The 457,108-nt window shown below is 65.6% G+C and carries 411 protein-coding genes, 7 tRNA genes and 5 pseudogenes (2 of these 423 cut by a window edge); 226 read left to right on the plus strand and 197 right to left on the minus strand.

The window, feature by feature from the left end:
* Positions 1-56, plus strand: partial view of a pitrilysin family protein gene (locus EDE12_RS01820; protein ID WP_026599873.1) — the final stretch only. The gene continues 1,225 nt to the left of window position 1, outside the view; 56 of the gene's 1,281 nt are visible here — the last part of the coding sequence; its start codon lies beyond the left edge, outside the window; its stop codon occupies positions 54-56.
* Between the two features lie 715 nt (positions 57-771).
* On the opposite strand, the gene EDE12_RS01825 is transcribed toward EDE12_RS01820, so the two are convergent.
* The 10 genes and pseudogenes from EDE12_RS01825 to EDE12_RS01870 form a co-directional block, all read right to left on the minus strand.
* On the minus strand, positions 772-1,956 hold the full coding sequence (locus EDE12_RS01825) for a PAS domain-containing protein (RefSeq protein ID WP_166671817.1): 1,185 nt from the start codon (positions 1,954-1,956) through the stop codon (positions 772-774).
* Positions 1,957-2,355: 399 nt separating this feature from the next.
* The gene (locus tag EDE12_RS01830; RefSeq protein WP_036291303.1) at positions 2,356-5,466 is read right to left on the minus strand and encodes an efflux RND transporter permease subunit; all 3,111 of its coding nucleotides are present in this window, start codon (positions 5,464-5,466) and stop codon (positions 2,356-2,358) included.
* The gene (locus EDE12_RS01835; protein WP_026599871.1) at positions 5,463-8,321 is read right to left on the minus strand and encodes an efflux RND transporter permease subunit; all 2,859 of its coding nucleotides are present in this window, start codon (positions 8,319-8,321) and stop codon (positions 5,463-5,465) included. Before EDE12_RS01835 ends, EDE12_RS01830 begins: the two co-directional genes overlap by 4 nt.
* A 10-nt stretch (positions 8,322-8,331) precedes the next feature.
* Positions 8,332-9,621 carry an efflux RND transporter periplasmic adaptor subunit gene (locus tag EDE12_RS01840; protein WP_084768600.1) on the minus strand — a complete coding sequence of 430 codons (1,290 nt, stop codon included), beginning with the start codon at positions 9,619-9,621 and terminating at the stop codon, positions 8,332-8,334.
* A 10-nt stretch (positions 9,622-9,631) separates the two neighbouring features.
* Entirely contained in the window at positions 9,632-10,708 is a 1,077-nt protein-coding gene (locus tag EDE12_RS01845) for an MbnP family copper-binding protein (RefSeq protein ID WP_036292050.1), read from the minus strand.
* Between the two features lie 32 nt (positions 10,709-10,740).
* The gene (locus EDE12_RS01850) at positions 10,741-12,078 is read right to left on the minus strand and encodes a PepSY-associated TM helix domain-containing protein (protein WP_245275829.1); all 1,338 of its coding nucleotides are present in this window, start codon (positions 12,076-12,078) and stop codon (positions 10,741-10,743) included.
* 42 nt (positions 12,079-12,120) lie between these two features.
* Positions 12,121-13,086 (minus strand): annotated as a pseudogene (locus EDE12_RS01855) (TonB-dependent receptor); the annotation flags it as partial.
* A gap of 139 nt (positions 13,087-13,225) precedes the next feature.
* The gene (locus tag EDE12_RS01860; protein WP_134187965.1) at positions 13,226-13,462 is read right to left on the minus strand and encodes a hypothetical protein; all 237 of its coding nucleotides are present in this window, start codon (positions 13,460-13,462) and stop codon (positions 13,226-13,228) included.
* Positions 13,463-13,882: 420 nt separating this feature from the next.
* Entirely contained in the window at positions 13,883-15,295 is a 1,413-nt protein-coding gene (locus EDE12_RS01865) for a HAMP domain-containing sensor histidine kinase (RefSeq protein WP_051592609.1), read from the minus strand.
* Positions 15,292-15,969, minus strand: coding sequence for a response regulator transcription factor (locus EDE12_RS01870; RefSeq protein WP_026599868.1), 678 nt, complete (start codon positions 15,967-15,969; stop codon positions 15,292-15,294). Before EDE12_RS01870 ends, EDE12_RS01865 begins: the two co-directional genes overlap by 4 nt.
* A 540-nt stretch (positions 15,970-16,509) precedes the next feature.
* Here EDE12_RS01870 and EDE12_RS01875 point away from each other — a divergent pair.
* Together EDE12_RS01875 and EDE12_RS01880 are read left to right on the plus strand one after the other, a co-directional pair.
* Positions 16,510-17,721, plus strand: a complete 1,212-nt coding sequence (locus EDE12_RS01875) for a PepSY-associated TM helix domain-containing protein (protein ID WP_051592608.1) — start codon at positions 16,510-16,512, stop codon at positions 17,719-17,721.
* A gap of 44 nt (positions 17,722-17,765) precedes the next feature.
* On the plus strand, positions 17,766-18,038 hold the full coding sequence (locus tag EDE12_RS01880) for a hypothetical protein (RefSeq protein ID WP_024878269.1): 273 nt from the start codon (positions 17,766-17,768) through the stop codon (positions 18,036-18,038).
* 7 nt (positions 18,039-18,045) lie between these two features.
* Here EDE12_RS01880 and EDE12_RS01885 read toward each other — a convergent pair whose 3' ends face one another.
* On the minus strand, positions 18,046-19,305 hold the full coding sequence (locus EDE12_RS01885; protein ID WP_026599867.1) for a nucleoside transporter C-terminal domain-containing protein: 1,260 nt from the start codon (positions 19,303-19,305) through the stop codon (positions 18,046-18,048).
* Between the two features lie 212 nt (positions 19,306-19,517).
* Here EDE12_RS01885 and EDE12_RS21715 point away from each other — a divergent pair, with 212 nt between their 5' ends.
* Entirely contained in the window at positions 19,518-19,679 is a 162-nt protein-coding gene (locus EDE12_RS21715; RefSeq protein WP_157096277.1) for a hypothetical protein, read from the plus strand.
* A gap of 37 nt (positions 19,680-19,716) precedes the next feature.
* Here EDE12_RS21715 and EDE12_RS01890 read toward each other — a convergent pair whose 3' ends face one another.
* On the minus strand, positions 19,717-21,432 hold the full coding sequence (locus EDE12_RS01890) for an adenylate/guanylate cyclase domain-containing protein (protein WP_051465359.1): 1,716 nt from the start codon (positions 21,430-21,432) through the stop codon (positions 19,717-19,719).
* Positions 21,433-21,481: 49 nt separating this feature from the next.
* Between EDE12_RS01890 and EDE12_RS01895 the strand changes: the two genes are divergently transcribed.
* The 4 genes from EDE12_RS01895 (at position 21,482) to EDE12_RS01910 (ending at position 26,215) form a co-directional block, all read left to right on the plus strand.
* Positions 21,482-22,171 carry a Crp/Fnr family transcriptional regulator gene (locus EDE12_RS01895; RefSeq protein WP_024878266.1) on the plus strand — a complete coding sequence of 230 codons (690 nt, stop codon included), beginning with the start codon at positions 21,482-21,484 and terminating at the stop codon, positions 22,169-22,171.
* Positions 22,172-22,230: 59 nt separating this feature from the next.
* Positions 22,231-23,382, plus strand: coding sequence for an FIST N-terminal domain-containing protein (locus tag EDE12_RS01900; protein ID WP_024878265.1), 1,152 nt, complete (start codon positions 22,231-22,233; stop codon positions 23,380-23,382).
* 18 nt (positions 23,383-23,400) lie between these two features.
* Positions 23,401-24,279: an aldo/keto reductase gene (locus EDE12_RS01905; protein WP_026599866.1), complete on the plus strand. Its 879-nt coding sequence runs from the start codon at positions 23,401-23,403 to the stop codon at positions 24,277-24,279.
* A gap of 112 nt (positions 24,280-24,391) precedes the next feature.
* Positions 24,392-26,215 carry a patatin-like phospholipase family protein gene (locus EDE12_RS01910; protein ID WP_051592607.1) on the plus strand — a complete coding sequence of 608 codons (1,824 nt, stop codon included), beginning with the start codon at positions 24,392-24,394 and terminating at the stop codon, positions 26,213-26,215.
* 328 nt (positions 26,216-26,543) lie between these two features.
* Here EDE12_RS01910 and EDE12_RS01915 read toward each other — a convergent pair whose 3' ends face one another.
* Complete coding sequence (locus EDE12_RS01915) at positions 26,544-27,470, minus strand: alpha/beta hydrolase (protein ID WP_026599865.1); 927 nt, start codon at positions 27,468-27,470, stop codon at positions 26,544-26,546.
* A 401-nt stretch (positions 27,471-27,871) separates the two neighbouring features.
* Here EDE12_RS01915 and EDE12_RS01920 point away from each other — a divergent pair, with 401 nt between their 5' ends.
* Genes EDE12_RS01920 through EDE12_RS01930 form a run of 3 tightly spaced genes read left to right on the plus strand, consistent with a single transcriptional unit; the run spans position 27,872 to position 31,190 of the window.
* Positions 27,872-29,149 carry a class I SAM-dependent methyltransferase gene (locus EDE12_RS01920; protein ID WP_051592606.1) on the plus strand — a complete coding sequence of 426 codons (1,278 nt, stop codon included), beginning with the start codon at positions 27,872-27,874 and terminating at the stop codon, positions 29,147-29,149.
* Between the two features lie 29 nt (positions 29,150-29,178).
* Entirely contained in the window at positions 29,179-30,339 is a 1,161-nt protein-coding gene (locus EDE12_RS01925; protein ID WP_024878260.1) for an acyl-CoA desaturase, read from the plus strand.
* The gene (locus tag EDE12_RS01930) at positions 30,336-31,190 is read left to right on the plus strand and encodes an alpha/beta fold hydrolase (RefSeq protein ID WP_051592605.1); all 855 of its coding nucleotides are present in this window, start codon (positions 30,336-30,338) and stop codon (positions 31,188-31,190) included. Before EDE12_RS01925 ends, EDE12_RS01930 begins: the two co-directional genes overlap by 4 nt.
* Before the next feature lie 16 nt (positions 31,191-31,206).
* On the opposite strand, the gene EDE12_RS01935 is transcribed toward EDE12_RS01930, so the two are convergent.
* Positions 31,207-31,476: a hypothetical protein gene (locus EDE12_RS01935; protein WP_036296052.1), complete on the minus strand. Its 270-nt coding sequence runs from the start codon at positions 31,474-31,476 to the stop codon at positions 31,207-31,209.
* A 93-nt stretch (positions 31,477-31,569) separates the two neighbouring features.
* A tRNA-Asp gene (locus EDE12_RS01940) sits at positions 31,570-31,646 on the minus strand.
* Between the two features lie 291 nt (positions 31,647-31,937).
* Between EDE12_RS01940 and cydP the strand changes: the two genes are divergently transcribed.
* The 11 genes and pseudogenes from cydP (at position 31,938) to EDE12_RS01995 (ending at position 40,511) form a co-directional block, all read left to right on the plus strand.
* Complete coding sequence (gene cydP / locus EDE12_RS01945; RefSeq protein WP_134187967.1) at positions 31,938-32,108, plus strand: cytochrome oxidase putative small subunit CydP; 171 nt, start codon at positions 31,938-31,940, stop codon at positions 32,106-32,108.
* 21 nt (positions 32,109-32,129) lie between these two features.
* Entirely contained in the window at positions 32,130-33,692 is a 1,563-nt protein-coding gene (locus tag EDE12_RS01950) for a cytochrome ubiquinol oxidase subunit I (RefSeq protein ID WP_084768650.1), read from the plus strand.
* Positions 33,693-33,894: 202 nt separating this feature from the next.
* Positions 33,895-35,034 carry a cytochrome d ubiquinol oxidase subunit II gene (gene cydB / locus EDE12_RS01955; protein WP_026599861.1) on the plus strand — a complete coding sequence of 380 codons (1,140 nt, stop codon included), beginning with the start codon at positions 33,895-33,897 and terminating at the stop codon, positions 35,032-35,034.
* 34 nt (positions 35,035-35,068) lie between these two features.
* Entirely contained in the window at positions 35,069-35,170 is a 102-nt protein-coding gene (gene cydX / locus EDE12_RS01960; RefSeq protein ID WP_024878255.1) for a cytochrome bd-I oxidase subunit CydX, read from the plus strand.
* 195 nt (positions 35,171-35,365) lie between these two features.
* Positions 35,366-35,734, plus strand: a complete 369-nt coding sequence (gene rpsM / locus EDE12_RS01965) for a 30S ribosomal protein S13 (protein ID WP_018267193.1) — start codon at positions 35,366-35,368, stop codon at positions 35,732-35,734.
* Positions 35,735-35,859: 125 nt separating this feature from the next.
* The gene (gene rpsK / locus EDE12_RS01970) at positions 35,860-36,249 is read left to right on the plus strand and encodes a 30S ribosomal protein S11 (RefSeq protein WP_018267194.1); all 390 of its coding nucleotides are present in this window, start codon (positions 35,860-35,862) and stop codon (positions 36,247-36,249) included.
* Positions 36,250-36,338: 89 nt separating this feature from the next.
* Positions 36,339-37,358, plus strand: coding sequence for a DNA-directed RNA polymerase subunit alpha (locus tag EDE12_RS01975; RefSeq protein WP_024878254.1), 1,020 nt, complete (start codon positions 36,339-36,341; stop codon positions 37,356-37,358).
* 120 nt (positions 37,359-37,478) lie between these two features.
* Positions 37,479-37,895, plus strand: a complete 417-nt coding sequence (rplQ, locus tag EDE12_RS01980; protein WP_024878253.1) for a 50S ribosomal protein L17 — start codon at positions 37,479-37,481, stop codon at positions 37,893-37,895.
* A 5-nt stretch (positions 37,896-37,900) separates the two neighbouring features.
* Positions 37,901-38,298: pseudogene (locus tag EDE12_RS01985) on the plus strand (DUF4260 domain-containing protein).
* Positions 38,295-38,972: a hypothetical protein gene (locus tag EDE12_RS01990; protein ID WP_026599860.1), complete on the plus strand. Its 678-nt coding sequence runs from the start codon at positions 38,295-38,297 to the stop codon at positions 38,970-38,972. Before EDE12_RS01985 ends, EDE12_RS01990 begins: the two are co-directional and overlap by 4 nt.
* A 105-nt stretch (positions 38,973-39,077) precedes the next feature.
* Positions 39,078-40,511, plus strand: a complete 1,434-nt coding sequence (locus EDE12_RS01995) for a Do family serine endopeptidase (RefSeq protein WP_026599859.1) — start codon at positions 39,078-39,080, stop codon at positions 40,509-40,511.
* Between the two features lie 214 nt (positions 40,512-40,725).
* Here EDE12_RS01995 and EDE12_RS02005 read toward each other — a convergent pair whose 3' ends face one another.
* On the minus strand, positions 40,726-41,172 hold the full coding sequence (locus EDE12_RS02005) for a hypothetical protein (protein WP_026599858.1): 447 nt from the start codon (positions 41,170-41,172) through the stop codon (positions 40,726-40,728).
* 189 nt (positions 41,173-41,361) lie between these two features.
* Here EDE12_RS02005 and EDE12_RS02010 point away from each other — a divergent pair, with 189 nt between their 5' ends.
* Both EDE12_RS02010 and EDE12_RS02015 read left to right on the plus strand, forming a co-directional pair.
* The gene (locus EDE12_RS02010; RefSeq protein WP_026599857.1) at positions 41,362-41,658 is read left to right on the plus strand and encodes a hypothetical protein; all 297 of its coding nucleotides are present in this window, start codon (positions 41,362-41,364) and stop codon (positions 41,656-41,658) included.
* A gap of 97 nt (positions 41,659-41,755) precedes the next feature.
* Positions 41,756-42,019, plus strand: a complete 264-nt coding sequence (locus tag EDE12_RS02015; protein WP_026599856.1) for a hypothetical protein — start codon at positions 41,756-41,758, stop codon at positions 42,017-42,019.
* 4 nt (positions 42,020-42,023) lie between these two features.
* Here EDE12_RS02015 and EDE12_RS02020 read toward each other — a convergent pair whose 3' ends face one another.
* Positions 42,024-42,710 (minus strand): response regulator transcription factor, encoded by a 687-nt coding sequence (locus EDE12_RS02020; protein ID WP_024878246.1) that lies wholly within the window; start codon positions 42,708-42,710, stop codon positions 42,024-42,026.
* A 188-nt stretch (positions 42,711-42,898) separates the two neighbouring features.
* Between EDE12_RS02020 and EDE12_RS02025 the strand changes: the two genes are divergently transcribed.
* Genes EDE12_RS02025 through EDE12_RS02035 form a run of 3 tightly spaced genes read left to right on the plus strand, consistent with a single transcriptional unit; the run spans position 42,899 to position 45,294 of the window.
* Positions 42,899-43,543 (plus strand): thiamine phosphate synthase, encoded by a 645-nt coding sequence (locus EDE12_RS02025; RefSeq protein WP_024878245.1) that lies wholly within the window; start codon positions 42,899-42,901, stop codon positions 43,541-43,543.
* Entirely contained in the window at positions 43,540-44,427 is an 888-nt protein-coding gene (locus EDE12_RS02030; protein WP_026599855.1) for a tetratricopeptide repeat protein, read from the plus strand. The genes EDE12_RS02025 and EDE12_RS02030 overlap by 4 nt, the downstream gene beginning before the upstream one ends.
* A 6-nt stretch (positions 44,428-44,433) precedes the next feature.
* Positions 44,434-45,294 carry an alpha/beta hydrolase gene (locus EDE12_RS02035; RefSeq protein ID WP_026599854.1) on the plus strand — a complete coding sequence of 287 codons (861 nt, stop codon included), beginning with the start codon at positions 44,434-44,436 and terminating at the stop codon, positions 45,292-45,294.
* A gap of 236 nt (positions 45,295-45,530) precedes the next feature.
* Here EDE12_RS02035 and EDE12_RS02040 read toward each other — a convergent pair whose 3' ends face one another.
* Entirely contained in the window at positions 45,531-46,643 is a 1,113-nt protein-coding gene (locus EDE12_RS02040) for a M48 family metallopeptidase (RefSeq protein WP_026599853.1), read from the minus strand.
* Between the two features lie 175 nt (positions 46,644-46,818).
* On the opposite strand from EDE12_RS02040, the gene mutS reads away from it, so the two are divergent.
* Positions 46,819-49,506, plus strand: a complete 2,688-nt coding sequence (gene mutS, locus EDE12_RS02045; RefSeq protein WP_026599852.1) for a DNA mismatch repair protein MutS — start codon at positions 46,819-46,821, stop codon at positions 49,504-49,506.
* A 9-nt stretch (positions 49,507-49,515) separates the two neighbouring features.
* Here mutS and EDE12_RS02050 read toward each other — a convergent pair whose 3' ends face one another.
* Positions 49,516-49,809: a hypothetical protein gene (locus EDE12_RS02050; protein ID WP_026599851.1), complete on the minus strand. Its 294-nt coding sequence runs from the start codon at positions 49,807-49,809 to the stop codon at positions 49,516-49,518.
* 120 nt (positions 49,810-49,929) lie between these two features.
* Complete coding sequence (locus EDE12_RS02055) at positions 49,930-50,190, minus strand: Plug domain-containing protein (RefSeq protein ID WP_026599850.1); 261 nt, start codon at positions 50,188-50,190, stop codon at positions 49,930-49,932.
* Positions 50,191-50,357: 167 nt separating this feature from the next.
* Here EDE12_RS02055 and EDE12_RS02060 point away from each other — a divergent pair, with 167 nt between their 5' ends.
* Both EDE12_RS02060 and EDE12_RS02065 read left to right on the plus strand, forming a co-directional pair.
* Complete coding sequence (locus EDE12_RS02060; protein ID WP_026599848.1) at positions 50,358-52,133, plus strand: acyl-CoA dehydrogenase; 1,776 nt, start codon at positions 50,358-50,360, stop codon at positions 52,131-52,133.
* 37 nt (positions 52,134-52,170) lie between these two features.
* Entirely contained in the window at positions 52,171-52,971 is an 801-nt protein-coding gene (locus EDE12_RS02065; RefSeq protein ID WP_026599847.1) for an enoyl-CoA hydratase-related protein, read from the plus strand.
* Here the strand turns inward: EDE12_RS02065 and EDE12_RS02070 are convergent.
* On the minus strand, positions 52,947-53,441 hold the full coding sequence (locus tag EDE12_RS02070) for a hypothetical protein (protein WP_026599846.1): 495 nt from the start codon (positions 53,439-53,441) through the stop codon (positions 52,947-52,949). The genes EDE12_RS02065 and EDE12_RS02070 overlap by 25 nt on opposite strands.
* 139 nt (positions 53,442-53,580) lie before the next feature.
* On the opposite strand from EDE12_RS02070, the gene EDE12_RS02075 reads away from it, so the two are divergent.
* Positions 53,581-54,288 (plus strand): SOS response-associated peptidase, encoded by a 708-nt coding sequence (locus EDE12_RS02075; RefSeq protein WP_026599845.1) that lies wholly within the window; start codon positions 53,581-53,583, stop codon positions 54,286-54,288.
* A 114-nt stretch (positions 54,289-54,402) separates the two neighbouring features.
* The gene (locus EDE12_RS02080) at positions 54,403-55,347 is read left to right on the plus strand and encodes a peptidoglycan-binding domain-containing protein (RefSeq protein ID WP_036291298.1); all 945 of its coding nucleotides are present in this window, start codon (positions 54,403-54,405) and stop codon (positions 55,345-55,347) included.
* 55 nt (positions 55,348-55,402) lie between these two features.
* On the opposite strand, the gene EDE12_RS02085 is transcribed toward EDE12_RS02080, so the two are convergent.
* Entirely contained in the window at positions 55,403-57,028 is a 1,626-nt protein-coding gene (locus EDE12_RS02085) for an inorganic phosphate transporter (protein ID WP_026599844.1), read from the minus strand.
* A gap of 268 nt (positions 57,029-57,296) precedes the next feature.
* Here EDE12_RS02085 and EDE12_RS02090 point away from each other — a divergent pair, with 268 nt between their 5' ends.
* Complete coding sequence (locus EDE12_RS02090) at positions 57,297-57,530, plus strand: hypothetical protein (RefSeq protein ID WP_024878232.1); 234 nt, start codon at positions 57,297-57,299, stop codon at positions 57,528-57,530.
* A gap of 77 nt (positions 57,531-57,607) precedes the next feature.
* Here EDE12_RS02090 and EDE12_RS02095 read toward each other — a convergent pair whose 3' ends face one another.
* The 3 genes from EDE12_RS02095 to EDE12_RS02105 all read right to left on the minus strand — a co-directional run bounded on the left by EDE12_RS02095 (position 57,608) and on the right by EDE12_RS02105 (position 62,017).
* Positions 57,608-58,912 (minus strand): UDP-glucose/GDP-mannose dehydrogenase family protein, encoded by a 1,305-nt coding sequence (locus EDE12_RS02095; RefSeq protein ID WP_026599843.1) that lies wholly within the window; start codon positions 58,910-58,912, stop codon positions 57,608-57,610.
* A gap of 114 nt (positions 58,913-59,026) precedes the next feature.
* A complete protein-coding gene (locus tag EDE12_RS02100) occupies positions 59,027-61,306 on the minus strand; it encodes an NADP-dependent malic enzyme (RefSeq protein WP_026599842.1) in 2,280 nt (759 codons plus the stop codon).
* A gap of 150 nt (positions 61,307-61,456) precedes the next feature.
* On the minus strand, positions 61,457-62,017 hold the full coding sequence (locus EDE12_RS02105) for a LemA family protein (RefSeq protein ID WP_024878229.1): 561 nt from the start codon (positions 62,015-62,017) through the stop codon (positions 61,457-61,459).
* A gap of 279 nt (positions 62,018-62,296) precedes the next feature.
* Here EDE12_RS02105 and def point away from each other — a divergent pair, with 279 nt between their 5' ends.
* From def to truA, 3 genes are read left to right on the plus strand one after another with little or no spacing between them, the layout of a single operon-like run.
* A complete protein-coding gene (gene def, locus EDE12_RS02110; protein WP_024878226.1) occupies positions 62,297-62,833 on the plus strand; it encodes a peptide deformylase in 537 nt (178 codons plus the stop codon).
* A 7-nt stretch (positions 62,834-62,840) separates the two neighbouring features.
* Positions 62,841-63,770 (plus strand): methionyl-tRNA formyltransferase, encoded by a 930-nt coding sequence (gene fmt, locus EDE12_RS02115; protein ID WP_026599841.1) that lies wholly within the window; start codon positions 62,841-62,843, stop codon positions 63,768-63,770.
* 2 nt (positions 63,771-63,772) lie between these two features.
* Positions 63,773-64,573: a tRNA pseudouridine(38-40) synthase TruA gene (gene truA / locus EDE12_RS02120; RefSeq protein ID WP_245275828.1), complete on the plus strand. Its 801-nt coding sequence runs from the start codon at positions 63,773-63,775 to the stop codon at positions 64,571-64,573.
* A gap of 13 nt (positions 64,574-64,586) precedes the next feature.
* Here truA and EDE12_RS02125 read toward each other — a convergent pair whose 3' ends face one another.
* On the minus strand, positions 64,587-64,901 hold the full coding sequence (locus tag EDE12_RS02125) for a hypothetical protein (protein WP_018267229.1): 315 nt from the start codon (positions 64,899-64,901) through the stop codon (positions 64,587-64,589).
* A 305-nt stretch (positions 64,902-65,206) separates the two neighbouring features.
* Here EDE12_RS02125 and EDE12_RS21720 point away from each other — a divergent pair, with 305 nt between their 5' ends.
* Complete coding sequence (locus EDE12_RS21720) at positions 65,207-65,383, plus strand: hypothetical protein (protein WP_157096369.1); 177 nt, start codon at positions 65,207-65,209, stop codon at positions 65,381-65,383.
* 9 nt (positions 65,384-65,392) lie between these two features.
* On the opposite strand, the gene EDE12_RS02130 is transcribed toward EDE12_RS21720, so the two are convergent.
* A complete protein-coding gene (locus tag EDE12_RS02130) occupies positions 65,393-66,634 on the minus strand; it encodes a GNAT family N-acetyltransferase (RefSeq protein WP_026599839.1) in 1,242 nt (413 codons plus the stop codon).
* 146 nt (positions 66,635-66,780) lie between these two features.
* Between EDE12_RS02130 and EDE12_RS02135 the strand changes: the two genes are divergently transcribed.
* A complete protein-coding gene (locus tag EDE12_RS02135; RefSeq protein WP_024878222.1) occupies positions 66,781-67,020 on the plus strand; it encodes a zinc ribbon domain-containing protein in 240 nt (79 codons plus the stop codon).
* Positions 67,021-67,062: 42 nt separating this feature from the next.
* Here EDE12_RS02135 and EDE12_RS02140 read toward each other — a convergent pair whose 3' ends face one another.
* Both EDE12_RS02140 and EDE12_RS02145 read right to left on the minus strand, forming a co-directional pair.
* Positions 67,063-67,407, minus strand: a complete 345-nt coding sequence (locus tag EDE12_RS02140; protein WP_024878221.1) for a glyoxalase/bleomycin resistance/dioxygenase family protein — start codon at positions 67,405-67,407, stop codon at positions 67,063-67,065.
* Positions 67,388-67,585: a ribbon-helix-helix protein, CopG family gene (locus EDE12_RS02145; protein ID WP_024878220.1), complete on the minus strand. Its 198-nt coding sequence runs from the start codon at positions 67,583-67,585 to the stop codon at positions 67,388-67,390. The genes EDE12_RS02140 and EDE12_RS02145 overlap by 20 nt, the downstream gene beginning before the upstream one ends.
* A 120-nt stretch (positions 67,586-67,705) precedes the next feature.
* On the opposite strand from EDE12_RS02145, the gene EDE12_RS02150 reads away from it, so the two are divergent.
* The 7 genes from EDE12_RS02150 (at position 67,706) to EDE12_RS02180 (ending at position 75,430) form a co-directional block, all read left to right on the plus strand.
* Positions 67,706-68,542 (plus strand): class I SAM-dependent methyltransferase, encoded by an 837-nt coding sequence (locus EDE12_RS02150; protein WP_026599838.1) that lies wholly within the window; start codon positions 67,706-67,708, stop codon positions 68,540-68,542.
* Positions 68,543-68,572: 30 nt separating this feature from the next.
* On the plus strand, positions 68,573-69,523 hold the full coding sequence (locus tag EDE12_RS02155; protein ID WP_026599837.1) for a 50S ribosomal protein L11 methyltransferase: 951 nt from the start codon (positions 68,573-68,575) through the stop codon (positions 69,521-69,523).
* Between the two features lie 448 nt (positions 69,524-69,971).
* On the plus strand, positions 69,972-70,481 hold the full coding sequence (locus EDE12_RS02160; protein WP_024878217.1) for a GNAT family N-acetyltransferase: 510 nt from the start codon (positions 69,972-69,974) through the stop codon (positions 70,479-70,481).
* A gap of 159 nt (positions 70,482-70,640) precedes the next feature.
* Positions 70,641-72,455 (plus strand): aminopeptidase P family protein, encoded by a 1,815-nt coding sequence (locus EDE12_RS02165; protein WP_026599835.1) that lies wholly within the window; start codon positions 70,641-70,643, stop codon positions 72,453-72,455.
* A 331-nt stretch (positions 72,456-72,786) separates the two neighbouring features.
* On the plus strand, positions 72,787-73,578 hold the full coding sequence (locus tag EDE12_RS02170) for an NAD kinase (RefSeq protein WP_024878215.1): 792 nt from the start codon (positions 72,787-72,789) through the stop codon (positions 73,576-73,578).
* Positions 73,579-73,980: 402 nt separating this feature from the next.
* Positions 73,981-74,607, plus strand: a complete 627-nt coding sequence (locus tag EDE12_RS02175; protein ID WP_026599834.1) for a hypothetical protein — start codon at positions 73,981-73,983, stop codon at positions 74,605-74,607.
* A 127-nt stretch (positions 74,608-74,734) separates the two neighbouring features.
* A complete protein-coding gene (locus EDE12_RS02180) occupies positions 74,735-75,430 on the plus strand; it encodes an outer membrane beta-barrel protein (RefSeq protein ID WP_024878212.1) in 696 nt (231 codons plus the stop codon).
* A 121-nt stretch (positions 75,431-75,551) separates the two neighbouring features.
* Here EDE12_RS02180 and EDE12_RS02185 read toward each other — a convergent pair whose 3' ends face one another.
* Positions 75,552-76,745: a DUF2336 domain-containing protein gene (locus tag EDE12_RS02185; protein ID WP_024878211.1), complete on the minus strand. Its 1,194-nt coding sequence runs from the start codon at positions 76,743-76,745 to the stop codon at positions 75,552-75,554.
* Positions 76,746-76,964: 219 nt separating this feature from the next.
* On the opposite strand from EDE12_RS02185, the gene EDE12_RS02190 reads away from it, so the two are divergent.
* The 3 genes from EDE12_RS02190 to EDE12_RS02200 all read left to right on the plus strand — a co-directional run bounded on the left by EDE12_RS02190 (position 76,965) and on the right by EDE12_RS02200 (position 81,417).
* Positions 76,965-77,675 (plus strand): aldolase/citrate lyase family protein, encoded by a 711-nt coding sequence (locus EDE12_RS02190; protein WP_026599832.1) that lies wholly within the window; start codon positions 76,965-76,967, stop codon positions 77,673-77,675.
* A 238-nt stretch (positions 77,676-77,913) separates the two neighbouring features.
* A complete protein-coding gene (locus tag EDE12_RS02195; protein ID WP_026599831.1) occupies positions 77,914-80,379 on the plus strand; it encodes a YfhO family protein in 2,466 nt (821 codons plus the stop codon).
* Positions 80,380-80,448: 69 nt separating this feature from the next.
* Positions 80,449-81,417, plus strand: a complete 969-nt coding sequence (locus EDE12_RS02200; protein WP_024878208.1) for a hypothetical protein — start codon at positions 80,449-80,451, stop codon at positions 81,415-81,417.
* A 72-nt stretch (positions 81,418-81,489) separates the two neighbouring features.
* Here the strand turns inward: EDE12_RS02200 and EDE12_RS02205 are convergent, their stop codons facing one another.
* A complete protein-coding gene (locus EDE12_RS02205) occupies positions 81,490-82,509 on the minus strand; it encodes a TorF family putative porin (RefSeq protein ID WP_026599830.1) in 1,020 nt (339 codons plus the stop codon).
* Positions 82,510-82,837: 328 nt separating this feature from the next.
* The gene (locus EDE12_RS02210; protein WP_134187968.1) at positions 82,838-90,724 is read right to left on the minus strand and encodes an apolipoprotein acyltransferase; all 7,887 of its coding nucleotides are present in this window, start codon (positions 90,722-90,724) and stop codon (positions 82,838-82,840) included.
* Positions 90,725-91,098: 374 nt separating this feature from the next.
* Here EDE12_RS02210 and EDE12_RS02215 point away from each other — a divergent pair, with 374 nt between their 5' ends.
* Complete coding sequence (locus EDE12_RS02215; protein WP_024878205.1) at positions 91,099-91,440, plus strand: Hpt domain-containing protein; 342 nt, start codon at positions 91,099-91,101, stop codon at positions 91,438-91,440.
* A gap of 4 nt (positions 91,441-91,444) precedes the next feature.
* Here the strand turns inward: EDE12_RS02215 and EDE12_RS02220 are convergent, their stop codons facing one another.
* The 5 genes from EDE12_RS02220 to EDE12_RS02240 form a co-directional block, all read right to left on the minus strand.
* Positions 91,445-91,672, minus strand: coding sequence for a hypothetical protein (locus tag EDE12_RS02220; RefSeq protein ID WP_018267247.1), 228 nt, complete (start codon positions 91,670-91,672; stop codon positions 91,445-91,447).
* 95 nt (positions 91,673-91,767) lie between these two features.
* Complete coding sequence (locus tag EDE12_RS02225; protein WP_134187969.1) at positions 91,768-92,847, minus strand: SGNH/GDSL hydrolase family protein; 1,080 nt, start codon at positions 92,845-92,847, stop codon at positions 91,768-91,770.
* Positions 92,848-92,880: 33 nt separating this feature from the next.
* A complete protein-coding gene (locus EDE12_RS02230; protein ID WP_036291297.1) occupies positions 92,881-93,708 on the minus strand; it encodes a class I SAM-dependent methyltransferase in 828 nt (275 codons plus the stop codon).
* A 250-nt stretch (positions 93,709-93,958) separates the two neighbouring features.
* Positions 93,959-94,043 (minus strand) — tRNA-Leu (locus tag EDE12_RS02235).
* Between the two features lie 80 nt (positions 94,044-94,123).
* Positions 94,124-95,218, minus strand: coding sequence for a choloylglycine hydrolase family protein (locus EDE12_RS02240; protein ID WP_026599822.1), 1,095 nt, complete (start codon positions 95,216-95,218; stop codon positions 94,124-94,126).
* 278 nt (positions 95,219-95,496) lie between these two features.
* Here EDE12_RS02240 and EDE12_RS02245 point away from each other — a divergent pair, with 278 nt between their 5' ends.
* The gene (locus tag EDE12_RS02245) at positions 95,497-97,089 is read left to right on the plus strand and encodes a L,D-transpeptidase family protein (RefSeq protein WP_026599821.1); all 1,593 of its coding nucleotides are present in this window, start codon (positions 95,497-95,499) and stop codon (positions 97,087-97,089) included.
* Positions 97,090-97,144: 55 nt separating this feature from the next.
* On the opposite strand, the gene fabI is transcribed toward EDE12_RS02245, so the two are convergent.
* Positions 97,145-98,023 (minus strand): enoyl-ACP reductase FabI, encoded by an 879-nt coding sequence (gene fabI, locus EDE12_RS02250; protein ID WP_024878200.1) that lies wholly within the window; start codon positions 98,021-98,023, stop codon positions 97,145-97,147.
* A gap of 330 nt (positions 98,024-98,353) precedes the next feature.
* On the opposite strand from fabI, the gene EDE12_RS02255 reads away from it, so the two are divergent.
* From EDE12_RS02255 to EDE12_RS02265, 3 genes are all read left to right on the plus strand, one after another.
* Positions 98,354-98,854: a sigma factor-like helix-turn-helix DNA-binding protein gene (locus tag EDE12_RS02255; RefSeq protein WP_024878199.1), complete on the plus strand. Its 501-nt coding sequence runs from the start codon at positions 98,354-98,356 to the stop codon at positions 98,852-98,854.
* Positions 98,855-98,865: 11 nt separating this feature from the next.
* Positions 98,866-99,744, plus strand: coding sequence for a zf-HC2 domain-containing protein (locus EDE12_RS02260; protein WP_026599820.1), 879 nt, complete (start codon positions 98,866-98,868; stop codon positions 99,742-99,744).
* A gap of 146 nt (positions 99,745-99,890) precedes the next feature.
* On the plus strand, positions 99,891-101,810 hold the full coding sequence (locus tag EDE12_RS02265; protein ID WP_026599819.1) for an acyltransferase family protein: 1,920 nt from the start codon (positions 99,891-99,893) through the stop codon (positions 101,808-101,810).
* Positions 101,811-101,830: 20 nt separating this feature from the next.
* On the opposite strand, the gene EDE12_RS02270 is transcribed toward EDE12_RS02265, so the two are convergent.
* The 3 genes from EDE12_RS02270 to EDE12_RS02280 form a co-directional block, all read right to left on the minus strand.
* Entirely contained in the window at positions 101,831-102,277 is a 447-nt protein-coding gene (locus EDE12_RS02270; RefSeq protein ID WP_024878196.1) for a DUF2147 domain-containing protein, read from the minus strand.
* A 67-nt stretch (positions 102,278-102,344) separates the two neighbouring features.
* Positions 102,345-102,773 (minus strand): DUF1772 domain-containing protein, encoded by a 429-nt coding sequence (locus tag EDE12_RS02275; protein WP_018267257.1) that lies wholly within the window; start codon positions 102,771-102,773, stop codon positions 102,345-102,347.
* A gap of 101 nt (positions 102,774-102,874) precedes the next feature.
* Positions 102,875-103,939 (minus strand): GSCFA domain-containing protein, encoded by a 1,065-nt coding sequence (locus tag EDE12_RS02280; RefSeq protein WP_024878194.1) that lies wholly within the window; start codon positions 103,937-103,939, stop codon positions 102,875-102,877.
* A gap of 218 nt (positions 103,940-104,157) precedes the next feature.
* Between EDE12_RS02280 and EDE12_RS02285 the strand changes: the two genes are divergently transcribed.
* The gene (locus EDE12_RS02285) at positions 104,158-105,207 is read left to right on the plus strand and encodes a WcbI family polysaccharide biosynthesis putative acetyltransferase (protein ID WP_024878193.1); all 1,050 of its coding nucleotides are present in this window, start codon (positions 104,158-104,160) and stop codon (positions 105,205-105,207) included.
* A gap of 33 nt (positions 105,208-105,240) precedes the next feature.
* Here the strand turns inward: EDE12_RS02285 and EDE12_RS02290 are convergent, their stop codons facing one another.
* From EDE12_RS02290 to EDE12_RS02300, 3 genes are all read right to left on the minus strand, one after another.
* Positions 105,241-105,930, minus strand: a complete 690-nt coding sequence (locus tag EDE12_RS02290) for an MOSC domain-containing protein (protein WP_026599818.1) — start codon at positions 105,928-105,930, stop codon at positions 105,241-105,243.
* Positions 105,931-106,026: 96 nt separating this feature from the next.
* Positions 106,027-106,263, minus strand: coding sequence for a thioredoxin family protein (locus tag EDE12_RS02295; protein ID WP_026599817.1), 237 nt, complete (start codon positions 106,261-106,263; stop codon positions 106,027-106,029).
* A gap of 127 nt (positions 106,264-106,390) precedes the next feature.
* The gene (locus EDE12_RS02300) at positions 106,391-107,062 is read right to left on the minus strand and encodes a MarR family winged helix-turn-helix transcriptional regulator (protein ID WP_036291295.1); all 672 of its coding nucleotides are present in this window, start codon (positions 107,060-107,062) and stop codon (positions 106,391-106,393) included.
* A 110-nt stretch (positions 107,063-107,172) separates the two neighbouring features.
* On the opposite strand from EDE12_RS02300, the gene EDE12_RS02305 reads away from it, so the two are divergent.
* The gene (locus tag EDE12_RS02305; protein WP_026599816.1) at positions 107,173-107,514 is read left to right on the plus strand and encodes a hypothetical protein; all 342 of its coding nucleotides are present in this window, start codon (positions 107,173-107,175) and stop codon (positions 107,512-107,514) included.
* A gap of 12 nt (positions 107,515-107,526) precedes the next feature.
* Here EDE12_RS02305 and EDE12_RS02310 read toward each other — a convergent pair whose 3' ends face one another.
* Positions 107,527-108,873, minus strand: a complete 1,347-nt coding sequence (locus EDE12_RS02310; protein ID WP_026599815.1) for a glutamate--tRNA ligase — start codon at positions 108,871-108,873, stop codon at positions 107,527-107,529.
* A 206-nt stretch (positions 108,874-109,079) separates the two neighbouring features.
* Between EDE12_RS02310 and EDE12_RS02320 the strand changes: the two genes are divergently transcribed.
* On the plus strand, positions 109,080-110,216 hold the full coding sequence (locus tag EDE12_RS02320) for a ceramide glucosyltransferase (RefSeq protein ID WP_026599813.1): 1,137 nt from the start codon (positions 109,080-109,082) through the stop codon (positions 110,214-110,216).
* A gap of 65 nt (positions 110,217-110,281) precedes the next feature.
* Here EDE12_RS02320 and EDE12_RS02325 read toward each other — a convergent pair whose 3' ends face one another.
* A complete protein-coding gene (locus tag EDE12_RS02325) occupies positions 110,282-110,722 on the minus strand; it encodes an Hsp20 family protein (protein WP_026599812.1) in 441 nt (146 codons plus the stop codon).
* A 305-nt stretch (positions 110,723-111,027) separates the two neighbouring features.
* On the opposite strand from EDE12_RS02325, the gene rpmF reads away from it, so the two are divergent.
* Positions 111,028-111,216, plus strand: a complete 189-nt coding sequence (rpmF, locus tag EDE12_RS02330; RefSeq protein ID WP_024878183.1) for a 50S ribosomal protein L32 — start codon at positions 111,028-111,030, stop codon at positions 111,214-111,216.
* Between the two features lie 79 nt (positions 111,217-111,295).
* On the opposite strand, the gene EDE12_RS02335 is transcribed toward rpmF, so the two are convergent.
* Positions 111,296-112,090 carry an SDR family oxidoreductase gene (locus EDE12_RS02335; RefSeq protein ID WP_026599811.1) on the minus strand — a complete coding sequence of 265 codons (795 nt, stop codon included), beginning with the start codon at positions 112,088-112,090 and terminating at the stop codon, positions 111,296-111,298.
* 4 nt (positions 112,091-112,094) lie between these two features.
* Positions 112,095-112,577 carry a TerB family tellurite resistance protein gene (locus EDE12_RS02340; protein ID WP_024878181.1) on the minus strand — a complete coding sequence of 161 codons (483 nt, stop codon included), beginning with the start codon at positions 112,575-112,577 and terminating at the stop codon, positions 112,095-112,097.
* A gap of 348 nt (positions 112,578-112,925) precedes the next feature.
* On the opposite strand from EDE12_RS02340, the gene EDE12_RS02345 reads away from it, so the two are divergent.
* Positions 112,926-114,260: a DEAD/DEAH box helicase gene (locus EDE12_RS02345; protein WP_051592604.1), complete on the plus strand. Its 1,335-nt coding sequence runs from the start codon at positions 112,926-112,928 to the stop codon at positions 114,258-114,260.
* 139 nt (positions 114,261-114,399) lie between these two features.
* Positions 114,400-115,890, plus strand: a complete 1,491-nt coding sequence (locus EDE12_RS02350) for a glycerol-3-phosphate dehydrogenase (protein WP_026599809.1) — start codon at positions 114,400-114,402, stop codon at positions 115,888-115,890.
* On the opposite strand, the gene EDE12_RS02355 is transcribed toward EDE12_RS02350, so the two are convergent.
* A complete protein-coding gene (locus tag EDE12_RS02355) occupies positions 115,871-116,572 on the minus strand; it encodes a class I SAM-dependent methyltransferase (RefSeq protein ID WP_026599808.1) in 702 nt (233 codons plus the stop codon). The two genes, EDE12_RS02350 and EDE12_RS02355, sit on opposite strands and share 20 nt — an antisense overlap.
* A gap of 88 nt (positions 116,573-116,660) precedes the next feature.
* Between EDE12_RS02355 and glpK the strand changes: the two genes are divergently transcribed.
* Positions 116,661-118,142, plus strand: coding sequence for a glycerol kinase GlpK (glpK, locus tag EDE12_RS02360; RefSeq protein ID WP_026599807.1), 1,482 nt, complete (start codon positions 116,661-116,663; stop codon positions 118,140-118,142).
* A gap of 14 nt (positions 118,143-118,156) precedes the next feature.
* Here glpK and EDE12_RS02365 read toward each other — a convergent pair whose 3' ends face one another.
* The gene (locus tag EDE12_RS02365; protein ID WP_245275827.1) at positions 118,157-119,734 is read right to left on the minus strand and encodes a hypothetical protein; all 1,578 of its coding nucleotides are present in this window, start codon (positions 119,732-119,734) and stop codon (positions 118,157-118,159) included.
* Between the two features lie 922 nt (positions 119,735-120,656).
* Here EDE12_RS02365 and EDE12_RS02370 point away from each other — a divergent pair.
* The 5 genes from EDE12_RS02370 to EDE12_RS02390 all read left to right on the plus strand — a co-directional run bounded on the left by EDE12_RS02370 (position 120,657) and on the right by EDE12_RS02390 (position 124,601).
* Positions 120,657-121,358, plus strand: a complete 702-nt coding sequence (locus tag EDE12_RS02370; RefSeq protein ID WP_018267279.1) for a response regulator transcription factor — start codon at positions 120,657-120,659, stop codon at positions 121,356-121,358.
* A gap of 6 nt (positions 121,359-121,364) precedes the next feature.
* Complete coding sequence (locus tag EDE12_RS02375; RefSeq protein ID WP_026599804.1) at positions 121,365-123,194, plus strand: stimulus-sensing domain-containing protein; 1,830 nt, start codon at positions 121,365-121,367, stop codon at positions 123,192-123,194.
* Positions 123,191-123,709, plus strand: coding sequence for an HPr kinase/phosphatase C-terminal domain-containing protein (locus EDE12_RS02380; protein WP_051592603.1), 519 nt, complete (start codon positions 123,191-123,193; stop codon positions 123,707-123,709). Before EDE12_RS02375 ends, EDE12_RS02380 begins: the two co-directional genes overlap by 4 nt.
* Positions 123,710-123,894: 185 nt before the next feature.
* Positions 123,895-124,296 (plus strand): PTS sugar transporter subunit IIA, encoded by a 402-nt coding sequence (locus EDE12_RS02385; RefSeq protein ID WP_024878173.1) that lies wholly within the window; start codon positions 123,895-123,897, stop codon positions 124,294-124,296.
* Positions 124,293-124,601, plus strand: coding sequence for an HPr family phosphocarrier protein (locus EDE12_RS02390; RefSeq protein ID WP_024878172.1), 309 nt, complete (start codon positions 124,293-124,295; stop codon positions 124,599-124,601). The genes EDE12_RS02385 and EDE12_RS02390 overlap by 4 nt, the downstream gene beginning before the upstream one ends.
* 178 nt (positions 124,602-124,779) lie before the next feature.
* Here the strand turns inward: EDE12_RS02390 and EDE12_RS02400 are convergent, their stop codons facing one another.
* On the minus strand, positions 124,780-127,629 hold the full coding sequence (locus tag EDE12_RS02400; protein WP_026599803.1) for an AMP-binding protein: 2,850 nt from the start codon (positions 127,627-127,629) through the stop codon (positions 124,780-124,782).
* Between the two features lie 183 nt (positions 127,630-127,812).
* Between EDE12_RS02400 and EDE12_RS02405 the strand changes: the two genes are divergently transcribed.
* The 3 genes from EDE12_RS02405 to purQ all read left to right on the plus strand — a co-directional run bounded on the left by EDE12_RS02405 (position 127,813) and on the right by purQ (position 129,736).
* Positions 127,813-128,688, plus strand: coding sequence for a hypothetical protein (locus EDE12_RS02405; protein ID WP_026599802.1), 876 nt, complete (start codon positions 127,813-127,815; stop codon positions 128,686-128,688).
* 120 nt (positions 128,689-128,808) lie between these two features.
* Positions 128,809-129,045, plus strand: coding sequence for a phosphoribosylformylglycinamidine synthase subunit PurS (gene purS / locus EDE12_RS02410; protein ID WP_026599801.1), 237 nt, complete (start codon positions 128,809-128,811; stop codon positions 129,043-129,045).
* A 4-nt stretch (positions 129,046-129,049) separates the two neighbouring features.
* Positions 129,050-129,736, plus strand: a complete 687-nt coding sequence (gene purQ, locus EDE12_RS02415; RefSeq protein WP_026599800.1) for a phosphoribosylformylglycinamidine synthase subunit PurQ — start codon at positions 129,050-129,052, stop codon at positions 129,734-129,736.
* Positions 129,737-129,804: 68 nt separating this feature from the next.
* On the opposite strand, the gene EDE12_RS02420 is transcribed toward purQ, so the two are convergent.
* The 4 genes from EDE12_RS02420 to EDE12_RS02435 form a co-directional block, all read right to left on the minus strand.
* Complete coding sequence (locus EDE12_RS02420) at positions 129,805-130,608, minus strand: DUF3658 domain-containing protein (RefSeq protein WP_166671818.1); 804 nt, start codon at positions 130,606-130,608, stop codon at positions 129,805-129,807.
* An 8-nt stretch (positions 130,609-130,616) separates the two neighbouring features.
* Positions 130,617-131,621, minus strand: a complete 1,005-nt coding sequence (locus EDE12_RS02425; protein ID WP_245275826.1) for a CorA family divalent cation transporter — start codon at positions 131,619-131,621, stop codon at positions 130,617-130,619.
* Positions 131,622-131,732: 111 nt separating this feature from the next.
* Positions 131,733-132,950, minus strand: coding sequence for an acyltransferase (locus EDE12_RS02430; RefSeq protein ID WP_026599797.1), 1,218 nt, complete (start codon positions 132,948-132,950; stop codon positions 131,733-131,735).
* 64 nt (positions 132,951-133,014) lie between these two features.
* Positions 133,015-134,208 (minus strand): acyltransferase family protein, encoded by a 1,194-nt coding sequence (locus EDE12_RS02435; protein ID WP_051592602.1) that lies wholly within the window; start codon positions 134,206-134,208, stop codon positions 133,015-133,017.
* A 192-nt stretch (positions 134,209-134,400) separates the two neighbouring features.
* On the opposite strand from EDE12_RS02435, the gene EDE12_RS02440 reads away from it, so the two are divergent.
* Complete coding sequence (locus tag EDE12_RS02440) at positions 134,401-135,783, plus strand: 3-deoxy-7-phosphoheptulonate synthase class II (protein ID WP_026599796.1); 1,383 nt, start codon at positions 134,401-134,403, stop codon at positions 135,781-135,783.
* Between the two features lie 79 nt (positions 135,784-135,862).
* On the opposite strand, the gene EDE12_RS02445 is transcribed toward EDE12_RS02440, so the two are convergent.
* The 10 genes from EDE12_RS02445 to fabG form a co-directional block, all read right to left on the minus strand.
* Positions 135,863-136,696 carry an FTR1 family protein gene (locus tag EDE12_RS02445; protein WP_024878162.1) on the minus strand — a complete coding sequence of 278 codons (834 nt, stop codon included), beginning with the start codon at positions 136,694-136,696 and terminating at the stop codon, positions 135,863-135,865.
* Between the two features lie 10 nt (positions 136,697-136,706).
* Entirely contained in the window at positions 136,707-137,042 is a 336-nt protein-coding gene (locus EDE12_RS02450; RefSeq protein WP_024878161.1) for a cupredoxin domain-containing protein, read from the minus strand.
* 217 nt (positions 137,043-137,259) lie between these two features.
* Positions 137,260-137,601 (minus strand): hypothetical protein, encoded by a 342-nt coding sequence (locus EDE12_RS02455; RefSeq protein ID WP_026599795.1) that lies wholly within the window; start codon positions 137,599-137,601, stop codon positions 137,260-137,262.
* Positions 137,602-137,798: 197 nt separating this feature from the next.
* Positions 137,799-138,242 carry a hypothetical protein gene (locus EDE12_RS02460; protein ID WP_134187971.1) on the minus strand — a complete coding sequence of 148 codons (444 nt, stop codon included), beginning with the start codon at positions 138,240-138,242 and terminating at the stop codon, positions 137,799-137,801.
* Between the two features lie 6 nt (positions 138,243-138,248).
* A complete protein-coding gene (gmk, locus tag EDE12_RS02465) occupies positions 138,249-138,887 on the minus strand; it encodes a guanylate kinase (protein WP_026599794.1) in 639 nt (212 codons plus the stop codon).
* An 86-nt stretch (positions 138,888-138,973) separates the two neighbouring features.
* Complete coding sequence (locus tag EDE12_RS02470) at positions 138,974-139,861, minus strand: YicC/YloC family endoribonuclease (protein WP_026599793.1); 888 nt, start codon at positions 139,859-139,861, stop codon at positions 138,974-138,976.
* Between the two features lie 60 nt (positions 139,862-139,921).
* Positions 139,922-141,757 (minus strand): endolytic transglycosylase MltG, encoded by a 1,836-nt coding sequence (gene mltG / locus EDE12_RS02475; RefSeq protein ID WP_036291293.1) that lies wholly within the window; start codon positions 141,755-141,757, stop codon positions 139,922-139,924.
* 220 nt (positions 141,758-141,977) lie between these two features.
* The gene (gene fabF, locus EDE12_RS02480) at positions 141,978-143,240 is read right to left on the minus strand and encodes a beta-ketoacyl-ACP synthase II (RefSeq protein WP_024878156.1); all 1,263 of its coding nucleotides are present in this window, start codon (positions 143,238-143,240) and stop codon (positions 141,978-141,980) included.
* A 97-nt stretch (positions 143,241-143,337) separates the two neighbouring features.
* A complete protein-coding gene (locus EDE12_RS02485) occupies positions 143,338-143,577 on the minus strand; it encodes an acyl carrier protein (RefSeq protein WP_024878155.1) in 240 nt (79 codons plus the stop codon).
* Between the two features lie 266 nt (positions 143,578-143,843).
* A complete protein-coding gene (fabG, locus tag EDE12_RS02490; protein WP_018267301.1) occupies positions 143,844-144,581 on the minus strand; it encodes a 3-oxoacyl-[acyl-carrier-protein] reductase in 738 nt (245 codons plus the stop codon).
* 371 nt (positions 144,582-144,952) lie between these two features.
* On the opposite strand from fabG, the gene EDE12_RS02495 reads away from it, so the two are divergent.
* Entirely contained in the window at positions 144,953-145,750 is a 798-nt protein-coding gene (locus EDE12_RS02495; protein WP_026599792.1) for an outer membrane beta-barrel protein, read from the plus strand.
* 61 nt (positions 145,751-145,811) lie between these two features.
* Here EDE12_RS02495 and fabD read toward each other — a convergent pair whose 3' ends face one another.
* The 3 genes from fabD to acs form a co-directional block, all read right to left on the minus strand.
* Positions 145,812-146,759, minus strand: a complete 948-nt coding sequence (gene fabD, locus EDE12_RS02500) for an ACP S-malonyltransferase (RefSeq protein WP_026599791.1) — start codon at positions 146,757-146,759, stop codon at positions 145,812-145,814.
* 90 nt (positions 146,760-146,849) lie between these two features.
* The gene (locus EDE12_RS02505) at positions 146,850-147,053 is read right to left on the minus strand and encodes a hypothetical protein (protein ID WP_026599790.1); all 204 of its coding nucleotides are present in this window, start codon (positions 147,051-147,053) and stop codon (positions 146,850-146,852) included.
* Positions 147,054-147,177: 124 nt separating this feature from the next.
* Complete coding sequence (gene acs, locus EDE12_RS02510; protein ID WP_026599789.1) at positions 147,178-149,112, minus strand: acetate--CoA ligase; 1,935 nt, start codon at positions 149,110-149,112, stop codon at positions 147,178-147,180.
* Between the two features lie 319 nt (positions 149,113-149,431).
* On the opposite strand from acs, the gene EDE12_RS02515 reads away from it, so the two are divergent.
* Entirely contained in the window at positions 149,432-149,929 is a 498-nt protein-coding gene (locus EDE12_RS02515; protein ID WP_245275825.1) for a hypothetical protein, read from the plus strand.
* Between the two features lie 24 nt (positions 149,930-149,953).
* Here the strand turns inward: EDE12_RS02515 and EDE12_RS02520 are convergent, their stop codons facing one another.
* Positions 149,954-151,141 carry an MFS transporter gene (locus EDE12_RS02520; RefSeq protein WP_036291291.1) on the minus strand — a complete coding sequence of 396 codons (1,188 nt, stop codon included), beginning with the start codon at positions 151,139-151,141 and terminating at the stop codon, positions 149,954-149,956.
* Positions 151,142-151,364: 223 nt separating this feature from the next.
* Here EDE12_RS02520 and EDE12_RS02525 point away from each other — a divergent pair, with 223 nt between their 5' ends.
* Positions 151,365-152,501, plus strand: coding sequence for a methyltransferase (locus EDE12_RS02525; protein ID WP_024878148.1), 1,137 nt, complete (start codon positions 151,365-151,367; stop codon positions 152,499-152,501).
* Positions 152,502-152,586: 85 nt separating this feature from the next.
* Positions 152,587-153,315: a serine protease gene (locus EDE12_RS02530; RefSeq protein WP_036292028.1), complete on the plus strand. Its 729-nt coding sequence runs from the start codon at positions 152,587-152,589 to the stop codon at positions 153,313-153,315.
* Here the strand turns inward: EDE12_RS02530 and EDE12_RS02535 are convergent.
* The 4 genes from EDE12_RS02535 to EDE12_RS02550 all read right to left on the minus strand — a co-directional run bounded on the left by EDE12_RS02535 (position 153,305) and on the right by EDE12_RS02550 (position 156,090).
* On the minus strand, positions 153,305-153,742 hold the full coding sequence (locus EDE12_RS02535) for an iron-sulfur cluster assembly scaffold protein (RefSeq protein ID WP_026599786.1): 438 nt from the start codon (positions 153,740-153,742) through the stop codon (positions 153,305-153,307). The genes EDE12_RS02530 and EDE12_RS02535 overlap by 11 nt on opposite strands.
* Positions 153,739-154,143 (minus strand): DUF1641 domain-containing protein, encoded by a 405-nt coding sequence (locus tag EDE12_RS02540; RefSeq protein WP_024878145.1) that lies wholly within the window; start codon positions 154,141-154,143, stop codon positions 153,739-153,741. The genes EDE12_RS02535 and EDE12_RS02540 overlap by 4 nt, the downstream gene beginning before the upstream one ends.
* An 18-nt stretch (positions 154,144-154,161) precedes the next feature.
* Entirely contained in the window at positions 154,162-155,352 is a 1,191-nt protein-coding gene (locus EDE12_RS02545) for an FAD/NAD(P)-binding oxidoreductase (RefSeq protein WP_026599785.1), read from the minus strand.
* Positions 155,353-155,496: 144 nt separating this feature from the next.
* A complete protein-coding gene (locus EDE12_RS02550; RefSeq protein WP_024878143.1) occupies positions 155,497-156,090 on the minus strand; it encodes a TetR/AcrR family transcriptional regulator in 594 nt (197 codons plus the stop codon).
* Positions 156,091-156,243: 153 nt separating this feature from the next.
* Here EDE12_RS02550 and leuD point away from each other — a divergent pair, with 153 nt between their 5' ends.
* The 5 genes from leuD to ptsN all read left to right on the plus strand — a co-directional run bounded on the left by leuD (position 156,244) and on the right by ptsN (position 161,334).
* On the plus strand, positions 156,244-156,849 hold the full coding sequence (leuD, locus tag EDE12_RS02555; RefSeq protein ID WP_024878142.1) for a 3-isopropylmalate dehydratase small subunit: 606 nt from the start codon (positions 156,244-156,246) through the stop codon (positions 156,847-156,849).
* Positions 156,850-157,013: 164 nt separating this feature from the next.
* A complete protein-coding gene (lptB, locus tag EDE12_RS02560) occupies positions 157,014-157,919 on the plus strand; it encodes an LPS export ABC transporter ATP-binding protein (RefSeq protein ID WP_026599784.1) in 906 nt (301 codons plus the stop codon).
* Between the two features lie 203 nt (positions 157,920-158,122).
* Positions 158,123-159,700: an RNA polymerase factor sigma-54 gene (gene rpoN / locus EDE12_RS02565; RefSeq protein WP_024878140.1), complete on the plus strand. Its 1,578-nt coding sequence runs from the start codon at positions 158,123-158,125 to the stop codon at positions 159,698-159,700.
* 382 nt (positions 159,701-160,082) lie between these two features.
* Positions 160,083-160,643: a ribosome-associated translation inhibitor RaiA gene (gene raiA / locus EDE12_RS02570; protein ID WP_024878139.1), complete on the plus strand. Its 561-nt coding sequence runs from the start codon at positions 160,083-160,085 to the stop codon at positions 160,641-160,643.
* Between the two features lie 226 nt (positions 160,644-160,869).
* Positions 160,870-161,334: a PTS IIA-like nitrogen regulatory protein PtsN gene (ptsN, locus tag EDE12_RS02575; RefSeq protein WP_024878138.1), complete on the plus strand. Its 465-nt coding sequence runs from the start codon at positions 160,870-160,872 to the stop codon at positions 161,332-161,334.
* A gap of 58 nt (positions 161,335-161,392) precedes the next feature.
* Here the strand turns inward: ptsN and EDE12_RS02580 are convergent, their stop codons facing one another.
* Positions 161,393-161,671 (minus strand): general stress protein, encoded by a 279-nt coding sequence (locus tag EDE12_RS02580; RefSeq protein WP_024878137.1) that lies wholly within the window; start codon positions 161,669-161,671, stop codon positions 161,393-161,395.
* 153 nt (positions 161,672-161,824) lie between these two features.
* On the minus strand, positions 161,825-162,640 hold the full coding sequence (locus EDE12_RS02585; RefSeq protein WP_024878136.1) for a response regulator: 816 nt from the start codon (positions 162,638-162,640) through the stop codon (positions 161,825-161,827).
* A 244-nt stretch (positions 162,641-162,884) separates the two neighbouring features.
* Here EDE12_RS02585 and EDE12_RS02590 point away from each other — a divergent pair, with 244 nt between their 5' ends.
* From EDE12_RS02590 to EDE12_RS22515, 4 genes are all read left to right on the plus strand, one after another.
* On the plus strand, positions 162,885-163,142 hold the full coding sequence (locus EDE12_RS02590) for a NepR family anti-sigma factor (protein ID WP_024878135.1): 258 nt from the start codon (positions 162,885-162,887) through the stop codon (positions 163,140-163,142).
* The gene (locus EDE12_RS02595; RefSeq protein ID WP_024878134.1) at positions 163,142-163,720 is read left to right on the plus strand and encodes a sigma-70 family RNA polymerase sigma factor; all 579 of its coding nucleotides are present in this window, start codon (positions 163,142-163,144) and stop codon (positions 163,718-163,720) included. The genes EDE12_RS02590 and EDE12_RS02595 overlap by 1 nt, the downstream gene beginning before the upstream one ends.
* A 62-nt stretch (positions 163,721-163,782) precedes the next feature.
* Positions 163,783-165,189, plus strand: coding sequence for a class II fumarate hydratase (gene fumC, locus EDE12_RS02600; RefSeq protein WP_026599783.1), 1,407 nt, complete (start codon positions 163,783-163,785; stop codon positions 165,187-165,189).
* A gap of 52 nt (positions 165,190-165,241) precedes the next feature.
* Positions 165,242-165,781: a putative immunity protein gene (locus tag EDE12_RS22515; RefSeq protein ID WP_036292022.1), complete on the plus strand. Its 540-nt coding sequence runs from the start codon at positions 165,242-165,244 to the stop codon at positions 165,779-165,781.
* A 1-nt stretch (position 165,782) separates the two neighbouring features.
* On the opposite strand, the gene EDE12_RS02610 is transcribed toward EDE12_RS22515, so the two are convergent.
* The 12 genes from EDE12_RS02610 to EDE12_RS02665 form a co-directional block, all read right to left on the minus strand.
* Positions 165,783-166,688, minus strand: coding sequence for a heparan-alpha-glucosaminide N-acetyltransferase (locus EDE12_RS02610; protein ID WP_026599781.1), 906 nt, complete (start codon positions 166,686-166,688; stop codon positions 165,783-165,785).
* Positions 166,685-167,671, minus strand: coding sequence for a hypothetical protein (locus EDE12_RS02615; RefSeq protein WP_026599780.1), 987 nt, complete (start codon positions 167,669-167,671; stop codon positions 166,685-166,687). Before EDE12_RS02615 ends, EDE12_RS02610 begins: the two co-directional genes overlap by 4 nt.
* A 48-nt stretch (positions 167,672-167,719) precedes the next feature.
* On the minus strand, positions 167,720-169,522 hold the full coding sequence (locus EDE12_RS02620; protein ID WP_026599779.1) for a hypothetical protein: 1,803 nt from the start codon (positions 169,520-169,522) through the stop codon (positions 167,720-167,722).
* Entirely contained in the window at positions 169,519-169,950 is a 432-nt protein-coding gene (locus tag EDE12_RS02625; protein WP_026599778.1) for a GtrA family protein, read from the minus strand. The genes EDE12_RS02620 and EDE12_RS02625 overlap by 4 nt, the downstream gene beginning before the upstream one ends.
* Position 169,951: 1 nt before the next feature.
* Positions 169,952-171,442, minus strand: coding sequence for an NAD(P)/FAD-dependent oxidoreductase (locus EDE12_RS02630; protein WP_024878127.1), 1,491 nt, complete (start codon positions 171,440-171,442; stop codon positions 169,952-169,954).
* A gap of 107 nt (positions 171,443-171,549) precedes the next feature.
* Positions 171,550-172,710: a GGDEF domain-containing protein gene (locus EDE12_RS02635; RefSeq protein WP_024878126.1), complete on the minus strand. Its 1,161-nt coding sequence runs from the start codon at positions 172,708-172,710 to the stop codon at positions 171,550-171,552.
* 171 nt (positions 172,711-172,881) lie between these two features.
* Positions 172,882-173,622 (minus strand): nucleotidyltransferase family protein, encoded by a 741-nt coding sequence (locus EDE12_RS02640; protein ID WP_036291284.1) that lies wholly within the window; start codon positions 173,620-173,622, stop codon positions 172,882-172,884.
* Complete coding sequence (gene tsaE, locus EDE12_RS02645) at positions 173,615-175,147, minus strand: tRNA (adenosine(37)-N6)-threonylcarbamoyltransferase complex ATPase subunit type 1 TsaE (protein WP_134187972.1); 1,533 nt, start codon at positions 175,145-175,147, stop codon at positions 173,615-173,617. The genes EDE12_RS02640 and tsaE overlap by 8 nt, the downstream gene beginning before the upstream one ends.
* Entirely contained in the window at positions 175,144-177,678 is a 2,535-nt protein-coding gene (locus EDE12_RS02650; protein ID WP_026599777.1) for a PAS-domain containing protein, read from the minus strand. Before EDE12_RS02650 ends, tsaE begins: the two co-directional genes overlap by 4 nt.
* A gap of 241 nt (positions 177,679-177,919) precedes the next feature.
* Positions 177,920-179,326 (minus strand): adenosylhomocysteinase, encoded by a 1,407-nt coding sequence (gene ahcY, locus EDE12_RS02655; protein ID WP_024878122.1) that lies wholly within the window; start codon positions 179,324-179,326, stop codon positions 177,920-177,922.
* 115 nt (positions 179,327-179,441) lie between these two features.
* Positions 179,442-179,993 carry a hypothetical protein gene (locus EDE12_RS02660; RefSeq protein WP_024878121.1) on the minus strand — a complete coding sequence of 184 codons (552 nt, stop codon included), beginning with the start codon at positions 179,991-179,993 and terminating at the stop codon, positions 179,442-179,444.
* A gap of 183 nt (positions 179,994-180,176) precedes the next feature.
* Complete coding sequence (locus EDE12_RS02665; protein ID WP_026599776.1) at positions 180,177-180,614, minus strand: four-helix bundle copper-binding protein; 438 nt, start codon at positions 180,612-180,614, stop codon at positions 180,177-180,179.
* Between the two features lie 178 nt (positions 180,615-180,792).
* Here EDE12_RS02665 and EDE12_RS02670 point away from each other — a divergent pair, with 178 nt between their 5' ends.
* On the plus strand, positions 180,793-181,509 hold the full coding sequence (locus tag EDE12_RS02670) for an MgtC/SapB family protein (protein WP_026599775.1): 717 nt from the start codon (positions 180,793-180,795) through the stop codon (positions 181,507-181,509).
* 106 nt (positions 181,510-181,615) lie between these two features.
* Here EDE12_RS02670 and EDE12_RS02675 read toward each other — a convergent pair whose 3' ends face one another.
* The 9 genes from EDE12_RS02675 to hemE all read right to left on the minus strand — a co-directional run bounded on the left by EDE12_RS02675 (position 181,616) and on the right by hemE (position 191,336).
* Positions 181,616-182,491: a ParB/RepB/Spo0J family partition protein gene (locus tag EDE12_RS02675; RefSeq protein WP_024878118.1), complete on the minus strand. Its 876-nt coding sequence runs from the start codon at positions 182,489-182,491 to the stop codon at positions 181,616-181,618.
* 57 nt (positions 182,492-182,548) lie between these two features.
* Positions 182,549-183,367 carry a ParA family protein gene (locus EDE12_RS02680; RefSeq protein WP_024878117.1) on the minus strand — a complete coding sequence of 273 codons (819 nt, stop codon included), beginning with the start codon at positions 183,365-183,367 and terminating at the stop codon, positions 182,549-182,551.
* A gap of 1 nt (position 183,368) precedes the next feature.
* On the minus strand, positions 183,369-184,019 hold the full coding sequence (gene rsmG / locus EDE12_RS02685; RefSeq protein WP_026599773.1) for a 16S rRNA (guanine(527)-N(7))-methyltransferase RsmG: 651 nt from the start codon (positions 184,017-184,019) through the stop codon (positions 183,369-183,371).
* 8 nt (positions 184,020-184,027) lie between these two features.
* Positions 184,028-185,875, minus strand: coding sequence for a tRNA uridine-5-carboxymethylaminomethyl(34) synthesis enzyme MnmG (mnmG, locus tag EDE12_RS02690; protein ID WP_026599772.1), 1,848 nt, complete (start codon positions 185,873-185,875; stop codon positions 184,028-184,030).
* 31 nt (positions 185,876-185,906) lie between these two features.
* Positions 185,907-187,211, minus strand: a complete 1,305-nt coding sequence (gene mnmE, locus EDE12_RS02695) for a tRNA uridine-5-carboxymethylaminomethyl(34) synthesis GTPase MnmE (protein WP_024878114.1) — start codon at positions 187,209-187,211, stop codon at positions 185,907-185,909.
* 163 nt (positions 187,212-187,374) lie between these two features.
* Positions 187,375-188,325, minus strand: coding sequence for an aromatic ring-hydroxylating dioxygenase subunit alpha (locus EDE12_RS02700; protein ID WP_026599771.1), 951 nt, complete (start codon positions 188,323-188,325; stop codon positions 187,375-187,377).
* Between the two features lie 46 nt (positions 188,326-188,371).
* The gene (gene rho / locus EDE12_RS02705; protein WP_024878112.1) at positions 188,372-189,640 is read right to left on the minus strand and encodes a transcription termination factor Rho; all 1,269 of its coding nucleotides are present in this window, start codon (positions 189,638-189,640) and stop codon (positions 188,372-188,374) included.
* Positions 189,641-189,874: 234 nt separating this feature from the next.
* Entirely contained in the window at positions 189,875-190,294 is a 420-nt protein-coding gene (hemJ, locus tag EDE12_RS02710; protein ID WP_026599770.1) for a protoporphyrinogen oxidase HemJ, read from the minus strand.
* 4 nt (positions 190,295-190,298) lie between these two features.
* Positions 190,299-191,336 carry a uroporphyrinogen decarboxylase gene (gene hemE / locus EDE12_RS02715; RefSeq protein WP_026599769.1) on the minus strand — a complete coding sequence of 346 codons (1,038 nt, stop codon included), beginning with the start codon at positions 191,334-191,336 and terminating at the stop codon, positions 190,299-190,301.
* A gap of 511 nt (positions 191,337-191,847) precedes the next feature.
* On the opposite strand from hemE, the gene EDE12_RS02720 reads away from it, so the two are divergent.
* Genes EDE12_RS02720 through dnaQ form a run of 3 tightly spaced genes read left to right on the plus strand, consistent with a single transcriptional unit; the run spans position 191,848 to position 193,814 of the window.
* Positions 191,848-192,435 carry a Maf family protein gene (locus EDE12_RS02720; RefSeq protein ID WP_026599768.1) on the plus strand — a complete coding sequence of 196 codons (588 nt, stop codon included), beginning with the start codon at positions 191,848-191,850 and terminating at the stop codon, positions 192,433-192,435.
* Positions 192,432-193,052 carry a dephospho-CoA kinase gene (gene coaE / locus EDE12_RS02725; protein ID WP_026599767.1) on the plus strand — a complete coding sequence of 207 codons (621 nt, stop codon included), beginning with the start codon at positions 192,432-192,434 and terminating at the stop codon, positions 193,050-193,052. The genes EDE12_RS02720 and coaE overlap by 4 nt, the downstream gene beginning before the upstream one ends.
* A 21-nt stretch (positions 193,053-193,073) precedes the next feature.
* On the plus strand, positions 193,074-193,814 hold the full coding sequence (gene dnaQ / locus EDE12_RS02730) for a DNA polymerase III subunit epsilon (RefSeq protein ID WP_026599766.1): 741 nt from the start codon (positions 193,074-193,076) through the stop codon (positions 193,812-193,814).
* A 130-nt stretch (positions 193,815-193,944) separates the two neighbouring features.
* Here dnaQ and secB read toward each other — a convergent pair whose 3' ends face one another.
* Positions 193,945-194,424: a protein-export chaperone SecB gene (secB, locus tag EDE12_RS02735; protein ID WP_024878106.1), complete on the minus strand. Its 480-nt coding sequence runs from the start codon at positions 194,422-194,424 to the stop codon at positions 193,945-193,947.
* A gap of 111 nt (positions 194,425-194,535) precedes the next feature.
* Positions 194,536-195,003, minus strand: coding sequence for an FxsA family protein (locus EDE12_RS02740; RefSeq protein ID WP_026599765.1), 468 nt, complete (start codon positions 195,001-195,003; stop codon positions 194,536-194,538).
* Positions 195,004-195,111: 108 nt separating this feature from the next.
* Between EDE12_RS02740 and EDE12_RS02745 the strand changes: the two genes are divergently transcribed.
* The 3 genes from EDE12_RS02745 to EDE12_RS02755 are packed head-to-tail and all read left to right on the plus strand — an operon-like array spanning position 195,112 to position 197,487.
* Positions 195,112-195,807 carry a Tim44/TimA family putative adaptor protein gene (locus EDE12_RS02745; protein WP_026599764.1) on the plus strand — a complete coding sequence of 232 codons (696 nt, stop codon included), beginning with the start codon at positions 195,112-195,114 and terminating at the stop codon, positions 195,805-195,807.
* 11 nt (positions 195,808-195,818) lie between these two features.
* Positions 195,819-196,928 carry an MltA domain-containing protein gene (locus EDE12_RS02750; protein ID WP_026599763.1) on the plus strand — a complete coding sequence of 370 codons (1,110 nt, stop codon included), beginning with the start codon at positions 195,819-195,821 and terminating at the stop codon, positions 196,926-196,928.
* Positions 196,921-197,487, plus strand: a complete 567-nt coding sequence (locus EDE12_RS02755) for a Smr/MutS family protein (RefSeq protein WP_026599762.1) — start codon at positions 196,921-196,923, stop codon at positions 197,485-197,487. Before EDE12_RS02750 ends, EDE12_RS02755 begins: the two co-directional genes overlap by 8 nt.
* A 4-nt stretch (positions 197,488-197,491) precedes the next feature.
* Here EDE12_RS02755 and EDE12_RS02760 read toward each other — a convergent pair whose 3' ends face one another.
* On the minus strand, positions 197,492-198,145 hold the full coding sequence (locus EDE12_RS02760) for a DUF4384 domain-containing protein (protein WP_051592600.1): 654 nt from the start codon (positions 198,143-198,145) through the stop codon (positions 197,492-197,494).
* 13 nt (positions 198,146-198,158) lie between these two features.
* Entirely contained in the window at positions 198,159-199,751 is a 1,593-nt protein-coding gene (locus EDE12_RS02765) for a caspase family protein (RefSeq protein ID WP_036291277.1), read from the minus strand.
* Between the two features lie 454 nt (positions 199,752-200,205).
* Here EDE12_RS02765 and EDE12_RS02770 point away from each other — a divergent pair, with 454 nt between their 5' ends.
* Complete coding sequence (locus tag EDE12_RS02770) at positions 200,206-201,837, plus strand: FMN-binding glutamate synthase family protein (RefSeq protein WP_026599761.1); 1,632 nt, start codon at positions 200,206-200,208, stop codon at positions 201,835-201,837.
* Between the two features lie 75 nt (positions 201,838-201,912).
* Positions 201,913-203,376: a class I SAM-dependent methyltransferase gene (locus EDE12_RS02775; protein WP_026599760.1), complete on the plus strand. Its 1,464-nt coding sequence runs from the start codon at positions 201,913-201,915 to the stop codon at positions 203,374-203,376.
* Positions 203,377-203,392: 16 nt separating this feature from the next.
* Here EDE12_RS02775 and EDE12_RS02780 read toward each other — a convergent pair whose 3' ends face one another.
* From EDE12_RS02780 to tssI, 13 genes are all read right to left on the minus strand, one after another.
* Entirely contained in the window at positions 203,393-206,212 is a 2,820-nt protein-coding gene (locus EDE12_RS02780; protein ID WP_166671819.1) for a caspase family protein, read from the minus strand.
* Between the two features lie 138 nt (positions 206,213-206,350).
* Positions 206,351-206,572 (minus strand): hypothetical protein, encoded by a 222-nt coding sequence (locus EDE12_RS02785; RefSeq protein WP_026599759.1) that lies wholly within the window; start codon positions 206,570-206,572, stop codon positions 206,351-206,353.
* The gene (locus EDE12_RS02790) at positions 206,572-208,038 is read right to left on the minus strand and encodes a hypothetical protein (RefSeq protein ID WP_051592598.1); all 1,467 of its coding nucleotides are present in this window, start codon (positions 208,036-208,038) and stop codon (positions 206,572-206,574) included. The genes EDE12_RS02785 and EDE12_RS02790 overlap by 1 nt, the downstream gene beginning before the upstream one ends.
* 7 nt (positions 208,039-208,045) lie before the next feature.
* Positions 208,046-209,779 carry a hypothetical protein gene (locus EDE12_RS02795; RefSeq protein WP_245275824.1) on the minus strand — a complete coding sequence of 578 codons (1,734 nt, stop codon included), beginning with the start codon at positions 209,777-209,779 and terminating at the stop codon, positions 208,046-208,048.
* A gap of 668 nt (positions 209,780-210,447) precedes the next feature.
* The gene (locus EDE12_RS02800) at positions 210,448-212,259 is read right to left on the minus strand and encodes a serine/threonine-protein kinase (protein ID WP_084768649.1); all 1,812 of its coding nucleotides are present in this window, start codon (positions 212,257-212,259) and stop codon (positions 210,448-210,450) included.
* Positions 212,260-212,323: 64 nt separating this feature from the next.
* Complete coding sequence (locus EDE12_RS02805; protein ID WP_024878092.1) at positions 212,324-213,124, minus strand: protein phosphatase 2C domain-containing protein; 801 nt, start codon at positions 213,122-213,124, stop codon at positions 212,324-212,326.
* Positions 213,121-213,807 (minus strand): type VI secretion system-associated protein TagF, encoded by a 687-nt coding sequence (gene tagF, locus EDE12_RS02810; RefSeq protein ID WP_024878091.1) that lies wholly within the window; start codon positions 213,805-213,807, stop codon positions 213,121-213,123. Before tagF ends, EDE12_RS02805 begins: the two co-directional genes overlap by 4 nt.
* 10 nt (positions 213,808-213,817) lie before the next feature.
* Positions 213,818-217,369 carry a type VI secretion system membrane subunit TssM gene (tssM, locus tag EDE12_RS02815; protein ID WP_036291273.1) on the minus strand — a complete coding sequence of 1,184 codons (3,552 nt, stop codon included), beginning with the start codon at positions 217,367-217,369 and terminating at the stop codon, positions 213,818-213,820.
* A 12-nt stretch (positions 217,370-217,381) separates the two neighbouring features.
* Complete coding sequence (gene icmH, locus EDE12_RS02820; protein WP_026599757.1) at positions 217,382-218,899, minus strand: type IVB secretion system protein IcmH/DotU; 1,518 nt, start codon at positions 218,897-218,899, stop codon at positions 217,382-217,384.
* On the minus strand, positions 218,896-220,236 hold the full coding sequence (tssK, locus tag EDE12_RS02825; RefSeq protein ID WP_026599756.1) for a type VI secretion system baseplate subunit TssK: 1,341 nt from the start codon (positions 220,234-220,236) through the stop codon (positions 218,896-218,898). Before tssK ends, icmH begins: the two co-directional genes overlap by 4 nt.
* 19 nt (positions 220,237-220,255) lie before the next feature.
* On the minus strand, positions 220,256-221,635 hold the full coding sequence (gene tagH / locus EDE12_RS02830; protein WP_026599755.1) for a type VI secretion system-associated FHA domain protein TagH: 1,380 nt from the start codon (positions 221,633-221,635) through the stop codon (positions 220,256-220,258).
* A gap of 46 nt (positions 221,636-221,681) precedes the next feature.
* Positions 221,682-222,248, minus strand: coding sequence for a hypothetical protein (locus tag EDE12_RS02835; RefSeq protein WP_051592596.1), 567 nt, complete (start codon positions 222,246-222,248; stop codon positions 221,682-221,684).
* Between the two features lie 10 nt (positions 222,249-222,258).
* Positions 222,259-224,094, minus strand: coding sequence for a type VI secretion system tip protein TssI/VgrG (gene tssI, locus EDE12_RS02840; protein ID WP_026599754.1), 1,836 nt, complete (start codon positions 224,092-224,094; stop codon positions 222,259-222,261).
* A 49-nt stretch (positions 224,095-224,143) separates the two neighbouring features.
* Here tssI and EDE12_RS02845 point away from each other — a divergent pair, with 49 nt between their 5' ends.
* From EDE12_RS02845 to EDE12_RS02895, 11 genes are all read left to right on the plus strand, one after another.
* Positions 224,144-224,746: an OmpA family protein gene (locus EDE12_RS02845; RefSeq protein ID WP_166671820.1), complete on the plus strand. Its 603-nt coding sequence runs from the start codon at positions 224,144-224,146 to the stop codon at positions 224,744-224,746.
* Between the two features lie 6 nt (positions 224,747-224,752).
* Positions 224,753-226,333 carry a type VI secretion system ImpA family N-terminal domain-containing protein gene (locus EDE12_RS02850; RefSeq protein ID WP_026599753.1) on the plus strand — a complete coding sequence of 527 codons (1,581 nt, stop codon included), beginning with the start codon at positions 224,753-224,755 and terminating at the stop codon, positions 226,331-226,333.
* 167 nt (positions 226,334-226,500) lie between these two features.
* Entirely contained in the window at positions 226,501-227,040 is a 540-nt protein-coding gene (gene tssB, locus EDE12_RS02855) for a type VI secretion system contractile sheath small subunit (protein WP_024878082.1), read from the plus strand.
* A complete protein-coding gene (tssC, locus tag EDE12_RS02860) occupies positions 227,037-228,560 on the plus strand; it encodes a type VI secretion system contractile sheath large subunit (RefSeq protein ID WP_026599752.1) in 1,524 nt (507 codons plus the stop codon). The genes tssB and tssC overlap by 4 nt, the downstream gene beginning before the upstream one ends.
* Positions 228,561-228,630: 70 nt before the next feature.
* The gene (locus tag EDE12_RS02865; RefSeq protein WP_018267378.1) at positions 228,631-229,113 is read left to right on the plus strand and encodes a type VI secretion system tube protein Hcp; all 483 of its coding nucleotides are present in this window, start codon (positions 228,631-228,633) and stop codon (positions 229,111-229,113) included.
* Positions 229,114-229,207: 94 nt separating this feature from the next.
* Complete coding sequence (locus EDE12_RS02870; protein WP_084768595.1) at positions 229,208-229,783, plus strand: GPW/gp25 family protein; 576 nt, start codon at positions 229,208-229,210, stop codon at positions 229,781-229,783.
* Between the two features lie 3 nt (positions 229,784-229,786).
* A complete protein-coding gene (tssF, locus tag EDE12_RS02875; protein WP_026599750.1) occupies positions 229,787-231,751 on the plus strand; it encodes a type VI secretion system baseplate subunit TssF in 1,965 nt (654 codons plus the stop codon).
* Positions 231,748-232,959 carry a type VI secretion system baseplate subunit TssG gene (tssG, locus tag EDE12_RS02880; RefSeq protein WP_051465355.1) on the plus strand — a complete coding sequence of 404 codons (1,212 nt, stop codon included), beginning with the start codon at positions 231,748-231,750 and terminating at the stop codon, positions 232,957-232,959. The genes tssF and tssG overlap by 4 nt, the downstream gene beginning before the upstream one ends.
* A complete protein-coding gene (gene tssH, locus EDE12_RS02885; RefSeq protein WP_024878077.1) occupies positions 232,956-235,598 on the plus strand; it encodes a type VI secretion system ATPase TssH in 2,643 nt (880 codons plus the stop codon). Before tssG ends, tssH begins: the two co-directional genes overlap by 4 nt.
* 357 nt (positions 235,599-235,955) lie before the next feature.
* Positions 235,956-237,293 carry a tetratricopeptide repeat protein gene (locus EDE12_RS02890; RefSeq protein WP_026599749.1) on the plus strand — a complete coding sequence of 446 codons (1,338 nt, stop codon included), beginning with the start codon at positions 235,956-235,958 and terminating at the stop codon, positions 237,291-237,293.
* Between the two features lie 13 nt (positions 237,294-237,306).
* A complete protein-coding gene (locus EDE12_RS02895) occupies positions 237,307-238,728 on the plus strand; it encodes a FecR domain-containing protein (RefSeq protein WP_051592594.1) in 1,422 nt (473 codons plus the stop codon).
* A 261-nt stretch (positions 238,729-238,989) separates the two neighbouring features.
* Here the strand turns inward: EDE12_RS02895 and EDE12_RS02900 are convergent.
* Positions 238,990-239,066: transfer RNA gene (locus EDE12_RS02900), tRNA-Arg, on the minus strand.
* A 185-nt stretch (positions 239,067-239,251) separates the two neighbouring features.
* On the opposite strand from EDE12_RS02900, the gene EDE12_RS02905 reads away from it, so the two are divergent.
* Together EDE12_RS02905 and cysE are read left to right on the plus strand one after the other, a co-directional pair.
* Positions 239,252-240,016, plus strand: a complete 765-nt coding sequence (locus EDE12_RS02905) for an alpha/beta fold hydrolase (protein ID WP_024878074.1) — start codon at positions 239,252-239,254, stop codon at positions 240,014-240,016.
* 16 nt (positions 240,017-240,032) lie between these two features.
* Positions 240,033-240,866, plus strand: a complete 834-nt coding sequence (cysE, locus tag EDE12_RS02910) for a serine O-acetyltransferase (protein WP_026599748.1) — start codon at positions 240,033-240,035, stop codon at positions 240,864-240,866.
* Between the two features lie 120 nt (positions 240,867-240,986).
* Here the strand turns inward: cysE and parC are convergent, their stop codons facing one another.
* Positions 240,987-243,242 (minus strand): DNA topoisomerase IV subunit A, encoded by a 2,256-nt coding sequence (parC, locus tag EDE12_RS02915; RefSeq protein WP_026599747.1) that lies wholly within the window; start codon positions 243,240-243,242, stop codon positions 240,987-240,989.
* Between the two features lie 150 nt (positions 243,243-243,392).
* On the opposite strand from parC, the gene EDE12_RS02920 reads away from it, so the two are divergent.
* Positions 243,393-243,635: a hypothetical protein gene (locus EDE12_RS02920; protein WP_036291271.1), complete on the plus strand. Its 243-nt coding sequence runs from the start codon at positions 243,393-243,395 to the stop codon at positions 243,633-243,635.
* A gap of 29 nt (positions 243,636-243,664) precedes the next feature.
* Here EDE12_RS02920 and recO read toward each other — a convergent pair whose 3' ends face one another.
* The 5 genes from recO to EDE12_RS02945 form a co-directional block, all read right to left on the minus strand.
* On the minus strand, positions 243,665-244,387 hold the full coding sequence (gene recO / locus EDE12_RS02925; RefSeq protein ID WP_026599746.1) for a DNA repair protein RecO: 723 nt from the start codon (positions 244,385-244,387) through the stop codon (positions 243,665-243,667).
* Positions 244,388-244,395: 8 nt separating this feature from the next.
* Positions 244,396-244,626, minus strand: coding sequence for a DUF1737 domain-containing protein (locus tag EDE12_RS02930; protein WP_024878069.1), 231 nt, complete (start codon positions 244,624-244,626; stop codon positions 244,396-244,398).
* An 86-nt stretch (positions 244,627-244,712) separates the two neighbouring features.
* The gene (locus EDE12_RS02935) at positions 244,713-244,988 is read right to left on the minus strand and encodes a DUF6460 domain-containing protein (protein ID WP_018267394.1); all 276 of its coding nucleotides are present in this window, start codon (positions 244,986-244,988) and stop codon (positions 244,713-244,715) included.
* Between the two features lie 113 nt (positions 244,989-245,101).
* Positions 245,102-245,527: a hypothetical protein gene (locus EDE12_RS02940; RefSeq protein ID WP_026599745.1), complete on the minus strand. Its 426-nt coding sequence runs from the start codon at positions 245,525-245,527 to the stop codon at positions 245,102-245,104.
* Between the two features lie 251 nt (positions 245,528-245,778).
* Positions 245,779-246,903: a DUF4424 family protein gene (locus EDE12_RS02945; protein ID WP_024878066.1), complete on the minus strand. Its 1,125-nt coding sequence runs from the start codon at positions 246,901-246,903 to the stop codon at positions 245,779-245,781.
* 144 nt (positions 246,904-247,047) lie between these two features.
* Here EDE12_RS02945 and EDE12_RS02950 point away from each other — a divergent pair, with 144 nt between their 5' ends.
* Positions 247,048-247,545, plus strand: coding sequence for a PAAR domain-containing protein (locus EDE12_RS02950; RefSeq protein ID WP_026599744.1), 498 nt, complete (start codon positions 247,048-247,050; stop codon positions 247,543-247,545).
* Between the two features lie 13 nt (positions 247,546-247,558).
* Here EDE12_RS02950 and EDE12_RS02955 read toward each other — a convergent pair whose 3' ends face one another.
* The 5 genes from EDE12_RS02955 to EDE12_RS02975 all read right to left on the minus strand — a co-directional run bounded on the left by EDE12_RS02955 (position 247,559) and on the right by EDE12_RS02975 (position 253,131).
* The gene (locus EDE12_RS02955) at positions 247,559-248,950 is read right to left on the minus strand and encodes a heme biosynthesis HemY N-terminal domain-containing protein (RefSeq protein ID WP_134187974.1); all 1,392 of its coding nucleotides are present in this window, start codon (positions 248,948-248,950) and stop codon (positions 247,559-247,561) included.
* 78 nt (positions 248,951-249,028) lie between these two features.
* Complete coding sequence (locus EDE12_RS02960; protein ID WP_026599743.1) at positions 249,029-250,507, minus strand: hypothetical protein; 1,479 nt, start codon at positions 250,505-250,507, stop codon at positions 249,029-249,031.
* Between the two features lie 117 nt (positions 250,508-250,624).
* Entirely contained in the window at positions 250,625-252,115 is a 1,491-nt protein-coding gene (gene hisS, locus EDE12_RS02965; protein ID WP_026599742.1) for a histidine--tRNA ligase, read from the minus strand.
* Positions 252,116-252,140: 25 nt separating this feature from the next.
* The gene (locus EDE12_RS02970) at positions 252,141-252,632 is read right to left on the minus strand and encodes a GIY-YIG nuclease family protein (RefSeq protein ID WP_245275822.1); all 492 of its coding nucleotides are present in this window, start codon (positions 252,630-252,632) and stop codon (positions 252,141-252,143) included.
* On the minus strand, positions 252,583-253,131 hold the full coding sequence (locus EDE12_RS02975) for a DUF4274 domain-containing protein (protein ID WP_026599740.1): 549 nt from the start codon (positions 253,129-253,131) through the stop codon (positions 252,583-252,585). The genes EDE12_RS02970 and EDE12_RS02975 overlap by 50 nt, the downstream gene beginning before the upstream one ends.
* Before the next feature lie 480 nt (positions 253,132-253,611).
* On the opposite strand from EDE12_RS02975, the gene EDE12_RS02980 reads away from it, so the two are divergent.
* Positions 253,612-254,922, plus strand: a complete 1,311-nt coding sequence (locus tag EDE12_RS02980; protein WP_245275821.1) for a TIGR03808 family TAT-translocated repetitive protein — start codon at positions 253,612-253,614, stop codon at positions 254,920-254,922.
* Between the two features lie 63 nt (positions 254,923-254,985).
* On the plus strand, positions 254,986-255,783 hold the full coding sequence (locus tag EDE12_RS02985; RefSeq protein WP_026599738.1) for a DUF1217 domain-containing protein: 798 nt from the start codon (positions 254,986-254,988) through the stop codon (positions 255,781-255,783).
* A gap of 54 nt (positions 255,784-255,837) precedes the next feature.
* Here the strand turns inward: EDE12_RS02985 and EDE12_RS02990 are convergent, their stop codons facing one another.
* A complete protein-coding gene (locus EDE12_RS02990; protein ID WP_134187976.1) occupies positions 255,838-256,272 on the minus strand; it encodes a hypothetical protein in 435 nt (144 codons plus the stop codon).
* A gap of 215 nt (positions 256,273-256,487) precedes the next feature.
* Here EDE12_RS02990 and EDE12_RS02995 point away from each other — a divergent pair, with 215 nt between their 5' ends.
* Positions 256,488-257,123: an outer membrane protein gene (locus tag EDE12_RS02995; RefSeq protein WP_026599737.1), complete on the plus strand. Its 636-nt coding sequence runs from the start codon at positions 256,488-256,490 to the stop codon at positions 257,121-257,123.
* Positions 257,124-257,389: 266 nt separating this feature from the next.
* On the plus strand, positions 257,390-259,117 hold the full coding sequence (gene rpsA / locus EDE12_RS03000) for a 30S ribosomal protein S1 (RefSeq protein ID WP_024878055.1): 1,728 nt from the start codon (positions 257,390-257,392) through the stop codon (positions 259,115-259,117).
* A 276-nt stretch (positions 259,118-259,393) separates the two neighbouring features.
* Here the strand turns inward: rpsA and EDE12_RS03005 are convergent, their stop codons facing one another.
* Both EDE12_RS03005 and EDE12_RS03010 read right to left on the minus strand, forming a co-directional pair.
* Positions 259,394-261,112: an ATP-binding protein gene (locus EDE12_RS03005; RefSeq protein WP_024878054.1), complete on the minus strand. Its 1,719-nt coding sequence runs from the start codon at positions 261,110-261,112 to the stop codon at positions 259,394-259,396.
* A complete protein-coding gene (locus tag EDE12_RS03010) occupies positions 261,109-262,695 on the minus strand; it encodes a SagB/ThcOx family dehydrogenase (RefSeq protein WP_036291998.1) in 1,587 nt (528 codons plus the stop codon). The genes EDE12_RS03005 and EDE12_RS03010 overlap by 4 nt, the downstream gene beginning before the upstream one ends.
* A 235-nt stretch (positions 262,696-262,930) precedes the next feature.
* Between EDE12_RS03010 and EDE12_RS03015 the strand changes: the two genes are divergently transcribed.
* From EDE12_RS03015 to EDE12_RS03030, 4 genes are all read left to right on the plus strand, one after another.
* The gene (locus EDE12_RS03015) at positions 262,931-263,248 is read left to right on the plus strand and encodes a hypothetical protein (protein ID WP_026599735.1); all 318 of its coding nucleotides are present in this window, start codon (positions 262,931-262,933) and stop codon (positions 263,246-263,248) included.
* 303 nt (positions 263,249-263,551) lie between these two features.
* On the plus strand, positions 263,552-265,123 hold the full coding sequence (locus EDE12_RS03020) for a 2-isopropylmalate synthase (RefSeq protein WP_024878051.1): 1,572 nt from the start codon (positions 263,552-263,554) through the stop codon (positions 265,121-265,123).
* Positions 265,124-265,356: 233 nt separating this feature from the next.
* The gene (acnA, locus tag EDE12_RS03025; RefSeq protein ID WP_026599734.1) at positions 265,357-268,086 is read left to right on the plus strand and encodes an aconitate hydratase AcnA; all 2,730 of its coding nucleotides are present in this window, start codon (positions 265,357-265,359) and stop codon (positions 268,084-268,086) included.
* A 287-nt stretch (positions 268,087-268,373) separates the two neighbouring features.
* On the plus strand, positions 268,374-269,288 hold the full coding sequence (locus EDE12_RS03030) for a LysR substrate-binding domain-containing protein (protein WP_026599733.1): 915 nt from the start codon (positions 268,374-268,376) through the stop codon (positions 269,286-269,288).
* A 19-nt stretch (positions 269,289-269,307) separates the two neighbouring features.
* Here EDE12_RS03030 and EDE12_RS03035 read toward each other — a convergent pair whose 3' ends face one another.
* Positions 269,308-269,895, minus strand: a complete 588-nt coding sequence (locus EDE12_RS03035; protein ID WP_024878048.1) for a L,D-transpeptidase — start codon at positions 269,893-269,895, stop codon at positions 269,308-269,310.
* Between the two features lie 240 nt (positions 269,896-270,135).
* On the opposite strand from EDE12_RS03035, the gene mepA reads away from it, so the two are divergent.
* Positions 270,136-271,050, plus strand: a complete 915-nt coding sequence (gene mepA, locus EDE12_RS03040; RefSeq protein WP_026599732.1) for a penicillin-insensitive murein endopeptidase — start codon at positions 270,136-270,138, stop codon at positions 271,048-271,050.
* A gap of 11 nt (positions 271,051-271,061) precedes the next feature.
* Here mepA and msrA read toward each other — a convergent pair whose 3' ends face one another.
* On the minus strand, positions 271,062-271,655 hold the full coding sequence (msrA, locus tag EDE12_RS03045) for a peptide-methionine (S)-S-oxide reductase MsrA (RefSeq protein ID WP_134187977.1): 594 nt from the start codon (positions 271,653-271,655) through the stop codon (positions 271,062-271,064).
* A gap of 87 nt (positions 271,656-271,742) precedes the next feature.
* On the minus strand, positions 271,743-272,060 hold the full coding sequence (locus EDE12_RS03050) for a hypothetical protein (protein WP_024878045.1): 318 nt from the start codon (positions 272,058-272,060) through the stop codon (positions 271,743-271,745).
* A gap of 188 nt (positions 272,061-272,248) precedes the next feature.
* On the opposite strand from EDE12_RS03050, the gene EDE12_RS03055 reads away from it, so the two are divergent.
* A tRNA-Ser gene (locus tag EDE12_RS03055) sits at positions 272,249-272,338 on the plus strand.
* Here EDE12_RS03055 and EDE12_RS03060 read toward each other — a convergent pair.
* From EDE12_RS03060 to EDE12_RS03075, 4 genes and pseudogenes are all read right to left on the minus strand, one after another.
* A pseudogene (locus EDE12_RS03060) lies at positions 272,309-273,927 on the minus strand (recombinase family protein); the annotation flags it as partial. The gene EDE12_RS03055 and the pseudogene EDE12_RS03060 overlap by 30 nt on opposite strands.
* A gap of 21 nt (positions 273,928-273,948) precedes the next feature.
* On the minus strand, positions 273,949-274,173 hold the full coding sequence (locus EDE12_RS03065; protein WP_026599730.1) for a hypothetical protein: 225 nt from the start codon (positions 274,171-274,173) through the stop codon (positions 273,949-273,951).
* A gap of 91 nt (positions 274,174-274,264) precedes the next feature.
* Positions 274,265-274,621 carry a type II toxin-antitoxin system PemK/MazF family toxin gene (locus tag EDE12_RS03070; RefSeq protein WP_026599729.1) on the minus strand — a complete coding sequence of 119 codons (357 nt, stop codon included), beginning with the start codon at positions 274,619-274,621 and terminating at the stop codon, positions 274,265-274,267.
* Entirely contained in the window at positions 274,618-274,842 is a 225-nt protein-coding gene (locus EDE12_RS03075; RefSeq protein WP_026599728.1) for an antitoxin MazE family protein, read from the minus strand. The genes EDE12_RS03070 and EDE12_RS03075 overlap by 4 nt, the downstream gene beginning before the upstream one ends.
* Positions 274,843-275,326: 484 nt before the next feature.
* Here EDE12_RS03075 and EDE12_RS03080 point away from each other — a divergent pair, with 484 nt between their 5' ends.
* Both EDE12_RS03080 and EDE12_RS03085 read left to right on the plus strand, forming a co-directional pair.
* Positions 275,327-276,373, plus strand: coding sequence for a ParA family protein (locus EDE12_RS03080; protein ID WP_198029891.1), 1,047 nt, complete (start codon positions 275,327-275,329; stop codon positions 276,371-276,373).
* Positions 276,374-276,375: 2 nt separating this feature from the next.
* Positions 276,376-276,774, plus strand: a complete 399-nt coding sequence (locus EDE12_RS03085) for a hypothetical protein (protein ID WP_036291265.1) — start codon at positions 276,376-276,378, stop codon at positions 276,772-276,774.
* A 196-nt stretch (positions 276,775-276,970) separates the two neighbouring features.
* Here EDE12_RS03085 and bla read toward each other — a convergent pair whose 3' ends face one another.
* The gene (gene bla, locus EDE12_RS03090) at positions 276,971-277,861 is read right to left on the minus strand and encodes a class A beta-lactamase (RefSeq protein WP_026599725.1); all 891 of its coding nucleotides are present in this window, start codon (positions 277,859-277,861) and stop codon (positions 276,971-276,973) included.
* Positions 277,862-277,925: 64 nt separating this feature from the next.
* On the opposite strand from bla, the gene EDE12_RS03095 reads away from it, so the two are divergent.
* Entirely contained in the window at positions 277,926-278,441 is a 516-nt protein-coding gene (locus EDE12_RS03095; RefSeq protein ID WP_026599724.1) for an AAA family ATPase, read from the plus strand.
* 248 nt (positions 278,442-278,689) lie between these two features.
* The gene (locus tag EDE12_RS03100; RefSeq protein ID WP_026599723.1) at positions 278,690-279,742 is read left to right on the plus strand and encodes an acyltransferase family protein; all 1,053 of its coding nucleotides are present in this window, start codon (positions 278,690-278,692) and stop codon (positions 279,740-279,742) included.
* 107 nt (positions 279,743-279,849) lie between these two features.
* On the opposite strand, the gene EDE12_RS03105 is transcribed toward EDE12_RS03100, so the two are convergent.
* Positions 279,850-279,924 (minus strand) — tRNA-Gly (locus EDE12_RS03105).
* A 220-nt stretch (positions 279,925-280,144) separates the two neighbouring features.
* Between EDE12_RS03105 and EDE12_RS03110 the strand changes: the two genes are divergently transcribed.
* Positions 280,145-280,435, plus strand: a complete 291-nt coding sequence (locus tag EDE12_RS03110) for a succinate dehydrogenase assembly factor 2 (RefSeq protein ID WP_024878041.1) — start codon at positions 280,145-280,147, stop codon at positions 280,433-280,435.
* 81 nt (positions 280,436-280,516) lie between these two features.
* Positions 280,517-284,038: a transcription-repair coupling factor gene (mfd, locus tag EDE12_RS03115; RefSeq protein WP_026599722.1), complete on the plus strand. Its 3,522-nt coding sequence runs from the start codon at positions 280,517-280,519 to the stop codon at positions 284,036-284,038.
* A 39-nt stretch (positions 284,039-284,077) separates the two neighbouring features.
* Here the strand turns inward: mfd and EDE12_RS03120 are convergent, their stop codons facing one another.
* A complete protein-coding gene (locus EDE12_RS03120) occupies positions 284,078-284,803 on the minus strand; it encodes a hypothetical protein (protein WP_026599721.1) in 726 nt (241 codons plus the stop codon).
* A gap of 78 nt (positions 284,804-284,881) precedes the next feature.
* A complete protein-coding gene (locus tag EDE12_RS03125; protein WP_026599720.1) occupies positions 284,882-286,051 on the minus strand; it encodes a GGDEF domain-containing protein in 1,170 nt (389 codons plus the stop codon).
* Positions 286,052-286,135: 84 nt separating this feature from the next.
* Here EDE12_RS03125 and EDE12_RS03130 point away from each other — a divergent pair, with 84 nt between their 5' ends.
* Positions 286,136-287,419, plus strand: a complete 1,284-nt coding sequence (locus EDE12_RS03130; protein ID WP_051592689.1) for a dicarboxylate/amino acid:cation symporter — start codon at positions 286,136-286,138, stop codon at positions 287,417-287,419.
* An 8-nt stretch (positions 287,420-287,427) separates the two neighbouring features.
* Here the strand turns inward: EDE12_RS03130 and EDE12_RS03135 are convergent, their stop codons facing one another.
* Positions 287,428-288,288 (minus strand): CoA ester lyase, encoded by an 861-nt coding sequence (locus EDE12_RS03135; RefSeq protein ID WP_026599718.1) that lies wholly within the window; start codon positions 288,286-288,288, stop codon positions 287,428-287,430.
* A 93-nt stretch (positions 288,289-288,381) separates the two neighbouring features.
* Between EDE12_RS03135 and EDE12_RS03140 the strand changes: the two genes are divergently transcribed.
* The 3 genes from EDE12_RS03140 to EDE12_RS03150 are packed head-to-tail and all read left to right on the plus strand — an operon-like array spanning position 288,382 to position 290,518.
* On the plus strand, positions 288,382-289,101 hold the full coding sequence (locus EDE12_RS03140; protein WP_026599717.1) for a carbonic anhydrase: 720 nt from the start codon (positions 288,382-288,384) through the stop codon (positions 289,099-289,101).
* A gap of 2 nt (positions 289,102-289,103) precedes the next feature.
* A complete protein-coding gene (locus tag EDE12_RS03145) occupies positions 289,104-289,982 on the plus strand; it encodes a TIGR01459 family HAD-type hydrolase (protein WP_036291257.1) in 879 nt (292 codons plus the stop codon).
* Between the two features lie 59 nt (positions 289,983-290,041).
* The gene (locus EDE12_RS03150) at positions 290,042-290,518 is read left to right on the plus strand and encodes a MaoC family dehydratase (RefSeq protein WP_024878034.1); all 477 of its coding nucleotides are present in this window, start codon (positions 290,042-290,044) and stop codon (positions 290,516-290,518) included.
* A gap of 22 nt (positions 290,519-290,540) precedes the next feature.
* On the opposite strand, the gene tam is transcribed toward EDE12_RS03150, so the two are convergent.
* Positions 290,541-291,314: a trans-aconitate 2-methyltransferase gene (tam, locus tag EDE12_RS03155; protein ID WP_026599715.1), complete on the minus strand. Its 774-nt coding sequence runs from the start codon at positions 291,312-291,314 to the stop codon at positions 290,541-290,543.
* 275 nt (positions 291,315-291,589) lie between these two features.
* On the opposite strand from tam, the gene EDE12_RS03160 reads away from it, so the two are divergent.
* Positions 291,590-292,234 (plus strand): hypothetical protein, encoded by a 645-nt coding sequence (locus EDE12_RS03160; RefSeq protein WP_134187978.1) that lies wholly within the window; start codon positions 291,590-291,592, stop codon positions 292,232-292,234.
* A 2-nt stretch (positions 292,235-292,236) separates the two neighbouring features.
* On the opposite strand, the gene EDE12_RS03165 is transcribed toward EDE12_RS03160, so the two are convergent.
* Positions 292,237-293,136 (minus strand): polysaccharide deacetylase family protein, encoded by a 900-nt coding sequence (locus tag EDE12_RS03165; protein WP_024878030.1) that lies wholly within the window; start codon positions 293,134-293,136, stop codon positions 292,237-292,239.
* A gap of 94 nt (positions 293,137-293,230) precedes the next feature.
* Here EDE12_RS03165 and mgtE point away from each other — a divergent pair, with 94 nt between their 5' ends.
* The 5 genes from mgtE (at position 293,231) to EDE12_RS03190 (ending at position 297,567) form a co-directional block, all read left to right on the plus strand.
* Positions 293,231-294,643, plus strand: a complete 1,413-nt coding sequence (mgtE, locus tag EDE12_RS03170; RefSeq protein ID WP_026599713.1) for a magnesium transporter — start codon at positions 293,231-293,233, stop codon at positions 294,641-294,643.
* 83 nt (positions 294,644-294,726) lie between these two features.
* Complete coding sequence (locus tag EDE12_RS03175; protein WP_024878028.1) at positions 294,727-295,686, plus strand: GH25 family lysozyme; 960 nt, start codon at positions 294,727-294,729, stop codon at positions 295,684-295,686.
* Positions 295,683-296,081, plus strand: a complete 399-nt coding sequence (locus EDE12_RS03180; RefSeq protein WP_051592592.1) for a hypothetical protein — start codon at positions 295,683-295,685, stop codon at positions 296,079-296,081. Before EDE12_RS03175 ends, EDE12_RS03180 begins: the two co-directional genes overlap by 4 nt.
* A 316-nt stretch (positions 296,082-296,397) precedes the next feature.
* Positions 296,398-296,862: a cupin domain-containing protein gene (locus EDE12_RS03185; RefSeq protein WP_084484753.1), complete on the plus strand. Its 465-nt coding sequence runs from the start codon at positions 296,398-296,400 to the stop codon at positions 296,860-296,862.
* A gap of 306 nt (positions 296,863-297,168) precedes the next feature.
* On the plus strand, positions 297,169-297,567 hold the full coding sequence (locus tag EDE12_RS03190; protein ID WP_026599710.1) for a hypothetical protein: 399 nt from the start codon (positions 297,169-297,171) through the stop codon (positions 297,565-297,567).
* Between the two features lie 100 nt (positions 297,568-297,667).
* On the opposite strand, the gene EDE12_RS03195 is transcribed toward EDE12_RS03190, so the two are convergent.
* Positions 297,668-299,539, minus strand: a complete 1,872-nt coding sequence (locus EDE12_RS03195; protein WP_024878024.1) for an alkaline phosphatase family protein — start codon at positions 299,537-299,539, stop codon at positions 297,668-297,670.
* Between the two features lie 389 nt (positions 299,540-299,928).
* Between EDE12_RS03195 and EDE12_RS03200 the strand changes: the two genes are divergently transcribed.
* A complete protein-coding gene (locus EDE12_RS03200; RefSeq protein ID WP_024878023.1) occupies positions 299,929-300,741 on the plus strand; it encodes a uridine kinase in 813 nt (270 codons plus the stop codon).
* Between the two features lie 8 nt (positions 300,742-300,749).
* Complete coding sequence (locus EDE12_RS03205; RefSeq protein ID WP_024878022.1) at positions 300,750-301,583, plus strand: molybdenum storage protein subunit alpha; 834 nt, start codon at positions 300,750-300,752, stop codon at positions 301,581-301,583.
* Between the two features lie 74 nt (positions 301,584-301,657).
* Here the strand turns inward: EDE12_RS03205 and EDE12_RS03210 are convergent, their stop codons facing one another.
* Together EDE12_RS03210 and EDE12_RS03215 are read right to left on the minus strand one after the other, a co-directional pair.
* Positions 301,658-303,103, minus strand: coding sequence for an MDR family MFS transporter (locus EDE12_RS03210; protein ID WP_026599709.1), 1,446 nt, complete (start codon positions 303,101-303,103; stop codon positions 301,658-301,660).
* Complete coding sequence (locus EDE12_RS03215; protein WP_036291989.1) at positions 303,100-304,230, minus strand: cobalt-precorrin-5B (C(1))-methyltransferase; 1,131 nt, start codon at positions 304,228-304,230, stop codon at positions 303,100-303,102. Before EDE12_RS03215 ends, EDE12_RS03210 begins: the two co-directional genes overlap by 4 nt.
* Positions 304,231-304,325: 95 nt before the next feature.
* Here EDE12_RS03215 and EDE12_RS03220 point away from each other — a divergent pair, with 95 nt between their 5' ends.
* The 3 genes from EDE12_RS03220 to phaZ all read left to right on the plus strand — a co-directional run bounded on the left by EDE12_RS03220 (position 304,326) and on the right by phaZ (position 307,288).
* Positions 304,326-304,877, plus strand: a complete 552-nt coding sequence (locus EDE12_RS03220; protein WP_026599707.1) for a YbhB/YbcL family Raf kinase inhibitor-like protein — start codon at positions 304,326-304,328, stop codon at positions 304,875-304,877.
* A 3-nt stretch (positions 304,878-304,880) separates the two neighbouring features.
* Positions 304,881-305,858: an adenosylcobinamide-phosphate synthase CbiB gene (gene cbiB / locus EDE12_RS03225; RefSeq protein ID WP_026599706.1), complete on the plus strand. Its 978-nt coding sequence runs from the start codon at positions 304,881-304,883 to the stop codon at positions 305,856-305,858.
* A gap of 167 nt (positions 305,859-306,025) precedes the next feature.
* Positions 306,026-307,288 carry a polyhydroxyalkanoate depolymerase gene (gene phaZ, locus EDE12_RS03230; protein WP_024878017.1) on the plus strand — a complete coding sequence of 421 codons (1,263 nt, stop codon included), beginning with the start codon at positions 306,026-306,028 and terminating at the stop codon, positions 307,286-307,288.
* A 53-nt stretch (positions 307,289-307,341) separates the two neighbouring features.
* Here the strand turns inward: phaZ and EDE12_RS03235 are convergent, their stop codons facing one another.
* The gene (locus tag EDE12_RS03235) at positions 307,342-308,019 is read right to left on the minus strand and encodes a DUF938 domain-containing protein (protein WP_026599705.1); all 678 of its coding nucleotides are present in this window, start codon (positions 308,017-308,019) and stop codon (positions 307,342-307,344) included.
* Between the two features lie 43 nt (positions 308,020-308,062).
* Positions 308,063-309,106: an alpha/beta fold hydrolase gene (locus EDE12_RS03240; protein ID WP_024878015.1), complete on the minus strand. Its 1,044-nt coding sequence runs from the start codon at positions 309,104-309,106 to the stop codon at positions 308,063-308,065.
* A gap of 213 nt (positions 309,107-309,319) precedes the next feature.
* Between EDE12_RS03240 and EDE12_RS03245 the strand changes: the two genes are divergently transcribed.
* The 19 genes from EDE12_RS03245 to EDE12_RS03330 all read left to right on the plus strand — a co-directional run bounded on the left by EDE12_RS03245 (position 309,320) and on the right by EDE12_RS03330 (position 329,894).
* A complete protein-coding gene (locus EDE12_RS03245) occupies positions 309,320-309,628 on the plus strand; it encodes a YdhR family protein (RefSeq protein ID WP_018267453.1) in 309 nt (102 codons plus the stop codon).
* 234 nt (positions 309,629-309,862) lie between these two features.
* The gene (msrB, locus tag EDE12_RS03250) at positions 309,863-310,267 is read left to right on the plus strand and encodes a peptide-methionine (R)-S-oxide reductase MsrB (RefSeq protein WP_026599704.1); all 405 of its coding nucleotides are present in this window, start codon (positions 309,863-309,865) and stop codon (positions 310,265-310,267) included.
* Between the two features lie 661 nt (positions 310,268-310,928).
* Complete coding sequence (locus tag EDE12_RS03255) at positions 310,929-312,653, plus strand: formate--tetrahydrofolate ligase (RefSeq protein WP_024878013.1); 1,725 nt, start codon at positions 310,929-310,931, stop codon at positions 312,651-312,653.
* 148 nt (positions 312,654-312,801) lie between these two features.
* Complete coding sequence (locus EDE12_RS03260) at positions 312,802-313,995, plus strand: aminotransferase class V-fold PLP-dependent enzyme (protein ID WP_024878012.1); 1,194 nt, start codon at positions 312,802-312,804, stop codon at positions 313,993-313,995.
* Positions 313,996-314,113: 118 nt separating this feature from the next.
* A complete protein-coding gene (locus EDE12_RS03265) occupies positions 314,114-315,055 on the plus strand; it encodes a D-2-hydroxyacid dehydrogenase (protein WP_024878011.1) in 942 nt (313 codons plus the stop codon).
* Positions 315,056-315,238: 183 nt separating this feature from the next.
* A complete protein-coding gene (locus EDE12_RS03270; RefSeq protein ID WP_024878010.1) occupies positions 315,239-316,099 on the plus strand; it encodes an NADP-dependent methylenetetrahydromethanopterin/methylenetetrahydrofolate dehydrogenase in 861 nt (286 codons plus the stop codon).
* Positions 316,100-316,119: 20 nt separating this feature from the next.
* Positions 316,120-316,749, plus strand: coding sequence for a methenyltetrahydrofolate cyclohydrolase (gene fchA / locus EDE12_RS03275; protein WP_026599703.1), 630 nt, complete (start codon positions 316,120-316,122; stop codon positions 316,747-316,749).
* A gap of 44 nt (positions 316,750-316,793) precedes the next feature.
* Positions 316,794-317,963 (plus strand): malate--CoA ligase subunit beta, encoded by a 1,170-nt coding sequence (locus EDE12_RS03280; RefSeq protein ID WP_024878008.1) that lies wholly within the window; start codon positions 316,794-316,796, stop codon positions 317,961-317,963.
* A 22-nt stretch (positions 317,964-317,985) separates the two neighbouring features.
* Complete coding sequence (gene sucD / locus EDE12_RS03285) at positions 317,986-318,873, plus strand: succinate--CoA ligase subunit alpha (protein WP_018267462.1); 888 nt, start codon at positions 317,986-317,988, stop codon at positions 318,871-318,873.
* Positions 318,874-318,943: 70 nt separating this feature from the next.
* Positions 318,944-321,691: a phosphoenolpyruvate carboxylase gene (locus EDE12_RS03290; RefSeq protein WP_024878007.1), complete on the plus strand. Its 2,748-nt coding sequence runs from the start codon at positions 318,944-318,946 to the stop codon at positions 321,689-321,691.
* 27 nt (positions 321,692-321,718) lie between these two features.
* Positions 321,719-322,693, plus strand: coding sequence for a CoA ester lyase (locus tag EDE12_RS03295; protein WP_024878006.1), 975 nt, complete (start codon positions 321,719-321,721; stop codon positions 322,691-322,693).
* A gap of 132 nt (positions 322,694-322,825) precedes the next feature.
* Entirely contained in the window at positions 322,826-324,103 is a 1,278-nt protein-coding gene (locus EDE12_RS03300) for a glycerate kinase (RefSeq protein ID WP_026599702.1), read from the plus strand.
* Positions 324,104-324,152: 49 nt separating this feature from the next.
* Positions 324,153-324,326, plus strand: coding sequence for a hypothetical protein (locus EDE12_RS21725; RefSeq protein ID WP_157096070.1), 174 nt, complete (start codon positions 324,153-324,155; stop codon positions 324,324-324,326).
* Positions 324,327-324,337: 11 nt separating this feature from the next.
* Positions 324,338-325,096, plus strand: coding sequence for an ABC transporter ATP-binding protein (locus EDE12_RS03305; protein ID WP_026599701.1), 759 nt, complete (start codon positions 324,338-324,340; stop codon positions 325,094-325,096).
* Complete coding sequence (locus tag EDE12_RS03310) at positions 325,086-325,955, plus strand: metal ABC transporter permease (RefSeq protein WP_024878003.1); 870 nt, start codon at positions 325,086-325,088, stop codon at positions 325,953-325,955. The genes EDE12_RS03305 and EDE12_RS03310 overlap by 11 nt, the downstream gene beginning before the upstream one ends.
* A gap of 3 nt (positions 325,956-325,958) precedes the next feature.
* Positions 325,959-326,882, plus strand: a complete 924-nt coding sequence (locus EDE12_RS03315) for a metal ABC transporter substrate-binding protein (protein ID WP_134187979.1) — start codon at positions 325,959-325,961, stop codon at positions 326,880-326,882.
* A gap of 89 nt (positions 326,883-326,971) precedes the next feature.
* On the plus strand, positions 326,972-327,520 hold the full coding sequence (locus EDE12_RS03320) for a DUF3617 family protein (RefSeq protein WP_024878001.1): 549 nt from the start codon (positions 326,972-326,974) through the stop codon (positions 327,518-327,520).
* Positions 327,521-327,530: 10 nt separating this feature from the next.
* Positions 327,531-328,646, plus strand: coding sequence for a GTP-binding protein (locus EDE12_RS03325; protein WP_026599699.1), 1,116 nt, complete (start codon positions 327,531-327,533; stop codon positions 328,644-328,646).
* Positions 328,647-328,844: 198 nt separating this feature from the next.
* Entirely contained in the window at positions 328,845-329,894 is a 1,050-nt protein-coding gene (locus tag EDE12_RS03330) for an alpha/beta hydrolase (RefSeq protein ID WP_051592591.1), read from the plus strand.
* A 12-nt stretch (positions 329,895-329,906) separates the two neighbouring features.
* On the opposite strand, the gene EDE12_RS03335 is transcribed toward EDE12_RS03330, so the two are convergent.
* From EDE12_RS03335 to EDE12_RS03345, 3 genes are all read right to left on the minus strand, one after another.
* Positions 329,907-331,529, minus strand: coding sequence for an ABC-F family ATP-binding cassette domain-containing protein (locus tag EDE12_RS03335; RefSeq protein WP_024877998.1), 1,623 nt, complete (start codon positions 331,527-331,529; stop codon positions 329,907-329,909).
* Positions 331,530-331,655: 126 nt separating this feature from the next.
* Entirely contained in the window at positions 331,656-332,063 is a 408-nt protein-coding gene (locus tag EDE12_RS03340; protein WP_024877997.1) for a bacteriohemerythrin, read from the minus strand.
* 190 nt (positions 332,064-332,253) lie between these two features.
* Positions 332,254-333,309, minus strand: coding sequence for a hypothetical protein (locus EDE12_RS03345; RefSeq protein WP_026599698.1), 1,056 nt, complete (start codon positions 333,307-333,309; stop codon positions 332,254-332,256).
* A 147-nt stretch (positions 333,310-333,456) separates the two neighbouring features.
* Here EDE12_RS03345 and EDE12_RS03350 point away from each other — a divergent pair, with 147 nt between their 5' ends.
* Positions 333,457-333,645: a hypothetical protein gene (locus EDE12_RS03350; RefSeq protein ID WP_026599697.1), complete on the plus strand. Its 189-nt coding sequence runs from the start codon at positions 333,457-333,459 to the stop codon at positions 333,643-333,645.
* Positions 333,646-333,752: 107 nt separating this feature from the next.
* On the opposite strand, the gene EDE12_RS03355 is transcribed toward EDE12_RS03350, so the two are convergent.
* The 4 genes from EDE12_RS03355 to EDE12_RS03370 all read right to left on the minus strand — a co-directional run bounded on the left by EDE12_RS03355 (position 333,753) and on the right by EDE12_RS03370 (position 338,480).
* On the minus strand, positions 333,753-334,265 hold the full coding sequence (locus EDE12_RS03355; protein WP_026599696.1) for a CAP domain-containing protein: 513 nt from the start codon (positions 334,263-334,265) through the stop codon (positions 333,753-333,755).
* 50 nt (positions 334,266-334,315) lie between these two features.
* Positions 334,316-336,973 carry a DUF3772 domain-containing protein gene (locus EDE12_RS03360; RefSeq protein ID WP_134187980.1) on the minus strand — a complete coding sequence of 886 codons (2,658 nt, stop codon included), beginning with the start codon at positions 336,971-336,973 and terminating at the stop codon, positions 334,316-334,318.
* A gap of 61 nt (positions 336,974-337,034) precedes the next feature.
* On the minus strand, positions 337,035-338,168 hold the full coding sequence (locus tag EDE12_RS03365; protein WP_026599694.1) for a lysine-2,3-aminomutase-like protein: 1,134 nt from the start codon (positions 338,166-338,168) through the stop codon (positions 337,035-337,037).
* Between the two features lie 60 nt (positions 338,169-338,228).
* Entirely contained in the window at positions 338,229-338,480 is a 252-nt protein-coding gene (locus EDE12_RS03370) for a type II toxin-antitoxin system prevent-host-death family antitoxin (protein ID WP_026599693.1), read from the minus strand.
* Between the two features lie 86 nt (positions 338,481-338,566).
* Here EDE12_RS03370 and EDE12_RS22195 point away from each other — a divergent pair.
* A pseudogene (locus EDE12_RS22195) lies at positions 338,567-339,475 on the plus strand (acyltransferase); the annotation flags it as partial.
* A 56-nt stretch (positions 339,476-339,531) separates the two neighbouring features.
* Here EDE12_RS22195 and epmA read toward each other — a convergent pair.
* On the minus strand, positions 339,532-340,569 hold the full coding sequence (epmA, locus tag EDE12_RS03380) for an EF-P lysine aminoacylase EpmA (protein WP_134187981.1): 1,038 nt from the start codon (positions 340,567-340,569) through the stop codon (positions 339,532-339,534).
* A 185-nt stretch (positions 340,570-340,754) separates the two neighbouring features.
* Here epmA and efp point away from each other — a divergent pair, with 185 nt between their 5' ends.
* A complete protein-coding gene (efp, locus tag EDE12_RS03385) occupies positions 340,755-341,324 on the plus strand; it encodes an elongation factor P (RefSeq protein WP_024877988.1) in 570 nt (189 codons plus the stop codon).
* 50 nt (positions 341,325-341,374) lie between these two features.
* On the opposite strand, the gene EDE12_RS03390 is transcribed toward efp, so the two are convergent.
* The 8 genes from EDE12_RS03390 to EDE12_RS03425 form a co-directional block, all read right to left on the minus strand.
* Positions 341,375-341,785 carry a very short patch repair endonuclease gene (locus EDE12_RS03390; RefSeq protein WP_026599690.1) on the minus strand — a complete coding sequence of 137 codons (411 nt, stop codon included), beginning with the start codon at positions 341,783-341,785 and terminating at the stop codon, positions 341,375-341,377.
* Positions 341,786-341,790: 5 nt separating this feature from the next.
* Positions 341,791-342,942, minus strand: a complete 1,152-nt coding sequence (locus tag EDE12_RS03395; RefSeq protein WP_026599689.1) for a DNA cytosine methyltransferase — start codon at positions 342,940-342,942, stop codon at positions 341,791-341,793.
* An 89-nt stretch (positions 342,943-343,031) separates the two neighbouring features.
* A complete protein-coding gene (locus tag EDE12_RS03400; protein WP_245275820.1) occupies positions 343,032-343,520 on the minus strand; it encodes a cytochrome c-type biogenesis protein in 489 nt (162 codons plus the stop codon).
* A gap of 173 nt (positions 343,521-343,693) precedes the next feature.
* Positions 343,694-345,655 (minus strand): heme lyase CcmF/NrfE family subunit, encoded by a 1,962-nt coding sequence (locus EDE12_RS03405; protein ID WP_026599688.1) that lies wholly within the window; start codon positions 345,653-345,655, stop codon positions 343,694-343,696.
* 148 nt (positions 345,656-345,803) lie between these two features.
* Complete coding sequence (gene ccmE / locus EDE12_RS03410) at positions 345,804-346,244, minus strand: cytochrome c maturation protein CcmE (RefSeq protein WP_026599687.1); 441 nt, start codon at positions 346,242-346,244, stop codon at positions 345,804-345,806.
* 1 nt (position 346,245) lies between these two features.
* A complete protein-coding gene (ccmI, locus tag EDE12_RS03415; RefSeq protein ID WP_026599686.1) occupies positions 346,246-347,352 on the minus strand; it encodes a c-type cytochrome biogenesis protein CcmI in 1,107 nt (368 codons plus the stop codon).
* A gap of 58 nt (positions 347,353-347,410) precedes the next feature.
* The gene (locus EDE12_RS03420) at positions 347,411-348,832 is read right to left on the minus strand and encodes a deoxyribodipyrimidine photo-lyase (protein WP_026599685.1); all 1,422 of its coding nucleotides are present in this window, start codon (positions 348,830-348,832) and stop codon (positions 347,411-347,413) included.
* Positions 348,833-348,836: 4 nt separating this feature from the next.
* The gene (locus EDE12_RS03425) at positions 348,837-350,291 is read right to left on the minus strand and encodes an amino acid permease (protein WP_026599684.1); all 1,455 of its coding nucleotides are present in this window, start codon (positions 350,289-350,291) and stop codon (positions 348,837-348,839) included.
* Positions 350,292-350,601: 310 nt separating this feature from the next.
* On the opposite strand from EDE12_RS03425, the gene EDE12_RS03430 reads away from it, so the two are divergent.
* Entirely contained in the window at positions 350,602-351,573 is a 972-nt protein-coding gene (locus EDE12_RS03430; RefSeq protein WP_024881610.1) for an LLM class flavin-dependent oxidoreductase, read from the plus strand.
* A gap of 79 nt (positions 351,574-351,652) precedes the next feature.
* Here the strand turns inward: EDE12_RS03430 and EDE12_RS03435 are convergent, their stop codons facing one another.
* Entirely contained in the window at positions 351,653-352,147 is a 495-nt protein-coding gene (locus tag EDE12_RS03435; protein WP_026599683.1) for a heme-binding protein, read from the minus strand.
* A gap of 298 nt (positions 352,148-352,445) precedes the next feature.
* On the opposite strand from EDE12_RS03435, the gene EDE12_RS03440 reads away from it, so the two are divergent.
* From EDE12_RS03440 to EDE12_RS03495, 12 genes are all read left to right on the plus strand, one after another.
* Complete coding sequence (locus tag EDE12_RS03440) at positions 352,446-353,075, plus strand: XRE family transcriptional regulator (protein ID WP_026599682.1); 630 nt, start codon at positions 352,446-352,448, stop codon at positions 353,073-353,075.
* 246 nt (positions 353,076-353,321) lie between these two features.
* On the plus strand, positions 353,322-354,269 hold the full coding sequence (locus tag EDE12_RS03445; RefSeq protein WP_024881607.1) for a family 2A encapsulin nanocompartment shell protein: 948 nt from the start codon (positions 353,322-353,324) through the stop codon (positions 354,267-354,269).
* A gap of 185 nt (positions 354,270-354,454) precedes the next feature.
* The gene (locus EDE12_RS03450; protein ID WP_026599681.1) at positions 354,455-356,665 is read left to right on the plus strand and encodes a family 2A encapsulin nanocompartment cargo protein cysteine desulfurase; all 2,211 of its coding nucleotides are present in this window, start codon (positions 354,455-354,457) and stop codon (positions 356,663-356,665) included.
* 266 nt (positions 356,666-356,931) lie between these two features.
* Positions 356,932-357,375 carry an Rrf2 family transcriptional regulator gene (locus EDE12_RS03455; RefSeq protein ID WP_024881605.1) on the plus strand — a complete coding sequence of 148 codons (444 nt, stop codon included), beginning with the start codon at positions 356,932-356,934 and terminating at the stop codon, positions 357,373-357,375.
* A 272-nt stretch (positions 357,376-357,647) separates the two neighbouring features.
* The gene (locus EDE12_RS03460; protein ID WP_026599680.1) at positions 357,648-359,984 is read left to right on the plus strand and encodes a DUF1549 and DUF1553 domain-containing protein; all 2,337 of its coding nucleotides are present in this window, start codon (positions 357,648-357,650) and stop codon (positions 359,982-359,984) included.
* 38 nt (positions 359,985-360,022) lie between these two features.
* On the plus strand, positions 360,023-361,480 hold the full coding sequence (locus tag EDE12_RS03465) for a DUF1501 domain-containing protein (RefSeq protein ID WP_026599679.1): 1,458 nt from the start codon (positions 360,023-360,025) through the stop codon (positions 361,478-361,480).
* Positions 361,481-361,616: 136 nt separating this feature from the next.
* Positions 361,617-362,030, plus strand: coding sequence for a hypothetical protein (locus tag EDE12_RS03470; RefSeq protein ID WP_024881602.1), 414 nt, complete (start codon positions 361,617-361,619; stop codon positions 362,028-362,030).
* A gap of 20 nt (positions 362,031-362,050) precedes the next feature.
* Positions 362,051-362,941: a dienelactone hydrolase family protein gene (locus tag EDE12_RS03475; protein WP_026599678.1), complete on the plus strand. Its 891-nt coding sequence runs from the start codon at positions 362,051-362,053 to the stop codon at positions 362,939-362,941.
* A gap of 20 nt (positions 362,942-362,961) precedes the next feature.
* Positions 362,962-363,504 (plus strand): sulfurtransferase, encoded by a 543-nt coding sequence (locus EDE12_RS03480; RefSeq protein ID WP_024881600.1) that lies wholly within the window; start codon positions 362,962-362,964, stop codon positions 363,502-363,504.
* Between the two features lie 7 nt (positions 363,505-363,511).
* Positions 363,512-364,075, plus strand: a complete 564-nt coding sequence (locus EDE12_RS03485; RefSeq protein WP_026599677.1) for a peroxiredoxin — start codon at positions 363,512-363,514, stop codon at positions 364,073-364,075.
* A gap of 35 nt (positions 364,076-364,110) precedes the next feature.
* Positions 364,111-364,602 carry a cytochrome c gene (locus tag EDE12_RS03490; protein ID WP_026599676.1) on the plus strand — a complete coding sequence of 164 codons (492 nt, stop codon included), beginning with the start codon at positions 364,111-364,113 and terminating at the stop codon, positions 364,600-364,602.
* Positions 364,603-364,632: 30 nt separating this feature from the next.
* Entirely contained in the window at positions 364,633-365,376 is a 744-nt protein-coding gene (locus EDE12_RS03495; RefSeq protein ID WP_018267507.1) for a cytochrome b/b6 domain-containing protein, read from the plus strand.
* Positions 365,377-366,557: 1,181 nt separating this feature from the next.
* Here EDE12_RS03495 and EDE12_RS03500 read toward each other — a convergent pair.
* Together EDE12_RS03500 and EDE12_RS03505 are read right to left on the minus strand one after the other, a co-directional pair.
* Entirely contained in the window at positions 366,558-366,962 is a 405-nt protein-coding gene (locus EDE12_RS03500) for a DUF1398 family protein (RefSeq protein WP_026599675.1), read from the minus strand.
* Positions 366,963-366,995: 33 nt separating this feature from the next.
* Positions 366,996-367,451 (minus strand): MarR family transcriptional regulator, encoded by a 456-nt coding sequence (locus EDE12_RS03505; RefSeq protein ID WP_024881595.1) that lies wholly within the window; start codon positions 367,449-367,451, stop codon positions 366,996-366,998.
* Between the two features lie 181 nt (positions 367,452-367,632).
* Here EDE12_RS03505 and EDE12_RS03510 point away from each other — a divergent pair, with 181 nt between their 5' ends.
* The 17 genes from EDE12_RS03510 to rpoC all read left to right on the plus strand — a co-directional run bounded on the left by EDE12_RS03510 (position 367,633) and on the right by rpoC (position 393,917).
* Positions 367,633-368,199, plus strand: coding sequence for an invasion associated locus B family protein (locus tag EDE12_RS03510; RefSeq protein WP_026599674.1), 567 nt, complete (start codon positions 367,633-367,635; stop codon positions 368,197-368,199).
* Between the two features lie 238 nt (positions 368,200-368,437).
* The gene (locus EDE12_RS03515) at positions 368,438-376,084 is read left to right on the plus strand and encodes a hypothetical protein (protein WP_134187982.1); all 7,647 of its coding nucleotides are present in this window, start codon (positions 368,438-368,440) and stop codon (positions 376,082-376,084) included.
* Between the two features lie 93 nt (positions 376,085-376,177).
* Entirely contained in the window at positions 376,178-377,575 is a 1,398-nt protein-coding gene (locus EDE12_RS03520) for a M48 family metalloprotease (RefSeq protein ID WP_026599672.1), read from the plus strand.
* A 213-nt stretch (positions 377,576-377,788) separates the two neighbouring features.
* Positions 377,789-378,277 (plus strand): hypothetical protein, encoded by a 489-nt coding sequence (locus tag EDE12_RS03525; RefSeq protein WP_134187983.1) that lies wholly within the window; start codon positions 377,789-377,791, stop codon positions 378,275-378,277.
* A 33-nt stretch (positions 378,278-378,310) separates the two neighbouring features.
* Positions 378,311-378,469, plus strand: a complete 159-nt coding sequence (locus EDE12_RS21730; RefSeq protein WP_157198955.1) for a hypothetical protein — start codon at positions 378,311-378,313, stop codon at positions 378,467-378,469.
* A 286-nt stretch (positions 378,470-378,755) separates the two neighbouring features.
* Positions 378,756-379,757: a 4-hydroxythreonine-4-phosphate dehydrogenase PdxA gene (gene pdxA, locus EDE12_RS03530; protein WP_026599670.1), complete on the plus strand. Its 1,002-nt coding sequence runs from the start codon at positions 378,756-378,758 to the stop codon at positions 379,755-379,757.
* Positions 379,754-380,617 (plus strand): 16S rRNA (adenine(1518)-N(6)/adenine(1519)-N(6))-dimethyltransferase RsmA, encoded by an 864-nt coding sequence (gene rsmA, locus EDE12_RS03535; protein ID WP_026599669.1) that lies wholly within the window; start codon positions 379,754-379,756, stop codon positions 380,615-380,617. The genes pdxA and rsmA overlap by 4 nt, the downstream gene beginning before the upstream one ends.
* A 33-nt stretch (positions 380,618-380,650) precedes the next feature.
* Entirely contained in the window at positions 380,651-380,872 is a 222-nt protein-coding gene (locus tag EDE12_RS03540) for a hypothetical protein (protein ID WP_026599668.1), read from the plus strand.
* Between the two features lie 200 nt (positions 380,873-381,072).
* Positions 381,073-381,264, plus strand: a complete 192-nt coding sequence (secE, locus tag EDE12_RS03545; protein ID WP_024881587.1) for a preprotein translocase subunit SecE — start codon at positions 381,073-381,075, stop codon at positions 381,262-381,264.
* A 60-nt stretch (positions 381,265-381,324) separates the two neighbouring features.
* Positions 381,325-381,855, plus strand: a complete 531-nt coding sequence (gene nusG / locus EDE12_RS03550) for a transcription termination/antitermination protein NusG (protein ID WP_024881586.1) — start codon at positions 381,325-381,327, stop codon at positions 381,853-381,855.
* Between the two features lie 247 nt (positions 381,856-382,102).
* Entirely contained in the window at positions 382,103-382,531 is a 429-nt protein-coding gene (rplK, locus tag EDE12_RS03555; RefSeq protein ID WP_026599667.1) for a 50S ribosomal protein L11, read from the plus strand.
* Between the two features lie 4 nt (positions 382,532-382,535).
* A complete protein-coding gene (gene rplA, locus EDE12_RS03560; RefSeq protein WP_024881585.1) occupies positions 382,536-383,240 on the plus strand; it encodes a 50S ribosomal protein L1 in 705 nt (234 codons plus the stop codon).
* Between the two features lie 230 nt (positions 383,241-383,470).
* Complete coding sequence (locus EDE12_RS21735) at positions 383,471-383,677, plus strand: hypothetical protein (RefSeq protein WP_157198954.1); 207 nt, start codon at positions 383,471-383,473, stop codon at positions 383,675-383,677.
* A 558-nt stretch (positions 383,678-384,235) separates the two neighbouring features.
* A complete protein-coding gene (gene rplJ, locus EDE12_RS03570; RefSeq protein ID WP_024881583.1) occupies positions 384,236-384,757 on the plus strand; it encodes a 50S ribosomal protein L10 in 522 nt (173 codons plus the stop codon).
* 52 nt (positions 384,758-384,809) lie between these two features.
* Positions 384,810-385,187 (plus strand): 50S ribosomal protein L7/L12, encoded by a 378-nt coding sequence (gene rplL, locus EDE12_RS03575; protein WP_018267526.1) that lies wholly within the window; start codon positions 384,810-384,812, stop codon positions 385,185-385,187.
* Positions 385,188-385,342: 155 nt separating this feature from the next.
* Positions 385,343-389,491 carry a DNA-directed RNA polymerase subunit beta gene (gene rpoB / locus EDE12_RS03580; protein WP_024881582.1) on the plus strand — a complete coding sequence of 1,383 codons (4,149 nt, stop codon included), beginning with the start codon at positions 385,343-385,345 and terminating at the stop codon, positions 389,489-389,491.
* Positions 389,492-389,726: 235 nt separating this feature from the next.
* Positions 389,727-393,917, plus strand: a complete 4,191-nt coding sequence (gene rpoC, locus EDE12_RS03585) for a DNA-directed RNA polymerase subunit beta' (protein ID WP_026599665.1) — start codon at positions 389,727-389,729, stop codon at positions 393,915-393,917.
* Between the two features lie 245 nt (positions 393,918-394,162).
* Here the strand turns inward: rpoC and EDE12_RS03590 are convergent, their stop codons facing one another.
* From EDE12_RS03590 to EDE12_RS03605, 4 genes are all read right to left on the minus strand, one after another.
* Complete coding sequence (locus tag EDE12_RS03590) at positions 394,163-395,023, minus strand: hypothetical protein (protein WP_245275819.1); 861 nt, start codon at positions 395,021-395,023, stop codon at positions 394,163-394,165.
* 67 nt (positions 395,024-395,090) lie between these two features.
* Positions 395,091-395,618 carry a translation initiation factor IF-3 gene (infC, locus tag EDE12_RS03595; protein ID WP_024881579.1) on the minus strand — a complete coding sequence of 176 codons (528 nt, stop codon included), beginning with the start codon at positions 395,616-395,618 and terminating at the stop codon, positions 395,091-395,093.
* A 200-nt stretch (positions 395,619-395,818) separates the two neighbouring features.
* Positions 395,819-396,046, minus strand: a complete 228-nt coding sequence (locus EDE12_RS03600) for a zinc ribbon domain-containing protein (protein ID WP_024881578.1) — start codon at positions 396,044-396,046, stop codon at positions 395,819-395,821.
* Between the two features lie 93 nt (positions 396,047-396,139).
* The gene (locus EDE12_RS03605; protein ID WP_036291238.1) at positions 396,140-396,757 is read right to left on the minus strand and encodes a DUF2239 family protein; all 618 of its coding nucleotides are present in this window, start codon (positions 396,755-396,757) and stop codon (positions 396,140-396,142) included.
* Between the two features lie 123 nt (positions 396,758-396,880).
* On the opposite strand from EDE12_RS03605, the gene EDE12_RS03610 reads away from it, so the two are divergent.
* Positions 396,881-398,065, plus strand: coding sequence for a PQQ-dependent sugar dehydrogenase (locus EDE12_RS03610; RefSeq protein WP_026599663.1), 1,185 nt, complete (start codon positions 396,881-396,883; stop codon positions 398,063-398,065).
* A 36-nt stretch (positions 398,066-398,101) separates the two neighbouring features.
* Here EDE12_RS03610 and EDE12_RS03615 read toward each other — a convergent pair whose 3' ends face one another.
* From EDE12_RS03615 to dapF, 3 genes are all read right to left on the minus strand, one after another.
* Positions 398,102-399,319, minus strand: coding sequence for an RNA ligase (locus EDE12_RS03615; RefSeq protein ID WP_026599662.1), 1,218 nt, complete (start codon positions 399,317-399,319; stop codon positions 398,102-398,104).
* Positions 399,320-399,545: 226 nt separating this feature from the next.
* Positions 399,546-400,706, minus strand: a complete 1,161-nt coding sequence (locus tag EDE12_RS03620) for a MiaB/RimO family radical SAM methylthiotransferase (RefSeq protein WP_026599661.1) — start codon at positions 400,704-400,706, stop codon at positions 399,546-399,548.
* Entirely contained in the window at positions 400,703-401,569 is an 867-nt protein-coding gene (gene dapF / locus EDE12_RS03625) for a diaminopimelate epimerase (protein WP_026599660.1), read from the minus strand. The genes EDE12_RS03620 and dapF overlap by 4 nt, the downstream gene beginning before the upstream one ends.
* An 89-nt stretch (positions 401,570-401,658) precedes the next feature.
* Here dapF and EDE12_RS03630 point away from each other — a divergent pair, with 89 nt between their 5' ends.
* Positions 401,659-402,399 (plus strand): GyrI-like domain-containing protein, encoded by a 741-nt coding sequence (locus tag EDE12_RS03630; RefSeq protein ID WP_026599659.1) that lies wholly within the window; start codon positions 401,659-401,661, stop codon positions 402,397-402,399.
* A 16-nt stretch (positions 402,400-402,415) separates the two neighbouring features.
* Here EDE12_RS03630 and EDE12_RS03635 read toward each other — a convergent pair whose 3' ends face one another.
* From EDE12_RS03635 to EDE12_RS03650, 4 genes are all read right to left on the minus strand, one after another.
* On the minus strand, positions 402,416-402,703 hold the full coding sequence (locus tag EDE12_RS03635; RefSeq protein ID WP_024881570.1) for a DUF1778 domain-containing protein: 288 nt from the start codon (positions 402,701-402,703) through the stop codon (positions 402,416-402,418).
* Positions 402,704-402,780: 77 nt separating this feature from the next.
* Complete coding sequence (locus tag EDE12_RS03640) at positions 402,781-403,230, minus strand: hypothetical protein (RefSeq protein WP_024881569.1); 450 nt, start codon at positions 403,228-403,230, stop codon at positions 402,781-402,783.
* A 118-nt stretch (positions 403,231-403,348) separates the two neighbouring features.
* Entirely contained in the window at positions 403,349-403,573 is a 225-nt protein-coding gene (locus EDE12_RS03645; protein WP_026599658.1) for a helix-turn-helix transcriptional regulator, read from the minus strand.
* A 5-nt stretch (positions 403,574-403,578) separates the two neighbouring features.
* Positions 403,579-404,142 (minus strand): DUF2975 domain-containing protein, encoded by a 564-nt coding sequence (locus EDE12_RS03650; protein ID WP_026599657.1) that lies wholly within the window; start codon positions 404,140-404,142, stop codon positions 403,579-403,581.
* Positions 404,143-404,270: 128 nt separating this feature from the next.
* Between EDE12_RS03650 and EDE12_RS03655 the strand changes: the two genes are divergently transcribed.
* The 4 genes from EDE12_RS03655 to EDE12_RS03670 all read left to right on the plus strand — a co-directional run bounded on the left by EDE12_RS03655 (position 404,271) and on the right by EDE12_RS03670 (position 407,673).
* Positions 404,271-404,903, plus strand: a complete 633-nt coding sequence (locus EDE12_RS03655; protein ID WP_051592589.1) for a hypothetical protein — start codon at positions 404,271-404,273, stop codon at positions 404,901-404,903.
* A 94-nt stretch (positions 404,904-404,997) separates the two neighbouring features.
* A complete protein-coding gene (locus EDE12_RS03660; RefSeq protein ID WP_026599656.1) occupies positions 404,998-405,699 on the plus strand; it encodes a TerC family protein in 702 nt (233 codons plus the stop codon).
* A gap of 6 nt (positions 405,700-405,705) precedes the next feature.
* Entirely contained in the window at positions 405,706-406,536 is an 831-nt protein-coding gene (locus EDE12_RS03665; RefSeq protein ID WP_026599655.1) for an alpha/beta hydrolase, read from the plus strand.
* A gap of 150 nt (positions 406,537-406,686) precedes the next feature.
* Entirely contained in the window at positions 406,687-407,673 is a 987-nt protein-coding gene (locus EDE12_RS03670) for a phosphoribosylaminoimidazolesuccinocarboxamide synthase (RefSeq protein WP_026599654.1), read from the plus strand.
* 149 nt (positions 407,674-407,822) lie between these two features.
* Here EDE12_RS03670 and EDE12_RS03675 read toward each other — a convergent pair whose 3' ends face one another.
* Positions 407,823-408,698 carry a tetratricopeptide repeat protein gene (locus EDE12_RS03675; RefSeq protein ID WP_026599653.1) on the minus strand — a complete coding sequence of 292 codons (876 nt, stop codon included), beginning with the start codon at positions 408,696-408,698 and terminating at the stop codon, positions 407,823-407,825.
* 124 nt (positions 408,699-408,822) lie between these two features.
* A pseudogene (gene rpsU / locus EDE12_RS03680) lies at positions 408,823-409,044 on the minus strand (30S ribosomal protein S21); the annotation flags it as partial.
* A gap of 312 nt (positions 409,045-409,356) precedes the next feature.
* Between rpsU and EDE12_RS03685 the strand changes: the two are divergent.
* The 3 genes from EDE12_RS03685 to thrS all read left to right on the plus strand — a co-directional run bounded on the left by EDE12_RS03685 (position 409,357) and on the right by thrS (position 414,036).
* Positions 409,357-410,211, plus strand: a complete 855-nt coding sequence (locus EDE12_RS03685) for a nitroreductase family protein (protein WP_026599652.1) — start codon at positions 409,357-409,359, stop codon at positions 410,209-410,211.
* Between the two features lie 602 nt (positions 410,212-410,813).
* Complete coding sequence (locus tag EDE12_RS03690; RefSeq protein WP_134187986.1) at positions 410,814-411,935, plus strand: hypothetical protein; 1,122 nt, start codon at positions 410,814-410,816, stop codon at positions 411,933-411,935.
* Between the two features lie 166 nt (positions 411,936-412,101).
* Positions 412,102-414,036, plus strand: coding sequence for a threonine--tRNA ligase (thrS, locus tag EDE12_RS03695; RefSeq protein ID WP_026599650.1), 1,935 nt, complete (start codon positions 412,102-412,104; stop codon positions 414,034-414,036).
* Between the two features lie 115 nt (positions 414,037-414,151).
* Here thrS and EDE12_RS03700 read toward each other — a convergent pair whose 3' ends face one another.
* The 7 genes from EDE12_RS03700 to EDE12_RS03730 form a co-directional block, all read right to left on the minus strand.
* Positions 414,152-415,561: a HAMP domain-containing sensor histidine kinase gene (locus EDE12_RS03700; RefSeq protein WP_051592588.1), complete on the minus strand. Its 1,410-nt coding sequence runs from the start codon at positions 415,559-415,561 to the stop codon at positions 414,152-414,154.
* Positions 415,558-416,235 carry a response regulator transcription factor gene (locus EDE12_RS03705; protein WP_026599649.1) on the minus strand — a complete coding sequence of 226 codons (678 nt, stop codon included), beginning with the start codon at positions 416,233-416,235 and terminating at the stop codon, positions 415,558-415,560. The genes EDE12_RS03700 and EDE12_RS03705 overlap by 4 nt, the downstream gene beginning before the upstream one ends.
* A gap of 390 nt (positions 416,236-416,625) precedes the next feature.
* Positions 416,626-417,474, minus strand: a complete 849-nt coding sequence (locus EDE12_RS03710; RefSeq protein ID WP_024881556.1) for an energy transducer TonB — start codon at positions 417,472-417,474, stop codon at positions 416,626-416,628.
* Entirely contained in the window at positions 417,471-417,920 is a 450-nt protein-coding gene (locus tag EDE12_RS03715; protein ID WP_024881555.1) for a biopolymer transporter ExbD, read from the minus strand. Before EDE12_RS03715 ends, EDE12_RS03710 begins: the two co-directional genes overlap by 4 nt.
* Positions 417,921-418,568 (minus strand): MotA/TolQ/ExbB proton channel family protein, encoded by a 648-nt coding sequence (locus EDE12_RS03720; RefSeq protein ID WP_024881554.1) that lies wholly within the window; start codon positions 418,566-418,568, stop codon positions 417,921-417,923.
* A gap of 128 nt (positions 418,569-418,696) precedes the next feature.
* Positions 418,697-421,048 carry a TonB-dependent receptor gene (locus EDE12_RS03725; protein ID WP_245275863.1) on the minus strand — a complete coding sequence of 784 codons (2,352 nt, stop codon included), beginning with the start codon at positions 421,046-421,048 and terminating at the stop codon, positions 418,697-418,699.
* Between the two features lie 728 nt (positions 421,049-421,776).
* Positions 421,777-422,487: a L,D-transpeptidase gene (locus EDE12_RS03730; protein ID WP_026599646.1), complete on the minus strand. Its 711-nt coding sequence runs from the start codon at positions 422,485-422,487 to the stop codon at positions 421,777-421,779.
* 362 nt (positions 422,488-422,849) lie between these two features.
* On the opposite strand from EDE12_RS03730, the gene EDE12_RS03735 reads away from it, so the two are divergent.
* The 4 genes from EDE12_RS03735 to EDE12_RS03750 are packed head-to-tail and all read left to right on the plus strand — an operon-like array spanning position 422,850 to position 425,322.
* The gene (locus EDE12_RS03735; protein WP_024881550.1) at positions 422,850-423,134 is read left to right on the plus strand and encodes a DUF2282 domain-containing protein; all 285 of its coding nucleotides are present in this window, start codon (positions 422,850-422,852) and stop codon (positions 423,132-423,134) included.
* A 60-nt stretch (positions 423,135-423,194) separates the two neighbouring features.
* Positions 423,195-424,064: a DUF692 domain-containing protein gene (locus EDE12_RS03740; RefSeq protein ID WP_026599645.1), complete on the plus strand. Its 870-nt coding sequence runs from the start codon at positions 423,195-423,197 to the stop codon at positions 424,062-424,064.
* Positions 424,061-424,840, plus strand: a complete 780-nt coding sequence (locus EDE12_RS03745) for a DNA-binding domain-containing protein (RefSeq protein ID WP_245267424.1) — start codon at positions 424,061-424,063, stop codon at positions 424,838-424,840. Before EDE12_RS03740 ends, EDE12_RS03745 begins: the two co-directional genes overlap by 4 nt.
* Positions 424,837-425,322 (plus strand): DoxX family protein, encoded by a 486-nt coding sequence (locus tag EDE12_RS03750; RefSeq protein WP_024881547.1) that lies wholly within the window; start codon positions 424,837-424,839, stop codon positions 425,320-425,322. The genes EDE12_RS03745 and EDE12_RS03750 overlap by 4 nt, the downstream gene beginning before the upstream one ends.
* A gap of 412 nt (positions 425,323-425,734) precedes the next feature.
* Here the strand turns inward: EDE12_RS03750 and EDE12_RS03755 are convergent, their stop codons facing one another.
* Positions 425,735-426,142: a hypothetical protein gene (locus EDE12_RS03755; RefSeq protein ID WP_026599644.1), complete on the minus strand. Its 408-nt coding sequence runs from the start codon at positions 426,140-426,142 to the stop codon at positions 425,735-425,737.
* 97 nt (positions 426,143-426,239) lie between these two features.
* A tRNA-Met gene (locus EDE12_RS03760) sits at positions 426,240-426,316 on the minus strand.
* Positions 426,317-426,502: 186 nt separating this feature from the next.
* Here EDE12_RS03760 and yidD point away from each other — a divergent pair.
* Positions 426,503-426,868 (plus strand): membrane protein insertion efficiency factor YidD, encoded by a 366-nt coding sequence (yidD, locus tag EDE12_RS03765; RefSeq protein WP_026599643.1) that lies wholly within the window; start codon positions 426,503-426,505, stop codon positions 426,866-426,868.
* Here yidD and EDE12_RS03770 read toward each other — a convergent pair.
* Complete coding sequence (locus EDE12_RS03770; protein ID WP_134187987.1) at positions 426,832-427,725, minus strand: hypothetical protein; 894 nt, start codon at positions 427,723-427,725, stop codon at positions 426,832-426,834. The two genes, yidD and EDE12_RS03770, sit on opposite strands and share 37 nt — an antisense overlap.
* 116 nt (positions 427,726-427,841) lie before the next feature.
* The gene (locus tag EDE12_RS03775) at positions 427,842-428,177 is read right to left on the minus strand and encodes a hypothetical protein (RefSeq protein ID WP_024881474.1); all 336 of its coding nucleotides are present in this window, start codon (positions 428,175-428,177) and stop codon (positions 427,842-427,844) included.
* Between the two features lie 139 nt (positions 428,178-428,316).
* Between EDE12_RS03775 and EDE12_RS03780 the strand changes: the two genes are divergently transcribed.
* The 4 genes from EDE12_RS03780 to EDE12_RS03795 all read left to right on the plus strand — a co-directional run bounded on the left by EDE12_RS03780 (position 428,317) and on the right by EDE12_RS03795 (position 432,157).
* Positions 428,317-428,688: a helix-turn-helix domain-containing protein gene (locus EDE12_RS03780; protein WP_026599642.1), complete on the plus strand. Its 372-nt coding sequence runs from the start codon at positions 428,317-428,319 to the stop codon at positions 428,686-428,688.
* Positions 428,685-429,533 (plus strand): DUF6456 domain-containing protein, encoded by an 849-nt coding sequence (locus tag EDE12_RS03785; protein ID WP_026599641.1) that lies wholly within the window; start codon positions 428,685-428,687, stop codon positions 429,531-429,533. Before EDE12_RS03780 ends, EDE12_RS03785 begins: the two co-directional genes overlap by 4 nt.
* A gap of 359 nt (positions 429,534-429,892) precedes the next feature.
* The gene (locus EDE12_RS03790; RefSeq protein WP_051592586.1) at positions 429,893-431,674 is read left to right on the plus strand and encodes an ABC transporter ATP-binding protein; all 1,782 of its coding nucleotides are present in this window, start codon (positions 429,893-429,895) and stop codon (positions 431,672-431,674) included.
* A gap of 78 nt (positions 431,675-431,752) precedes the next feature.
* Positions 431,753-432,157 carry a rhodanese-like domain-containing protein gene (locus EDE12_RS03795; protein ID WP_026599639.1) on the plus strand — a complete coding sequence of 135 codons (405 nt, stop codon included), beginning with the start codon at positions 431,753-431,755 and terminating at the stop codon, positions 432,155-432,157.
* Here the strand turns inward: EDE12_RS03795 and EDE12_RS03800 are convergent.
* A complete protein-coding gene (locus EDE12_RS03800; protein ID WP_051592585.1) occupies positions 432,138-433,094 on the minus strand; it encodes an S-adenosyl-l-methionine hydroxide adenosyltransferase family protein in 957 nt (318 codons plus the stop codon). The two genes, EDE12_RS03795 and EDE12_RS03800, sit on opposite strands and share 20 nt — an antisense overlap.
* Positions 433,095-433,522: 428 nt before the next feature.
* Here EDE12_RS03800 and EDE12_RS03805 point away from each other — a divergent pair, with 428 nt between their 5' ends.
* Positions 433,523-434,131, plus strand: a complete 609-nt coding sequence (locus tag EDE12_RS03805) for a TetR/AcrR family transcriptional regulator (protein ID WP_245267420.1) — start codon at positions 433,523-433,525, stop codon at positions 434,129-434,131.
* Entirely contained in the window at positions 434,128-434,601 is a 474-nt protein-coding gene (locus EDE12_RS03810; protein ID WP_024881467.1) for a hypothetical protein, read from the plus strand. The genes EDE12_RS03805 and EDE12_RS03810 overlap by 4 nt, the downstream gene beginning before the upstream one ends.
* A 374-nt stretch (positions 434,602-434,975) precedes the next feature.
* On the opposite strand, the gene EDE12_RS03815 is transcribed toward EDE12_RS03810, so the two are convergent.
* Positions 434,976-435,065, minus strand: a tRNA-Ser gene (locus EDE12_RS03815).
* Between the two features lie 240 nt (positions 435,066-435,305).
* Between EDE12_RS03815 and EDE12_RS03820 the strand changes: the two genes are divergently transcribed.
* The 5 genes from EDE12_RS03820 to gor all read left to right on the plus strand — a co-directional run bounded on the left by EDE12_RS03820 (position 435,306) and on the right by gor (position 441,492).
* Positions 435,306-436,709, plus strand: coding sequence for a M23 family metallopeptidase (locus EDE12_RS03820; RefSeq protein ID WP_166671822.1), 1,404 nt, complete (start codon positions 435,306-435,308; stop codon positions 436,707-436,709).
* 80 nt (positions 436,710-436,789) lie between these two features.
* A complete protein-coding gene (locus tag EDE12_RS03825) occupies positions 436,790-438,604 on the plus strand; it encodes an ATP-binding cassette domain-containing protein (protein WP_134187988.1) in 1,815 nt (604 codons plus the stop codon).
* A 111-nt stretch (positions 438,605-438,715) separates the two neighbouring features.
* Positions 438,716-439,432 carry a ribose-5-phosphate isomerase RpiA gene (gene rpiA, locus EDE12_RS03830; protein WP_026599638.1) on the plus strand — a complete coding sequence of 239 codons (717 nt, stop codon included), beginning with the start codon at positions 438,716-438,718 and terminating at the stop codon, positions 439,430-439,432.
* Positions 439,433-439,471: 39 nt separating this feature from the next.
* Positions 439,472-440,032, plus strand: coding sequence for a DUF2059 domain-containing protein (locus EDE12_RS03835; RefSeq protein ID WP_024881462.1), 561 nt, complete (start codon positions 439,472-439,474; stop codon positions 440,030-440,032).
* Between the two features lie 92 nt (positions 440,033-440,124).
* Entirely contained in the window at positions 440,125-441,492 is a 1,368-nt protein-coding gene (gene gor / locus EDE12_RS03840) for a glutathione-disulfide reductase (protein WP_026599637.1), read from the plus strand.
* Positions 441,493-441,559: 67 nt separating this feature from the next.
* Here gor and EDE12_RS03845 read toward each other — a convergent pair whose 3' ends face one another.
* Positions 441,560-444,067: a TonB-dependent receptor gene (locus EDE12_RS03845; RefSeq protein WP_026599636.1), complete on the minus strand. Its 2,508-nt coding sequence runs from the start codon at positions 444,065-444,067 to the stop codon at positions 441,560-441,562.
* Between the two features lie 81 nt (positions 444,068-444,148).
* Positions 444,149-444,514 (minus strand): DUF2946 family protein, encoded by a 366-nt coding sequence (locus EDE12_RS03850; protein WP_026599635.1) that lies wholly within the window; start codon positions 444,512-444,514, stop codon positions 444,149-444,151.
* Between the two features lie 139 nt (positions 444,515-444,653).
* Here EDE12_RS03850 and EDE12_RS03855 point away from each other — a divergent pair, with 139 nt between their 5' ends.
* From EDE12_RS03855 to EDE12_RS03910, 12 genes are all read left to right on the plus strand, one after another.
* The gene (locus tag EDE12_RS03855) at positions 444,654-445,034 is read left to right on the plus strand and encodes a hypothetical protein (protein WP_051592583.1); all 381 of its coding nucleotides are present in this window, start codon (positions 444,654-444,656) and stop codon (positions 445,032-445,034) included.
* Between the two features lie 179 nt (positions 445,035-445,213).
* Complete coding sequence (locus tag EDE12_RS03860; RefSeq protein WP_026599633.1) at positions 445,214-445,855, plus strand: MotA/TolQ/ExbB proton channel family protein; 642 nt, start codon at positions 445,214-445,216, stop codon at positions 445,853-445,855.
* On the plus strand, positions 445,855-446,400 hold the full coding sequence (locus EDE12_RS03865; RefSeq protein WP_026599632.1) for a biopolymer transporter ExbD: 546 nt from the start codon (positions 445,855-445,857) through the stop codon (positions 446,398-446,400). The genes EDE12_RS03860 and EDE12_RS03865 overlap by 1 nt, the downstream gene beginning before the upstream one ends.
* Positions 446,397-447,110, plus strand: coding sequence for a hypothetical protein (locus EDE12_RS03870; protein WP_026599631.1), 714 nt, complete (start codon positions 446,397-446,399; stop codon positions 447,108-447,110). Before EDE12_RS03865 ends, EDE12_RS03870 begins: the two co-directional genes overlap by 4 nt.
* Positions 447,111-447,137: 27 nt before the next feature.
* On the plus strand, positions 447,138-447,506 hold the full coding sequence (locus EDE12_RS03875) for a hypothetical protein (protein WP_026599630.1): 369 nt from the start codon (positions 447,138-447,140) through the stop codon (positions 447,504-447,506).
* 27 nt (positions 447,507-447,533) lie between these two features.
* Entirely contained in the window at positions 447,534-448,049 is a 516-nt protein-coding gene (locus EDE12_RS03880) for a hypothetical protein (RefSeq protein WP_026599629.1), read from the plus strand.
* 54 nt (positions 448,050-448,103) lie between these two features.
* Positions 448,104-448,490, plus strand: coding sequence for an energy transducer TonB (locus EDE12_RS03885; RefSeq protein ID WP_134187989.1), 387 nt, complete (start codon positions 448,104-448,106; stop codon positions 448,488-448,490).
* Between the two features lie 64 nt (positions 448,491-448,554).
* Positions 448,555-449,847, plus strand: coding sequence for a sialidase family protein (locus tag EDE12_RS03890; protein ID WP_026599627.1), 1,293 nt, complete (start codon positions 448,555-448,557; stop codon positions 449,845-449,847).
* A gap of 103 nt (positions 449,848-449,950) precedes the next feature.
* The gene (locus EDE12_RS03895; RefSeq protein WP_026599626.1) at positions 449,951-451,273 is read left to right on the plus strand and encodes a hypothetical protein; all 1,323 of its coding nucleotides are present in this window, start codon (positions 449,951-449,953) and stop codon (positions 451,271-451,273) included.
* A 70-nt stretch (positions 451,274-451,343) separates the two neighbouring features.
* Positions 451,344-451,862: a hypothetical protein gene (locus EDE12_RS03900; RefSeq protein ID WP_026599625.1), complete on the plus strand. Its 519-nt coding sequence runs from the start codon at positions 451,344-451,346 to the stop codon at positions 451,860-451,862.
* An 18-nt stretch (positions 451,863-451,880) separates the two neighbouring features.
* Positions 451,881-453,233: an O-antigen ligase family protein gene (locus EDE12_RS03905; RefSeq protein WP_024881448.1), complete on the plus strand. Its 1,353-nt coding sequence runs from the start codon at positions 451,881-451,883 to the stop codon at positions 453,231-453,233.
* A gap of 17 nt (positions 453,234-453,250) precedes the next feature.
* Positions 453,251-453,667 (plus strand): hypothetical protein, encoded by a 417-nt coding sequence (locus EDE12_RS03910; protein WP_245275818.1) that lies wholly within the window; start codon positions 453,251-453,253, stop codon positions 453,665-453,667.
* On the opposite strand, the gene EDE12_RS03915 is transcribed toward EDE12_RS03910, so the two are convergent.
* The 3 genes from EDE12_RS03915 to EDE12_RS03925 form a co-directional block, all read right to left on the minus strand.
* Positions 453,664-454,209 (minus strand): transcriptional activator RfaH, encoded by a 546-nt coding sequence (locus tag EDE12_RS03915; RefSeq protein ID WP_026599623.1) that lies wholly within the window; start codon positions 454,207-454,209, stop codon positions 453,664-453,666. The genes EDE12_RS03910 and EDE12_RS03915 overlap by 4 nt on opposite strands.
* A gap of 300 nt (positions 454,210-454,509) precedes the next feature.
* A complete protein-coding gene (locus EDE12_RS03920; RefSeq protein WP_026599622.1) occupies positions 454,510-456,837 on the minus strand; it encodes a UvrD-helicase domain-containing protein in 2,328 nt (775 codons plus the stop codon).
* A 224-nt stretch (positions 456,838-457,061) separates the two neighbouring features.
* A protein-coding gene (locus EDE12_RS03925; RefSeq protein WP_026599621.1) for a DNA-binding domain-containing protein crosses the window boundary here: on the minus strand, positions 457,062-457,108 show its end. 745 nt of this gene lie beyond the right edge of the window; only the last 47 of its 792 coding nucleotides appear in the window; the start codon falls outside the window, past its right edge — the gene reads right to left on this strand; its stop codon occupies positions 457,062-457,064.

A 457,108-nucleotide genomic window follows, 5' to 3' on the forward strand; every position in this document is an offset into this window, starting at 1 on the left:
TGCTCGGCGACGGCGAGCTGCTGGTGTCGATCGCCGGACGTCCGCAGGGCCTCTGATCGGGTTGAACCGCAGGGCTCCTCGATCGCTCATACGGTTTCCGGCGGATCGGCTGGCGCGGCCTTCGCCGCCTTCCTTCTCCCCGCTCGCGGGGAGAAGGAAGGCGCGCGCCGAAGCATTCAGCCGGAAACCGCATCAAAACGCGCATGCAAGGCGAGTATCGACAGCGCGATCCGGTCCAATGATCGGATCGCGCTGTCGAAAACATATGAGCGCAGGGCGAGCCTTCGCGGCGCGCCGCGAGCGATTATCTCCAGATTACACGATGATCTTCTGCAAAAGAAAACGGGCGCCGCAACCTGCGGCGCCCGACGGATCGTCATGAAAAAGGGGTTCGGCAGACGCCGAACCCCTGCGCCGTTGCAAATTCCGTCGGGTGAATAATTGATTCACTATTGATCGACTACCCTTCTTCTTTAGCGCGCTCCGATCGTAAAGGAAACAACCTAATATAGATCGCGAGCAGAAAGACGACGCCTGTGTCTCGTAGGTAACACTAGTACTTATACCATAGGATTATTACTTGTGGTGGTATTGCTTGGTACTAATACTAAGCACACGGACGAGAGCTTTTACTTTCAGCGGCTTGCCCTGAGATTAGGATATGCTTCAGCACAGCCGTGAGCGGCCCCTTGTTTCGAAGGGCGAAAGATTATGAGCATTTCCCGATGACAGGCGAGCGGCTACGGCCAGCCGCCCCCATTATCCACAGGCTCAGTCCGCCAAAGGGAGAGAGAGCCGAAAGGCGGAGCTTCCGCCATCCTCTTTCTGCGACGAGAATCGCACGCCGTCGGCCTCGACGAGCGCACGCGATCTCGCCGGCTCTGCGGCAGCGCGCGGATCGCGACACGGCGCGATAGACGCGGCGCCGGCGTCGCTTATCTCGATGGCGATCTCGCCGCCCCGCGTCGATGTGACGACGATCAATTCGCGATGGGACGTGGCGATCGCCGCCTGCGCGGCCGCCCGCAGGAGATCGCTCACCTCCTCCTCGATCTGCGCCCGATCGCCGATCACGAGATCGCGCTCGGCGCACAGACGTAGCTCGGCGGAAACCGTCTCGCCGAGATCGCCGCGCAGCGTCTCCCATGCTTCGCGAATCAGTGGATGCAGCGCGATCTCCGTCGACGCGCATGATTCATGCGTGAAAAGCTCGCGCCAATCGCCGACGAGACGCGCGGCGCGATACAATTGCGCGCCGGCGCGGTCCATGGCGGCGAGCTGCTCCTCCGACTGCGCGCCGCCGCCGAGCGTCGCGCGCCGGCGCGCAACCTGGAGATAGGCGGCCGCGGCGGTGAGCGGCTGATTGATATCATGGGCGAAGCCGACGGCCCGGAGCTCCAGCCCCCTCAGCCGCTCGGCCTGCCGGCGCAGCTCCTGCGCTTCGGCCGCGTCCTGCGCGAAACCCACGCCGCGCCCGCCCCGCTCGTCGAGCGCGACGAAGCGGAGCCGCAGCCGCGCGCGCGCGCCGTCCTTGCGCATGAATTCCGTCTCGACGCTGTTCTCGACCGGAGACCGCAGCCGCGTGGCGGCCCGCCAATCAATGCGGCCGGCGCCGAGATCGTCGCGCTCATAGCCGGTCATGCGGAGAAATTCGTCGTTGGCTTCCGTCACCTGGCCGCCCTCCTCCCAGCAGAAGGCGCCGACCGGCCCATTCTCCCACAGCATGCGCGCGCAAGCGTCGCCCGCGTAGAAATCGGCGTTCCTCTCGGAGCGGAAGCGAAGGCGCCCAAGCAGGGCGAGCGCCGCCAAGGCCGCGGCCACCGCCATCGCGGCGGCGAGGCCGCCGATGAGAGCCGAGAATTGCGCAGCCGTATCAAAGGACGCAGAGCCGACCTGCTCTCCGACCGAGGCCTGCGAGCCGAAACACGTCAGCAAGGCGACGGCCGCGAGCGCCACGCCGAATCCGCCCGGCCGATGCGCGGCGAATTCACGGCGCCGAATGATATGATTCCAGAGGGCGCGAAGCCCGGCCCCGGCAGTTGCGCCCATTCGTCGTGGCGCGCCTGCCGCATCCCGAGAAAACCACATGCTCGGCACAAGCAAATTCCGACAATCACCGAATGCGACGAGCGCAAGACTGGCCCAGAAGATTTATTTTGGCAATCCGTCCGATCGATCGGACGTAGATGAAAATTATCCCATCACGCCATGACATTCTGGCGAAGCAGCGCAAAAAAGCGCGAACGCAGGCCCAAGGAAGGGCGGCGCCCGATCGCGCCGAAGAAGCGATAGAGCCGCGCGTGGCGCGTGGGAGGACGCAGGCCGCGCATGAAGACAGGCGCTGGCGATCTCGGGTCACGAGGAAATCTCCGGCCGCGCTGGCGCGAGCGCGCCGGGCTCCGCGCGGCGGAACGGCAGTCGCGCCTTGCTCATCAGCAGATAGATCACCGGCGTCGTGTAGAGCGTGAGAATCTGGCTCAGCAGTAGGCCGCCGACGATGGTGACGCCGAGTGGCCGTCGCAAATCCGCGCCAATGCCGCCGGCGAACGCCAGAGGCAGCGCGCCGAACATGGCCGCGAGCGTCGTCATCAGAATGGGGCGGAAGCGCTCCTTGGCGGCGAGCAGCGCCGCGTCGCGCGTCGAAAGCCCGTCCTCGCGCTCGGCGATCAGCGCGAAATCGACGAGCATTATGCCGTTCTTCTTCACAATGCCGATCAGCAGCAGAATGCCGATGAAGGCGATCATCGAGAATTCCACCGCGAACATCTGCAGCGACAGCAGCGCGCCGAGCCCCGCCGCCGGCAGAGTGGAGATGATGGTGACGGGATGCACAAGGCTCTCATAGAGCACGCCGAGAATGATATAGACCGCGAGCAGAGCGACGACGATCAATATGGTCATGCTGCGCCCCACTCTGCGTGCGTCGCCCGCCTCGCCGGCGAGCTCGCCGCGCAGCCCGCTCGGCGGATTCATCTCGACGAAGGCGCGCTCCACGGCCTGGCTCGCCGCTTCGAGCGTCTCCTCCGGCGCCAGATTGAAAGTGATGGTGACGGCCGGCATGGCGCCTTGATGATTGACGACCATCGGCATGGTCGAGCGCTCGAAGCGCGCGATGGCGCTCAACGGAACCTGTCCGCCGGAGGCGCTGGACACGTAGATTCCAGCAAGATCGCGCAGATCCCGCTGGCGCGTCGGCGGCGTCTCCAGCACGGCGCGATATTGATTGCGCTCGCCATAGATCACCGAATCCTGGCGCTGGCCGAAGGCGCCGTTGAGCGCGGCGTCCACGGCCGAGATCGGCACGCCCATTCGCGAGGCGGCGTTGCGATCGACGACGACCTTGGCGCCGAGGCCGCCCTGCTGGCGGTCGCTCGTCACATCGACGATCTGCGGAACCTTGCGCATGCGCGCCAACACTTTTGGCGCCCACTCGGTCAATTCGGCGACATCGTCGTCGAGCAGCGTGAACTGATAGGCCGAGGCGCTCCAGCGCGCGTGAAGGAACACATCCTGCGAGGGCGTCAGCATCACTTGCAGCCCCGCGACCTTGGCGAGCTCCTTGCGCAGCCGCGCGATCACCTGCTTGCTGGAGAGGCTGCGCTCCTCGCGCGGCTTGAGCCTTATGTTGAAGCGCGCTTGATTGAGCGCGGCGGTGAGCGCGCCGCCGCCGACCGACGAGCCGACGCCAACGACATCTGGATCGGCGGAGATGATCGCCTCCGCCTGCTTCTGCAGCCGCATGATCTCCGCGAAGGAGACATCCGGCGAGGCTTCACTCGATCCATTGATGAAGCCATTGTCGTCCTGCGGAAGATTGCCCTTCGGAATCGCCTGATAGAGATAGGCTGTCCAGCCGATCGTGCCGATGATGACGATGAGCGTCAGCCGCGGATGATCGATGACGGGGCGCAGGCTGCGGCCATACCAATAGACGATTCTGTCGAGCGCGCCTTCGACGATGCGATCGAAACGCGAGCCTCCGCCTTTCCCGCCCCATGGCGCGAAAGCGCAGACCATGGGCGTCACCGTGAGCGAGACGATCGTGGAAATGAGAATGGCGGAAGCGAGCGTGTAGGAGAACTCGCGCAGAAAGCGCCCCATCAGCCCGTCCATGAACAGCAGCGGGATGAAGACGGCGATGAGCGACATGGAGATGGAGACGACGGTGAAGCCGATCTGCCGCGCGCCGATCAGCGCCGCCTCGAAACGGCTTTTGCCGCGCGCCACCCAGCTCTCGATATTCTCGATCATCACGATCGCATCGTCGACGACGAAGCCGACTGAGACGGTGAGCGCCATCAAAGAGAGATTGTCGATGGAATAGCCCGCGACCCACATGGCCGCGCAAGCGCCGATGAGCGACAGAGGCAGAGTGACGCCTGCCGCGATCATCGGCGTCGCACGTCGCAGGAAGACGAAGACCACGCCCATCACCATCACGACCGAGAGCAGCAGCGTGCGCTGAATCTCGCCGACGCTAGCGCGGATCGTCTGCGTGCGATCAGAGAGAAAGCCGATATCGACGCCGGCGGGAATCCAGCGCTCCATCTCCGGCAGCAACGCCTTGATGCGCTCCACCACCTCATTGACATTGGCGTTGGGCTGGCGCGCGACATTGATGAGCACCGCCGGCCGGCCATTGTACCAGCCGGCGGCGAGGCGGTTGCGCACGCCGCGATCGACATTGGCGACATCGCCGAGCCTGACGATGACGCCCTTCTCCGCCGAGACGACAATGCCGCGAAAATCCTCCGGCGTCGTCAATTGATCATTGGTCTCGATCGTCCAGCTGCGCTCGTCGCCGTCGAGCGAGCCGACCGGCGCGCGCACATTGGCCGTAGCGATCGCCGTTGCCACTTTGTCTATGCCGACGCCCATGGCGGCGAGGCGCGCCGGATCGAGCTGAATGCGGATCGCCGGCTGCTCCGATCCGGCGATGCGCGCCTCCGCGACGCCGGGAACGCGCGCGATGCGCTGCGCGATGATGGAATCGGCCGCATCGAAGATCACGCCGCTCGGCAGCGTCTCGGAGGTGAGCGCCAGAATCATCACCGGCTCCAGCGCATCGGTGGATTTGCGCAAGAAGGGCCGTTGCGGCATGTCCGACGGAAGATCGGTGAGCGCGGCGTTGATCGCCGCCTGCACGTCGCGCGCCGCGGCGTCGAGGCTGCGGCTCATGTCGAATTGCACGATGATGCGGGTGGTTCCCGTCCAGCTCGCCGAGGTCATCTCATTGACGCCCGCTATGGCGCCGAGCTGCCGCTCCAGGGGCGCGGCGACCGAGGCCGCCATCGGCGCCGGATCGGCGCCCGGCCGATTGGCGGAGACGCTGATGGAGGAATATTCGAGCGAGGGAAGCGTCGCGACCGGAAGGAAGAGATAGGCGACGCAGCCGACGACGAAGAGCGCTATGGCCAGCAGCGTCGTGCCGACGGGACGACGAATGAACGGCTCCGAAATATTCATTCCGCGGCCTCCCTGCGCAGCGCGACGACGCGGCCCGAATCCGGCGGAGGCGCGCCACCTCCGAGCCGCGCGCGCAGCCTCTCCACGCCGAGATAGATGACCGGCGTCGTGTAGAGCGTGAGCAGCTGCGAGAGCAGCAGCCCGCCGATGATGGCGACGCCGAGCGGAATACGCAGCTCCGAGCCCGGCCCATGCGAGAGGGCCAGCGGCAGCGCGCCGAGCAGAGCGGCGAGCGTCGTCATCATGATGGGGCGAAAGCGCAGCCGCGCGGCGGTGACAATCGCCTCGCGCGGCGAGAGTCCGTCGCGATCGAGCTCGAGCGCGAAATCGATCATCATGATCGCATTTTTCTTCACAATACCCATCAGCAGCAGCACGCCGATGAGCGCGACGATCGACATGTCGAGCCGAAAGATCATCAGCGCGAGCAGCGCGCCGACGCCGGCCGAAGGCAATGTGGTGAGCACGGTGAAAGGATGCGCGAAGCTCTCATAGAGCACCCCGAGCACCACATAGATGGTGAGCACGGCGGCGAGGATGAGCCAGGGCTCGCTCTCCAGCGATTTTTGGAATTCCGCTGCGTCTGCGGAGAAGACACCGCTAACCGCGCCGGCGAGGCCGATCTCGCGCTCCGCGCGTGAGACGGCGTCCACCGCCGCGCCCAGCGAGACGCCGCTCGCAAGATCGAAGCTGATCGTCGCCGCGGGAAACTGATCGAGATGCGCGACGGAGAGCGGCGCCGTCGTCTCCTCTATCTGCACGAAGCTTCCGAGCGGCGTCTGCGGACCGCCGCCGGGCGCAGAGACATAGAGCTTTTCCAGCGCGCGCGGCCCACGCAAATATTGCGGCGCCGCCTCCAGCACGACACGATATTGATTGGCCTGGCCATAAATGGTGGAGACCTGCCGCTGGCCGAAAGCGTCGTTGAGAATATCGTCGACATTTTGCGCCGAAATGCCGAGGCGGCCCATCTTCTCGCGATCGATGCGCACGAAGGCGCGCAAGCCGCCGTCCTGCGTCTCCGCCGCGACATTGCGCAGCGCCGGCTCGTCGCGCAGCCTGGCGAGAAGCCTGGCCGCATAATCCATCAGCTCGCGGCGATTGGCCGAGGTGAGCGTGTATTGATATTGCGAGCGGCTCGCGCGCGTCGTGATCTGAATGTCCTGCACCGGCTGCGCATAGGCAGTGACGCCGGGGACGCGATCCATCGCCTTCTTGAGCCGATCGGCGATCACATCGGCGGAGGCGGCTATGGTGAGCGCGAGCGTCGCGCCGGTGAGCATCAGAACGAAGCGCTGACGCGACATCGCCCAATCGAGCGTCGTCTCGTATAAGCGATCGAGCCGCGCGGAGAATCCCGCCGCGCGATGGGCCCCGCCGCCGCGCAGCAGTCGCGCGCAGAGCATGGGCGTCAGCGTGAGCGAGATCACCGCCGAGGCGACGACGGCGATGGTGAGCGTCAGCGCGAATTCGCGGAACATGCGACCGACGACGCCGGTCATGAACAGCAGCGGAATGAAGACGGCGATGAGCGAGACGGTGAGCGAGACGACGGTGAAGCCGATCTCGCGCGCGCCGTCGAGCGCGGCGCGCAGCGGCGTCTTGCCGCCCTCCATGCCGCGCACGATGTTCTCGATCATGACGATGGCGTCATCGACGATGAAGCCCGCGCCTATGATGAGCGCCATCAAGGAGAGATTGTCGAGCGAGAAGCCCGCCGCCCACATGACCGCGAAGGTCACGATGATGGAGAGCGGCAGGCTGACGCCGGCGATGACCGTCGCCCGCGCGCTGCGCAAGAAAAGATAGACGACAAGCACGACCAGCGCGGCCGAGAGCGCCAGCGTGAATTCCACGTCGGCGATGGAGGCGCGAATCGTGTCGGTGCGGTCGGAGACGATATCGAGCGTCATGCCGGCCGGCAGAGCGCGGCGCAGAAACGGCAGCTGCCGCTTCACCAGCTCCACAGTGTCGATGATATTGGCGCCGGGCTGACGCACGATATCGAGCACGACAGATTGCTCGCCGTCGAACCAGGCACCGACGCGTGAATCCTCGAGCCCGTCGATGACATCGGCGACGTCGCCCAGCATCAAGGGCGCGCCATTGCGCCAGGCGATCACCAGCGTCTTATATTGCTCGGCGGCGAGAATCTGATCGTTGACGTCGAGCGTATAGGATTGCCGCGCGCCGTCGAGCGCGCCTTTCGCGCCGGAAATATTGGCGGAGGCGACCGCCTGACGCAAATCCTCCATATTGAGATTATTGGCCGCGAGCCGCGCGAGATCGGCTCTTATGCGCACGGCGGGACGCACGCCGCCTTCCACCGACACGCGGCCGACGCCCGCGACTTGCGACAGGCGCGGCGCGATCACCGTGTCGGCGAGATCGGAGAGATCGCGCAAGCTCGCGGTCGGCGAGCGCAGCGCGAGCGCCATGACCGGCGTGTCCGCCGGATTCACCTTGGCGTAGATCGGCGGATAGGGAAGATTGCGCGGCAGCGTCGACGCTGCGGAATTGATCGCCTGCTGCACATCCTGAGCGGCGGCGTCTATGTCGCGATCCAGCGCGAATTGCAGCGTGATCTGCGAGAGGCCGAAGGAGCTCTGCGACGACATCGAGGAGAGCGACGGTATTTGTCCGAACTGCCGCTCGAGCGAGGCCGTCACCAGAGCGGCGATCGTATCCGGATTGGCGCCGGGCAGACGCGTCGTCACCTGAATGGTGGGGAAGTCCATCTGCGGCAGGGGCGCGATCGAAAGGCGCAGAAAGCCGAGCGCGCCGGCGATCAGCAGAGCGAAGGCGAGCAGCGATGTGGCGACGGGCCGCTCGATGAAAGGCGCCGATATATTCATTGCGCGCGGCTCATTTCTTCTCGCCTTCCGCGCGCTTTCGGCGCTTCTCGCCGCCGTCGCGCGGCGCCTCGCTCTCGGCGACGCGCACCTTGGAGCCGCCGGCGAGACGCGAGAAGCCGGAGACGATGACCTGCTCATTCGCACCGAGCTCGGAGTCCAGCACGGCGATGGCTTCGTCCTGGCGGCGCGTCACGACATTGCGCAGCACCGCCGTTCCATCCGCGCCGAGCAGGTAGATGAAAGCGCCATTGGCGCCGCGCTGCACGGCGGGGCTCGGCACGGTGACGGCGTTGGCGATCATATCGACCGTCACGCGCACATTGACGAACTGCCCCGGCCAGAGAGCGAGATCGGGATTTTGAAACACCGCCTTCACGCGCACCGTCCCGGTCTGCGCATCGATCTGATTGTCGATGACCGCCAATTCTCCGGTCTCGATTACCGTGGAATTATCCGCGGCGAGCGCGGCGACCTTCGCATGGCCCGCCGCCTGCGCCTTTTGCAGCTGCGGCAGCGATTGCTGCGGAACGGTGAACACCACCCATAGCGGCTTCAGCTGCGTGACGACGACGATGCCGGTCTGATCCGATTTGTGCAGAATATTGCCGACATCGACGAGACGAATGCCGGTGCGCCCGTCTATGGGCGAGCGGATCGTCGCATAATCGAGCGTCGTTTCGGCATTGTCGATCGCGGCCTTGTCGGCGCGCAGCTGCGCCTCGAGCTGAGCCACCAGCGCCTGCTGCGTCGCCGCCTGCTGCTGCGAGCCGAAATTGGCGGCCGCCAGCTTGCGATAGCGCTGCGCATCGACGCGCGCATTGGCGAGATTGGCCTCGTCCTGCGCCATTTTGGCGACGGCCTGATCATATTGCGCCTTGTAGATCGACGGATCGATGCGCGCGAGCACGTCGCCGCGTTTCACCTCCTGCCCCTCGGCGAAGGAGAGCTCGATCAGCCGCCCGTCCACCTGCGTGCGCGCGGTGACGGTGTTGAGCGCCTGCACCGTGCCCACGGCGTCGAGCGTCACCGGCACATCGGCGAGACGGACGAGCGCGACCGAGACCGTCACCGCCATTTGATCGCGCCGCTTGTCGCCCGCGGCGCCCTCGCGCGCCGGCGCCTCGGCCGCGCCGAAGATGCGCCAAGCGATCGCTCCGCCGATGACGAATGTCAGCAGCAGAGCGATCGTCGCGCGGCGCCGGCCCGCGAAGATTTTTCCGATGAGAGCCTTTCGACTCTGCGCGGAGAAGGCGTTGTCCACGCCCTGCGCCGCGCGCTCTTTTCTCAGGACCAAACGCATTCTGAACGCCCTATTCGCGTTCGTTGGCCGCCAGAATCTTCGGCCCGACGCGGAAGATGCGCTGCGGGACGCCCGAGGGCTTGCCGATATCATTCATGTCCGGCGCGCTCTCCTTGAAGCGCAGGCCCGCGACCTCATAGAGCAGACCGCATTCCGGATCGGCGAGGCCGCTCATGCAGCCCGTGGCGCCGCCGGCGTCATGCGAAAGATCGACGCCGGCGAGCAGCGCCTCGAGATCGAGAATCACGTGCTGCTTGGCTGGATCGAAAGCATCGAAACGCACGGCGATGCGATTGGGCGCGGCGCAGCTCGCGATCTCGCCGGTGAGCGGATCGCCTTTGCAGCCCGTGGAGCCGAAATGCATCATCCAAGTGGAGGCGGTGATGGTGCCGTCGCCATTGACGCGCGGCTGTTCCTTCTCCTTGGGCGCCTCCAATTTGACGATCGCCTCGAGCCGCGCGGCCGCGGCGGCGCTCGGCGCGGCGGGCGCCTCTCTGGGCAGACGCGCCGGGGGCGCCTTGCGCATGACGCCGCCTTCGGGCTCCAGCTCTATGGCGATGAACTTACGGCCGGCCTGCCAGCCCCAATTCATTCCCTGCACATCCAGCGGCGCCGGAGCGGTGGCGAGATTGGAATGATTGAGCGCGACATCATTCCCCTGCGCGTCCTTCGCCAGGCTCGGCACGCCGACGGTGAAGACGAGTCCCTTGTATTTGCCGGCGGGAACGCCGCCGGTGATGACGTCATTGGCGCCGCGCGTGCCCTTGCAGCGGCCCTTCTGATTCTCGAAATCGATCAGCGCGACATCAGGGTTCTGCCAATCATTGCTGTCGAGCGCGACCGGCGTTTCCTTGCCGTCGGCGTCGATGAGCGCGAGATTGGAGACATAGAAGCGCGCGTCGCGCAATTGCGCGGCGACTTTCGTCGCGCCGAGCGCGGCGATGGGCTTGCCGCATTCGACCGGAGCGCCGCCCGCCTGCAAGGCGAAGTGAATGGCGACCTCCTGCCGCGCGGCGGGCGACGCCGCTTGAGCCGGAATGGCGGCGAGAAGCAGGGGCAATAGGGCCGTCTTGTGATAGGCGCGCATATTTTTCTCCTCGTACTCGATGATGCTGTGGATCAATGTGATTTTTCGACGAAGGCCATTGCGGGAATGGAAACGGCGGCCGGCTTGGCCGGCGCGCGCGCCGCAGAGGCGACGCGGGCGGCGCGCTTCTTCCACCATATGTAGACGCCGGTGACGGAGAGCATGGCGATGCCGACGCCGAGCACGCAGACGAAGATGTGGAACCAGAGGCCGAACAGATTGGCGAGATGCATCTCGACGATCCAGGTGGTGAATGTGTTGCCGGAATGCTGTCCCGTCGGCGCGCGCAGCGAGCGGAACGCGCCGCTCGACGCATCGAAGACGACGCTGGTGCGGCCGAATTTCAGGCCGATGTCGCGGCTGGAGCGCACCGAATAGGTGTAGCTGTTCTGCGCTTCCTGATAGGTGAGGCGAAACGGCCGCTCCACGGTGAAGTCGCCCTCGCGCGCTTGCTCGGCCATGAGGATCTCGCCGAGCGCCTGAGCGCGTTCGAAGCTCATCGGCTCCTTTTCCGCCTTGTGCATTTTCGCGCCCATGGATTTGCCATGCGCCATCGGCGCCGGCGCGTCAAAATCGGAGATGGCGCGCATCACCGGATTATAGACGTCACGCATGTTGAAATAGACGCTCGACCAGCCGAACAGCAGCAGCACGGCGAACATCCATAAGCCGAAGGCGCGGTGCAGATCGAGATTGACGCGATAGAAGGAGCCGCTGAGCTTGACGAGCCATGCGGGCTTCCAGCGCGCGAGCCAACTCTTGCGATTGCCCTTGCCGGTGAAGATCGGCAGAGTGAGATAGAGTCCGTTGAAGCAATCGATCGTCCAGACGACGGCGACGATTCCGAGGATCCAGCCGCCCCATTCGCCCATGGCGAGACGGAAATGCAGCCGATCGACGAAGGGCATGATTCCCGGGCCGCTGGTGATCGGCGGCTCCTTGTCCAGCCTGCCGAGCTCCTCGCCGGTGACGGGATCGAGATAGAGATGATCGAAGCCGAGCGGCGGCCGCTCGGGACGCGTTCCGAGCACATATTCGTCGCCGACGACAGGATCGGCCAAGACCTCGCTATAGTCGGGAACGAGCGGCAATTGACGCGGCGTCATCGAGACGCGCGCGGTCCCCGGCTGCACATAGGAGACTTGCGTCGCGCGGCCCGCGGGAACCAGCGTCTCCGCTCGGCGCGCGAGCGCGCCGAGCGAGAGCGTCTCGCCTTCGCGCGGGCCGGGATAGATCTGCGGAGCGAGCAAATGGTTGAGCTCCGGCAGAAAGGCGAGAAGACTGCCCGTCGCGCCGACGACGATCAGGAATCCGGCCATGAGCAGGCCGGTCCAACGATGAAGAAAAACCCAGAAATTCCTCGTTATCATGATCAGTCTCCCTCGATCGTGGGATCGTTATGATGCGGCTTCTCAGGGTCGGTTCTGCTCCTCGCGTCGAAACAGAGGCTCGGCGCCGAAGTCGTATTTCAGCTCGGCGAAAAAGGTGCGCTGCGGATAGGGCGCGAAGAGATAGTTGCGATAATTATTGATGTTGTTGACGCCGGCGACGGCGGTCCAATTGGGCGCGAATTTCCACGTCCCGCGCAGATCGAGCTGGATATTGCGGCCATAGGCGCCGAAGGTCTCGGTGTTCCAATCATAATTGTCGAGCTGGCCGTGCGAGGCGGATTTGTAGCGAAAGCCTGCGGACAGCGTCAGATCCTTGGTCACATGATAGGTCGCGACCCATTTGACCTTCCAGCGCGGCATTTGCAGAACGTCCTTGCCGACATAGCGCTGGTTCTTCTGATTGGAGAGAATCTCGTCGGTCGTGTAGGTGGCGTTGGCGTCGAGGTCGAAGCCGTCGACGAGAATGTCCTCGAGGCCGATCGCGCCCTCGACGCCATTGTAGCGAACCTTGCCGACGTTGGAGAAATTGGTGACATTGGGAACGACCGTGACGTCCGTTTGCGAGACGATGCCGTTCCAGCGATCCTCATGGAAGAAGGCGAGATGCGCATTATGCGCGCCGAACAGATATTCGGCGGCGAGCTCGTAGGAATCGGCCTGCTCTGCTTTCAGATCGGGGCTGTTGATGACGATGCCGCTCGGCGACACGGTGCGCTGATAGAGTTCTGTGACGCCCGGAAAGCGCGTGACATTGCCATAGGAGCCGCGCAGCAGCAGATCGGGCGTCGCTTGAAAGGCGAGCGAGGCTTTCGGCATGAAGGCCGAGGATGTGCGCTCGGGCTGCCGCGTTCCCGTGCCGAGCGCATTTTCGTTGAAGCCGTCGAAAGCGCGCCACCACTCCTGGCGTCCGCCGAGCGTGAGCGTCCATTGCGGCGCGAGCTTCCACACGTCCTGAACATAGACGGCTCTGTTCTCGGTCTTGCCAGATGGGCGAAAGGACGGCGAGCGTCAACGCGGCGACGGACGCGCCGCTACGGAAAGCGATACGAGACATGAATTCCCCCCTGAGCGGCCGCCAAACGGCCGGCGATTCCAACGGCGTCGGCCGAAAGCGGCCGATGAGGCGTCAGGAAAAACGGGGAGGCGCGTGGGAGGGCGGCTTATGACCGGCCAGGAAGAAAGAGGCGAGCGGATCGGCGCTCGGCGCCGGGATCGCCGCGGGCGGGAAAGGCGCGAGGCGAGTCAGGACGGCCGCGACGACGCCGAGGATCGCCGCGCAACAAATGACGCAATGCTCGCAATGGCTCGCGTGATGAGCGCCGGCCGGCGCATCGGCGCCGCTGGCGAGACAGCCGGCCGACATTTCGACGCCGTCGTCGCCGGCCGCAAAGGCGGCCGACGGCCCTGCGCCTTGCATTAGCAAGGCGCATGAGAGCGCGAAGATAGCCAGAAGCCGCCCCAACATTTTTGGTATTCCGCCGCGAACGCCAAAACATCACCGAAACGTTACCAATCGTCGCGGCTCTTGACAAGAGCGCGTGCCGTCCGTCGCTGGAATTGGTTATTCGTGTTACTAGATTGCAACATTATCGTCAGATCGGCGCATATTGCCGCAATATATGAGATTATCGGATCATGCCGGCGTGACGAGAATCACATTCGAAGATTCGGATAGGTCTGCGCGCAAGATATGCGCCGATCTCAGCGCGAGAAGAGAGCATAGGAGCGCCCCTCTGCCCGATCAGCGCGCGCGCGACGGGGAGCAGAGCGAAGCTCGACGCGGCTAGATCGCCGCCTCGACTTGCGCGCCGCTCGCGAGCCGCGGCCCGAAGGGCCGAAAGCCGACGATGAAAGTCACGCCGCCGCCCGGCGTGTCGGCGACCTCGAGCTCGCCGTCGAGCTCGCGCGCCAGCTCCTTGACGATGGCGAGCCCGAGACCAGTGCCCGGGGTCGTCTCCTCCTTGCGCCAGAAAGGCTCGAAGATCAGGCTGCGATCCTCGGGCGCGACGCCGCCGCCATGATCGACGATGATGACGCGCGCATCCGCGCCGACGCGCATCATCACGGTTCCGCCCTCCGGCTCGGCGCGCAGCGCATTCTCGACGAGATTGCCGAGCACGCTCTCGATCGCCCAGGGGAATCCGCGGATCATCACCGGCTCTTCCGGCGCGTCCAGCTCGATCTCCTTCTTGGCGTCTATGGCGATCGGCATGAAATCGGCAGCTACCTTCAACGCCGTCGCGGCGAGATCGACGCAAAGACGCGTGTCGCGGCGGCGCTCGCGCGCCTGCGCCAGAACCAGCAATTGATCGACGATCGTCTGAATGCGCCGCACGTCGCGCGTGATCTCGCGCTTGAGATCGGAGGCTTCCAGCTTGGCGACGCGCGCGCGCAGCACGGTGATCGGCGTGCGCAGCTCATGGGCGGCGTTGGCGGTGAAGCGTCGCTGCGCCGCGACGCCCTCCTCGACGCGGGCGATCGCGCCATTCACCGCCTCGACGAAAGGCGTGATCTCGATCGGCAGACCCGTGGCGGCGATCGGCTTGCGCAGCGAGTCGACGGTGATGGCCGAGGCCGCGACCGTGGCGGCGCGCAGCGGCGCGAGCGAGCGGCGCACGACGAGCGTCGCGACCAGCGCCGCCGCCGAGCCGAGCGGCAGAAAGGCGATGAGATTGTTCAGCGAGACGAAATTCACCAGCTGCCAGATCGTATCGTCCCAATGGAACTGCGCGCCATAGGTGGCGATCGTCAGCTTGCCGAAAGCGCTGTCGATGGAGCGCACATAGCCGCGCGCATTGGGATCGGAATCGTCGGAGACATGGAAGAGCCCGCTATAGCTGTCGACGCCGGCGCGTCCCAGCGCGTCGAACAGCTTCTCGTCCGAGCCCGCGACGAGACGGCCGGCGGCGCGATCGAGTATGGCGAAGCGAAATCGCGGATTGCGCTCTTGCTGGCGCTGCAGCTCCGGCGTTCGCTCTGCCGTCAATGCGCCATCCGGCCCTCGGCGCAGCGCGCCCAATAGAATTTCCTTGGAGCGCTTGGTGGTCCAGCTGTCGAGGCTGGAATTGGAGCTATCGCCGATATGCAGCGCCGAGAGCGGCAGAAACACCGTCACCGGCAGAGTGAGATAGGCGACGAGCGAGCACAGTATCCAGTAGAAGACGAGCCGCGCCGAAAGCGATTGCGTGAGCTTCATTCCTCAGCGCTCCGAATAAGATAGCCTATGCCGCGCGCGGCGTGGATATCGGCGCGCGCGCCTTGGTTCTTCAGGCGCTGGCGCAGGCGGTGGATCAGCATCTTCAGCGCGTCGACCTGATCGGCGTCCTGCGCGCCATAGATCTCCTCGAGCAGATCGGCGCGCGTCACCGCGAGACCGGCGCGGCGCATCAGCGCGCCGAGCAGGATGAGCTCCAGCTTGGGCGCCAGAAATTGCCGGCCATTGATAAATCCCCTCTGCTCGTCGAGCTCGAAGCTGAGCGCGCCGACCTGCACCAAGGGCGCCACTTGCGGTCCGGGACGACGCAGAACGGCGCGAATGCGCGCCATCAGCTCGTCGGGATCGAAAGGCTTGGTCAGATAATCATCAGCGCCCGCGTCGAGTCCGTCGACCATCTCGTCTATGCCGCGCATGGCGGTGAGCATCAGCACGCGCATGTTGGGCCGATCCTCGCGCACCGAGCGGATGATGGCGACGCCGTCGCCGTCCGGCAGCCGCCGATCCAGCAGCATGACGCCGTAATCGACAGCCTCGATCGCCGCGCGCGCCTCGGCGACGGCGCCGACGATATCCGCGGCAAAGCCGGCATGGACGAGCTTTTCTTCCAGCAGAGCGGCGATCTCCGCCTGATCTTCGACGATCAACACACGCATCGGCTGTCCTGTCGCCCTCATGAGCATTGTCGCGGTCTCCCCGGCGGAGCCGCTTCGCCTCTATGCGCCCTGGGTCGCCGCAGGCCCTGGGCGTCTTCTAAGCCGACGCATCGTATAGCGCGTTACCAATATGTAAATATCATATTCGCCGCAGGCCGCGAGAACGTCAAATGTCGCCATTGGCCGCCACAGAATCGCCGAAAGCTTGCCGGTCTGGAGATCGTGACGCCTATGAGCGGTCCAGCGTCGCAATTTGTCGAATATTCGGCCCGCAGGAGCATGCTTCTATATATCGAGGCGATCTCGCCGCCGTCTAGAGAGCGCTCATTGGCCCCGGTCTATTTCTGCTCTGTTTCTTGTAGCCTTTCCAAATCACAGCGGGGTGAGAGGCTGCGCGTCGAGCGCGCGCGGGCGCGGAAAAGGAGAATTTTTCTCGACAGGCGCGATTTGCAAGGTAACGTTTCTCAGACTTCGGCGAGCGGCTGAAGCTATATTCTTCGACCCCGCGGCGGGGGAGGAGATTTTCGAGGAGGCCATTCCATGACCAATGACACGATCGCGGCGCCGCGCGCCGCCGACGAGCGCGCGCCCGCGGAAATGTCGCTGCGCCTGCGTGCGCGGCGGCTGTTTCTCGCCTTTCATCGCTGGACCGGGCTGATTCTCGGCGCGATCTTCGTCGTCGTGGGGCTCACCGGCGCGCTTCTGTCCTTCGCGCCGCAGATCGACGCGGCGCTGCATCCCGAGCTGTTGCGCTCGGCGCCGCCTTCCGCCGAGGCCCGCTTCGCCCCACTCGACGAGATTTATGCGGCGGCCATCGCCGATCTGCCGCGCGGCGCGACGCCGAGCTTCCTCGCCATGCCGCGTAGCCGCGAGGGCGTCGTCTCGCTCTCGTACCGGCTGCGGGATGCGGATGACGTCACCGAGACGCATCGCCTCTTCATCGACCCCTATACGATCAAGGTGACGGGCGACCGGGCGATCAAGAAAGGCGATGACGAAATCCGGCAATTCTTCTTCAATTCGGTGCGCAGCCTGCATTACACCCTATGGCAAGGCTCGGATCGCTCCTGGCTGGTCGGCGGGCCGGCGCTTCTGCTGCTGCCCTCCATGCTGCTCGGAATCGTTCTGTGGTGGCCGCGGCCGGGCCAATGGCGGCTCGCTTTCGCCATAAAGCGCAAGGCGAGCGCCGATCGGCGGATTTTCGACCTCCATCGCGTGGTCGGCGCGCTCATCGCCGTCGTCCTGTGCTGCTCGCTGACCACCGGCTGCTTCTTCGTGTTCCGCCAGCAGGGCCGCGACCTCGTGCGCCTGGTCTCGACCCTGCGCGAGGCGCCGCGCGGCTTGGCGTCGCGGCCGATCGCGGATCGCGATCCGATCGGGCTGGACGCCGCCCTCGGCGTCGCCGAGCGCCGATTTCCCGGCGCCGCGCCGACGGGCTTCAGCCTGCCCGCCAATGAGAAGGGCGTCTATGTCGTCTCCATGCGCGCGCAAGACGAGCCCAATCACGCCAATGGCCGCAATCGGGTGACGATCGACCAGTTCAGCGGCCAGATTCTGTTCACCGAGGATCGCGCCAATTTCAGCGCCGGCGAGCGCTTCCTGGAATGGCTGCTGCCGCTCCATTCGGGCGAAGCCTTCGGCCTCGCCGGTCAGGCCGTCATCCTGCTCGCCGGCCTCGCGCCCGCCTTTCTCTATGTCACCGGCTTCCTGCGCTGGCGCCGGCAGCGTGGCCGTCGCGCTGTTTCAGCGTGAGCGAATCTGCTAGAGCTGCCATCGACAGAAAGGCTTCTTCGAAAATGGCGCGCATCTTTCTCCTCTCCCTGATCCTGGCCGGGATCGTCTCGCTGACCGACGGCTTCGCCCCCAGAGCGGCGCTGGCCGGGCCGAATGTGCCGTTGTGTCTCGCGATGCAGAATAATTACAATGAATGCGTGCGCCACGAGCGCGCGCGGGAGCGTCATCGCCACTACGAATATGAGGACGAGTGGGGCCGTGGCCCGCGCGAGCGGCGACGCCACTCGGATTGCGGCGCCTGGCTCGTGCAGCTGAAGGCGCAGGGCTGCTTCTGAGCGACCGTCAGCCGCCGATCAGCAATCCGGCGGCCGTGGCGCTCATGCAGGTGGCGAGCGTGCCGGAGAGAATGGAGCGCAGGCCGAGACGCGTGATCTCCGCGCGCCGGCCGGGCAGCATCACATTCAGCCCGCCGACGAGAATGCCCATGCTGCCGAAATTGGCGAAGCCGCAGAGCGCATAGGTGAGGATCAGCCGGCTGCGCGGCGACAGCGCCTCCGCGCCGAGCGCGCTCATGTCGCGATAGGCGACGAACTCGTTGACCACAGTCTTCGTCGCCATCAGCGCAGCGGCCGCCGGCGCCTCGCTCCAGGGCACGCCGATCAGCCAGACGATGGGGCGGAAGGCATAGGCGAAAGCGAGCTGCAGGCTCGGCGTCTCGCCGCCAAATTGCGGCAGATGCGCGAGCGCCATATTGACCAGCGTCACCAGCGCGATCGTCGTCAGCAGCATGCTGATGATACCGACGAGCGGGCCGACGCCGTCGGAAACGCCTTTGACGATGGCGTCGAACGCCCCTGCCGGCGGATTCTCCACGGCGAGCCGCGCTTCGGCATTGTCCTTATAGATATCCCAGGGCGACATGACCGCGGCGACCGCTATGCCGGCCGGCGTCGCGATCACCGAGGCGATGAGAATATGGCCGAGCGCATCCGGCAGGAAAGGCGCGACGAAGCCGGCGTAGATCACCATGACCGTGCCGGCGACGCCGGCCATTCCGCAGCTCATCAGCGCGAACAGCTCGCCGCGCTGCATGCGCGCGAGATAGGGGCGGATCAGCAGCGGCGCCTCGATCATGCCGACGAAGATGTGAACGGAAGCGCCCAGCGCCAGCGCGCCGGAAAGCCCCATGGAGCGTCGCAGCAGAAAGGCGAAGCCGCCCGCGATGCGCTGCATCACGCCCCAATAAAAGAACAGTGAGGCCAGCGCCGAGATGGTCAGCACCATGGGCAGCGCCTTGAACGCGAGAATGAAGCCGGCGCCCGGCGTCTTCTCCTCGAAAGGCGCGGGGCCGCCGCCGAGATAGCCGAAGACGAAGCCAGAGCCCGCCTCCGTCGCCTTTTGCAGGGCCTCCGCCCCGTCATTGGCGAGCAGCACGGCCTGCTTCGCCGGCGGAAAATGCGTGAGGACCAGCGCCGCCACGAATTGCAGCGCCAGCCCGCCGAGCACGACGCGCCAGGGAATGCGGCGCCGATCCTCGCTGACGGCGCAGGCGATGAGCAGGAAGCAGAGAAAGGCGAGACAGGAACGAGCGATATCCGCCATGGGCTGCGTTTCTCCGATCGGCGCGGGAGGGCCGCCGCGGCGATGCAATTTTCAGGTCCAGACGCGGTCGGGCGCGACAGGCTTCGTCCACTCGGAGCATTTTCCGCGCGACCCGTGGCGTTCGCCACATCCCTCAGGAGCGAACCGAGCGACATTTCGCGAGCGGACGATGTTTTGCGACCGCGTTCCAACATCCATCCAGGGAGGATGACATGAATCTCGATCTCTCCAATTTTCATTTCCCGGCCGGCGTTCGCGCGAAAGCTCTGACGCTGGTCATCGGCTTCGCGATCGGCGCGATGGCTCTGTCGCTCGGCGGCTGCACTTGCGCCGACGCATATGGAAACGAGGTGGCCTGCCCCGACATCTACTGAACGAAAGACGTCTCCCTACGGGGGCGGACGCTGCGGCTCAGAGGGCCGCCGGCTCGCCGCTGGCGACCCAGCGCTCGAAATCCCCGAGCTTCTTGAACGGAAAGGCGGGGAGCGCGGCTTCGCGGCCGCGGATCGGCGCCTCGACGACGGCGTGCGGCGGCCGCAGCCCCGCGGCGTCGCAGGTCTGCGAGGAGACGAGCGCCACGCAGTCCATCTCCTTCGTCAGCGATTCGAGCCGCGCGGCGATATTGCCGGTGTCGCCGAGAAACTGCAGCGACTGCCGATCCGTCGGGCCGACGGCGCCGACGATGGCGAGTCCGCTGTGCAGCCCGACGCCGAAGGCGAGCGGCGCTTCGAGATCATGCGCGAAATCGCGGCTGACGCGGCGGATCGCGCGCCAGACGCCGCTGGCCGCGCGCAGCGCCGCGCGGGCGCCCTCGTCGGCGTCGCCGTCCAGCCGAAACAGGCTCATGACGCCGTCGCCGGCGACGCTGGTCACATGGCCGCCCTCCGCCAAGATCGCATTGGTCGTCGCGCGAATGTAGGAGTCGACGATATAGATCGCGTCATAGGGCAGGCGGTTGGCGGCGAGCTTCGTCGAATCACGGAGATCGACGAACATGGCCGTCACGAAAAGCTCGCGGCCCTGGTCGAGAAGAACGCAGAGGCCGTCGAGCGGGCTGTCCGCCGGCAGCATGGGATAGACGCCGATATCGCAGCGCGGCCGCGTCTGGCAGGCGAGGCGCACGCCCTCCGGCGCGCCGATCTGCGCCAATGTCGCGAGCTCCGCCGGGCCGGGCGGCGGCAGCTCCGACGCGCCATAGAGCACGCGTATGCGGCAGGTGGAGCAGCGCGCGCGCCCGCCGCAGACGGAGGCGTGCGGAATGCCTTTGAAACGGCTGGCCTCGAGCACGGAGAAGCCGAAAGGCGCGCGAACGCTGCGGCCGTCGCGATAGTCGATGCGCACCGTGTCGAACATGCGCTCGCGCATGTTGCGCAAGGCGCGCAGCAGCAGCACGACTGCGAGCAGCGCGAGATAGGAAATCTGCAGATAGAGGATGATCGAAGCGAGCATCGCCGGCACATGCGCATGCGGCGATCCTTTCGCCGGCGGCCCATGCGCCTCTATGACGGCCTCGTCCATATAGGCGCGCAGGATCAGCTCCCAGCCCGAGTTGAGCAGGCCCGCTATGGCGAGCGCGGGCAGAGCGAGCGCGAGAAGAAGAAACAGAATCGTGCGCCGGCGATACCAATCGCGATAGCGCAGCCACATGTGAATGCCGATGCAGCCATGCGACCAGATGAGGACCATGAGCAGAAATTGCCGCGGCAGGCCGAAGGTGGGATCGCTGATCCAGAAATGATAGAGAATGCGAAAATAGGAATCCTCCAAGCCGAAGGCGAGCACGGCGACGCGCGTGTCGGTGACATGCGGCGCGAGCAGCAGCGGTATGGTGAGGCCGAGGCCGAGCTGCCAGGCCTCTATCGCCGGCATGCGCAAATGCCGCCGGCGATAGAGCGCGAAGAGGCCGAGCGACATGTGAACGGTGAAGCAGAACAGCAGAAGAGCGACGCCGAAGCCGGTGCGCCAAGGCGCGAGAATGACGCCATGGCCGATGGCCTGGAGATTGTCGAGAAAGAACAGGCCGGTCGCGTGAGAGATGAAATGACAGGCCGCATAGGTGAAGAGCGTGAGCCCGGTGGCGAGGCGCGTGCGGCGCTCCAAATCGAAGTTGACACTCCAAGCCGACATGACTCATCCTTTGAAACGCTGACAAGACGAATTTTCAGGAACGCGGGACATGATACGAAAAAACCAGACGCTTGCACGCGTTAGTTTGTTCCGCTCGCTTTCCAAGGAGGAGATCGCGCAGCTCGACGCGCGATGCGTGTGGCGCCGCGCCCAGGAAAAGGAATGCATCCTCAATTATAAGGACGACAGCGCGGATATTTATTTCGTCGCCTATGGCGATGTGCGCGTGTCGATCCAGAGCGTCGCCGGCAAGGATCTGATGCTGCGCGTCATCAAGGAGGGCGAGTTTTTCGGCGAGCTCTCGGCGCTCGACGGCAAGCCGCGCTCGGCGGCGATCCATGCGATAACCGACACGGTGATCGCGCGCATGAGCCCCGCGATCTTCCGCGAGGTGATTCATCATTATCCCAATGTCTGCGATCAGGTGCTCGAGACGCTGACCGGCGAGGTGCGCCGCCTCACCACACGGGTGAACGAGTTCACCAATCTCGACGTGCGCGGCCGCATTCACGCGGAATTGCTGCGGCTGGCGCGCAGCGACAGCGGCGGCGAGAATCGCGGCGTGATCTCGCCCGTTCCCACCCATGCGGAGATCGCCGCCCGCGTCAGCACGCATCGCGAGGCGGTCACGCGCGAGCTGAACCGTCTGGAGCGGGCGGGACTGCTCGAGCGCCGCCGCGGCGCCTTCGTGCTGCTCGATCTCGCCGAGCTCTCCGCCTCCGTCGAGGCGGCGCGGTAGCGAATCTCTTCCGCGGCACGGTCGTTGCTACCCGCGCAAGGACGCGGGGAAAAGAGACCATGAGCAAGTTCATTTACGCCCATTCCGGCGACGCCGACTGGAAGAGCGCCTTGGCCTCCTGCCTGGAGCAGATCGAGCGACAACGGGCCGACGCGCCTGCGCCAAATCTCGGCTGGTGCTATCTCACCGACTATTTCACCCAGGCGGCGAGCGACATTTTGTCGGCGCTGCGCGCGCGCCTGCCCGGCGTCCATTTCGTCGGAACGGTGGGGGTCGGCGTCGGCGCCGAGGCGGTCGAATATTTCGACGCGCCGGGCCTCGCGATCATGCTGGCCGATCTTCCCGCCGACGCTTTTACGCTGTTTTCCTCTCTCGAGGCCCTGGACGGGACGCCCAAGGGCTTCGAGCCCTTCACCGCGCTGGTCCACGCCAGCGGCGGCACGCCCGATCTGCAGGCCAAGCTGGAGGCCGCAAGCGCCAAGCTCACCACCGGCTATCAGTTCGGCGGCCTCTCCTCAGCGCGCAACAAGGCGCTGTGCATCGCGGATGAGGTTTTGGCGGGCGGCTTCACCGGCGTCGCCTTCGGGCCGCAGGCGACCGTGTTCTCGCGCGTCACCCAGGGCTGCCAGCCCATAGGGCCGCTGCGCACGGTCACGCGCGCGCAGGGCAATTACCTCGTGACCCTGGACGAGAAGCGCGCCCTCGACTGCGTGCTCGAGGATATGGGGCATACGCTCGACATAGACGACGCCGAACTGCGGCTCGAGCTGGCGCAGACCTTGGCCGGGCTGGTCGCCACTGGCGAAGATGTCTCCGCCAAGCCCGGCCAGTTCGGCACGAACACGGAAGTGCGGCACATTGTCGGCGTCGGCCGCAAGGGCGGGCTGCTGATGATCGCCGAGCAGATAAAGGACGGCATGCGGCTCGCCTTCTGCAAGCGCAACGCCGAGGCGGCCAAGCATGATCTCCTCCGCATCGTGGCGGAGGTGCGCGCCCAGGCAGAGGCCGCCGGCGGCATGAGAGGCGCGCTCTATATCAGCTGCTCGGGGCGCGGCGGCCCGCATTTCGGCGAGCCCAACGCCGAATTCCGCATGGTTCACGAGGCGCTGGGAGGCGAGACGCCCGTGATCGGCTTTTTCGCCGGCGGCGAGATCGCCCGCCATCATCTCTACGGCTATACTGGCGTGCTGACGGTTTTCGCCGGAGCCTGAGAAAGAGGAAGCCCCAAAATGAGCGCCGAGCCGCGCGGCGAGGATCCTGGCCGGATCGTCTCCGCCTCCGGGGTTTTGATGCCCCGCATCATCTATGGCACGGCCTGGAAGAAGGAGCGCACCGCCGCTCTGGTGGAAGAGGCGCTGCGGACCGGCTTTCGCGGGATCGACACCGCCTGCCAGCCCAAGCATTACAACGAGCCGGGCGTCGGCGAAGGTCTGGCGGCGGCGCTCGGCGCCGGGCTCGACCGCGCGGATATTTATCTGCAGACCAAATTCACGCCCTTCGGCGGGCAGGACCCCGAGAACATCCCCTATGACGCCGAGGCGGCCATAGGCGAGCAGGTGCGGCAATCCTTCGAGGTCTCGCTGCGCAATCTGCGCGTGGATCGCCTCGACGGATTGGTGCTGCACTCCCCCTACCCGGAGGACAAGGACACTCTCGAGGCCTGGCGCGCGATGGAGAGCCTGGTGGCGCAGGGCGGCGTGCGCCAATTGGGCGTCAGCAATTGCTACGAGCTGTCACGGCTGAAGATGTTGTGGAAGAAGGCGCGGGTGAAGCCGGCCGTGATCCAGAACCGCTTCTACGCCAAAACCGGCTATGACCGCGAGATTCGCGCTTTCTGCGCAAAGCACAAAATTTTCTACCAGAGCTTTTGGACGCTCACCGCCAATCCCGAAACATTGGCGAAGCCGGAGCTCGTCGCTCTCGCCGAAAAATATGAGCGCGGCCGGGCGCAGATTTTCTTCCGCTTCCTGACGCAGCAAGGCATTCTGTGCCTCACCGGCACGTCCTCGCAAGAGCATATGCGCGATGATCTGGCGATATTCGATTTTTCCCTGACCGCGGAGGAATGCGCGACCCTGGACGCCCTGCTGACCGCCGCGCCGGCCTGACCAGCATCGAAAGCGCGCGGAAAGCGCCCTTGCATTCTCACGCTCGGCCGAAGATCATGCGGCGCGAGCGCGGGGGCGCGCGACGCGAACGCATCGGGGCGGCTGTATTTCCATGTCGAAGACGCTCGTTTCGGAAGATCAGAGTTTCTGGCAAGACCTCGATGACGAGGATCGGGGCAAGATCAAATCCTGCGTGCGGCTGCGCAGGATCGCGCGCGGCGAGGCGCTGATCGAGCTCGGCGCGCCGTCGGAGACTCTCTATATCGTCAATTTCGGCCAGTTCGGCGTGGTCAACGCCGCCAATGGCGAGATCGTCGCCGAGATCGGCAAGGACCAGCTCATCGGCGAGATGGGCTTTTTCACCGGCGAGCCGCGCGGCGCCGGCGTCGTCGCCATGCGCGACTCCGAGGTGCTGGAGATCGACCGCGCGCAATTCGAGGCGCTGGTCGCGCAATTCCCCGACATGCAGCGCGCCGTCACCCGCTCGCTGGCCCGGCGCCTCGCGCGTCTCGGCGAGATCACGCGGCGCAATTTCCGCCAGAGCAGCCGCGTGCGCGTGATCGCGCTGATCGCCGCCGGCGGGGGCGCCATTCCCGAAGGTTTCAGCGCCCGCCTGCTGCAGGCGATCAATGCGCGCGCCCATGGCTGCGCGCGCGCCTCCGCCGACGCCCGCGCGCATTTCCCAGATGGCGCATTCGACCGCTACGCCGTCGCCGATTGGCTCGGCGCGCTCGAGCAGGAGAACGACTTCGTTCTCTGCGTCGCCGATGGCGAATTGAACGAATGGACCCGCGCCGTTCTCAATTCGGCCGATCTGCTGATCATGGCCGTCGCCGACGGGTCCCACGCGCTCAATCCGGTCGAGGAATTCGCCTTCACCCTGTTTCCCGCCAATCGCCGGCGCATCGTCAGGCTCTATCCGCATCGGCCGCAGACGCAAGAGCCCTCCGCGCCCTGGCTGCGTGAGCGCGACGTTTTCATGCTGCATCATGTGGCGATGGATTCGGGCGCGGATTTCGATTGTCTCGCGCGTTTCATCACGGGCCAGGCGATCGGCTTCGTCGCCGGCGCCGGCGGCGCGCTCGGCCTCGCCCATATCGGCATAGTGAAAGCCTTTCAGGAGGCGGGCGTCGTCTTCGATATGTTCGGCGGCAGCAGCATCGGCTCCGGCATGGCGGTGGCCTTCGCGCAATTGAAGAGCCCGGAGGAGGTGGAGGCGGCGATTCACGAGATATTCGTGCAGAACGCCGCGCTGAAGCGCCTCACTTTGCCGAAGTTCGGCCTGCTGGACCATACGATTCTCGAGGCGACGCTGGCGAAGTCCTACGGCTCCATCGCCTTCGAGGATTTGTGGCGGCCGAGCTTCGCCATAGCGACCGACCTCTCCACCTATACGATGCGCGTGATCCGCTCCGGCCCGACATGGCAGGCGGTGCGCGCCTCTTGCGCCATTCCCGGCGTGCTGCCGCCCTTCTTCGACGAGGACGGCCATATGCTGGTCGACGGCGCCGTCTCCGACAATGCGCCGATCGCGCCCATGCATGGGCTCAAGAACGGCCCCAATGTCGTCGTGGACCTGCGCAACTCCGATCCGCGCCTCTATGACTTCGACTATCGCGCGCTGCCGGGCCGCAACGCGCTGCTCGCCTCCATGCTCAATCCGCTGCGCCGCAAGCCATTGCCCGATTGCCCTTCGCTGGCGAGCGTCATTCAGCAAGCGGTGTTCAGCAATATTCGCGAGAAGCCGGCGTTTTCCGGCGGGCTCGATCTCACCGTGCAGCCGCCGGTCTGTCCCGGCGCCAGCTTCATGACCTGGGACAAGCACCGCGAGGTCGCCGAATTCTCCTATAGATGGGGCCTAGAGACGATCGCCCGGCTGGAGGAGGAGGGAAACCCCGCCCTCGCCGAAATGCGCCGTCTGTCGCAGCCGAGCTGAACGCGCGAGCCTCGTTCGGCCGATCGCTTCGCGCCGGCGCTCGCCGCCCGGCTATCGAATCACACATCGCGAGACGCTGCAGCCGTCCTGGCCGGGCTTGTCCCGGCCATCCACGCCAAGCAGCTGAGCAACCAAAGGAAAGCGCCCGCCATCGACGGATTTCATCCCACGTCGGGCGCCGCCGCAGTTTCGGCGTCACGCCAAGCTTCTAAGACGCCTCGACGCGTTGGCGTGGATGGCCGGGACAAGCCCGGCCAGGACGTCGCGAGGGCGAGGAGAATGTGTGCATTCGATAGCCGCTCGTGGGGAGAGGGGCAAAGAAACCGCATCACGCCGCGTCGAGCGCGGCGTGCAGCATGGGCAGATAGCGCTGCGGATTTTCCAGCATGGGAAAATGCCCGCAATTCTCGAAGAGGACGAATTCCGCCTCCGGCAGAAACGCCTTCAACGAATCGCCGATCGTCGCCACGAGATTATGCGTCGGATCGCTGTCGCCCCAGACGATCGTCACCTTGCGCGGGCTGGCGGCGTAGGGCTTCTCCGGCGTCGCCATCAAGGCCTGATAGGCGTTGCAGAGACAAAAGCAGCCGCCGCGATCGAGACCCGCGATCGCCTCTTCCGTGAGCTTCGGCGCGATAGCCGAGGTCGCCGGCGGCATGGCGACCTTGTACCAATGCCGCGCCACCACATGATCGAGCGCGCGCATGAAAATCTGCCCGACATAGGGCCGCCGAATCAAATTCATGCGATCGGTTCCCGCCGCCCATTTCTGCGCCTGCGAGATCGAGACCGTCTGCTGCAGCATGAGATGGCGCACGCGATCGGGCCGCGCCGCCGAGAAGGCGACGCCCGCGAATCCGCCGAGACAGGCCATGTCCAGCACGGCGTCCTTTATCTCCAGCTGCGCGAAGAATTCGTCGAAGACCTCGCAATAGCTCGGGACATCGAAGCGAAATCCCGATTTCACGAAGGATTGGCCGAAGCCGGGCGTCTCCACGCAAATGACGCGCGCATGGTTCGACATTTCGTCGATGATCGGCAGATATTGCTCGATGACATTGGGCGGATCGGGCACGATCACCAAAGTCTTGTCGCCGGCGCCGTTTTTCTGCGGCGTGATCAGCGTCCGCAAGCTCGCGCCGCGCGTCTCGATGAATTGGCCCTTCGCGCCATTCAGCGTCGGCCCCGCCTCGCTGCGAGCGGCGCGCGCGCGCCGATCCGCCCACAACCAGCGCGACATTTCGATTGCGTCCATTTTTCTCGTCTCCGCTGAAATTCATTTGGCGCGGCGCGAACCGCGCTCGCCTATCGATCCTATAGTGCGGACGCGCGCTCGCGCCCTGTGTGGCAGCACACACAAATTCCTCGCCGACCCTTTTAACACCTCGGATCAGGCTCGCGCCGATCGCCGTATCGCAAGACGCGACGAGAGGAGGCGAGCGCAAGCTGAGCTGCTTGTCAACATGCAGAAATAATGTGACAACATTTGACACAATCTTGTCGTGCGACGCCATCGCTCAGCACGGCGGACTGCATGAAGAACAAGAAGCGCGGCGCAAATAGCGCGGGCGTGCGGAAGATTTCGCGCGTCGTTTCCAGCGCGAGAGGCGCGGAAATTCTTTGCCGAAAGCGCGCGATATGCATTGGGAGAGACAAATGACCGATACGAGATATATGCCCGAACATGCCGCGCGCGCTTTCGACGCGAAGACGTCGCGCCGACAGCTTTCGCTCGCGCAGCTATTGGGAGCGCGTCAGCCGAAGGACGCTTTCTTCGAGATGCTGTCGCGCCATCTCCATCAGGGAACGCTGATCGTTCGTCACAATGGCGTCGATCATCACTTCGGCGCCGGCGAGGAAGCGCCGATCGTGCTGCGCGTGCTGCGCGACGAATTCTTCAGCCGCGTGCTCGCCTTCGGCAATCTCGGCATGGGCGAAGCCTTCATGGCGCAGGATTTCGAGGTCGAGGACGGCCGCCTCGTCGATTGCCTCACAATGCTGTGCCGCGCCGGCCTGCATAAGAAGCTGCGCTCCGATTGGAGCTTCCTCTTCCGCTACGCTGGCATGCTGGCGAGCAATCGCCTGCTGAGCCCGGCGACCAATGTGCGCCGTCACTACGACATCGGCGAAGACGTGTTCGACGCCTTTCTGCTCGATCGCTATCAGGTCTATTCCTGCGGCTATGCGCATGCGCAGGACGACGACGCCGATCTGCTGCAGCAGCGCAAGCTCGATCGCATTTGCCAGAAGCTCGAGATCGAGCCCGGCCAGTCGCTGCTCGATATCGGCTGCGGCAAGGGCGGCATGCTGATTCACGCTGCGCTGAATTTCGGCGCGCGCGGCGTCGGCGTCACCAATAGCGTCGCGCATCACGCGCGCGCGCAGGAAAACGCCGCCAAATACGGCGTCTCCGATCGCGTGCGCTTCATCCTCGGCGATTATCGCGAGATCGAGGGCTCTTTCGATCGCATCGTCAGCGTCGGAATGCTGGAGCATGTGCGCGCCAAGGATTATGCGGCCTATTTCGGCGCCATCGAGCGTCTGCTCGCGCCGAAGGGCCGCGGCCTCGTGCATGTCATCGGCTGCAACACGGCGATCAATCGCCATGATCCGTTCATTCAAAAATACGTTTTCCCCGGCTCCGACACGCCGAAGCTCTCCGCGATGACGACAGAGCTCGAGAAGAATAGCCTCGCCATTCTCGACGTCGAGAATATGGCGCGCCATTACGCCGTGACTCTGCGTCGCTGGCTGGAAGCCTTCCGCGCCAATAGCGGAACGCTCGATCCTGTGCGCTACGACACGGTCTTCAAGCGCATGTGGGAATACTACCTCAGCTGCGGAATAGCTTCCGCCATGGCCGGGGACCAGGCGCTCTATCAGCTCCTCTTCACCAAGGATTATCACGCGCCGTACCGGCTGCAGCGCGTCTGACACGCGATTTCGTTTTATCGGGGGTGCATATGTCTAAGGAAGCCAATCAGGATTTCGCGCGCCTGCGGGAGCAGGTCCGCCGCGCAGGATACGCCCGCAAGCTGACCGCTATCGGCATTGCCGAATGGCTGCTGTTCATCGCCTTGACGGCGACGGGCGTCGCGCTCGTCATCGTCTCGGACATGCTCATCGTCAAGGCGATCGGCATGATTCTCGTCGCCTACGGCTGCATGGGCATGTCGACCAATGGCCACACCGCCTCGCATCATGCGATCAGCAACAAGCCGTGGGTCAATGAGTTCATCATGTATTTCGACTTTCCGTTCTTCCTCGGCGTGTCGGGCAATTATTGGCGCCACAAGCATGTCGTCGTGCATCATCCCAATCCGAACGTCATCGGCGTGGACGACGACGCCGATCTGCTGCCGGTGTTCACGCTCAATGATCGCGATCTGAAGAAGGCCAGCGGCCTCGCGCGCTGGTGGTTCGAGCATCAGGGCTATTTCTTTCCCATCGTGCTGCTCGGCAATTCCTTCGGCGTCGCCTTCAAGGGCTGGCGCTTCCTGATCCGCGAGCTGCGCGACGACGAGCGCCGCAACTGGCAGAGCTGGGTCGATCTTTCCTGCATGATCGGTCATTGGATCGTGTGGATGATCATTCCGATCTATTTCTTCGGCTTCGCCAATGTCGCAATGTTCTTCGTCGTGCAGATGTTCATGATGTCCTATGTCATGTTCGCGCTCTTTGCTCCGGCGCATTACCCGGAGGAAGCGATCCAGGTGACGAAGGATGCGACGCGCGACAATTATCTGATGCTGCAGACGGCGACGGCGGTGAATTTCGAGACGGGTCCGATCGGCCGGCTGCTGTGCGGCGGCGTCGATTTCCAGATCGAGCATCACCTCTTCCCCTGGATCAGCCCGCGTCACTATCCGCAGCTCGCGCCCATGCTGCGCCAGTTCTGCGAGGAGCACGGCTATCCCTATCGCTCGCAGGGCTGGGGGATCGCGACCTGGAAATCCGTCGTCACCCTCTTCAAGCCGAAGAAGATCGAGGAGGAGTTCCCCGCGGTTGAAAACCTGCCGCTCGCCGCTCACTATCAGCAGCAGAGCAGAATTCGCCGCGAGGCGGAGGCGCCGCTCGCCAAAGCCGAAGCCGCGAGACTGCCCGAAGAGAGCGTGACCGCATGACCCGAGCCGGCGACGGCGCAGTCGAAGCGATGACCATCGCCGCGAGAGACGGAGCGTCTCTCGCGGCGACGCTATTCTCGCCCCCGAATGGGGAAGGACCCGTCGTCGTCATCGCCGGCGCCATTGCGGTGAAGCAGAAATTCTACGAGCGGCTGGCGCGCTTTCTCGCCGCGCGCGGATGCCGCGTTCTCACCTTCGATTATCGCGGCGTCGGCGCCTCCCGCCACTTCGGCGCGCCCGGCGGGGGGTTGCGCGCCTGGGGCGAGCGGGATCTCGCCGGAATCATCGATCATGCGGCGCAGCTCGCGCCGGCGGAGCCCTTGCGCGTCGTCGCTCATAGCGTCGGCGGGCAGATGGTCGGGCTCGCCGACAATAACGGCTGCATTCGCGCCATGCTGGCGGTCAGCACGCAGATCGGCGATTGGCGGCTGTGGCCGGCCCCGCGCAAATATGCGCTATGGCTGATGTGGCGCGCGCTGCTGCCGATCCCCGCCGCCCTGCTCGGCTATTTTCCGGCGGCGCGGCTCGGCCTCGGCGAGGATCTGCCCAAGGACGCCGCGCTGGAATGGGCGCGCTGGTGCCGCAGCGAGGCCTATTTCGTCGATGCGGCGGGCCGGCCCTTCCCCGGATGCTTCGACCAATTCACGGGAGCGATTCGCGCGCTGACCATCGACGATGATTGGATGGCGCCGAAGCCGGCGGTGGAGGCGCTGCTGAAGCGCTACAGCCGCGCCCACATAGAGCCGCTGGCGATTCGCGCCGAGGGGCGCGGCATGGGCCATTTCGGCTTTTTCCGCGACCCCGGCCGCCCCTATTGGGACGATTGCGCGCGCTGGCTGCTGGAGAGCTGAAGGGAGGGACCGCCGCTCACTTCACGAATTTGACAGCGGCGAGAATGACGCCGCCGAGCGCGATCTGCGTGACGACGAGCCAGCGGAGAATATCGACCTTTAGATTGGCCATTTCCGTGCGCAGCTCGCCGGCCAGCTCTTTGAGGTCGGCCTTGGTGGCGACCGAATCGCGCAGCGCCGCGTCCAGCGCATCGGCCTGAGCGCGCGCCTGCTTATCGTCGAAGCCGGCCTCTTTCAGCCGGTCGATATAGGCGAGACGATCGAAGGTGATCGCGGGTGAGGTCATGCTCATAGAATAGGCGCAGGCACGGCCAGAATCAATCGACGAGCTTCGGTCCATGGCCAGGGCCACGACGCTATGAAGGCGACGGATTCGAAATGGCGAGAGAGACGGGGCTCGAACCCGCGACCTCCGGCGTGACAGGCCGGCGCTCTAACCAACTGAGCTACTCCCCCGCGAGCGCGGCGCAACGCATTGCGCTAGCGAGAGGCGCCGAATAAGGCACGCGCCGGCCAAAGTCAAGAAGTCGACTGCGGGATTTCTCTCGAGGGGCGCCCCTCGCGGGACGGCGACATAATCGCGCAGCGACATTTCGAGCCTTCTTACGGGGGCCGCCATGTGCTTTTTATGGCGAGACCGGAGCCTTCGGCGATCACGTACGGGCTTTAAGGACTTTCGCGGTCATGAAGGCGAGGCCGTTCGGGGATAGTGTCCCCCGGCCCGGCGCTTCGGGCGGGGAGAATCGCATGTCGGCCCATTCGGCGACGCATCGGCTCGGGCGAGAGATCGCCATCGCCCTCGCTCTCAAGACCGCGGCCCTCGCCCTGCTCTATTTCCTCTTCTTTCCCGCCTCGGAGCGGCCGCATGTCTCGCCGGCCGTCATGGCGGAAAAGCTCTTCGCTCGGGACCGCGGCTGACAATCCTTTCAGGAGCGCATGATGTTCGAACTCGACGTGGTGACGCTTTCAAGACTGCAATTCGCTCTGACTGCCCTCTACCACTTCCTCTTCGTGCCGCTGACGCTCGGCCTTTCGATTCTCCTCGCCATAATGGAGAGCGTCTTCGTGATGACCGGCCGCACCATATGGCGCGACGCGGTCAAATTCTGGGGCACGCTGTTCGGAATCAATTTCGCGATGGGCGTCGCCACCGGCATCACCATGGAGTTCCAGTTCGGAACCAATTGGTCCTACTACTCGCATTATGTGGGCGATATTTTCGGGGCGCCGCTGGCGATCGAAGGGCTGATGGCCTTTTTCCTCGAGGCCTCCTTCGTCGGCCTCTTCTTTTTCGGCTGGAACCGGCTGAGCCCGGTGGCGCATCTCACCGTCACCTGGCTGGTCGCCCTCGGCGCCAATTTTTCGGCGCTGTGGATTCTCATCGCCAATAGCTGGATGCTCAATCCGGTGGGGGCGGCGTTCAATCCCCAGACCTTGCGCATGGAGCTCACCTCCTTCTCGGAAGTGTTCTTCAACCCCGTCGCGCAATCGAAATTCGTGCACACCGTCAGCGCCGGCTATGTGACCGGCGCGATGTTCGTGCTCTCCATCTCAGCCTATTATCTGCTCTATGACCGCCAGCATCGCGAGATCGCGCGGCGCTCCGCCAATGTGGCGGCGAGCTTCGGCCTCGCCTCGGCGCTCTCCGTCGTCGTGCTCGGCGACGAGAGCGGCTATACGGCGAGCTTCAACCAGAAAATGAAGATCGCGGCGATCGAGGCCATGTGGGAGACGGAGCCGGCGCCGGCCTCCTTCACCCTCTTCGGCATTCCCGATGTGAAGCAGCAGACGACGCATTTGAAGGTCGAGGTGCCCTATCTCCTCGGCCTCATCGCGACGCGCTCGCTGGACACGCCGGTCGAGGGCATAAAATCGCTGGTCGAGAAATCGGAGACGCGCATTCGCGCCGGAATGCCCGCCTATGAATGGCTCGCCGCGCGTCCCGACGGACCCAACGCCGCCATCCCCGCCGAGCTGCTGCCGGCCTTCGAGGACCTCGGCCATTCGCTGCTCTTGAAGCGGTTCCGGCCCGATATCGAAAACGCCACCAATGAGCAGGTGCATGAGGCGGCGCTCACCACCATCCCCAATGTGCCGGTGCTGTTCTGGGCCTTCCGTATCATGGTGGCGCTGGGCTTTTATTTCATCTTCCTGTTCGCGGCGGCCTTCCTCGTCGCCAGCCGGCGTCGCCTCAGAGACAATCCCTGGCTCTTGAAGCTCGCCTTCTACAGCCTGCCTCTACCCTGGATCGCGGCCGAGCTCGGCTGGATCGTCGCCGAATATGGCCGCCAGCCCTGGATCATCGACAGCGTGCTGCCGACCTTCCTCGGCGCGTCCAATGTGCCGGCCTATAATGTTCTGCTGAGCCTCGGCGGCTTCGTGCTGTTCTACAGCGCGCTGGCCATCGTCGAAGTGTGGCTGATGCTGAAATATATCCGCCTCGGCCCGACCATCGAGCCCTTCCCGCGTGAGGCGCCGGAGCGGCCCTTCCTGGTCGCGTGAGGCGATCAGCCCCCTCCCCAGCCCTCCCCCGCTCCGCGGGAGAGGGAGCAGATCCAGCGCTTCATCGAAGCTTCGCGAAACGTCGCCGCCCCCTCTCCCGCGAAGCGGGGGAGGGTGAGGGAGGGGGCCATCGACGGAGTGAGGGAACGGCGCCGGCTTCCAATCGTCTCGACATGAAATCCTCATCGAGGAGATTCCCGACATGATCGATTACGGAATTCTGCGGCTCGTCTGGTGGGCCTTGCTCGGAACGCTGCTCATCGGATTTGCGATCGCCGACGGCTTCGATCTCGGCGTCGCCGTGCTGCATCCCTTCGTCGCCCGCAGAGACGGCGAGCGCCGGCAGACGCTCAATGTCATCGGCCCGGTGTGGGAAGGCAATCAGGTCTGGCTGATTCTCGGCGGCGGCGCGATCTTCGCCGCCTTTCCGGCGCTCTACGCCGTCTCCTTCTCGGGCTTCTATCTGGCGATGTTCCTCGTCCTGCTCGGCCTCATTCTGCGGCCGGCGGCGATCGTCTATCGCAGCAAGGTGGAGACGCCTGGCTGGCGGCGCGCCTGGGACTGGATTTTCTTCGCCTCCGGCTTTGTGCCGGCGCTTCTCTTCGGCGTCGCCTTCGGCAATGTCCTGCTCGGCGCGCCCTTCCGCTTCGACGATGAGATGAACGTCGTCTACGAGGGCAATCTCTTCGGCCTGCTGACGCCCTTCGCTCTGCTCGCGGGCCTCGTCAGCCTCGCCATGATCACGCTGCAGGGCGCCGCCTGGCTCGCCGCCAAGACGCAAGGCCCGGTCGCCTTTCGCGCCAAGCTGGCCGGCTGGCTGGCGGCGATCGTGCTGCTCGCCGCCTTCACCTACGCCGGCTATTGGGGCGCGCAGAATATCGACGGCTATGTGCTGACGAGCGCCGTCGATCCCTCCGGCCCCTCCAATCCTCTGGCCAAGACCGTCGCACGCGAGGCCGGCGCCTGGCGGGCCGCCTATGAAGCGCGCCCCTGGACGCTGGCCGCGCCCGCCCTGACTTATTTCGGCGTCATCGTCGCCGTGCTGGCGCTCGCCCTCTCGGCGCCGATCGTGGCCTTCATCGGCTCGAGCCTCGCCACCGCGGGCGTCATCGCCACGGCGGGCTTCACCCTCTTTCCCTTTCTGCTGCCCTCCTCGCTCGATCCCAATCACAGCCTCACCCTGTGGGACGCCTCCTCGAGCCGCCACACATTGACGCTGATGCTGGGGGCCGTCGTCGTCTTCCTGCCGATCGTGCTCGCCTACACGGCCTGGATCTATCATGCGCTGCGCGGGCAGGTGACGGAGGCGAGCGTGGGGGACAAGGACAATTATCCCTACTGACCGCAATTTCCCCTATCGCGCGAAGGACACCGCCATGTGGTATTTTTCCTGGATTCTCGGCCTCGGACTCGCCTGCGCATTCGGCGTCATCAACGCCATGTGGCTCGAGCTCGAGGAATATAGTGAGGAAAAGTGACCGACCAGCGGGCCAGGCGCCTTGACGGGTCGACGGCTTTCGCCTAGGAACCCCACCTTCACCACTTCGGCCTCGCGCTCCGTTCCTCAGCGGGAACGGAGCCGTCGTCGTATAAAAAGCCCGCAGGGGCCGGCCTCCACCGGACGCGGGTCTAATCGGCGAACAAAGTTCGCCCTCACATGGAGAGACGAGAAAATGGCCCGTATAGCCGGCGTCAACATTCCGACCAACAAGCGCGTCGTCATCGCTCTGCAGTATATCCATGGAATCGGGCCGAAAAAGGCGCAGGAGATCATCGAGAAGGTGAACATCCCCGCCGAGCGTCGCGTCGCCCAGCTGACCGACGCCGAAGTGCTGCAGATCCGCGAGACGATCGACCGCGACTATCTGGTCGAAGGCGACCTTCGCCGCGAGGTGGCGATCAACATCAAGCGCCTGATGGACCTCGGCTGCTATCGCGGCCTGCGCCATCGTCGCCAGCTGCCGGTGCGCGGCCAGCGCACCCACACCAACGCCCGCACCCGCAAGGGCAAGGCGAAGCCGATCGCCGGCAAGAAGAAGTAATCCGAACGACGTGTCGCGGGCTCGCCCCGCGACGATCACCTGGGCGCGGAGCGACGAGCGCTTCCGCCCGCATCGAGCCCTAGCGCCCGGCATTACGGGCGCGTCCGAAGGACGAGAAAGAGACTATGGCAAAAGAGACCACCCGCGTTCGCCGCAGGGAGCGCAAGAACATCGTTTCCGGCGTCGCGCATGTGAATTCGACGTTCAACAACACGATGATCACCATCACCGACGCGCAGGGCAACACTGTGTCCTGGTCGTCCGCCGGCACGATGGGCTTCAAGGGCTCCCGCAAATCGACGCCCTACGCCGCGCAGATGGCCGCCGAGGACGCGGCCCGCAAGGCTGGCGAGCATGGCGTTCGCACCCTCGAGGTCGAGGTTTCCGGGCCGGGCTCCGGTCGTGAATCGGCGCTGCGCGCGCTGCAGGCCGCGGGCTTCACCGTGACCTCGATCCGCGACGTGACGCCCATTCCGCACAATGGCTGCCGCCCGCGCAAGCGCCGCCGCGTCTGACGAGACCTATTTCATCGAGACGAATTGCGACGGGGTCTCGCGCCGCAGGCGCGCGGGACCCGGCCGAGAGCTGAAGGAAAGGCGCCACAGTGAGCATCCAGAAGAACTGGCAGGAACTCATCAAGCCCAGCAAGCTCGAGGTGACGGCGGGTTACGATCCGCGCCGCATCGCGGTGGCCGTCGCTTCGCCGCTCGAGCGCGGCTTCGGCTTGACGTTGGGCAATGCGCTGCGTCGCATTCTGCTCTCCTCCCTGCAGGGCGCGGCGATCACCTCGATCCACATCGACGGCGTGCTGCACGAATTCTCGTCGATCCCCGGCGTGCGTGAGGACGTCACCGACATCGTCCTCAACATCAAGGACATCGCCATCAAATACAGCGGCGAGGGCGTGAAGCGCCTGACGCTGAAGAAGCAGGGTCCGGGGCCGGTCACCGCCGGCGACATCCAGGCCACCGGCGATCTGCAGATCCTCAATCCCGATCTCGTCATCTGCACGCTGGACGAGGGCGCCGAGTTCCGCGTCGAATTCACCATCGCGACCGGCAAGGGCTATGTCCCGGCCGACCGCAATCGCGCCGAGGACGCGCCGATCGGCCTCATCCCGATCGACAGCCTCTATTCGCCGGTCAAGAAGGTGAGCTATCGCGTCGAGAACACCCGCGAGGGCCAGGAGCTCGACAAGGACAAGCTGACGCTGACGATCGAGACCAATGGCGCGATCTCGCCGGAAGATTCGCTCGCCTATGCGGCGCGCATTCTGCAGGACCAGCTGTCGGTGTTCGTGAACTTCGAGGAGCCGCGCCGCGAGGAGGCCGCCCCGTCCATCCCGCAGCTCGCCTTCAACCCGGCGCTGCTGAAGAAGGTAGACGAGCTAGAGCTCTCGGTACGCTCGGCCAACTGCCTGAAGAACGACAATATCGTCTATATCGGCGACCTCATCCAGAAGTCGGAGGCGGAAATGCTCCGCACCCCGAACTTCGGCCGCAAGTCCTTGAACGAGATCAAGGAAGTGCTGGCGCAAATGGGCCTGCACCTCGGCATGGAAGTGCCCGGCTGGCCGCCGGAGAACATCGACGATCTCGCCAAGAGATTCGAAGAGCATTATTGAGCGAATAGCGAAATAGCGAGTAGCGAATAGAATTTTCTACTCGCTATTCGCTACGCGCTAATCACTCCTTACGACGGCCGTTCCTTGGCACGGCGGCCGCTAAAATAACGGAGACGCCAAATGTATCATCGTAACAAGAAGCGCCGCTTCGGCCGCACCCACGAGCATCGTCAGGCGATGTTCGTCAACATGGCCCAGGCGCTCATCAAGCATGAGCAGATCGTCACGACTCTGCCCAAGGCCAAGGATCTTCGCCCCATCGTCGAGAAGCTGGTGACGCTCGGCAAGCGCGGCGACCTCCACGCCCGCCGTCAGGCCATCTCCCGCCTGCGCGACGTCGATCTGGTCAGAAAGCTCTTCGACGTGCTCGGCCCGCGCTACAAAGAGCGCAATGGCGGCTACACGCGCGTGCTGAAGGCGGGCTTCCGCTATGGCGACAACGCCCCGCTCGCCGTGATCGAGTTCGTCGACCGCGACGTGGACGCCAAGGGCCAGGATTCCGGCCCCGTCCAGACGGCGACGGAAGAAGCGGCGTAACGCCGATGCTCTCCGGCCCCGCGAGCGGAAGCGTTCTCGGCGGACCGAAGCTCCTGTTGAGATTAGAAGGGGCGGCGCTGATGTCGGCCGCCCTTTTCGCTTATTTCGGCCTTGGCGCCTCTTGGCCTGGCTGTTCCTCTTCCCCGATCTGTCGATGGCTTTCTATCTCGCCGGCCCGCGCATCGGCGCCATCGCCTATAATACCGCTCATACGACCATCATCCCCTTCGCCGTGCTCGGCGCCGGCGTTTATCTCGACCAGGGGCTGATGATCTCGATCGCGCTGATTCACATTGCGCATATCGGCTTCGACCGGATGCTCGGCTTCGGCCTCAAATATGGAACAGCCTTCGGCGACACCCATCTCGGCCGCGTGGGACGCCCGCCGGACCCGGAAGCGTGATCCTCGAGCCTTGGGAAGAGCTCTCCCGCGCCCGCACCGGCGCGGGCGATGAGCTGCTGCTGCGCCAGCGCGGCGGCGTCTATGAAATCCGCTGCAACGGCTATGACCTCATGTCCAACCGCGCCCATCGCTCGGAGGAGGCGCTGGCCCGGCTCGCCCTCGCCGAGCCGAGCGCAGGCGCGCCGCGCATTCTGGTCGGCGGCCTCGGCATGGGCTTCACCCTTCGCGCCGCGCTCGACGCCGCGCCGCAAAATGCCCGAATCATCGTCGCCGAGCTGCTCCCCGAGATCATCGCCTGGAACCGCGGCCCCCTCGCGCCGCTGGCCGGCCGACCGCTGGACGACGCCCGCGTCCAATTGCTGGAGGGAGACGTCGCCGCGCTGATGGAGGCGGAAGCGGGCGCCTATGACGCTATCCTCCTCGACATAGACAATGGCCCGGAGGCGGTGCTCTGCGACATTAATTCCGCGCTCTTCTCCGCGCGCGGCCTGCGCAAGATGCGGCGCGCCCTCGCCCCTGCGGGCGTGCTGGCCGTCTGGTCCGCCGATCCGTCGCCGCGCTTCGAAGAACGCCTCGAGGAAACGCGCTTCTCCTTCCGCGCCGAGGAGATCGCCGCCCGCGGCGCCGAGGGCGATCCCCGCCACACCATTTATCTCGCACACGCCCTCGGCTGAGCGCCGCCCCTACGCGCTCATGCGAATTCCACGAGTCTGACGCTTTTCGGGCTAATATGCGCGAACGAATCTCGCCCCACGAATCGCACCCCGAGAGGACGATCGATGATTTTTCTTCGGCGCCAATTCATTGCGGCTCTCGCCATGCTCACGCTCGCCGCTCCGGCGGCGCTGGCGGAGGCCCTGCTCGCGCCTCAGCAGGAGCGCGCCCTGCCGCAGTCGCGCGCCGATGTGATCTTGTCCTTCGCGCCCATCGTGAAAAAGGCGACGCCCGCCGTCGTCAATGTCTTCGCGACGCGCGTCGAGCAGCGGCCGGCCAATCCTTTCTTCGACGATCCGATCTTCCGCCGCTTCTTCGGCGAGGGCGGCGGAGGCGGCGGCCAGCGCGGGCCGACGGCGCAATCGCTCGGCTCCGGCGTCATCGTCGACGCCTCGGGCCTCGTCGTCACCAATAATCACGTCATCGAGGGCATGACCGATGTGAAGGTCTCGCTCTCCGACAAGCGCGAGATACCGGCGAAAATCCTGCTGCGCGATCCGCGCACCGATCTCGCCGTGCTGAAGCTGACCGAGGCCGCGAACTACCCCACCATGGAGCTCGGCGATTCGGACGCGCTCGAGGTGGGCGATCTGGCGCTCGCCATCGGCAATCCTTTCGGCGTCGGGCAGACGGTGACGCAGGGCATCGTCTCGGCGCTGGCGCGCACGCAGGTCGGCATTTCCGACTATGGCTTCTTCATCCAGACCGACGCCTCCATCAATCCCGGCAATTCCGGCGGCCCGCTCGTCGACATGGCCGGACGCGTCGTCGGCATAAATTCGGCGATCTTCTCCAAATCGGGCGGCTCGGTCGGCATCGGCTTCGCGATTCCCGTCAATATGGTCAAGATCGTCGTGGCGGCGGCCAAGGGCGGCGGCAAGCAGGTCAAGCGCCCCTGGCTCGGCGCGACGCTGCAAAATCTCTCCAAGGAGATTTCCGACAGCCTCGGCCTCCAGCGCCCCGCCGGCGCGCTGGTCGCCGATCTCTACCCCAAAGGCCCGGCGCTCGACGCAGGGCTGAAGCGCGGCGACGTCATCGTCACCGTGGACGGCCAATCGGCCGACGATCCAGAGGCGCTCGGCTATCGCCTCGCCACCAAGCCGCTCGGCGGACAAGCGACGCTGGGCGTGCTGCGCGCCGGCAAGACCATCGCCGTGCCTTTGAAGCTCTCCGCCGCTCCCGAAGTTCCGGCGCGCGATGCGGTGAAGCTGAAAGGCCCCTCGCCCTTCGCCGGCGCGACGGTCGTCAACATCTCCCCGGCCGTGCTGGAGGAATTCTCCGTGCAGGGCGCGGTCAATGGCGTCGTCGTCGCGGAGATCGACCCGCAATCGGTCGCCGCGCAGCTCAATCTGCAAAAGGCCGACGTGATTCTCGTCGTCAATGACGAGAAGATCGCCACCACCCGCGACCTCGAGCGGGCGACGATCAACCGCCATTATTATTGGAAGATCACGCTCGCCCGTGAGGGGCAGGTGATCACCACGGTGGTGGGCGGGTGAGCGGCGCCGACCGCGTCGAATATCGTCTCGAGCTCTGCGACACATCGGGCGAGCATCGCCCGATCGCGATTTTCCGCGCGGCGAGCCCCTTTCCGCCCGTCGCGACGGCGTGATCCTCGCCCGCTATTGCCTCAATCTCACGCCCTTCGACGGCGATCGCTCGCCGGTGTGGGGCGTCAGCGATCCGATATGACGAAAGGCGAGCGGATTTCGCTCACAGGCAGGGATTCACCACCGGCTCGCGCGGAACCGCGAGCAGCCGGCTCACCGATTCGCGCAACGCCTGCGGCGTGATGCTGCGGAACGGCTCGAGATCGCGATTCTCGCAGAATTTGCGCGCCGAAGCCGCCTCCGATTGCGCGGCGCGGCGCTTGAACGCCTCGAGCGCCGCGCGCGTCGGATGAAGAGAAGAATTTGCGAGAATGAATTCGTCGATCGCTTTGATCGCTTCGTCGATGGCGTCGTCCGCCGCGTTGCGAGCCACGCCGCACGCATTCGCATAATGCTGCACGGTCAAATAGATCGACCAGGCGCAGAGCACCGCTCCGGCGCCGCTGCGGTCCGCCTCGAATTGCCGCGGGCCGAAGACCATCGCCTCCTCGCCGGCCGCCGCCGTCGCCGATAGGGCGACGCAAATCGCAATGATTTTTGTGTAACGCATTCGGCGCAATCCCTTGTCTCTCGAAAGCCGAGCGAGTTGAGCGAGCGGCGATCGAGAAGTCAATGACGCGGCGCGGCCGTCGAGCGCCTCTCCCCTGTGCGCCTAAGCACAAACACGCGGGCGCCGCTCTCCTACAACAGCATTGTTCGCCGGACATGACGCCGACGACGCGCTGAGGGAGAGAAAACAATGACTTTCGCCGTTACCGAATTCGCTTCGCGCCCTGTCCGCACCGACGCCGCCATGCGCATGGCTTTCGTGATCCTCGGCGCGACCGTCGCGCTCGCCGGCGCCAAGGCCATTCTGGCGCAGAGCGTCGCCGCCCCCGTGCCGCCGACCGCGCCGGTCGCCTCCATCGCCGAGCCGGCGAGCTTCGCCGCCGCCGACGCCACGCAGAGCGTCTGCCGTCCCGTCGTCGTCGAGATCGACGAAGGCTATGGCGTGCGCGGCCAGGTTACGCGCTGGGTCTGCCGCAAGGCCTATTGATCTGTGTCCTCGCGCACAAACGCCGAGGACGCCGCTCCCTTACAACTCGCCTCATACGCAGGGCGCGCCGCCCACGACACGAACCGAGGATGAGACAATGACCTTCGCCGTTTCCGAATTCGCCTCGCGCCCCGTCGAGACCGGCTCCGCGATCAAAATCGCCTTCGTCATTCTGGGCGCGACCGTCGCCCTCGCCGGCGCCAAGGCCTTCCTCTCGCGCAGCGCCGCGCCTGTGGCCGAGCCCGCCGCCTTCGCCGTCGCCGAGCATGCGCAGGACCGCTGCCGCTTCGTTCCAGTCGAGTCCGAAACCGGCCTCGCCAAGGGCCAGGCGCTCCGCATCGTCTGCCGCAAGGCGCGCTGAACGATCAGAGCTTCACGAAACGATAGCCGACCCCCGGCTCCGTCAGAAGGATCGCCGGCGCCGAGGCGTCATCCTCGATCTTGGCGCGCAGCTGGCCGATGAAGACGCGCAAATATTGCGTGTCCTCGCCATGCGCCGGACCCCAAACCGCCGTCAGAATCTGGCGATGAGTCAGCAGCCGGTCCGCGTGACGCGCGAGCGTCGCCAATAGCTCATATTCCTTGGGCGTCAGCTTCACGGCGACGCCGTTCTTCGTCACCCGCCGCCGCGCGAGATCGACGCGCAGCCCGCCGCTCTCTATCTCGGCGGCCTCGGCCACGGTCTTCGCGCCATGCCGCAGCGCCGCGCGCAGCCGCGCCAGCAATTCGCCGATCGAGAAGGGCTTTTCCACATAATCGTCGGCGCCGGCGTCGAGCGCGGCGATCTTCTCCGCCTCGCGCTCGCGCGCCGAGAGAATGAGGATCGGCACTTGCGAAAAGGCGCGCGCCTGCCGCAGCGCCTCCTTGCCGTCCATGTCCGGCAGGCCGAGATCGAGCAGCACGGCGTCCGGCGCAGAGGCGGCGATCGCCTTCAGCGCCTCGCGGCCGGTTGCGGCCTCCAGCGTCTCATAGCCGCTCGCCGCCAGCGCCGGCCGCAGCACGCGCAGCATTTGCGGCTCATCGTCGACGATCAATATGCGCGGGCCGCTCATGCCGTCTCGTCGCTCATGCGTTTCGCCGTTCATGCGATTCTTGCGCCCCAGTCGCATAATCCGCTTCGCGGCGCCATACAACGGCGCCGATTCGCGCCGATTTGAGTCGGCCGCCGCCCGGCTCTAGAGTGTTTTCGAGCGCGGCGGGAACCAGTTCGCGTGAAGAAAACACGACCGAACGAGAAGCGATGCCGCAAGATCAGTCCGAAGATTTCGCCCGCCTCTATCTGGCGACGCCCCGCCTCGCCGAGATCGAGCCCTTTCTGCCGAGCCTTGCCGCCGCGCTGGCGGCCGCCGAGGTCGCGAGCCTGCTGCTGCGCCTCGAGACTATGACCCCTGCGGCGGCCGAACGCGCGATAAGCGCGGTCGCGGCCATAGCGCAGCCGGCAGGCGTCGCGCTCATCATCGAGGGCGAGCCGGAGGCGGTCTCGCGCTGCGGCGCGGATGGGCTGCATCTTCCCTATGACGAGAAGCGCCTCGCCACGGCGATCAAACGGCTTTCGCCCGATTTCATCGTCGGGGTCGGCGTTCTCGCCTCGCGCGACGAGGCCATGCGCGCCGGCGAGGCGGGCGCCGATTATCTCGTCTTCGGCGATATAGGCGAGGACGGCGCGCCGCCCACTCTCCAATGGACCGCCGAGCGCGTCGCCTGGTGGGCGGAGATTTTCAACACGCCCTGCGTGGCGCTGGCGCATAGCCTCGCCGAGGTCGGCCCGCTCTCCGCCGCCGGCGCGGAATTCGTGAGCCTGGACGCCGCAGTGTGGGACGATCCCCGCGGCCCGGCAGAAGCCATGCGCGACGCGGCGCGGCTCGTCCGAGAGGCGGCGAAATGAGCAAACGCCTCGCTTTCGCTCTTCTCCTGCTCGCCTCCCCGGCCCTCGCGGCCGAGCCGGCGCCGCCGGCCGCCGATCTCGCCTTCGGCGCCTATCAGCGCGGGGATTATGTCGCCGCCATGGGCGAAGCGCAAAAGCGCCTCGCCGCAAATCCCAGGGACGCCGCCGCCCTCACGCTGATCGGTCGGCTCTATCTCGACGGGCAGGGCGTCGCGCGCGACCGCGCCAAGGCGATGCAATGGTTCCGCCGCGCCGCCGACTCCGGCGGCAAGGACGCCGCCTATTTCTTCGGCGCGGCGGCGCTCACCGGCCGCGACATCCCCAAGGACCGCGCGCTGGCCCAAACCTATCTCGAGAAGGCGGAGAGACATCCGGCGGCGCTCGAGCTTTTGGGCGAGCTCTGGCTCGAGAATGACGGCAAGGAGCCGGACTTCGCCAAGGCGCAGGCCTATTTCCGCCGCGCCGCCGAGCTGGACAATTCCGACGCCGCTTATGCGCTGGCGCTTCTCTACAAGAGCGGCCGCGGCGTCGCCGCCGATCCGGCCGAGGCCGGCAATTGGCTGCGCAAGGCCTCCGAGGCCGGCCATACCGCGGCCATGGTGGAATTCGCGATCATGGAATTCAACGGCGCCGGCGTCGCGCGCGACCGCGCCCATGCGGTGAAGCTGCTGCGGCAGGCCTCCGCCGCCGGCAATGTGGTGGCGCAAAACCGCCTGGCGCGCTTGCTGGCCGAAGGGCTCGGCGTCGAGAAGAATCATTCCGAGGCCATGCTGTGGAACAGCCGCGCCAAGGCCGCCGGCCTCGTGGACGAAAAGCTCGACGCGCTGCTGGAGACGACCATTCCTCCGGCCGAAAAGCCCGCCGCTCCGCCGGCCGCGAAATAGGCCGTCATGGCGAGCCTTTCGGCGCATCTCGCGCGCGCTTATCTGCGCCGCTTCCTGCGCCCGCGCATCTGCGGCGAGGGAGAACCAGACGCCGCCGTGCGAGCGCTGAATCTGCGCTTTCCCTGGCCGCCCGCCGGCGCCGCCGAAGCCGACCCGGATAGTCCCGGCGAATGGATCAGAGCGCGCGCGCCAAAGGCCACGCTGCTCTATTTGCATGGCGGCGCCTATATGGCCGGCGCGCCGCGCCTCTATCGCTCGACCGCGCGCTTTTTCGCGAAGGCCGGATTTAATGTCTTCACCCCCGCCTATCGGCTGGCGCCCGAGCATCGTTTTCCCGCCGCGCTCGACGATGTGAGCGCCGCCTATGAGCGCCTCGCCGCACGCGGACCTTTGGCGCTCGCCGGAGATTCGGCCGGCGGCGGATTGGCGCTCGCCCTGATGCTGCGGCTGCGCGCGCGCGGCCTGCCGCTCCCCAGCGCGGCGGCGCTGTTCTCGCCCTGGACCGATCTTTCCACGAGCGGCGCCTCGACGCGCGACAATGAGGGCAAGGACCCGATCTTCACGCGGCGCGCCTTGCGGCTCGCCGCGCGGCAATATCTCGGCGAGGCGAGCGCGCGCGACCCGGAGGCGTCGCCGCTCCTCGGCGATCTCTCCGGCCTGCCCCCGCTCCTGCTGCATGTGGGCGAGGATGAGCTGCTGCTCGACGATTCGCGCCGCCTCGCCGAGCGCGCCGCAGCGGCGGGAACATCAGTGGAGCTGAAGATTTTCCCGCTCGTCCCGCATGGCTGGCAATTGGGCGCCGCCTTCATGCCGGAAGCGCGCGCGTCGCTGCGCGAGGCGGCGGCGTTTCTGGCGCGGCGCGTGTAGACCCTCCCCGACCAAGGCAAACGGGCGCGCTCACCCTCCCCTGTAGGGGGAGGGTCGGACCGTGAAGCGGTCCGGGGTGGGGTTAGGCGAAGAAGACTCGGGCGTTCACCCCCTCCCGATCGCCTTCGGCGCTCGACCTCCCCCCTCGAGGGGGAGGTGGAAACGCCTCTCCGATCATCGAGCGCTCTGTCCGTCGGAAGCGGATTTTGCCGAAGCGATAGAGCGGCTCTCGCTACTCACCCCCACGGCCCATGCGATGGCGGATCGAGCGGGCTGCGGCCGTCCTGCGGCAGAAAGCCCGGCGCGCCAGGGACCGGCGCCGGCTGCGCTTCCCAGGGGCCGTGATCCTCGATCGGCGGCGGCGGCTCCAGCTTCGACATGTCGCGGCCGCCGGCGTAGCGCACCAGAGCGGCGACGCGATCATCGACGGAAGGATGCGTCGAGAACAGCGCGCGCGCCTTGCGCGTCGGGCTCTCGATAAAGAACGCGCCCATACGCGAGGGCATATCGGGAATGATCGCGTTCGACTCGATCTTGCGCAGCGCCGAGATCATCGCATCGGGATTTTTGGTGAGCTCCACCGAGCCGGCGTCGGCGAGAAATTCGCGCGAGCGCGAGATGGCGAAGCGGATCAGCACCGACAGCCCCCAGCTCAGCGCGATGATGGCGAGCGCGATGATTATGGCGAGGCCGGCGCCGCTCGCCCCGCCGCGGTCGCGCCCTTCCTCTGCCGTGCGCTTGGGCGACAAGCGAAAGCCCCAATTGCGGAAGAGAAGATCGCCCGCGAAGGCGAATATTCCGGCGAAGATCGCGGCCACCACCATCAGCTGCACGTCGCGATTGCGAATATGCGTCAGCTCATGGCCGATCACCGCCTCGATCTCGACATCGTCCAACGTCTCCAGCAGCCCGCGGGTGACGGTGACGGCGTAATGCCCCTCCCTCACGCCGGAGGCGTAGGCGTTGAGCGCCCCATCCTCGATGATCTTGAGAGCGGGCATGGGAATGCCGCGCGAGATGCAAAGATTCTCCAGGAGATTATAGAGCCGCGGCGCGTCCTCGCGCGAAACGTCGCCGGCGCCGGTGGCGGCGTCGATCAGTCTTTGGTGGAAGAAATAGGCGATGGCGAACCAGAGCCCGGCGGCGACGAAGGCGATGGGCCAGCCATGCTCGAGATCGCGCAGCGCGCGCGCCATGATCTGCGGCAGCGTTCCGTCCTGCGACGCCTCGAACAGCAGCGCCACGGCGAACAGCAGCGCCAGCAGCAGCACGACGAATCCCGCGAGCAGCAGCAGCGAGCGCAGCCGGTTCGCCTGAATATGGGTGTAGAGGCCATAAGCGTGAAACATGCGGCTATTCTCGCTGGCCCGGCGAGCCTAGCCAAGTGACGAATCGCACATTCCGATCTTCGTGAGCGGAAGAGGCCCCGGGAGAGGGTCGGGGACGGGGCGCACGGCTCCCTTTGAACTCGATGCGCTTTGTGTCTTATTGCGCCTCGAACCGAGGAAGAGCACGAAGCGTCTCATGGACGAGAAACCGCGATCCGACGACAAGGCCGCCCGGCCGACGCCGATGATGGCGCAATATATAGAGATCAAATCGGCCAATCCCGATTGCCTGCTCTTCTATCGCATGGGCGATTTCTACGAGCTGTTCTTCGAGGACGCCGAGACCGCCTCGCGCGCGCTCGGCATCATGCTGACGAAGCGCGGCAAGCATCAGGGCGCCGACATCCCCATGTGCGGCGTGCCGGTGGAGCGCGCTGATGATTATCTGCAAAAGCTCATCTCGCTCGGCCATCGCGTCGCCGTCTGCGAGCAGATGGAGGACCCCGCCGAGGCGCGCAAGCGCGGCAATAAATCCGTCGTCAGACGCGACGTCGTGCGGCTCGTCACGCCCGGCACCATCACCGAGGAGCAGCTTCTCGATCCCGCGCGCCCCAACGCCTTCGCGGCGCTTTCGCGGCTGCGCGGGGGCGACGGAAACAGGCTCGATGGAAGCTGGCGCTATGGGCTCGCCTGCGTCGATATTTCCACCGGCGCCTTCGATGTCGCGGAGGTCGGCGAGGCGGAGCTGGCCGGCGAATTGGCGCGGCTGGAGCCGCGCGAGATCGTCGCGGCGGAAGCGATCTGCGCCGACGCGCAGCTCACATCGCAGCTCGCGCATCTCGACGCGCCGCTGACCGCGCTCGGACGCGATGTCGGCGGCGAGAGCGCTGCGCGGCGGCTGCTCGATTTCTTCGGCGTCGCGACGTTAGAGGGCTTCGGCGCGTTGGGCGAGGCGGAGATCGCGGCGGCGGCGGCGGCCATCCTCTATGTCGAGCGCACGCAAAAGGGAAAACGTCCGGCGCTGCGCCGTCCCTCGAGCCTGCGACGCAGCGCCACTTTGGAGATAGACGCGGCGACGCGCGTCAATCTCGAGCTGACGCGCACGCTGAAAGGCGAGCGCGACGGCTCGCTGCTGGCGACGATCGACATGAGCGCGACGCCCGCCGGCGCGCGCCTGCTCGCCGAGCGCATCGCCGCGCCCTCCACCGAGCCGGAATTGATCGCGCAGCGGCTCGACGCGGTGTCCTTCTTCGTCACCGCGCCGGAGCTGCGCGCGCGCTTGCGCGCCACGCTCGCCCGCGCGCCGGATGTGGCGCGGGCGCTCTCGCGTCTGTCATTGCAGCGCGGCGGCCCGCGCGATCTCGGCAATATTCGCGCGGCGCTCGCCGCCGCGCGCGAGATCGTCGCGCTCTTCGCCGCGCAGGAGGCGGCGCCGCTGGTCGCGCAGGAGATCGCCGAGCTCGCTGCTTGCGACGGCGAATTGGAGCGCGCCATTGCGACGCGCCTCGCCGACGATCCGCCGCTCGACAAGCGCGCGGGAAATTTCATCGCGCAAGGCTTCGACGCCGAGCTGGACGAAGCGCGCGCGCTGCGCGACGAGAGCCGCCGCGTCATCGCCTCGCTGCAGCAGCGCTATGTCGAGCTGGCCGAGACCAAGCAGCTCAAGATCAAGCACAACAACTTTCTCGGCTTCTTCATCGAGGTTCCGCAGGCGCAGGGCGAGAGGCTGCTGCGTCCGCCTTTCGATGCTGTGTTCACGCATCGCCAGACGATGCAGGACGCCATGCGCTTCTCGACGCGCGAGCTCGCCGAGCTGGAGGCGAAAATCGCCTCCGCCGCCGATCGCGCGCAGGAGCGCGAGCTGGCGCTGTTCGAGGAATTGGCGGGCGCCGTTCTCGCGCGCGCGCAAGAGCTGCAACGTCTCGCGCAAGGCTTCGCCGCGCTCGACGTTTTCGCGGCGCTCGGCGAGCTGGCGGTCAAGCGCGATTGGACGCGCCCGCATGTCGATTCCTCGCTCGATTTCGAGATTGTCGGCGGGCGTCATCCTGTCGTCGAAGCCTCGCTCGAGGCGCAGGGAAAAATCTTCGCCGCCAATGATTGCGATCTCGGCGACGCGCGCGCCGGCAAGATCGCCGTCGTCACCGGGCCGAACATGGCCGGCAAATCCACCTATCTGCGCCAAAACGCGCTCATCGCCATTCTCGCGCAGGCGGGCTCCTTCGTGCCGGCCAAGAGCGCGCGGTTAGGGGCCGTCGATCGCTTGTTCTCGCGCGTCGGCGCGGCGGATGATCTCGCGCGTGGGCGCTCCACCTTCATGGTGGAGATGGTGGAGACGGCGGCCATATTGAATTGCGCCGGCCCGCGCTCGCTGGTCATTCTCGACGAGATCGGCCGCGGCACGGCGACATTCGACGGCCTCTCCATCGCCTGGGCGACGATCGAGCATCTGCACGAGGTCAATCGCGCGCGCGCGCTGTTCGCGACGCATTTCCACGAGCTGACGCAATTGACGAAGCGCATGGGACGGCTCGTCAATCTCACCATGAAAGTGAAGGATCACGCCGGCGAGGTGGTGTTTCTGCACGAGGTCGCGAAAGGCGCCGCCGATCGCTCTTACGGCGTGCATGTCGCCGAGCTGGCGGGGCTTCCGGCGAGCGTGGTGGCGCGGGCGCATGCGATTCTCGCCGAGCTGGAGGCCGCGGATCGGCGCGCGCCGGTCGAGAAGCTCATCGACGATCTGCCGCTCTTCGCGCATGTGGTGACGAGCGCGCCGGCGAAGGACGAATTGCGCGAGGCTCTGGGGGCGATCGATCCAGATGCGCTGACGCCGCGCGAGGCGCTGGCCGCGCTCTATGAGCTGAAGGCGAAAGCGGGCGGCCGTTGAGCCGCCGCGTCAACCCATCGCATAAGCGGCATAGGCCGCATTGGCCTGCGAGGTCGTCGAAGCGCTGTCGAGCTTGGCGCCGCCGAGCGTGAGATCGCGCAGGCTGGCGAGCAGCGAGTCGATCTGCGCATAGGGATCATGCGCGCCATCGGCGTCGGCGGAATCGCCGCCCGCGGGAGTCGACGCCGATTGCGCGGATTGCGCGCGCTGCGTCTCGCTCGCGGGCGCGGCGGCCGCCGGCTGATATGAGGCCCCATAGGCCGGGCGGCCATAGAGCGACAGATCGGAAAGTGTGAGCGACACAACCAAGCTCCTTTGTTTCTCGCTTCGAGAAACGTCTTACAGGCGGGAGCTTAACGCGGGTCGCGGAAGAACTACCCAATTTTACCTAATTATCGGCGCAAGGGCCGGCGGCCCATCATTTCATCTACCCATGACCTGCACGCCGGGCGCGTAGCGCAACGCGTCTTGAACAGAAGTCGCCTGAATATCGTCCATGAATTTTCGCGATAGGACAGTCACGCTGCCGGGGACATTCATCACATCGCGCTTCTCGCCGCCGGAGCCGACGACATAGGGAATGTGATAACCATCTTCCACGGGCGCCTTCCGCGACGCGTCGGCGCAAGCGCTCGTCGCGATCAGCGCCGATGCGACGCCGGCCAGAATGCGAACATGAGGCATGATGATTTCTCCTCGCGCCGTTCGGCTATGCTCATCTGTCTATCATGAAGGCGGCCTCGGCGCGAGCCGCGCTTCCTCTCGCGGCGGCGCTCATGGTCGCGCGCATTGGTGGAATAGCCCTGCGGCGGCGCTAGAATGAGAAAGCGATTCTCTCCCGGAGCCCGTCCATGTCCTACCGCGCGCATCTCGATGATCTGCTCTTCGCCATGCGGCGGGCGGCGGGCGAGACGGCCTTCGGTCCGGGCGGGCTCTATGCCGAGCTGGACGCGGCCACCGCCGCCGCGACGCTCGAGGAGGCCGCCAAATTCGCCGAGACGGCGCTGCTGCCGCTCGATCGGGTCGGCGACCGCGCGGGGGTGGCGCTCGCGGATGGCGAGGTGGCGACCGCGCCCGGCTGGCGCGAGGCCTATTCGCTCTGGGTGGAGGGCGGCTGGAACGCGCTTTCCGCGCCGTCCGGCCATGGCGGCATGGGCCTGCCGCTGCTGCTCGGCGCCGCCTGCACGGAGATTTGGAACGCCGCCAATATCTCCTTCGCGCTCTGCCCGCTGCTCGGCCAGGGCGCGATAGAGGCGATGGAGATTCACGCGACCGAGGCGCTGAAGGCCGCCTATCTGCCGAAAATGATCTCCGGCAAATGGACGGCGACGATGAATCTCACCGAGCCGCAGGCCGGCTCCGATCTCGCCCATTTGCGCATGCGCGCCGAGCGCGCCGAGGACGGAAGCTATCGTCTGTTCGGGCAGAAGATTTTCATCACTTATGGCGAGCACGACCTCGCCGAGAATATCGTTCATCTCGTGCTGGCGCGCCTGCCCGACGCCCCCGCCGGCACGCGCGGAATTTCCTTGTTTCTGGCGCCGAAATTCCTGCCGGGGCCGGACGGGCGCCCCGGCGCGCGCAATGATCTGCGCTGCGTCGGGATAGAGCGCAAGCTCGGCATCCATGGCTCGCCGACCTGCACAATGTCCTATGGCGACAATGACGGCGCCGTCGCTTTTCTCGTCGGCCGCGAGAATGAGGGCCTCGCCTGCATGTTCACCATGATGAACAATGCGCGGCTGTCGGTGGGGCTGCAGGGCGTCGGCCTCGCCGAGCGGGCGACGCAGACGGCGCTGGCCTATGCGCGCGAGCGCCGCCAGGGCCGCGGCGCTTCATCCGATCCGGCGCCGATCGTCGAGCATCCCGATGTCGTGCGCATGCTGCTGACGATGAAGGCGAAGACCGCCGCGGCGCGGGCGATCTGCTATCTCACCGCCGCCGCGCTGGACCGCGCCCGCCTGCTCGAGGGCGAGGAGTCGCAGGCGGCCCAGGAGCGCGCCGGCCTGCTGACGCCGCTCGCCAAGGCCTATTCCACCGACATAGGCGTCGAGGTCGCCTCGCTCGGCATTCAGGTCCATGGCGGCGTGGGCTTCATAGAGGAGACCGGCGCCGCGCAATTGCTGCGCGACGCGCGCATCACGCCCATCTATGAGGGGACCAACGGCATTCAGGCCATCGATCTCGTCACCCGCAAGCTGCGCCTCTCCAAAGGCGCGGCCGTATGGCGCGAGATCGACGACATGCGCGACGACATAGACGCGCTGACGGCGAGCAATGACGCAATCTTCGTCAATATCGCCCGGCGCGCCGCGGCGGCTGTCGAGGCTTTCGAGCGCGCGACCGATTTTCTGTCCGCGACGTCCGACCCGCGCGGCTTCGAGGCGCTCGCCGGAGCGACGCCCTATCTGCGGCTGTTCGCGCTGGCGCGCGGCGTCACTCTGCTCGGGGCCGGGGCGCTCGCCTCGCATCGCGCCGGCGACGCCGCGACTCAGAACAGAATCGTCACGGCGCGTTTCTTCGCCGATAATCTCGCCGTCGCGGCGGAGGGGCTGGAGCGCGCCACCGTCGAGGGCGGCGACTCCATCATCGCCGGACAGGCGCTGCTATCCGCCGGGCGGGATTGAATCGGGCGGCGGCCCCGTGGAGACGAGAGAGACGCTCATGAAAAATCGCGAGCAGAATCGTGAGATCCTCGTCCGCCGGGACGGCCCGCTGCTGCGGATCGTCATCGACCGGCCGGCCAAGCGCAACGCGATCGACAAGCCCATGTACGAGGCGATGATCTCCGCCTTCGCCAAGGCCGACGCCGACGAGGAGATTCGCGCCATCGTGCTGTCGGGCGCGGGCGGTGATTTCACCGCCGGCAATGATCTCGAGGATTTCCGCCGCCCGCTGGACAATCCGCAGGATTTCCCGGCTCTGCGTTTCGTCCGCGCGCTGGCGACGCTGCAGACGCCTCTCGTCGCCGCCGTGGCGGGCGACGCCATCGGCGTCGGCGTGACCATGCTGTTCCATTGCGATCTGGTCTACGCCTCGCATGGGGCGCGCTTCAAAATGCCTTTCGTCGATCTCGGCGTCATCCCCGAGGCGGCCTCGACGCTGCTGGTTCCGCAACGCATCGGCCTCGTCAAGGCGACGGAGTTCCTGCTGCTCTGCGACAGCTTCGGGGCGAGCGAGGCTCTGCGCCTCGGCATCGTCAATGCGGTCGCCGGCTTCGACGAGGTGGAGGAGATGGCGCTCGACGCCGCGCGCCGGCTGGCGGCCAAGCCACGTGCGGCGCTGGCGGCGACGCGGCGCCTGCTGCGGGGCGATACGGCGGCCGTGGCCGCCCGGATCGAGGAGGAGGCCGCCCTATTCGCGGCGGCGCTGACGATGCGCGAGACGCGCGCGCGGCTCGAGGCGTTTTTCGCCGGCGCCCCGGCCAGCGATCCGCTCGGTCAGTCGTCGGACAATCTGGCGTAGTTCACCAGCCGCGACGCCTTGTAGAGAATGGCGCGCATCTTCTCGCCGGCGCGGGCGCAGGTTCCCGCGAGGCGGTCGATGTTCTGCGGCGCGCCGGTGCGATATTGCAGGCGCACGGCGGCGACGCTGGCGACGGCGATGGTGTCGAGCTCGGCGACATAGGCCTCGAAGCGACGCTTGAAGTCCGGGCTCACCTTCTCATAGGCGGCGAGCGCCGAGTGGCGTCCGGGAAGCTGCGAGCGCTCGAAATACTCTTTGTAGGTCACCGGCCGCCAAACCAGCAGATCGTCGATGAGCTCCGGCATGTGCGGCAGCTGCTCGAGCATCATGACGAGCTCGTTGAACAGGTTGAGATAGTCGTTGGCCAGACCGGACACCGGGCTGATCAGCGGCTTGGTGGATGAAAAAGGATTCGGCGCTCGACTGCCGTCGACTTGATCGAGCGTTGCGAATTGCGCGTCAGCGGTCATAGGAAATCCCGATATGCTGGGGTCCAATATGGGCTCCAATTGATAAGAATCTCTTTCCGCCTTCCCGCTGCGATTCCGGGAAGGCGCGGGATTTCCGGCATTTCGCAGCGCAGCGAGAATGGGAGAATCGAGGGAAGCCATGTGCGGTCGATACGCCATCACTCTGCCGCCGCAGGCGGCGCGCGACTATTTCGGCTATGTCGATCAGCCGAATTTTCCGCCGCGCTACAATATCGCGCCGACGCAGCCCGTCCCCATCGTGCGGCAGGAACGCGATCCGCGCGGCGGCGAGGCGCGGCGCTTTCAGCTGGTCCGCTGGGGCTTTCTGCCGGGCTTCGTGAAAGATCCGGCGAGCTTTCCGCTCATCATCAACGCCCGCGCCGAAAGCGCGCCGGAGAAGCCCAGCTTTCGCGCCGCGATGCGGCGTCGGCGCTGCCTCTTCATCGCCGACGCCTATTATGAATGGCGCCGCGACGGCGCCAAGGGCCGGGCGCGGGCGAGCCGGCCCTATCTCTTCCGCCACGCCGATGGGACGCCGCTGGCGCTCGCCGGCCTCTATGAGACATGGATCGGCAGCGACGGCAGCGAGCTCGACACCGCCTGCATCCTCACCGTCTCCGCCAATGGCGCGACGGTCGCCATTCACGATCGCATGCCGGCGATCCTCGCGCCGAAGGATTTCGATCTCTGGCTCGGCCTCGACGAATTTGCGGCCGAGGCGGCCTGGCGCCTGCTGGCGCCCGCGCCGGACGACGCGCTCGAATTCTTCGAGATCGGCCCGGAGGTCAATAAAGCCTCCAATGATACGCCCTCCGTTCAATATAAGCGCGCCGATCTCCTCGCCTGAGCGGCGCGAGGATGCGGCGAGGGGAAGAAAAACGCCTTGGCGGCTCTGCGGCCGGTGATATGACTCCCGGTCGTCGCCTGTTTCGACATGAGATTTTCTCGAAGGGAGTTTGGTATGCGCATAGGCATGCGCGCCGCATTCGCGGCGCTCGGAATCGTTCTTGCGTCATCTGTCGGCTCTGCGAGCCTCGCTGGCCCCTATAATCCGGTCGCCCAGGCCGCGCAGTCGAAGCTCGCCGCGCAAGGCTTCGATCCAGGCGTGCCGGATGGCGTCGCCGGGACCAAGACGGCCGCCGCAATCTCCGCCTTCCAGCAGAAGTCCGGCCTGCCGCAGAGCGGCGCGCTCGACGCCGCGACGCTCGAAAAGCTCGGGATCGGCGTCTCGACGACCAAGGCGGTCGCCGATTGGATCGCCGTTCCGACGCAGGAGGAGATCGACAAGCTCGTCGCCGGCAAGAATGATCCGGCCCAGGCCTACAGCAATTATCTGCCCAACGCCCCCGCGGCCGGCCTCTCGCTGCCCGGCGCGGCCATTCTCGCGGCGATGAACCAGAGCGCCGATGTCTATGGCAGCCGCCGCGCCGGCGAGCCCAAGCATACGGATCAGGGCTATCAATATACGGCCGACTGCCTGAAAACGAATTACGCGCCGACCAATTGGTCGGACATAACCATCCATTATTATTGCCAAATGTCCAAGCCGCGCGCCTGCTACACTTATGCGCTCTCCGGCAAATCCACGCCCGCGGGGGTCAAATATCAGCGTCCGGCGGCCTATCGCGGCTGCGCGGCGGGCAAATTGAAAGAGGCCGCCGATTTCGTCGCCTTCGTGCCGAAGACGCAGCCTCTGGTCTTCCAATATGTGATGTTCGGCCAGACGCACGCTTTCGATCACGAGCAGGAGCAGGCGATCATCAACGCCTTCTATGGCGTGACGAATCCGGCCGACAAGGCGGAATGCAAGGCCAAGCGCCCGCGCCGCACCGAGGATCCGACCGACGGCTCCCATTGCCTGGTGAGCAAGATCATGTCGCCGCGCCTCGCCGGCAAGGGCGATTGAGCAGGAAGCAGGAATAAGAGAGAGGGGCAGCGAAGGCCCCTCTCTTTTTGGCGCGTCACATCACCTGACGCAGCACGAAGTAGAGCGAAGCCGACAGCAATATGGCGGCGGGGAGCGTGAGCACCCAGGCCATCAGCAGCTTCTGGATCGTCGCCATCTGCACGCCGGCGCCATTGGCGGCCATCGTGCCGGCGACGCCGGAAGACAGCACATGCGTCGTCGAGACCGGCAGGCCATACATGTCGGCGGCGGCGATAGTGCCGGCGGCGACCAGCTCGGCCGAGGCGCCCTGGCCATAGGTCAGATGCTGCTTGCCGATCTTCTCGCCGACGGTGACGACGATGCGCTTCCAGCCGATCATGGTGCCGAGGCCGAGCGCGATGGCGACGGAGATCTTCACCCAGAGCGGGATGAATTTCGTCGCCTGATCGATCTGGTCCTTATACTCCTTCAGCACCTTCTTGTCGGAGTCGGTCAGCTCCGACGCCTTGTCCTTGGCGAGGAAGCGCAGCGCCTCGGAGGCGAGGTAGATGTCGTTGCGCGTGTTGCCGACGGTGGCGAAGGGGATTTTCGCGATTGAGCCATAGCTCTCGATCTGATGCGAGATGTCGCGGATCAGCACGGCGAGCGACGGATAGGTTCCCTCGTTGATCTGATGCTGAGCGACGTAATTCGTCACTGCCGGGCGCGGATCGCCGAGGACGTTATAGCCCGCGGCCTTCGTCTCCACGACCTTGGACGCCGCATGCGAGGCTTGCGAGAAGCTCGCGAGATGGCTCGCCGGAAGCGCGCGATTGAGCGCATAGGAGGTGGGCACCGTGCCGATGAGGATCAGCATGATGAGGCCCATGCCCTTCTGGCCGTCATTGGAGCCATGCGCGAAGGAGACGCCCGTGCAGGTGAGGATCAGCAGGCCGCGAATCCACCACGGCGGCGCCGCCTGGCCCTTGGGCTCGGTGTAGAGCTCCGGCTTGCGGACGAGGAACTTCATCACCAGCAGCAGCAGCGCCGCGGCGCCGAAGCCGAAGAGCGGCGACAGCAGCAGCGAATAGCCGATATCGGTGGCCTTGCCCCAATCGACGCCGGAGGTGCCATCGCGGCCGCGCATGAGAGCGTTGGCGACGCCGACGCCGATGATGGAGCCGATCAGCGTGTGCGAGGAGGAGGCCGGCAGGCCGAGCCACCAGGTGCCGAGGTTCCACACGATCGCGGCGATGAGCAGCGCGAACACCATGGCGAAGCCGGCCTGCGAGCCCACTTGCAGAATGAGCTCCACCGGCAGCAGCGACACGATGCCGAAGGCGACCGCGCCCGTGGAGAACAGCACGCCGAGGAAGTTGAAGAAGCCCGACCACACCACGGCCACCGGCGCCGGCATGGAATGGGTGTAGATGACCGTCGCCACGGCGTTGGCTGTGTCGTGGAAGCCGTTCACGAACTCGAAGCCGAGCGCGATGAGCAGCGCCACGCCGAGCATGATGAAGGGAAGATAATTGGTGACCGGCGCGCCGGACTCCAGAATATCCTTGTAGATGCTCCACGCCGTGAAGGCGAGGCCGAGCGCGATGACCGCGAGGAAGGTGAGAATCGCACGTATGTCGAGCTTGTGATCGAGCTTCGGCTTCGGACTATGAGCGTCGGCGCTTTCACGCAGATCGACGCTCGAGGCAACGGATGTCATAACTTTCTCCTCGCAACGAAAGGCGAGAATATTCAACAATTGCGCACGACAAGCGTGTGACGACGCGGGCTCTACGGGCCGGGAGCAGAAATTCTTCGCCGCGCGGCGATCCGACGATGCGTTCGTTCTCTCGTCGCGGTTCTGTTAAAAGAACATTCTATTTGACATAACGAACAATTCGCTAGAGCCTATAGGCTCGCAAAGCGACGCGCCGCGCGCCCAAAGTGGTCGTGAGGAGCCGTGCGCCGCTGAGAAGGAGGCCGAAAAAATGTCCGACGCCTATATCATCGAGCTCGGCGAGGAAGCCGTCGGCGTGATCGCCCGCGACGCCAAGGGCTATCGCTTCTATGCGGCGAAACAGTCATTCCGCCCATTGGAGGGGCGTCTGTTCCAATCGGCGGAAAATGCGCGCAGCGCGGCGCTGGAGCTGCGGCGCGAGGCGCCGCCGCGTCTCTCCGCGCTCACCTCGCTCGCCCTCGTCGCGGAGCAGGGGCGCGGTTGAGCGATCGTTTTACGCGGCGGCCCCGCATTCCCGGCCGGGCTCAGGCCCGCCGGGAATGACGGCGCTTTTTTTATTCCTTACGCCCGACCGACGCTCAGATAGGTGAAGCCGCGTTTGCGAATGTCGGCGGCGCGATAGATGTTGCGCAGATCGACGATCACCGGCGTCTTCAGCAGCGTCTTGACGCGATCGAGATCGAGCGCGCGGAACGCGTCCCATTCGGTGACGATGACCAGCGCATCGGCGCCTTCCGCCGTCTGATAGGGATCCTCGCAGAAGGTCACTTCCGGCATCAGCGGCTTCGCCTGGCCCATGCTCTCGGGATCATAGGCGTAGACCTTGGCGCCGTCGCCGGCGAGCGAGGCCACTATGGCGAGCGAAGGCGCGTCGCGCATATCGTCGGTGTTGGGCTTGAAGGCGAGGCCGAGCAGGCCGATCTTCTTGCCGCGCACCGAGCCGCCGAGCGCCGAGATCACCTTGCGGGCCATGGCGCGCTTGCGGGAATCGTTCACCGCCACCACCGTCTCGACGATGCGCAGCGGCGCGGCGTAATCCTGCCCCGTCTTCAGCAGGGCGAGCGTGTCCTTGGGGAAGCAGGAGCCGCCATAGCCCGGGCCGGCGTGCAGGAACTTCGAGCCGATGCGATTGTCGAGGCCGATGCCGCGCGCGACCTCCTGCACATCCGCGCCCACGCGCTCGCAGAGATCGGCGATCTCGTTGATGAAGGTGATCTTGGTCGCCAGAAAGGCGTTGGCCGCATATTTGGTGAGCTCGGAGGTGCGGCGGCCGACGAAGACCAGCGGCGGCTGGTTGAGGCTCAGCGGCCGGTAGATTTCCGACATCACCTCCCGGGCGCGATCGTCCTCGACGCCGATGACGACGCGGTCCGGGCGCTTGAAATCCTCGATCGCCGCGCCCTCGCGCAGAAACTCGGGATTGGAGACCACGGCGAAATCGGCCTCGGGATTGACCTCGCGGATGAGGCGCTCGACCTCGTCGCCCGTGCCGACCGGGACGGTCGATTTGTTGACGATGACGGTGAATTTGTCGAGCGCGCGGCCGATGGTCTCGGCGGCGGCGTAGACATAGGAGAGGTCCGCGTGGCCGTCGCCGCGGCGCGACGGCGTGCCGACGGCGATGAAGACGGCGTCCGCGCCGCGCACGGCGGGGGTGAGATCGGTGGTGAAGAACAGGCGGTTCTGCTTCACATTATTGGCGACGAGCTCATCGAGGCCGGGCTCGTAGATCGGAATCTCGCCGCGCAGCAGCCGCTCGATCTTCGAGGCGTCGCTGTCGACGCAGGTCACGACATGGCCGAAATCGGCGAAGCAGGCGCCGGAAACGAGGCCGACATAGCCCGATCCGATCATTGTGATGTTCATCGTCTCTCGTCTTTCGCTCGGTCCAAAGGATTGTCACTGCAACGCAATTATTTCGTCGCCATGACAAAAACGTTTTTTGGCGCGGCCGCCGCGCCCGGTCGGGGAGGCGCCGCCCTAACCCCCGACCCCGAAAGCCGCCAGAGCGGCCATATTGACGATATCGGCGTCGGTTGCGCCCAATTGAACGATTTGGATCGGCTTGTCGAGCCCGACGATCAGCGGACCCAGCACCGTCGCCCCGCCCAGCTCCTGCAGCATTTTGGTGGCGATGGAGGCGGAGTGAAAGGCCGGCATTATCAATACGTTCGCGGTATCACTGAGACGCGAGAACGGGTAGGCCGCCATGGCGTGACGGCTGAGCGCCACATCGGCCGCCATCTCGCCCTCATATTCGAAGTCCACGCGCCGCGAATCGAGCACGCGCACAGACTCGTGCACGCGGGCCGTGCGCTCGCCCGGCGGATAGCCGAAAGTGGAGAAGGCGAGCATGGCGACGCGCGGCTCGAGGCCGATGCGCCGCGCCACCCCGGCCGCCTCTATCGCTATATCGGCGAGATCGGCGGCCTCCGGCATTTCGGTGATCGCCGTGTCGGCGACGACGACGATGCGCCCATGCGCCAGCACCAGCGAGACGCCGATCAGCCTGTGTCCCGGCTTCTGGTCCACGACATGGCGCACATCCTCGAGCGCATTGGAGAAATTGCGGGTGACGCCCGTCACCATGGCGTCGGCGTCGCCCTGCGCCACCATGGCCGCAGCGAAATGATTGCGGTCGGTGTTGATGAGGCGCTGACAGTCGCGGAACAGGAATCCCTTGCGCTGCAGGCGCTCGAACAGAAATTGCGCATAGACGCCATTGCGCGAGGAGAGCTTGGCGTTGTGCACTTCTATGTGATCGCCGAGCTCGAGGCCGGCGTTGCGCGCGGTCTGCGCGACGCGATCCTCGCGGCCGACGAGTATGGCGCGCCCCAATCCCTGCGTGACGAAGGAGAGCGCCGCGCGAATGACCTGCTCCTCCTCGCCCTCGGCGAAGACGACGCGCTTGGGATCGCGCCGCACGCGATCATAGATCGTGTGCATCAGCCCGGCGATCGGATCGCGGCGCGCCGAAAGCTCGGCGCGATAGGCGTTCATATCGACGATCGGATGGCGCGCGACGCCGGAATCCATCGCCGCTTTGGCGACGGCCGGCGACACGATGGAGATGAGGCGCGGATCGAAAGGCGCAGGGATGAGATAGTCGCGGCCGAAGCGCGGCCGCGCGCCCTGATAGGCGTTGGCCACCTCGTCCGGCACATCCTCGCGCGCCAGCTCGGCGAGCGCCTTCGCCGCGGCGATCTTCATCTCCATGTTGATCGTCTTGGCGCGCACGTCCAGCGCGCCGCGGAAAATGTAGGGAAAGCCCAGAACATTGTTGATCTGGTTGGGATAGTCGGAGCGCCCCGTGGCGACGATGGCGTCCGGCCGCGCGGCCAGCGCCTCCTCCGGCGTGATCTCGGGATCGGGATTGGCCATTGCGAAGATGATCGGATCGGGCGCCATCGTTTTCAGCATGTCGGGCGTCAACGCGCCTTTCACCGAGAGACCGAAGAATATGTCGGCGCCGTCCAGCGCCTCGGCGAGCGTGCGCGCGTCGGTGTCCACCGCATGCGCGCTCTTCCATTGATTCATGCCTTCGACGCGGCCGCGATAGACGACGCCCTTGGTGTCGCAGAGCGTGACATTCTGCGGCGCGAATCCCATCGCCTTGGCGAGATCGAGACAGGCGATGCCCGCGGCGCCCGCGCCATTGCAGACGAGGCGCGTGTTCTTGATGTCGCGGCCGGTGAGATGCAGCGCATTCAACAGGCCGGCGCTGGAGATGATCGCGGTGCCGTGCTGATCGTCGTGAAAGACGGGAATGTCCATCAATTCGCGCAGGCGCTCCTCGATGATGAAGCATTCCGGCGCTTTGATATCCTCGAGATTTATGCCGCCGAAGGAGGGACCGAGATAACGCACGGCGGCGATGAAGGCCTCCACCTCCTGCGTGTCGATCTCGAGGTCGATGGAGTCGATATCGGCGAAGCGCTTGAACAGCGTCGCCTTGCCTTCCATCACGGGCTTGGCCGCCAGCGCGCCGAGATTGCCGAGGCCGAGGATGGCCGTGCCATTGGTGATGACGGCGACCAGATTGCCCTTGACGGTATAGTCATAGGCGAGGGACGGGTTTTCCGCGATCGCCAGCACGGGGGCGGCGACGCCGGGCGAATAGGCGAGCGAGAGATCTCGCTGCGTCGCCATGGGTTTCGTGGGCACGACGGCGATTTTGCCGGGGCGCCCGCGTGAGTGGTAGAGCAGAGCCTCCTTGTCGGTGAAGACAGGACGTTCGCGCTTCGGAGGCTTTTCCGCCATTTTTCCCCCTCTCGGTCCGAATCATCGGATTGCCGGGGGCACTTAGCAAGAGGTTTGCGACGACAATATGCCGAAGCTCCGGGCCGCGGCCCGAGCCCCCCGGCGCTGCGCGGGAGCGGCGGGGCGGAACGGCCGTGGGGGAGGCGCGCCTTAGAACTGCACCTTGGGGGTTTCCTGGACGGCCTTGCGCTCGCCCTCCTCGAGATTGAAGAACTCCTGCGGGACAAAGCCGAAGGAGCCGGCAAAGAAAGCGGCTGGAACGCTCTCGCGGGCGGCGTTGTATTCGGCCGAGGCGTTGTTGAAGAAGCGCCGCGACGCCGCGATCTTGTTCTCCACGTCGGACAGCTCGCTCTGCAGCTGCTGGAAATTCTGATTGGCTTTCAAATCGGGATAATTCTCCGCCAAGGCGAACAGCCGGCCGAGCACGCCGTTCAGCGCGCTCTCGGCTGCGGCCTGCGCCTGCGGGCCATTGGCCGCCACCGCCTTATTGCGGGCCGCGACGACCTCCTCGAGCGTGCCGCGCTCATGGGCGGCGTAGCCCTTCACCGTCTCCACCAGATTGGGGATGAGATCGTGACGCTGCTTCAACTGCACGTCTATGTCCGAGAAAGCCTGACGGCAGCGCTGGCGCAGAGTCACCAAGCCGTTATAGGAGCCGATGAGCCAGAGGACGGCGAGAACCAATACGCCGAGAAGGACGAGAGCGGTCATTTGGGGCTCCTTGATCTTCCCGCCGCACGCCAGCGGCGGAATGCGCAAGTCGTATCCGGCTTTCGCGACCCGCGAAAGTGCGCGGGCGCACAGGCCTGCGAGCCTGCGGGATGCGCGAAACCTCGATGATCGTCCCGGGGCTTCCGATATCTTACATTGCGGAGCGAAGCGGAATATAATCTGCGACAAAGCCGCGCCGGCGTCCATTTGACGGAGACGGGGCGCATCCCTATTTCGAGCGAGAAACCCTCGACCGCGAGACCTTCAGGCGCGACAGCAATGGCCATTCGTCCCATCATCACCCTGCCCGATCCGCGGCTGCGGCTCGTCTCCGAGCCCGTCGCGACCTTCGACGGCGAGCTTCAGCTTCTGCTCGACGATATGCTCGAGACCATGTACGAGGCCCCAGGCGTGGGCTTGGCGGCGATTCAGATCGCCGTACCCAAGCGCATCGTGGTCGCCGACGCAACGCGCGGCGACGAGCCGAAGAATCCCATGTTCTTCATCAATCCCGAGATCGTCTGGGTCTCCGAGGAGCTGTTCGTCTATCAGGAGGGCTGCCTCTCGGTCCCCGATTATTTCGAGGATGTGCAGCGCCCGGCGCGCGTGCGCGTGCGCTATCTCGACCGCACCGGCGCGACGCAGGAGATCGAGGCCGATGGGCTGCTCGCCACCGTGCTCCAGCACGAGATCGACCATCTCGAGGGCGGCCTCTTCATCGACCATCTCTCCCGGCTGAAGCGCGAGCGCGTGGTGAAGAAATTCGCCAAGGCCGCGGCGCGCGCCGCCCCCGTCGCCGACAAGGTCGAGGCGTAACGCCCTCATGCGCGTCGTCTTCATGGGCACGCCCGATTTCGCCGCGCCTCTGCTCGAAAAAATCATCGCCGACGGCCATGAGATCGCGGCCGTCTACACGCGCGCGCCGGCGCCGGCCGGCCGCGGCATGGAGCTGAAGCTCTCGCCCGTCCATCGTCTGGCCGAGACGCTCTCCATTCCCGTCTTCACGCCCAAGAGCTTCAAGAACGCCGAGACCATCGGCGCCTTCGCCGATCTCCACGCCGATGTGGCGGTGGTCGCGGCCTATGGGCTCATCCTGCCGCAGGCGGCGCTGGACGCGCCGCGTTTCGGCTGCCTCAATCTGCATGGCTCGCTGCTGCCGCGCTGGCGCGGCGCGGCGCCGATCCAGCGCGCGGTGATGGCCGGCGACGCCGAGACGGGCGTGATGGTGATGAAGATGGAGGCCGGGCTCGACACCGGCCCCGTCGCCGCGACGGCGCGCGTCACAATCGGCGAGGATATGACGACGGGCGAATTGCACGACGCGCTCGCCGCCGCCGGCGCCGAGCTGATGGCCAAATCGCTGCGCGATCTCTCAGTGGGCGCCCTCGCCTTCACGCCGCAGGCGGAAGAAGGCGTGACTTACGCGCAAAAGATCGAGAAGAGCGAGAGCCGCATCGACTGGCGGCGCCCGGCGCGTGAGATTCACAATCTCGTGCGCGGGCTCTCGCCTTTTCCCGGCGCTTTCTTCGAGAGCGATCTCGGCCATGGCGTCGAGCGCGTGAAAGTGCTGCGCACCAAGCTCGTGACAGGCGAAGGCGCGCCCGGCGCAGCCCTCGACGACAAAGGCCTCATCGCCTGCGGCGAAGGCGCGCTCCGGCTCGTCGAGTTACAGCGCGGCGGCAAGGCGCCGATGGCCATTGCCGAATTTCTACGCGGCCGCCCGCTCGCGCCGGGCATGACGCTGGCGACCTGACAATGACGGCCACAATAGAGGCGGGTTCCCCACCTCCCGCGGAAGGAGAGGGTGAACGCGCGACATACCGCTACGCTCTCACCATCGAATATGACGGCTCGCCCTTCGTCGGCTGGCAGCGGCAGGAGAATGGCGTCTCCGTGCAGCAGCGGCTCGAGGAGGCGGTTTCGGCGCTCGAAGCCGGCAAGCGGCGCGTGCTGCATGGCGCGGGGCGCACCGACGCCGGCGTGCATGCGCTGGGGCAGGTCGGCCATGTCGATCTCTCGCGCGAGTGGCGCGAGGATCGGTTGCGGGACGCGCTCAATGCGCATTTGCGGCCGTCGCCGATCGCTGTGCTGGAGACGCGCCGCGTCGCGCCGACATTCGAGGCGCGCTTTTCGGCGATCCGCCGGCATTATCGCTATGTGATCGACAATCGCCGCGCGCCGCTGACGCTGCAGCTCGGCCGCGCCTGGCATGTGAAGCGCCCGCTGGACGCGCAGGCCATGCACGAGGCCGCGCAGGCGCTGGTCGGCCGGCATGATTTCACGACGTTTCGCTCGACCGAATGTCAGGCCAACTCGCCGGTGCGGACGCTGGAGCAGCTCGACGTGCGGCGCATGGACGACGTCATAGAGATCGTCACCTCGGCGAGGTCATTCCTGCACAATCAGGTGCGCTCGCTGGCCGGCTCGCTGGAGCATGTGGGCTCCGGCAGATGGAGCGCAGACGATCTGCGCGCGGCGCTCGAGGCGAAGGACAGAACCCGCTGCGGTCAGGTCGCCCCGCCGCATGGGCTCTATCTCGTCGCTGTCGATTATTGAGCGCCTCTCCGACTTACTCGATACCCGCCTCGCGATTGCGCATGTTGATGGCGTTGCGCAGCTGCTCGTTGATCGCGACCGGATCGGTCGGCGAAGGCTTGGCCTGCAGCAGCGCGCCACGCACCAGGGAGGCCTCCTCGGCCGTCAGAACCACCGGGCCGGCCATGAAGGCTGCGTTGGGCAGCGTGTGCAGAATCCTCAAGCGATTGGGATGGTCCTTGACCTCGACGACGCGATCGGCGACCGGCTTGCCGTCCACACAGACATAAGGACCGATGACTTCGACTTTGTGGCCATCGTCGGTATTTCTGATGAAAGTCGTTTGCATTGTCGTCGCCACTCGTGCTGGGTTGAACTTCGCGCAAAATGGCAGCAAGTTTCGTGCCGGCTAGCGCCGGCGCCGGATCAGCCGCGCCAACGCCACGCTGACCAGCCCGCCGAGACCAAGAGCCGCCGCGAGCTCCGCCAAAAGCATGCTGAATCCAAAGGCGAGCGGCATTTCTTCGCTGTCCGGCGCAGGCGGCGGGGCGTAGAACTAAAGACAGAGCCATTCCCGCCGCGCCCAGCCTGCCACGCCCATGAGCGCGAGGAAGAGGCAGAAACCGACATAGAGCCGCAAGATCGAGCCCCGCTATGACCGAGGAAGGAAAGAAAAACCGCCAGCCGCCACCGCCGCCCAAGAAGAACGCCGCGGCGCTGGCCGCCGCGCTCAGGGCCAATTTGCGCCGACGCAAGGCGGCTGCGCAATCGCCCGGCGAGGGCGAGAACGAACACGCGCCGAAGACGGCGCCTTCGCCAGATTCACGTTAACCCGACGCCTCACGATTCGGCGTCGCCCGCCTCGTCGCGGCGGAAGGGCAGGCTCGCCTCATAATCGGCGATCGACTCGTCGACCGCCACTTTCTCGCGCGACAGAAATTCGACGATCGCGGTCCGCAGCCGCGGATCGGCGAAATCATGCGCCGAATGGGTGGGGACGGGCCGATAGCCGCGCGCCAGCTTGTGCTCGCCCTGCGCGCCGGCCTCCACGCGCTTATAGCCATGGCGAATGGCGTATTCGATCGCCTGATAATAGCAGACCTCGAAATGCAGGAAGGGCCGCTCCTCCAGCGCGCCCCAATTGCGGCCGTAAATCGCGTCGTCGCCGAGAAAATTGATCGCCCCGGCGATGTAATGCCCCTCGCGCCGCGCCATCACCAGGAGGATGCGGTCCGCCATCGTCTCGCCGATGCGATCGAAGAAATCGCGCGTCAGATAGGGCCGTCCCCATTTGCGCGCGCCCGTGTCCATATAGAAGGCGTAGAATTTCTCCCAATGCGCGGGCTGTATGTCCGCCCCGGTCAGAAGATCGATCGAGACGTCGTCGCCCAGCGCGTCGCGGCGCTCGCGCTTGATCGTCTTGCGCTTGCGCGAGGAGAGCGCGGCGAGGAAATCGTCGAAATTCTGGTAGCCTTCGTTGAAGAAATGGAACTGCTCGCCGGCGCGCGGCGCAAAGCCCTCGGCCGCCAGCGCGCCGACCTCGCCCTCTGTCGCGAAGGTGACATGGATGGAGGAGGCCTCCGCCGCCTGACGCAGCGCGCGCAGCGCATGGATCAGCCCCGGCAGCGCGCCCTCCGGCGCATCGCGGGCGATGAGCAGCCGCCGCCCTGTCGCCGGGGTGAAGGGAACCGCCACCTGCACCTTGGGATAATAGCGCCCGCCGGCGTTCTCATAGGCCTGAGCCCAGCCGAAATCGAAGACATATTCGCCCATGCTGTGCATCTTCACATAGGAGGGCGCGGCCGCGACGAGGCGGCCTTCGGCGTCTTCCAATATCGTGTAGAGCGGCGTCCAGCCGCTGCGGCCGCCGACCGATTTCGAGCGCTCGAGCGCCAGCAGGAAGGCGCTGGAAATAAAGGGATTATGTCGCTCGCCCCCGGCCTCCTCGGCGGTGAGCCCGGGCGGATTGGCGAGCGCGTCCCAGGCCGCGGCGTCGATCTGCTCGAGCGAGGGGATGAAACGGGCCGTCAGACGAGTGGAGGACGTCGAATGATCGGAGGACCTCGAATGATCGGAAGACATGGCGCCCGCGGTTTTGGAGAGAGCTGCACAATCTAAGCGAAGCGAAAGATGTTCCAATCGGCGTTTTCGTCCGCGCGTCGCCGGTACGGTTATTGCTTCAAAAATAGGCGCCTATCCGCCGACGAGAGGAATGGACGAGGGAACGAATGCCGCTCTACTCCTATGAATGCCAAGATTGCCATGCGGAGTTCGAACTGCTGATCAGCGCTTCGGACACGCCCGTCTGCCCGTCCTGTGGAAGCGAGAAATTGCAGCAGCAGGTCGCCAAGATCTGCGTCGAGATCAAATATCCGGCCATTGCCAGATCCTGGCGCAAGGCGGCCGCCGCCGAGGGCGAGCTGTCCAATTTCAGCAAGAAGGAAATTGAAGCGAAGCCGAAGAGCTGACGGGCGCGCCTTCGGCTCTTCGCTCATGGCGTCTCGCCGGCGTCAGCGTCTGGCTGGCGCCTGCAGGCTCCATATCCGCCCATCGGGATCGCGGATGGTCATTTCCCGCGTTCCCCAATGCGTATCCGCAAAGGGCGAGACGATGTCGATCGACGGGTCGAGGCGAAACGCCTCCTCGTCGGCGACATTCAGGACTAGGCGCGTCTGCGGCGTCTCGCTCTCCGGGATTTCGGCGATGAAGAGATATGGTCCGGCGCCGTTGTGGAGCTGGCCGGAGCTGTGATCCGTCTCGAACTCCAGAGTGTAGCCGAGAGACTGGAAGAATTTCGCCGCTTTGCCCCAATTGTGGGTGGTCAGGAAAATGGCTTCAACGCCCTTTGTCGTCATCTCGGCTCTCCTCCTTCGGTGACTGTGCAGGCTGCTCGCGCGCGTCGAGATAGGCGCGCAGCGCGGCGGCGACCAAGGCCGAGAGGGATTGCTCCGTCTCGATGGCATGGTGCTTGACCCGCCGGATCAGCCCCAGCGGCAAATACACGTTGAACTGCTTGACCTCGTCATCCGCCATGAATGCTAGTATACTAGCATTCTAGCAGGAGTCGAGCGGAACAGACATTTCCCTTCCGCTTGACCTTCGACCGACTTCACGCCGTAGATCGAGCGATCCAAAAGGCAGGGGAGAGCGGGCGTGAGCGAGCCGAACGAGGCGCAATCCGCATTGTGGAACAAACGCGGCGGGGAAATATGGGTCGAGCAGCAGCCCATGCTCGACCGGCTGTTTCATCCCTTTGCGGACCTATTGGCCGAGACGGTGAAAGCCGCCGGCGCCCGTCGCGTGCTGGACATAGGTTGCGGCGCAGGGGCCACGACGCTGTCGGCGGCCGAGCGTCTGGACGGCGGACAATGCGTCGGCCTCGATATCTCATCCACCATGATCGAGGCCGCCCGGCGGCGGGCCGAGGCCGCCGGCCTCGGCAATATCGGCTTTGTCGTCGCCGACGCCCAGACCTATGATTTCAAGCCCGCGCAATTCGACGCGATCATCTCGCGCTTCGGCGTAATGTTCTTCGCCGATCCGCGGGCGGCCTTCGCCAATCTGCGGCGCGCGGCGGCGCCCGGTTGCCGGCTCGTCTTCATCGCCTGGCGGGGGCCGCAGGATAATTCTTTCATGCTCGCCGGCGAGCGCGCGGCTTCCGCTTTTCTCCCCGAGCTTTCGTCCTTCGATCCCGAAGCGCCCGGCCGCTTCGCCTTCGCCGATGCGCAGCGCGTGCGCGAGATTCTCGCGGACGCCGGATGGGAGCGGATAGAGATCGCCCCGCTCGACGTCGCCTGCACGCTGAAAGAGCAGGAGCTCGACGTCTACGCCACGCGCATGGGCAAGCTCGGCCAATTGCCGCCCGACCTCGACGAGGCGACGCGCGCCCAAATCTACGAGGCGGCGCGGCGCGCCTACGACCCTTATGTCACAGCCGGCGAGGCGCGATTTCCCGCCGCCTGCTGGCGCGTCGAGGCGCGCGCCGGGTGACGGCGCGGCGTGGGCGTGCTAAGCGCGCGCATGCTCGAAGGACTTCCCCCCAATGGCGCCAGCCACGGCCTGCGCCTCGTCTGCGACCAAACATCCGCGCGCGCCATCGCCGATCTCGTGGTCGAGACCTTCGACCCGGCCGAGACCGCGGCCACGGCTTTCGAGGAGCCGGATGAAAAAAGCTGGGCCGTCGAAGTCTATTTCGGAGATCCGCCCGACGAAGCGCAGATCCGCGCGCTGATCGAGGCCGCCGCGGGCGCGGAGGCGGCCGGCGCCGCGCAATTTTTCGAGATTTCGCAGAAGGATTGGGTCGGCGCCTCGCTCGAGGGGCTGCGGCCGGTGCGCGCCGGGCGCTTCCTCGTCCATGGCTCGCATGATCGCGGCCGCGTGGGAGCGAGCGACATCGGCATAGAGATAGAGGCGGCGCTGGCCTTCGGCACCGGCCATCACGGCACCACGCTCGGCTGCCTGCTGACGCTGGCCGAAATCTGCAAGCAGCGGCGCCCGCAGAATGTGCTGGATGTGGGGACAGGCACCGGCGTGCTCGCCATCGCCGCCGCGCGCCTGCTGCGACAGCCCATCGCCTGCGGCGATATCGATCCTGTGGCGGTGGAGACGGCGGGCGTCAACGCGCGCTTCAACGGCGTCGGCGATCTGGTGCGGCCTGTCGTCGCCGTGGGCGTGCGCCATCCTGCGCTGGCGCCCGCGCAATATGATCTGATCTTCGCCAATATTCTCGCCAAGCCGCTGCGCCTGCTCGCGCCCAAGATCGCCGCCGTGGCCGCGCCGGGCGCCGAGCTCGTGCTCTCCGGCCTGCTGGCGCGCGATGTGCCGGGCGTGCTCTCGGCCTATCGCGCGCAGGGCTTTTCGCTGGCGAAGCGCCGCGACATAGACGGTTGGGCGACCCTGCTGCTGCGCAGCGGCGGCGCCGCGCCCCGGCCGGAATGGCGCCTGCCCGACGACGAGGACGACGAGGATTGAAGGACCTTCGGCGCGCAATCGCCGGAAGAGGCGTTTTCACCTCCCCCTCGAGGGAGGAGGTCGAGCGCGAATGCGCTCGGGAGGGCGTGACGCCCCGAGTCTTTGCAGTTGAACCCCACCCCGTCCGGCTATCGCCGGCCGACCCTCCCCCTGAAGGGCAGGGTGGACGCGCATTTTCCGGCGTTCGTTCGATTGCCCATGGATACGTCTACGCTCGAGTTCGGCTGCGGCGCGAAGCGTGAAACGCAGCATCACAGTCCGTGCTTCGACCAGATGGCGCGGATTTGCTCCTCGGTGGCGAATTCACCGCGGCCGCCGCGACGGCCTCGTCGAGAAGTTTGGTCACAAAAAACTATTCTAGCGCGAAGCGCAGGAAGCGGCTTCGATTCACAAATCGGCGCGCGCCTTGCTACGCGAGACGGGACGAAAGAGGGATGCGACCGCGACCATGGCGCTGACGATCCGCCGGCTCACGACTGCCGACGCCGCCGAGTTCCACGCTCTGCGGCAGGAGGGATTTCGCCTGCACGAGCGGGAGTTTCGCTTCGCGCCGGAGGATGAGGCGCATCTCACGCTCGAGGATGTCGCGGCGCGGCTGGCGCGCGATTTCGTCGTCGGCGCTTTCGAGGGCGAAACGCTGCAAGGCGTCGCCGGTCTCGCGGGCTTCGCCGGCGCCAAGACGAAGCACAAGGCGCTGCTATGGGGCATGTATCTGCGCGAGCGCCACAGAGGCGCGGGCGGCGCCGACGCGCTGATGGCCGCGCTGATCGAACATGCGCGCGCGACTTATGAGATCATCACGCTGACCGTGATGCGCGACAATGCGAGAGCGCTGCGTTTCTACGCGCGTTGGGGATTTACGATCTATGGCGTCGAGCCGGCGTCTGTGAAGACGGCGGAGGGCGCCTATCTCGATGAAGCGCTGATGGCGTTGCGGCTCGCCTCTAGCGCTATTTGAATTGCATGTTCTTTTCCGAAAACCGCTTGGCGCTTTTCGGGAACATGCCGAAGCCGTGATCGAATTGCATGTTCCTTTCCGAAAACCGCTTGGCGCTTTTCGGGAACATGCAGTCGCCGCGATATTGCCGCAGAGCGGGGAAGGGCATAGGTTCGAGACATGTTCGAGAGCAGATTCCAGAGCTTTGCCGACGACGCCAGCGGGCAGGACAGCGCGGAGCGCCTCGCGGCCCTGCGCGCCGAGCTCGCCCGCCTCGAGATCGACGGCTTCATCGCCCCGCGCGCAGATGAGCATCAGAACGAATATGTGCCGAAATCGGCGGAGCGCCTCGCCTGGCTCACCGGCTTCACCGGCTCGGCCGGAGTCGTCGTCGTGCTCGCCGACAAAGCCGCGCTGTTCGTCGATGGGCGCTATACGCTGCAAGCGCCCGAGCAGGTGGACACGAAACGCGTCGCCGTTCTCGACATCGCCAAGACGGCGCCCTCGCGCTGGCTCGCCGAGACGGCGAAGCAAGGCGCGCGCATCGGCTATGATCCTTGGGTGCATACGCCCGCGCAGATCGACCGCTACGCCAAAGCGCTGGAAGGCAGAGGCGTCACGCTCGTTCCGCTCGAGAGCAACCCGATCGACGCTGTTTGGACCGATCGGCCGGAGCCGCCGCAGGGCGCCATCTCGCTCTATCCGCCGCGGCTCGCCGGCGTCGCCGCCAAGACGAAGATCGCGCGCGTGCGCAAGGCGCTCGGCGAGGCGGATGCGCTGCTCGTCTCCGATCCGCATGCGCTCGCCTGGCTATTCAATCTGCGCGGCGCCGATGTCGCCTATACGCCGATCGCGCTGGCCTTCGCCGTCCTTCCTAGGGAAGGCAAGCCGCTGCTCTATGTCGACCCCGCCAAGCTCTCGGCCAAGACGAGAAACAGCCTCGAAGGACTCGTCGACATTTACGAGTCTGCGGATGTCGTCGAGGATCTCGCTGACGCTGGCGCGCGCGGCTTGACGATCTTGTTCGACTCCGGCACCGCGCCGGCGAAGCTCGTCGAGCTCTTCCGTGCAAAAGGCGGCAAGCCCAAGCTCGGCGACGATCCGATCGCGCTGCTGAAGGCGATCAAAAACGACATAGAGCTCGAGGGCGCGCGCACCGCGCATTTGCGCGACGGCGTGGCGCTGACGCGCTTTCTCGCCTGGTTCGCGGAGACGGCGCCCAAAGGAAAGCTCACGGAAATCTCCGCCGCTCAGGCGCTCGAGACGTTCCGTCGCGAGAGCGGCGAGCTGCGCGATCTCTCCTTCCCCACCATCTCCGCCTTCGGCCCGCACGCCGCCATTCCGCATTATCGCGTCACCGAGGCGAGCGATCTGCGCATCTCGCGCGGCTGCTATCTCGTCGATTCCGGCGCGCAATATCTCGACGGCACCACGGATGTGACGCGCACCATCGGCGTCGGCCGGCCGTCGCGGCAATTGCGCGAGCATTTCACCCGCGTGCTGCAGGGCCATATCGGCGTCGCCCGCGCCGTGTTTCCGGTGGGCGTCAGCGGCGCGCAGCTCGACGCTTTCGCGCGCCGCAGCCTATGGGAGGCGGGGCTCGATTTCGATCATGGCACGGGCCATGGCGTCGGCGCCTATCTCTCCGTGCACGAGGGGCCGCAGCGCATTTCGAAGCTCGGGACGACGCCCTTGCAGCCGGGCATGATCCTCTCCGACGAGCCCGGATATTATCGCGCCGGCGAATATGGCATTCGCCTCGAGAATCTGATCGTCGTCGAGAAGCGCGAGATCCTCGGCGCCGAGCGCGAGATGCTCGGCTTCGAGACGCTCACCCTCGCGCCTTTCGATCTCGCTCTCGTCGATCCGAAGCTCTTGAGCGTCGAGGAGACGCGCTGGCTCAACGCCTATCATGCGCGGGTGCGCGCGGAATTGTCGCCGCATCTCGACGCTAAGACGCGCAAATGGCTGGCGCAGGCGACGCGCAAGCTCTGACGCGAAGGTCGCGCTGCGCTTTTACCCTCCCCTTTAGGGGGAGGGTCGGCCGGCGGGTAGCCCGGCGCTTGCGACGGGCGTTCTCTTAGAAGGCCCTATGGCCGGACGGGGTGGGGTTCACCGGCAAAGACTCGGCGGCGCCCCCTCCCGATCGCCTACGGCGCTCGACCTCCCCCTCGAGGGGAAGGTGGAAACGCCTCTCCCGGCGCCACTTCTCGTTCACGCGATCGCCTGCGGCGCGGCCTCCCGTCCCGTTTCCTTCCGACCTTGCCGGGTGTATGGAGTTCGGCCTTCGCCGCCGTCAGCGCGGCCCGCCGAGCCAGGTCCACCCATGTCCGTGTCCGGCGAAACGCCGAACAATCACAAGCATCTCGCCTTTCTCTCCTCCGGCACGCCGGAGGCCGATGAGGCGAGGGCGCGGCTCGTCGCCAAATATGGCGAGGTTCCGCCGGAGGAGGCCGATTGCATCGTCGCGCTCGGCGGCGATGGGCTGATGCTGCGCACGCTGCATCGCTTCATGGGCGCCGGCAAGCCGATCTACGGAATGAACCGCGGCTCCGTCGGCTTTCTGATGAATGAATATCGCGAGAGCGGGCTGCGCAAGCGCATCGCCGAATCCAAGCCCTCGATCATCCATCCGCTGCTGATGCGCGCGACCAACACGCATGGCGACGAATTCGCCGCCCATGCGATCAACGAGGTCTCGCTGCTTCGCCAGAGCTCGCAGATCGCCAAGCTGCGCATTTTGGTGAATGGCAAGGAGCGCCTGCCGGAGCTCATCACCGATGGCGTGCTGGTGGCGACGCCGGCCGGCTCCACCGCCTATAATCTCTCCGCCAATGGCCCCATATTGCCGCTGGACGCGCCTTTGATGGCGCTGACGCCGATCTCCGCCTTTCGCCCGCGGCGCTGGCGCGGCGCGCTGCTGCCGGATGCCGCCAAGGTGCGGCTGGAAGTGCTCGAGGCGGAGAAACGCCCCGTCTCCGTCGTCGCCGATCACGACGAATTCCGCGACGCGCTGCAAGTCGACATCGAGATGGATCACGGCGCCGATCTCATCCTCCTGCACGACGCCGGGCATTCTCTGGAAGAGCGCATTCTTCGCGAGCAGTTCGGCTATTGAGGACTCACGGCGCGACGCTCCCGCGTCGAGGACGCGCGGCTTCGCGATTCGACCGCGCCTCCTCGCGGTAGTCCAAGACGGCGCAACCTGGCCGACTCGCGAGAACTCCGTCGACTCGTCCCAGCGCGTCTGGCGCGCGACCATCGAGATCGTCAATGGGCCGAGCGGTCTTGCCGCTCCACGGTCGCCGGACGAATTGCGCAAATTCGTCGGCGCGCAAGGGCGGGCGTCGCCTCACGCGATGCGCCCGTGAACCGCTCGATCGAGATATCGCCGCTCAGGTCGATCTTCGGCGCCCGTCTCGCGGTCGCGGGCGCGCCATCGCAACGCGCGATAAAATATAATTGACACACTCAGTTTTTAATGTGAAACATTAAATTATAGACGATTTAGATGAGACCGATGATGCGCAATGCTTTCCTTGCCCCGGCGCTCCTCGCCATGCTCGGCGGCTGCGGCCATATTCCCGTGTCGACGCTATGGGCGCTGCGCGGTCTCGATGCCTCGACGCTCTCGCCCGAACGGCTGCGCGCCGCGGTGCGCGTTCCCGACGCGCTCGAGCCGCGCCCCGACGGCGTGACGCTGGAGATCGGCTGGTGGCGGGACGGCCGGGAAAGCGAAAAGCGCATAGTGAAATTCGTCCTGCGGGAGACCAAGTCGTCCGCTGACGTCGAGCCGCTCGCGGGCGAGCGAAAGGCAGGGACGCGCATCCACGCATTTCGCGTCGATCCGGCCGATATCGAGAAGATTCGCGCCCTTCAGACCGAAACGCGCGCGGAAATGGCGAAAGGCGGCGGCAAGACCCATGGAACGCTCGGCATCGGCGCCGAAGCGTGCCGGCGCGGCGACCTCCCCGAAGGTCCCGTGATGATGACCACCTTCATCCGCGCGGGCGTCGAGCGCGACTATCTGACTCTGCTCGACGGCGTCGATCTGCGCGCGGCTGTGGGAGCGGACAAGAGCTTGGACGAGCTCGCGCCCCCTTGCGCGAAATTCGCCAACCGCGTCGACGCGGCGTCCGCGCGATGATCTCGCAAAAGCCCATTCGCGCGCCGCCGCGCTGACGCGCTCCCCAGAACCGTCTCCATCCTCTCGACGTCGAAGCGGACGCTTCGTCGAACGCCCTCCCCATGCTTCCACAACGGAGCTTTTCCCAATGAAATACCTGCCCATTCTCGCCGCCGCGTTGCTGTCCTTTTCCACCGCCCGCGCCGCCGATCTCGGCGCTCGCCGCTCGGCGCCGCCTGCCCTCGCTCCACCGCCGGCCTTTCTGTACAGCGGATTTTACGTCGGCGCACAGGCCGGCTGGCTCGGCTACGCCGACCGCGCCCATGTTTTCGCGCCGAACGACGTGTCATTGGCGCGCGTCACGGCGCGCGGCGGCGGCTTCGTCGGCGGCGTTCACGCCGGCTATGACTGGCGCGTCGGTCCGCTGGTCCTCGGCCTCGTCGGCGATGTATCGGGCGCGCGGGCCGTCGGCAACGCATTCGAGCCCTTCGGCGTCGCCATTCGCGACCAGCTCGGCGCGCAGGGTTCCCTGCGCGCGCGGGTCGGCTATGCTTTCGACCGGCTGCTGATCTACGCCACCGGCGGATTGAATGTCGCGGATGCACGCCACGACTACCGCGCGCCCTGGGCGAGCGACTCCCGTCATTTCCTCGTCGCCGCGCCGACCGTCGGCGTCGGCGTCGAATACGCCTTCACCGACCGCTGGAGCGGACGGCTGGAATATCGCGTGAGCGGCGTCGGCGCCCCGCGAGAAACGTCGCGCATCCTGCCATCGACGCTGGTGCGTCACGAAGCCGGCGCCGGCGCCGCGACGGTGGGCGTGAGCTATCGCTTCGGACCTTGAGGCCGAAGCGGAGGCGATAGGGGAAGGCAGCTCGATCGATCGGCGGGGCCCCTTCGAAATCCCGCTGGCGACGCTATCCGCGACATTCGCGCGCGTGACGGGCAGGCCCCGCGCGACTTCGCTAGGCTGCGAGCAGCTGCGCCTCCAGCGCCGCCATATCGACGAGCGACTCTTGCGTCAGCGCGGCGGCCGCTTCGCGCGCGTCCTCGCGCAGCGCCTCGGCCTCGAAACGGCGCAGCAGCGCCATCAGCCGATCGAGCTCGCCGGAATTGACATGGTCGCAAGATGTCAGCACGCGCTGCACCATCGCCAGCGACAGACGCGCGCCGGAAGGAACGCCCGCGTAACCAAAGGCGCGCTGCGCCTCCAGCGCGGCGCGATAGGCCGGCAGGAGATTGGCCGGCATCCCCGCGCGCGCATAGAGCGCCGCGAAGCCGGCGCCGTCGTAATCCCGCGTCAGGCCGGCGACCTTCTCCTCGTCCACACCGGACAATTCGGCGAGCGTCGCCTCGAACAGCGCGCGATTGCCGGAGAGCAGCGCGCGCAGAGCGAGGCTCGGCGTCAGCCGCGCCTTGCGGCGCAAATGGCCGACCAGCATGCGCACGCCTCTGCGGCCCTCGCTATCGTCGGCCGAGGCGGCGATGACGACATTGGCCTTGTCGCGCGCCTCCTGCATGATGCGGCGGGTGCGCTCGGGCGACAGCCAATCGCGATCCAGCACGAAGGAAGCGAGGCTCGCCGCCGTCGCCTCGACGAGATCGACGCGCACCGCCGCCGGCAGAAACGGCCGACCGAGCAGCGCCTCGCGCAGCTGGGCGTCATCGCCGAAACGCTCGATCATGCGGCGCATGGCGAAGGCGGGAAGCTCTGCGCCGGGATTGACAGCGAGCGAGATCAGCGCCTCGCAGGCGCCGATCTCGGCGATGGCCGAGGCGAGGCCGGTCGGCACATGGGCGCGCAGCGCAATGGCGCTCTGCGAGAAGACGTCGCCGATCGCGGCGCAATCGATCAGCTCGCTCTCCGTGAGCAGCGGCGAGCGCGACAGCACCATGGCCGCAATGTCCGACTGATCATTGGCCAACGCCGAGACGATGGAATGCGGCGCGTTGGGCGCGCCGGCGAAGGCCTTGGCGAGCGCGCGGCGCACCAGCGGCGAGGGATCGTCGAGCAGAGCGGCGAGCGCCGTCTCCGCCTCGCGCTTCATCGCGGCGTCGAGATCGCTCACCAGATAGGCGCGCGCCAGGGCGGCTGCGCCTTCCACTCTGAGGGCCGTCGGCGCGCTTTGCGCCCATTGCAGAAAATTTCTCACGATCATCGGCGCTCTGGGCTCCGCCCTAGAGTCTTTTCGTGTTTCCCTGAAACCTGAAAAGACTCTCTGCTTTTGTTTTGACGCGTTTCCAACGCCGAACCGGCGTCCACTTCGGCTGGAAACGCCCTAGGTGCTCGACCTGACTTGACGCGATCCTGGGCAGAATCGCGACTTATGGTAAATGCCCGCTTAAGATCACGGCGGCGAATGGCGGAAGCAGCGAAGATGCGGTCCTTTCTTCTCGTCCCGCCGCGCGAGGAGGCCTTTTCCGCCGCTCTCGCCAGCGGCGCCGATGCGCTGGCGCTCGATCTCGGCGATCCCGCGGACCCTGCCCGTGAGTCGATGCGGCGGCGGGCGGCCGCGCTCATCGAGCGGCCGCGCCCGCCGGGGCTGCGCCTCTATGCGCTGATCGCGCCGCTCGGCGCCGCCATAGACGCCGATCTCGCGGCGCTCGTCGCAGCGGGCGTGGACGGCGTGTTTCTTCCGCAGGCCTGCGGCGGGGCGAGCGTGCAGCATCTTTCCGCCAAGCTCGCCGTGGCGGAGGCCGAATGCGGCCGGGCCGACGGCGCCACGCGCATCATCGCCCTCGCGACGCAGACGCCTGCCGCCATATTCGCGCTTTCGACCTATGGCGGCTCCTCCTCCCGCCTCGAGGCGCTGGCCTTCGATACGGAGCCGCTGCGTCGCGCCCTCGGAGCTTCGCCGGACGGGGCCGCCGGACCCTCGGCCATCGCCCGCTCTCTGCTGCTGCTGGGCGCCGCGGCTGCCGGGGTCGCGGCGATCGACGCGCCTTTCGCCGATCTTGCGGATGCGGCCGGCCTCGCCGCCCAATGCCGCGCCGCCCGCCAGGAGGGGTTTGCCGGCAAGCTGGCGCTCGACCCCATACAAATCCCACCGATAAACCAGACTTTCGCCGCGGACGCGCCTGCGTTATAGAAGGCGGCGCCCGAACGTTCATCACGAGTTCATCAAGGTGAAATCAATCTGAGCCAATTCGAAAGGGCGGGAACGGGTTTTCAACAGATCCTGCTTTTTTCATCAGAGCCCGAGCATTCTTCGTCGCCGTGGCGACGAGCGCCTGCCCGGACGTCCCGCGTGAGAGGCGAGCCGCCATCGCGCGACGCCGCCCGCCGGCGCCGCCAGAGCGCTCGCGATAGTCGAGACAGGTTCGAAAATGTCGATAAGCGACCGCCCGCTCGGCGCATTGACCGCCGAGGACACCCCGCTCGCGCTCATGGAGACGCGTCGGGCGCTCGCCGGACCCGATTCCGCCCACGCCCATATATGGACGCGCCGAGACGCCCTCCTCGCCTTTGCGGGCGTCGCCCTCTTCATGGCGCTGGCCGCCGGCCTATGGGCGGCGAGCGGTGCGGTGGTGCCCTGGGACTCAAAAAATCACTTCTATCCCATGTTCCGCTTTCTCGGCGAGGCGCTGCGCCGGGGCGACGTGCCGCTCTGGAATCCCTATCATTTCGCTGGACATCCCGCCGTCGCCGATCCGCAATCGCTGATCTTCGCGCCGACATTCTTCCTCCTGGCGCTGCTGCGTCCCGCCGCGACGATGCAGGAATTCGATCTCTTCGTGCTCGCGCATCTGCTGATGGGCGGCGCCGGAATATTGGCGCTCTGCGCGCGGCGCGGCTTCGTCCCCTCGGCCTCCGTGCTGGCGGGAATGATCTTCATGCTGGGCGGGGTCGCCGCAGCGCGGCTCCAGCATACGGGGATGATCATCTCCTACAGCTTCTTCCCGCTCGCGCTGCTGATGCTGGAAGTCATGCTGGAGCGCCCGCGCCTTCTCAACGGCGTCGGCTTTGGAATTCTCGCCAGCCTCATGGCGCTGGGGCGCGATCAGGTCGCCTATCTCTTCTGCCTCGTGCTGATCGCCCGCCTGCTCTACGCCGCCGCCGTCTCCCGCCGGCCGCTGGACTATCTGCTCGGCCGCTGGCCGGCGCTGCTGGCCGCGGGCGCGACGGGCGGCGCGATTCTCGCCGTTCCCGTGCTGCTGACGCTGCAATTTCTGGCGACCTCCAACCGGCCGGGCATCGCCTTCGGCGTCGCGGCGGCCGGCTCGCTGGCGCCCGTCAATCTCGCCACTCTGCTCGCGCCCGATATTTTCGGATCGCTGGACAAGAGCTATGATTATTGGGGTCCCGGCTATGACACGATCGCCGCGCCGGACTGGACCGACCGCGCCATCAACTATCTCTTCATCGGCGCCGCGCCCGTCGTTCTCGGCTTCTGGCACGGCCTCGCCGGCGGGCGCATCTTCGCCAAGGAGATGCGCTTTTTCCATTACATGCTCGCCGCCGCGCTGATCTACACGCTCGGCCGCTGGACGCCCGTATTTTCCGCTATCTATGATTTCTTCCCCGGCGTGTCGCTGTATCGTCGGCCGGCGGACGCGGCCTTTCTTCTCAACGCCGGCTTCGCGCTCAGCGCCGCCTATCTGCTGCATCGCTATGTCGCCCATGGCGCGCCGCGGCCCTTTCAGAAAATGCCGCGCGCTCTCGCCCATGGGCTCGCCGCCGCGGCGGTGGGCGTCACCCTCGCGCTGATCCTCGGCGGGCTGGCCTTCTCCTTCGCCCATGGCCATGGCGTCGAGTCGCTCATCGCCGTGGCCGCATCGCTCGCCACCGCCGGCGCTGCGGCAGCGGCTCTGCAGCTCGGCGACAAATTCGACAAGCGCAGCCTCGTCGCCATTCTTCTCGTCGCCGCGACCGGGGGCGAGCTCTTGTGGCGAAACGCCGCCGATCCGCTGAACGCGGAGCCGGCGACGCGCTACTCCATTCTCAACGAGGCCTCTCCCGCCGAGCGCGGCGCCATAGCCGCGCTGCGCAAGGATATTTCCGAGCGCGCCGCCAAGGGCGAGCGCCCGCGCGTGGAAATTCTCGGCCTGCCGGGCGGCTGGCAGAACGCCTCCATGATTCTCGGCCTCGAGGACACCCTCGGCTATAATCCGCTGCGCATCGCCGATTATGAGCGCGCCGTGGGGCCGGGCGACAATGCCGTCGACCCCAATCTGCGGCATTATCCGGGCACGTTCCGCGGCTATCGATGCAAGCTGGCGCGGCTGCTCGGCCTCGATTATCTCGTGCTCGGCCGCCCGCTGGCGCGCATGCCGCGCCATATGCCGCGCCCCAACGCTCTGCCGATCTTCGTCTCCGATCAGATCTACGTCTATAAGCTCGGCCGCGCCGCGCCGCGCGCCTATTTCGCGACCCGCGTGATGGGCGTCGACTCCGATGCGGCGATCGCCGATGACAATATTCCCGATTTCGAAGGCGCCCGCGAGGCGCTGGTCGATCAGGGCGATCTCCCCAAGCTCGATCCGGCCCTCGCCGATCCGGCGGCGGCCGGCGGGCCGGAGGGCCATGCGACCATCGTCTCCTATGAGAGCGAGCGCATTCTCATCGACGTCGAATCGGAAAAGGACGGATTGCTCGTCCTCCACGATCTCTATTATCCGGGCTGGGAGGCGCGGGTGGACGGCGCGCCGGCGCCGATCGTGAAGGCGAATATTCTGTTCCGCGGCGTGCCGACAGCGAAGGGACGCCATCGGGTGGAATTCCTATTTCGGCCGTTTTCCCTCGCCAATCTCGCCTCCGCCGCCTCCACCCTGCTCGATCATCGTGAGGAGTGACAGGGCGGACGGCGGACGTCACAATAGCCCGTCGAATCCGGGCGTCTCGCCCCCTCCAATTTGCGGCGCATGAAGCTTCTCATCCTCCACACCTCGAGGTTGCTGCTCGCCTCGACGATGCTCGTCGCCGGCGCCGGCTGCGCCGCCGCGCAGACCGCCGCTCCGCCCGCCCAGCAGAAGGGCCGCTCGGCCAAGCCCGCCGCGCCCGCACCCTCATCCACCCCGGCGGAGGAGGAGAAGCCGGCTGCTGGCGCGACGCTGCGCCTCTCGGCCGTGCTGACGCAGAGCGATTCCGCCGCGCTGCGCAGCGGACTGGTCTGGCGGATTTTCGAGGACGCCGCGCAGCCGGACGGCTCCCGCAAGCTCGTCGCGGAATCGCGCGAGGCGAGCTTTTCCGAGCAATTGCCCGATGGCGCCTATATCGTCCATGTCGCCTTCGGCCTCGCCGGTGCGACGCGCCGGGTCGTCATGGAAGGCCGCAATGTCAGCGAGAGGCTGGCGCTCAACGCCGGCGGCCTGAAGCTCATCGACACTCTTGGCGACAATCAGCTGCCGGCGCAGCGTCTCGCCATCTCCATCTATGTGCCGGAACGAGGTAACTCCGAGGCCAAGCTGGTGCTCGCCAATGCCCGATCCGGCGAGGTGCTGTGCCTGCCCGAGGGCGCCTATCACATCGTCTCGACGCTGCTCGATGTGAGCCAGGGGTCGCAGGGCGACAACAATACGACCAATTCCGTCGTCACCGCCGATTTGCGCGTTCCCGCCGGCAAGGTCACGGAGGCGACGCTGCGCCATCACGCCGCGACGATGACGCTGAAGCTGGTGAAGGCGCCGGGCGGCGAGGCGCTGGCCAACACCTCCTTCTCCGTGCTGACGCCGGGCGGCGACGTGATCCGCGAATTGATCGGCGCCTTTCCGTCGCTGGTGCTGGCCGAGGGCGAATATGTCGCCATCGCCCGCCGCGAGGGCAAGACCTTTCAGACGACGTTCAAAGTGACCTCGACGCAGGATCGCGACGTCGAAATCCTCACGCAATGACTGACAAAAAAACGGACCCGCGTGGCCGCGGGTCCGTCTTTCGAAGGATGAAGTCGAAAGAGTTCGACGGCCTTACTTGAAGGTCGCCGAGCTGAAGTCGATGGACAGCGAGGCGACGAAGCGCGCGCCGCACCAGCTCGACGAGCTCTGGCCGGTGAGCGTGTTCACCGAGGCCACGTAATTGCCGGCCGGGTCGGACGTGTTCAGGAAGCAGCCCGCGCGGGTCAGATTGGAGTCGTAGTAGCGCAGGTCGAGCGTCACCACGTTCCAATTATAGGACGCGCCGACGTTCCAGGTGTTGTAGCTGGCGAATTTGAAGCCCTTGGTGCCCAGAACGCCGGTCGCCAGGAAGGCATAGTCCGGATCGATATAGCTGCCGCCATAGGCCGGGCTCGAATTGCCGATGTAGTAGTGGCCGAAGGCGCCCGAGAGCGACAGCCCCGAATAATCGGTGTTGGCGAAGGGGACGACCTTGGCGTTGATCTCGGAATACAGCGCGTGGGCGCTATAATTGTTCCAGTTCGGAGCATAGGCGATCTGGCCGCCGAGCGTCAGATAGTCGTTCACCGCCCAGCTCGGCTTGAAGTAGATCTCGACATAGCTCGGGTCGAAAGCCGTGGTGGGGAGGGCGGTGTAGGAGTTCTTGAACGTCGTGACCGGGATCGCGCCGCCGATGAACCACTGCTGATGGTTGCTCGGATAGGCGTAGTAGATCGCGCCGAAGTCCAGCGTCAGCGGACCCCAGGTGGGGCGGATGCCGGCGGTGATGTCGATCTCGGCGAGCGGGCTCGTGGCCAGCGTCACATTGGTGGCGGCGAGGCCCGTGTAGAACCAGCCGTAGCGCAGCTCCTCATAGACGCTGCCAGCCGGGCGGTGGGCGCTATTGGAAATGCCGCGGACAATATAGTCCGACATGAATTTCGCGCCATAGGCGTAGTCGAAGCCGGCGTCGAAAACGTCGAGATTCGGTTCCGGCCAAGCGACCAGCGGCTTGGCGGGCTCGGGCTTGGCGGTCTTCGCATCATCGGCGGCATAGGCGCCATTCGCAAAGAGCGCGAGCGCGGCGACGCCGGCAAACAGGACGGATTTCATAGTCTTAGGCTCCCCGATACTGGAATCGTTCTCGTCGCGATTGTTGCGATAAAGCGCGTAGGCACTCAAGCGGAACAGGGAAGCAATTGCCTAGATCTCGAGCAGAATCCGGGTTTCGGCGCTTTTTCTCTTTCGAGAGTGGCGAAAATGTCACAATCGAGTACGCAAACCGACAACTTTTGTCGATTTAGAACAAGAAAAAGGCGCGTCTTGTCCGGCCCTGAGGCGACCCGGCGGAAAGCGGACACGGATTACAGGTTACGGGGTACCGATCACGACGCCATGGCCCGCCCCGGCGCCTGCTTTTGCGGCGCCGGGGCGGGAAGCCTCACTCGAAACGGCCCGCCGCATGGCCGAGCATGGTGTAGACCTTGCCGGCGTCGGAGGTGAGATAGCCGCGCGTCAGCGCGCCCTCGCGATCATTGCGGCTGGTCTCGGCGACGAGCCGCTCGAACTCCTGAACATAATGATCGACCGTGGCGTGGAAATCCGGATCGACGCGGTAGCGGCGACGAATCTCCTCGAAGGTCTGCTGGCCCTGGGCGCTGTAGAGCCGGCGGGTGAACAGGCCCTTCTCGCCGCGCTGGAAGCGATCCCAGAACTCGCCGACCGCGGCATGATCGACCATGCGGGCGATATCGAGCGTGAGATTATCCAGAGCCCCGGCGGCCTTGGCCCGGCCGGCCGCCGTATTGGCGCGCGGCGGCGCAGCGGCGGCGGGAGCCTCATCGCGGGAGGCGCGCGCCAATAGATCGGTGAGCCAGCCATCCTCCGTCGCCGAGGCGACGGGCCGCGCCGGAGGAGCCGGCGGCGGCGGGGGCGGCGCAGGCTGGATCGCCCGGGCGGCGCGCTGCGGCTCCTCGCGCGGGGCGCGGCTGGTCCAGCTCGGCTCTTGCGCGCGCGGGGCGGGCGGAGCCACCGGCGGCGGCGGGGGCGGCGGGGGCGGCGGCGCGACCGGCGCAGGCGCGGGCTGCGGCTGGGCCTCGAAGCCGCGACGCGCGGGAGCGGCCGGGGCCGCCGCCGGAACCGTCTCGGCAATATCATAGGCCCGGCCCGAGCGCGCGACGATGTCGGTCAGCTCGTTGAGCGCCTTCACCTGCTCGCCGACGACACGGCGGAGCGCAGCGGCCTGCTCGGCCGTCTCGCGCGGCAATTCCTGGGCGCCGCGACGCAGCTCGGCGCGGGTCTGCTCCAGCTCGCTCTGAATCTCCGCCGACATGCCGCGAATCTCGGTCGCGGCGGCGGCGAATTTCTCGGTCGCCCGGCCGAAGATATCGGCCAGCTCGTCATTGGCCTGATCATAGGCCGCGCGCAGCGCCGCGGCGGTCTCCTCACGCTCGCGCGAGGCGGCGTCGCGCACGGCGGCGAAGCGCTCGTCGACCAGCTCCGCTGTTTCCTGCGTCGATTGCGTGATGAAGCCGCCGACATCGCGCGCGCGCTCCTCGACCCGGCGGAAATTCTCCTCGACCAGGCCGGAGAAATTGGCGACCGTGTCCTCGAAATCCCTGCGCTTGTCCTCGACCAGCAGCACGAGATTTTCCAGCGAGCGGCGGCGCGCGTCGAGCGCCGCGTCGAGCTCGGACTGGCTCTGCGCCAGCCGCTCGGCGCTCTGCGTCAGGCTCTGCTGATGCGTCTCCATCGCGCCGACCATCGAGCCGGCGTCGCGCATCACGCCGCCGGACACTTCGCCGATCTGCGCGATATGCTGTCCGACCGTCTCGATCGCGCCCTGGAACTCGCGCAGCTTGCCGCCGAGCTCCTTGTCGAGATTGGAGAGATTGCCGCCCGCCGCCGAGATGATCGTCTGCAGCGAGGAATTGGTCTCGCCCAGCCGGTCGAGCACCTCGGGCAGCTCGGAGCGCAGCTTCTCATTGACGTCGAGCAGCGCCCGCACGGAGCCTTCGGCGCCCTCGGTGAGCGCTTTCTTCAGCTCCTCGGCCGATTGGTCGATCGCCGCCGCCAGCTCGACGCGCTTCTCGCCGAGATGCTGCACGATGGTGGAGCCGCGGCTCTCGATCGCATGGGCGACCAGCTCGCCGACATTGGCCAATTCGCGCGTCACCTCGCCGCCACGATCGCCGAGCGTCGTCTGGATCTGCGTGAGGCGCTGCTCCAGCGTCGAGCTGATCTCGCCGACGCGCTCGGTCAGCGCCTGACCGAGATCGCCGGTGCGGGCGTGCAGAGTGGTGTCGAGATCGCGCCGCGCCGAGGCCAGCGTGGCGTTGATCTCCTCGATGCGGGCGTTGATCGTCTCGACGACGACGCGGCTGCGCTCGCCGATCTCGCCGGAGACCGCGTCCAGGCGGCCGACGACATTGTTCTCGAAGACGCCGATCCGCCCGTCCAGCGTGCCGGCGATCTCCTCCGCGCGGCCGCCGAGCGTGGAATTGATCTCCTCCGCCTTGGAGGAGAGCGTCTCGGTGAGCTGGGTCGAGCGGGCGAGCAGCACCGCATCGATATCCTTGACCTTCTCGTCCAGCGAGCGAATGACCTCGCGGCCGCCCTCGCCCATGGCGCGCGCGACCTCCACCGCATGGCGGGCGAGCGTGTCCTGAAAGGCCTTGCCGGCCGAATCGAGCCCGGAATCGACGCGCCCGACCAGCGCGTCTATGCGGTCCGCCGCTTGGCGCGTGCGGGCGTTGGAGACGGTCTCGAAGCTCTCGATCTTCGACGACATGACCGCGGCGATCTCCTCGGCGCGCGCGCCGAGCAATTCGACCAGCGCGGTGCCGTCGCCGGAAATCGTCTTGTCTATGGCCGCCAGCCGCTGGCCGACATCCTCCGACAGGCGCTGCGACTGATCGCCGATGCGCGCCGCGATCTCGTCGGCGCGCTCCGCCAGACGATCGGCCAGCGCCCCGCCCTCCTGGACGATGGCGGCGTCGACCGCGGCCAGACGCTCGGCCAAGGTCGCCGCGAGCTGCTGCGAATGCTCGCCGATCTGCGCCGCGATCTGGCCGCCCTGATGGCGCAGCCGCTCGTCGAAAGCCACGAGCTGCTGCTCCACGCCGCGCGTGACGCCCTCGCCGCTCGCCGCCAGCGCCGCGACCAGCGCGCCGCCGCGATCGACGATCGACGTATCCACCGCCGAAAGCCCCTCGGCCAGCGCCGAGGCGAGCTGCTGCGAGCGCTCGCCGATCTGCGTGGCGAGCTCGCCGCCGTGATGGCGCAGGCGCTCGTCGAAAGCGGCGAGCTGCTCCTCCACGCCGCGGGCGACGCCGTCGCCGCTCGCCGCCAGAGCCGCGACCAGCGCGCCGCCCTGGTCGATGATCGTCGTATCGACCGCCGCGAGCCGCTCGGTGAGCGCGGCCGCGAGCTGATCGGAATGCTCGCCGATCTGCGCGGCCATGAGATTGCTGCGATTGCGCAGCGCCTCGTCGAAGGCGGCGAGCTGCTCGCCGACGTCGCGGCTGAAGCCCTCGCCATTGGCGGCGATGGCCGCCACCAGAGCCGCGCCCTCGTTGACGATGGCCGAATCGACCGCCGTCAGACGCTGGGTGAGCTCGGCCGCGAGCTGCTCGGAATGCTCGCCGATCTTGGCGCCGAGCTCGTCGCCGCGATTGCGCAGCGCCTCGTCGAAGGCCGCGAGCTGCTCGCCGATGTCGCGGGTGAAGCCTTCGCCATTGGCGGCTATGGCCGCGACCAGCGCCGCGCCTTCGTTGACGATCGTCGAATCGACGGCCGCCAGCCGCTCGGAGAGCTCGGCCGAAAGCCGTTGTGAATGTTCGCCGATCTGCGCGTTGAGCTCGCCGCCGCGATTGCGCAGCGCCTCGTCGAAAGCGGCGAGCTGATCGCCGATCTCGCGCGTGAATCCTTCGCCATTGGCGGCGATGGCCGAGACCAGCGCGGCGCCCTCCTCGACAATGGCCGAATCGACCGCCGTGAGGCGCTCGGTGAGCTCGGCCGCCAGCTGCTGCGAATGCTCGTCGATCTGCGCCGCGAAACGCGCGGAATGGCCGCGCAAAGTCTCGTCGAGAGAAGCGAGGCGCTCGGCGACGTCGCGCGCGAGACCTTCGCCGCTCGCCGCCAGCGCCGAGGCCAGCGCGCCGCCCTGATCGAGCGCCATGGCCTCGAAAGCGGCGATGCGACCGGCGAGCGCTTCCTCGATGCGCTCGCCCTGCGTGGCGATGGCGAGCGCCGCCTCGCTGGCGGTGACAGCGAAGCGCTCCTGCAGCGAGGCGGATTGCTCGGCGAGGGTCGCTGCGACATCGGCGACGCTCGCGGCGAGGCCCGCCTCGAGCGCGGCGCCGCCGACCGTGAAGGCCTGCTCGGCGCGGCTCTGCGTGTCCTCGAGCGTGCGGGACACCTGCGCGGTCGCCTCCTCCAGCGCGTCCAGCCGATTGACCAGCACGCCGTCGACCCATTCCGCCTGCTCGGTGACGCGGGCGACGACATCGCCGCTCTGCCGCACCACCTGCTCCTCGAAAGCGCTGAGCCGCTCGGAGAGCACCGAAGCGATGCGATCCGAATGCTCGGTGACGCGCGTCGCCACCTCGTCGCCATGGCGCACCACCGTCTCCTCGAAGGCCGCGAGGCCCTGGGAGAGATAGGCGCCGATCTCGTCGCCGCGCTCGACCAGACGCAGGACAGTCTCATCGCTGCGGCCGGCGATGCGCTCCTCGAAAGAGGCGAGCCCTTCGGCGATGGCCTGGCCGACGCGCTCGCCCTGCTGCAGGAAGCGCGAGGCGGTTTCCTCGCTCTGCTGCACGACCGCATCGCGGAAGGCCTCGAGCCCGCCGGCGACGGCCGTCGTGGCGCGCTCGCTCTGCTCCTCGAGGCTCGACAGCGTCGCCTCATGCTGCTGCGAAAGCCGATCCTCGAATGCGGCGATGCCTTCCGCCACGGCGAGGCCGAGGGCGTCGCCATGAGCGGTAAGCCGCGCCGCGGCCTCCTCGCTCTGGCCGAGCACGCGCGTCTCGAATTTGGCGAGGCCTTCGGTGACGACGCCGCCAATCGTGTCGCCATGGGCGACGAGGCGCTGCGCCACATCCTCGCCATGGCCGACAATGCGCGCCTCGAAGGCCGCGAGGCCCTCGGCGACCGCGACCCCGATCGTGTCGCCATGGGCGACGAGACGTTCGGCCGCCTGCTCGCTCTGGCCGAGGACGCGCTCCTCGAAGACGGCGAGACTGTCGGAAACGGTGGAGCCGATCTGCTCCGCATGGGCGACGAGACGTTCCGTCACCTCGGCGCTGTGGCCGGTCACGCGCTCCTCGAAGGCCGCGAGCCCTTCCGAGACCGCGGTACCGATCGCGTCGCCCTGCGCGACGAGACGATCGGCGACCACCTCGCTGTGGCCGAGCACACGCGCCTCGAAAGCGGCGACGCCTTCCGACACGGAGAGGCCGATGCGCGCGCCTTCCTCGATGAGGCGCTCGGCGGCCGCGGCGCCCTGACCGGCGACACGCTCCTCGAAAGCGGCGAGCCCTTCGTTGACGGCCGCGCCGACCGCATCGGCATGAGCTGCGAGCCGCGCCGCGACATCCTCGCTCTGACCGGCGACGCGCTCCTCGAAGGCCGCGAGGCCCTCGGTGACGGCGGCGCCGATCGCGTCGCCATGCGAGACGAGACGATTGGCGACATCCTCGCTATGGCCGATGACGCGTTCCTCGAAGGCGGAGAGGCCTTCCGCGACCGCCGAGCCGATGACGTCGCCATGCGCCGAGAGACGCGTCGCGACATCCTCGCTCTGGCCGGTGACGCGCTCCTCGAAAGCCGCGAGGCTGGCCGCCAATGCGGCGCCGATGGCGTCGCCCTGCGTCGAAAGACGCGCAGCCGCATCCTCGCTGCGACCGGCGACACGGTCCTCGAAAGCGGCGAGGCCTTCCGCCACGGCGGAGCCGATCGCGTCGCCATGGGTGACGAGACGCGTCGCCACTTCCTCGCTGTGGCCGAGGACGCGGTCCTCGAAAGCCGCGAGACCTTCCGCCACCGCGGAACCGATAGTGTCGCCATGCAGAACCAGACGCGCCGCGACTTCCTCGCTGTGGCCGGTGACGCGCTCCTCGAAGGCCGCGAGACCCGCGGCCACCGCAGAGCCGATCGTCTCGCCCTGGACCGAAAGACGCTCCGCCGCCGCCTCGCTGCGGCCCGCGACGCGCTCCTCGAAAGTCGCGAGGCCGGCGGCCACGGCGGAGCCGATCTCGTCGCCTTGCATCAGCAGGCGTATCGCCACTTCGTCGCTACGGCCGGTGACGCGCTCCTCGAAGGCCGCGAGACCTTCCGCAACGGCGGAGCCGATGGCGTCGCCATGCAGAACGAGACGCGCCGCGACCTCGTCGCTGTGGCCGGTCACACGCTCCTCGAAGGCGACAAGTCCTTCGGCCACCGTCTGGCCGAGACGCGCGCCCTCTTCGGCGAGGCGCGCCGTCGCTTCGGCGCTACGCTGCGCGACGCTCTGCTCGAATTCCGCGACGCCCTGCGTCAGCGCTGCGCCGATGCGCTCGCTCTGCTCGGCGAGGCGCGAGGCGATCTCGCCGCCCTGGACAACGACATTCTCTTCGAAGGCGCCGAGGCGATCGGCGAGTGTGTCGGTGACGCGATCGCCATGCGAGGCGATGGCGGCGATGGCCTCGCCGGCCACGGCGGCGAAACGCTCGTGCAGAGCGTCGGCCTGCTCGGTGAAGGCGCTGGCGCTTTCGGCGAGCGTCTGCGCGAAACGTTCGTTGAGGCCGCCGCCATGCGCTTCCAGCTCGTTGCGGGCGCGCTCGCGTGTTTCCTCGAGCAGCTCGGCGAGGCGGTCGCCGGCGGCGCGGAAAGCGGATTCCGTCGCCGCCACTTTCTCGGCGAGCTGCGTCGCGAGATTTTCGGAAGCCGAGAGCAGCGAACGCTCGATCGCGCCGCCATGCGTCTCGATCGCCTCGTCGACGCGGCCGCTGGTCTCCGCGAGACGGTCGACGAAGCTCTCGCCGCGCTCGCCCACCGCCTGCACGAGATGGCCGCCGATGGAATCGAGGCGATCGACGACGAAGGCGCCGCGCGATTCGAAATCGGTCGCCAGCGCGTCGCCGCGCTCCTGAAGCTTGCGATCCGCCTCGGCTATGCCGTCGGAGAAGCGCCGCGTGACCTCCTCCGAGGCCAGAGTGAGGCTGACGGCGATCGTCTCCCCGGCGACGGAGAGACGCTGCACCATGTCTTCGCCACGCGTCGAGAGCGTGGAATTGAAGCCGTCGCCGACGCGCTCCAGCGCCAGACGAATCTCCTCGCCCTTGGAGCCGAGCGCGGCGGTCACGCGGCCGCCGGCCTCGCTCACCGTCTCGGCGAGATGGGAGGAGCTGGTCTGCAGCTCCGCCGACAGCGACTCGCGCGCGCCGAGCAGCGCCGTGCGGGCGTTGTCGGCGTTGACGAGGATCGCCTCGCGCTCGCGCGTCAGCTCGTCGATGAGCACGCGAATGCGGCGCTCATTCTCGGAATAGGAGCGCTCGAGATTGGAGACCTCGGTGCGCACGATGATCTCGAGCTCGCTGGCCCGCGCCAGCGCGCGCTCTATGCCGTCGCCCATTGAGGCGGCCTCGCGGCGAATGGCCTGCGAGAGCGTCACCATCTGCTCGGTGGCGATGGCCTCCGGCTCGATCAGCCTTATCGCCACTTCCGCCATGGAATTGGCGACCTGCTTCATCTCATGCGCGCGGCGCGCCATCACGCCGGTCACGAAGATGAAGACGATGGGGGCGAGCAGCGCCAGCAGCGTCAGCACCGGCTTGGGCGCGAGGAAGGAGCCGTTCTCGTGGTCGAGAATCTCGCCCTGATTGAAATAGACGAACAGAGTCCACAGCACCGCCCAGGCGGCGATGGACAGGAAAGTGTAGCCGAGAATGGCGGTGTTGGGACGGACCTGCAGCGCGGCGCGCAGCTCGCCGACGGTCTGGCGATCGTCATTGGCCGGCGCGCCGGCGGGGGCCACCTGCGGCTTGGCCGCCGAGCGGCCGGCCACGGGCGCGGCGCCTTCCGTGGGGCGCGCAGAATCCCGCGCCGCATCGCGCGCATCTTGGCGCCGCGAGGAGGGAAGGCTGAAGTTGAAGCCGGGGGCCGTCTTGGCCTGGCCCTTGCCCTCGGCCTTATCAGCGGGCTTGGCGCCCGCCTCGGCCGGCGACGCGGCTTTCTCGCCAGCTTCCGTCGCGGCCTCGGCGGTGGGCTCCAAGCCCAGATTCAACGCCTCTTCGACCGCCGACAGCGCAGCGATAGCCGCGTCCTGGGGCTTGCCCGATTTCGCCATCGTCACCTCTCCGAGCGGTCATAGTTCCGCTTTATGACGCCGCTCACGCTTTTTCGCCGTTCACATCGAGCAGAAAAGATTAACCAAATATTACCGCCGTCGGCCCGCAAATGAAACGGGCGCGGACCGCCAATCGAAATCGTCGTTAACGCGACTGGGGGAAGATGCTCGGCGCTCCGCCCGGAGCGGAGCAAAAGGGGCGACCTGCAGCTTGGCCGCGAATCCGAAGCAATGCTTACATAAGATTGATTCGAATAAGAATACGACGCCTGATTCGACCCGGCGAGCGCAATCGCCGAGGCCACGCGCAGGCTCTCGGCGCAATCCACAGGAAAAGCGAGACTTTTCCGCGAAGGGCCGATCGGAGACGTAGAATGACGGATGGCGGAAACACCGAAGGCGCGCCCGACGCGATCGATTGGGCGTATCTCTCGCGCCAGACGATGGGCGACACGGAGCTCGAAGCCGAGCTGCTGGCGCTGTTCCTCACCCAGGCGGGCGAGTTCGACGGCAGGCTGGCGGCGGCGGCCTCCGACAAGGCGCGCCTGGACCTCGCCCATACGCTCAAGGGCGCGGCGCGCGCCATCGGCGCCTTCGCGCTCGGCGACGCGGCCGAAGATTATGAGTCCGCCCTGACGGAGCCAGAGCGGCGGCGGGCGCTGGGCGCGCGGCTGGCCGAGGCGCAGCTGGCGATCGCGTCCCGGCTCGGTCGGTGAGGCGTCAGAGCTGGCCGCCATCGATCGATCGCACCTCCGCGGTCGAGGGCGCCCTTATGCTGGCGTTGAGCTTGCGCAGCATGATGAGGCACTGCTCCTTGACCTGCTCGTCGCGGACGGAGTCGGCGACTTTGGCGAGGTGGCAGAAGGCGATGGCGCGCTGAGAGACGATGTCCTCATATTCGGAAGGGTCACTCAGATCGACCGTATGATCGCTCGTCTCGTCGGTCATGATATGGCGGAACCTCTGGTTTGTCGCATCGGTTGCGGCGGACACTGCCGCCCAATTGTGGTCGCGGCTTGGCCGAACGCCTCGAGCGCCTTGTTCTAGCGAAAGCTTCGCTTTTCCTGGCGAAAGCGTAGCGAGAGCAGGGCCAGCCAGCGCCGCCAGAAAGACGGGCTCCAGAACATGACGGCGGCGATCTGCAGCCTCTGCTCCGCGAAAGGCGCGCCCGGCTCGGCCGGCAGCAGCGTTTTCTCCTGCGGCAGAGCGGCGAGGGCGCTCTCATCGTCCGGCATGGCGATCTCGAGATCGAAATCGGCGCGCGGACGCCTGCGCGAATAATGGAGGAGAATGAGATTGGGCACGATCTCGCGCATGCTCGATTGCGCCGTCCGGGCGAAAGCGCGCGCGCCCGCCGTGATGCGATAGACGCCGCTCTCATGGGTCGAGCGCAGCAGCAGGCCGGCGAGACGGCCACGGCCGGGCCAGCGGCTGGCCCCCGGCCGGGCAATCTCCAGAAAGCTCCCCGCGAAGACCGTGGATGCGATCTCCACTCTGCGGCAGCGTCCCTGCGGCTCGGCCTGCGACGCGGCGACATAATCGAAAATGGGCGCGTGAAGCCGGCTCGCCCGCGGAACCGGAATGGCGCCGCCGGAAATGAGATCGGCCACGACCTTCGCGCACCGCACCGAGGCTTCCGCGGTGAGATGATGCGGATCGACGAATTGCTCGGCTCGCTCCTCGCCGAAGATCGTCGCAGGCGTCACGCAGGGGGCCACGCCATGCGCCTTCGCGATGCGGCGATAGATGCGGTCGATGCGCCGCACGCAGGCGGAGACCCGCCGTCCGCCCGTCGGGCGCGGACGCAGGCACAGGAACAGCAAGGGGACTCCGCGCTCCGCGCAATGCTGCGCGACGCTGGCCAGCGCATCGTGAACCAGCGCGGCGGTGGTGAAGCCGGCGTCCAGCAGAATGACGTCGTTGAGCGCATATTCGAAAACGACGAGATCGGGCGCCGCCTCGCCGCGCCGCTCCGCCTCGATGAGCCGCGCGAGGCCATAGAGTGAGCCGACGGCGCCGAGAAAGCGGTTGGTGATCTCATGCTCCGGCATGAGCCCCTGCAATTGGGCGGCCCAGCCGAAATGGACCCCGGCGTTGGAGCCGCCGAGCAGCATAACTCTCATATCGCCTTCCCGCTCCGGCCGATGGCCCGCCCTCTACGATGACTTCCGCGCGAAGATCGATATGGCCGGCCCGAAGAAATGATCCGGATCGTCGTGATTGGTCCGAATGTCGTCGAAGCCGAGCGCCCGCAGCGCGGCGAGAAGATCGTCCCTGTCCAGCCAGCGATGATCGTCGCGCATGCCGCCGCAAAAGGCCGGATTGGCCTGCGCCTTCACATAGCTGCGCGGATAGGCGCGCACCTCGACGCCGTGAAAGGAGAGGATTTCCGGCTCCTTCGCCATGACGCTGCGCCGCGGATCGGAGAGCGGCATGGCGTCCGAGACGACATGCGTCCAGATGAACACGGCCGAGGCGCGCTGCGCGATCAGCTCCAGCAGCCGCAGCGGATCATGCTGATGATAGAGCACGCCGGAGGCGACGATGAGATCATAGCTCTTGTCGGTCTGCTCCAGCCATTTGACGAAATCGCCGAGCCAGAAGCGCGCCTTCTGCAGCCGCAGGATCTCCTTGGCGACGAGGCAGCGCATGAAAGCGAGCTGATTGGCCTCCACGGCGTCCACCACCGCGCCCGCATTCTCCAGCATATAGGTGTGGCCGGCCTCCAGCGGGCCGAGCTCCAGCACCTCGCGGCCCTCGAGCGCGCCGAAACATTCGACGGCCCAGAAAATTCGCGAATCATAATAGGTCGGCACGATGCCAGCCTTCACCGCGCAGGCCTCGGGAAATGCGGTGCTCCAGCCGGGAATGGCGTCTATGGCGTTCTGATGCGAGGGGAGCGCGTCGACATAGCGATCGAAAGTCCGCTCCTTGCGCTCGAATAATTTCAGCAATCTGTCCAAACCGAATCCGCGACCCGACATTTTTCGTTTCCATGCCCGCTCGAGCGCCCGCCGTCTTTCGACGCCGACGCCCAGAGACTCTATCTTAGCAGCGAGCGAGAAACAGGAATTGTCCGAATTTTTGCCGGCCGCGCGCTCCTACCCTCTTCGGGCGGCGGCAAGCGGCGGCTCGCGCGAGGCGGTCTCGGATCGGGGGAGGGCTTTCGGCAGGCCGCCCGAGGCTGGGCCGCGGCGAAAGCCGATCTGTCAGAAGCCTCGACTTCGAGAGGCTTGGTGCGGTCGAGAGGACTCGAACCTCCACTGGTTGCCCAACTAGCACCTCAAGCTAGCGCGTCTACCAATTCCGCCACGACCGCGCCGGGGCGCTGATCGAAACCAAAGCGCCGGCAGGCGGCCCGTCTAACAAAAACCCTCCCCCATGACAAGGCGCTTCGCCTCAATGTTTTGGAAATTCGACAGGCGCGATCCGGGAAGAGGGCCGCAAGGGGGCCGCCCGGACGCTGCGGCCCTCGAGCTCCGACCTGTTGAGATCGATGCTGCGCAGGGTCTGATTGTCATAGCTCTTCACATAATAGACGCGGCTGGAGAGATCGGCGATCGACGACCATTGCGTGAACTCGAAGCGCGAGGTCTCCTGCGGGGCGACGCGCACCAGGCCCATGGGAATGTCGAAATTATTGAGGATGTGCTCGGCGAGGCGCACCGTGCCGGCTGCGTCCTTCTGCGGCTCGGCGGAGAGGGTCATGCCCACGGCGCGCACGAATCGCGACGGCGGGGTGGGGTCGCCCGGCACGCCGATGAGGCCGGAGCCGGCGCCCAGTGGGGCGAAGCTCTCCCCCGCGATCTTCAGCGGCGGCGCATCCACCGGCGAGAGCTTCACATAATTGCGCAGATTGGTGAGGTGCCAATCGAAGGAGGGGGCGTTGGTGACGACGCCGAGCGGATTCTCATAGATTTTCAGCCGCCCGCCGATCGGCTCGACGACCAGAGAGGCGCCGCTGGCGTCATGCAGCGTGTAATGAAAAGGCGGAACGATTCCGAGGGTCGGCTGCACGACATCGACGATGGCGATCGTGTCCAGCGCCGCGCGCAGCTCCTCGACACTGGCGAAATTGCCCAGCGCCCAGGTGAGGAAATCCCAAGGGGCCAGCGCATGGCCGGGATCGGCGGTCTTGGGATCGGCGTAGCCGGCGAAGCCCGGAAAATAGAGAATGCCGCCGGCGAGGCCTTTTTCATTCATGCCGTCGACGACGACCGGCAGGCCGAAGGCGTTGAGCCCGGCGATCGCATAGCGGGATTTCCACCCCCAGCCGGGCTTGCCTTCCGGCCCCGTCGCCCGCGCGGCGTAGTTGCGCGGAATGACGATCGCCTCCGATTCGAGCGGAAAGCCGAACTCCAGCGTGCGGCCATAGACGCGCGCGCCATCGGCGGCCTTCAAGAGAAAGCTCGTGCAGGCCCCCGCCGGCGCGAGCGCGAGAGCCAGAGCGAGCGGCGCTAGCGCGAGCCGCCCCAATGCACGACGAAAAGACATCGCAGCCATCTTCCTCTCCGATTGATTCTTCTCGGTAGAGATAGGCGGCCGAAAAGCGAGAGCGCGCGCCGCGGCCGAAAAGCGGCGAACGGCCTCGAGGCATTATGGCGGCGAATGGGAAAATTCCCCGCAATTCTTCTCGACGTGCGCGAGCGCATAGATTTCAGCCGACATTAACCAATAAGAGCAATGCAGGCGAGGGCGAGGCTCTGTCCAGTTCGGACCAGAGCGTTATGTGCTCGAGCAATGTGTTCGTGTGTGTCAGGAGTTTTCGCGTCATGTCGGAAGTCGCTGCTGTAGCCCGCAGCCGCAGGGTCTGCCTTCGCGCCTTTTCCGCGGCCTGCGCCGCGAGCGTCGCCGCCTCGGTTCTCGCCCTCGAGGCGCGGCCCGCAGCCGCACTCGGCTATTCCGCCGAATCTCCAGAAGCCGAAGCCCCCAAGGCGCCGCGCAAACGTGCAAAGCGCGGAACCTCCTCCGAGGCCAAGCCGGCCGAGAATGTGAGCCTCGCGCGGCCGCTGTTCGCGGTGGTGTCGCTCAGCGGCCAGCACATCTCCATCTACAATCACAATGGCCTCGTCGATCGCTCGGTCGTCTCCACCGGCGTGCCCGGCCATTCGACGCCGGAAGGCATGTTCACCATTCTCGGGCGCGAGCGCTTCCACCGCTCCAATCTCTATTCCGGCGCGCCCATGCCCTTCATGCAGCGCATCACCTGGTCGGGCGTCGCCATGCATACGGGCCATGTGACCGGCCATCCCGCCTCGCATGGCTGCATCCGCCTGCCGGGCGGCTTCGCGCAGAAGCTGTGGGGCATGACCCGCATCGGCGAGCGCGTCGTCATCGCGCCTTATGATCTTTCGCCCACGGAAATCTCGCATCCCTCCCTGCCCGCGCCCAAGATGCGCTCGCCGACGGAAGCCTCGGCCGCGACCCTCGCCGATGCGGGATTGCGCGACGGCTTCGCCGACGCCGGCGCGGCGCCGCTGCTCAATCCGCGGCGCTACGCCGAGCAGCTGAAGACGAAATCCGCAGCCGACGCCGCAGCCGCCTCCAAAGCGGCGACGGAGGCCTCGCTCGCCCTCAACGCCAAGCGGCAGGAGGCCGCCCGCGCCTCCGCCGAGCTGAGATCGGCCGAAGCCGCCGAGTCGAGCGCCCGCGCCAAGGCGGAAGCCGCAGCCAAGTCCGCCGAGGCCGCCGCCGCCAAGCGTCAGGATGTGGCCACCGCCAAGCCGGACCTGCCCACCAATGACGGCGCCAGCCCGGCCGAGGCCGCCAAGGCCAAAGCGGACGCCGCGCTCGCCGAGTCCAAGGCCCGGCTCGAGGCCGCCAAGACCGCCTATAACGCCAGCGACGCGGAAGTCGTGGAGGCGGGCCGTCGCTCCCGCGAGGCGGCGGAAGCCTCGGCCGCCGCCGCCAAGGCGGAGAAGGACGCGCAATTGCGCACGGCGCCGATCTCCATTCTGGTGAGCAAGAAGAATCAGCGCATCTATGTGCGCCAGGGGCTGACGCCGATCTTCGAGGCGCCGGCGACGATCCGCGAGCCGGAACGCCCGCTCGGCTCGCATCTCTATATCGCGACGGCGACCGGCGAGAATGGCGCGTTGAAATGGTCGGTTCTGTCCATGCCGCCGCGCATCGCCGAGGCGCGCGCCGCGCATAAGAAGAAGGGATTGGTGGAGGAGCGCAGCGCCGCCCCGCTGGGCGCGGCCTCCAGCGCCGCCGAGGCGCTCGACCGTCTCGAGCTCTCGGACGATGTGCGCCAGCAGATCGCCGATCGCCTATGGCTCGGCGGCTCGATCATCATCTCCGATCAAGGGCCGAGCTCGGAGACCGGCGCCGTCGGCACCGATCTCACCGTGAAGTTCCGCTGAAACATTCGAATCCCGGCGCGCTCCGCGCGCGTCGGGATCGAGGCCGCGGAGCCTCTTATTTCGCCTCGGTCGTGTGCTGCGGCAGCAGCGCCAGCAGCGAGGCCATTTTCGGCGCCGCGCCCGGATTCATCATGCCGACGACATGATAGCCGGCGTCGACATGCAGCACCTCGCCGGTGACGCCGCGCGCCATGGGCGAGAGCAGATAGACCGCCGTCTCGCCCACTTCCTCGATCGTCACCACGCGGCGCAGCGGGGCGTTATATTCGTTCCAGCGCAGAATATAGCGGAAGTCGCCGATGCCGGAGGCCGCCAAAGTCTTGATCGGCCCTGCGGAAATGGCGTTGACGCGAATGTTCTTCTCGCCGAGATCGGCGGCGAGATAGCGCACGGAGGCCTCCAGCGCGGCCTTGGCGACGCCCATCACATTGTAATGCGGCATCCATTTCTCGGCGCCGTAATAGGTGAGGGTGAGCAGCGAGCCGCCGTCCTTCATCAGCTTCTCGGCGCGCTGTGCGACGGCCGTGAAGGAAAAGCAGGAGATCATCAGCGACTGCGTGAAATTCTCCGCCGTCGTGTCGACATAGCGGCCGTCGAGCTGATCCTTGTCCGAGAAGGCGAGACAATGGACGACGAAATCGATCTTGCCCCACAGCTTCTCGACCTCGGCGAAGACGGCGTCGATCGTCTCCGGCTCGGAGACGTCGCAGCGGCCGACGACGGTCGCGCCGATCTCCGCCGCGAGCGGGCGCACGCGCTTTTCCAGCGCCTCGACCTGGAAGGTGAGGGCGAGCTGCGCGCCGGCGTCGGCCGCGGCCTTGGCTATGCCCCAGGCGATGGATTTATTATTGGCGACGCCGAGCACGAGGCCCCGCTTGCCTGCGAGAACGCCGCTGAAAATATTGCCGTTCGACGTCGGTTCCGGTTGCGACATGGGAGCAATGGTCCATAAATCTGCGATCGAGAGGCGGGGTCCGCCGCCTGTCGGCAACGCCGTTGGAGGGCTACGCGCAACATGCGCGCTCAGCGCGCGCACATCGGGCGCTTCAGCGCGCGCATTTGGGCGCGCGGGCTCGGGACGTGAGGTGGGGCGCCCGAGCGGAGACGCCTTTGGCGTCGCTCGCGGCCCGACATACAAAAACAGATAAATCTCAGGGCGCGGAGATAGTCAATCGCGCCGGACTGGCATAATATCCGTGGGGAAAGAAACCGAACCAGCGCCGCGCGGACGAGGCGTCGAGGACCGCGCGAAACGGGCCGAGCGATGGGACAGGCGGAGGATTTCGACGAGACCTTGGAAAGGCTCACGCCGGGCCTGCGCCGCTATGCACGCGCGCTGCTTTCCGGCGCCGCCAATGATCTCGCCGACGAGCTGGTCCACACCGCGCTGCAGACCACGGCCAACGAAGCCGGGCGCGAGTCGACCGGCGCCGTTCTCGACCTTCGCGTCGATCTCTACGCATCCTTGACCCATGCCGCGCAACGTCGGCTGCGCTCCGCCGCGCCGCATCGTCCCTCCCTGCGGCAACCGGCGATCATGCATCGCTTGGCCGATCTCCCCTTCGAGGAGCGGGAGACGCTTCTGCTCGTGGTGCTGGAGGGCTTCACTTACGAGGAGGTCGCCCGCATCACCCGCACCGATCGGCCAGTGGCGCTGATGCGGCTGATGCGCGCGCGCTCGGCGCTGACCGCGCTGGACCGCCACCCCTCGCCGGGGGCCGACGCTGGCCGCCGGCCGGGGCCGCATCTGCGCGTCGTGAAATAGACAGGCCGCAAATGACGAGCCCCCGGGAGCATGTCGACGAGTCCGATCTGCATGCTTTCGTCGATGGCGAGCTCGACGCCGAGAATCGCCGGCGCATAGAGGACCATCTGCACAATCACGCCGAGGACGCCGCGCTGGTCGAGGGCTGGCGCCGGCAGAATGCGGCGCTGCGCGCGGCCTTCGCCCAGACGGTGAAGGAGCCCGTGCCCGCCGGGCTGCGGACGGCCTCGGTGACGAGCCTAACGCGCAGCTTCGGCTCCGGCGTCAATTGGGCGCGCTTCAGCCCCAGCAAGGGCGCCTCGCTGCGCGCCATGCGACGCTCGGACACCAGCCGCCGGCCGCCGCGCCGGCCGGCGATCATCATGTCGCTGCTGACGCTGCTCGCCGGCGCGGTGGTGGCGGGAGCGGCGCTGCTGGCCTTCACCGGCCCCGCCTCGCCGCCCTCCGCCCCGCAACGGGCCATGATCGAGCCGCCGGGGCTCGTCGCCCACGCCCAGCTCGCCTATCTGACCTTCGCGCAGGATTCGCGGCCGGTGGAGATCGGCGCCGATCGCAAGGCCGAGCTTTCGAGCTGGCTCGGCGAGCGCGCCGGCTTCGGCCGCCTGCCGGACCTCGCCGATGTGGGCCTCGAGCTCATCGGCGGCAGGCTCGTTCCGGGCGTGATCTCGCCGGCGGGGCTGCTGATCTATCAGTCCGCCGCCGGAGCCCGCGCGGCGCTCTATTTCGAGCGCGCCGGCGGCGAGCGTCCCTCGGCTCCGCCCAAGACCTTGCCCGGCCTCGCCGCGGTGGAATGGCGCGCCGCCGGCTTCGCCTTCATCCTCATCGGCCCGCTCACGGCCGAGACCGCGCGCGCCGCCGCCGAAAGCGCCGCCGCCCAAGCCAGCCGTTAAAAGCCCGCGAAAAGCCGATCGCCTGCGGGGCCGATTGGCATGTTTCCTTCAACCGATCTCGCGAGCTATCGGGAGCGTCCCCGATTGGCACAGCATATCCGTGGCCCCCGCGGCCGCGGCGTCGAATTGTCTCGAAAGGAGCGGCGTTGTCCGGCAGCAGCGTGAACGGAACCGCGGAAATCCGCGCCGTCCAATATTTGCGGGCGGCCGCGGCGATCCTCGTCGTCTTCATTCATACGGGCGTCTACACCGAGCAATTCTATTGGCCGACGCCGCGCGCCTTCGGCGCCGGCGGAGTCGATCTCTTCTTCGTCATCAGCGGCTTCATCATGATGGTCGTCACCACGGAGCGGCCGATCGCGCCGCGCGCGTTTCTGGCGCGCCGCATCATTCGCGTTGCGCCGCTCTATTGGATCTTCACCCTCGCCATACTCGCCGTCTGCGTGGCTTGGCCGACGGCCATGCTGCATAATCTCGTGACCTTCGATCATGTCGCGCTGTCGCTGCTGTTCATTCCGCATTTCAATCCGCTGGAGAGCAATTACACGCCCTTCTTCAAGCTGGGCTGGACGCTGAACTACGAGATTTATTTCTATCTCGTGTTCGCGGCGCTGCTCGTCATACCCTCGCCGCGCCTGCGGCTGGCGATTCTCGCCGGCTTCTTCTCGCTGGCCACGGCCTTCTATCTCGCCTTTCTGCCAAGCGATCCGTTCCTGCACATCTATTGCAATCCGATGGCGCTCGAATTCGTCATCGGCGCCGCGGTCGGCTATCTCTATGTCAGCGGAAACATAGCGAAGATCTCGCTGCCCACGGCGGCGGCGCTCATCGTCGGCGGCCTCTTCGTCATCGTCGCCATGTTCGATGCGGATGATGTCGCCCGCGTGCAGACGGTGGGTCTCGCCTCGGCCGGGCTGCTGCTGGGCCTGCTGGCGACGGAAGCGCACGGCAAGCTCGGGCGCTCCTCCCTGCTGATGCTGCTCGGCGACGCCTCCTATTCCATCTATCTCGCGCATCCGATCGTGCTGACTCTGGCGCGCGTCGCCACGCGCGCGCTGCATCTGCCGGTCGAGCGGCCGGTCATCGGCGTCGTCGCCGTCATTGTGACGCTGACTCTCTCCATCGCCGCGGGCGTCGTCGTGCATCTCCTCATCGAGAAGCCTTTGCTCGCCGTTCTGCGTCGCCGCCTGCTGCGTCGCGCCGATGCGCGCGAGGCCGCGCCGTCCTTCGATCTCGTCACGACGCGCGCCGGCCGGCGCATGGCCGCGCTGCTGCTCTGCGCGCTCGGCGTCGCCACGATCGCCTTCGCCGAGCGAGGCCTCGCCGCCGAGCCGAAACGCGCGCCCCCGCGTCTCGTCCATGAGGAGGATTTCTCACGCGCCGGCGGGCTCGATCAAAATTTCTGGTCCTATGAGATCGGCTTCATCCGCAATCACGAGGCGCAATATTATCGCCCCGAGAATGTCTTCGTCGCCAATGGCGCGCTGGCGCTGGAAGGCCGCGCGGAAGGCGTGCTGAACGCCCGCTATGACGGCGCCTCGAAAGATTGGACCCGCTCGACGCTCACCTCGGAATACACATCCGGCAGCATCTTCTCGCGCTTTTCGATGCGCTATGGCGCCGTGGAGGTGATCGCGCGCGCGCCGAAAGGCGCCGGGACATGGCCGGCGATCTGGATGCTCGGCGGCGACGACGGCCCGCCCTATCGCGAGATCGATATAGTGGAGGCGGTCGGCAAGCATCCGAACATCGTCTTCACCAGCGCCCATGCCGGTCCAACGCTGGACGAGCTGACCAATTGGTCGGCCGAGACCAATGTGCCGACTCTGTCCTCGCAATGGCACGTCTATCGGCTGGATTGGAGCGCGGAGACCATCGCCGTCTCCATAGACGGCCGGCAAGTGCTCGCCGTCGCGCCGCGCGGCCCCGACGATCCGCTGCGCCAGCCGATGCGTATTCGCATCAATCTCGCGCTCGGCGGCTCCTGGGGCGGACCGATCGACAAGAGCGCGCTGCCGGCGCGCTTCGAGATTCGATCGATCCGCGTCTATTCCAACGAGATGTGATCGCTCCGCGTGAGAGGCGCCTATCTCAGATCATCATCGACCATCGCATGGGCGGCGGGCGGAGCGGAAACGCGCGTCCATGTCTCGCCGCTGCACAACATGCCCCAGAGGCAACCTTTCAGCGTCAATCGCGTCGGGCTGTCGACAGTGACGAAGCCGTCATAGGTCTTGCCGTCCTCGACATTGAAGATCTGGCCGGCCCAATGATTGGGGCCGGTCTGCGTGGCGCCGCGAAGAATCACCGCGCCTATGGAGGAGCGATCCTCGGCGTTTTGCGCGGCGACGACCTTGGCGCACAGCTTGCCGTTCTCACAATCATAGAAGCTGAAGCGCACGCCGCCTTCCGGCCGCAGCCAGACGCCGCGCGGATCATTGGACGAGGCGCCGGCCGCAGGACCGCACGCCAGAGCGGCCGCGGCCAGCAGCGCCGAAGGCGCGAGAAGCGCGAGGGCGAAAGAGCGTGTCATGTCGATCCTCCTTCTGTTGGAGAGGGAGGATCGACGAGCATGATGTCGAATCTTCGGCCGCGACGCCTCAGCCGTTGGCGAAGACGAAGAGCGCGACCGCGAGCGCGCCGAGCGCTGTGAGCGCGAGCTGAACCTTGCCCCACAGCTCGATCGACTTGCGCGCGTCGGCGCCGTCCTCGGCCGAGATCAAGGCAAGAATGCGGTTGTCGAGCGGCGAGACCGCATAGAACATGAAAGGCCAGGCGGCGACGATCACCGCGGCGCCGGCGAGCCAGCGCGCATCGTCGGAAGTCTTATAGTCGATGAAGCCGAGAACGGCCGAGAGGAGCGAGAGGCCGGCGAGCAAGGCGAAGCCGCGATGATCGGACGTCTCCCACTCCTTCATGAGCGATTTGTCGTCGAGCTTCAGCCGCGCGGGCTGCTCGACGAAATTGACGTAGAGAGACGCCCCCGTGAAAGCGCCGGCGACGGCGAGCGCGAGCGAGCCCGTGACCATGAGGCGATCCTCCGTTCGAACTGCGACAGAGGATATATAAGCTCTAGTTTCGGGAAACGAAGATCGCGTTTCCCGCCAATGCGGCGGGAAACGCGCCGAGGTCACGCGGTTTCGATCGCCTCTTCGTCGCAGACGATGCGGGAATTGCTCTCCGCCTCCGCCGCCACGTCGAATTTCAGCGGCTCGATCTTGGCCGTTTGCGTCTCGCGCTCGGTGAAATGGTCGAAGAAGAGGCGCATCGTCTGGCTGATGCCGAAGGGATTTATGCGCCGCACATCCTCCCGATAGAAACGCGCGACATTGGGCGGCGCCGTCGCGACGTCATAGGAGGGGAAATAAGCGATATTGGGCCGCGCGCGCACCACCTCGTCCGCCGCCGCGCGCAAAATCGCCTTGATCGCCGAATTGGCCTCGAGCACATGGCGATCCTCATAAGTGGCGATGATGCCGACCGGCGAGACCGTGAGAATGATGCGCGCATTCGCATTGACGGAACGAATGCGATCGACGGAGGCGAGGAAGTCGCGCACCACTTCCGAGACGGTCATATTGTGGAAGGCGAAGACGGACGGATCCCACACGCCGCCAGCGACGCCGGGCGCCTGCTGCAGCACCGCGCCATCGCTGCGGCAGCGCCAGGATTCGGTATGGCCGAAGGTGAAGACGAAGACGTCCAACGTCTCGAACATTTTGCGCACGGCGGCAAAATGCCGCTCGCGCTCGGCCAGCATGTCGTCGATCGTGTCATAGCCGTCCGGCTCTATGCTCGGGCGGAAAGGATCGACGATGCGGCCGTCCTCCTGCCGCACCCAATGCACGAGCTCTGGCTGGAACTTCCCATAGGCGCGGTCGAACAGCTGGAGCAGCGCCGTCGTGGTGTAGAGATTGCCGTAGCGGCAGGAGTACATCGAATAATTGCGCCGCTCCGCCTCGGCGGCGGACATGCCCTCCGGCGGCTGCTCGGCGAGATAATAGTGGTACCCGCTGGCCTTTAGTTTCTGGGCTATTTCTTGCGCGAAACAACTCCCGCCGGTCGCCACTTTGTCTTTCAGCGAGATTTTGAACGGCGTGGAGAGAATGGGGTCGATCGCGAAGGGCGGCGTCTGCGTCACCGCCTTGCGCCAGAAGCGATGGTCGGGTAGGGAGCTATAGGGATGTTCCGCCAATTGTCGGTCTCCTGGAAAGCCGCCGGCCGTATGGCTCGTCGAGTCGGGTTCATCTAAGACGCGCGGTCCGCCCTCACAAAGGCGAGAACAGCGCGCCGGAATGGGATGAATGCGGCGGCCTCATCGATGCGGCCGGGAGCATAAACGGCGACCGGGCGCTTGTCATCCTTCGGCGCCGACTTCGATTTCGGGCCGCGACGAAATGGCATAACGCGCGCATGTTGTCTCAGATCGACCGGCAGATCATCCGCTCCTGGTACAATCATCTCGTCGAGCCGCGGCTCGCGCCCTTCTATTCGAAAGGGCCACGCCTCACCGGGCCGCGCATCGCCGTCATCGGCAATTGCCAGGCTTTCGGTCTGGCCTATGCGATGAAGCTGCTCGACCCTTCCGCGCGCGTCTCGCATTTCTCGGCGATCGCCAAGACGCGCGCCGACATAAAGCTGCTCGCCAAAACGCTCGCCACCTACGACTATGTGTTCAGCCACGAGTTTCTGCACGGGCATGTGCGCGGCGGCGGCTCGGCGGAGCTGTGCGAGCTGCTGGACAAGGTGATCATGATCCCGGCGATCACCTTCTCCGCCTTCCATCCCGATCTCGTCTATCTGCTCGACGCGACGCGCGGCCATGCGCCGACCCTCGGCCCCGTCGGCCCCTATCATTCGGCGCTCGCCGTCTTCGCCTTTCGCCGCGGCCTCTCGGTGGAGGAGGCCCATGCGCTGTTCAATCGCAATGTGTTCGAGGCGCTCGGCTATTTCGACGTCTGGAACGACGCGGTGAACGAGCTGGTCGAGACCGGCAAGAGCAAATACGGCATGGATCTCTCCGGCGAGATCGCCAATTGGTCGCGCCGCGGTGTGTTCATGTATTCGCTGGTGCATCCGCGGCCATTCGTGCTCTTCGATCTCGCCAAGAAATTTTTCGCCCATGCCGGCCTGCCGACTCCGGCGCCCGTCAATGGCGACTATTACGCGATCGACGATCTCGGCCGCGCGGAGATATTCCCCATCTATCCGCCGATCGGCGAATATTTCGGCGTGCAGGGCAGCTACACCTTCAAGCTCGAGAATTATCATCTCTCGAGCGAGGTCGGCGAATTCGTGTCGCTGAAATATTTTCTGTCCGAATGTTACAAGGTCTATCGCCGCAGCACGCCGGCGCAGCTCACCCATCCGCGCATAGAGGCGTGGCTCGCCGATCCCGCCGCCGTCGGCCGCATCATCACGCTCGCGGGCGAGAATTTGCGCAAGGGCCTGCTGCCGGCCTGACGCGCCGCCTGCGTTCAGAACCGCGAAAGGCTCTCACGCGCCATCGAGGCGCGTGGACCAGTCCTCCACCGCGCCGCGCGCGAGACGACGCGCGGCCAGCTCTCGCCAATTGCGCGCGAGCGGCGCCAGCTCCGCCATTTGCGCCAGCGCATCGCGATCGAGCATGCGCAGATAGAGCAATTCATTGAGCCGCGACAAAGGCCAATCCGGCAGCGGCCGCTCCACGCGCTGGAGAGACGCCCCCGGCTCGGCGACGCCCTCGCGCAGCACGCGGTAATACCAGCCAGTGCGACCGCTCGTCTGAACGCGCCGCGCCATATCCGTCCGCGCGAAACGCACATTCAGCTTCCAGCAGGGCTGGCGGCCCTGGCTCACCTGCAGCAGCGCCGAGCCGAATGCGAAGATGTCGCCGATACAGACGTCGCGCTCGGTCACGCCCAGAGTCGAGATGTTCTCGCCGAAAGCCGGCGGCGCCGCGAGCGCTTCGGCGAGTTCCGGCTCCTCCTTCGCCCAGGCGTCGTAATGATCGCGCGGATAGTGATGCAGCGCCTTCTCCGGCCCGCCATGGTGGCGCAAATCCCCCTGACAATCGCCGCAGAGACCGTCGCTCAATATGCGCCATGGCGGCGTCGCCGCGCTTTTGGCGATGCCGCTCGGCGCCGCGCGCGGGCCGAGAGAAATGAGCGCCGGGGCCGCGAACAGGGTTTCGATCACAGGGTTCATGGACAGGGTTCGCTTAAAAAAAGGCCTCGCGCGAGCATTGCTCGGCGAGGCAGTTCGGAGTCGCCGAAGTGACAACGGCGGGGGGTCGTCGGTGGTCTATTTCAGCGCGGAGAGATCGGCGCCGAAATTAATGTGATAGGCGCGCCCGTCGATGACGAAGGCGGGCACGGATTTGACTCCGGCCGCCTCGGCCTCGCCGAGCCGCGCCTTGTCCTCGCCGAGATGCACGATCTCGACGTCGAAGACATTGGGGTCGAGCGCTTTGGCGAAGGCGGTCTCCGCATCCGCGCAAACCGGGCATCCGGCGTGATAGAAAGTCGCTTTCGTCGCCATGGCCTTGGTCCTCCTCTCTTCTGCTTCCCGCGCGCCGACTCGGAGCGGCGCGCCATTCTGCTGCGAACCTGCCGCGGGCTTGGGCCGGCGGCGCCAGAGCCCCGAGCGGCTCGAAGATTTGCGCATTTCAGGCGCCGGCCTCCTGCGCGTCGCGATGCGCGAAAAGGCTCCAAGCCTCCTCGCCCGCCGCGGGCGGCGCGGGATCGTGCTCCGGGCAATCCAGGCGCAAATGACGGCCGCCGAAAGCCGCATCGACGAGCGCACAATGATGCGGCAGCTCCGCATCGGCATGGGCGTGCGGGCGGAAGTGGCGGCAGCTGACACAGAGCCGCTGCGGCGGAATAGCCTTGGCCTGCTGCAAGGCGCGGATCGTCTTGATGACCAGATCGAGCAGCGTCTGCTGCTCTTGCGGCGTCAGCGTCTCCAGCGCGCTTTCGGCGGAGGTCATGGCGAGGCCGATGGCGCGAACGACATCGCAGCCGGCCGGCGTCACGCGAATAGCGATGGCGCGCTTGTCGGTGGGATCGGCGAGCTTGGTGACGAGGCCTTTGCGCGTGAGCGCGGCTATGGAATCGGTCGCCGTCGGTTGGGTGACGCCCAAATGCTCGGCCACCGCGCGCAGGCGCAGGCCCGCCTCGCCGCGGCCGGCGATGAAGGTGAGCGCATGCAATTGCGTTGGGGTGAGCCCGGCCTCCTCCGCGACGCCCCATTCATCGGCGCGCATTGCGGCGGCGATGCGGTCGAGCCCCTCGCGCAGGCGGCGCGGCAAAGGCGTGGTGATGGCGTCGAAGAGCGTCATGGAATTTTATTAGGACTCCTATTTATTTCTGTCAAGCGCAGGAGCGCTTGCGATCCGCCATGCGCTTGCGCTAGGCCAACGGGGCCGTCGCCCATCGCAGGATCGACCCTATGCTCCGAGCCGCCGCCGTTTGTCTCTTCGCTTTCGCCGCCACGCTTCCCGCGCGCGCCGCCGATCTCAATGATTATCCGACCTCGGCGCGGGCGGATTATGTGTTCGGCTGCATGAAGGCCAATGGCGATTCGCGGCAGGCGCTGGAGCAATGCTCCTGCTCGATCGACATCGTCGCCTCCATATTGCCCTATGAGCGCTATGTCTCGGCCGAGACTGTCGCCAGCATGGATCAGCAAGCGGGGCAGATCGGCTCGCTGTTCCGCAACTCGCGCCTCGCCAAGGAGGCGCTGGAGGAGCTGCGCCGCGCCCAGGCGGAAGCGCAGGTGCGGTGTTTCTGAGGGCGCGCGCCCTCACGCCCCCGAGAGTCGCGCCACCGCCCGCGCATGGCCGATCAGCGGCAGCAGCAGCGACAGTTCCGGCCCATTCTCCGCGCCGGTCAGCGCGACGCGCAATGGATGAAACAGCGCCTTGCCCTTGCGGCCCGTGCCCGCCTTGACGGCGCTGGTCCAGGCCGACCATGTGATCTCGTCCCACGGCTCGGCGGGCAGCAGCGCCTGCGCCTGCGCCAAAAATTCCGCATCCTCGCGGATCGGCTCGATCTCGCCCTCGACGACGCGCCACCAGTCCAGCACATCGGCGAAGCTCGTCACATTCCCCCGCACGGCGCGCCAGAAGGGCTCGGCCTTGAAGCCGACGATGTCATGCGCCTCTAAGCGCTCGCGCACGTCGTCATATTCCAATATCGCCAGCGTGCGATGGGTGAGCGGGCCGAGATCGGCGGGATCGAAACGCGCTGCGTTGCGCGAGAGATGCGCGAGATCGAAGGACTTGGCGAGATCGCCGAGCGAGCGCACCGCATGGACGCTGTCCGACGAGCCGGTGAGCACGGCCAGCGCCGCCACGGCGAGCGCCTCATAGCCCTCCTCGCGCAGCGAGGCGATGGCGAGCGAGCCGGTGCGCTTGGAGAGCGCCTCGCCCGCGCCGCCGACGAGAAGATTGTGATGCGCGAAAACAGGATGCGCATGTTCCGGCGCCAGCGCCTGAAACAGGCGAATCTGCACCGCCGTATTGGTCACATGATCCTCGCCGCGAATCACATGAGTGATTCCGAGCTCTATGTCGTCCACCACTGAAGGAAGCGTGTAGAGAAAGCTGCCGTCCTCGCGCAGCAGCACCGGATCGGACAATGTGGCGCAGTCGATCGCGCAATCGCCGCGAACGAGATCGCGCCATTCCACGACGCCGGCCGGAAGCTTGAAACGCCAATGCGGCTTGCGTCCCTCCGCCGCGAGCCGCGCGCGCTCCTCCGCCGAAAGCTTCAGCGCGGCGCGGTCATAGACGGGCGGCAGTCCGCGCGCCTGCTGCAATTTGCGGCGCTTCTCCAATTCCTCCGGCGTCTCGTAGCAGGGATAGAGCAGGCCCGCCGCCTCGAGACGCGCCGCCGCCGCTTCGTAGTGCGCGACGCGCTGCGACTGCCGCACCACCACATCCGGACGCACGCCGAGCCAGGCGAGATCGACCTCGATCGCCTGCGCGAACTCCTCGCTCGAGCGGGCCAAATCGGTGTCATCGAATCGCAGCACGAATCTTCCATGGTGGGAGAGGGCGTACAAATAGTTCAGCAGGGCCGGACGCGCATTGCCGATATGGATGCGGCCGGTCGGCGAAGGCGCGAAGCGAACGATCGGAGTGGTCATGAGCAAACTTCGGCAGGAGGAGAGTGCGAGGGCCGCGCGACGCGACAAGATTCTCGCGCCGCCCCCCTTTTGCCAAGAGCTGAGCTCCTTGTCAGGCGGAATATCGGTCTGGCCCGCTCCGGGGCTGCGCAGCCGTCGCCGCCCGCTGGCGCAGGCGCAGGCCGCCGCCCGTCTCGAATCCCGAAAGTGACAGGCAGGGAACACGCATGATCATCGCCTATGTGTGCGCCGCCTTCTGCGCGACGCTGCTCTCGCTCAACCTCGCCAGCATCGCCATCGCCGCCTTCCGCTGCAAAGCCCGCCCCCGCGCATTGCGCGTTCCCGCCCATGCGCCGCCGGTGAGCATCGTGCGGCCGCTGCGCGGGCTCGAGACCTTCAGCGAGGAGACGATCGGCTCCACCTTCGCGCTCGACTATCCGAGCTATGAGGCGCTGTTCTGCGTGCAATGCGCCAATGATCCGGTGATTCCGCTGGTCGAGCGGCTCATCGCCGCGCATCCGCATATTTCCGCTCGGCTGCTCGTCGGCGACGATTATGTGAGCGTCAATCCCAAGCTCAACAATTGCGTGAAGGGCTGGGACGCCGCGCGCCATTCCTGGGTCGTGCTCGCCGACTCCAACGCCCTGCTGCCGCCGGACTATATTCAGACCATGCTCGCCGCCTTCCGCGACGACACGGCGCTCTCCATCTCCATGCCGATCGGCTCTCGCCCCAAGGGCTTTTGGGCGGACGTGGAATGCGCTTTTCTCAACACCTTCCAGGCGCGCTGGCAATATGGCGCGGAGGCGGTCGGCATCGGCTTCGCGCAGGGCAAGAACATGATGTGGCACCGCGAGGTGCTGGAGCGCGCCGGCGGCATTCGCGCTCTGGGCGCCGAGATCGCCGAGGACGCCGCCTCCACCAAGATCATCCGCGCGCAGAAGATGAAGGTGCGGCTCGTCGACATGCCCTTCGAGCAGCCGCTCGGCCATCGCACGGCGCATGAGGTCTACTCCCGCCATGTGCGCTGGGCGCGTCTGCGGCGCGTGACCTTCCCCGCCTATTTCGCGCCGGAATGCATGAATGGCAGCTTCATGCCGGTCATCACCGGAGCCTATGCGGCGCATCTGCTCGACGCCAACGTCGCGCTGACGGCGGGCGCGATCCTCGCCGCGCTCTATGGCGCCGAATGTCTCCTCGCCCGCGTCGCCGGCTGGCGGCTCTCCTGGCGCACGCCTGTCGCTCTGCTGACGCGCGACATTCTGCTGCCGGTGATGTTCGTGGACGCCTGCCTCTTCGACGATTTCGTCTGGCACGGCAACGCCATGACCGTGCGCGAGCAGGAAGAGCAGACGACCGGCTGAGCCATCCCCCCGAGGTCCCCTCGAAAGACCTGCGAAGACGAAGGGGCGCCGCGAGGCGCCCCTTTTCATTTGGCCGGCTCCTCCGGCGTCGCTATGTCGATCTTGCGAATGACGCGTTCCGGCTCCGGTCGCGCCAGATCGATGGACAAGAGCCCGTTGACGAGATCGGCGCCCAGCACCTGCATCCCCTCGGCGAGCAGAAAAGCGCGCTGAAACTGCCGCGCGGCTATGCCGCGATGCAGGAACTGCCGCTCGCGATCATCCACCTGCTTGCCGCGAATGACGAGCTGGCTCTCCTCGAGCGAGATCTCCAGCTGATCGCGCGTGAAGCCGGCGACGGCCAGCGTCAGCCGCAGCCGATCCGGGCTGGAATCGGCGCCCGGCAACCTCTCGATATTATAAGGCGGATAACCATCGGAGCCCGAGCGGGTGACGCGATCCAGCGCGCGTTCGATCTCGTCGAACCCCAGGAGGAAGGGGGAATTCAGCGTCGGCAGTCGTGCCATAACGAAGCCCTCGCGGCGCTTCTCGTGCGAAAATCTGCGAGGCCCGGAGTCGGCGCCTCGCGGCCGGTATATGGAGCCGAAGCTCGACACGATCAAGCGGGGCCGCGACGCTACGCCCGCTCTCCGCCAAACGCTGGCGCGCCATTCGCGACTGAGCGATGCGGACGCGCCGCCAGGCGGCCGCTTCGTCTCCGACTCGCGGTCGACTCGCGGGGTCCAGGCTAGCCATGCGCGCCGATTTGGTGTATGCGGCCCGCACGAGTTTTCACCCCGCCCCCGATGCGGGGAGTTGGAGATCGAGACAAATGGCCGTTCCGAAGCGAAAAACCTCCCCGATGAAGCGCGGGTTCCGCCGCTCCGCCGACGCGATCAAGGCGCCGACCTATGTCGAGGACAAGGACTCGGGCGAGCTGCGCCGTCCGCATCACATCGACCTCAAGACCGGCATCTATCGCGGCCGGCAGGTGCTGAAGGTCAAGGCTCAGGAAGCCTGATCTTTCCAGACGGCAGGAATTTGCGAGCCCGACGCGCGAAAGCGCCGTTGGGCTCGCGGCGTTTCAGCGACGACAATCTTCACCGCGCCTGCTGCGCCTTGGCCAGCAGCGGCAGCAGCATCGCGCGCGGCGCCACGCGTCCCGCCGCGACGAAGAATTTGTTCACCAGCCCCGGCACCACCACGCGCCGGCCGGAGAACAGCGCCTCATAGCCCTGCCGCGCGACCTCCTCGGCCGGCAATAGCGCGGGCTTCACCGCTTTCATCTCGCCCTTGTAGTCGAAGCCGGCGCGGGCCTGGAAACCGGTCTGCACCGGACCGGGACAGAGCGCGGTGACGCGCACGCCATGCGGCTTCAGCTCCTCGGCCAAAGCCTCGCTGAAGGAGCGGACATAAGCCTTGCTGGCGTAATAGACGGCGAAGCCCGGCCCCGGCATGAAGGAGGCCACGGAGGCGACATTCAAGATTCCGCCGCGCGTCTCTATGACCGAAGGCAGGAAGCGAAGGGTCAGCGCCGTCAGCACGCGAATATTGAGATCGACGATCGCCAATTGCTCGGCGGCGTCCAGCTCGGCCACACGGCCGACGAGGCCGAAGCCGGCGTTATTGACGAGAATCTCGGGCTTGCGCCCGGCCGCGCTCAAAGTTTCGGCCAGACTCTCGCAGGCGCCTGTCTCGCAGAGGTCGAGATCGACGACCAGCGGCTGCTCCGGCGCGCCGGCCGCCTCGATCTCGCCGGCCAAAGCCTCCAGCCGCTCGCGGCGGCGGGCGACCAGAGTGACATGATGGCCCTTGCGGGCGAAGAGCTTGGCCAGCTCCAGGCCGATGCCGTCCGAGGCTCCGGTGACGATGGTGGTGGTCGCGGCGTCGCTCATGTCTTCAGCCTCCCCAGGGGCCGGGCGGAACCGGCTTGTCCGCGTCCTTCGCAGCCTGACGGAGCGCGACGCGATCGCGCGTGGAGACGCCGAGCAGCTCGGCGACGCGCCAGATCACATTCTCCTCGAATTCATGGACCTCGCCATCGGCATAGGCCATTTCCCACAACATGCCGATGACGACGCGGCGGCCGTCCTCGTCGAGCCGGCGCTTCAGCACCTGGGTGAAACGGTAGAGATCGACGGCCTCGCGCTCGCTCTCCGCCGCGGCCTCGATCAGCGCGCGGGCGGCGGCGTGGTCGAGGCCGAAGCGGCTCTCGACGAGCTTAAGCAGCAGCGCCCGCTCGCCGTCGTCGAACTCCCCGTCTATGGAGGCGAGATGCACCAGAAGCGCGACCGCAGCGAGCCGATAATCGGACGCCTCCAGCGGCCGCGGCCGCGCCGGCGCGGCGACCTCATCGAGAAAAGCGCGGAGGGCTTCGAGCATGATCGCGGCCTTCGAGGGTTCGGAATATCCTTACGTTCTATATGGCGGCGAACGCGCGAAGCATAGCCCGCGGCCCCGCCCGCCGAGCGCGGCCAAACCGCGGCAATGACGCAAACGGCGCAATTGCCGATTGACAGAGCCTTGAATTCTCTTTACCTACGTTATTGCTGCAATGCAGCGTGACTCGTTCCGGCCGCGTGGATCGCTTCCCACAGGGGATCGGAGCCGTAGAGCGGGTCCTCATCACGATGACGGCCCGATACGCGGGGCAGGTCTCCCATCCATCGCTGCATGGCCTCGCACGGGAGACATTCTCGCGCACATGCGGCCTATTTCGAAAGTTACGCAGTGACCAATTTCGCCGATCTCGGCTTCGCCGAGGTCATTCTGCGCGCGCTCGCGCAGGAAAATTATGCGACGCCCACGCCGATTCAGGCTCAGGCGATTCCCGCTCTCCTCCAAGGGCGCGACCTGCTCGGCATCGCGCAGACCGGCACCGGCAAGACCGCCGCCTTCGCTCTGCCGATCCTGCAACGGCTGCTCGAGGACCGCCGCCGCCCGGCCCCCAACACGACGCGCACTCTGGTGCTCGCCCCGACGCGCGAGCTGGCCGCGCAGATCGCCGACAGCTTCCGCGCCTATGCGCAATTCGCCCGCATCAGCATCGGCGTCATCGTCGGCGGCGTGGCCCATGGCCCGCAGATCCGCATGCTCGCCGGCGGGCTCGACGTTCTCGTCGCGACGCCCGGCCGCCTGCTCGATCATGTCTCCTCCAATCATCTGCGGCTCGAGTCGACGCGGACGATCGTGCTGGACGAGGCCGATCATATGCTCGACCTCGGCTTCATCGTCCCCATTCGCAAGATCGTCTCGCGCCTGCCCAAGGACCGGCAGAATCTCTTCTTCTCGGCCACCATGCCGAAGGAGATCGCCTCGCTCGCCGACGACATGCTGCGCGACCCCATCACCGTGAAGGTGACGCCGGCGGCGACGACGGCCGAGCGTGTGGACCAGCGGGTGATTATGGTGGACGGCGCGGCCAAGCGGGACGTTCTGGTGGAGCTTTTCGCCGATCCGGGCTTCTCGCGCGCCATCGTCTTCACGCGCACCAAGCGCGGCGCCGATCGCGTGGCGCAGCATCTCGACGCGAATGGCGTCGGCGCCTCGGCGATCCACGGCAATAAGAGCCAGAATCAGCGGCAGCGCGCGCTCGAGGATTTCCGCTCCGGCCGCACCCGCGCGCTGGTGGCCACCGATATCGCCGCGCGCGGCATCGATATCGACGGCGTCTCCCATGTCGTGAATTTCGAGCTGCCGGAAACGCCCGAGGCCTATGTCCACCGCATCGGCCGCACCGCGCGCGCCGGCGCGACGGGCGCCGCCGTCTCGCTGTGCGACAATAGCGAGCGCTCGCTGCTCAAGCAGATCGAGCGCGTGACGCGCCAGACTCTGCCGATCACCGAGCGCCGCAGCGCGCCGGGCGCCGCCCCGGCCGAGACCGACTCGCCGCGCCGTCCGCACGAGCATCGCCGCACGCATCAGGAGCCGGGCCGCGCCGCGCGCCATCCGGGCAAGCCCGCAGAGCATGGGCGTCCGCCGCAACAGCAGCAGCGCCGCCGCGCCAAGCCGGCCGCCGCACGCCGGCCGGACCATTCCGCGCCGCGCTCACGCGCCTCCGAGTAAGCGATTCCACGGAAGAACGGGAAGGGAGCCCCGCAGGCCCCCTCCCTCACCCTCCCCGTCCGCGGGAGAGGGCCGCTGGTGAATCTTTCAGCTCTCGGCTCTACTCTCCTCGCGAGCAAAATCGCGGGGGGAGCCGGCAATGATCTTCGATCTCCTTATCGTGGGCGGCGGCGTCAATGGCTGCGCCATAGCGCGCGACGCCGCCGGACGTGGGCTGAACGTCCTTTTGCTCGAGCAAAAGGACCTCGCCGCGGCAACCTCCTCCGCCTCCACCAAGCTGGTCCATGGCGGGCTGCGCTATCTCGAGCAGTATGAGTTCCGCCTCGTTCACGAGGCCTTGGCCGAGCGCGAGCTGCTGCTCGCCGCTGCGCCCCATATCATCCACCCGCTGCAATTCATCCTGCCGCATGAGCGCGCGATCCGCCCGGCCTGGCTCGTGCGGCTGGGGCTGCTGCTCTACGATCATCTGGCGCGGCGAAAGCGCATCCCCGGCTCCTCGACGGTCGCGCTCGCCGGCTCGAGATTCGGCGCGCCGCTGACCGCTGATCATCGCCTCGGCTTCTCCTATTACGATTGCCGCGTCGACGATTCACGCCTCGTCGCGCTGGAGGCGCTGGACGCTTTCGAGCGCCGCGCGCAAATTCGCGTCGGCGCGCGGCTCGTCGGCGCACGGCGGGACGGCGCGCAATGGATCGCCAGCGTCGCCGGCGCCGACGGCAAGCTCGAGGAGGTCCGCGCCCGCGCGCTGGTCAACGCCTCCGGCCCTTTCGTCTCTGAGACGCTGGAGCATCGTCTCGGCCTCAGCTCGCGCAAGCATGTGCGGCTAGTGAAAGGCTCGCATATCGTCACGCGCAAGCTCTATGAGGGCGCGCAGGCCTATATGCTGCAGCGGCCGGACAAGCGCATCATCTTCGCCATTCCCTTCGAGGAGGATTTCACCCTCGTCGGCACCACCGACATTCCTTTTCCCGACGCGGCGGGGCCGGTCGCGATCAGCGAGGAGGAGACGGATTACCTCATCGCGGCGGTGAATCATTTCTTCGAGAAGAAGATCGCGCGCAGCGACGTCGTCTGGAGCTATTCGGGCCTTCGTCCGCTCTATGACGATGGCGCGCTGGAGGCCTCCGTCGTCACGCGCGATTACGCTTTCGATCTCGACGCGCTGGCGGGAGAGGCGCCGGCGCTGTCGATCTTCGGCGGCAAGATCACCACCGCGCGCCGCCTCGCCGAGCATGCGCTGGAAACGCTCGCGCCCTTCTTTCCGAATATGCGCGCGGCCTGGACGGCAGGCGCCATTCTGCCCGGCGGCGACATAGGCGCGGCCGGCTTCGACGCCTTTGTCGCGGAGCTGGCGCGCGCCAAGCCGTTTCTAGAGCCCCGCCTCGCGCGCCGGCTCGCCGGCGCCTATGGGACTCGGGCGTGGCGCTTTCTGGAGCCGGCGAAATCTCTCGCCGATCTCGGCGCGGATTTGGGCTGCGGCCTCACCGAGGCCGAGCTCGATTATCTGCGCGCGCAGGAATGGGCGCGCACGGCCGAGGATGTGCTGTGGCGGCGCTCCAAGCTCGGCCTGCATTTCGACGCCGCGCAGACGGAGAGGCTGACGCGCGCGCTCACCCCGCGCGGGGCGTGAAGCGCACCACCTTGTGCCAGCGAAAGGCGGCGATCGGCGCCGCCTCGAGGCCCGCCGCGCGCGCCTGCGTCTGCAGGATGGAGAAGCTCTCCGGCATATCGTTCTCGACGAGATGCGCGCAGGTCGTCTCACGCTCCTCGATCGTCAGCTCGCTCCAGTCGCGGCGCAGCCATTCCACATAATGGGCGTGATAGAGGGGCAGCGTTTCGTCCTCCTCGCGCATCACATCGGTCATCAGCAGCAGCCCGCGCTCCGAAAGGCGCGCGGCCGCGCGGCGGAAGAATTCGGCCTTCTGCTCTGTGACAAGATGATGCACGGCGAAGCTCGTATGAATGACGTCGAAGCGCTCCTCGCCGGCGCCGATCGCGGCGAGCATATCCTCGCGGCGCAGTTCCGCCGTGCAGGCGAGAATTTTCAGATTCTCGGCGGCGAGGCCGAGCGCGGTCTCGGAGAGATCGACGCCGACATAGCGCTTCGGCTTCAGCCGCGCGAGCCGTGGCGCGAAGACCGAGGCGTCGCCGCAGCCGAGGTCGAGAATGGAAAAACCCTCGTCGCCGAAGGCCGTGCGCAGCATCTCCTCGACGCGCTCGCCGATCTCGCGATGGAACATGTAATTCGTGTCGACGATCTTGCGATAGGTCCGCCAGGCGGCGAAGAATGCGTCGGTAGGCTGGTTCGTCATTTCGGACCCGTTCCTCGAGTTTTCGCTCTCATAACATTTAGCGCATCTCGTGTCTTCGCGACACGAAAGGACAGAAGCGGAGACGGTCATGACGAAATATGTCGGCGCGATCGACCAGGGCACGACGAGCTCGCGCTTCATCCTCTTCGATCATGAGGGCGAGATCGTCGCGCTCGACCAGCGCGAGCATGCGCAAATCTATCCGCGTCCCGGCTGGGTGGAGCATGACGCGGCCGAAATCTGGCGCAACACGCAGAGCGTCATCGCCGGCGCATTGGCGAAGGCGGGGCTGACGCCGGCCGATCTCGCCTGCGTCGGCCTCACCAATCAGCGCGAGACGACTCTGCTGTGGGATCGCCGCACGGGCGCGCCGCTGCACAACGCCATCGTCTGGATGGACACGCGCACCGATGCGCTGGTCGTGCGCTTTTCCGCGCAGGGCGGCAAGGATCGCTTGCGCGCGAAGACGGGCCTGCCGCTCTCCACCTATTTCTCCAGCCTCAAGCTGCTCTGGCTCTTCGAGACCATTCCCGGCGCGCGCGCGAAAGCGCAAGCCGGCGAAGCGCTGTTCGGCACGATGGATTCGTGGATCGCCTGGAATCTGACTGGTCGCCATTTCACCGACGCCACCAACGCCGCGCGCACGCAGCTGATGAATCTCGAGACGCTGCAATGGGACGACGAGCTGCTCGCGCTCTTCGACATTCCGCGCGCCTGCCTGCCGCAGATTCTCTCCTCGAGCGAAATCTATGGAGCCTGCCGCGCGCCGCTCGCAGGCGTACCGCTTTCGGGCGCGCTCGGCGATCAGCATGCGGCGCTGATCGGCCAGGCCTGCTTTGCGCCGGGAGACGCGAAAAACACCTATGGCACAGGATGTTTTCTGCTGATGAACATAGGCGAGACGCCGCGGCTCTCCACCAAGGGCCTGCTCACCACGCTCGCCTATAAGCTCGGCGAGGAGAAGCCCGTTTATGCGCTCGAGGGCTCTGTCGCCATCGCCGGCGCGTTGGTGCAATGGCTGCGCGACAATCTCGGAATTATCGAGAAGAGCGCGGATATAGAAGCGCTGGCGGCGAGCGTTCCCGACAATGGCGACGTCTATTTCACGCCCGCATTCTCCGGCCTCTATGCGCCCTATTGGCGCGAGAGCGCGCGCGGGATCATCGCCGGCCTCACGCGTTTCTCGACGAAAGCGCATATCGCGCGCTCCGCGCTGGAAGCTGTGGCGTTCCAGACGCGCGACATCGTCGCAGCGATGGCGGAGGATTCCGGCGTCGCGCTGGAGGAGCTGCGCGTCGACGGCGGCATGGCGGTGAATGCGCTGCTGATGCAGTTTCAGGCCGATATTCTCGGCGCTCCCGTCGTGCGGCCGCGCTGCATAGAGACGACGGCGCTCGGCGCCGCCTATGCCGCAGGACTGGCCAGCGGCTTTTGGAAAGATAAGCGCGAGATCGCCGCGCATTGGCGCGCCGAGAAACGATGGAGCCCGACGATGTCGAAGGAAGAGCGCGAGCGCCGCATCGGCAAATGGGCGAAGGCGGTGACGCGCTCCTTCGATTGGACGGACTGACGCGCAGCGCTTCGTCAGAATTTGGCGAGCACGGGAATGGTCGGCGCGGCGCCCTCGAACGGATAATAGCGAAAGCTGGTGAAGACCATGCTGTCGCGCGCCTGCGGCGCGCCGCCAATGCCGGAAAAGCCGTCCTTGATCGTATAGGAATATTGCACGCCGCCGCGCACCTTGCCGAACTGCCCTTCGTACAAAGTGTGCCAGAAGCCGCCTGTGACTTGCCGAATGTCTTTGATGATTCCGGCGCAGGCCAAAGCGCCGCCCAATGGAACATTGGCCGCCGTGCCGCCGGAGAGGAAGGCCGTCGTGGTCAGCGCTTCATTCTCTATGTTGCATCCCAGATTGTTGAAATAGGGATTGGCGAAGCCGCCGAAAATGACATTGCCCGGTATGGCGACATATTGCGGATTGCGTTGCGTGAACTCGCCGCCGGCGTAGGCGTATATGTCGAGATCGGGCCGCGGATGCAGCACGCCGCCGATGAGAATCATGCGCTCGTTGATCGGCAGCGGGCCGCCGTCGACGGCCGACCATGTCGCGTCCGCGAGCTGCCCGGCGCCATAGCGGCCGATTCCATGGCCGATCGCGCCGGAGACTTGGAAATCGAGGAGACCGGGGAGAACCGGCGCGAATATGCCGGCTCCGAAACCGCCGCCCCAGGCGTTGCGATTGCCCCAATAGGCGCGCGTGGTGAAATTGCGCGCCAGGCCGAAGCCCTCCAAATGCACGATGCGGTCGCCGAGATTGGCGTCCCATGCGGCTTTGCCGATGAGATCGGGCGCGCGATTGAGCGAATAGCTGTTCACAATGTTGAAGAGGCCGCCGCCCGCCGCTTGTCCGAACAATATCGGATTTTGCAGCGGCAGAGCGGTCGTGCCGAAGAAGCCCGGAGGTAGGGAGCCATAGCCGGCGAAGGTGGTGGCGGCGCCCTCGGCGGCGAAGGCGAGCCAGAATTCCTTGTTGAAATCCACGGTGAGGCGCATGCCGGGCTGCCGCGCCCAGACATAGCCCGGAACATATTGCGCATCGATGGTGAGCGGCTGAATCGTCGTGTCCGGCTTTATGCCGACCTTGTTCAACGTCACCAGCGACCACGCCTGCCCCGCCATGAAATGCGCGCCGAACGAATCCCAATCGATATTCGTGTACATCTGCCGCAGGCGCAGATTGTAGGAATTGCTCTCATTGGAATTGGCGGTTTGCGCCGCGCCGAGAAAATCGGTTTCGACATAGCCGGTGATCTTGGTGAAAGGATCGATGTCGCCTTTCACCAGCATGGACAGACGGCTCTGTCGCGCGCTGAAGCGGAACTCGCTCGAATGTCCGGTCGCGAAGAAATTATAGGGAATATTCTGAAACGGCGTGTTGACGTCGGCGCCGACCCAGCGGCTTCGCCAGACGCTTTCGAGCGCGATGAAGCCGCCGGGCGTGATCGTGATTCCCCGAAAGCGGAAATTATCCGGCCCGTTCTTTTCGGCCTCCTCCTTTTTTTCCTTCTCTTTCTGCTTTTCTTCCTTCTCCTTTTTCTTATCGGCCTGCGTGGTCTTTTGCGACTTGTCCAATCTCGCCTCGAGCTTGTGCAAGCGCTCCATGAGCGTTCGAACCTCCGCACGCAGCTCCTCTTCGCTCGCGTGAGCACATGTCGGCGACGCGAGGAGGAGCGCGAACGCGAGCGAGCCGCGCAGCAGCTCCGCACGATGAGTGTGAAAACGATTCATTGCGCCGATCCCTTTGGACGGCGCCACGCCGATGAAGAGAGCGCGCCCGCGCGCGTCGTCAAACGAGCGCGCGAGGAGCGGCCGAAACGCTGTGCGGCGCGACGCCGATCACTGTCGAAAACGAAGAGGTGATGAAATCGCACGCGACTCGCGACACGAGAGCGCGCGGCCATGCCGGCGCGGCGCCGACTCGCTCGGCGTCGGAACGCTACGCGCAGGCTATGACGAATCGACGACCGAGGGAATCCTCGCCTCGCGCCGCTCTCCGACAATCACATGCGCTGAAGGCGACGTGAGCTCGACCCGCGCAGCGCGAATCGAAAGCGTCGGCGAATCACGCTACCGTCGATGCGCGAGCGTCGCTTTTGGCGTGGGCCGCGCGCATGCGGGAGCGCGAGCGCCGCGCGCTGCGCCCGCACGGCTGCGGACCCGCCGGCAACATCTTGCTTTTTATTGAAATTTTCGACGCTTTGCGGAAGCCTTGCGAGCGAAGGCTTCGCCGCCTGTTTCCGCGGCGATTCGTCCCTGTGACAGCGGTAGGTGATTTGTGTCGCGATTATGTATATAAGGCGACACGAAGCGGAACGTCGGCCCTCTTTCGGCCAGCGTCATGCGAATGGCCGAGGCTAGCCACATTTCGGCCGCCAACGCCTTGGAACGTGGCGCCCGAACGGCGATGTTCCAAAGCGGCGAGGCGAGCCGCCGAGACGACGAGTCGCGCGGGCGCAAGAGTCTAAGCTCGCGCCCCGAATCGAACATCGAGCCCGATATCGGACGTTAACAGTAAAGGTTGAAGATGCCGACAATCGCTCTCGTCGACGACGACCGCAATATTCTCACTTCCGTCTCGATCGCGCTGGAAGGCGAGGGCTACCGCGTTCAAACCTATACCGACGGCGCCGCTGCGCTCGACGGGCTGCGCGCCAATCCGCCGGACCTCGCCATTTTCGACATAAAGATGCCGCGCATGGACGGAATGGAGCTGCTGCGCCGTCTGCGGCAGAAATCCGACCTTCCGGTGATCTTCCTCACCTCCAAGGACGAGGAGATCGACGAATTGTTCGGCCTCAAAATGGGCGCCGACGATTTCATTCACAAGCCGTTCTCGCAGCGCCTGCTGGTGGAGCGCGTGAAGGCGATTCTGCGCCGCGCCAATCCCAAGGAAGCCGCCGCGCAGAAGGAATCGGAAGCCAAGGTGCTGGAGCGCGGCGCGCTGGTCATGGACCCGGAGCGCCACACCTGCACCTGGCGCGGCGATCCCGTCGTGCTGACGGTGACGGAATTCCTCATCCTGCAAGCGCTGGCGCAACGCCCCGGCGTGGTGAAGAGCCGCAATGCGCTGATGGACGCCGCCTATGACGATCAGGTCTATGTCGACGATCGCACCATCGACAGCCACATCAAGCGGCTGCGCAAGAAGTTCAAGGTCGTGGACAATGAGTTCGAGATGATCGAGACGCTCTATGGCGTCGGCTATCGGTTCAAGGAAGCCCCATAACGGCTCATGACAGTCACGACCGACAATGAACATGGCGTCGAGACGCAGGCGCGGCAGAAGCGAATTGGCCGCGCCGCCTCGGTTCGCTTCGCGCGGCTCACGCGCGCGATTCAGTCGCGCCTGTCGTCCTCGCTCACACGCCGCATCGTCGTGCTCAATCTTGGCGGCCTCGTGGCGCTGCTCGGCGGCTTTCTCTATCTCAACCAATTTCGCGAAGGCCTGATCGACGCGCGCGTGCAGAGCCTGCAGACGCAGGGCGAGATCATCGCCGCGGCCATCGCCGCCTCGGCGACCGTCGATACGGACGCGATCACCATCGATCCCGAGAAGCTGCTGCGCCTCGCGCCGGGCGAGAGCTACAGCCTCGCGGAGGGCAGCCAGCCCTCTATGGAGTTCTCGCTCAATCCCGAGCGCATCGGCCCGCTGCTGCGCCGCCTCGTCTCGCCGACGCGCACGCGCGCGCGCATCTATGATCGCGACGGCTATCTCTTGCTCGATTCGCGCTCCGTCACCGGCCGCTCCAACATTCTGCGCTTCGATCTCGGCCCGCCGGGCGGCGCGAGCGAATCGTCCGGCTATCTCGAGCAGGGCATAAATGCGCTGCGCCGTTGGACGCGCCGGCCGGAGCTGCCGCTCTATGAGGATATCGGCGCCGGCAATGGCAAAGCCTATCCAGAGGTCGCCGCCGCGCTCACCGGCGGCGCGCTCTCCGTGGTGCGGGCCAACGCCAAGGGCGAGACCATCATCTCCGTCGCCGTGCCGGTGCAACGCTTCCGCTCGGTGCGCGGCGCGCTGCTGCTCTCCACGCTCGGCGGCGACATTGACGCCATTCTGGCGCAGGAGCGCTGGGGCATCATCCGCATCTTCCTGGTCTCGGCCGGCGTGATGCTGCTGCTGTCGCTGTTCTTCGCCGGCACCATAGCCGAGCCCATGCGCCGTCTCGCCGAGGCGGCCGATCGCGTGCGCCGCGGCGTCAAATCGCGCCAGGAGATTCCCGACTTCTCGCAACGTCAGGACGAGATCGGCCATCTCTCCGGCGCGCTGCGCGACATGACGCGCGCGCTCTACAATCGCATTGAGGCGATCGAGCATTTCGCCGCCGACGTCGCGCATGAGCTGAAGAATCCGCTCACCTCGCTGCGCAGCGCGGTGGAGACTCTGCCCATCGTCAAGGACGAGAACGCGCGCTCGCGTCTGCTGACCATCATCAAGCACGATGTCGGACGGCTCGACCGTCTCATCAGCGATATTTCCGACGCCTCGCGTCTCGACGCCGAGCTGGCCCGCGCCGACATGGACATTGTCGATGTCGCCGGCGTGCTGAAGACCGTCGTCGGCATGGCGCATGACCTCGATCGCGGCGATGGAGTCGCCATCACGCTCGACATTCAGCCCGCCGATCCGCGGCGGCGCTGGCGCATCCTCGGCCATGATTCGCGCCTCGCGCAAGTGTTCGACAATCTCATCGGCAACGCCCGCTCCTTCTCGGCGGAGGGCGGCAATGTGCGCGTCTATCTGCGGCCGGAGCAGGCGATGGGGCCGGGCGGGCAGCCGATCGACGGCTATGAGATCATCGTCGACGACGACGGGCCGGGCATTCCGGCCCATGCCTTCGAGCGCATTTTCGAGCGTTTCTACACGGATCGGCCGGAGCAGGGCTTCGGCCAGAATTCTGGGCTCGGCCTGTCGATCTCCCGCCAGATCGTCGAGGCGCACAATGGCCGCATCCGCGCGATGAACCGCACGCGGGCGGAGCCGGAGGGAACCGACGAGATCGCGCCGGAAGATGTCGTGCTGGGCGCGCGCTTCGTGCTCTGGCTTCCGGCGGCGAAATGACCGGCGCGCCTCTCCAAGACGCGCCTCTCCGAGACGCGCCTCCCGAAGCGGAGCAGGTCGAGGAGCGGATCATGATTCACGCCAATGCTCTGCTCATCGGCGCGGCCGGCGTGCTGCTGCGGGGGCCTTCGGGCTCCGGCAAGAGCGGGCTCTGCCTCGAGCTGATCCATCTCGCGGAGGGGCGGGGGTTTTTCGCGCGGCTCATCGGCGATGATCGGATCGCGCTCGTCCGCCGTCACGGCCGCCTGCTGGCGCGCCCGCATCCGGCCATAGCCGGGGCGATAGAGGAGCGCGGCAGGGGCGTTCTGCCGGCCGAATTCGAGCCCGCGGGGGTGCTGCGCTGTCTCGTCGATCTATGTGGACCGAGAGACGAGGCGCCGCCCCGCTATCCGCCGGAGGGGGGCGCGGAGGCCAAACTGTGCGGCGTGACGCTGCCGCGGCTCGCCGCGGACGCCCGAGAGGCGGGGGCGGCGAGGAAGATTTTGTCGTTTATTCATCAGTTTGAAGCATTTTAACGATGACCGGAGGTTTTCGCTTGCCAATTTCGCCGCAACGCACAAAATGGCGCCCGAAACGCTGCGAACGTCGGGGCGACATTCGCGTTAGTAAATTGGTGAGCCGCAATGCCGGTCTGCTTCGGTTCTCCGGTTTCGACGATCTCGTTCTCCTGCGAGACGGTCTTCATGAGCGGTAGCTGCGAATGATCGGAATGGTCCTGGTGACCCATGGCCACCTCGCCACGGAGTTTCGCGCGGCCCTCGAGCATGTCGTTGGCCCGCAGAAGCAGCTCGTGTCGATCTCGATCGGCCCCGAGGACGATATGGAGCGTCGGCGCCGGGACATTATCGACGCCATCGCCGAGGCGGACAGCGGCGACGGCGTCGTCGTGCTGACCGACATGTTCGGCGGCACCCCCTCCAATCTGGCGATTTCCGTGATGAATGGCGGCAAGGTGGAGGTGCTGGCGGGCATCAACCTGCCCATGCTGATCAAGCTGGCCTCGGTGCGCGAATCGACTCCGCTCGAGCAGGCGGTGTTGCAAGCCCAGGACGCCGGGCGCAAATATGTCTATATCGCCAGCCGAGTCCTCAACGCCAAATGACCGACCAATCCGTTTCCGCCGCCGCCGATGGCGGCCGCATCGTCCGCGATCTCACCATCGTCAACCGCAAGGGCCTGCACGCGCGGGCCACGGCCAAATTCGTCCAATGCTGCGAGGCTTATGAGGCCGAGATCACCGTCTCCAAATGCGGGGATACGGTCGGCGGCAGCTCCATCATGGGCATATTGACGCTGGGCGCGGCCCAAGGCTCCACCATCACCGTGACCGCCGCCGGCCCGCAGGCCTTTCAAGCGATAGAGGCGCTGGCGGCGCTGGTCGGCAACCGCTTCGGCGAGGACGAGTAGGGTCGCGGCGCCCCACCCTTCCCTTCAGGGGGAGGGTCGGCCGGCGATAGCCGGACGGGGTGGGGTCCACCGGCAGAGACTCGGGGCGTCACCCCCTCCCGAGCGCCTACGGCGCTCGACCTCCCCCCTCGAGGGGGAGGTGGAAACGCCTCTTCCGGCACGCGTGGTTGGGCCTTCGCTACGCATCCCCCCGTCTCGGCTTGGACAGCTCGCTCAAATCCGGCTCCCCGCAGCGCGCGAGGATGGCGGCGCGGACATGATCCCGCAGCCGCAGCGCGCAGATGAAGTCGCTCCCGCCCGCCCGTATCGGCGGCAAAATGGCGAGCGACAGCGCCGAGCGGCGCGGGAACCATTGGCCGCCGCGCAACATGCCGCGGGTTCCGCGCAAGACGCCCGGAAAGACCGGCAGCTCCGCCTCGGCGGCGATCTTGAACGCGCCGAGATAGAAGCCGCAGAGCCCGGCGCGGCGCGTGAACGTCCCCTCGGGGAAGAATACGAGATTGCGCCCCTCGCGCGCCGCCGCGACGAGGCTTTCCGCATCGGCGACGCTCGCGGCAATATCGTAACGCTCGACGAAAAGCGCCCCGAGCCGGCGCAGGAACGGCCCGGCGAAAATCTGCGCGGCCAGCTCCTTCTTGGCGACGAAGGCCGGCTCGCCCGGCAGGCGGGCCGCGAGCAGCATGACATCGACATAGCTCGAATGGTTGAAGGCGAGCACGGCGCCACCCGTCTGTAGACGCTCGAGCCCTTCTGTCGTGACCTTCGCGCCAATGGCGCCGAGCATGGAGCCGGCGATCTTCCGCACGGCGGGCCAGCGCGAGCGGCGGGGCAGTATCATCACCGCCCACCAGACGGCGAAATAGCCGGCGCAGACGACGAGCCACCACCAGCTGGCGTAGGCGAGCTCGCCCGCCCGCCCCGCCGCGCCACGGATCGCCGGCCATAGGCCGAGCAGCGCCAGCCGGCCGATCTGCAGCCAGACCGGACCGCGCGGCTCGCCGAGCCGACCCTCCTCGAACAGCGCCTTGGCGGCGCTGCGGCGAATCTTGCCGCTCGAGGTTTTGGGCGTGGAGCGCGGCGGAAGGAAGCGAACCTCGTCGGCCGGCGCGCCGCAAACGGCGGCGACCGCCGTCTGAACCTTGGTCTCCAGCGCGCCCAGCGCTTCCGGCACGGTCTCATAGGTCTCGGCGACGACGATCAGCCGTTCCGTGCCGGTCTCCACATCGGGCGCGCCGAAAGCGGCGACGCAGCCCTTGCGAATGCCGGGAAGCGCGGCGACGGCCTCCTCTATCTCCTGCGGATAGAGATGCCGCCCGGCGCGAATCACAATGTCCTTGACCCGCCCGGTCACAAAGATCTCGCCGCCGGCCATATAGGCGCGATCGCCGCTGTCGAGCCAGCCGCCTCGAATCAGCGATTTGGTCTTCTCCTCATTGCGGAAATAGCCCTTCGTGGCCGAGGGGCCGCGAAACTCCAGCCGCCCCTCGCGGCGCTCCGACAGCTCGCGGCCGGCGGCGTCGACGATGCGAATCTCATGGCCCGGCAGCGGGGCGCCGCAGCCGACGATCTCCAGCGAGCCGGCGCCTTCCGCCGCCGGCTCGGCGCGGCCGTCGGTCGCCAGCGCCTCGCGGGAGATGCGGTCGATGACCGGCGCGCGGCCGGGCGGCGGAAAGGCGAGGCCGACCGCATTTTCCGCGAGCCCATAGACCGGCGCCATGGCCTCCGCTCGAAAGCCGTATTTGGCGAATTTCTCGGCGAATCGCTGGATGGTGCGCGGGGAGATGGGCTCCGCGCCATTGGCGATCATGCGCAGCGAGCAAAGATCGAGCCCCTCGATCTGCGCCGGATCGATCTTGTCGAGGCAGAGCTCGAAGGCGAAATTGGGCGCGGCGCTCAGCGTCCCGCGATGGCGGTCGATCGCCTCGAGCCAGCTCGCCGGCCGCGACAGAAAAGTCAGCGGCGACATGACATAGAGCGGCGCGCCGAAATGCAGGCAGCCGAGCCAGGCGCCGATCAGCCCCATATCGTGATAGAGCGGCAGCCAGCTGACGAAGCTGTCCGCCGAGCTGGCGCCGATGGCGAGGCCCATGGCGCGCACATTGGCGAGAAGATTGGCGTGGCTCAGCACCACGCCTTTGGGATCGCCCGTGCTGCCGGAGGTATATTGCAGCATGGCGGTCGCGCCCGCCTCGCGCGTCGGCGGCAACGGCGCGCCATTGGCGCCGCTGGTGAGATCGGCGACGCAGACGATCGCCTCCAAGCTCTCCACACGCCCGCGGGCGAGGCCGGCGAGGCGCAGACCCTCCGGCGTGGTGACGAGCAGCCGCACCCCCGCATTGCGCAAAATGCCGATCTGCCGCGTGAGATGCTCCTCGATCTGCGCCATGCGCATCGGCGGATAGATCGGCACGGGAATGGCGCCGGCGTAGAGCACGCCGAAAAAGCCGACGAAGAAATCGATTCCCGTGGGCAGCATCAGTGCGATGCGGTCGCCCGGCGCGATATCGCGGGCGATGAGCCCCTCCGCCGCGCGCCGCGCCTCATCGGCGAGCCGCCAATAGGTGAGCGCGCCGCCGGGCGTCGCGGCGTCCCGCAGAAAGGTGAGATGCAGCCGCTCGGGATTTTGCGCAGCGTGCCAGTCCAGCGCCTCGGTCAGCGTCTTCGCCTCGAAGGCGGCGCGAATATGCGGCAGCGCCTCGCCGGGCGCGGGCTCGGCGAAGGGCGGCGGCTCGGCGCCGGGGGCTTTCTCGAGCGCGGTCAGCAGATCGCCGACCGTATCGGCGCGGCCCAGCTCCTCGAGCGGCAGAGGGGCGTGGAAGGCGCGCTCCAGCCGCATGTTCAATTCGGCGCGCGCCAGGCTGTCGACGCCGAGATCCTGCTCGAGCCGGCTGGACAGCAAAATCTCGGTCGGCGCGCCGCGCCGCGGATGCATCTCGCGGGCGAGCGAATCGACGACGGCGAAAACCTCCCGCCGCGCCGCCTCCTGCGTGGCGCGGCGACGTCCCGGATAATTGGAGACCGCATGCATTGGGAGCCCCTCCCTCGCTCTCGGGGCAGATAGAGCGAGGTCGGCGGCATTCGACTCTTTTCTGTAACCCGTCATCGACAGGGGCGATCGATAATCGCTGCGCTCGCGCTAAAGATCAGCCTCGCGCAAGGCGGACGCCGGAAACTGGATGCGCGTCCGACGCGCCATGGATGGTCACGAATCATGGTTTCGCCGATTTCCGCCCTCACATCCCGAGCGCCCAGCGTGCGCGCGCTGTCGCGCGTCTCGCAGGTCACGGCGAGAGCCGAGCCGGTGGAGGAGGCGAACGTCGCGACCGCGACGGCCGCCAAGCCGCCGCCCCCGCCCGGTCCCGGCCTGCGCGATGCGCTGCCCGCCGGCTATCGCAATTTCGCCATGCCGCTCGGCGCCGAATCCGACGAGCCGCTCGCCGGAGAGGATGCGCCCCTGCGGTCGGCCTATGGGCCGAGCGCGGCGGCGCTCTCCGGCCTGCCGCGCCTCATCGGCGAGCGCATTCCACTGCGCATCGTCATTCGCGAGGCGCAAACCGCCCTGCGCGCGGCGGCGGAGGCGCGCGGCGAGACGGTCCGGGAATTTCTCGACGCCGCGGAGACCGTTCCGCGCGCGCGCCTGCCTTCGCGCAATTCAGCCGAGGCCACGCCGACGATTCGCGCCGCCCTTCTGGTCCGCGACGGCGAGCGCGACACGGCGACCATCGACCTCTATGTGACCAAGACCGGCCCGGGCGCCTTCGAGGCCGCCGCCTATGACCGCGATTTCGCTTCGCCCTCCGGCGGCTTTCCCTATGCCGCGCCGCCGCTCTTCATCGATCGCATCAATTTCGATCCCGCCTATCAGGCCGTGGTCTCGGCCGTCGCCAGCCCGCCACGCCGGCGCAGCGCTGCGAGCGGCGGCGGAACTTCGCCGGTCGGCTCTATCGTCGTCACCACGGTCATCGGCGTCGCGACCTTCGTCGCCGTCATGCTGACGCTCGCCGCCGGCCAGCCGGCGTTCGCCGCCACGATCGCGCTGCTCGGCGCCATGGGCTTCGTCTACACGCTTCGCTCGCGCTCGGCCTGAAGCGTCACGGCTGGAAATTCTCTCGGTCAGAAATTCTCTCCCCCAGAAATTCTTGCGCTCCGACGCGTCCCCCGCTAACCCTGCGGCCAGCCTCCGAAGCCCAAACAGGGAAGCCGCCGCATGAAAGCCCGCGTCATCGTCACCTTGAAGAACGGCGTGCTCGATCCGCAGGGTAAGGCCATAGAAGGCGCGCTCGCTTCGCTCGGCGTCGAGGGCGTCGGCGGCGTGCGGCAGGGCAAGGTGTTCGACATAGAGCTCGAGGGCTCCGACCGCGCCCTCGCCGAGGCGCGGCTGCGCGCAGCTTGCGAGAAGCTGCTCGCCAACACCGTCATCGAGAATTTCCAGATCGAGATCTGATCCCATGAAAGCCGCCGTCCTCGTCTTTCCCGGCTCCAATCGCGAAGGCGATATGGCGCGCGCGCTTGCCCAAGCCACCGGCCACGAGCCCGCAATGGTCTGGCACTCGCAGACCGAGCTGCCCGCGGGCACGGATCTCGTCGTGCTGCCGGGCGGCTTCTCCTATGGCGATTATCTGCGCTGCGGCGCCATCGCCGGCCGCGCCGCCATTATGGACGCGGTGCGCGCCCATGCCGCGCGCGGCGGGCTGACGCTCGGCGTCTGCAACGGCTTCCAGATTTTGTGCGAGGGCGGGCTGCTGCCGGGCGTGCTGATGCGCAACGCCAATCTGCGCTTCGTCTGCCGCATGCAGCATTTGCGCGTCGAGCGCGCCGACACCGCCTTCACCAGGCATTATCGACAGGGCCAGACGATCGAGGTCGCCATCGCCCATGGCGAGGGCAATTACGAGGCCGATGACGAGACGATCGCGCGGCTCGAGGGCGAGGGGCTGGTCGCCTTCCGCTATTGCGATGCGCTGGGGCGCGTCGGCGGCGAGGCCAATCCCAACGGCTCACGCAACGATATCGCCGGAATCTTCTCCGAGCGCCGCAATGTGCTCGGCCTGATGCCGCATCCGGAAAATCTCATCGATCCGCTGGTCGGCGGAATCGACGGCCGGGGATTGTTCGAGAGCCTCGCGGCGGCGTGAGGGGAACGGCGCGGGCGATCGATAGCGCGCAGGCGGAAGGCCCGAGCGGGGATTCCCGATCCGCCCTTTTAGCGTGGCGGCTCCTGACTGCGACGGACAAGCGTGCTCCGCATCTCAATTCCGTCTCCCGTGGTTTCCAGGATACCTGCCTCTCCGAGCGCCCGGACGCGCGCCCACAGCAAGAGATCGCTGGGTGCTCGGTCAAGCGGGCAAGCGCTCAGCTGTGACATCGTGGTTGCGACAAGGCTCGTTCCTTTCTGCCAATCACCGCTCGCGCAAGAAACGATAGCGTCGTCGAAATGAGTGATTGGCGCGGACACGAGCCCGATCCCGTCAACGACCCGTAGCGGAGCATTCTCCTGCCTGAGCCGGCGCCACATCTCGAGAAAGGCCTCGATTTCGTCCGGCCGCAGTTCCTTCTCATGATCGAATAATCGAGCCTCGACGATCTGATCCGGCGGAACGAGACCGAGAGACGCTGCGGCGATGATCGTCTCGCCGTCTTCGGCGTATTCGAAACCCGTAAAAATAACGACCCGGAAGGGCGCATCGCCCCTTCGCCGGACGAATTCGAGAAAGCCGCAATATTCTGCCGCATCGAGAAGGGACATCCAGGCAACTGGAAGAGCGGCTGAAGAAGCGGCCTCGGCCCAAAATTTATCGGCCGATTGGACGACCTGCCCAAAGTCCACACCGAGTTCATTCTCGATCCACACATGCCGCAAACGCGCGCTCGGCGGATCGATCGGTCCGAAGCTGAGATTGTCAGGAAAGCCGAGGACGAGTTCGTGGCGACCGATCCGGCTCAATGCCTGCCGAATGCTCGCAGCAGCGGACATGTTGAAAACTACATGCGTCAAAGGCTTGTTCACTCCGGTAGTCATCCCTCGCGGCGCTTGATCCACATCAGCGCGAAAAAGGCCGCCGCGGCCGAGGCGAGGCAGAGCGCCGCCGCATAGAGCGTCCCCTGCTCATTATCGGCGAAGAACAGATTCTTCGTGTTCATGCCGAATATGCCGGAGACGAGAGTCGGCGGCATCAAGAGCGTGCCGAGAATGGTCAGCACATAGAGCTGGCGATTGGTCTCCGCCGTGAAATTGGAGACGATCTCGTCCTGCAGCAGGCGCGCGCGCTCCTCCACCGCCTGCAGCTCCTGCTGCAACGAATCGAAACGCTGCGTCAGCCTCCGCAGCGCCGCATGGGTCGGCGGCGCGACGCGCGGCGAGAAAGCCGTGCGGGAAAAAACGCGCTGCCCATCGGCGAGCTCGCGGCGCAGGCGGATCGTCTGCCGGCGCAGCGCGCCGAGATCGCGACGGTCGTCATGCGCCTCGTCGTCCAGCACACGATCCTCGATCTTGTTGAATTTGGCGAGAAGCTTCTCGAGCCCGATATCCATGGAGACGAGGCTGCGCGTCACCAGCGCCTCGAAGAGATCGAGCGGCGTGCGCAGGCGCTGGCCCTCCAGCGCCGCCTGCCGAATGACGGCGGTCGATTCGACGGCGTAGCGGCGGGCGGTGACGATGCAGCGCTCGGTGACGACGACGCGCAGCGGACGCAGCACATCTTCCTCGCGCTCGAGATCGCGGCCGTAATCGGCGATCACGCCCCACAGCGCCTGCTCGTCGGCGTCGAGCCGCTGATGCCCGTCCTGATCGATGAGCAGCGCGCGCGCCTCCGCCGGCATTTGCTGGCGGCCGGCGACCCAATCGCGATAGCGCAGATCCGCGACGTTGAGATGGACCCAGAAATAGCCGTCGGCGTCCGAATCGAGCTGCGCGGAGTCGTGGTCGGCGACGAGCGTCGCCGCGCCGTCCGCATCGAAGCGCATGACCCAGAGAAAGGGCGAATCGCCCACGATCGCGCCGGCCGGCGGCATCGTCTTCATTTTCATGCGTCCCCGCGGGCGCGCGCCTTCGGCGGCCCGCCTCGGGTCCTCGCCATTAGAGGAGGGTTGCGACGTTTCGTCGACAGAGGGCGGCACGGATGACCTTCAGGCTCATGCGTCGGCTTTTTGCGGTTCGCGCTCAAGCTCCTCGATCGGCTGCGGGAGGCGCCGGCGCCGCCGCTCCTCCGCCGCCTCGAAGGCTTTGCGCAGCGCGCGCCGCACGGCGTTGGTGTGCGCTTCGGTGACGCGCGAGAAGAGGAAGCCGAAGACGACCGCCGCCGTCATCACCGCCGCCATCACCAGCCAATGGGCAGGCGTCGCCAGCTCGCGCGCCCATAGCGCGCCGAAATGCCGATCGGCCATGGCGCGCGCCAGAATCAGCACGGGCATATGGACGCTGTAGAGCGAGAAGGAGAAATCGGCGAGCCGCCGATGCAGCTGCGGCTGGAACAGCGCCCAGCCCTGCTGCGGCCCGAAGCGTAGCGTCACCACGAGATTGAGGAAGAGGACGGCCGACAGCGTATCGGCGAGATCGGCGAGATAGGGATGAGCCTCGAGATTGGGGCCGCGCACCAGAAGGCGGATCGGGATGACGGCCACGACATAGAGCGCGAGCGCGATCCAGCGCGATTCGACCAGCGGGCGCCGCGCCAGAGTCGCCAGCGCGCCGAGGCCCCAGAGCAGATAGCCGAAACGAAACCAGCCGCCAGCGGGGATGGACATCGCCACCAGAATGGCGAGGCCGAGCGCGAAGCCCATGGCGCGCGTCCGCAGCGAATAGGCGCGGGCGAAGGGCAGCAGCAGCAGCGGGAAGGAGATGTAATACCAAAACTCGCAGGCGAGCGACCAGAGCGGCCCATTGGTGCCGAAGAAATCGCAATAGATCGCCGAGAGATTGGCCAGCGAGCCGAGGAAGAGATCGACGCGATCATGGTCCTTGAAGACCGGCCAGTCATAGACGCCGCTGTCGCCGAACCAGCTGCGGCCGATCCAATCCGCCGCCACTGTGACGAGCAGCGCCGGCGCGAGCACGACATAGATGCGCGCGAAACGATGAATGAGATAATCGCGCAGAAAGGGCTTGTCCTTGCGCAGCTGCGCCAGCACCGCGCCGCCGACCAGATAGCCCGAGATGGCGAAGAAGCCGACGACGGCCTGATGTCCGAGCTCGAAGCTGACGAAGAACCACCAGGCATGGACGCTCGCCGCATGGGGCGCGCTCATTATGTCCGCGAGATTGACGAACATATTGGTGGAATGGACGGCGAGCACCAGCAACGCGCCCACCCAACGACATGCCTCGATGAATTGCGACAGAAGGACGGGCATGTGTCTCCGAAGGCTTTGGAGCGAACGGATCGCTCCAAATGAAAAAAAGCTGGACGGGGCCGAATTATAGCCCCTCGGCTCGACCTTGGCCAACCCAGCGGGCGCGCTCGCCGAGCCGCGCGCGCCGGTCCAGCGCGGCGACAGCCGCATGCAGAAGCCGCCGCAGCGCCGGCGTATGCGCCTCGGTCACACGCGAAAAGACGAAGGCCGCCGCGACGGCGACGAGGAGCAGCGCCGCCGCCGCGAGCCAATGTGTCGGCGTCGGCAGAAGCTTGTGCCAGTCCACGCCGAAAATATGGCCGGCTCCGGCCCAGAAGAAGAAAACGATCGGCATATGCGTGGCGTAGAGCGAGAAGGAGAAATCCGCGAGCCGGCGATGCAGCGCCGAATCTCCGAGCGCAAAGCCGCTTTCCGCGAAGCGCAGCGTCGTCAGCAGATTGGCGAGCGTCGCCGCGGTGAGCGCATCGGCGATGTCGTGCAGAACCGGATGCGCCTCGAAGAGAGGCCCGCGCGCGGCGAGACGGCCGACGACGAGCGCCGCGAGAAAAAGCCCCAGCGACAGATATTTGGCGGAGAGGAGCGGGCGCTTCGCGCGCGCCGCCAGCGCGCCCATGGCCCATAGCACGAAGCCGAAAGGCACGCGCGAGGAGGGAATCGAGAGAAGGAGCAGCAGCAGCGCGCCGAGGGCGAAGGCGGCGAGGCGCGCGGGCTCCGAATAGGCGCGCGCCCACGGAAGCAGCAGCAGCGGGAACAGCAGATAGTACCAGAACTCGCAGGCCAGCGACCACAGAGGCCCATCGGTGCCGGCCTGGCCCGCCCAGATATTCTGCTGCATGGCCAGCGCCGAGAGAATGCGCGAGGGCTCGTAGGCGCCCTCGAGGCCGGGGAGCTCATAGATGCCCGCGCCGGCGAAGAGGGCGCGGCCGAGCGCGTCGAGAGCGAAGGTCAGCGCCAGCGCCGGTATCAGCACGAGATAGATGCGGGCGAAGCGATCGATGAGATAGGCGCGCAGGAAGGGCGTCCGCCGCTCCATGGCCGCAAAGACGCGGCCGCCGACGAGAAAGCCCGACAGCACGAAGAAGACTGTCACCGCCTGATGCGAGAAGGCCGTGAGGAACCACCAGAGATAGACGAGGGGCCCATGCGGCGCGACCATTATGTCGCTCAAGGAAATGAGCACATTGGCGTGGGCGAGAAGAACGGCGAGAGCGGCGAGCCAACGGGCCGCGTGAACGAAATCCGACAAAAAGACAGGCATGAAAAAAGCGCTCGTACGAAAATGGCGCTGGCTAGGATAAGGGAAACCGCGCGCCGTGTCACCCTGCGGAAAAGCCGAGGGTAGGCCGAAGGGATAAGGCGACGCTCGCGGCAGGGGGCAAAAGCTCGCCTCTACCGGCTTGCTCCTGTATAGCTGTGCGGCGCAGTGGAGCGGCAAGCAGGAGCCAGGCTAGTGGAGAATTGGACGCCCGGAAGCTGGAGAGCGAGACCGATCGAGCAGACGCCGATCTATCAGGATCAGGCGGCGCTCGCCGATGTCGAGCGGCAGCTGGCCGGATTTCCGCCCCTCGTCTTCGCCGGCGAGGCGCGCAGCCTCAAGCGCTCGCTCGCCGAGGTCGCCGGCGGCCGCGCCTTTCTGCTGCAGGGCGGCGATTGCGCCGAGAGCTTCAGCGAGCATTCGGCCGACAATATCCGCGATTTCTTCCGCGTCTTCCTGCAAATGGCGGTGGTGCTGACCTATGCCGCGGCCTCGCCCGTGGTGAAGGTCGGCCGCATCGCCGGCCAATTCGCCAAGCCGCGCTCCGCCCCCACCGAGAAGCAGGGCGCGCTGGAGCTGCCGAGCTATCGCGGCGACATCATCAACGACATTGAATTCACCGCCGCCGCCCGCACGCCCGATCCGCAGCGGCAGCTGATGGCCTATCGGCAATCGGCGGCGACGCTCAACCTCATCCGCGCCTTCGCCACCGGCGGCTTCGCCAATCTCGTCAATGCGCATCGCTGGATGCTGGGCTTCGTGCGCAACAGCCCGCTCTCGGATCGCTATTCGCAGCTCGCCGATCACATCAGCGAGACCTTGGGCTTCATGCGCGCCATCGGCCTCGATCCCGAGCATCATCCAGAGCTGCGGCAGACGGATTTCTACACCTCTCACGAGGCGTTGCTGCTCGGCTATGAGCAGGCGCTGACCCGCGTCGATTCGCTCGAGGGCGGCTATTTCGCCACATCCGGCCATTTCCTCTGGATCGGCGACCGCACGCGCCAGGAGGACGGCGCCCATATCGAATATCTCCGCGGCGTGCAGAACCCCATCGGCCTCAAATGCGGGCCGAGCCTGAAGCCGGACGCGCTGCTGCGCCTCATCGACAAGCTCGATCCGCAAAACGAGCCGGGGCGGCTGACGCTCATCTGCCGTTTCGGCTCCGACAAGGCCGCCGAGGCGCTGCCGCCGATCCTGCGCGCGGTCGCCCGCGAGGGGCGCAATGTCGTGTGGTGCTGCGACCCGATGCATGGCAACACGATCAGCGCCGGCGGCCGCAAGACTCGGCCCTTCGATCGCGTGATGGCGGAAATCCGCAATTTCTTCGAGGTTCACCGCGCCGAAGGCACCTACGCCGGCGGCATTCACCTCGAGATGACGGGGCAGAATGTCACCGAATGCATGGGCGGCGCGCGCGATATTTCCGAGCAGGAGCTGGGCGTGCGCTATGACACGACCTGCGATCCGCGTCTCAACGCCGAGCAGGCGATAGAGGTGGCCTTCCTCGTCGCAGAATTGCTGAAGGCCGAGCGGCTGGCGCGCGGCGCGCAGGAGCAGGACGCGGCGGCGGAGTAGAGAATTTTTCCTTCTCCCCGCAATGCGGGGAGAAGGAAGACGGCGAATGCCGCACGAAGCAAATCAGCCGGAAGCCGTATCACTCCGCCGCGGCGTGGACATTGGCGGCGCCCGGCCGCGGAGCGGCGAGGCGGGTGGCGATGACTATGGCCGCCAACGTCGCCACATAAACGACGACCTGCAATGCCGTCGGCTGGTCGACATAGCCGATCAGCGTATGCAGCACGCGGCCGAAGAGGCTCGAATCCGGCAGCACGCCGGATGTGTCCCACACCGTCTGCGAGAGCGCGGTGACGATCCAGGCCTGTTGCAGAAAGCCCGCGCATTGCGCCGCGAGACCGGCCGCCAACAGCGTGATCATCGCCGTCGTCACGGCGAACAAATGCCGCGCCGGAATGGTGACGAGACCGAAATAGGTGAGCGCGCTGACGCCGGCGCCGAGCACGAGGCCGGCGAGGCCGCCCGCCAAGAGATCCGCCACAGTCTCTCCCGAAGCCAGAATTCCGTAGAGGAACAGCGCCACCTCCGAGCCCTCGCGCAGCACGGCGAGCGCGACGACGAGCGCCAGAGCGAGGAAGGATTTGTCGCCGGAGACGGCGGCGCGGCCGGCGGCCGCCAGCTCGCTGGCGAGCTCGCGGCCGTGGCGCGCCATCCAAATGTTGTGCGAGGCGAGCATCACCACCGCCACTGCGAGGACGCCGGCGTTGAACAGCTCCTGCCCGCGGCCCGCGACGGCCTGCGACAGCGCATCGGCGAACAGCGCGACGACGCCGGCGCCGAGCGCGCCCGCGGCCACGCCGCCGAAGACATAGGCCCGCGAGCCGCGCGCCCCGCGCGTGACGGCGAGCACGATGCCGATGACGAGACCCGCCTCTATGACCTCGCGAAAGACGATGATGAGTGCGCCCAGCATGGTTTGATCCTTACTCGACGACGAGCTCGCCCTTGGCCGTATCCTCGTGATATTCGCCGACGAAATGATAGCGGCCGGGCTTCAGCGGGCGCACCCGCACGGTGATCTCGGCCTTGCCGGCGACCACTTTCTCGATCTTGAGCGCCTTGCTCTCGAACTCCTCCGGCGTCGAATCGAGATTCTTCACGACGATGGTGATCGGCTTGTCGGCGGGCGCATGCAGCTCGGCGGTCGAGAAGCGATGATCCTTGATGGAGATTTCGAGAGAGGTCTCGTCGGCCGCGACGGCGGCGCCGACGCCCGCCGCGAGAGCGGCGGCGACGAGAAGAATACGGGAGGATGTCATTTCACGCCTTTCGATGAATCGTTTCGACGCCTTCGCCCACGCCCCGCGTGATGCGAAGCAAGAACCGGCCCACCGTCATGCGCGAGGCGGACGTCGCGAGGCCCGCCCATGAATGCGCTACAGCTTGAATATCAAGGTAATTAAAGGGCCGCCGCGCCACAACGGCGCGAGTTGAGATTGCTTCCAATCTGGACTCGGCGAAACGCCGCGGCCTCGCTCAGCCCGGATAGCCGTGGCGCGCTTTGCTCGCATGCACCAGAGCGACGGCCTGAGCGTCGCGACCCGCCGAGCAGGCCGAGGCGGCGGCGGCGATCTCATTTTGGATCGTCGCATAGACGCCCTGAGTCACGTGACCCATGGCGAGATCATTGTCCATGATCGCGCGATAGCGGCGGATCGCGCCGGAGCAGCCGGAGCCCTCGGGAAGCTCGATTCCCGCCGGCGTCGTGTTGCGCGTCGCGAGCGCCGGCGCCTCGGCAACGGCGACGGGCTGCGCGGAGTTGCAGGCGGCGAGGCACAGCGCCGCGATGATCGGGACGAAGAGCTTTGCGGATGTCATGGCGAAACCGAAATTCCTCGCATTATCGGACTGACTGCGGATGATTGACTGTCGGCGACGCGCCGAGCAAGTCGAAATTTCCCACCCTCTCACCGCGCGGGCGAATTTTGTGAAAGCAAGCCGCTGTGAAGCTCGCAATGGCTCGGACACTCTCTCCAGAACCGATCAGATCGGCAGTGGCGACGGCTCCGTGGGAATCAATTCGCAATAGAGCGACATCGAGGACGTGGACCGCACCGCATCATGGTGCACTCTATTTCGATCTCCGAAGCGGGCGATCCATATAGAAAGCCGACGTCGAGAATTTCTCTTCCAAAACCCACCCATCGGCGTTGGATAATCCATCCGCCGCGATGGTCTTTCGAGCGATCATACGAAATATTCAATCCTCGAGCATATTCCTCTGAATTAAGCGCGCCCTGGTGTTTTTTCATGAATGCTTGAATAATATAATTATCCTTCACTTGGCGAATTGCGCTCTCATCGCTGGCCACTTCTTCTTTTCCCGAAGCGCATCCCCACCGATATTCGACGGCGGTATCGAGCAAATCTTTGGCAAAAGCGACGCAAAAGACGAAGATCGAAACGGCGAGTATACAAAACATCACGCGCATCGAGGAGATGACGGCGCGATAAAGCATCGGGCCTCACTCACTCAAAAGGCGCGCGACGAAGGCCTCTATGCCCGGCAGGCGCCGCGGCCGGCGCTGACGCTCGGCGCGCAATATTGCGAGAAGATCGTCGAAGCTGCGCTGCAGATCGTCGTTGACCAGCACATAATCGTACTGCTTCCAGCGCTGAATCTCATTGCGCGCATTCTCGAGACGGCGCTCGATCGCCTCGCGCGAATCTTCCGCGCGGCGCTCGAGACGCGCGCGCAGCTCTTTCATCGACGGCGGCAGAATGAACACGGTGACAGTGTCCGCGGCCATCTTGTCGCGCACCTGCTGCGTGCCCTGATAATCGATATCGAAAAGCGCATCGCGGCCGTCGCGCAAAATCTCATCCACCGGCCCGCGCGGCGTGCCGTAATAATTGCCATGCACCTCGGCCCATTCCAGCAATTCCCCATTGTCGCGCATCGACTCGAAGCGGCTCTTGGAGATGAAGGAATAATGGATGCCGTCGACCTCGCTCGAGCGGCGCGGCCGCGTCGTCACCGAGATCGAGAGGGTGAGGTCGAGCTCGCGGTTCTGCAGCAGCATGCGCGTCAGCGTCGTCTTCCCCGCGCCGGAGGGCGAAGAGAGAATGAGGACGATTCCGCGGCGGTCTGGCGTTGTGGGCATCTCAGGTCCAGCGAATGGCGAATGGCGAGTGGCGAGTGGCGAATGGAGCGCGTCTTTCGCGCTACTCCCTATTCGCTATTTTCTCCTCACTCAATGTTCTGCACCTGCTCCCGCCATTGCTCCACCTCGATCTTGAGCTCGAGGCCGAGCGCGGTGAGCGCGCCATCGTTGGATTTGGCGCAGAGCGTATTGGTCTCGCGCGACAATTCCTGGGCGAGGAAATCGAGGCGGCGGCCGATCGGGCCGCCCTTTTCGATCAGCTCGCCGGCGCTGACCACATGGGCCTTCAGCCGGTCCAGCTCCTCGCGAATGTCGGCCTTCACCGCGAGCAGCACCGCCTCCTGATGCAGACGCTGCGCGTCGAAGGAATGGCCCGTCTCCAGCAGAGCCGCGATCTGGCTGGCGAGCCGCGCGCGCACCGCCTCGGCCGAGCGGCCGGGCAGCGCCTCCGCCTGCGCGGTCAATTCGCCGATGCGCGCGAGACGCGCGGTCAGCACATCGCCAATGGCCGCGCCTTCGGAAGCGCGCGAGGCGGTCAAAGCCTCGAGCGCCTCCGCCAAAGTCGCCAGCACGCACACGTCGAGGGCGTTGCGCTGCTCCTCATCGTCCTCCAGCTCTACGACCTCGACAATGCCGCGCACGGCGAGCAGGCCGTCGAGAGAAGCCGGCCGCAAGGATGCGTGCAGCGGCACATCGTCCAGCGCCTTGAGCAGACGCTCGAGCGCGGGGCGATTGATGCGCGTCTCGACCACAGCGTCGTCGCGACGCGCGGTGAGATTGGCGAAGCAGGAGCCGCGAGCGATGCGGCCGGAGATGAGCGCGCGCGCCTTCACCTCCACCGCATCGAAATTGGGCGGGACGCGCAGCCGCAGATCCAGCCCTTTGGAATTGACGGTCTTGATTTCCCAAGCGTAGCGCCACGGTCCGAGACTGTCGTGAGCGCGGGCGAAGCCGGTCATGCTGGCGAGAGACATTGCGATCCTAGGTAGGGCGAATTGCGAGCAGCGGGTCGGCGATCTCTCTACGCGCTTCCATCACCGAAACTTCGCCACATCCGGCACGGTCTTGGCGGAGTTCAAATCCCAGCCGCGATCCCGCAACGGATCGAGCGCCGTGCCTTCCGAAGCGTCGAAGGCGCGCGCGCGGGCGGCGCGCGGCGGCTGACCGGCGTCGGCCGAAGCGGAGAGCGGCAAGGGGCGCTCCACGGGCCGCTCCTCGACCGCCAAGCCCAGCCGCGCGGCGCGGGCGCGCTGCTCGGCGCGCAGAGCGGCGGAAACCGGATAGCTCGCCGAATCGAGACCATCGTCCTCGGCCAGCTCGTCGGAGCCGGCCTGTGAGTCGTCCGCCGCGGCGGCGATCATCGTGACGGCGGCGCGCGCCTCGGGCTGGGCGCGCTGGGCGAAATGCGTGGTGAACAGCGGCGGCGCGACGAGCGCCACAGCGGCGCGCTCGGCCGTGAGCCGCAGGCTCTCCTCATTGTCGCCCGCATATTCGAACGGGATGGACGGCAGAGCGGCGCCGATTCGCTTCAGCGCGCCATGGCGCGGATCGGCCGCCGTCACAGTCTCCATCTGCGCATCGGCCAGCGCCACGAGCCGGCCGAAAGCCGCGTCGCCGCGCTTTTCCCGCGGGGCGGGCTGCGTCGGCCCGACGACGGCGCCGGGCTCCAGACGATCGACGCCCAAGGCGCGATCCTTCTCGATCTGCCGCCAACGCTGGACGTTGCGCGAATGCTGCTCGAGCGTCTCGGCGAAGACATGGCCACCGGTTCCGTCGGCGACGAAATAGAGCTCCTGCGTGCGCGAGGGATTGGCGACGGCCTCCAGCGCCGCGCGGCCCGGATTGGCGATCGGCCCCGGCGGCAGGCCCTCGATCGCATAGGTGTTATAGGGCGTCCACTTCTCGACCTCGGACTTCAAAATCCCGCGACCGAGCGTCGCGCGGCCGCCGACGAGGCCGTAGACGATGGTGGGGTCCGACTGCAGCCGCATGCCCTTGCGCAGGCGATTGACGAAGACGGCGGCGACGCGCGGCCGCTCATCGGCCTTGCCGGTCTCCTTCTCGACGATGGAGGCGAGCGTCACCAGCTCGAAGGGCGTCTTGACGGGAAGGTCGGGATTGCGGCGCGCCCAGATCTGATCGAGCAGCTTGCGCTGATCCTCCTGCATTTTCAGCAGCAGCTTGGCGCGCGGATAGCCGCGCGCGACCTTATAGGTCTCCGGCAGCAGCGCGCCCTCCTTGGGCAGTTCCGCCATGTCGCCGGCGAGCACATCGCTCTCGCGCAGGCGCGAGACGATCTGATCCGTCGTCAGCCCCTCGGGAATGGTCACGCCATGCAGAATCTGGCGGCCGTTGATGAGCTCGTCCATCACCTCGCGCAGGCTGGCGTTCTGCTTGAAGGCGTATTCGCCGGGCTTCAGCTTGCCGCGCACGCCCTCGATCAGCAGAGCGATGTTCATCAGCATGGGATTGTCGATGACGCCATCGCGCTCGAGCTGCGCCATAATCTCGGGAACATCGCTATGCGGGGCGATATAGACGATCTTCTCGGCGGCGAGCGGGCCGGGCTCGCGCAGCTTGTGCAGCACGGCGATGAGGCCGAAGACGCCGGCGACGGCGACGACCAGCAGCAGCGAGAGCAGGCTGCTGAGCGCAGAGAGCGTTCCCTCGCGCTTGCGGCGCGGCGGGGGCGGCGGCGGAGAGTCCGCGCCGCCGGAACTGCGCAGGCTGGCGCGGCGGCGAAAGAAAGAGGAGGATTCGCGGCTCTGAGACTGTTGGCCCTCGGCCTCCGGACCCTTCGCGTCCGGCCCCTTGGCCTCGGATGCGCCGTCCTTCGGCGTCTCGGACGAATCGTTAGGAGCATCGCTCATCGGGAAACTCCGTCTCTTTGGTTCCGGGCCGTGTCGTGATTCGGATCACACCGACCAGAAAAACGCGACGGACCGACAAACAAAACGCCGCCTCGGCGGCTCGCCGAGGAGGATTGCGACGACTCTACGGCGCTCGCGCGTCCGTTACCCTATCGTTCTTTGTGGCGAAATCAGGAACGCTCCCACGTCCACAGCCACGACCGAAGGCGCGGCGGCCCCGCTACTGCGGACGCCGGAAGACGAGGGACGCGTTTGTGCCGCCGAAACCAAAGGAGTTGGACAAGACGATATCGATCTTACGCTCACGCGCCTTGTGCGGCACGAGGTCTATTTCGGTCGCGACCGAGGGATTGTCCAGATTGCGCGTGGGCGGCGCGACGCCATGGGTGAGCGCCAGAATGGAATAGATCGCCTCCACGGCGCCCGCCGCGCCGAGCAGATGCCCGATCGCCGATTTGGTCGAGGACATGGACAGGCTGGGAGCCTCATTGCCGATGAGGCGATGCACGGCCTGCAGCTCGATCTCGTCGCCGAGCGGCGTCGAGGTGCCGTGGGAGTTCACATAATCGACATCCGACACGCGCAGGCCGGCGCGCTTCAGCGCGATCTCCATGCAGCGATAGGCGCCGTCGCCATCCGGCGCGGGGGCCGTTATGTGATAGGCGTCGCCGGACATGCCATAGCCGATCAGCTCGGCGTAAATTCGCGCGCCGCGCGCCACGGCGTGCTCATAGGATTCGAGCACGACGCAGCCGGCGCCCTCGCCCATGACGAAGCCGTCGCGATCGCGATCATAGGGGCGCGAGCCGGCCTCGGGACGGTCGTTGAAGCCGGTCGACAGCGCCTTGCAGGCCGCAAAGCCCGCGACGCCGATGCGATTGACCGGCGATTCGGCGCCGCCCGCCACCATCACCTCCGCCTCGCCGAGGGCGATCAGCCGGCCCGCGTCGCCAATGGCGTGCGCGCCGGTGGAGCAGGCGGTGACGACCGCGTGATTCGGCCCTTTGAGGCCGTGCATGATCGACACATAGCCGGAAGCCAGATTGATGATGCGGCCCGAGATGAAGAAAGGCGACACGCGTCGCGGGCCTTTCTCCTTCAACGTGATGGACGTCTCATAAATGCCGCCGAGCCCGCCGATGCCGGAGCCGATCAGCACGCCGGTCGTATTCTGCTTCTCCGACGTGTCCGCCTTCCATCCGGCGTCGGCCAGCGCCTGAGTGGCCGCAGCGACTCCATAGATGATGAAGTCGTCGACCTTGCGCTGCTCCTTCGGCTCGAACCAGGCGTCCGGATCGAAGGTTCCATTGGAACCGTCGCCGCGCGGCACGAAACCTGCTATCTGACACGGGAGATCCGACGCCTCGAAGGTGTCGATGCGGCGAAAGCCGTGTTCTCCGGCGATCAGCCGCCGCCAATTGACGTCCACGCCACAGCCCAACGGCGAAACGATGCCGAGTCCGGTGACCACCACCCTGCGCATGGATTCTCTCGAGAGCTATGCCTTGCAGTTCATTGAAAATCTCGAAAACGCGGAAGCGCGGATCGTTCGACGATCCGCGTCGCGTCGGCCAGTGGCCTCAAGCCGCTTTGGCTTTTTCGAGATAGTTGATCGCGTCGCCGACCGTGTTGATCTTCTCGGCCTCTTCGTCCGGGATCTCGACGCCGAACTCCTCCTCGAAGGCCATGACCAGCTCGACGGTATCGAGAGAATCGGCCCCGAGATCGTCGACGAAAGACGCCTCCGGCTTCACCTCTTCTTCTTTGACGCCGAGATGTTCGACAACGATACTCTTAACGCGCGGGGCGATATCGCTCATCTGCTCTGATCCTCGTTCGATCGATCTGCTGACACCGATTTGGCGGATCCAGAGTCCGGCTCGGACCGCGCTCGATCGTTTCAGGGGTAAACTACGTCACATTTCTGCGGTTTCGCTCGCGCGACCCGCGGAAACGTCGCCATCAGGAGGCGAGCTTTTTCGCCAGCCCGAATTGCTCTTTGCGGCGTCGCCCCCGGCCAGCGACGCGTCTGGTAGCATAATTAATTCGCCGTGGCGAGAGGCGCCCCGCAGCAAATCCTAAGCTTTCAGATCATCGCCATGCCGCCGTTCACATGCAGCGTCTGGCCAGTGACATAAGCCGATTCGTCGCTCGAGAGATAGACGACGGCGGCCGCGACATCCGCGCCCGTCCCCAGCCTCCCGGCCGGCACGGCGCGCAGAATCGTCTGTTTCTGCGTCTCGTTCAGCGCGTCGGTCATCGGGCTCTCGATAAAGCCGGGCGCCACGCAATTGACGGTTATGCCGCGCGAGGCGACCTCGGCCGCCAATGATTTGGTCATGCCGATCATGCCGGCCTTGGCGGCGGCGTAATTCCCCTGGCCCGCGTTGCCGGTGACGCCGACGACCGAGGTGATGCCGATGATGCGACCGAAGCGCTTGCGCATCATGCCGCGCAGCGCCGCTCGCGACAGGCGGAAGGCCGAGGTGAGATTGACGTTCAGCACCGCGTCCCAATCCTCGTCCTTGAGGCGCATGAACAGCATGTCGCGGGTAATGCCTGCGTTGTTGACCAGAATGTCGAGCCCGCCCATGGCCTTTTCCGCCGCCGGGACCAGCGCCTCGGCCTGCGCCTTGTCGGAAAGGTCGCAGGGGAGAATATGGACTCGCTCGCCGAGCTCGGAAGCCAGCGTCGCGAGCGCTTCCTCGCGCGTGCCCGAAAGCGCCACGACCGCGCCGCTCTTGTGCAGGGCGCGCGCGATGTCCCGGCCGATGCCGCCACTCGCGCCGGTGACCAGCGCCGTCTTGCCGCTCAGATCGAACATCTCTCTCCCCCTCGCCGCCGCTGTGCTCGCGCGGCTTCGCGAAACTCTATGCGCCTCTATAGGGCGCCGCGCGCGCAGCGCGCAATCTCGTCGCCCCGCCGGCCTCTATTTCGCATTAGGTAGTTTTGCGGAGAGCGGGTCGGCCTCAGTTATAGTATAAAAATAATGTATCCAAAATTACTTAGGGGTGCTTTTTTATCACACCGACAAAAGAAATGGCCGGCGGGATCGTTTATAGCCTTTTTCGGCGTTTACAGTGTCAGGGATTTACGAAATCTTCGCCCGCAGCGGTTCGAATGCTTGCGTTGGTGGGGTCGAACGGCGTGTTTGGCGTGCTTGCGCCGCTTTATAGAGGATTGAGGAGCCATCTAATGAAAACCAGGATTTCCCTTCTCGCGGTCTTTTCGGCTCTGCTCGCCGGATCGGCCAGCGCCGCTGATCTGCCCTCTCGCAAGGAAGTCGCCGTCGCCTTCGTCCCGCCGCCGGCTTTCTCCTGGACCGGCCCCTATGTTGGTTTGAACCTCGGCGGCGGCTGGCTCGATCGCGGCAACAACAACAATAATTGGGGCTGGAACAACAACAGCAACAACACCAGCGGCGGCGTTGTCGGCGGCGGCCAGATCGGCTGGAACTATCAGATTTCGCCGCTCTTCGTCGTCGGTCTCGAGAGCGATATTCAGGGCACCAGCATCGGCAGCGGCAACAACAACAACAATTGGTGGGGCGGCTGGGGCGGCGTCGATCGCGCCAAAGTTCCGTGGTTCGGCACGGTGCGCGGCCGCCTCGGCCTGGCGCTGCTCGATTCGCGCCTGCTGATCTACGGCACCGGCGGCTTCGCCTATGGCGAGGTGAGACATCCGTTCAACGGCGGCTTCTGGTGGGGCAACAACAATAACAATGACGTGCGCGGCGGCTGGACGGCCGGCGGCGGCGTCGAATGGGCCTTCCTGCCCAATTGGTCGGCCAAGATCGAATATCTCTACACGGAGCTCAACGACAACAATAACAACAATAATTGGGGCGTGCTGGGTCCAGTTCTGTTCCCGCAGCTCCCCGCCACGACCTGGGGCTCCAATTGGAACCGCCACACGCGCATCAACACTGTGCGCGCCGGCATCAACTATCACTTCAATCTCTTCACCCCCGCTCCCGTGGTGGCGAGATACTGAAGCGTCCCCCTCCTCCTCTCGGGACGAAGAGCCCGGCCCTCGCGGCCGGGCTTTTTTTACGTCAGACGAAGGCGCGATAGGCGTCGAGATCTTCCGGCGCGCCCACATTGAGGCCCTTCGCCTCGGAGGCGATTCGCTTCAGCAGGCCGGTCAGCACCTTGCCGGCGCCGCATTCGACGAATTTGTCGACGCCCGCGCTCGCCATATGGGCGACGCATTCCCGCCAGCGCACCGTGCCGGTCACCTGCTCCACCAGAAGGCGACGGATATCGTCCGGCGAAATGATCGGGCTCGCGGTCACATTGGCGACGACGGGGACCTTGGGCGCGAGAATCGTGGTCGTCGCCAGCGCCTCGCGCATGGCGTCGGCGGCGGGCTGCATCAGCGCGCAATGGAAGGGGGCGGAGACGGGCAGCGACACGGCGCGCTTCACGCCCCGCTCCTTGGCGATGAGAATCGCCTTCTCGACCGCGGCCTTGGCGCCGGAGACGACGATCTGGCCGCCGCCATTGTCATTGGCGACCTGGCAGACCACCCCTTCGGCCTCGGCGGCCGCCTCGGCGATCGCGCGGGCGGCGTCGAAATCAACGCCGATGAGCGCGGCCATCGCGCCCGCGCCGACCGGAACCGCGGCCTGCATGGCCTGGCCGCGCAGCCGCAACAGCCGCGCAGTGTCGGCAATGGAGAGCGCCCCGGCGGCGGCGAGCGCCGAATATTCGCCGAGCGAATGGCCGGCGACGAATTTGGCGTCGCGGGAGAGATCGAGCCCGGCCTCGGCCTCGAGCACGCGAATGGCGGCGAGGGAGACCGCCATCAGCGCCGGCTGGGCGTTGGCGGTGAGCGTCAGCTCGGCTTCCGGGCCTTCGAACATGATCTTGGAGAGCGGCGCGTCGAGCGCGGCGTCCACTTCCTCATAGACGGCGCGCGCCTGAGGAAAGGCCTCGCCGAGCGCCTTGCCCATGCCGACCGCCTGCGACCCCTGCCCCGGAAACACGAATGCCTTCGCCATGCGCTGCTCGTCCCCTCATTTTGGATTGACGAGCGCCGAGTGACGCAGGCGCGGACGGGTGTCAAGCCTGACGGCGACGAACGCGATCGTTCAATGGAGGAAGAGCTTCAGCGCCACAGCGAAAAGGAGAGCAATGACAAAGCCGAGCATCCATTTGATGACGGCCATGTCGTTCTCGAGCTTGGAAAATCGGCTTTCGTACACAGTCAGCGCCTCGGCCGCCCGACGTGCCTTCTCCTCCGGCGCTCCGGCCGAGACGAAGGCGTCATAGACCTCGGAAATCATGATGCTCATGTCGGGTCCCTGTCGCCAAAAGCCGCTTTTACGGTCGGCGCCTCGTAAAACATAGCGCGAATAGGGTCGGCGCGCGAGGGGCGGGATTCGCCGGCGCGCGCCGCGCCCGATCACTCACCCCCGCTCATACCGCCGGCCGGTTCTTGATCAGATCATCCACCACGCTCGGATCGGCGAGCGTCGACGTATCCCCCAGCGCGCCGAACTCGTTCTCGGCGATCTTGCGCAATATGCGGCGCATGATCTTGCCGGAGCGCGTCTTCGGCAGGCCGGGCGCGAATTGGATCACATCCGGCGAGGCGATGGCGGAAATCTCCTTGCGCACGAAATCGACCAGCTCCTTGCGCAGACGCTCGGAAGCCTCGACTCCGCCCATCAATGTCACATAGGCGTAGATGCCCTGGCCCTTGATGGCGTGCGGGAAGCCGACGACCGCCGCCTCGGCGACCTTCTCATGAGCGACGAGCGCGCTCTCTATCTCCGCCGTGCCGAGGCGATGGCCGGAGACATTGATGACGTCGTCGACGCGGCCGGTGATCCAATAATAGCCGTCGGAATCGCGCCGGCAGCCGTCGCCGGTGAAATATTTGCCCGGATAGGCGGTGAAATAGGTCTGCACGAAACGCTCGTGATCGCCGAACACGGTGCGCGCCTGTCCCGGCCAGCTATCGGCGATGACGAGATTGCCCTCGCAGGCGCCATCCAGCACATTGCCGTTTGCGTCGACGATCTCCGGCTGCACGCCGAAGAAGGGCTTGGTCGCCGAGCCCGGCTTCAGCGCCGTCGCGCCCGGCAGCGGCGCGATCAGAATGCCGCCCGTCTCCGTCTGCCACCATGTGTCGACGATCGGGCAGCGGCCCTCGCCGACGACCCGGTGATACCATTCCCAGGCTTCTGGATTGATCGGCTCGCCGACCGAGCCGAGCAGGCGCAGCGATTTGCGGCTCGTCTTCTTCACCGGCTCCTCGCCGGCGCCCATCAAAGCGCGGATCGCCGTCGGCGCGGTGTAGAAAATATCGACCTTGTGCTTGTCGATCACTTCCCAGAAGCGCGAGACGGTCGGATAATTCGGCACGCCTTCGAACATCAGCGTCGTCGCGCCATTGGCGAGCGGGCCATAGACGATATAGCTGTGGCCCGTCACCCAGCCGACATCCGCCGTGCACCAATAGACATCGCCCTCGCGATAATCGAAGACCAGCTCATGCGTCAGCGCGGCGTGGACGAGATAGCCGCCGGTCGTGTGCAGCACGCCTTTGGGCTTTCCGGTCGAGCCCGATGTGTAGAGGATGAACAGAGGGTCCTCGGCGCCGACCTCGGCGTAAGGGCAATCCTCGGGAACCTTCTTCGCCTCGTCCTCGTAACGGAAATCGCGGCCGGGCTTCATATCCACTTTGGCGCCGGTGCGCGTGACGACGATGACGGTCTTGGCGGAGACCTTCTCCAGCGCGGCGTCGACATTGTCCTTGAGCGGCGATTTGCGGCCGCCGCGCACGCCCTCATCCGCCGTGATGACGACATCCGATTGCGCGTCTTCGATGCGGCCGGCCAGCGCATCCGGCGAGAAGCCGCCGAACACCACCGAATGCACGGCGCCGATGCGCGCGCAGGCGAGCATGGCGTAGGCGGCCTCCGGAATCATCGGCAGATAGATCGTCACGCGATCGCCTTTGCGCACGCCATGCGCCTTCAGCACATTGGCGAAGCGGCAGACCTGCTCGTGCAATTCGCGATAGGTGATGTGGCGCGAGAGCGAGGGATCATCGCCCTCCCATATGATCGCGACTTGATCCGCGCGATGCGGAAGATGCCGATCGATGCAATTCATCGCGATATTGGTGGAGCCGTCGCCGAACCATTCGATCGCGACATTATGCGTGTCGAAGCTCACCTCCTTCACGCGGGTGAAAGGGGCGATCCATTCTATGCGCTGCGCCTGCTCTCCCCAAAAACCGTCGGGGTCGGCGACAGAGCGCCGGTAGAGCTCGTCATATTTCTCGGCGTTCACGCGCGCCTCGTTCCGCCACGCTTCCGGCACTGCATAGGTCTTGTCGGACATTTCGAGCGTTCCCTCGGATAATCGCGGCGCGTTGTAGCGCGCCATCGGCTTTGTCGTGAATATGACCTTATTTCGCGCCTGAGGCTATGGCGTCGAGTCCGCGGGGGCGCCCCGCTTTTCGGCGCCGCCCTGCTGCGCGGCGCGCTGCGACGAGGCGCCGCGCGGGGCGCGACATCAGGTCGCAGATCGCTTCGAAGTGCTACGTATTACAGGAGCGATGCGCATGCTGCGAGCTGAAATTCACGACGGCGCCAGACTGGTCGGCGCCGGATTTGCGGCTCTTTTAAACGGCGCCACCCCTACGCCTCGAGGAGCCCAGATGAGGAAGACCCCATTGCTCGACGATATTCGCGAACTGTGCCTTCGCCGCTGCGACACGATTTTCTATTCCCTCGTCGCGATCATCGCCCTCGCCCGCGCGATCGTGGATTTCCAGGAGGGCGCGTTCAGCGCCGAGCTCTACGCCGCGCTCGTCAATTACATCGGCTATCGCGAATTGCTGCGCCTCTTCCTGTGGGCGACCGTGAATCCGCGTTACGCTATCGCCTCGCTCTATGGCGCTGTCATCGCCTCGGCGCTGCCGGTCATGTTCTCGCATCCGAGCGCCTTCTTCTTCGAATGCACGGTCTATCTGCTGCTGCGCATCGCCGCCGACATGCTGTTCGGCCTCAATGAGAAGGCCGTGCTCAAGCTCTATCGCGAGGTGCTGTTCGATTATTACAATCGCAAGCCGCCGCAGAAGCGCGACCGCAAGCGCCGCAAGTCTCTGCTCGAGCGTCTCGGCCTCGAGGAAGGCTTCGCGCCGGGCGCCGCCTGAGCTCTGGCTTCTCGAGGCGATCTTCTAGCGCTTTGGTCCTGTCTCCGGCATGGCGACGAGGACCAGCGCAAGTCCGGCGAGCGCGACCGCGGCCAGCGCCAGAAAGCCCGCCGCATAGCCGCTGGATGTGACGATGAAGCCCGCGATGGAGAGGCTCGTCGCGCCGCCCACGCCCTGCACGAATCCGAGCCCGCCGCGCGCGAGGCTGTAATGCCCCGTGCCGCGCATGATGTCCGCCAACACCAGCGGCAGCAGCGCATCGAAGAGGCCGCCGCCGACGCCGTCCAGCAATTGCGCAGCGAGCAAATGCAGCGGCGTCTGCGCGAAGACGCAGGCGAGATCGCGCGCAAAGAGCGCGACGAAGGCGAGGACGATGAGCGGCTTGCGCCCGATGAGATCGGCGCGCTCGACGAGGAGCGCCATGCCGATCGTCGAGAGCTGCGCGAGAATGATCGCGGCCGAGGTCACGCCGCTCTCGAGGCCCGGATTTTCCGAGGCGAGCTTCTGCGCGATCAATGACAATGTCGGCGCGTTGGCGAAATTGAACAGCGCCGCCGCCGCCGCATAGACGAGCAGCGTGCGGTAATGCAGCAAATCGCGCAGCCGGCCCGGCTGCGGCGGATGCGCGAGATCGACATCCTCGAGACCGCGCGCGCGATCGTGATCTATGGTCTCGGCCGGAATGGAGAAGGCCGCCCGCGCCGCGAGCGCAGCGAAGACCGGCGCCAGATAGAAAGGCGCCGTCTGCGACGCGAGCACGCCGACAAAGCCGATGATTCCGGCGATGAAAATATTTCCCGCGCGATCGAAAGCGGCGTTGCGGCCGAGCCGCTCGGCGAGACGCTCGCGGCCATAGAGGCCGAGCGTGATCGCCGCCACCGTCGGCGCGAAGACGGCGCCGAGCGTCGCCATGACGATATCGGCCGCGACGACCACCGGAATGCTCGGCGCATGAATGATGGCGAGGCCGCAGGCGCAGAGCACGAAGCTCGCGAGCACCAGAAGCTCGCGCTTGGCGCGCGTGCGATCGATAAAGGCGCCGACCGCCGGATGCGCTGCAATGCCGACGAGCCCGCTGACCGTGAGCACGGCGCCGATCTCGGCCTGGCTCCAATGCGCCTGCGTGAACAGGAAAACCCCGACGAAAGGCCCGAGCCCGCCACGCACGTCGGCGAGGAAGAAATTGAGCCGATCGAGAGCGTCGAAGCGCATGACGGCGATGGTCCCCGTGAGGTCGCTGGCGAGCGCTTTCCGATCGAACGGTATCGTTCGATCGATCAGAATTCGCTCCCAAAGGACGAAAGTAGAGCGCCGCCTGATCCGATCGGATCTGGCGGCGCCGCAGGGGCCAAACGCCCGGACAGGGGATAATCGACGTTTCCGAGCCGGCGCTTTTGGGCTAGGAGCGGATTATTCTGGGACGGAGGGGCGGCATATGGGGCAGTTCTTTCGGGACAGGCTGCGGCGGCTGCGGGATCGGCTGGTGTCGAGCCCGCGCTTTCAGCGGCTCGCCGCCGCGCATCCGCTGACACGCGCCGCGGCGCGCAAGCGCGCGCGCTCCATGCTCGATCTCTGCGCCGGCTTCGTCTATTCGCAGGTGCTGCTGGCCTGCGTGCGGCTGAAGCTGCTCGAGCTGCTGCTGGAGCAGCCGCGCTCTGTGGAGCAGGTCGCCGAAAAGCTGGAGCTGTCGCAGGACGCCGCCGCGCGGCTGCTGGACGCCGCGGCTTCGCTCGGCCTCGTCGAGCGGCGCGGCAAGGAGCGCTTCGGCCTCGGCGAGCTGGGCGCGGCGCTCATCGGCAACAAGGCGGCGCTCTCGCTCGTCGCGCATCAGCCGATGCTCTACGCCGATCTCGCCGATCCCGTCGGCCTGCTGCGCGGCGACGAATCGGCCGAGCCGCGGCTCGCCGATTATTGGCCCTATTCGGCGGCGGAAAATCCCGCCGCCCTCTCCGCCGAGGAGGTCGCGCCCTATAGCGCGCTGATGGCCGCCTCGCAGCCGCTGGTGGCGCAGGAGCTGCTCGACATCTACCCCATCCGCCGGCACAGAGCGCTGCTCGACGTCGGCGGCGGCGAGGGCGCCTTTCTCATCGCCGCGGCGGCGCGGGCGCCGCGGCTGCAGCTGATGCTCTTCGATCTGCCGGCCGTGGTGGAGCGCGCCAGCGCCCGGCTCGAGGAAGCGGGGCTCGCCAAGCGCACGACCTTCTTTTCGGGAAATTTCCTCACCGATCCGCTGCCCAAGGGCGCGGATGTGATAACGCTGATTCGCATCGTCCATGATCACGACGACGCCTCCGCGCTGGAGCTGCTGCGCAATGTGCGCCGCGCCCTGCCGCGCGACGGGACGCTGCTGATAATAGAGGCCATGTCGGGCGTCGAGGGCGCGGAGCCGCTCGACGCCTATTACGGATTCTACACGCTGGCCATGGGCCGCGGCGAGCCGCGCACCCTCGCCGAGCTGCAGAAGCTCGCCAAAAAGGCGGGCTTTAGCCGCTTCCGCCTGCTGAGCAATCCCATGCCGATCGTCGCCAGCATTCTGCTGGCGAAGCCGGACCCCGATTATCACGGCCCCTGAGCGGCGGACCCGACTTGCCGGGGCGGAACCGAGCGGCCATGTCGCCGTTGGGGGAGAATCTCCCATGGAGGAGAAAGGCCGGCCGATGACGATCGAACCTCTGCTTCTCACCACGGCGCGCGTGGGCACCTTCATAGGCGACGCCCCGCTGACCAACGCCAGCGGCTTCTTCTTCGCGCGCGACGAGCGGCTTTTCCTGGTGACGAGCCGCCATGTGCTGAGCGACGCGGCGACCGGGCATTGCCCCGACCGTATCGAGATCGAGCTGCATATAGACGCCGAGAATATGACCCAATCGACCGGCTTCTCGATGCTGCTCTACGAGGACGGCAAGAGCGTCTGGCGCCAGGGCCTCGACGCCGGCGGCGAGATCGATGTGGCCGTCATAGAGATCGAGCGGCGGGCTCTGCCGGAGTCGACCGTCTATCGGGCCTTCACCCCGGCGCATCTGTGCGGCGAGTTCGACACGGTGGAGGTCGGCTCCTCGCTGCTGATTCTCGGCTTTCCCTTGGGCTTCCACGACACGCTGCATCACATGCCGGTGGCGCGGCAGGGCGTCGTCGCCTCCTCCTTCGGCCTGCGCTTTCAGGGCCAGGGCTATTTTCTCACCGACGCGCGCACCCACAGAGGCGCGAGCGGCGCGCCCGTGGTGGCCCGCGTGCCGGCGCTGGAGGCGCGCCAGGGCGATCTTCCCTGGACGCTGCTCGGCGTCCATTCGGCCCGGCTGGACGTCGGCCGCGACCTCCAGCAGGACGAGGCGCTGGGCCTCAACTGCGCCTGGTACGCGGATATTCTGCTCCCGCTCACGGAGTGAGCCGCGACGAGGCCTCGGCGAGCGCGTCGAAGGGCAGCAGAATGGACCCGCGCCGCATCGGGAAGGCGCGCGCCGCGGCGAATATCTCCAGCTCCCGCCACCGCTCGGGAAAGCCGACCTCGGCGCCGTCCAGAAGCTGCGCCAGCGCTTCGCCGGCCGTGAGGACATCGGCGAAAGTCTCGCCGATCGCCCCCGCGACAACGATTGCGGTCGCGGCCATGCAGAGCGTGCAGGCCCGCGCGCGATGGCCGAGAGCAACGATGCGGCCGTTCTCGCATCGCAGATCGAGCGTCAGCCGGCTGCCGCAGATCGGGCTCGTCCGCGTGACGGAGACGTCGGCGTCGGCGAGGCGCAAGTCGTCGCGCGCTCGCCGCGCCCAGTCGCGCACGCGCCGCTCATAGAGCGCGGCGAGCGCTGTGTCGGTCATGCCGGCTCGTCGCGCGTCTGCCGCCCCAGCACGGCCAGGAACAGCAGCGCGAAATGCAGCCCGCGCCGCACATCCTCGTCGCCCGCCGCGCGCAGCAGGCCGAGCAGGGACGGCGTCGGCTTGCGCGACGCCTCATTGGCGGCGAAGCGGGCGGCGTTGCCGAGCGTCCATGCCGCGCCGATCGACTCCTCATAGGCTTTCATCAGCTTTTGGATCATCGCGTCGTCGGCCATGTCCACAGCGTCGGAAGCGAGAGAGAGAAGATCGACGATATTGTGAAAGCGCCGGCCCTGAAGCAAAGGCGAGGCTTTCTCGAGAAGATCGGCGATTCCCTTTCGCGTCGCCTCGTCGAGCGTTGGCGAGGCGCTTTCATGGCGCATGTCGAGTTCGGTCGTGTTCATCGCTCATCCCTCGCTTTTTCAGATCACGCCGCGCGCGACGGACCAATAGATTCCGCGGTTGAAAGCCTTGCGGAGAAGACCGCCGAGCTTGGTGGGCGGCGTCGGATGAACATCCTCGTCATAATCGTACCAGAGCGGCATTCCGAGCTCGAGGCCCATTTGCGCCACGGCCTGGACCTTGCCGTCATAGGCGTCGACCGTGCGGCCGATTCGAATGTCGCCGGCAATATTATTCGCGATGACCGGGCATTGGTTGTGACAGGAGCCGCCGGCCTTGCTGATCGGCAGATCGACGGTGTCGCCCATCACATAGGCGTTGGCGTAGCCTTCGATCTGCAAGGTTCGGCGGTCGGTAGGCAGCCAGCCTTCATTGTTCATCGCCTGCGAGACGCCGCTTTCGACCACCGCATCGACCGCGCGAATCGGCGGCGTGCACATCAGCAGATCGAAATTTTCCTCTTGTCCTTCCGCGGAGCGCGCGACCTTGCGATCGGGATCGACCGAATCCAGCGTGAATCCGCGCTGGAATTTGATTCCCTTGCTCTCGAAAACAGAGGGCAGCACCTCGCAGACCTCCTGCTGGAGGAAGAGGCAGTTGCGCAGCAGCTGCGCGACGGTCGGATAGGTGTAGACGATCTCGACCTGGTCGCGCACGCCTTTGCGGCGCAGATATTCGTCGAGCATCAGCGTCGTCTCGATCGGCGCTATGCCGCATTGATGCGGGACATTGGGCGTCTTGGGAAAATTGACGGTGATGAAGATGCGGCCCTTTTCGAAGCCGCGGAGCTTGTCGGCGAGGCGGCGCGCCGGCTCATATTGATAGAAATAGTCTCCCGCCTCTTTCAGGCCCTGTATGCGCTCGGGCGCCGGCAGGCAGCCCGTCGACACGACGATATAGTCATAGCCGATTCGCCGGCCGCTCTTCGTCGTCACGCCGGAGCCGGGGAAATCGAATCGCTCCACCTTGTCGACGATGAACTCGATCTCGGGCCGCAGCAGGGAGCTCTGCTTGCGGCGCAGCTCGCCCTCGAAGAACATGTCGAAGGCGACATACATGAAAGCCGGCTTGTAATAGTGCCAGGGCGAGTCGGAGAGCATGGTCACCTGGACCGAGCCTTCCGATATCTCGGGGTAGAGCTTTGCGACGATGCTGTTGGCGGTCATCGTTCCGCCTATGCCGCCGCCGACGACGAGTATGCGCTTGGCCACTGCTTCCTCCCTTTTTTCCGCGGGGCTTTTGCGCCCGCGGTTTTTTCGACGCGCTCTGGGCGCGGCGGCTCCTCCGGGGCAGTCACTCGCCTCGGGCTCGGCCTCTGTTTAAAATGACCGGTCGTCTCAAATCGGGGCAAAAAATCAGGCGCGGAAATAGCCGTTCAGCAGCATGTCGCGGAACTGGGTCAGCGGGCGGACCGAGCGCTCGATCTTCATGCGCAGAAGCGAGCCCTGCCACGCGTCCACGAGAAAGTCGGCCATTTCCTTGGCGTCGAGATCACGGCGGAAGCAGCCCTCCGCCTGGCCGCGCGCGACGCCATCCCGCAGCTTGTCTCTATAGCGCCGCACCGCCTCTCGCAGCGAGGTCTGGCACAGATCGCTGGTGTCGCCGATCTCGCCGATCAGATTGCCGAGCAGGCAGCCGCCTTTGAACTCCCGGCGCTCCGTATCGGCGATCAGCTCGTCGAAATAGGCGCGGAGCGCCGCATCTGCGCCGACGTCGGTGCGCGCGAGATGCGCGTCGAGCTGGGCGATGAAAGGGTCGATATAATGCTTCACCACCTCGGCGCTGAACGCTTCCTTGCTGGGGAAGTAATTGTAGAACGAGCCCTTGGGCACGCCGACGCTCTGCACCAGCTCGTGCAGGCCGGTGCCGTGGTAGCCCTGCTCCATCAGCAAAGCGACGCCCTGGTCCAGGAGCTTGCGCCGAATATCGTTCACGTCCCGTCTGCTCATGGCGCTCTTATACGACCGATCGTCTCAAACGGCAAGAGACTGGCCGGGGCGTGCTCCATCGCCACAGGATCGCCTGCTTTGCGCCTTTTGCGACGATTTGCTAAAGGGCGCCGGAGAGCGCACCGCGCGCCCGAGGCTCCAGGACACTCCGAAATGGAAAAATTCGTCACCCTCACCGGCGTCGCCGCGCCGCTGCCGATCATGAACATCGACACGGACATGATCATCCCGAAGCAATATCTGAAGACGATTGCGCGCACCGGCCTCGGCAAGGGTCTCTTCTCGGAGCTGCGCTATAAGGACGACGGATCGGACAATCCCGATTTCGTGCTCAACAAGCCGGCCTATCGCGACGTCAAGATTCTGGTGGCGGGCGATAATTTCGGCTGCGGCTCGTCGCGCGAGCACGCCCCCTGGGCGCTGCTCGACTATGGCGTGAAGGCGGTGATCTCCACCAGCTTCGCCGACATCTTCTACAATAACTGCTTCAAGAACGGCATTCTGCCGATCAAGGTCTCCCAGGCCGAGCTCGAGAAGCTGATGGACGACGCGGCGCGCGGCGCCAACGCCACACTGACGATCGACCTGCCGGCTCAGGAAATTCGCGGTCCGGACGGCGGCGTCGTCAAATTCGACATCGATCCTTTCCGTAAGCACTGCCTGCTCGAGGGGCTCGACGATATCGGCCTCACGCTGCAAAAGGCCGGCGCGATCGACGCTTTCGAGGCCAAATCGGCCGCCGCTCGACCCTGGGCCTGATCGCGGTTTCCCGGATTGCAAAAAAGTAACGAGGGTTTTTGGTCGAGAAAGCTTAGGATCGCCGCGAGCCGCGCGCGAACTACGCGGTCCGTCTCTCTCGTGCAGGGCGCTGAGACTTGAGCTTTCGATCCTACCCATCCACGAGCGACGCCCGACCCGGCCTGTTGAGCCGGATCGGGGAACGGCTGCGCCTGCGCCGCCCCTCCCGAGCGGAGGCTGAGGCGCGGTTTTCGACCGAAATCGACGCTCGCATGGAAAATGGCGCCGATAATTTAGGCGCCGATGAGACGCCCGAATTCAGCGCCTCCGGCCCAGCGGCCTATTCGGAGGAGGAGGCCGCCGCGCATAAGGGCGTGCTGTCGATCCAGCATCTCGCCAAAGCCTATAAGACCCGACGCGTCGTCGAGGATGTGAGCCTGCATGTGGCGCGCGGCGAGGCGGTGGGCCTGCTCGGCCCCAATGGCGCCGGCAAGACCACGGTCTTCTATATGATTACCGGGCTAGTGAAGCCCGATCGCGGCGTCATCGCGCTCGACGGCTATGACGTCACCGGCCTGCCCATGTATCGGCGCGCGCGGCTCGGCATCGGCTATCTGCCGCAAGAGGCGTCGATTTTCCGCGGCCTGACGGTCGAGGACAATATCCGCGCCGTGCTGGAGATCACCCAGCCCGACAAGCGCCTGCGCGAGCAGGAGCTGGATGCGCTGCTGGAGGAGTTCAAGCTCGAGCGCCTGCGCCGCACGCCGGCGGTGGCGCTCTCGGGCGGCGAGCGGCGGCGCTGCGAGATCGCCCGCGCCCTCGCCGGTCGCCCCGCCTTCATGCTGCTGGACGAGCCTTTCGCAGGCATCGACCCCATAGCCGTCGGCGGCATTCAGGATCTCGTGCGGCATTTGAAGGCGCGCGGCATAGGCGTGCTGATAACGGACCATAGCGTGCGCGAGACGCTGGGCCTCACCGACCGCGCCTACATCATCTACAACGGCCATGTTTTGACGGAAGGAACGCCCGAGGAGATCGTCGCGCATCAGGATGTGCGGCGCATCTATCTCGGCGAAGATTTCCGCATGTGATTTCGGATTGTGTGATTTTTGGAACGTGATTTCGACCGGAAGCGTCGCGGCGATTAACTGCTAGGCGGAATTTCCGGTGGGCGCCGAATAAATGGTCCTGCGCCCAATCCGACCCCGTGCTATAAGCAAGAAACAGGCCGAGAACAGCCGTTGTGGCGGCCCAATGCCGTACGTAATGGCGGAAAGTTTCGAGTAGGCGGAAAATGGCTATTTCCACCAAGCTGATGATGCGTCAGGGCCAAGCCCTGGTGATGACGCCCCAATTGCTGCAAGCGATCAAGCTGCTGCAATTCTCCAATCTCGAACTTTCCGCTTTCCTGCATGAGGAGCTCGAACGAAATCCGCTGCTCGAGGCGGTCGAGTCCGACGACTTCCCCGACACGCATCAGGAGCGTAGCAGCGATGGCGACGACCGCGGCGACGCCGGCTTCGACGGGGTCGGCGAGCCGCGCGAAGGCGATTGGGCGCAGGAAAGTCTTGCGGTGGACGCCGGCCAGCTCGCGGCCGAGCTCGGCACGGAGATCGGCAACGCCTTCGAGCTCGAGGGCCAGCGCCCCGGCGCCGACACCTCCGGCTCGCTCGAGGGCGCGGGCCTCTCGGCCAATTCCTGGACCGGCGCCAGCGGCGGCGGCGGCGATGGCGAGACGCCCAATCTCGAGGCCTATGTCGCCGCGGACGCCAATCTGCACGATCATCTCGCCGAGCAGCTCGCCCTCGCTTCCGCCGACCCGCGTGATCGGCTGATCGGCCACGCCATCATCGATGCGATCGACGAGACCGGCTATCTGCGCGAGGACATAGACGAGATCGCGCTGCGGCTCGACGCCGATCCCGTGCGCGCAGCGGCCGTGCTGGCGACGATCCAGAGCTTCGACCCATCGGGCATCGGCGCACGCGACCTGCAGGAGTGTCTCGCCATTCAGCTGCGCGAGCGCGACCGCTTCGATCCGGCGATGCAAATCTTCGTCGCCAATCTGCCGCTGCTCGCCAAGCGCGATTTCCCCGCTCTGGCGCGGCTGTGCGGCGTGGACGAGGACGATGTGGCGGATATGGCGGCGGAGGTTCGCCGTCTCGATCCCAAGCCCGGCCGCGCCTTCGGCGGCGCGCCGATCCAGCCGCTGGTCGCCGATGTCATCGTGCGCCCGGCGACCGACGGCAGCTGGATGGTGGAGCTGAACTCCGACGCTCTGCCGCGCGTGCTGGTGAACCACTCCTATGCCGCGAAGGTGAGCGCCGGCGCCAAACGCGACGGCGACAAGACCTTCATCTCGAGCTGCCTGCAGAACGCCAATTGGCTGACCAAGAGCCTCGAGCAGCGCTCGCGCACCATTTTGAAGGTCGCCTCGGAGATCGTGCGACTGCAGGACGCCTTCCTCGCCAAGGGCGTGGAGCATTTGCGGCCGCTCAATCTGCGCACCATCGCCGACGCCATCGGCATGCACGAATCGACCGTCTCCCGCGTTACCTCCAACAAATATATGATGACGCCGCGCGGCATATTCGAGCTCAAATATTTCTTCTCCGCCTCCATCGCCACCACCAGCGGCGGCGAAGCCCATTCGGCCGAGGCGGTGCGCTACAAGATCAAGCAGATGATCGACAAGGAGAGCCCTTTCGACGTGCTCTCCGACGACGCCATCGTGGCGCGGCTCAAGGAGATCGACATCGACATCGCCCGCCGCACCGTCGCCAAATATCGCGACAGCCTGCGCATCCCCTCTTCGGTCGATCGCCGCCGCGCCAAGCAGGCGATGGCGCGGGAGCATGCGCCGGCGCTGTGAGCCGACCCGGCGGGGGACGCCCTGCCGCGAATGACGGCGCCCCTTTTGTCCAGTCGATGCAATTCATTGGCTCCGTAACAACTCCTAGGCGCCTGGGCGCCGCGGGAATGAGCAAAACGCTCGCCCATTGACTTCCCGAGCCGAGGCACTTAGAGCCTGTCGCCGAAGCGGGCAGGGCGCAAATGCGAGCTCGGCCCGTCTTCCGCCACGTTCGAACGGCAAGAATGACGCTCGGACGCTGGGCCGGGATATTCGCCGGCGTCGCGGCGAGGACCGTGGGGGGACGGTCGAAACCGACGCTCACGAGACCATCGCGAGATTTTTTCAAGGAAGGCGGCTCCGCGCCCGGCGCGAGCCCTCCAATGGACGAGGCGAATCCGATATGTCGCTGCGCGTGTCCGGCAAGAACATCAACATCGGCGAGGCTTTGCGGATTCACGTCGGCGACCGGCTGAAGGCGGCCGCCGGCAAATATTTCGACGGCGAGCTCAGCGGCCATGTGACGATTTCGCCGGAAGGCTCTGGCTTTCGCGCCGATTGCAGCCTGCATCTCGCCGGAATCGACGTTCAGGCCGACGGCCGCGCGCAGGAGCCGTACGCCTCCTTCGATCAGGCCGCCGATCGCATCGAGAAGCGCCTGCGCCGCTATAAGAGCCGGCTGAAGGATCATCACGCCCCGCGCGAGGACGGCGAGGTGGCGCAGAGCTATGTGCTCGAGGCGCCCGATCAGGAGCAGGATGCGCCCAAGGAATTCGCGCCGACGATCGTCGCCGAGGCGACGTCGCGGCTGCCTCGGCTGACGGTCTCGGCTGCGGTTTTGGACCTCGATCTGACCGGCGCGCCGGTCGTCGTTTTCCGCAACGCCGACACCGGTCGGCTCAATGTTGTCTACCGACGCAACGACGACCATATCGGTTGGATCGATGCGCCGGGCGGCGAATAGACGGCATATATCTTGCCTTTTGATTGGATGCAGCTGTGAGGGCGGCCATGCTTATTTCGCACCAATGGAATTCGCCCTGCGACCCGAATGAGAGCGGCCCCCGCCGCCGAGGGTCGCGTCGCAATGGCGCGACGCGGAGCATCCTTTGATGAACAGCGATCTCGCGCGCAACACGCGCGACGGCGGAGCTCGGCCCCGACACGGCCTCGAATGGGATAGACGCCACATGCGGCTCGCGGATTTGCTCTCCACAGAAGCGGTCATTCCCTCGCTCAAGGCGAACAACAAGAAGCAGGCGCTTCAGGAGCTGAGCGAGAAGGCGGCCGAGATTTCCGGCCTGCCGGCCCGCGAGATCTTCGACGCGCTGCTGCAGCGCGAACGCCTCGGCTCCACCGGCATAGGCGACGGCGTCGCCATTCCGCATGGCAAGCTGGCCCGCGTCAAAACGATCTTCGGAATTTTCGCGCGGCTCGAGCGGCCGATCGACTTCGAAGCGCTCGACGGCGCGCCGGTCGATCTCGTTTTTCTTCTTGTGACGCCGGAGGCTTCCGGCGCCGATCACCTCAAGGCGCTGGCCTGCGCGGCGCGCGTGCTGCGCGACCCTTCGATCGTCGCGACGATTCGCGCGACGCGGGACCCTTCGGCCCTCTATTCCATCATCGCGCAAACCTCCACGCCCCACGCCGCCTGAGGCCTTCGCGCCGCTGACGTCAGCCGGCCGCGATACGGCGAAAGAGAATGGCCGCGGATTACTCCGCGGCTGTTCTCGGCTTGCTGTGGGAGGCGTGGCCGCCCTTGCGTCCGGCCTCGGACGCGAGCTGGTGATCGCGGGAGAAGCTCCGCTTGGTCGGATCGACGCTCTGGCCACCCTTGCGTCCGGCCTTGGCCGCCAGCTCGGGGTTCTGCGAGAAGCTGCGCTTTTCATCGGGAACGTTCTGGCCGCCCTTGCGCGCGATCGCCCGCTGCTTCTCGGGGTCCATCGAAGCAAAGCCACGGTTCGACTTTTTCGTTTCCTGGATCGCCGTCATATCTTTTACCTTCTCTTGTCCCCCGGGAGTCAACGCCCGAGTCAAGACAAGGTTGCGCTCTATTCGGTTCCGATAGAAGTTTTTTTTGCCGCAATTGGGCCTGTGGTCTATACGTACGAAAATCAGCTATTACCTACGCTATGGCCTAATTGCTCACTTATGCTTATCATTGTGTTTGAGATGGGACCGTCTGTCGAAAAACAAAGCTTGGCTGATAATCGCTTTCAAGCTGTCGACACTGAAAGGCTTGGCGATGAGAAACGCCGGCTCCGGCGGCTCTCCGGTCAGAAAGCGCTCTGGATAGGCGGTGACGAAGATCACCGGAGTGGACAGCGAGCCGAGTATTTCATTGACCGCCTCGAGGCCGGAGCTGCCGTCCGCCAGCTGAATATCGGCCAGAATGAGGCCCGGAGGAGTCTTGGATATGGCCTCGACCGCCTCCCTATGCGTGCGCGCCACGGCGACGACTCTATGGCCGAGCTCCTCGACCAGCCCGCGCAGATCGAGCGCGATCAGCGGCTCGTCCTCTATGATGAGCACATCGGTCGCCAATTGGCCGGCGATCTCGGCGCTCGCCGTGTCGATCAGCGCCGCCGCCCGCGCCTCGGTGACGGCGAGCGCCCGCGCGATCTCGCCCAGCGAGAAGCCCTCCAGCGCATGCAGCAGAAAAGCGATGCGCGGCTGCAGCGAGATAGCGTCGAGATTGCGCCGCGCGCCCGTCTCATCGTCGCCCGCGAGGCCGGAATGGTCGGTGTGGGCGTTGATCGGGCTCGACGTCCAGATTTCCAGAAACAGGCGATAGAGGGAGATTTTCAGATCCTCGTCGGCGACGAGGCGGGTGGGGTCGGCGACCGCAGTCTCGAGCGTCGCCAGCACATAGGCGTCGCCCCCTTCGCGGCTGCCCGAGAGAGCGCGGGCGAAACGCCGCAAATAAGGCACATGCCTTAGAATAGCCTGAGAAATGGACATCATGTCCCTCGTTTCGCGTTGCGAAAGTCGCGCCATCATGGCGCGCCGTGCTGCGTCAAATCGCCGCCGTATATATGGGAACTATTTGGTAAAATTAGCGTTGTGAGTGGGTCGACGCATCGCAATATAGCGCAGCCGCGTCCGCTCGCCAGAGTCGGGCCTCACGGGAATTCTCGAGGAGCAGATGGTAAAAAGCAGCCGGAAGTCCACTGCCGCCGCCTTGAGCACAAGCGAAAACCCGAGCATGGAGGACGGCGCCGTCGTCGCAGCGCCATCGCAGGACAATGTAGGGCTCATGGTCTTGAATTCCCATCGTCCGGCGCGCTACGCGCGCGCCGAGGCGGAACCCAATGACCTCGGCGAGCAAATCGGCGAGCAGCTGCGCGGACTCTATGAGGACGTCCTCAACCAGCCGATTCCGGATCGTTTCCTAGAGCTCTTGAACCGGCTCGAGAGCGACCCGATATCCCCGCAGCGGTCGAAGGCGCCCGGGGAGGGATAGTGTCGACATCCGAAGCGGCGAAAGCCCAAGGAAAGGGGACGAAGGCCGACCTCGTCGCGGCGATTCCCAATCTGCGCGCATTCGCGGTTTCGCTCTGCGGCAACGCCGATCGCGCCGATGATCTGGTCCAGGAGACCTTGGTCAAGGCCTGGAGCAGCTTGGCCTCCTTCACCGAAGGGACCAATCTCACGGCCTGGCTGTTCACCATTCTGCGCAACATCCACTATAGCGACTATCGCAAGCGGCGCCGCGAGGCGCCCGACCCGGACGGCGCCATAGCCGCGCGGCTGGTGTCGCTGCCGGCGCAGAACGCGCATATGGATTTTCTCGATTTTCGCAGCGCGCTGCAAAAGCTGCCGCTGGACCAGCGCGAGGCGCTGATCCTGGTCGCCGCCTCGGGCCTTTCCTATGAGGAGGCCGCCGCAATCTGCAATTGCGCGCCCGGCACGATGAAGAGCCGCGTCAATCGCGCGCGCAATCGCCTCGCCGAGGTTCTCGCGCTGCGCTCGACCAGCGATATCGGCGATTCCTATTTCATCGGCGAGCAGTCGATTCTGCCGCGCACGGGCAATGATTGATAGACGGGCCGAAATGCCCCATAGGGAAGCTCGAGCCCGATAATTTTCCGCGAGCGAGACCGATGACCGACAAGACGACCGAATTCCGAACCGAGCGCGATTCCTTTGGCGACATAGAGGTTCCCGCCTCCGCCTATTGGGGCGCGCAGACGGAGCGGTCGCGGCAGAATTTCCCCATTGGCGTCGGCCGCATGCCGATCGAGATCGTCCATGCGCTGGCGCGGGTGAAGCTCGCGGCCGCCGAGGCCAATCTCGAGAAAGGCCTGCTGAAGGGCGAGGTCGCCGCCGCCATCTCCACCGCCGCCCGCGACGTGATCGAGGGCAAGCTCGACGAGCATTTCCCGCTCGTCGTCTGGCAGACGGGCTCCGGCACGCAGTCCAATATGAACGTCAATGAGGTGATCGCCAATCGCGCCAATGAGGCGCTGGGCGCCGGCCGCGGGGCCAAGGAGCCGGTTCACCCCAACGACCACGTCAATCTCGGCCAATCCTCCAACGACAGCTTCCCCACCGCCATTCACGTCGCCGCGGCGATCGCGATCTCGCAGCGCCTGCTGCCGGCGGTGGAGCGGCTGCACGCGGCGCTCGCCGCCAAGTCCAAGGCCTTCGAGCATATCGTCAAGATCGGCCGCACCCATTTGCAGGATGCGACGCCGGTGACGCTCGGCCAGGAGTTTTCCGGCTACGCCGCTCAGGCGGAGTTCGGCGCAAAGCGCATTCGCCAGGGGCTCGAGGATTTGTTCCTGCTCGCCCAGGGCGGCACCGCCGTCGGCACGGGCGTCAACACTTACAAAGGCTTCGCCGAGGCCGTCGCGGCCAAGATCGCGGCGCAGACCAGCCTGCCGTTCAAAACGGCGCCGAATAAATTCGAGGCGCTCGCCGCCCATGACGCCGCCGTCTTCGCTCATGGCGCGCTGAACGCGCTCGCCGCCGGGCTCTATAAGATCGGCTGCGACATTCGCCTGCTCGGCTGCGGCCCTCGCGCCGGCCTCGCGGAGCTGAAGCTGCCGGAGAACGAGCCCGGCTCCTCCATCATGCCGGGCAAGGTCAATCCGACCCAGGTCGAAGCCCTGACCATGGTCTGCACGCGAGTCTTCGGCAATAACGCCACCATCACCTTCGCCGCCTCGCAGGGCCATCTCGAGCTGAATGTGCTGAAGCCGGTGATCGCCGCAGCGCTGCTCGAATCGACTATTCTGCTCGCCGACGGCATCGACAGTTTCATCACCCGCTGCATCGACGGGATCGAGCCGGACGAGGCGAATATCAAGAATTTCCTGGAGCGCTCGCTGATGCTGGTGACGGCGCTCGCGCCCAAGATCGGCTATGACGCCGCCTCCAAGATCGCCCGCGCCGCCCATCACAATGGCACGACTTTGCGCGAGGAGGCGCTGAAGTCCGGCAAGGTGACGGACGCAGAATTCGACGCGCTGGTGCGGCCGGAGAATATGCTCGCGCCGAATGATTGAAGGTCCGCCCGCGCGCGATAAGCCGGCGAAGGCGGACGAGATTCCTCTCGACATGGAGGAGCTTCGCGCCATCGCCGGATATTCCGTCGAATGCGCTGCGGCCACGCTCGATATTTTCGAACGATTCTCTCCCACGGATTCCCGTCCGCGAAATGCGATCGAAGCTGCGCGGACGTTCGCGCACGGCGGTAAAAGGGGGAAGGCGCTACGGGACGCGGCGCTCGCCGCGCTGAAGGCGGCGCTCGCATCCGATGACCCCGCCGCCAGCCACGCAGCGCGGGCCGCTATGTGCGCGTCATCGGCGGCTTATCTTCATCCCTTGGCGCGTTCGACTCAGGTCAGGCATATTCTCGGAGCCGCCGCTCACGCGGCTAGAGCCGTCGAATTGACGGCGGGCGAGACTGTCGATCTCGGAGCCGATCGAATACGGCGCGCCGCCCGTTGCGCGACTCCACAGGTCGTCGACGTGCTGCGCCGCTTTCCGGCGGCGCCGTCCGGCGGAGGACGCGTCGGCGAACTGCTCCGTTCTCTCGACCGAACGCTTCGCGCCGGCGCGCTGACGCCGAGCGCCTCCGAACACGAAGCCTCATAGTTCATTTCACCACGCAAGCGCGCGCGATGCGCTCGAGGCGTGCGCGCCCTTCGTCGGTCGCAGCGTCGGGCAGCGCATCCTCCCGCGCCGCCTCGCGCGCCGCGCAATCGCAGGCCGTCTTGCATTTTTGAGCGTTGGCGCCAGAGGCGACGCATTGCGCGCGGCAGGCTTCCTCGAAACGCGCATTCTGCATCGGCGCGAGCAGCATGGCGACGGCGGTGAAGCCGGCGAAGAACAAAGGCTGATGCAGGAGATAGAGCGCGAGGCTGTGCCGCCCGAGCAAGGCGACGCCGCGCGTCATCACATTGCCATGCGAATCCGTGACGGCCGCTGGGCCTAGACGCGCCAGCTTCGCCGCGCCGACGCCGAAAAGCAGCGCGCCCGCCCAAGGCGCGAGCGGGCGATAATCATTGGTCATCGGCTCGAAGGTCGAAAGCCCCGTCCACCAGAACCAAGGCGCATCGAAGAAAGAGGCGCGCGCGAAGAAGGACGCCGCGACCAGCGCAAAGCCCGCGGCGAAAGCCGCCGGCCAGGGGAGCCGCAGACACGGCAGCGCGAGCAGGCTCGCCGCCGCTATGCAATGCAGAATGCCGAAAAAGACGAAGCTCGACGGGAAGGCGATATAGGTCCCAGCGCTCACCAGCAGCGCAGCGCCCACGAGCAGAGCGAGCCGACGCCAATAGGCGCGCGCGCGAAACATCGTCCCATGCGCGAGAGTCAGCGACAAGCCCGCGATGAACAGAAAGCTCGCCGCAATCGCATGGCCGAACGCCTTATAGGCGTCCGTATAGGGAATGTCGGGATCGATATGGCCGAAATGGCCGAGGTCCCAGCCGAAGTGAAAGGCGAACATCGCCAGCACGGCGAGGCCGCGCGCAACATCCAGCCACAAGAGCCGCGCGGTCATTTGACCGCCGTCGTCGCCGTCGATTGAAACTTGCCGAACACCATATCCGGCGCCGAGAGATTGTGCCGCGACGGCATATGTCGGCCGAGCCAGATTTCCGTCGCCGGCGCGCCGGGAAAGCCGATGACCGGCGCCTCCTGCCAGCCTATGCCGCGCTTGGCGCGCCAGGCGACCAGCGCCGCGTCGCTCATCGATTGCGTGGTGTACATGGACCGCAGCGAGGCGAAGGGCAGGCCGTCCGGCATTGCGTCGCTATAGGAGACATCGAGCACGATGCGGTCCTGATCGATGGAGGCGAGACGAATCTTCGCCTCGCCGCCGCGGCGGAAGCGCAGGGTGAAGCTGCGCGTCTGCGGATCGAAGACGATCTCCTTCAGCGCGACAATGGGGCGCTCCTGCACCTCCACCGGGCCGATGAGGAAGGAGGAGCCATAGGCCGTCCAGCGCATATCCTCGAAAGGCAGCGGGCGGGCGCGCCAATATCCGTCCGGCGGGTAGAAGACCAGAATTTCTTCCGCGCGCTCGCGATAGGTCATCCACAGCTGCACGAGATGAAAGCCCTTCTCCACCCGATCGCCGACGCGCACGGGCACGTCGTTCGGCCGCCAGAAGGAAGGGAAAGTGTAGCCGACCAGCCAGAATTCCGGCGTCTCCCAAAAGGTGAGGCGGCGCGCGTCGGCGGCGAATTTGGAATCATGCGAGAGATCGCAGCTCGTCCAATCCGGCGCCCAGCGATCCGAGCCGATCATGCCGATATAGGAGGGATGAACCGCCTGCACGCGCATGCGCCGCACCAGAGGCGAGACGAAATCCAGCTCGATATTGTCCTTCTCGGCGCAGAGCTCGGGCGCGGATCTGTTCTCGATCCGCACTTGCAGATCCTCCTCCGCCTCCTGCGGCTGCTGCGCGAAGGACGGCCGGGCGAAGGGCAGGCTGGAAGCGGCGAGGAGAAGCCGGCGGCGATCGATCAGCGATGCGGACATGGGCGGTATGGGTTTCCTGTTACGGCGGGAGTGGCGATGCGCCGGATATTATTGCGCAGGACGCAGGGCGAAAACATGGAAAGGGGAGCGCTCGAGTGGGATTTTCTCGAGGAACGGGGCGCTCTCGCCGCGCGCGAGGGCCGCCGCCAGCCCATGGGGCGCGCGTTCGATGAGGGCGTTTCCGGTCTCGCCGCCGTCGCACCAGAGCAGCAGCTCGGCGCCGGCGGCGCGCATAAGGCGCTCGGCCTCCGCGGGCGCGGCCAAAAATGTCTCGACCGCGAGGCGATTGCCGCGATTGTCGCGATGATAGGGCGCGGCGAAGACATAATGCGGCGTGAAGGCGAGAATATGCGCGCCCATATCGACCGGCGCGACGATGCGCGCCGGCGGCAGCGCCGCGAGGCCCGAAAAGGCGCTCGCCTCGAGGCAGGCGCGGCGAGTCTCGCGCGGCGCGGCCTCGCCGTCCGATTGCAGCGCCAGAGCGAGGCCCATGGGAGAGACGAAAAGACAGAGCAGGCCGATCGTGAGCCAGCGCAGCAGCGGCGTGACGCCGGCCAGGCGCGCCGATAGAGCGGCGGCTGCGCCGGCGAGCGCGACCATGGCCAGCGGCGTGACCGAGGAGAAGACGCGAATCTGCCAGAGCGCCGCGGCAAAGCCGATGAGGATCGCCGCGGCGAGCATGGCCCAGCGGCCGCGCGCGAGGCCACCTTCCCGCCAGGCGAGGACGGCGGCGGCGAGTAGGCCGAGCAGCACTGGCGCAGCGGTGGAGACCAGCAGGGCCGGATCGGAGACGAACGCCTTCAGCGGCTTGGCCTCGGTGACATGGGAGAGCCAGAGATCGCGCAGCAGCGGATCGAGCCCGACCAGCGGATCGCCGAGACATTGCGGCGCGCTGGCGACGAAAGTCCCGAGCGCCGCGGCGCCGACGAGGCCGAGCCCGGCGATGCGGCGCAGGAGTGTCTCGAGGCGCGGCGCGGCGGCGGCCAGCGCCGCGAAGCCGAGCGCGCCGATGAGGATGGCGCGAATATGGACGGCCGAATAGGCGTCGCAAGCCGAGAGGTCGTAACGCGCTGGCGCGACAGTCGCCGCATAGGCGAGCGGCGCGAAGACGAGCAGGCCGACAGCGAATGAGAGAAGGCGGCGTGACGCCGCTGCGCCTTCGACGAGAAAGAGGATCGCCGGCGCCGCCAGCAGCACGACGAAGAAGGGAAGATTCTCGAGGCTGATGGCGAGCGAGAGAGCGAGCGGCGCCGCGGCTGCCGCGAGCGCCAGAGGACGCTTGGCGTCGAGGCCGAGCGCAACGAGGCCGAATGTCGCCATCAGCAACGCGATCTGCGGCGCGTGATGATCGATGCGGCCCGGCGTGAATTGCATGAACATCGGCGCCGAGAGAAAGACCAGCCAGACGGCGAGCATGCGCGCCGCGCGATCCGCCATGACGCGCGCCGCAAAGGCCGCGAGCGCGAAGAGCAGAGCTAGGCAGAGAAAGGGAAAGGTGAGCCGCGTCGCGCGCTCCGCCATCTCCGGCGCGAGAAACAGTCCGAATAACAGATCGAGCGCGGCGAGCGGCGTATCGACGATGCGCGACCAATGCATGAAGAGGCCGTCCGGCGGATCGAGCCTTCGCGCCGTCATATCGAACCAGGCTTGGCCGGCGACGAGATCGCGAAGCTGCACGGCGCGCATGGCGTCGTCGGAATCGTAGAATTCGCCGGCTGTCCACACGGCGCGCGCGCGAGGCAGCGTCAATAGCGCGGCGCCGGCGAGCGCGGGTATGATGGCGGCGAGAAGCGGAATGTCACCACTCGCGCGCGTGCGGAGATCCGCCGCCTCGCCGGCGAGCGCGCTCACGCAGCGGCCTTCGCGGCCGGCGCCGAGAACAGAAGCGCGCGGCGCGCGGTGAAATTGAACAGGAAGACGACGCCCGCCGTCGGTATTTTCGCAAAGGCGGGATCGAAGCCGAAACGGCCGACGAGGAGGAACATCAACGCCTCGGTGACGAGCAAGCCGGCGAGGCCGATGGCGCAGAAGAGCGAGAATTCCGACGCCGGCCGCACGCTGCGCCGATCGCGGAACACCACCGCTATGCTGAGCGCATAGACGAGCGCGAGCCCGCCGCAAAAGCCGATCGCCGCCGCGACGAGATAGGGCATGCCGAGCGTCTCGAGACAGAGCAGCATGAGGCCATAATCGAGCGCCAGCGCCGCGCCGCTCGCCAGCCCATAGGCGATGAGATCGCACAGCACGCGCGTCGCGGCGAAGACGCGATGAGTCGACACGTCAAGCGACCCGCTTCGGCACGAGACGCTCGCTCGCCAGCGCCTGCTCGGCCCCGGAGACGCCGGCCTCCGTATATTCTGCGTCCTCGTTCACGCCCCAGACGTCATAGATCGCGCGGCCGGCGATGATGTTGAGCGCCGTCAACATGCCGGTCATCATCGCATGATCTTGGTTGTTGTATTTGTGCATGCCGTTGCGGCCGACGAGATGCAGGCCGGGATAGCGCGCCGCGAGCTCGAGACGAATCGCCTGCACATTGGCGGCGTAGGAATCGTCATAGACCGGATAGGCCTTGGCCTGACGCACGACGCAGGCGTCGCGCACATCCTCCGCCGTCATGAGGCCGATCTTCGCGATCTCGTCTTTGGCGAGCGCGATGAGATCGGCGTCCGCCGCGTTCCACAATCCATCGCCCTCGAAGCAGAAATATTCGAGGCCGAGACAGGTTGAGACGCCATCGGCGATCATCTCCGGCGACCAGGATTTGAAATTCTGCACGCGGCCGACCTTCACCGACGGATCATGAATATAGATCCAATTGTCGGGGAATTCCTCCTGCGGCCGTCCGATCAGCACGACGGTGAGAAAATCGCGATAGGCCAGCGCGCGCGCGTTGAACAGGCTGAGCGGCGTCGGCGTCAGCGCATTCATCACCTCGCGCAGCGGCGCGGAGGAGAGCACATTGCGCGCGCGATGAGTCTCGACAGCGCCCTGCGAATCGCGTGTCGTGACGGTCCAAATTCCGCTCGCTTCATCGAAGGCGAGCTGCTCGACCTTGCAGCCCATTCGCAGACGGCCGCCGAGCTTCTGCATCTTGCGCGCGGCGGCTTCCCACATCATGCCGGGACCGCGACGCGGATAGCGGAAGGATTCGATCAGCGTCTTCGCCGCGCCGCTGGATTTGCGGAGCTTCAGAGAGCGGCGCAGCCCGTCGATGATCGCCGCGCCGAGGCTGAGCCCCTTGATGCGCTGCGCCGCCCAATCGGCGGAGATATCGTCGCAGCTCATGCCCCAGACCTTTTCCGTATAGGTCTTGAAGAAGATGCCGAACAGCCGCTCGCCGAATTGATTGCGCACCCATTGATGGAAGGAGCGCGGCTCCTTCACCGGAAAGGCCTTGGCGAAAGCGAAGGACGCCATGCACAGCGCGCTCTCGAAGAGCCCGAGATTCTTCAGCGCCTCGAAGGCTTTCAGCGGATAGGCGTAGAATTTTTCGCGATAGAAGATGCGCGACAGACGCGGCCGCTCGATGAAATCATGCGGGAGAATCTCGTCCCACAGATCGACGATCTCTTTCGATTTCGAGAAAAAGCGGTGTCCGCCTATGTCGAAGAGAAAGCCCTTGTAGCTCGCGGTGCGGCTGATGCCGCCGACATAGGATCGGTCCTGCTCGAGGACGAGAACCTCGCGGCCGTTCTTCGCCAGAACATAAGCGGCGGTGAGGCCCGCAGGCCCCGCGCCGATCACTATCGATTCGATGATCTCGCCCATGACGGCCCTGAGACAAGCGTGGCGTGCGCCGGCCGCCCGCGTCACGCGGCGAGGCTCACGGCACGTAGGGGCAGTATGGATGCGCTTTGGTTAACGTGCTGTTACGCTCAGGATGCGAGGGTCTTCGGCTCATGCTGCACGCTGGCGAAAATGACGCGGTTGCGTCCCTCCGCCTTCGCGCGATAGAGCGCATCATCGGCGACGCGCGTCATGACGGCGAGATCCGGCTGCGCATTCTCGAGCACGGTGACGCCCACGCTGACGGTCGCCGCGCCGTCCGCGAGATGCGCGGCGTCGCGGATGAAAGCCGAGCGAATGCGCTCCGCGATCACCAATGCGCTCGTCCGATCGGCCGGAGAGAGGATGGCGATGAATTCTTCGCCGCCGATGCGCGCCAGCATGTCGTTCGCTCGAGTGTTTCGCGTCGCGGTCGCGCCGAAGGCGGCCAGCACGCGGTCTCCCTCGGCATGGCCGAAGCGGTCGTTGATATATTTGAAATTGTCGAGATCGAAGACGAGCACCGCCGTCGACGGCGCAGGGGCCGATCGCTTCGAGCGCTCGACCGCCCGGTCGAAGGCCCGCCGATTGGGAAGGCCGGTCAGCGGATCGATCATCGCCGCGACTTCTCGTCGCTTGGCGAGGCGCTCTTTGGAGAGCGTCGCCAATAGAAAGCCGAGAACGGCGATAAAGCCGGAGAGCTCGAGGAAGCGGTATTTCTGATATGGGCTGGTGAGGAAGCTCGCTTCGTCGACCGCGATAAACGGCGCGGCGATCGCGAGCGTGAATTCGATCCCCGCTTGCAGCGCGATGATCCAGGCCGTGACGCGGGACACGACGAGACGCTGGCCGCCTATGCGATTGTAGCGGAACAATTCGACGGCGGCGGCGATTTCATAGATCGCCGAGATCGCGGAGATTTCTGAAATTCGAAAGTGAATGTCGGCGCGCCACAGGCCGGCGGCCCAAATCACGCCGCCGAGTAGGGCCAGCAGCGGCCGAACCGGCTCGCCGACAAAAACGAGAATGCCCGTCCACAGCAGACCGCATGCCCATAAAGTGAGCGCGTTTCCGAAAATGATCGACAGCCATTCGACCTCATTGCGGAAAGCGTAGCAGAGCGCCGAGGCGCCCGCCGTCGCGAAGACCGCGGCCCACCACCATAATTCTTCGGCTTCTTCGTCGCCGCGCCAGATCGCGTAGAGGAAAACGCCGAGCAGCGACAGCATGAAGGCGCCGAATAAATACAGGGTCGGCGCCAATGCGATCATCGCCGTTCACGGTCCTATGAGTTGCAAATTGCACGAATGCCGAGTGTTTCCGCTCCTGGAGCGCAAGCGTAGCATCGAATATGCCATGGTCTGAAAGTCATAAACAGCAGCGCAACCGCGTCGCGGCCGGACAAGACGTCGCAAGGGTAAAAAAATCCTGGAGCCTTTGCTCTATCCTTCCCCTGCGACTTGTCGCAGCCGGTCTTTCTCCTCGGCGACGGCGCTTTCGGCCTCCTCGATCGCGCCCATCGTGCCGACATGCAGCCATTTGCCGTCGAGCGCGACGCCGAAGAGCCGCCCCTGCTCCGCCGCGCGAAAAAAGAACGGCGCGAGCGGAAACACATCCTGCTCGACTGTCTCGAAGAGCTGCGGTTTCACTATGCCGATCCCGGCATAGACAAAATCCGCCGTCTCGCCGGCGGCGCGCTTCGTCAGCCGGCCATCCGCCGCCCGATGGAAATCGCCGTCCCAATCGACGCCGACGCTGCTGAGGCGCGGAGCCAGCAGCAGAGCGATATCCATGATCTCCGGATTCCAGATTTCGGCGAGGCGGCGCAGATTGTCTGCGCGCGCGCCGATCCAGAACGCATCGGTATTGCAGATGAAGAAGGGCCGTCCCGCGAAACGGTCCAAGACCTTCTTTATGCCGCCGCCTTGATCGAGCAGCTTCTCGCGCTCGTCGGAGAGGATTATGCGCGGCGTTTGGCGGCCCTCGAGATGCGTCTCGATCTGATCGGCGAGATGATGGACATTGACGATCGCCATGCCGACGCCCGCTTGCGCGAAAGCGTCCAGCGAACGGTCGAGCAGAGCGACGCCGTCGATCGCGACGAGCGGCTTGGGCAGCCGGTCGGTCAGCGGCCGCATGCGCGTGCCGAGCCCAGCGGCGAAGACGAAAGCCGCCTCAGGCATGGAAGAGCGCGGGGAGGTTGGCGACATACCAGGCCTCGAGATCGGCGAGCGCGGGATGGCGCAGGCCCTTGCGCAGATAGCTTTCCACGCGCGGCAGATGCACGAGATATTGCGGCTTGTGGTCGCGCTGATCGAGCCGCGCGAAAATGCCGAGGATTTTGGTCGCGCGCTGAGCGCCGAGTATGGCGTAGGCGCGCGCGAAAGCCGCCATGTCGAACAGCGGATCGGCCTCGCGGCGCTTGCGCGCATAATGGCCGAGCAGCCGCATCTCCAATTCGTCCGGCACGTCGACGCGCGCGTCCTGCGTCAGCGACACGACGTCATAGGCCGGATGGCCGAGCACAGTGTCCTGGAAATCGATGACGCCGACGCGCGCCGTTCCCTGACGGCCCGGCAGCCAAATGAGATTGGGCGAGTGGAAGTCGCGCAAGGTCCAGGTCGGCGCCGACATCACGATCTCGATCAGCGCCTGGCGCCAGAGATTGACGAAGGTCGCCTTGGAGCCCGACGATATGCCGCCGCCGCCGACCCGCGCCGCATACCATTCCAGCAGCAGCTCGACCTCGATCAGCAGCGCGTCGAGATCATAGGGCGGTATGTGATAGGGCGTCGAGCCTTCGACCGGCAGGACATCCGGCAGGCGGCGCGCATGCAGCGGCGCGAGCGCCGCCAGCGCCTCCAAATAGCGATCGGCGATGGGCGCGCCGCCGGCGACGACGCCGTCGCGGCCGAGATCCTCCAGCAGCACGAAGCCGGCGGAGAGATCATAGGCGTAGATCTGCGGCGCGGACAGGCCCTGCCCGCGCAACGCATCCGCCATGGCGACGAAGGGCTTCACCGTCTCGGCGAGGCGCGCGATGGCGCTATAGGGCTTGCCATAGCGGATCGGCGGGCCGTCCGGCCGCGCCGGCGAGATCATCAATATGGCCTGCGCGCCGTCCCCGCGCCGCAGCACCTCATAGACGCGCGAGGAGGCGTCGCCCTGCAAATATTCGCGGGCGGCGTCGCTCCAGCCGGCGCGCTCCAGAAACTCCCGCATGGTGCGGAAGGCTTTGAGCCGCCCCGCCGCCTTGCCATGGGCGCTTATGCCGATGCGGCGCGCATCGGGCGTCTCGGGCGCGGCGAAGGCGAGCCGCACCTCCATACGCTCGCCGGCAAAGAGGCTCGGCGCGCGTTCCGGCCATTCGACCAGCACCAGCGCATCCTCGGCCTCCTCCTCGAAGCCCATGGCCTCGAGCTCCGCCTCGCCGCCGGCGATGCGATAGAGATCGGCGTGCAATATGCGGCAGGAGGGCGTCTCATAGAGCTGCATCAGCGTGAAGGTGGGGCTCGGCGCCTCCAGCGTCGGATCCTGCGCCAGCGCGCGGATCAGCGCCCGCGCAAAGGCCGTCTTGCCCGCGCCGAGATCGCCGGAGAGGGTGACGAGCTTCACCGTGTCGCGAATGAGCGGGGCGAGGCGGGCGGCGAGCTCTGCGGTCTGCGCTTCATCGGCGACGTCGATCAGCCATTCGGCCTCTTCGCTCATGAGGCCTGTCCTTTTTCACGCGTGGTGAGGTCCTGCTGTCCGCCGCTCTCTTGCGCCGGGAAGATGCAAGTGACCGTCGTGCCTTCGCCGAGCGCGGAGTCGATGAGCACGCGCCCGCCATGCAGCTCGGTGAAGGCGCGCACGATGGAGAGGCCGAGCCCGACGCCCCTGTGGCGCGAGCCCGAGGTGTGCGACTCGAAACGGTCGAAGACTTTCTCGAGGACCTCCGGGGCGATGCCCCGCCCCCGATCGGCGACCTTGAACACGATTTCCCCCTCCCGACGCATCGCCGCGAGGGTAATGGTTTGTCCCGGCCGAGAAAAGCCGATCGCATTGGCGAGCAGATTGAACAGGATCTGGCGGATGCGCTTGGCGTCGCCGCGAAAGCGCCCGACCTCGCCAGTGGCGACGATCTGCAGCTCTATGTCGTTTTCCGCGAGCCGGTCCTGAACGCCCTCGGCCGCGGCGCGCATGGCGTCGGCGGCGTTCACTTCCTCGAGCTCCAGCTCCATGGCGTCGCTGTCGATGGTGGCGAGATCGAGAATATCGTTGATGATGGCCAGCAGCGCCGCCGACGACTTGCCGACATAGCCGAGATATTCGAGCTGCTTGGCGTTCAGCTCGCCGGTCGTCTTCTCGCCGAGCAGGTGAATGAAGCCGATGATGTTGTTGAGCGGCGAACGCAGCTCGTAAGAAACATGATGGACGAAATCATTGCGGATCTTCTCCGCCGCGATCAGCGCCTGATTGCGCTCGGTGAGCGCGCGCTCGACATTCACGCCCGCCGTCACATCGACGAAGGTGAGCAGCGCCGCGCCTTCCGGCAGCGGCTGCGCGGTGCAGTCGAGCACCACGCCGTCGGAACGCTCGATGCGCCGCGTGAAGCCCTGCCGCATATCCTGCAGGCCGGTGACGAAGCCGCGCAGCTCGCTCCAGGTCTCCTCATTGAGATGCAGCGGCCGGCAGAGATTGGCGACAGCGTCGAAGCGCGGCTTCTCGTCGAGAATGCTCTTCTCGAGCGCCCATAGCGCGAGAAAAGCGGGATTGCAGAAGCGCAAGCGTCCGTCGGCACCGAAGACGGCGACGCCCTCGCGCAAATTCTCCAGCGTCTCGTTCTGCATGCGATCGAGCGCATGGAAACGCGATTCGAGGAAATAGCGCTCGCTCACATCGTCATAGAGATAGGTGACGCCGCCTTGCGGATTGGCGTTCACCACGACGCGCAGCGTGCGCCCGTTCGGCATGTGCCAGACATGCACGTGATGCTCTTCGGACGCCTGATAGGCCTCCAGCAGACGCGCCTTCCAGGCCTTGTAATCGGCTTCGACGGGAAGGCGCTGCTCGGCGCGCAGGCGATCGAGGATCTCGCTGTCGCTCGGCCCCTGGTCGAGATAGGCGCGATCGAGCGGCCAGAGACTCTCATAGGCGGCGTTGCGATAGGTGAGGCGCTTGGCGCGATCAAAAATGGCGACGGCGATCGGCAATTGATCAAGCGTGCGCGAATGCGCCTGCATCTGCTGCTCGAGATCGGCGCGCGTCGTGTCGATCTCTTGGCGGTCGATGGCGAGCGCCGCGGCGGCGCCGTGGCAGGGCGCCTCGACGATATCGAGACGATGCCGCTCGCCGGCGACGACCGCCGTCACACGCGCGCGCCAAACCTCGTCGCGCCCGCGCGCCGTCTGCGCCTCCATGCGCGCGTCATTGTCCAGCAGCTCGATCTGGCGGCGCAGCGCGTCGGCCGAGCTTTCCGCCTCCACCGCCTGCGCATAGGCGGAATTGACGAAGATGAGCCGGCCCTCGACGTCGCGCATCCACACGGGCGTCGGCAGCGCCTCGAGCAGCGCGCGCAGCCCGTCCACCTCGGTGACGCTGCGCGTATGGCGCTCGCGCAAGGACAGAAGCTCGAGCCGCTCGCCGGAGACCTCGCGAATGCGCAGCACGGCGCGGCCGGCGACGGCGCGGCCTTCCGCATCGAAACGGCGTCCTTGCAGGCTGGCGAGCGAGAGATGAAAGCCTTCGCCATTCTGGCGCAACCGATCGACGCGCTCCTGCAGCGCAGCCGCCTCGTCCGGTCCGAGCCAGGAGCCGAAGGCGAGCACGCGGCGCGCGAAGGCCGGATCATTGAGTCCGTTCTCAATGTCGGGCTCGCCGGCGGCGTTGTCCCAGGAGACGAAGAGCTGCGGCTCGCTGGAGAGAAAAATCTCGGCGCGATCGAGCCGTTGGCGCGTCGCTTCCAGCTCCGCCGCGAGCCCCGCCTCTCGCCGGCTCCACACCTTGCGCTCGCCGAGATGAGTAAAGGCGACGACGACGGCGAAGAGCGCGAGACCGCCGGTCAGCGCGAGATTGACGAATTCGGCGTTGTCAGTGGTGGCGAGAAGATTGGCGAGCGCTTCCGCCCGCGCCGGTCCGCCGAATGGCAGCAGACTGGCCGTCGCGAACCCGCGCGTGACGTTGCGAACGAGCGTCGAGGACGCTCCCCGACGTCGCGCAGGCGGCAACGCTTTCGGCCCGAAGGCCGTATCGTGAAACATGCGAACCGGTCTCCACGTTCGATTTGCAAAGGCTCATCGCAAACAAACGCCGTAAGCCGTCCGCGCGCCACCGAGGCGCCGTCTCGAATCGCGTCTAATCTAAAGCGCGCCGTCGAAAAGTGAAACGCGGATCGTGACCGGGAGAATGGCGCCTAAGGATTTCGCCGAACTGGCGTCGCGCAAAAAAAACGGCGGAGCGAGAGAATCGCTCCGCCGTCTCGCTCTCGCGAGGCGAGAGAAATCAGTAGCGGTAGTGGTCCGGCTTGAACGGGCCGTTCTGCGGCACGTTGAGATAGGCGGACTGCTGCTCGGTCATTTTGGTGAGCTTCACGCCGATCTTGTCGAGATGCAGCGAGGCGACCTTCTCGTCGAGATGCTTGGGCAGCGTGTAGACGCCGACCGGATACTGGCCCTGCTTAGTGAACAGCTCGATCTGCGCCAGCGTCTGATTGGTGAAGGAGGCGGACATCACGAAGGACGGATGGCCGGTCGCGCAGCCGAGATTCACCAGGCGGCCTTCGGCGAGCAGAATGATGCGCTTGCCGTCGGCGAACTCGACCTCGTCGACCTGCGGCTTCACATTGTGCCATTTGAGATTGCGCAGGCCGGAGACCTGAATCTCAGAGTCGAAGTGGCCGATGTTGCAGACGATGGCGCGGTCCTTCATGACGCGCATGTGCTCGGTCGTGATGACGTCGACATTGCCGGTCGCGGTGCAGAAGATATCCGCGCGCGACGCGGCGTCTTCCATCGTCGTGACCTCATAGCCTTCCATCGCCGCCTGCAGGGCGCAAATCGGATCGATCTCGGTGACGAGCACGCGGCAGCCGGCGTTGCGCAGCGAAGCGGCCGAGCCCTTGCCCACATCGCCATAGCCCGCGATGCACGCGACCTTGCCGGCCATCATCACATCGGTCGCGCGGCGAATGCCGTCGACCAGCGATTCGCGGCAGCCATAGAGATTGTCGAACTTCGACTTGGTGACCGAATCATTGACGTTGATCGCCGGCCACAGCAGCTTGCCCTCCTTGTGCATCACATAGAGGCGATGCACGCCGGTGGTGGTCTCCTCGGTCACGCCCTTGATGGCCTCGGCGTTGCGCTTGTAGAAGCCGGGATTGGCCTTGAGGCGCTTCTTGATCGCGGCGAAGAGGACTTCCTCTTCCTCATTGGTGGCCTTGTCGAGAAAGGCGGTGTCGCCATTCTCGGCGCGGAGGCCCAGGTGGATGAGCAGCGTGGCGTCGCCGCCATCGTCGAGAATCATGTTCGGCGTGCCGCCGTCGCCCCATTCGAAGATGCGATGGGTGTAGTCCCAATAATCCTCGAGGCTCTCGCCCTTGATGGCGAAGACCGGCGTGCCGGCGGCGGCGATGGCGGCGGCGGCGTGATCCTGCGTCGAATAAATATTGCAGGACGCCCAGCGCACATCCGCGCCGAGCGCCTTCAGCGTCTCGATCAGCACGGCCGTCTGAATGGTCATATGCAGAGACCCGGCGACGCGCGCGCCTTTCAGCGGCTGCGACGGGCCATATTCGGCGCGGGTCGCCATGAGGCCGGGCATTTCGGTCTCGGCGATGTTGAGCTCCTTGCGGCCCCAATCGGCGAGACCGATGTCGGCGACGACATAATCGTTGAAATGGGTGGTCATGACGCTCCCTTCAGGCGTTGTCTCGCCTCGGGAAGGCGAGCGGGACGGGCTGGCCGCCTATAGCAAGGCGGGGGAGCAGATGCAATAAAGATATAAACAAGTCTTTATGTCAGCTTCAGGCCGGCCTGCGATCGCGCAGGAAGATAAAGGCGCCCAAAGCCGCGATCACAGCAACGATCAGCAGGATCAGCAGCGTCGATTCCTCGAGCCAGGCTATCGCCGGAACGGCGAGGCCGAGCAGCAGGCCGACGAGCGACACGCGCCAAGCGTCCGCGTGAATGCCCGCTGTGAAGGAGCCGAGCGCCAGCACGGTGAGCACTGTGAGCGCGCTGCTATCGGAATTCATCATCTGCTTCACATCGCCGATGAAGATGAGGCACATTGCGGCGAGGACCGCGCCCCAATGCAGGACCTGGGTGCGCACCAGACGCCATTTTTCCTCTGCGGTCTCCGCCTCCTGCCAGCCGCCGGCGATGCTGATGAGCCCGAAGATCGGGGCCAGCGCGATCCAATAGGTCGTCATGCCCTGGCGCGTCACGCTCGTATAAGCGACGCCGAACAGCGCCAGCAGGAGCATGACAAAATAGGGCCACTGCCGCAGGAAGAAGGAGGCGACGCCGTGATGATGCGTCTCGGCAGAAAGGATTTCCGGCGCTCGGTGGCTCACTGTGAAGGCTCCGTTTCGACCCGCATCCTGCGACACGGGGAGAGAATGGCCGGCGGCTCCTGGAAAATTCCTGATATCGTCTCAAATCGCGCATCGGCCGCCCCGGGGCGCGAAACTGAATATAATCGTCGCTTCAGCAAAGACGAGACGCGCCAAAGCGCGTCCCGCAAAATCGATCGGCCTTTAGGCCGCGACCTTCTGGCAATCGTCGGCGCAGGCCTTGCACGCATCGCCGCAAGCCTTGCATTCCGCGATATTCGGGAACTTGTCGCATTCCTTCTTGCAGGCGAGGCAGGCCTCGGCCACGACCTTGGCGAAGGCCGGGGTGAGGGCAGAGCCGACGCCAGAGAGCGACGCCAGCGCCTTGCAGGCGGCGACGACCTCGAAGGTGGACTTGGTGCAGGCGCCCATGCTGGCGTCATTGGCCGCGAGCATCTCGAAACAGTGACGCAGGCATTCCTCGCCAGCGGCAACGCATTTGCTGGTCGACTCGAACAAAGCCTTATATTTGGCGCCGCCGCCATGATGGTGAGCGTGCGGATCTTCGGCCGCCAATGTCCCCGTGGCGGCGGTTGCGGCGGCCAATGCGCCCATTGCAGTCACAAATTGCCGACGTTCCATGAATCTCCCCCTGAGTTTTAGGAACAACAACAATTTCAGCTTTAAGCTTTTTGGAGCAAGATTCAATCATAACGACCGCTCCGCGAGTAAAAAACGTCGCGAAGCTCTGCCAATGTGACCAATCGGTTACAATGATTCGGCGACGGCGCGAGACCGCACGAAGACACGGACAGGAAAGATGGCGTTCATTACCAACTTCAACGCGCCGGAATTTTTCAATTCCCTGATATCTCTGCTCGTTGCGCTGCTGCTCGGCACGCTGATCGGAGCGGAGCGACAATATCGCCAGCGCACCGCCGGGCTGCGCACCAATGCGCTGGTGGCGCTGGGCGCGGCGGCCTTCGTCGATCTCGGCATGCGCCTCAATGGCAATGTCGGCGCGACGCAAGTGCTCGCCTATATCGCCTCAGGCGTCGGCTTTCTCGGCGCCGGCGTCATCATAAAAGACGGGGCCAATATCACCGGCCTCAACACCGCCGCCACAATCTGGTGCTCGGCCGTGACCGGCGCCTTCGCTGGCGCGGATCATGCCGCCGAGGCCATATTGATGGCGATCTTCACCCTCGCCGGAAACATGCTGCTGCGGCCGCTGGTCCATCTCATCGAGCGCGCGCCGATCGACGAGCGCGCCACAGAGGCGATCTACCGCGTGCATGTCACCGTCTCCCAGACACGGCGCGACGAATTGCGCGATCTCATGGTCGAGAAGCTCGAGGCGGCCGATTATCCAGTGCGCGAAATTGAGGAATTGGAGCGCGGCGAGGACGAGGCCGAGCTCGTCGCAATATTGACCTCGACCAGCGTCGACCCGAAAGAGCTGGACGCCGTCGCCGCTGATCTCGAGAAGATCCCCGGTGTCGAGCATGCGAGCTGGACAGCGCAGACGAGCGAGTGAAGCGGCGAAGGGCGCGTAGAACCGCCGAGTGATTCGAAGAATCTAAAAGAAAGCGCGCGTCCCGATTCTCGGTCGACGTCGAGGCGATAAAAACAGCGCCCCACATTCACCCCGTCAGCCGCCGGCACAGCCCATCGAGCTGCTCCAGCGTCGTGTAGCGGATGCGCAATTCGCCGCTCTCACCGCTATGATGGATCGACACATAGAGCCCCAGCGCATCGGTCAGCAATTTTTCCATCGCCACCGTATCGGCGTCTTTCTCGACACGCGGCTTGCGCGCCTTCGTCTCCAGCTTGGCGCCGGAATCCTCCTGCGCGAGCCGCTCGACGTCGCGCACGGTGAGGCCCTCCTCGACGACACGTCGCGCCACCGAATCGGGATTGTCGAGGGCGAGCAGCGCGCGCGCATGGCCGGCCGAGATCGCGCCTTCCGTCACCAGACGCCGGCTCGCCTCGGGAAGATTGAGCAGACGTAGCGTGTTGGCGACATGGGACCGGCTCTTGCCGATGATCTTGGCGAGATCGGACTGCGAATAGCCGAACTCCTTGCCGAGCCGCTCATAGCCCCGCGCTTCCTCGATCGCATTGAGGTCGGCGCGCTGGACATTCTCGATAATGGCCAGCTCGAGCGCCTCGCGATCATCCGCCTCATGCACGATGATCGGCACATCGGCGAGACTGGCGAGCTGGGCGGCGCGCCAGCGGCGCTCGCCGGCGATGATCTCATAGGCGTCGGCGACACCCGGAACCGTGCGCACGACTATGGGCTGAATAATGCCCTTCTCGCGAATGGAGGCGGCGAGATCGGCGAGATCATCCTCGTGGAAGGCGACGCGCGGATTGCGCGGATTGGGCCGCAGAAACTCGATCGGCGCCCGGCGCTGGCCGCGCGCGCGCTCCACGGCCGGCGCTTCCTCGCCGGCGTCTCCGATCAGAGCCGCCAGCCCCCGCCCCAATCTTCTGCGCGTCGCTTCTTCGGCCATTTCTGGATAGGTCCTTCGATCGAGAAGCGCGCCATTCGCGCGCCGAGAAACCCTGGATCAAGCGGCCCGCAGCCGCTTCTCGCGCTGGATGACTTCCGTCGCGAGCTTCAGATAGGCTTGGCTGCCGCTGCATTTGAGATCATAGAGCAGCACGGGCTTGCCATGCGACGGCGCCTCCGACACGCGCACATTGCGCGGGATCACCGTCTCATAGACCTTGTCGCCCATGAAGCGCCGCACATCGGCGACGACCTGGGTCGCGAGATTATTGCGCGGATCGAACATGGTCAGCACAATGCCATGGATCGACAGCCGCGGATTGAGCGAGCGCCTGACCTGATCGACCGTCGACAGCAGCTGCGACAGACCCTCGAGGGCGAAGAACTCGCATTGCAGAGGAACCAGCACGGCGTCGGCGCAAGCGAGGGCGTTGATGGTCAGCAGATTGAGCGACGGCGGGCAGTCGATCAGCACATAGGTGAAGGCCGGAGCCTCACCATGGCGCTCGGCTGCGATCAGCTCGGCGACGGCGCGCTTCAGACGAAAGGCGCGGTCCTTATCGCCGGCGATCTCCAGCTCGACGCCGAGCAGATCGAGCGTGGATGGCGCGATCGAGAGCCGCGGCACGGCGGTCGCGATGATCGCGTCGGCGAGGCTGCTCTCGGCGAGCAGCACGTCATAGGTGGAGATGCGTCGCGCCTTGCGATCGACGCCCAGGCCAGTCGAGGCGTTGCCCTGCGGATCGAGATCGATGACGAGCACCGTCTCACCCACAGCGGCGAGCGCGGTGCCGAGATTAATGGCCGTCGTCGTCTTGCCGACGCCGCCCTTTTGATTGGCGAGAACGAGGATTCGGGGCTGAGGAACGTCGGTCACGTCAAGCTCCAAAATCTCGCGCAAGGGCGATAATGCGGCCGGACGAATGAGTGCGGCTCTGCAATGTCCAGATCTGGAAACTATCCGCGGCGCTCGAGCCGGTCAATTCAGCGGCCCAGTCTTCACCCTTTAAAAACACGCCTTTGACGTTTTTCAACAGAAGTTCGTGCGACCATTCGATCAGTTGCGGCATTGGCGCGAGCGCGCGGGCGGTCACGCCGGCCACGGGATCGGCGATCAGCGGCAGCACATTTTCGATTCGGCCGACGTGGATTTCTGCGGCGGCTCCTGTTTCACGTGAAACAGCGCGCAGAAACGCCGCCTTCCGTTGATCGCTCTCGATGAGATGAACCTTCGCGCCCGCATGGTCCTTCAGGCAGATCGCCAGAACCATGCCGGGAAACCCCGCGCCGGATCCGAGATCGATCCAGCTCTCGAGGCTCGGAAAAAATTCGCGGATTTGCGCCGAATCGGCAAAATGCCGCGTCCATAGCTCGTCCAATGTGCTCTCGGCGACGAGATTGATGGACTTCTGCCATTTGCGCAGCAGTGATTCGTATATCTCCAGCTCGCGAATATAGGGCTGCAGCGACGGCGCGATCTGCAGAGCTCTGTCCCGATCGCTGACGCGATCCTTCCCCTTCCCGCCCATTTTACCGTTCACCCGCGCCGCGCCCGCGCCGCCAAAAGGGTCAGCGCAGCTGGAGTGACGCCCTCTATGCGCTGGGCTTGGCCGAGCGTGCGCGGACGCAACACCGACAGCTTGGCGCAGAGCTCCGCCGAGAGTCCGCCGATCTCGCGATAGTCGAGCGTCGAAGGCAGAGCGAGCTGCTCATCCCGCCGATAGGATTCGATATCAGCGCTCTGCCGATCGAGATAGACCGCATAACGGGCGTCGGTCTCGACACGCGCCGCCGTCTCCGCATCGATCTCGGCGAGCTCTGGCCAGATCGCCGCGAGCCGCCGCAGATCGATCTCCGGGAAGGACAGCAGAGCATAGGCGCTGCGTCGTTGCCCATCCTGATTAATGGGGAGGCCGACCCGCGCCGCGGCGGCAGAGGTCAAGGACAATTGCTGCAGCAGCGCGCGGGCGCGGGCGAGCTTGTCCATTCTGTCCCGATGCGCCAGCTCACGCTCGCGCCCGACGCAGCCGATCTCCAGCCCCTTGCCGGTCAAGCGCTCATCGGCATTGTCGGAGCGCAGCGACAGACGATATTCGGCGCGCGAGGTGAACATGCGATAAGGCTCGCTGACGCCTCGCGTGACGAGATCGTCGATCATCACGCCGAGATAGGCCTCGGCGCGATCGAAAACGCTCGCCGTCCAGCCGCCTGCCCGCGCCGCGGCGTTGAGCCCGGCGACGAGGCCCTGGGCCGCCGCCTCCTCATAGCCGGTCGTTCCATTGATCTGGCCGGCGAAAAAGAGTCCCACGACACTTTTCGTCTCCAGCGTGGCGTCGAGCTCGCGCGGATCGACGAAGTCATATTCGATCGCATAGCCGGGGCGAAGTATCTGCGCCTTTTCCAATCCTTCGATCTTCTGGATGAAAGCGCGCTGAACCTCCTCGGGCAACGAGGTCGAGACGCCATTGGGATAGACCGTGTCGTCGTCGAGACCTTCCGGTTCGAGGAAAATCTGATGTGCGTCGCGATCGCCGAAGCGCGTGACCTTATCCTCGATCGAGGGGCAATAGCGCGGACCCGGCCCCGAGATGGCGCCGCTGCGCATGGGCGAGTGCTCGAGATTATCGAGAATGACCCTATGCGCGGCGGTATTGGTGCGGGTGATGTGGCAATTGATCTGCGGATTGACGATCGAACGAGTGAGATAGGAAAAGGGCTCGGGGATCTCATCGCCGCGCTGCTCCTCGAGCCGCGCCCAATCGATCGTGCGGCCATCGAGCCGAGGTGGCGTGCCGGTCTTCAGACGCCGCGTGGCAAAGCCGATGCGGCGCAAATCCTCGGCGAGGCCGATCGATGGATTTTCGCCCATGCGTCCGGCAGAATAGCGCGTCGCGCCAATGTGAATCACGCCATTGAGGAAGGTGCCGGTGGTCAGAACCACCGCGCTCGCGGCGAGCGTCTCGCCGTCCAGAGTCACGCCGATCACGCGGCCCTGCTCCAGCACGAGACCTTCCGCCGAGCCCTCTACGACCTCGAGATTCGGCGTCGCCGCAATCGCCGCCTGCATCGCCTCGCGATAGAGCTTGCGATCCGCCTGCGCGCGCGGACCACGCACGGCCGGGCCTTTGGAGCGATTGAGCAGCCGAAATTGAATGCCGGCGGCGTCGGCGACACGGCCCATGAGCCCGTCGAGCGCGTCGATCTCGCGGACCAGCTGGCCCTTGCCGAGCCCGCCGATCGCCGGATTGCACGACATTGCGCCGATCGTCGCGAGCGAATGGGTGACGAGCGCCGTGCGCGCGCCACGTCGCGCAGCGGCGGCGGCGGCCTCGCAGCCAGCATGGCCGCCGCCGATCACGATCACGTCATAGGCCGGTCGGCTCAATTTCCTATCCTCGATCCTGTTTCACGTGAAACTATTTGCCGATGCAGAATTGCGAGAAAATCGCATCCAGCACCTCCTCCACATCGACAGCGCCGACGATGCGGCCGAGCGCCCGGCCTGCGACACGAAGATCGTCCGCGACGAATTCGAGCGGCTTGCCAGAATCGAGACTCGCCTCGATCGCCATTTTCGCCCCCTGAATGAGCCGCCTATGCCGTTCACGCGTGAGAAGCGCCGTCGAGCCGTCGCCCAGACGTCGCTTCGCGCGACCCGCAATTTCCTCCAGAAGTCGGTCTATTCCAAACCCTGTTCGAGCGGAAATTGCAAGATTATCTGATGTGCAATCTAGAAAATCCGCCTTGGTTGCGACACGGATCAGCTCGGCGTCGCCCAAAGGCTCCAATTGCGGCGTCTCACGGCCCCCTTCCGAGAGCCACAGCAGCAGATCGGCCTCCCCGATCCTCGCCCGCGTCCGCGCGACGCCGATGCGCTCGATCTCATCCTCCGCCTCGCGAAGACCCGCCGTGTCGACCAATGTGATCGGCATGCCGCCGAGATCGAGATGAACCTCGATCATATCGCGCGTTGTTCCCGGGATGGCGGAGACGATCGCCACCTCGCGCCGCGCCAGAGCATTGAGCAGCGTCGATTTGCCGGAATTGGGCGGGCCGAGCAGCAGCGCCACGAAGCCGTCGCGGAGCCGCTCGCTGGCTTCGCTCGCCGCCAGCGCCCCGGCCATTTCGGCGATCCCGGGCTCGAGCAAGGGACGAAGCGCCGTCGCCGGCTCGAAGACATCCCCCTCATCGGAAAAATCCAGCTCCGCCTCGACCAGCGCCAGAGCCCGAATCAGCCGTTCGCGCCAGCCTTCGACTCTTTTGCGCAGAGCCCCGCCGAGCGCCCGTATCGCCTGACGGCGCTGAAACTCTGTCTCCGCATCGATGAGATCGGCGAGCCCTTCGACCTGCGACAAATCCATTTTGCCATTGGCGAGGCTGCGCCGCGCAAATTCCCCCGGCTCCGCCTCGCGCAAGCCGGGAAGGCCGTTCAGAACGCCGAGCAGCGCGCGCGCCACAGCGCGGCCGCCATGAATTTGCAGCTCGGCGTAATCTTCCCCGGTCGGCGAATTCGGCGCTGGAAAATAGAGCGCGAGACCGCGATCGAGCGGCTCGACCGCGCCCGGCGCGCGCAGCGTCACATAATGGGCGAAGCGTGGCTGAGGCGTGAGCCCGGCCAAAACCTCGAGCACACGCCCGACCGACGGACCGGACAGGCGAATTACCGCGATTGCGGCGCGGCCGGCGCCAGAGGCCGAGGCGAAGATCGTGTCGCTGGACATGATCCTGATGCTCTACTCGAATTTCTCTCGCCGAGAAAGAATACGGCTTTTTCAATCTGAAGGAATGACTTTAGAGGTGAATTGAGAATTCGTTAACTTTTGGTCTTTCCCAAATCGCAGCGCGTGGCGTCGGCAAAGGGCCGCGGAGCTTTGCCGAAGGAAATCAGGCGCTGGAGCCGAAGAGGCGCTGACGATAGAGCCGGCGAAAGGCCAGAGTGGCCGCATCCGTCGGCATGGATGCCTCCTCCCCACCTAGCGGCGAGAATGGCGGCGTCGAGGATTCGACGATCGCGCGATCTTCTTCCGCGATCCGGCGATTGGACCAGAGAAACAGCGCATCGAAGAGACCAGCGCGCAAAAAGCCGCGGGCGGTGAGCAAGAGAAGACGTGTCTCCCGTTCCCCGACAGGAATGCAGATCGCGAAGATGCGAAAGACGCGGCCGCGAAAATCGAGCGACAGCTCCATCAGATTGGGAAACACATAATCCAGCGCCGCCGGGCGTCGCCTCCCCACCACGGAGGCCGCGATCTTGCCGCCATATTCATGCGGCTCGAAGCTCACATCCATCCGCGCCAGGGAATTTTCGTCGAGCGCGCGCGCCATGGCTCCGCCGAAGGTCCGGCGATGCACGAAAGCGACATGGGGCGAATCGAGCATATTCTCCATGACGCGCGTCCAATGCACGCGCCAGACGAAGCTTTGCGCGCAGAGCCGCAGGCCGCACGTCAGCGATTCGATCGGCGGCGGCTCGTCGGCCGTCTCGCCCGGCGCCGTGCGCAACCAGATGACGCCATCGATTTCACGCACAGGAAGCCGCGTCGCGCGAATCGTGTCGCGCTTCGCCTCCGGGTTCCAGGGAATGTGACGAAGGCTTCCATCCGCGCCGAAGCGCCAGCCATGGAAGGGGCAGCGAATGTCGCCCTGCTCGACACAGCCAAGCGAAAGGGCGACGCCACGATGCAGGCATTGGTCGATCAGCGCAGCCGGCGCGCCATCGAGGCCGCGGAACAGCACGATTTTTTCGCCGGCCACAGTGAGCGGCAGAGGCGCGTCGGCCTTCAGCTCGCGTGCGAGGCCGACGATCGTCCAGACATTGGCGAAACCCTCGAACACGCTCTCCCCGCGAATTCACATCGCCGGCGCGTCCGAGGGCGCCAACTCAGGTGTTCATCGAATCGAAGAAGCTGGCGTTGCCCTTGGGCGTCTCGCGCAGCTTGCCGAGCAGGAACTCGATCGCGTCCACCGTGCCCATCGGATTGAGGATGCGGCGCAGCACATACATCTTTTTGAGCACGTCCGCGGGCACCAGCAGCTCTTCTTTGCGGGTGCCGGAGCGGGTAATGTCGATTCCAGGGAAGACGCGCTTGTCGGAGACCTTGCGGTCGAGAATGATCTCCGAATTGCCCGTGCCCTTGAATTCCTCGAAAATCACCTCGTCCATGCGGGAGCCGGTGTCGATCAGCGCCGTGGCGATGATTGTCAGCGAGCCGCCCTCCTCGATATTGCGCGCGGCGCCGAAGAAACGCTTAGGACGCTGCAGAGCATTGGCGTCCACGCCGCCGGTCAACACCTTGCCGGAGGACGGCACCACAGTGTTGTAGGCGCGGCCGAGACGCGTGATCGAATCGAGCAGGATCACGACATCGCGGTGATGCTCGACCAGGCGCTTGGCCTTCTCGATGACCATCTCCGCGACCTGGACGTGACGCACGGCCGGCTCGTCGAAGGTGGAGGACACGACCTCGCCCTTCACAGAGCGCTGCATGTCGGTCACTTCCTCCGGGCGCTCGTCGATCAGCAGGACGATCAGATAGCACTCGGGATGATTGGTGGTGATCGACTGCGCGATATTCTGCAGCAGCACGGTCTTGCCGGTGCGCGGCGGCGCGACGACCAGAGCGCGCTGGCCCTTGCCGATCGGCGCGACGAGATCGATGACGCGTGCGGAAAGGTCCTTGCGCGTCGGATCGTCGATCTCGAGCTTCAAGCGCTCATCTGGATAGAGCGGCGTCAGATTGTCGAAGGGGACCTTGTGCCGCACCTTCTCCGGGTCTTCGAAATTGATCGAATTGACCTTGAGCAGCGCGAAATAGCGTTCGCCCTCTTTGGGGCTGCGGATCATGCCTTCGACAGTATCGCCGGTGCGCAGGCCGAAGCGCCTGATCTGCGAGGGTGACACGTAAATGTCGTCGGGGCCGGCGAGATAATTGGCGTCCGGCGAGCGCAGGAAGCCGAAGCCGTCCTGCAGCACTTCGACGACGCCTTCGCCGACGATCTCGACGTCGCGACCGGCGAATTGCTTCAATATTGCGAAGAGCAGTTCCTGACGCCGCATGAGCGACGCGCCCTCGACCTCATGCTCCTCAGCGAAGGCGAGAAGCTCGGCGGCCGATTTGGACTTCAGGTCCTGAAGCTTGATTTCCCCCATTTGGGACAATCCTCGACGATATTCGGATGAAACTTGGCCTAGGGCGGCGGGGTAGGGCAGATAAGGAAGCGGGACACGATGCCCCGGTGAGCCGGTCTGGATCCGGCTGTCGTGCGAAACGACGATCTGCCTTTAGGTGAGCAAGTCAGCAATTAATCCTTTTCGGGCGGAAACGCAAGCCATCCGCCCGAAACTCATGACAATTCCGTGAAAGGCGGGGAAAATCCCCAGTCGTCAGAATGGCTTGACGATCACCAGAATGACGATGCCGATCATCAGCAGAGTCGGAACCTCATTGATGAATCGGAAGAATTTCGCCGGCCGGTGATTCTCGTCGCGCTCGAAAGCCTTTTGCGTGACGCCGAAATAGAAGTGGACGCCAGTCAGAAGGACCACCAGCGCCAATTTGGCGTGCAGCCATCCGGCGCCATGGAAGGAGCCGAAATAGATCAGCGCCAGACCGGCCAGCCAGGAGACGATCATCGCCGGCGCCATGATGTAGAGCGCCAGCCGGCGTTCCATCTTCTTGAACAATGCGGAGGGCGCGCCCTGCCCCACTTCCGTATGGTAGACGAACAGCCGCGGCAGATAGAGCAGCCCGGCCATCCAGGAGATAACTGCGATCACATGCAGAGCTTTGATCCAGAGATACATGACTTCAATTCCCTGTTCCGCGAATACGCTCGATCAATTGCGAGACATGCTCGAGCGGCGTCTCCGGCAGGACGCCATGGCCGAGATTGAAAATATGCGGCCGTCCGGCAAAGCACCGCAAAATGGCGTCGATCTCGCGATCGAGCGCCGCCCCACCGGCCAGCAGAGCCAGAGGATCGAGATTTCCCTGTAGCGCCGGGCCTGCGGGGATTTCCTTCACCGCCCAGGCGGGATCGATCGCCGTGTCGAGTCCCAGCGCATCGGCGCCGAGCGTCCCGGCGAGACGGGGGAGATGCGTCGCGCCGCCACGCGGGAAGGCGATGATCGGCACGCCGGGCCGGGCGGCCTTCACCGCGTCTATGATCTTCTTAAGCGGCTCCGCGACCCAACGCTCGAACTCGTGAGCAGGCAGCACGCCGGCCCAGCTGTCGAAGAGCTGCAAAACCTCGACGCCGGCGTCGATCTGCCGAATGAGATAGGCGATGGAGGCCTCGACCAGAATATCGATGAGCCGTGCGAAAGCCTGCGGCCGTCGATAGGCGAAGAGCCGAGCCGGCGCCTGATCCGGCGTGCCGCGGCCGGCGATCATATAGCTCGCCACCGTCCAGGGCGCGCCGCAAAAGCCGATGAAAGTCACTGACTTCGGCAGCTCACCCTTCACCCGGTCGATCGTCTCGAAGACAGGCGAGAGCTTGCCCAGGTCGAAATTCTCGGCGAGCGCCTCGATGTCCTGATCGCTCTCCAGCGGAATCAGCCGCGGCCCATGCCCCGTCTCGAACCAGACCTTCTGCCCCAGCGCATCCGGCACGACCAGAATGTCGCTGAACAGGATCGCGGCATCGAAGCCGAAACGCTCGATCGGCTGCAAAGTGATCCGCGCCGCCGTCTGCGGATTGTAGCAAGTGTCGAGAAAGCTGCCGGCTTTGGCGCGCAGCTCCTGATATTCCGGCAGATAGCGGCCGGCCTGTCGCATCAGCCAGATCGGCGGCACGGCGCGTGCTTCTCCGCCCAGAACGGCGAGGAGAGGCTTGAGATCACCCATTTCGCTTATTGCTCCGGCAGGATCGGGAATGGAAGGCGACGTCCAGCGCTCCTTCCGTCATTGGAGCTAGCCCAAAACGACACAAAAAGAAAATTCAATCTTTAAGAGATTTTTTTGATTTTATTGACGGTTCATTAACGAAGGTTAATTTCCGTCAACCTTTTGTCCACATCTTACGTAGCTAGAACCATGCTGTAGAGAGTTTTGCCAGCCCGCTGTGGACACAATCGTAAACGAAACATTAACAATGGCTTGTGGGCGTCTACCCACAAGCCTCGCGGTTGACGGCGGAGAATCCCACGCTGCAATGCCAAAGCTCCTGTTTATCCCCACCCGTTCCGTCGCCTGTTGATCGCTGCCCCTGGTTATGCGCAGCTGTGCACATGCCCGGCCCGACGGCGCTCATTTGTCCCCATAATGCCCACGACCACGTCCGGCCTGTGGGAATCGATCGGAGGAGGTTCGACTGCCGCAGGATCGCCCCGGCGCCTTCTGGCTTCTCGCCGAGCCGCTGATTCTCGCCTCCAAGAGCAAAGGCCGGCGCATGGCGCTGGAGCAGACTGGCGCGCCTTTTCTCGTCGAGCCAGCAGAGATCGACGAGCGCTCTGCGGAAGCGCAGGTCGTCGCCCTTGGCGGCGACGCCGACGCTGTCGCGGCGCGATTGGCCGGCGACAAGGCGAAGCTCGTCTCACTGGCGCGGCCGGGCGCTCTCGTCCTCGGCGCGGATCAGGTTGCGAGCTGCGAGGGGCGGAGATTCGGCAAGCCGCCGACCGTCGCCGCCGCCGGCGAGCAGCTGCGCTTTCTCTCCGGGCGGACCCACCGTCTGCATTCGGCGGTGGCCCTCGCCCGCGACGGCGCCATAATCTTCGAGACCGTCGCCCATGCCGATCTGACAATGCGCGCTTTTTCGGATGATTTTCTCGCCCGCTATCTCGAGATCGTGGCCGAGGAGGCGACGACCAGCGCCGGCGCCTATCAGATAGAAGGACTCGGCGTTCATCTCTTCGAGCGCATAATCGGCGATCATTGGACCATTATCGGAATGCCGCTGCTGCCGGTGCTCGATGCGCTTCGCCGCGAGGGAGCGATTCTGTCATGAGCGGCGACGCCGCGCCCCGTCCTCTGGTCATCGGCCTCACCGGCTCGATCGGCATGGGCAAATCGACGACGGCCGATCTCTTTCGCGCCGAGGGCGTCCCCGTCTATGATTCCGATCGCGCCGTGCATGAGCTCTACCGTGGCCCCGCGGCGGCGCAGATAGAAGAGATGTTCCCTGGCGCGACGGTGGATGGCGTCGTCGATCGCGCCCGCCTCGCCGCCCACGTGCTCGGCGACGGCGAGGCGTTGCGCCGTCTCGAGGCGCTGGTGCATCCGCTCGTCGCCATCGGCCGCGACGAATTTCTCGAGAATTGTCGCCGCGCGGGCGAGCGTTTCGTCGTCTTCGACATTCCGCTTCTCTTCGAGATCGGCGCCCAAAAGGATGTCGACGCCGTCGTCGTCGTCTCCGCCCCGCCGGAAATTCAGCGCGCGCGCGTGCTGGCGCGTCCCGGCATGACGGAGGAAAAATTCGCCGCCATACTCGCCAAGCAGGTTCCAGACGCGCAAAAGCGCGCCGGCGCCGATTTCGTGGTGCATAGCGAGCGCGGCCTGGATTCCGCTCGGCAGGAAGTTCGGCTAATCCTCGAGGAGCTGGCGCGACGAAAGCCGTCGCGCTGATCCGATCGAGAGAGGCTGCCGATGCGTGAGATCGTCTTCGACACGGAGACGACCGGTCTCGACCCGACCAAGGGCCATCGCATCGTCGAGATCGGCGCGGTGGAGATTTCCAATCTCATCCCCACCGGCCGCACTTTCCATTTCTATCTCGATCCAGAACGCGACATGCCGGAAGAGGCGTTTCGCGTGCATGGCCTCTCCTCGGCCTTTCTCACGGGCCAAAAGAAATTCCGCGAGATCGCCGACAGCTTTCTGGAATTCGTCGAGGACGCCAATCTCGTCGCGCATAACGCCGAATTCGACATGCGCTTCGTCAATTTCGAGCTCGGCCAGCTGGGAAAAGCGGCGATCCCTTTCGATCGCGTCGTCGACACGCTGACCATCGCCCGCCGTCGGCATCCCGGCGCCTCCAATACTCTGGATGCGCTCTGCCAGCGCTATGGCGTCGATCTCACGCGACGCGACAAGCATGGCGCTCTGCTCGACGCAGGCCTGCTCGCGGAAGTCTATGCGGAGCTGATGGGCGGCCGCCAATCGGCGCTCATTCTGCAAGCGGATGCGGCGACTCTGGCGGAGGAGAATGGCGGCGAATTTTTGCGTAGCCGCCCGCAAAAGCTGGCGCCGCTGCTCACCGAGGCGGAACGCGCCGCGCATGAGGCCTTTATCGCCAAGCTGGGCAAGGAGCCGATGTGGCTGCGCTATCTCGCGCAGCCAGAGACGGCCGAGCCAGCCATCGAAACCGTGATGGAGAAGCGAGCCTGACGGCTCGCCTCTGCGATTTCGTACGGTTTCCGAATGATCGATTCGCCGTCATTGCGAGCGCAGCGAAGCAATCCAGAGCCGTGGGGCGGTCGCTGGATTGCTTCGTCGCTTAATGACGACCGGGGATAGTTCAGTTGGCGTTGGCCGGAGCTTGCTGCTCCTGAGCCGCGCGCTGCTGATAGAGCGCGAAAAAGTCGATGGGATCGATATAGAGAGGCGGGAAGCCGCCATTGCGCGTGGCGTCGGCGACGACCTGGCGCAGGAAGGGGAACAGCAGGCGCGGGCATTCGATCATCACGATCGGATGAATCTGCTCGGCCGGAATGTTCAGCAGGCGGAACACACCGCCGTAATCGACCTCGAGCTTGAACAGCACCTCGCCGCCTTCGGTGGCCGAGGCTTCCAACGTCACCGAGACCTCGAAATCCTCAGGTGACATCTGGCGGGCGTTGACATTGACCTGAATGCCGATCTCCGGCGGATTCTGGCGCGGCTGCAGCGAGCGCGGCGCATTGGGATTCTCGAAGGAGAGATCCTTCACATATTGCACGAGCACGTTGAGCGCCGGGGCGCCGGTCGGGCCGGAGCCGCTTCCATTCGTATCGGTCATCGTCGAACTCCCTGCCGATTTCGGCTCCTGACAGGCGCGACGGTATGGCGGCGCCTATCACGGCGCCCGCCTAACACGTCCCCTTGCCTGCGACAACGGATTTGACGGTGGTCAGACAACTTTGGCGGGAGGGGCGCGGCGCGCGCGCACGCGGCGCTTGGGACCTTCATCGACAATGGCTTTCCACTCGCCAGGCGAAAGATCGATGGTCTGCGGACCCTGCCGCTCGGTCTTGCCGCGAATGCGATCGGCGACCTGCGCGCGGATCGACGGCGACTTCAGCGCCAGGCCGACGAGATCGGAGGCGAAGCCGGGCAGGATCAGCAGCAGCGAGCCCACCGCCTCGAGGCCGCCCTCGAGCAGAGCGACGCCGGATTTCAGCTCCTCGCGCGGCTGCCCGACGCGGCTGCGCAGATAGACGAACAGCCGCTTGACGTCGGCGAGGCCGAGCAGCGTCGTGCCGACGCCGAGCGCCACGGCCGCCATCACGCCGAGAAATTGCACGACGAGCACGAAGGCCACGATCTCGACGAAGAGCCAGCCTGTCAGCACATAGGCGACGAGTTTCGACTTGTTCACCTCGGCGCGCCCTCCGTTCCCGTCACGAGAGACCCCTGCGAGGGGTTGATTCGTGACATCTGGGACGCGACATGATACCGGACAATCCCTGCGACCGGGAGACGCCCTTTGTCGGGATCCGATTTCGACCCATCCATCTTGGTCTTCGCCGCGCTCGCGGCTTTCGTCGTCTGGAAATTGTGGTCGGTCCTCGGCGTGCGCGTCGATCGCGAAGGCCCCGCCTCCGATCGAGCCGGCCCCGCCCAGCGGATCGGCCCGGCTCCGGCGCCGCAGGGCTCCGCTTTTGCGCCTTCGCCCGCCAATGGGGCGCTGGACGCCGACCGCTGGAAAGGCCTCGCCGAATCGGGCAGCAATGGCTGGCGCGGTCTGGACCAGATCGCCGCCTCCGATCGCAGCTTCTCCGGCCCGGCCTTCGTCGAGGGCGCCAAGAAAGCCTATGAGATGATCGTCCAGGCCTTCGCCAGGGGCGACCGCGACACGCTGCGCAATCTCCTCTCGACCGAGGTGTTCGACAGCTTCTCCGGCGAGATCGCCGGGCGGGAGCAGCGCGGCGAGACGGCCGAGGCCCATGTCGTCTCCATAGATTCCGCTACGGTGGAGGACGCCAAGGTCGAGCTCCGCAAGGCGCAGATCACCATTCGTTTCGTCGCCAAGCTCCAATCGGTCCGCCGCGACAGCGCCGGCGCCGCGATCGAGGGCGATTCCGATCGGCCGCTCGAGATCGTCGACCTCTGGACTTTCGCGCGCGATGTCGCGTCGCGTGATCCGAATTGGAAGCTCGTGGCCACCGAAACGGTTCATTAGGCGGAACTTGCGTGGCGTCCGTCGATCTCGATCCAGTCGGTTTCGATTCGATCGACGCCATTTTTCGGGACGATCTCGGCGCGGCCTTTCGCGTCTTTCGCCGCTCAGCTGAAATCATTCTCTCCGCTGCGCAGCCGCTCCGCGCGGCTTTGCCGGCCGATGAAGCGCTGGCTCGCGTCTGCCGCATCGCCGCGGGCATGGATGCGGCGAGGCTCTCCCAAGATGCGGCGCTCGATTTTTTCGCCGCCAATTTCCGCCCTTTTCGGCTGCGTGGGCCGGGATTCGTCACCGCCTATTACGAGCCTGTGATCGAGGCGCGGGAGGCGCCGGAGGCGGGGTTCCGCACCCCCGTTCCCGCTCGTCCTGCCGATCTCGTCACCTTGAACGAGAGGCCTATCCGCGGCGAGGCGGGCGAGGCGCTCACCTCGGCCCGGCGGCGGGACGATGGCGGCCTCGAGCCCTATCCCGATCGCCGCGCCTTGGAGGAAGGCCCGCCCGAGCTGCGGCCGAGGCCGATCGCCTATGTTCGCGACAGGGTCGAGCTGTTTCTCATTCAGGTGCAGGGCTCAGCGCGGCTGCGCTATCCGGGCGGGCGCGATTTGCCGCTCACCTATGACGGCCGCAATGGACGTCCCTATACCTCGATCGGTCGCCTGCTCATCGAGCGCGGGCTGGTGCCGCAAAATGAGATGTCGCTCGAGCGCTTGAAGACGGAAATCCGCGCCCTCGGCCAGGAGGATGGCGCGCCCGGCGCCCGGCTGATGCAGGAGAACCGCTCCTATGTCTTCTTCCGCGCCGATTCCTCGCCGGAGCGGCGCGACGGCCCCATAGGCGGCGAGGGCTGCGCGCTGGCTCCGCTTCGCTCCATCGCCGTTGATCGCTCGCTGTGGAGCTACGGCCTACCCTTCTTCATCACTGCGACGCTGCCCTGGCGCAGCGCGGCGGCGGAGCCCTTCGCCCGGCTGATGATCGCGCAGGACACGGGCTCGGCGATCCTCGGACCTGCGCGCGCAGATCTCTTCTTCGGCGCCGGGGACGAGGCCGGCGCGCTCGCCGGGCTCGTGCGCCACAATGCGGATTTCACCGTGCTGCTGCCGCGAGGAGCGGTCGGCGATGAGTGATCCGCCGCGCGAATCGCGTCGCTCGCGTTTTCTGTCCCGCGAAGAGATCGAGCTCTGGAACAAGGTGACGGCCGATGTGCGGCCGTCGCGAGGGCGTCGTCGTCGCCCGCTAGAGGAGCAGCCGACCGAGGCCAGCGAGCCGAAGAAAGGCGCCGCCGCTTCGCCTCTTCCTCCGCCCGCTCCGGCGGAAAAAAAGCCGCGGCCCCATCCGGCCGCGCCGCCGGCGGAGATCGATCACCGCACGCGCATGAAATTGCGTCGCGGCCGGCTCGAGGTGGAGGCCAAGCTCGATCTCCACGGCCTGCGCCAAGCCGAGGCGCAGACGGCGCTCTATGATTTTCTGCGCCACGCCCAGGCGGCCGGCGCCCGCATGGCGATCGTGGTGACGGGCAAGGGCGTGCGCAGCGAGGAGGGCGGTGTGCTGCGCCGCGTCGTACCTTTATGGCTGAGCGCCCCGGCCATGCGCGATCTCGTGGTCGGCTTCGGTGAGGCGGCGCGCAATCACGGCGGGGAAGGCGCGCTCTATGTGCAGATCAGGCGCCCGCGCGGCGCGAAATAGCCGTTCACTTGATTCCATAGAATTTCGTCGCGAAGGACCATTTGGGCGCGCGCGTCGGGTGCTCGCCTTCGGCGGGCAGGATCTGCAGCATCCGCGTCGAATCCTTCACGAAATCCGCGGCCTTGGCCTGCCCGGCAATGGCGGCCGGCACATCCGGCAGATCGACGATCTGCAAGGGCGCGTCGCTCAATATGGCCACCACCATGCCGACGCCCGTCGGCGGCGAGGCGACGAAGCGATAGGCGGCTTTGCCGCCGGCGTCCGGCAGCGTCATCGACTGGCCGGCCTTCAGAAAATTGGCCTTCTCATCGACGCCGGCGGGATCGGCCAAAGTCACCATATTGGGGAAAATCTGCGCCAGCTTTCCCTGCGCATCGACATCGACCAGTATCACATAGCCGGGCTTTTCCGCCGTCACGCGAAAGCTCATCGGCGCGCCGAGCGCGAACTCCTCCTGTGGCAGCACCTCGATCCGCACGCCGACGCCGGCGGCCTTGGCCGGCTCCTTGGGGATCGCCGGCGCTTGCGTCTGCGGCGCCGGCGCGGCCTCCGCGGGCGGATCGTCGATGATGCGCACAGAGCGCGTGGCGTCCTGCGGCTCGGCGAGCGCGACGCTCGAGACGCAGCAGAGAAGCGGGAGACAAAGACGCCGCATCATTCTCTCCTTCTTTTCAACGCGCGGTGAAAATGCCGACTGTGCCGAGCTGCGCCTCGCCGTTCGAAAATTGCGAGACGATCTCGATGACCTTGGCCGGATTGCGCAGCCGATCGAGCTGCCGCAGCGCCTGCTCGAGCTGTGGCATGGGCCGCGTCGAGGCGATGGCGACGATCTGATCGGCGCCGAAGGGCTCGCCCGCGACCACGCTCAGCCGGTAATCGGAAGATTGCACGACGGGCGGGTCCGAGGCGAGCGGATAGAGCAATTGCAGCACGCCGTCCCCGGTGAGGTCGAACAGCAGCAGATTGCGGCCGGCGACTCCGCCTATGGTGATCTCGACGCGCTCGCCCTTGCGCCGCAGCCCCTCGGGCGCGACGCGCATGGGCAGCGGCCCTTTGCCGGCGACGAGCTTCAGCCAGCGCACCGTCGCGGCGCGATCGATCAGTACGTCGAGCTCATGCGCATCGACATTATGGGCCAGCACATCGCCGCCGGCCAGCGCGTCGCGGCTCGCCGCGTCCCAGACGATATCGGGCGCGGCATCGGCGCCGACGAGCACGAAAGGCGCATGCGCGCCGGCGCCGGTTCCGCGCTCCGCAGCGGCGCCGCGCAGAGCGAGGCGGATCGGCTCCTTGGGCCGCGGCGGCAGAGCGGCGGGCTTTGCCGGCGGCAGGCTCTGGCCCGGCCCGATGGCCATGGATTTGGGCGTCAGCGGCGTGATCGTCAGCCCGCCGCCGCCGGAGGAAGCCGCGGCCTCCTCCTCCTCCGCCGGCGATCCGCCCACCGCCTGCACGCCGACGCCGCGCCCGAGCTGCGCGATCACATCCCTCGAGGCGTCGAGCCCTCGCGGCGCGATGACGGCGATGTTCTGACGCTGATCGCTGAGCTGATAGGCGAGCCCCCTGACATAGGCGATGAGCTCCTCCGTCGTGACGGCGCCGTCGCCATTGGCGTCCGCCGCGCCCTCCAGCGCGCGCGCCACGGCGTAGCTCAGCGCGCCGCGCTGGCCGACGCCGGGAATCTCCAGCTCGGGCGCTTTGGACTGCGCATCCGCCGCCATGAGAACGACGGAGCGTGCGAAATCCCGTGGCGCGATCTTCGTCGTGGCGGCGGAAGCGCCTTCACTCAGCGAGCGATAGACGAGCTTCGCCGCGCGTGGATCGACCTCGCGCGCGAGGCCGTCGCCGAAGGAAGCGTCGGCGACGAGAAAGACGCGCGCGCCTTTCTTCTCGAAAGCGTCGATCATCGAATCGAGCTCGGCGCGCGCGATCTTCTCGCCACGGTCGCGCGCATGTCTCGGATCGAATTTCGGCAGCAGCAGAACGGGGCCGTCCTGCTGCGCGCCATAGCCGGCGAAGGTCAGGAAGATGGCGTCGCCCTTTTGCGTGCGCGTCAGCATGGCGTCGAGCGCGCGCATCACCGCGGCGCGCTCCGCTTTGTCGATGAATGTCACAATGTCGCGCGCCCCGCGTCCGCGCAGGCTCGCCTCGAGATCGCGCGCATCGGCCGCGGCGCCGCGCAAGGGCGGCGCATGCGTATAGCGATCAACGCCGATGACAATGGCGCGCGTCTCGGCCGATGCGGCGTTCGCGAAAAGACCGAGCATAGCGCAAGAGATCGCGAGCGCGCCTCGCCGCAGAGCGGACGATAGGGTTTCGCGCCGCCCTCTCCCTCTCCCCGCCTGCGGGGTGAGGGGCTCGGGGCGTTGGCCAAAAACGCAAAACGCCCCGAGCCCCTCATCCTCACCTTCTCCCCGTTCACGGGGAGAAGGAAGGCGGCGAAGGCGGCGCGACGCGATCAGCTGCACAGCGCAGGAAAAATCAGGAAAAGCGATCATGCGCGCGAGGGATCTCGAATGACGCAAAAGGCCCGAACAAGCGAGGCGAGACTATCATTCGCGCCTCCGCGCCGGCAAGCGCGGGAAAAAAGCGCTCGCGAGCGTGATCGTCGCGCGAATGCAGCCGTCTCGTGAGAGCTTTCGGCGCATTCGCCTCGGAAAAGCCGCCGATCCGCCCGCGCGCCGCAGCGGCCGCGTCACATTTGGGAAGGAGATTTCGAACATGCTCCGCTTGCTCTTTCTCCCCCTCACGCCCCGCTTCGTCGCGCTCACTCTCAGCATCGCGGGCTTTCTCGCCTGCGCCATAGCGACGAAGGGCGATCTATCGAGCGCCTTCTTTCCGGCGGCGCTCGCCTGCGCCGCGCTCTGCGCGCTCGGCGCGCATGATCTGCTGCAGCGCGAGCATGCGATTTTGCGCGCCTATCCCATTTCCGCGCATTTGCGTTTTCTGCTCGAGCATGTGCGGCCGGAGCTACGGCAATATTTCTTCGAGGACAATAAGGACGGCCGTCCGTTCAGCCGCGACAAGCGCGCCATCGTCTATCAACGCGCCAAGATGAACATAGACAAAAGGCCTTTCGGCACGGAAATCGACGTCTATGAGGAAGGCTTCGAATGGTTGCGCCATTCGATCGCGGCGCAGCCGGTCTCGCACGCGCATTTTCGCACGCGCATCGGCGCCGCATGCGCGCAGCCTTATGACATCTCGCTCTTGAATATTTCCGCGATGAGCTTCGGCGCCTTGAGCCGCAACGCCATTCGCGCGCTAAATCTCGGCGCGCGCAAGGGCGAGTTCGCGCAGGATACGGGCGAGGGCGGCTTCAGCCCCTATCATCAGGAGGCTGGCGGCGACGTCATTTGGCAGATCGCCTCCGGCTATTTCGGCTGCCGCACGCGCGATGGCGCATTCGACGCAGAGAAATTCGCCGAGATCGCCACGCGAGATCAGATCAAGATGATCGAGGTGAAGCTGAGCCAAGGGGCGAAGCCCGGCCATGGCGGCGTGCTGCCGGCCGCCAAGGTGAGCGAGGAGATCGCGCGTATTCGCGGCGTGCCCATGGGCGAGGATTGCATTTCGCCGGCGGCGCATTCGGCCTTTTCGACGCCGATCGAATTGCTGCAATTTCTGGCGCAGCTGCGCGCGCTCTCCGGCGGCAAGCCGGTCGGCTTCAAGCTCTGCCTCGGCCAGCCATGGGAGTTTCTCGCCATTTGCAAGGCGATGCTGGAGACGGGCCTGCATCCCGATTTCATCGTCGTCGATGGCAAGGAAGGCGGGACCGGCTCGGCGCCGCTGGAATTCATGGATCACATCGGCATGCCGATGCGCGACGGACTCGCCTTCGCGCATCACGCGCTGATCGGCGTCGGCCTGCGGGATGCGATTCGCATCGGCGCCGCTGGCAAGATCGCGACGGGCTTCGACATGGCGCGGGCGCTCGCGCTCGGCGCCGATTGGTGCAATAGCGCGCGCGGATTCATGTTCGCGCTCGGCTGCATTCAATCTCTGTCCTGCCATACCGATCGCTGCCCGACCGGCGTCGCCACGCAGGACGCCTCGCGCGGCCGCGCGCTCGTCGTCTCGGACAAGGCGGAGCGCGTGCGCAATTTTCATCATGCGACGCTCGCAGCTCTCGCCGAGCTTGCCGCCGCCGCCGGGCTCGATCATCCGAGCGATTTCACGCCGGAGCATTTTTGTCGCCGCATCTCCCCGCATGAGGCGGCGACTTTCGCCGAGCTCTATCCGGCGCCGGCGCCGGGCGCGTTTCTCCGTGGAGAGATGGACGCGCGCTTCGCCGCCGCCTGGCGCAGCGCGCGCGCGGATTCGTTTCGGCCGGCGTCGCTCGCTCTCGCCTGATCGTCCCGCAGCCGCGCCTTGCATGACGTGGTGAATTCACCGAGGATCGATCGTCGATATTGCGAGCCCATTCCCATGACGAATGTCTATGACGAGCAGGACTATCCTTACGCTGTCCGCCATTGGACGCATCCCACGCAGCTCGGCGCTCTTTCGCAATTGATGGGGCGGCCCGCGGCGCCCTTTCAGGACTGCCGCGTGCTGGAGATCGGCGCCGGCGATGGCGTCAATCTCGCCAGCATGGCGATCGGCGCGCCGTGCGCGGAATTTATCGGCGTCGATCTCTCCGAGCGCGCCGTCGCCGCGGGGCGTGAGCTGACGGCGGCGGCGGGCGTCTCTAATCTGCGGCTCGTTTGCGCCGATCTGCGTGATTTTACGGCCGAGCCGCAATCCTTCGATTACATCATCGCGCATGGCGTCTACGCCTGGGCGCCGAAGGTCGTTCAGGATGCGGTGATGGCGCTGTGCGGGCGGCTGCTGTCGCAGCGTGGCGTCGCCATGATCAGCTATAATGCGCTGCCGGGATGCCGCTTGCGCCAGGGCCTGCGCGACATGCTTCTCAGCGCCGTCGCGGGAATAGTGGAGCCAGAGCGCAGAATCGCCGCCGCGCGCGCGACGGCGAGCTTCTACGCCGAGCAATGGTCGACGAGCGACAACGCCTTTCGCAAGGCGCTGGCGCTGGAGGCGCGCGATTTTCTCGGCCGGCCGGATGGGCTCATCTTCCACGACGAGCTCGGCGAGATCTATGATCCGCAGCTCTTGTCCACTGTCGTCGCCGCAGCGCGGGCGCATGGGCTCGATTATCTTTGCGACAATGACCCCTCGCTGGTGGGACATGCGCTATGGGAGAGCGAGCTGTGGAGCCAATCCTTGCCGCTCACCGGCGGCGATCAGATCGCCTATGAGCAGGCGCTCGATTTCGTCGAGACGCGGTTTTTTCGTCGCAGCCTGTTCTGCCGCGCCGGCGCGCCGCTGGAACGGCGCTTCGCGCCGGAGCGTCTTTCCGGTCTCTATCTCGAGGCGCCGCTCGAGCCCTTCGTGGACGCCAGCGTCTCCGAGGGCGAATACGCTTTCAAAACGGCCGGAAAGGGTGAGGTCTCGACGCGCGATCAGGCTTTCGGAGCGGCCATGCGCCGGCTCGGCGAGGCCTATCCGCGCGCGCTCGCGATCGACGAGATCGCGGCCGAGCCCGCGGCGCGCTCGGCGCTGCTGCGGCTCTTTGCGGGCAATATGGCGCGCTTGGCGACGGAGCCTTTTCCTGTCGGGCGCAAGCCGGGCGAAAAGCCTTTCGCCAATCCGCTGGCGCGCGTGCAGGCGCGGCTCGGCCTCGGCTCGGTGACGAGCTATCGGCATTCGCAAGTCGCGCTCGAGGGTGATGACACGCGCCGTTTTCTGGCGCTGCTCGACGGAACGCGAACGGTCGACGATCTCACCCGCGCAATGTCTGGCGAGGCGGAGGAGAGCCGCACGCGCGCGCAGGTGGAGGCGGCGCTCGCGACTTTCGCGATGTGGGGCCTGACGCGCGATCCTCACGCCTGAGCGACGAATCTAAAAATCAGAAGCCCGGATTATGCGACCATGAGAGCGGCTTCGGCGTCGCGGCGACGGGGGCGGCGACCACGGCCGGGGCCGCCGGACGCGCTGGGCGGGCGACGACCGGGCGCTCGACGGGGGCGCGCTCGCGCATATGACGCGGGGCGACGACCGGCGCGGCGATCTGATTGCGCTTGCCGGCCCGCGCCGGACGCGCCGGCTCGTCGTCCTCTTCCTCATGACGACGCGCATTGTGCTTGGCCGGCTTGGCGGCCGGAGCCGCCTCCTCGCGGGCGGCGTCCTTGACCGGCGCTTCCACGGGCTTGGCGGCGACGGGCGCGGCCTGATGCGGGCAGACGATCTCGGTCTGGCCCTGCAGCTGCGCGACCAGCTCGTCGGTGAGGCGCGTCGGCGCGGCCTCGCCCTTCTTGCTCGCATAGGCGGCGAGGGCGGATTTGGTCGGCTCGTCAAGCTTGCCATTGGCGGCGGCCGCATAGCAGCCGAGCGTCTTCAGCTGCGTCTGCGCGGCGCGCACGCGCGTCTCGGTCGCGGCGACGGCCTTGTCGAGATCGCCGCGCGCATCGGCGCAGGAGAATTTGCGGCCGCGCAGCGCGCCCAATTTCTGCTGCGCGTCGAAGCTCGTCGCATCGACGTCGGCGACGCTCTTGCGATCGGCGGCGCAGGCGCCTTCCAGCTCGGCGATCTTGCGGCGGGCCTCGGCGCGCGCCGTTTCGCAGCTCATGCCGTCGAGCGCGGCGCGCAGGCCTGAGAGATCGCCGGACTTGCCGTCCAGCGCCTTACGATCCGCGTCGCAGCTCTCCTTGGCGAGGCGCTGCTTTTTCTCGAGCTCGGCAGCGAGCGCCTTGCCGTCCTTGCGCACATCCTCGCAAGTGGTCGCCAGCACGGCGGCGCGCAGAGCGATGAGGTCGTCCGCCTTGGATTGCAGCGTCTTGCGCTCGGCGTCGCAGGTCTGGCGGGCCAGCGTCTCCTGCTCCTCGAGCTTGGCGAGGCGGGCTTTTGCATCGTCGCGCGCGGCGTCGCATCTCATGCCCAGCGAAGCGGCGCGCAGCCGGGCGAGGTCGCCGCCCATTCCGGCGACGCTCTTGCGCTCGGCGTCGCAGCTCTGCCCTTCGATGCGGATCGCCTTGCTCTCCAGCTCGGCGACCAGAAGATTGGCGTCATTGCGCACCGCCTCGCAGCGCATTTTGGCGGCGGCGGATTTCAGCGCGCTTATGTCGCTCACGCCGGCGGCGCCCAGCGCCTTGCGATCGGTATCGCAAATATCGCGCTCGCGGCGCTCCTTCTCCTCGAGGCGGGCGAGCACGAAGCGCGCGCCTTCCAGCGCGGCGGCGCAGCTCATGCGGCCGACGGCGGCGCGCAGGCCGGGAAGATCGCTCGGATCGACCGCGGCGAAAGCCTTGCGCTCGGCGTCGCAGGTCTCGCGCTCGCGGCGCTCCTTCGCCTCCAGCGCCGCGACGAGGGGCCTCGCCTCCTCGATCGCCGCGCGGCAGGCGAGCCGTCCGGCCACCGCGCGCAGGCCCGGAAGATCGTCGCGCGCCACGGAGCGCAGCGACGCGAGATCGGCGTTGCAGATGTCGCGCTCGCGACGCTCCTTCTCCTCGAGAGAAGCGACGCGATCGCCGGCGCGCCGACGCGCGTCGGGGCAGGTCATTCTCGCGGCGGCGGCGCGCAGGCCGGCGAGGTCGTCCTCGCGCAGCGCGCCGAGCGATTTATTGTCGGCCTCGCAGCTCGCCAGCTCGCGACGCTCTTTCTCCTCGGCCTTGGCGACGAGCGTTTCGGCGCCCTTGCGCGCGGCGTCGCAGGAGAAGCGCCCGGCGGCGGCGCGCAGGCGCGAAAGATCAGCGGGGGCGATCGCCTCCAGCTCCTTTTGCTCGGCGTTGCAGCGCTGCACGCTCTCGAAGAGATCGAGCCGCAGCTGCGCGTCGCGGGCGCGGGGCGAGGTCGGATAGAGCGTCAGCACGCTGCGGAAATCGGCGGGGTCCTGCGTCTTGGAGGCCTTCTGCCAGGCGCGCTCGGCCATCTCATCCGGGCTGAGGAAATAAAAGTCGCCATAGATGCGGCTGGAGATTTCCGGCGACTGCTTGCCCTTGGTCGTGCGCGCGACATCGTCGCTGACGAGGTTGAACAGCCGGCGGATCTCCACCTCCGGCGCTTTCAGATTCTTGAGCAACGCCTCGGCGAAGGGGCTGTTGCGGCCGGAGCCGTCCAGCGCCACCTCATGCGGCGCGGCGGCATAGGCGACGAGAATGCCCTTGGCGCCTTTGTTCACTGCGACGCTCATCCGCTCGAGGCCGCGCGGCAGCATTCCGCCGTCGACCGAGCGCGAGGCGGTGACGAGACTGTCGAAGGGATTGTTGCGGCAGGCGTCGAGGATGAGAATATTGACGCCCGCGGATTTCGACAGCGCGAGACGCACGCGGTCCATGTCCAGCGCCTTGAACTCGACATCGGCGACGTCCTTCACGGCGATGTCGGTCGGCAGCAGATAATTCTTGCCCTCGTTCTGCACGCCATGGCCGGCGTAATAGAACAGCGCGACATCGGCGCCGGCGGCCTTGCGCGAGAAATCGGCGAGCGCGCCGTCCAGCTGCTCCTTGCGGGCGTTGACGAGCGAGATGACCTCGAAGCCGAGGTCCCTCGCCAGAGTCTCGGCGACGTCCTTGGCGTCGTTGACCGGATTTTTCAGCCTGGCGATGTGGTCATATTCGGCGTTGCCGAGCACGAGAGCGACGCGGCGCTCTGCGAAAGCGGGAGACGCGACGACGGCCGCGAGAGCGAAGCTCGCGAGGGCAAGGACGAAATTTTTCCAATGCTTCGTCATTTCGCCGATGGCCATTGTCTGATGAATAGACGCGATCCCAATGGCTCACGCTATCATCGCCCTTGTCGTCGTCGCAACCGATATCAGAGGCGGGAAGGCCGGCGATGTGAGATGACGCACATCCCGGCGGCGCGCCGATCATTTTTTTCCGGCGTGATAGGCGGCGGCGTCGATCTCCTCGCCCTGGAGGATCGCCTCGGTGAGCAGCCTATTGTCATGCGGCACCGCCGCCTCATGGGCGGCGCCGTAGAATTTTTGGAAGAAGCCGCCAGTCTTGCTGTCGAAGCGGAACATCACATCCTCGAAAGGATAGTCGACATAGACGTCGCGGTCGCGAAAATCGGCTTTCGATAGTCCCATCACTTTCCTCCCGCGCGCCGAATGGCGTCGTAATAGGCGCGGCTCTCGGCCTCGATCTCCGCGGCCCGCGGATCGCCGGCCGGAAGATCGCGATACGCCTCATAGAGCGCATGCCCGCGTCCGCCCTCGAGATTCGCGGCTTCGGCGATCTCCGCATATTTCTCCTCGCCCAAGATCAGCTTCGCGACCTCGGGCGTCTCCTTGGCGAAGATCATCTGCGGCGTGTTGACTTGAATTTCCGCCATGATCCCGGCTTCCGTCTTCAAGACCGTATTGGCGCCGCTATAACCGAGCGCGTCCGATCCCGCGTCGATTATCTTGCATTTGGCGCCTTTCTCCTTCAGCAGCGCGACGGCGGCGTCGAAATTCTCCTTTTCGACGACGATCGTGTTGCGGGCTATGTCGCGGATGCGGGATGCGTCGCCTTGATAATCCGCGATGATCTTCGCGCGCGCCCGGTCGATGTCCTTGAGCGGCGCCTTCGCCACCGCGCCGCCGGTCTTCTCGGCGATCTCCGCGGCGATGGCGTCTATCTCCTGCTTCGCCGCCGGGGCCTTCTCATAGATTTTCGCGAGCTGCTCCGTCAGTCCGGGCTGCAACAGCTTCTGCTCATTCGGCGGCCCGGCCGGCTTGCTCGGCTTGGGCTCATATCTCTCCGCCTTTGGCGCCCTCTCCTGCGGCGTGTTGCGCAGGCTCGGCTTTTTCTCGGTCCAGCGCCCGGCTTTTTTCGCGGCGCCATGGGTCAGCGCGGCGATCAGAACGGCGATTCCGAGCTTCGTCACGCCTTCCGCGAAAATCGCCGCAGCCTCGTCGAGCTGCGTCACGCTCTGCGCCATGCGGATCAGATCGAGCGCATGGAACAGCGCGTGCAGCCCACCCCAGACCTGCGCGCCGCCGAAATAGAGGCCGGCGGCGAGCAGCACCGCGTCGATCGCCTCGCCCGCGCCGAAAGCATGGGAGATCGCCCAGAGCGCCAGCACCTCGACCGTGGTCGCCAGCGCTTTGGGTTCGATGAGCTCTGCGAAGGCCTGCTTCGTCGTTCCGCTCAAATGGTTCGGAACGAGGCGGAGCGTCGCCGCCAAGCGTTCCTGCAAATTCATTCCCGTGACATTCGCGCCCACGAGATTCGCGCCGCCCGGCGGCGCGGCGGCCGTGGAGACGCCGAGGCCCTTGGCGCGATCCTGGACGACGAAAGCCGCCAGCGCGCCATTGCGGCTCATGCGCGCGACGCGATCGATCAAAGCGTGATCGTCGGCCTCGCGAATGCGCGCGCCCTCCTCCCGCCAAAGCGCGAAGGCGCGGCGCAGCGCATCGGCGCCCTCGGGATCGGCGAGCGCGAGGCGCAGCCGGCGACGCACCTCATATTCGCTGACCAGCGCGCGGCGGTCGCGGCCGGCGAGGCCCGCGAAAGCGGAGCGCGGGCCGAGGATCAGCGTCTCCGAGCCGGTGCGCAGGCGCAGGATCATGCCGCTCTCACCGCGTCCGCGTCTTGACCGCGCCCTTGGCGGGCTTCTCGGCGCCGTTCTGATCCAGCGTCTCGGGTTTTGTCTTGCCCATGGGCGTCGCCGTGGCGACGGCGGCGACCGGCGACGGCGCGCTCATATCATTGGCGAGGCCGCGAAAGCGCACCGGCCGATATCCGCGCGCCAGCAAGGAAGCGAGCGGATAGATGTTGCGGCACACTTTGCCATTGCAGCCGCCGGTCGAGGATTCGATCACCTCGGCGCGGCGGTCCGGCGTGAAGCGCATGAACAGCATCACATGCGAGCCCGGCTTGTTGAGCGCATCGCCCGGCAGCAGGTCCCAAGGATTGCTCAATTCGCGCGAAATGGCCGGAATGGCCATTGTGGTGAAATGCGTCGAGAGCCCCCAGCAGGCGCTGACGAAAGCCGAGCAATCGACGCCGGCGACATCCGGCCGCGGATCGTTGCGGGTGCAGACATTGCCGGCGAGACGGCCGGCGCCGATCGCCGCCGCTATGCGCGGCAGCGCGCCATGGCAGCCCCAGCAATAGGGAATGCCGATGACCTCCTGCCCCAGCTTGCCATGCAGATAGCCCGGCCGGCGGATGCGCGCGAAGCCGCTGCAAGAGCGGTCCGGGTCTGCGCCATAAGAGCCCGCGTTGACGCGCCAGCGCACATTGGCGAATTGCAGCGCGGTCTGCACGACCTGCGTGCGATCGAGCGGACGCATCGCCGCCGTCGCGCCCTTGCGCTTGCCGAAATCGGTCAGCGCGTAAGAGGGAATCGCCGGCGCCGGCGGCGCGAGATCGATGACCTGCCCATTCTTCATCGGGCGGAAGCCGACGCCGAGCAGATCGACCGCGCCTTTGCGCGTCCGCAGGAAATAGACGTCACCCTCCGCCGAGACGGTGACGAAGCGTCGCGACAGGGCGACCTGCTTGTCCAGCGGCAGCTCATACACGCCCTCGAGCGCGCCGTTGGAGGCGTAGCGGGCGACGAAGGTCGAGGGTTGGTCGGTCGCGTCGGTCGGAATATTCTCGCCCAGCACGAAAATGCGGCCGCGCTGATCGACATCCAGCAGCTCCACCGAGCCGATGCGGCTGCGCACCTGCATTTTGAGCTTGGCTAGCGCGGCTCCATCCTTGATCTGCAAGGAGATGGAGACGCCCTTTTTGTCGAGGGCGTTCACATCGGCCACCACCTGCCCGCGTCCATGCGAGGCGATGGTCTGCCGCGAGCGCGCGGGCTTTCCGTCGCCGAGGCTGCGTGTCGCGGCCTCGTCGTCGATCTCCTGCGAGCCGGTCTGCGCGAAGGCGGAGAGCGTCGCCTCGTCCGGCGCGGCGACCGAGCGCGTCACCGCGAGGCTGCGCGTCTGCGCATCTGTCGGCCCGGTCGCCTGCAAGGCGCGCGGGCCTTCGTCCCACACATAAATCGTGTCCTTTGCGACGACGATGTCGGTCGGCCGCAGATCGTTCGGCAATTCGAGCGAGCGCGTCGCCTCGGCGGGCTTATGCGGATCGAAGCGCAAGACGCGGCCATTGACCTGATCGAGCAGATAGATCTCGCCTTCGGCGCCGGAATAGATCGCCTGCGGACCTTCGATCTCCGTATCCGCGCCGGCCTCGACGACGCCGACGGAGGCGACGTCGCCGCCGTGGCGGAAGCTGCGGACGAGCTGATCGTCCGCGAGCGCGCTTCCGTGCAGCAGAGCGAGCGTCGCCAATGCCAGAAGGGGCGAGCTCACCCTCCCCTTAAGGGGGAGGGTCGGACCGCGAAGCGGTCCGGGGTGGGGTGAGACCCCGAGACTGGGGAAGCACCCCCTCCCGAGCGCCTTCGGCGCTCGACCTCCCCCCTCGAGGGCTATCGGATTCGCACATCGCGAAACGCTGCAGCCGTCATGGCCGGGCTTGTCCCGGCCATCCACGCCAAGCAGCTGAGAAATCGTGGGAAAGCGCCCGCTATCAACGGATTCATCCCACGGACGCCCCACCGGAGCTTCGGCGTCACGCCAAGCTTTCAAGACGCCTCGGCGTCCTGGCGTGGATGGCCGGGACAAGCCCGGCCATGACGTCGCGGGGGCGAGGGGGAGGTGGAAACGCCTCTTCGAGGAATGGTCGTCGCACGATTGATCGGCCGGCGCATGTCCCCCTCTCCCCGCGAGCGGGGAGAGGGGTGGGGTGAGGGGCTCAGGGCGTGAGGCCCAGCGGAAAACGCCCCGGCCCCTCATCCTCACCTTCTCCCCGCTTGCGGCGAGAAGGAAGGCGGCGAGGGCCGCGCGAAACGATCGATCGAAAATCCCTATCATCGATCGCGTCATGACTATCCTCCGCCCGGCGCAGCGCCGGAAAATGCGAATTCGAAACTCCGAGGTCGAAAAGTCTCGGGGCTATTTTTCGCCGGCCCCGGCGGCGCTCAGCGTCCCGAGACCAGCGACACATATTTCAGCGCCACCGCCGGCGGCGGCGACGCATTGGCGAGCTCCTCGGCGAGCTTCGCGAACACTTCTTTGGCGGTCGCCGCGCGGGCGGCGCCGGCCAGGGAAATGGGCGTCGCGCCGGCGATCGCCACCAGCAGCACAGGGCCGGGCCTTGTGGCGCGCAGCTCCATCGCGAAGTCGCGCCGTCCGGGCTCCTGTCCGAGCCGAGCGCTGAGATCATTCACCAGTCCGTCGTCGTCGACTATGAGAAAACGCACATGTTCGGCGCGCGTCTCGATCGCGCCCTCGAGCTTGTCGCCGCTGCGCTGCAGTTGCGTGCGCGCGACGTCGAAACGCAGTGGCTCGCGCGTGGCGAGAAATTTCTTGGCGAAGCCGAGCGCGGGACATTGCGGCGCCGTCACCTTGCGGATGCCGATCGCGGCCGGGACGCCCATCGCGTCCTTGAAGGATTTATCGAGCGCGTCGAAGGGCTCGCGGCCGCGGCCATAGCCGTCGATCTGCACCTCGCCGGCGGCGATGTCGCCGACGACCGCGAGGAAGCAATCGCCGCCGTCGAAATCACGCGCATATTCGCGCAGCCGCACGAAAGGATCGGGCCGAGTCTCGACCGGCTTTTGTGGCTCGACGACGGGCGGCGGAGGTTCGGCGGCGGTAACGTCGGTCGTCAGAGGCGTTTCGGCCTGCGTGGTCGCGGCCGGTTCCTCGCGATGAAGATAGCGCCAGCTGCCGAAGCCTGCGGCGGCGAGCGCGATGATCGCGACGAGAGAGCCGATAAGGACGCCGGCGCGCCGCGGCTTCTTCTCCGCGGCGGTCTCAGCAGGCCTCGCCGGCGGTGGAAGCGGCGCGGCGCCGAGCGGAATCGGGATCGGCGGAGGAGCCGAAGATATGGGAGTCGCCCGTGCCCCACGCGGCGCGAAGACGGTGGAGCCGCGCTCGTCTGCGTCCGGGGTCCAGGCGGCGAGCTCGGCCATGCTGCGTGGCCGCGCCTCGGGGTCCGGCTGCAGCATTGCGGCGATGATCGGCCGCATCATCGGATCGATGGCGGAAAGATCGGGAAGGACGCGGCGGCGCTCGATCACCTCCACCTGCGTACCGTCCATCGGCAGCGGCTTGCCGAGGAGGCAGGCCGCGAGCACCAAGCCGAGACTGTAGATATCGGAGGCCGCGCGCACATCGCCGCCGAAGAGGCCGAGCTGCTCCGGCGAGACATATTTGTATTTGCCGGCGAATCCAGAGCCGATCACCGTGCTGTCGCCGACCCGCAGCGAACGGGCGATGCCGAAATCGATGATGCGCGAGCGGGCGATGCCTGTCTCCGGCACGATGATATTATCCGGCGAAACGTCGCGATGGACGAGATTTTGCTCATGCGCGGCCTGCAGGCCGGCGGCGATGCGGCGCATCAGCGCGAGAACCTGCGCCGCCGGCAGCGGACCGCGGTCGAGAATATCGGAGAGCGGCTGGCCCTCGACGAACTCCATGGCGAGATAATGCCGACGGAGCTGCGGCTCCAGCGTGAAGCCGAAATAGCGCACGATCGCTTCGTGATGGATGCGGCGCAGCGCCAGCGCCTCATTGCGGAACATGGCCAGCACGGCCTCGTCGCCGGCGAGCTGATCGCGAATGAGCTTTATGGCGACCGTGTCGCCGGTCTCTATCTCATGGCCGCGATAGACATCGCCCATGCCGCCCGCCTTCAGAAAGGCGTCGATCTCGTAATTGGCGTTGAGCCGCGCGCCCGGCGGCAGGGCGCCGTGGATCGATTGGACATCCGGCGAGTAAGACATGTGATCGCTCTGAAATTCCGGCTCTCGCATGAGCATGAATGATAGGTGGTCCGCGTGAATGTCTTCAACGCGGCCTCGTCGTTTCTCTGGACTCCTCCCGTCCCGGACGCAAGCGGGTCGGCTCCTCCTCCTGCTGCCGATAGGCGGCGACGAGCACGGTGACATTGTCGGTCCCGCCACGCGCCAGCGCCAGATCGATCAGCGCGCGGCAGGCCTCCTCCGGCGCGCGGCCGCTGGCGAGGCCGGCGATCTCCGCCGCCGTCACATGGCCGGTGAGCCCGTCCGAGCAGAGCACGAACATATCGCCCTCGAACAGCTCGCCATTGACGAAATCGAGCGCCAGCGTCTCGCCGGCGCCGACCGCGCGGGTGATGACATTGCGGCGCGGCCAGTTGCGCGCCTCCTCGGGCGTGAGCACGCCATCGGCGAGCAGCTGCTCGGCCTCTGTGTGGTCGATGGTGATCTGAACGATATCGCCGCCGCGCAGAAGATAGGCGCGGCTGTCGCCGGCCCACAGACACGCGTAATAGCGGTCGAAAGTCAGCAGCATGACGACGGTGGAGCCCATCGTGCCGACCCCGCGCAACGCCGCCTGGCGCTGGATATCGCGATGCGCGCCTTGCAATGCCGCCTCGCATTGCCGGCGCAGCTCCGCCGCCGCGCCCTGTGGCGCGACGCGGCTCAGACTGTCGACGACCACAGCGCTCGCCGTCGCGCCAGCGGCGTGGCCGCCCATGCCGTCCGCCACGGCGAAAAGGCCCATATGCGGCTTGGACAGGAAATTATCCTCATTCTCCGCGCGCACCCGGCCCTTGTCGGAGAGCGCGAAGGCGCGCATCGGGCGAAGATCGGCCATGCCGCTCATTGCTCGCTCGCCGCGGGCGTGAAGCGGCCGGTGATCATGGCGGAGAAGATCGCCGGATCGGGCATGCCGGTCGAAGCCAGCGCGTAAGGCTCGAAACCCTCGCCGCCTTGCGTCCACCAGAAGCTCTGATCGGCGACGGTGCGGGCGCGGGCGAGCGCCTCGCGGGCGGAGCGGCAGGCTTCGCCGAAGCCCGCCTCGCCGACGCGAGCCGCGGCCGCCCTCGGCGTGACGAGACGCGCCTGCGGCTGCTCCAGCGCCGGCGCGGGCAGAGTCTCCAGCGATTCCAGCACCGATTCGAAGGCGACGCCCTGCTCCAATGTCGAGAGCAGGAAATCCTCGAGCGTCGCGAACCAGAGGTCCTGCGGATCGGCCTCGGGCGGCGGCAGCGCCTCGCCCGCCTCGGCGAAAAACGCGACGCTGAGCGGGAAATAGCGACCGACGCCATCCACCGACGGCATGAAGGCGCCGAGCGTCGTCACGCCGCCGCAGAGCTGCGGGCCGAGCCAGAAGCGCCAGATGGGCGCGGTGAGATAGGCCGCCTGCCAATCGCCGCCGAGCTGCGCGCGGCTGGAGGCGACGCCGCTTTGAATCCACGGCTCGAAGGCCGAGAGAAAGCCGCGCGCCGCGCCCTGGGACACGAAATCCCGCTTCGCCTGCAGCTTGCCGAACAATCCGCGCCGCATTCCACGTCCCTCACAATTGCGTCGGGCAATGGAATTCGGCGAGCGCCGGCAGAGTGAGCGGCTTCAATGTGGAGCCCGCCTGAAAGCCGAAGCTCAGCGTCTGCTTGCCGAGCGAGAAGGTCGCGTTGAGCCGCTCGCCGGCATAGGAGCGGCCGGCGGCGTCGAGCAGGCGGAACAGCGCCCAGCCGCCGAAGCGCTCGAGCACGATGGGCGCCGCCGCCGGCGCCGAGCCGTCCGCCGCGGCGGTCTGGCTCGGCGCGAGCTCGGTGGCGAGGCTCACGGCCGCGCGGCCGCCGCCGGCGCCGGGCCATTGGATCGCGCGCGGCGTCACCGAGGTTCCGGCGACGGAGGTCGCCTCTTGGCCGTTCACCTCGAATTTCGCCGTGCGGCCCGCGCCGCTCAGCGGCGGCGGAAAGACGGTGAGCGCGAGATTGGGCATGTTGCCGCCCGACGGGAAGAAGGCGTCGCGGATCTGCGCGGCGCGCTGAAACTCGCGCAGGCTCGCCGCCGAGAGCCGTGCGGTCAGCGGATATTCCGGCCGGAAACTCCAGGGCGTCTTCGCCGTGTCGACATATTTGGCGAGCGACTGCTTGAAGAAGCTGTCGAGTATGCCACTCGGCCCGAACAGCCGGCCGAATTCGGCGAGGCCGATCTCGCTGGCCGCGCCCTTGACGAAAGGATAGCGCCCCGGCGTCAGCTGCTGGCAGGAGGTCGCGACCTGCTCGCGAAAGGCGCCGGTCAGCCGGATCAGCTCCGAATCGAGCACGGCGCGATCGAAATCGGAGGCCGCGCCGGTGAGCATGGGGCGGAAGGGTTCGGGCAGCCGATCCGCCGTGCCGCGGAATTTCTTCAGCTGCATGGCGAGCGCCGCATTCGCCTGCGGCGAATTCTCCGGCAGAGTCGCGCCGACGACGAGATTGTCCTTTATGTCGTTCAGCTCGGCGAGCAATTCGTCGATCGGCTTGCGCGGTCCCGAGCCATCCAGCCAAATCTGGAAGGGGACGAAGCGCTTCTCGATCTCCTCGCCCGGCGGACGGTCGCCGCGACCAGGGAAGAGGTCGCTCAAAGCGATCTGCGGCGCGGCGGCGCCTTCCTTGGCCGGCGCTTCCTTGCGCAGCTTGCGCTCCTTGGTGAGAGACGTCTCCTCGACGACAGATTCGAACAGCGCCTTCAATGGCGAGTTGGAGGCGGTCGCGGCGCCGAGCGCGCGATATTGCGGCTTGTCGGCGTTGAGGCGCTTCATCTTCAGCCGGGAGAGCGCGCTGCGCCAGCCGGCGTCGAAATCGCGGCCGTAGAGCGCGAGCAGATCATTGCCGAGCGAACGATATTCGTCGCCGAGCGTCTCCTCCTCCCCCGGGCGCCCGAGCACCCAGCGCTCCTTGCGCACGCGGTCCGAGATGCCCGGCAGCCCGCGCAGAAAGGCGCGCCGGAAACCCTCGTAAGTGTAGAAGCCCGGCACGCGGATCGAGTCGAGATCCTTGCCGCTCGTCTCCTCGAACAATTGATCGAACAGAAGACCGCCGGCGCCCGGCGCGGTCCAATCGGCGATGTCGAGCGTGCGCGCTTCGGACTTCAGCAGCTGATAGGCGCGCTCGGAGAGCTTCAAGCGCGCGAGAGTCTTCTGGCTCTCGTCGATGAGCGTCTGATTGGGATGGACGAGCAGCTCACCATTGTCGAGCTCGAGCATGGCGTCGAGATGCTGCTCCAGCGCCTTGGCGTTGTCGGCGAGCGGACCGCGGAAGAGATTGTCGCGCCAGTCGCGCCGCTCCCATGCGAGGATCGCCTCGCGATCGACGGGCGTGCGCGCATGGCCGAGCATCAGATAGACCTTCAGCGCCTCATAGATGAAGCCCGGATCGTCGCGATGCTCCTCGAGCAACTCCTCGAGGCGGAACAAGAGACGCGGCCGCAACAGACGCTCGAGCGCGAGGCGATAGGAAGCGACGGAAGCCTCGACGAGACGCGGCCGCTGGCCGAAGCCCAATCCTTCGAAGAAGGATTCGGGATCGCCCCGATGGGCGTAGCCGGTCGGCGCGTCGCGCAGCTTCTGCAACAGGCCGAGAATCTTGCCATAGTCGCGATCCTCGACGACCATTTGCCGCGTCAACGGATAGGCGGCGTCCGCCGCATATTCGCGCGCCAAAGTCTGCGCGGTCGCCGTCAATTCGGCATTGGCGGCGTAACTCTTCCACATCGCGAAGCCCGCGCCCGTGCTGATGAGCGCGATGAGCGCGAAGGCGGCCGTCTTCAGGACGAAGCCGCGCCGCACCGCGCGCGGATCGGTCGACACCCAGGCGGCCTCGCCGATAATGACCTTCTCGACGAGATCATAGAGAAAGAAGCTCTTGCCGAAGCCGCGGAAGCCGATGCCGCCGACATCATGCGCGCCGAAATTCTTGACCAGCGCATTGATGAGCTGATCGATCGGTGTGCCCTCCTGCGTGCCGGAGGTGAAATAGAAGCCGCGCAGATTGGCGTTGGAGTGATAGCGCGTCGGCTCGAATATGGCGTTGAGGAAATCATGCACGGGACGCTTGAGCGCCGCCATTTGCGCGGGGAAGCCGTAGAGCGCCACGCGATTGGCGGGATTGGGCTCCTCCTGCAAACGGTCGAGCATGTTCTGATTCAGACGCTCGATCAGCGCATCGAACTCGCGCGGAATATCGGCGACGAGATTGAGCTTCTTGTCCGCCGTCTGGAAGGTCGCGCCGAAGACGCTCTGCAATTTGTCATTGTCGAGATTGGCGAAGAATTCGGTGAAGCCGGCGACGAGATCGGCTTTGGTGAAGACGGCGTAGACGGGAAAATCCACCTTCAATCGTTCGTGCAGCTCTAGCAGGCGGGCGCGAATGGCGCGCGCATGGGCGGCGCGCTCCTCGCGCGAGCAGAGCAGCAGATCTTGAACGCTGATCGCCACCAGCACGCCATTGATGGGCTGGCGTGGGCGCTGCTTTTTCATGAGATCGAGAAAAGCGAACCAGCTGCGCTTGTCGAGCGTCGCATCCGAATCCTGCGTCGTATAGCGGCCCGCCGTGTCGATGAAGACGGCGTCCTCGGCGAACCACCAGTCGCAATAGCGCGTGCCGCCGGCGCCGGCGATCGCCTCCGGCGTCGCGCCGCCGGACAGCGGAAAGCGCAGGCCCGAATTGACCAGCGCCGTCGTCTTGCCGGCGCCGGGCGGGCCGATGATGACATACCAGGGCAGATCATAGAGATAGGTGGAGCCGCCCTTGGCGGATTTCTTCAAAGTGGCGAGCGCGTCCTTCATGCGCTCGCCGAGCACGATGGAATCGTCCTCGTCGGCCTCGGCGTCGGCGACGCCATCGGCCAGTGATTTGGCGTTCTTGCGCCGCCGCCAGAAGGAGAAGCCGGCGACCGCCGCCGCCAGCGCGACGATGACGACGATGACGATCTCGCGGACGATCTCATTCTCGAGCGGACGCCAGCCGCCGAAGGCGATGAACGGCCCGGCGAGATAGACGATGCTCGAGATCGACGCGAGGCCGAGGCCGAGCAGAATGATGCGGACGATGTCGCCCTTGACGCCGGTCTTGTCGGACATTGACGAAAATCCTCAGTCTATGCGGCCGATCAGCACTTCGACGCGCCGGTTGAGGCGACGTCCGGCTTCATTGGCGTTGTCGGCGATCGGCTCGGAAGGGCCGCGGCCGGCCTCCGCGACGCGCGACGCATCCTTGAGCAGCGGCTTCAGCAGAGAAGCGACGGCGTGCGCCCGCTCCTCCGACAGACGCTGATTGTCGCGGAACGGATTGAGCGGGCTCAGCGGTTGATTGTCGGTGTGGCCGATCACCTTGATCGGCCCGGTCTCGCCGTCTATGGCGCGCGCGATACGCTCGGCGATGGGCGCGAATTGCGGCAGCACCGCCGCCTTGCCGGATTGGAAAAGCACGGCGTCGCCGACCTTGATCTGCACCCATTTGCCATTGCAGGTGACGCTGACGCCATCGCCGACCTGCTCGCCGATGCGCTTGCATTGCACGGAAGGTTTGGGCGGCGGCTCCACGCGCGGCAGATTCAGCCGCTCCTGCAACGCGATCTTAGTCGCGGGATGCAGCGTCTCGATCTCCGCGGCGACCGCTTCGCCGATTCCGCCGAGCTTGGCGCGCAGGCCGATGAATGCGCCGAAGAGCAGCAGCGCCGCGACCGCCGCCGCGACCCAGACCGGCGGCGCGAAGCCCTTGCGTCGGAGCGGCAACGCCTGGCCCTTCCAGCGCGGCGAGAGATCGAGCGCCTGCCGCGGCCGCACGCGGCGCAGCAGCTCATAGAGGTTGCGCTGAATATATTGCAACTGATTGGGGCCGCCCTCGGCGGCGCGATACTGACCCTGAAAGCCGAGCGCGAGGCAGACATGCTGCAATTCCAGCACGTCGAAATTGGCGCCCGGATCGCGCTGCAGCCATTCGAGCTGCTTGAAGAAATTCACGCCGCCGAGCCGCTCGCCGAAGAAGCGCGAGGTCATGCTGTAGCGCGTCCACAAATGGCGGTCGTCGGTCGGTATGTTCTGCACAATGTCGTCGGCCGTCGCGCAAATGAGATATTTGGCGACGTTGGCCTGCTCCGGCGTCACGCCGGCGCTGCGAATATCCTTGTCGAAAAAGGCGACGGCGGCGGCGACCTGCTCGAGCAGGCTCTCGAGATCGGCGCTGAGCGCGGCGACGCGCAGACGCCCGAGCAGATGCAGCAGCGGGCCGGCGGCGCGCAGGATCGGATTGGGATGCTGCGCGACGAGCGCGTCGAAATCCAAATCCTCGGCGCGCTGCAAGGACGCAGCCGTCTGCTGCTGCTGCCCGCGGCCCGTCACCCAGGCGTCAGGCGCGGGAGCGCGCGGCGCGCTGGCGGTCTCGAAAGGCGAGGGCGCGAATTGGCCGTAAGGGTTCTCGGCCGGGCGCGGCGCGCCGAAATCTTGTTGCGGCGCATAGGCCGGCGCCGTCTGCGGCGTGTATCCGGGCGTGGGCGCCGGAGGCGGCGGCGGCGCAGCGGGACGCGGCGGCGGACGGCGCCCGCCGGGATTGGGCTGAAAGACAGTGCGATCGCCGCCCGGAGGACCGAAAGGATTGTCCTTGTCGCTCATCTCTTATCCTCCCGAATGGCCCAGAGCTCGAGCTCGAGGTCCGGCCAATCGCCGGAGAAATGCAGGCCGATCGCGGCGGCGACGCTGAAATCGGCCCAGAGCGGACTCTTCTTGTCGATGTAGAAATACACATGGTCGCCGAGCAGCCGAATCTGCGGCGGCGGCGAGGGCCGATGCACGATCGGCACGCCGGGAAGATTATAGTGAACGATCTCGTTCATGCGCGTGTCGGGACCGATCTTCAGCAGATTGGGAAACTGCATCTGAATCTCGCTGAGCGGACGACGCGAGGCGACCTCAAGATAGAAGGACGCGTTCTGAAACAGCGAGCGATCCTTGATCGGCGATTTGAACGCATTGGGCGCGAGCTGCTGCAGCTCGAGGCGAATGGCGCGATGATCGGCGTCCTTGCTGAGGAAATCCTGCAGATCGCGCAGCACGGGCTCGAATGTGTTCTTCAGATTGTCGTGGTCATAGGCGCGATAGCTCGGCGCGCGGCGATCGGCGGCGCAGAAAGTGGCGAGCTCGCCGGCGAGCGAGACGAGGAACACATAGAGCCGCTCTGGATGCAGATGATTGGCCGTATGCTCGAAATGCTGGAGCGCCGGTATAGCGCGATTGAGCGTCTGCAGCAGCAGATAGTCGCGATTTTGCAGGCCGCCGCCGGCGGTGGGATCGGCGGCGTAGCGCGCGATGGATTCGAGCTTGTTCTCGATCCCGCCGATGACGCGATTGAGCCAGCCGGTGACGACATCATGCGCGCGGCAGATCAGCACGGTCGGCGCGAATTCGGGATCGAGCAGCACGGCTCCGTTCTCGATCTTCACGATGCGCGCGATGGGTAGATTATTGTAGCCGCGCTTGCGCTCGCTCTCGAGATGCAGCTCCATGCGCGGATGCGCGACCTCTATCTCCTCCTCCACGCGCAGCTCGGATGTGGAGTCGATGAAGGTCTCGGAGGCATGGAAATAGCGGCTCGCGGAAACGCTGTCGCGCCGCGCCACCTCGCGCGTGTTGGGCGAGGCTTCCGGGAAGGCGAGCCAGACGATGCGATTGGCGATCTTGTCGTCGATCGGCAGAGGCTCCGGCAGCTCCTCCTTACCCTCGAGCTGAAAGGGCGTGCCGTCCTGCATCACGCCCCATGCGGCCTCCAGCCCGAACTTGCCGCGCTGCGCGAGACCATGGTCGATGTCGAGGCGCGAGAAGCCCCAGGAGAAGGGCGCGAGATTGCGCGTGCGGGCGGTCGTCGCCCATTCCAGATAGCGGTCGCCCTGCTGGAAGTGGTGCGGGCGCAGGAATAATCCTTCGCTCCACACGACCTTGCTGCGCCAAGACATTTGCTCCCCCTGTGTATTTTTATTTCTGGGCGTCGGCCCGGTCGTAGCAGTCGGCGAAATTGCGCATGAAGGCGTCGGCGAGCTTGTCGCCCGAGCGCGGGCTCATCGCCGTCCAGCGCTCGACATAGCGGTCCCACAGCCGCGCCTTGCGGGAGCCGACCAGCGAGGCGATGCCGCTGTCCTTGCCCTGCGCTTTCTCGAGGCTCGCGGGATCGAGGCTGTCGCTCAGCATGCGCACCGCCTCCTGCATGGCGGCGTAGGTGCGCAGCTCATGCGCCTTCACATCGACGAAGGCCTGAGCGAAGGCGGGGCCGGCGGAGAGATAGCCCGGACGCGGCGGACCGAGCACGATGCGCATCGCCTCTTCTGTCGTCGGCGCGAATTTCAGCGGGTTGTTGCCCTGCGCCTCGATGATCGTATGGCTGGCGCTGCGCGTCAGCCGCTTGGCCTCGGCGCGAGCGCGCAGCAATTGCCGCGTCTCCTCGGCGATGAGGCGCGTCAGCGCTCCGAGCTGCTCGCCGAGCTGCGCCGGCGTCGCGCCGGCGAAGGTCTGCTCCGGCAGGTTCAGCGCGCGCGCAAAGCTCGTCAGAAATTCGGCATAGGCGCCCTCCGTCCCCGGCGCAGCGGCGGCAGGGGTCGGCGGCGGAACGGGCGCGGCGGCGATCGGCCCAGGCGCAGCGAGAGGCGCAGGGGCGGCGAGAGGCGCGACGGAAGGCGCCGGAGCGGGCGGGGGCGAGCCCCAGTCGACAACGGGCGCGGGAGTCGACGCAGCCGGCGACGGCGCGCCCCAAATGTCGTTCGGCGCGGCGACTGGAACAGCGGCGGCCGGCTGTGGCGGCTCGCCCCAAAAGGAGGCGGGCGCGGGGTCGGCGGAAGGTCGGCGCGGGGTCGGCGCTATCGGCGTCGCCACATCGGCGACATGGTCGATCCAATCGGTCTGCGGTCCCGGATCGAGCCGGCGCGGATCGAGCGAGCGTGGATCGATGGGCGGCGGCGCCGGCTCCGAGGAGCTCCAGAAATCGTCGTAGGCCGGAACCGGCTGCGTCGACGAGACGGCGGCGGGCTCGAGGGCGGGCGCGTCGCCCTCCACATGCGCCACCACGACATATTCGCCGATATAGAGACGATCGCCATCGCGTAGCCGATAGGGCGATTGCACGCGATTGTCCGGGTGATTGACGAAAGTGCCGTTCATCGAGACATCGGTGAGATAATAGCTGCCGTCGCGCGGCGCGATCTCGCAATGGCGGCCGGAGATGAAATGATTCTCGTCCGGCAGGCACCAGTCGAGATGCTGATTGCGGCCGATGTCGATGCTGCGGCGGCCTTCCGCGACATAGGTCAGCGGGCCGCCGTCCGGCCTTCGGCTGAAATTCTCGATCGTCAATGTCAGGCGCATTCCCCGATGGCTCCCTCAGCGGGCCGCGAGCCCGCGCCTCATAGCGTCACGACCGTTGAAGATCGCCGAGCGCGCAACGCAGCGCCGCCTCTATCCATCCGGTCTCGACGGCCTCACGGCGATCCCCCGCAATGGCGCCGAGCGTGATCAGCACCGCTCCGCGCGCCGCCTGCGCCGTGGCCTGCGGCGGCGGCTCCAGATAAAAGGCGGGATCGGGCGAGACATTGCCGCCCGACCATCCCGCCGCTTGCGCGACCCAGGCCGCGGCCAGCGATTTTCGCGCCTGCGCGGCCTCCTCCAGCGCGCGCCGGCGCCGCGCCTCGCTCGGCTCGCTCACCCATTCCTCCGCCGCCTGCAGGCAGCGCAGCGACACGGCGTCCGCCGGCTCCGTCTGCCGCACGCAGCGCGCCGCCCACCACACCGCCTCGCGCCGCGCCAGAAGATAGGCGCAATAGGACAAGGCCGCGCGACGATCGCCCTCCTTGGCGAGACGGGAGACGAAACCTGCGGAAGGCTCCTCGCAGCTCTCGATTCCGACGTCGACCTCCGCCGTGGGAAAAGCGGCGTAGAGGTCGCGCACGGTGGCGAAGCGTATCTTGCTCGGCGTGCTCACCCTCTCCCCCTCAGTTCAGATCGATCTTGGCGGCGGACAAAGCGATCGCCGTCGAGCTGATCTCGATCTTGCTCGGCGTCAGCTTGATCGAGCTCGCGCCCGTCTTCAGCGTGATCGTGTCGCCGAGCGATTCGATCGTTATGCTCTGATCGACGGTCGTCGCATCCTTGCCGCCATGAATCGTCGTCTTGCGCGAGCCGGACTCCAGCGTCAGCTCGTCGCCGCCCTGCTTCAGCGTCGTCTTGCGCGAGGCGCCGCCGCCGGAGAACGCCTCGCCGATCTCGGTCGTCTCGGAATTGCGAATCACCACCTCGTGATCCTTCTCGGCGTGCATGCGGATCTTCTCCGAGCTCGCCTTGTCCTCGAACATGAATTCATTGTAGCCGCCATGGCCCTTCGAGGAGTCGGATCTCAATCCCGACTGCGTGTTGTTGTCCGGCAGCCGATAAGGAAATTTATTGCCGCCATTGTAGACGGCGCCGACGACGATCGGCTTGTCGGGATCGCCCTCCAGAAACTCGACGACCACCTCCATGCCGATGCGCGGAATGAATTGCGCGCCCCAGCCGGGGCCGGACCACAATTGCGCGACGCGCATCCAGCAGGAGCGCTTGTCCTCGCGGTCCCAATGGAAGCGCACCTTGATCATCCCATGGCCGTCGGGATCGGTGTCGATCTCCTCGCTGTCGGCGTCCTTGTCGCGTGCGACCACCTTCGCCGTCTGCGGCCCATGGACGAGCGGCCGTGGCGTCACCAAGGGCGCGCGAAACACGCGATCGACCGGCTGAAGCTCGTAATTGCCGTGATAGGGCTGACGCCCGTCGAGCCCGCCTGCGGAGCGAAACGCCTCATCGGCGAAATGATGCGAGCAGCGGACGATGAGATATTGCTTGTTCTCCGCGCCGGTCGGATGGCGCTCGAGCGTGGCGAGCCCGCCTGGAAAGAGATTGGCCGCCTGGCCGGATGCGTAGCGGCGATAATCGATCGCCTGCTCGGCGCCGAGCCTTGCGTCCGCATAGAGGCGCCCGTCGCTCGCATTCTGATATTTGCCGGGATAATCGTAATATTCGTAGGTCGTCGCGCGCGCGTAGCGCTCGGAGCCCTGCGTCGTGGCCTTGAGATTGGAGCCGGGCTCGCGAAACGCATAATCGCGCAGCTCTATCTTGCCGGTGCGGAAGCGCCGCTCCGACGACCAGGAGAACAGCGCCTGCTCCTGCTGCGTGAGGCCGGCCAGCGCATTGGCGAAGATGATGGAGGCGCCGCCCTCTATCGCCTGATGCGAGGAGCGCGAGTCGGACAGAACCAGCGTGTGCGCGCCTTGCTCATGCTTGAAGTAATAATAGATTCCGTGCTGCTCCATGAGCCGCGAGACGAAATCGAAATCGGTCTCGCGATATTGCACGCAATAGTCGAGCTTCGGATAGTTGCCCTTGGTCGCGTTCTCGATCGTTATGTTGCGCTCGCCGAGCACGTCGGAGACAATGGCGAGCGCGGACTTGTGATGAAAGATCCGGCAATTGGTCGTGCGCGTCAGCAGCCATAAGGCCGGCCGCAGCACGAAACGATAGACATAGAGATCCTCGAAGGCGCCGATCGCCTGCGCTTCCGCGACGATTCCGTTGAAATGACGTTTCGGACGATCGAGCAGCGTCAGAGCCACTGTGCAGTCGCGGCCGAGCAGCTGATCGAAATCGACATTCGCATCGGGACTCACCGTCTCGATGCGAATCTCGAACAGCTCGCTCAATCCTTCCGTCGCGTCGAGCGCCGTGATCGCGAGCTTGTCCTTCCCCAATGGAGTGGACAGGATTGCGATGCGGCCGTCTTGAATCAATATGTCAGACATGGTGCATCCGAAGCTCGAAACGGTCCAGGAAAGCGAAACGGGTAAGCCCTTGACGATACGTAACGGCAAAAATAGTGTCGAGAAGTATTTTTGCGCCGAGGACGACATATTGGGACGCAAGCTTCTTCTCGCTCTCGCATTGTCGACGGCCGCGGCGTGCGCGCCGTCGACTCTCAGCCGCGCCGATGACGCGCCGGCCTATTCCGCATCGGATATCGTTCGACATTTCGCCGCGGAGCCGTCCTTCGGAGCGTCGCGCTCGCTGTGCATCGGCGCAGCGGCGGATTGCCCCGGCGATGCAGAGAAAGCCACGCGGAGCGAGAGCTTCGACCTCGAGGTGACATTCGAGCTCGGCTCCGATCGGCTGACGGCGCCAGCGCGCAAGAATCTCGACGAATTCGCCAAGGCGCTGCGCGATCCGGCGCTCGCCGTGCGACATTTCCATGTCGACGGACATACGGATGCGCGCGGCCGCGACGAGACCAATCTGCGGCTGTCGCAACGTCGCGCCGAAGCGGTGCGCAACTATCTGGTTTCGGCGGGGATCGACGGCGCGCGGCTCAACGCGCAGGGCTATGGCCGCACGCGGCCGAAGGCGCGCGATCCGCTCGACCCGGCCAATCGCCGCGTCGAAACCCGCGCGGAGGATTGAGCCGCCATGGCGATCGTCGATCCGGCCTTTCTGTCGTCGCCCGTCACCGAGGCGGACCCTTGCGGTCCCGATCTCGACGAGAACGGCGACGCCGCTTTCATGAATTTCTTCGCCTTTGCGCCGTTTCAACTTCCCGAGACCTTCTTTACCGACGGCCGGCCCTTCGACCCGACCGACAATGAATTCCGAGAAGCCATAGAATACATACCGGCGATGCTCGCGGATGTGATGAAGCGCACACGCGATCTGCGCCTCATGGTTTTTCTGGCGCGTCTCGCCATACTCAAGCGCAACCTCGACGAGTTCGTCGACACGATCGCAGCCATGGCGACCTTGCTGGAGCGCTATTGGGACGGCGTGCATCCGCGTCCCCGCGACGGATCGGTGAAGGCGCGCGCCGATATTCTCGATGAGCTCGACGTCTCCGTCGTGACGATCTCGCTGCAATTCGTCACGCTCCACACGGATCGGCGCAAGGGCATTGTCGCCTTTCGCTCAACCGTGCTTGCCGAGCAGGAGAAGGCGGCCGAAGGCGCAGAGGGCGGCGAGAAGCCCGCGGGCGGCCGCATAGCGGCGATGACGCAGGAGCAGATCGTGCGCACCCTCGCCGACGCCGGCGAGGAGGCCGTCGCGGCGACGCGCGCCAGCTTCCAGCGGCTCGAGGCGGCGCTGAAAAATATTCGCGCGCGTTTCGCCGAGCATACGAGCGGCGCGGAGACGCCGGAATTCGGCGCGCTGCTGAAGGTCGTCGGCGGCGTGCTGACGTTCTTTTCCTTGGCGTTTCCCGATCCGACGGCGCCGGAGCCGGAAGACGGAGAGGAAGCAGGCGGGGAGGCGCCGCGCGGCGCCATCGGCTGCGCCGCGGACGCGCGCCGCGCGCTCGATGCGGCGAAGGATTATTTCTGCCTCTTCGAGCCGTCCAATCCGGCCCTGCCGCTGGTCGCGCAGGCGATTGCGCTGCAGGGCAAGACATTCATCGAGGTTCTCGCGGCTCTGCTGCCCGACCGCCATTCCTATGCGCAATTTTCGATCGGCGGCGAGAACGCCTTCAAGCTGGCCATCGCGCCGCTCGGCGACATGACGCCGACGCGCGCCGAATATTTCGACGAACGCCAGACGCCGCGCAAGACGCGCCGCCGCGTGGCGCCGCCCGCGCCGCTGCTGATCGAGGCGCCGTCCGTAGAGGAGCCGGCGCCGTTCGAGGAAGAGAGATCGGAGCCAGAGAGCATAGAGCAAGAGGCGCAGGCGAGCGCGGAGGAGCCGGACGCGGCGATGAGCGACGCCCCGCAGGATGGTCTCGCGGAGACGCGCGAGATCGAGGCGCCGGCTTCGATCGTCGTCGAGCCGGAGCAGGTCGAGCCGCGGCCGGAGCCGATCGACTATGCCGAGGATTATGAGATCGACGCTCCGAGCTTCTCGGCGACGACGCGTACGCAGGCCTTGCTGCTGCTGGACGACATAGCGCGCTACTTCCGCATCGCCGAGCCGTCGAGCCCGATTCCTTGCCTCATCGATCGCGCCCGCGCGCTCGCCGACAAGGACTTCATCGCCGTGCTCGGCGCCGTGCTCGAACGCGAGGAGAGCTGACGGCCGTCGCAAGATTGACATGAGTGTGCGCCATCACACAGCGATTTTAAGTGGTTCGATGAGTATACGGAGGGCAGCGCGAACACGAGCCGACTCGGCGCGTCCACGGCTTGACAGATTCGCGATGCTCGGCTTCTCTATCGCGAATTCATAAAGGATAATTGTATATGGCGAAGATGAGTGGGCAGAAATTCATCGCGCGCAACCGCCCTCCGCGAGTTCAAATCGAATATGTCGATCCGACCGCCGACGAGAAGGTCGAGCTTCCCTTCGTGATGGGCGTGCTGGCGGATCTCTCCGGCAACTCGCCCGGCCACGGCAAGGAAGACTTCGACAAGGGAACAGCGGCGACCCGCAAGTTCGTCGAGTTCGACATGGATAATTTCGACGAGCGCATGAGCTCCGAGCATGGCGTTCGTCCGGGCGTCAGCTTTCACGTCGACAACAAGCTTTCCGAGCAATCGGGCGAGAAGCTGAGCGTGAAGCTCGATTTCAAGAGCATGGCCGATTTCAGCCCCGCCGCCGTCGCCAAGCAGGTGCCGGTGCTCGCCGAGCTGCTCGAGGCGCGGCAAAAGCTCGCCAATCTGCGCGTCTATATGGACGGCAAGGACGCCGCCAACCAGCAATTGCGGGCTCTGCTGAAGGACCCGCAAAAGATGGAAGCGCTCAAGGAATTCCTCTCGGCGACGCAATCGGGCGACAAATGAGCGAGGCGCAAGTGACCACAGAGCTCACCCAGACCGAAGCCGCAGTCACCACGACCGGCGGCGAACTCGACGAGTTTCTGCAATCGCTGAAGCAGAGCTTCAAGCCGCCGAAGGACGAATCGGCCGCCAAGGAGCAGAATGCGCGCGTTCAGGACGCAATCTCCATCTTCGTCAATCAGGCGTTGTCCAACACGGACGCCGTCATCAAGGACGATGTGCTCGACACGATCGAGCGGCTGATCGCTTCCATCGACGAGAAGCTGACCGCGCAGCTCAACGAGATCATCCACGCCGAGGAGTTTCAGAAGATCGAGAGCGCCTGGCGCGGGCTGCATCATCTCGTCTACAGCTCGGAGACGGACGCGACGCTGAAGATTCGCGTGCTGAACATCTCCAAGACCGAGCTCTATCAGCATCTGAAAGACTATCCCAAGGCGAAATGGGATCAGAGCGAGCTGTTCAAGAAGGTCTATGAGGAAGAATATGGCCAGCTCGGCGGCCAGCCCTATGGCGCGCTCGTCGGCGACTATTATTTCAGCCATCATCCGACCGATGTGCAGCTGCTGCGCGATCTCAGCAAGATCGCCGCGGCCGCCCATGCGCCCTTCATCACCGCCGCCGATCCGAGCCTGATGCGCATGGACAGCTGGAACGAGCTGTCCAATCCGCGCGACATCGGCAAGGTTTTCGACACGCCGGAATATGCCGCCTGGAAGAGCCTGCGCGATTCGGAGGACGCCAAATATCTCGGCCTCACTTTGCCGCGCGTGCTGGCGCGCCTGCCCTATGGCTCCGCGTCCGAGCCGGTCGAGGAGTTCGGCTTCGAGGAAGACACGGACGGCCATAAGGGCGAGAATTACGCCTGGATGAACTCCGCCTATGCGATGGCGGCGAACATCACCCGCGCCTTCAAGGACCATGGCTGGTGCTCGCGCATTCGCGGCGTCGAATCGGGCGGCGAGGTCGAGGATCTGCCGACGCATACTTTCCCGACCGACGATGGCGGCGTCGATCTCAAATGCCCGACGGAGATCGCCATCAGCGACCGCCGCGAGGCGGAGCTGGCCAAGGCCGGCCTGATGCCGCTCATCCATCGCAAGAACACCGATCGCGCGGTGTTCATCGGCGCGCAATCGCTGGCGCGTCCGAAGGAATACAATAATGACGCGGACGCCACCGCCTCCAGCAATCTCGCGGCGCGCCTTCCTTATATGTTCGCAGTGTGCCGCTTCGCACATTATCTGAAGGTCATGGTGCGCGATAAGATTGGCTCCACCAAGGAGAAGGAGGAGCTGCAGAGATGGTTGCAGAACTGGATCGTCCAATATGTCGATGGCGACCCGACGAACTCGTCCGACGAGGTGAAGCGCAAGAAGCCTCTCGCCGGAGCGAAGATCACCATCGTCCCGAATGAGGAAAATCCAGGATATTATTCCGCGACATTCGAGTTGCGGCCCCATTATCAGCTGGAAGGCATGAATATCGGAATGCGCCTCGTTTCCCGTCTCCCGATCAAATAGGAAGACGGCGAGGATCACGAAACGCGATTTCATGCATCGATCTTTCGAACGCGATCAAAGGATATAGACAATGGCTACCGATATTTTCCTCAAGTTCACTTCCAAGGTCGAAGGCGAATCCTCCGACAGCAAGCACAAGGGCGAGATCGAGATCTCGAGCTATGGATTCGGCGTGACCAACCAGGGCACCTCTGGTCACGGCGGCGGCGCCGGCGCCGGCAAGGCGGATTTCCAGGATCTGCATTTCACCAAATCCGTCGACAAATCCACGCCGAACCTTCTCAAATTCACCGCCGAGGGCAAGCATTTCGAGGAGGCGCTGATCACCGTCCGCAAGGCCGGCGGCGGCCAGCAGGAATATCTCAAGATCACGCTCAACGACGTGTTCATCACCTCCTATCACAGCGACGGCCACAGCGGCGCGGTGCCGTCGGAGAGCTTCACGCTCAACTTCACCAAGGTGAAGCTGGAATACAGCCCGCAGAAGGCCGACGGCTCGCTGGAGCCAAGCATCAGCGGCGGCTACAATGTGAAAGAGAACAAGTCGTTCTGACAATGAATGACGTGTCGGCGGCGCTCGCGCGACGGGGCCGCCGACCGTATGTCGCATCGCTCGCCGCTACGCGACGCCGCGCGGGAAAAGCTCAATGACCTCCTCGACGACGACGAGCGTTCGCCCGGCGGACCGGCTCAGCCCGCCTCTCATGCATGTGTTTCGCGCCGCGCATCGCGACCGCCGCGAGCAGGCGCGCGAGACGGCAAGACGCCAGACGCTCGCCCGCGAGGGCGGAACGCCGGAGGCGGAGCGCAAGACGCGGCCGCAACGCGCCCCCATCAACGAGCAGGAGCTGAAGGCGGAGGTCGAGCACGACGTCGCCGCGCTGATGAATCATGTCTCGATGGATTCGACGATCGATCTTTCGTCCTTCGCGCGCGTGCGCGGCTCCATCCTCAACTACGGATTCCCCGATCTCGCCAATCGCACCATGGACGAGCTGGAGGCGCGCGATCTCCATGGCGAGATCATTGCCGTGCTGAAGCAATATGAGCCGCGCCTCATTCCCGGCTCGGTGCGCGTCACGCGCGACCGCTCGCCGGAGGCGCTGCAGGAGATTCGCTATATCGTCGACGGCCATCTCCTCTGCCAGCCGCTGAACGTTCCCATCGAGTTCGTCGCCAAATTCGAGGAAACGACGGGCAAGCTGCATCTCACGCGGCGCTGAGCGATGAATCGCGAATTCCTCGATCTCTATAATCGCGAGCTCGATCTCTTCTACGAGCACGCCGCCGAATTCGCGGAAGAATATCCAGAGATCGCCAAGCGTCTCGGCGGGCTCATTCGCGACCGCACCGATCCCATGGCCGCCGGCCTTCTGGAAGGCGCGGCCTTTCTCGCTGCGCGCGTGCAATTGAAGATCAAGCACGAGTTTCCCGAATTCGCCAATAATCTCTTGGAGCAGCTGGTTCCGCATTATCTCGCGCCGACGCCCTCCGCCATGCTGGTGAAGGCGTTGCCGAAATATGGCGACTCCGCGCTCGCCGACGGTCGCCTGTTTCCGCGCGGCTCGCAGATCGACGCCACCTATCTCGAGGCCGATAAGGAGATCGCCTGCCGCTACACGCTGACGGCGCCGATCCGCCTCTGGCCCTTCTACATAAAATCCGCCGAATATTTTACCAGCGCCGCCGCGCTGCAGCCGCTCAAGATCAATGTGCGCCGCGAGACGGTCGCCGGCATGCGCATCACGCTCGTCGTCGCCGCGACATCGGACCCGATGGACGATGCGCGCGAAAAGGCTGCGCCGCCGCAGCCTTGGTCGCTGTTCAGCGACAATAAGGCGACGGAGCTGCCCTTCTATCTCGCCGGCGCCGAGGCGCACGCCAATGCGATCTATGAGCAGATCTTCGGCCATTGCACGGGCGTGTGGTTCCGCTACGTCGACGCCAATAATGACGCCACCGTCATAGAGGCGCCGAAGGACTGTCTCCGGCAGCTCGGCATGGATGAGCAGGAATCGCTGCTGCCGCGCGACGATCGCATCTTCCGCGGCTTCGATCTGCTGCATGAATATTTCATGTTCTCGCGCAAGTTTCTCGGCTTCGAGCTCGCGCTCGATCGCGAGAAAGTGACGAGCCGCCTACCCTCGCGCGTGATCGACATCATCTTCGGATTCGACGAGGTCAATAGCGCGCTCGCCGCCAGCGTGCAGAAGGACATGTTCGCGCTCTATGCGGCGCCGGCGGTCAATCTCTTCGAGATGGCGACCGATCGCGTCTCCATCAAAGCCAATCAGCACGAATATCATGTCGTGCCCGACAAGAGCCGCTATCTCGATTATGAGCCGCATCGGCTCATCGACGTCTTCGCGCATTTTCCCGGCAGCGTCGAGAAGCGTCCCGTGCGGCCGCTCTACGCCTCATCGACCGATCTGCGCGAGAAGAATGCGCTGCAATACACCATTCGCCGCACGCCGCGCCGGCGCACGATCGAGGAGAAGCGCTACGGACCGGCGGGCGATTATTTCGGCACGGATCTCTTCATCTCGCTGAGCGACACCGGCGCGCTGGACGAGACTATCGGCGTCGCGGAGCTGAGCATTCGCGCGCTCTGCTCCAACCGTCATTTGCCCGAGCATTTGCCGATCGGCCAGAACCGCGTCGACTTTCGCCTCACCGATGACGTCGAGCTCGATCTCGTCTGCGTCGCCGGTCCGACGCGGCCGGGCGAGCCGCTCGTCTCCTATCAGCGCCGCCGCGCCGAGACCGCGCATATGGGGACCGTCTCCTGGCGGCTCATCAATATGCTGAGCCTCAATCATCTCGGCCTCACGGAACGCGAGGCGGGCGATAATGCGCGCGCGCTGCGCGAGATATTGACCACATTCACAGAGCCCAATGACGCCGCTGGCGAGAGGCGCGTGCGCGGCGTGCTGTCGGTGGACAGCCGGCCGGTCGTGCGGCGCATTCGTTGCGGCGGCGGCGTCGGTCCGGCGCGCGGCACGGAAGTCAGCGTCACGCTGGACGAGAAGGCCTTCGAAGGAACCGGCGCCTTTCTGCTCGGCGCGATCCTCGATCGCTTCTATTGCGAATATGCCGCCTTCAATCATTTCACCCAGCTCGTTCTGCGAACGACCGAGCGTGGCGAGATCATGCGCTGGCCGGCGCGGCTCGGCGCGCGGAGGGCGCTTTGAGCTATTTCGAAAAAATGCGGCGCGAGCCCTGGCGCTATGATTTTCTCGACATGATGCGCCGCGTCGAACGCAGCCTCGGCCAGCGGCTCGAGGGCGACAGCGTGTTCGCGCAGCCGCGTCCGCGCATCGGCGACAGCGCCACGCGCCGCGACGAGGTCGTGCGGCTCGGCTCGGAGCAATTTGCGCGCGAGGTCGCCGTCTCCTTCGGGCAGGAGGCCTGGATGGCGTTTCCAGGCTCGACGCTGCGCGAGATCGCGCCGCGCTGGAACCGGCCGCTGCCGCCCGCCGACGTCATTGCGCGGGCGGAGACGCCCGCCGAGCGCGTGCATATCGTCTCAGCCTTTCTCGGCCTGCTCGGCCCGCAGGGGCCGCTGCCTTATCATCTGACAGAGGAAGCCTTCGCCTATGTGCAGGCGGAGGATACGTCCTTCGTCCATTTCCTCGATCTCTTCAACAATCGCTTCATCCAATTGTTCTTCCGCGCCTGGGCCGATTCGCGTCCCATCGTGCAGGCGGACCGGCCGGAATATGATCGCTTCGGCGCCTATGTGACCTCCATGATCGGCGTCGGCTCGCAGGCCTTCGACACCACGCCGGCGAAGCATGATGGCGCGCGCCGCGAGAGCTTCATACCGGAGGGCGTCGGGCTCTATGCGGGCTTGCTCGGCCCACAGGTGAAATCGGCCTCGCGTCTGCGCCAAGCGATTCGCGGGATGCTGCACGTCGAGATGGAGATCGATGAATTCATCGGCTCCTGGCTGGAGTTCGACGCGCGCGAGCGTTCGCATCTCGGAGGCCGCAACAGCACGCTCGGCGTGGATTTCCTCGTCGGCGCCGCGTCCTTCAGCGTGCAGGACAAGATTCGCGTGCGGCTGTTCGTCGCCGATATGGCGCAATATCGCAAATTCCTGCCGGTCGGCGACGATTGCGATCGGCTCGTCGATATTTTGTTTTTTTACGTCGGCGACGAGATCGATTGGGATGTCGAGCTCGCCGTGCCGGCGCGCTGCGTCGAGCCCATTCGGCTCACATCCGATTCCGCCGCGGGGCCTGCGGGCGGCGCGCGGCTCGGCTGGACGAGCTGGCTCGTCGACGAAAATGCATCGAGGAAAGACGGCTATCGGGCCGATGCGCGTTTCCAGCCTGCGGAGCGCAAGAGGCATGAGCGCGAAAAAGCCAGACGCGAAGCGGAGGCGATGAAACCATGACCGACATTGGACTCGAGACAGTCACCGGCAAGCTCAATCTCGTCGGCTTCGAGACGATCGCCAAAGCGCATCGCCAAGCGAAAAGCCTCGGCAATCGCTATGTCGAACTCGCCCATTGGCTGCTGCATATGCTGGAGAAGACCGGCTCCGACGTCGATGTGATCGCCGATCATTTCAACCTCGATCGCGCCAAGCTGCTCCTCGACGTGGAGCGCGCGATCGGCGCGCTGACGCCGAGCCAGACGGAGACGCCCTATTATTCCGGCGCGGTGATCGAGGCGCTCGACCGCGGCTGGCACTATTCCACGCTCTTCTTCGCCGAGGCGCAGATTCGCACCGGCCATGTGCTCGTCGGCGTGCTGAAGACGGATCGGCTGCGCGCCGCGCTGCTCGCCGTCTCGCGCGAATTCGGCAAGATCGCCGTCGATGCGCTGCTCGACGAGCATAAGAAGATTCTCGCGCGCTCGGACGAAGAGAATCTTCGCCCCATAGACGGGAGCGGCCTCGCGCCGGCGAGCGGCGGCGGCGGCGGCGCGGCGGGCGATACGCGCGGCCAGACGGCGCTCGATCGCTTCTCGCAGGATTTGACCGCGAGAGCGCGCTCCGGCGAGATGGATCGCATATTGGGCCGCGACGAGGAGATCCGAAAAATCGTCGATGTGCTGATGCGTCGGCGGCAGAATAATCCGATCCTCACCGGCGAGGCCGGCGTCGGCAAGACGGCGGTGGTAGAAGGATTCGCGCAGGCGATCGTCTCCGGCGACGTGCCGCCGCCGCTGCGCGACGTCACTTTGCGCGCGCTCGATGTCGGGCTGCTGCAGGCCGGCGCGTCGATGAAGGGCGAGTTCGAGCAGCGGCTGCGCTCCGTCATCGACGAGGTGCAGAAATCGCCGAAGCCGATCATTCTCTTCATCGACGAGGCGCATACGCTGATCGGCGCCGGCGGCGCGGCCGGCACGGGCGACGCCGCCAATCTGCTGAAGCCGGCCCTCGCGCGCGGAACTCTGCGCACCATCGCCGCGACGACCTGGAGCGAATATCGCCAATATTTCGAGAAGGACCCGGCGCTGACGCGGCGTTTCCAGCCGATCCAGATCGACGAGCCGGACGCCGCGCGCGCGGCGGCGATGCTGCGCGGCATTCTCGCGCCTATGGAAAAGCATCACGGCGTGCGCATTTCCGACGCCGCGATCACGGCAGCCGTCGCTCTGTCGCAGCGCTACATCCCCGCGCGGCAATTGCCGGACAAGGCGGTGAGCCTGCTCGACACGGCGAGCGCGCGCGTCGCCATCAGCCAATCGACGACGCCCGCCGCCATCGCCGACAAGCGCGTCGAGATCGACCATCTCGCGCAGGAGAAGGCGTCGCTGCTCGCCGATCGCGATCTCGGCGCCGACACGCGCGCGCGGGTCAATGAGATCGACGATGCGATAGCGGCGGCGAAGGACAGGCTCGGCCTGCTCGAGAGCGCATGGGACCACGAGAAATCCATCGTCGAAGACGTGCGCTCGCTGCGCGAGATTCTCGGCCAGACGGAAGACGAAGCCGCGCAGGAGAACGAGCGCGCGAAGCTGACGGAAAAGCTCGGCGCATTGGCCGCGCTCGATCCCGAGACGCGCGTCATTTATCCGCATGTCGATGAGCAGGCGGTTGCCGCCGTCGTGTCGGACTGGACCGGCATTCCGGTCGGGCGCATGGTGAAGGACGAGATCGAGAACATCCTTCGCCTGCCGGAGATATTGAACAAGCGCGTCGTCGGCCAGAGCCATGGCCTCGCGATGATTTCAAAGCGCATCGAGACCAATCGCGCGCGGCTCGACAATCCCAATAAGCCGATCGGCGTCTTCATGCTGTGCGGCCCCTCCGGCGTCGGCAAGACCGAGACGGCGCTGGCGCTCGCCGAGGCGATCTATGGCGGCGAGCAGAACATCATCACCATCAACATGTCGGAGTTTCAGGAGGCGCACACGGTCTCGACGCTGAAAGGCGCGCCTCCCGGCTATGTCGGCTATGGCGAGGGCGGCCGGCTCACCGAGGCGGTGCGGCGCAAGCCCTATAGCGTCGTGCTGCTCGACGAGATCGAGAAAGCGCATCCCGACGTGCATGAGATTTTCTTCCAGGTCTTCGACAAGGGGCAGATGGAGGATGGCTCGGGGCGGCGCATCGATTTCAAGAACACGCTCATCATCCTCACCTCCAATGTCGGAACCGATCTCATCATGGAGCTCGGCGCCGATCCCGCTTATCACGACGATCCGGAAGCGCTCGCCGCCGCGCTGCGGCCGGAGCTGCAACGCGTCTTCCCGCCGGCGCTGCTCGGGCGCATCGTCACCATTCCCTATTTCCCGCTGTCGCCGGATATGTTGTCCGGCATAGTGCGGCTGCAATTGAACCGCATCGGCAAGCGCATCGAGGAGAATCACAAGGCGGCCTTCGTCTATGACGACGCCGTGGTCGATCACATCGTCGCGCAATGCAACGATCCCGATTCCGGCGGGCGCATCATCGACAACATCATCACCAACACGCTGCTGCCGTCGCTCTCGCGCGAATTCCTGAAGCGCTCGCTGGCGAAGGAGGAGCTGCGCGAGGCGCGGGTGACGGTGAGCGCGGGGGCGTTCGGCTTCGAATGGAGATGAGCGTCCGCCCGAGCGGACGCGATAATTCTCGGTGAGAGCCGACCTCCGGATCGCCTCGGCGGGCTTGTGGCCGAGGCAGGGCGCTCGGGTGAAGGTTTCCTCATCCTGAGGAGCCGCGAAGCGGCGTCTCGAAGGACGAGGAAACCTTCATGCGCTGCCATCTGGAGCTCCCCCTCGTGCTTCGAGACGCCCGCTTCGCGGGCTCCTCAGCATGAGGAGGAGGATTATCGTCCTACACCCGAGCGCCCTCATGGCCAAGGCCGCGGCTCTTGACGCAGCCCCAAAAATGTCGCATTTGAGCAAAGCTTTAGCAACAGAATAGACATTTGTGCGTAATGCGCGTCGGGGCGAGCGTTCGTGAAAAAGACTAAAATCGGCGCTCTCGTCGTTGCCGCGTGCGTTGCTTGCTTCGACGCTTCCGCGCATTCGGAGCCGGCGCCCGAGCAATCGGAATTGGAGCGTCTGGCGGCTCACGTCCGCACGCATCCGACCGATTACGAGCAGACCTACGCCTATATTCGGCTCGCGACGGAGCTGCACGACGAGGCCGCGATCGGCGCGCTCGAGCGCCTGCTGATGTATAATCCCGCGCTCGGCCGCGCGCGCAAGGAGCTCGGCTTTCTCTATGCGCGCATCGGCGCCTATCAGAGCGCGCTCTACAATCTGCGTGCGGCGTTGAAATCGGCCGATCTCGATTCCGCGCAGAAAGCGCAGATCGAAGCGCAGCTTCCCGATATCGAGAGACGCACGCAGGCGAGCCGCCTCTCGGGAAATCTGCAGATCGGCGTTCGCACGCAGTCCAACGCCGCCTATCTGCCGTCGAGCGGCCTCTATGACGTCGGCGGCGTGCAGACGCCGGGCGGCGTCACCGGACGACAATCCGACGCCAACACTTTCGAGCAGGCGCAGCTGACGCACGACTATGATTTCCAGAATCAGCGCGGCGACACGCTGGAGACGCGCGGGCTGGCCTATGCGACGCAGCAATTCGCTCTGTCGCAATATAACGTCGCCTTGTTCTCGCTCTCCACGGGTCCTCGCTTCGGCCTATCGGACATCGCGCCGGGCCTCTCGGTAAGGCCCCATGTCTCGGGCTCGGCCTCGCTCGTCGGCAATCTGAATTATCTCAACACGGGCGGCGCCGGCGTCAGCCTGCGTCAGATCTTCGGCGATCGGCTGTCGCTGGAGCCGGGCTTCGAATGGTCGCGGCTCTGGGTCAATTCGGGCGCCGCGTCGGGAAGTGGCGCGCAGACGGTGGCGACGATCGCGAGCGGCGATGTGTTCACCGGCTCGCTCGGCGTCAGCCTGCGCATTTTCGACAATGTGCGTCTCGAGGGACGCGGCGCCTTCTCGCGAGCGGCGGCCTATGTCGCGATGCAGGCCTCCGATCAATTCGATCTGCAGGCGATGTTGCGCGTGGAGGTCGATCCGCCGCTCGCGGAGATGCCGCGGCGATGGACCATCGCGCCTTACGCGCGCTTCACGCAGATCGCCTTCGACATCGCCAATCCCGCGCTCGATCCGTTCCGCGTGCGACGTGACGACGCCTGGACCTATGGCCTCGCGTTGGACGCGCCGATCACTGCGGAATTGGGCGTCTCCGGCCATCTCGAGTTTCTGCGCAACGATTCGAACATATCGAGCTTCAAGATGCAGAATGTCTCCTTGACCTTCGGGCCGACGGCGAAATTCTGACAAGGGGGAGGCGATGCGAAATCTGCCCGGCGCGGCGCTCCTCGCGCTCTTTGGTCTTTGCGCGACGAATGTCCGCGCGGATGTCGTCGGCAATGTCGGCGCCGTCAATCCGGCAGCGCAAGGAACGCCGCCCGGCGGATCCGCCAAAGGATTGACGCTCGGCTATGGGGTCGTCGATCGCGAGCGCATCGACACCAAGACCGACGGCCGCGCGCAGATCGTCTTTCTCGACAAATCGACGCTCGGCGTCGGAGCGAACAGCTCGGTGACGATCGATCGTTTCGTCTACGATTCGGCCGCCGGCGCCGGCAAGCAGAGCCTGTCCATCACCAAGGGCGCGCTGCGTTTCATCGGCGGCGAGGTGAGCCATGGCGTCGGCATGGAGATCAAGACGCCCTCGGCGACGATCGCCGTGCGCGGCGGCATGGTGCTGGTGCGCGTCGGCGGCGCTGATTGCCGCGAGTTCGCTCGAGCGGGCGGATGCGACGAGATCGTGCTGCTGAATGGCGTCGCCACCATTGTCACTGCGAAAGGTCGTCGCATCCGTCTGACCCGTCCCGGCTATGGCGTGGTCATCGGCTCGGGTGGCGAAGAGATGTCCGATCCGGCGCCCGCCGGCGAGGCCTCGATCGACGGCTTCGACCAGCAATTCGCCAGCCTGCCCGGCCAGACCGGCGGCGCGAGCCTCGGCTCGCTGCCGACGGGCGCGCAGGCGCTCGCGCATCTTGGGGCTCTTCGGGAGCCCGATCGCACGCCTTGGGCCGGGCTCGGGGCGATCGGCGCGCATTGGGGCGGCGCCGGCATAGCGCAGAGCCGCGCGCAGACGAATAATCAGACGGTCGCGACGCAGACGCACCAGGCGCTCGTCGCCATCGTCGCGGCGCAAAACGCCGCGCACGCGGTCACGGGCGGCGGGACGGGTTCCTCCGGCGTGACGATCGATCCCGGCAATCCCACCAGCGGCGCGGTGGGCGCGCTATTCGCGGGTGGATTTTGCGTGTGGGGCTGCGTGACGCCGACTTTCGTCTCGCAGAGCGTCTCGGGAACGACGACCACCATCACGCTGCAGGCGACCTTTCCAGGATATGGCTATTTCCTGATCGCCCTCTCGGTGGATGCGGCGAGCATCAATTATGTCGTGGGCCAGACCTCGGCGTCCTTCAGCGGCGTGTTCGGCGCCACCATCGCCTATCATCCCGAGAGCGGCGCCGCGGTGCAGACGAACACCTATAATTTCGCGATCAACGAGAATCTGAGCTGGTCCGGCACGGTCTCGGCGAATGGCGCGCCGACCTCATTCACCGTCAGCGGCAGCGACACGCTGAGTTTCGTGAACGCCGCCGGCATCGTGCTCGAGCCGGCGCCGACATCGTCCAATTCATTCTTCAGCCTGCCGAACGGCTTCACGCAGACCTTCGACTTCTCTTATCCGTGACGGGCCGCCTTCGGTGGCCGAAGCCTCCAGTTCACGCCGGCGCTCGCGCGCCGCCGCCGTTTGCTGCGTCGCTGACCAGTCGATGCTCTCAGGACTTTCTCGGGGACGAATTCTGATTCGATCGAACGATTCCGTTCGATCGCAAAGCGCCCTCTCCAGCCGAAGCGGATGCCGATTCGGCGCTGGCAACCGCTGTGAACAGCTCTAGAGCCCGCGCCGAAGCGTCAGCGGCCGGCGATGTCGTCCCGATCTATCGAAAAATGGCGCGCCCGAAGAGATTCGAACTCCTGACCCCCAGATTCGTAGTCTGGTGCTCTATCCAGCTGAGCTACGGGCGCCTTACGGTCCGTTCCGCGTCACGAAGATGCGTCGAACCGGTGGAGAGGTCGTTTAGCGGCTACGAGGCCGCTTGGCAATAGGAAGATATTTCCCCCGCCAAGACGCTTGCGCTGCCCTACGGCTGCGATAATTACCGACGATCCTGATGCCGACGCTCCTTGAATGTAATAAAATAGGATTGATGATGGACGAGTTCGGGTCGAATGGCGTGCAGATCGCCTATATCGATTTTCCGCCGCTGACGGAGGATCGCGAGGAGCCGATCGTTCTCATTCATGGCTTTGCCTCGACGCATGCCGTGAATTGGCTCTTTCCCCAATGGGTCAAGACTTTGACCGAGGATGGACGGCGCGTCATCGTGCTGGACAATCGCGGCCATGGCCGCTCGGAGAAAATTCACGATCCTACGGCCTATGATCTCTCGATGATGGCCGGGGACGTCGCCAATCTGCTCGCGAGCCTCGGCGTCGCGCGCGCCGATGTGATGGGCTATTCCATGGGCGCGCGAATCGCCGTCACGCTGGCGCTGGACCATCCCGAGGTCGTCCGCTCCCTCGTGCTCGGCGGCATCGGCGCCAATCTCGTGACCACGGGCCTGCCGCGCGGCCTGGCCGAGGCCATGGAGGCCGAGCGCATAGAGGATATCGACGATCCGCTGCTGAAAATGTTCCGCGGCTTCGCCGAGGCGACGCGCGCCGATCTTCCCTCTCTCGCCGCCTGCGCGCGTGGCCCGAATCAGACCGTCGACCGCGCCCGGCTCGCCGCGATCACGGTTCCCGTGCTGATCTGCGTCGGCACGCGCGACGAGGTGGCCGGCGATCCGCATCCGCTCGAGCCGCTGTTCCCGGACGCCCATATCGTCGATATTCCCGGCCGCGATCACAATCGCGCCGTCGGCGATCGCGTCTTCAAGCAGGCGGTGCTCGATTTCCTCGCGCAGCGGGAATAGGCCGCGGAGCCAAGCCATGACCGACAGCGGCCCCGCTCGGCTCGTCGCCTTCTCCGGCGTCGATCCGCTTTTCACCCGCCTCTCGGCGGAGGCCGAGGCCGCCGCTGGCCGCGAGCCCAATATGGCGGCCTTTCTCTATGCGGCGGTTCTGGCGCAAGACAGCCTCGAGGCCGTGGTCGCGCATCGTATCGCGCAGCGTCTCGCGGCGCCGGAGCTGCCGGCGACCGTCATAGAGCGGCTCTGCCGCGATCAGATGGCGCGCGATTCGGCGCTGGGCGCGGCGTTGCGGGCCGATCTGATGGCCGTTTTCGACCGCGATCCGGCCTGCACGCGCCTGCTCGAGGCGGCGCTCTATTTCAAGGGCTTCCACGCCATTCAGACCTATCGGCTGGCGCATGGGCTGTGGCGCTCCGGCCGCAGCGATCTCGCGCTCTGGCTCCAGAGCCTCGCCTCGGCGCGCTTTCAGACCGACATCCACCCGCAGGCGCGAATCGGCGCCGGCTTCTTTCTCGATCACGCGACCGGCGTGGTGATCGGCGCCACCAGCGTCATAGAGCATGACGTGTCCATGCTGCATGGGGTGACGCTCGGCGGCTCCGGCACCGCCGGCGGCGCGCGCCATCCCAAGGTGCGCCATGGCGTGCTGATCGGCGCGGGGGCAAAGCTGCTCGGCGACATAGAGATCGGCGAGCGCGCCCGCGTGGCGGCGGGCTCCGTGGTGCTGGAATCTGTGCCTGCGCATAAGACGGTCGCCGGCGTGCCGGCCCGCGTCATCGGCGATGTGGGCGCGGCGGAGCCAGCGCTGACGATGGATCAGATCATCGACGAGTCGCACGATCCGGGGTTGTAGAAGAGTCGACTTCCACAACTTTTCCTCATGAGGAGCGGCCGGAGTCTCGCGGCTCACCCTCACTTCGAGACAGCGGCTTCGCCACTTCCTCAGCATGAGGGCGAGACTGAAATCACGCGCTCACCCCCCGAATCGATTGCTCTTCGGGAACCCCCGCGGCGGCAGCCGCCCCGCTTCCGCCCTATGGGCGATCCACTCGCTCAGCTCGCGCTTGTCCACAGTGAAGGTGCGGCCGGACGAATCGACCCAGGTCAGTCCGTCGGCGAGCGCGAAGACCTTGGCGTCGGCGACGCCGCCATCCTTGTAGCGTTGCAGCCGCACGCCTTTGCCGCGCGCCATTTGCGGCGCCTCGGCGAGCGGGAACACCAGCAGCTTGCGATTCTCGCCGATGATGGCGACATGGTCGCCCTCCGCCGGCGTCACGATCCTCAGCTTGGACGGCGGCTCGACATTGAAGACCGCGCGGCCCTTGCGCGTCGTCGCGACGAGATCGTTCTGCGAGACGACGAAGCCGCGTCCGTCGTCGGCGATCAGCAGCAGCAGCGCGTCCGGCGTCTGCGGCAGCACTTTCACAATTGCCGCATCCTCGTCGATATCGGCCATCAGCCGCATCGGCTCGCCATGGCCGCGCCCGCCCGGCAGCTTGGCGGCGTCCAGCGTATAGGCCTTGCCATTGGAGGCGAGCGCCAGAATCTTCGATGTCGTCTGCGCGAAGAAGGACGTCTCCAGCGCATCGTCGCCCTTGAACTGCAATTGCGTCAGATCGGCCACATGGCCTTTCAGCGCGCGTATCCAGCCCTTTTGCGTCACGACGATGGTGATGGGCTCGCGCTCGATCAGCGCCTCGGCGAGATCGATATCGGTCGCCTCCGGCGCATCCTCGAAAGTGGTGCGGCGCTTGGCCAGCTTGGCGTCGGCGCTGATCGTTTTCTTCAGCTCGCGAATCTGCGTGGTGATCGTCTTCCACTGCTTGCCCTCGTCGGCGAGCAGCGATTCGACCTCCGTCTTCTCCTCGAGCAGCTTCGCATGCTCTTTGCGCAGCTCCATCTCTTCCAGCTTGCGCAAGGCGCGCAGGCGCGTGTCGAGAATGTAATCGACCTGCACGTCGGTCAGCTCGAAAGCCGCCTTCAACGCCTGCTTGGGCTCGTCCTCCTCGCGGATGATGCGAATCACCTCGTCGAGATTGAGGAAGACGATGATCATGCCCTCGAGCACCTCGAGCCGGCGCACGATTTCCGCCAAACGATGACGCGAGCGGCGCTCCAGCACCTCGCGGCGATGATCGAGCCATTGGCGTAGAGCCTCGTCCAGCGAGACGACGCGCGGCACGGCGCCATCGACGAGCACATTCATATTGACCGGGAAACGCACCTCCAGCTCGGAGAGCTTGAACAATGTCTCCATCATCAGCGCCGGATCGACGGCGCGCGTGCGCGGCTCGATGACGACGCGCACATCTTCCGCCGATTCGTCGCGCACATCGCCGGCGAGCGGCGCTTTCTTCTCGACGATCAGCTCGGCGAGCTTCTCGATGAGGCGTGATTTCTGCACGCCATAAGGGACCTCGGTGACGACCGCGACCCATTGCCCGCGCGCGGTTTCCTCCTTGTGCCAGCGCGCGCGCAGGCGGAAGGACCCGCGCCCGGTGCGATAGGTCTCGACGATCTGCGGGCGCGGATCGACGACGATGCCGCCGGTCGGAAAATCCGGTCCCTGCACGAAGGTGAGCAATTGCTCGGCATTGGCGTCGCGATGGGCGATCAGATAGAGCGCCGCGTCGCACAGCTCATTGAGATTGTGCGGCGGAATGGAGGTCGCCATGCCGACGGCGATGCCCTGCGCGCCATTGGCGAGAAGATTGGGAAAGGCCGCCGGCAGCACCACCGGCTCCTGCTCCTCGCCCGAATAATTGGGGCGAAAATCGATGGCGTCCTCGTTTATGCCCTCGAGCAGCAGACGCGCGACCGCGGTCATGCGCGCTTCCGTGTAGCGATAGGCGGCGGCGGCGTCGCCATCGACATTGCCGAAATTGCCTTGCCCATCGACGAGCGGATAGCGCGAGGAGAAATCCTGCGCGAGGCGCACCAGCGCATCGTAGATCGCCTGATCGCCATGCGGATGGAAGGAGCCCATCACATCGCCGACGATCTTCGCGCATTTCTTGAACGGCGTGTTCGGGTCCAGCCGCAGCATCTGCATTCCGTAGAGAATGCGGCGATGCACCGGCTTCAAGCCGTCGCGCGCATCCGGCAGCGCGCGTCCGGTGATCGTCGAGAGCGCATAAGTGAGGTATCGCTCCTCGAGCGCCGTGCGCAATTCGACCGGCAGCGCATCTCCGCCGCCGTCTTCCGTCGTCGTCGTTCCGCTTTTCGCCATATCGCCGACTCCCGCCCTTTCGGCGTTTACTGCGTGCGCTTATATCCCGTCGCGACTCTGGCGTGAACCATTGCCGTCGCTGCGTGCTTCCACTAAGACAGCCGAGCTTTCGGCGTCCCGTCGCAGCGCCGTCTTTTCGAGCAGCATCTCATGAAGAAGCCTCTCCTGTTCGCATTTTTTGTCGCCGCCGCCCTCGCGGGGGCCAGCGCCCGCTCCATGGCGCTGGAAGCCTCGCTGCTCGATTGGCTGCCCTTCCTGCACGAGGATGCGGCGGAGAAGAAAGACGCGCGTCACGGCTCGCCGCAGGCGCTGTGCAAGGAAGTGGAAGTGCCCATCGACGAAGGCTATGGCGTCAGCCGTCATGAGCGCCGGGTGGTGTGCGAGCAAGAGTGACGCGCCTCGAGCGAGCCGGAAGGCTCGCATCACGACGCCGCCGCGGCGGCCACATAGAGCGCGCGCGCCTGCGGCGTCGTGAGCCCGCGCGGGCCGAAGACGTCGCGCTGCAGAAAATGCCCGGTGAGGCGGAAGGCCGCCGCCAGCTCCCCGGCGTTCGCCCCGGCGGGCGCCGGCTGGCGCAGAAATTCCGGGAAAGGCAGCAGTCGATCGCGCCATGGGGCGCCCGCCGCGCGAGCGACGGCGCGGCCCGTTTTGGGCGACACATAGGCGAGATCGGCGGCCTCCCCCGTCAAGGCGCAACGCTCGAGATCGAGGCCGAAGCCCAAGGCCGCCAGCAGCGCCAGCTCGAAGCGCGCCATCAGCGCCGGGGCGAGCTCGAGCGAATCGAGCCGATCGGCGATGACCTCGGCCATATCGAACAATTCGCCATGCGGATCGCGCTCCGGCAGCAGCCGCAGCAGCGCGCAGAGATGGCCGACGCCATGCAGGGCGAAGGCGCGGTCGATGAGCCGCGCCGCCCGCGAGCGCAGAGGCTCGACGGCGAAAGCGCCGAGATGCTGCTCGAGCCGCGCCCGCCAGGCGACCTCGACGCTATTGCCCGGCTGCAGCACGGAGCGCAGCGCGCGGCCGGCGCCGCCGCGCACCATGCCGGCGTGACGGCCATGCGCGCGCGTCATCAGCTCCAATATGACCGCGGACTCGCCGTGGCGCTTGACGCCGATGACGAGCCCTTCGTCCCGCCAATCCATCTATCCTGTCACAGCTCGGAGAGTTTCACGTCCGGCGTGTATTTGAAATCATAGACGTCCTTGGTGATCGCCTGACCGCAGATCACCTTGCCTTTCGTGGCGTCGAAGGTCAGCGTCGGCGAGCCGTAGAGCGACCAGCCGAGACTCAGCGCCTCGGTGACGCGCTTGCAGAACTCCACATCGTCGGGACCGGTCAGATAGCGATAGACGGTCGATCTCTTGCCTAGAGTTGCGGACATTGTGACCCCTCGAATAGCCAGCGGGCGATTCGCCCGGGCGCTCGCGCCGTCATCCTCGCGCGCGCCGCCTCGCGCAAGAATTTTCTCTAGCGCCGCCCGGAATTGAAGAGCCGCAGCACGAACCAGATCGGCACGACGATGACCGCGCCGGTGATCACATAGCCGATGACTGTATGCACCGCGCCGAAGCCGAGCGAGGAGATGCGGTCGAAGAAGCGCCGCGCGCCATGGACGAGATCCATGGGCTCGATCTCCAGCCACATCAGCAGCGCGCCGACGACCAGCGAGACGAACAGCAGCTTGACGAGCACTTGCAGCGGCGAGCCGCCGAGAAAATCATGGAGTCGACTATTGGAGGCCATGCGTCCTTCGCTCTCGATTGCGGTCCCTGCCGATCGCCTCGCTTCGCGCTCTCCCTCTCCCCCTCGCGGGGAGAGGGAGAAGGCGCGCCGCGAAACGATCACGCGAAATTCTATCAGAGGCTGTCGCCCTTGGGAGCCTCCTCGCGGAAGAGCCTCATCATGCGCCGCAGGAATCGCTCGGTAAAGGAGAGCGCGCGCTCGAACTCTTCCTCTCCGGGCAGGCCCTTGCGGGGGGCGGCCGCCTCGGGCGCGGCGCCGGGGAGCTTGGCGCGCAATTCGGCGTTCTCGCGGGCGAGGCGCTCGATCTCTCCCTGCAGCGCGGCGCGTTCCTCTGCGGCGACGCGGCAGACGGAGAGCCCGCCGTCCACCGTGCAGAAGGAGACCGCGCCGGTCTGCTTGTCGAGCCGCAGCAGGCCGCCCTCGGCCGGGCTCATGGCGAAGCGGCCGGCCTCGCTCTGGGAGGGGTCGGCGGCGGGGGCTTCGGCCCGCGCGGCGGCGGAAAAAAGCACGGCGAGACAGACGAGGGAAAAGATGCGCATCGGCTCCGACCAGTTTCAGCAGGCCGCCCCTCGAGGCCCCGCTCCGATGTGGCGAGAGGGGCGGCGCGCGTCAATAGGCGGGCAACAATCCTCCCCCTCATGCTGAGGAGCCCGCGAAGCGGGCGTCTCGAAGCACGAGGGGGAGCTCCAGATGGCTGCGCATGAAGGTTTCCTCGTCCTTCGAGACGCCGCTTCGCGGCTCCTCAGGATGAGGAAACCTTCACCCGATCGCCTTGCGGCGTCGCTCCCGCTCAGTCCTTGGGGCCGAGGAGCAGCACGCGCAGCAGGCCGGTCGGCCGGAAATCGGCGGCGCGCATCTCGAAGGCGGTGGGCGAGATTTTCTTCAGATCGGCGAGGCAGAAGCTAACGAGGCGCGTCGGCTTGCCCTTGTCCACCACGAGGCGGAATTGCCGAACCGGCGCGGCCGGCGCGCCGGCGCCGAGATCGAAGGAGATGCGGCGCTCCTGCAGCTCGGCGACATTGGCCTCGGGGAAGATCCGCGCCACGGGCTGCGGCTTTTTCGGCGCATCCGCCGCTATAGCCTCGTCCGGCGGAAGCGCGGCGGCTTCCTGCGCCGCCGAGCGCCGCGCCGCAGCGGCGGAGACCATTTTGTCGACGCCCGCGAGAAAGGCGCGATCGAGGCAATAATCGGCGCGGCGGCGCTCCACCTCCGCCGCCAGCTCCTTGGAGGAGCGCAAGGGCTCGCGCAGCACGCTGTCGCGCGCGACGCCGACGCTCGAGCGAAAGCGAAAATCGAGCAGCGCGCTCTGTCCGGGCGCGAGATCGAGCATGCGCGTCGCCGCGCCGAGCACCGACCAGCGCGGCGCGTAGATCGGATGTCCCGCCTGATCGACGCCATTCTCGGCGATGAGCCCGTCCTTGACGAGCCGCGCGCGGGCGTCCGGCGTCAGAGCGGCGAGCTTGTCGTGAAAAAAGCCGATCGGAACCAGCGGCAGGCCGCTGCGACGCAGCGCAGCGGTCACATCCTTGCCGTCGACGAAGGCGCTCTGCGTGACCGCGAGCGGCGCCGGCTTTTGATCGATGGTCGCGGCGAGGCCGATGTAATTGACAGGGTCGGCGCCCGGAATGGACCAGGCCGCATCGGGATCGGAAAAATCGATCTCGGGCAGAGGGAAGGTCACAGTGGTCCGCGCCGGCGCTGCGGTCGGATTGACGATGCGATATTTCAGCGAGCTGTTCTGCGCTCCGAGCGTCAGCTCCATCTGCTCGACGACGAGCCCCGCCGCCTCGAGCCCGGCGAGCTCCGGCCCGCGATGGACCAGCTCCTGAAGAGTCTCTTCCGCCCGCGCCCCCCAAACGCCGAGCGCCAGAACCGCCGCCGCCAATCCGGCGCTCCGGGGGAAAAGAAAATTCATCGAAAGCCGCCTTTCATTGCGAATGCGCGCGAGAATATCGTCTCCGGCGCGAAAGCGATATGGGCGGGCGCACAGCGCGATTGACGGCGATGGCCTATCGAATAGGCTGATATGCATTGCTCGAGATCATAGAGGGAGCGGATCATGGGACGGCCGGCTGCGCGCGTGAGCGATCCTGTGGCCCATCCTCTGCCTCCGGTGCTGACGCCTGGCCCCGGCAGCTTCAATGTGTTCATCGGCCAATTGCCGGCCTGGCGCGGCGTCGGCGGCGCGGCGGCTGCGGCCATTCAATCCGCGAAATCGGCCTCCGATGCGACGATCCAGGCCGCCGAGGCGGCGACGCTCGCCGCCGCCGGCACGCCGGGCGCGCCCGCCGCTCTGGCGGCCGAGCAGGCGACCAAGGCCGCGGCGGCCGCCAGCATGGGATCGATGATCAGCGGCGCCGCCGGCGGAGCGGATATTCACATGTGCGCGACGCCGCTGCCGATCCCGCCCCATGGGCCGGGCGTGGTGGTGGACGGTTCCACCAGCGTCTTCATCAACGGCTTGCCCGCCTGCCGGCAGGGCGACACAATCGTCGAGGCGGTCGGCCCGCCGAACAAGATCGTCATGGGCCTGCCGACCGTGCTGATCGGCGGGTAGGGCGATCACGTTTTCAGGCGGTCGCGCTCTCTTCCTCGATCTTGGCTTCCAGCAGCCGCTCCGGCCGCGTCAGGAACGCCGCCGGAATATCGGCGCGGGCGTCCTCGGTCGGGCCGCGGACGGGCTCGGGCGGGGTCGCCCAGACGAAAGCGTCGAGCTTGCCGGTGACGGGGGAGGCCGGCGCCCAGCGCCGCGAAATGACGCCATCGGCGATCCAGGCCGGATCGCGCGGCGCGCGCGAGCCGCGGGCGAGCCATTCGCGCACCGGCCCGCTGGGGCCGTTCTCGGCGTCCTCGAGCTCGGCCATCAGCAGGCAGATTTGGGCGGTCGGCGTCTTGCCCTCGGCGACCAGCGGAGCCAGCGCCTTGCGCGCGGCGCCGAAATCGCGCGCCGCGAGCGCCACGCGCGCGACGAGAATTCCCGCCTCCGGCGAATGGGAAACGGAGGAGGCGAATTTCTTCACACGCGCCAGACGCTCGGCGTTGGATTCGCTCGGCGCGATCTCGAGAAAGGCTTCGGCGATATCGGGATGCGGATGCTCGGCATAGGCTTTCTCGAGCAGCTTCAGCGCTTTGGCGCTGTCGCCATGGCGGGCGAGCAGACGTCCGATCAGCGCGATCGCCGGAACCAGATCGGGCGCGCGCTTCACCGCCTGGCGGGCGAGATGCAGCGCCTCGCTCGGATGCTCGGCCTGCTTCTCCAGCGCCAGGGCGGTCTCCACCACGGCGCGCAGGCGCTGCGCGGTCGGCAGATCGATGGCCTTGGCCTTCAGATTGGCCTCGACGGCGATGCGCGCCTCTTCCCAATTGGCCTGGGCGCCGTGATGCTCGAGCAGCGCATGGCCGGCCCAGGGCAGCGGCGTGAGCTGATGCGCCTGATCGGCGAAATGATGCGCCGCCTCGTCGTCCTTGCGGCGCTTGGCCTCTATGTGCAGGCCGCGCAGGCCGAGAAGGCGCGTCTCCGAGAGCTGCGTCATCTCGTGAAAGGCGGTCTCGGCGCCGACGCGATCGCCCTCGAGCTGGGCGACCTGCGCGCGCAGCAGATAGGTGAGCGGCTCCTTGTCGAGATTTTTCACCGCCTCCTTGGCGGCGCGCTTGGCCTCGGCGACATGGCCGGCGCCGGCCGCCACAATGCCGCGCGAGAGGGCCTGAAAGCCCCGCTCGCGGCGCTTGGCGCGGGAGTTCTGCTTCAAGCGCGCGGGCGCCTGAAAGAAATAGGCGATGATCGCCCAGGCGATGAGGATCGCCGCGATCGTCGCGATCAGCGCCGCCGCGCCGACGACGAGCGTCGTCTCAATGTGATAGCCGCCCCAGTCGAGCGTGATCGAACCGGGCTGCTCGATGAGCCAGTGGAGGCCGATGGACAGAGCGGCCAGCGCCGCAATGAAGAAGAGCAGCAGAATCATGGGTCGTCGATCCTCGCCTCGGCTCTAAGCGCGCCTGCTTAGATTTTTTGTTTCAGCAGGATTATTGTCTGGCCCTGCTCAGTTCTTGGGTTTTGCGAGCGCATCCAGCGCGCCCGCGAGAATGGAGGCCGCCGCCTTTTCGGCCTCGACGCGCTGGCGGGCTTGTGTCTCCCACTCGCGCGCGACGGCCTTGGCGGCGTCGGGAAATTCGGCGAAAGCGGCCAGCGCCGTCTCGATCTCGCCGCGGTCGAGCGCCGCCTCCAATTTGTCGGCGATGTCGCCGATCGTGGCTTTTTCTTTCTCCGCGGCGCTGCGCACCTTCACCAGTCTGGAGGCGCCTTGCAGCAGCCGGTCGGCCAGGGGGGCGTCGGGCTTCAGATCGGCGGAGGCCTCGAGCTTGCGCACCAGCGGATGGAAGGAGGCGCGCAGCGCGCGCGCATCGGGAGCGCCCTTTTCGGCCAGAGGCGCGAGCGCGGCCAGCGCTTGCGAATCGGCGCCCTGGGCCGAGAGAATGGCGTATTCGGACGGGAAGGGGGCTCCCCGGTCCAGCGCCCGTTGCAGCGAATGCGCCACCACGGCGACGGTCGCCGGATTGGGGCCTTTCTCCTCCGGCGCGGCGGCCACGGGCGCGGGCGGCGGCGGGGCCGGCTCCACCTCGCGCGGGGCGCGGGTCTCGTCCTTGGCCGCGTCGAGCTTGTCGCGCAGCGCCTTCACCTCATCGGATAGCCAGTCGATCCGGCCCTCGAGGCCGCTGACATTATCCTCGACGTCCTGCACCTTCTGGTCCGGGACCTTCGCCTCTGCGCGGGGGGCGGCGGCGGGTTCTGCGCCATTGCGGGCCTGGTCCGCCAGCGCCAAGGCCGAGCGAGCGATTCGCTCCAGCTCGTCCAGACGGCGCGTCAGCGCCTCGATTTGGGCGATGGAAACCGGATTGGCCTCCGCCGACGCCGGCTTGGCGGGAGCGGGCGGCGCCGGGGGAGGAGCTGCAACGACCGGCGCCGCAGGGGCCGGGACGGGCGCGGGTGACGCCGCGGGCGTCGCGCTGGGCGCGTTCCAGGTGATGTGATCGCCGCCGGAGCGCGGCGGAACGGCGGGCTCGGCCGGCTTCGTCTCGACAGGGGCGGGCGTCGATTTTTGGAGGGGCTCGGCGAGCTTGGCCGGGCCGGGCTTGTCTGCCGGCTTCTCCGGCTTGCCGGTCGCTTTCACGATCGTCTCGCGCAGCGTGGCGATCAGCTTTTCCGGCCGCGCGAAAGTCTCGTCCACGACAGTGGCGAAGGCCGCGAGCTTCTCATTCTTGTCGCGGAAACGATAGGCGGCGATCGACCCCGCGGTCGCCAGCAGGCCGAGCGTCGCCGCCAGCAGCGTGAAGCGATGCCAATTTTTGCGGCGCGGCTTTTGCGCCGGCGCGGCCCCGCTCGCGGGCGCCGAAATTGCTTCGCTCACCATGCGCTCGGCCTCGGCCGGATGGTCGACGCTCGTCGCCGTCCAAGCGTCGTTCGCCGATGATTCGCCGGCCGCGTGGCTATCCGCTGCGGGGTCTTTGTCGTGCTGCGCCATGTGCTAGGGGCTCCTCGCCGCAGCCCCTTATAGACGAGGCGGACATTCCGCGAAACATCCGCCGCTTCGTTCGAGCCACGCCGCGACGGGAATTTCCGGCGCGGGCGGCGGCGGCGCTCATCCCTGGCGGGCGAGCAGCGCCTTGATATGCTCGACCAGCTCGCTCTCCGGCGCGGAGAATTGCGCGGGCCGGGCGGATTTCCATTCCTCATTGGTGGAGATGGCGGCGCTCGCTCGCGCGCCCTCGATGAGGTCCTTGATCTGCACCTCGCCCTTGGCGCGCTCGTCCGAGCCTTGGATCACCACGGCCGGGCTGTTGCGCTTATCGGCATATTTCATCTGCGCCTTCATGCCGGAGGAGCCGAGATAGAGCTCCGCCGAAACGCCGGCGTTGCGCAGAGCGGCGACCATGCGCTGATAATCGGCGATATGGTCGCGGTCGAGCGCCAGCACGACGACCGGGCCGAGCCGCGCTGCCGCCGAAACGACCGGGCTGCCGACCAGCTTCAGCGCCGCATAGAGACGCGAGACGCCGATCGAAAATCCAGTCGCCGGCGTGTTGTCCGAGCGAAAACGGCCGATGAGCCCGTCATAGCGCCCGCCGCCGCCGACCGAGCCGAAGCGCACTGGATGGCCCTTCTCGTCCTTGGTCTCGAAGGTGAGATCGGCCTCGAAGACCGGCCCCGTGTAATATTCGAGCCCGCGCACGATGGAGGGGTCGATGCGGATGCGCTCCGGGCCGAAGCCGGCGTCACGCACCAGATCCTCGATCTCCAGCAGTTCCTCGGCGCCTTCCGCGCCGACATTGCTACGGCCGAGCAGCTCGAACAGTCCGAAGCGCGGCTCGCCGTCCTTATATTGCCCGCCGAGCGTGAAGGAGAGGATCGTCGCCACCGCGTCATCGGCGAGGCCGGCGCCTTTGGTGAAGTCGCCGCTGTCATCCTTGCGGCCGGGGCCGAGCAGCTGGCGCACGCCCTCGGGGCCGAGCCGGTCCATCTTGTCTATGGCGCGCAGCACGGTGAGGCGGCGGCCGGCGTTCTCGTCGCCCTCGAGGCCGATGGCCTTCATCACCCCGTCCAGCACCTTGCGGCTGTTGATCTTGATGACGTAATCGCCGCGCGGAATACCGAGCTTTTCCAGCGTGTCGGCGGCCATCATGCAGATTTCGGCGTCGGCGGCCGGCGAGGCCGCGCCCACCGTATCGGCGTCGAATTGCATGAATTGGCGGAAGCGCCCCGGCCCCGGCTTTTCGTTTCGATAGACATTGCCGAAGCGATAGCTGCGGAACGGCTTCGGAAGCCGGTCGAAATTCTGCGCGACATAGCGGGCCAGCGGCGCGGTGAGGTCATAGCGCAGCGACAGCCATTGCTCGTCGTCGTCCTGGAAGGAGAAGACGCCCTCATTGGGGCGGTCCTGGTCCGGCAGGAATTTGCCGAGCGCGTCGGTATATTCGATCGCCGGGGTCTCCAGCGCCTCGAAGCCATAGAGCTCATAGACGGAGCGAATCACGTCGAGCATGCGGCCGGTGGCGGCCAGCTCTGCGGCGTCGCGGTCGGCGAGGCCGCGCGGGGAGCGGGCCTCTATCTTGGATTTCTTCTGGTCTGACATTGGGTGCGCCTTTTCGGCGCTCTTCCTAGCATTTTTGCGCGGCGAGGAAAGCCGGGGCGTCGCCCCTCGGCCAGAACAGCAGATGGCTGCGGCAGCGCGGACAGTCCGAGCTGCCGAATCCCTCGAGCGGAACCGGCAGCGCGGAGAGCGCGGCGACGAGATCGCATTCGCCCTTTTCTAGGCTGATCCAGGCGCCGAGCGATTCGCCGGCCTCGGTCAGCTGGTCGATATGCCAGCGGCGCCGCTTGCCTTGCCGCATATGCCGGCCGAGCCGTGCGCGCAGCCCGCCCGGCCCTTTGGCCGAGCCGCAATAGAGATAGAGCCCCGGCGCGAGCGTCGCCGCGCGGCGTCCTGCGCTGGCCTCGAGCGGATGTGATAGCGCGATGAGCAGCGCATATGCGCCGGGCGTGGCCGGGGCTTCAGATGCGGCGCGAATGAAAGCGAGCGCGGAAAACGATTGGTCGGGCTCAGCGCGCGCCGAGCGGCGCATCGAGGCGGAAGTGGTTTCTGACGCCATATTGCAGGCCGAGCTTTCGTCCGGGAATCGAGACGCGCATTTCCGGCGGAATGAGGAGGTCGAGCGCCTTCTGGTCGAAACGCGCGGGCAGGCGGGCCTCGCGCGCCAAGGCCTCCACCGTGTCGAAGCGCAGCGTGGACGTCCGATAGAAGCCGTTGACATAGCGCATTCTGATCTCGCCGATCAAATCATAGGCGCGCCGCATCGGCTCGGGGACTCTGGCGCGATCTATTCCATAGGCGAGCAGCAGGCCCGGCCGGGCGAGGTAGAAAATGCCGAGCGCGGTCGCCTTCTCGCAGCGCGGCTGGCGCATGATCCAGAACAAGGGAGCGTCGCCGAGCTCGCGATTATAGCCGAGCATCATTCTGTGCCAGTCGTCGCTGGAGGCGAGCGGCAGCCAATCGGCGATGAATTGCGCATATTCGCCGTCGCCCGGCTCGAGGCTCGCGGCGCGCTCCTCGACCCAGCGACGCAAGAGATCGTCGACCGCGAGAGGCATAGGAAGACTCCGGTTCTTCAAAAACGACGAAGCGACCGCGAAGCCCGGGCGTCACGATGGTCTCGGCGAGAGACTGGCGCTGAGCACTCTTCTCTCTTCCCGTGCGACGGGCTTCGGCATAAAAAGGGGCTCCCCGTTCCGCGCGTACGCGAAACGGGGAGTTGGACAACACCGTGAGAACCTGAACCGCAAAGGACCGACCTCGACGGATGAGGCCGCGCTCCGGAGGGGTAGAGCGTCGCAGCAAGGAGAACCGCCTCAACGAACCAAGCGATGTCGCAAGTCGCAGAGCTGTGGAGGCGGGACCTTGACTTGTTCTTTGCAAGACGATTGCCCGTTTGGGCGTTCTCTTTATGCCTCGGCTCGTTATGTAATGCAACTACATAAATTGGGCGCAATGCCCGATTTGGCGCGGCCGCTATGCATAAACAACCGGCAATTCGCGCTCGACGCATCTTCGCCCTCCAGCTGATCCGGGCCGTGACCAGACCGACTCGACGAGAGATTTTAGGCTTTGGAGCGGGCGCTTTCGCCGCTCTCGGCGGCGCCGCGCGCGCTAACGCCGCAGCCCCGGACGGGACCGAATGGCTGCAGCGGCGCCTCCGCGAGGCTGCCCGCGCCGGAGGCGCCCTGCGGTTGCCGGCCGGCGTTCTGCGCATCCGCTCCCTCTTTATCGAGGACAAAATCACGATCATCGGCGCCGCGGGCGGCTCCGTGCTGCAGGCGAGCGGCGCCGGCCCGTTGCTGCGCGCCGTCAATATACCGGCGCTGACGCTGGAGAATGTGAGCTTCGATGGAGGCGGCGCACGTTTTGCCGATCGCCGCCAAGGCCTCCTCGATCTCACCGATATTCCAAAGCTCGCCGTGCATGGCTGCACGATCCGCCGCTCGGGCGGCAGGGGAATAAATCTCCTGCGCTGCGGCGGGCGTTTCGCGCAGAATATCGTCGAGGATGTGCGCGACGCCGGCTATTTCTCGCTCGATGGGCTTGGCGTCGACATAGACAATAACAAGCTGCGCCGCTGCGGCGACAATGGCGTGCAAGTGTGGACGACTTCGGCCGGCCGTTACGAGGGCTCGCGCATCCGCAATAATGAGATTGTCGATATTCGCAATCTCTCCGGCGGCGACGGCGCCTATGGCAATGGCGTGAGCATTTGGGGCTCCGGCTTCGTGCGGGTGGAGAAGAATGTCATTCGCCGCTGCGCCTATACGGCGGTGCGCAACAACGCCGGCCATGATGTCGAGGTGGTCGGCAATGATTGCGCGGGCTTTGGCGAGCGCGCCATGTATGCGGAGTTCGGCGCCAAGCGCGCGAGCTTCCGCGACAATAAGATCGACGACGCCGGCGCCGGAATAGCGCTCGCCAACGCCGAGCGGGGCACGGATATCGGCTTCGTGATCGGCAATCGGATCACCGGCCTGCATGAGACGCATCCCGATGACGAGTTCGGCCCGATTATGAGCTGGCTCACGGGCATAGAGGCGGAGAGCAATGTGGAGATCGCCGGCAATATTGTGGTCGGCGGCTGGATGGGCGTGCGCTGCGGCGGCTATCGGCAGAACATCCGCGTCGAGGGCAATGAGCTCGTCGATAATGATTATGGCGTGACCTTCCAGATCGGCGAGGGCGTCGGGCCGGCGGTCATCGCGCGCAATAAGATCATCGGCGCCAAAAAGGCGGCGATAGCGGCGATAGCGGGTCAGGACATTCTGCCGGGAGACGTCGCGCGGCCGGGCGCCGCGGCCAAATATCCGCGGCTCACGATAGAGGGCAATGAGGTCGGCTGAAACTTAACATTGCGTCAACAACCTCGAGCGCATGATCGCGGGCCAGTCCCTTGGAATATCTTCATGACGACGCTCGCCACCTATCTGCAGATCGCCAATAATCAGTCGAAATGGCAGGCGATGACCGCCAAATCGCCGGACGTCGCGACTCAGACGCAATATTTCGAGGATAATATCGGCAAGGTGACGTCGATCGACGAATTCATGAAGAACTCGCGGCTCTTCAATTATGCGATGACCGCGTTCGGCCTCGGCAGCATGACCTACGCCAAGGGCCTGATGCAGAAAGTGCTCGAAGGCGGCGTCTCCAGCAACTCGGCGCTCGCCAACACCATCAGCAGCGCCAATATCAAGGCCTTCGCGCAGGCATTCGACTTCGCCGCCAATGGCGAGACCACGACCACTTCCTCGACGCTCGTCGACAATGTGGTGAGCCGCTACACGGAGCAGGCGCTGGAAACGAGCCAGGGCGAGCAGAATCCGGGCGTGCAGCTCGCGCTCTATTTCCAGCAGCATGCGCCGGATTTGACGAGCGCCTACGGCATTCTCGCGGACAGCAATATTTTGACGGTCGTGCAGACGGCGCTCGGCATTTCGTCGAGCACCTCGTCGCAGTCGATCGACACGCAATATCGGCTGCTGTCGTCGAAGGTGAATGTCGACGACTTCAAGGACCCGAAGAAGCTGCAGCAGTTCATCGCCCGCTTCGCCGCCCAATATGATTACAACAATGGCGGCGACGCCAATTCGCAGAGCTCCCTGCTCTCGACGCTGTTCGATACGTCCGGCTCCGGATCGAGCTTCGGGCTCGATTCCAGCCTGATGCTGAACATGCAGGGGATGAAGTTCGGCTATTTCTGATCCGGCGAAAAGCGGCTTCCGCGCAGGAAGCGGAAACCGCTTTTGGCAAAAGCGTCAGAGAATATTCACCGTCACGGTGATATGCGCGATCCCGCCCGAGCCCGAATACCAGTCATAGGAGAATGTGTCGGTTCCCGAGGCGTTGGGGCCGGCGTGGTAGAAGAGCTTGGTGCCGGGCACGCGCTGGGTGTTGCAGCGCGACCGCGGATTGCCGGGACGGAAATAGGCATAGCCGGCCTCGCGCCGAATCTCGACCCGGCCCTGTGAGGGGGCTTGGGTGAGCGTGACGCGATCGGGACTGTCGGCGCGCGAGCAGTCTGGATTGATCTTGGCGGCAAAGCCGAGCGAGGCGGTGGAGCCGCGCGGGACAGAAATCGTCCTCTGCACGGAGGCTTGGCTGCCGCCAGCGTAAATATAGGCGCGCGGGCCGGTATTGCAGGCGGAAAGGCCGAGAGCGGCCGCCAATAAAGCGATGCGTGCAAAACTCATGGTCGGCAATCCATTGGTGAGCGACGGCGCGTTCTAGCGTGAAAGCGCTTTGTTCACAATGGCCAGGGTTCCGTTTGCATTCCGTTTGCGGCGGCGCGCCAAAAATTCGGCGCGACTTCGCCGCGAGCCGGAAACATCTCGAACCTCTCGGACAAACGGAGGAAATCCCTATCGACGAAGCCGAAGCGGGGGCGTCGTCGAAACGAGGATTTTTCATGAAGCCAGTCATCACGGCTCTGGTTCTGGCCGCAGCTTTCTCCGCTGGCGCGCAGGCGGCGGATCTGCCGTCGCGCGAGCGGGTCTTCCAGCCGCCCCCGACGCCGCCGGCTTTCGCATGGACCGGCGTCTATGCGGGTCTCGATATCGGCGCCGGCGCGTTCGCCTCCGGCAAGTCCGACGCCGGTGTCTCGGGCGGCGGGCTCGTCGGCTATAATCATCGGATCGGCCCGCTCTTCGTCGTGGGCCTCGAGACTGATTTTTCGGGGACCAGCCTCTCCGGCGGTGGTCGCGGACCTGATCCGCTGGGCCTGCGCGGACCCGAGGGGGCGCGCTCGCTGCCCTGGTTCGGGACGCTGCGCGGGCGCTTCGGCGTCACCGGCTTCGATTCCCGCGTGCTGTTCTACGGCACGGGCGGCTTCGCCTATGGCGACGTCGGCGGATCGGTCCGCGAAGGCTGGACCGCGGGCGGCGGCGTCGAATGGGCCTTCGCGCCGCGCTGGTCGGTCAAGACCGAATATCTCTTCACCGATCTCGGCGAGAACGGCGGCGGCGATCCGGGCGCGGCGCGCGGCGCGAATTTTCACACCGTCCGCGTCGGCGTGAATTATCATTTCGATCTGCCGTCGCGGTGATCGAGACGCGTTCGCGCGGCTTGCTCGCGGCGCGGCGAATTGCTAGATAGGGCGTGGATGGCTGGCGGGGTTTCCCTTCCAGCCTCTCCGTTTTTGAAAACACGGGCATTTTCGATCGGGCCGCGCCGGCCAGTTCTCTGAGCAGAACTCTCGTTTCCTCCAGGCCTCGCTTCGGCGGCGGGAGGGGACTTCCGATCGAGGAGGCCCGATCCGCAACGCCAACCCCATGCCGGCGCCGCGCCCGAAAGGGCATTCCAGGAGAACTCATGTCAACTGCTACTGAGCGCGCCCCGTCGCGCGAGGACTTTGCCGCCCTGCTCGAAGAAAGCTACGGAGAAAACGAAGCTTTCGAGGGTTCCGTCATCAAGGGCCGCGTGGTCGCCATCGAGAAGGACGTCGCCGTCATCGATGTGGGCCTCAAGACCGAGGGCCGCGTCGCCCTCAAGGAATTCACCGGCTTCGGCCGCGACCCGGCTCCCAAGGTGGGCGAAGAGGTCGAGGTCTATCTCGAGCGCATCGAGAACGCGCTCGGCGAGGCCGTCATCTCGCGCGACAAGGCGCGCCGCGAGGAGAGCTGGGTCAAGCTCGAGAAGGCCTTCGAAAGCAATGAGAAGGTCGAAGGCGTCATCTTCAATCAGGTCAAGGGCGGCTTCACCGTCGATCTCGACGGCGCCGTGGCCTTCCTGCCGCGTTCGCAGGTGGACATTCGTCCGATCCGCGACGTCGGCCCGTTGCTGAACGTGCCGCAGCCCTTCCATATTCTGAAAATGGACCGCCGCCGCGGCAATATCGTCGTTTCGCGCCGCACCGTGCTCGAGGAGAGCCGCGCCGAGCAGCGTCACGAGATCGTGGCCAACCTCGAAGAGGGGCAGGTCATCGAGGGCGTCGTCAAGAACATCACCGATTACGGCGCCTTCGTCGATCTCGGCGGCATCGACGGCCTGCTGCATGTCACCGACGTGGCCTGGCGCCGCGTCAATCATCCGAGCGAAGTGCTCACCATCGGCCAGACCGTGCGCGTGAAGATCATCAAGATCAATCACGAGACGCATCGTATCTCGCTGGGCATGAAGCAGCTGCTCGAGGATCCGTGGCAGGGCATCGAGGCGAAATATCCGATCGGCGCCAAGTTCCACGGCCGCGTCACCAACATCACCGACTACGGCGCCTTCGTGGAGCTGGAGCCGGGGATCGAGGGCCTCGTCCACGTCTCGGAAATGTCCTGGACGAAGAAGAACGTGCATCCCGGCAAGATCGTCGCGACGAGCCAGGAAGTCGACGTTCAGGTGCTCGAGGTCGATCCGGTCAAGCGCCGCATCTCGCTCGGCCTCAAGCAGACGCTGCAGAATCCGTGGGAGGCCTTCGCCGAGAAGCACCCGCAGGGCTCCACCGTCTCCGGCGAGGTCAAGAACAAGACCGAGTTCGGCCTGTTCATCGGCCTCGATGGCGATGTGGACGGCATGGTCCATCTCTCCGATCTCGACTGGAATCGCCCCGGCGAGCAGGTCATCGAAGAGTATAAGAAGGGCGATGTCATCACCGCTCAGGTGCTCGACGTCGACATCGAGAAGGAGCGCATCTCGCTCGGCGTGAAGCAGCTCGCCAATGATCCTTTCGCCTCGGTCGCCGAAGAAGGCGCGGGTGGCGAGGTGAAGAAGGGCGCTGTCGTCACCACCGAGGTGCTCGAGGTGAAGGAAGCCGGTCTCGAGGTGAAGATCCTCGGCACCGACCTCACCACCTTCATCAAGCGCAACGAGCTGGCGCGCGACCGCGCCGACCAGCGTCCCGAGCGTTTCGCCGTCGGCGAGAAGGTGGATGTCCGCATCACCCTCTTCGATCGCAAGGCGCGCAAGGTCGCCGTGTCGATCAAGGCGCTGGAAATGGCCGAGGAGAAGGAGGCGATCGCCCAATACGGCTCCGCCGATTCGGGCGCCTCGCTGGGCGACATTCTCGGCGCGGCCCTCAAGGCCCGCGAGGAAGCGCCGAAGAAGTAAGACGACGATCGAGGGAAAGCCGCTTTCCCTCCTTCTGTTCTCAGCGCCCGCTCTCTTTCAGAGAGCGGGCGTTTTCTTTTTTGAAGCCGTCATGCGCCGCCTTCTGGACCTGTTCGCGCTTCGAGACGCCCCGCTTGCGCGGGGCTCAGCACGAGGGAGGCATCACGCGGCTCTTTGGTTTCGATTCCTCGCCGTCATCGCGAGCGGAGCGAAGCGATCCAGAGTCGCGGGGCGGCTCCTGGATTGCTTCGCCTTCGGCTCGCAATGACGCGCCGTTCACTCCGCGGCGGTCTTCAATTCCTCCGCGCGCACCACATCCAATCCGCGGAAGATCGCGCAGCGCTGGAATACGGCGATATCCGGCTTGACCTGCTTCTGATGGCAGAATTTCGCCGTCAGCTTGGCGAGGCCCTTGATGTCGCGGCCCGTCGCATAGGGGAAGACGGTGACGAGATCGTCGATCAGCGCATCGGCGAGCTTCAGCTCGAACTGATCCGACATCACGCGCCAGATGCGGCGCTTCGCGTCATCGTCCGGCGGGCTGTATTTGATGAGCGCGATGCAGCGGGAGACGATCGCCTCGTCGATATCATCGACGCGATTGGTCGTCAGGAACAGCAGGCCGTTGAAATATTCCAGCACGCGCAGGAACACGCCGACCACGGCGTTCATGGCGATATTATCGTCGCGCCGCTTGATGTAGACGTCGGCCTCGTCGATCAGCATCACCGCGCCCCAGCGTTGCGCGCGGGTGAGGATTTCCTTCAGCGCGGTCTCCATCGTCGCGACATTGAGGCCGAGCTGGCCGGAATGCACGCGATAGAGCGGCCGCTGAATAATCTCCGAATAGACTTCCGCAGTGAGCGTCTTGCCGACGCCGGGCGGGCCGGCGCAGAGCACTGTGGTGCCGCCCGACTTGCCGGCGACGATATCGTCCATCAGCACGTCCATCTCGGCGGTCAGAATGTCGATGAGATCGGTCTGCTCGGCGGGCAGCACCAGCTTCTGCTTCAGCGCGGGCTTATATTCATAGAGCTTCATCTCGTCGACATGCACCCACACATGGTGATGCAGATCGAGATGGAACATCAGAATATAGGGATGCACCGGAATGCGCTTGAAGAGATGTTCCGGAATCTGCTGCTGCATCACCGCGAGCTCGTCCTCGACGGTGAACTTATTGCTCTTCGACGCTTTGCGGATGAAATTGCCGAGCACGTCGCCGGGCGATTCCAGCGTCAGGCTGCGGGCCGAGAGAATGGCCTCGTCATTGACGAGGCGGGCGTCGCCGCCGCTGGTCGACAGCACCACGACATCCTTGCGCGACCAATCCGTGTCGCGATGCGAGGCGTTGGGGTCCTCGGCGTGGAAGCCGGTGCCGCGACCGGTGAACTGCTGGCCATAGCGGCCGCGCCAGTCGAAATAGGTCTCGGTCGCCGTGTCGAAGGCCGCGATCAGCTCGGGCGTCTCGCGGATAAAGCCTTTGACCGCGAGAATCTCGTTGATCGTGCGGCCCGCGATCTCCGCCGCCATGATGCGAATGGCGTTGGTGGTCAGCACGCCCTTGGCGTTGGATTTCAGCTCGATCATCACCTTGCCGGCCTCGTCGTTGGAGGCCGGCACATAATCGAAGCGGGTGATGACGTAAGGCAGAGGCTTGGAGGCGACGCTCGCCGTGAACAGCCAGCCGCGAATGGCGTCGGCGGTCAGATAGCGCACCATCGCCGGCAGAACCAGCTCGAGCTCGGTGGCCTCGAAGCGCTTGCCGCCGGCCTTCAGCGCGCCGCGCAGCGTCGCGAGCTGCGCAGCGCGGGCGCGCATGTCCGGGCCGGCCGCGCGATAGAGATCCTCGAGGAAGGTCAGCTCCTCGTCGGAGAGATGAGAGAACTCGACCTCGACTCTGTCGCTGAAGCGCAATTGTTCCGCGAACCCTGCACGGGCCGGGAATCGCGCCATCAGCGATTCGACATATTGGCGTTCGATTTGAATATTCATCGCCGCTCTCGCCTGTCATCGGGATAGGGGGGAAGCGTCAGAATGCGCGTGTCTTCGACAGGCCCTCCGACGGTGAAGTGGTAGACGTCCTGGAACTGCATATCGCCCGGCGTCAGGCCCAGAAGCTCATGGACCGTGTCGTCGAAGAAGCAGCCGATGCCGGTGCCGGCGATGCCCGCCGCGGTGGCCCAGAGATAGAGAGCCTGGCCGATGAGGCCGGCCTCGAAATGCAGGCGCCGATAGGCGAAGGCGCCGTCCGCCTCGAGCGCGCGGTCGAATTCGGCGATCATCGCGACGCTGAAGCAGCCCTTGCCGGAAATGGGCTGCAGACAAGCGAGCTTGGTCGCCTCTTTTTCCACCGAGCCCGCATAGAGCCGATAGAGCGGCAGACCTTCTAGCTCGACCAGCGCCCATTCGAAATCCTTGCGCGAGGCGTCGCGCAGCCGCGCGGCGACATCCGAGTCGCGCTGCAGCGCATAGAGGCCGGGCTCCAGGCCATCGACGCGATGCACGAAGAGGATGAGCGTGATCGCCGCGCCCCAGGGGAAGGCCGAGAGCAAAGTGGATTCGCTCGGCAGCGTCGAGGCGATGAGCGCGGCGAAGGCCTCGCGCGAGATGGAGGTGGTTCCGTCCATCTTCTGCGCGCTGCGGCGCTTGCGCACGGCGTCGCCGATGGAGACGCCTTCGAAACCGGGCGCCGGCCATTGCGCGCGCGTCGGCGCCGGGGGCTTGGGCTGGCGCGGCTTGCGGCAGAATTGGCCAGCGAGATCGATGATCGGCCAGCCGTCGTGATCCTCGCTCAGCCGATTGGCCTGGCCGCGAAACTCGCGCGGCGCGTCGATCAGCGCGAAAAGGTCGAGCGGCGTCGCCGGTCCCGGCTCGGTCGCGATCCACATCAGCAGATCGGGATGCTCCGGCTCGCGCTTGTGCCAGGCGTCGTCGCGATCGAGGCCGATGAGCGCGGCGATCTCGCCGTCGGATGGATCGGCCAGCGCCTGCGCCCGCCAGCCGAGCGCGGCGGCGGCCTGAGCGACGGCGCCGATCGCATGGCCGGCGTCGAGCTGACAATAGCGAAAGGCGCGCTCGCCATATTTCCACGCCTCGCGCCAGGGAATGGAGGAGAGGGCGAGCAGAAAGCCGCCCTTGGGCAGCACGCGCGGCGCCGTATAGGTCGCGCGCTCCTCGAGCGCATGCAGCAGCGGCGCATAATGATAGAGTGCGGCGCCGGCGCCGAGCCCCTCCACCGCATCCAGCAGCACATAGCTTTCGGTGGGATGCAGATTGCCGGAGGAGGGATTGTTGCGCAGCGCCCAGGTCGAGCCTTCATAGCTCTTCCAGGCGCTTATGCCGAAGGAAAGCTCGAGGAACAGGCCGAGCGCCCGAAGATCGAGCGCCGCCGGCTGCTGCGCAGGGCCGGGGAAGGACGGCGTCTCCTCGATGATGGGCAGCGGCGTCTGCCGCACGCCCTCGAAGAGGCGGAAGGGCGAGGGCTGCGACGTCCAATCGAGAAAGCCCGGACCCATCGCATAGCGGTTCGGCGCATGCTTGGTGCGCCGATGGTAGCCGCGAATTTCCGTCGGCATGGTATCGCGATCATCGAAGCTCATAAGCGCTCCCGCTCCCCGCCGCAGAGACGGGGAAGGTATGGATTTTGATTGTCGGCCACTCGATCGGATCCCGACAGGCAGCCTAGGGGGATTCAAGGATCGTGCCTTGTTCGCTGCGCCGCAAAAAAATGATCGGCGCCAGCAAAATCAGTCTGATAGTTAAATGCAGCCGTGTCGGTTTGGGAACGGCTCAAACAAAAGGAGCCTACCGATGTCGCAAATTGTCGAAGTCGCAGCCGCCGAGCATCGGCATTTTGGCGCATTGGTGACGATTCGCGTGGGCGAGCAGCCGCTGCGGCGGCTGACCCCGAACGAGGCGGGCATTCTCTCCCGCGCGCTGGCGGCGGTCGCCAATGGCTCCAGCGCGGAAAAGACCATCTTCATGAGCCCGATCGCCAGCGATCACGAGTTCGAGGCGCAGGTCCAGGACGATGGCGTCACGGTGAAGGCCACGGAAGGGCCGGAAATATTTCTGGACTGGACGCAGACCCGCATATTGGCCGAGGCGCTGGCGAAGCTGGCGGGCTGACGCGGGTTTCGTCCCGCTCGCGCGCTCATGCTTGCAACCCGAGGCGAAGGCGCGTATTTTCATCATCGGATCGGCGCAGCGCCGATGAGACCGAGGAACTGAGCTTTGGCGGCAATGGCCACCATCACGATTGACGCGGCGCGCTCCTCGGCGCTCGAGACCGCGCGTCTTCTTTCGAGCCTGCTGCTTCTTAGTCGCCCCTGAACGCCCCCAGGGCCGCCCGGCCCAGGCATTCAGGGGACTGCCGAGCTAAGACGAAACGAGAGCGCCTGCAGAGCGGGCCGAGCAGTTCAGGACGAAGCCATGACCGACAATAATCCTTCCGCCGCCCGCGACGCCGATCGCGTCGTCATTTTCGACACCACTCTGCGCGACGGCGAGCAGTCGCCCGGCGCCTCCATGAACTTCGAGGAGAAGCTCGAGGTCGCCGACATATTGGACGAGCTGGGCGTCGATATCATCGAGGCCGGTTTCCCCGTCGCCAGCCAGGGCGATTTCGAATCGGTGCTCGAGATCGCCAAGCGCGTGAAGAACGCGACCATCGCCGGACTCGCCCGCGCCGCCGCCAAGGATATCGACCGCTGCGCCGAGGCGCTGCGCCACGCCCGCAATCCGCGCATCCACACCTTCATCTCCACCTCGCCGGTCCATATGAAATACAAGCTCCAGATGGAGCCGGAAAAAGTATTGGAGATGATCGCGTCTTCCGTCTCGCGGGCGCGCAATCATGTCGCCGATGTCGAATGGTCGGCCGAGGACGGCACGCGCACGGAACATGATTTCCTGTGCCGCTGCGTGGAGACGGCGATCGACGCCGGCGCGACGACGATCAATATTCCAGACACGGTCGGCTATTCGACGCCGCAGGAATATGAGGCGCTGTTCCGCATGGTGCGCGAGCGCGTGCCCAATGCCGACAAGGCGATCTTCTCGGTCCATTGCCACGACGATCTCGGCCTCGCGGTCGCCAATTCGCTGGCCGGCGTGCGCGGCGGCGCGCGGCAGATCGAATGCACCATCAACGGCATAGGCGAGCGCGCCGGCAACGCAGCGCTGGAAGAAGTGGTGATGGCGATGCGCACGCGCCCCGATGCGCTGCCCTTCCGCACCAATATCGACGCGAAACTCCTGACTCGCGCGTCAAAACTCGTCTCGGCGGTGACGTCATTCCCGGTGCAATATAATAAGGCCATCGTCGGCCGGAACGCCTTCGCGCATGAGAGCGGCATCCATCAGGACGGCATGCTCAAAAACGCGCATACGTACGAGATCATGACGCCGGAGAGCGTCGGCGTGTCCAAGACCTCGCTGGTCATGGGCAAGCATTCCGGCCGTCACGCCTTCAAGGAGAAGCTCAAAGAGCTGGGCTATGAGCTGGGCGAGAATGCGCTGGAGGACGCCTTCAAGCGCTTCAAGGATTTGGCCGACCGCAAGAAGCTCGTCTATGACGAGGATATCGTCGCGCTGGTGGACGACGAGATCGTGACCGCCAATGACCATATAAAGGTCGCGGCGCTCACCGTCATCGCCGGCACGGCCGGGCCGCAGACGGCCGCGCTGACCTTGGACATAGACGGCGAGAAGAAGACGCATCAGGCGACCGGCAATGGTCCTGTCGATGCGATCTTCAACGCCATCAAAGCGCTGGCGCCGCATGAGGCCTCGCTCGAATTGTTCCAGGTCCATGCTGTCACCGAAGGCACCGATGCCCAAGCGGAAGTCTCCGTGCGTCTGTCGGAGGACGGAAAATCGGTGACGGGCCGCGGCGCCGATCCGGATACGCTGGTCGCCTCGGCGCGCGCTTACGTGGCGGCGCTCAACAAGCTGATGGTCAAGCGCAATAAGACCAAGCCCGAGGCGATGAGAGCGGGCTGAGGCTTTCGCCTATTCATATTATTCGAGGGACGCGGCGACGCGTCCCTTGTTTCGTTTTGCCGGCTGGCCCGAAATTCTCTACAAGGTTCGCGGATGGCGCGACGTCCCGTCATTGCGAGGAGCGAAGCGACGAAGCAATCCAGAGCCGCGGCCCACGGCTCTGGATTGCTTCGCTTCGTTCGCAATGACTTCTGTCCGCGCCTGTCATCGACTCCAAGCGAAGGAAGCGCGAAATGCCGTCACTCGACAGTTTCAAAGCCCTAGAGACGCTAAAGGTCGGAGACGACACCTATCACTTTTTCTCGCTGAAGGCGGCCGAGGCCAATGGCCTCGAGGGCGTCTCGCGACTGCCCTATTCCCTGCGCGTGCTGCTCGAGAATCTGCTGCGCAACGAGGACGGCCGCTCCGTCACCAAGGAGAATATCGAAGGCTTCTCCAAATGGCTGACCGAGAAGGGCAAGGCCGAACGTGAGATCGCCTTCCGCCCGGCCCGCGTGCTGATGCAGGATTTCACCGGCGTTCCCGCCGTCGTCGATCTCGCGGCGATGCGCGACGCTTTCGTCGCGCTCGGCGGCGATCCGCAGAAGATCAATCCGCTGGTGCCGGTCGATCTCGTCATCGATCACTCCGTTATCGTCGACGAATTCGGCACTAGAAAAGCGCTCGAGGCCAATGTCGAGCTCGAATATGAGCGCAATGGCGAGCGCTATCGCTTTTTGAAATGGGGCCAATCTTCCTTCGACAATTTCCGCGTCGTGCCGCCGGGCACGGGCATTTGTCATCAGGTCAATCTCGAATATCTCGCCCAGACCGTCTGGACGAAGAAGGAGAAGAGCCGCAACGTCGACGGCAAGAAGGAGACGATCGAATACGCCTATCCCGACACTCTGGTCGGCACCGATTCGCACACCACAATGGTGAACGGTCTCGCCGTCCTCGGCTGGGGAGTCGGCGGCATCGAAGCGGAGGCCGCCATGCTGGGCCAGCCGCTTTCGATGCTCATTCCGGAGGTCGTCGGCTTCGAGCTGACAGGCGAGCCGAAAGAGGGCGTCACCGCCACCGATATCGTGCTCACCGTCACGCAAATGCTGCGTAAGAAGGGCGTTGTCGGCAAATTCGTCGAGTTTTTCGGCAAGGGGTTGCCGCATCTCTCGCTCGCCGATCGCGCGACCATCGCCAATATGGCGCCGGAATATGGCGCGACCTGCGGCTTCTTCCCCGTGGACGAGGAGACGCTGGACTATTTGAAAATGTCCGGCCGCTCCAATTCACGCATCGATCTCGTCGAGGCCTACGCCAAGGCGCAAGGGCTCTTCCGCGAGGCCGACACGCCCGATCCGGAATTCACCGACACGATCTCGCTCGATCTTTCGACCGTTGTTCCGTCCCTCGCCGGGCCGAAGCGCCCGGAGGGCCGCGTCGCGCTCGAGGATGTGGGAACCGCTTTCGCGAGCGCGCTCGCGAGTGAATATAAGAAGCCCGGCGATGTGACGCAGCGCTTCTCGGTCGAGGGGACGAATTACGATCTCGGCCATGGCGACGTCGTCATCGCGGCGATCACCTCCTGCACCAACACCTCAAATCCGAGCGTGCTGATCGGCGCCGGCCTGCTCGCCGCCGCCGCCCATGAGCGCGGCCTCAAGGTAAAGCCTTGGGTGAAGACCTCGCTCGCGCCGGGAAGCCGCGTCGTCGCCGAATATCTCGATAAGGCTGGCCTGCAGAAGGATCTCGACAAGCTCGGCTTCAATCTCGTCGGCTTCGGCTGCACCACCTGCATCGGCAATTCCGGTCCGCTGCCGGCGCCCGTCTCCAAGACGATCAACGATCATGACATTGTCGCGGCGGCGGTGCTGTCCGGCAATCGCAATTTCGAGGGTCGCGTCAATCCGGATGTGCAGGCGAACTATCTCGCCTCGCCGCCGCTCGTCGTCGCCTTCGCGCTGGCGGGCTCTGTGGCCAAGGATCTGACCAAGGAGCCGCTCGGCCATGACAAGAAGGGCGAGCCGGTCTTCCTGCGCGACATCTGGCCGAGCAACGCCGACATTCAGAAATACATCCGCAAGAATGTGACGCGCTCGCTGTTCCGCGACACTTATGCGGATGTCTTCGAGGGCGACAAGCATTGGCGCAAGGTCGACGCCCCCTCGGGCGAGACCTATAAATGGTCGGGCGGCTCCACCTATGTGCGCAATCCGCCCTATTTCGAGGGGCTGACCAAAGAGCCCAAGCCGATCCAGGACATTGTCGACGCGCGCATTCTGGCGCTGTTCGGCGATAAGATCACCACCGACCACATCTCGCCAGCGGGCTCGATCAAAGCCGCCTCGCCCGCGGGACACTGGCTCACCGAGCGCCAAGTCTCGCCGGCGGATTTCAACCAATATGGCACGCGCCGCGGCAATCACGAGGTGATGATGCGCGGCACTTTCGCCAACATCCGCATCAAGAACCATATTCTGCGCGATGAGGCGGGCAATACGCCGGAGGGGGGCGCCACCAAGCATTTCCCCGATGGCGAGACGCTCTCCATCTACGACGCCGCGGCGAAATATGCCGAGGAGGGCGCGCCGCTGGTCGTCTTCGCCGGCGCCGAATATGGCAATGGCTCCTCGCGCGACTGGGCGGCAAAGGGGACCATGCTGCTCGGCGTGCGCGCCGTCATCGCGCAGAGCTTCGAGCGAATCCACCGCTCCAATCTCGTCGGAATGGGCATTCTGCCTTTGACCTTCGAGGCGGGGACGAGCTGGGCCTCGCTCGGCCTCACCGGGGCGGAGAAGGTGACGATCCACGGTCTCGCCGGCGACACGCTGACCCCGCGCCAGACGCTGCATGCCGAGATCGCCTATCCCGACGGAAAAATCGTGAGCGTCCCGCTGCTGGCGCGCATCGATACGCTGGACGAGCTCGAATATTTCAAGAATGGCGGCATTCTGCCCTACGTTCTGCGCCAGCTCGCCGGCTGAAGAAGGGCGGGCTCTCTCCTTCTCCCACTTGTGGGAGAAGGCGCCCCTCGCGTCAGCGAGGGTCGGATGAAGGCTCGAGGGACTGCCGCGCGCTGCGGAAAAGCGCGAATGCTGCGGGGACCCTCATCCGACCCCGCTTCGCGGGGCCACCTTCTCCCGTGAACGGGAGAAGGGAGCGCCCTTCCTGATAGATGAGCTGAATTCATTCATCATCTTACGGCAAAGCTTTTGACAAGCCGCCTGATCGGCTCCATGAGATGAATAATTCTCATCCATAGGAGGCGGCGATGCGGGCTCTGCCCTCGCTTGTGTCCTTGCGCGCGTTCGAGGCGGCGGCGCGGCGCGAGAGCTTCAAGCTCGCCGCTGCGGAACTCGGCGTCACGCCGACGGCGATCAGCCATCAGATCCGGGGTCTCGAAACCGAGCTCGGCCTGCGTCTCTTCACGCGCAAGGCGCGCGAGGTCGCGCTGACGCCGCAAGGTCTTGCGCTCTATCTCGATTTGCGCGTCGCCTTCGATTCCATGGCCGAGGCGGTGGATCGCGCGCGCCGGCCGAGCGAGCGCAAGCAGGCGGCGACCCTCTCCGCCACTGTCGCCTTCACCTCGCGGGCGCTGGCGCCGCGCGCCGAATCCTTCCGCGGCCAGAATCCGGGCTGGGATCTGCGGCTGCACGCCTCCGACCGCCCGGCCAATCTGCGCGCCGGCGAGGCGGATGCGGCGATCCGCTGCGGCGTCGGCCAATATTCCGGCCAGGTGGCGACGCCGCTGTTCACAGACCGCTACGCGCCCGTGTGCAGTCCGCGCCTCGACATACGCCGCCCCAAGCATCTCGCCGGGGCGACGCTCATTCACCGCGAATGGGGGCCGCACGCCAATGGCCCGCGCCTGCCGAGCTGGCGCCGCTGGGCCGACGAGCGCGGCTCCAAGAGCTTCGACCCGGAGGTCGGAACCGTCGTCGCGGACGAGGAGAGCGCCATACGCGCCGCCGTCGCCGGTCAGGGCGTGGCGCTGGCCAGCCTGTCGCTGGTCGCCTCCGAGCTCGCCTCCGGCGCTTTGGTGCAGCCCTTCGGCCCGGTGCTCGACGGCTTGCAATATGACTTCGTCCATCCCCTCGGCGCCGAAGACCGGCCGGCGGTCGCCGCGCTGAAGGATTGGGTCGTCGCCGAATTCGCCGCCGAGCCGTGCAGTCTTCCGCGCGGCTGAAAACAGCCGCGAAGCGCGGTCAGTTGCCGAAGGGGCTCGTCATCGGCGCCGACTGCCAGCTCTTCACGCTGGTGACGGAGCGATAGCGCTGTCCCGGTCCATAGGCGAGCGCGTGAGAGCGATGCGGCCGATGATGCAGGCCCGCGACATGGGTCCGATGCGGCTTATGGGCGGCGTAGCGCGTCGCCGGCGAGGAGCCGGTGATGGAGATTTGCGCGCCCTCCTCCTGCACCAGCTTGTAGAGCGTCGCGGCGTTGGCCGGCGAGACGCGCACGCAGCCATGCGAGGCGGGACGGCCCAGCGCGCCGGTCGCATTGGTGCCGTGGATCGCGTAGCCGCCGCTGAAGAAGATGGAATGCGGCATGGGCGACATGTGATATTTGCGCGAATAATGCATTTTCTGCAGGCCGGTGGGCGCATAGGTGCCGCGCGGCGTCACATAGCCCGCGCGGGCGGTCGAGACCGGCCAGCTATACGAGCCCTTGGAGGACTCGACCTGCATTCTCTGGGTGGAAAGATCGATATGGATTTGCACGGTCGCCTGCGCCGCGCCGATCGATGCGAACATCGCAACGAGAACGAGCCCGAGGGCTTTGAAACAACGCATCACAACACTCCCCGACGAACACGAGACACACGCCGCACAGTTAGGGCGGCATAAAAAGGCGCCGCCTACGTAGGGGCAATCTATATCCGAGGGTAAGGTTGACGCGAAAGCCAAAAAACGAGGCGAATCGATTCGCCTTCTCTTTCCGATGCTGCGCGGACTGGCAAAAAGACCGAAAAGCGCCCAGAATCTGACTGATTCACGCTTCCGCTCCCTCACTTCGCCACGAAAGCCGCAGAAATGATCCAATCGAGATCGGCCGCACTCGTTCTCTGGCTCGCCGCGATCGCCCCGGCCGTCGCGCAGGACAGGGGCACGTTGGACCCTAAGCCCTTGCCGCCGCTCGCCCATCCAGACGATCCGTCGACGCCCGCCAAGGAGCTCTTCGGCCGCGCCACCAGTCCCGCCCCGCTCGATCCCGATCCGATCGGCTTTTATTCGCATGGCTGCCTCGCCGGCGCCGAGGCGCTACCCGTGAACGGCCCGAATTGGCAGATCATGCGCCTGTCGCGCAATCGCTTCTGGGGCCATCCGGCGCTCATCGGCTTTCTGCAGCGCCTCGCGCCGGCGGCGTCGCAGGCCTCCGGCTGGCCGGGCCTGCTGGTCGGCGATATCTCGCAGCCGCGCGGCGGGCCTATGCTGACCGGCCACGCCTCGCATCAGATCGGCCTCGACGCCGATATTTGGCTCACCCCCATGCCGCAGCGCGAATTGTCCCGCGCCGAGCGGGAGGAGATGTCCGCCACCGATATGGTGCGCGAGGATCGGCTCGATATCGATCCGAGCGTGTGGACCGAGGGCCATCTCGCCGTTCTGCGCACGGCGGCGCGCGCGCCGGAGGTGCAGCGCATCTTCGTCAACGCGGCCATCAAAAGGGCGCTGTGCCGGCAGGCGACGGGCGACCGCTCCTGGCTCGCCAAGGTGCGCCCCATGTTCGGGCACAATTACCACTTCCACATCCGGCTCTATTGCCCGAAGGATGCGGAGAGCTGCAAGGATCAGGACCCCGTGCCGGCGGGCGACGGCTGCGATTCATCCCTGGCCTGGTGGTTCACCGACGAGGCGCTGCACCCCAAGAAATCGACCAAGACCTGGCCGCCCATGACGATGGCCAAGCTGCCCGGCGAATGCCGTGAGGTGTTGAAGGCGCGATAGATGAATCGAATTCAGCTCGGATCGACGCCCGGATCGACGCTGAGCCCTACGGGGCAGGCGACGCCCGTGCCGCCCAGGCCGCAATAGCCGTCGGGGTTTTTGGCCAGATATTGCTGGTGATACTCCTCGGCATAATAGAAGCGCGGGGCCGGGGATATCTGCGTCGTGATCGGCCCGAAGCCTCGGCCCGTTAGTGCCTCGCCATAGGCGCGCTTGGACGCCTCGGCGATCCGCAGCTGGTCGTCCGAATAGCAGAAGATCGCCGAGCGATATTGCGTGCCGACGTCATTGCCCTGCCGATTGCCCTGCGTCGGGTCGTGGCTCTCCCAAAAGACGCGCAGCAGCTCCTCATAGGAGATTTTCGCGGGGTCGAAGACGACGAGCACCACTTCCGCATGGAAGGTGCGGCCCGTGCACACTTCTTTATATGTGGGGTTCTCCGTGGTCCCGCCGGCGTAGCCGACGGCCGTCGTATAGACGCTCTCGCCGAGCTTCCAGAAGCGGCGCTCCGCGCCCCAGAAGCAGCCGAGCCCGAAGACGGCCTGTTCCAGCCCCGGCGGAAAGGGGGCTTCGATAGGATGATGATTGACGAAGTGATCGGTCATTTTTATCGACCTTTCGCTCGATATGCGCCGAGCCCCCGATATGGCCCCGCGGCGCCGGCGGCGAAAGGGCGGTCAGCGAAAGGGCGGTCAGCGTAAGGGATAGTCGATCGGCCGGCGGCGCTTGCGGCTCAATGCAATGAGCAGGCCGCCGAGGCCGGTGAGCGTGAGGCTCAAAGGCGCGAGCAGCAGAGCGAAGACGATGGAGCCCCAGATTTGCGGGGCCTTCTGCTCCAGCGCGATGCGAAAGGCCTTCATCTGCGCCGGAAAAAGATCGGCCGCGCCTTCGCTGAGCGGGGTGACATGCAGCCCGTCCCCGGCCAGCGAGCGCGTGCCGTCGACGATGAGGGCCGCAAATCCCCCGGCCAAAAGGAGGAGACCGAGAAAACGGACAATCAATCTCAGCATGGCGGTTTCGAGCCCCAAGGGGAGGCTGATGAATAGAATGCGCCGGGCCGTCTGTCCACGCCGGGCCGCCACGAGGCGAGAGAATGTCGCTTCGGCGTGGATTTCCCTACGGAAAGATTTGCACTCTGGCGGCTTGTGAATATAGTGCGCGCCGATCCGGGGCCGAATCTGAGCCGGCCAGGGTCGATGGAGGGGTGGCCGAGTGGTTGAAGGCGCACGCCTGGAAAGTGTGTATACGGGAAACCGTATCGCGGGTTCGAATCCCGCCCCCTCCGCCATTTCAGTCCTTGAGTGGGCACTGCGTTTGCACCGCCGTTCGCTACGAGCGTCTGGAGCAGTCGGGACTTCGATCCCATGATCCGAACCTCACCGTCCGCGACCTCGACGCGCTGGGCTAGCGCACGAAGATGGTCGCGGCGATAGCCGCCGCCTTCAAGCCGGATACGCATCCGCGCGGTGTGGGCGAACTTACTGAGCATCTCCGGTGTAACCGCCCGGCTCCCTGAGTTCTGAAGCATCGCCTGGGCGCGCTCGGCGTCGGCCTTGGCCTGATCGCGGATGGCCTTGAGGCCGTCGATGCGGTCCTTGAGCGCCGGGTCGTCCAGATCGGCGAGGCCCACCTCGATGGCGTCGTAGAGGCGCTTAAGGCGCGCTTCGGACTCCGCCGCACGCCTGTTCAGTTCGGCAATGTGCTCGCGCTGGCGCTCGCTGCGTTCCTGCCGCCGGTCGAGCACGGTAGCGAGGATCGTTTCCAGCCGTTCGGTCTGGAGCAGACGGTCTTCGAGATGACTGGCGACAAGATCGTCCAGCTTCTCCATCGGCACCGCCATCCCCTTGCAAGCGGTCGGTCCCTGCCGGGCCTTGGTCGAGCAGGCATAGTAACGGTAGCGCCCGCCCTTGCCGGTGCGGATGGTCATGGCGCCGCCACACTTGGCGCAGTGAATCAAGCCGGTGAGCATCGTCGGGCCGCTGATGACAGCGGCTGGCGTCACCGTAGGATGTCGGGCCTTGAGCAGCGCCTGCACCGCGTCGAAGGTCTCACGGTCGATGAGCGGCGGGACCGGCACGATCACGATCTCGCTGACCGGCTTCAATTCCTTGGACTTGGACCGCTTATTGAACTCGTGCTCACCGACATAGGTGCGGCGGGTCAGGATGCGGTGGACCTGGCCGATGCCCCAACGACCACCGTCGCGGGTGAAGATTCGGTTGCGGTTCAGATAGCTGACAATGTTCTTGACGCCCATCTGGCCCTTCGCGCCGTCGCCGTGGAGGGCGAGCCGGTAGATCAGTCGCACCGTCTCGGCGTGCAGCGGGTCGATCTCCAGCTTTTTCTTGACCTTGGCACCACGCTGCTCGGTCGCGACGACACGGTAGCCGATTGGCGGCAGCGAACCGTTCCAGAAGCCTGCCGGGCGTTCTCCTTCAATGCCCGCATGACGTGCTTGGCGTTTTCCTTCGACTGATATTCGTCGAACAGCGCCATGATTTGTCGCATCATGACGTGCATGGGATCGTCGCCCATCTCCTGCGTGATGGAGACGAGCTTGACCCCGTTCTTCGCCAGCTTACGAACGTAGAACTCCAGCTCGAAATGGTCGCGGAAAAAGCGGCTGAATGAATGGACGATCACCACGTCGAAGGGCACGGGCTTGGATGTGCCCGCTTCGATCATGCGCTGGAACTCGGGGCGGCGATCGTTGGTCGCCGATGCGCCCGGCTCCACATAGGTCTCGACGAGCTGGTAACTGCGTGAGGCACAATAGGCTTCGCCCTGGCGCTTCTGGTCGGGGATGGAGACATCGTGCTCGGCCTGCCGCGCCGTCGAGACGCGCAGATAGAGGGCGGCGCGCAACGGCACGGTCATGGTGCATGTCTCCCGGTCAAATCATGGGGCCGACCCGAACAGTTCATCGAGCAGGTCGGCGAACCATCGCTCGAACACCTCCACTTCCGCCTCGGTGACGGGCACGCGCTCCGGCCAGTCGTCGGTGACGGTCCAGGTCGCAAGGTCATGCTTTGCCGGCCGGCCGGGGAACGGCCAAGGGTAGCCAAGCAGCGATTCAAGCTGCTCGGAGACGGTGACGACAGGCTTGTGTGACGGCCGGGACATCCCCGCAGTATCGCCGAGGCCCGGGCCGGGCTGAATGGCCCATGATTGCGCCACACCGCGCCCGGCTTCACCTTGGTCGCGGCGCTTCCCATCATTCCCCTTTCCGGCCCGTCCTCGGCGACACCGCCAAGCCCAGGAACACCATCACGGCCTGGTTGAGTCGGACCAAGTCTTCGTCGTCCAGCCGTCCGATTCGCTCGCCCACCTTGAACTTTGGGACAGTGGTGATCTTGTCCACCATCAGCCGGGAGGGGGAACGCAGCCCGTTGCGCTCGTTCGGCTCTATCGGCAGCCGGAACAGGGGCGCTTCGGTCGGATCGGTGGTGAAGGCGCAGATCGTGATCGAGTCCGTCCCGTCGAAGGCGTCGTCCTGCACGATGACGACGGGGCGCGGCTTGCCCGCATAGTCCTTGCCGCCGGAGACGGTCCAGATCTCTCCCCGCCTCATTCATCATCCCAGTCGAACGCCGCGCTGATGAACGCCTGATCCTCGGCCGCGTGGGCGCTCGCCGCTACCGCCGCCGATTGCCGATGCGCCTCCGCCCGGAAGGACGAGGCACGTACGTCCGGCACCCAAATCTGGATCGGCCGCAGGCCCTGCGCGCGCAGCCGCTCGCGATGCTCCTGTACTTTCACCTTGGTGGGCTTCGCGTCCCTCGCCGATGCCATGACTCAGTTCTCCAATATGGTTACATGTAACCTAGCACGCGACACTCGGCATGGGAAGCGGATGATCCAGGCGAGCCTGCGCCAGAGGTTGAAAACCCACTCTGAGCATAAAACTGCTTTGAAATCATTGAAGAAAACGTTCCACGCGGGACATGCGCCACCGGACCTGCACACGGAAAGGCGAGCTGACACAATAGCTTAAGACGCCGCTGTGCATGCGCTTTTATCTCGCCTTCGGCGCCGAGGATGCGGCTGCGCCCCTTTGGCCCACTGAACTCGCGGACAGATTGGCAAGCGCCGACCATGAAGATGTGCGGAATATGGCTATAGAACTATTACCTGATAGCGGCGCACAGTACGTCCCGAGACCCGACAGAGACATCATCTCGGACCCTTTGTCGGCACAGCGGCAGAGCCTCTTGACGCCAGTCTGTGAACGTCGTAAACAAAAATCGTTTACGACGTTCACAGGAAAGTTGATTCGGTGGCGATAGACTACGAACTCGTTGGCATCAACGAGATCGCTGAGATTGCGCGCGTGTCGCGGCAGGTCGTGGCCAATTGGCGCTCACGGTCAACCGACTTCCCGCAGCCTATCGCCGCGCTCGCGTCAGGGCCTGTGTTTCGCCGTTCTCAAGTGAAAGCTTGGCTACGGAGAAGGAAGGTTCCAATGGCGCATGTTATTTCTACAATCAATTTGAAGGGCGGTGTTGGCAAGACGACTACCACTGTCGCCCTAGCGGAGACGCTATCGGGCGGGTTCCACAAGCGGGTGCTTGTGATCGACCTGGACCCGCAGACGAACGCCACCACTATGCTGATCGGTGAGGAGAAGTGGCGCAAGCTAAACGACAGCGGCCGCACGCTGGCCCGGCTGTTCAAGGATGCGCTGGAGCCGAACAATAAGCAGTTCGATTTTGACGCCGCCTTGCAGAAGGGTGTCTCCGATGTATCGGCTGCTCACACTATCGACCTTTTGCCGTCCAGCCTCGATCTGATCGACGTGCAGGATCAACTGGCATCCACGCCCAGCGGCAAGTTCTACTCTGTCAATCCGATTGAGCTTCTGTGGCGGGCTGTGAAGTCCAAGCTGGACGACTATGACGTTGTCATTGTGGACTGCCCCCCGAATCTTGGCATCATCACCCTGAACGGCCTGCGCATCTCGCAGGGCTACATCATTCCGACTATCCCCGACATTCTCTCGACATACGGTATCCCGCAGATTGTTACGCGAGTCCGCGAGTTCTCGCAGGAGATAGCGGAACCTATTGAGCCGCTGGGCATCGCCATTACTAAATATCGCGCTCAATCCACAACGCACATCAACGGGTTACGTCGCTTGAAAGGGGAGGAAGATGCTGGAAAAGGGCCTCATGTCTTTGACACGGTGATTCCTGAAACGGACGCCGTTGCCGCTGCGGCTGAACATTTGGAGCACCAAAGAACCTTGAAGGGGAAATATCCTCGCGGCCTAGCTGATTCATATAGGAGCCTCGCCGGAGAGGTACTTGCCAAGCTAGAGGGCTGACCATGAAAGTGAGGAAGGTTCTTCTCGATCTTGCCCGCGTCGTAGCCGATCAGGCCGAGCGCGATCCCGTGTTCGCTGAGCAGATTGCCGTCGCGCTCGGCCTCAGCGATAAGCACGGCGAAAGCCCAGCACCCAAGCGCGCCGCCGATGCGGAGCGCCCGAAAAATCGTCGCCCGGCAGCAGTGCTGGATCCGATTGCATTGGCGCGGGAGGGTGAAGCTACGCTTCGGTCGCGGCTTTCCGCTCTGTCGCTGGACCAACTAAGGGACATTGTTGCCGACTATGGGATGGACCACGGCAAGCTCGTGATGAAGTGGAAGGACGTGGAAAGGGTTGCGGGCAGAATCGTCGAGCTGTCATTGGCGCGCGCCCAAAAGGGCGATGCGTTCCGCTCAGAATAGACGCCTCATAGTGCCACAGCGAAGACGTAGTGATCATCGCTATCGGTCGTGGTCCGCCAGTTCGGCCGATTTTCCTCTTCGGTCCGGTATTCTTGCCGCAAGACCGCAAGCGGCGTGGCGAACCGCCGTTTCCATTCCATCGCCTGACGTTGTTGCAGCCTAAAACGGCCGATCGCCGTCCGGCGGTAGGGTTACGCTACGCTCGTTCAGCCATTATTCTGGCGACACTCGCCAAAACGCTTTCCTGCGCCGCAGTGGAGCCTGGCGCGTTTCCGAGATAGGCGGCGACTACGATCGGCTCACGGCCGGGCGGCCAGATCACACCAATATCGTTGGTGGAAATTCCCTCCCAAGTGCCGGGCTTGTTCGCAATGCGCCATCCGGCAGGCAGTCCGACGCGCAAGCGTCGCGTGGCCGCGTCCTTGGCCTCGACCATCCAACTCGTCAACCTTGCACGCGACGCTTCGGAAAGGGCGTCGCCCAATAGCAGCCGGCGCAATGTCCCGACCATGGCGCGGGGCGTCGTCGTATCGTGCGTTTCGCCCGGCTTTACGACATTGAGCGTCAATTCAAAGAAATCGGACCGCGTGACATGATCGCCGAGGGATCGCAAATAGGCGGTAAGAGCGGTCGGACCGCCAAAGCTGGTCAGCAACAGATTGGCGGCGGTGCTGTCGCTGACGGTGATAGCCGCCTCGCAAAGCGCCTCGATCGACATGCCTTCAGGGCCGACATGAGGTTGGGTCGCCTTGTAAGGGATCACCAGGTCACGCTCGGTAAAGACCATGCGCCGGTCGAGCCTTTCCTGTCCGAGGTCGACACGGGCCAGGACATGGGCGACGGCCAGCGCCTTCATTGTGCTGCACATGGCAAAGCGCTCGTCGATTCGGTTACCTATGATCTGACCCGTCGCGCAATCCAGCATGGCCACACCCAGCCGCCCACCGCTGCGCGCTTCGAGCTCCTCGAGCTCGGCTTCGATGCCTCGAGGGCTGCTCAGGGTTTTGGAAGAGGTCGACAGCGGCGCTGCGACAGCCATTGTCATCGAGGCGATCGCGGTACGACGGGTCAGGATCGGAGAAGACATGTGGTTTCCATACTATGTGGCCATTCCGGTGAAAGGATAATGCCTCTTGAAGAATCGACTTGTCATGATTTCCGGCAGTTCGGGCGCAGGAAAGTCGACCCTCCTGGCCGAGTTGAAGGCTCGCGGCCATGTCGTCGTGGAAGAACCCGGTCGCCGCATCATCGCCGAGGAAACGGCCTGCGGTGGCAACGCATTGCCGTGGGGCGATCTCGCGATGTTTCTGCGTCGCGCAATCGACATGGCGCTGGCGGACCACGTGGCGGCGGTGGAGCAAAAGGGCTGGGTGTTCTTCGATCGCGGCCTTGTCGACGCGGCGTCGGCATTGGAAGCTTTGATCGGCGAACCGGTCCTGCGTCCGTTATGCATGACGCATCGCTATCATCGCCGCATGTTCATGGCGCCGCCTTGGCCCGACATCTATGTGACCGATATGGATCGCAAGCACGGGTTCGATGCGGCGGTGGTCGAGTATCGCCGCCTCATGGAGACCTATCCGGCGCTGGAGTATGAGGTGGTGCACCTGCCGAAGAGCACTACGGTGGCGCGTGCCGATTTCGTGCTGGCCTCCCTGGATGGATGAACGCGGCGGTCGGACGAAGCCAAGTGGCATCATAGGACTATAAGTGCAGTTGCAGTTCTTATCTTCGTCGGACGCGACCCAAGCTCTCGCCGCCACCGATTCGCCCTTCGCCGAATGAGCGCGACGCCCGCGGGCGAGCTGCGCCTTATGCGGAGACTTCCGTAACTTTCCTCGGCTATTGAGCGACTTCACTCCGCGAAGCGCGCGCATTTCTGCTGCGCCTGCCAGACGCGTGGAGGTGGGCGCCGATGAGAGAAGCTCGGATCGCATGGATCGATAATGCGAAAGGGATAAGCGTCATCCTCGTCGTCATGATGCACTCCGCGCTCGGCGTCGGGGAGGCCATGGGGGGCGAGGGGCTGCTGCATTGGCTGGTGGCTTTCGCCAAGCCGTTTCGCATTCCCGGCTTCTTCTTCATCGCCGGGCTCTTTCTGTCGCGCGCCATCGATCAGGACTGGCGGAGCTATCTCGACAAAAAGGTCGCGCATTTCGCCTATTTCTATTGCCTGTGGCTGTTCATCCAATGGCTGTTCAAGAGCGCGCTGCGGCCCGGCGCCGATCCGCTGACCGCGCTCGGGCAATTGGCGCTCGCCCTGGTCGAGCCGTTCGGAACCTTGTGGTTCATCTATCTGCTGCCGATCTTTTTCGTCGCCACCAAGCTGCTGCGCCTCGTTCCGACGCCGATCATGCTGCTGGCGGCCGCTCTGCTGGAGATGGCGCCGATCGAGACCGGCTGGGCGGTTCCCGACGAATTCGCCGCCCGCTATGTCTACTTCCTGTCCGGCTATCTGTTCGCGCCGCAGGTCTTCGCTCTGGCCGAATCGGCGCGGCGGCATCCGCGCGAGGCGCTCTGCTGGCTGCTCGGCTGGGCTATGGCCGACACGGCTCTGGCTTTCTCGCCCTCGCCCTCGGCGGATTATCCGAATCTCGCCTCGCTGCCGCTGGTCAGCCTCGTCACGGGCTTCGCCGGCGCTGCGGCGGTCATCGCCGGGGCCGCTCTGCTCGCCGATCTTCCGTCGATGGAATGGCTCCGCTACTGCGGCGCCAATTCGCTGGCCATCTATCTCGGATTCTTTCTGCCGATGGCGGCCGCCCGCAAGCTGATCGTCGATCATGATCTCGTGGATAGCGTGGGCTTGGCCTCGCTCATCGTCACTATGGCCGGCGTCACCTTCCCGCTGCTGCTGCATCGCGTGACCGAGCGGGGGCGATTCCGCTTTTTGTTCGAGAGGCCGCGGTCCTTCCGGCTCGAGCCCGCCGAATCGGGCGCCGCGCGGTCGGCGCGGCAAAACGCTGCGTAGAGCGTCGGGGATTTTTGTCCTGTGGGTGAGGAGGGCCGCGGGCCTAGGCCGCGGACAACGGGACGGCGCCCGTAAGCAAGTCGCCTATCATCTGAAGCGATGATCTTTGGAGCGGGCGAAGGGATTCGAACCCTCGACCCCAACCTTGGCAAGGTTGTGCTCTACCCCTGAGCTACACCCGCATCCGTGTCGCGGCGACGCGACGGGGGTCCTTATGCCGTAATCGAAGCGTGATTGCAACTGTCTCGGCGACAGTCTCGAACGGCTTCGCACAGGCTGTGGATGATCTATCTTTTCGCCGCCGGCTGCGCTAATCCCTGCGGTCTCGCGCCGGCGCCCGAAATGGCGGCCCGGCGCGCGAATTCTTGTACTCGGCCCCTGTCCGCCCGCGGATTTCCGCCCTTGAGCCACTCGACGCCAGACGATTCCGACATCCGCCGCAAGCGCATAAAAATTCGCGCCTGGCGCCGCGGCATGCGCGAGATGGACATATTGATGGGCCGTTTCGTCGACGCCACGGTCGATTCTCTGCCCGAGGCCGAGCTCGACGATCTCGAAGCGCTGCTGGACGCCGAGGATGACGTGGTTTTCCGCTGGCTGTCGCGCGCCGAGCCGGTTCCCCCGCGCTACGACACGCCCCTCTTCCGCCGGATCGCAGCTTTCCACACGCATGAGAAGCCGATCGATCTTTAGAGCATGTTCCCGAAAGGCGCGAAGCGGTTTTCGGAAGAGAATATGCGAGTTCAAACAGCTCCAAACGGCCCCGACGTTCCGATGACCGATCTCAAATCCGCCGTCGCCCGCCTGGAAAAGGGCGACAAGCTCCGCTTCGTGAATGTCCCGGACGGTTTCGACGCTTTCGTCGCCGCCGATCTCACCCGCGCGCTGGCCCGCGTCGCGGAGGGGCGGCCGGCCGTCTTCGTCCATGTGGCGCGCGATGCGCAGCGCTCGGCGGCTTTTCGCGAGGCGTTGCGATTCGCCGCGCCCGAGGTGGAGGCGCTGGATTTTCCCGGCTGGGATTGCCAGCCCTATGATCGCGTCTCGCCCAACGCCGCCATTTCCGCCCGCCGCATGACGGCGCTGGCGCGTCTCGCCCGCTCCAAATCCTCGGCCGAGCGGCCGCGAGTCGTCATGACCACGGTGGACTGCCTGCTGCAGCGCGTGCCGCCGCTGGAGAATGTCGCCGCCGATACTTTTTCCGCCGCGCCCGGCAATGTCGTGCATCTCGACGAGCTGGCGCTGTGGCTGGAGACCAATGGCTTTCTGCGCTCCTCCACCGTGCGTGAGACCGGCGAATACGCCCAGCGCGGCGGCATCGTCGATCTCTATGCGCCGGGAATGCCGGGGCCGATCCGCCTCGATTTCTTCGGCGACACGCTCGAATCGATTCGCAGCTTCGATCCCGAGAGCCAGCGCACCATTGGGCAATTGCGCTCGCTCGATCTCGTGCCGATGAGCGAGCTGCGGCTCACCAGCGACACGATGCGGCGCTTTCGCCAGGCCTACACCACGCGCTTCGGCGGACAGACGCGCGGCGACGCGCTCTATGAGGCGATCAGCGAGGGCCGCCGCCATCAGGGCGCGGAACATTGGCTGCCGCTCTTTTATGCGCGCATGGGCAGTGTTTTCGATTATGTGGGCGAGGCGCCGCTGCTGCTCGATCCGCTGGTCGAGGAAGCCGCCGGCGAGCGGCTGACGCAGATCGCCGATTATTACGACGCGCGCAAATTCGCCTATGACGCGGCGCCGGCCGACTCCAACTACAAGCCGCTGCCGCCGGATCAGCTCTATCTCACCATAGAGGAATGGCGCGGCAAGCTCGAGGGGCGCAGCCTCGCGACATTCTCGCCCTTCGCCGCGCCCGACGGCGCCGGCAAGGAGACGATCGATTGCGCCGCCCGCGCCGGCCGCGATTTCGCGCCCGAGCGCAATAATGAGGACACCAATGTCTTCGAGGTCGCCGTCGAGCATGTGAAGGCGCTGCGCGGCGCCGGCAGAACCGTCGTCGTCGCCGGCTGGTCGGACGGCTCCTGCGAGCGTCTCGGCAGCGTGCTCGCCGAGCATGGGCTGCGCGATCTGAAGACGGTGTCCTCTCTGCCGGCGGCTCTGGCGCTCGGCAAGGGCGCGGCGGCGCTGGCCGTGCTCGGCGTGGAGCATGGCTTCGAGACGGAAGGCCTCGCCATTCTCGGCGAGCAGGACATTCTCGGCGACCGCCTCGTGCGACGCCGGCGCAAGACCAAGCATACGGAAAATCTGCTCGGCGAAGTCGCCGCGCTCTCGGCCGGCGATCTCGTCGTGCATGTCGATCACGGCATCGGCCGCTTCATCGGCCTGGAGACGATCACCGCCGCCGGCGCGCCGCACGACTGCCTCGAGATTCACTATGCCGGCGGCGACAAGCTCTATCTGCCGGTCGAGAATATCGAGCTGCTGACCCGCTACGGCTCCGAGGATACGGAGGCGGTTCTCGACAAGCTCGGCGGCGTCGGCTGGCAGACGCGCAAGGCGCGGCTGAAGAACCGCATTCGCGAAATGGCCAAGGGCCTCATCGCGATCGCTGCACAGCGCAGCCTGCGGCAGGCGACCAAGCTCGTCCCGCCGGAAGGGCTCTACGACGAATTTTGCGCGCGCTTCCCTTACGACGAGACGGAGGATCAGGCCGCGGCGATCGAGGCGGTGCTGGACGATCTCGGCTCGGGACGGCCGATGGATCGGCTCGTCTGCGGCGATGTCGGCTTCGGCAAGACGGAAGTGGCGTTGCGCGCCGCCTTTTGCGCGGCGATCAATGGCCGCCAAGTGGCTGTCGTCGTGCCGACGACATTGCTCGCGCGCCAGCATTACAAGACTTTCTCGACGCGCTTCTCCGGCCTGCCGATTCGCGTCGCGCAATTGTCACGCATGACGCACGCCTCCGACATGCGCCTCGCCAAGGCCGGCATTGCGGACGGTACAGTCGACATCGCCGTCGGCACGCACGCCGTGCTCGGCAAGGCGATCTCCTTCAAGGATCTCGGCCTCGTCATCATCGATGAGGAGCAGCATTTCGGCGTCGGCCATAAGGAGCGGCTGAAAGAGCTGCGCGCCGAGGTGCATGTGCTGACGCTCTCGGCGACGCCCATTCCGCGCACTTTGCAGCTCGCCATGACGGGCGTGCGCGAATTGTCGCTCATCGCCACGGCGCCGGTCGATCGTCTCGCCGTGCGCAGCTTCGTTTCGCCCTTCGATCCGCTCATCGTGCGCGAGGCGCTGCTGCGCGAGCGTTATCGCGGCGGCCAGGCTTTCTTCGTCTGCCCGCGCATCGAAGATCTGGAAGACGCCGCCGCCTTTTTGCGCGAGGCTGTGCCGGAGGCGAAATTCGTCATGGCGCATGGGCAAATGGCGGCCGGCGATCTCGAAGAGCGCATGACGGCTTTCTACGAGGGGAAATTCGACATTCTCCTCTCGACCACCATCGTCGAATCGGGCCTCGACATTCCGACGGCCAACACGCTCATCGTCTGGCGCGCCGATATGTTCGGCCTCGCGCAGCTCTATCAGCTACGCGGGCGCGTCGGCCGCGCCAAGACGCGCGCCTATGCGCTGTTCACCACGCCCGCCAATAAGACCATCACGCCGCAAGCGCAAAAGCGTCTCGAAGTGTTGCAGAGCCTCGACACGCTCGGCGCTGGCTTCCAGCTCGCGAGCCATGATCTCGACATTCGCGGCGCCGGCAATCTCCTGGGCGAGGAGCAGTCCGGCCATATCAAGGAGGTCGGCTACGAGCTCTACCAGCAGATGCTGGGCGATGCGATCACGCTGCTGAAGGCCGGCATAGAGGAGCCGGAGGAGGAGGCCTGGTCGCCGACCATCGCCATCGGCGCGCCGGTGACGATACCGGAAGATTATGTGCAGGACCTCACTCTGCGCCTGCAGCTCTATCGCCGTCTGTCGACGCTGGAGACAGATCAGGACATCGAATCCTTCGCAGCGGAACTGATCGACCGTTTCGGCCCGACGCCGCCGGAGGTGGAGCTGCTCTTGAAGATCGTCGCCATCAAAGCGCTCTGCCGCCGGGCGCATGTGGAGAAGCTGGAGGCGGGCCCCAAGGGCGTCATCGTCGCCTTCCGCGACGGCAATTTCGCCGATCCAGCCGGCCTTGCGCGCTTCGTCATGGAGCCGGGCACTCAGGCAAAGGTGCGCCCAGATATGAAGATCGTCTTCATCCGCGATTTCGCCGATATGAAAAGCCGTCTCGAGGGCGCGCGCCGCATATTGCGCACGCTGGTGTCGATCGCGGAGAAGAAGAAAGCGGCGTGATCTCGTCGCGCTCATGCGCGACGAGCCCGACGGCCTCGGTCAGTGGCCGCCCTTGGCCTCGTGATAATTCTCCACATTGGTCTGGAAATCGGCGACGCATTCTTGCGGAACCTCGTCGGCGATCTCGGGCCGCGCGTCGAAGCAGCCGCCGAGCATTTCCGGGCCGGGCGGAAATCCCTTGCAGAGCGAGACATAGATCGCATTGCATTCGCGCGAGAGTTTTTCCTCCAGCGTTCTGGCGATGAGCAGGCCGTCGATCAGGTCGCGCGCCTCCTCATTCGTCTTCGCCGCGCCGATGATCATGGGCTCGCCGCGCAGATCGAAGACCATGAGCGTTGAGGCCGCGGCGCCGTCGGCGCGCTGATAGGCGACGCGCACGATCAGCCCGGCCGGCGCGCCGGCGGGATCGAGCCGCCATTCGGCCAGTTTCGCGCCCGTGACATTGGGAAAATTGCCGAGCGAGAAGGCCGAGGCCATGGGCCGTTCCAGTGAATAGAGCGTTTTGCCGCGCTCCAGCACGAGGAAGCTGCGCGGATCATCGTCCACGACATAGACGGAAAAGCCGCCGACGCCGGCGCAGTGGAAAATCGCGGTCCTGCCGCTCCTCTCCAGCGTGCGGTTCGCGAGCTTCAGGCGATCCGTCGCGGGGCAGTTCTGGAGAGAGCTATATTGCGATTTCGGCTCCGCGGCGGGAGCGGCGCAGGCGTGGCAGGTGAAGGCGTGGGAGGTGAAGGCGAGAAGAGAAAGGGCTATTCCGCGGATCATGCCGGCTCGGCCTTTCGATGCGACGGGGGCGGCGACTATATAGCGACCGACGAAGGGCGAAGCGATGATCGGCGCTGCTCAGCCCTGGATCTCCTTCAGTCTCGCCCCGCGGGCGACGCAGACGCGATCGCGGCCCAGCGTCTTGGCGCGGTAGAGCGCTTCGTCCGCGCGGCGCATGGCGTGGGAGAAGCTCTCGTCCGCGGCGATTTCGGCGACGCCTATGCTGACGGTGATCGGGGGCAGGCGCGGCGTGACATGCAGCGCCGCCGCCTGCCGGATCATCTCGGCGACGCGCCGTCCTCGAGCGAGCGGCGCGCCTGCCAGGAAAATGACGAACTCCTCTCCGCCCAGGCGGCCGGCGAGCGCGCCTTCGGGGGTCGTCAGCCGCAGCAGCGCGGCGAAATATTGCAGAACCTCGTCGCCGACCGCATGGCCGAATCGATCATTGACCCGTTTGAAGTGATCGAGATCGAGGAGAACGACCGTCGTCGGATCGCGCTCGGCCTGCGCGCTCGCGAGCCGAGGCGCGCAAGCGAGGTCGAAGCCGCGCCGGTTCAAGAGCCCGGTCAATTGATCGATCTCCGCCGCGCGGCGCGCCTCGCGGATCGCCTCCTGCGCGACGATGAGCAAGGTGAGCAGCCCCGCCGCGATCAGCAGAACGCCCGTCGCCGATTGCGAGGCGATCGCATAGGAGCTCGCGACATATTCGCTCGGCGTGCGGCCGACGCCGAAGGCGGTCGCGAAAAACGGCTTTATGATGAAATGCGCCGCGATCACCCCATAGAGGCCGGCGAGCGCTATTTCGAGCGCCGCGCGTCGGCCCGCGAGCAGGATGATCCAGCCGCAGCAGGCTGTCGCCAGAGCATAGGGCGTCTGATAGACGAGGTTGAAGGCGAGACTGTCTTGCGGCCATTCGCCGATCGCCGCGCCGCTGAGCAGCGCCGCGCCATAGAGCCCCGCGACGGCGCTCCAGCGCGGGCCGCGACCATAGAAGCGGGCGAGAGAGGCCGACATCAGAAACAGGCCCGCGCAAAAGCCCACATAGTTCAGCGCGCCGAAGATATCGGGCCAGACTCCCAAGTGAACGACGAAAAGGCACAGCGGAGCCGACATTCCGAGCATGTAGCTCGCAGCGAACCACAACGCCCGGCGGTCGGCCGGATTGGCCAGAGCGACGAAGGCGAAGCTCGCAGCGAACAGCGCTGCGATCATGACATTGACGATGAGAGCGTAGGACGCGCCGAGCATGGGACTCCCGAGACGCCGGGAATAGACCTATAAGGTTGACAATTCGCGTCATTTTCATGTCGGCGATCATTGGAGGACGAAAGATTGCGATCGAAGGAGACAGAGACGTCGGCCGGCCTCATCGCGCATTGGCGCGCCATTCCGCTCTATGCGCGCATCATCGTCGCCGTGGCGCTCGGCGTCGTCGCCGGCCTCGCGCTCGGCGATTCGGCGCATATCCTCGGGACGCCGGCCAAGCTCGTCCTGCGCCTGCTGGGCGCGCTGGCGCCGCCGCTGATCCTGCTCGCCATCGTGCAGGCGCTCATGCGCGCGCATCTCGCTGGCGGGCAGGCGCTGCGCCTCGTCGCTCTGCTCCTCACCAATACTCTGGTGGCGATCTTCATCGGACTCGCGGTGGCCAATGTGCTGCAGCCGGGCGCCTGGACGACGGCAGCCCCCGGCGCCCCGGCGAAATCTGCGGGCGGCGCGGCCGATCCGCTGATGCAATTTCTCGACAGCGTGCCGAAGAGCATTCTGGGGCCTTTCGGCGACAATGGCGCGGTGATGGGCGTCATCTTCATCGCCGTCGCTTTCGGAATCGCGCTGCGCGGGCTGCGCACGCATGAGGTGCGCACGGTGGAGGACCTCGTGCATGTGGCGCTGACGAGCCTCATCACCATTCTGCATTGGATCATCGATGTGGTGCCGCTCGCCGTCTTCGGCCTCATCGCCAGCATCGTCGGGGTGAGCGGCTTTCGCGATTTTCTCGCGCTCGGCGGATTCTTCATCGCTGTGCTGACGGCGCTGGCGCTGCAATTCGTCTATTACGCGCTGCGCATAAGGCTCGGCTCATGGGCGAGCCCGCTGCATGTGGTCGCCGGCGTGCGCGACGCGCTGCTGATGGCTTTTTCGACCGGCAGCTCCACGGCGACCATGCCGCTCACCTATGAGCTCTTGCGCGAGCGCGTCGGATTGCGCGAGCAATCGGCGAGCATGGGCGCGCTGGTCGGCTCCAATTTCAACAATGACGGCACGGCGCTCTATGAGGCGATGGCGGCGCTCTTCGTCGCGCAATTGCTGGGGCTGCATTTGACGTTGGGGCAGCAATTTTTGGTGGCGCTGACTTCCGTCGTCGCCTCTGTGGGCGCTGCCGGCATTCCAGAGGCCGGCCTCGTGACCATGACCATGGTGTTCCGCGCCGTCGCGCTGCCGACGGATTACATCGCGCTGCTGCTGACGATCGACTGGCTGCTGGATCGCTGCCGCACGGCGATCAATGTGATGGGCGATGTGACGGTGAGCTGCCTGCTGGACGGCAAAACGCGGGCAAGCGAAACGCGGGCAAGCGAAACAGGGGAAGGCGAGGGCTCGTCGCCCCCGCCCCTTTGATGAGCCGCTCAGGCCGCGCCGGAGAGCGCCAGCGTGCGCCGCGCGCCGTCGAGATGCAGGCGCTCCACCATGCGGCCGTCGATCTGCGCGACGCCGATCGACGCATTCTCCGGCGCGTCGAACAGCTCGACGATCTTGCGCGCGAATTCGATCTCGGCCGGCGAGGGCGCGAAGACCTCGTTGACCGTGGCGATCTGGCCCGGATGGATCAGCATCTTGCCGTCCATGCCGAGATCGCGGCCCTGCTCGGCCTCGCGGCGCAGCCCATCGAGATCGTTGAAATCATTGTAGATACCGTCGATGATATCGACATCGTGCAGACGCGCCGCCAGCACTGAGGCAGAGAGCCAGGAGACCAGCGCCGGCCGGCCCGGCGTCAGCCTTGCGCGCGTCGATTTGGCGATGTCGTTCGGCCCCAGCATCATGGCCGAGAGCGGCGCCTCCTGCGCGGCGCTGGCGATCTTTTCAATGTCGAAAAGCGCGCGCGGCGTCTCGATCATCGCCCAGAGCGTGGTGTGGGCGGGCGCGCCGGCGGCCTTCATATCGCGCGCGGCGCGCAGAATATCGTCCCGGCTATTGGCCTTGGGGACGACGATGGCGTCCGGCCCCGCCGCGGCGACGGCGGCGATATCGGCGGCATACCAGGGCGATTCGAAGACATTGACGCGCACGATGATCTCGCGGGAGCCATAGCCGCCGCCCTTCACCGCGGCGACGACCTGCTCGCGCGCCGCCTCCTTGGCGGCCTCGGCGACCCCGTCCTCGAGCTCGAACATCAGCACATCGGCTGCGAGCGTCTTGCCCTTCTCCAGCGCTCTGGCGTTGGAACCCGGCATGGCCAGCACGCTGCGTCGCGGTCGCGAAATCATGGCTCTCTTTTTCTCCCCTTGCCTCGTCGGTCGCGCTCCACAATAAAGGAGCCGCCGCCGGCGCGCCATCGCCGGCCGTCACGAGGAGCGAATATGACCGAAGCCGGCCCGACAGAGCAGCCCGGCGACATTCTCCCCGCCCATCTCGAGAAAGGCTACGAGACCTTTCTCGCCGGGCGGTTTCGCAGCGAGCAGCAGAGATTCCACGAGCTGGCGGCGGAAGGCCAGAAGCCGCGGACGATGGTGATCGGCTGCTGCGATTCGCGCGTCGCGCCGGAGGCGATCTTCGACGCCGGGCCGGGCGAGCTGTTCGTCATTCGCAATGTCGGCAATCTCGTGCCGCCCTATGCGCCGGACAATCAATATCACGGCACCTCGGCGGCGCTGGAATATGCGGTGATGGCGCTGAAGGTGAATCACCTCGTCATTCTCGGCCACGCCCAATGCGGCGGCGTGCGCGCCTATGCGGAGAGCCAGGCCGATCCCTACACGCGGCCGCTCTCGGCCGGCGATTTCATCGGCAGCTGGATCAAGCTGCTGGCCCCGGCCGCCGAGCGCGCCGGCGCCATTCCAGACCCTCTCACGCCCGATTATGTCGAGCGGCTCGCCTTCGAATCGATCAAGCAGGGCGTCGCCAATCTGCGCAGCTTCCCCTGGATCGCGACATTGGAGCAGCGCCATTATCTCTCGCTGCACGGCGCCTATTTCGGCGTGATGGACGGCAGGCTGCTGGCGCTGGATGAGGCCACGGGCCAATTCTCGCAGGTCGCGCCGCAGGCCCATGCCGCCGCCTTCGCCCAGCCGCGGTTCTGAATATGGCGATCCCGCAGATCGACGGCCTGTCGCAGCTCGCCGATCGCTATGACGCGATCCTCTGCGACGTCTGGGGCGTGCTCATCGACGGACGCTCGCATTTTCCGGTCGCCGCCGAGGCGTTGGAGAAATTCCGCGCCCGCGGGGGCAAGGTGGCGCTCGTCACCAACGCCTCGCGGCCGAGCGAGGAGGTCCGCCGGCAGCTCGACGGGCTCGGCCTGCCGCGCGCCGCCTATGACGATCTCGTCAGCGCCGGGCAATTGACGCTGGAGCAGATGGTCGCGCGCGACGGCGAGGCGTGCCATCACCTCGGCCCGCCGCGCGACAATGGGCTTTTCGAGGCCGCCGATCGGCTTCTCGGCGGAAAATTCCGCCGCGTCCCGCTCGAGGACGCCGATTATGTCGTCTGCACCGGGCTCATCGACGAGCGCCGCGAGACGCCGGACGATTATGCGAGAACGCTGGAGCGCATGCGCGAGCGCGGCCTGCCCATGCTCTGCGCCAATCCCGACATTGTGGTCGGCATCGCCGGGGAGCTGGTCTATTGCGCCGGCGCTCTGGCCGAGCGTTACGCCGCGCTGGGCGGCGAGGTGGTGATGGCCGGCAAGCCCTATCTTCCGATCTACGCCGCCGCTCTCGGCCGCATCGCCGCTCTCGCCGGCGAGGCCCCCGCCCGCGTTCTGGCGATCGGCGACGGAGTGGCGACGGATTTGCTGGGGGCTTCCCGCGCCGGCCTCGACTCGCTGTTCTTGACCGAGGGGGTGCATCGCGACGAGCTCTACCCGCCGCCGGACCGCCGGCTGGACGTGGCCGCAATGGGGGCGCTTCTGGCCGGGGCCGGAGTCAAACCGGTTGCATTTGCGCCGTTTCTGGTGTGGTAGATGGAGAAACGGCCCAGCGGCCTCTTCCGCCTGGGCGACAAAGGCCGGTGACCGCATCCATGTCGACGCCCTTCAAGACCTATTATTTCGAAGACCTCGCCATTGGAATGCGCGAGACCTTGATGAAGGCCGTCATGGACGACGACGTGATCGCCTTCGCCGATCTCTCCGGCGACCGCAATCCGATCCATCTGTCGGACCATTTCGCCAGCAAGACGCGCTTCGGCGAGCGCATCGTGCACGGTCTCTACACGGCCTCGCTGATCTCCACCGTCATCGGCATGTATCTGCCGGGGCCGGGCGCGGTCTATCTGTCGCAGACGCTGAATTTCCGCGCCCCGGTGAAGATCGGCGACGTGATTCACGTCGTCGTCGAGATCGTCGAGCTGATCGAGAAGGGCCGCCGCGCCCGCCTGCACTGCGAATGTCTGGTGGACGGCAAGGTGGTGCTGGACGGCGAGGCCTGGGTCATGGTGCCGAGCCGCGAGCAGGCGACCCGCGCCGCGCAATTGGCCAAGCCCGCCGCCTCCGCCTGAGCCGCGGCGTCTTCGCTGCGGCTCATTTGCGGCGCGCCACGATGAACAGCCGCGGAAAGAGCAGCAGAATCTTTCCGTCCGTCCGGCGCGGATAGGCTTTGGCGAGCGCCGCTCGATAGGCGGCGACGAAGTCTCGCGCCTCCCCCTCCGTCAACGGCGCGAGAAACGGGCGCAGCCCTGTCGCTCTCACCCATTCGACGATCGCATCCGCCCCCGCCAGCGGATGGGCGTAGGTCGTGCGCCAAACATCCGTCTCGCAGCCCGCTTCGTGCAGCAGATCGTAATAGGTCTCGGCGGTGAGGATTTTCGAGCGGATCGCCGAGGCGTCGCCGATTTTCTGCGCCCAGGGTCCGGCGACGGCGGTCTCCCGCATCAGCCGATGGCTCGGCTCGTCCTGATTATCGGGCATTTGCACGGCGAGGACGCCGCCCGGCGCGAGCTCGGCGACGAGGCGGGGGAGCAGCGCGCGATGATCGGGGAGCCATTGCAGCGAGGCGTTGGCGAAGAGGAGATCGGGCGCCGCATCGGGACGAAAATCGGCGATGTCCGCTAAGGTGAAGTCGGCGGCGGGGAGGCGGGCGCGGGCGGTGGCGATCATGGCGGGCGAGGAATCGACGCCGAGCAGACGGGCTGTGGGAAAACGCCCGGCCAGCAATTCTGCGCTATTGCCCGGCCCGCAGCCGAGATCGATGATGAAGCTGGGCGCCTCGAGCGGAATGCGAGCCAGCAGCTCGCGCGCGGGCCGCGTGCGTTCTGTCTCGAAAGTCGAATAGAGAAGCGCATTCCAGTCGGCCATGATCGAGCCAATTCATCTGTCGCGGCCTCTGCGAGCCCGCTCGAGCGGCGCCGCTCGGCCGCATCATCCCTCGCCAATGCGGCGAGGATTCGTCCTTCGGCTCCTGCGCTCACGGACTTGCGCGTCGCAGACACGGGGCGGCCCTTCCAGCGCCGAACTCGCGCCCTTTTTCGCCGCCACGCTCACGTAGAAAACGTCTTCGGCGCCAGCATGATAGAAGATGACACGCGGCAATGTGGGACATGAGGCGAGGAGACAAGGGCATGAGCGCGGGCATGAGCGTCAGACCTACGCTGTCCGGCGCCCTATTGGCCGCCGGCCTTGCCGCCACCACGGCCATGGCGGGCGATCTCGGCTATCCGGCCTCGGCGCTCGGCGAATTTTCGAGCAAGCCGCGCAGCGCCTTCGACAGTGCGCCGCCGCTCGCCGCGCCTTTCGTCCTGCCGGCGGACCCGGAGCAGACGGCGACCACGGCTCCCGCCCAACCTCCCGCCCAACCTCCTGCCCAAGCTCCCGTCCAAGCTCCCGTCCAAGTTCCAGCCCAAGCTCCCGCCCGAGCCCCGGTCCGAGCTCACGCGCCGCCTCCGGCCGCCGCCGCGCCGGCGCCGGTCGCCGAGGCCGAGGAGCCGGCGCCGCCGCCCTCCGATACGGCTCCCGCTCCTGCAGGCGCGCTCGACGAATATGAGGCGCGCTGCTTCGTGAAGCTCCAGGGCCGCGTCGTGACCGCCAAGCCGTGCCGCATCCTGCGCGAGCCGAAGGAAATCATCTTCGAGATCGACGAAGGCCCGCTGACGATCAAGCTGCGGCAGGGCCGCGTCTGGACCGCGCGGCTCAAGGATCACGATCTCGGCAATGTCTACCAGACCGGCCCCTGCTGGGGCGCAAAGGGTTTCTACGCCTGCGACCGCGGGAAGCTCTGATTTTACTGCGATTTAACGCCCCGGCCTTCTTCCTGCGGCTCGCTGCGCAGGCCCTTGGGGCCGAGCGTCTTGGCGATGATCGCCTCGGTCGCCGACGTCCAGCCGGGCTTCGCATGGGCGATGGGCGTCGGCCCTTCGCCGGGGACGATGTGAACGAGGCGGAAGCCGCGCGCTTTCAGCTCGCGTAGAAAATCCGGCATCATCGCCGCCGTCGAGGGCCGCGGATCGTGGAACAGCACGATGCCCTTGCCGGCCGCCTGCAGCCGCGACATCACCAGCTCCAGCTCGGCGCGCGGCGACATTTCCTGCCAGTCCGAGGCCCAGAGATCGGCGCCGAAGACCGAGACGTCGCGGTCTTCCAGCCAGCGCACCAGCTGCGGCGTGTCGGCGAAGCCGGGAAAGCGGAAGAAGGGGAAATGCGGCGAGGGCTCGCCGGTGGGAAAGCCAGCGGCGGCGTCGACGGCGCGGAAGCCTTTTTCTATGTCGGCCTGCGCCGTATCCTCGCTCATCAGCCGCAGCGTGCGGGCGGGGTGGCTATAGGAATGATGTCCGGCGTTATGCCCTTCGGCGACGATGCGACGGACCAGCGCCGGCGATTCCGCCGCATGGGAGCCGACGAGAAAGAAGGTCGCCCGCGCGCATTCCGCCTTCAGCGCATCCAGCACGCGCTCGGTCGCGCCATGGGCCGGGCCGTCGTCGAAGGTGAGGACGACCTCGTGATCGGCGAGGGCCAGCGTGCGCGGATAGGTCTGCAGGCCGAGCGCCAATCCCTCGCTTCCGTCGATCGCGATCGTCCGCGAGACGCCCAGCGCCTGCGCGCCGCATTCGGCCGCGCCGGCGGCGGCGGGCATGAGGGCGAGCAGAGCCGCAGTAAGACGAAAGAGAGTCGAAAGAACATGCATAGGCGGTTTGCTTTCCCGGCGCGGCGCGTTATGGGAGCCCTGTCCCGGTCTCGCCGGCCGGTTGGCTCCCCTCGCGCATCGATCAGGCCCCCATATGTCGCAAGACCATGAAAAATCGGCGCCTGCGGAAGGAAATTTTCGTGACGAGGAAACCGGCGAGCCGCGCGCCGATTTCGTCGCCGCGGTGGAAGAGGCCATCGCCGAAGGCGATTCCAGCCATGTGAAGGAGCTGGTCTCCCCGCTCCACGAGGCGGATGTCGGCGCGCTGATCGAATTGCTCGATCACGAGGAACGCCCGCGCCTCGTCGAGCTGATGGGCGACGAGTTCGATTTCGCCGCTCTGACCGAGATCGGGGAGTCGACGAGAGAAGATATCCTCGAGGAGCTGCCGGTCGCGACGCTCGCCGAGGCGATGCGCGAGCTCGAGAGCGACGACGCTGTCGCTATTCTGGAGACGCTGGAGCCCAAGGAGCAGGCCGAGGTCCTCGAGGCGCTGCCGGCGCAGGAGCGCATCATTTTGCGCCGCTCGCTGGAGGCCGCCGAGGGCACGGCCGGGCGCCTGATGCAGACCACGCTGATCGCCGTGCCGCCCTTCTGGTCGGCGGGCGAGGTGCTGGATTTCTTCCGCGCCACCGAGCCGGACGAGCTGCCGGACAATTTCTTCGAGGTCTTCGTCGTCGATCCGGCCTATCGGCTGCTCGGCACGGTTTTTCTCGACGCGCTGGTGCGCGCCCATCCCAAGACGCGCGTCGAGGAGATCATGCAGGCGGACCGCCGCCGCGTGCAATTCGACGAGGACACCGAGGAAGTGGCGCGCCTCTTCGAGCGCTATAATCTTGTGTCCGTTCCCGTGGTGGACGAGGCGGAGCGGCTCGTCGGCGTCATCACCATCGACGACGTCGTGGACGTCATTCAGGAGGCGGCCTCCGAGGAGATCAAGGCGCTCGGCGGCGTCAGCCCGGACGAGGAGCTGACCGACAGCTTCTGGTGGATCGTCAAGAGCCGCTTTCTCTGGCTCCTCATCAATCTCGGCACCGCCTTCATCTCGGCGAGCGTGCTGAAGACCTTCGAATCGCAGCTGCAGCAAATGGTGGCGCTGGCCGTGCTCGCGCCCATCGTCGCCAGCCAGGGCGGCAATTCGGCGACGCAGACGATGACGGTGACGGTGCGGGCGCTGGCGACGCGCGAGCTCTCGCGCTCCAACGCGCTTCGCATCATAATGCGCGAGCTGGCGACGGGGGCCTTCAATGGCGCGGCTTTCGGCGTGATCACGGGGCTCGTCGCGGCCAATTGGTTCCAGACGATCGGCCTCGGCCCGGTGATGGCCATGGCCATGTTCACCAATCTCGCCGCCGGCGCGCTGGGCGGCATTCTGGTGCCCATGCTGCTCGAGCGCTGGAAGGTCGATCCGGCCGTCGCCTCCAGCGCCTTTGTCACCACTGTCACCGATGTCGTCGGCTATGGTTCCTTTCTGGGCATAGCCACGTTATGGTTCCGCCTGGGTTGAGTCGCGCGGCCGAGACTGTGGCGAATCGCGCCGGCTTTGGGGAATTAACGCTTCGTTACCGGCTTGCGGGATATTTTCGCGCAATGCGATCGAACGAGATTTTCGCGGCTGCGGCCGCCGTCCTCCTTTCCACGGCCCTCTCCGGCTGCGGCAGCGCCGTGGATCCGTCCTATAGCGCGCGCCCGCGCTTTGCGACCAGCGCGCCGCTGGTCAACACGCGCAAGGACCCGACCTATCTCGCCTATGCGGTGCCGGAGTCGCAGCTGCACGCCTATCCGGCGACGCGCAGCGCCGAATTCTCCGTGCATGGCGTCGATGTCTCCAAATATCAGGGCGATATCGACTGGCAGGCGGTGAAGGAGTCCGGCGTCGGCTTCGCCTTCATCAAGGCGACCGAGGGCGGCGACGCGCTCGACTCCAAGTTCCAGCGCAATTGGGCGGCGGCCAAGGCGGCCGGCGTGCCGCGCGGCGCTTATCATTTCGTCTATTGGTGCCGGCCCCCGCATGAGGAGACCGGCTTTTTCAAATCGGTCGTGCCGGTGGAGCCGGACGCGCTGCCGCCGGTGCTGGACGTGGAGGCGACGCCCACCTCGCGCAGCTGCAAGCGCACGCTCTATCGCGAGGAAGTGCTGCGCGACATGCGCGTCATGCTCCAGGATATGGAGCGCCATTACGGCAAGAAGCCGATCATCTACAGCTCGGTGGATTTCTATCAGGCGATCCTGCATTCCGGCGCGCTGGCGGAATATCCGATCTGGGTGCGCTCGACCAAATATCATCCGGCGGTGCGCTATGGCGACCGCAAATGGACCTTCTGGCAATATCGCTCCGACGGGCATGTGCCCGGAATCTCCGTCGCCGTGGATCAGAACACATTCAACGGCAGCCATGCGCAATGGCGGGAATGGCTCGCCGATCAGACCGGGCTGAAGGCGCAGCCGGTCGCCACGGCGGCCGCCAAGCCGATCGACGATCGCAGCATAGAAAAGCTGATCGAGGAGGATCCGGCGATGCTGCCCTCCGCGATGAAGAACGCGCAGTGATCCCCCGCCGGGCGGCGCGCGTGCGAGCCTTTTGGCTCGCCCTCGCGGCGACGCTGCCCGCGGCCGAAGCGGCCGGCTGCGAGACCGGCGATCCTTCGCTCGCCGGCCATTATTATCTCAGCGGCGTGATGGAGACCGGCTCCGAGCTGCTGTTGCGGCCGGACGGGCGCTTCGACTATATGCTCGCCTATGGCGCGCTGGACGAGATCGCCTCCGGCTGCTGGTCGCGCCAGGGCGATGTGGTGACGCTCGCCGTCTCGAAATTTCAGGCGAGCATGGACGATCCGATGAAATTCGATCGGCTCGCTCTGACCGTCACGCCGCGCGGCGGCCTGTCGCGCCGGTTCGAGGGCGGCCGAACCGGCGTCTATTCGCGGCCGCGCGGCGGCCGCTGAGCGCGCCCGGAGCTGCGCTCGAGCGAAATCCGGGCCGTTTTGAAATTCGCATTTTGCCCCTGAGCGGTCATTCGATATCGACAAGAATTTCGTGCAGGCTCCTCGAGGATCAGAACGTGTTCGAGGTCAAACAGTGGCCGCGTCACGGCTTTCCGATTTGGGCGCGTTGCGTTGTCGAGGCGGTCTAATTCGCATACCTACCTTCGCTCTTCAGACTTTTGGGATTATGCTGCTTCCAACAGGATATTGGCGTAGTTTGGCGTCCGTCCTCCAAGGTCGAGCGCTTCCCCATGGGAAGCAAAAAAGAGCGTGTGCAATGCCCGCTATCAGACCAACGCAATTCGTGACCGAGGATCGAAAGCCCGGCGATGTCTGCGGACCAGCGAGTACGCTCTGGATCAGTGAAGCGGCGGGGCTGACGCAGTTCGGCGCCCTCATCGAGATCCTCGAGCCCGGGTCACTGTCCTCCCTCGAGCATTGGCACAGCGCTGAGGACGAGTTGCTCTATGTCCTGGAAGGCGAAGTAACGCTGATCGAGGGCGCTACCGAAACGATTCTCCGCGCTGGCGATGCAGCCGCTTTCAAAGCTGGCGTCGCGATTGGCCACCATCTGCACAACCGCAGCGAACAACCAACTCGCTGCCTGGTTATGGGCGCGCGTGCGCCTATCGATAAAATCACATATCCGGATCATGATCGGGTCTGCCATCGAGATCGCTCCCTTCCCGACGACATCTGGACCGACGGCGCAGGGACGCCGGCAACTAACCCATATGCTTGAGATCTAGCGCTTCTGTATCGTTGAACGGCGTGCCGATTCATTCTCGATATTCGAAGCGATGCGTTTGGCGCCTCGGCGAAATTCGGCATGCCCACCGCCACTCTGCCGCCCCCTTGCCCAATCGCTGGCCAAGGCGGGCGAAATCGTCTAGTGTGCCGGAACATTCGAGAGCATCAACGCTTTTGAAGGATTCTCGGCGTCGTAATATCGACGCGGTTTCGAGCGTGTGCGCCGTTTAACGAATTTTCCAAAGGCCCGGACGGGGAACGTCCGAGGCGACGCCTTCTGAGACGAAAGGATGAGGCCATGCGGCTTGCTGCGGCGATCTTCGCCACTTGCGTATCTTTTTCCGCGCTGGCGCTCGAATTGCCCGCCGCATCCCCGGCGGATATGGCCCCCGCCGCCGTCGCCCAGCTCGACGTCCGCGTCCCCGAGACCGCTCCGGTCGTCGATGTCGCGCCTCTCCCGCCCGTGATCGAGCGCTCGGTCGTCGCGCGGCCGGCGCCGGCCGCCGCGCATCGCAAGGTCAGGCGCATCGCCCGGCGGCCCGGCGCGCTCGCGCATCATTCGGCGCCGCCGCGCCGCCGCATAGAGGCGCGCGCGCCCCTCCTTCCGACGCCTGTAGCGGAGGCGCTGCGCCCCGCCCCGCGGCGTTGCGACACCATCGCCTGCCCTCGCTTCGTGCTCGTCGGCGTCGGCTTCTGAAGAGAACCGATCTCACGAAATGACGCGGCCGCGCCGAAGAGGCGCGGCCTTTTTCGTTTCATGAGGCCGCGTCGCTGCGGACGCGGCCTCCACTCATGCTTCAGCGGTCACGGCGGTGATCGTGATGGCCGTGATGGTCGTGATCATGATCGTCGTCGTGATCGTGATCTCGATCGGCAAAGACGAAGAGATCGACGAGATCGCCGATGGCCGGCCGATTGGCGGGAATATAGGGATTCTCGCGCGAGGGAATCGGGTTCGGCAGATTGTCGCGGCTGAGATGCGAGACTGTCGGCAGCTTCCAGTTCCGCTCGATGAATTTCAGCAGCGAGATATGGTCGTAATAAGTATGGTCGACATAGCCCTTCTTGGCGTAGGGCGAGACCACGATGAGCGGAATGCGCGTGCCGTCGCCGAAGAAGTCCACCGGCTGAATATAGCCCGAGTCGTAATAGCCGCCGCCTTCGTCCGTGGTGATGAAGATCGCCGTGGAGTCCCAGGCGGAGGAGCCCTGCACGCGCGCGATCAGCGTCTTCAGGAATTGCTCATAGAGATGGCTGGTCGAATCGGCAGGATGCGCGGCGAAGGCCTCGAAGGGACGCACGAAGGAGACGGCCGGCAGCGCGCCATCGGTCAGATCGGTCAGGAAAGCGCCATAGTTCTGCAGCTTGGCGTATTCGCTCGTCGTCATCACCTGCAGATAGCCGGTGAGCGGATCGCAAATGCCGCAATAGGCGTGGAAGGGCGCCCCGCCCGCCACGGGGAAATTCACGCCATCGACGGAATTGGCGAAGACGGTGGGATCGTCGCCGCGATCGGCGCTGTAATATTTCCACGACACGCCATGCGCGGTCAGCACATCGACGATGGTCGAGGCCTTCTGCGGCGGCAGGGTGAAGTTCGTCGCGCCGAGCGCGCGCGTCACCGAGGGCTTCTCGTTCCAATACATGTTGTAATTGTTGACGAGGTAGTAATGCCCCGGCGCGCATTTGCGCTCATAGGTCCCGTTTCTGCGCAGCTGCTGATCGACAGCGGCGACGCCCGGCTGCGAGAGATCATGGCAGTTCACATAGGAGCCGCCGCTATAGCCGTCCTGCGTGTAGTAATTATTCGTGCCGCTGACCGGATCGGGATTCTCGATCTGATTGACGGGCGGCGTCGCGGGCGAGCCGTCGAGACGCGCGGGATCGGTATAGAAGGCCGCATGGCCGGTGACGATCGCCTGGAAATTGGCGCCCGTGCCGCCCATCACCGCCTGATGAAAATTGTCGCTGATCGCATAAGAATCGGCGAGCGATTTGAAATAGGGCGCGTCGCCGGTCTGCGCGACGCCATGCGCGTCCGTATAGGCGTTCATGTTGAAGAAGCCCATGGAGATCGCGCCCTCCTTGGGATCGAAGCCGGCGGGGGGCTTGCCGTTGGAGCCGGTGCCGATCGTCTTCTCCACCCAGACGAATTTGTCGAGCTTGCCGCCGTCCCACTGCTGCCACATCTGGAAGAAGCGATGCACGGGGTCGCCGGTGTAAGCGGCGTAGGAGACATATTTGCTGATCTGATAAGGCCCGTTGGGCAGATCGGTCGGGAAGCGCGTATCCGGCACGCCCTGGGGAACGCCGGCCGCATAAGTGGTGTAGGGCTGCGGCAGCGTGGCGTAGGCGCCGGTCGAAGGCGTCACCACCTCATAATGATGGAGATCGGAGCCGATGTTCTGCGCCGCCTCGGAGAAATGCGGGCCGGGCGTTCCATCGGCCTTGATGATGCCCTTGCTCAGCAGATTGTCGACGCTCTGACCGGCGGCGGGACGATAGCCGCCGAAGAGATTGTCGAATGTGCGATTCTCGCCGACGACGATGATGACATGCTTGATCGGCGTCCGTGTGGACGGATCGGCCTTGGCGGAGATCGTGATCGACGTCGCGGTGAGCGCCGTCGTCGCGAGACAGGCGCTCTTCAAAAGCAGACGTATGTTCATGTGGCCCTCGCATTTTCAGAGGAAAAGCACTTTTCCAATCTCGAGGCCGGCGCTCGCCGTGAGCGTCGCGGCAGGCCAAGCTAGCGACGCCCGATCTCAGCGCGATGGCTGCGCAATGAAGCTCTCGTGACTGCGGTGGCGCTATCGGGCGCGAGCGCCGAGGCGACGTGCGACTTTGCCGCATGCTTGACGCGCCCCGCTCCGCGACTAGCTGACTGTCTAGAAATGCGCGTTTTTCGTTGTTTTTTCCGACAAAGTAGAAGAAGCCGGAAATTTGCGGCTTTCCCGCCAATCGCGCATCGTTTTCGCATATTGCGAGACTCTTCAACGCGTTCTACCTACACGCATGTAGTCGACGACAGCAGCAACAATGACGAAAGGCGTCACTGATGGCACATACGACAGCGGAGCTCGAGGCGATCCTCATGCAGCGCTCGCTCACCGACGTGGAACTTCTCGCGGCGGCGGACAAGGCCGAGGATTTTCGCATCCTGCCGGACGCGTCGGTGATCAAGATCGGGGGGCAGAGCATCATCGATCGCGGCCGCTCGGCGGTCTATCCGCTCGTCGATGAGATCGTCACCGCGCGCAAGACGCATCAGATGCTGATCGGCACGGGCGCCGGCACGCGCGCGCGTCATCTCTATTCCATAGCGGCGGGCGTCGGCCTGCCGGCGGGCGTGCTCTCGCAGCTCGGCGCCTCGGTCGCCGATCAGAACGCCGCGATGCTCGGACAGCTGCTCGCCAAGCACGGCATTTCCGCGGTGGAAGGCGCCGGCCTCTCGGCTGTGCCGCTCTATCTGCAGGAGGTCAACGCCGTCGTGTTCAGCGGCATGCCGCCTTATAATCTTTGGATGCGTCCGGCGGCCGAGGGCGTCATTCCGCCCTATCGCACCGACGCGGGCTGCTTCCTCATCGCGGAGCAATTCGGCTGCAAGGCCATGATCTTCGTCAAGGACGAGCAGGGCCTGTTCACCGCCAATCCCAAGACCGACAAGAATGCGAAATTCATCCCCAAGATCACGGTCGACGAGATGAAGGAGCAGGGCCTGCAGGATTCGATCCTCGAATTTCCGCTGCTCGATCTGCTGAAGTCCGCGCGTCACATCCGCGAGGTGCAGATCGTCAACGGCCTCGTGCCCGGCAATATGACCCGCGCTCTTTCCGGCGAGCATGTCGGCACCATCATCACCGCGAGCTGAGACAGACCATGACCCACACTTACAACATCAAGCATGTCGCCTCTCCGCTCGCGCGGCAGACCCTTCTCGACTCCGAGCTGACGCGCCCCGTCGCCGGCAAGCGGCCGATCCGCGTGCTGCCCTGGCTGCAGGTGGTGAAGATCGGCGGCCGCGCCATCATGGATCGCGGCGCCGAGGCGATCCTGCCGCTGGTGGAGGAGATCCGAAAGCTCATGCCCGAGCATCGGCTGCTCTTCCTCACCGGCGCCGGCGTGCGCGCGCGTCACCTCTATGGCGTCGGGCTCGATCTCGGCCTGCCGGTCGGCTCGCTGGCCCCGCTCGCCGCGAGCGAGGCCGGCCAGAACGGCCACATACTCGCGTCGCTGCTCGCGCCGGAAGGCGTCTCCTATATCGAGCATCCGACCATCGCCAATCAGCTGGCGATTCATCTCAGCGCGACCCGCGCCGTGGTGGGCAGCGGCTTTCCGCCCTATCACCATCATGAGTTCCCGGGCTCGCGCATCCCGCCGCATCGGGCCGACACGGGCGCCTTCCTGCTCGCCGACGCCTATGGCGCCGCCGGCCTCACGATAGTGGAGGATGTGGACGGTCTCTACACGAGCGATCCCAACGGTCCGGACGGCGAGAAGGCGCAGCTCATCCGCGAGACGAGCTTCTCCGAGCTCGCCGATCACAAGGGCACGCTGCCCTTCGACCGCGCCTTGCTCGAGGTGATGGCGACCGCGCGCCATATCGATCATGTGCAGATCGTGAACGGCCTCGTCCCCGGCCGCCTCACTGCCGCTCTGCGCGGCGAGCATGTGGGCACGATCATCCACACGGCCGCGCGCCGGAACAGCTGACGAAAGCAAGACCGACATCTCGCGCCGTCGATTTTCGATGGCGCGAGATATACGCATGATGGGCGAGGCGACGCTCACCCCTCCCCGTGCAAATTCCTCTCCTCCATGCGCGCGAGGAAGAAGAAGCACAGAGCGATGAACATCGCCCCCACCAGAAAAGCCGTGCGGAAGGTCTCGCGCAGCGCTTCCACATCGGCGCGGGTGGCGGCTTCGGCCACGAGAGCGCCATGGCCGGCGCCGATGACGATCGCGCCCATGATCGCCACGATCAGCGCCGCGCCCAGCTGCCGCGAGAATTGCATCACCGCTGTCGCCGTGCCGAGATTATGCCCCGGCGCCGCGCTCTGCACGCAGACCGTCGTCACCGGCAGCATGGCTCCGACGCCGAGGCCGACGATCGCCAGCAGCGCATCCAGCGCGGCGAGCGGCAGATCGGCGAGAAATTGCCGCGCGGCGAGCAGAGCGACGAAAGCGAGAACGAGCGCCGTCAGCGGCGCCGCCTTGTAATGGCGCACACGGCCGAGCAGCCGTCCAGAGATGGTGGCGCCGGTGACTGTCGCCACGGTCAGCGGGATCAGCGCGAGGCCGGATTGGTCGGCTGAGAGGCGCAGCGCGCCCTCGAAATAAATCGGCATATACATGGTCAGCGCGACGAAGGTTCCGAGCCCGAATCCGCCCGCGAGAATGGCGTTGCGAATGACGTCGTCGGCCAGCACGGCGAGCGGGATCAGAGGCTCCTCCGCCGTCTTGGTGCGCCAGGCGAAGATCGCCCAGCCGGCGAGCGCCGTGGCCAGCATGGCGAGAATGGGCGCCGAGCCCCAGGGATAGCGCACGCCGCCCCAGGAGAGCGCGAGCAGCGAGGCGACCGACGCGATGACGAGCAGCGCGGCGCCGCCGACATCGACGCGATGCGGATGGCGGCGCAGCGGCAGCCGCGCCAGCTTGAAATAGGTCATGAAGAAAGCCGCGAGGCCGAGCGGCAGATTGATCCAAAAGATCAGCGACCAATGCAGATATTCCGCGAAGACGCCGCCGAGGATCGGCCCGCCGACGCTGGCGCCGGCGAAGACGACCGAAAAATAGGTGAGCGCGCGGCCGCGCTCGCGCACGCTGACGAGATCGGCGATGATCGTCTGCGCCAGCGCGATGAGCGCGCCGCCGCCCGCGCCCTGCACCGCGCGCGCGATGGCGAGCAAGGTGAGAGTCGGCGACACGGCGCAGGCGAGCGAGCCGAGCACGAAGGTGAAGATGCCGATCAGCAGCATCACGCGCACGCCATGAATATCGGCGAGCTTGCCATAGAGCGGCGTCAGCGCGGTCGCGGCCACGAGATAGGCGGTGACGATCCAGGGCAGATGCTCGAAATCGCCGAGGTCCTGGCCGATCGTCGGCAGAGCGGTGGCGACAATGGTCTGGTCCAGCGCCGAGAGCAGCATGGCGAGGCCGAGCCCGATCATGATCTGCAGCATCTCGCCTCTACTCAGATCGGCGTGCGAGAAGCCGGCGGCGGGCTTGTTCACTTTTGGGGGTCCTCTCCGCGAATCGCTGGGCGAAAGCCTGAGCTTGCGAGTATGGCGCCGTCGCGGCCGACGACGATGATCTCGAGCGCGGTCGCCGGATTGGCGAGCGCCGCTGCGGCCGTGTCCCATGCGCGATGCGCGATCGGCGCAGCGAGGTCCAGCCCGGCTCCACGGGCGGTCGCCTGCGCCTCCAGCGCGCTATTGGCTTTTTCGATCGCCGCGCAGAGCGCCTCGCCGGCGCCGGCCGCGCGGGCGGTCGCCGCGAGATCGGGTAGATCGACCGAGGAGCGGCTGGAGTGAAGGTCGAGCCGGCCCTGCGCCAGCTTGGTCAGCTTGGCGAAACCGCCGGCGAGGGTCACGCGCGGAACCGTATGCCTGCGCAAATATTTCAGCAGGCCGCCGGCGAAGTCGCCCATTTCGATCAGCGCCTCCTCCGGCAGGCCGTAGAGCTTGCGCACGGCGTCTTCCGAGGTGGAGCCGGTGGTCGCGGCGATATGGTCGAGGCCGCAGGCGAGGGCGACGTCGACGCCGCGATGGATGCTGTCGATCCAGGCGGAGCAGGAATAGGGCACGACGATTCCCGTCGTGCCGAGAATGGAGAGCCCGCCGATTATGCCGAGCCTTCCGTTGAGGGTCGAGCGGGCGAGCTCCTCGCCATTCTCGACGGAAATCTCGATTTGCGCGTCCGGCGCTGCGCCGAGCTCGGCGGCGGCTTCCGCTATCGCCTGCCGCATCATGGCGCGGGGAACGGGGTTTATGGCCGGCTCGCCCGGCGGCAGCGGCAGGCCGGGGCGCGTCACCACGCCGACGCCGGGGCCGGCCGCAAAGCTCACCCCCGCGCCAGCCGGCGCGCGCCGCACCTTCGCGCGGATCAGCGCGCCATGGGTGACGTCGGGATCGTCGCCGGCATCCTTCACCACGCCGGCCTCGGCATAGTCCTCGCCGCGGGTGAATTGCGCGAGCGCGAAGGCGACGCGCCTTCCGCCCGGCAGGCCGATCTCCACCGGATCGGGCGGCTCGCGCCCGGAGACGAGCGCGACGAAGGCCGCCCGCGCCGCCGCAGTGGCGCAGGCGCCGGTGGTCCAGCCGCGGCGCAGCGGGGGTTTTGTCGGGTCCGCGTCTGTCATGGGCGACACATAAACCGCATTCTCTCCGCGCGACACTGCGCGCGAGTTGGACTAGAAGAATGTCCTCGTCCAGAGCAGCGAGACAGGGGGCCGAAATGACGCGCAATCTCCTCGATTTCCATATTCTCCTCGCGCCGGCGGAGGCCGCGGGCGGCGGCTTTTCGCTGTCCAGCCCGGATATCGCCGAGGGCGCGACCATCGATCGCAAATTCGTTTTCAACGATTTCGGCGGCACGGGCGACAATGTCTCGCCACAGCTGAATTGGAGCGAGCCGCCGGCGGGAACCAAGAGCTTCGCGCTCTTCTGTCATGATCCCGACGCGCCGACCGGCGGCGCCGGCTTCTGGCACTGGCTCGTCGTCGATATTCCCGCCTCCACGCGCGCGCTGGCGCAAGGCGCCGGAGCGGTGGGCGACGCTGGTCTCCCGGCGGGCGCGAAGCCGATCCGCAACGACTATGGCTTTTCCCATTGGGGCGGTCCTTGCCCGCCGGTCGGCGATCCGCCGCATCGCTATGTCTTCACCATCTATGCGCTGAGCATCGAGACGGTGGAGGCGCCGGAGGGCGCGACGGCCTCGCTCGTCGGCTTCATCGTCAATCAGAATGTCCTCGCCAAGGCGAGCCTCACCGGCCTCTACGGCCGCTGAGCTTTGCTCGCTGCTCTCGCGGATAATTTGGCGCTCGCCGCGCTCGGTCTTTCGATCGAGGCGGCGATCGGCTATCCGCAATGGCTCTTCGCCGCCATCGGCCATCCGGTCACTTGGATCGGCGCGCTGATCGCCGCGCTCGATCGCCGGCTCAATCGGGGTGGCGCGCCGCCGCTGCTGCGTCGTCTCGCCGGCGTCGGCGCGATCCTCATCGTCGTCGCCATCGCTTGCGGGATCGGCCTTCTGCTGCAGGCGGCCTGCCTCGCTCTGCCTTTCGGGATTGTCCCGCTGGCCGTGCTGACCTCGAGCCTCTACGCCCAGCGCAGCCTCTATTCGCATGTGAAGGATGTGGCCGAGGAGCTCGACCGTTCGCTCGAGCGCGGCCGCGCCAGCGTCGCAAAAATCGTCGGACGCGACGTCTCGCGGCTGAATGAGGCGGGCGTGAGCAGGGCGGCGATCGAAAGCCTCGCCGAGAATTTCTCGGATGGGGTCATCGGCCCGGCCCTCGCCACCGTCTTGTTCGGACTGCCCGGGGCACTCATATACAAAGGCGTGAATACGGCCGACAGCATGATAGGCCACAGGACGATGCGACACGAAGCGTTCGGTTGGGCGAGCGCCCGATTGGACGATCTCCTCAATCTTCCCGCCGCGCGCCTCTCGGCGGCTCTCATCGCGATAGGCGCCGCGCTGACGGGGACCTCCTTCCGGGCCGCGATTTCGACCTGCCTGCGCGATGCGGGCGCGCATGCCTCGCCCAACGCCGGCTGGCCGGAGGCGGCGATGGCCGGCGCCCTGGATTTGCGGCTCGGCGGCCCGCGCGCCTATGGCGCCCATGAGGTCGCGGGCGTCTGGCTCGGCTCGGGCCGCGCAGAGGCGACGCCGGCGGATATTCGCCGCGCCTTGCGGATTTTCAGCTGCGCCGCGGCGACGGCGATCTGCGCTTTCGCAGGCGCCGCTCTGGTGTTGCTCAGTAATTGAGCAGATTAGCTGGTGCTCGAGCGGGCGAAGTGAAAAATTTTTGGCGCCTAGCGCAAAACATCACCAGATTTCATTTCAGGAGACATTGACTATGCTATAATTTCTTTTTTGTGCGTCGCAGCACAGCTCGAATGAGCGGCGGCCGCGCATGAAGGGAGCGTGGAGAGATGGACCGGATATCGTACCAGTTCTATGAGATGATGCATCTGGCTTTCGCCCCGGCGCGGGCGATGTCGGACGCGACTCTCACGACCTTCAAGAGCCCGTTCAATCCCTTCGCGCATACGTCGGTAGGGCGCAGCGTCGCGGCGGCGGCGGAATTGTTCGAGCGCATGACGCGCCGCTATGGCAAGCCGGTCTTCGATCTTCCCGAGACGCTCGTCGATGGCGTGGCGACGCCCATCGTCGAGGAGGTGGTGTGGGAGCGGCCTTTCTGTCGGCTGCTGCATTTCCAGCGAATCTTCCAGGGCGAGGCGCCGCGCCAATCCAAGCTGCTGATCGTCGCGCCAATGTCCGGCCATTACGCCACGCTGCTGCGCGGCACGGTCGAGGCCTTTTTGCCGAGCCATGACGTCTACATCACCGATTGGTGCGACGCGCGTTCCGTGCCGACCGAGAAAGGCGTCTTCAGTCTCGACGATTATGTCGATTATCTCGTCGATGCGCTGCGCCTCTTGTCGAAGCGCGACGATGGCGTTCCGCTGCATACGCTCGGCGTCTGCCAGGCGTCCGTGCCGCTCATCTGCGCCATTGCGGCGCTGGATGGCGAGGGCGGCGTCGATGCGCCGGAATCCATGGTGCTGATGGGCGGACCGATCGATCCGCGCCGCAGCCCGACGGCGGTCAATCGCCTCGCCGTGGAGCGCGGCGTCGACTGGTTCCATCGCAATTGCATCCACAGCGTGCCCTTTCCCCATGCCGGGTTCGGGCGCAAGGTCTATCCGGGCTTTCTGCAGCTCTCGGGCTTCATGGCGATGAATCTCGAGCGCCATGTCGCCGCGCATTTCGATATGTTCAACCATCTCGTCGAGGGCGACGGCGATTCCGCCGAGAAGCATCGCGACTTCTACGACGAATATCTCGCGGTCATGGATCTCGCCGCCGAGTTCTATCTCGAGACGGTCGAGAAAGTGTTCATCCGCCATGAGATTCCGCAGGGCCTGCTGCGCCACCGCGGCGAGATCATCGATCTTTCCGCCATACAGCGCACCGCGCTGCTGACGGTGGAAGGCGAGAAGGACGATATCTCCGGCGTCGGCCAGACCTACGCCGCGCAAGAGCTGTGCGCCAATATTCCGGAAGTCCGCAAGCAGCATTATCTGCAAGAGGGCGTCGGCCATTACGGCGTCTTCAACGGCTCGCGCTTCCGCCGCGACATCGTACCGCGCATCCGCGATTTCTTCACGCGGGTGGAGACTTATTCCAGCTGAGCGGCGCGCGCTTCTCCCCGCGCGCTTCGCGGCGGGGAGAAGCCTCGAAATCGTCAGGCGCGGCCGAAGATCAGGATGAAATTATTGGCCGGAAGATCGACGATCTTCTTCAGCGCGATTCCATGCGGCGTGGCCGCCTTCTCGAGGTCCCGCACATCCTTCAGCCCCCATTCGGAGACCTGGGCGGCGAGGATTTCCTTATCGAAGGCTTCATTGGAGGCGGTCGTATATCCGCCCTCCACCTTGAACGGGCCATAGATGGCGACGAATCCGTCCTTGGCCAGCAGCTTCGCCGCGAGCTGCGCGATGCCGTCGGCGATGGCGACGGGCGCGACCTGGAACAGATTGACGACGAAGATCACGTCATAGAGGCGATCTTTCGCATCGGGCCAGGTCTCGGAGTTGGTGAGATCGATCTTCAGTGGATCGGCGACATTGGCGGCGCCGGCTTCCGCGCGCTTGGCTTTGATCGTCTCGAAGACATCGGCGTCGTAATCAGAAGGCTGCAGGAACAGCTCCTTGAAGTGCGGCGCGAAATAATTGATGTGATTGCCGGCGCCGCTGGCCAGCTCGAGCACATTGCCGCTCTTTGGAAAAATTTCCTTGAACACGTCGAGGATCGGATCGCGATTGCGATTGCCCGCCCAAGCGACATAGGGGCTGAGCGGATAGGGATCGATCGGCGGACGGTCGGCGGGAATGACGACGGCCTCGGCGGTGACGTTCGACATTGCTTGCTCCTCCTTTACGCTTGCACAGGGAATTCGCGCGCCGTCAGGCGGCGAGCAGCTCGGCGAGATGGCGATCGATCGCCGAATTATAGGCGGCGTCCGCTCCAAAGAGAGCGAGATGGCCCCAAGTCGACGAAACGCGGCGCAATCGGCTCTTGGGGATGAGCTTCTGCTCGGCCTCTATGTCGGCGAGCGGGAAGAATCCGTCCTCGTCGATGGCGATGACGGAGGTCTCTGCGCGAATTCGGCCGAGCGCCGTCGCGAGATCGCCATCGGCGTTTCGCGAGACATCGGCGTCGCGCCACTTGCGCAGCAGCAGAAGAAGATTGTTGGGGTCCTGCGGCAGGAAGTGATTCTCGACGAAGCCGGTGACGAAATCATCCGTCGTCGTGAAGCCCAGCTCCGCAAAGCCGCGCGTGTTGTAGAGCGCCGGAGAGAAGCCGGAGGCAGCAAAGACGCGCGAATGTCGGCGCAAGCCGCGATGGACGCGAGAGGCGCGCTCGTACCAGCCCTCCTCGAAGGCGGGATCGGAGGTGATCGCGTCGATGAATGTCTGCACCAGCAGGCGATTATGCGGCGTGCCGCGCGCGAGGCCGGCGATGGGCGCGGCGCGGCGCACCGCCTCGGGAAAACGCACGGCCCATTCATAGGTCTGCTGCGCGCCCATGGAGCCGCCGAGCACGAGAGCGAGGCGCTCGATTCCGAATGTCTCCGTCACCAGACGATGCTGCGCGCGCACGTCGTCGGCGATCTCGACCTTGGGAAAGCGCGCGGCGCCGAAGGGTGCGCGCGTGTTGCTCGGCGAGCTGGAGAGGCCGGCGCCGATCTGATTGACCAGGATGATGAAATATTTTTCTGGATCGAGCGCGCGGCCGGGGCCGACATAGGCGAGCTCGAGAATTTTCGACGAGCCGGAATACCAGCTCGGAAACAGCACGGCGTTGTCGCGCGCCGGCGAGAGCTTTCCGAAAGTGGCGTAGGCGATCTCGAGGTCGCGTATCTTCTCTCCGCTCACGAGATCGAAATCGCCGAGCGCCTGCGTCTCGAAAGGGCCGTGGGTCTTCTGCGAGTAGTAAGCCTCGGTCACGAATGCCTCCGCGTCGGTTCGCGCAGATGCTGCTAAATCATATCGAAAATATCAAGAGATAAAAATTGGGCAGGCGAATTGTCGCATATAAAACAAAACTGTCATATTGCCATGCTGCCGCTACGACGAAAATTAGCGTTGTTAGACTAGTGGGATTATGATTTTAATTGCCGCCGAATGCGCGTGAGGCGCGAGAGATTCGCGGAGGCCGGCATGGGTGAGAAGATATTTCTCTACGCTGAAATTCAGGTGTCGATTCCTTTCGAGCAAATCCCCTGGAAAGAGATCGATGTCGCGATGAAGAAAAATCCCGGCATAAAGAGCAAGACTTGGCTCAGCGGGATCAACACCAACACAATCGGCGGCTTCTACGAATTCGACTCGCTCGAGAACGCCAAGGCCTACGCCACCGGCTATCTCGCCGAGGCGGCGCAGCAGCTCGGCGGCTCGCTGACGGTGCGGCTCTACAATGGCGATGTCGTCGCCGAGGCCAGCAAGGCGATCTACTCGCCCTTCTACTAAAGACGCGTCGCTCGCGAGGTCGAAGGCCGCGAGCTTCGCGGCCTCCGCGCCCGAGCATGCTTCTCTCGCGCCACGCGCGAAACATCATGCTCATAGGAGGCGGCCCGCGGGGCGCCGCGCTTTTCCGCATGGAATCTCCCCACTGGCGCGGAAACGATCTTCTCCGTGACGCCCGGTCCCGATAAGCTTCGTCATGTCGCCGGCGGCGAACCGAACGCTCTCGAGGAGGACGCCATGACCAGCGGAGATCAATTCCCCGTCACCCGTACCGAGGAGGAGTGGCGCGCGCGCCTCACTCCCGATCAATATGTCATAATGCGCCGCCATGGCACCGAGCCGCCGGGCAGCTGCGCGCTCGACCAGGAGAAGCGCCCTGGCGTGTTCTCCTGCGCCGGCTGCGATCAGCCGCTCTTCGCTACGCGCCAGAAATTCTCGAGCGGCACGGGCTGGCCCAGCTTCTTCGATCCGCTCGACGGCGCCATCGCCACCTCCGTCGATCACACCCATGGCATGACCCGCACCGAGGTGCATTGCAGCCGCTGCGGCTCGCATCTCGGCCATGTGTTTCCCGACGGCCCGCCGCCCACCGGTCTTCGCTATTGCATCAATGGCCTCGCCCTGACTTTTTTTCCCGAGTGACGGGCGGGTAGGCGCTACCCCATTCGTCGAGCGACCCTCCCCTCCCCCGCTCGAAGGGGTACGGGTGGGCCGCGACGACGCTCTGGCGCGAGCTTATACGCTCCTTTCGATCGGGAGCGCGGGCGCACGGGACTATATTTCCCACTCTGGATATTGATTTTCAAACCTATACGGGACGAGCCGGCCGCGGCGCGCGCGCCATGCCAGTCGATCACGAACGCTCTGATCGGATAGGTAAAGGGTGGGCGGACGGCCCCGGCTGTTCGAATGTGCGAAGAGAGCGGGACGCGACTCCGAACGAAGAGGAGAGCGTCGCAATCGCTCGATTTCCGCGGAAACTGTGGGCTATATCGCCTGATATTTTCGCTTGACGAGGAATTTCGATCTCTCCATAGCCACGGGGCCGCGGATATCGATCGGCGTCTTGCGGGCAGGAGACGATGTCGCAGGGCCGAATGTCCGCCAGCCGTGGTTCTTGATGAAACTATCGGAAGGTTCTAGTTTCGCGGAACAATGACGGCGAAGACCGGGTTTCTCGGTCTTGGCCCGACGGTCGTTGGCGGCGCGCGCAGGGATTTCCACTGCGCGGGGCATGGCCACTCGGCCCGGATAAATCTTCGAGGGCGGGCGAAACGCTTTCTGCGAGGGGAGAGAAATTGTAATGTCCGATACGTCCATCCCGGCCAGCGGGAAAGGCAACCAGCATCTTTCTCCCAAATCCGATATCGAGATCTCTCAAGCGGCGTCCATGCGTCCGATCGTCGACGTCGCCCGCGAGAAGCTCGGCATCCCCGCCGAACATGTGTTGCCTTACGGACATTACAAGGCGAAAATCTCCCTCGACTATCTCAGCTCCCTGCAGGACCGCCCGGACGGCAAGCTGATCCTCGTCACCGCCATCACGCCGACGCCCGCCGGCGAAGGCAAGACGACCACCACGGTCGGCCTGGGCGATGCGCTCAATCACATCGGCAAGAAGGCCATCATGTGCCTTCGCGAGCCGAGCCTCGGCCCCTGCTTCGGCGTGAAGGGCGGCGCCGCCGGTGGCGGTTATGCACAAGTCGTGCCGATGGAGGACATCAACCTCCATTTCACCGGCGACTTCCACGCCATCGGCGCGGCCAATAATCTGCTCTCCGCGCTCATCGACAATCACGTCTATTGGGGCAATTCGCTCGGCATCGATCCGCGCCGCATCTCCTGGCGCCGCGCTGTGGACATGAACGACCGCTCGCTGCGCTCGATCGTCTCCTCGCTCGGCGGCGTCGCCAATGGCTTCCCGCGTGAGGACGGCTTCGACATCACCGTCGCCTCCGAGGTGATGGCGATCTTCTGCCTCGCCACCAGCCTCGAGGATCTTCAGCGCCGGCTCGGCGACATCATCGTCGCGCAGACGCGCGACAAGAAGAACATCCGCGCCTCCGAGCTGAAGGCGCAGGGCTCCATGGCCGCGCTGCTGAAGGACGCCATCGCCCCCAATCTGGTGCAGACGCTCGAGAATAATCCGGCCTTCATCCATGGCGGGCCTTTCGCCAATATCGCGCATGGCTGCAATTCGGTCATCGCCACCAAGGCGGCGTTGAAGCTCGCCGATTATGTGGTGACGGAAGCCGGCTTCGGCGCCGATCTCGGCGCGGAGAAGTTCTTCGACATCAAATGCCGCAAGGCCGGAATCAAGCCGGACGTCACTGTCATCGTCGCGACAATTCGCGCGCTGAAGATGCATGGCGGCGTCGCCAAGGATGATCTGAAGGTCGAGAATGTCGCGGCGCTGGAGAAGGGCTTCGCCAATCTGAAGCGCCATATCGCCAATGTGCAGAAGTTCGGCGTGCCGGTGATCGTCTCCGTCAACCGCTTCAGCACCGACACGCAGGCGGAGATCGAGCTGCTGCAGAAGCTTTCCCAGGCCGAGGGCGTCGATTGCGTGCTCGCCGATCATTGGGGCTCGGGCGGTCCGGGCGCGGCGGAGCTCGCCCATAAGGTCGTCTCGACGATCGAGGCCAAGCCCACGCAGTTCAAGCCGCTCTACGCCGATGATCTGCCGCTGGTGGAGAAGGTGCGCACCATCGCGCGCGAGCTCTATGGCGCCTCGGACATCGCGCTCGATCCGTCGGTGAAGACGCGCTTCGCGGAGCTGGAGAAAGAGGGCTTCGGCCATCTGCCGGTCTGCATCGCCAAGACGCAATACAGCTTCTCGACCGACGCCAACGCCAAGGGGGCGCCCTCGGGTCATGTGATCCCGGTGCGCGAGCTCCGGCTGTCGGCGGGCGCGGAATTCGTCGTCGTCGTCTGCGGCGACATCATGACCATGCCGGGCCTGCCCAAGGTTCCCGCCGCCAACAATATCGAGGTCGGCGCGGACGGGCGGATCGCCGGCCTGTTCTAGAGCGCTCTTCGCTCGAACGATCTCGTTCGAGCGATCAGAGCCCGCTCTGAGCGCGGCCGCCGCGGGAAGAAGCAACGGGCGCCGGGCCTCGTTCCCCGCGTCCGACGAAAACAAACTCGAACCGATGAGCTCGAAGGGAGCCCAAGACATGTCGAATTCCAGAATTCCGGGCCGCAATTTTCTGTTCGTTCCCGGCCCGACCAATATTCCGGACCGTATCCTGCGCGCGATGAATGTCGTTTCCGAGGACCATCGTTCGCCGAAGTTCCCCGAGTTGACGCTGCCGCTGTTCACCCAGCTCAAGAAGGTCTTCAAGACCGAGAGCGCTCAGGCCTTCATCTTCCCGGCTTCGGGCACCGGCGGCTGGGAAGCGGCGATCACCAACACTCTGTCGCCCGGCGACAAGGTCATCGCGCAGCGCTTCGGCCAGTTCACCCATCTGTGGATCGACCTTGCCAAGCGCATCGGTCTCGATGTGATCGAGCAGGACGAGGAGTGGGGCGTCGGCAACAATCCCGACCGCATCGAAGAGACGCTGAAGGCCGACAAGAATCACGAGATCAAGGCCGTCTTCGCCACGCATAACGAGACAGCCACGGGCGTGACCTCGGACATCGGCGCCGTGCGCAAGGCGATCGACAACGCCAAGCATCCCGCCATGCTCTTCGTCGATGGCGTGTCCTCCGTCGGCTCGCTGGACTTCAAGCAGGACGAGTGGGGCGTCGACGTCGCCGTCTCCGGCTCGCAGAAAGGCTTCATGCTGCCGGCCGGCCTCGCCATCATGAGCGTCAGCCAGAAGGCGCTGAAGGCCGGCGAGACCGCCAAGCTGCATCGCGCCTATTTCGACTTCCAGGATCATGTGAAGGCGAACGCCACCGGCTACTTCCCCTACACGCCGGCGCTGCCGCTGCTCTACGGCCTGCGCGAGTCGCTCAATGTTCTGTTCGAGGAAGGCCTCGATCAGGTCTATGCGCGTCATCACCATCTCGCCGAGGGCGTGCGCGCCGCGGTCGCGGCCTGGGGCCTCAAGCCCTGCGCCAAGGAAGCCAAGTGGAACTCCGACACTGTGACCGCGATCGTGGTGCCGGAAGGCTTCGACGCAGCCAAGGTCATCGAGATCGCCTATAAGCGCTACAATCTCGCGCTCGGCGCCGGCCTCAACAAGGTCGCCGGCAAGGTGTTCCGCATCGGCCATCTCGGCGATCTCAACGAGCTGATGCTGCTCGGCGCCATCGCGGGCGCGGAAATGGCGATGCTCGACGTCGGCATTCCGGTCACGGCCGGCAGCGGCGTCGCGGCGGCCCAGGCCGTCTATCGCGCCAATCCGATCCTCCAGGCCTGATGATTCGCGGCCTCGCCCCTTTGCGGGCGAGGCCGCTTCTTCAAAACGAGACGCGACGTTTCGACGTCGCAAAATGTCGAGCCGAAACGGCCGAGCGACTTCGGGGGAAGCAGCAAACATGTCGCACAAAATCGTCTTTCTCGATCGCGAGACGCTCGACGCCAATTTGCGCAAGCCGAATTTCCCGCACGACTATACGGAATATGCGCAGACCTCTCCGGCCGATGTGGTCGAGCGCCTCAAGGGCGCGACCATCGCCATCACCAATAAGGTTCCGCTGCGCGAGGAAGCGCTGAAGCAGCTTCCCGATCTCAAGCTGATCGCCGTCGCCGCCACCGGCACCGACGTGATCGACAAGGCCTATACGACGGCCAATGGAATCACCGTCTCCAACATCCGCAATTACGCCTTCAACACGCTTCCCGAGCATGTGATCGCGCTGATCTTCGCGCTGCGCCGCAATCTCGTGAACTATGTGGATTCGGTGCGCCGCGGCCGTTGGCAGGAGTCGAACCAGTTCTGCTATTTCGACTATCCGATCTATGACATCGCCGGCTCGACGCTCGGGATCATCGGCTATGGCGCGCTCGGCAAGTCGATCGCGACGCGCGCCGAGGCGCTGGGCATGAAGCTGCTCATCAATGACGTCGTTCCCGGCCCCGGCATCGTCGACATTCCGACCATTCTGCGCGAGGCCGATGTCGTCACGCTCAATCTGCCCCTGACGCCGCAGACCAAGAATCTCATCGGCGCGAAAGAGCTCGCCTCGATGAAGAAGACGTCGATCATCATCAACACCGCGCGCGGCGGCATCGTCGATGAGCAGGCGCTCGCCGATGCGCTGCGCAATGGCGTCATCGCCGGCGCGGGCTTCGACGTGCTGACCGTCGAGCCGCCCAAGCAGGGCAATATTCTGCTCGATCCGACGATTCCCAATCTCATCGTCACGCCGCATGTCGCCTGGGCCTCCAAGGAGGCGATGCAGGTGCTGGCCGATCAGCTGATCGACAATGTCGACGCCTTCGTCGCCGGCGCGCCGCGCAATCTGGTGACGGCGTAAGCGCAGTTGCAGTCTCGCGCCCGACCAGGCGTCATGGCCGGGCTCGTCCCGGCCATCCACGCCGAACGGCGGTGGAGCGGTCGAGACGAAACAGGAATGACTCGGCGCATGTCGGGCGCCTTGCGTGGCGTGGATGGCCGGGACGAGCCCGGCCATGACGGACAGCCTTTCACAGGAACTGCTATGACTCAAAAGCTGCTCTTCCTTCTCGACACCGATGCGGTCCCGAGCGTGTTCGACACGGTCGTCGCCTATGACGGCGGCGCAGATCATGTCATCGGCTACGCCAATGTGACGCCTGCGAATGTCGGCGCGCTGGTCGATGGCGCGATATACACGCGCGGTCCGAAGGAGAAGCAGTTCACCGCGCTCTTCGTGGGCGGCGGCGATATGGTCGCCGGCGAGACCTTGTTCAAAGCGGTGCGCAAGCGCTTCTTCTCGAATTTCCGCGTCTCCGTGATGCTCGACTCCAACGGCTCCAACACGACGGCCGCCGCGGGCGTGGCGCTGCTCGCCAAGGCCAAGCCGCTCGCCGGCAAGAAGGCCATCGTGCTCGCCGGCACCGGCCCGGTCGGCCTGCGCGCCGCGGCCTTCCTGCATTCGGAGGGCGCCGAGGTCGCCATCACCTCGCGCCAGAAGTCGCGCGCCGACGCGGCGGCCGCCGCGCTGCAGGAGCGTTTCGGCTTCACGCCCACCGCGATCGAGGCGGTCGATAACGCCGCCCGCGCCGCGGCGGTGAAGGGAACCAATATCGTCTTCGCGGCCGGCGCCATCGGCGTGCAACTGCTGGAAGAGCAGGATTGGCAGAATGATCCGACGATCGAGCTGCTCGCGGACGTCAATGCGCAGCCGCCGCTCGGCATCGGCGGCGTCGAGGCGATCGACAAGGCGAAGGAGCGTCATGGCAAGATCGTCATTGGCGCGCTCGGCGTCGGCGGCCTGAAGCTGAAGCTGCATCGCGCCTGCATCGCGCAATTGTTCGAGAGCGCCGACAAGGTGCTCGACGCCGAGGAAATCTACGTGCAGGCCAAGGCGAACGCCTGACTTTCGAGGGATCGACGAGAATGACCAAGGACGAAACGATCGGCAAATTTCTCGACGATCTCGCCAGCGAGCGTCCGACGCCGGGCGGCGGCGGCGCCGCTGCGGTGATGGGCGCCATCGGCGCGGCGCTAGTGTCGATGGTCGCCAATCTCACCATCGGCAAGAAGAATTACGAATCCGTCGAGGAAGATCTCAAAGCCGCGCGGGCCGAGGCCGAGCGCGTTCGCGCCGAGCTGACCGCCGCGATCGACGAAGATGTCGTCGCCTTCAATTCGGTGATGGGCGCCTATGGCCTGCCGCGCGCCACCGATGAGGACAAGGCCGCGCGCTCGGCCGCCATTCAGGCCGCGCTGAAGGAGGCCACGCTCGCGCCGCTGCGCGCGGTGAAGGCCTGCTTCGAGGTGATCGTCCTCTCCGAGGCCGCCGCCGACAAAGGCAATCTCAACGTTATCAGCGACGCCGGCGTCGCCGTTCTCGCGGCCAATGCCGGATTGCGGAGCGCCGCGCTCAACGTCTACATCAATGCAAAAGCGATCAAGGATCGCGAGTTCGCAGAGAAACAGATCGGCGAGGTCGAGGCTCTGCTGGCCGCCGCCGCCGAGAAGACCGAAGCCGTCTACAAGGTCGTGAGAGACAAGATCGGCTCGTAATTTCACTCTCGAGCCGGCGATAAAACTGCAAGGGGAGAGGAAACATGGACGTCCATGAGTATCAAGCCAAGGAATTATTGGCGAGCTGCGGCGTCGCCGTGCCCCCCGGCACCGTCGCTTTCAGCCCCGATCAGGCCGTTTACGCGGCGACCGAGCTCGGCGGCTCGCATTGGGTGGTGAAGGCGCAGATTCACGCCGGCGCGCGCGGCAAGGCGGGCGGCATCAAGCTGTGCCGCACCTATCACGAGGTTCAGCAGGCCGCGCGCGAATTGCTCGGCAAGCGTCTCGTCACCAAGCAGACCGGGCCGGAAGGCAAGCCGGTGCAGCGCGTCTATGTCGAGCTCGCCGACCCTTACGAGCGCGAGCTCTATCTCGGCTTCGTCCTCGACCGTAAGCTCGAGCGCGTGCGCGTCATCGCCTCCAAGCATGGCGGCATGGAGATCGAGGAGATCGCCAAGACCGATCCCGACGCTATTCTTCAGGTCATCGTCGAGCCGGCCGTCGGCCTGCTGCCCTTCCAGGCGCGCGAGCTGGCCTTTCAGCTCGGCCTGAATCTCAAGCAGGTGTCGCGCGCGGTTCAGTCGATCCTCGGCGCCTATCGCGCCTTCCGCGACAATGATGCGACCATGCTGGAGATCAATCCGCTGGTCGTCACCAAGGACGACAAGGTTCTCGCGCTCGACGCGAAAATGTCCTTCGACGACAACGCCCTGTTCCGTCGCCGCAACATCGTCGACATGAATGATCCCTCGCAGTCCGACCCGCGCGAGGCGCAGGCGCTCGAGCATGCGCTGAACTACATCGGTCTCGACGGCGAGATCGGCTGCATCGTCAATGGCGCGGGCCTCGCGATGGCGACGATGGACATGATCAAGCACGCGGGCGGCAATCCGGCGAACTTCCTCGATGTCGGCGGCGGCGCCTCGGCCGAGCGCGTCGCGACGGCGTTTCGTCTCGTGCTCTCCGACGCCAATGTGAAGGTGGTGCTCGTCAACATCTTCGCCGGCATCAATCGCTGCGACTGGGTCGCGCAGGGCGTCATCGACGCGGTGAAGGCGACCAACATCACGGCGCCGCTCGTCGTGCGTCTCGCCGGCACCAATGTCGAGGCCGGCCGCAAGCTGCTCGACGAGAGCGGCATCAATGTCATCACCGCCGATTCGCTGGCCGACGCCGCCCAAAAGGCCGTCGCCGCTTGGCGCTCCGTGAAGTGAGCGGCGAGGCCGGGAGGAAACAATGAGCATTCTCATCGACGAAAAAACGCCCATCCTCGTTCAGGGCATCACCGGCGACAAGGGCAGCTTCCACGCCAAGGAGATGATCGACTACGGCACCAATGTCGTCGCCGGCGTCACTCCGGGCAAGGGCGGCAAGACCGTGCATGGCGTGCCGATCTTCGACACGGTGCGCGAGGCGGTGAAGCAGACCGGGGCGACCACCAGCATCACCTTCGTGGCGCCGCCCTATGCGGCCGACGCGATCATGGAGGCGGCGGATGCGGGCATTCGCCTCATCTGCTCCATCACCGACGGCATTCCTGCGCAGGACATGATGCGCGTGAAGCGCTACTTCCTGCGCTATCCGCGCGAGAAGCGTCCGACGATGGTCGGGCCGAACTGCGCCGGCATCATCAGCCCCGGCAAGGCCATGCTCGGCATCATGCCCGGCCATATCTACAAGCAGGGAAATGTCGGCCTCATCTCGCGCTCCGGCACGCTCGGCTATGAGGCGGCCTCGCAGCTGAAGGAGCTCGGGCTCGGCATCTCGACCTCGGTCGGCATCGGCGGCGATCCCATCAACGGCTCGTCCTTCCTGGATCATCTCGTGCTGTTCGATCAGGATCCGGAGACGGAAGCCGTGCTCATCATCGGCGAGATCGGCGGTCCGCAGGAGGCCGAGGCAGCGGCCTGGATCAAGGAGAATTTCTCCAAGCCGGTGGTCGGCTTCGTCGCCGGCCTCACGGCGCCCAAGGGTCGCCGCATGGGCCATGCGGGCGCCATCATCTCGGCGACCGGCGACAGCGCCGCGGAGAAGACCGAGATCATGAAGTCCTACGGCCTCGCCGTGGCGCCGAGCCCGGCCGAGTTCGGCTCGGCCGTCGCCGCCGTGCTGAAGCGCGCGTGACACGAGAAACGCCTCTTCCCGCGCCGCGGGGAGAGGCTCCCATCCGCCTCACCATAGCCAGGGAGACTGCATGACCGCCGACCAGAAGGTCTTGTCCGAATCGACCTCGTCCGCCGCCCCTTCGGCGCTGGCGACGCGATCGGTCAAAGAGGCGGCGGCTTTTCTGCTCGACCAGCTCGTGGGCGTGGTGAAGCGCCATCAGCCGGAGATCGCGCCCGTGCTGAGCGGCTTCGGCTCCTCCGCCGGCCTGCCGCCGGCGCTGATGGCGCGGGCTCTGCAGGCGCAGGGCATATGGTTTCAGCTGCTCTCCATCGCCGAGCAGGCCTCGGCCATGCGCCGCCGCCGCACCATAGAGCGCGCCAAGGGCCGCGACGAATTGCTCGGCTCCTTCGCCCATGTTCTGGCGGACGCCGCCAAGTCCGGCGTCACCGCCGACGAGATTCGCGCGCAGCTCAAATCGCTGCGCATTCGCCCGGTCATCACCGCCCATCCGACCGAGGCCAAGCGCGTCACCGTCCTCGAGAAGAATCGCAAGATCTATCTGCTGCTGAAGGATCTCGAATCCTCGCGCTGGACCGATCGCGAGCGCGCCAGCCGCATCGGCGCCGTCGGCGATCAGATCGAGCTTTTGTGGCTCACCGGCGAATTGCATCTCGAGAAGCCGACCGTCGAGCACGAGGTCGCCTGGGGCCTGCATTTCTTCGCCGAAAATCTTTTCGATCTCGCGCCGGAGATGCTCGCCTCCTTCGAGAGCGCGCTCGCCGCTCATTATCCCAATGAGCGCTTCGATATCACGCCCTTCTTCCAATTCGGCTCCTGGATCGGCGGCGACCGCGACGGCAATCCATTCGTCACCAATGCGGTGACGCGCGAGACGATGACCGTCAACGCGCTCGCCAGCCTCGAATATTATCGCCAGCGCATTCTCGATCTCGCGCGCGTGCTGTCGATCAGCGAAGGCTCGGTGACGATCCCGGCCGAGTTCCGCGCCGCGCTCGAGGCGGAGCTGGCGCAGGTCGAGGACGCCGACAGGATCAAGACGCGCAATCACGGCGAGGCCTTCCGCCAATATCTCACCTGCGTGCTGCGCAAGCTCGACGAGACGATCCTCACCACCAAGGGCGAAGGTCGCGGCAAGGCGCGCTACGGCAACGCCGACGAGCTGATCCGCGATCTGCGCATTCTGGAGCAGGCGTTGATCGAGAGCCGCAGCCCGTCGCTCGCCGCCGATATGGTGCGGCCGGCGCGGCGCGCGGTGGAGATTTTCCGCTTCAGCACCGTGCGTCTCGATCTGCGCGAGAACACGACGCGCACCAATAATGCGCTGCGCGACATTCATCGCATCAAGACCGGCAAGGATGCGCCGGACGTCGACTCGCCCGAGTGGCAGGCCTGGCTCATCGCCGAGCTGGCGCAGCCGCGCAATGGCGTTCCGCTCACAGGCCTCGCGCCGGAGTCGCAAGATACGCTCGACATGTTCGCGCTGGTCGCGGACATGCGCTCGCGCCTCGATCGCGAGGCCTTCGGCAGCTTCATCCTCTCCATGACGCATTCGGTCGCCGATGTTCTCGGCGCCTATGTGCTGGCCAAGCATGGCGGGCTCTATCTCGATGACGCCGGCCTCGAGCTGTGCACCCTGCCGATCGTGCCATTGTTCGAGACGATTCCCGATCTGCGCGCCGCGCCCGTCATCATGCGCGAGCTGCTGCGCGTGCCCGTCGTGCGCCGCAGCACGCGCTGGCAGGGCAATGTGCAAGAGGTGATGATCGGCTATTCCGACTCCAACAAGGACGGCGGCTTCATGTCGTCGAACTGGGAGCTGGCGAAAGCGCAATCCAAGCTGACGCGCCTCGGCGAGGAGCTGGGCGTCGCCATCGCCTTCTTCCACGGCCGCGGCGGCTCGGTCAGCCGCGGCGGCGCGCCGACCGGACACGCCATCGCCGCGCAGCCGGCGGGCTCCATTCGCGGCCGCTTCCGCGTGACGGAGCAGGGCGAGGTCGTCTCCTTCAAATACGCCAATCGCGGCACGGCCTCCTATCAGCTGGAGCTGCTGGCGAGCAGCGTCTTCGCCCATGCGCTGAAGTCCGAGCGCGAGGATGCGCTCGTTCCCCGCGCGGAGTTCGACGATGCGCTGGAGGCGCTCTCCGGCGCCTCGCTCGCGGCCTATGGCAAATTCATCGCCGATCCCGATCTCGTCGCCTATTTCCAGGCGGCGAGCCCGCTCGAGGAAATCTCGCTGCTCAATATCGGCTCGCGGCCGGCGCGTCGCTTCGGCGCGCGCAGCCTCGCGGATCTGCGCGCTATCCCTTGGGTCTTCGCCTGGGCGCAGAACCGTCACGCCATCACCGGCTGGTATGGCGTCGGCTCCGGCCTCACCAGCTTCATCGAGGTGCGCGGCGAGCGCGGCCTGCAGCTGCTGCATCGCATGTTCGAGGATTCGCGCCTCTTCCGCCTCATCCTCGACGAGGTGGAGAAAACGCTGGCGATGGTCGATCTCGGCATTGCCCGGCAATACGCTTCGCTGGTCGCCGACGAAGCCGTGCGCAAGAAAATCTTTTCGGCGATCGAGGCCGAATATCACCTCACTTGCGAGAGCGTGCTGCGCATCACCGGCGGCGGCGAGATCGGCGCGCGCTTCACCGACTATCAGGCGCGGCTCGCGCATCGCCTCGCCACCATCAACGAGGTCAACCGCGAGCAGGTGGAATTGCTGCGCCTGTTCCGCACCACCGAAGAGGAAGCGCTGAAGGAGGAATACAAGTCGGCTTTGCTGCTGTCGATCAGCTGCATCGCCGCCGGCCTCGGCGCCACCGGATAAGCTCTTACACAGGGAAAGGGAGTCATCATGAGTTTCACTTTGATCGAGCAGGCGACGCCGCGTCTCCATCGCTCCGAGCTGGCCGTTCCGGGCTCTGCCCCGGGCATGTTCGAGAAGGCCGCGACCTCCAAGTCCGACCAGGTCTTCCTGGACCTCGAGGACGCGGTCGCTCCGGACGACAAGGAGCAGGCGCGCAAGAACATCATCCAGGGCCTCAATGAGATCGATTGGGGCTCCAAGACCATGACGCTGCGCATCAACGGCCTCGACACGCATTTCTGCTATCGCGATGTGGTCGATGTCGTCGAGGCCTGCCCGCGTCTCGACGTGATCCTCATTCCGAAGGTCGGCGTTCCGCAGGACGTCTACGCCATCGACATGTTGGTCACGCAGATCGAGAGCTACAAGAAGCGCACCAAGCGCATCGGCTTCGAGCTGCTGATCGAGACCGCGCTCGGCATGGCCAATGTCGAGGCGATCGCTCAGGCTTCGAAGCGCAATGAGGCGCTCTCCTTCGGCGTCGCCGACTATGCCGCTTCGACCCGCGCCCGCACCACCGTCATCGGCGGCGTGAACCCGGATTATGGCGTTCTCTCGGACAAGGACGCCGAGGGCAATCGCCAGTATTTCTGGGCCGACCAGTGGCATGCGGCGCAGACGCGCTTCCTCGTCGCCGCGCGCGCCTATGGCCTGCGTCCGATCGACGGCCCGTTCGGCGACTTCGGCGATCCGGATGGCTATATCGCCGCCGCCAAGCGCGCCGCGGTCCTCGGCTTCGAGGGCAAGTGGGCGATTCATCCCTCGCAGATCGATTTGGCCAATCAGGTCTTCACGCCTTCCGAGGCGGAAGTGAAGAAGGCCCGCCGCATTCTCGAGGCGATGGAGCAGGCGGCCAAGGAAGGCCGCGGCGCCGTGTCTCTCGACGGCCGCCTGATCGACATCGCCAGCATCCGCATGGCCCAGGCGCTGATCGACAAGGCGGATCAGATCGGCGCTGCGTAAGCAGTAGCCAAATCGTCGGGCGCGCATCCTTCTCCCACAAGTGGGAGAAGGGAGAACACGACGGTCGTAGCGCTCTCTCCCTTCTCCCTCAAGCGGGAGAAGGGAGAACGTCGAGATTCAGGGATTTGGTCTATGTCTGACGACTACCGCACGCTTCTCCGCGCCATGTTCGACGCCGCTGTCGGCGCGGCGCATCCGTCCGTCTGCCTGCCGGCCTTCCTCGAGAAGATCGCGCCGCCCAAGGGCCGCACCATCGTCGTCGGCGCGGGCAAGGCGGCCGCCTCCATGGCCGCGGCGGTCGAAGCGCATTGGCCGCATCCGATCGAGGGCCTCGTCGTCACCCGTTACGAGCATGGCGCCCCCACTTCCAAGATCGAGGTGATCGAGGCCTCGCATCCGGTGCCGGACGCCGCCGGCCGCGCCGCCGCGGGACGCATCCTCGCGAAGGTCCAAGGCCTCACTGAGGACGATCTCGTGCTCGCGCTGATTTCCGGCGGCGGCTCGGCGCTGATGGCGCTGCCCGCGGACGGCGTCAGCCTCGAGGAGAAGCAGGCCGTCAACAAGGCGCTGCTGAAGAGCGGCGCGACCATTTCCGAGATGAATTGCGTGCGCAAGCACCTCTCGGCGATCAAGGGCGGACGTCTCGCCCGCGCCGCCGCGCCGGCCAAGGTCGTCGCGCTGATGATCTCCGACGTGCCGAATGACGATCTCTCCGTCATCGCCTCCGGCCCCACCGTGCCGGACCCGACGACGCGCCAGGACGCGCTCGCCGTCATCGCCAAATATAAGATCGACGCGCCGGCCGCCGTGCTCGCCTATCTGTCGACCGACGCCTGCGAGACGCCCAAGCCCGGCGACAAGATTTTCGATCGCGTCGAGAACATTCTCATCGCGACGCCGCAAGGCTCGCTGGACGCCGCCGCCGCAGTGGCGAGCAAGGCGGGCTTCACGCCGCTCATCCTCGGCGATCTCGAGGGCGAATCGCGCGACGTCGCGCTGGTGCATGCCGGCATCGCCCGGCAGATCGCCCGCCATGCGCAGCCGATCGCGCCGCCCGTCGCCATCATCTCCGGCGGCGAGACCACCGTCACCGTGCGCGGCAATGGCAAGGGCGGCCGCGACGCGGAGTTCCTGCTGGCGCTGACGCTGGCGCTCGAAGGCTTCGGCGGCATTTCCGCCATCGCCTGCGATACGGATGGAATCGACGGCAGCGAGGACAACGCCGGCGCGATCATGACCGCCGATTCCTTCGCGCGGGCGGCGGCGCAGGGCGTCGATCTCAAGGCGTTCTTCGCCAATAACGACGCCTATACGGCTTTCGAGAAGCTCGGCGATCTCCTCGTCACCGGCCCGACGCGCACCAATGTGAACGACTTCCGCGTCATTCTCGTACCCGGTCGGGCGAGTTGAGCGCATTCCGAGCTTGCCGGCCGCATCTGTTATAATATAACATTTGAAAATGAACCGACCGCAATCGGCGATTTTTCAAAAGGACGCGCCCGCCGCTCATGCGCATGGCGAGCGCGCCGACGGCCGCGTCTCGCTGCTGCGCCTTTCGGCGGGCGAGCGGCTTCTCGCCGCCGCCGCCGTGCTGGCGTTGCTCTGGGCCGCCGTCTATTGGGCGCTGAGCTGAAGGCGCGACGAATGAGCGCTGGCGCGATCCGGCTGGAGAATGTGACGCTCGGCTATGAGCGTCGCCCGGCCGTGCATCATATTTCCGGCGTCGTCGAGGCCGGCGCGGGGCTCGCCGTCTGTGGGCCGAACGGCGCCGGCAAATCCACTCTGCTCAAAGCGCTCGCCGGCCTGTTGACGCCGCTCGGCGGTCGCATCGTCTATGACGGCCTCGCATTGCGCGATATCGCCTATCTGCCGCAATCCGCCGAGATCGATCACGCCTTTCCGATAGATGTGCTGGATTTCGTCTCCATGGGCGCGATGCGCCGCATCGGGCTTTTCGGCCGCGTCGGCGCGGCGGAGCGCGCCCGCATCGCATCGGCGCTCGCCGCGGTCGGCCTCGAGGGTTTCGAGGACCGCGCGATCGGCACGCTCTCCGGCGGCCAGATGCAGCGCGTGCTGTTCGCGCGGCTGCTGGTCGAGGATTGCCCGGTCATTCTGCTCGACGAGCCTTTCGGCGCCATAGACGCCCGAACCATCGACGATCTGGTGAAGATCATCGCCCGCTGGCGGGAGGAGGGCCGCACCGTCATCGCGGTTCTGCACGAGCTCGATCTCGCCCGCCGCGCCTTTCCGCAGGCGCTGCTGCTGGCGCGCGAGCCGATCTTCTGGGGCGCGACGCGAGAGGCGCTGTCCGAGGCGCATCTCGCGCAGGCGAGCCACATGGTCGAAGCGTACGATCGCGAGGCCGAGGAATGCCGGCGCGACGAGACTCCCCATGCTGCATGAGCTCTTCATCGCGCCTTTCGTCGATTACGAATTCATGCGCCGCGCGCTGGTCGGCGCAATTGCTTTGTCGATCTCCGGCTGCCCGCTCGGCGTCTTCCTGATTCTGCGCCGCATGTCGCTGGCCGGCGACGCGCTCTCGCACGCCATTCTGCCCGGCGCGGCGCTCGGCTATCTCGCCTGCGGCCTGTCGCTGCCGGCCATGACCTTCGGCGGCCTGCTCGCCGGCCTCGCCGTCGCGGTGGCGTCGAGCGCGGCGGCGCGCTGGACGGCCCTGCGCGAGGACGCCTCGCTCGCGGCTTTCTATCTCGTCTCGCTGGCGCTCGGCGTCGCGCTCGTCTCGCTCAAGGGCTCGAATGTCGATCTCCTGCATGTGCTGTTCGGCTCGGTGCTGGCGCTCGACGACGCCACGCTGATCTTCCTCGCCGCCATTGCGAGCTTCACTCTGTCGGCGCTCGCGCTCGCCTATCGGGCGCTGGCGCTGGACACTTTCGATCCGCTCTTCGCCCGCCGCGTCAGCCCGCTGGGGGAATGGATTCCCTTCGCCTTTCTGGCGCTGGTGGTGCTCAATCTGGTGGCCGGCTTCCATGCGCTCGGCACGCTGATGGCGGTCGGAATCATCATGCTGCCGGCCGCCTCGGCGCGTCTGTGGACGCGCGATCTCACCGGGGCGCTGCCGTTGGCGGCGGCGATCGGCGCGGCCTCTTCTTATTTCGGCCTCGTCCTGTCCTTCCGCACGGGCCTCGCCGCGGGACCCGTGATCATCCTCATGGCGGGCGGCGCTTATTTCCTCTCTTTGATTTTCGGAAAGACCGGCGGCGTGATTCGCTTGCGGAGGCCCAAGCGACATTTGGAGGGGTGACGCATGGAATCATCGCGCGCGACGTCCTCGCATTTTTGCCTTTTGTCGCGTCGCGCCGTGCTGGCGACGCTCGCGCTCCTCGCCTCGCCGCTGCGCGCCCAGCCTGCGCCGCCGCCGCCGCCGAGGCTGCCTGTCGTCGCCAGCTTTTCCATTCTCGGCGATCTCGTCCGCATCGTCGGCGGCGACCGCATCGACGTCACGACCATCGTCGGACCGAACGGCGACGCCCATGTCTATCAGCCGAGCCCGCAGGACGGACGTCGCCTCGCCGCGGCCAAGCTCGTTTTCGTCAACGGCCTCGGCTTCGAAGGCTGGATCGACCGGCTCGTCGCCGCCTCCAAGACCAAAGCCCGCATCGTCACCGCGAGCCGCGCCGTCACGCCGCGCAAGGAAGGGGAGGGTATCGACCCGCACGCCTGGCAGGATGTGGCCAATGTCAAAATCTATGTCGCCAACATAAGAGACGCGCTGGTCGAGGCCGATCCGGACGGCGCCGAGCGTTACAAGGCCAATGCCGCGGAATATCTCCATGCGCTCGGCGGGCTCGACGCCGAGATCGTCGCGGCGATCGGCGCCATTCCGCGGGCGCGCCGCCGCGTCGTCTCCACCCATGACGCTTTCGGCTATTTCGCGGCGCGCTATGGCGTGGAGTTCATCGCGCCGCAGGGCGTCTCCACCGACGCCGAGGCGAGCGCGCGGGACATCGCCCGCATCGTCGATGCGGTGAAGGCGCATAAGGTCGCGGCCGTGTTCCTCGAGAATATCGTCGATCCGCGCTTCGCCAAGCGCATCGCCGCGGAGACGGGGGCCAAGGTCGGCGGCACGCTCTATTCGGACGCGCTCTCCCCGCCGGACGGCCCGGCGCCGAGCTATCTCCGGCTGATGCGCTTCAATGTGAAGCAGTTGACCGAGGCGCTCGCGTCCTGAGGCTCACGGTCGCCCGACGATTTTCGGCCGGATTTTCGTTTATACTATTCTCAGGCGCGCTGGCGATCCCGCGCCCTGGAGCCTGTCCCATGCGATTTCACCTGTCTCTCGGCGCCGCTTTTTGCGTGCTCTGTCTTCCTGTCTTTTCGCCTGTCCTTCCGGCCGCCGCGGATGAGACGCCGCGCCGCAAGCCCGGCCTTTGGCGCATGGAGCATGTCATGCAGGGCGCGCCCTCGCCGAGCGGCGAGGTGGAAATGTGCATCGACGAGAAGACGGACGACATTCTGCGCCAGAACATCGGCGAAAACGGGCCGAAATGTGAGAAGCTGAGCTTCACCCGCGACGGCGATAAATATCGCGTCAGCTCGGTCTGCAAGCTCGACAAGTCGGTGACGAAGACGGAAGGCGTTTTCACCGGGAGCTTCGACTCCGCCTATCGCGGCGAGCTTCACATCACTTATACGCCGCCGATCCATAACCTCGCCTCCGCGGATATGGTGCTCGAGGCGAAGTGGCTCGGTCCGTGCAAGCCGGGCCAGAAGCCGGGCGACATCGTGATGCCGGGGCTGCAGGGCGGACAAATGAACATGCAGGAACTCATGAAGAAGCGCGATCAGCTTCGCAAGAACGCGCAATAGGAGAACCGCCTTGACCGACAAGATTCCCGTCACCGTCCTCACCGGCTATCTCGGCGCCGGCAAGACGACTCTGCTGAACCGCATCCTCACCGAGCAGCACGGACGGCGCTACGCCGTCATCGTCAATGAGTTCGGCGAGATCGGCATAGACAATGACCTCGTCGTCGGCGCCGACGAAGAAATCTTCGAGATGAACAATGGCTGCATCTGCTGCACCGTGCGCGGCGATCTCATCCGCATCATCGAAGGTCTGCTGAAGCGCCGCGGCAAGTTCGACGCCATTATCGTGGAGACGACCGGCGTCGCCGATCCGGCGCCGGTCGCGCAGACCTTCTTTGTCGATGCGGATGTGAAGGCGGCGGCGCGGCTCGACGCGGTGGTGACGCTCGCCGACGCCAAATTTCTGGCCCAGCGCCTCGCCGATGCGCCGGAGGCGAAGAATCAGATCGCCTTCGCCGATGTGATCGTGCTGAACAAGACCGATCTCGTCACGCGCGAGGAGCTGGCCGAGGTCGAGGGCCGCATTCGCGCCATCAATCCTTATGCGACGCTGCATCATGCGGTGAAGGCGCAAGTGCCGATCGAGGCGGTGCTGGAGCGCAATGCTTTCGATCTCGATCGCATATTGGAGATAGAGCCGCGCTTCCTCGAGGCGGAGAATCACGATCATCACGATCATGATCACGGCCATCAAGAGCATGGCCATGACCATGAGTGCGGGCCGGATTGCGGCCACGATCATCACGAGCACGAGCATCATGACCATCATGAGCACGCGCATCACGACGATCACGGCCATGGGCTGAAGCATTATCACGATGAGGAGATGGGCTCGGTCTCCATCCTCCACGAGGGCGAGCTCGATCCCAATGTCTTCGTGCCCTGGCTCAATGAGTTCGTTCAGCGCGAGGGCGCGGATATTCTGCGCTGCAAGGGCATCGTCGCCTTCACCAACGAGCCCAAGCGCTTCGTCTTCCAGGGCGTGCATATGATTCTGGACGGCGATCTGCAGCGCGACTGGCGCCCCGACGAGAAACGCAGCGCGCGCCTCGTCTTCATCGGCCGCAAGCTGAAGGAAGAGACGATCCGCGAGTGCTTCGAGAAAGATGTGCTGCGGCGGATGTGATCTTTCCGCAATTCGGCGCGCGGCGGGGGTCTCTCGCCGCGCGTTTCCTCGCAGGGAGAGCGAGCGCCTCCCTTTCGGCGCCGACGAGTCATCGGATAGAAACAGTCATCGCGATCGAGCAAAGCATTAGAAAAGCGTCTCGCGCATTCTGCTCCGCTCGAGACGTGGCGCCGCCCGTCTTGCGATCGGGGTGAAAGCTTGAAGGAATCGCTCGCGCATTGCGCTGTGGCGGGATTGCTGCTGGTCGCGCTGCTGCGGCCGACGTCGGCGGCCGATCCGGCCCACACTTCCGCCTATGCTTGGGTTCCCGAAACGATTTCGACGGACGGCAAGCGGCTGCTGGCGAAAATCGGCGGCGATCACGCCATCATCCCCACTTTGCCGGAGCCCGGCGATCATGATGGCTGGGCGCGGCTGCAGGCGGCGGCCGCTGCGGCGCGCGAGGTCGATCTCGCCGCCTTGCGGGCAAAGGGCGTCGCCGTGTCGCGAATCGAGACCGACGGCGTCTCCTATTTCGACATTGCGCCAAACGGGCTCGTCGATGACGGATCGGTCGTCGTCTATCTCCATGGCGGCGCCTTCGTGTATTTCGACGCGCGTGGCGCGCTCGAGGGAATGGCGAAGCTCGCGCGCGTCTTCGGCCGTCGCATCGTCGTCGTCGATTATCGACTCGCGCCGGCGGCGAAATGGCCGCAGATCACGGGAGATGTGGTCGCCGTCGTCAAGCGCCTGCTCGCCGGCGGCGCGCAAATGCGGCGCATCGCCATGTTCGGCGATTCCGCCGGCGGCAATCTCGCTGTCGCGACGACGCTGAAGATGCGCGACGAAGGCCTCGGCCTGCCGGGCGCCGTGGCGACATGGTCGCTGACGGCCGATTTTCGCAACGCCGCCGACACGCGCGTCACGCTGCGCGACGCCGATCCGATCATGTCCTATGAGCGCCAGATCAAAAACGCCATGCTCGCCTATGCGGATGAGAAGGATTGGGCGCATCCTCATGTCTCGCCGGTCCATGGCGATTTCGAGAAAGGCTTTCCGCCCGCTCTCATTCAGGTGGGCACGCGGGAAATTCTGCTCAGCGATTCGGTGCGACTGTATCAGGCGATCGAAGCGGCGGGGGGAACCGCCAAGCTCGACGTCTATGAAGGCATGCCGCATGTGTTCCAGGGGCAGATTCCGAACGCGCCGGAATCGCGCCTCGCCGTCGCCAAGATGAAAGCCTTTTTCGACCGGCATCTCGCGCGCTGAGCGAGGCCACGCTCACCCGTGCACGCCCGGCGCCTCGCGCCCGGTGCGGGCGACATATTCCGTATAGCCGCCGCCGAACTGATGCACGCCCTCCGGCGTCACCTCCAGCACGCGATTGGAGAGCGACGCCAGAAAGCGCCGGTCGTGCGAGACGAACAGCATGGCGCCCTCATAGGCCGCGAGCGCCTCGACCAGCATCTCCTTGGTGCCGAGATCGAGATGGTTCGTCGGCTCGTCCAGCACCAGGAAATTCGGCGGGTCATAGAGCATTTTCGCCATCACCAGCCGCGCCTTCTCGCCGCCGGAGAGCACGCGGCATTTCTTCTCCACATCATCGCCGGAAAAGCCGAAGCAGCCGGCGAGCGTGCGCAGCGCGCCTTGTCCCGCTTGCGGAAATGCGTCCTCCAGCGCCTCGAAGACGCTGTGCTCGCCGTTCAGCAGTTCCATGGCGTGCTGGGCGAAATAGCCCATCTTCACATTGGCGCCGAGCGCCGCCGCGCCTTCGTCCGGCTGGGCGGCGCCGGCGATGAGCTTCAATAGCGTGGATTTTCCGGCGCCATTGACGCCCATCACGCACCAGCGCTCCCTGCGCCGCACCTGAAAATCGAGGCCCTCGTAAATGCTGCGCGAGCCATAGCGCTTGGAGACGCGCGAGAGCGTCGCCACCTCCTCGCCGGAGCGCGGCGCCGGCGCGAATTCGAAAGCGACCGATTGGCGCCGGCGCGGCGGCTCGACGCGCTCGATCTTGTCGAGCTTCTTCACGCGGCTCTGCACCTGCGCGGCATGCGAGGCGCGCGCCTTGAAGCGCTCGATGAATTTGATCTCCTTGGCGAGCATGGCCTGCTGCCGCTCGAATTGCGCCTGCTGCTGCAATTCATTCTGCGCGCGCTGGCGCTCGTAGAATTCATAATCGCCGGAATAGGAGTTGAGCGAGCCGCCGTCGATCTCGATGATCTTGCCGACGATGCGATTCATGAACTCGCGATCATGCGAGGTCATCAGCAGCGCGCCGGGGTAGCCTTTCAAAAATCCTTCGAGCCAGATCAGGCTCTCGATATCGAGATGGTTGCTCGGCTCGTCGAGCAGCATGGCGTCCGGGCGCATCAGCAGAATGCGCGCCAGCGCGACGCGCATCTTCCAGCCGCCGGAGAGCGCGCCGACGTCGCCGTCCATCATCTCTTGGCTGAAGCCGAGACCCGCCAGCACCTCGCGCGCGCGACCGTCCAGCGCATAGCCGTCCAGCTCCTCGAAACGCGCCTGGACCTCGCCATAGCGCTCGAGGATCGCGTCGAAATTCTCTGCGGCGTCGGGATCGGCCATGGCGGCCTCGAGCTCGGCCAGCTCGGCGGCGACGGCGCTCACCGGGCCTGCGCCGTCCATCACCTCGGCGACGGCGCTGCGGCCGGCCATTTCGCCGACATCCTGGTTGAAATAGCCGATGGTGACGCCGCGATCGACCGACACCTGGCCCTCATCCGGCCGCTCCTGGCCCGCGATCATGCGGAAGAGCGTCGTCTTGCCGGCGCCATTGGGGCCGACCAGTCCGACCTTCTCGCCGGGAAGCAGCGCCGCCGACGTTTCGATGAAGAGGAGCTGCTGGCCGTTCTGCTTGCTGATGTTCTCGAGGCGTATCATGTCCGCGCGCTTATCTGTGAATTGCGCGGGTCTTATGACATAGCGAGGCGGATTCCAGAAACCGGGCCGTCTCGGTCGATCTCGTCCTCTCCCCGCTGGCGCGGGGAGAGGAAAACCGCGCGCGTCTTACGCGACGCCCTTCTCATTGAGGAAGGAGCCGTAGAGCTTGTCGATTTTCGGAATATGATCGGTCAGCCAGCCGACGAGAAAGGCCGCCGTATCGGCGGTCACTTCCGCCTCGCCGGCGTGGAACTTCTTCTGCAGATCGAGCGCTGCGGCGACCAGCTTGTCGTGCTCGGCCTTGTGGCCCGGAAAGGCCGGATAGCCATAGGCTTCGAAATTCGCTTCTTCCGAGGCGAAATGCTCGGCCACATAAGCGATGAGCGCGTCGAGATCGCGGCCAACGGCGTCGCGGTCGCCGCTCGCGACCGCATCGCCGAGAACATTCAGCAGACGGAAAATTTCCTGATGCTCTATGTCATGCTTGGAGACGTTGGTGGCGAATTGCTCGGGCGTCCAGGTGATGAGCGACATGCCTTTTCCTCCATCGAATGATTGGTTCGATCGAGGCGCGCCGCGACCGAACGAAGAGTCGCGTAAAGGGCGCGTCGCCGCACGTCGTTGATGAGCGTCAATAAAGGACGAATTGCCGCTGCGGCATGATGCGGCCTTAGGGGCGCGCCAGACGAGAGCGAGCCTTAGAGGCTCGCATCTCGAGCAGCTGTCACGCCTGCGCTTTGGCGGCCTGGCTCTTCTGCCTGCGCCTGCGCTTCTGCTCTACGGCGCCGGGGCGCGCGGAAGCGGCGGCGGCGCGCTCCTTCTCCTGGCGCAGCGAGCCGGTCATGGCGGCGACGAGCCTTTGCGCGGCGCGCGGCGGCGTCGAGCGCATCAGCGCGATGAGAGAGCGTATGCGCTCCACATCCGGCGAGGCGCGCTCGGAGCCGAGGAAAATGCGGATCGCCGTGTCCTCGCATACGCCGAGCGCGAGCAGGGCGAGCGCCAGCGCCTCGCCGCTCTTGTCCATGAGAATGGCGCGCGCGCGCGACTTGCGGCAGTCGAGCGCTTCCGCCAGCGCCTCGGCCAGACCCTCGAAATCGCGCGCGACGGCGCAGGCGTCGATCTCCTCGGCCAGCGCCGGCGCGGGCCGCGCGACATATTCCGGCCCATTCGAGACGAGAGCCTGCGTCGCCGCCTCCAGCAAGATGCGCGAGCGCTCGCCGGAATCGGCGGCGAGGAACAGCGCTTCCGGGTCCACCGCGAGATCGGCGCGGTCCAGCAATATGCGGGCGAGCCGCAGATCGTCGCGCGCCGCCTGCAGCAGCGAGCGCCGCGCCGCCTGATCGAGATGCAGGCGCCGGTTGGCGGCGAGCGCGCAGAGCACCTCGCTCTCGCCGCGCGAGGCGAGGCCGGCGACGATCTTGCGCTCCAGCGAGGAGCGGCGGGCGATGGCGACGGCGAGCTCCGCGGAGCCATGCTCGGCGAGCGCGCGCACGAGGCCGGCGTGAATGACCGGCGCATATTCTATGGCGATGCGCGAGACGCGCCCGCCTTTGTCCAGCAGCCGCGCGACGATTCCGCGCGGCGTGTCCGGATGGCGGCACAACTCCAAAGCCCGCTCGGCGACCACATCGGCGTCGAGCACATCGATGAAGCCTCCGACGAGCGTCTCGAACTGCTCTATATCGGCCGCCGGATGCAGCGGACGCGCGACGAACTGGTCGACGATCTCGCGGAACAGAGCCGCCTCGGCCTTCCGATTTTCGCTTTCGCCTCGTGGCATATACGCACCAATCGCAAACTTAATACACGAACAGCGATTTTAGCGCGTGGACATTGACGCAACATTAACCCTCGGCGGCCCCTAATCGACCGATCGCGCGATTTGCGCGGTTCATTTCGGGGGCCGGTTCATTGCGGGGGCGATGAAATGGGCGAGCTCATAGCCTTCTCCTCTCGCGCGAGGTCGGCGGCCGTCGCGCCGCCCATCGTCGGCGAGGCGCAAATTCTTTTCTTTCTGGGCGTGCGCTATGTGCGGCCGGAGGATGCGGCGACCAAAACGCCGGGCGGCGGCGGCAAGGCGACGGGCGGCGGCCGCAAGCGCAAGCGCCGGGCGTGATCCTTTAGAGCGCTTTCTGATCGAACGGAATCGTTCGATCGATCAGAATTCGCTCCCAATAGAGAAATGAGAGCGTCATCCGATCCGATTGGATCGGATAAAACGCTCTAGTCGGCGAGGATCAGCGCCCAATAGACCTTGTATTTCGCATTGGGCGCATAGGCGGTCGCAATGCCCATGCGCGTCGCTTTCTTCATCAGCAAATTCTTATTGTGCGGCGGCGACTGCCGCCATCCCGAGAACGCCTCGGCGAGCGTGTGATAGCCGGCCGAGACATTCTCCGCCGCGCTGACGCTGCGCATTCCGCGCGCGGTGAGGCGCATGTTCAGCGTTCCGCGCACCTCATGGCTCAGCGAATTGGCGGAGGCCATGGCGCTCGCCTGCGCCTGCGCGGCCTCTTGCAGCGAGGCGTCCAGCGCCAGCGCCGAGAGCCCATTGTTGCTGCGATAGAGCGAGATCATGTCCCGCGCCGCCTCGGCGTCGACGCGCGCGTTCGGCGCGGCGAGCGAGCGATAGAAGCTCGGCTGCTCGGGCTCTTTCGGCAGACGGCTCTCGCTCGTGCAGGATGCGAGCGCGAGCAGCGCCGCGGCCGGCGCGAGGAAGCGAAGGGAGTGAGACATGCGCTTTCGTCTGTGAGCGGAAGGAAGCGGAACGCGCGCGCCTTCTACACTCATTCGCCGGCGACCGCATAGTCCCGCTCACGTGTGGTCTCCAGCGCGCGCGGCGATGGCGCGAAAGGCTCCAGCCCCATCACCTGCACCACCGCCGGCGCCGGCGCGGGGGCGGAAATCTTCACTTCCGCCTCGGCGAAGCGGCGATAAATGTCGAAGAGCAGATCGCTCTTCACCCGCGTCGCCTGCTCGACATCCTCGACATAGCACCACAGCTCGAAACGGAAGGCCGTCTGCTCCATGGAGAGGAACATCACTTGCGGCGCCGGAATGCGCAGCAGCCCGTCCTGCGCCTTGGCGGCGGCGAGCAATAGCTCCCGAATCTGCTCGGGATCGACGCCCGAATGCGGGGCGATGGCGATTTTGATGCGGCCGATGCGATCGTTGCGCAACCAATTCTTAACCACGCCGGAAACGAGATTGGAATTGGGCACGATCATCGTCGCGCGATCGAATGTCTCGATCTCGGTGGAGCGCACATTGATGCGCTTCACATAGCCCTGCTCGTCGCCGAGCACGACCCAATCGCCGACGCGGATCGCCCGCTCCCACAGCAGGATGAGGCCGGAGACGAAATTATTGACGATCGACTGCAGGCCGAAGCCGATGCCGACCGACAGCGCGCCCGCGACGATGGCGAGCCGCTCGAGGCTGAGGCCGAGCTCGGCCAGCGCCACAGAGACGGCGAGAATGAATCCGGCATAGCCGAGGCTGGCGCCGATGGAATGGCGCAGGCCCATGTCGAGCCGCGTCAGCGGCAGCAGGCGCTGATCGAGCCAGCGGCGCAGCGCCTTGGTCGCCCCGTAGGTGAGCGCGAAGAGGGCGAGCGCCGTCGCCATGCCGGCCGGCGAGATGGTGACTTCGCCGATCTTGAAGCCGGCATAGGCTGTCTGCAGATTGCCGAAGAAATCGCCGGATTGGAATCCATATGGCACCAGCGCGACGAAGAGCGCGAAGGCGTAGAGGCCGAGCGTCGCGACGCCGGTCAACACCACAGCGAGCTGGCAGAGCGATTCTTGCCTCGCGCCGAAACCGGAGACGAGGGTCCGCCCGAGCGGCGTCTCCGGCTGGAAGAGGCGCTGAAGGCCGGTCTCGACGAAGGCGAGCAGGAGAAAGAGCGCCGTGCCGACCGCCGCGAGCCAGGCGAGCTGCAACACCAGAAAGTTGGCGAAGGCGACATAGCCCGCCGCGAGCGCGCCCGTGATGACGACGATCTCCACCCAGGCGAGCAGACGAAGGGCGTAGATCCGGTCGCGCCCCTCGAGATCGGCGCCGGGGTCGCCCTCGCATGTCTCATGGCGCGTGGCGACGGTGACGATGAGAAAGACGATGGCGATGAACAAGGCGCCGGCGCCGCGCGTCAGCACGATCACCGGAAGGCTCGCCTGCACGAATTCGGCGATCTGCTCCAGAACGCGCGTCGCCGCGGCGACGAAGCCGATGAGAACCGCGAGATAGAGCATCCGCCGCGAGAGCCGATCGCCTAAGCCGACGAGCCGCCATTGTGGCAGGCCCGGCGCCAGCAGTCCGCGCGCGAGGCCATAGGAAACGGCGACGAAAGTCACGGATTCGGACAGTCGCCGGCCGAGGGGCGCGAGAACGGCGTCCTCGAGCTGAAAGCCGTCGAGCGCCAAAGCGATGGCCGCGACGATGGCGATCGGCAGCGCTGCGGTCACAATGGTCGTCGTCAACGCCGCCGCTGCCTTGTGGAACCGATCCGGCGCCTCGACCGCCGCCTCGCGCTTCGAGAAGCGGCGGGCGAAGAGAATCGCCGGGACGCCGAGCAGCAGCGTGAAAAATATCGTCGCCAGAAAAGTCTCGATCTGCCCATTGCGCAGCCGCGCCGAGACGGCCTCTCCGCGCTGTTCCAGCAGCAGGCCGAAGACCTTGGCGTCATAGGGAAGCTCCTGCAGAGCGGCGCTCCACAGTGCGGGCGAGAACAGACCGCTGGTGCGCAGGAACAGCGTCTTGGCGAAGAGCGACCGCTGCCGCGCGCGGATCACCAGAGCGGTCTGCCGCGTCTCGATCGACAGCGCCCTCGCGCGCTTCAGCGTCGCGTCCACCTCTTCATAGAGCTTTTTCTGCTCGGCGAATTCGGCGTTGACGCTCGCCGTCGCCAGCGAGCCGCTATCCACCGCCGGAGCGGGGGCAGGCGCGGGCGCGGGGACGGCCGTGGGCAGAGAGCGCGTCTCGGCCGAGGCTCTGGCGATGATGGCTCTGCCATTGCCGGGCGCGCGCGCGCCTTTGCCGGGGGCGGGCTCCTCCTTCTTGGGCGGCGCCTCGGCCGGAGCCGGCGGCGGGGCGGCCGCGGGCGCCTCCTTCGTCTCGCCGGCGGGCTTGGCCGGGCCGGACAGCTCGTCGAGCCGCGCCTGCAAGGCGGCGAGGCGCGGCGTCAGCCGGTCGATCACATCCTGCAGCTCGGCCGGCAGCGCATCGACCCGATCGCGCAGGCTCCTGAGCGTGGCGTCATTGAGCGAGGGATCGGCGAGGGCGGTCTCCACTTCCTCGAGCGTCGCGCGGGCGGCGTCGAGCCGCGTGTTGAACTGCTCGAGCGTGGAAGAGGGCTCCGCGGCGACAGCGGCGCCGGCGAAGAAGAGGATGAGGCAGAGGGCGAGAAAACGGCGCAAGGCGAAGCTTTCGTTGATGAGACGAGCCATATACGCGCAATGAGACGAACAATTTGCCAATCTTGCGGCGACGCCGACGGCGGGGCGCCATCTATTGGCCGCGATCTCCCGCCGGATAGGGCCTTCGCTCTCCGGCGCGGTCGCGGACGAGCCAGCCGCCGTCTGCATCGCGCTCGAGATGAGATTGCTGAAGCGGAACCTTACCGTAGCCGCCGGGAATGTCGAGAACGTAAGAGGGAAGCGCGACGCCCGAGACCCGTCGCGCCAGCTCCGCATAGAGCGCCTGCCCGCGCTCCAGCGAGAGGCGGAAATGGCCGGTGCCCGGCGCGAGATCGGGATGGTGCAAATAGTAGGGCTTGATCTGCGCCGTCACCAGAGCGCGCATCAGCTGCTCGAGCGTGTCGGCCGCGTCGTTGACGCCGGCGAGCAGCACGGTCTGCGCCAGAGTCGAAACGCCCGCGCTCTGGATGCCGGCCACGGCCTCGCGCGCCGCGGCCGACAGCTCGCGGGCGTGATTGACGTGCAGCACCATATAGACGGCCTTGCCGCTCGCCTTCAGCGCCGCCAGCCGCTCCTGCGTGACGAGGCGCGGCGCGGCGATCGGAACGCGCGTGTGGACGCGCAGCACGGCGACATGCGGAATGGCGGCGAGCTTTTCGGCGACCATGCGCAGCCGCCGGGCCGAGAGCGCCAGCGGATCGCCGCCGGTGAGAATGACCTCGAAAATCTGCGGCCGCTCAGCGACATAGGCGAGCGCTTTGTCCACGGCCTCGTCGGAGAGCATGGCGCCCTTGCCGAGACCGACGGTCTCGCGGCGAAAGCAGAAGCGGCAATAGACCGGGCAGACCGAGAGCAGCTTCAGCAGCACGCGATCGGGATAGCGATGCACCAGCCCTTCCACCGGGCTGAAGGCGTCGTCGCCGATCGGATCGGCCCGCTCCTCCTGGCGCGTCTCCAGCTCGCGGAGGTCGGGCAGAAATTGCCGGGCGATCGGGTCCGCAGGATCGGCGCTGTCGATCAGCGCGGCGATTTCCGGCGTCACGGCGACGCTATAGCGCGCCTCGACGGCCGCCAGCGTCGCCGCTCGCGCCGGCTCCACCAGCCCGGCGGCGGCGAGCTCGGCCACGGAGGTCGCGGTCGCGGCGCGCGGCGAGCCGGAGCCCTGCGGCACCAGAATCGTCTCGTCGCTCCGCTCCAGGCGATAACGGGCGCTGTCCTCGGTCATCGGGCCGCTTATACGGCCGAATTCACGCGTGGCAACGGGACTTTCGGCGGCGTGACGCGCTCAATTTCGCGAGCGCGAGCCGAAGAGCCGCTCGATCTCCGGCGCGCCCATGCGATCGGAATCGTCGGGCGTCTGAAAATGGCCGGCCATGAAGCCGAGCCTTTCGACTCGGCCAGACGGCGTCGCCGCGAACGCCGAGACCTCGACGAGGGGCTCGCCGTCTTTTGCAACGACGAAGGATTCTCCGCGAGCCGCCTCGTCGACGAGCTGTGAGAGGCGTCGTTTCGCTTCGTGGATGTCGATGACGCGCATGGCGGCGATGCTATCCCGGGCGGTTCGCCGTGACGAGGGATATTCGCTTATAGTGTCGCAGCACGTCCCCTCGTTCTCGAGCCCCTATGCCGGTCACCACCCAAAACGCGCCATGGGAGATTCTGGCGCTGCTGCGCTTCTTCCTCGCCTTCGTGGTCCTGTCCGGGCATTTGAGCTGGTATCCGGCGGCCTCCGGCGGCTTTGTCGAGACATTCGACGATTTCGGCGGCAAGGCCGCGGTGCTCGGCTTTTTGCTGATGTCCGGCTTTTCCATCGCCGCCTCGCTGGAGCGCGAGGAAAAAGGCTTCTATCTGAGGCGCTTGCTGCGCATCTATCCGCTCTATCTCGGGGCGGTGGCGCTGTCGCTGCTGGTCGAGGCCGCCACGAACGGCCATGTCCAGATCGGCGCCTTCTCGATCGAGGGCGAGAAGTATTCGGCCGCGCTCGGCAATCTGTTTTTCCTGCAGGCTTTTTTCGTGCGGCCTCTGCAATTCGACGGGCCGCTGTGGTCGCTGGCGATAGAGGTCTTCTATTATCTGCTCGCGCCCTTCTTCCGGCGCCTCGAGCAAAAGCGCCTGCTCGCGCTGATGGCTCTGTCCCTCTTCTGCTTTCTGCTGCCGCGTAGCGCCGATTTCGGCCTCGCCTATCGGGCGCTGCTCAAATCCAATGCGCTGGATTTTCTCTGGTGCTGGCTGCTCGGCTTTCTTTTGTGGTGGGAGCGGTCCGTCGCGACGCTCGGCTTCGCCGTCCTCGGCGCGGCGGCGGTGCGCTTCGGGCCGATGACGCCGGAGCCCTTGGCCGTCGTCACTTTTCTCGCGCCGCTCGCCGCGCTTCTCCTTCGCGGCAGGATCGCCTTTCCGCAGCGGCTGCGCGGAGTGGCCGCCTATCTCGGGGCCTTCTCCTATCCGCTCTATCTTTTCCATTTTCCGGCGATGATCATGGGCTATGCGATCTTCGGCCTTCGCGCGCCGGAGGCGCTGCTGGCTCTCGCGCTGGCGACGGCGCTGCTCGCATTCCACGCCATCGATCGGCAGCGCGAAAGGCGCGGCGGCTACGTCCCCTTTTCCGCCACCGGCGTCCATAAAACCTGCTCGATGCGCTCCGCCCCGCTGGCCAGCATGACCAGCCGATCGAAGCCGAGCGCTATGCCGCTCGCCGGCGGCATATGGGCCAGCGCTTCGAGGAAATCCTCATCCACCGGATAGCGGTCGCCATAGATGCGGGCGCGCTTTTCCATCTGCTCCTCGAAACGGCGGCGCTGCTCGGCCGGGTCGGTCAGCTCACCGAAGCCATTGGCGAGCTCCACCCCGCAGGCGAAAAGCTCGAAGCGTTCGGCGAAGCGCGGGTCGTCGGCCTTGGGCCGGGCCAGCGCCGCCTCGCTCGCCGGATAGTCGCAGAGCAGGGTCGCGCGCGCCCGGCCGAGCTGCGGCTCCACTTTCTCGGAGAGAATCTTGCTGAAGAGGTCGGACCAATCATCGTCCTCGGCGACGCGTATCCCGTCCAGCGCGGCGGCGCGGGCGAGGCCGTCGCGGTCGCCGAGCAGCGTGGCGAGGTCCATGCCGGCGTAGCGGTCGAAGGCCTCGCGGCAGGAGATCGCCTCCGGCTCCTCATAAGGGTCGACGCTCGCGCCTCTATAGGCGAATCGCTCGACGCCCAGCGCCTCGGCCGCGGCGGCGAGCAGGCCGGCGCAATCCTCCATCAGCCGCTCCGGCGGCTCATTCGCCCTATACCATTCCAGCATGGTGAATTCGGGATGGTGGAGGGCGCTGCGCTCGCGGTTGCGGAACACGCGGGCGAAGGTGAAGATGCGCTCCTCCCCCGCCGCCAGCAGCTTTTTGCAGGAAAATTCCGGCGACGTATGGAGATAGAGCCGGCTCGCCTCACCTGCGTCGGAGACGAGATCGACGCCGAAAGCCGAAATATGGGTCTCATTGCCGGGCGAGAGCTGAAGGGCCGCCGTCTCCACCTCGGCAAAGCCTTGGGTAGAGAAAAACTGCCGCAGGGCGGCGGCGATCCGCGCGCGAGCCTTGAGAAATGGCTTGCGATCGGCGTAAACATCCCTGGCCCACCAGGGCGACACTCGCGTCATTCGTCGGGCCATCATGGGTTCGAGGGCGGCGGCCGGGTCCCGCGCGAGAGGCGCGGACGAGCCTTTTTCGAGCGATCTGATCGCTCCAATGCGAATCGGACCCTTTTTTGATCCGACCGGATCAGAAAAGGGTCCGAGCCGTTCATAGACCGGCCGAACGCGGCCAGCAATCGAGGATAAAACACGTGAAAGTCATCGCCAGCTCGATCCGAAAGGGCAATATCATCGAGAAGGAGGACGGCCATCTCTATGTCGTTCTGAAGGCCGAGAGCTTCTTCCCCGGCAAGGGCACGCCCACGACGCAGATCGACATGCGCCGCCTTTCCGACGGGGTGAAGGTCGCCGACCGCTACAAGACCACCGAGCAGGTCGAGCGGGCCTTCGTCGAGGATCAGGATTTCAGCTATCTCTTCGGCGACGACGATGGCTTCACCTTCATGAACACCGCGACCTATGATCAGGTCATCGTGCCCAAGGATGTGCTCGGCGATCAGGCGCAATGGCTGCAGGAAGGCATGGTCTGCATTCTGTCGCTGTTCAATGGCGTGGCGGTTGGAATCCAGCTCCCGGCGCGCGTCACGCTCGAGATCACCGAGACCGAGCCGGCGATGAAGGGCCAGACGGCCTCCTCTTCCTACAAGCCCGCCATCGCCTCCAATGGCGCCCGCGTGATGGTGCCGCCGCATATTCAGGCCGGCACGCGCATCGTCATCCAGACGGAAGACGGCTCTTACGTCGAGCGCGCGAAGGATTGATTCGAGCGAATAGCGAGTAGGGAGTAGCGAATAGAGCTTCCTTCTATTCGCTATTCGCTATTCGCTAAGAACTCCCGCAGCTTCGCTTCCAGCGCCGCGCGGTCCTTCAGCTCGCATTCCCACACGATGAGCGCGCGCCAGCCGAGGCTCGCGAGCTTTTCCTGATGCGCAATGTCGCGCGCGCGATTGCGCGCGATCTTGGCGCGCCAATAGTCGGCGTTGGTTTTCGGCATTCGCGCGCCGCGCGCGCAATCATGTCCGTGCCAGAAGCAGCCATGCACGAATATGGCGCGCTTTCTCCCGACATAGGCGATATCGGGATTGCCCGGCACATCCTTGCGATGCAGCCGATAATGCGGCGCGAAGCCGCGTAGCAGCGCGCGCACCGCTTTTTCGGGAGAGGTGTCGCGCGATTTCACCGCGCGCATGATGGCGGAGCGTTTGGCGGGGTCTTCCGCCATCGCCGTCAGGCGGCGGCTCTCGAGAGGCCGCGCAGCGCGATGAGCAGCGGCTCGAGAATTTGCGCCGCTATATGGCGCGCCACGGGCGCGACGACGCCGTCGCCGGTGAGGTGATAGGCCTCATTGTAATTGCGCGGCAGCTGGTAATCCTCGGGCAGGCCCATCAGCCGCGCCGTCTCGCGCGCGGAAATCAATCGCGAGCGCACGCGGCCTTTCTCGACGATCAGCACGATTTGTCGGCTGGAGCCGCCGGCGGGCGTGCGCAGGCAGCCGGCGAGATCGTCGAAACGCGCCTCGGCGCGCTGCATCTTCTCGCCATCGGCGCCATAGCGCGTGCGGCGATAGAGCGTTCCCACCATGCGCCGCCCGGCGCGCTTCGCCGCCTCCACCTTGGCGCGATTGAGATCGCTCATCTTGGCGAGCAGCGCTTGCGTCTCCTCGCGATCATGCCAGGCGACGCCTTCCGGCCTGTCGTCGATAATATCGGCGAGGCGCGTGTTGCGCGCGGCGGGCGCGGCGAGGCGCCACCAAATCCAGTTCTCGCGTAGCGCGCGCGGCAGGCGCTCCTGCGCCGTGAGCAGCGCGCGCGTATGCCAGAGCGGCGAGGGCTCCGCCGTCGTCAGCTCGGCGGGAGCGACGAAATCGCCATGCAGCGCGACGATGAACAAGCGTGGCCGCGATTGCGGCACGAACAGCGCGGCGTCTATGACCAGCGCGCCGAAGCGATAGCCTTCGCCGGCGAGCGCGCCGCAGAGCGATTCGAAATCCTTCCCCCCATGCGATGTCAGCGCGCCGCAGACATTCTCCAGCACCAGCAGCGGCGGATGCCGTCCTTCCTTGCGCAGCGCTTTGACGATCTCGAAAAAGGGCCAGAAGGTTCCCGAGCGCTCGCCCTTCAGCCCAGCGCCGGCGCCGGCGAGCGAGAGGTCCTGACAGGGGAAGGAGGCCCAGACGAGATCGGCGCGGCCGGGCAGATCGGCGGTCGTCACCTTGCGCACATCGCCGGGGAAGAGTTCCTCGCCGCCCCAATTGGCGCGATAGGTCCCGCATTTCTTCAGGTCGAAATCATTGGCGAAGAGGCATCGCCAGCCGGCGCCGAGTCCGGCGCGCGCCATGCCGCCGCCAGCGAAGAATTCGTAATAGCTCGGTCTGTCCATGCGGCGAGTCTAGCGCGATTCGAGAGGCCGCGACATGCCCCCTCCCCAGCCCTCCCCCGCTATGCGGGAGAGAGGGCGGACTCGGCGCTTCATGAAGGTTGCGCGTCGCCTTTGCCGCTTCCCTCTCCGGGGTCACTTCGAGAGGGAGGGGGCTCCACGCCTAGCGCCTGCAATTGCGCGCGTTCTTCCGCAGTGAGCATCGCTGGATCGATGCGCCGACGCCCGCGGCGCACGGCGGCGAAGATCGCCCAGACGCCGCCGATCAGCGCCAGCGCCGGAGCGGCCCAGAGCAGCAGAGTCTCCCGCTTCACCGGCGGGCGCAGCAGCATGAAATCGCCGTAGCGCGCCACAACATAATCGCGCACCTCGGCGTCGCTCGCGCCGTCCTTCAGCCGCTCGCGCACGATGACGCGCAGGTCCTTGGCGAGCGGCGCGTCGGAATCGTCGATGGATTGGTTTTGGCAGACGAGGCAGCGCAATTCGCTGGCGATGGCGCGCGCGCGCGCCTCGAGCTTGGGATCGGCGAGCTTTTCGGACGGCTCCACCGCGAGGGCGGGAGACAGGAGCGCCGTGCTCAACAGAAACGCGGAAACAATGTGCGCGATTCCCCTCTCCCGCTTGCGGGAGAGGGTGGCTCGACGAAGTCGAGTCGGGTGAGGGCCTGCGGGACCCTCATCCGACCCCGCTTCGCGGGGCCACCTTCTCCCACGAGTGGGAGAAGGAAGAAGGGAGAGATTCCGCGCCATTCCCATCACTCCGCGGCCTGTGGCTGCGCAGCCGTGCGGGCGCGGCTGGCGACGCCGATGCGCAGGCGGCGATCGGCGAGCGACAGGCCGCCGCCGAGCGCCATCACCACCGCGCCGAGCCAGATCAGCAACACCAGCGGCTTGTAATAGAGCCGCGCGTCCAGCGTGCCGTCCTCATGCTGCTCGCCGAGCGCCGCATAGACCTGCCCGAGGCCGAGCGTGACGATGCCCGCCTCCGTGCGCGCCATGCGCCGCGCCTGATAGAAGCGCTTCGCCGGCTCTATGCGCGCGATGGTCTCGCCACCCTTGCGCAGCGCCATGACGGCGTAAGTTTCCGCATAATTGGGGCCGGCGCGCGAGGCGATGTCCTCGATCGTGATTTGGTAGGGGCCGACCTCTTGGGCGACGCCCGGCTTCATGGCGACGATCTGCTCGACGCCCCAGCCGGTCGCGGCGAGGCCGAGCAGCGACAGGCCCATTCCCGCATGGGCGATCGACGTTCCCCAGGCCGAGAGCGGTAGCCCGCGCAAACGTGCGAGCGCATTTCCTTGCGCGACGCGCTGCGCAATGTCGGTGAAGGCGCCAATGACGAGATAGACGGCGAGCCCGGCGCTCACAATGGAGAGAACCGGCGCGCCATAGAGCGCGCCGAAAGCGGCCAGCGCGACGACGCCCGCCGCAAAGGCCGCGCGCAGCCGTTGCAAGGCGGCGAGGAGATCGCCGCGCTTCCAGGCGAGCATTTGGCCGATCGGCATCAGCAGCACGAGCGGCAGAGCGATCGGGATCAGCACCGTGTCGAAGAAAGGCGCGCCGACGGAAATTTTGTCGCCGGTCAGCGCCTCCAGCGCCAGCGGATAGAGCGTGCCGATGACGACCGTCGCGCAGGCGACGGTCAGCAGCAGATTATTGACGACCAGCGCGCCCTCGCGCGAGATCGGCGCGAAGAGGCCGCCCGTCGGCAGAGCGCTGGCCCGAAAAGCGAACAGCGCCAGCGCGCCGCCGATGAAGGCGACGAGTATGGCGAGAATGAACACGCCGCGCTGCGGATCGCTGGCGAAAGCGTGCACCGAGGTGAGCACGCCGGAGCGCACGAGGAATGTGCCGAGCAGCGACAGCGAGAAGGCGAGAATGGAGAGGAAGATCGTCCACACCTTCAGCGCCTCGCGCTTCTCCATCACCGCCGCGCAATGCAGCAGCGCCGTGCCGGCGAGCCAGGGCATGAGCGAGGCGTTCTCGACCGGATCCCAGAACCAGAAGCCGCCCCAGCCGAGCGTGTAATAGGCCCAGTAGGAGCCCATTGCGATGCCGAGCGTCAGGAATATCCAGGCGGCGAGCGTCCATGGCCGCACGAAGCGCGCCCAGGCGGCGTCTATGCGTCCGCCGATCAGAGCCGCAGCGGCGAAGGAGAAGACGATCGAGAAGCCGACATAGCCGAGATAGAGCAGCGGCGGATGAATGGCGAGGCCAGGGTCTTGCAGAATCGGGTTGAGGTCGCGCCCCTGCCACGGCGGATCGGCGACGCGCGCGAAGGGATTGGAGGTGAGCAGGATGAAGGCGAGAAAGGCCGCGCCCATCAATCCCTGCACGGCGAGCGTGTCGGCGCGCAGCAAATCCGGCATGGCGCGCGAGAGCAGAGCGATGGCCGCGCCGCAGGAGGAGAGCACGAGCACCCACAGCAGCATGGAGCCTTCGTGATTTCCCCACACGCCGGAGATTTTATAGATCATCGGCTTTAAGGAATGGGAGTTCTCGATCACATTGACGAGCGAGAAATCCGAGACGACATGCGCATAGGTCAGCGCGCCATAGGCCGTGGCGACGAGGAGAAATTGCGCCACCGCCACAGGGCGCGCGACGCGCATCAGCGACACATCGCGAAGCCGCGCGCCGACGAAGGGAAGAATGGCCTGCGCCAGCGCGAGAGCCAGCGCCAGAACGAGCGCGAAATGGCCGGTCTCGACGATCATATCTTCACCCCTCCCGAGGCGTGATGGCGAACGAAGCGATGCGAGAGCGCGGGCGCGGCTCTGGATTGCTTCGTCGCTTCGCTCGCAATGACGGCTTCGTCATTGCGAGCGAAGCGAAGCAATCCAGGGCCGCGGGGCGTTCCGTGACTCACTTCTTCTCTCCCTGCCACACGCCCTGCTTTTTCAGCGAGTCGGCGACTTCGCGCGGCATGTAGCGCTCGTCGTGCTTGGCCAGCACGCTGTCGGCGCGAAAGGCGCCGTCGGCGCCGAGCGTCCCATCGACGACGACGCCCTGTCCCTCGCGGAAGAGGTCCGGCAGCAGGCCCTTATAGGTGACGCCGAGATCGGCGGTTCTGTCGGTGACGGTGAAGGCGACATTGCGATCATCGCCGCGCTGCACCGAGCCTTCCTTCACCAGCCCGCCGATGCGCAGCCGCGTTCCCGGCGCGACATGCTTTTGCGCGAGCTCGGCCGGCGAATAGAAGAACACGATATTGTCGCGCAGCGCGAACAGCACCAGCCCGACGGCGATAGCGAGAACCGCGAGCGCGCCGGAGATGAGCGCGAGCCTCTTGCCCTTGCGAGTCATGTCAACCTCCAACGCCCAATTCGCGCGCCAGCGCATCGACGCGGGCGAGCCCGTCCTTGTCCTGCGCGAGCGCCTTGTGGGCGCCGTCGAGCGCGGTCTTGGCCTTTTCCGTCTCGGCCAGCACGCTATAGGCGCGAATGAGCCGTAGCCAGCCCTCGACATCGGCGCCGTCCTGCTCGAGCTTGCCGCGCAGCCGCTCCACCATTGTGCGAATGGCGTCCGTTCGCTGCGCCTCGGGCATTGCTGCGATCTTCGCGCCTTCCTCGCTCGCCGGCGCGGATTCGGGCGCAGGCGCGCCGCGCAATTGCGCGAGCAGCGTTTCGACGCGCGGACGCCAGGGGGCGTCGGCTGGACCGTCGGCGAGCAGCTCGGACCAGACCTGCTCGGCCTTTTCGCGCGCGCCCGTCTGCGCCGCCTCGAGGCCCTTGTAGAAGCGCGCCATGGCGGATTTCGGGTCGAGCGCCAGCGCCGCATCGAACTCGCTCATGGCCTCCGCCGTCACGCGGCCTTCCGAGGCCAGCACGCGCGCTTCGCCCAGCGCATTGTGGCGATGCGGCGTCGGCCCCAGCAGGCGCAGCGCTTTCTCATAGGCGGCGGCGGCCTCGGCCGGGCGGCCATTGCGCAGATAGAAGGGCGCAATCACCTCATAGCCGCGTCCATCCTCGGGATGTTCGGCGAGATGCGCCTCGATGCGCGCCACGGCGCTCGCTATGTCGGTGTGGCCGGGCTTGGCCTCCAGCCGCGCCTCGAGCGAGGCGTCCGGCAGATCGGGACGGCCGAGCTTGCCATAGAGCAGCAGAGTGAGAGCGGGGATCAGAATGATCGCGCTCGCCGCCGCCACAATGGCGTTGCGGCGGGAGGAGGCGGCGGCGCCAGAGCTCACGCCGCGGGCGCGCAGCAGGCGGCGGGCGGCCTCGGTCCGCGCGGTCTCGGCGTCGGCGGCGGAAAGGCGCCCCTCGGCGCTCTCGCGCCCGATCTCAGCGATCTGCTCCTCGAAAAAGGCGATGTCGGGGGCGGCGGCGTCGGCGGCGTCGCTTTTGCGGGCGAGCGGCCATAGCACGCTCATGACTGCGGCGCCGGTCAGTAGAGCGAAGAGAAGCCAGATCATGGCCCGGCTGTTTAGAGGGAATCCGACTAAGAGGGAAGGGAGATAGAATTTCCGCACGTCATCGCGAGCGGAGCGTGGCGAAAGCTTCGAGCGCTCTTTGGCGCGCGGCGGCGTGATCGACGATAGGGTGCGGATAGGTCTCGCCGAGCGTGACGCCGGCCTCGCGCAGAATGCGCTCCGGCGCGGCCCAGGGCTTGTGGATGTATTTGGCGCCGAGCTGCGCCAGCTCCGGGACGAAGCGGCGGATGAAAGCGCCGTCGGGATCGAATTTCTCGCCCTGCAGCACGGGATTGAAGATGCGGAAATAAGGCGCGGCGTCGGCGCCGCAGCCGGCGACCCATTGCCAATTGCCGGAATTATTGGCGAGATCGGCGTCGACCAGCGTGTCCCAGAACCAGCTTTCGCCCTCCCGCCAGGGAAGCAGCAGATGCTTCACCAGAAAGGAGGCGGCGACCATGCGCAGGCGATTGTGCATGAAGCCCGTGCGCCACAGCTGGCGCATGGCGGCGTCGACCAGCGGATAGCCGGTCTCGCCTTTTCGCCAGGCGGCGAGGGCGCCTGCGTCATTCGCCCAGGGGAAGCGCGCGAAGGATTTGTCGAGCGGCGCCTCCGGCATATCGGGATGGGCGGCGAGCAGATGGTGGCAAAATTCCCGCCAGCCGAGCTCGCGCAGAAAGGCGAGGCGGCCTTCTTGCGGAGCGTCGATAGTCGCGCTCCATATCTGCAATGGCGTAATCTCGCCCCAATGGAGATGCGGCGAGAGGCGGGAGGCGCCGTCCCTCGCCGGAAAATCCCGCAGCAGAGCATAGGCGTCTATGCCATCGCGCAGAAAAGCGGCGAGGCGGCGATGCGCGCCGGCCTCGCCCGGCCGCCAGCTCTCGCGCAGGCCTTGCGCCCAATCCGGCTTTTTCGGCTGCAGCCGCCAATCGTCGAGCCGATCGCTCGCGGGCGCGGGCGCTGCGTGGAGCTTCTTCGGCGCGGGGAGAGGCGGCGCCGGCTGCAGAAGCTCGGCGAGCGCGCGCCAGAAGGGCGTGAAGACGCGGAAGGGCTTCCCTTGCGCATTGCAGACCGAGCCCGGCTCTGCGAGCAGCGCGCCGGGGAAGCTTTGCGCGGTGACGCCCTTCTCGCGCAACTTTGCCTGGAGCTGCGCGTCGCGCGCTATTGCCCAGGGCTCATAGATTCGGTTGCAATAGACGGCGGCGGCGCCGGTCTCCGCGGCGAGACGCAGCAATTCCGCCTGCGCGTCGCCGCGCCGCAGCGTCAGCGGCGCGCCGCGCTTTTCGAGATCGCGCGAGAGGGCGGCGAGGCTCTCGCGCAGCCACCAGCGCGAGGCGCCGCCGAGCCGCCATTCGCCGCCTTCGTCCTCGTCCAGAATGAAGGCGGCGATGAGCGGCGCGCCGGAGGCGGCGGCGGCGCTCAGGGCGGAATTATCGGCGAGCCGAAGATCGCGCCGAAACCAGACTATGGCCGGCGCGCTCAACGCCTCACCTGCGGCGGGTGCGCAGGCTGCCGTAGAAATAATAGAGCGCGAGCCCGGCCGCCATCCAGACGAAGAGGCGGATCCAGGTTTCGATCGGCAGCGCGCCCATCAGCGCGAGGCAGGAGAAAATGCCGCAAATCGGCACCCATGGAATGCCAGGAGCGCGGAAGGGGCGATGCAGTTCCGGCCGGTTGCGACGCAGATAGAGCACCGCGCCGCAGACGAGCGCGAAAGCGGAGAGCGTGCCGATCGACACCATCTCGTCGAGAATCTCTATGGGGAAGAGGCCGGCGGCGATCGCCACCAGCATGCCGACGACGATCTGGCTGATCGCCGGCGTTTTATAGACCGGGTGCAGCCTGGCGAAGACGGGCGGCAGCATGCCGTCATGCGCCATGGAGTAGAAGACGCGCGTCTGGCCGAAGAGCAGCGCCAGAATGACGGTGGTGAGGCCGGCGAGCGCGCCGATCTTGACGGTCCAGGCCATCCAGGGGGCGCCGGTGGCGTCCATCGCCACGGCGATCGGGTCCGGCACATTGAGCGCCGTGTAGGAGACGACGCCCGTCGCCACGCCGGCGACGCCGATGAACAGCACGGTGCAGATGGCGAGCGAGCCGATGATGCCGATCGGCACGTCGCGCTGCGGCAGCTTCGCCTCCTGCGCCGCCGTCGAGACGGCGTCGAAGCCGATATAGGAGAAGAAGACGACGGAGGCGCCGCGCAGCACGCCGCTCCAGCCGAAATGGCCGAATTCCCCGGTGTTCTCGGGCACGAAAGGCGTCCAATGCGCCGTGTCGATATAGGAGACGCCGAAGAAGATGACGATCAGCACCACGCCGAGCTTCAGGAAGACGATGAAATTATTGAACATGGAGGATTCGCGCGTGCCGCGCGCCAAGAGCAGCGAGAGCGCCAATATCACCAGCGCGGCCGGCAGGTTGAAGACTCCATGGCCGGCCTCGGAGAAATAGGCGGTGGTCCATTGTGGCGGCAAATTTATGCCGATTCCATGCAGCACGCGGTTGAAATAGCCTGCCCAGCCGACCGCCACCGTCGCGGCGCCGAGCCCATATTCGAGCACGAGATCCCAGCCGATGATCCAGGCGAAGATCTCGCCGAGCGTGGCGTAAGTATAGGTGTAGGCGCTGCCCGAGACGGGAATGAGCGCGGCGAGCTCCGAATAGCAGAGCGCCACGAAAGCGCAGGCGAGTCCCGCGAGCGCGAAGGAGATGACGACGCCCGGCCCGGCGAATTTCGCCGCCACAGTGCCGGTGAGCACGAATATGCCGGCGCCGATGATGCCGCCTATGCCGAGCGCGGTGAGCGAGACCGGCCCGAGCGCGCGCGCGAAATTGGCGCCTTCCTCGAGGTGATTTTCAGCGAGAATTTCGTCTACGCTCTTGCGGGCGAAAAAATTGCGCGTCGGCGCGGATGCGCCGGTCGTCGTGTCTTGCACCACGAGAAGACCCCTTCTCAGCGAATGGCGTTCGCGCGAAAGCGCGCGGCCCCTGATCGGGGCGGGATTATGGTTGCGCTGTGAAAAGGTTACAAGAGGCGCAGGCTCGAGCGGGCGTCATCGTGGGCGTCGTCCCGGGCGTTGTCGCATTTCCGACGCGGGCCTCGCGTCGAAGGCGTGGGCGAAACGGCTCGCGCGGCGGAAGCTCGCAGTTCTGCGCATAAAAATCGAGGTTTTCGCACGGGCGGCTCGGTTGTTGCAGGACTTACGTTCAATTTCCCCGGCGCGTGGCCGGGCCAGCTGGAGCGGCGCGATGAATCCGCGTTTTGGTTACCTGTGCCTGTTCGACAATCCGACCTTGGAGGCGGGCCGCGCATTGACGCGCCAGCTCATATTGGTGCGCGAAGCCGAGCGCATGCGCTTCGACGATATCTGGTTCGCCGAACGTCATTTCGACGATTATTTTCCGAGCGGCGCCAACTCTGTCATGCTCGGCTATGCGGCAGGCGTCACGATGCGGGCGCGCATCGGCTCGGCGTCCTTTCTGCCGGCGCTGCGCGATCCGATCCAGCTCGCCGAAGATGTCGCCAGCATCGATCTCTTGACCAAGGGCCGGTTCAGCTTCGGCGTCGCCAGCGGCGCCGATTTTCCCAAGCAGACGGTCAATTTCGGCGTCGCGCCGGAAGACGCCAACGAGCGCGGCCTGGAGGCGTTGGAGCTCGTCGAGCGCCTGCTGCTGGAGAGCGAGGTCACGCATAAGGGCAAATATTTCCAGGTGGAGAAGCTGAGCCTCTCGCCGCGGCCGGAGCAGAAGGTTCCGACCTGGATCGCGACGACGACGGAGAGCACGATCCGCCTCGCTGCGCGCAAGGGCTATGGGCTCATGGCGTCGGCGACCTGCACGAATGACGAGCTGCATCGCATTCTCGGCGTCTACAAAGACGAGGCGCCCGACGGCGACCCGCGTCTGGTGCTCGCGCGCTTCGGCTTTGCGACACAGGAACGCGCCGAGGCGGTGTCGATCGCGACCCCCTATCTCGAGGATTTCTGCGCCAAGGCCAACGCCGCGCGCGCCGAGGGCGAGGCGGCGCTCGATCCGCAGGCGCTTTTGTCCATGTCGCTGGTCGGCAGCTTCAAGGAGGTCGCGGATCGGGTGAACAGCCTGAACGAGGAGTTCGGCGTGCATGGCATAGCGATGGCGCCCACCACCTCGCAATTCGACACGGTGAAGCGCTGTCTCGCGGCTTTCGTCGACGAGATTCGTCTGCGTCTGCCGGTGGATTGATCGAGCGCTTTCCGATCGAACGGAAAGCTCTCTCGAGGCGAGAGAGCCGCTCGGTCGAGCGGCTCTCCGAGCTGTTGCTCTATTTGAGCTGGTCGGCGACCTTGTCGATGCCGGCCTTGGCGCAGGCCTCGTCCTTGTCGCCGCCCGGCGCGCCGGAGACGCCGACGGCGCCTATGACCACATCGCCCGCCTTGATCGGCAGAGCGCCCTGCGCCGCGATCACATTGGCGAGATGCACGGCGCTCAGCGTCGGATTGTCCTTCACGCGCTGCGCGAATTCACCCGACGGCGTGCGGAAGGTGCGCGAGGTGTAGGCCTTGCGATGGCTGTTCTCGAAAGTATGCGGCGAGGAGCCGTCGCCGCGAATGGCGATGAGGATCTGGCCCTGCTCGCCGACGACGGTGACCGAGATGCGATAGCCCTGCTGATAGCAGACGTCATAGGCGGTCTGCGCAATGACCAGCGCGGTCGGGGTCGGCAAGATCTTCTGTGTGAGCAGCTCGGCGTTGGCGGGCGCCGCAGTCGCGGCGACGGCGCCGAGAGCGACGAAAGAGGCGAGGAGTTTCGACGGCATGGGCTCTCCGGGGAAGAGGAAATTCTGCTCCGCATCCCGATGGGGATGATAAGCCTATCAATGTTATAGAATTAATTAGCCGTCAAGGCCACGCTCCTGAGCAGGTGACGGCATGATCTCGGTCGCGAACACGCCGCCAGGCGCAGTGAGCATTCTCCTAAAATGCAAAGAAAAGAACGAAAAATCCGCAGTGTGTCGAATAGGTCGCGCTCGCCGAAGAAAAGCCGCGAGCCCGTCATAATTCTTGACCAGGGCTGGAATGGCAGATTAAAAAATATTTAGAAAATAGGAGTTGTCGATGAGTAGATTCCGTCGTTCGTCCGACTCCGATCCAACCCGCAACGAAGGCTCCGAGCGCCTCGCCGATACGGTGGCGCAGCGCCTCGGGCGGCTGATCGCGCGCAAAGGCCGCACGCTCGAGCGGCTCGCCGAGCTGAGCGGCGTCGAGCTGGACGAGCTGCGGTCGATCGAGTCCGGGGCCAAGGCGCCGACGATCGCCCATTTATGGCGCATCGCCAATGCGATCGGCGTTCCCTTCGGCAGCCTCGTCGCCTCGCAGGAGCGCAGCGGCGTGCTCGTCATGCGCAAGGCCAGCCCGCGGCTGATCGGCTCTCAGGACGGCAATTTTCTCTCGCGGCCCTTGTTTCCCTATGACAGCGCCCGGCCGGTGGAATTCTATGAGGTGACGATCGCGCCGCTGCATCAGGAGCGCGCCGAGGCCCATGCTCCCGGCGCGAAGGAGACGCTGGTCGTCGCGCAGGGCGAGATCGAGATCATCGCTGGCCGCGAGCCGCCGGTGACGCTCGCCACGGGCGACGCCGTCGATTTTCTCGCCGATGTGCCGCACAGCTATCGCAATCTCGGCGAGACGCCGGCGAGCTTCTTTCTCGTCATGTCCTATGCCCCGGCCGAGGCGGGCGAGGCGTGAAGGCGAAGCTCACACACCATATCGTTCTTGTAGACGTATAGTAAGTGAATATAAAAGGATAAGTATTTGAAAGTAGTAAAATTTTCTACTTTGAATACTATTGATTTGCCTGGGGGACGACTGTAGTTATCGCTCGCGGTTCGGATTCGTCCCGCCGCGCTTTTTCGATGACGGCCGACGTTTATCGGCGTCCGCGCGAGCTAAAGCTCGCGTCGACGCCGGGCGCATCGTTCGAGGAATGAACCCATGACCACGGAACCAGAAGTCCGGCGGACGCTGAGCGAATCTGCGGCCCGCCAGCTCGCCAATGCGACCAAGACGAGAGCGCAGTGGTCGGGCATTACGCCGCGCTGGCTCGTGTCCTTTCTGCCTTGGACGCCCGTCGAGGCCGGCATCTACCGGCTGAACCGCGTCAAGGAGGAGGGCGCCCTCACCGACGCCGACGTGACCTGCAGCCCGGCCCGCGACCGCGACGCCGATCTGCCGGAGACCTTCGTCGATTACGAGGATCATCCGCGCGAATATTCGATGAATGCGGTCACGACCGTGCTCGACGTGCAGACCCGCGTCTCCGACCTCTACAGCCATCCTTACGATCAGATCCAGGAGCAGGTCCGGCTGCTCACGGAGAAGGTCAAGGAGCGGCAGGAGAGCGAGCTCATCAACAATGCCGAATACGGCCTGCTCGCCAACGTGCATCCGTCCATGAAAATCAGGACGCGGACGGGCGCGCCGACGCCGGACGATCTCGACGAGCTCATCACCAAGGTCTGGAAGGAGCCGGCCTTCTTCCTCGCGCATCCGCGCGCCATCGCGGCCTTCGGTCGCGAATGCACCCGCCGCGGCGTGCCGCCGCCGACCGTCACCCTGTTCGGCTCGCCCTTCATCACCTGGCGCGGCCTGCCCTTGGTGCCGAGCGACAAGCTCTTCATCGACGAGTCCGGCAAGACCAATATTCTGCTGCTGCGCACGGGCGAGAAGAAGCAGGGCGTGATCGGCCTGTTCCAGCCGGGCATTCCCGGCGAGGTCGCGCCGAGCCTCTCGGTGCGCTTCATGGGCATCAACCGCAAGGCCATCGCCTCCTATCTCATCTCGCTCTATTGCTCGGCCGCCGTGCTGACGCATGACGCGCTCGGCGTGCTCGAGGGCGTCGAGGTGGGCAAGTTCCACGATTACGGCGACAAATACGTCTGAGCGCATCGGGTCCCGCTTCGGCGGAACCCGAGTGATCGGCTGAAGCTTTCCTCATCCTGAGGAGGCGGCATAGCCGCCGTCTCGAAGGACGAGGAATGCTTCATTCGCCATCTTCTGGCGCTCGCGGGTGACGCTCTTGCGGCTTCTTGCGACGGAAGAGCTTTCGACAGAGACGAGGAATGATCATGTCTTCTGCGCCGTCCAATTCCGCGGCCTTCGGCGCCACCGCGCCGGATGCGCCCTCCGAGGAGACGCTGACGCGCCATGGAGCGCCGGCCTTTCCAGATCCGGCCATGATCGCTCGCCTCGCCAATGCTTTTTTCCAGGCCTCGCCGCAGGCTTCGTCCAGCGAGTCTCCGGCGACGCTCTCTCCCGGCGCGCCCATTGTGCCGCCGATGCAGCCCGAGGCGCCGGCGCCCTCCATCGTCACCAGCGTCGCGCCCTATGCCCCGGCGCGGGCGCCCGTGGGGCCGCCGGACGTTCCGCCGACGACGATTCCCTCCATCGCGCCGACGCCCAATCTCTCCGCGCCCTCGGCGCCGGTCGGCTTGCAGCCGGCGGTCCCGCCCTATGGGCTCTCGGATGTTCCCCAGCCGGGCGCTTCCGCCGGGGCCTTCGAGCCGGGAAGCCCTTCGGCGGCGGCGATCGATTATTCCGCCATTCCCAACACGCTGGCGCAATATGGCGGCGCCGCGCCCGTGCAGGCGCCGGCGCCCTATGGCGGTTATGATCCCGACTCCGTTCCGGGCGGCGTGAAGGCCGCGCCGGTGGACAATCTCTATTTCCTGCATGAGCGCGCGCCCGCGGTCGCGCCGGGCTCCGTTCCCGCGGACCCGTCGCTCTCGCTCGTCGACCGCTATGACGCCGATGTCGCGCCGGCGCCCGCCACGCCCGATGCGGCGCCGGAGAGCTTCGCCTATTCCGGCCCCTCGGAGGCCGATCCGCATCGCGTGTCGGACGCTTTCGCGCTGGGGACGCCCAATGTCGCAATGCCGGAAATCTCCGGCCAGGAGCGCAGCTTCGCGCCCGGCGCCGCCGGCCCCGCCGCGACCGATTCACTCTATTTCCTCGATCGCGCCGGCGCCGTTCCCGCCACGCCGAAGACGGCGCCGCAGGAGCCGCAGGGCTATGCGCCGCAGCTCTCCGCCAGCGCGCCGGCGAGCAGAGCCGCTTTCGACCCCTATGCGGTGAAGCGCGACTTCCCCATTCTGCAGCAGCAGGTGCATGGCAAGCCGCTGGTCTGGCTCGACAATGCGGCGACGACGCAAAAGCCGCAGGCCGTCATCGATCGGCTCGCGCATTTCTACGAATATGAGAATTCCAACATTCATCGCGCGGCCCATGCGCTGGCGGCGCGCTCGACCGACGCCTATGAGGCCGCGCGCGAGAAGGTGCGCCGCTTCTTGAAGGCGCCTTCGGTCAAGGACATCATCTTCGTGCGCGGCGCGACCGAGGCGATCAATCTCGTCGCCCAGGCCTGGGGCCGGCGCAATGTGCAGGCGGGCGACGAGATCGTCGTCTCCTGGCTCGAGCATCACGCCAATATCGTGCCCTGGCAGCAGCTCTGCGCCGAGAAGGGCGCGCGGCTGCGCGTCGCGCCGGTGGATGATCGCGGCCAGATCATCCTCGAGGAATACGAGAAGCTGCTGAACCCCAAGACGCGAATCGTCTCGGTGACGCAGGTCTCCAATGCGCTCGGCACGGTGACTCCGGTGCGCGAGATCACCGCCATGGCGCATCGCCATGGCGCGCGCGTGCTCATCGACGGCGCGCAATCGGTCTCGCATATGCCGGTGGACGTGCAGTCGATCGGCTGCGACTTCTTCGTCTTCTCCGGTCATAAAGTGTTCGGCCCGACCGGAATCGGCGTCGTCTATGGCACGGACGAGGTTCTCGCCGACATGCCGCCCTGGCAGGGCGGCGGCAATATGATCGCCGACGTGACCTTCGAGAAGACCATCTATCAAGGTCCGCCGGAGCGTTTCGAGGCCGGCACCGGCAATATCGCCGACGCCGTGGGGCTCGGCGCCGCGCTCGACTATGTCGAATCGATCGGCATGGAGATCATCGCCCGCTACGAGCACGATCTCCTCGTCTATGCGACAGAGAAGATGCGCATGGTGCCCGGCCTCACTTTCATCGGCACGGCGGCGGAGAAGGCGAGCGTGCTCTCCTTCGTGCTCGACGGCCATCGCACCGAGGAGGTCGGCAAGGCGCTGGACCGCGAGGGGATAGCGGTGCGCGCCGGCCATCATTGCGCGCAGCCTATTCTGCGCCGCTTCGGCCTCGAGGCGACCGTGCGGCCGTCGCTCGCCTTCTACAATACATGCGCCGATGTCGATGCGCTGGTCGCCGCGCTCTTGCGCCTGCAGAGCGGACGCGCGGGCTTTCTCTGAGGGACGCCGCTCATCGCTCCTGGAGAGTGATCCGATCCAATCGGCTCGGATCACGCATCTCGATTCCAATCCCTGAGCGAATTCTGATCGATCGAACGATTCCGTTCGATCGGATCGCGCTCGCGCGGCGAGAAAAACCTTCTTTCGTGACGCCGGAGCGCATCGTCCCGATCTTCCTCCGAACGTTTTGACGAAAGGTCTATCGTCTTTATTGACTTCTTGACTCGCCACTAATAGTCTACTGTTTTTATAGACGAGGTGGCCAGGTGCTGACGAAAAAGGGCAAATACGGCATCAAAGCCATGAGCTATCTCGCGCGTTTCGAGCCGGGCCGAACCGTGCCGGTGCAAGAGATCGCGACGACGCAGCGCATCCCTAAAAAATTTCTGGACGCCATTCTCTGCGAGCTCCGCAATCTCGGCTATGTCAGCTCCAAAATGGGCAAGGGCGGCGGCTACACGCTGGCCCGCCCGGCCGAGACGATCACCGTCGGCAATATCATCCGCGCGCTCGACGGTCCGCTGGCGCCGCTGCCTTGCGCCAGCAAGACGCGCTACCAGCCCTGCGACGATTGCGTCGATGTCGAAAAATGCGCCGTCCGGCTGGTGATGCAGGATGCGCAACGGGCTCTGTCCGGCGTGCTCGACAATTGCACGCTCGCCCATGTTCGCGACCTCGCCGATGAGGTCGCGCTCTGCTACGAGATCTGATCTTCCAATCGCTTCGGAATTTCGCGTAAGGCGCCTCGGCGCGCGCCACGCCATGCGCGCGCCGACAGTCGCCGCATGCGCGCGACGACCTGCGAAACGTTGCTTTTCTCGATGAGAAGTCGATCTTCTTTGTAGACTTAATGGATATAGTCGCCTAAAGTCCCCCTCGAGCCACGAAGATGCGAGCGCGCAATGGTGCGCCGACGGAACGCGGTCGTCACGTAAGCATATGACGCCGATAGGCAATAGAGAAAAGACGAGGTTGCGGGCACATGACGAAGACCTTGAAACGATCCGTGATCGCAATGATGTTGAGCGCCTCCGCGGCGGCCCTCGCGATCGCCGAAGAGCAGAAGGCGCCGGCCGCCGCCACGACCGAGTCGCCGCGCGCGAGCAAGCCGCATTGGGCGTGGCAGCCGGCCTACCAGCCCTTCGCGCCGAATGTGCAGAAGAAGGATTGGTCGCATTCCTCCTTCGACGCTTTCGTGCTCTCCAAGATCGAGGCGCGCGGCCTGGCTCCCTCGCCGGACGCCGATCGCGCCACCTTCATCCGCCGTGCGACGTTGGACGCCTGGGGTCTCATCCCCACTCCTGCCGAGGTCGCGGCCTTCGAGAGCGATGCGAGCCCTGACGCCTATGAGAAGCTCATCGACCGCCTGCTCGCCTCGCCGCGCTATGGCGAGCGCCAGGCTCGCTTCTGGCTCGACCTCGCGCGCTACGCCGACAGCACCGGCTTCCAGAACGACAATAACCGGCCGAACATGTTTCGCTATCGCGATTACGTGATCAAGTCGTTCAACGAGGACAAGTCCTATTCGCAGTTCATCCGCGAGCAGATCGCGGCGGACGAGATTGCGCCCGGCAATCAGGAGCTGCTGGTCGCGACCGGCTTCCTCGCCGGCTATCCGGACAACAGCAATTCGCGCGATCTGGTGCAGCGCAAATATCAGATCACCACGGATATGGTCGACACGGTCGGCCAGGCGATCCTCGGCACGACGGTCGGCTGCGCGCGCTGCCACAATCACAAGACCGATAAATTCACGCAGAAGGATTATTATTCGCTGCAGGCCTTCTTCGCCAACACCGCCTTCGACGAGAAGGCGCCCGCCAATAAGGGCGAGGTGGAGGCCGAGTTCCTGAAGGAGCAGGCTGTCTATAACGAGGCGACCAAGAACATTCGCGCGCGGCAGAAGGAGATCATCGATTCGGTTCGCGAGGCGGCGCTCAAATATCACAAGGAGCGTTATCTGACCGACAGCCGCGAATCGATCTTCAAGGCGAAGGATCAGTGGAACGCGCTCGACCGCTGGGTCAATCACCGGCTCGACGAGGTGACAAACGACGCCGCGCTCGCCGGCTTCCTGCGCTACGCCGCCGACGACAAGAGCGCGCCGGAGCACAGCGAGGAGATCGTCAAAAAGGCGGACGAATATCAGAAGCTCACGCAGGAGCTGCGCAAGTTCCAGAATCTGCGCTCGAACAAAGGCTCGCTGACCTACACCGCCGCCACCGAGCTCGGCCATAGCGACGCGCCGCCCACGCATATTCTCTTTGTCGGCAATCACGAGAAGCCGCTCGACGAGGTGCAGCCCGCCTTCCCGGAGGGCATCACGAGCGAGCTTCCCGACATCAAGCCGACGGCGACCTCCTCCGGCCGCCGCACCGCGCTCGCCGACTGGCTGGTGAGCGAAAAGAATCCGCTCACCGCGCGCGTCTTCGTCAATCGTGTGTGGAACCAATATTTCGGCAAGGGCATCGTCGGCACGGTCAGCGATTTCGGCAAGGCCGGCGACAAGCCGACCAATCAGGAGCTGCTCGACCATCTCGCCTTCACTTTCGTGAAGGACGGCTGGAGCGTGAAGCGGCTGCATCGCTCCATTCTGCTCTCGGCGACCTATCGCCAGTCCTCTGACTATCGCGAGGATGTCGCCAAGGCCGATCCCGAGAACAAGCTGCTCGCCGTCTTTCCGCGCAAGCGCCTCGAGGCGGAGGAGATTCGTGATTCGATCCTGCTGGCGTCCGGCAGCCTGAACGAGCATATCGGCGGACCGAGCGTGTTTCCGCCCATTCCCGCCAATCTCATCGGCGGCGGCAATTTCAACAACACCGATCCCGCCTGGGCGACGTCGAAAGACCCGCAGGACTACACGCGCCGCAGCCTCTATATCTTCACGCGGCGCAGCCTGCCCTATCCGCTGCTCGAAACCTTCGACATGGCGAATCCGCAGCAGATCCACAGCAAGCGTGACGTGACGACGACGCCGCTGCAGGCGCTGACGCTCTACAACAGCGATCTCATCTTCCAATGGTCGCAGGCGCTGGCGGGTCGCGTGATCGAGGAGGCCGGCGACAATGAGGCCGCGCAGCTCGATCGGCTCTATCTCGTGCTGTTCGGCCGCAAGCCGAGCGAGCCGGAGGTGAAGGCGCTGCACGCCTTCCTCGATCAGCATCAGAAGACGATCGCCGAGAAGGCCGAGAACGGCAAGCTCTCGATTGCTGTGCCGGTGACGACGAAAGCGCATTTCGTCGATCCGCTGCGCGCTTCGGCCTTCGTCGATCTCGTGCACACGGTCGTGAACAGCAACGACTTCGTCTACCGCTTCTAAAAGACACCACAGCAATCTGAACCGAGGGGAGCAGACAAATGCTCATCAAGACATCGCGTCGCGAATGGCTGCGCAGCGCAGCCTATGGAGTGGGTGGTTTCGCCGTCGGCGGCATGATGCCGGGCGGCGGCTGGCTCGGCGTTCCGCAGGCCAATGCGGCGACTTTCGTCGATCCGCTGGCGTCCAAGCAGCCGCATTTTCCGGCCAAGGTGAAATCGGTCATCTGGCTGCATATGGACGGCGCGCCCAGCACGCTCGATCTCTATGACTATAAGCCCGAGCTCGAGCGCCTCGCCGGCCAGGACATTCCAGCCTCCTTCCTCGAGGGCATCAAGACCTCGACACAGGGCGGCGTCGGCAAGCTCTTCGTCTCCAACAAGCGCAGCTGGAAGCAATATGGCCAGAGCGGCGCCTGGTTCTCCGACCTGCTGCCGAATCTCGCGCAACAGGCCGACAAGCTGACCTTCGTCAAATCGAGCGTCACCGTCGGCGCCACGCATGACATCTCGATCCTGAAGCTCAACACCGGCGATCTTTCCCCCGGCCGGCCGTCGCTCGGCGCCTGGGTCGCTTATGCGCTCGGCTCGGCCAATCCAGATCTGCCGCCCTATGTCGTGCTCTATGGCGGCCAGCGCGAGCCGCGCGCGGGCTCGGTCAATTGGAGCTCGGGATTCCTGCCGGCGGTCTACCAGGGCACGGCCTTCCGTCCGGGCGCGCAGCCGATCCTGCATCAGGCGCCGCCGGAGCTGATCGGCCCGCAGCAGCAGCGCGAGAGCCTCGACCTGCTGCATCAGCTGAACGATATTCGCTCCGCTGCGCGGCCGCAGGACAGCGAGCTCGCCGCGCGCACCAATTCTTATGATCTCGCCTATCGCATGGAAGCGACCGCGCCCGAGGCCGTCGATCTCTCCAAAGAGACCGCCGCCACCAAGGCGCTCTACGGCCTCGACGACGAGGCGACGCGCGACATGGGCACGGTGCTGCTGCGCGCCCGTCGTCTCGTCGAGCGCAACGTGCGCTTCGTGCATGTCGTGTCGGGTCCGATCGCGGGTCTCGGCCAGGGCGACGACGCCAGCTGGGACGCGCATCGTCAGCTCGAGAGCAATCACAGCGCCCATGCGCGCGCGATCGACAAGCCGGTCGCCGGCCTGCTCGCCGATCTCCAGTCGCGCGGCCTTCTCGACGACACGCTCATCGTTTGGACGTCGGAGTTCGGGCGCACGCCTTACGGCCAGAGCGGCGACGGTCGCGACCATAATCCCTGGGGCTATACGCAATGGCTCGCCGGCGGCGGCCTGAAGCATGGCCTCACCTATGGCCACACCGACGAGATCGGCCTCAAGACCGTCGCGAATCCGGTCGACACCTATGACCTGCATGCGACCGTGCTGCAGCTCCTCGGGCTCGATCACCTCAAGACGATCTATCTGCGCGCCGGCCGCGCCGAGCGTCCGACGGTCGTCTACGGCAAGGTCGTGAACGACATTCTTGCCTGATCAGACTCGCCGGAGCCCTCGAGGCTCCGGCGCGGCACGCCGATCGAGCTCGCGGCGCGGCGGCGCGCGTCGCGAGATCGCAGCGGCGCGTCCTCGGCACAGACGAAACCTCGAGGCAGGATTGTAAGAAAGCGCCATGAGCCGCATCTCCGCTTATCGAAATTCTTATGCGCGTCTCGCCCTCTGCGCGATCCTGATCGCCACGCCGGCGCTGGCCGCCTTGGACCTGCGCGATTACGACGACGATCTGATGCGCGATCTCGAAAAGACGATCAAATATTTCGAGCCGGACATCACCGCGCAAAATTCGCAGGCCGCGAAAGAGGATGCGGAAGTGCTGCTCGACGGATTCCGCTATACGGAAGATTATTTCGCCAAGCGCGGCAAGGACGACGCGGTGGCGATCTCCCGTGACGGATCGCGCCTCATCGCCGATGTCGTCGCCAAGGTCGACAAAGGTGAGTTCGACGCCGCCGCCGCTTCCGCGCGCGAAGCGACGCAAGTCTGCAAAACCTGCCACGAAATTTACAAGCCCCGACTCGCACGTTGAGAGACCCGAGGAACAGACCCATGACGCGTAAGACCGCAAACGAGTTCCCGCCCGGAATATTGAAGCTCTTCGATCTTTTCGTGCATGGCGACATCGACCGTCGCGGCTTTGTCGAGGGCGCCAAGAAGATCGCCATCGGCGCCGCCGCCGCGACCGCCTTCCTCGACGAGCTGCTGCCGCGCTTCGCCGAGGCGGAGGTCGTCAAGAAGGACGATCCGCGCATCGTCGGCAAGACGCTCGAGGTTCCTTCGCCAGACGGAACTGGAACGGTGAAGGGCTATTTCGTCCAGCCCACCAAGGTGGAAGGCAAGCTGCCGACCGTCCTCGTCATCCACGAGAATCGCGGCCTCAATCCGCATATCGAGGACATCGCCCGCCGCCTCGCGCTGGCCAATTTCGTCGTCTTCGCGCCGGACGCGCTGGCGCCGCTCGGCGGCTATCCGGGCGACGAGGACAAGGCCCGCGAGCTCTTCACCAAGCTCGATCAGGCCAAGACGCGCAATGATTTCATCGCCGCCTATGGCGCGCTGAAGACCTGCCCGATCGGCAATGGCAAGGTCGGCGCGGTCGGCTTCTGCTATGGCGGCGGCGTCGTCAATTTCCTCGCCACCAAGCTGCCCGATCTCGCGGCCGGCGTTCCCTTCTATGGCGCCCAGCCGCCGGCCGAGGAGGTCGCCAAGATCAAATCCCCGCTGCTCATTCAATATGCGGGCGTCGACGATCGCATCAACTCCGGCTGGCCGGCCTATGAGACCGCGCTGAAAGCCGCGCATGTCGATTATCAGGCTTTCGTCTATCCGGGCGTGCAGCACGGTTTCAATAATGACACGACGCCGCGCTATGACGCCGCGGCCGCCGAGCTCGCCTGGAAGCGCACCGTCGATTTCTTCAATGCGCGTCTGCGCGCCTGAGAGAGAGAAAAGGAAATACCATGAGAGCCTCGACGCTCTTCCTCGGCCTGGCGCTCGGCGTGGCGTTTTTCGTCGCCGGCGCCGATGCGCAGCAAGCCACTGCGCCCGCCGCCCCCGCCGCGGCGCCCGTCACGCCGCAGAATGATCCGGCCTATACCTACAAGACCCTGCGCCTCAATCGCGCCGCCTTCGACGCTCTGCTGGCGAAGCCGGAGGATCTTCTGGTTCTGGACATTCGCCGGCCCGACGAGCTGACCAAGGTCGGCGGCTTCCCGGTTTATCTGAGCATCCAGACCAAAGAGGTTCAGAAATATCTCTCCTATATTCCGCGTGACCGTCTCATCGTCACCGTTTCCAATCGCGCGCATCGCGCCGGCGCCGTCGGCGATATTCTCGCCGGCCTCGGCTTTCATGTCGTCGGCGCGATCGGCGTGCTCGATTATCAGGACGAGGGCGGAACTCTGACCAAGATCGCGCCGCCGGCTCCCGCCGCGACGGCTGCGGTTGCTGCTCCCGCCGCCGCCCCTGCCGCCGCGGCGGCTCCCAACTCTGGCGCCAAGTGAGGCCAAGATGCGTAAGCTCGCGATTTTCACAGCTCTCTCGGTCGCTCTCGCGGCCGCCCCGGCCTCCGCTGCGTTGAAGACGGGCGCCTCGGCGCCCGATTTCAGCGCCCCCGCCGCCATAGGCGGAAAGGACTTCGTCTTCTCTCTGGCCGAGGCGTTGAAGAAAGGCCCCGTGGTCCTCTACTTCTACCCCAAATCCTTCACGCGCGGCTGCACGATCGAGGCGCATGAGTTCGCCGAGAATTACGACAATTTCGCCGCGGCCGGCGCTTCGCTGATCGGCGTCTCCGCCGATACGATCGAGACGCAGCGCGATTTCTCCACCAAAGAGTGCCGCGACAAGTTCCCCATTGCGGCGGACGCGAATTTTTCCGTCATCAACGCCTATGACGCCAAGCGCGACCGTCCGACGCAGAATGGCGACACGGTTTCCGACCGCATCTCTTACGTCGTGACGCCGGACGGCAAAATCGGCTTGACCTATGTCAGCTCGGACCCGATCAAGCATGTCTCGGAGACGCTCCAATTCGTGCGGCAGTGGCAGGAGAGCCACAAACCCGGCAAGATTTGAGCCTAGCGTTCAACCTCAGCATAAAAGGGACGATCATGAGTCTGTATTCGAAGCGCTCGCTCGCTCTCCTCGGCGGCGCGCTCATCGCCGGTTGCGTCGCTCTGAATTCCGCCTCCGCGCAGGCGCCCGGCCCCACGCCGGCGAAAATCGCGGTGGAGAATCGCAAGGCGGAATTCGTGCTGATCGGCAATTTCTTCCGCTGGTTCGGCGGCGTCGCCAGAGGCAACGCCCCCTATGACGAGGCGGAGGCCAAGAAGCGCTCCGAGCGCATCGCCTATATCGCCGGCCTGCTCGACGAATCCTTCCCCGACGTCTCCAACGTCGGCGAGCCGGACAGCAAGGCGAAAGCCGAAATCTGGAAAGAGAAGGCGGAGTTCGACAAGAAGCTCGCCAAGTTCAAGGAGGACGCCCATGTCTTCGCCGAGGCGATCGGCAAGGAGAAGGGCGCGACGGAAGCCTTCAAGACCGCGGTCGCCAATCTCGGCCAGGATTGCAAGGGCTGCCACGACTCCTACAAGGCGAAATAGTCAGGCCCAACGAGCGCGACGAGACGTAAGATGACGGTGATCGACAGGCCGCCCGAAACAAAGGCGGCGGACGCGCAATCGAAAGAAGAGCGTCTGGTGTGGGACTTGCCGGTGCGGCTGTTCCACTGGTCGCTCGTCGTTTCTTTCATCGGCGCCTATGTGACCAACAGGCTCGGCGTCGCCTGGTTCGATTGGCATGTCCGCTTCGGCTACGCCGTTCTCACGCTCGTCGCGTTTCGCGTGCTCTGGGGCCTTTTCGGCGCCAAGCACGCGCGCTTCGCCAGCTTCCTGCGGCATCCGCGGGAGGCGTGGCTCTATGGGCGAGGCCTGCTGCGCGGCCGCGCGCCGCTCTACGCCGGGCATAATCCGCTCGGCGCGCTGATGGTCGTCGCGCTGCTGCTCGGCCTATTGGCGCAAGCGACCATGGGCCTTTTCGCCAATGACGAGATTTTCAATGTCGGCCCCTTCGCCGGCGCGGTGAGCAAGGAGACGAGCCTGCTGCTCACCTCGCTGCACAGGAAGGGATTCTATGTGCTGGCGGCGGCCGTTTTCATTCATGTCGCGGCGGTGATCGCCTATGTGCTGGTGAAGCGCGAGAATCTCGTGCGCGCAATGGTCACGGGCTATAAGCGCGCCGAAACCGTGCATCCGAAGGACGAGATCGCCAGCTCTCGCCTGCCGCTGGCGGCGACATTGCTGCTCGTCGTCGCCATCGCCCTCGCCGCGCTCACCTCGATCGCACCGGTGGCCAGCGCCGGCGGCGATGGGTTTTGAGGAGCGGACGCGCGGCGCCTTCCGCTTAGTGTCGGTCCGAGGACAAGTTGAATCGGATGAATGGGCTGTGAGTCCAATAGAGGCGGCCCGATTCTCGCGGAGATCGCCGATGTGGACGTATGAAAATCGCGCGCGCTTATGATCGTAGCAAATTGTGCTACCCCAGCGACGTGACGGACACGGGTTCAGACCGCTGTTTTACACGAAGCAAAAGCGCCAACAGCTCCACTTCGTTCAGCATAGTAAGCCGCGGCGCCTATTCCCGTGTCGTAAATGTTATGTCGAACCCCACGAAATCGACTACTTACATTTATTTCGTAGTAGTATATATCATACTAGTCCGACTGATCGGATCCAAACAGACTCGTGTTGTTGAGAAAAAAGCGAAGTTTACATCAAAATGTCTCCGTTCGTGCTGTCTATATTGAGATATCACGGGTATCTGCTAAACACCGATCTTCGCATATTTCTATATGCTCCTAGCACGCAACACGCATAAATTCCAAAAAAAATGATATCTGCTCCTGCTGCAATATTTAATGTTATTAACCATCTAATGGACCCATCAGTAATATATGATTTGAACTTTTCATCAAACGCCGCGATCATGATCAAAGTCGCTAGTAAAAATAAAAGGCACACGCAGCCGACGACAAAAAACCATAGGCTAGGACCAAATAAAGAACGCTTGCGCACGACTTGCGCGTATGCATAAAAATAGGATCTAAAATTGCACACTATTTCATATAAATAAAATATAAATGTTGATATATAATATATAAATATAGTTATCTTAATATAAGACACGTCGATGTTTGTCGCCTGTTCGACGAGCCTCATCATAAATAATAACGCGCAAAGAATAGCTGTATTTAAATATAAGATTGAAAACAGGGTATTTCCTTTTTGTCTTGCGCGTTCTCTCATAGCGAGCACCATATAGTCAGCGAAATTGACGAGCGTGCCGCCTTGTAACATTGGTACATCGAGACTCCCCGCTCCCTATAATCGATCAGCGGCATTTTCTTCATACTGCGGAATCACAAGGCCGGCTCGGAAGCTTCCAACATCTTTAACACGGGAGCGTGCCGGTCGCAGAAAATATGAAGTGAAATCAAGCACGCTTAGGTGAGACGCGCGGGAAACGAAAAGCCCGCCGGAGGGCAGGCTCCCGAATCGCATCAGCGCTGAGGGAAGGGCTCGACATGCGTTTCCGCCGTGCGGCCGAAATAGACGGCGCGGCGCCCGGAGAACGACACCAGATAGCCTGCGCAACCGCCTGTCATGACCTTCTCGCAGAAACCGAGATAGGTGTAGCCCGAAGCCGAATGCTGCGCTTCCTCGATCGCTGCTCGCAGAGCCGCGCCGTTCAGCGCGGCGGCGATCGGCGTGTGATGGCGATGCGTCGCAAGGACGACGCTTTCGCCGTCGGGCAGATAATAGGTCGCCGTCGCGCGGCGAAAATCGATCGAATAGCTTTCGAATCCCGCCTGCATCAGCTTCCCGACAATTTCTGGAAAGCTCAGACTATTGCTCTTGGCCGCCCGCAGACAGTATTCGGCGACTTCGGATATTCCAGCGTCCATGGTTGCTCCTTCGGCTATTGGGGGGGAGGGCGTTCAATCGAGGGGCATTTTCGTCAGGCCCAGTCGCGCGACCGTTTCGCGCAAAATCCGCTCGAGGACGCGTCGGTCTTCGGCGGAGAGGCTCCCGAAGCACGCGATCTCATTCTCGTCGGCCAGGGCCGCCAGCTCGGGCACGAAGCCGGCGCCTTTGCTGGTGAGCCGCAGCGTTTGCGCGCGTCCGTCCACTTCGCTCGCTTCACGCATGACGAGCGCCTTGGCGATGAGGCGGTCGGCCAGCTTGGTGACCGCTCCCCGCGTCAGGCTCATCTCGCTGGCGAGCCGGCTGGGCGAGGTCGGCTCCCGCTCGTAGAGACTTCGCATCAGTCCCCATTCGGCGACCGTCACATCCTTGTCGGCGAGCTTTCGGGCGAAGCCGAGCGAGACGTGATTGGAGACTTGGCGCAGCCAGTAGCCGAGATGATCGGTGAGATCAGGGATGCGGGACGGCATGACGAGAAGGCTCTCAGTTACTTTCCTTGGAAACTATCTCGAGGCAATTTCCTAGTCAATTACCTTTGCCGCCGCGCCATGTTGGCAAGCTCGAGCGCTGCGCTACCTTGAGCGACAGCCGCGCCTAGGCTACCAAAGACCCAATCGCCTATCCGATCGTCTTCGCGCGTCGAGGCTCGTCATGGCACGTCCTATCGCATCGGCTCTCGTCCTGCTTCTGCAGATTTCCGTCGCCCATGCGCTGGACCGGCCGAGCGCGCGTGCGGCGGCGCCGGCAAAGGCGCCCGCCGCTTCTCCCGCAGGAGAGGCGCCGCGCGTGTTCGGCGATTGGCGGCTGCGTTGCCTGGCGGCCGGAGGCGGGCAGACGGCGCATCGTAGCTGCGAGATTTTGCAATCCGTCCTCGTCAAGGACAAGAGCGCGACGATCGCGGAAATCGCCTTCGGCAAGCCGGATGGCGCGCAAGGGCTCTCCATGACGATCGTCGTGCCGGTCGATGTCGCCTTTCATGCGGCGCCGCGCGTGACGGTGAGCGACGCCGATCCGCAGCGGGATGTTTCGCCAGCGTTTCTCTCGCCGAGCCGATTCTCGCCCGCTGGCGCGCCCACGACGGGATGGGACGCATCGCCTTCAAGAGCGCGGCCGGGCAGGATGCGGCGCTGCCTGTCTCGTTTCGCGGCCTCGCGCCGGCGCTGGATGCGCTTGCGCGGGAGCATTGACGATCTGTGGCATAATTGCCACAGCCGTTGAAATTCGCCGAGCGCGAGACAAAAAACAGAAATTCATAGAAACACTTAAGTAATTCACTTAGTAGGCGTTTCCGCCCGCTCCGCAGCCCCGCCGCTCGCTGGACGCGCAGCTGTGGCCTTGCTGCGCTCCCGGATCGAAAATAGAAATCGCACAACTGGAAATGCGCGAGTCGGCCCGCGTCGGCCTCGCTCGACGTGATTTTGTCGTTTGAATTTTGACGAGTTCTGGAGACTATCGAATGACCCGTTTGTCCGGCCGTCACGGCAATAGCGTGCGTTCCCCGTCCTCGGGCCTTTCGATCGGCAGTTCTCATAGAGGCGGGCTCCTGCTCGGCGTCTCGGCGCTCAGCATCGCGCTTTCCATGGGCCTTTCGCCGGCGCAAGCGCAGCAGGCGGGCGGGGCCGGCGGCAATCCGGGCGGCGGAACGGCGGGAACGACGAATAGCGCCGGAGTCGGAACGGCGGGCGGCAATGCGACCAACGCCGCGGGCGGCGGCGGTGGCGGTGGCGTCAACGCCAAAGGCGGCGCGGGCGGCGGCGGTGCGCCAGGCGGAACCGCCCCGGCCGGCGCTGGGGCGAATGGGCCTGCCGATCAAGGCGGCGGCGGCGGCGCGGGCGCCGCGACCGCCTTTACCTTTGTCGGCGCGACAGCCGTCGCCAACCTCGTGGGCAACCCCGGCGGCGCGGGCGGGGCCGGCGGCTCGGGAACGGGCTCCGGCGGCGGCGGCGGCGCGGGCGGCAATCTCGCCGTTATGACCGGCGGCGCGGGCGTGTTCAGCGGTGTCGCCGTCGGCGCGACGACGACGGGCGGGGCCGGCGGCAACGGCGGCTCGGCGACAGGAGCCGCCGGCAATGGCGGCGCGGGCGGCGGCGGCGGCTCGGCATTTCTGTTCACCGGCTCCGGGTCTGATGTGAATATCAATGGCGCGGCTGTCGGCGGGGCCGGCGGCGCCGGCGGAAAGAGCGCCTCTCTCTTCGGCAATGGCGGCGCCGGCGGCACGGGCGGCGCGGCTATTTCCGCTGTCGGGGCGCTCGGAACCGTGACCAATGTCGGCTCGATCGTGGGCGGCGCCGGCGGCGTCGGCGGGGTGACCGCCACCGGCGTCGGCGGGACGGGCGGGGCCGGAGGAGCGGGCCTTTCGGCGATCGCCGGCGGGACGATCGTCAACTCGGGAGCCATAAAGGGCGGCGCGGGCGGGCTCGGCGCCAGCGGCTCGGCCTCGGGCAATGGGGGCGCCGCGATCGTCGGCTCCGGTCTCACAATCACCAATTCCGGCGCGATCGCCGGCGGCGCAGCCGGCGGGGCGGGCGGCTCGGCCGGCGTCGCGCTCGATCTGTCCGGGACCAATCGGCTTATCACTCTGGGCGCTGGCGCGCTCTCGGGCGACATTCGCGCCAATGGCGGAACGCTGACGCTCGATCAGACCGTCGCGGGCGCCGGCAACGCCGCTTATGCGAATAAGATCGTGGATACGGCGGGCAATCTCAACGTCGTCGTCGACGCCGGCGCGAATGCGGTCACGCTGAGCAACGCCGCAAATAATCAATTCCAGACGCAGGTGAAGAGCGGGACGCTCTCGGTCGCCAATGCGGGGGCGCTCGGCGGCGGCGATCTCTCGCTCGTCGCCGGCGGCGTGGCGGCGCCGGCCTTCCAACTCGCCGCCGGCGCCAGCGCGCAGTTTTTGACCCAGAACGTCAAGATCGATCCCGGCGTCTCCGGAACCATCGGCGCCGGCGCCGGCTCGACACTGACCATCGCGCCCGGCGCGGGCAAGCAGCTGTCCTTGCAGGGCGGGGCCGGGACGACGGCGCATTTCGGATCGGCGACCAACACCGGAACCGTGGTTCTCGCGCCCACTCTCGCGACGGTCGCCAGTGCGGGCGCCGCTTCGGTGGACGGAGGGACGCTGCGGCTCGGCAATGCGCAGAGCGCGGGCGCAGTCTCGGGCCTGCAGGGCGGACTCAATGTCGGCAAGGACGCGACGACCGCGGCGACGCTCGACACCTATAGCTTCAGTTTCACCGCCAATAATCTGACGGGCTCATCCAAGGGCGTCATCACCAATAATGGCGGCGGCCTCGCCACGGTCACGACCAACAATTCCGTCGATACGACTTATTCAGGCGTGATCCAGGACGGCGTCGCCGGTCAGGTCGGGATCAATGTGAAGACATCGGGCGGCGTGCTGACGCTGGCGGGCGCGAATACCTACGGCGGCCCAACGATTATCGACTCCGCTGCGACATTGAAAGCCGGCACCGCCAACGCCTTCAGCCAAAAAAGTACGACCAGTGTTCTTGGAAAACTCGACCTCAACGGCTTCAACCAGACGATAGACACCATCTATCTCGCTGGCGGCCGCATTCGCAATGGGACGCTGACCAGCACCGATATAGCTGTCTCATCTTTCGGTGGAATTATCTCGGTTGGCGGCGCAGTCGAAAGCATCTCTGGCTCCACGGGCTTGAGGCTGACCGCGGGCACGACCAATCTCGAGGGCGCTAATACTTATTCCGGCGCCACATTGGTCGACGGTGCCACATTGCGGTTGAACAGCGCGAAGGGCCTCAGCGCCAATAGCGCGCTCACCGTCAATTGGGGCGGGACCTTCGATCTCAACGGATTCAACGCCACTGTCTCCGGCGTCGGCGGGCAGGGAACCGTCACCACCAATGGCGCCGCCTCGAAGCTGACCTTCGGCCTCGGCGCGGATTCGACCTTCGTGGGCCAGATGCGCGACGGCGCCGGCCAATTGTCGGCGCAGGTCTCGGGCGGCAAGACGCTGACCGTCACGGGGCAGAACATCTATTCGGGAACGACTCAGATCGACGCCGGTTCCGGCCTCGCCGTCGCCGCTGGCGGCGCAATCGGCACGGCCGCCAATCACGCCGGCGCCATCAATGTCGATGGAGCGCTGCTGATCAAGACCGGCGGCACGGTCGATGCGGGGACCAACAACCTCACCAATCAGGGAACCGTCACCATAGAAGCCGGCGGCCGCCTCACTGATGATCTCGTCAACAATGGAGTCGTCAACAACAGCGGCTTGGTGGCGGCGAATCTGCAGAACAATGCGGCCGGCACGGTGACCAACAAAGCCCCGACCGGCGTCTGGCAGGGCAATGTCGTCGCCAATAAGGGTACGATCGTCAATGAGGCGGGCGCCAATTGGATCGGCAATGTCAACGCCGGCGCCAATACCGGCTCCATCGACAATCGCGGCGCCTGGACCGGCAATGTCGGCAATAATCTCGGCCAGCTGAAGAACGGCGGAACGATCACCGGAACAGTCGCCAATTCCGGCGCGTTCGACAATCTTTCGGGCGGCGTTGTCTCCGGCCTGCTGACTCAGGCCGCCGGAACGACGACCAATGCGGGCGCGCTCGATGGCGGCGCTTCAGTGACCGGCGGCCTGCTGACCAATAATAATCAGATCATCGGCGCCGTCGCGGTCACCGGCGGCCGGCTCGACAATAATGCGACGATCTCCGGCTCGGTCGACAATTCCGCGACCTTCAACAACTACGCCGGCGGCAATGTCACCGGCGGGCTGAAGACCTCGGGAACGGCGACCAACGCCGTCGGCGCGACGATCAGCGGCGGCGTCGCTGTGACGGCCGGGACATTCACCACCAAGGGCGTGGTCAATGGCGGGCTGACCAATTCGGGAACGACCCAGGCGCAGGGCGCGATCAATGGGATTGTGAAAAATCTCGCTGGATCGTTCAACGTCACTGGCGATCTGAAGACCGATTCGGTGCAGAACTCGGCCGGCGCGACCGTCGATATTTCAAAGGGAACGGTCTCCGGCGCTTCAAGCTCCCTGACCGTGGACAACGCCGGCTTGATCATCGTCAGAGCTTCGGCGACGCTCACCGCGCTCGGCGGTGTGACCAACTCAGGCGCGATCTCGGTCTTGGTCGGCGGCAAGGTCAATGACGCGCTCACCAATACCGGCTCGGTTTTCAATTCCGGCATCTACAACGGCGATCTCATCAATTCCGGCGCTGCAGCGACGGTGACCAACCTAACGACAGGCCAGTGGACCGGAAATGTGCTGTCGAACTCGGCCGGTGCAAAGATCGTCAATCAGGGCGCGTGGTTCGGTAGCGTCTCCAACACGGGTGGCTCGATCACCAGTGCGTCGACCTGGATCGGAAACGCCGTCAATTCGAGCGGAACCATCGCCAATGGCGGCGTATGGGTTGGCGCGCTGACCAATGACGTCGCCGGAACCTTTCAGAATTTGTTCGCTTCCTCCACGCTCACAGGGCTGCTGACGACCTCGGGAACGGCGACCAACGCCGGCGTGCTGGACGGCGGCGCGCTCGTCCTCGCCGGAACGCTGACCTCGACGGGCACGATCAACAATGGCGCGACCGTCACCGGCGGAACGCTGACGACGAGCGGAACTGTCAATGGCGGCCTCAGCAATGGCGTCGCCGGCACGGTCTTCGCCGCGGGCGCGATCAATGGGCAGATCGACAATAGCGGCAAATTCACGCTGACGGGCGCGCTCGCCAATAATGGCTCGACCGTCAACAACAATGCCGGCGCGACGCTCGACGTCAATTCGAGAAGCTTCACCAACATCGGCGCGCTGAACAATAATGGCGCGATCACCATCGCCGGCGGCAGTCTCGCGGTGAATGGAACGCTCACGCAGGCCGCGGGCTCGATTCAGAATATCGGCGGCGCGATCGCCGCCAATGCGATCAACGAGACCGGCGGCCTCATCACCAATAGCGGGACCATCGGCGCGACGACGACCTTCGCGGTCAATGGCGGCGTTCTGACGAATAACGCCGGCGGCGTGGTGACGGCCGCGGCGCTCACCGTGGGCGCCGGCGGGACGATCAACAATAATGCGACGATCACCTCGGCCGCCGCGATCCAGAACGCCGGCCTCGTCAACAATAATAATGGCGGAACGCTGAACGGCGGCCTCGTCAATACGGGGACGCTCAACAATAATGCCGGCGCCATCCTCAATGGCGGGCTGACCAATAGCGCGACGGCGACCAATGGTGGAAGCGTCAATGGCGGCGTCGCCAATAGCGGCTCCTTCACGACGACGGGCGCCGTCACTGGCGGGCTGGTCAACGCCGCGGCGGGCGTGACGAAAGCGGCTGGCTCCATCGCCGGCGGCGTGACCAATACGGGCTCCTTCACCGTTACCGGCGCGCTCGCCAATGGCGCGGGCAATTTCGCCAATAATGGCGCGGGAACGCTCTTTGTCACCGGCGGTGACTACGCCAATATCGCCACTCTGACGAATAGCTCGACCGCCGCGACCGGCGTGTCGGTGTCGGCGGGCCGCACGCTCTCGGCGAGCAATGTGACCAACGCCGCTGGCGCGACCATCGCTAATTTCGGCGCGCTCGCTTCCGCAAATGTGATTCAGAACGCTGGAACGCTCAATAATTCCGGCGCCGTCACCGGCGGCCTGAATAATGCCGGCGCCTTTAATCAGCTCGCCGGCTCGCTGTCCGGCGGGCTGACCAATAGCGGAACGGCCAATGTCGCCGGCTCGCTCGCCGGCGGCGTGACCAATACGGGCTCCTTCACCGTCACGGGCGCGCTCGTCAACGGCGCGGGCAGCTTCGCGAATAATGGCGCCGGGACGCTGTTCGTCACCGGCGGTGACTACACGAATGTCGGCGCCTTCGTGAACAGCTCCACGGCGGCCACGGGCGTTTCCATCGCGGCCGGCCGCACGCTGAGCGCGACAGGCGTGACCAACAGCGCCGGCGCGACGATCGTCAATGCGGGAACGCTGGCCTCCACCGGCGCGGCGATCCAGAATGCCGGAACGCTGACCTCGACGGGCGCGCTCACCGGCGGCTTGAACAACACGAATCTCGCCAATGCGGCGGGCTCGATCGCCGGCGGCGTCGCCAACACGGGAACATTCACCGTGACCGGCGCGCTCGCCAATGGCGGCGGCGATTTCGCAAATGGCGGCGCGGGAACGCTCGCCGTCTCCGGCGGCGATTACACGGGCGTCGGCGCGCTGACCAACAGCTCCACCGCCGCGACCGGCGTGACGATCGCCTCCGGCCGCACGCTCTCGGCGACCAGCGCGACGAATAGCGCCGGCTCGACGATCGCGATTTTCGGCGGCGCGCTGCTGACGACCAATGGCTTCGTCAATCAGGGCAAGGTCAACGCCGCCGGAACCATCGGCGGCGGCGTGACCAATACGGGGACATTCAATGTCACCGCGGCGCTCGCCAATAATGGCGGCAAGTTCGACAATAACGGCAATGGCGCGCTCATCGTCGGGGCCGGCGACTACACCAATATCGGCGTGCTGACGAACAGCTCCGTCGGCGACGCGACAGCGGGCGCGCAGTTCCAGGGGATCGGCGTCTCCCTCGGCCATGGCCGCACGCTCGGCGCGACGAGCGTCGTCAATAATGCGACGATCGCGCTCGGCGACCGCACGACCAATTCGACGGTCAATTCCATCATCGCCGGCAATCTCACCAATAATGGAACGCTCGATCTCGCCGCGGCCAATCAGGTGGTCGCCAATGGCGCGACAGCGGCGGCGCTCGCCAATTCGCTCACCGTCAACGGCAATTACACGGGCGGCGGCGTGCTGAATGTGGCGGCGCGCTTCGCCGATCTCGGCGGACAGCGGGCCGGCGAGCTGCTGGTGAACGGCGCCGGCGCCGGCAATGTCACCACGGTGATCGTCAATCCGTTCCAGAATCAGACCGGCTTTTTCGCCAGCCCGATTCTGATCGCCAAGACCAACCCCGGCTCGACCTCGACATTCCAGCTCGGCAACGCCACCACCAGCATAGGCGCCGCGCAGGCGCTCAACACGGGCCTCGTGAGCTTCAACCTGCAGCAGCTCACCCCCGGCCAATGGTATCTCGTCCCCAATCTCGACACCGGATCGCTGTCGGCGATCGGCGGCAGCGTCGCCTCGGCGGTCGCTTCCGCGACCACCGGCTTCTTCCAGAGCGCCTCGGCCTTCGTGCAATCGCATCCCGACGCCAAGCCCAACGCCGTCGATTTCGGAATTTGGACGCGCGCCGCCGTCGGCCGTTCCGATCTCGCGAGCTCCTCCAGCGCGCCGACGGCCGCAGGCGGGACCGCCATCACCAATGAGAAGACGCGCACGCTCTACAGCGGCTATCAGGTCGGCCTCGACGCCTCGCTCTCCAACATAGAGAACACGCAGATCAACCTGCACGGCGGCGTGATGGCCGGCCAATATCTCTCCAATTCCTATGATCTCCTCGGCTCCGGCACGAGGACGCGTTTCGACGTGCCTTTCGTCGGCGTCTATGCGGTGGCGACCGGCTTCGGCTTCTTCGCCGATGTGCAGTTCCGTCACGACTTCTGGAACGCGGACATCACCAATTATCGCGCCGGCCTCAACGAGAAGCCGCTGGAGGGCCGCGGCTGGGCGGGCTCCGCCTCGCTCGGCTATCATTGGGATCTGCCCAATGATTGGTTCATCGAGCCCTCGGCCGCGATCAATGTCACCAGCGTCGATTTCGATCGGCTGCAGGTGGCGGCGGGCACGACGCCGGCCTATCTCGTCCTCGACACGGTGCGCTCGACTCTCGGCCGCGTCGGATTGCGGGCGGGAACCTCCTTCGTCCTCGACAATAAATACGCCTTCCAGCCCTTCGCCTCGGTCAGCGGCTGGAACGAGTTCGAGACCAATCTGAAGGAGAGCTTCCAGCAGAACGTCACCTATGTGCCGATCTCCGTGTCGCGCTCCGGCGCTTTCGCGCAATTCGGCCTCGGCGTCTCGGCGCAGATCATCGACACCGGCTGGGTCGGCTTTGTGCGCGGCGATTATCGCACCGGCGAGAAGCTGACCGGCGCCGCGCTCAATGGCGGCGTGTCCTATCGCTTCTGAGCGGCCGCGCCTTTTCTCGCACGAGGCGGAAGGAGAGCCTTCCGCCTCGTGACGCGGTTTGCCTTCCGTCCTGGCTTACGCCACTCTCCGCCCATGGATCGCAAAAGCGGCAAGCGGCGGACGCTTCTCACCGGTCTCCTGATCTTCGCGCTCTGCGCGCCCGCGCGCGCGGAGGAAGACGGCCCGCGCGTGTCGATCATCCGCGACGCGGAGATCGAGCAATTATTGCGGGACTACACCGCGCCTGTGCTGAAGGCGGCGGGGATTCACAGCGAGGCGGCCAAGATCATTCTGGTCGGCGACCGCTCCTTCAACGCCTTCGTTGCCGACGGGCAGAAAATCTTCGTCAACACGGGCGCGCTGATGGAGGCGAAGACGCCCAATGAGATCATCGGCGTACTCGCGCATGAGACCGGCCATATCGCCGGCGGCCATCTCGCGCGCGGGCGGCAAGAGCTTGCCAAGGCCACCATCCTCTCCGTCGCCGGAATGCTGGCCAGCGCCGGCGCCATGGTCGCGGCGCGCGGCGCCTTCAATCGTCGCGACGGGCAGGTGGGCATGGATTCGGCCGGCGCCGTCGGAATTTTGCTCGGCCCGCAGGAGGCGGTGAAGCGCTCGCTGCTCGCCTATCAGCGCGGCGAGGAGCAGGCCGCCGATCGCATGGCGGTGCGCTTCCTCACGGCGACGCATCAATCCGCCAAGGGCATGCTGGAAGTGTTCAACCGCTTCGCCAGCGAATCCTTGTTCAAGACCACGGCGATCGACCCATATCTGCAATCGCATCCGCTGCCCAATGAGCGCATCTCCAATCTCGATCAGGCCGCCAAGCAGTCGCCCTATTTCGACGTCCCGGATTCGCCGGCGCTGCAGGCGCGTCACGATCTGATGCGCGCCAAGCTCGTCGGCTTCATGGGTAATTCCGGCGAGGCGGCGCGGCGCTATCCGATCTCCGATCTTTCGTTGCCGGCGCGCTACGCCCGCGTCATCGCCGACAATCGCTTCGGCCGGCTGGAGGATGCGTTGCGCGGCGCCGACGCGCTCGTCGCGGCCGATCCGAAGAACCCTTACTTTTGGGAGCTGAAGGGGCAGATTTTGCTCGAGGCCGGCCGCGCCAATCAGGCCATCGCGCCTTTGCGCAAGGCGGCGGCCATCGCCGGGCCGGCGGCGACGCCGATCCGCGTGCTGCTCGGCCATGCGCTGGTCTCGGCCGACGATCCCAAGCTGCTGAACGAGGCGGTGAGCGTGCTCGCCAACGCCACGCAGCGCGACGAGGACAGCGCCGACGCCTGGGAGTTTCTGTCCATGGCCTATTTCCGCAAGGGCGAGAACGCCAAGGCGCAGCTCGCGGCGGCCGAGGGCCTCTTCGTCGCCGGCAAATATGTCGAGGCGCGCACGCAAGCGACGCGCGCCCAGGCGCAGTTCAAGGAAGGCACGCAAGGCTGGCTGAAGGCGGATGATATATTGACCTATCGGCCGCCGGGGAGCGAGTGAAGAGGCGTTCGACGCAGGATTTTTCGACCGCGACATCAACATGCCGAGGGCGGGTAGCGGGTCGATCTGAAGTTCGCCAATGCGCCAGGAGCAACCCTTTCAACAGCGCCACTTAATAGCTATCTTGTCGAGCGCCGACGGCGCTGGCTGGTAGGAAACTCAAGAGCTCTAAACTTGCCACAGCGCGCGCCGACGTGTGTCAGTTTCGGGTGGATGATGGACGGCGATCCAGCAGGACAGAAGGGCAGACGCTTATTAGTGTCTCTGACGCACGACGATCATATGCGCGGCGTTGGCAGATTCTTGCTCGCCGCCGTGGGCTTGGTCGTTTTCAACGCGCTTATCGGTCTGTTCGATCCGTATCGAACCATTGACGCTCGCATCACGAAGGCGGAACAGCTTTGCGACTACTACCGCCCGAAAATTACGAATGGCTGGCCACAAGAGCGGGATCACAAACCCGTGCCGCCGGGCTCGATCCCCTGCGACTTGGCCAGTGAGCGCGAACTTGATCGAACATCCGAATTTCCGGTCAAGAGATATTTTGTAATGTTCGTCGATTACGTGTCGCCCGCCGACGGAAAAAACTATTTGCAGCGAATTCAGATTCCAGCGGAACAACTGCCGCCGAATGTTAATCTTGGCATGACGATTCGGGTGTCTGCCTCGACGACCGATCCGTATTCTGTGCGTGGCCAGTAACAGGTCCTTTTCCGAGTCAATTTTGATTGTGAGATGGTCGTTCTTGCCCTCGTGGATCTCGTTGTCGCTCGTCTGGCTTGGGCGAAACTTCTCGTCGATGTGGCGGTGGAGGAGGTCGCGGCCGGTGGAGCAATGACGCTGGACGAGCATCTCTCGCAACTCGACGCTCTGGTCCGCGCCGAGGCGTGCTGAAGGCGCGTCTCTTTGTCGCGTGAAAGGCTCGAGGTTGCGCGAAAGGCCAATGTCGATCTGGCGAGAGTTCTCGCCTATCTCGATGGCGTCGCCGGACCTCCGACTGTCGGCAAACACCGCGGCGTCTTTGAACCCTCTACCGGCGGATCGCCGACCATCCCGCGACGCAGAACCGCATTGAGTGGATAGGGGTGGTTTCGCCTTTCGTCGTGATCTATCGGTATCTCGAAGGCTAGGACTTCGTGACCGCGGGAAGGTTTCGCCCGCGCAAGCTCGGGACGACAGATTGACCAGACTCCCCCTCGCTCTCACCCAGGGCGACCCTTCCGGCATCGGCCCGGAGCTGACGCTGAAGGCCTATGCCGCGCGCAAGGCGCGGGCTCTGCCGCCTTTCTTCGTGCTCGCCGATCCGGCGCAGCTCGCGCGGACGGCGGCGGCGCTCGGGCTCGAGATCGCGCTGCGCGAGGTCGCGCCGGAGGGGGCGGCGGCGGTTTTCGACGCGGCTCTGCCGGTCGTGCCGCTCGGGCTTTCGGTTCGAGGAGTTCCCGGCGCGCCCGAGCCCGCCGACGCGGCGGCGACGATCCTCTCCATAGAGCGGGCCGTCGAGCTGGTCGCGGAGGGAAAAGCGCGCGCGCTCGTCACCAATCCGATCGCCAAAAACGTGCTCTACGCCGCCGGCTTCGCGCATCCGGGCCATACGGAGTTTCTCGCGGCGCTGGCGGAGCGGCGGTTCGGGCGCCCCTTCCGCCCGGTGATGATGCTCTACGCCGAGGAGCTCGCCGTCGTTCCGGCGACGATCCATGTCGCGCTCGCCGAGGTTCCGCGCCTGCTCACCCGCGAGCTGCTGGTGGAAACCGGGGTGATCGTCGCCGCCGATCTTTCGTCCCGCTTCGGCCTCGCTTCGCCGCGCCTCGCCTTCGCCGGGCTCAATCCGCACGCCGGCGAGAGCGGCGCCATGGGCCGCGAGGAGATCGACGTGATCGCCCCCGCCGTGGCCGAGCTGCGCGCGCGCGGGATAGACGCCACCGGCCCGCATCCGGCCGACACCATGTTCCACGCCGCCGCCCGCGCGCGCTATGACGTCGCCATCTGTCCGACGCATGATCAGGCGCTGATCCCCATAAAGACGTTGGCCTTCGATCGCGGCGTCAATGTCACGCTCGGCCTGCCCTTCGTGCGCACATCGCCGGACCATGGCACGGCTTTCGACATAGCCGGGAAGGGAGTCGCCGAGGCGACGAGCGTCATAGAGGCGATCCGCCTCGCCGACCGAATGACGGCGCGATGATCGACGATCTGCCGCCATTGCGCGAGGTGGTCGCGCGCCATGGGCTGATGGCCAGCAAGGCGCTCGGCCAGAATTTTCTTTTCGACCTCAACCTCACCGCCCGCATCGCTCGCGCCGCCGGCCCGCTCGCGGGCGCGACCATCGTCGAGATCGGCCCCGGTCCCGGCGGCCTCACCCGCGCGCTGCTCGCCGAGGGGGCGGGGCGCGTCATCGCCGTGGAGCGCGATTCGCGCTGCATTCCGGCGCTGCGCGAGATAGAGGCGCGCTATCCTGGGCGGCTGGTCATCGTCGAGGGCGATGCGCTGGCGCTCGATCCGGCGGAGCTGGCGCGGCTGCACGGGCTCGGCGGGCCGGCGCGGATTTGCGCGAACCTTCCCTACAATATCGCCACCGAGCTGCTGGCGCGCTGGATCGAGGCGGAGCCTTGGCCTTCCGTCTTCGACCGCTATGTGCTGATGTTCCAGCGCGAGGTCGCCGAGCGCATCGTCGCGACGCCGGCGCAGCGCGCCGATTATGGCCGCCTCGCCGTGCTCTGCGGATGGCGGACGCGCTCGCGCATATTGTTCGACCTCTCGCCCTCGGCCTTCACGCCGCCGCCCAAGGTGACGTCATCCGTGGTGGAGCTCATTCCCAATGCGTCGCCGCTGCCTTGCGATCCGAAGCTATTGTCGCAGGTGACGCGCGCCGCCTTCGGCCAGCGCCGCAAAATGCTGCGCCAGAGCCTGAAATCTCTGCCGAAGCCGGGCCTGGACGTGACCGCGCTGCTGGCGCGGGCGGGCATAGAGGAGACGCGCCGCGCCGAGGAGATCGACATCGGCGGATTCGTCGCATTGGCGCAGGCTCTGGCTGTCCTATCTTGACTCTGCGGCGCCTATCTTCGAGGAGCGGCAGTAATGGCGAAATTCTATTTTGCGGCGGTGGAGACCGAGGAAGGCCTGCGCGCCGAGCTCAAGATCGCAACCCCTTATTCGCTGGCGGCGGATGTCTTCGATCCGAGCGAGAGCTTCGCCGATTATGAGGCGAAGCTGGACGGCGCTCTGCGCGAGCTGGAGCGCACGCGCGACGAGGCGCGCGCCTGGTTCGCCAAGCATAATGGCGCGTCGGCGGCTGGGTGAGCAGGCGGGCGGCTCCGGGCTCGGAACCGCGTTTTCCCGGGGGCCTGAATTTCCGCTTGGCGGCCCCGCCTTACTCGATTATAAGCACCAGATGCGTGGCGCGCGGCCTGGGGTCTCGCGCCGCGACTGTTTTGTGGCGGTCCCGATGAGTCCCGTGGCCGCGGTCCTCGGCTCGGTGAAACATCTCGGCTCGGTGAAGCATGGCCAATCCGTTTCAGTTCCTGCAAGAAGTGCGCTCGGAAGCGAGCAAGGTCGCGTGGCCGACCCGCCGCGAGACCCTCATCACCTCCGGCCTGGTGGTCCTCATGGTGCTGGCCGCGAGCATTTTCTTCGTCGTCGTCGATCAGGGGCTGCGACTCGCCGTGGGCATGCTGCTGCGGATCGGCCAGTAAGGCCGAGGAACCCGCCGGCGCGCCGATCGTCGAGAGCGAAATTTTGGAGCTTGTCGCGCCGTGAGCATGCGCTGGTATATCGTCCACGCCTATTCGAACTTCGAGAAGAAGGTCGCCGACTCCATTCGCGAGGGCGCCGCGCAGCGCAATCTCTCCGATCAGTTCGAGGAGATTCTCGTGCCGACCGAGCAGGTCATCGAGGTGCGCCGCGGCCGCAAGGTCAGCTCGGAGCGCAAGTTCTTCCCCGGCTATGTGCTGGTGAAATGCGACCTCTCCGACCAAGTGTTCTCGCTCATCAAGAACACGCCGAAAGTGACCGGCTTCCTCGGCGCAGACAATAAGCCGATGCCGATCAGCGAGGCGGAGGCGATGCGCATCAAGGGCCAGGTGGCCGATGGCGTCGAGCGCCCCAAGCCCTCCATCTCCTTCGAGATCGGCGAGACGGTCCGCGTGGCCGACGGCCCCTTCGCCTCCTTCAACGGCGTGGTGGAAGAGGTCGACGACGCCCGCTCGCGGCTCAAGGTGGCCGTGTCCATCTTCGGCCGGCCGACTCCGGTGGAGCTGGAATTCGCGCAGGTGGAGAAGGTTTGACGATTCCACGAATTCCCTCTCCCGCTCGCGGGAGGGGGTGGCCCGACGTAAGCCGGGTCGGGTGAGGGCGCTTCGAAAGTCCTCACCGTCGCGCATTCGCGCGACGCCTTCTCTCGCGAGCGGGAGAAGGAAAAAGCCGTGGCGGGCGCGCCCCTGTCGCCAGGGGGATCACGCGTCGGACCACGAACTGCAACCGGCGGCTCGGGACGCGGAAGCGTGTCCGGCCGCTCAATGTTGGAGATGAGACATGGCGAAGAAAATCGCCGGCTACATCAAGCTGCAAGTGCCGGCGGGCGCGGCCAATCCGTCGCCGCCGATCGGTCCCGCGCTCGGTCAGCGCGGCCTCAACATCATGGAATTCTGCAAGGCCTTCAACGCCAAGACGGCGCAGATGGAGAAGGGGACGCCCATCCCCGTCATCATCACGGCCTTTCAGGATCGCTCCTTCACCTTCGAGCTGAAGCAGCCGCCGGTCTCCTACTTCCTGAAGCAGGCGGCGGGCGTCAAATCGGGCTCGAAGACGACTGGACGCGGTTTCGTCGGCCAGGTCACACGGGCGCAGATTCGCGAGATCGCCGCGAAGAAGATGCAGGACCTCAACACGACGTCGGTCGAGTCGGCCGCGTCGATGATCGAGGGCTCCGCCCGTTCCATCGGCCTCGAAGTGGTGGGGTGAGATCATGGCCCATATCGGAAAACGCATCGCCAAGGCGCGCCAGGCCGTCGAGCGCACCAAGCTCTACCCGGTCGACGAGGCGATCAAGCTGGTTCGCGCCAACGCCACCGCCAAATTCGACGAGTCGATCGAGATCGCGATGAATCTCGGCGTCGACCCCAAGCATGCGGACCAGATGGTGCGCGGCGTCGTCAACCTGCCGAATGGCACCGGCCGCACGCTGCGCGTCGCGGTCTTCGCCCGCGGCCCCAAGGCCGATGAGGCCAAGGCCGCCGGCGCGGATATCGTCGGCGCCGAGGATCTCGTCACCATCGTCCAGGGCGGCACGATCGAGTTCGATCGCTGCATCGCCACCCCGGAGCTGATGCCGCTCGTCGGTCGCCTCGGCAAGGTGCTCGGCCCGCGCGGCCTGATGCCGAACCCCAAGGTCGGCACGGTGACGATGGACGTCGCCGGAGCGGTGAAGGCCTCCAAGGGCGGCGCCGTCGAGTTCCGCGTCGAGAAGGCCGGCATCGTGCAGGGCACGGTGGGCAAGACCTCCTTCGAGGAGGGCAAGCTCGCCGAGAACATCCGCGCCTTTGTGGATGCGGTGGCCAAGGCCAAGCCTGCCGGCTCCAAGGGCACCTATATCCAGCGCGTGGCGCTCAGCTCCACCCAGGGGCCTGGCGTCAAGGTGGATGTGGCGACGCTCGGCGCGACGCAGGCGTGATGCGAGGCGGCGGCCGCTGGGCCGCCGTTTTCTCCCCGGCGGGGCGGGGCGCGGCCCCTCTCTCCGGCGAGAGATTAACGATGTTTTTGCGCCTTTCTATTAATCAATTGTTAACTGTGAATTCCATGCTAAGCTCAGTGCAGCTTCCGTTATTGCTCGAGGTCGTGAAGATCGGCGGGCGCGTTTCGGAAAATTTGCGTAGATCGCCGATTTTTAAGAAAGTCGTGTGGATGTTCACTGAGCAAAGCGCAGGACGCAACGCCGGCTATCGCCTGAATTCTGGCGACGAAGGCGCTTTCCATCTCATCTCCGACCGCATGTGCAAGGCCCTCGGCCATACGCTGATCGCCCTCATCGTCGCTGGCGGCTTCGTCAAGCTGGCCTATGTCGAGGCCGGCGAGGCGGTGAGGCGCGGCCGCCGCGGAGCGCGAGCCTGAGCGCAGCACGCAGGCGGGCCGAGCGGTCGCCTTCGGCCGCGCCGGGGCGCAGCGAAGATTCCACTTGGCAAGAGCGTTGGCCGTCGTTAAATAAGGCCCCTCGGGGTCGGCCAGCGTTCGCGACCCCATTTTCAGATATCAGCTTCCGTCGAGCTCGATTCCCGATACGGGGACAGGGCGAGACGGTGGATAGGCCGGCGGACCCGGGGGAGATTCCTCGCGTCCCGTCCGGCCATGTCCTGTCCGAGACTGCCGGCGCCTGTCCGAGGCTCACCCCGAGGACGGCTCAATCGGCTCGCTGGACGGCGGAGCCCTCCGCCCCCGACGAGCGGCCTGCATAGACGGGGAAGACCGGAATTGTAGGGCCGGCGCGGCGCTTTTCAAAGCTCGCGCGCGGTCTTTCGAATTTGGTTGGCGCCCCTCTGATCCGAGGCGAGGCCGTTTCGGCCCTCAGCCGAGGGGACAGGATCTACGGCGCCGTCGCGCCCGCCGCTCCCGCGGCGATGCGACGGCTCATCGCAACGGCGGGGCTCGTCCCCGCTCGAGGAGAGAGCAACCGTGGACAGAGCGGAGAAAAAGCAAGCCGTCGCGGCGCTGAACGAGGTCTTTGCGAAGACCCCGGTCGTCGTCGTGGCGCATTACTCCGGCCTGACCGTCGCCCAGATGCAGAAGCTGCGCAAGCAGGCTCGTGAATCTGGCGCTTCCGTTCAGGTCGCCAAGAACCGCCTCGCCAAAATCGCTCTCGACGGCACGAGCGTCGCCTCCATCGGCCCCCTTCTGAAGGGGCCGACCCTGATCGCCTATTCGGACGATCCGGTGGCGGCGCCCAAGGTGGCCGCAGCCTTCGCCAAGGATCACGACAAATTCGTCATCCTCGGCGGCGCGCTCGGCGCCCAAGCCCTCGACCCCGACGGTGTGAAGTCGCTCGCGACTCTCCCGTCGCTCGACGAACTGCGCGCAAAGCTCGTGGGCCTCATCCAGGCTCCGGCGACCAAGATCGCGCAGCTCACGACCGCTCCGGCTGCAAAGCTGGCGCGCGTGGTCCAGGCCTATGCCGACAAAGACGCGAACGCGGCCTGATAGGCGGCGCATATCCAACCAAGCAGAACCGAATTCGAAGGACTGAAGCAAGATGGCTAATCTCGAAAAGATCGTCGAAGACCTGTCGAGCCTGACCGTGCTCGAGGCCGCCGAGCTGGCGAAGCTCCTCGAGGAGAAGTGGGGCGTTTCGGCCGCCGCGGCCGTCGCCGTCGCCGCCGCTCCGGGCGCGGCCGCCGCCGCGGCTCCGGTCGAGGAGAAGACCGAGTTCAACGTCATTCTGGCCGCGGCCGGCGACAAGAAGATCGAGGTCATCAAGGAGGTCCGCGCGATCACCGGCCTCGGCCTCAAGGAGGCCAAGGATCTGGTCGAAGGCGCTCCCAAGCCGGTCAAGGAAGGCGCTTCCAAGGACGAGGCCGAGAAGATCAAGGCCGCTCTCGAGAAGGTCGGCGCCAAGGTCGAGCTCAAGTAAGACGAAAATTCCCCTCTCCCGCTTTATGGCGGGAGAGGGTTTTCGGCACGGATGACCAGGAGCGAATGGCGAATAGCGAATAGCGAATAGACAGGATCCTCTATTCGCTATTCGCAACTCGCTATTCGCTTTCAATAAGAGGATCGAGAGGCGACATGGCTCAGACTTCGGCGCAAACTTTCTCCGGTCGCAAGCGTGTCCGCAAATTCTTCGGCCATATCCGCGAAGCCGCGGAAATGCCCAATCTGATCGAAGTTCAGAAAGCTTCCTACGACCAGTTCCTGCTCGTCGACGAGCCTGCGGGCGGGCGTCCCGACGAGGGTCTGCAGTCGGTCTTCAAATCCGTTTTCCCGATCTCCGATTTCTCGCAGGTCGCTTTGCTCGAATTCGTCCGCTACGAGTTCGAGCCGCCGAAATACGACGTCGACGAGTGCCGCCAGCGCGGCATGACCTTCGCCGCGCCGCTGAAGGTGACGCTGCGCCTCATCGTGTTCGATGTCGATCCCGACACGCAGGCGAAGTCCGTCAAGGACATCAAGGAGCAGGACGTCTATATGGGCGACATGCCCTTCATGACGGCGAACGGCACCTTCATCGTCAATGGCACGGAGCGCGTCATCGTCTCGCAGATGCACCGCTCGCCGGGCGTCTTCTTCGACCATGACAAGGGCAAGAGCCATTCCTCCGGCAAGCTCCTGTTCGCCGCGCGCATCATTCCCTATCGCGGCTCCTGGCTCGACATAGAGTTCGACGCCAAGGACATCGTCTATGCGCGCATCGATCGTCGCCGAAAGATTCCGGCGTCATCGCTGCTGTTCGCGCTCGGCATGGACGGCGAGGAGATTCTCTCCACCTTCTACAACACCATCACCTTCAAGGCCTCCGGCGACAGCTGGCGCCAGCCCTTCGACCCGGAGCGGCTGAAGGGGCTGAAGGCCGTCAACGACATCGTCGACGCCGACACCGGCGAGGTGATCGTCGAGGCGGGCAAGAAGCTCACCGCGCGCGCCGCGCGCCAGCTCGCCGAGAAGGGCGTGAAGGCGATCAAGATCCAGTCCGAGGATCTCTACGGCCAGTTCCTCGCCCAGGATCTCTATGATCCGTCGACGGGCGAGATCTTCGCCGAGGCCGGCGACGAGATCACGGTGAAGTCGCTGCCGCTGCTGGTCGAGAAGGGCTTCGACGAGCTGCCGGTGCTCGATATCGACCATATCAACATCGGTCCCTACATCCGCAACACGCTGGCGGTCGACAAGAACTCCTCGCGTGAGGAAGCGCTGTTCGACATCTACCGCGTCATGCGTCCGGGCGAGCCGCCGACGATGGATACGGCGGAGGCGATGTTCTATTCGCTGTTCTTCGATCCCGAGCGCTACGACCTCTCGGCCGTCGGCCGCGTGAAGATGAACATGCGTCTCGACCTCGACGCGCCCGATACGATGCGCGTTCTCCGCAAGGAGGACATCGTCGCCGTCGTGCGCGCGCTCGTCGATCTGCGCGACGGACGCGGCGAGATCGACGATATCGACCATCTCGGCAATCGCCGCGTGCGCAGCGTCGGCGAGCTGATGGAAAACCAGTATCGTCTCGGCCTCCTGCGCATGGAGCGCGCGATCAAGGAACGCATGTCCTCGGTCGACATCGACACGGTGATGCCGCAGGACCTCATCAACGCCAAGCCGGCGGCGGCGGCTGTGCGCGAGTTCTTCGGCTCGTCGCAGCTCTCGCAATTCATGGACCAGACCAATCCGCTGTCGGAGATCACCCATAAGCGCCGCCTCTCGGCGCTGGGTCCGGGCGGTCTGACGCGCGAGCGCGCCGGCTTCGAGGTGCGCGACGTGCATCCGACGCATTACGGCCGCATCTGCCCGATCGAGACGCCGGAAGGTCCGAACATCGGCCTCATCAACTCGCTCGCGACCTTCGCGCGCGTGAACAAATACGGCTTCATCGAAGGTCCCTACCGCCGCGTGCGCGACGGCAAGGTGACGAGCGAGGTCGCCTATCTCTCCGCCATGGAGGAGCAGAAATACCACGTCGCCCAGGCCAATGCGCCGATCGACGCAGAGGGCAATCTGCTCGAGGATCTGGTGCTGTGCCGTCACGCCGGCGATGTGGTGCTCGTCCCGCGCGAGCGCGTCGACGCCATGGACGTGTCGCCCAAGCAGCTCGTCTCGGTCGCCGCGGCGCTCATTCCCTTCTTGGAGAATGACGACGCCAATCGCGCGCTGATGGGCTCCAACATGCAGCGCCAGGCCGTGCCGCTGGTGAAGGCCGACGCGCCGCTGGTCGGCACCGGCATGGAGCCGGTGGTCGCCGCCGACTCCGGCGCCGCCATCGCCTCGCGCCGCGCCGGCGTGGTCGATCAGATCGACGCGACGCGTATCGTCGTCCGCGCGACGGAAGAGCAGGACCCGACCAAGCCGGGCGTCGACATCTATCGTCTGATGAAGTTCCAGCGCTCGAACCAGTCGACCTGCATCAATCAGAAGCCGCTGGTGAAGGTCGGCGACTATGTGAAGAAGGGCGACATCATCGCCGACGGTCCCTCGACCGATCTCGGCGATCTGGCGCTCGGCCGCAATGTGCTCGTCGCCTTCATGCCGTGGAACGGCTACAACTTCGAGGACTCGATCCTTCTCAACGAGCGCATCGTCAAGGACGACGTCTTCACCTCGATCCATATCGACGAATTCGAGGTGATGGCGCGCGACACCAAGCTCGGCCCGGAGGAGATCACGCGCGATATTCCCAACGTCTCGGAAGAGACGCTGAAGAATCTCGACGAGGCCGGCATCGTCTATATCGGCGCGGAAGTGCAGGCGGGCGACATTCTCGTCGGCAAGATCACGCCCAAGGGCGAGAGCCCGATGACGCCGGAGGAGAAGCTGCTCCGCGCCATCTTCGGCGAGAAGGCGTCCGACGTTCGCGACACGTCTCTGCGCGTGCCGCCGGGCGTTCAGGGCACGATCGTCGAGGTGCGCGTGTTCAACCGCCACGGCGTCGAGAAGGACGAGCGCGCCCAGGCGATCGAGCGCGAGGAGATCGAGCGTCTCGCCAAGGACCGCGACGACGAGCTCGCCATTCTCGACCGCAACACCTACGCCCGTCTCTTCGAGATGCTGGTCGGCAAGGTCGCGATCGCGGGGCCGAAGACCTTCAAGAAGGACCAGCCGCTCAACCAGGCGATCCTCGACGAATATCCCCGCTCGCAGTGGTGGACCTTCGTCGTCGAGGACGACAATCTGATGAGCGGCATCGAGGCCGTGCGCAAGCAATATGACGAGTCGAAGAAGGGTCTCGAGAACCGCTTCCTCGACAAGGTCGAGAAGCTGCAGCGCGGCGACGAGCTGCCGCCCGGCGTGATGAAGATGGTCAAGGTCTTCGTCGCGGTGAAGCGCAAGATCCAGCCCGGCGACAAAATGGCCGGACGCCACGGCAATAAGGGCGTGGTCTCGCGCATCGTGCCGCAGGAGGACATGCCCTTCCTCGAGGATGGTCAGCCGGTCGATATCGTGCTGAACCCGCTCGGCGTGCCGAGCCGCATGAATGTCGGGCAGATTCTCGAGACGCATCTCGGCTGGGCCTGCGCCGGCCTCGGCAAGCAGGTGGGCGCCGCTGTCGACGCCTATATGCGCAGCAAGGATACGAAGCCGCTTCGGGAGAAGCTCTCCGACATCTATGGGCCGAACGAGTCGCTCGAGGGACTCGACGACACGACGGTGGTGGAGGTCGGCAAGAATCTGCGCCGCGGCGTGCCGATCGCGACGCCGGTCTTCGACGGCGCGCGCGAGAAGGACATCGTCGAGATGCTGACGCGGGCGGGGCTCTCCTCCTCTGGTCAGGTGACGCTCTTCGACGGCCGCTCGGGCGAGGCCTTCGATCGCAAGGTGACGGTCGGCTACATCTATATGCTGAAGCTGCATCATCTCGTCGACGACAAGATCCATGCGCGCTCGATCGGCCCCTATTCGCTGGTCACGCAGCAGCCGCTGGGCGGCAAGGCCCAGTTCGGCGGACAGCGTTTCGGCGAGATGGAGGTCTGGGCGCTCGAGGCCTATGGCGCAGCCTATACGCTGCAGGAGATGCTGACGGTGAAGTCCGATGACGTCGCCGGCCGCACCAAGGTCTATGAGTCGATCGTGCGTGGCGACGACACTTTCGAGTCGGGCATTCCCGAGAGCTTCAACGTGCTCATCAAGGAAATGCGCTCGCTGGCGCTCAACGTCGAGCTCACCTCCGCCGAGCCCGAGGAGGGCGAGGAGCCGCCGCCTGGCGAGACGACGGCCGAGGCGGCCGAATAAGGCCGCCGCTCTTCCTTCTCCCGCAGGGCGGGAGAAGGTGGCCCCGCGAAGCGGGGTCGGATGAGGGCCGCCGCGGATCGCGCGAGCCCTTGGAACCCTCACCCGACCCGACTGACGTCGGGCCACCCTCTCCCACAAGTGGGAGAGGGGATGCGCACATAAGATTTATGGACGTAGCGGAGAGACATCGCGAGGCGAGCGCGCTTCATCCGTTCCGCGTCTCTAGGAGAAGACCATGAATCAGCAAGAGGTCATGAATCTCTTCAATCCGGTCGTCCAGCCGCAGGCGTTCGATCAGATTCAGATTTCGATCGCGAGCCCGGAGAAAATCCTCTCCTGGTCGTTCGGCGAGATCAAGAAGCCGGAGACGATCAACTACCGGACCTTCAAGCCGGAGCGCGACGGCCTGTTCTGCGCCCGCATCTTCGGCCCGATCAAGGATTACGAGTGCTTGTGCGGCAAGTACAAGCGCATGAAATACAAGGGCGTCATCTGCGAGAAATGCGGCGTCGAGGTCACGCTGGCGCGCGTGCGCCGCGACCGCATGGGCCATATCTCGCTCGCCGCCCCGGTCGCGCATATCTGGTTCTTGAAGTCGCTGCCCTCGCGCATCGGCCTTCTGCTCGACATGACGCTGAAGGACCTCGAGCGCATCCTCTATTTCGAGTCCTATATCGTCATCGATGCGGGCCTGACGCCCTTGAAGGAGCGCCAGCTCCTCACCGAGGACGAATATCTGCGCGCCCAGGACGAATATGGGCAGGATCACTTCACCGCCATGATCGGCGCCGAGGCGATCCGCAAGATTCTCGAATCGATGGACCTCGAGGGCATCGCCGCGCGCCTGCGCCAAGAGATCGCCGAGGCGACCACCGAGCTCAAGCCCAAGAAGCTCGCCAAGCGCCTGAAGATCATCGAGGCTTTCATTCAGTCCGGCAATAAGCCGGAGTGGATGATCCTGAAGGAAGTCCCGGTCATTCCGCCGGACCTGCGTCCGCTGGTCCCGCTCGACGGCGGCCGCTTCGCGACCTCGGACCTCAATGATCTCTATCGCCGCGTCATCAACCGCAACAATCGTCTGAAGCGGCTGATCGAGCTGCGCGCGCCGGATATCATCATCCGCAACGAGAAGCGCATGCTGCAGGAGGCCGTCGACGCTCTGTTCGACAATGGCCGCCGTGGCCGCGTCATCACCGGCGCCAATAAGCGTCCGCTGAAGTCGCTCGCCGACATGCTGAAGGGCAAGCAAGGCCGCTTCCGTCAGAATCTGCTCGGCAAGCGCGTCGACTATTCCGGCCGCTCGGTCATCGTCGTGGGTCCGGAGCTCAAGCTCCATCAATGCGGCCTGCCGAAGAAGATGGCGCTCGAGCTGTTCAAGCCCTTCATCTATTCGCGCCTCGACGCGAAGGGCCATTCGGCCACGGTGAAGCAGGCCAAGAAGCTGGTGGAGAAAGAGAAGCCGGAGGTTTGGGACATCCTCGACGAGGTGATCCGCGAGCATCCGGTGCTGCTCAATCGCGCGCCGACGCTCCATCGCCTCGGCATTCAGGCCTTCGAGCCGGTGCTGATCGAGGGCAAGGCGATCCAGCTGCATCCGCTCGTCTGCGCGGCGTTCAACGCCGACTTCGACGGCGACCAGATGGCCGTGCATGTGCCCTTGTCGCTGGAAGCGCAGCTCGAGGCGCGCGTGCTGATGATGTCGACGAACAACATCCTGCATCCGGCCAATGGTCAGCCGATCATCGTGCCGTCGCAGGACATTGTTCTCGGTCTCTATTATCTGTCGCTGGAGCGCGACGGCGAGCCCGGCCAGGGGATGATGTTCGCCGATCAGGGCGAGATCGAGCATGCGCTGGCCGCCAAGGCGATCACGCTGCAGACCAAGATCAAGGGCCGCGCCTGGACCTACAATGAGAAGGGTGAGCGCGTGTCGAAAATCTTCGACACGACGCCCGGACGTCTGATCCTCGGCCAGCTGCTGCCGCGCAACCCCAAGATTCCCTTCGACGCAGCCAATAAGCTGATGACGAAGAAGGAAATCTCCAACATGATCGACACCGTCTACCGCAACTGCGGTCAGAAGGAGACGGTCATCTTCTGCGATCGCATCATGTCTCTCGGCTTCCGCGAGGCGTTCAAGGCGGGCATCTCCTTCGGCAAGGATGACATGGTCATTCCGGAGACGAAGGAGCGCATCATCACCGAGACGCGCGGCGCGACCAAGGAATATGAGCAGCAGTATAATGACGGCCTCATCACCCAGGGCGAGAAATACAATAAGGTCGTCGACGCCTGGATGAAGTGCTCGGAGAAGCTCGCCGAGGAGATGATGATCCGCATCTCCACCGTCCGCAAGGACGAGCATGGCCGCGATCTGCCGATCAACTCGATCTATATGATGTCCCACTCGGGCGCCCGCGGCTCGCCCGCGCAGATGAAGCAGCTCGCGGCGATGCGCGGCCTCATGACCAAGCCCTCGGGCGAGATCATCGAGACCCCGATCATCTCGAACTTCAAAGAGGGCCTCACCGTTCTCGAATACTTCAACTCCACCCACGGCTCGCGCAAGGGCCTGTCGGATACGGCGTTGAAGACCGCGAACTCGGGCTATCTCACGCGTCGTCTCGTCGACGTGGCGCAGGATTCGATCATCACCACGGTCGATTGCGGCACCGAGAAGGGCATCCGCATGCGGGCGATCATCGACGCCGGTCAGGTCGTCGCCTCGCTCACCTCGCGCATTCTCGGCCGCACCGCGGCGGAGGATCTGCGCGACCAGCAGGGCAAGGTGATCGTCCCCAATGGCGAGATGATCCAGGAATGGCATATCGAGCCGATCAACGTCGCCGGTCTTCAGGAGGTGAAGATCCGCTCGGTGCTGACCTGCGAGTCGAAGAACGGCGTCTGCGGCAAATGCTACGGGCGCGATCTCGCCCGCGGCACGCCCGTCAACATGGGCGAGGCGGTCGGCGTCATCGCGGCGCAGTCGATCGGCGAGCCGGGCACGCAGCTCACCATGCGCACCTTCCACATCGGCGGCGCGGCGCAGCTCGCGGACCAGTCCTTCGTCGAGTCGAACTTCGAAGGCACGGTGCATATCCGCAACCGCCATGTCGCGCGCAACTCGGACGGCGATCTCATCGTCATGGCGCGTAACGTCGCGGCGGTGATCGTCGGGCCGGACGGCGTCGAGCGCGCCGTCAACCGCATCCAATATGGCGCGCGGCTGAAGGTGGACGAAGGCGACAAGATCAAGCGCGGCGACCGTATCGCGGAATGGGACCCCTATACGCGTCCCATCGTCAGCGAGGTCGATGGCGCGATCGGCTTCGAGGATCTGGTCGAAGGCCAATCCGTGACCGAGACGGCCGACGAATCGACCGGCATAACCAAGCGCGTCGTCATGGATTGGCGTCTCAACACGCGCTCGGCGAGCCTCAAGCCGGCGATCGTCATCAAGGGCGCCGACGGAAAGGTGATCAAGCTGCAGCGCGGCGGCGACGCCCGCTACACGCTGCCGGTCGACTCGATCATTGCGGTCGAGCCGGGTGGGCACATCAAGGCCGGCGACATTGTCGCGCGTATCTCGCTCGAGAGCGCCAAGACCCGCGACATCACCGGCGGTCTGCCGCGCGTCGCCGAGCTGTTCGAGGCGCGCCGTCCCAAGGATCACGCGATCATCGCGGAGATCTCCGGCACGGTGCAATTCGGCCGCGACTATAAGAACAAGCAGCGCCTCTCGATCGTCCCGCATGAGGAAGGCGCGGATCCGGTCGAATATCTGATCCCCAAGGGCAAGCACATCCATCTCCAGGACGGCGACGTCGTGGAGAAGGGCGACTATATCGTCGACGGCAATCCGGCGCCGCACGACATTCTGGCGATCAAGGGCGTGGAGGAGCTGGCGGCTTACCTCGTCAATGAGATTCAGGAGGTCTACCGGCTGCAGGGCGTCAACATCAACGACAAGCACATCGAGGTGATCGTGCGTCAGATGTTGCAGAAGGTCGATATCGTCGATGCGGGCGACACCGGCTTCCTCGATGGCGAGCAGGTCGATCTCACCGAGCTCGAGGAGGCCAACGCCAAGGCGCTCGAGGAGGGCGGCAAGCCGGCCCATGGCACGCCGGTCCTGCTCGGCATCACCAAGGCCTCGCTGCAGACGCGCTCCTTCTTCTCGGCGGCCTCCTTCCAGGAGACCACGCGCGTGCTCACCGAGGCGGCGGTCAATGGCAAGGTCGATCCGCTGGTCGGTCTCAAGGAGAATGTCATCGTCGGCCGGCTGATCCCGGCGGGCACGGGCGCTGCCATGGCGAAATTCCGTGGCATCGCAACGGGCCGCGACGATCTCATCATCACGCAGCGCGCCGCCGAAGCCGAAGCGCGCCCGACAACGCCGCGCCTGCCGCCCGCCGCGGCGGAGTGAGGCGAGGGGTTTTGTCCCTCTCCTCTACAGAGGAGGGGGAGAGGCCCGCGCAGAATGAAAAAGGCCGCCAGCGATTGGCGGCCTTTTTTTATTCCGTATCAAAGCTGTTTCGAGCGGATTCGAAGCTGCGTCATGCTCGGAAAATGGCCGGCGCCCTCATCCGACCCGGCTACGCCGGGCCACCTTCTCCCACGCGTGGGAGAAGGATTCGCGCCGAGTCTTTTGTGCCAGCGCAAATCCGAGCCTCAGCGCTTCTTCTTCTTCCCCTCGGCTTCCGCCGTCTTTTTGAAGCCGCTCGCCAGCTGCGTGCCGAGCGTGAGGGCGCGCGCCTCTGTCACGCGCAGCGCGCAATAGCCGAAATCCGCCTCCTGCACATAGGAGCGGCAAATTTCCTCGCGGCGCGCGGAAAAGCCGGCCTGCTCGCGGACGAGCTCCTTGCGCTGGCCCTTTTCGGATTTCATCTTGTCGTAGAGCGCTTTGTAATCATTGCGCACGGTCTGTTCGATGCGGGCGCGCATCGTCAGCATCTCGTCGGCGCGCTTGGGGTCGAACTCGCCGGCCCCCATGCCCCAGAGTCCATTGGGGTCGGCGCGGCAATCGGCCTGCTTCAGCTCGCATGCCCTGCCCTCGGAGCTGACCAGAATTGCGCCGTCGAGCGCGTCGAAGCCGAAGGGGCAGGCGGGAAATTCCACCTCATAGCGAAGAAGCCCGCTGGTCGTCTGCCGCGGCGTCAGGCGCAAGGGCTCGGACACCTCGATGCGGCAGGTTTCCCCGGAGCGCGTCAGCCGATCGCCCACAAGCGACAGCCGCGCGACCTCGAGCGCGCCGCCACGCCGTTGCAGCTCGATCGAGCCGCGCGCCTCGCCATCTTGATAGAGGATGCGTCCGACGATCGTCTCCTCGCTCGGCAGCTTGGGCGCGACGGGCGTCACGGCGGCGCGGGGCTTGGGCTTGGCGCCGGGCTCGACGGGGGCCGCGACAGAACCCGCCGGCGCCGGCGCGACCGCGCCCGGCAGCGCCATCTGAGCGATGGCGCCGGTCGTGGCGGGGAGCGCCGAAAGAAGCGCCGCGCCGGAGAGAATCGCGCGGAGGGAGACGTTGGACATGAAAGACAACAAAGACTGAAAGACGCGGCCTCGGCAAGTGCGGATCGAGGCCCCGCCCGAAGCCGCGTCAGCGCGGCGCCAGCACCATGATCATCTGCCGGCCTTCCATGGACGGCTCGAGCTCGACCTTGGCGATGGTCGCCGTCTCCGCCTTGACGCGAGTCATCAGACGGTAGCCGATATCCTGATGCGCGATCTCGCGACCACGAAAACGCAATGTGACTTTGACCTTGTCGCCCTCCTCGAAGAAGCGCTGCACGGCTTTCATCTTCACATCATAGTCGTGCTCGTCGATGCCGGGACGGAGCTTGATCTCCTTGACCTCGACGATCTTCTGCTTCTTGCGGGCCTCGGCGGCCTTTTTCTGCTCGAGAAATCGAAATCTGCCGTAATCGAGAATTTTGCAGACCGGCGGCTCGGAATTGGGCGCGATCTCGACGAGATCGAGCGCAGCCGTTTCCGCCAGAGAGAGGGCGTCGACAAACGGAACCACGCCGTGGTTCTTGCCTTCCGAGTCGATCAGTTGCACCTCGCGCGCGCGAATCTCCCGGTTGATGCGCGGACCCTCTTTCTGTGGGGCCGCGGTGCTCTTCATTGGACGGCGAATGGATGTTCTCCCTTCAGGATGAATTCGATCGTCTTCCGATCCGATCCGATGCGCGAGAGAAAGCGGCGTAAGCCGTCATTTCCCCCGGGGCTACCCGGCGGAGGGCCGACGCCGAAAGAATCTCACTCTCCTCGACGAAGTCAACCGTCGATATAGAACTATTCGCGGCGAACGCCTGAAATTCGCGCTCACCCGCAGTCGGCGAAAGCGGGGCAGGAGGCTCCGCAGCCGCCCCCTCCGCCCATGGAGGCGCAGGAGGCCTCGGTCTCGCCGCCGCTCGCCGGCTTGGCGATCAGCGAGAGCTGGCGTGTCAATTCGACGCCGCCGCAGGCCGGACAGGCGGGAATATCGTCCGAGCGAACCAATGTCTCGAATTCATTGTCGCAGGAATTGCAGCTATAGGCGTAGAGCGGCATTTAAATCCTCGTCGCCGGAAACGGGTGTCGCGCGTTACATGCGCTCCCGATCGCGCCATTGCAAGCCGCGGCGCAATGTCGTCGTTGTTCCGTTCAGGCGCTGCCCCCTTCGGCGAGGCGTAGCGCATAGGCGCGCACATCCTGCGGCCAATCGGCCATGAGCGATTCGAATCGCGCCGCGTCGCCGGCGAAGAGCGCGCGCAGCGCCTCCTCATAGCCGGGGAGATTTCCGGCGACGGCGGAGAGAAATCGATAGGCGGCCTCGCGCGCCTCGCGCTTTTGGCTCTCGGCGCCGCCCTCGCGGCGCGCAGTCTCGACGAGGCGGCGCAGCGTCGCCGAAGCGCCGCCCGGCTGCGCGGCGAGCCAGTCCCAATGGCGCGGCAGCAGCGTGACCTCACGCGCCACCACGCCGAGCTTGGGCCGTCCGCGACCGCGCGCGCCTTCCTCCGCGCCTTCCTCCGGCGCGGCGTCGCTGCGCTGCCCGGCCGGCGAGGCGGCGGCGAGGCGCGCGATGATCTCCGGCTTGGCGCCGCGCAGATCGAGATCGACCACCTCGCCGGTGGCGTCGTCGAAAGTGAGGATATAGCCATCGGCCGCATCGGCGTTCTTCACCGCCAAGGCGACCTCGACCAGGGGGCCGGAGGCGAGCATGCGGCCATCGGCGAAAGCGGCGCAGGGCCGCGACAGGCGGGAGAGAGCTTGTTTTTCCATGCGCTATTTATACCCATGATAAATTTATCGAGTCAATAATACCCGGGCTAAATAATCGGCGCGCCGGCGGCGGGCTGCTCCCCTATCTTTCTTAAGAGGCGCGGCCGCCCCGGAGATTCCTCCATGATCGCCCGATTCTTTCTTTGCCTCTTTCTGTGCGCGACGACCTCGCTCGCCGCCCATGCCGTGCCTTCGGCGGAGGCCGAGGCCAAGCAAATCGAAAAGGACCTGCGCCGCATTCAACTGCCGGAGGGGTTTTCCATTTCCCTCTATGCGCTGGTTCCGCATGCGCGCACGCTCGCCATCGGTCCGCGCGGCGAGGCGATTTTCGTGGGCACGGATGCGAGCCGCATTCATGTGCTGACGCCGGGCGGCGAGCGCGCCGCCTCTGTCGAGACTTTCGCCGCGGACGCGCCTTTCGTGATTCCGCATGGGCTCTGCTTCGACGCGGAGGGAACATTGTTCGTTGTCGAGCAGAATCGCGTTTCGAGCTTCGCTTCAGCCGAGAAGGACTGGCGCCGGCTCGCCTGGAAGGATGCGCGCAGCCTCGCGCCGCAAGGCGGGCTCATCCCCGTCGCCGAGCAGAGCGCCAATCACACGACGCGCGTCTGCCGCATCGGGCCGGACGGCAAGCTCTATGTCTCGCTGGGCCAGCCCTATAACGTCACGCCGCGCGACAAGCTCGAGCTGTTCGAACGCATCGGCATGGGCGGCATAATCCGCATGAATCGCGACGGCTCCGGCCGCGAGGTTTTTGCGCGCGGCATTCGCAATTCGGTGGGCATGGATTTCGATCCTTCGGATGGGACGCTCTGGTTCACCGACAATCAGGTGGATCGCATGGGCGACGACACGCCGCCCGGCGAGCTGAATCGCGCGCCGCTGGCGGGGCTGCATTTCGGCTTTCCCTGGTATGGCGGCGGCCATGTGCGAACTGACGAATATTCGCGCGATACGCCGCCGGAGGGCGTCGTCTTTCCGCAAGTGGAGGAGGCGCCGCACGCCGCCGATCTCGGCATGACCTTCTATCGCGGCTCGGCTTTCCCGCCTTATTATCGCGGCGGGATTTTCTCGGCGCAGCACGGCTCCTGGGACCGCACCATGCCGGTCGGCGCGCGCATGATGTTCACCCGCGTCGGCCCGGAGGGAAAGCGCGGCGTCAGCGAGCCTTTCGCGGAAGGCTGGAACGATGGCGATCCGCAATATCTCGGCCGGCCCGTGGATGTGGCGGAGCTGCCGGACGGATCGCTGCTGGTGACGGATGACCAGAATGGGGCGGTGTATCGGATTGTCTATAAGGCGCCGTGACGATGCTCGCGGCCGATACGGCCACGAGCGCGTTTCTCATTGATCGCCGTCGAAGCCGAAGGCGAGCTCGGGAAGATCGAGCGCGGCCACAATCTGCTGGAAACGCGCATTGGCGCTCGTATTCTTCAGCACCAGCAGATCGATCGCTGCGAATGCATCGCGGCGCTCCAGCCAGACGTCCACGGCGCTTCCCGACAATGTCGCGCCCAGCGGCGCGGCGTAGCCGGTCCAAAACAGCTTCTGACGTTCGCGCGGGTCCTGCGTGGTGATTTCCTCGCGCGCTCGCGCGATCGTGTCCGCCAATCGGCTCGCCGTGGCGGAGAGACGCGCACGCAGGCAATCGCGATAGGCTTCGATCTTGCTCCGCTCGGCAGCGGAAAGATGCGGCAGCATATCGTCCAGCGCGCCGGAGACGATGATTTCTGCCGCGTCCTTGGGCTGCGCGAGATGCGCCTTGAATTTGTGAACGCGCGCATAGAGCGTGTTCTTCACCTTCAGCATATGGCCGTCGTCGAAGCGCACGACATAGCCTTCGCCCTCGGTCTCCGCGAAAGCGCGCGCAGAAAAGCTCTCCCAATCCGCGATCGAATCGAATGCGCGCACGAGCGGAACGCGCAGCCGTCGCGCATGATCGGCGAGCTGCGCGTAAGCGACATGAACGCCGCTCTCGCGCTCGCGCAGACCGGTCAGCGTCAGAGCCGGCGCCGAGTGGCGAACGACGACAATGTTTTCCGGCGACGTCCATTCGAAAATCGGCGTCAGCCCGGCGGCGACGAGATCGCGCAGCGCCGCGCGCCCGGCGCCGTCGCCATCTTGCGTTTCGTACCAGGCGAGCGCTTGGCGCGCTATGTCGCTCACGCCCCAACGCGTCGCGAAGGCGAGCGCGCCATCGGGCGCCGCAAAGGCGTGAATCATCGAGCCGTCGAGCTTTTCCAGCACGAGATGGCGATCGGCGAGTGGCAGATTCGCCGCCAGCGTCTCCTCGCGTTCGCCAGCGTTGAAAAACTTTTGATAGGGACGTGATAGCAGCGCGCCGTTTTTCGCGTCGAAGGTCAGGCCGCGCAGCTCGCGCGCCAGCGCCGCGAATTGCGTCGCGCCGATCGGCGGAAAAACCTGATTGTCCATATAGGCGTAGTCATAGACGATCGTGCCATTGTGACGTTCGCCGCGCTTGAACGCCTCATGCATGAGGCCGGCGTCGCGATGCCGGTCGATATCGTCGAGATGTCGAATGAGAGGAAAAGCGTATTTCATGGGTCACTCTCCGCGCCCGGCCGCCGCAGCGAGCCGAACGCTGAAGAAGACCGGACTAACAAATCATGTGAAAAGGAGGTTGCCGAGCGCGCGCAGGCCCATGCCGCCACCGCAACGCGGGGCGTTTTTCTGAATGCGGGCAAAATTGCGCATATCGCTCATGCGCGGCGCGATACGCCTGTCATTTACGAAAAGCAAGAGGTTTCGTTGTTCTGCGCGATGACGCTCAGGCGACGAAGACGCCGCTCAACGCCTTCCCGTCATGCCCCGTCACGCGCATTTCCAGCATGCGCCCCGCCTCCGCGCCGGGCGTGCGCAGGGCTGTGAAATCTTCGGCGCGGGCCATGCCGCCTTTTTCTGTCAGCACGCGCAACGTCTTGCCGATCTGCGCGTCGAGATGGCGCCCGAGCGCCGCTTCTCCGGCCGCGCGCAGGCGGGCGGCGCGCTCCTTCGCCAATGCGCCATTCACTTGCGGCATCAGCGCCGCCGGCGTCCCCGGACGCGGCGAATAGGGGAAGACATGCAGATGCGTCAGCCCGCATTCCTCGACGAGAGCGAGCGTGCGGGCGAACATGTCTTCCGTCTCGGTGGGAAAGCCGGTGATGAAATCGGCGCCGAAGACGATATCCGGCCGCGCCGCGCGCAGCTCGCTGCAAAAGCGAATGGCGTCGGCGCGCGAATGGCGGCGCTTCATGCGCTTCAGGATCAGATCGTCGCCCGATTGCAGCGAGAGATGCAGATGCGGCATCAGGCGCGGCTCGGCGGCCATGCAATCGAAAAGCGCGGCGTCCGCCTCTATGCAGTCGATGGAGGAGAGCCGCAGCCGCTCGAGCTGCGGCAATTCCCGCAACAGCGCGCGCGCGAGGCCGCCGAGCGTAACGCCCTCGGCGGAATAGCTGGTGAGATCGACGCCGGTCAGCACGATCTCGCGCTTGCCGCTCTCGACCAGCCGCCGCGCCTCGGCGACGACCTCGCTCGGCGCGATGGAGCGCGAGGGGCCGCGGCCGAGCGGAATGATGCAGAAAGTGCAGCTATGATCGCAGCCGTTCTGCACGGCGAGAAAGGCGCGCGTCTGCCCTTCGGCGGCGCTTTCGGCGCGCGGCTCGCCCGGCTCAGTGAGCACGCGCGTGACGCCATCCATTGCGGCGAAGCTCTGCGGGTCGATGCGCGCCGCGCAGCCGGCGACCACGATCTCCGCCGTCGGCCGCTCGCGCTTCAGGCGGCGGATCGTCTGGCGCGCTTGGCGCGTCGCCTCGGCCGTCACGGCGCAAGTATTGACGATGACGCGCTCGTTTTGCGCGCCGGCGCGCGCCTCGCGCAGCAGCCGCTCGGAATCGACGTAATTGAGGCGGCAGCCGAAGGTGACGATGTCGACCGCGGCGGTCACGCGTCCAGCTCGGCGAAGTAGCCGGCTTCCAGCGCCGTCTCGAATTCGAGCTCGACGTCGCCGGTCATCATCACATGATCGTCCGTCCCCCAAGCGATGACGAGCTCGCCCCCCGGCAGGCGAATGCGGGCCTCGCGGGCGGAGAGGCCGGCGCGGGCGGCCGCCACCAGCGTCGCGCAGGCGGCCGAGCCGCAGGCGCGCGTCTCGCCCGTGCCGCGCTCCCAGACGCGCAGCAAAATCTCGTCCGGCGCGATGATCTTGGCGAAGGAGATATTGGCGCGCTCGGGAAAGAGCTTGTGATGCTCGAGCTGCGGCCCGAGCGTCGCGAGATCCATGGACAGTGGGTCCGCGACGAAGAAGACCGCATGCGGATTGCCCATGTTGACAGCCGAAAAGGCGGCGGGCGCCCCCTGGACTTCAGGCGCGAGCGGCACATTTCTCGTATCGGGGGCTTCGGCGGCGAGCGGTATGTCCCGCCAGCCGAGTCGAGGCGCGCCCATATCGACGGTAAAGCGCGTCTCGCCCGCGCGCCATGTGCGCACCGGGCCGGCGTCGGTCTCCAGCGTCAGCGCCTCGCCTTCCCCGGCGCGGCCGAGCACATAGGCGACGCAGCGCGTGCCATTGCCGCAGGCGGCGGAGAGCGAGCCGTCGGTATTGTAGATGCGCATATAGGCGTTCGCGTCCGCATGGCGCGGCGCATGCAGGACCATCAGCTGGTCGAAGCGCAGGCCAGGGGCGTGGGCGATGGCGCGCGCCTCGGCGGGCGCGACCTCGAGGCCCGCGCTGCGCAAGTCGAGAACGAGAATTTCATTGCCGATCCCGTTCATGCGAAAGATCGGGAGTCCGGCGAGCGGGCTGGTCATCATGCCGTTCATTTCCTGTTACAGGCGTATATAGAGAATCGAATCGCGACGCTATGGCCGGCGCCCGCGCTTTCAAGAGGACGAGACCCATGAGCAATTCGAGCGATGAGGGCTTCACGCAGAGATTGAAGCGCGCTTGGCCCTTTGTCGCGGGTCTGGCCGTTCTCGCCGTCGTCGCGGGAGCCTTTTTCGGCGCGACATCCACTTCGCCCACCCCCTCCGCCGTCGTTCCGGCGCCGAGCGCGCAGGTCGCGGCGGAAGCGCCGCAAAAATCCGCGCCGGACAGCCCCGTCGCGCCGAAGCCGACGCTGGACCTCAACGAGCCCTCTCAGGCCGAGGCGGAGGCGCAGGCGCAAGCCGACGCCATCGCCGGTCAGGCGACCGATATCATCGCCCGGCCCGTCCTCAAATTGCGCGGGCAGGGCACATGGGCGGACGGGCTCAAGACGCTTTCCGAGGCCATCGCCAATCTGCGCATCGCCGCCTCCAAGACCGGCCTCACCGTGGACGGCCGCCCGCTGGTCGCCTTCACCGAGACGGATGACAATGGCTTTCATTTCGAGGCCATGCTGCCGCTGACGCGTCCGCCCGAGGCCAAGACTAAGTTCGAGCATGGCGTCGAGGCCGGCGCCTCGCCCGCCGGCAAGGCGCTGAAATTCCAGCATCGCGGGCCTTATGAGGAGATCGACTCGACCTATGAGGCGATCACCGCCTTTCTGGACGAGAAGGGCCTCGACACGAAAAATCTGTTCGTCGAGGAATATCTCACCGAATTGAAGACCAGCGATGACGATGGGCTCGAGGTGGATATCTACGTGTTCTTGAAGTGAGAGCGGTAATCCGCGGTCACTTCGGAGCCTCGACGAGACGGCGATAGGCGTCGGCGGCGCGCAGCAGCCCCGGCGCCGGCGTCGGCGGGTCGAGGACGGCATCAGCGAAAATTCGCTGATCTTCCAACGAGAGACGGATGATCTGTGTTTCCGCGATCGTGCGCAGCGCCGCTTCCAGCGCGGCGACGACCACGAAATCACCGACGCTGCGGCCTTGAATTTCGGCGGCGCGTTCGATCATGGCCAGCGCCTCCGATCCGAGACGCGCTTCCAGCCTCGCCGTTCGCTCATTGTCCGCGCTCATGACGTCTCCGAAAGTCGGCCTAATTATGTATGGCGGATAATTGATCGTCTCGTTCGCTTCTGGCCATCATTGTGCTCTCAATGTTCTGCATTCAAGAAAGCTTGCGTCATCACATAGCTCAAAAGCATCGTCGAATAAGTGAGGATCGAGGAAGCGCTCCATCGATCCCATCGTCCTGTTCTCCGCGCCCAACCGATGAGCAGGTAAACGAACACGAGAAAAGGAATCCAGTTGAAGAGGAATCCATAAATGAGGGTTGCTGATAGTCCTAATAAGAGCAGAGGCAGAGCGCGTATGAGCGCTGCAAGGAATGGCATATCGTAGAATGTTCTGATAACGAAGGCGTCGAATATCAAAAAGATCATGGCGGTTTGCAGCAAGAAGCCAGGAAAGGCCGTAACCGACATGCACAGGGTTGGCCTCCACCCAAAGCGGTACGTCGCGACACCCCAAATAATCCCCGTGACTGCGAGAGTGCCGAACCACCTCGCCGCAAAATATTCCAGGTGGCTTCCGAGATATTCCATTCGCTTTCCTCTACACAATTCGGCGCAATGCTATTTCCAAGCTAACGTGAGCCAAACGAGTTCCGTCCGTAAGTAGCCGCGGTAGCAGGAAACTGCTACGCGCGCCAATGTGAACAAATCAACCTCCCTTTCCCTCCGCCTCCGGCCGATATTCCAGAATGTCGCCCGGCTGGCAGTCCAAGACCTCGCAGATCTTCTCCAGCGTATCGAAGCGAATTCCTTTCACCTTGCCGGATTTCAAAAGGCTCACATTCTGCTCGGCGATGCCGATGCGTTGCGCGAGATCGCGCGAGCGCATTTTGCGCCGCGCGAGCATCACGTCGAGATTGACCACGATCGTCATGGCGCTCACACGAATTGCGCGTGCTCGCCGGCGATGTCGGCGGCGGTCTTGAAGATATGGGCTATGGCGATCAGCATCAGCAGAAAGATGACGTTCAGCAGATCCTCGAGCCTTATGTAGCCGTGATGGCTCTGCGCGTAGGGAAGATGCGCGGCGATGGCCAGAATGATCGCGGAGCGCATCGCCACGTCCAGAAGGACTGTGAACAGTCCGATGACGCCCGCGCGCCGCAGCCATAACGCCGCCTCCGCGGAGAAGACGCCGCCCTCGAGATAGAGGCTGAACACGCGCCACAGGCAAAAGCAGATGACGGCGGCGAAGACCCAGACGACGAGGCTCAGCGCCGTCGCCGCCGCATATTGGCCTTGCGAAGCGCCCGAAACGTCGATCTGCAACAGCTCGCGATAATGGCGGCCGACCTTTCCGGGATCGGCCCAGAAGGTCAGCATAGCGAGCAGATCGGCCGCCGCGAAGAAAATGACGAGCGCGCGAATCGTCTGGCAGATCCAGCCGATGCGCGCCCGCAGCGCGGAAAGACGCGGGTCTTGGAAAGCGGTGGCGTCGGTCATGGATTCTATCCTTTTCGCCTTTTCGGCCGCGTCGGCAAAAATTGCCGACATGCGCGATGAAAACAATTTGACGCATATTATTTTTAATGTCAAATATGAAAATATCATCGAACAACAGGAAGCGATCCATGACCCGCGGCCTCCCGTCTCTCGCGCTCGCCTCTGCTCTTTTTCTTTCGGCCTGCAACGGCGTTCCGCTCTCCACGCAGTGGAAGCTGCGCTCCTTCGATCTCTCGACCGCCGATGTCGCGCCGCTCCGCGTCGCCTTGCGCGCGCCCGATTGGCTCGAGCCGACGCCGACGAGCGCGCGCGTCGTCGTGACCTATTGGCGCGAGGACGAGGAGACGGCGAAGCGGGTGCTGACAATTCGCCTCGTCGCCGCCGCGCATGCGGAAGACCGGCCCATTCTCGCCGGACTCGACTCGGCGACGAACGGCGGGCTGATGGTTTTCGAGGCCGACAGGCGCGATCTCGCCGCCATTCGCGCCGCGCAGGAGGAGGGAAAGCGCTGGCGCGAGAGCGGCGCGAAAGCCCATGGCTCGCTCGATCTCGAGGGCGGGCTGTTCTGCCGCCGCGCGGAACTCCCGAGCGGGCCTCTGCTCCTGGACGTCTACGCCCATGCGGATGACGCGCTCGGCTGGCTGCCTCTGCTGCTCGGCCATGACGCCCACGCGCCCGGCGCGGATGAGAAGAAGCTCGCCGAATTCATGCCGCCTTGCGCGCCGGCGCCGGCCAATATCGCGGCCAAGACGCGGCGATAGCGCGAAGCGCTGCCGATCTCGCTGGCGTTGGCCCCATGAAGCGCGATATGATCGCGCGCATACTGCCCTCGGGCAGGGTTGGACACCCAAGTCAATGAACGGCGACGAGCTTTCCGTCGGCTTCCAAGTCTTAGAGATCATCTGGATCGATCTGCTTCTCTCCGGCGACAATGCGATTCTCATCGCTCTCGCCTGTCACAAGCTCCCGAAACAGCAGCGACGATGGGGCATTTTGCTGGGCGCGGGCGGCGGCGTGCTGCTGCGTATCGCCTTCGCCTTCGTGGTCATTCAGCTCATGGCGATTCCGGCGCTCAAGGCGCTCGGCGGCCTGATGCTGCTCGGCGTCGCCACCAAGCTGCTCGTCGACGAGACCGAGCATCATATGGAGGCCAAAGAGGACCTCTGGGGCGCGGTGGCGGCCATCATCATGGCCGATGCGGTGATGTCGCTCGACAATGTCATCGCCATCGCCGGCGCGGCGGAAGGCTCCATGCCGCTCATCATCTTCGGCCTCGCCGTGTCGGTGCCGATCGTGGTCTTCGGCGCCGGCCTGCTGATGCAGGCGCTGTCGCGCTTTCCCATTCTGGTCTGGGCGGGCGCGGGCCTGCTCGGCTGGATTTCGGGCGAGCTCATCGCCAGCGATCCGATCTGGGAGAAATTCGGCTGGACCGCGCCGGCGCATTTCGAATTTGCCGCCTCTGTCGCCGGCGCCGTTCTCGTGCTCGTCGCGGGCTTCATCGCGGTGAAGCTCGAGGAGCGCGCCGAGGCGCGGCGCAAGGCCGAAGGCGGAGGCTGATCGTCCATGGCGCTCGCGCTGCTGAAATGGGCGGCGCTCGTCGTCGTCGGAGCCTATGTTCTGGCGGCGGCGGGGCTCGGCCTGTTTCAGCGGCGCCTGCAATATTTGCCGGACACGCGCCAAATCTCGCCGCAGCAGGCGGGGCTCTCCGGCGTCGAGGAGCTGAAGCTCGCGACCGCGGACGGCGAGACGATCGTCGCCTGGCATGCGCCGCCGCGCGAGGGGCGGCCTGTGCTGCTCTATTTCCACGGCAATGCCGGCGGGCTCGTCGATCGCGTCGCGCGCTTTCGATTTTTCATGGGCGAAGGCTATGGCTTTCTCGCCATCGCCTATCGCGGCTATGCGGGCTCCAGCGGAACGCCGACGCAAGAGGGCCTGATACGCGACGCCGAGGCCGCCTATGCGGAGGCCCGCGCGCGCGGCTATGGGCCGGAGCGGATCGTCATCGTCGGCGAATCATTGGGCTCGGGCGTCGCGACGCAACTCGCCGCGCGGCGGGAGGCGGCGGCGTTGGCGCTCGACTCGCCCTTCTCCTCGGCGGCCGATGTCGCCGAGACGCGCTATGGCTTTCTGCCGGTGCGCTGGCTGATGCTGGATCAGTTCCGCTCCGATCTCGCCATTCGCGACGTGCATGTTCCCGTGCTGATCGTGCATGGCGACAAGGACGGCGTGGTGCCGATCGCGCTCGGCCGCAAGCTCTTCGATCTCGCCAATGAGCCGAAGCGCTTCGTGCTCGTGCCCGGCGGGCAGCATTTGGTGCTGGGTTTGCCCGATGTGTTTCCGCGCGTCGCCCGCTGGGTGGACGCCGCGCTCGAGACCTCGATCGTGAAACGATAATGTCCAATAAGACGGCCAGCGGACATTAACCATCGCGGCTCGAGGCGGTCATCGCCCAAACGAGATAGCGCGGTTGCATCCCCGCCCGAAGGTCGCGTGTGAGAACCGGGGCTCACTGGACAAATTCATTGAGCTCGTTAGGGAAACCCCATGTCCACCATCGACGAAACCAGACTGGCGGCCAGCCGCCACCAAGTGATGAGGGAGGCGATCGATACGCGCCTGCCCGGCCTCTACCGCGGCAAGGTGCGCGACAACTACGACCTACCTGACGGGCGGCGTATCCTGGTCACGTCCGACCGTTTGTCGGCCTTCGACCGGATCCTGTGCTGTATCCCGTTCAAGGGCCAAGTGCTGAATGGTATCGCCCGCTGGGCCTTTGAGCATACCGCCGACCTCTGCCCCAACCACGTGCTGGACTACCCCGACCCGAACATCGTCGTTGGCCGGCGCCTCGAGATCCTGCCAGTGGAGATCGTCGTGCGAGGCTACTTGGCGGGCACGACCAGCACCTCGATCCTGACCATGTACCGGGCCGGTCGCCGGCAGATGTACGGACAACTGCTGCCCGACGGCCTCGCCGACAACCAGGCGCTCGAGACGCCGCTCATCACTCCCACCAGCAAGGCCACCGACGGCGCTCATGACGAGCCGCTGACCGAAGGCGCGATTCTCGCGAGTGGGTTGCTCAGCGAAGGCCTGTGGCGGCAGGTGAGCGAAGCCGCCCTCGCCCTGTTCGCCCGAGGTCAAGCTCTGGCCGCAGAACGCGGCCTGATCCTCGCCGACACCAAGTATGAGTTCGGGCTCGACGCCCAGGGAACCCTCCGCCTCGCAGACGAGATTCATACCCCCGATTCCAGCCGCTACTGGCGGGCGGACACCTATCCTCAGCGCCTGGCCGCCGGGGAGCGCCCGGACAGCTTCGACAAGGACGTGATCCGCGAATGGGTCGCCGCGCGATATGATCCGTACGGGAATGATGTCCCGGAAATCCCCCCAGAACTGATCTGGAAGACTGCGCTGACCTACGTCGAGGCTTACGAGCGGATCACCGGACGGGCGTTCGAGCCCCCGCCACCCGCGCCATCGGTGCACGAGCGCGTGCTGGCGGCTCTGAGGAAATTCCACGGGCGTTGAGAATCTAGTGCACGGACTTCATTCCGAGGGTACAGGCAGGCGCTTGATCTTGGTGAGGATGTCGCTGGCGGGCTTGTTCCAGACGAAGCGCTTGGGGTCCACGTTGCGCTCGTCGAGCCGCGGCGTCTCGAGAGGCGAGCGATTGAGGCTCAGCCGCGCGAGGAGCCCTGTTTCGCGATCGGCTGCTGCGGATCGAGCGCCAGAGCGCGCTGATAGGATTCGCTCGCCTTCTGGCGATTGCCCTTGCGCTCATAGGCGAGGCCGAGCCAGGCCCAGGCCGGCGCGCTCTTATTGTCGACATTGAGCGCCGCGTTGAAATCCTCGATCGCCTTGTCGTAATTGCCCATCGTCACGAGGCTCTCGCCGCGCGCCTGATAGGGCGCCGCCGCGAAAGGATCGCGATCGATGGCGTTGTCGAAATCGGTGACGGCGCGCTGATTGTCGCCGCGCTTCTGATGGATCAGCCCGCGTGCGTGAAACGCCTGTGCGCTCTCGGGGTTGAGCCGGATCGCCTGGTCGAGGTCAGAGAGCGCCTGCTCCAGATTGCCCTGCGCGCGCAAGAGATTGGCGCGGCCGATATAGGCCGGGGCGTGATTGGGGTTGACGTCGATCGCGCGGTCGAAGTCGAGCCGCGCCTGATCGTTGCGGCCCGTCTGGCGGAAGGCGAGGGCGCGATTGGTGAAGGCGGCGGCGCTGCTGGGCTCGATCTTGATCGCCTGGGAGAAATCGGCGATCGCCTCCTGGAACTGGCCGATCTTGGCCAGCGCCACGCCGCGCGTGTTGAAGGCCTCGGCGCTGGGATTGCGGCGCACGACCTCGGACAGCGACTCTATATTGGCGTTGGCGGCCCTTGGATCGGCGGCGTCGGTCTCGGCGAAGCCGCGGCCCGGCGGCCGCAGCACGCCGGCGGTCTCACAGCCCGAGAGGGCGAGCAGAGTCAGGATCACGACGCCCGCGCGCAAAGGCGCGTGGCGACAAAATGCGGGGGACGTCCGGCGAACCGCCGATCCGAGCGGCAATTCCATTCCGTCCGACCTCCTCAGACAAGCCCTGAAAGCGCTTCGAATGCGCGACGAAGACGAATCATAGCGGGCAATTCGGCGAGATTTCGACGCGCCCGCGTCTTTCTGCTCAGCGGCCGCCGACGGCGGGCTTCGGCTTCATCGGCAGCAGGCCTTCGCGCTGCAGCTTCTTGCGGGCGAGCTTGCGGGCGCGGCGCACGGCCTCGGCCTTCTCGCGGGCGCGCTTCTCCGAGGGCTTCTCATAATGGCCGCGGAGCTTCATCTCACGGAAAATACCTTCGCGCTGCATCTTCTTCTTCAGCGCCTTGAGAGCCTGGTCGACATTATTGTCGCGGACGAGAACTTGCACGAAGCGATCCTGTTTCTAGAGGCGGCGCGCGCCCCGGTTGGAGACGTTGCTGCGGGTGAGAATAGTCGGTCGGGCGCTGACGGAGCGCCTGACCCGTGCGCGGGGAATTAACAGAACTGCCCGGCGTTGTCCACAAGGAGCAGCTCGGACGACGCCGCTCTCCGTATAAGCCGAGGGGTCGGGCTCGCCCCGCCGGCTTCCGGTTTTCCCGCGGGGCCAGGGTGGATTTTTGCGGCGGCTTTCGTCACCATGCCGCAAAGCGCGCGAGCGCGCATCTCGGGCGCGCGTCACGCGGCGTTTTCTGGAGACGATATGAACAAGCCGATCACCAAAGGGGAATTGAGCGCGGCCGATGGCGCGGAGGCGATCCGCGCCCGCTATCGCCGCGACGATTCGCCGACCCCGCCCGTTTGGAACGAGACGCTGGACCTTCTGCTCGCGCATCGGTCCATTCGCGCCTATCTGCCGGAAAAAATTCCCGCCGAGACTTTGGCGACCGTCGTCGCCGCCGCGCAATCGGCCGCCACCTCCTCCAATCTCCAGGTGTGGAGCCTCGTCGCCGTGGAAGACGAGGCGCGCAAGAGCCGCCTCGCCGATCTCGCCGGCAATCAGCAGCATATTCGCGACGCGCCTTTGTTCCTTCTGTGGCTCGCCGATCTCTCGCGGCTCGAGAATATCGGCAAGGAGCAGGGCCGCGACGGGGCGGCGCTGCCCTATCTCGAAATGTTCCTCACCGCCGCGATCGACGCCGGCCTCGCCGCGCAAAATGCGCTGATCGCGCTGGAATCGCTCGGCTATGGCGGGGTCTATATAGGCGGCATCCGCAACAAGCCGGAGGAGGTGGCCAAGGAGCTGGACCTGCCGCCGGGCGTTTTCGCGGTCTTCGGCATGGCGGTCGGCCGTCCCGATCCGGCCAAGGCCGGCGGCGTTCGCCCGCGCCTCGGCCAAGGCGCCGTTCTGCATCGCGAGCACTATGCCTGGAACGAGGCGCAGCGCGAGGCGGTAAAGACCTATGACGAGAAGTTCCGCGATTTCCAGAAGGAGGCGGGCCTTCCCGAGCAGGGCTGGATTCGTCAGGCGCTCTCCCGCGTTCGCGGCCCCGAGAGCCTCAGCGGCCGCGACCGGCTGAAGGAGGCGCTGCGCGCGCTGGGCTTTGCGTTGAAATAATGGCGCTTGAAGATGCTCGCCGGAGCGGTGCGCTCTCGGCGAGCGTCGCTATGCCGGATCGTATCCGATACGGAACGGAAACTCAGCCATTGCTATTTGAAACGGGGGATCATAGGAAGCGGGCGCCGTTACAATTATAGCGAGCGAGAAACGATGGTGGTATTCTCGGTTGGCAGGCTCCCCAATTGCCCGCCCTCTAATGCTGAACAGACGGAAGCGGTATTTTTCCGTGCGTGTGACTCGAATCCTCCTACCGAGGAGGATTTTATATCACACGCGGAGTCATTGCTTCCCCGCAAGAGAAATCGGGCGGATTCCGCGAACTGCGCACATTGGGGGCTATCCGGCTGGATTTCACACGAAGAGGCCAAACATGCTCAAGCAGTTTTTGATTGGCTTAAACCAAAATTCATCTTTAGTACCAAAATTTCCACCGCTAGCGGTCGCTTGTTACAAACTGGTCGTCCGTCCCACTATACGTTCTGGCCATGTCACGATTTCAATCTGCTTATCAGTGCCGAACTCGCGCTACCCCCAATTGATGTAGAAAAATGATGTGGACCGATGCTCACCCCGTCAGGACCGATTGGCCGACGGATTCCGTGAAGCCCACTGAAGTTTTGTACGAGGTCGAAGGACCCGCCTTTTTTATCACATCGATAGGGTTGTCCAACTATTTTTTCTTTAAAAAGAGAGAGCTCGAAGAAAGCGATTTATATTTGGTATGTATTGCAGAGTCGGACGAAATCGAAGCCTTAAAGGAAGGCCGTTTGTCGATCCGAGGCGCCATGAACAAGCGAATCGGGTGGCTTGTCGAGATTTGTCCAAAAGGAAGCGTCATACGGTTCCAGGAGCAGAGTCATGATGTTTTTGTAGCCCTGCTACCTGCGCCTGGGTTGGCGTTGTACGCAAAGTTTGGAAATGTTCCCGATTCCCTAATTCAGGCAAACTCTTTGATGGCGTTCAAATTCTATTCCGATTCAATGCATGATAAATCTATGCCTTTGCGCTTGCTTACCGAGACAGTCGAGGGCGTTTCAAAATTCGTCAAGGGTGTTCTGACGCCGTCTGCGCTGCTTGAAGGGAGAGATGGTCGCTTCTTCGACGTTCGTGTGAATGAGCCTGTTTTTGCGAGCTTGTTAATCTCTATTGACGCACCAAGCGTTGATGCAGTGGGGCTGCGCGAAAATAAGCGCACTCAAAACCTGTCGGTGGCCGAGTTGGAGAGCGCTTCGATAGAACGCGGTCGTGAAACTTGGTCGGTGATACAAGACGCTGTGAGGTCGTACACTGGCAGCTCCGTCACGAAATTTAATGCTGTCGAGCATCGAGAGTTTTTAGACAATATAGTCGACTTGATGCCGACGGAAAGCAACGATTTTTCAAAAATTGAGATCACGTTCCGTGCAGGCGCTCGGACCGAGATTGTGGCCATTGACCGTATTATCGGGGAAAAATTTGTTAAAGATCACAGTGACCTCGATGGGCAGGTGCTCTCAATCGAGGGTGTTATTACGGAGGTAAATGGGGAAAGCGGGACGTTTTTGATAAGAGATAATTCATATTCCACAACGACTTGCAATCCGCAGGGGGATTTATTTCAGCAGCTCGACGATGCAGGTTATATGAATCGTGGTCAGCGAATGAAGGTCACTGGAAAGTACTGGCGTCGTACACGAAGAGGATTCATATCTTTTAGCGCTTACCCAGTAATTCTAGAATAGTCATGGGCAATAGGTGTAGCTAGGTTTTCGCTGAAAACATTTTTGCTTGCCTAGCGGGCAAGTTGCCAATCAGCGCGCCCTTGCCTTATCAATGCCCCCGGCCCATCTCGGGCCGCAAGCGACTTACGCCGACTTGTATCGGCGAGTGGGCGCATGAGGAGAGCATATGATCGCCGTAACCTTCCCCGACGGGGCGTCCCGTCAATTCGAGCCCGGCGTGTCCGGCCTCGATATCGCCAAGAGCATTTCCCCTTCCCTCGCCAAGCGAACCGTCGCCATGGCTCTCGATGGAGAGCTGCGCGACCTCGTCGATACGATCGACCGTGACGCGAAAATCGAGTTCGTCGGCCGCGAGGACCCGCGCGCGCTGGAGCTGATCCGCCATGATTGCGCGCATCTTCTGGCGGAAGCGGTGCAGGAGCTGTTTCCCGGCACGCAGGTCACCATCGGCCCGGTGATCGAGAACGGCTTCTATTACGATTTCTATCGGTCCGAGCCGTTCACTCCGGACGATCTTCCCGCCATCGAGAAGAAGATGCGCGAGATCGTCGCGCGCGACGCCGCCATCACCAAGGAAGTCTGGAGCCGCGATCAGGCCAAGACCTATTTCACGGCGAAGGGCGAGGCCTTCAAGCGCGAGCTGATCGAGAGCATTCCCGGCGGCGAGGATTTGAAGATCTATCGCCAGGGCCATTGGCTCGATCTGTGCCGTGGCCCGCATCTGCCGTCGATCGGCAAGGTCGGAACCGCCTTCAAGCTGATGAAGGTGGCGGGCGCCTATTGGCGCGGCGACCACAACAACCCGATGCTCTCGCGCATCTATGGAACCGCCTTCGCCAAGCAGGAGGACCTCGACGCCTATCTGCATCGCCTCGAGGAGGCCGAGCGCCGCGATCATCGGCGTTTGGGCCGCGAGATGGACCTCTTCCATTTCCAGGAGGAGGGGCCGGGCACGATCTTCTGGCATGAGAAGGGCTGGGCTCTGTTCCAGAGCCTCGTCTCCTATATGCGCCGACGCCAGAAGGCCGTCGGCTACAAAGAGGTGAACACGCCGCAGGTGCTCGATCGCGCTTTGTGGGAGACCTCCGGCCATTGGCAGACCTATCGCGAGAACATGTTCCTCACCAAGACAGAGGACGAACGCATTTTCGCGCTGAAGCCGATGAACTGCCCCGGCCATGTGCAGATATTCAAGAACGGCTTGAAGTCCTATCGCGACCTGCCGGTGAAGATCGCCGAATTCGGCATTGTCCATCGCTATGAGCCGTCGGGCGCGCTGCACGGCATGATGCGCGTGCGCGCCTTCACGCAGGACGATGCGCATATCTTCTGCAACGAAGATCAGATCATGGAGGAGGCGTTGAAGATCAACGACCTCATCCTGACGATCTACAGGGACTTCGGCTTCGATGATGTGGTGGTGAAGCTCTCCACGCGGCCGGAGAAGCATGTCGGCTCCGATGAAGCCTGGGCCAAGGCCGAGGCGGCGCTCCACAAGGTGCTGGAGGAGCTCGCCGCGCGCGGTCTGAAGACCGGCGTCAATCCGGGCGAGGGCGCCTTCTATGGGCCGAAGCTCGAATATACGCTGCGCGACGCCATCGGCCGTGAATGGCAATGCGGCACGACGCAGGTGGACTTCAATCTGCCGGGGCGTTTCGGCGCCTTCTATATCGGCGCGGACAGCGAGAAGAAGACGCCGGTGATGATCCACCGCGCCATGTTCGGCTCGCTGGAGCGTTTCACCGGCATATTGATCGAGCATTACGCCGGTCATCTGCCGCTATGGCTCTCGCCGCTGCAGATCGTCGTATGCACGATCACGCAGGACGCCGACGACTACGCGCTCGAGGTCGCGGCGGAGGCGCGCAAGCTCGGCCTCGCGGTCGATCTCGATCTGCGCAATGAGAAGATCACCTATAAGGTGCGCGAGCATTCGCTGGCGAAGGTTCCGGCGCTGCTCGTCGTCGGCAAGAAGGAGGCGGCCGAGCGCACGGTCTCCATCCGCCGTCTCGGCTCGCAAGCGCAGAGCTCCGCGAGCCTTGCCGATGCGCTGGCCGCGCTCGCCGCCGAGGCGACGCCGCCGGATGTGAAGGAAGCCTGAATCGCGAGATGAAGGACGGGGCCGGCGGCGGAAACGCCCCGAGCCCCGTTTCCGTCCGCGGCGCTCGCCTCAGAAACCGATCGTCGCGTCGCAGGCCAGTTGCTTTGTTTGCCGCTCAGAGCTGCGCGTGAGCGTCCTCGTCGAGAGCGTCGCGCAGACGCGTCGGGAAGGACATCACGAATGTCGCCCCGCCCCCCGGCGTGGTCGCAACGCCGATGCGGCCGCCGAGCATTTCGATCAGCTCCTGGACGATGGCGAGGCCGAGACCGTTTCCCGGCGCTTCGTCGCTGCGCCGCCAGAAGGGCTCGAAGATGAGCTCCCTATGCTTTTCATCGATGCCCTCTCCATGATCGATCACGCGAATCGTGCGATCGGCGCCGACCCGCACGAGCACAGTCCCGCCCTCCGGCTCGGCGCGCAACGCATTGTCGATGAGATTGGCGAGGGCGCATTCGATCGCGACGCGATTGCTGCGCAGAGCGACGGGCGCCGTGGGCGCCTCGAATGCGATGCGACGGCGGGCCTTGAAGATCAGCGGCGAATAATCGGCGACGATGCCGCGCGCAACGGCGCTGAGATCGAGATCTCGATCCGGCGACGCTTGGCCTTCGGTCAAGCGTGCGGCGACGAGCATCTGCTCGACGATCAGTTGAATGCGGCGCGTGTCGCGCTGGAGATCGACGCGAAAGCCGCGCTCCTCCGGGTTTTCGAGGCGCGCGCGCAGGATCGCGACCGGCGTGCGCAATTGATGCGCGGCGTTGGCGGTATAGCGCCGCATGCGCGCGACGCTGGCGTCGAGACGCTTCAGCGTTCGATTCACCGCATCGACGAGCGGGCGGATCTCGCTCGGCGCATCATCGACGCATAGGCCCTGGCCGAGCGATTCGAGATCGATGCGCTCGGCCGCTTCCGCCGCGCGCCGCAAAGGAGCGAGGCTGCGTCGCACGGCGAGCCAGGCGACCGCCGCCGAAACGGAGAACACCACCGCGAGATAGAGGCTCTGGGAGACGAGCTCGTTTCGAAAAGCGTAGACGACATCCTTCCAGTTGAAGGTCATGCCGCCGGAGGCGATGAACAAAGGCCCGGTCGGAGCCTTCCAGCGCCAGGCGGAGGCCGCCGTGCGACGGCCCGCATCGGAGATGAAGAAAAAGTCGAGCCCGCGCGTCTCTACCGAGGTGATCCCGATGAGCGCCGCGGAAATGTCCTCGGAGGAGCCGCGGAGAGCCGGTCCGCGCATCGACTCCAGAGCGGCGTAACGCAATGTCGGGGTTCGGCGCATCTCGTCGCGGAGCGTCTCATTGGGCTCGATATGGAGCGTTCCGTCCGCATCCCGCACGATCGATTGCAAGACCAGATCGCGAATATAGTAATAGCTGTAGAATTCATCGAGCCAATAATCATTGGCGCCGACGATGCCGAGCCCGCCGAGCGCCGTCGTTCCGAGCCATGCGACGACGATGGCGATGAGCTGCATATAGGACAGATCGACGATCAATCGGCGCGTGAGCGAGGGCGGCGGCCTCATTCCTCCGTCTCGCAGAGAAAATAGCCGACGCCGCGCACCATATGAATGTCCACCCGCGCCTCGAGCTTTTGCAGGCGCGCACGCACGCGGGAGACGATGATCGTCAGCGCATGCGACTGCACAGGCTCGTCGAAGCCCCAAATCTCCGAGGCCAGAGCCTCGCGCTCCGCGACACGGCCCGCGCGGCGCACGAGCCCCTCGAGCAGAGCCAGCTCGCGATGATGGAACACGGCGGGCCGGCCGTCGATGGCGACGGCGCGCGTTCCGGGGTCGAACTCCAGCGCGCCGACGCGGATCGGCGGGGCGGAGTCGGCGCCCGGACGGCGCAAGGCCGCGCGAATGCGCGCCATCATCTCGTCGAGATCGAAGGGCTTGGTGAGATAATCGTCGGCGCCGGCGTCGAGGCCGTTGATCCGCTCGTCCACCGCATCCAGCGCGGAGAGGACCAGCACGCGGCTGCCGGGCTGGCGCCGTCTGATCTCCGGGACGATGGCGAGACCATCCCCATCCGGCAGTCGCCGATCCAGCATGGCGACGGCGTAAGAATGCGCCCGCAAGGCCTCCAGCGCGTCGCCCACCGAGCCGACATGATCCACCGCGAAACCATCGCGCCGCATTCGTCGCCGGATCTCTCCCGCGAGCTCGCTCTGATCTTCCACCAAGAGAATTCGCATGGGCGCCGCTCCCTGCGTATCGACCGGACATGCTCCCGCAAAGCGAGAGCGAGGCCGAAGTCTTCCTCGGTCACGGGCCGCATGGCAAGCGCCTGCGCCTGCTACGGCGTCTTCGAGCGGCGAGAACGGGCGCGACGCTTCGTCGATCCGGCGATCGAAGCCGAGGCGGCTCCAGGCCCGGCGTTTCGGCGGGCGGGCTTTATAGCGTTGAAATGCAAATCGTCTCTATTCCAGAGGCGCGCCGTCGAATCGAAAAGCGACTGCGGTTCGGACCGAACCGCAGTCGCAAAGCGCTCGGCGTCCAGCAGCGCTTTCGCGGCCGCGCGGAGCTCCGGCGCGGGACCGCATTCTCTGTCGTGAAACGCCGGCGTACGAGATGCGCCCCTATTCTCAGCGGTCGTGACGAATATCGAAACGGATCGTCGTCTTGCCCTGGAAGCGGCCAGCGGGCGGCGGCGGCGCGACAGTCGCCTCGACCATGGCGAGAGCGGCGTGGTCGAGCGCCTCGTCGCCAGCGGATTTGACGATTTTGCGCTCGATCATATGGCCGTCGGCGCCCACGGTGAAAGTGACGACGGCGTCGCCCTTGACGCCGCTGCGACGCGCCTGCGGCGGATAGAACATGTGCTTTTGAATTTCGGCGAGGACCCGCGCGCCATAGCGGGCGCGCGTCGCGCCGCTCGGCGTCTTGCGCCCGTCCAGCGCGCCGACGCGATCGGCCGAGGAGGAGGAGGCTTCCGACGCCTGCGCGGCCGCTGTCGCCTCGCGCTGCACCTTGCCGTCCGCCGTCGGAGCGGGCGTCTGCTCGCTGGAATGCTCGCGCCGCTGCTCGAGCGTCGGCTTGCGCTCTTCCTCGCGCGGCTCGTCCTCGGGCAGCTCCAGAGCGTCGGGGGCGCGAATTTTCGGCGCGGCCATGGCGAGCGCGGTCGGCGCGTCGGGCGCCGAAGCCTTCGGCGCTTCCGCCATTTGCGCCTCGGCGGCCTCCTGAGCGATCGTGCTGTCCATGTTGTGCGCCAGCTCGTCGGGCGCGGTGTCGGCGCTGGCCTGCTGCGCGGCGTCGCCGTCCTGCACATAGGCGAGATCGAAACTGTCCGCCGTCGAGCTCGGCGGCTCCACCGTCGTCATGGCGAGAAGGCCGAAGATGGCGAGATAGACGAGCGGCGGCGCGGCGCCCGCGACCGGCCGCAGCCAGCGCGGACGCAATTGCGGAAATTGCTCGGGCTCGGCGACATAGGTCATTTCGCGGCGCCTTTCGCTTCGGCTTTCGCGTGCTTCGCCTGCATCGACAGAATGGCGATATGGGTCATGCCATTGGACGAAAGAGCGTCCATCAGCGTCACCAGATCGCCGAGCGAGGACTCCTTGTCGCCGCGCAGATGGATGACATGAGAGAGATCGCCATTGATCTTGGCGCGCACCGCTTCGACGATGCGGTCGAGCGGAATCTCGTCCGGCCCCAGCATCAGCCGTCCGTCCTTGGCGACGGTGATGACCACGGGCTCCTTGGGATTGACGGGCTTGGCGGAGCGCGCCTGGGGAAGGTCGACCTTCATGCCCTGCGCCATCATCGGCGCGGTGATCATGAAGATGACGAGCAGCACCAGCATCACATCGACGAGCGGCGTCACATTGATGTCGGCGAGGGGCTGGAAGCCGCCGGAGCCGCGCTTGGCGGAAAAAGCCATTTAAGCGGCCTCCGCGATGCGGCGCGCGCCATCGCTCTCGACGCCGCCGACGAGCGTGATGGCGTGCTCCTCCACATGATCGCTGAGCGCTTCGCCCGTATGCGCCAGCGTGCCGCCGAGGCGGTTGAAGCCGATGGCCGCAGGAATGGCGGCGGCTAGGCCATAGGCGGTGGCGGCGAGCGCCTCGGCTATGCCCGGCGCGACGACGGCGAGGCTGGTGTCCTGCGAGTCGGCGATGCCGACGAAGCTCGTCATAATGCCCCACACCGTGCCGAACAGGCCGACGAAGGGCGCGACAGAAGAGATGACGGCGAGATTGGGCAGGCCCGCTTCCGTGGCGACGAGCAGCTTGCGCGCGGCGCGGCCCGTGGTCTCGACGATGCGCGCCCGGCGCTCGCCGACGCTTTCCCCCGGCACCATGACGCGGGCGGCGCGCGCCGCCTCGGCCATCACAGGCGCGAGCAGCGGCGGATGGCCTCCGTTCTGCGCCTCGCGGATCGCCTTGCGCAGGCGCGTCGCCAGCACGGCGACCTCGATGATGATCGCCCAGCCCCAGAGCGAGGCGACGCCGAGCGCGATCATCACGAATTTGCCGACAACTCCCGCCTGCATGAACAGCGAGACCGGCGAAATCGATATGGCTTCCATCTGAGCTCATCTCCAGCGGGCGCCCGAGGCTCCCTTTCTGGAAGAACTCGCATGGCGCCTCTACGCAACGTTTCGATTACGAAACGCCCGGCCGCTCGCGTGGCCGGGCGGAAATCTGTGCATGACGATCAGAAATCGACCTTCAGCGCGCCATAGAACAGCCGACCCGCCTGGAAGGAATAGGTCAGCTTGGTGTTGGCGACCGAGAGAAGGCCGGTCGGATCGCCGGATATGGCCGTGACCGAGCGATTGTCGGCGATATTATTGACGCCGAGCTTCACCTCGATCTTATTGTCATGGCCCCATTCCTTCAGCCATTGGCCACGCGCGCCGACGACGAGATCGGTCGAGGCGTAGGCCGGGATATAGTTGAGCGTCGGATTGGTGAGGCCGGAAGCGTAGATCGACGCCCATGAGCGTTGGCCGACGGCGCCCCATTGGTCGCCGACCTGCTTGTGCAGCAGCGAGCCGAAGAACTGCCCGTCGTCATAGACGACGCCGCCGACGGCCGTGTAGCGCGGCGCGGCGCCGACATAGAGCCCGGCATATTGGCCCTCGAGGAAGCGCGCGTCCGAGATGGAGCCATTGGCGGTGAGCGCGAGGCCCTCCATCAGCTGATAGGTGAGCTCCATCTCGACGCCGCGATAGCGCGCCGTTCCGCCGTTCTGATAGTTCTGCGTCTTGTCGGCGTTGGTGATGACGATCGGGAAGTTGTTCGCCGTGACCTGATAGATGGCGATATCGGCGGCGAGCTTCTCGGTCTTGTAGACGGCGCCGAGCTGGAAGTTGGTCGTCGTCTGCGGCTGGATATTGTTCGAATCCGGATTGACGACATAATAGGCCGAGACCGTCGGAACCAGAAAGCCGCGCGACGCCTGTCCATAGACGGCCAGCTCCGGCAGAACCTTATAGCGCACGGAGAGGAAGGGCAGACCAGCGCGATAGGTATGGTCGTAATAGAGCGGCGTGAGCGTCGTCTGATTGATGCGCGCCGTATGATTGCGATCGAAGGACACGAATTTATAGCCGGGCGTGATGGAGAGGCCGTCGATCGGGCGCCACTCATATTCGAGCCAGGGCTGCACATTCTGATAATGCGAGGCGAGATCGAGCTTATAGGAGCTCTGATATTGCGAGACCGAGGTGGCGATCGACGGAAAATCGACGCCATTCGTATAGTCCGTGTAGAACTGCCGGCGCCAATTGTCGCCGCGCTCCCACCAGACGCCAGTGCGCAGCTCGCCGCTCGCATAGCCCGCCGCGACATCATATTTCGCGTCGAACATATTGCCCCAGGCGCGATAATTATTGATCTGCAGGAAGCCGAGATCATGCTGCTTGGGCAGATTGATGCCCGTCGCCTTGGGCTGCACGCCATAGAGTGCGGAGCCTTCCACGGTCTGATCGGCGGAATTGCGCTGATACCAGGGATACCAATAGGAGTAGGTGTAGGATTTGTTGTTGAAGCTTATGCCGAAGGCGTCCCACTTCAGATTCACATACTCCATGTCCGTCTGCTTCTCGGACACGTTGTTGCCGAAATATTGCTGCGACGTCGGATCGGAGCCGACGGCGCCGTAATGCGAGCCCGCGGCGAAATACTGCGGATAGGTGATGCTGCTGACATTGCGATAGTGCTCTCGGCTGTAATTGCCGAACAATGTCACATTGACGAAGCCGAAATCGCGATCGGCCTTCATCAGCCAGCCATTCTGCTCGACCGTTCCATACTGCTGCGCGCCGGCGGTGTCGGAGTGCGAATATTGCACCAGCGCGCGCACGCCCGTCGTCTTGTCGAGGCCTGACTGCAAGGTCTCGGTGGTCACGAAAGTGCTGTAGCTGCCGTAGGAATTTTCGATGCTGCCGCCGAATTTGTCGGAAAGCTCGAGCGAGCGCAGCGCCAGCGTGCCGCCGAAGGTCGCATAGCCCGTCTGGGAGGCCGGGCCGGGACCGCGATCGACGGTCGCGCCGCCGATGAAGCCGCTCGGGAAATAAGAGGCCGAGTGGTGCGAGGGATTGTTCTCGTCGCCGAACGGAATTCCGTCGAAGGTGACATTGTACTGGCCGTCGGTGAAGCCGCGCCAGCCGCCCTTATTGGTGTCGCCGATGAGGCCATTGTTGGCGGTGGCGACGGCGCCGGGCGTATATTTGATGATCTCGTTCAGATCCGCGCTCGGCTGGATCATGTCGCGAATGACTTTGTCGCTCACGATCGAAGTCGGCTCGATCGCGTCGAGCGGCGCCTGCGAAGGCGCGAGCGCGGGAGCCGAGCCGGGAGGCGCCTTGGAGCCGACGGCGCTGGAGGCGAACACGGGAAGCTTCGAAGCGCCTGCAGCCGCCACCGGCGCCGCAGCGGCGACTTGCGCGGCGCCATGAGCAGCGCCTGCATTGCCGCCGCTCGTCCGGGCGACGGCCGGAACATGGCGCATATGCGCCTTTGCGACGGCTTTCGCCTTTTTCGGCTTCGCCTGGCGCGACACGACCGTCAAGGCGCCGATATCCGTCTGCGCAATAGCTTGAAGCGGTGGGGCCGCCGCTACGATGAAACCGAGCACGAACGCAGAAGCCTGCGTATTCAGCCTATGTTTGGACATCCCATAACCCCAGCTCTCGACCCCAGACTCGTCCCGCTGCTCGCGGCAATGCAGGAAAAGGCCGAGTCATTGTTTCAACGCGATTCCAACGCCGAGCCGGCCTCCACATTCGGCTGGAAACGCTTTCGCCTGCGCTTTCGCTTTCGGCTGGGGACGAGCCGTTAAGGAGCCGACATGACAGTCTCGCAACGTTTCTTTGAATTCGATCGAAATCACTCTGGGTGCGACAAATTTGCTATGGTTGCCCAAGAGTTCACTCATGGCTGTCCAAGTGTTCACTCATGGCGCCGCGACAGAGGCGGCATGCCGTCGCGCGCAATATTCCGGCGCGCCGATGCTATCGTTTCATTCTGTTATTTCAGTCGTTTCGGGGGGCCATGTGCTCGAACGCGGCCTCGAGGCGAGGCGAGGCGACGGAGGCGAGATTCACACGAGCCACACGGATCAGAAATAAAATGGCTCGATCAGAAATATATTCGAAATAAATAGAAACAAATGAATTGCGCAGATCATCATGGGCGCCGGCCTCTGCGCCGAAGTGTCGGAAACGCAGAGAAATCACGGCGAGGCGCGCTAAATCGGCGCGCTGCGGCGCTGGAATGAGCGATCGCAGGCTATGCCGGCAGGATCACCACTTTCGTCTTGATCGGCGTTCGTGAATAGAGGTCGATCATGTCCTGACTGAGGAGGCCGGTGCAGCCGCTCGTAACGCCGGTCCCGATCGTCTCTGGGTCGCTGGTGCTGTAGATCGTGTAGACCGTATAGACGCCGTTCCGATAGAGATAGAGCGCGCGGGAGCCGAGCGGATTGTCCAGACCTCCCGGCATGCCGCTGGCATATTTGCGCGCCTCCGGCTGGCGCTGGATCATCTCCTTGGGCGGCGTCCAGACAGGCCATTCGGCCTTGCGTCCGACATAGGTTTCGCCGCTCCACAGGAAGCCGGCGCGGCCGACATTGGCGCCGTAGCGGGTGGCGTTTCCGTCGCCTTCGATACGGTAGACAAAGTAATTGCCGGGATCGACGATAATCGTGCCGGGCGCTTCCTTGGTGTCGTAGCGCACCGTCTGGCGATAGAATTTGGGATCGACCTTGCGAAGATCGACCGCGGGAATCGGGAACTTCTCATGGGGCAGCGGCCCGTAGAGCTTCGCCACCTCGGCCGGGATCACGCGGTCGGAGGTCGCGCAACCGGCGAGTCCCAGCGCGCCGAGACCGGCGGCGGAGCCGAACAGAAACGACCGGCGGTCGAGGCGCCCCGTCCCGAGCCCGAGCAGAGATCCTTCATTTCTTTCGCCAGCGTCGGCAATCCCATCATCCGTGATCATGATTTCGGATTTTCCCATGTCCTTTCGTCCGGCCGGAGAATGCTCCTGCGTGAATCCACCGAACCTCTTCGTCGAGCTGAAATTGCCGTCACACGGCTCGATTGGCAAGCAAGAGCTTTGCTGCGCGGCGCTCGCCTCGCGCCAAAGTCGGTAATGTCCGGGGCGTCTCGCAGCTCGTGGCCGCTTCGGTCGCCTATTGCGGCGCGACGCCGACCGGCTGGGGCGTCGGCTCGGTCACGGGGGCCTCCTACTGCGTTTGCGGTCTTCGCCGCTTGCGCGGAAAATCGAGAGTCCGTAACAATTTTCGCAGTTGCGCGAACTTAGCTTGCACGCCGGTTTCGGCGCATAAGAGGAGGCATCGGATGGATCGTCGTACTTTCAATCTCGCGCTGGCGGGATCGCTCACCACGGCTCTCACCCTCTTGGCTTCCGCCGCTCCCGCGGAGGAAGAGGGTAAGGAAAAATGCTTCGGAGTGGCCCTCAAGGGTCAGAATGATTGCGCCGCCGGCCCGGGGACGACCTGCGCCGGATCGTCCAAGATCGATTATCAAGGCAACGCTTGGAAATATGTTCCGCGCGGAACCTGCGCCTCGATCAAGACGCCGTTCGGCAATGGCTCGCTGGAAGCGCTCAAGCGGCCAGTCTGATTTTCGCAACGTTCCGTAACAGAGGCGCGCGTGGAGAGACAGAGGCGCGTGGAGAGAAGCATGGACGAAGTTGTTTCGACCTTTTCGTCCCGGCTTCCCGCTCGCGCTGGGGTCGGCTTCAAGCCGGCGCATTTCGATACGATCCTCTCTGGCGCGCCTTCTGTGGGATTTTTCGAGATTCACGCGGAAAATTATATGGGCGATGGCGGCCCGCCGCATCGCCAGCTCTCGCGTCTTCGCCAGGATTATCCGCTGTCGATTCATGGCGTCGGACTTTCGATCGGCTCCGGCGAGCCGATCGATCGTCGACATTTGGAGAGGGCGCGCATCCTTTGCGACCGCTATCGCCCCGAGAGCTTTTCCGAGCATCTGGCCTGGTCGACGCATGGCGGCGTCTTTTTCAACGATCTCCTGCCGCTGCCCTACACGCGCGAAACGCTGGAGCGCGCGATCGAGAAGATCGACGAGATCCAGAGCTGTCTCGGGCGGCAGATCTTGCTGGAAAATCCAGCAACCTATCTTTCTTTCATGGAAACGGAGATTTCCGAGCCCGAGTTTCTCGCCGAGATCGCCGATCGCAGCGGCTGCGGATTGCTTCTCGACGTCGAGAACATCTATGTGACGGCGACGAACAAGGGCTTCGACGCGGCCGCCTATTTGTCCAGATTCGCTTTCGCTCATGTGCGCGAGATCCATCTCGCCGGCCATTTCGAGTCGTGCGGCGCGAGTGGCGAACCTTTTGCGCTCGACGCCCATTGCGCGCCTGTCGCCGAGGCCGTATGGGCGCTTTTCGCTCAGGCGCTCGCGCAGACAGGTCCTGTCGCGACCCTCGTCGAATGGGACAATGAAACGCCCGAATGGGCGGCGCTCGCTCAGGAGGCGCAGCGCGCCCAATCCATTCTCGACAACGCATCACGGCGCGTCGCATGAGAGAGGCCGCTCATATGTGGGAGAGAACGCAGGCGCAATTCGCCGCCGCTCTGCGCGACGCGCGCCTCGCGGCGCCTGCTTCTCTGGTTTCCGAGAGGGGCGCGGCCGCCGATCGTTTCGAGGTCTATCGCAATAGCGTCATCGGCGGGCTCATCCGGGCGCTGGCCACCCGCTTTCCAGCCGTAGAGCGTCTCGTGGGCGAAGAGTTTTTCGCCGCAATGGCGCGCGAGTTCGTGCTCCTGCGGCCGCCGACATCCGCTGTGCTGCTCGAATATGGCGAGGATTTCGCCGATTTCGTCGCGGGCTTCGCGCCCGCTTCGGAGCTGCCCTATCTCGCCGATGTCGCGCGGCTCGAGGATGCGCGCGTGCGCGCCTATCACGCCGCCGACATAGAGCCGCTGTCGCCGCTATCGCTGGCCTCGGTCGCTCCCGATCGTCTGGCGGAGCTCACCTTCGAAATTCACCCATCGGCCTTCGTCCTGCGATCCGATCATCCGATGGTGACGATATGGGCGATGAATGCGGGCGAAGCCGAGGCGGCGCCGCTCGGGCATTGGGACGGCGAGGACGCTCTCGTGACCCGTCCGCGAATGCGCGTCGAGACACATCGCCTCGCGCCCGGCGGAGCGGCGTTCCTTCAGCGCCTCGCCGCGGGCGCGCAATTCGGCGACGCCGTTCGCGCCGCGATCGCCGAGGAGCCGACATTCGATCTATCGATGGCGCTCGTCGAGGCGCTCACGGCAGGATTTTTCACTGCATTCGGAGGTGACACATGAATGATTCCGCTCATGAAGCGACGCGGCCCGCGTCGGGAGCGTCGCTCTGCGTCCTCACGCAGCGCGTGATCGGGACGCTCGAACGCATTCCCTATTCCCTCATCGCGCTCGGCGCCCGCATTTTCCCGGCAGCGGTCTTCTGGCAGTCTGGACAGACGAAGCTCGAGGGTTGGCGCGTCTCGGAAAACGCAATTTATCTCTTCAAGGAAGATTATAAGCTGCCGCTGCTCGATCCCGTCGTCGCGGCGCATGCCGCCACGATCATGGAGCATATATTTCCGGTTCTGCTCGCGTTCGGTCTCGCGAGCCGGCTCGCTGCGGCGGCGCTGCTCGCCATGACGCTGGTGATCGAAATCTTCGTCTATCCCGACGCCTGGCCGACGCATGGCGTCTGGGCGACCTGCCTGCTGCTCGTCGTTGCGCGCGGACCCGGCGTCATTTCGATCGATCGCCTGCTGCCGCGCCGGTGCGCGCGCATGTGAGAGCGGGCGCGTCACGCGGACAGCGAAATCCTCGTCACCAGACCGTCCGCGAACCATTGCGCGAGGAAGCCGGCGGCGCGCTGCAACAGTGTCTCGTCATTGCTCTGAAACTCGAGCAGCGTAGCTCTTGCCCGCTCGCGCCTCCATGAGCGCGAGACGCTCGTCCTCGCCGATCTCGCGAAAGACAGGCTCGTCGTCTCTGCGCCAGAGCAGGATCGTTTCGACGCCCGCATGGACGGCGTCTCGGCCGCGTCGCCATCGACAAGCGCGCCGTGGAGGCGCGCGGCGCGCGGCACAAGGTCGATACGAGCATCGGCGCTGTGACGATATGAGCACGCGCAAAGGTCGACGCGCCGAAGCGCTTCCAATTGACATCCGCCGCCCCGCGACGCTCGGCCGTATCAATAATCGCTTAATCGTTCCGGTGAAGCGGCGAATGCACGCCGATCGGATGGTCGACCGCCCGAGCGGCGGCGATGAGGCGCAGCCCGGCGCGCCCGAGCATCTCCCATTCGACCCTCTGGTCCTCGGTATCGGGACCAGGAAACGCATGGCTTCGACGATCTGGCCAAAAATAGCTCACCGCCCGGGAGCGGTGATCGGTGCCGATCCTGAACTCGGCGATAATCGGCATGATACGCGACAACATTCGGAGCGCCACCGCGTAGGAGGCGGTCCGCAATGCGAATTGGACATGTTTTTTAGGGGCGCCGGGATTCGCGAAAGGGTCAAACCGGATCTGGAACCAATAGCGACCGTCGCGCCGCGTCAAAAAGCTCGCCCGCGCCATGCGCATTCCACCGCTGTTCGGCGTCGCCATGAACGTGGTCCTTCGACGCGGAAGGGTCACGTAGAGCCGACTACCGGCTGCCGGTTAAACCATTGTGCAGATTGGATTATTCCAGCGTTACGGCGAGTGGTAGCGGAGGAGGGATTCGAACCCCCGACACAAGGATTATGATTCCTCTGCTCTAGCCGACTGAGCTACTCCGCCCCGCGTCCTCTCGGACGAGCGTCGGCGGATATAGTCGACCCTCCTCAAAAGTGTCAAGCCGTCGTCCGGGGAATTGTCGCTCGCGGAGACCGCCTCGGCTTAGGAGGCGCGTGGCTTTTAGTCCAGCCGCGTCGGGCTCGCCGCGATCGATTCTGTCGCGCAATACTTGCCGTGATAGGATGGGGCATGATCGGATTGCTTCCCGCGCGGGCCGCTCGCGCGCTCATCCAGCTCTATCGGCTCAGCCTCTCGGCCTTTATCGGGCGCGAGTGCCGCTATTTGCCGAGCTGTTCCGAATATGCGGATGAGGCGATCCGTCGCCACGGCCTGTGGGCCGGCGGCTGGATGGGCTTTGCGCGTCTGTGCCGCTGCCGGCCGGGCGGCGGCGATGGCTATGATCCGGTTCCGCTGTCGGCGCCGGCGGCGGCGCATTCGCTCGCGCCCTGGCGCTATGGGGCGTGGCGGCGCCCGCTCGTCTGCGAGGCCGTCGAGAGCGGAGATCGCGCGCGGGAAGATCAGGACCGCGCCATCAGCTCCACGGCGAGGCCGTAGATGCGCAGGCGGATCGGCTCGGGTAGAGCGCGCAGCGCTTCGAGATAGGTCTGGCCGAGGGCGCAAGTCTTCTTGTCGTCGAAGGGCGGGTCGGGAGTCTTGCCGTCCAGCAGCGAGTCGATCTCCGGCTTGCGCAGGCCGCGCGAGGCCAGCGCCTTTTCCAAGGCGCGAAAATCCTCCTCGCTGGGCGCCGAGCGCTCCAGCTGCTTGGCTTGGCCGCTGGCGATGGCCTCGAGGCCGACCACCGCCATCTCCGCGACCAGCGCGCGCCGCCGCGCCGCGAAGCTGTGGAAATCCTGATCGACGCCGCCATAGAGAAAGGCCGCGCAGAGCTTCTTGTTCTCGGCGGAGATGGCGCGCAGCACATCGAGCTGCAGATCGAAGACGCGGGCGAGGACCAGCGGCTCCGCCCTGGCGGCGAGCACGCCGCGCGACTGACGCAGCCGGCGCACGGATTCGGCGAGATAGAAATCGACGCTCGCCGTGTCCGCGCCGACGCTCCGCTCCTGCGCGAAAGTCTCTATGGCGGCGGCGTAATCGGTCGGAAAGGCCTGGCGCATGCGCTGAAAAAACGATCTGTATTCCTCTGTGGCGGCGATCGCCTGCTCTATGCGCTCGCGGGCGGCGAGGCGGGGGGCGCGGGCGGAAGGGCGCGGGTCGGCCGGCTCGGGCGCGGGCTCCGACGCGGCTTCGGCGAGCGGCGCCTCTCGGGTCTCGGCGATATGAGTCGGCTCAGCGATATGGGCCGGCTCGGCGATTTTGCGGCCGGGGCCTAGCGCCATCATCACCAGTCCGAGGCCGAGACAGAGCGCGACGATCGCGCCCGTCGCCAGAGCGAGCAGCCTTTCCAAGAACATGGTCGGTCTTTCGATATGCCCGCTCGGGGAATGGAGCTTCGAACGCAAATACCAATGGAAAGGCTTTTCTAGCTCAATCCCGGCGGCCGACAAAGGGCGGGCCGGCTCGGTCGGCCTCATGGATGCGCGCGAGCGTCTCTTAGCGCCGCGCGGGCGAGACGCAGCGCGCGCGCCTGCTCGGCGCGATGCGCCACGAGAAGCGCGATATGGCGCGAGAGATCATAGGTCCAATGGCCGGCGCGGGCGCGTTCGGCCCGCAGCGCGCGCTCCAGCTCCTTCAGCACCACGGCGGCGGCCTGCGGCGTTTCGGCGGCGATGACGCTGCGCGACAGGCGATGAAACGAGCGCAGAAATTCCTCGCGGCGATAGGCGTCGGCTTTTGCGCGCAGCGCGCTCTGCAGGCTTTCCCGCGCGGCGGCGCGCAGGCGATCGGGTGATGGCGGATTTCGCATGAGGGTCCTCCCGCGCCGAAGCATGGGCGAGGGGCGGGGGATGGGGATAAGTTTTTTATCCGTTGTATAGGATTAAATTCATGATAGCGTCAGAGAGGTCGCCGGCTCAGCGCCGCGACGCCCGCACAGGCGAGACAGAATGCCGCCCCGACGACACGCTCATTTTCCTTCATCCGCGCTCTGCCTCGCCGCCGTTTCCGCGGCCTGCGGCGTCGCGCCGGACGCTCTGCTCAGCGCGAGCCGTGGGCGCGCCAATGTCGCCGATGCGCGCCATCTCGCGGTCTATCTCGATCATGTCGCTTTCGGCGCGAGCCTCTCGGCCTGCGGGCGCGCTTTCGCGCGTGATCGCGCCAGCGTTCGCCACGCCTGCGCGCGCATAGAGGATCGCCGGGACGAAGAGGATTTCGATCGCGCCGTGGCCGCGCTGGAACAAGCGCTGCGCGCGCAGCGGCGCCTCATCGAGACGATCGCTTTTTCCTTCACCTCGCATCCGACCGGAGACGATTCATGAGCACCACTCAGCGGCATAGTGACGAGACCGAGGCGCGCGCGCTGCGCCGTCTGCTGGAGGCGATGAGCGAGCCTGGCGCGCAGGCGATGGCCGATCCGCTCGGCGCCCGGTCGATCATCGTCGCCGCGCCGCGCAAGGGCGTCACGGTCGCGCGGGCGCGTCTCGCCCAAAGCATCGCCGATATAGCGGCTGCGCGCGGTTTGGCGCGCTGGGACGGCGCCGGCGAGGCGCGCCGTCTGCATCTGACAGATGAGGGGCGCGCTCATCTGAGACGCCTCGCGGCGCCGGCCGAGGCGAACCCCTTTTTCGCGCAGCACAGCGCGCTCGCGCCGCGCGTGGTGGAGAAAGGCGCGCGCCCGACGCTGGTCAATGAGGGCGAGAGCCCGCTGGCCTGGCTCGCGCGCCGCAAGGATCGCGACGGTCGTCCCTTTCTCGCGCCGGAGCAGATCGAGGCCGGCGAGCGCTTCCGTCGCGATGTGACGCAGGCCGCCATTCTCCAGCGCGTCACCGCCGATTGGGAGGCGGCGATCGGCTCCGCGCGCGGCGGCGGCGCGGGCGCCGATATCGCCAATGTGGCGATCGATGCGCGCCGGCGACTCTCTCACGCCTTCGATGCGGTGGGGCCGGAGCTCTGCGGATTGCTCACCGATGTCTGCGGCTATTTGAAAGGCCTCGAGCTCATCGAGAGCGAGCGAGGCTGGCCGCAGCGTTCCGCCAAAGTGGTGCTGAAAATCGCGCTCGAGCGGCTCGCTCTGCACTATGGATTGGCCAGTGCGGCGCAGGGGCCGGAGCGCGCGCGCCATTTGCTGCATTGGGGCGTTGAGGATTATCGTCCTACCCTCTGATGCGCCGAGCCCCGGCGGCGCAGTTGACAGAGCGGAGCTTTGGGCGCAAGAATCTCGCCATATTGCACTGCAATATGGCGCGTCGCATCAGCGACGCTCGTCATCTCTATCGGGGAGTCGCCATGATGAAATTCGTCATGTCTCATCGTTCCCCGGGCCGCGCCTAGAGAGTTCAGGCAATGAGCCCGGTTCGAAATACCGGGCTGCTCTCTCGCGCATGTCGCTCCGCCGATCCTGTCGGCGCTGACGACTTTCTCACGAAAGACATTCCGGAAACAGCCGCGACGCAGCCTCGTCTCGCGTCGCCTCGCGCCCATTCACGAAAAAGGGATCGGGACATCTCGCGTCCCGCAGGATTCATGTCCGCCTATTTGACCACGCTGCGCTTCGCGCTCCGCTATTGGCTTCTCTCGCCGCGCCTGCTCGCGGCGATGCTCGTCGCTCGCCTCATCTCCAATGTCGTCGATGTCTTCGTGCCCGTCGCCTCCGGCCATCTCGCCGATGTCGTCGCCGGCGAGAGCCGCGAGCTCGCTCCGGCGCTTTCGGCGCTCGCCGTGTTTCTCGGCACGGTGCTGCTGTTTCATTGCCTGCGCAATTTCGTCGCCTTCTCCGTCTGCCATGTCGCGGCTCACGCCATGGCGGCGCTGGTGCGCGACGCTTTTGCGCGCGTGCAGCGCTTCTCTGCCGATTGGCACGCCAACGCCTTCGCCGGCGCGACGGTGCGCAAGATCACGCGCGGCGTCTGGGCCTTCGATTCGCTCAGCGACACGCTGATCTTCGGCATGCTGCCGGCGGCGACGGTGATCGTGGCGATCACCTGTCTCCTGTCCTGGCGCTGGCCGCTGCTCGGCCTCGTCGTGGCGATCGGCATATCGCTGTTTCTGGCGATTGGCGTCGGCCTATCGCTCGGCTGGATCAGCCCTGCGGCGCAAGTGTCGCAGGCGCTCGATTCCGCTGTGAGCGCGCGGCTCGCCGATTCGATCACCGGCAATCAGATCGTCAAAGGCTTCGCCGCCGAGACGCGCGAGGATGCGAGCTTCACGGCGCTGGTCGCCGAATGGCGCAAGCGCACGCTGATCTCCTGGTATCGCGGCACGACGGTCGGGCTGCTGCAGGCCGTGGTGATGATCGCCATGCAGGCGACCTTGCTCGGCTGCGGGCTGATGCTGTGGTCGCAGGGCGGCATGACGACGGGCGATGTGGTGAGCCTCATCGGCATACAGGGGCTCATCAACGGCTATTTGCGCGACATTGGCGAGCACGTCCGCAATCTGCAGCGCGCCGTCAATGAGATGGAGGATGTCGTCGCGTTCGACGCGCAGGAGCCCGATGTGGTCGACGCGCAGGGCGCGACGCCGCTGGTGGTGAAGCGCGGCGAGATCGTCTTCGACAATGTGACCTTCGGCTATCCGAATGCGCGCAGGAATCTCTATGAGAATTTCTCGCTGACGATCCGTCCGGGCCAGCGCGTCGGCCTCGTCGGCGCCTCGGGCGCCGGCAAGACGACCTTCGTCAAGCTGCTGCAGCGCCAGTTCGATCTCGATGCGGGCCGCATTCTCATCGACGGACAGGACATAGCCTTCGCGACTCAAGCCTCGCTGCGGGAGGCGATCGGCATCGTCGCGCAGGAGCCGATCCTGTTCCATCGGCCGCTCGGCGAGAATATCGCCTATGGCAGACCCGATGCGGCGCAATATGAGGTCGCGGAAGCTGCGCGTCTCGCCCATGCGGATATTTTCATCGAGCGTCTGCCCGACGCTTATGAGACTCTGGTGGGCGAGCGCGGCGTGAAGCTCTCGGGCGGCGAGCGCCAGCGTGTGGCGATCGCGCGCGCCATTCTCGCGGCGACGCCCATATTGGTGCTGGACGAGGCGACCTCCTCGCTCGATTCCGTGTCCGAATTCCATATTCGCGCGGCGATCGAGCAATTGTCGGCGGGACGCACGACGATCGTCGTCGCGCATCGCCTATCGACGGTGCAGCGGCTCGACCGCATATTGGTGTTCGACCATGGCCGCATCGTCGAGGACGGCTCGCATGAGGAGCTGCTGCGCCTTTCGGGCGGCGTCTATCGGCGCCTGTTCGACACGCAGGTCGGCGCCGGCGACTCGCTGGAAGAGGCGATCGAGCGGGCGGGGTGAGAGCCCCGCCCCTTCGGCGATACGAATTTTCCTCGATCGAAAATGAATTGCCGTCACCAGAGCAGAGAAGCGACTCGAATGGCCGAGGAATCGAAAATCGACGCGGCGCGGATCGCCCATTATGCGGCGAAGCTCGAATATGAGATCGACTCCTGGGACCTTCGCGCATGTGAGGAGGAGGTCGTCATCATCGACGCGCGCTCGCCCGAGGCCTATGAAAAAGAGCACATTCCCGGCGGCATCGGCTTTCCGCATCGGACGATGACCGCGGAGACGACGATGCATCTTCGTCGCGATATCCTCTATGTGACCTATTGCGACGGCGTCGGCTGCAACGCATCCACCAAAGGCGCTTTGAATCTCGCCCGACTGGGGTTTCGCGTCAAAGAGCTGATCGGCGGTCTCGACTGGTGGAAGCGCGACGGCTACGCCACCGAAGGCGCGCAATCATGCGCCGGCGGCGTTACGGGCTGCGCCTGTTGACAACAGCTGCGTCTCGGGGCGCTTGTGCGAGCTCGGCGCGCGAAAGCTCGATCGTCCAGTCGAGGCCGGAGTCGACGCCATAGCTCTTGGCGAAATCGCCGAGATTGAGCGCGACGGCCATGTCGAAGAGGCTGTTGACGTAAACGAGCGGGCGTCCCTGCGGAACGTCGCCGAATGTGCGCTCATAGGGCGCGTCGAGATCGGCGACGAGCCGATCGCCATGGCGAATGCGCAGACGCACCGTCTCACCCAGCGAGATTTTCAATTCGTCGAACAGGGTTTTCGGAATGTTCGACCATACATTGCCGAAATGCGCGTCGAGCACGGGAATGATTCCGCTGACCGCATCGCCTTTGCGTTCCGCCGCGCGATAGGGAATCGTGACCAGCGCTTCCGGCGGCAGCTTGCGCCCGATCTGCTCGAAGCTCTGCGCGCCCGCCGCCAGACGCGCGCCGGCATAGGCGAAAATATCGCGGCCGTGAAATGTGTGGGATTGCTCGGAGCCGGGCCTGCGGTTCACGCTCTCGTCGATCTCGCGCACTTCCTTCACGCCCTCGCGCTCGGCGACCAATGTCAGCAGCCCATTGTTGGGCGCGAGGAAAAAGCGGCCGCTCAGCGTCTCGAGCGCAATGGCCAGCCGTCCCGTTCCGACGCCGGGATCGACGACGGCGACGAACACGGAGCCTTTCGGCCAATAGGGCTCCGCCTGATAGAGACGATAGGCGCCGGCGAATACGCTTCCAGGATCCTCATGGCTGAGATCGGCGACCAGAAGATCCTGCGAGATGGAATAGGCGACGCCTTTCATCGCGGCGACGGCGCCGTCCGCCGTTCCGAAATCCGTGAACAGCACCAGCGGCGCACGCGCCGCGGCGACGCCGCAAGAGAGGCAGAAGAGAAGAGCGACAGCGAGCGCGCGAATCGACGAATGAAGCATGGGCGTTCCATTTTCAGAGGCCGGGCCGCCAGCGGCGCTGAATTTCTGGGCGCGTCGAAGCGGGAAATGCGAACCCTTCTTTCACGATAGACGCGATATCGCGCATTGCGCTATGCAAATAATATAAAATACTTACGCACGCCGTCCTTGGGGCCTGTATAGCACCCCTGTAAAGCTGCTCCAGCTCTCGGCGGCCAGCGCCTTCCATGATTTGTGCACGGGATTCTTGGGGTAGGCGCGGGGTCGAGGGCCGGTGGCGTCGCGGCCCCGAGCGGAGCTTCGGATTCTTCCCGGGTCATCTTGGGCCTCCGAACTCCGTCGGAAGGCGAGTAGGCGCGCTGTCGAGAGACGGGCGCCGCCGAAGTCGCGCGCCGGGATTGACTGGCGGCGACTGATGTGTCACACAGTATGACATGACAGCACAAGCTATGACTCCCGTTCGCGACGCCTATAAGGCGATGACGCGAGAGCGCATTCTCGACGCGGCGATCGAGCTGATGGCGAAGACTGGCGCGGAGCCGGTGACCATCGCCGCCGTCGCCGCAGGCGCCGGGGTGACCCACCGCACCGTCTACCGCCACTTCAAGACGCGCGATGATCTGATCGAGGCGGTGTGGCCGCGGCTGCAGCAGCGGGTGTTGTCGAAGGGCTTTCCGCGAACCGCGGACGATCTGGTCGCGACGCCCGGCCGCTTGTTTCCACGCTTCGACGAAAACGCGCAGCTGGTGCGCGCTTCCGCCTTTTCCGAGGCGGGCCTCGAGGTCCGCCTGCGCTCCAACGCGGAGCGGCAGGAAGCGATGCTCGCCTGCGTCGCCGACGCTCTTCCCGGGATGGAGCCGCAGGCGATGCGCCGCCGCGCCGCCGTGGCGCAGCTGATCGACAGCGCCTATGCCTGGGCGGCGCTCAGGGATTTTTGGGGGCTCGACGGCGTCGAGGCCGGACGCGCGGCCGGCGAGGCGCTGGCCGTGCTGCTCGGTCGACGCGGTCCGTCCGACGATGCGCCGTTTCCAATCGAAGAAGAGAGGAGTGAGACATGAAGCTCGTTCACGCCAGCATTCCGGCCGATGATCCCAAGACCGCCGCCGAGGTCCTCGCCGACATCATGGGCGGCGAGGCTCTGCCCTTTCCGCCCGCCGGCGCCGACGCCTTCATGGCGTGGTCGAAAGACGGCGCGATCGAGCTCGAGATCGTGCCGCGCGGCCGCACGCTCCACTTTGACGACGAGCAGGGAAACTGGCGTCCGTCCTCTGTCTCGAGCCGGCTTTCCGAGGTGCATTTGGCGATTGCGGTGGCGAAATCGGCCGAGGAGGTCCTCGCCATCGCGCAGGCGGCAGGCTGGCCGGCGCGTCGTTGCGACCGCGGCAATGGGTTGTTTCAGCTCGTCGAAGTCTGGGTCGACGGCTGCTTCATGATCGAATTCATGGATCCCGGCCAGGCGCGCCGTTATGAAGAGGTCGTCACCCCAGCGAGCTGGAAGGCCTATCTCGCGCAAGCGGCGCTTCGCTAGGGATTGCGCATGTGGATCGACGCTCTTCGGCATGGCCGAGCGTCGAAATGGCGCCGCAAGAGAGGATTGAACGCAGAGATTCTCTCGTGCGCATTCAACGACTTCAAAAACTTATGGGCGCGCGCGATACAGTTGAGATATACATCAAAGATTCTTTGCGGTTTCGGCGAAAGCGAGCCGGTTTCAACCGCTTGCCGCCGCCCCCCGCCGGCAGCCTGCTCCGCGCCCTTATCACCGCTCCGATACGTGCCCGCACCCGACCTCGACGCCATCATTCTGGGCGCCATTCTATGGCGCCGCTGTAGAGAAGCGGACGGTGGCAAAGCCCCGAGTTCTGAGCAATTCTCTGTTAACGCGCATTTAAAGCCAGAGATTGGCGGAGAGGGAGGGATTTGAACCCCCGATACGGTTGCCCGTATGCCGCATTTCGAGTGCGGTGCTTTCAACCACTCAGCCACCTCTCCGGAGGCGAAAGCGGGGACTTGCCCCGCTCGCGGCGAAGCGCCCAATAGCACGCGTTCGCCTCGGCGATCAAGGCTCGAAACGCGATCCTTTCGCCCAGCCTCGCTCGAGGCGCGAAGGTTAACGATCGGCAGACGGAGCAGATTTGCCGATCGTTAACCTTAATGAGGTGTAACAGGCCGCCGGCCTCCCTTTCGCGCGCTCGCGGCTCGCGCGCCGGGGCGGCCCTCTGGAACATGCGCATGCCGAAAGCCAACGATCACAGACCGCGTCAAAAGCGGCTTCCCTTCGTCGTCGAATTCTCGCTCGCCGCGCGGCGGCGGCGGCTGGAGCTGTCGACCCCGACGCTCGTCGTGGCGGGTCTCGTTCTGCTCGGGGCGGGGCTGCTCGCCCCTTGCGCGGCCGCTTATCTCGCTTTTCGCGACGACATGCTCGCCGAGCTGGTCGATCGCCAGACGCAGATGCGTTACGTCTATGAGGATCGCCTGGCCGCGATGCGGCTGCGGCTCGATCAGGCGACGAGCCGGCAGTTCCTCGCTCAGGGCGATGTCGAGAGCAAGGTGCAGACTTTGGTCGCCCGCCAGGCCAAGCTGGAGACGCGGGCGGCGCTGGTGGCGCGGCTCGTCGAAGGCGTCGCCTCCAAGGACGTCGCGTCTCCTGCCGTGACCGCGCAAAGGCGCGCGCCTCCTGTCGCCGCGCCGGCTGTGGGACTGCCCTCCGGCGCCAGCGCCTATGCGCCCGCGCCCGAGGAGCGGCCGGAGCCTTTCGCCGGTTTCGACAAGCCGCAGCCGGAGGGTCTCGAGCTGCGGCTGCGACGCGAGGAGGACGCGCCGGCCAAGCCGGCGGCCGAGCGCAGCGGCGCCTCCGCCCAGCTTTCGCCCCCGAGCGAATCACCCCGGCTCGCGGCGGAAGCCGGCCTGCCGATGCAGTCGCGCCTCGAGCATTTGGAGGCCTCGCTCAATCAGGCCGAGCGCGAGCAGACCCAACGGCTCGGTCGGCTGGTCGAGCCGATTCGGGCGGCTACGGCGCGGCTACGGCGCGCTTTCGATGTCGCCGGCCTGCCGATCGAGCGCTTTCTTCCCAAGGGCCGCGCCTCCAAGGCGCAGGCCGAGACCTTTGCCGGCGGTCCTTTCGTGCCGGCCGAGCGCAGCGATCTCTTCGAGCGCGAGCTCGGCGCCGCCGAGACCGCCGCCACCACGCTCGAGGGGCTGCGCAGCGCGCTGCCCAGCGTGCCGCTGCGCAAGCCGCTCGCCGGCGCGCCGGAAACCACCTCCAACTTCGGCTATCGCACCGATCCTTTCTTCGGACGGGCGGCGCTGCATACGGGCGTCGATCTGCGCGATGATTACGGCTCGCCCGTGCGCGCCACGGCGGGCGGCGTCGTCGTCAACGCCGGGCCGAGCGGCGGCTATGGGCAGATGGTCGAGATCGACCATGGCTCCGGCCTCGCAACGCGCTATGCGCATCTCTCGGCCATCACCGTTTCCGTCGGCCAGGAGGTCGCTCCGGGCGAGACGGTCGGGCGGCTGGGCTCGACGGGCCGCTCCACCGGGCCGCATCTGCACTACGAGGTGCGGGTGGATGGCGAGCCGGTCGACCCCTCGCGCTTCCTGCGCGCGGCATCGACATTGGCGGAGAGCCATTGAGCCGGGCTGGCGTTATGGGGCGAGTGCGATAAAAGACGCGGGGCCGGCCTCGTCCCGCCGGCGCGGACATATCGGACCCCATGGCCCCGCCACCCCTTTTGACGCTCCAGAATGTCGGGCTGACGCTCGGCGGCAAGCCGCTTTTCGAATCGGCCGATCTTTCCGTCTCGCCCGGCGAGCGGCTGTGCCTCGTCGGCCGCAATGGCTCGGGCAAATCGACCCTGCTGCGCATCGCCGCCGGCGAGGTGGAGGCGGATTCTGGCGCGCGCTTCCTGCAGCCGGGCGCGAGCCTGCGCTATCTGCCGCAGGAGCCCGATCTCTCGAAATTCGAGACGACGCTCGATTATGTGGTCGCCGGCCTCGGCCCGACCGACGATCCCTATATCGCCAAGGCGCTGCTGCTCGAGCTCGGCCTCACCGGCGAGGAAAATCCGCGCAGCATCTCGGGCGGCGAGGGGAGGCGGGCGGCGCTCGCCCGCGCGCTCGCTCCGGAGCCGGACGTGCTGCTGCTGGACGAGCCGACCAACCATCTCGATCTGCCGGCGATTCTCTGGCTCGAGGAGCGGCTCGCCGGGCTGCGCTCGGCGATTGTCGTCATCAGCCATGATCGCCGCTTCCTGCAGGATCTGACGCGCTCCACGGTCTGGCTCGACCGCGGGCGGACGCGGTATTTGTCGCGCGGCTTCAAGGATTTCGAGGCCTGGCGCGACCGCGAGTTCGAGGAAGAGGAAAAGCAGCAGCACAAGATCGACCGCAAGATCGTCGCCGAGGAGCATTGGGTGCGCTATGGCGTGACCGGCCGGCGCAAGCGCAATCAGAAGCGGTTGTCGGACCTCCACGAGATGCGCGCGACGCGGCGCCGGCACGTCGGGCCGGTGGGCGATATCAAGCTCGATGTCGCCGAGGCGCAGGCCTCCGGCGCGCTGGTCGTCGAAGCGCGCGGAATTTCCAAGTCTTTCGGCGAGCGCGTGATCGTCGACAATTTCTCGACGCGGGTGATGCGCGGCGATCGGCTCGGAATAGTGGGCGCCAATGGCGCCGGCAAGACCACGCTGGTCAAGCTGGTGACGGGGACGCTGGCGCCCGACGGCGGCCATGTGCGGATCGGCGCTTCGGTCGAGATGGCGACGCTGGACCAGAGCCGCGCCAGTCTCGATCCGCAGACGACATTGAAGGATGCGCTGACCGGCGGCGGCTCGGATTTCGTCGAGATCAACGGCCAGCGCAAGCATATCATCGGCTATATGAGGGACTTCTTGTTCGGCCCGGAGCAGGCGCGGACGCCGATCGGCCGTCTCTCGGGCGGCGAGCGCGGGCGGCTGCTGCTCGCCCGCGCGCTGGCGCAGCCTTCCAATCTTCTGGTGCTGGACGAGCCGACCAATGATCTCGATCTCGAGACGCTCGATCTCTTGGAGGAGATGCTCGCCGATTATCCGGGCACGCTGATCGTCGTCAGCCATGATCGCGATTTTCTCGATCGCGTCGCCACTTCGGTGCTGATGTCGGAGGGCAATGGCCGCTGGCTCGAATATGCCGGCGGCTATTCCGACATGGTGACGCAGCGCGGCGAGGGCGTTCAGGCCAGAAGCGCCGCCGCGGCCCCGCGCGAGGAGAAGCCGAAAGCAGCCGGCGCGCCGAGGCCGAAATCCGCCGCCAAGCCGCGCCTCTCCTTCGCCGAGCAGCATGCGCTGACGACGCTGCCGGCGAAAATGGAGGAATTGCGCGGCAAGAGGGAGAAGCTGCAGAAGTTTCTCGACGATCCCGGCCTCTATGCGCGCGATCCCGCGAAATTCGCCGAAGCCGGCAAGCTCCTCGCGAAAGTGGAGGAAGAGCTCGCCGCCGCCGAGGAGAGCTGGCTGGAGCTGGAGATCAAGCGGGAGGAGATTGGCGGGTGAGGCGCCTCACCCTCCGCCTTTGAGGAATAGCCGGCCGCCCCGCCGTTGCTTTCGGCCGACGAAACGACTATCCGGCCTTTTCTCCCTATCGACCGACAGAGGACGCCGCCCATGCCCGCCCCTTCCGCCGATGAGCTGAAACGACAGGCGGCCGCCGTGGCCCTCGAGGCCGTCGCGCCGGGAATGCGGCTCGGGCTCGGCACGGGCTCCACAGCGGCGCATTTCGTCGATCTGCTCGGGGCAAAGGTGAAAGCGGGGCTCGATGTGCTCTGCGTTCCCACGTCCGAGCGCACGCGCGCGCAGGCCGCCGCGCTGGGCGTGCCGCTGGCGACGCTGGATGAGGCGCCGGAGCTGGACCTCACAGTCGACGGCGCCGATGAGTTCGACGCGAAAATGCGCCTCATCAAGGGCGGCGGCGGCGCGCTGCTGCGTGAAAAAATCGTCGCTGCGGCGTCGAAACGCTTCATCGTCATCACCGACGAATCGAAGCGGGTCGAGACGCTCGGCGCCTTCCCGCTGCCGGTCGAGATCGATCCTTTCGGCGCGAAGGCGACGCGGTTGCATGTCGAGCGGGTCGCGCGCGATCTCGGCCTCGCCGGGACCGTCGGCCCGCGGCTGAAGCCTGACGGCCATGTTTTCGTCACCGACGGCGGCCATTTGATCCTCGATTGCGCATTCGGCGCGATTTCCGATCCCGACGCGCTGGCGGATCGCCTCTCCGCCATTCCCGGCGTCGTCGAGCATGGATTGTTCATCGGCCTCGCCACGGCGGTGGTCGTCGCCGGCCGCGACGGCGTCTCGACGCTCGGCCGGCTGGGTCCGGCGTAACCGAGCGACGCAAAGCCGCCGAATTGGTTTCACGAGGAGATGTCCCGAGTGATTTTTCGCCTGACGATCGGTTTCGCCGCGCTCATTCTGGCGACCGCCGCCATCGCCGCCGAGCAGCGGCCGGGCGCCGCCCCTGCGGCGGCCGTCTCGCCGCCCATTGCCTCGGCTCCTACGGTCGCGGCCACGCCGGCGCAGCTGGCGCTGGCGCGAGCGGTTCTCGTCGAATCTGGCGTCGCCTCGTCTTTCCGGCTCATCATTCCGCAATATCTCGAGCAGATCGCCCTTTCGGTGACGCGCACGCGGCCCGAAATGGTGCCGGACCTCAATCTCGTGCTCGCCGCCGTGCGGCCGGAGTTCGACAAAAAGGTCGAGGAGATGGTCGACAGCGCCGCGCAGCTCTACACGCAGCGTTTCTCGCCCAAGGAGCTCGAGGACGTCGCCGCTTTCTTCAAAAGCGCCTCGGGCCGCAAATATGTCGGCATGCAGCCGGTGCTGATGAGCGACATGTTCGTCGCCATGCAGGCGTGGTCGCAGAAGATTTCCGTCGACATGATGACGCGCGTGCGCGAAGAGATGCGCAAGAAGGGCCACGAGCTCTAGCCGCCCCATGAACGGAGAAATCTGGAGCGGGCGAGCTCTGGCGGGACCCGTGCGGGCCTTTCGCCCTCGGGTCACAGATTCCGGGGTTCGAAATGGCAGAGCATGATTATGATCTCGTCGTCATCGGCGCAGGCTCGGGCGGCGTTCGCGCGGCGCGCATCGCCGCCGGCTATGGCGCGAAAGTCGCGATATGCGAGGAGTTTCGCATCGGCGGAACCTGCGTGATCCGCGGCTGCGTGCCGAAAAAGCTCTATGTGATGGCGAGCCGCTTCCACGATGATTTCGAGGACGCCGCCGGATTCGGCTGGCGCGTCGGCGAAGTGGCGTTCGACTGGAAGGCGCTGGTCGCCGCCAAGGAGGCGGAGATCACCCGCCTCTCCGGCCTCTATGCGCAAAATCTCGAGAAGGCCGGCGTCGAGGTCATTCGCGAGCGCGGCGTGATCGCCTCGCCGAATGAAGTCGCCTTCGCCGGCGGCAAGCGCGTCTCGACGCGTTATATTCTGGTCGCCACCGGCGGCGCGCCGACGCTGCGGCCGGACATTCCGGGCCTTGAGCTGGCTATCTCATCCAATGAGATTTTCGATCTGCCGGAACTGCCGAAGAGCCTGCTCGTCGTCGGCGGCGGCTATATCGCCGTGGAATTCGCCAGCGTTTTCGCGCGGCTCGGCTCCAAGGTCCATTTGTCGCTGCGCGCCGATCTGCCCTTGCGCGGCTTCGACGAGAATTTGCGACGTCTGCTCGACGAGGGGCTCGTCAATGCGGGCATAGAGATTCACCGCGGCGCTCTGCCCACCAAGCTCGAGAAGACGGTCGGGGGACTCGTCGCGACGCTGCAGAATGGCGCGCGTCTCGACATAGACGCCGCTCTGCTGGCGACCGGCCGCGCGCCGCTGACGCAGGGCTTGGGGCTCGAGGCGGTGGGCGTCGCGATGAAGGAGAGCGGCGCGATCATCGTCGATGATTATTCGCGCACCAATATTGCGTCCATTTACGCCGTCGGCGATGTGACGGATCGCATTAATCTGACGCCCGTCGCCATTCGCGAGGGCCATGCTTTCGCGGACACTGTGTTCGGCGGCAAGGATGTCCGCGTCAGTCACGATCTGGTGCCGACGGCCGTGTTCACCACGCCGGAGATCGGAACCGTCGGCCTCGGCGAGGCCGAGGCGCATGCGAAATACGGTCGGCTGAATGTCTTCGAGACGAGCTTTCGGCCGATGCGCGCGACGCTGTCGAAGCGCGCGGAAAAAGTCTTCATGAAGATTTTGGTCGACGCCGCCAGCGATCTCGTCGTCGGCGTGCATATACTGGGACCGGAGGCGGGTGAGATGGCGCAGCTGCTCGCCATCGCGCTGCGGCTCGGCGCGCGCAAGGCCGATTTCGACGCGACAATGGCGCTGCATCCGACGCTCGCCGAAGAGCTGGTGACGATGCGCACGCCGAGCCGCGTCGTCGAATAAAAAAGCGAGCCCGAGGGCTCGCTGCGTCGCGAGGCGATCCGAGAAGAACCCGGATCGCCTCGTCCGATCATCTCACAAACGACACGTCGAACAGCGGCGGCTCGTCTCCCTCGAAGAATATTCCGCGCTCGCCCTTGTCGCGCCCGAACTCATATTTGGCCGACATCGTGTAGGTGCGCTGCGGGAAGGGATGGAACAGGAAGTATTTGTAATTGCCGATGTTGTCGATGCCGAAGTCGAAGCTGATGTGCTTGTTCCACTTGTAGTGGATCTTCGTGTCGACGACGAAGAAGCGGTCGAAGCTCTGATAGACGCCATGAGCGATGTCGTTATTGGCGAGCGTCGTCCACATCTGGCCCTGATAGCGCGCCGCGACCGTAAAGGCCCAATGATCGTCCGGCCGATAGGTCGCCTGCATAGTCGCCCGCCAATCCGGCACATTGGGCACGCGCTTGCCGGCGACCGAGAGCGCCCAATTGTCGTAGTTCGTGCCGCCCGAAGGCGCCCATTTGCTGTCGGAAATGACGCGGGCGTTGAGATAGGTCACGCTGCCGACGAGCTCGAGCCCTCTGACGACGACATTGTCCTTGCGCGCCGCGAGCTCGACGCCGCTGTTGCGGACGCGATCGACATTGGTCGTCTGCGAGGCCGTGAAGTTCTGCCCGGTGACGAAAGTGCTCTGCGAGATGATCGCGTCGCGCACTTCCTCGTCGAACAGCGACACGCGCACCGAGCCGTCCGCGCCGATCTTGCGCTCGACCGCGAGCTCCTTGCTGAGCGCCACTTCCGGCCGCAGATTGGGGTTGGGATTGACCACCGTTCCCGTCGCGCCGGGGATGGTCGTCAGATTATAGAGCTCCTTGGCGGTCGGGAAGCGATTGGCGAGGCCGATCGAGCCGGTGACCGTCCAATCCTCGTCCGGCGTCCATTGCAGCGAGCCTTTGGGAGAGAAGCGCGTGTGATAGAGCGTCGGCTGATAGATCGGCAGCATGCTCGCCGCCGTCGCCGTCGACCCGAAGCCATTGGCGTTGATGGAGCCGAGCGACTGATTATAGCCGTCCGACGCGACCCAATGCTCCCAGCGGCCGCCGACGGTGAATTTGAACTCTTTCGAGATCCTCCACGCGTCCTGCGCCCACAGAGCCTGAGTGCGCGTCGTGCCATTGCCGATCGAGGCCGCGACGCCATAGGACGAGGCCATGCCGCTCGTCCAATTGGTTGTGAGCCAGGTGGGATTGTTCAGATGGAACTGATCCCCATGCAGGCCGAAGCTGATGTCGTGCCCGGCGAGCACGCCGTCCGGCCGCAGAATGCCCTTGAGGTCGAGCAGCGTCCAATAGGTGCCGTTGTAACGGACATCCTTGCCGGTCGAGGAATAGCCGACCGGCGCCGCCGTATAGGGCGAGCGCTGATCGGATTGCAGATAGGTGAAATGCGAGGCGGAGACTTCGAAATCGAAGGGTCCGCCCGTGTTGGATTTCACCGCCAGAGCATTGGTGAGCATCTTCTCCTGCACGCGGTAATAGCCGCTGCCGAAGCTCTGCATCGCCGAGGAGCCGATGCTGCCCGTTCCACTCGCCGCGCCGAAGGCCTGCAGCCCGCCGGAGACATAGGATTGCGGAATCGAGGTTCCGTCATTGCTCCAGAAGCCGAGCGTGTAGGTCGCGCGCAGAGTCGGCGTGAAGTCATAGGCCAATTTCAGCTTGGCGTTGACCTGATCGTTCTCGAGATTGCCGGAGGAGCCGAGAACGGTGGCCGGCCCGCCGAATTTGGTGTTGCCGAAAAAGGCGCCCGGCCAGCCATAGAGGCTGCTGGACGTCACATAAGTCAGCGGCTGCGTGGTGCCGTGAGCGTAATTGCCGGTGAGGAACCAGGAGAAATCGCCGATCTTGTCGCCGACGGTGGCGCTCGTCACCTCGGTGTGGAACAGCTTGCTCGTTCCATAGAGCGAGAAGTCCTGCAGCGAGACGGTCTGCTTGGCGGTGACTTCCAGTCTGTCGGGCATGCGCGTGGTGATCTGCAGCACGCCGCCCATCGAATTGCCCGGATATTGCGCCGAGAACGGCCCATAGAGCATGTCGACGCGCTCGATCTCCTCCGGCGCGACGAGGCCCCAGCGCGGGGCGCCGATGCTGTTGTCATTGCCGATGAGAGCGGTGAGCAGCAGATCGTCGGCATAGACGAGGCTGCGGGCGCTCGACGAGACGCCCCAGGTGCGCGTCTGCAGCACGGCCTGCGTGTCGCCACTGTTGCGTTTGCGGACGAACAGGCTCGGCAGATATTTGACCACGTCTTCCGTGTCGATGACGTTGATCGTCTCGTCGATCTGCTTGCGGGTGACGCTGGCGACAGTGTTCGGCAGAGCGAACTTCTGCACGAAGGCGGGCTTGCCGTCGGGCAGAGTCGGCGACCACACGGAGGTCGGCGCCGGCCGCCGCGATTGCGTGGGCTGTCCTTCGCCGCTGATGTCGATCGTCGGCAGCGCCTCCTGGGCGCGGGCCGGGAGAATGGCGGCGGAGCAGACGATGAAGAGCGCGCCGGCGGAAACGCCGCGCAGCAGATGGTGGCGATACATTTGTGATGTCCTTCCCTGACGCCCTCTCTTCGGAGGGCGCGCGTCGAATTGCGGCGCTTTTTGCGCCGCGGTTTTGTCGCGTCAGGAGAAGGGAGGCGGCGCGCGGGTCGGCGCATTGTCGTCATCGCGCGAGAAAGGCGCGCCGGCGAAGGCGACGAAGGCGCCGGCGGCGTGCGCGCGAGGAGGCTGCGTCGCCACCCACGCTATAGTGGTCAGAAGCGGCGGCGCGCCGGCGCCGAGCTCGCAGAAGGCGCAGGCGCCATGCCGATGGGATTGGTCGCTCTTGGGAGCCTGCTTGCCGAACTCCTCGGCCGCGTCGTTCCCCTCGACATGGGCGACGAGGCAGAGGCGGGCCGACTCGCCATGCGCGCGCATGCCGCCGAGAGGCGCTGTCAGCGCCTGGCCCAGCAGGGCGAGAAGGAAGAGGAGCTTTGCGACCGCCGCCATCGCGCGCGTTAACTCTATCGATAAACCAGCTGCGAATTAGCGCGCTTCGCCAAATAAATCCAAGACCCCGCAGATTGTCAGAAGTTAAAAAATCCGTTAAGAGACATTTATGTCACACACGGGGGGACAGCGCAGAGAAATGCGCGCGATCTGCGCGATCGCCGCTGTTTGCGCGCTCGTTTTCGCCCTCCTCGTTTCTGGCGCGCCGCATCGTCTTTCGAGCGCCGCCGTCCACGCGGGCGATCAGGCCGCTCGCGCCATGTGTCATGACGCGCTCGTCGACGCGGATGTCGGAACGCCGGACAGGCCGATCAAGAAAGGGGCGAACTGCCCCTGTTGCCTCGCCGCGCATTCTGGTCCGGCGGTTCTTCCCGGCCGTATTTTTGGCGCCTTGCGCCGTGAGACCGCGGCGCGGCCCGCCGTCTATCGAGCCTATGCCGCCGCGCAGCCGTCTTTCGCCCTATCGCAGGCGGTCAATGGCGCGCGCGCGCCGCCCGCCGATCTCGTCGCTCTCATCTGACGACAGGCCGATGCCGCGGCGAGCGCCGCAGGATCGAGGAAGTAGGGCTTCGATGGCGCCTCCTCTCCAATCGAGAGAGCGGGACATCGCCGTCGGACGAACAAAATCATAAGCAACAACAATCTGCTGATCCGCGGCGGCGTCGCGAGATCGAGGAACCCCAAGCGCGAGTGCGTCCTATGGATTACGGCTCAATTTCTCCTGTCACCATGTTCCTGAACGCCGGCCCTGTGGGCAAGGTGGTCATGGCCGTCCTGCTGCTGGCGTCGGTCTGGACCTGGGTGCTGATCGTCGAGGGCGTCGTCGCCGTCGTGCGCATCGGCAAATCGGCGCGCGCTGCGCGCTCGGGTGGGCCGGCCGGCCTGCTCGCGCCGATCGAGGTCGCGGGCGAGCACGCCGCCTCCTTCGATCTTCCCGGCGAGTCCATCGGCGAGAAGCGCGAGCGCGTCGCCGAGATCATGAGCCGCGTCGGCCGCGAGCTGATGACCAAGGCGGAAGGCGGTCTGCCCAATCTCGCCGTCATCTCCTCTGTCGCGCCCTTCGTCGGCCTGTTCGGCACGGTGTGGGGCATTATGACCAGCTTCGCTGGCATCGCCCAATCGCAGGACACCAGCCTCGCGGTGGTCGCGCCGGGCATCGCCGAGGCGCTGGCCGCCACCGCCTATGGCCTCGCGGCCGCCATCCCCGCCTCGGTCGGCTATAACCGCATCGGCGCGGCTTTCGCGCGCGCCGGCCAGCAGGTCGCCCATTATGTCGAGGATAAGGCGCTCGACGCCACCAGCGGCCACATCGTCACGGCCAGAAAGCGGGAGGCCGCGTGATGGCCGGACTTCCGACGCGCTTCAAGAATGGCGACAGCCTCTATCAGCCGCTCGCCGAGATAAATGTGACGCCGCTCGTCGACGTCATGCTGGTGCTGCTCATCATCTTCATGGTGACGGCGCCTCTGCTCGCCAAGGGCATGAAGGTCAATCTCCCGCAGTCCAAGGCGGCGCAGCCGCTCAATCCCAAGGAGCCGATCGTCGTCGCCGTCTCCAAGGACGGCAAGGTGGCGCTCGGCGCCGATGAGGTCTCCCCCGAGGCGCTCGTCGACGGCATCAAGGCGATGATGGGCTCCGACACGAGCCGCATCGTTCATGTTCGTGGCGACAAGGAGGCCAATTACGGCGAGGTGATCGCCGTGATGGACAAATTGGCGACCAATGGCATCACCCACATCGCCATACTCACCGACTCGCGGCCCAAGGGCGCGGCGACGCCGGCCGCAGCCGCGACGGCGGCTGGAGCGAAGCCCGCCGCAACGAGCCCGGTTCCTGCGGCGGCGGTTCCCGCGGCGGCGGTTCCCGCGGGAGGGGCGGCGAAATGACGGATGCGATCCTCTCCTCTTTCGAGCATGACGGGACGTCCCTGGGCGCCCCGCCGCCCGTCACGCCCGCCTGGCTGCGGCCGGCGAGCTTCGCAGGCGTCATCGTTGCCCATGCGGCGATCGGCTGGCTTCTGCTGAAACTGGCGGTGCCGAGCATCGCCAGCCTCGACTCGGTCAGCATGGAGCTCATCCCGCAGGGCGAATATTTCGAGTCGCAGGAAGTGACCGCCGCGGAGGAAGAGCCGCCGCCGCCCGAGGAGATCGAGCAGCCCGATCTCGCCATTCCGCCGCCGCAAGTGATGGCGCCCGATGCGCCGCCGCTGCCGCAGCAGAAGGAGATCGTCGAGAAAAAGAAGAAGGTCGTCGAGAAGAAGAAGGACGTCGACCGCGACAAGAAGCGCGAGGCCGTCGCCCAGCGCCGGATGGGCGCGCCGGAAGGTCAGTCGCAGAGCGATGGAATGTCGCAGAGCGCCTATAAGGCGCTGCTCGCGGCGGCGATCCGCAGCCACACGCCCGGCGCCTCCGCGCTCGGCGAGGGCACGGCGCATTGCTCCTTCCATGTGACCGCCGGCGGCGGCATCACCAGCGTCTCGGCCTCCGGCTCGTCGCCCGCTCATGCAGCTCTCGCGCGGCGCATATTGGGCTCGGTCCATGCGCCGCCGCCTCCGGGCGGAGCCTTCTTCGCAAGTCAGAGCTTCCATTTCCACTGACGCGACGAAAAGATCGAGAGACGCGAAATGAGATTGTCGTCGCTGACGATCGCCGGTCTGATTTCCGTCTCCGTCCTCGCCGCAGCAGACGCCGCCGCAAAGCCGCGCGCTCCCGTGGAGTCGGCGGCGAATGCGTCGGTTTCGGCGGCGGATCACATGTACAAATCGCTGCTGGCGCAGGCGATCCGTCGTCACACGCCGCATCGAGCGACCATCGGCCGCGGCGGTGCGTTTTGTAAATTCCTCGTCGGGAAAAGCGGCGGCATTACGATCATGGCCGCCTCGGGCTCATCGCCCGCTCACGCGACCCTGGCGCGGCGCATCATCGAATCGCTCCGCGCGCCGCCGCCGCCCAACGGGGCCTTTGTCGCCTCCCAGAGTTTTCACTTCAACTGAGCGCAAAAAAAGATCGAGGGACGTTCAATGAAAAGAATCGCGATATTGATGATCGCCGGGCTCGTCTCCGGCTCCGCTCTCGCGGTCGAGGGCGAAGCGGCGGCTCCCGCCGCGGCCGAAGCCGCCGCCGCGCCTGCTCCCGCCGCGGCTCCCGCTCCCGCAGTGGCCGAGCACAAGGCCACGGAAGCCGAGCACAAGGCCAAGCCGCAAAAGGCCGCCGACAAGGAAAAGAGCAAGGACGCGGACAAGAGCAAGGACAAGAAGCAGGCCGAGAAGGCGAAGCCCGCCCTCTCCAAGCAGGCCTATGTCAAGCTGCTCGCCGCCGAGATCAAGCGCCACACGCCGAAGGCCTCCGACGCGCAGACCGGCTCGATCCATGTCGCCTTCACGGTCGGCGCCGGCGGCCGCATCGTGTCACACAAGGTGCAGAGCGCCTCCAATCCGGCGCTCGAGCCCGTCGTCAATCAAATCCTCGCCGCGGTTCACACCGTGTCGCCGCCCGGCGGCTCCTTCTCCGCGGTGCAGGAATTCAACTTCCACTGATGCGGACCCCGCGCGGCGGCCCTGCCGCCGCCGCGCAAAACCAAATGCGGACCCATGATGAAACGCGCGACGCTCGTTCTTCTCCTCGCTCTTCCCGCCGTCGGCGCTCTGGCGACGGAGGCGGGCAAGCCCGGCGCCCTGGCGGCGCCTGCCGCCACCGCCCCGGCGACGACGGCCGCTTCCGGCCTCTCGCAGAGCAAGTTCCTCGGCCTGCTCTATAGCGAGATCGCCAAGCGCACGCCGACGGCGAGTCCCGCCGGTCCCGGTTCGGCGACGGCGAGCTTCCACATCGACGCCGCCGGCAAGGTGGATCAGGTGACGATCGCCCAGTCGAGCAGCCCGAAACATGCGGAGATCGTCCGCAAGATTCTCTCCGGCCTGATCGCCCCGCCGCCGCCCGGCGGCTCCTTCGAGGGCTCGCAGAGATTCAACTTCCACTGACGCGGGGATGGCGGGCTTTCCGTCCGTCGAGAGACATTCCACTTCCGCTGAGAAAGACACCGCCATGAAACGCGCCGCGCTCGCCCTTTTCGCCTTGGTCGCCGCTTCGAGCGCTCTCGCGCAGGAGAAGGGAGCCGCAGAGGAAAAAGCCGGCCGCGGCGAGAAAATGGGCCAGATGGCCCATGCCGCGCCGCCGGCCTGCGCCGATCCGCTGCCCAAATGCGCGGTCAGCGCGACGCCCTCCTTCGGCGCCGATGGACGGCTGTGGCTGACCTACGCTGTCGCCGGCAAGGTCTATGGCGCGGTTTCCAGCGACAATGGCAAGAGCTTCGCGCCGCCCTTCGTCATCGCGGCGCCGGCGGGAACGCTGGACGACAATGGCGAGGCGCGGCCCAAGATCGTCGCTCTCGCCGATGGGACTCTGGTGGCGAGCTTCACCACGCGGCCCGAGAAGAGCTATGAGGGCACGGTCTTCGTCACGCGCTCGACCGACGAGGGCAAGAGCTTCGCGCCGCCGCAGCCGCTCGTCGACGACAAGGGCCAGCGCTTCGAGACCTTCATCGTCGGCCCCAAAGGGCGCCTCTACGCCGCTTGGCTCGACAAGCGCGACGCCGCCAAAGCGAAGGCCGCCGGCGAGAGCTTCGAGGGCAGCGGCATAGCGGTCGCCTGGTCCGACGATGGCGGCAAGAGCTTTTCCGGCAAGAGCATTCTGCTCGATCACAGCTGCGAATGCTGCCGCATCGGCGCCGCGCTCGATCGCGACGGCCAGCCCGTCTTCATGTGGCGGCATGTGTTCGAGAATAATCGCCGCGACCATATCGCCGCCAAGCTCTCCGCCGACGGCAAGACGCTCACCGGCTCGCGCGTCAGCCTCGACGATTGGGCGACCACCTGCCCGCATCAAGGGCCGGCGATGGCGATCGACGCCGCCGGGCGCTGGCACATCGCATGGTTCACGCGCGGCAAGACGCGTCAGGGCCTGTTCTATGCGCGCAGCGAGGATGGCGGAAAGAGCTTCTCCGAGCCCGAGCGCATCGGCGACGCCGAGCGCGCGCCGCAGCGTCCGCAGCTGCTCGCCAATGGCGGCAAGCTCTACCGCGCCTGGAAGGAGTTCGACGGAACGCTGACGACGATCCTCGCGCAGAGCTCGCGCGACGGCGGCAAGAGCTTCGACGCGCCGCGCGCGCTGGCGCAAACGGCGGAAGCGTCGGACCACCCGCTGCTCGTCGAGAGCAAGGGCGTCGCCTATCTCTCTTGGCTCACGCAGCAGGAGGGCTACAGGCTCGTTCCGCTGGAGCGCGGCCACGCCGCGGCGCAGGCGCCCAAGGCCACGGCCGGGCTCGCGACGAAGCGCTGAGTCCCGCCACTACGGACAAGACCGGATAGATCGCTCGGCCTTCTGCGCGCTATGTCGGCGACGCCTGCGATGCGCCGCAGGCGCAGCGAGAGCGCCGCCTTCGATGAAGCGATCGATCATCTTCGGCGCGGAGAGCGTCGCCCGCGGCCTCGGCCGGCTGGAGCCGCGACACGTCCTCGCCTATCTCGTGATCGCCTTTCTCGCCTGGCGCATCGTCTGCCATGGGCTCTCCGCCCTGCTGGCGCCGCATGATCCGCGCGCAGCGCTCGCCTTCGACGCGGCCGATCCGACAACGCTCACCCAGCTCGCTCAGCGCGAGCTGGCGCCGAACGATGATCGGCGCGCCGAGACGGCGCGGTCGATCGCTGCGCGGCTGCTGGCCGTCGATCCACTCGCGCCCGGCGCCTTGTCGCTCTATGGCAAAGCGGTGGCGCAGCTCGGCGATGCGGAGCGCGCCGAGCGAATTCTGCGCCTCGCCGCCGCGCATCTGCCGATCGATCTCGTCGCGCACGCCTGGCTCTATGACAGCGCGCTCGCCAATGGACGGCTGCTCGAGGCGCTGGACGAGCTGGACACGTTGCTGCGTGCGCGTCCGTCGCTGGCGCAACAGCTCGCGCCGTCCTTGCAGGCGATGCTGAGCTCCGGCGCGGCGGTAGAGGACCGTTTCTTTCGGCAGCTGGCGGCGGCTCCGCCCTGGCGCGCCGTCATTGTCGCCGAGCTGGCGCCCCTCATCAAAGATCCGAATGTGATGCTTCGTCTCTTCGGCCGGCTGCAGACGTCAAAAGCGCGCCCTTCCGATGCGGAGATGAGCGTGCTTCTCGCACGGCTGCTGCGCGACGGTCTCTATGACGAAGCCTATGCGGCCTGGCTCGCGCATCTGCCGCAGGAGCGGCTCGCCAAGCTCGGCCTGCTCTACAATGAGCGCTTTCAATATCCGGTCTCCAATCTCCCCTTCGATTGGACATTCGCGCCGACGAGCGGCGCGACGATCGCAGTGGCGGAGGAGGAGGGGCGCAAGACGCTGAGCGTCGAATTCTACGGCGCGCGCGTGGCTTTCTCCAATGTGGCGCATATGCTCATGCTCGCGCCCGGAAGATACGCCTTCTCCGGCGCCGCCAGAACCGACGATCTCGACAATGAGCTGGGGCTGCGCTGGCGAATCTATTGCGCGGCGAATACGTCGCAGACGCTGGCGACGACGCGGCTATTGAAGAAGACTACTCCGCTGCGCGCGTTTCGCGTCGAGTTCACCGTGCCGAGCGAAGGCTGCGATGCGCAATGGCTCAAGCTCGAGATTCCGGTGCGAATCGCCTCCGACGCCGATGTCAGCGGCAGCGCCGACTACGTGAATCTCGCAGTCGAAAGTCTCGCGAGCGCGTCTAGATCGAGCAATTCGGCAGGCGCCATCGTGCATGACCGCAAATAGACCGACGATAGCGCGAATGCTAGCGTCGAATCACGCTCCGCTCGGGCGATTTGGCTTATCGGGGGTTTCAATGAAGAGAATTTTAGCGACGATCGCCATTTTCGGCTGCTGCGCGCAAATGGCTTACGCCGAGAGCGCGGCCGTCGGCTCACAGCCGAATCAGCGCCGCAACGTCTGCGCCGTCGGCGAAGCGCGCCTGACGAATGTGAAGGGCGGCGTGCTTCTGTCGCGCGGCGGCTCGTTCACGGAGCTGCGCGACGCTGCGTCATTGTCGCCCGGCGATCGCATTCTCGTGCGCGAAGGCTCCGCGAGCATAATGCTCGGCGATAAGCTGGCGGTGCGCGCCGACGCGGGCGCGATGGTGACGATCGCCGAAAACGACGGCGCGATTTGCGCGAAGCGCGTCTCGTCCAATCCCGAGACCGTCGGCCAGGAGAGATCTTTCGATCCGGGGCCTTATGTCGCCGGCGGCTTCGCCGCGATCATCGTGGGCGTGGGCGTCGGAGTCGGCGTCTCCAACACGGGCAACAACAACGACGAGCAGCAGCGCAACGCCGCGCTTCTGCTGCTGCAAGCCTTGAGCAATTGACGCGAGCGCGGGTCGCTCATGCGCAAGACCGAGATGCTCTGCGGCGCCGCCATAGCGGCGTCGCTGATCTTCGGCGGCGCGACGCAAAAGGGCGGCGTCTCGGATGTCGTGGTGCAGCTCGCGGCGCTTCCGCTGCTGGCGCTGGTCTTGCCGGACATAGGCAGGAGCCTCGCGGGCCGCGGTTGGATCGCGGCCCTGCTCGGCGTCATCGTCGCCGTTCCGCTGCTGCAGCTCATTCCGCTCGCGCCCTCGGTTTGGAACATGCTGCCGGGGCGTGACGCCGTCGCCGACACCTATCGCATCGCCGAGCTTTCTCCGCCATGGCTCGGCCTTTCCGTCGCGCCATGGGCGACGTCGATCAGCCTTCTCGCTCTGACCGCGCCGATCGCCATTTTTCTCGGCGTCTTGTCCTGCCACGCCGATGAGCGGCGGCGCCTGATGCTGCTCGCCACATGCATCGGCGTCGCGACCGTCCTGCTCGAGGTGATGCAGATCGTGCAGGGCCAAAAAAGCGCGCTTCGATTCCACAGCGGCGTCGACGTCGGCCTTTTCGTCAACAGAAATCACACGGCGGCCTTTCTCTATTCGCTGACGCCGCTCGCCGCCTATGCGCTGGAGCGATATTTGTCGCGGCGTTCCGCCTATGGCGTGCTGGCGGTGTTCGCGCTGCTCATGCTTTTCACGCTCGGCCTCATGATGACGGGCTCGCGCTCGGCTCTGCTATTCGGCCTCGTCTCGGCCGCGCTCACCTATGCGCTCATTCTCGGCGACCGGCTCGGCGGCGCGCGGGCCGGCAAGGCGGCGATCTATTTCGTCATCGCGCCGGCGCTCATCGTCACCGGCCTGCTGGCGCCCTATTTCGGGCTCACGCAAATCATCGATCGCTTCATGGGCGCGGATATCGCCGCCGATGCGCGCTGGAAGGTGTTTCGCGTCTCCTTCGAGACGATGCAGGCGTTCTTCCCGCTCGGCTCCGGCCTCGGCACATTCGATCGCGTCTATCCGCTGTTCGAGCCGACGAGCATGATCGTCCCGGCGATCGTCAATCACGCGCACAACGACATTCTCGAATTGGCGATGGAGCTCGGGCTCGTCGGCATTCTGCTCGTCCTCTGCTGGCTTGCCGCGACGCTGATCGCCGCTTTGCGCAATTTCCGCGAGAGTGATGCGACGCTGAGAAAAGAGCGTTTCGCCGCTCTCATCGTCGTCGGGCTGCTATTCGCGCATTCGACGATCGACTATCCAATGCGAACCTCGGCGCTCGCCGCCGTCTTCGCGATGTGCTGCGCCGTCATCTGCAAAAAGTCGAGCCGCGCCGCGCGCCGCGACGAGCATGCGTCGCGGCGAACGGAGCTCGTCCACGAGCTATGAGCGCGCGGCGCGGATCTGTGGCGCTCGCTCTCATGCTCGCCGGATGTCAGGGCGCGCCGCTGGCGACGCCGCGTGACGCCGGCGGCAATCTGCGCGCCTATATCGATGAGGCGCGCCGGCTCGACGCGCGCGGCGCGCCGAAAGCCATTCGCGGCGTTTGCGCTTCCGCCTGCACGATCTTTCTCGGCCTGCGCAATGTCTGCGTGGAGCCCGGCGCGCAATTCTGGTTCCACGCCGCGCATCTGCCCGATGATCCGCGCCCCGACAGTCTCGGCTCGCTCGAGATGCTCGCCTTCTACCCCCCGCGCGTGCGCGAGTGGGTCATGCGATCCGGCGCGCTCGACAACACGGATTTCGACAGGGCCAAGATGCTGTCCGGCGAAGCGCTCATCGCCATGGGCGTATCCGCTTGTCGCGACTCGAAAACACTCTAGCAGGCGTCGACCTGCTCCGACGTCAATTTGACCTTGACCGGACGGCTGAGCAATTCCATCAGCACGACGATGCGATCACGCTCGTCCATGTCGATGATCGTGGCGATGAAATCGTGGAACGCGCCGCCGGTGATGCGCACCTTCTGGCCGATCTCGAAGGGGCGTGACGGCGCGACGATCACGCCGTCGATCTCCCTTATTTTCAAATCATCGATGAAATCGCCGGGAAGAAAGCTCGGCTTCTCGCCGGAGCGAACCAGCGCTCTCACCCCGAAGGTCGAGCAGATCGGACTCCAGCGCGTTTCTGGCGCCAACTCCACAAAAATATAGCCCGGAAACAACGGCCGTGAGACCTCTCGCGTGCGACGCGCATGGCGGACGCGCTTGAGCACGAAGGGGCAATAGACGTGGAATTGCTGACGCATCAGATTTTCGAGAGCGAGACGCTCTTGGTGAGCCTGCGTGCTCACCACCGCCCAGCCGTGCGCGCGGCGGTTGGAAACGCCTTCGACGACATGATCCGAATTTTGATACGACGCCATGAGGAACCTCGAAATGAGACAAAGACAAAGATCATCGGCCGACGCGGAGGTCACGCCGGATTCTGTGAGCGTCTAAAATCTAAAAGGCGCGACGAAACACGATGACGTTCTCGCTCGTCATAGGACGAGGAGGTGTCTATGCGGCTTCGCGTCGGAAGGTCAGGCGCTCTTCACGAGCGGCGGCTCGACAAACATCATGATCAATCCGCTTTCTGTTGACGTAATGCGGCGATCATATACGGCCCGGTAATAAATTGTAAACGCCCGCCGCCTTGTGGACGGCGCGCCGAGCCTGCGTGATTATCCGCGCTCGACAAAGCTCTCGAGCACCATCTTACGTCCGGCCTTGTCGAAATCGACCTGCAGCTTATTGCCGTCGACATTGGCCACTGTGCCCGGCCCGAACTTCTGGTGAAACACGCGTGCGCCGATCGTAAAGCGCGCGCTCGCGGAGGATTTCGCCAGCACTTCCCCTTCTATGGTCAGCGGCGCGCGGCGTGAGGCTGGCTTGCTCGCGGCGCTTTCGCGCGCGGTTTGCGCGCGCTTCCAGCCCGGCGTCGTATAGCTCGAGCCATAGCTATCCATATTGGCGAAGCGCGACACGCCGTAAGAGCCATATCGCGAGCCGCCGGAGGCTTCCTTCACCTCGACATTGGCGGCCGGCAGATCATCGAGAAAACGCGAGGGCAGAGTCGTCTGCCACAGGCCGTGGATACGGCGATTTGTCGCGAAGAAAATTTTCAGCCGCCGCTTGGCGCGCGTAATTCCCACATAGGCGAGACGGCGCTCCTCCTCCAATCCCGCGCGGCCATTGTCGTCCAGCGAGCGCTGATGTGGGAACAGCCCTTCCTCCCAGCCGGGGAGATAGACGGTCTCGAATTCGAGCCCCTTGGCGCCATGCAGCGTCATGATCGACACGCGCTGCTGATCGGCGGATTCATCCGTCTCCATCACCAGCGACACATGCTCGAGAAATCCCGCGAGATCGGGGAACTCCTCCATGGCGCGCACCAGCTCTTTCAAATTCTCGAGCCGGCCCGCCGCCTCCGGCGTCTTGTCGTCGCGCCACATTTGCGTATAGCCGGATTCGTCCAGCACTGTTTCGGCGAGCTCGTTCTGAGGCGTCGTCTCGATGAGGCTGCGCCAGCGATCGAAATCGGCGATCAGCGCGCGCAATGTCGCGCGCGGCTTGGGCTTCAGCTCCTCCGTCTCGACGATGATGCGCGCCGCCTGCATCAGAGGCGTGCTCTCGCGGCGGGAATATTCGTGCAGCACTTGCAGCGTGGCGTCGCCCAATCCGCGCTTTGGCGTGTTGACGATGCGCTCGAAGGCGAGATCGTCGAAAGGCTGCGCGACGCAGCGCAGATAGGCGAGCGCGTCGCGTATCTCCAGCCGCTCATAGAAGCGCGGGCCGCCGATCACGCGATAGGGCAGGCCGAGCGTGATGAAGCGCTCCTCGAACTCGCGCATCTGGAAAGACGCGCGCACGAGTATGGCGATCTCCTCGAGATTATGCCCCTTGCGCTGCAATTGCTCGATATCTTCGCCGATCGCGCGCGCTTCCTCCTCGCTGTCCCAGACGCCGGTGACGCTGGGCTTCTCGCCATCGGCGCCTTCGGTGAAAAGCGTCTTGCCGAGCCGTCCCTCATTGCGCGCGATGAGATGCGAGGCCGCTGCGAGAATATGCCCCGTGGAGCGATAATTGCGCTCGAGCCGCACGATTTTCGCGCCGGGAAAATCCTTCTCGAAGCGCAGAATATTCTCCACCTCGGCGCCGCGCCAACCGTACACGCTCTGATCGTCGTCACCGACGCAGCAGACATTGTGCCGCCCCTGCGCGATGAGGCGCAGCCAGAGATATTGCGCTGTGTTGGTGTCCTGATATTCGTCGACGAGAATATATTTGAAGCGCTGCCGATATTCGTCGAGCACATCGGCGTTCTCGCGAAAGAGCCGCAGAGTCTCGAGCAGAAGATCGCCGAAATCGACGGCGTTCAGCACCTTCAAGCGCTCCTGATAGAGCGCATAGAGCTTCTTGCCCTTGCCGTCGCCGAAGCTCTGCGCCTCGCCGAGGGGGACCTGATCCGGCGAGAGGCCGCGGTTCTTCCAGGCGTCGATCTGATGCGCGAGGCCGCGCGGCGGCCAGCGCTTGTCGTCTATGTTCTCGGCTTGCAACACTTGCTTGAGCAGGCGGATCTGATCGTCGGTGTCGAGAATGGTGAAATTGGATTTGAGCCCCGCCAGCTCTGCATGGCGGCGCAGGATTTTCGCGCTGATCGCGTGAAATGTGCCGAGCCACTGCAGCGCCTCGGCGCCGGGGCCGGCCAAGTTCTCGATGCGCTCGCGCATCTCGCGCGCGGCCTTGTTGGTGAAGGTGACGGCGAGGATTTCCCAAGGCCGCGCCCGTCCGCTCGAGAGTATGTGCGCGATGCGCGTCGTCAGCACGCGCGTCTTGCCTGTGCCGGCGCCGGCGAGCACCAGCAGCGGGCCGTCGATGGTCTCGACGGCGGCGCGCTGCTCGGGGTTGAGCGCCTCGAGAAAGCGCCCCCGTCCGGCGAGCGCCGCGGCGCGCGCGGCGACGCCTCCCTCGAGCGGCGTGAAGTCTTCCGGCGGCGCTTGACGTGACAAGGCGATTCTCCTTCGAAGGGCGGAGAATATAGGAGAACGGAAAGCGAATCACCGCCCGATTCGCGATATGCCCCCAAATGTGGGGACCGCGAGGGCGCGACCACCACGCCTCGAGCGCTTGTGCGTCGTTACTGCGTGCGGACGCCGTGCGCTCCCTCTCCCTGCGTCAGCGGGGAGAGGGCCGGGGTGAGAGGCTCGGCGCGAATGGCGGCGGAGAAAGCTGCTCAGCCGTCCTCGCCTGCCTCCGCGCCCACCACCAGCCCTTCCTGGA

This window comes from Methylosinus sp. sav-2 (assembly GCF_004366495.1).
In the GTDB taxonomy this organism is placed as follows: Bacteria; Pseudomonadota; Alphaproteobacteria; order Rhizobiales; family Beijerinckiaceae; genus Methylosinus.

Coding starts and splice junctions, on each gene's coding strand:
- EDE12_RS01830 (WP_036291303.1), bottom strand. CDS start 5,466: ATGAATATTTCGGAGCCGTTCATTCGTCGTCCCGTCGGCACGACGCTG.
- EDE12_RS01835 (WP_026599871.1), bottom strand. CDS start 8,321: ATGAATATATCGGCGCCTTTCATCGAGCGGCCCGTCGCCACATCGCTG.
- EDE12_RS01840 (WP_084768600.1), bottom strand. CDS start 9,621: ATGCGTTTGGTCCTGAGAAAAGAGCGCGCGGCGCAGGGCGTGGACAAC.
- EDE12_RS01845 (WP_036292050.1), bottom strand. CDS start 10,708: ATGCGCGCCTATCACAAGACGGCCCTATTGCCCCTGCTTCTCGCCGCC.
- EDE12_RS01850 (WP_245275829.1), bottom strand. CDS start 12,078: ATGATAACGAGGAATTTCTGGGTTTTTCTTCATCGTTGGACCGGCCTG.
- EDE12_RS01860 (WP_134187965.1), bottom strand. CDS start 13,462: ATGTCGGCCGGCTGTCTCGCCAGCGGCGCCGATGCGCCGGCCGGCGCT.
- EDE12_RS01865 (WP_051592609.1), bottom strand. CDS start 15,295: ATGAAGCTCACGCAATCGCTTTCGGCGCGGCTCGTCTTCTACTGGATA.
- EDE12_RS01870 (WP_026599868.1), bottom strand. CDS start 15,969: ATGCGTGTGTTGATCGTCGAAGATCAGGCGGAGATCGCCGCTCTGCTG.
- EDE12_RS01875 (WP_051592608.1), top strand. CDS start 16,510: ATGACCAATGACACGATCGCGGCGCCGCGCGCCGCCGACGAGCGCGCG.
- EDE12_RS01880 (WP_024878269.1), top strand. CDS start 17,766: ATGGCGCGCATCTTTCTCCTCTCCCTGATCCTGGCCGGGATCGTCTCG.
- EDE12_RS01885 (WP_026599867.1), bottom strand. CDS start 19,305: ATGGCGGATATCGCTCGTTCCTGTCTCGCCTTTCTCTGCTTCCTGCTC.
- EDE12_RS21715 (WP_157096277.1), top strand. CDS start 19,518: ATGAATCTCGATCTCTCCAATTTTCATTTCCCGGCCGGCGTTCGCGCG.
- EDE12_RS01890 (WP_051465359.1), bottom strand. CDS start 21,432: ATGTCGGCTTGGAGTGTCAACTTCGATTTGGAGCGCCGCACGCGCCTC.
- EDE12_RS01895 (WP_024878266.1), top strand. CDS start 21,482: ATGATACGAAAAAACCAGACGCTTGCACGCGTTAGTTTGTTCCGCTCG.
- EDE12_RS01900 (WP_024878265.1), top strand. CDS start 22,231: ATGAGCAAGTTCATTTACGCCCATTCCGGCGACGCCGACTGGAAGAGC.
- EDE12_RS01905 (WP_026599866.1), top strand. CDS start 23,401: ATGAGCGCCGAGCCGCGCGGCGAGGATCCTGGCCGGATCGTCTCCGCC.
- EDE12_RS01910 (WP_051592607.1), top strand. CDS start 24,392: ATGTCGAAGACGCTCGTTTCGGAAGATCAGAGTTTCTGGCAAGACCTC.
- EDE12_RS01915 (WP_026599865.1), bottom strand. CDS start 27,470: ATGGACGCAATCGAAATGTCGCGCTGGTTGTGGGCGGATCGGCGCGCG.
- EDE12_RS01920 (WP_051592606.1), top strand. CDS start 27,872: ATGACCGATACGAGATATATGCCCGAACATGCCGCGCGCGCTTTCGAC.
- EDE12_RS01925 (WP_024878260.1), top strand. CDS start 29,179: ATGTCTAAGGAAGCCAATCAGGATTTCGCGCGCCTGCGGGAGCAGGTC.
- EDE12_RS01930 (WP_051592605.1), top strand. CDS start 30,336: ATGACCCGAGCCGGCGACGGCGCAGTCGAAGCGATGACCATCGCCGCG.
- EDE12_RS01935 (WP_036296052.1), bottom strand. CDS start 31,476: ATGACCTCACCCGCGATCACCTTCGATCGTCTCGCCTATATCGACCGG.
- cydP (WP_134187967.1), top strand. CDS start 31,938: ATGTCGGCCCATTCGGCGACGCATCGGCTCGGGCGAGAGATCGCCATC.
- EDE12_RS01950 (WP_084768650.1), top strand. CDS start 32,130: ATGTTCGAACTCGACGTGGTGACGCTTTCAAGACTGCAATTCGCTCTG.
- cydB (WP_026599861.1), top strand. CDS start 33,895: ATGATCGATTACGGAATTCTGCGGCTCGTCTGGTGGGCCTTGCTCGGA.
- cydX (WP_024878255.1), top strand. CDS start 35,069: ATGTGGTATTTTTCCTGGATTCTCGGCCTCGGACTCGCCTGCGCATTC.
- rpsM (WP_018267193.1), top strand. CDS start 35,366: ATGGCCCGTATAGCCGGCGTCAACATTCCGACCAACAAGCGCGTCGTC.
- rpsK (WP_018267194.1), top strand. CDS start 35,860: ATGGCAAAAGAGACCACCCGCGTTCGCCGCAGGGAGCGCAAGAACATC.
- rplQ (WP_024878253.1), top strand. CDS start 37,479: ATGTATCATCGTAACAAGAAGCGCCGCTTCGGCCGCACCCACGAGCAT.
- EDE12_RS01995 (WP_026599859.1), top strand. CDS start 39,078: ATGATTTTTCTTCGGCGCCAATTCATTGCGGCTCTCGCCATGCTCACG.
- EDE12_RS02005 (WP_026599858.1), bottom strand. CDS start 41,172: ATGCGTTACACAAAAATCATTGCGATTTGCGTCGCCCTATCGGCGACG.
- EDE12_RS02010 (WP_026599857.1), top strand. CDS start 41,362: ATGACTTTCGCCGTTACCGAATTCGCTTCGCGCCCTGTCCGCACCGAC.
- EDE12_RS02015 (WP_026599856.1), top strand. CDS start 41,756: ATGACCTTCGCCGTTTCCGAATTCGCCTCGCGCCCCGTCGAGACCGGC.
- EDE12_RS02020 (WP_024878246.1), bottom strand. CDS start 42,710: ATGAGCGGCCCGCGCATATTGATCGTCGACGATGAGCCGCAAATGCTG.
- EDE12_RS02025 (WP_024878245.1), top strand. CDS start 42,899: ATGCCGCAAGATCAGTCCGAAGATTTCGCCCGCCTCTATCTGGCGACG.
- EDE12_RS02030 (WP_026599855.1), top strand. CDS start 43,540: ATGAGCAAACGCCTCGCTTTCGCTCTTCTCCTGCTCGCCTCCCCGGCC.
- EDE12_RS02035 (WP_026599854.1), top strand. CDS start 44,434: ATGGCGAGCCTTTCGGCGCATCTCGCGCGCGCTTATCTGCGCCGCTTC.
- EDE12_RS02040 (WP_026599853.1), bottom strand. CDS start 46,643: ATGTTTCACGCTTATGGCCTCTACACCCATATTCAGGCGAACCGGCTG.
- mutS (WP_026599852.1), top strand. CDS start 46,819: ATGGACGAGAAACCGCGATCCGACGACAAGGCCGCCCGGCCGACGCCG.
- EDE12_RS02055 (WP_026599850.1), bottom strand. CDS start 50,190: ATGCCTCATGTTCGCATTCTGGCCGGCGTCGCATCGGCGCTGATCGCG.
- EDE12_RS02060 (WP_026599848.1), top strand. CDS start 50,358: ATGTCCTACCGCGCGCATCTCGATGATCTGCTCTTCGCCATGCGGCGG.
- EDE12_RS02065 (WP_026599847.1), top strand. CDS start 52,171: ATGAAAAATCGCGAGCAGAATCGTGAGATCCTCGTCCGCCGGGACGGC.
- EDE12_RS02070 (WP_026599846.1), bottom strand. CDS start 53,441: ATGACCGCTGACGCGCAATTCGCAACGCTCGATCAAGTCGACGGCAGT.
- EDE12_RS02075 (WP_026599845.1), top strand. CDS start 53,581: ATGTGCGGTCGATACGCCATCACTCTGCCGCCGCAGGCGGCGCGCGAC.
- EDE12_RS02080 (WP_036291298.1), top strand. CDS start 54,403: ATGCGCATAGGCATGCGCGCCGCATTCGCGGCGCTCGGAATCGTTCTT.
- EDE12_RS02085 (WP_026599844.1), bottom strand. CDS start 57,028: ATGACATCCGTTGCCTCGAGCGTCGATCTGCGTGAAAGCGCCGACGCT.
- EDE12_RS02090 (WP_024878232.1), top strand. CDS start 57,297: ATGTCCGACGCCTATATCATCGAGCTCGGCGAGGAAGCCGTCGGCGTG.
- EDE12_RS02095 (WP_026599843.1), bottom strand. CDS start 58,912: ATGAACATCACAATGATCGGATCGGGCTATGTCGGCCTCGTTTCCGGC.
- EDE12_RS02100 (WP_026599842.1), bottom strand. CDS start 61,306: ATGGCGGAAAAGCCTCCGAAGCGCGAACGTCCTGTCTTCACCGACAAG.
- EDE12_RS02105 (WP_024878229.1), bottom strand. CDS start 62,017: ATGACCGCTCTCGTCCTTCTCGGCGTATTGGTTCTCGCCGTCCTCTGG.
- def (WP_024878226.1), top strand. CDS start 62,297: ATGGCCATTCGTCCCATCATCACCCTGCCCGATCCGCGGCTGCGGCTC.
- fmt (WP_026599841.1), top strand. CDS start 62,841: ATGCGCGTCGTCTTCATGGGCACGCCCGATTTCGCCGCGCCTCTGCTC.
- truA (WP_245275828.1), top strand. CDS start 63,773: ATGACGGCCACAATAGAGGCGGGTTCCCCACCTCCCGCGGAAGGAGAG.
- EDE12_RS02125 (WP_018267229.1), bottom strand. CDS start 64,901: ATGCAAACGACTTTCATCAGAAATACCGACGATGGCCACAAAGTCGAA.
- EDE12_RS21720 (WP_157096369.1), top strand. CDS start 65,207: ATGACCGAGGAAGGAAAGAAAAACCGCCAGCCGCCACCGCCGCCCAAG.
- EDE12_RS02130 (WP_026599839.1), bottom strand. CDS start 66,634: ATGTCTTCCGATCATTCGAGGTCCTCCGATCATTCGACGTCCTCCACT.
- EDE12_RS02135 (WP_024878222.1), top strand. CDS start 66,781: ATGCCGCTCTACTCCTATGAATGCCAAGATTGCCATGCGGAGTTCGAA.
- EDE12_RS02140 (WP_024878221.1), bottom strand. CDS start 67,407: ATGACGACAAAGGGCGTTGAAGCCATTTTCCTGACCACCCACAATTGG.
- EDE12_RS02145 (WP_024878220.1), bottom strand. CDS start 67,585: ATGGCGGATGACGAGGTCAAGCAGTTCAACGTGTATTTGCCGCTGGGG.
- EDE12_RS02155 (WP_026599837.1), top strand. CDS start 68,573: ATGCTCGAAGGACTTCCCCCCAATGGCGCCAGCCACGGCCTGCGCCTC.
- EDE12_RS02160 (WP_024878217.1), top strand. CDS start 69,972: ATGGCGCTGACGATCCGCCGGCTCACGACTGCCGACGCCGCCGAGTTC.
- EDE12_RS02165 (WP_026599835.1), top strand. CDS start 70,641: ATGTTCGAGAGCAGATTCCAGAGCTTTGCCGACGACGCCAGCGGGCAG.
- EDE12_RS02170 (WP_024878215.1), top strand. CDS start 72,787: ATGTCCGTGTCCGGCGAAACGCCGAACAATCACAAGCATCTCGCCTTT.
- EDE12_RS02175 (WP_026599834.1), top strand. CDS start 73,981: ATGATGCGCAATGCTTTCCTTGCCCCGGCGCTCCTCGCCATGCTCGGC.
- EDE12_RS02180 (WP_024878212.1), top strand. CDS start 74,735: ATGAAATACCTGCCCATTCTCGCCGCCGCGTTGCTGTCCTTTTCCACC.
- EDE12_RS02185 (WP_024878211.1), bottom strand. CDS start 76,745: ATGATCGTGAGAAATTTTCTGCAATGGGCGCAAAGCGCGCCGACGGCC.
- EDE12_RS02190 (WP_026599832.1), top strand. CDS start 76,965: ATGCGGTCCTTTCTTCTCGTCCCGCCGCGCGAGGAGGCCTTTTCCGCC.
- EDE12_RS02195 (WP_026599831.1), top strand. CDS start 77,914: ATGTCGATAAGCGACCGCCCGCTCGGCGCATTGACCGCCGAGGACACC.
- EDE12_RS02200 (WP_024878208.1), top strand. CDS start 80,449: ATGAAGCTTCTCATCCTCCACACCTCGAGGTTGCTGCTCGCCTCGACG.
- EDE12_RS02205 (WP_026599830.1), bottom strand. CDS start 82,509: ATGAAATCCGTCCTGTTTGCCGGCGTCGCCGCGCTCGCGCTCTTTGCG.
- EDE12_RS02210 (WP_134187968.1), bottom strand. CDS start 90,724: ATGGCGAAATCGGGCAAGCCCCAGGACGCGGCTATCGCTGCGCTGTCG.
- EDE12_RS02215 (WP_024878205.1), top strand. CDS start 91,099: ATGACGGATGGCGGAAACACCGAAGGCGCGCCCGACGCGATCGATTGG.
- EDE12_RS02220 (WP_018267247.1), bottom strand. CDS start 91,672: ATGACCGACGAGACGAGCGATCATACGGTCGATCTGAGTGACCCTTCC.
- EDE12_RS02225 (WP_134187969.1), bottom strand. CDS start 92,847: ATGAGAGTTATGCTGCTCGGCGGCTCCAACGCCGGGGTCCATTTCGGC.
- EDE12_RS02230 (WP_036291297.1), bottom strand. CDS start 93,708: ATGTCGGGTCGCGGATTCGGTTTGGACAGATTGCTGAAATTATTCGAG.
- EDE12_RS02240 (WP_026599822.1), bottom strand. CDS start 95,218: ATGTCTTTTCGTCGTGCATTGGGGCGGCTCGCGCTAGCGCCGCTCGCT.
- EDE12_RS02245 (WP_026599821.1), top strand. CDS start 95,497: ATGTCGGAAGTCGCTGCTGTAGCCCGCAGCCGCAGGGTCTGCCTTCGC.
- fabI (WP_024878200.1), bottom strand. CDS start 98,023: ATGTCGCAACCGGAACCGACGTCGAACGGCAATATTTTCAGCGGCGTT.
- EDE12_RS02255 (WP_024878199.1), top strand. CDS start 98,354: ATGGGACAGGCGGAGGATTTCGACGAGACCTTGGAAAGGCTCACGCCG.
- EDE12_RS02260 (WP_026599820.1), top strand. CDS start 98,866: ATGACGAGCCCCCGGGAGCATGTCGACGAGTCCGATCTGCATGCTTTC.
- EDE12_RS02270 (WP_024878196.1), bottom strand. CDS start 102,277: ATGACACGCTCTTTCGCCCTCGCGCTTCTCGCGCCTTCGGCGCTGCTG.
- EDE12_RS02275 (WP_018267257.1), bottom strand. CDS start 102,773: ATGGTCACGGGCTCGCTCGCGCTCGCCGTCGCCGGCGCTTTCACGGGG.
- EDE12_RS02285 (WP_024878193.1), top strand. CDS start 104,158: ATGTTGTCTCAGATCGACCGGCAGATCATCCGCTCCTGGTACAATCAT.
- EDE12_RS02290 (WP_026599818.1), bottom strand. CDS start 105,930: ATGAACCCTGTGATCGAAACCCTGTTCGCGGCCCCGGCGCTCATTTCT.
- EDE12_RS02295 (WP_026599817.1), bottom strand. CDS start 106,263: ATGGCGACGAAAGCGACTTTCTATCACGCCGGATGCCCGGTTTGCGCG.
- EDE12_RS02300 (WP_036291295.1), bottom strand. CDS start 107,062: ATGACGCTCTTCGACGCCATCACCACGCCTTTGCCGCGCCGCCTGCGC.
- EDE12_RS02305 (WP_026599816.1), top strand. CDS start 107,173: ATGCTCCGAGCCGCCGCCGTTTGTCTCTTCGCTTTCGCCGCCACGCTT.
- EDE12_RS02310 (WP_026599815.1), bottom strand. CDS start 108,873: ATGACCACTCCGATCGTTCGCTTCGCGCCTTCGCCGACCGGCCGCATC.
- EDE12_RS02320 (WP_026599813.1), top strand. CDS start 109,080: ATGATCATCGCCTATGTGTGCGCCGCCTTCTGCGCGACGCTGCTCTCG.
- EDE12_RS02325 (WP_026599812.1), bottom strand. CDS start 110,722: ATGGCACGACTGCCGACGCTGAATTCCCCCTTCCTCCTGGGGTTCGAC.
- rpmF (WP_024878183.1), top strand. CDS start 111,028: ATGGCCGTTCCGAAGCGAAAAACCTCCCCGATGAAGCGCGGGTTCCGC.
- EDE12_RS02335 (WP_026599811.1), bottom strand. CDS start 112,090: ATGAGCGACGCCGCGACCACCACCATCGTCACCGGAGCCTCGGACGGC.
- EDE12_RS02340 (WP_024878181.1), bottom strand. CDS start 112,577: ATGCTCGAAGCCCTCCGCGCTTTTCTCGATGAGGTCGCCGCGCCGGCG.
- EDE12_RS02350 (WP_026599809.1), top strand. CDS start 114,400: ATGATCTTCGATCTCCTTATCGTGGGCGGCGGCGTCAATGGCTGCGCC.
- EDE12_RS02355 (WP_026599808.1), bottom strand. CDS start 116,572: ATGACGAACCAGCCTACCGACGCATTCTTCGCCGCCTGGCGGACCTAT.
- glpK (WP_026599807.1), top strand. CDS start 116,661: ATGACGAAATATGTCGGCGCGATCGACCAGGGCACGACGAGCTCGCGC.
- EDE12_RS02365 (WP_245275827.1), bottom strand. CDS start 119,734: ATGGAGCGCTTGCACAAGCTCGAGGCGAGATTGGACAAGTCGCAAAAG.
- EDE12_RS02370 (WP_018267279.1), top strand. CDS start 120,657: ATGCCGACAATCGCTCTCGTCGACGACGACCGCAATATTCTCACTTCC.
- EDE12_RS02375 (WP_026599804.1), top strand. CDS start 121,365: ATGACAGTCACGACCGACAATGAACATGGCGTCGAGACGCAGGCGCGG.
- EDE12_RS02380 (WP_051592603.1), top strand. CDS start 123,191: ATGACCGGCGCGCCTCTCCAAGACGCGCCTCTCCGAGACGCGCCTCCC.
- EDE12_RS02385 (WP_024878173.1), top strand. CDS start 123,895: ATGATCGGAATGGTCCTGGTGACCCATGGCCACCTCGCCACGGAGTTT.
- EDE12_RS02390 (WP_024878172.1), top strand. CDS start 124,293: ATGACCGACCAATCCGTTTCCGCCGCCGCCGATGGCGGCCGCATCGTC.
- EDE12_RS02400 (WP_026599803.1), bottom strand. CDS start 127,629: ATGCATGCGGTCTCCAATTATCCGGGACGTCGCCGCGCCACGCAGGAG.
- EDE12_RS02405 (WP_026599802.1), top strand. CDS start 127,813: ATGGTTTCGCCGATTTCCGCCCTCACATCCCGAGCGCCCAGCGTGCGC.
- purS (WP_026599801.1), top strand. CDS start 128,809: ATGAAAGCCCGCGTCATCGTCACCTTGAAGAACGGCGTGCTCGATCCG.
- purQ (WP_026599800.1), top strand. CDS start 129,050: ATGAAAGCCGCCGTCCTCGTCTTTCCCGGCTCCAATCGCGAAGGCGAT.
- EDE12_RS02425 (WP_245275826.1), bottom strand. CDS start 131,621: ATGAAGACGATGCCGCCGGCCGGCGCGATCGTGGGCGATTCGCCCTTT.
- EDE12_RS02430 (WP_026599797.1), bottom strand. CDS start 132,950: ATGCCCGTCCTTCTGTCGCAATTCATCGAGGCATGTCGTTGGGTGGGC.
- EDE12_RS02435 (WP_051592602.1), bottom strand. CDS start 134,208: ATGCCTGTCTTTTTGTCGGATTTCGTTCACGCGGCCCGTTGGCTCGCC.
- EDE12_RS02445 (WP_024878162.1), bottom strand. CDS start 136,696: ATGCTGGGCGCACTCATCATCGTCTTTCGCGAGGTCATAGAGGCGGGT.
- EDE12_RS02450 (WP_024878161.1), bottom strand. CDS start 137,042: ATGACATCCTCCCGTATTCTTCTCGTCGCCGCCGCTCTCGCGGCGGGC.
- EDE12_RS02455 (WP_026599795.1), bottom strand. CDS start 137,601: ATGACATCCGCAAAGCTCTTCGTCCCGATCATCGCGGCGCTGTGCCTC.
- EDE12_RS02460 (WP_134187971.1), bottom strand. CDS start 138,242: ATGCTTTATCGCGCCGTCATCTCCTCGATGCGCGTGATGTTTTGTATA.
- gmk (WP_026599794.1), bottom strand. CDS start 138,887: ATGCCCACAACGCCAGACCGCCGCGGAATCGTCCTCATTCTCTCTTCG.
- EDE12_RS02470 (WP_026599793.1), bottom strand. CDS start 139,861: ATGTCTCTCGCCAGCATGACCGGCTTCGCCCGCGCTCACGACAGTCTC.
- mltG (WP_036291293.1), bottom strand. CDS start 141,757: ATGAGCGATGCTCCTAACGATTCGTCCGAGACGCCGAAGGACGGCGCA.
- fabF (WP_024878156.1), bottom strand. CDS start 143,240: ATGCGCAGGGTGGTGGTCACCGGACTCGGCATCGTTTCGCCGTTGGGC.
- EDE12_RS02485 (WP_024878155.1), bottom strand. CDS start 143,577: ATGAGCGATATCGCCCCGCGCGTTAAGAGTATCGTTGTCGAACATCTC.
- fabG (WP_018267301.1), bottom strand. CDS start 144,581: ATGTTCGATCTGAGCGGCAAGACGGCGCTGGTCACCGGCGCGAGTGGC.
- EDE12_RS02495 (WP_026599792.1), top strand. CDS start 144,953: ATGAAAACCAGGATTTCCCTTCTCGCGGTCTTTTCGGCTCTGCTCGCC.
- fabD (WP_026599791.1), bottom strand. CDS start 146,759: ATGGCGAAGGCATTCGTGTTTCCGGGGCAGGGGTCGCAGGCGGTCGGC.
- EDE12_RS02505 (WP_026599790.1), bottom strand. CDS start 147,053: ATGAGCATCATGATTTCCGAGGTCTATGACGCCTTCGTCTCGGCCGGA.
- acs (WP_026599789.1), bottom strand. CDS start 149,112: ATGTCCGACAAGACCTATGCAGTGCCGGAAGCGTGGCGGAACGAGGCG.
- EDE12_RS02515 (WP_245275825.1), top strand. CDS start 149,432: ATGAGGAAGACCCCATTGCTCGACGATATTCGCGAACTGTGCCTTCGC.
- EDE12_RS02520 (WP_036291291.1), bottom strand. CDS start 151,141: ATGCGCTTCGACGCTCTCGATCGGCTCAATTTCTTCCTCGCCGACGTG.
- EDE12_RS02525 (WP_024878148.1), top strand. CDS start 151,365: ATGGGGCAGTTCTTTCGGGACAGGCTGCGGCGGCTGCGGGATCGGCTG.
- EDE12_RS02530 (WP_036292028.1), top strand. CDS start 152,587: ATGACGATCGAACCTCTGCTTCTCACCACGGCGCGCGTGGGCACCTTC.
- EDE12_RS02535 (WP_026599786.1), bottom strand. CDS start 153,742: ATGACCGACACAGCGCTCGCCGCGCTCTATGAGCGGCGCGTGCGCGAC.
- EDE12_RS02540 (WP_024878145.1), bottom strand. CDS start 154,143: ATGAACACGACCGAACTCGACATGCGCCATGAAAGCGCCTCGCCAACG.
- EDE12_RS02550 (WP_024878143.1), bottom strand. CDS start 156,090: ATGAGCAGACGGGACGTGAACGATATTCGGCGCAAGCTCCTGGACCAG.
- leuD (WP_024878142.1), top strand. CDS start 156,244: ATGGAAAAATTCGTCACCCTCACCGGCGTCGCCGCGCCGCTGCCGATC.
- rpoN (WP_024878140.1), top strand. CDS start 158,123: ATGGCTATTTCCACCAAGCTGATGATGCGTCAGGGCCAAGCCCTGGTG.
- raiA (WP_024878139.1), top strand. CDS start 160,083: ATGTCGCTGCGCGTGTCCGGCAAGAACATCAACATCGGCGAGGCTTTG.
- ptsN (WP_024878138.1), top strand. CDS start 160,870: ATGCGGCTCGCGGATTTGCTCTCCACAGAAGCGGTCATTCCCTCGCTC.
- EDE12_RS02580 (WP_024878137.1), bottom strand. CDS start 161,671: ATGACGGCGATCCAGGAAACGAAAAAGTCGAACCGTGGCTTTGCTTCG.
- EDE12_RS02585 (WP_024878136.1), bottom strand. CDS start 162,640: ATGTCCATTTCTCAGGCTATTCTAAGGCATGTGCCTTATTTGCGGCGT.
- EDE12_RS02590 (WP_024878135.1), top strand. CDS start 162,885: ATGGAGGACGGCGCCGTCGTCGCAGCGCCATCGCAGGACAATGTAGGG.
- fumC (WP_026599783.1), top strand. CDS start 163,783: ATGACCGACAAGACGACCGAATTCCGAACCGAGCGCGATTCCTTTGGC.
- EDE12_RS22515 (WP_036292022.1), top strand. CDS start 165,242: ATGGAGGAGCTTCGCGCCATCGCCGGATATTCCGTCGAATGCGCTGCG.
- EDE12_RS02610 (WP_026599781.1), bottom strand. CDS start 166,688: ATGACCGCGCGGCTCTTGTGGCTGGATGTTGCGCGCGGCCTCGCCGTG.
- EDE12_RS02615 (WP_026599780.1), bottom strand. CDS start 167,671: ATGTCCGCATCGCTGATCGATCGCCGCCGGCTTCTCCTCGCCGCTTCC.
- EDE12_RS02630 (WP_024878127.1), bottom strand. CDS start 171,442: ATGGGCGAGATCATCGAATCGATAGTGATCGGCGCGGGGCCTGCGGGC.
- EDE12_RS02635 (WP_024878126.1), bottom strand. CDS start 172,710: ATGATCGCATTGGCGCCGACCCTGTATTTATTCGGCGCCTTCATGCTG.
- EDE12_RS02640 (WP_036291284.1), bottom strand. CDS start 173,622: ATGCCTGAGGCGGCTTTCGTCTTCGCCGCTGGGCTCGGCACGCGCATG.
- tsaE (WP_134187972.1), bottom strand. CDS start 175,147: ATGAGCGAAGAGGCCGAATGGCTGATCGACGTCGCCGATGAAGCGCAG.
- EDE12_RS02650 (WP_026599777.1), bottom strand. CDS start 177,678: ATGTTTCACGATACGGCCTTCGGGCCGAAAGCGTTGCCGCCTGCGCGA.
- ahcY (WP_024878122.1), bottom strand. CDS start 179,326: ATGACCACCCATTTCAACGATTATGTCGTCGCCGACATCGGTCTCGCC.
- EDE12_RS02665 (WP_026599776.1), bottom strand. CDS start 180,614: ATGGAACGTCGGCAATTTGTGACTGCAATGGGCGCATTGGCCGCCGCA.
- EDE12_RS02670 (WP_026599775.1), top strand. CDS start 180,793: ATGGCGTTCATTACCAACTTCAACGCGCCGGAATTTTTCAATTCCCTG.
- EDE12_RS02675 (WP_024878118.1), bottom strand. CDS start 182,491: ATGGCCGAAGAAGCGACGCGCAGAAGATTGGGGCGGGGGCTGGCGGCT.
- rsmG (WP_026599773.1), bottom strand. CDS start 184,019: ATGGGCGGGAAGGGGAAGGATCGCGTCAGCGATCGGGACAGAGCTCTG.
- mnmE (WP_024878114.1), bottom strand. CDS start 187,211: ATGTCCAGCGACACGATCTTCGCCTCGGCCTCTGGCGCCGGCCGCGCC.
- rho (WP_024878112.1), bottom strand. CDS start 189,640: ATGGGGGAAATCAAGCTTCAGGACCTGAAGTCCAAATCGGCCGCCGAG.
- hemJ (WP_026599770.1), bottom strand. CDS start 190,294: ATGTATCTCTGGATCAAAGCTCTGCATGTGATCGCAGTTATCTCCTGG.
- hemE (WP_026599769.1), bottom strand. CDS start 191,336: ATGGGTGATCTCAAGCCTCTCCTCGCCGTTCTGGGCGGAGAAGCACGC.
- coaE (WP_026599767.1), top strand. CDS start 192,432: ATGAGCGGCGACGCCGCGCCCCGTCCTCTGGTCATCGGCCTCACCGGC.
- dnaQ (WP_026599766.1), top strand. CDS start 193,074: ATGCGTGAGATCGTCTTCGACACGGAGACGACCGGTCTCGACCCGACC.
- secB (WP_024878106.1), bottom strand. CDS start 194,424: ATGACCGATACGAATGGAAGCGGCTCCGGCCCGACCGGCGCCCCGGCG.
- EDE12_RS02755 (WP_026599762.1), top strand. CDS start 196,921: ATGAGTGATCCGCCGCGCGAATCGCGTCGCTCGCGTTTTCTGTCCCGC.
- EDE12_RS02760 (WP_051592600.1), bottom strand. CDS start 198,145: ATGATGCGGCGTCTTTGTCTCCCGCTTCTCTGCTGCGTCTCGAGCGTC.
- EDE12_RS02765 (WP_036291277.1), bottom strand. CDS start 199,751: ATGCTCGGTCTTTTCGCGAACGCCGCATCGGCCGAGACGCGCGCCATT.
- EDE12_RS02770 (WP_026599761.1), top strand. CDS start 200,206: ATGCTCCGCTTGCTCTTTCTCCCCCTCACGCCCCGCTTCGTCGCGCTC.
- EDE12_RS02775 (WP_026599760.1), top strand. CDS start 201,913: ATGACGAATGTCTATGACGAGCAGGACTATCCTTACGCTGTCCGCCAT.
- EDE12_RS02780 (WP_166671819.1), bottom strand. CDS start 206,212: ATGACGAAGCATTGGAAAAATTTCGTCCTTGCCCTCGCGAGCTTCGCT.
- EDE12_RS02785 (WP_026599759.1), bottom strand. CDS start 206,572: ATGGGACTATCGAAAGCCGATTTTCGCGACCGCGACGTCTATGTCGAC.
- EDE12_RS02790 (WP_051592598.1), bottom strand. CDS start 208,038: ATGATCCTGCGCCTGCGCACCGGCTCGGAGACGCTGATCCTCGGCCCG.
- EDE12_RS02800 (WP_084768649.1), bottom strand. CDS start 212,259: ATGTCTTACTCGCCGGATGTCCAATCGATCCACGGCGCCCTGCCGCCG.
- EDE12_RS02805 (WP_024878092.1), bottom strand. CDS start 213,124: ATGAGCGGCATGGCCGATCTTCGCCCGATGCGCGCCTTCGCGCTCTCC.
- tagF (WP_024878091.1), bottom strand. CDS start 213,807: ATGCGGCGCGGATTGTTCGGCAAGCTGCAGGCGAAGCGGGATTTCGTG.
- tssM (WP_036291273.1), bottom strand. CDS start 217,369: ATGTCCGACAAGACCGGCGTCAAGGGCGACATCGTCCGCATCATTCTG.
- icmH (WP_026599757.1), bottom strand. CDS start 218,899: ATGAGCGACAAGGACAATCCTTTCGGTCCTCCGGGCGGCGATCGCACT.
- tssK (WP_026599756.1), bottom strand. CDS start 220,236: ATGTCTTGGCGCAGCAAGGTCGTGTGGAGCGAAGGATTATTCCTGCGC.
- tagH (WP_026599755.1), bottom strand. CDS start 221,635: ATGCGCCTGACATTGACGATCGAGAATTTCAGCCGAAGGCCGGACGGC.
- tssI (WP_026599754.1), bottom strand. CDS start 224,094: ATGTCTGACATATTGATTCAAGACGGCCGCATCGCAATCCTGTCCACT.
- EDE12_RS02850 (WP_026599753.1), top strand. CDS start 224,753: ATGGCGATCGTCGATCCGGCCTTTCTGTCGTCGCCCGTCACCGAGGCG.
- tssB (WP_024878082.1), top strand. CDS start 226,501: ATGGCGAAGATGAGTGGGCAGAAATTCATCGCGCGCAACCGCCCTCCG.
- tssC (WP_026599752.1), top strand. CDS start 227,037: ATGAGCGAGGCGCAAGTGACCACAGAGCTCACCCAGACCGAAGCCGCA.
- EDE12_RS02865 (WP_018267378.1), top strand. CDS start 228,631: ATGGCTACCGATATTTTCCTCAAGTTCACTTCCAAGGTCGAAGGCGAA.
- EDE12_RS02870 (WP_084768595.1), top strand. CDS start 229,208: ATGACCTCCTCGACGACGACGAGCGTTCGCCCGGCGGACCGGCTCAGC.
- tssF (WP_026599750.1), top strand. CDS start 229,787: ATGAATCGCGAATTCCTCGATCTCTATAATCGCGAGCTCGATCTCTTC.
- tssH (WP_024878077.1), top strand. CDS start 232,956: ATGACCGACATTGGACTCGAGACAGTCACCGGCAAGCTCAATCTCGTC.
- EDE12_RS02895 (WP_051592594.1), top strand. CDS start 237,307: ATGCGAAATCTGCCCGGCGCGGCGCTCCTCGCGCTCTTTGGTCTTTGC.
- EDE12_RS02905 (WP_024878074.1), top strand. CDS start 239,252: ATGGACGAGTTCGGGTCGAATGGCGTGCAGATCGCCTATATCGATTTT.
- cysE (WP_026599748.1), top strand. CDS start 240,033: ATGACCGACAGCGGCCCCGCTCGGCTCGTCGCCTTCTCCGGCGTCGAT.
- parC (WP_026599747.1), bottom strand. CDS start 243,242: ATGGCGAAAAGCGGAACGACGACGACGGAAGACGGCGGCGGAGATGCG.
- EDE12_RS02920 (WP_036291271.1), top strand. CDS start 243,393: ATGAAGAAGCCTCTCCTGTTCGCATTTTTTGTCGCCGCCGCCCTCGCG.
- recO (WP_026599746.1), bottom strand. CDS start 244,387: ATGGATTGGCGGGACGAAGGGCTCGTCATCGGCGTCAAGCGCCACGGC.
- EDE12_RS02930 (WP_024878069.1), bottom strand. CDS start 244,626: ATGTCCGCAACTCTAGGCAAGAGATCGACCGTCTATCGCTATCTGACC.
- EDE12_RS02935 (WP_018267394.1), bottom strand. CDS start 244,988: ATGGCCTCCAATAGTCGACTCCATGATTTTCTCGGCGGCTCGCCGCTG.
- EDE12_RS02940 (WP_026599745.1), bottom strand. CDS start 245,527: ATGCGCATCTTTTCCCTCGTCTGTCTCGCCGTGCTTTTTTCCGCCGCC.
- EDE12_RS02945 (WP_024878066.1), bottom strand. CDS start 246,903: ATGAATTTTCTTTTCCCCCGGAGCGCCGGATTGGCGGCGGCGGTTCTG.
- EDE12_RS02950 (WP_026599744.1), top strand. CDS start 247,048: ATGGGACGGCCGGCTGCGCGCGTGAGCGATCCTGTGGCCCATCCTCTG.
- EDE12_RS02955 (WP_134187974.1), bottom strand. CDS start 248,950: ATGATTCTGCTGCTCTTCTTCATTGCGGCGCTGGCCGCTCTGTCCATC.
- EDE12_RS02960 (WP_026599743.1), bottom strand. CDS start 250,507: ATGGCGCAGCACGACAAAGACCCCGCAGCGGATAGCCACGCGGCCGGC.
- hisS (WP_026599742.1), bottom strand. CDS start 252,115: ATGTCAGACCAGAAGAAATCCAAGATAGAGGCCCGCTCCCCGCGCGGC.
- EDE12_RS02970 (WP_245275822.1), bottom strand. CDS start 252,632: ATGGCGTCAGAAACCACTTCCGCCTCGATGCGCCGCTCGGCGCGCGCT.
- EDE12_RS02975 (WP_026599740.1), bottom strand. CDS start 253,131: ATGCCTCTCGCGGTCGACGATCTCTTGCGTCGCTGGGTCGAGGAGCGC.
- EDE12_RS02985 (WP_026599738.1), top strand. CDS start 254,986: ATGACGACGCTCGCCACCTATCTGCAGATCGCCAATAATCAGTCGAAA.
- EDE12_RS02990 (WP_134187976.1), bottom strand. CDS start 256,272: ATGAGTTTTGCACGCATCGCTTTATTGGCGGCCGCTCTCGGCCTTTCC.
- EDE12_RS02995 (WP_026599737.1), top strand. CDS start 256,488: ATGAAGCCAGTCATCACGGCTCTGGTTCTGGCCGCAGCTTTCTCCGCT.
- rpsA (WP_024878055.1), top strand. CDS start 257,390: ATGTCAACTGCTACTGAGCGCGCCCCGTCGCGCGAGGACTTTGCCGCC.
- EDE12_RS03005 (WP_024878054.1), bottom strand. CDS start 261,112: ATGAATATTCAAATCGAACGCCAATATGTCGAATCGCTGATGGCGCGA.
- EDE12_RS03010 (WP_036291998.1), bottom strand. CDS start 262,695: ATGCCGACGGAAATTCGCGGCTACCATCGGCGCACCAAGCATGCGCCG.
- EDE12_RS03015 (WP_026599735.1), top strand. CDS start 262,931: ATGTCGCAAATTGTCGAAGTCGCAGCCGCCGAGCATCGGCATTTTGGC.
- EDE12_RS03020 (WP_024878051.1), top strand. CDS start 263,552: ATGACCGACAATAATCCTTCCGCCGCCCGCGACGCCGATCGCGTCGTC.
- acnA (WP_026599734.1), top strand. CDS start 265,357: ATGCCGTCACTCGACAGTTTCAAAGCCCTAGAGACGCTAAAGGTCGGA.
- EDE12_RS03030 (WP_026599733.1), top strand. CDS start 268,374: ATGCGGGCTCTGCCCTCGCTTGTGTCCTTGCGCGCGTTCGAGGCGGCG.
- EDE12_RS03035 (WP_024878048.1), bottom strand. CDS start 269,895: ATGCGTTGTTTCAAAGCCCTCGGGCTCGTTCTCGTTGCGATGTTCGCA.
- mepA (WP_026599732.1), top strand. CDS start 270,136: ATGATCCAATCGAGATCGGCCGCACTCGTTCTCTGGCTCGCCGCGATC.
- msrA (WP_134187977.1), bottom strand. CDS start 271,655: ATGACCGATCACTTCGTCAATCATCATCCTATCGAAGCCCCCTTTCCG.
- EDE12_RS03050 (WP_024878045.1), bottom strand. CDS start 272,060: ATGCTGAGATTGATTGTCCGTTTTCTCGGTCTCCTCCTTTTGGCCGGG.
- EDE12_RS03065 (WP_026599730.1), bottom strand. CDS start 274,173: ATGTCCCGGCCGTCACACAAGCCTGTCGTCACCGTCTCCGAGCAGCTT.
- EDE12_RS03070 (WP_026599729.1), bottom strand. CDS start 274,621: ATGAGGCGGGGAGAGATCTGGACCGTCTCCGGCGGCAAGGACTATGCG.
- EDE12_RS03075 (WP_026599728.1), bottom strand. CDS start 274,842: ATGGCATCGGCGAGGGACGCGAAGCCCACCAAGGTGAAAGTACAGGAG.
- EDE12_RS03085 (WP_036291265.1), top strand. CDS start 276,376: ATGAAAGTGAGGAAGGTTCTTCTCGATCTTGCCCGCGTCGTAGCCGAT.
- bla (WP_026599725.1), bottom strand. CDS start 277,861: ATGTCTTCTCCGATCCTGACCCGTCGTACCGCGATCGCCTCGATGACA.
- EDE12_RS03095 (WP_026599724.1), top strand. CDS start 277,926: ATGATTTCCGGCAGTTCGGGCGCAGGAAAGTCGACCCTCCTGGCCGAG.
- EDE12_RS03100 (WP_026599723.1), top strand. CDS start 278,690: ATGAGAGAAGCTCGGATCGCATGGATCGATAATGCGAAAGGGATAAGC.
- mfd (WP_026599722.1), top strand. CDS start 280,517: ATGACCGATCTCAAATCCGCCGTCGCCCGCCTGGAAAAGGGCGACAAG.
- EDE12_RS03120 (WP_026599721.1), bottom strand. CDS start 284,803: ATGATCCGCGGAATAGCCCTTTCTCTTCTCGCCTTCACCTCCCACGCC.
- EDE12_RS03125 (WP_026599720.1), bottom strand. CDS start 286,051: ATGCTCGGCGCGTCCTACGCTCTCATCGTCAATGTCATGATCGCAGCG.
- EDE12_RS03135 (WP_026599718.1), bottom strand. CDS start 288,288: ATGATTTCGCGACCGCGACGCAGCGTGCTGGCCATGCCGGGTTCCAAC.
- EDE12_RS03140 (WP_026599717.1), top strand. CDS start 288,382: ATGACCGAAGCCGGCCCGACAGAGCAGCCCGGCGACATTCTCCCCGCC.
- EDE12_RS03145 (WP_036291257.1), top strand. CDS start 289,104: ATGGCGATCCCGCAGATCGACGGCCTGTCGCAGCTCGCCGATCGCTAT.
- EDE12_RS03150 (WP_024878034.1), top strand. CDS start 290,042: ATGTCGACGCCCTTCAAGACCTATTATTTCGAAGACCTCGCCATTGGA.
- tam (WP_026599715.1), bottom strand. CDS start 291,314: ATGGCCGACTGGAATGCGCTTCTCTATTCGACTTTCGAGACAGAACGC.
- EDE12_RS03160 (WP_134187978.1), top strand. CDS start 291,590: ATGAGCGTCAGACCTACGCTGTCCGGCGCCCTATTGGCCGCCGGCCTT.
- EDE12_RS03165 (WP_024878030.1), bottom strand. CDS start 293,136: ATGCATGTTCTTTCGACTCTCTTTCGTCTTACTGCGGCTCTGCTCGCC.
- mgtE (WP_026599713.1), top strand. CDS start 293,231: ATGTCGCAAGACCATGAAAAATCGGCGCCTGCGGAAGGAAATTTTCGT.
- EDE12_RS03175 (WP_024878028.1), top strand. CDS start 294,727: ATGCGATCGAACGAGATTTTCGCGGCTGCGGCCGCCGTCCTCCTTTCC.
- EDE12_RS03185 (WP_084484753.1), top strand. CDS start 296,398: ATGCCCGCTATCAGACCAACGCAATTCGTGACCGAGGATCGAAAGCCC.
- EDE12_RS03190 (WP_026599710.1), top strand. CDS start 297,169: ATGCGGCTTGCTGCGGCGATCTTCGCCACTTGCGTATCTTTTTCCGCG.
- EDE12_RS03195 (WP_024878024.1), bottom strand. CDS start 299,539: ATGAACATACGTCTGCTTTTGAAGAGCGCCTGTCTCGCGACGACGGCG.
- EDE12_RS03200 (WP_024878023.1), top strand. CDS start 299,929: ATGGCACATACGACAGCGGAGCTCGAGGCGATCCTCATGCAGCGCTCG.
- EDE12_RS03205 (WP_024878022.1), top strand. CDS start 300,750: ATGACCCACACTTACAACATCAAGCATGTCGCCTCTCCGCTCGCGCGG.
- EDE12_RS03215 (WP_036291989.1), bottom strand. CDS start 304,230: ATGACAGACGCGGACCCGACAAAACCCCCGCTGCGCCGCGGCTGGACC.
- EDE12_RS03220 (WP_026599707.1), top strand. CDS start 304,326: ATGACGCGCAATCTCCTCGATTTCCATATTCTCCTCGCGCCGGCGGAG.
- phaZ (WP_024878017.1), top strand. CDS start 306,026: ATGGACCGGATATCGTACCAGTTCTATGAGATGATGCATCTGGCTTTC.
- EDE12_RS03235 (WP_026599705.1), bottom strand. CDS start 308,019: ATGTCGAACGTCACCGCCGAGGCCGTCGTCATTCCCGCCGACCGTCCG.
- EDE12_RS03245 (WP_018267453.1), top strand. CDS start 309,320: ATGGGTGAGAAGATATTTCTCTACGCTGAAATTCAGGTGTCGATTCCT.
- msrB (WP_026599704.1), top strand. CDS start 309,863: ATGACCAGCGGAGATCAATTCCCCGTCACCCGTACCGAGGAGGAGTGG.
- EDE12_RS03255 (WP_024878013.1), top strand. CDS start 310,929: ATGTCCGATACGTCCATCCCGGCCAGCGGGAAAGGCAACCAGCATCTT.
- EDE12_RS03260 (WP_024878012.1), top strand. CDS start 312,802: ATGTCGAATTCCAGAATTCCGGGCCGCAATTTTCTGTTCGTTCCCGGC.
- EDE12_RS03265 (WP_024878011.1), top strand. CDS start 314,114: ATGTCGCACAAAATCGTCTTTCTCGATCGCGAGACGCTCGACGCCAAT.
- EDE12_RS03270 (WP_024878010.1), top strand. CDS start 315,239: ATGACTCAAAAGCTGCTCTTCCTTCTCGACACCGATGCGGTCCCGAGC.
- fchA (WP_026599703.1), top strand. CDS start 316,120: ATGACCAAGGACGAAACGATCGGCAAATTTCTCGACGATCTCGCCAGC.
- EDE12_RS03280 (WP_024878008.1), top strand. CDS start 316,794: ATGGACGTCCATGAGTATCAAGCCAAGGAATTATTGGCGAGCTGCGGC.
- sucD (WP_018267462.1), top strand. CDS start 317,986: ATGAGCATTCTCATCGACGAAAAAACGCCCATCCTCGTTCAGGGCATC.
- EDE12_RS03290 (WP_024878007.1), top strand. CDS start 318,944: ATGACCGCCGACCAGAAGGTCTTGTCCGAATCGACCTCGTCCGCCGCC.
- EDE12_RS03295 (WP_024878006.1), top strand. CDS start 321,719: ATGAGTTTCACTTTGATCGAGCAGGCGACGCCGCGTCTCCATCGCTCC.
- EDE12_RS03300 (WP_026599702.1), top strand. CDS start 322,826: ATGTCTGACGACTACCGCACGCTTCTCCGCGCCATGTTCGACGCCGCT.
- EDE12_RS21725 (WP_157096070.1), top strand. CDS start 324,153: ATGAACCGACCGCAATCGGCGATTTTTCAAAAGGACGCGCCCGCCGCT.
- EDE12_RS03305 (WP_026599701.1), top strand. CDS start 324,338: ATGAGCGCTGGCGCGATCCGGCTGGAGAATGTGACGCTCGGCTATGAG.
- EDE12_RS03310 (WP_024878003.1), top strand. CDS start 325,086: ATGCTGCATGAGCTCTTCATCGCGCCTTTCGTCGATTACGAATTCATG.
- EDE12_RS03315 (WP_134187979.1), top strand. CDS start 325,959: ATGGAATCATCGCGCGCGACGTCCTCGCATTTTTGCCTTTTGTCGCGT.
- EDE12_RS03320 (WP_024878001.1), top strand. CDS start 326,972: ATGCGATTTCACCTGTCTCTCGGCGCCGCTTTTTGCGTGCTCTGTCTT.
- EDE12_RS03335 (WP_024877998.1), bottom strand. CDS start 331,529: ATGATACGCCTCGAGAACATCAGCAAGCAGAACGGCCAGCAGCTCCTC.
- EDE12_RS03340 (WP_024877997.1), bottom strand. CDS start 332,063: ATGTCGCTCATCACCTGGACGCCCGAGCAATTCGCCACCAACGTCTCC.
- EDE12_RS03345 (WP_026599698.1), bottom strand. CDS start 333,309: ATGCCACGAGGCGAAAGCGAAAATCGGAAGGCCGAGGCGGCTCTGTTC.
- EDE12_RS03350 (WP_026599697.1), top strand. CDS start 333,457: ATGGGCGAGCTCATAGCCTTCTCCTCTCGCGCGAGGTCGGCGGCCGTC.
- EDE12_RS03355 (WP_026599696.1), bottom strand. CDS start 334,265: ATGTCTCACTCCCTTCGCTTCCTCGCGCCGGCCGCGGCGCTGCTCGCG.
- EDE12_RS03360 (WP_134187980.1), bottom strand. CDS start 336,973: ATGGCTCGTCTCATCAACGAAAGCTTCGCCTTGCGCCGTTTTCTCGCC.
- EDE12_RS03365 (WP_026599694.1), bottom strand. CDS start 338,168: ATGACCGAGGACAGCGCCCGTTATCGCCTGGAGCGGAGCGACGAGACG.
- EDE12_RS03370 (WP_026599693.1), bottom strand. CDS start 338,480: ATGCGCGTCATCGACATCCACGAAGCGAAACGACGCCTCTCACAGCTC.
- epmA (WP_134187981.1), bottom strand. CDS start 340,569: ATGACGCGAGTGTCGCCCTGGTGGGCCAGGGATGTTTACGCCGATCGC.
- EDE12_RS03390 (WP_026599690.1), bottom strand. CDS start 341,785: ATGGCGGAAGACCCCGCCAAACGCTCCGCCATCATGCGCGCGGTGAAA.
- EDE12_RS03395 (WP_026599689.1), bottom strand. CDS start 342,942: ATGGACAGACCGAGCTATTACGAATTCTTCGCTGGCGGCGGCATGGCG.
- EDE12_RS03405 (WP_026599688.1), bottom strand. CDS start 345,655: ATGATCGTCGAGACCGGCCATTTCGCGCTCGTTCTGGCGCTGGCTCTC.
- ccmE (WP_026599687.1), bottom strand. CDS start 346,244: ATGACTCGCAAGGGCAAGAGGCTCGCGCTCATCTCCGGCGCGCTCGCG.
- ccmI (WP_026599686.1), bottom strand. CDS start 347,352: ATGATCTGGCTTCTCTTCGCTCTACTGACCGGCGCCGCAGTCATGAGC.
- EDE12_RS03430 (WP_024881610.1), top strand. CDS start 350,602: ATGAATCCGCGTTTTGGTTACCTGTGCCTGTTCGACAATCCGACCTTG.
- EDE12_RS03435 (WP_026599683.1), bottom strand. CDS start 352,147: ATGCCGTCGAAACTCCTCGCCTCTTTCGTCGCTCTCGGCGCCGTCGCC.
- EDE12_RS03440 (WP_026599682.1), top strand. CDS start 352,446: ATGAGTAGATTCCGTCGTTCGTCCGACTCCGATCCAACCCGCAACGAA.
- EDE12_RS03445 (WP_024881607.1), top strand. CDS start 353,322: ATGACCACGGAACCAGAAGTCCGGCGGACGCTGAGCGAATCTGCGGCC.
- EDE12_RS03450 (WP_026599681.1), top strand. CDS start 354,455: ATGTCTTCTGCGCCGTCCAATTCCGCGGCCTTCGGCGCCACCGCGCCG.
- EDE12_RS03460 (WP_026599680.1), top strand. CDS start 357,648: ATGACGAAGACCTTGAAACGATCCGTGATCGCAATGATGTTGAGCGCC.
- EDE12_RS03465 (WP_026599679.1), top strand. CDS start 360,023: ATGCTCATCAAGACATCGCGTCGCGAATGGCTGCGCAGCGCAGCCTAT.
- EDE12_RS03470 (WP_024881602.1), top strand. CDS start 361,617: ATGAGCCGCATCTCCGCTTATCGAAATTCTTATGCGCGTCTCGCCCTC.
- EDE12_RS03475 (WP_026599678.1), top strand. CDS start 362,051: ATGACGCGTAAGACCGCAAACGAGTTCCCGCCCGGAATATTGAAGCTC.
- EDE12_RS03480 (WP_024881600.1), top strand. CDS start 362,962: ATGAGAGCCTCGACGCTCTTCCTCGGCCTGGCGCTCGGCGTGGCGTTT.
- EDE12_RS03485 (WP_026599677.1), top strand. CDS start 363,512: ATGCGTAAGCTCGCGATTTTCACAGCTCTCTCGGTCGCTCTCGCGGCC.
- EDE12_RS03490 (WP_026599676.1), top strand. CDS start 364,111: ATGAGTCTGTATTCGAAGCGCTCGCTCGCTCTCCTCGGCGGCGCGCTC.
- EDE12_RS03495 (WP_018267507.1), top strand. CDS start 364,633: ATGACGGTGATCGACAGGCCGCCCGAAACAAAGGCGGCGGACGCGCAA.
- EDE12_RS03500 (WP_026599675.1), bottom strand. CDS start 366,962: ATGGACGCTGGAATATCCGAAGTCGCCGAATACTGTCTGCGGGCGGCC.
- EDE12_RS03505 (WP_024881595.1), bottom strand. CDS start 367,451: ATGCCGTCCCGCATCCCTGATCTCACCGATCATCTCGGCTACTGGCTG.
- EDE12_RS03510 (WP_026599674.1), top strand. CDS start 367,633: ATGGCACGTCCTATCGCATCGGCTCTCGTCCTGCTTCTGCAGATTTCC.
- EDE12_RS03515 (WP_134187982.1), top strand. CDS start 368,438: ATGACCCGTTTGTCCGGCCGTCACGGCAATAGCGTGCGTTCCCCGTCC.
- EDE12_RS03520 (WP_026599672.1), top strand. CDS start 376,178: ATGGATCGCAAAAGCGGCAAGCGGCGGACGCTTCTCACCGGTCTCCTG.
- EDE12_RS03525 (WP_134187983.1), top strand. CDS start 377,789: ATGATGGACGGCGATCCAGCAGGACAGAAGGGCAGACGCTTATTAGTG.
- EDE12_RS21730 (WP_157198955.1), top strand. CDS start 378,311: ATGGTCGTTCTTGCCCTCGTGGATCTCGTTGTCGCTCGTCTGGCTTGG.
- rsmA (WP_026599669.1), top strand. CDS start 379,754: ATGATCGACGATCTGCCGCCATTGCGCGAGGTGGTCGCGCGCCATGGG.
- EDE12_RS03540 (WP_026599668.1), top strand. CDS start 380,651: ATGGCGAAATTCTATTTTGCGGCGGTGGAGACCGAGGAAGGCCTGCGC.
- secE (WP_024881587.1), top strand. CDS start 381,073: ATGGCCAATCCGTTTCAGTTCCTGCAAGAAGTGCGCTCGGAAGCGAGC.
- rplK (WP_026599667.1), top strand. CDS start 382,103: ATGGCGAAGAAAATCGCCGGCTACATCAAGCTGCAAGTGCCGGCGGGC.
- rplA (WP_024881585.1), top strand. CDS start 382,536: ATGGCCCATATCGGAAAACGCATCGCCAAGGCGCGCCAGGCCGTCGAG.
- EDE12_RS21735 (WP_157198954.1), top strand. CDS start 383,471: ATGTTCACTGAGCAAAGCGCAGGACGCAACGCCGGCTATCGCCTGAAT.
- rplL (WP_018267526.1), top strand. CDS start 384,810: ATGGCTAATCTCGAAAAGATCGTCGAAGACCTGTCGAGCCTGACCGTG.
- rpoB (WP_024881582.1), top strand. CDS start 385,343: ATGGCTCAGACTTCGGCGCAAACTTTCTCCGGTCGCAAGCGTGTCCGC.
- rpoC (WP_026599665.1), top strand. CDS start 389,727: ATGAATCAGCAAGAGGTCATGAATCTCTTCAATCCGGTCGTCCAGCCG.
- EDE12_RS03590 (WP_245275819.1), bottom strand. CDS start 395,023: ATGTCCAACGTCTCCCTCCGCGCGATTCTCTCCGGCGCGGCGCTTCTT.
- infC (WP_024881579.1), bottom strand. CDS start 395,618: ATGAAGAGCACCGCGGCCCCACAGAAAGAGGGTCCGCGCATCAACCGG.
- EDE12_RS03600 (WP_024881578.1), bottom strand. CDS start 396,046: ATGCCGCTCTACGCCTATAGCTGCAATTCCTGCGACAATGAATTCGAG.
- EDE12_RS03605 (WP_036291238.1), bottom strand. CDS start 396,757: ATGGAAAAACAAGCTCTCTCCCGCCTGTCGCGGCCCTGCGCCGCTTTC.
- EDE12_RS03610 (WP_026599663.1), top strand. CDS start 396,881: ATGATCGCCCGATTCTTTCTTTGCCTCTTTCTGTGCGCGACGACCTCG.
- EDE12_RS03615 (WP_026599662.1), bottom strand. CDS start 399,319: ATGAAATACGCTTTTCCTCTCATTCGACATCTCGACGATATCGACCGG.
- dapF (WP_026599660.1), bottom strand. CDS start 401,569: ATGACCAGCCCGCTCGCCGGACTCCCGATCTTTCGCATGAACGGGATC.
- EDE12_RS03630 (WP_026599659.1), top strand. CDS start 401,659: ATGAGCAATTCGAGCGATGAGGGCTTCACGCAGAGATTGAAGCGCGCT.
- EDE12_RS03635 (WP_024881570.1), bottom strand. CDS start 402,703: ATGAGCGCGGACAATGAGCGAACGGCGAGGCTGGAAGCGCGTCTCGGA.
- EDE12_RS03640 (WP_024881569.1), bottom strand. CDS start 403,230: ATGGAATATCTCGGAAGCCACCTGGAATATTTTGCGGCGAGGTGGTTC.
- EDE12_RS03645 (WP_026599658.1), bottom strand. CDS start 403,573: ATGACGATCGTGGTCAATCTCGACGTGATGCTCGCGCGGCGCAAAATG.
- EDE12_RS03650 (WP_026599657.1), bottom strand. CDS start 404,142: ATGACCGACGCCACCGCTTTCCAAGACCCGCGTCTTTCCGCGCTGCGG.
- EDE12_RS03655 (WP_051592589.1), top strand. CDS start 404,271: ATGACCCGCGGCCTCCCGTCTCTCGCGCTCGCCTCTGCTCTTTTTCTT.
- EDE12_RS03660 (WP_026599656.1), top strand. CDS start 404,998: ATGAACGGCGACGAGCTTTCCGTCGGCTTCCAAGTCTTAGAGATCATC.
- EDE12_RS03665 (WP_026599655.1), top strand. CDS start 405,706: ATGGCGCTCGCGCTGCTGAAATGGGCGGCGCTCGTCGTCGTCGGAGCC.
- EDE12_RS03670 (WP_026599654.1), top strand. CDS start 406,687: ATGTCCACCATCGACGAAACCAGACTGGCGGCCAGCCGCCACCAAGTG.
- EDE12_RS03675 (WP_026599653.1), bottom strand. CDS start 408,698: ATGGAATTGCCGCTCGGATCGGCGGTTCGCCGGACGTCCCCCGCATTT.
- EDE12_RS03685 (WP_026599652.1), top strand. CDS start 409,357: ATGAACAAGCCGATCACCAAAGGGGAATTGAGCGCGGCCGATGGCGCG.
- thrS (WP_026599650.1), top strand. CDS start 412,102: ATGATCGCCGTAACCTTCCCCGACGGGGCGTCCCGTCAATTCGAGCCC.
- EDE12_RS03700 (WP_051592588.1), bottom strand. CDS start 415,561: ATGAGGCCGCCGCCCTCGCTCACGCGCCGATTGATCGTCGATCTGTCC.
- EDE12_RS03705 (WP_026599649.1), bottom strand. CDS start 416,235: ATGCGAATTCTCTTGGTGGAAGATCAGAGCGAGCTCGCGGGAGAGATC.
- EDE12_RS03710 (WP_024881556.1), bottom strand. CDS start 417,474: ATGACCTATGTCGCCGAGCCCGAGCAATTTCCGCAATTGCGTCCGCGC.
- EDE12_RS03715 (WP_024881555.1), bottom strand. CDS start 417,920: ATGGCTTTTTCCGCCAAGCGCGGCTCCGGCGGCTTCCAGCCCCTCGCC.
- EDE12_RS03720 (WP_024881554.1), bottom strand. CDS start 418,568: ATGGAAGCCATATCGATTTCGCCGGTCTCGCTGTTCATGCAGGCGGGA.
- EDE12_RS03730 (WP_026599646.1), bottom strand. CDS start 422,487: ATGATCACGGATGATGGGATTGCCGACGCTGGCGAAAGAAATGAAGGA.
- EDE12_RS03735 (WP_024881550.1), top strand. CDS start 422,850: ATGGATCGTCGTACTTTCAATCTCGCGCTGGCGGGATCGCTCACCACG.
- EDE12_RS03740 (WP_026599645.1), top strand. CDS start 423,195: ATGGACGAAGTTGTTTCGACCTTTTCGTCCCGGCTTCCCGCTCGCGCT.
- EDE12_RS03745 (WP_245267424.1), top strand. CDS start 424,061: ATGAGAGAGGCCGCTCATATGTGGGAGAGAACGCAGGCGCAATTCGCC.
- EDE12_RS03750 (WP_024881547.1), top strand. CDS start 424,837: ATGAATGATTCCGCTCATGAAGCGACGCGGCCCGCGTCGGGAGCGTCG.
- EDE12_RS03755 (WP_026599644.1), bottom strand. CDS start 426,142: ATGGCGACGCCGAACAGCGGTGGAATGCGCATGGCGCGGGCGAGCTTT.
- yidD (WP_026599643.1), top strand. CDS start 426,503: ATGATCGGATTGCTTCCCGCGCGGGCCGCTCGCGCGCTCATCCAGCTC.
- EDE12_RS03770 (WP_134187987.1), bottom strand. CDS start 427,725: ATGTTCTTGGAAAGGCTGCTCGCTCTGGCGACGGGCGCGATCGTCGCG.
- EDE12_RS03775 (WP_024881474.1), bottom strand. CDS start 428,177: ATGCGAAATCCGCCATCACCCGATCGCCTGCGCGCCGCCGCGCGGGAA.
- EDE12_RS03780 (WP_026599642.1), top strand. CDS start 428,317: ATGCCGCCCCGACGACACGCTCATTTTCCTTCATCCGCGCTCTGCCTC.
- EDE12_RS03785 (WP_026599641.1), top strand. CDS start 428,685: ATGAGCACCACTCAGCGGCATAGTGACGAGACCGAGGCGCGCGCGCTG.
- EDE12_RS03790 (WP_051592586.1), top strand. CDS start 429,893: ATGTCCGCCTATTTGACCACGCTGCGCTTCGCGCTCCGCTATTGGCTT.
- EDE12_RS03795 (WP_026599639.1), top strand. CDS start 431,753: ATGGCCGAGGAATCGAAAATCGACGCGGCGCGGATCGCCCATTATGCG.
- EDE12_RS03800 (WP_051592585.1), bottom strand. CDS start 433,094: ATGCTTCATTCGTCGATTCGCGCGCTCGCTGTCGCTCTTCTCTTCTGC.
- EDE12_RS03805 (WP_245267420.1), top strand. CDS start 433,523: ATGACTCCCGTTCGCGACGCCTATAAGGCGATGACGCGAGAGCGCATT.
- EDE12_RS03810 (WP_024881467.1), top strand. CDS start 434,128: ATGAAGCTCGTTCACGCCAGCATTCCGGCCGATGATCCCAAGACCGCC.
- EDE12_RS03820 (WP_166671822.1), top strand. CDS start 435,306: ATGCCGAAAGCCAACGATCACAGACCGCGTCAAAAGCGGCTTCCCTTC.
- EDE12_RS03825 (WP_134187988.1), top strand. CDS start 436,790: ATGGCCCCGCCACCCCTTTTGACGCTCCAGAATGTCGGGCTGACGCTC.
- rpiA (WP_026599638.1), top strand. CDS start 438,716: ATGCCCGCCCCTTCCGCCGATGAGCTGAAACGACAGGCGGCCGCCGTG.
- EDE12_RS03835 (WP_024881462.1), top strand. CDS start 439,472: ATGTCCCGAGTGATTTTTCGCCTGACGATCGGTTTCGCCGCGCTCATT.
- gor (WP_026599637.1), top strand. CDS start 440,125: ATGGCAGAGCATGATTATGATCTCGTCGTCATCGGCGCAGGCTCGGGC.
- EDE12_RS03845 (WP_026599636.1), bottom strand. CDS start 444,067: ATGTATCGCCACCATCTGCTGCGCGGCGTTTCCGCCGGCGCGCTCTTC.
- EDE12_RS03850 (WP_026599635.1), bottom strand. CDS start 444,514: ATGGCGGCGGTCGCAAAGCTCCTCTTCCTTCTCGCCCTGCTGGGCCAG.
- EDE12_RS03855 (WP_051592583.1), top strand. CDS start 444,654: ATGCGCGCGATCTGCGCGATCGCCGCTGTTTGCGCGCTCGTTTTCGCC.
- EDE12_RS03860 (WP_026599633.1), top strand. CDS start 445,214: ATGGATTACGGCTCAATTTCTCCTGTCACCATGTTCCTGAACGCCGGC.
- EDE12_RS03865 (WP_026599632.1), top strand. CDS start 445,855: ATGGCCGGACTTCCGACGCGCTTCAAGAATGGCGACAGCCTCTATCAG.
- EDE12_RS03870 (WP_026599631.1), top strand. CDS start 446,397: ATGACGGATGCGATCCTCTCCTCTTTCGAGCATGACGGGACGTCCCTG.
- EDE12_RS03875 (WP_026599630.1), top strand. CDS start 447,138: ATGAGATTGTCGTCGCTGACGATCGCCGGTCTGATTTCCGTCTCCGTC.
- EDE12_RS03880 (WP_026599629.1), top strand. CDS start 447,534: ATGAAAAGAATCGCGATATTGATGATCGCCGGGCTCGTCTCCGGCTCC.
- EDE12_RS03885 (WP_134187989.1), top strand. CDS start 448,104: ATGATGAAACGCGCGACGCTCGTTCTTCTCCTCGCTCTTCCCGCCGTC.
- EDE12_RS03890 (WP_026599627.1), top strand. CDS start 448,555: ATGAAACGCGCCGCGCTCGCCCTTTTCGCCTTGGTCGCCGCTTCGAGC.
- EDE12_RS03895 (WP_026599626.1), top strand. CDS start 449,951: ATGAAGCGATCGATCATCTTCGGCGCGGAGAGCGTCGCCCGCGGCCTC.
- EDE12_RS03900 (WP_026599625.1), top strand. CDS start 451,344: ATGAAGAGAATTTTAGCGACGATCGCCATTTTCGGCTGCTGCGCGCAA.
- EDE12_RS03905 (WP_024881448.1), top strand. CDS start 451,881: ATGCGCAAGACCGAGATGCTCTGCGGCGCCGCCATAGCGGCGTCGCTG.
- EDE12_RS03915 (WP_026599623.1), bottom strand. CDS start 454,209: ATGGCGTCGTATCAAAATTCGGATCATGTCGTCGAAGGCGTTTCCAAC.